At 62.8% G+C, this 346,402-nt stretch carries 310 protein-coding genes, 5 tRNA genes, 2 rRNA genes and 9 pseudogenes; 177 read left to right on the top strand and 149 right to left on the bottom strand.

The annotated features are described in order from the left end of the window. The 3 genes from C484_RS23935 to C484_RS18405 form a co-directional block, all read right to left on the bottom strand. A 23S ribosomal RNA gene (locus C484_RS23935) occupies positions 1-618 on the bottom strand; the annotation flags it as partial. A gap of 137 nt (positions 619-755) precedes the next feature. Further along, a tRNA-Ala gene (locus C484_RS18400) sits at positions 756-827 on the bottom strand. Positions 828-967: 140 nt separating this feature from the next. Further along, a 16S ribosomal RNA gene (locus C484_RS18405) occupies positions 968-2,531 on the bottom strand. A 943-nt stretch (positions 2,532-3,474) separates the two neighbouring features. Here C484_RS18405 and C484_RS18410 point away from each other — a divergent pair. From C484_RS18410 to C484_RS18425, 4 genes are all read left to right on the top strand, one after another. Further along, positions 3,475-3,720 carry a hypothetical protein gene (locus C484_RS18410; RefSeq protein ID WP_049915772.1) on the top strand — a complete coding sequence of 82 codons (246 nt, stop codon included), beginning with the start codon at positions 3,475-3,477 and terminating at the stop codon, positions 3,718-3,720. A 45-nt stretch (positions 3,721-3,765) separates the two neighbouring features. Next, positions 3,766-5,079 carry a histidinol dehydrogenase gene (gene hisD / locus C484_RS18415; RefSeq protein WP_006827400.1) on the top strand — a complete coding sequence of 438 codons (1,314 nt, stop codon included), beginning with the start codon at positions 3,766-3,768 and terminating at the stop codon, positions 5,077-5,079. Between the two features lie 96 nt (positions 5,080-5,175). Then, positions 5,176-5,409, top strand: a complete 234-nt coding sequence (locus C484_RS18420) for a hypothetical protein (RefSeq protein ID WP_006827401.1) — start codon at positions 5,176-5,178, stop codon at positions 5,407-5,409. A 62-nt stretch (positions 5,410-5,471) separates the two neighbouring features. Further along, positions 5,472-5,843 carry a HesB/IscA family protein gene (locus tag C484_RS18425; protein WP_006827402.1) on the top strand — a complete coding sequence of 124 codons (372 nt, stop codon included), beginning with the start codon at positions 5,472-5,474 and terminating at the stop codon, positions 5,841-5,843. A gap of 187 nt (positions 5,844-6,030) precedes the next feature. On the opposite strand, the gene C484_RS18430 is transcribed toward C484_RS18425, so the two are convergent. The 4 genes from C484_RS18430 to C484_RS18445 all read right to left on the bottom strand — a co-directional run bounded on the left by C484_RS18430 (position 6,031) and on the right by C484_RS18445 (position 9,072). Continuing rightward, complete coding sequence (locus C484_RS18430) at positions 6,031-6,231, bottom strand: dodecin (RefSeq protein WP_006827403.1); 201 nt, start codon at positions 6,229-6,231, stop codon at positions 6,031-6,033. Positions 6,232-6,426: 195 nt separating this feature from the next. Next, the gene (locus tag C484_RS18435) at positions 6,427-7,080 is read right to left on the bottom strand and encodes a hypothetical protein (RefSeq protein ID WP_006827404.1); all 654 of its coding nucleotides are present in this window, start codon (positions 7,078-7,080) and stop codon (positions 6,427-6,429) included. Further along, positions 7,073-7,909 carry a hypothetical protein gene (locus C484_RS18440; RefSeq protein ID WP_049915708.1) on the bottom strand — a complete coding sequence of 279 codons (837 nt, stop codon included), beginning with the start codon at positions 7,907-7,909 and terminating at the stop codon, positions 7,073-7,075. The genes C484_RS18435 and C484_RS18440 overlap by 8 nt, the downstream gene beginning before the upstream one ends. Before the next feature lie 68 nt (positions 7,910-7,977). Continuing rightward, entirely contained in the window at positions 7,978-9,072 is a 1,095-nt protein-coding gene (locus C484_RS18445) for a metal-dependent hydrolase (protein WP_006827406.1), read from the bottom strand. A 121-nt stretch (positions 9,073-9,193) separates the two neighbouring features. On the opposite strand from C484_RS18445, the gene C484_RS18450 reads away from it, so the two are divergent. Continuing rightward, positions 9,194-10,405, top strand: a complete 1,212-nt coding sequence (locus C484_RS18450) for a pyridoxal-phosphate-dependent aminotransferase family protein (protein WP_006827407.1) — start codon at positions 9,194-9,196, stop codon at positions 10,403-10,405. Positions 10,406-10,505: 100 nt separating this feature from the next. On the opposite strand, the gene C484_RS18455 is transcribed toward C484_RS18450, so the two are convergent. Both C484_RS18455 and C484_RS18460 read right to left on the bottom strand, forming a co-directional pair. Then, entirely contained in the window at positions 10,506-10,820 is a 315-nt protein-coding gene (locus C484_RS18455; protein WP_006109082.1) for a DUF7116 family protein, read from the bottom strand. A 269-nt stretch (positions 10,821-11,089) separates the two neighbouring features. Next, positions 11,090-11,335: a DUF5816 domain-containing protein gene (locus C484_RS18460; RefSeq protein ID WP_006827408.1), complete on the bottom strand. Its 246-nt coding sequence runs from the start codon at positions 11,333-11,335 to the stop codon at positions 11,090-11,092. A gap of 130 nt (positions 11,336-11,465) precedes the next feature. Here C484_RS18460 and C484_RS18465 point away from each other — a divergent pair, with 130 nt between their 5' ends. After that, positions 11,466-11,876, top strand: a complete 411-nt coding sequence (locus tag C484_RS18465) for a universal stress protein (protein WP_006663676.1) — start codon at positions 11,466-11,468, stop codon at positions 11,874-11,876. A 38-nt stretch (positions 11,877-11,914) separates the two neighbouring features. Here the strand turns inward: C484_RS18465 and C484_RS18470 are convergent, their stop codons facing one another. Beyond that, entirely contained in the window at positions 11,915-12,901 is a 987-nt protein-coding gene (locus tag C484_RS18470; RefSeq protein WP_006827409.1) for a mechanosensitive ion channel family protein, read from the bottom strand. 214 nt (positions 12,902-13,115) lie between these two features. On the opposite strand from C484_RS18470, the gene trmB reads away from it, so the two are divergent. The 7 genes from trmB (at position 13,116) to C484_RS18505 (ending at position 21,800) form a co-directional block, all read left to right on the top strand. Next, complete coding sequence (trmB, locus tag C484_RS18475; RefSeq protein WP_006827410.1) at positions 13,116-14,180, top strand: HTH-type sugar sensing transcriptional regulator TrmB; 1,065 nt, start codon at positions 13,116-13,118, stop codon at positions 14,178-14,180. Between the two features lie 327 nt (positions 14,181-14,507). Then, positions 14,508-15,992 (top strand): extracellular solute-binding protein, encoded by a 1,485-nt coding sequence (locus C484_RS18480; RefSeq protein ID WP_169332885.1) that lies wholly within the window; start codon positions 14,508-14,510, stop codon positions 15,990-15,992. Beyond that, positions 15,982-17,061 carry a carbohydrate ABC transporter permease gene (locus C484_RS18485; RefSeq protein ID WP_006827412.1) on the top strand — a complete coding sequence of 360 codons (1,080 nt, stop codon included), beginning with the start codon at positions 15,982-15,984 and terminating at the stop codon, positions 17,059-17,061. Before C484_RS18480 ends, C484_RS18485 begins: the two co-directional genes overlap by 11 nt. Beyond that, a complete protein-coding gene (locus tag C484_RS18490; RefSeq protein WP_006827413.1) occupies positions 17,061-18,167 on the top strand; it encodes a carbohydrate ABC transporter permease in 1,107 nt (368 codons plus the stop codon). Before C484_RS18485 ends, C484_RS18490 begins: the two co-directional genes overlap by 1 nt. A gap of 32 nt (positions 18,168-18,199) precedes the next feature. Further along, the gene (locus tag C484_RS18495) at positions 18,200-19,387 is read left to right on the top strand and encodes an ABC transporter ATP-binding protein (RefSeq protein WP_006827414.1); all 1,188 of its coding nucleotides are present in this window, start codon (positions 18,200-18,202) and stop codon (positions 19,385-19,387) included. 141 nt (positions 19,388-19,528) lie between these two features. After that, positions 19,529-20,638: a Gfo/Idh/MocA family protein gene (locus C484_RS18500; protein WP_449289176.1), complete on the top strand. Its 1,110-nt coding sequence runs from the start codon at positions 19,529-19,531 to the stop codon at positions 20,636-20,638. A 193-nt stretch (positions 20,639-20,831) separates the two neighbouring features. After that, positions 20,832-21,800, top strand: coding sequence for a sugar phosphate isomerase/epimerase family protein (locus tag C484_RS18505; protein WP_006827416.1), 969 nt, complete (start codon positions 20,832-20,834; stop codon positions 21,798-21,800). A gap of 95 nt (positions 21,801-21,895) precedes the next feature. Here the strand turns inward: C484_RS18505 and C484_RS18510 are convergent, their stop codons facing one another. From C484_RS18510 to C484_RS18520, 3 genes are all read right to left on the bottom strand, one after another. Then, the gene (locus C484_RS18510; protein WP_006827417.1) at positions 21,896-22,261 is read right to left on the bottom strand and encodes a HalOD1 output domain-containing protein; all 366 of its coding nucleotides are present in this window, start codon (positions 22,259-22,261) and stop codon (positions 21,896-21,898) included. Between the two features lie 243 nt (positions 22,262-22,504). Continuing rightward, positions 22,505-23,332: a phosphatase PAP2 family protein gene (locus C484_RS18515; RefSeq protein WP_006827418.1), complete on the bottom strand. Its 828-nt coding sequence runs from the start codon at positions 23,330-23,332 to the stop codon at positions 22,505-22,507. A 213-nt stretch (positions 23,333-23,545) separates the two neighbouring features. Beyond that, complete coding sequence (locus tag C484_RS18520) at positions 23,546-25,369, bottom strand: ABC transporter substrate-binding protein (protein WP_049915775.1); 1,824 nt, start codon at positions 25,367-25,369, stop codon at positions 23,546-23,548. Between the two features lie 461 nt (positions 25,370-25,830). Here C484_RS18520 and C484_RS18525 point away from each other — a divergent pair, with 461 nt between their 5' ends. Then, complete coding sequence (locus C484_RS18525; protein WP_049915777.1) at positions 25,831-26,991, top strand: tubulin/FtsZ family protein; 1,161 nt, start codon at positions 25,831-25,833, stop codon at positions 26,989-26,991. Positions 26,992-27,359: 368 nt separating this feature from the next. Continuing rightward, positions 27,360-27,569 (top strand): hypothetical protein, encoded by a 210-nt coding sequence (locus C484_RS24495; protein ID WP_006827421.1) that lies wholly within the window; start codon positions 27,360-27,362, stop codon positions 27,567-27,569. 60 nt (positions 27,570-27,629) lie between these two features. On the opposite strand, the gene C484_RS18535 is transcribed toward C484_RS24495, so the two are convergent. The 3 genes from C484_RS18535 to C484_RS18545 all read right to left on the bottom strand — a co-directional run bounded on the left by C484_RS18535 (position 27,630) and on the right by C484_RS18545 (position 31,348). Continuing rightward, entirely contained in the window at positions 27,630-28,322 is a 693-nt protein-coding gene (locus C484_RS18535; protein WP_006827422.1) for a 6-hydroxymethylpterin diphosphokinase MptE-like protein, read from the bottom strand. A 184-nt stretch (positions 28,323-28,506) separates the two neighbouring features. Next, complete coding sequence (gene folP, locus C484_RS18540) at positions 28,507-29,793, bottom strand: dihydropteroate synthase (protein ID WP_006827423.1); 1,287 nt, start codon at positions 29,791-29,793, stop codon at positions 28,507-28,509. A gap of 271 nt (positions 29,794-30,064) precedes the next feature. Further along, a complete protein-coding gene (locus tag C484_RS18545; RefSeq protein ID WP_006827424.1) occupies positions 30,065-31,348 on the bottom strand; it encodes a Cdc6/Cdc18 family protein in 1,284 nt (427 codons plus the stop codon). Positions 31,349-32,287: 939 nt separating this feature from the next. Between C484_RS18545 and C484_RS18550 the strand changes: the two genes are divergently transcribed. Continuing rightward, the gene (locus C484_RS18550; RefSeq protein WP_006827425.1) at positions 32,288-33,073 is read left to right on the top strand and encodes an RNA methyltransferase; all 786 of its coding nucleotides are present in this window, start codon (positions 32,288-32,290) and stop codon (positions 33,071-33,073) included. A 167-nt stretch (positions 33,074-33,240) separates the two neighbouring features. Here the strand turns inward: C484_RS18550 and gatE are convergent, their stop codons facing one another. From gatE to btuC, 3 genes and pseudogenes are all read right to left on the bottom strand, one after another. Next, on the bottom strand, positions 33,241-35,145 hold the full coding sequence (gatE, locus tag C484_RS18555; RefSeq protein ID WP_006827426.1) for a Glu-tRNA(Gln) amidotransferase subunit GatE: 1,905 nt from the start codon (positions 35,143-35,145) through the stop codon (positions 33,241-33,243). Positions 35,146-35,202: 57 nt separating this feature from the next. Continuing rightward, positions 35,203-36,624, bottom strand: a pseudogene (locus C484_RS18560) (ATP-binding cassette domain-containing protein); the annotation flags it as partial. Positions 36,625-36,818: 194 nt separating this feature from the next. Then, positions 36,819-37,916 carry a vitamin B12 ABC transporter permease BtuC gene (gene btuC / locus C484_RS18565; RefSeq protein ID WP_006827428.1) on the bottom strand — a complete coding sequence of 366 codons (1,098 nt, stop codon included), beginning with the start codon at positions 37,914-37,916 and terminating at the stop codon, positions 36,819-36,821. Between the two features lie 60 nt (positions 37,917-37,976). Between btuC and C484_RS18570 the strand changes: the two genes are divergently transcribed. From C484_RS18570 to C484_RS18580, 3 genes are all read left to right on the top strand, one after another. Next, positions 37,977-39,152 (top strand): PGF-CTERM-anchored ABC transporter substrate-binding protein, encoded by a 1,176-nt coding sequence (locus C484_RS18570; protein ID WP_006827429.1) that lies wholly within the window; start codon positions 37,977-37,979, stop codon positions 39,150-39,152. 64 nt (positions 39,153-39,216) lie between these two features. After that, entirely contained in the window at positions 39,217-39,498 is a 282-nt protein-coding gene (gene srp19, locus C484_RS18575; RefSeq protein WP_006109107.1) for a signal recognition particle subunit SRP19, read from the top strand. Positions 39,499-39,550: 52 nt separating this feature from the next. Further along, positions 39,551-39,814 (top strand): H/ACA ribonucleoprotein complex subunit GAR1, encoded by a 264-nt coding sequence (locus C484_RS18580; RefSeq protein WP_006827430.1) that lies wholly within the window; start codon positions 39,551-39,553, stop codon positions 39,812-39,814. 112 nt (positions 39,815-39,926) lie between these two features. Here C484_RS18580 and trkA read toward each other — a convergent pair whose 3' ends face one another. Further along, positions 39,927-41,597, bottom strand: coding sequence for a Trk system potassium transporter TrkA (gene trkA, locus C484_RS18585; protein ID WP_394295322.1), 1,671 nt, complete (start codon positions 41,595-41,597; stop codon positions 39,927-39,929). Here trkA and C484_RS18590 point away from each other — a divergent pair. Beyond that, positions 41,487-42,518 carry a presenilin family intramembrane aspartyl protease PSH gene (locus tag C484_RS18590; RefSeq protein ID WP_006827432.1) on the top strand — a complete coding sequence of 344 codons (1,032 nt, stop codon included), beginning with the start codon at positions 41,487-41,489 and terminating at the stop codon, positions 42,516-42,518. The two genes, trkA and C484_RS18590, sit on opposite strands and share 111 nt — an antisense overlap. A 96-nt stretch (positions 42,519-42,614) precedes the next feature. Here C484_RS18590 and C484_RS18595 read toward each other — a convergent pair whose 3' ends face one another. From C484_RS18595 to C484_RS18605, 3 genes are all read right to left on the bottom strand, one after another. Further along, entirely contained in the window at positions 42,615-43,316 is a 702-nt protein-coding gene (locus C484_RS18595; RefSeq protein ID WP_006827433.1) for a DUF6517 family protein, read from the bottom strand. Between the two features lie 97 nt (positions 43,317-43,413). Next, positions 43,414-44,982, bottom strand: coding sequence for a cysteine--tRNA ligase (cysS, locus tag C484_RS18600; protein ID WP_006827434.1), 1,569 nt, complete (start codon positions 44,980-44,982; stop codon positions 43,414-43,416). Positions 44,983-45,223: 241 nt separating this feature from the next. Beyond that, positions 45,224-45,736 (bottom strand): DUF7523 family protein, encoded by a 513-nt coding sequence (locus C484_RS18605; protein ID WP_006827435.1) that lies wholly within the window; start codon positions 45,734-45,736, stop codon positions 45,224-45,226. A 116-nt stretch (positions 45,737-45,852) separates the two neighbouring features. On the opposite strand from C484_RS18605, the gene C484_RS18610 reads away from it, so the two are divergent. The 7 genes from C484_RS18610 (at position 45,853) to C484_RS18645 (ending at position 53,444) form a co-directional block, all read left to right on the top strand. Beyond that, on the top strand, positions 45,853-46,098 hold the full coding sequence (locus tag C484_RS18610) for a BolA family protein (RefSeq protein ID WP_006827436.1): 246 nt from the start codon (positions 45,853-45,855) through the stop codon (positions 46,096-46,098). 162 nt (positions 46,099-46,260) lie between these two features. Next, on the top strand, positions 46,261-46,722 hold the full coding sequence (locus C484_RS18615) for a PH domain-containing protein (RefSeq protein ID WP_006827437.1): 462 nt from the start codon (positions 46,261-46,263) through the stop codon (positions 46,720-46,722). A gap of 10 nt (positions 46,723-46,732) precedes the next feature. Beyond that, positions 46,733-48,439 (top strand): PH domain-containing protein, encoded by a 1,707-nt coding sequence (locus C484_RS18620; protein ID WP_006827438.1) that lies wholly within the window; start codon positions 46,733-46,735, stop codon positions 48,437-48,439. Positions 48,440-48,459: 20 nt separating this feature from the next. Further along, positions 48,460-49,908, top strand: coding sequence for a class II fumarate hydratase (locus C484_RS18625; RefSeq protein ID WP_006827439.1), 1,449 nt, complete (start codon positions 48,460-48,462; stop codon positions 49,906-49,908). A gap of 318 nt (positions 49,909-50,226) precedes the next feature. Further along, positions 50,227-50,460: a hypothetical protein gene (locus C484_RS18630; RefSeq protein ID WP_006663708.1), complete on the top strand. Its 234-nt coding sequence runs from the start codon at positions 50,227-50,229 to the stop codon at positions 50,458-50,460. A 1,558-nt stretch (positions 50,461-52,018) separates the two neighbouring features. Continuing rightward, the gene (locus C484_RS18640; RefSeq protein ID WP_049915712.1) at positions 52,019-52,417 is read left to right on the top strand and encodes a DUF5805 domain-containing protein; all 399 of its coding nucleotides are present in this window, start codon (positions 52,019-52,021) and stop codon (positions 52,415-52,417) included. Then, positions 52,407-53,444, top strand: coding sequence for a tyrosine-type recombinase/integrase (locus tag C484_RS18645; RefSeq protein WP_006827442.1), 1,038 nt, complete (start codon positions 52,407-52,409; stop codon positions 53,442-53,444). The genes C484_RS18640 and C484_RS18645 overlap by 11 nt, the downstream gene beginning before the upstream one ends. 364 nt (positions 53,445-53,808) lie before the next feature. Here C484_RS18645 and C484_RS18650 read toward each other — a convergent pair. The 3 genes and pseudogenes from C484_RS18650 to C484_RS18660 form a co-directional block, all read right to left on the bottom strand. Then, a pseudogene (locus tag C484_RS18650) lies at positions 53,809-55,216 on the bottom strand (transposase); the annotation flags it as partial. A gap of 47 nt (positions 55,217-55,263) precedes the next feature. Beyond that, the gene (locus tag C484_RS18655) at positions 55,264-56,082 is read right to left on the bottom strand and encodes an aldo/keto reductase (RefSeq protein WP_239641018.1); all 819 of its coding nucleotides are present in this window, start codon (positions 56,080-56,082) and stop codon (positions 55,264-55,266) included. Between the two features lie 282 nt (positions 56,083-56,364). Next, positions 56,365-57,042 (bottom strand): helix-turn-helix domain-containing protein, encoded by a 678-nt coding sequence (locus C484_RS18660; RefSeq protein ID WP_006827444.1) that lies wholly within the window; start codon positions 57,040-57,042, stop codon positions 56,365-56,367. Positions 57,043-57,197: 155 nt separating this feature from the next. On the opposite strand from C484_RS18660, the gene C484_RS18665 reads away from it, so the two are divergent. Further along, positions 57,198-58,169 (top strand): oxidoreductase, encoded by a 972-nt coding sequence (locus C484_RS18665; RefSeq protein WP_083867386.1) that lies wholly within the window; start codon positions 57,198-57,200, stop codon positions 58,167-58,169. Here the strand turns inward: C484_RS18665 and C484_RS18670 are convergent, their stop codons facing one another. The 6 genes from C484_RS18670 to C484_RS18695 form a co-directional block, all read right to left on the bottom strand. Next, positions 58,170-58,847, bottom strand: a complete 678-nt coding sequence (locus C484_RS18670) for a helix-turn-helix domain-containing protein (protein ID WP_006827446.1) — start codon at positions 58,845-58,847, stop codon at positions 58,170-58,172. It abuts the gene before it with no gap. 532 nt (positions 58,848-59,379) lie between these two features. After that, a complete protein-coding gene (locus C484_RS18675; RefSeq protein WP_239641019.1) occupies positions 59,380-60,591 on the bottom strand; it encodes a Mur ligase family protein in 1,212 nt (403 codons plus the stop codon). 86 nt (positions 60,592-60,677) lie between these two features. Continuing rightward, a complete protein-coding gene (locus C484_RS18680; RefSeq protein ID WP_006827448.1) occupies positions 60,678-61,838 on the bottom strand; it encodes a poly-gamma-glutamate biosynthesis protein PgsC/CapC in 1,161 nt (386 codons plus the stop codon). Positions 61,839-62,275: 437 nt separating this feature from the next. Next, positions 62,276-63,211 carry a hypothetical protein gene (locus tag C484_RS18685; protein ID WP_006827449.1) on the bottom strand — a complete coding sequence of 312 codons (936 nt, stop codon included), beginning with the start codon at positions 63,209-63,211 and terminating at the stop codon, positions 62,276-62,278. Positions 63,212-63,343: 132 nt separating this feature from the next. Further along, a complete protein-coding gene (locus C484_RS18690) occupies positions 63,344-65,440 on the bottom strand; it encodes a hypothetical protein (protein ID WP_006827450.1) in 2,097 nt (698 codons plus the stop codon). A gap of 130 nt (positions 65,441-65,570) precedes the next feature. Then, positions 65,571-66,410 carry an MBL fold metallo-hydrolase gene (locus tag C484_RS18695; RefSeq protein ID WP_006827451.1) on the bottom strand — a complete coding sequence of 280 codons (840 nt, stop codon included), beginning with the start codon at positions 66,408-66,410 and terminating at the stop codon, positions 65,571-65,573. 157 nt (positions 66,411-66,567) lie between these two features. Between C484_RS18695 and C484_RS18700 the strand changes: the two genes are divergently transcribed. After that, complete coding sequence (locus tag C484_RS18700) at positions 66,568-67,431, top strand: superoxide dismutase (RefSeq protein WP_006827452.1); 864 nt, start codon at positions 66,568-66,570, stop codon at positions 67,429-67,431. A gap of 129 nt (positions 67,432-67,560) precedes the next feature. On the opposite strand, the gene dph2 is transcribed toward C484_RS18700, so the two are convergent. Further along, positions 67,561-68,610 (bottom strand): diphthamide biosynthesis enzyme Dph2, encoded by a 1,050-nt coding sequence (gene dph2 / locus C484_RS18705; RefSeq protein ID WP_006827453.1) that lies wholly within the window; start codon positions 68,608-68,610, stop codon positions 67,561-67,563. A gap of 267 nt (positions 68,611-68,877) precedes the next feature. Here dph2 and C484_RS18710 point away from each other — a divergent pair, with 267 nt between their 5' ends. After that, positions 68,878-69,831, top strand: coding sequence for a DUF7139 domain-containing protein (locus tag C484_RS18710; protein WP_006827454.1), 954 nt, complete (start codon positions 68,878-68,880; stop codon positions 69,829-69,831). 95 nt (positions 69,832-69,926) lie between these two features. Continuing rightward, entirely contained in the window at positions 69,927-70,949 is a 1,023-nt protein-coding gene (locus tag C484_RS18715; protein ID WP_006109129.1) for a hypothetical protein, read from the top strand. A 102-nt stretch (positions 70,950-71,051) separates the two neighbouring features. Here the strand turns inward: C484_RS18715 and C484_RS22610 are convergent, their stop codons facing one another. Further along, complete coding sequence (locus C484_RS22610; RefSeq protein ID WP_006109130.1) at positions 71,052-71,216, bottom strand: zinc finger domain-containing protein; 165 nt, start codon at positions 71,214-71,216, stop codon at positions 71,052-71,054. Positions 71,217-71,373: 157 nt separating this feature from the next. On the opposite strand from C484_RS22610, the gene C484_RS18720 reads away from it, so the two are divergent. Together C484_RS18720 and C484_RS18725 are read left to right on the top strand one after the other, a co-directional pair. Beyond that, on the top strand, positions 71,374-71,775 hold the full coding sequence (locus tag C484_RS18720; RefSeq protein WP_049915719.1) for a hypothetical protein: 402 nt from the start codon (positions 71,374-71,376) through the stop codon (positions 71,773-71,775). Between the two features lie 9 nt (positions 71,776-71,784). Continuing rightward, positions 71,785-72,450: an METTL5 family protein gene (locus C484_RS18725; protein ID WP_006827456.1), complete on the top strand. Its 666-nt coding sequence runs from the start codon at positions 71,785-71,787 to the stop codon at positions 72,448-72,450. A gap of 4 nt (positions 72,451-72,454) precedes the next feature. Here C484_RS18725 and C484_RS18730 read toward each other — a convergent pair whose 3' ends face one another. The 4 genes from C484_RS18730 to C484_RS18745 form a co-directional block, all read right to left on the bottom strand. Then, positions 72,455-73,687, bottom strand: coding sequence for an ABC transporter permease (locus C484_RS18730; RefSeq protein ID WP_006827457.1), 1,233 nt, complete (start codon positions 73,685-73,687; stop codon positions 72,455-72,457). After that, positions 73,684-75,111 (bottom strand): ABC transporter permease, encoded by a 1,428-nt coding sequence (locus C484_RS18735; RefSeq protein WP_006827458.1) that lies wholly within the window; start codon positions 75,109-75,111, stop codon positions 73,684-73,686. Before C484_RS18735 ends, C484_RS18730 begins: the two co-directional genes overlap by 4 nt. Next, a complete protein-coding gene (locus C484_RS18740) occupies positions 75,101-75,865 on the bottom strand; it encodes an ABC transporter ATP-binding protein (RefSeq protein WP_006827459.1) in 765 nt (254 codons plus the stop codon). Before C484_RS18740 ends, C484_RS18735 begins: the two co-directional genes overlap by 11 nt. A 409-nt stretch (positions 75,866-76,274) precedes the next feature. Continuing rightward, positions 76,275-78,137, bottom strand: coding sequence for a rhomboid family intramembrane serine protease (locus C484_RS18745; protein WP_006827460.1), 1,863 nt, complete (start codon positions 78,135-78,137; stop codon positions 76,275-76,277). Between the two features lie 139 nt (positions 78,138-78,276). On the opposite strand from C484_RS18745, the gene C484_RS18750 reads away from it, so the two are divergent. Both C484_RS18750 and C484_RS18755 read left to right on the top strand, forming a co-directional pair. Next, positions 78,277-78,750: an SPW repeat domain-containing protein gene (locus C484_RS18750; RefSeq protein ID WP_006827461.1), complete on the top strand. Its 474-nt coding sequence runs from the start codon at positions 78,277-78,279 to the stop codon at positions 78,748-78,750. A 181-nt stretch (positions 78,751-78,931) separates the two neighbouring features. Next, a complete protein-coding gene (locus C484_RS18755; protein ID WP_006109138.1) occupies positions 78,932-79,216 on the top strand; it encodes a DNA-directed RNA polymerase subunit L in 285 nt (94 codons plus the stop codon). A gap of 313 nt (positions 79,217-79,529) precedes the next feature. On the opposite strand, the gene C484_RS18760 is transcribed toward C484_RS18755, so the two are convergent. After that, the gene (locus C484_RS18760) at positions 79,530-80,420 is read right to left on the bottom strand and encodes a hypothetical protein (protein WP_006827462.1); all 891 of its coding nucleotides are present in this window, start codon (positions 80,418-80,420) and stop codon (positions 79,530-79,532) included. A 141-nt stretch (positions 80,421-80,561) separates the two neighbouring features. Further along, complete coding sequence (hisF, locus tag C484_RS18765; protein ID WP_006663727.1) at positions 80,562-81,377, bottom strand: imidazole glycerol phosphate synthase subunit HisF; 816 nt, start codon at positions 81,375-81,377, stop codon at positions 80,562-80,564. 117 nt (positions 81,378-81,494) lie between these two features. Between hisF and C484_RS18770 the strand changes: the two genes are divergently transcribed. Continuing rightward, positions 81,495-81,683: a DUF7550 family protein gene (locus tag C484_RS18770; RefSeq protein ID WP_049915781.1), complete on the top strand. Its 189-nt coding sequence runs from the start codon at positions 81,495-81,497 to the stop codon at positions 81,681-81,683. Positions 81,684-81,800: 117 nt separating this feature from the next. Here the strand turns inward: C484_RS18770 and C484_RS18775 are convergent, their stop codons facing one another. Beyond that, positions 81,801-82,025, bottom strand: coding sequence for a ribbon-helix-helix domain-containing protein (locus C484_RS18775; protein WP_006109142.1), 225 nt, complete (start codon positions 82,023-82,025; stop codon positions 81,801-81,803). A gap of 198 nt (positions 82,026-82,223) precedes the next feature. Beyond that, positions 82,224-82,523 carry a hypothetical protein gene (locus C484_RS18780; protein WP_006827464.1) on the bottom strand — a complete coding sequence of 100 codons (300 nt, stop codon included), beginning with the start codon at positions 82,521-82,523 and terminating at the stop codon, positions 82,224-82,226. Positions 82,524-82,794: 271 nt separating this feature from the next. Between C484_RS18780 and C484_RS18785 the strand changes: the two genes are divergently transcribed. Genes C484_RS18785 through menD form a run of 3 tightly spaced genes read left to right on the top strand, consistent with a single transcriptional unit; the run spans position 82,795 to position 86,869 of the window. Further along, positions 82,795-83,445: a sulfite oxidase-like oxidoreductase gene (locus tag C484_RS18785; RefSeq protein WP_006827465.1), complete on the top strand. Its 651-nt coding sequence runs from the start codon at positions 82,795-82,797 to the stop codon at positions 83,443-83,445. A gap of 32 nt (positions 83,446-83,477) precedes the next feature. Next, positions 83,478-85,001, top strand: coding sequence for an isochorismate synthase (locus tag C484_RS18790; protein ID WP_152422760.1), 1,524 nt, complete (start codon positions 83,478-83,480; stop codon positions 84,999-85,001). Further along, positions 84,998-86,869: a 2-succinyl-5-enolpyruvyl-6-hydroxy-3-cyclohexene-1-carboxylic-acid synthase gene (gene menD, locus C484_RS18795; protein WP_006827467.1), complete on the top strand. Its 1,872-nt coding sequence runs from the start codon at positions 84,998-85,000 to the stop codon at positions 86,867-86,869. Before C484_RS18790 ends, menD begins: the two co-directional genes overlap by 4 nt. Here the strand turns inward: menD and C484_RS18800 are convergent. Beyond that, complete coding sequence (locus tag C484_RS18800; RefSeq protein ID WP_006827468.1) at positions 86,858-87,904, bottom strand: J domain-containing protein; 1,047 nt, start codon at positions 87,902-87,904, stop codon at positions 86,858-86,860. The genes menD and C484_RS18800 overlap by 12 nt on opposite strands. Before the next feature lie 220 nt (positions 87,905-88,124). Here C484_RS18800 and bioB point away from each other — a divergent pair, with 220 nt between their 5' ends. The 13 genes from bioB to C484_RS18860 all read left to right on the top strand — a co-directional run bounded on the left by bioB (position 88,125) and on the right by C484_RS18860 (position 101,832). Beyond that, the gene (gene bioB / locus C484_RS18805) at positions 88,125-89,249 is read left to right on the top strand and encodes a biotin synthase BioB (protein ID WP_006827469.1); all 1,125 of its coding nucleotides are present in this window, start codon (positions 88,125-88,127) and stop codon (positions 89,247-89,249) included. A gap of 6 nt (positions 89,250-89,255) precedes the next feature. After that, positions 89,256-90,335: a transcriptional regulator gene (locus tag C484_RS18810; RefSeq protein WP_152422761.1), complete on the top strand. Its 1,080-nt coding sequence runs from the start codon at positions 89,256-89,258 to the stop codon at positions 90,333-90,335. A gap of 10 nt (positions 90,336-90,345) precedes the next feature. Next, positions 90,346-91,587 (top strand): aminotransferase class I/II-fold pyridoxal phosphate-dependent enzyme, encoded by a 1,242-nt coding sequence (locus tag C484_RS18815; RefSeq protein WP_006827471.1) that lies wholly within the window; start codon positions 90,346-90,348, stop codon positions 91,585-91,587. Further along, entirely contained in the window at positions 91,584-92,291 is a 708-nt protein-coding gene (gene bioD / locus C484_RS18820) for a dethiobiotin synthase (protein WP_006827472.1), read from the top strand. The genes C484_RS18815 and bioD overlap by 4 nt, the downstream gene beginning before the upstream one ends. A gap of 126 nt (positions 92,292-92,417) precedes the next feature. Next, on the top strand, positions 92,418-93,320 hold the full coding sequence (locus C484_RS18825) for a 1,4-dihydroxy-2-naphthoyl-CoA synthase (RefSeq protein WP_006109152.1): 903 nt from the start codon (positions 92,418-92,420) through the stop codon (positions 93,318-93,320). Between the two features lie 197 nt (positions 93,321-93,517). Further along, entirely contained in the window at positions 93,518-94,846 is a 1,329-nt protein-coding gene (locus C484_RS18830) for a DUF7405 family protein (protein WP_049915787.1), read from the top strand. Positions 94,847-94,887: 41 nt separating this feature from the next. Further along, on the top strand, positions 94,888-96,390 hold the full coding sequence (locus C484_RS18835; protein WP_006827474.1) for a DUF7350 domain-containing protein: 1,503 nt from the start codon (positions 94,888-94,890) through the stop codon (positions 96,388-96,390). A gap of 90 nt (positions 96,391-96,480) precedes the next feature. After that, positions 96,481-97,422, top strand: coding sequence for a 1,4-dihydroxy-2-naphthoate polyprenyltransferase (locus C484_RS18840; protein ID WP_006827475.1), 942 nt, complete (start codon positions 96,481-96,483; stop codon positions 97,420-97,422). Positions 97,423-97,424: 2 nt separating this feature from the next. Further along, entirely contained in the window at positions 97,425-98,516 is a 1,092-nt protein-coding gene (locus C484_RS18845) for a mandelate racemase/muconate lactonizing enzyme family protein (protein ID WP_006827476.1), read from the top strand. After that, positions 98,513-100,126 carry a class I adenylate-forming enzyme family protein gene (locus C484_RS18850; RefSeq protein ID WP_006827477.1) on the top strand — a complete coding sequence of 538 codons (1,614 nt, stop codon included), beginning with the start codon at positions 98,513-98,515 and terminating at the stop codon, positions 100,124-100,126. Before C484_RS18845 ends, C484_RS18850 begins: the two co-directional genes overlap by 4 nt. 172 nt (positions 100,127-100,298) lie before the next feature. Then, positions 100,299-100,454 (top strand): rubrerythrin-like domain-containing protein, encoded by a 156-nt coding sequence (locus tag C484_RS23265; protein ID WP_006827478.1) that lies wholly within the window; start codon positions 100,299-100,301, stop codon positions 100,452-100,454. 93 nt (positions 100,455-100,547) lie between these two features. Then, on the top strand, positions 100,548-101,378 hold the full coding sequence (locus C484_RS18855) for an NRDE family protein (RefSeq protein ID WP_006827479.1): 831 nt from the start codon (positions 100,548-100,550) through the stop codon (positions 101,376-101,378). Between the two features lie 103 nt (positions 101,379-101,481). After that, positions 101,482-101,832, top strand: coding sequence for a helix-turn-helix transcriptional regulator (locus tag C484_RS18860; RefSeq protein ID WP_006827480.1), 351 nt, complete (start codon positions 101,482-101,484; stop codon positions 101,830-101,832). Positions 101,833-101,940: 108 nt separating this feature from the next. Here the strand turns inward: C484_RS18860 and gatA are convergent, their stop codons facing one another. Both gatA and gatC read right to left on the bottom strand, forming a co-directional pair. Further along, positions 101,941-103,224, bottom strand: a complete 1,284-nt coding sequence (gene gatA / locus C484_RS18865; protein ID WP_006827481.1) for an Asp-tRNA(Asn)/Glu-tRNA(Gln) amidotransferase subunit GatA — start codon at positions 103,222-103,224, stop codon at positions 101,941-101,943. A gap of 11 nt (positions 103,225-103,235) precedes the next feature. Then, a complete protein-coding gene (gatC, locus tag C484_RS18870; RefSeq protein ID WP_006827482.1) occupies positions 103,236-103,520 on the bottom strand; it encodes an Asp-tRNA(Asn)/Glu-tRNA(Gln) amidotransferase subunit GatC in 285 nt (94 codons plus the stop codon). 249 nt (positions 103,521-103,769) lie between these two features. Between gatC and C484_RS18875 the strand changes: the two genes are divergently transcribed. The 9 genes from C484_RS18875 (at position 103,770) to C484_RS18910 (ending at position 112,287) form a co-directional block, all read left to right on the top strand. Continuing rightward, entirely contained in the window at positions 103,770-104,795 is a 1,026-nt protein-coding gene (locus tag C484_RS18875; protein WP_006827483.1) for a transcription initiation factor IIB, read from the top strand. A gap of 146 nt (positions 104,796-104,941) precedes the next feature. Then, positions 104,942-105,067: a hypothetical protein gene (locus tag C484_RS24700; RefSeq protein ID WP_006827484.1), complete on the top strand. Its 126-nt coding sequence runs from the start codon at positions 104,942-104,944 to the stop codon at positions 105,065-105,067. Between the two features lie 95 nt (positions 105,068-105,162). Further along, the gene (locus C484_RS18880) at positions 105,163-106,086 is read left to right on the top strand and encodes an alpha/beta fold hydrolase (protein WP_006827485.1); all 924 of its coding nucleotides are present in this window, start codon (positions 105,163-105,165) and stop codon (positions 106,084-106,086) included. A 125-nt stretch (positions 106,087-106,211) separates the two neighbouring features. Beyond that, positions 106,212-106,880 (top strand): helix-turn-helix domain-containing protein, encoded by a 669-nt coding sequence (locus C484_RS18885; protein ID WP_006827486.1) that lies wholly within the window; start codon positions 106,212-106,214, stop codon positions 106,878-106,880. Between the two features lie 235 nt (positions 106,881-107,115). Further along, a complete protein-coding gene (locus tag C484_RS18890; RefSeq protein WP_006827487.1) occupies positions 107,116-108,756 on the top strand; it encodes a 4Fe-4S ferredoxin N-terminal domain-containing protein in 1,641 nt (546 codons plus the stop codon). Beyond that, positions 108,753-110,126, top strand: coding sequence for an NrfD/PsrC family molybdoenzyme membrane anchor subunit (nrfD, locus tag C484_RS18895; protein ID WP_006827488.1), 1,374 nt, complete (start codon positions 108,753-108,755; stop codon positions 110,124-110,126). The genes C484_RS18890 and nrfD overlap by 4 nt, the downstream gene beginning before the upstream one ends. Continuing rightward, positions 110,123-110,437, top strand: a complete 315-nt coding sequence (locus C484_RS18900; protein WP_006663753.1) for a hypothetical protein — start codon at positions 110,123-110,125, stop codon at positions 110,435-110,437. The genes nrfD and C484_RS18900 overlap by 4 nt, the downstream gene beginning before the upstream one ends. Before the next feature lie 363 nt (positions 110,438-110,800). After that, on the top strand, positions 110,801-111,892 hold the full coding sequence (locus C484_RS18905) for an Mrp/NBP35 family ATP-binding protein (RefSeq protein WP_006827489.1): 1,092 nt from the start codon (positions 110,801-110,803) through the stop codon (positions 111,890-111,892). A gap of 59 nt (positions 111,893-111,951) precedes the next feature. Beyond that, a complete protein-coding gene (locus tag C484_RS18910; protein ID WP_006827490.1) occupies positions 111,952-112,287 on the top strand; it encodes a cupin domain-containing protein in 336 nt (111 codons plus the stop codon). Between the two features lie 39 nt (positions 112,288-112,326). On the opposite strand, the gene C484_RS18915 is transcribed toward C484_RS18910, so the two are convergent. Both C484_RS18915 and C484_RS18920 read right to left on the bottom strand, forming a co-directional pair. Then, positions 112,327-113,427, bottom strand: a complete 1,101-nt coding sequence (locus tag C484_RS18915) for an asparagine synthase C-terminal domain-containing protein (protein WP_006827491.1) — start codon at positions 113,425-113,427, stop codon at positions 112,327-112,329. Then, positions 113,424-114,110: a PHP domain-containing protein gene (locus C484_RS18920; RefSeq protein WP_006827492.1), complete on the bottom strand. Its 687-nt coding sequence runs from the start codon at positions 114,108-114,110 to the stop codon at positions 113,424-113,426. Before C484_RS18920 ends, C484_RS18915 begins: the two co-directional genes overlap by 4 nt. Before the next feature lie 135 nt (positions 114,111-114,245). On the opposite strand from C484_RS18920, the gene purL reads away from it, so the two are divergent. Both purL and C484_RS18930 read left to right on the top strand, forming a co-directional pair. Beyond that, positions 114,246-116,459 carry a phosphoribosylformylglycinamidine synthase subunit PurL gene (purL, locus tag C484_RS18925; protein WP_006827493.1) on the top strand — a complete coding sequence of 738 codons (2,214 nt, stop codon included), beginning with the start codon at positions 114,246-114,248 and terminating at the stop codon, positions 116,457-116,459. A gap of 105 nt (positions 116,460-116,564) precedes the next feature. Continuing rightward, a complete protein-coding gene (locus tag C484_RS18930; protein ID WP_006827494.1) occupies positions 116,565-117,200 on the top strand; it encodes a HalX domain-containing protein in 636 nt (211 codons plus the stop codon). 42 nt (positions 117,201-117,242) lie between these two features. On the opposite strand, the gene C484_RS18935 is transcribed toward C484_RS18930, so the two are convergent. Continuing rightward, positions 117,243-119,243 (bottom strand): PAS domain-containing protein, encoded by a 2,001-nt coding sequence (locus C484_RS18935; protein WP_049915722.1) that lies wholly within the window; start codon positions 119,241-119,243, stop codon positions 117,243-117,245. Positions 119,244-119,393: 150 nt separating this feature from the next. Further along, positions 119,394-120,377: an ornithine cyclodeaminase family protein gene (locus tag C484_RS18940; RefSeq protein ID WP_006827496.1), complete on the bottom strand. Its 984-nt coding sequence runs from the start codon at positions 120,375-120,377 to the stop codon at positions 119,394-119,396. 138 nt (positions 120,378-120,515) lie between these two features. Between C484_RS18940 and C484_RS18945 the strand changes: the two genes are divergently transcribed. Together C484_RS18945 and C484_RS18950 are read left to right on the top strand one after the other, a co-directional pair. Next, positions 120,516-121,709 (top strand): NAD(P)/FAD-dependent oxidoreductase, encoded by a 1,194-nt coding sequence (locus tag C484_RS18945; protein ID WP_006827497.1) that lies wholly within the window; start codon positions 120,516-120,518, stop codon positions 121,707-121,709. 39 nt (positions 121,710-121,748) lie between these two features. After that, positions 121,749-122,357: a dihydrofolate reductase family protein gene (locus C484_RS18950; RefSeq protein ID WP_006827498.1), complete on the top strand. Its 609-nt coding sequence runs from the start codon at positions 121,749-121,751 to the stop codon at positions 122,355-122,357. Positions 122,358-122,473: 116 nt separating this feature from the next. Here C484_RS18950 and C484_RS18955 read toward each other — a convergent pair whose 3' ends face one another. Further along, positions 122,474-122,698 (bottom strand): hypothetical protein, encoded by a 225-nt coding sequence (locus C484_RS18955; protein WP_006827499.1) that lies wholly within the window; start codon positions 122,696-122,698, stop codon positions 122,474-122,476. 137 nt (positions 122,699-122,835) lie between these two features. On the opposite strand from C484_RS18955, the gene C484_RS18960 reads away from it, so the two are divergent. Continuing rightward, positions 122,836-123,054: a hypothetical protein gene (locus C484_RS18960; RefSeq protein WP_006827500.1), complete on the top strand. Its 219-nt coding sequence runs from the start codon at positions 122,836-122,838 to the stop codon at positions 123,052-123,054. A 259-nt stretch (positions 123,055-123,313) separates the two neighbouring features. Here the strand turns inward: C484_RS18960 and C484_RS18965 are convergent, their stop codons facing one another. The 5 genes from C484_RS18965 to C484_RS18985 form a co-directional block, all read right to left on the bottom strand. Further along, positions 123,314-123,562 carry a hypothetical protein gene (locus tag C484_RS18965; RefSeq protein ID WP_006827501.1) on the bottom strand — a complete coding sequence of 83 codons (249 nt, stop codon included), beginning with the start codon at positions 123,560-123,562 and terminating at the stop codon, positions 123,314-123,316. Between the two features lie 261 nt (positions 123,563-123,823). After that, on the bottom strand, positions 123,824-125,059 hold the full coding sequence (locus C484_RS18970) for a GNAT family N-acetyltransferase (RefSeq protein WP_006827502.1): 1,236 nt from the start codon (positions 125,057-125,059) through the stop codon (positions 123,824-123,826). A gap of 65 nt (positions 125,060-125,124) precedes the next feature. Continuing rightward, complete coding sequence (locus C484_RS18975; RefSeq protein WP_006827503.1) at positions 125,125-126,282, bottom strand: pyridoxal phosphate-dependent aminotransferase; 1,158 nt, start codon at positions 126,280-126,282, stop codon at positions 125,125-125,127. A 10-nt stretch (positions 126,283-126,292) separates the two neighbouring features. Then, a complete protein-coding gene (locus tag C484_RS18980; RefSeq protein WP_006109185.1) occupies positions 126,293-126,778 on the bottom strand; it encodes an Lrp/AsnC family transcriptional regulator in 486 nt (161 codons plus the stop codon). Positions 126,779-126,877: 99 nt separating this feature from the next. After that, complete coding sequence (locus tag C484_RS18985) at positions 126,878-127,480, bottom strand: hypothetical protein (RefSeq protein ID WP_006827504.1); 603 nt, start codon at positions 127,478-127,480, stop codon at positions 126,878-126,880. A 200-nt stretch (positions 127,481-127,680) separates the two neighbouring features. Between C484_RS18985 and C484_RS18990 the strand changes: the two genes are divergently transcribed. Then, the gene (locus tag C484_RS18990; RefSeq protein ID WP_006827505.1) at positions 127,681-128,274 is read left to right on the top strand and encodes a thioredoxin family protein; all 594 of its coding nucleotides are present in this window, start codon (positions 127,681-127,683) and stop codon (positions 128,272-128,274) included. A gap of 21 nt (positions 128,275-128,295) precedes the next feature. Here C484_RS18990 and C484_RS18995 read toward each other — a convergent pair whose 3' ends face one another. Both C484_RS18995 and C484_RS19000 read right to left on the bottom strand, forming a co-directional pair. Further along, on the bottom strand, positions 128,296-128,883 hold the full coding sequence (locus tag C484_RS18995) for a cupredoxin domain-containing protein (RefSeq protein ID WP_006827506.1): 588 nt from the start codon (positions 128,881-128,883) through the stop codon (positions 128,296-128,298). Between the two features lie 100 nt (positions 128,884-128,983). After that, positions 128,984-130,099 carry an NADH:flavin oxidoreductase/NADH oxidase gene (locus C484_RS19000; RefSeq protein WP_006827507.1) on the bottom strand — a complete coding sequence of 372 codons (1,116 nt, stop codon included), beginning with the start codon at positions 130,097-130,099 and terminating at the stop codon, positions 128,984-128,986. 130 nt (positions 130,100-130,229) lie between these two features. Here C484_RS19000 and C484_RS19005 point away from each other — a divergent pair, with 130 nt between their 5' ends. Next, positions 130,230-131,060 (top strand): BtpA/SgcQ family protein, encoded by an 831-nt coding sequence (locus C484_RS19005; RefSeq protein WP_006827508.1) that lies wholly within the window; start codon positions 130,230-130,232, stop codon positions 131,058-131,060. 106 nt (positions 131,061-131,166) lie between these two features. Here the strand turns inward: C484_RS19005 and C484_RS19010 are convergent, their stop codons facing one another. The 5 genes from C484_RS19010 to C484_RS19030 form a co-directional block, all read right to left on the bottom strand. After that, positions 131,167-132,408, bottom strand: a complete 1,242-nt coding sequence (locus tag C484_RS19010; protein ID WP_006827509.1) for a tripartite tricarboxylate transporter permease — start codon at positions 132,406-132,408, stop codon at positions 131,167-131,169. 96 nt (positions 132,409-132,504) lie between these two features. Beyond that, positions 132,505-133,176, bottom strand: a complete 672-nt coding sequence (locus C484_RS19015; protein ID WP_006827510.1) for an HAD family hydrolase — start codon at positions 133,174-133,176, stop codon at positions 132,505-132,507. A 105-nt stretch (positions 133,177-133,281) separates the two neighbouring features. Next, entirely contained in the window at positions 133,282-133,629 is a 348-nt protein-coding gene (rpl12p, locus tag C484_RS19020; RefSeq protein ID WP_006827511.1) for a 50S ribosomal protein P1, read from the bottom strand. A gap of 24 nt (positions 133,630-133,653) precedes the next feature. Then, on the bottom strand, positions 133,654-134,709 hold the full coding sequence (locus C484_RS19025) for a 50S ribosomal protein L10 (protein ID WP_006827512.1): 1,056 nt from the start codon (positions 134,707-134,709) through the stop codon (positions 133,654-133,656). Position 134,710: 1 nt separating this feature from the next. Next, positions 134,711-135,343: a 50S ribosomal protein L1 gene (locus C484_RS19030; RefSeq protein WP_006109195.1), complete on the bottom strand. Its 633-nt coding sequence runs from the start codon at positions 135,341-135,343 to the stop codon at positions 134,711-134,713. A gap of 197 nt (positions 135,344-135,540) precedes the next feature. Here C484_RS19030 and C484_RS19035 point away from each other — a divergent pair, with 197 nt between their 5' ends. After that, positions 135,541-136,158: a hypothetical protein gene (locus C484_RS19035; RefSeq protein WP_049915727.1), complete on the top strand. Its 618-nt coding sequence runs from the start codon at positions 135,541-135,543 to the stop codon at positions 136,156-136,158. A gap of 209 nt (positions 136,159-136,367) precedes the next feature. Here C484_RS19035 and C484_RS19040 read toward each other — a convergent pair whose 3' ends face one another. The 4 genes from C484_RS19040 to C484_RS19055 form a co-directional block, all read right to left on the bottom strand. After that, positions 136,368-136,841, bottom strand: a complete 474-nt coding sequence (locus tag C484_RS19040) for a 50S ribosomal protein L11 (RefSeq protein WP_006109197.1) — start codon at positions 136,839-136,841, stop codon at positions 136,368-136,370. A gap of 104 nt (positions 136,842-136,945) precedes the next feature. Next, positions 136,946-137,248 carry a divalent-cation tolerance protein CutA gene (cutA, locus tag C484_RS19045; RefSeq protein ID WP_006827514.1) on the bottom strand — a complete coding sequence of 101 codons (303 nt, stop codon included), beginning with the start codon at positions 137,246-137,248 and terminating at the stop codon, positions 136,946-136,948. Positions 137,249-137,445: 197 nt separating this feature from the next. Further along, positions 137,446-137,634, bottom strand: a complete 189-nt coding sequence (locus tag C484_RS19050; RefSeq protein ID WP_006827515.1) for an HEWD family protein — start codon at positions 137,632-137,634, stop codon at positions 137,446-137,448. 183 nt (positions 137,635-137,817) lie between these two features. Beyond that, positions 137,818-139,329: a phosphoenolpyruvate carboxykinase (ATP) gene (locus C484_RS19055; RefSeq protein ID WP_049915728.1), complete on the bottom strand. Its 1,512-nt coding sequence runs from the start codon at positions 139,327-139,329 to the stop codon at positions 137,818-137,820. 342 nt (positions 139,330-139,671) lie between these two features. Between C484_RS19055 and C484_RS19060 the strand changes: the two genes are divergently transcribed. Together C484_RS19060 and C484_RS19065 are read left to right on the top strand one after the other, a co-directional pair. Further along, positions 139,672-140,544: an MOSC domain-containing protein gene (locus C484_RS19060; RefSeq protein ID WP_006827517.1), complete on the top strand. Its 873-nt coding sequence runs from the start codon at positions 139,672-139,674 to the stop codon at positions 140,542-140,544. Between the two features lie 81 nt (positions 140,545-140,625). After that, on the top strand, positions 140,626-143,046 hold the full coding sequence (locus C484_RS19065) for a hypothetical protein (RefSeq protein WP_006827518.1): 2,421 nt from the start codon (positions 140,626-140,628) through the stop codon (positions 143,044-143,046). Positions 143,047-143,083: 37 nt separating this feature from the next. Here C484_RS19065 and C484_RS19070 read toward each other — a convergent pair whose 3' ends face one another. From C484_RS19070 to C484_RS19075, 3 genes are read right to left on the bottom strand one after another with little or no spacing between them, the layout of a single operon-like run. Further along, a complete protein-coding gene (locus C484_RS19070) occupies positions 143,084-143,473 on the bottom strand; it encodes a cupin domain-containing protein (protein ID WP_006827519.1) in 390 nt (129 codons plus the stop codon). Positions 143,474-143,529: 56 nt separating this feature from the next. Next, the gene (locus C484_RS23270; protein ID WP_006663785.1) at positions 143,530-143,661 is read right to left on the bottom strand and encodes a rubrerythrin-like domain-containing protein; all 132 of its coding nucleotides are present in this window, start codon (positions 143,659-143,661) and stop codon (positions 143,530-143,532) included. A gap of 24 nt (positions 143,662-143,685) precedes the next feature. After that, complete coding sequence (locus C484_RS19075; RefSeq protein ID WP_006827520.1) at positions 143,686-144,930, bottom strand: MFS transporter; 1,245 nt, start codon at positions 144,928-144,930, stop codon at positions 143,686-143,688. 199 nt (positions 144,931-145,129) lie between these two features. On the opposite strand from C484_RS19075, the gene C484_RS19080 reads away from it, so the two are divergent. Continuing rightward, positions 145,130-145,309: a DUF7501 family protein gene (locus tag C484_RS19080; protein WP_006827521.1), complete on the top strand. Its 180-nt coding sequence runs from the start codon at positions 145,130-145,132 to the stop codon at positions 145,307-145,309. A 34-nt stretch (positions 145,310-145,343) separates the two neighbouring features. On the opposite strand, the gene C484_RS19085 is transcribed toward C484_RS19080, so the two are convergent. Continuing rightward, complete coding sequence (locus tag C484_RS19085; protein WP_006827522.1) at positions 145,344-145,811, bottom strand: hypothetical protein; 468 nt, start codon at positions 145,809-145,811, stop codon at positions 145,344-145,346. Between the two features lie 133 nt (positions 145,812-145,944). Between C484_RS19085 and C484_RS19090 the strand changes: the two genes are divergently transcribed. The 3 genes from C484_RS19090 to C484_RS19100 all read left to right on the top strand — a co-directional run bounded on the left by C484_RS19090 (position 145,945) and on the right by C484_RS19100 (position 148,031). Further along, entirely contained in the window at positions 145,945-146,394 is a 450-nt protein-coding gene (locus tag C484_RS19090; protein ID WP_006827523.1) for an SHOCT domain-containing protein, read from the top strand. Between the two features lie 84 nt (positions 146,395-146,478). Beyond that, entirely contained in the window at positions 146,479-146,916 is a 438-nt protein-coding gene (locus C484_RS19095) for a hypothetical protein (RefSeq protein WP_006827524.1), read from the top strand. Between the two features lie 62 nt (positions 146,917-146,978). Further along, positions 146,979-148,031, top strand: a complete 1,053-nt coding sequence (locus C484_RS19100) for a S66 family peptidase (protein WP_006827525.1) — start codon at positions 146,979-146,981, stop codon at positions 148,029-148,031. Between the two features lie 186 nt (positions 148,032-148,217). Here C484_RS19100 and C484_RS19105 read toward each other — a convergent pair whose 3' ends face one another. Next, complete coding sequence (locus tag C484_RS19105; protein WP_006827526.1) at positions 148,218-148,676, bottom strand: acyl-CoA thioesterase; 459 nt, start codon at positions 148,674-148,676, stop codon at positions 148,218-148,220. Positions 148,677-148,790: 114 nt separating this feature from the next. On the opposite strand from C484_RS19105, the gene C484_RS19110 reads away from it, so the two are divergent. From C484_RS19110 to purM, 3 genes are all read left to right on the top strand, one after another. Then, the gene (locus tag C484_RS19110; RefSeq protein ID WP_006827527.1) at positions 148,791-150,581 is read left to right on the top strand and encodes a TraB/GumN family protein; all 1,791 of its coding nucleotides are present in this window, start codon (positions 148,791-148,793) and stop codon (positions 150,579-150,581) included. Then, on the top strand, positions 150,578-151,207 hold the full coding sequence (locus C484_RS19115; protein ID WP_006663794.1) for a peptidase M50: 630 nt from the start codon (positions 150,578-150,580) through the stop codon (positions 151,205-151,207). The genes C484_RS19110 and C484_RS19115 overlap by 4 nt, the downstream gene beginning before the upstream one ends. A gap of 86 nt (positions 151,208-151,293) precedes the next feature. Beyond that, entirely contained in the window at positions 151,294-152,298 is a 1,005-nt protein-coding gene (gene purM, locus C484_RS19120; RefSeq protein WP_006827528.1) for a phosphoribosylformylglycinamidine cyclo-ligase, read from the top strand. Positions 152,299-152,318: 20 nt separating this feature from the next. Here the strand turns inward: purM and C484_RS19125 are convergent, their stop codons facing one another. Together C484_RS19125 and C484_RS19130 are read right to left on the bottom strand one after the other, a co-directional pair. Next, entirely contained in the window at positions 152,319-152,858 is a 540-nt protein-coding gene (locus tag C484_RS19125) for a macro domain-containing protein (RefSeq protein ID WP_049915790.1), read from the bottom strand. An 87-nt stretch (positions 152,859-152,945) separates the two neighbouring features. Beyond that, on the bottom strand, positions 152,946-153,272 hold the full coding sequence (locus C484_RS19130) for a hypothetical protein (RefSeq protein WP_049915731.1): 327 nt from the start codon (positions 153,270-153,272) through the stop codon (positions 152,946-152,948). A 91-nt stretch (positions 153,273-153,363) separates the two neighbouring features. Between C484_RS19130 and C484_RS23780 the strand changes: the two genes are divergently transcribed. After that, on the top strand, positions 153,364-153,531 hold the full coding sequence (locus C484_RS23780; RefSeq protein WP_006109216.1) for a hypothetical protein: 168 nt from the start codon (positions 153,364-153,366) through the stop codon (positions 153,529-153,531). A 220-nt stretch (positions 153,532-153,751) separates the two neighbouring features. On the opposite strand, the gene dpsA is transcribed toward C484_RS23780, so the two are convergent. Then, on the bottom strand, positions 153,752-154,297 hold the full coding sequence (gene dpsA / locus C484_RS19135) for a DNA starvation/stationary phase protection protein DpsA (RefSeq protein WP_006827531.1): 546 nt from the start codon (positions 154,295-154,297) through the stop codon (positions 153,752-153,754). A 203-nt stretch (positions 154,298-154,500) separates the two neighbouring features. On the opposite strand from dpsA, the gene C484_RS19140 reads away from it, so the two are divergent. Continuing rightward, a complete protein-coding gene (locus C484_RS19140) occupies positions 154,501-155,970 on the top strand; it encodes an aldehyde dehydrogenase family protein (protein ID WP_006827532.1) in 1,470 nt (489 codons plus the stop codon). A 189-nt stretch (positions 155,971-156,159) separates the two neighbouring features. Here the strand turns inward: C484_RS19140 and C484_RS19145 are convergent, their stop codons facing one another. Then, entirely contained in the window at positions 156,160-156,567 is a 408-nt protein-coding gene (locus C484_RS19145) for a hypothetical protein (protein WP_239641020.1), read from the bottom strand. A 169-nt stretch (positions 156,568-156,736) separates the two neighbouring features. On the opposite strand from C484_RS19145, the gene C484_RS19150 reads away from it, so the two are divergent. The 11 genes from C484_RS19150 (at position 156,737) to C484_RS19200 (ending at position 168,365) form a co-directional block, all read left to right on the top strand. Continuing rightward, positions 156,737-157,732 (top strand): carbohydrate kinase family protein, encoded by a 996-nt coding sequence (locus C484_RS19150; protein WP_006827534.1) that lies wholly within the window; start codon positions 156,737-156,739, stop codon positions 157,730-157,732. A gap of 115 nt (positions 157,733-157,847) precedes the next feature. Beyond that, positions 157,848-158,993: a YhjD/YihY/BrkB family envelope integrity protein gene (locus C484_RS19155; RefSeq protein ID WP_006827535.1), complete on the top strand. Its 1,146-nt coding sequence runs from the start codon at positions 157,848-157,850 to the stop codon at positions 158,991-158,993. Positions 158,994-159,080: 87 nt separating this feature from the next. Continuing rightward, a complete protein-coding gene (locus tag C484_RS19160) occupies positions 159,081-159,506 on the top strand; it encodes a hypothetical protein (protein WP_049915791.1) in 426 nt (141 codons plus the stop codon). Positions 159,507-159,585: 79 nt separating this feature from the next. Continuing rightward, entirely contained in the window at positions 159,586-160,062 is a 477-nt protein-coding gene (locus C484_RS19165; RefSeq protein WP_006827537.1) for a YbaK/EbsC family protein, read from the top strand. A gap of 150 nt (positions 160,063-160,212) precedes the next feature. Then, positions 160,213-161,286: a metal ABC transporter substrate-binding protein gene (locus C484_RS19170; protein ID WP_006827538.1), complete on the top strand. Its 1,074-nt coding sequence runs from the start codon at positions 160,213-160,215 to the stop codon at positions 161,284-161,286. Next, positions 161,283-162,023: a metal ABC transporter ATP-binding protein gene (locus C484_RS19175; RefSeq protein WP_006827539.1), complete on the top strand. Its 741-nt coding sequence runs from the start codon at positions 161,283-161,285 to the stop codon at positions 162,021-162,023. Before C484_RS19170 ends, C484_RS19175 begins: the two co-directional genes overlap by 4 nt. A 112-nt stretch (positions 162,024-162,135) precedes the next feature. Beyond that, positions 162,136-163,146, top strand: coding sequence for a metal ABC transporter permease (locus C484_RS19180; RefSeq protein ID WP_006827540.1), 1,011 nt, complete (start codon positions 162,136-162,138; stop codon positions 163,144-163,146). A gap of 147 nt (positions 163,147-163,293) precedes the next feature. Continuing rightward, complete coding sequence (locus tag C484_RS19185) at positions 163,294-165,393, top strand: acetate--CoA ligase family protein (RefSeq protein ID WP_006827541.1); 2,100 nt, start codon at positions 163,294-163,296, stop codon at positions 165,391-165,393. Further along, a complete protein-coding gene (locus C484_RS19190; RefSeq protein ID WP_006827542.1) occupies positions 165,390-166,571 on the top strand; it encodes a phosphotransacetylase family protein in 1,182 nt (393 codons plus the stop codon). Before C484_RS19185 ends, C484_RS19190 begins: the two co-directional genes overlap by 4 nt. Before the next feature lie 315 nt (positions 166,572-166,886). After that, positions 166,887-167,972, top strand: coding sequence for a transcriptional regulator (locus C484_RS19195; RefSeq protein ID WP_006827543.1), 1,086 nt, complete (start codon positions 166,887-166,889; stop codon positions 167,970-167,972). A gap of 87 nt (positions 167,973-168,059) precedes the next feature. After that, positions 168,060-168,365 carry a PRC-barrel domain-containing protein gene (locus C484_RS19200; RefSeq protein ID WP_006109231.1) on the top strand — a complete coding sequence of 102 codons (306 nt, stop codon included), beginning with the start codon at positions 168,060-168,062 and terminating at the stop codon, positions 168,363-168,365. A gap of 92 nt (positions 168,366-168,457) precedes the next feature. On the opposite strand, the gene C484_RS19205 is transcribed toward C484_RS19200, so the two are convergent. Next, positions 168,458-169,906 carry a DHH family phosphoesterase gene (locus C484_RS19205; RefSeq protein ID WP_006827544.1) on the bottom strand — a complete coding sequence of 483 codons (1,449 nt, stop codon included), beginning with the start codon at positions 169,904-169,906 and terminating at the stop codon, positions 168,458-168,460. Between the two features lie 304 nt (positions 169,907-170,210). Here C484_RS19205 and C484_RS19210 point away from each other — a divergent pair. Next, a tRNA-Lys gene (locus C484_RS19210) sits at positions 170,211-170,284 on the top strand. A gap of 348 nt (positions 170,285-170,632) precedes the next feature. Here the strand turns inward: C484_RS19210 and C484_RS19215 are convergent. Then, complete coding sequence (locus tag C484_RS19215) at positions 170,633-172,066, bottom strand: right-handed parallel beta-helix repeat-containing protein (RefSeq protein ID WP_006827545.1); 1,434 nt, start codon at positions 172,064-172,066, stop codon at positions 170,633-170,635. Positions 172,067-172,509: 443 nt separating this feature from the next. Between C484_RS19215 and C484_RS19220 the strand changes: the two genes are divergently transcribed. The 3 genes from C484_RS19220 (at position 172,510) to C484_RS19230 (ending at position 174,691) form a co-directional block, all read left to right on the top strand. Next, positions 172,510-173,178 (top strand): helix-turn-helix domain-containing protein, encoded by a 669-nt coding sequence (locus C484_RS19220; RefSeq protein WP_006827547.1) that lies wholly within the window; start codon positions 172,510-172,512, stop codon positions 173,176-173,178. A gap of 82 nt (positions 173,179-173,260) precedes the next feature. After that, entirely contained in the window at positions 173,261-174,028 is a 768-nt protein-coding gene (locus C484_RS19225; protein WP_006827548.1) for an enoyl-CoA hydratase/isomerase family protein, read from the top strand. 135 nt (positions 174,029-174,163) lie between these two features. Then, entirely contained in the window at positions 174,164-174,691 is a 528-nt protein-coding gene (locus tag C484_RS19230; protein ID WP_006827549.1) for a hypothetical protein, read from the top strand. Positions 174,692-174,769: 78 nt separating this feature from the next. Here C484_RS19230 and C484_RS19235 read toward each other — a convergent pair whose 3' ends face one another. The 3 genes from C484_RS19235 to pyrB all read right to left on the bottom strand — a co-directional run bounded on the left by C484_RS19235 (position 174,770) and on the right by pyrB (position 177,590). Next, complete coding sequence (locus C484_RS19235; protein WP_006827550.1) at positions 174,770-175,600, bottom strand: hypothetical protein; 831 nt, start codon at positions 175,598-175,600, stop codon at positions 174,770-174,772. A 519-nt stretch (positions 175,601-176,119) separates the two neighbouring features. Further along, positions 176,120-176,611, bottom strand: coding sequence for an aspartate carbamoyltransferase regulatory subunit (gene pyrI, locus C484_RS19240; RefSeq protein WP_006827551.1), 492 nt, complete (start codon positions 176,609-176,611; stop codon positions 176,120-176,122). Beyond that, positions 176,604-177,590, bottom strand: a complete 987-nt coding sequence (pyrB, locus tag C484_RS19245; protein WP_006827552.1) for an aspartate carbamoyltransferase — start codon at positions 177,588-177,590, stop codon at positions 176,604-176,606. The genes pyrI and pyrB overlap by 8 nt, the downstream gene beginning before the upstream one ends. A gap of 130 nt (positions 177,591-177,720) precedes the next feature. Between pyrB and C484_RS19250 the strand changes: the two genes are divergently transcribed. After that, positions 177,721-178,344 (top strand): RAD55 family ATPase, encoded by a 624-nt coding sequence (locus C484_RS19250; protein WP_006827553.1) that lies wholly within the window; start codon positions 177,721-177,723, stop codon positions 178,342-178,344. Between the two features lie 53 nt (positions 178,345-178,397). Here the strand turns inward: C484_RS19250 and C484_RS19255 are convergent, their stop codons facing one another. Further along, entirely contained in the window at positions 178,398-179,387 is a 990-nt protein-coding gene (locus C484_RS19255; protein WP_006827554.1) for a hypothetical protein, read from the bottom strand. A gap of 200 nt (positions 179,388-179,587) precedes the next feature. Then, positions 179,588-180,571, bottom strand: coding sequence for an FKBP-type peptidyl-prolyl cis-trans isomerase (locus C484_RS19260; RefSeq protein WP_006827555.1), 984 nt, complete (start codon positions 180,569-180,571; stop codon positions 179,588-179,590). Positions 180,572-180,711: 140 nt separating this feature from the next. Between C484_RS19260 and cyaB the strand changes: the two genes are divergently transcribed. After that, positions 180,712-181,347: a class IV adenylate cyclase gene (gene cyaB / locus C484_RS19265; protein ID WP_006827556.1), complete on the top strand. Its 636-nt coding sequence runs from the start codon at positions 180,712-180,714 to the stop codon at positions 181,345-181,347. A 104-nt stretch (positions 181,348-181,451) separates the two neighbouring features. Then, the gene (locus tag C484_RS19270; protein WP_006827557.1) at positions 181,452-182,657 is read left to right on the top strand and encodes a methionine adenosyltransferase; all 1,206 of its coding nucleotides are present in this window, start codon (positions 181,452-181,454) and stop codon (positions 182,655-182,657) included. Positions 182,658-182,672: 15 nt separating this feature from the next. Here the strand turns inward: C484_RS19270 and C484_RS19275 are convergent. Next, a pseudogene (locus C484_RS19275) lies at positions 182,673-183,317 on the bottom strand (methyl-accepting chemotaxis protein); the annotation flags it as partial. A 273-nt stretch (positions 183,318-183,590) separates the two neighbouring features. On the opposite strand from C484_RS19275, the gene C484_RS19280 reads away from it, so the two are divergent. Further along, complete coding sequence (locus C484_RS19280; protein WP_006827559.1) at positions 183,591-184,769, top strand: tRNA sulfurtransferase; 1,179 nt, start codon at positions 183,591-183,593, stop codon at positions 184,767-184,769. Between the two features lie 57 nt (positions 184,770-184,826). Continuing rightward, positions 184,827-185,264, top strand: coding sequence for a DUF6653 family protein (locus tag C484_RS19285; protein ID WP_006827560.1), 438 nt, complete (start codon positions 184,827-184,829; stop codon positions 185,262-185,264). Positions 185,265-185,414: 150 nt separating this feature from the next. Here C484_RS19285 and C484_RS19290 read toward each other — a convergent pair whose 3' ends face one another. From C484_RS19290 to C484_RS19305, 4 genes are all read right to left on the bottom strand, one after another. Further along, positions 185,415-186,485: a quinone-dependent dihydroorotate dehydrogenase gene (locus tag C484_RS19290; protein ID WP_006827561.1), complete on the bottom strand. Its 1,071-nt coding sequence runs from the start codon at positions 186,483-186,485 to the stop codon at positions 185,415-185,417. 99 nt (positions 186,486-186,584) lie between these two features. Continuing rightward, positions 186,585-186,923, bottom strand: a complete 339-nt coding sequence (locus C484_RS19295) for a (2Fe-2S) ferredoxin domain-containing protein (protein ID WP_006827562.1) — start codon at positions 186,921-186,923, stop codon at positions 186,585-186,587. Next, on the bottom strand, positions 186,920-187,720 hold the full coding sequence (locus C484_RS19300; RefSeq protein ID WP_006827563.1) for a CbtA family protein: 801 nt from the start codon (positions 187,718-187,720) through the stop codon (positions 186,920-186,922). The genes C484_RS19295 and C484_RS19300 overlap by 4 nt, the downstream gene beginning before the upstream one ends. Beyond that, on the bottom strand, positions 187,720-187,905 hold the full coding sequence (locus C484_RS19305) for a CbtB domain-containing protein (protein WP_006827564.1): 186 nt from the start codon (positions 187,903-187,905) through the stop codon (positions 187,720-187,722). Before C484_RS19305 ends, C484_RS19300 begins: the two co-directional genes overlap by 1 nt. A 242-nt stretch (positions 187,906-188,147) precedes the next feature. On the opposite strand from C484_RS19305, the gene C484_RS19310 reads away from it, so the two are divergent. The 9 genes from C484_RS19310 (at position 188,148) to C484_RS19350 (ending at position 196,730) form a co-directional block, all read left to right on the top strand. Next, positions 188,148-189,191 carry a monovalent cation/H+ antiporter subunit E gene (locus C484_RS19310; protein ID WP_006827565.1) on the top strand — a complete coding sequence of 348 codons (1,044 nt, stop codon included), beginning with the start codon at positions 188,148-188,150 and terminating at the stop codon, positions 189,189-189,191. A 98-nt stretch (positions 189,192-189,289) separates the two neighbouring features. After that, a complete protein-coding gene (locus C484_RS19315; RefSeq protein WP_369335240.1) occupies positions 189,290-189,505 on the top strand; it encodes a cation:proton antiporter in 216 nt (71 codons plus the stop codon). Next, on the top strand, positions 189,502-189,900 hold the full coding sequence (gene mnhG / locus C484_RS19320) for a monovalent cation/H(+) antiporter subunit G (RefSeq protein ID WP_006827566.1): 399 nt from the start codon (positions 189,502-189,504) through the stop codon (positions 189,898-189,900). The genes C484_RS19315 and mnhG overlap by 4 nt, the downstream gene beginning before the upstream one ends. Beyond that, positions 189,897-190,448: a DUF4040 domain-containing protein gene (locus tag C484_RS19325; RefSeq protein ID WP_006827567.1), complete on the top strand. Its 552-nt coding sequence runs from the start codon at positions 189,897-189,899 to the stop codon at positions 190,446-190,448. The genes mnhG and C484_RS19325 overlap by 4 nt, the downstream gene beginning before the upstream one ends. After that, positions 190,448-190,951: an MnhB domain-containing protein gene (locus C484_RS19330; protein ID WP_006663834.1), complete on the top strand. Its 504-nt coding sequence runs from the start codon at positions 190,448-190,450 to the stop codon at positions 190,949-190,951. The genes C484_RS19325 and C484_RS19330 overlap by 1 nt, the downstream gene beginning before the upstream one ends. After that, positions 190,944-191,321 carry a cation:proton antiporter subunit C gene (locus tag C484_RS19335; RefSeq protein WP_006827568.1) on the top strand — a complete coding sequence of 126 codons (378 nt, stop codon included), beginning with the start codon at positions 190,944-190,946 and terminating at the stop codon, positions 191,319-191,321. Before C484_RS19330 ends, C484_RS19335 begins: the two co-directional genes overlap by 8 nt. After that, on the top strand, positions 191,314-192,936 hold the full coding sequence (locus C484_RS19340) for a proton-conducting transporter transmembrane domain-containing protein (protein WP_006827569.1): 1,623 nt from the start codon (positions 191,314-191,316) through the stop codon (positions 192,934-192,936). The genes C484_RS19335 and C484_RS19340 overlap by 8 nt, the downstream gene beginning before the upstream one ends. Then, positions 192,937-194,910 (top strand): proton-conducting transporter transmembrane domain-containing protein, encoded by a 1,974-nt coding sequence (locus C484_RS19345; protein WP_006827570.1) that lies wholly within the window; start codon positions 192,937-192,939, stop codon positions 194,908-194,910. It begins immediately after the preceding gene. Then, a complete protein-coding gene (locus C484_RS19350; protein ID WP_006827571.1) occupies positions 194,907-196,730 on the top strand; it encodes a Na(+)/H(+) antiporter subunit D in 1,824 nt (607 codons plus the stop codon). Before C484_RS19345 ends, C484_RS19350 begins: the two co-directional genes overlap by 4 nt. Before the next feature lie 120 nt (positions 196,731-196,850). Here the strand turns inward: C484_RS19350 and C484_RS19355 are convergent, their stop codons facing one another. The 4 genes from C484_RS19355 to C484_RS19375 form a co-directional block, all read right to left on the bottom strand. Further along, on the bottom strand, positions 196,851-197,849 hold the full coding sequence (locus C484_RS19355; RefSeq protein ID WP_006827572.1) for a M14 family zinc carboxypeptidase: 999 nt from the start codon (positions 197,847-197,849) through the stop codon (positions 196,851-196,853). Between the two features lie 228 nt (positions 197,850-198,077). Further along, complete coding sequence (locus tag C484_RS19360; protein ID WP_006827573.1) at positions 198,078-199,274, bottom strand: tyrosine-type recombinase/integrase; 1,197 nt, start codon at positions 199,272-199,274, stop codon at positions 198,078-198,080. Between the two features lie 597 nt (positions 199,275-199,871). Further along, positions 199,872-201,485, bottom strand: coding sequence for an alkaline phosphatase family protein (locus C484_RS19370; protein WP_006827575.1), 1,614 nt, complete (start codon positions 201,483-201,485; stop codon positions 199,872-199,874). Positions 201,486-201,701: 216 nt separating this feature from the next. Next, a complete protein-coding gene (locus C484_RS19375; protein ID WP_006827576.1) occupies positions 201,702-202,712 on the bottom strand; it encodes a lipid II:glycine glycyltransferase FemX in 1,011 nt (336 codons plus the stop codon). A gap of 275 nt (positions 202,713-202,987) precedes the next feature. Between C484_RS19375 and C484_RS19380 the strand changes: the two genes are divergently transcribed. From C484_RS19380 to C484_RS19405, 6 genes are all read left to right on the top strand, one after another. Continuing rightward, on the top strand, positions 202,988-204,082 hold the full coding sequence (locus C484_RS19380) for a DUF1616 domain-containing protein (protein WP_006827577.1): 1,095 nt from the start codon (positions 202,988-202,990) through the stop codon (positions 204,080-204,082). A 752-nt stretch (positions 204,083-204,834) separates the two neighbouring features. Next, entirely contained in the window at positions 204,835-206,721 is a 1,887-nt protein-coding gene (locus C484_RS19385; RefSeq protein WP_006827578.1) for a hypothetical protein, read from the top strand. Positions 206,722-207,181: 460 nt separating this feature from the next. Further along, positions 207,182-208,270: a Gfo/Idh/MocA family protein gene (locus tag C484_RS19390; protein WP_006827579.1), complete on the top strand. Its 1,089-nt coding sequence runs from the start codon at positions 207,182-207,184 to the stop codon at positions 208,268-208,270. Between the two features lie 41 nt (positions 208,271-208,311). Beyond that, the gene (locus C484_RS19395) at positions 208,312-209,763 is read left to right on the top strand and encodes a flippase (RefSeq protein WP_006827580.1); all 1,452 of its coding nucleotides are present in this window, start codon (positions 208,312-208,314) and stop codon (positions 209,761-209,763) included. Between the two features lie 314 nt (positions 209,764-210,077). After that, on the top strand, positions 210,078-211,406 hold the full coding sequence (locus C484_RS19400) for a hypothetical protein (protein WP_006827581.1): 1,329 nt from the start codon (positions 210,078-210,080) through the stop codon (positions 211,404-211,406). 361 nt (positions 211,407-211,767) lie between these two features. Beyond that, the gene (locus tag C484_RS19405; RefSeq protein ID WP_006827582.1) at positions 211,768-212,763 is read left to right on the top strand and encodes a polysaccharide deacetylase family protein; all 996 of its coding nucleotides are present in this window, start codon (positions 211,768-211,770) and stop codon (positions 212,761-212,763) included. A gap of 29 nt (positions 212,764-212,792) precedes the next feature. Here C484_RS19405 and C484_RS19410 read toward each other — a convergent pair whose 3' ends face one another. From C484_RS19410 to C484_RS19420, 3 genes are all read right to left on the bottom strand, one after another. After that, the gene (locus C484_RS19410; RefSeq protein ID WP_006827583.1) at positions 212,793-213,812 is read right to left on the bottom strand and encodes a GNAT family N-acetyltransferase; all 1,020 of its coding nucleotides are present in this window, start codon (positions 213,810-213,812) and stop codon (positions 212,793-212,795) included. A gap of 138 nt (positions 213,813-213,950) precedes the next feature. Then, a complete protein-coding gene (locus C484_RS19415) occupies positions 213,951-215,258 on the bottom strand; it encodes a glycosyltransferase (protein ID WP_006827584.1) in 1,308 nt (435 codons plus the stop codon). Next, positions 215,255-216,613, bottom strand: coding sequence for an antibiotic ABC transporter permease (locus C484_RS19420; protein WP_049915739.1), 1,359 nt, complete (start codon positions 216,611-216,613; stop codon positions 215,255-215,257). Before C484_RS19420 ends, C484_RS19415 begins: the two co-directional genes overlap by 4 nt. Before the next feature lie 174 nt (positions 216,614-216,787). On the opposite strand from C484_RS19420, the gene C484_RS19425 reads away from it, so the two are divergent. Further along, positions 216,788-217,903: a glycosyltransferase gene (locus C484_RS19425; RefSeq protein ID WP_006827586.1), complete on the top strand. Its 1,116-nt coding sequence runs from the start codon at positions 216,788-216,790 to the stop codon at positions 217,901-217,903. A gap of 69 nt (positions 217,904-217,972) precedes the next feature. Continuing rightward, positions 217,973-218,836 carry an alpha/beta fold hydrolase gene (locus C484_RS19430; protein WP_006827587.1) on the top strand — a complete coding sequence of 288 codons (864 nt, stop codon included), beginning with the start codon at positions 217,973-217,975 and terminating at the stop codon, positions 218,834-218,836. A gap of 20 nt (positions 218,837-218,856) precedes the next feature. On the opposite strand, the gene C484_RS19435 is transcribed toward C484_RS19430, so the two are convergent. From C484_RS19435 to C484_RS19445, 3 genes are all read right to left on the bottom strand, one after another. Next, entirely contained in the window at positions 218,857-220,203 is a 1,347-nt protein-coding gene (locus C484_RS19435; RefSeq protein WP_006827588.1) for a hypothetical protein, read from the bottom strand. After that, positions 220,200-221,318: a polysaccharide deacetylase family protein gene (locus C484_RS19440; RefSeq protein WP_006827589.1), complete on the bottom strand. Its 1,119-nt coding sequence runs from the start codon at positions 221,316-221,318 to the stop codon at positions 220,200-220,202. The genes C484_RS19435 and C484_RS19440 overlap by 4 nt, the downstream gene beginning before the upstream one ends. A 106-nt stretch (positions 221,319-221,424) precedes the next feature. After that, on the bottom strand, positions 221,425-222,012 hold the full coding sequence (locus tag C484_RS19445) for a metal-dependent hydrolase (protein ID WP_006827590.1): 588 nt from the start codon (positions 222,010-222,012) through the stop codon (positions 221,425-221,427). Between the two features lie 187 nt (positions 222,013-222,199). On the opposite strand from C484_RS19445, the gene C484_RS19450 reads away from it, so the two are divergent. Beyond that, entirely contained in the window at positions 222,200-222,547 is a 348-nt protein-coding gene (locus C484_RS19450; protein ID WP_006109318.1) for an ArsR/SmtB family transcription factor, read from the top strand. Then, positions 222,544-222,855 (top strand): DUF7521 family protein, encoded by a 312-nt coding sequence (locus C484_RS19455; RefSeq protein ID WP_006827591.1) that lies wholly within the window; start codon positions 222,544-222,546, stop codon positions 222,853-222,855. The genes C484_RS19450 and C484_RS19455 overlap by 4 nt, the downstream gene beginning before the upstream one ends. Before the next feature lie 777 nt (positions 222,856-223,632). Here C484_RS19455 and C484_RS19460 read toward each other — a convergent pair. Both C484_RS19460 and C484_RS19465 read right to left on the bottom strand, forming a co-directional pair. Continuing rightward, positions 223,633-225,126, bottom strand: coding sequence for an MATE family efflux transporter (locus C484_RS19460; RefSeq protein WP_006827592.1), 1,494 nt, complete (start codon positions 225,124-225,126; stop codon positions 223,633-223,635). Between the two features lie 364 nt (positions 225,127-225,490). After that, positions 225,491-226,495 carry an FAS1-like dehydratase domain-containing protein gene (locus C484_RS19465; protein ID WP_049915794.1) on the bottom strand — a complete coding sequence of 335 codons (1,005 nt, stop codon included), beginning with the start codon at positions 226,493-226,495 and terminating at the stop codon, positions 225,491-225,493. Between the two features lie 190 nt (positions 226,496-226,685). Between C484_RS19465 and C484_RS19470 the strand changes: the two genes are divergently transcribed. Beyond that, positions 226,686-227,834, top strand: coding sequence for a thiolase family protein (locus C484_RS19470; protein WP_006827594.1), 1,149 nt, complete (start codon positions 226,686-226,688; stop codon positions 227,832-227,834). A gap of 20 nt (positions 227,835-227,854) precedes the next feature. On the opposite strand, the gene C484_RS19475 is transcribed toward C484_RS19470, so the two are convergent. Next, the gene (locus C484_RS19475) at positions 227,855-229,105 is read right to left on the bottom strand and encodes an acyl-CoA dehydrogenase family protein (RefSeq protein WP_006827595.1); all 1,251 of its coding nucleotides are present in this window, start codon (positions 229,103-229,105) and stop codon (positions 227,855-227,857) included. 200 nt (positions 229,106-229,305) lie between these two features. Between C484_RS19475 and C484_RS19480 the strand changes: the two genes are divergently transcribed. From C484_RS19480 to C484_RS19515, 7 genes are all read left to right on the top strand, one after another. After that, a complete protein-coding gene (locus tag C484_RS19480) occupies positions 229,306-230,883 on the top strand; it encodes a class I adenylate-forming enzyme family protein (RefSeq protein ID WP_006827596.1) in 1,578 nt (525 codons plus the stop codon). A gap of 207 nt (positions 230,884-231,090) precedes the next feature. Further along, a complete protein-coding gene (locus C484_RS19485; RefSeq protein ID WP_006827597.1) occupies positions 231,091-231,903 on the top strand; it encodes an aminoglycoside N(3)-acetyltransferase in 813 nt (270 codons plus the stop codon). A 120-nt stretch (positions 231,904-232,023) separates the two neighbouring features. Then, a tRNA-Gln gene (locus C484_RS19490) sits at positions 232,024-232,096 on the top strand. Between the two features lie 292 nt (positions 232,097-232,388). Continuing rightward, the gene (locus C484_RS22615) at positions 232,389-233,903 is read left to right on the top strand and encodes a formate/nitrite transporter family protein (RefSeq protein ID WP_006827598.1); all 1,515 of its coding nucleotides are present in this window, start codon (positions 232,389-232,391) and stop codon (positions 233,901-233,903) included. Between the two features lie 234 nt (positions 233,904-234,137). After that, the gene (locus C484_RS19505) at positions 234,138-235,886 is read left to right on the top strand and encodes an alkaline phosphatase family protein (protein WP_049915740.1); all 1,749 of its coding nucleotides are present in this window, start codon (positions 234,138-234,140) and stop codon (positions 235,884-235,886) included. Positions 235,887-236,066: 180 nt separating this feature from the next. Beyond that, the gene (locus tag C484_RS19510) at positions 236,067-236,741 is read left to right on the top strand and encodes a helix-turn-helix domain-containing protein (RefSeq protein ID WP_006827600.1); all 675 of its coding nucleotides are present in this window, start codon (positions 236,067-236,069) and stop codon (positions 236,739-236,741) included. 499 nt (positions 236,742-237,240) lie between these two features. Beyond that, positions 237,241-238,890, top strand: a complete 1,650-nt coding sequence (locus C484_RS19515) for a right-handed parallel beta-helix repeat-containing protein (RefSeq protein ID WP_006827601.1) — start codon at positions 237,241-237,243, stop codon at positions 238,888-238,890. A 107-nt stretch (positions 238,891-238,997) separates the two neighbouring features. Here the strand turns inward: C484_RS19515 and C484_RS19520 are convergent, their stop codons facing one another. Next, positions 238,998-240,059, bottom strand: a complete 1,062-nt coding sequence (locus C484_RS19520; protein ID WP_006827602.1) for a polysaccharide deacetylase family protein — start codon at positions 240,057-240,059, stop codon at positions 238,998-239,000. A 211-nt stretch (positions 240,060-240,270) separates the two neighbouring features. Here C484_RS19520 and C484_RS19525 point away from each other — a divergent pair, with 211 nt between their 5' ends. Continuing rightward, the gene (locus C484_RS19525; RefSeq protein ID WP_006827603.1) at positions 240,271-241,911 is read left to right on the top strand and encodes an oligosaccharide flippase family protein; all 1,641 of its coding nucleotides are present in this window, start codon (positions 240,271-240,273) and stop codon (positions 241,909-241,911) included. Positions 241,912-242,426: 515 nt separating this feature from the next. Here the strand turns inward: C484_RS19525 and C484_RS19530 are convergent. Both C484_RS19530 and C484_RS19535 read right to left on the bottom strand, forming a co-directional pair. Then, positions 242,427-243,503, bottom strand: a complete 1,077-nt coding sequence (locus C484_RS19530; RefSeq protein WP_006827604.1) for a glycosyltransferase family 2 protein — start codon at positions 243,501-243,503, stop codon at positions 242,427-242,429. A gap of 25 nt (positions 243,504-243,528) precedes the next feature. Beyond that, on the bottom strand, positions 243,529-244,818 hold the full coding sequence (locus C484_RS19535) for a polysaccharide deacetylase family protein (RefSeq protein ID WP_006827605.1): 1,290 nt from the start codon (positions 244,816-244,818) through the stop codon (positions 243,529-243,531). A 162-nt stretch (positions 244,819-244,980) separates the two neighbouring features. Here C484_RS19535 and C484_RS19540 point away from each other — a divergent pair, with 162 nt between their 5' ends. The 3 genes from C484_RS19540 (at position 244,981) to C484_RS19550 (ending at position 248,937) form a co-directional block, all read left to right on the top strand. Further along, positions 244,981-246,069 (top strand): glycosyltransferase family 2 protein, encoded by a 1,089-nt coding sequence (locus C484_RS19540; protein ID WP_006827606.1) that lies wholly within the window; start codon positions 244,981-244,983, stop codon positions 246,067-246,069. A 90-nt stretch (positions 246,070-246,159) separates the two neighbouring features. Then, positions 246,160-247,329 carry a sugar-transfer associated ATP-grasp domain-containing protein gene (locus tag C484_RS19545; RefSeq protein ID WP_006827607.1) on the top strand — a complete coding sequence of 390 codons (1,170 nt, stop codon included), beginning with the start codon at positions 246,160-246,162 and terminating at the stop codon, positions 247,327-247,329. Positions 247,330-247,650: 321 nt separating this feature from the next. After that, positions 247,651-248,937 (top strand): PKD domain-containing protein, encoded by a 1,287-nt coding sequence (locus C484_RS19550; RefSeq protein WP_006827608.1) that lies wholly within the window; start codon positions 247,651-247,653, stop codon positions 248,935-248,937. Between the two features lie 353 nt (positions 248,938-249,290). Here C484_RS19550 and C484_RS19555 read toward each other — a convergent pair whose 3' ends face one another. Continuing rightward, positions 249,291-250,625 (bottom strand): polysaccharide deacetylase family protein, encoded by a 1,335-nt coding sequence (locus C484_RS19555; protein ID WP_006827609.1) that lies wholly within the window; start codon positions 250,623-250,625, stop codon positions 249,291-249,293. A 244-nt stretch (positions 250,626-250,869) separates the two neighbouring features. Here C484_RS19555 and C484_RS19560 point away from each other — a divergent pair, with 244 nt between their 5' ends. Both C484_RS19560 and C484_RS23785 read left to right on the top strand, forming a co-directional pair. Next, positions 250,870-252,576: an asparagine synthase-related protein gene (locus C484_RS19560; protein ID WP_049915796.1), complete on the top strand. Its 1,707-nt coding sequence runs from the start codon at positions 250,870-250,872 to the stop codon at positions 252,574-252,576. A 500-nt stretch (positions 252,577-253,076) separates the two neighbouring features. Further along, positions 253,077-253,556, top strand: a complete 480-nt coding sequence (locus tag C484_RS23785; RefSeq protein WP_006827611.1) for a hypothetical protein — start codon at positions 253,077-253,079, stop codon at positions 253,554-253,556. A 28-nt stretch (positions 253,557-253,584) separates the two neighbouring features. Here the strand turns inward: C484_RS23785 and C484_RS19570 are convergent, their stop codons facing one another. After that, positions 253,585-254,190, bottom strand: coding sequence for a DUF7344 domain-containing protein (locus C484_RS19570; protein ID WP_006827612.1), 606 nt, complete (start codon positions 254,188-254,190; stop codon positions 253,585-253,587). A 386-nt stretch (positions 254,191-254,576) separates the two neighbouring features. Between C484_RS19570 and C484_RS19575 the strand changes: the two genes are divergently transcribed. Next, the gene (locus C484_RS19575; protein ID WP_006827613.1) at positions 254,577-255,575 is read left to right on the top strand and encodes a DUF1616 domain-containing protein; all 999 of its coding nucleotides are present in this window, start codon (positions 254,577-254,579) and stop codon (positions 255,573-255,575) included. A gap of 234 nt (positions 255,576-255,809) precedes the next feature. On the opposite strand, the gene C484_RS19580 is transcribed toward C484_RS19575, so the two are convergent. After that, positions 255,810-256,739: a hypothetical protein gene (locus C484_RS19580; RefSeq protein ID WP_006827614.1), complete on the bottom strand. Its 930-nt coding sequence runs from the start codon at positions 256,737-256,739 to the stop codon at positions 255,810-255,812. Positions 256,740-257,437: 698 nt separating this feature from the next. On the opposite strand from C484_RS19580, the pseudogene C484_RS19585 reads away from it, so the two are divergent. Further along, positions 257,438-257,700, top strand: a pseudogene (locus C484_RS19585) (IS110 family transposase); the annotation flags it as partial. Then, a pseudogene (locus C484_RS19590) lies at positions 257,688-258,230 on the top strand (GDSL-type esterase/lipase family protein); the annotation flags it as partial. The pseudogenes C484_RS19585 and C484_RS19590, both read left to right, overlap by 13 nt. Positions 258,231-258,319: 89 nt before the next feature. Here the strand turns inward: C484_RS19590 and C484_RS19595 are convergent. From C484_RS19595 to C484_RS19610, 4 genes are all read right to left on the bottom strand, one after another. Continuing rightward, on the bottom strand, positions 258,320-260,296 hold the full coding sequence (locus tag C484_RS19595; RefSeq protein WP_006827617.1) for a hypothetical protein: 1,977 nt from the start codon (positions 260,294-260,296) through the stop codon (positions 258,320-258,322). Beyond that, the gene (locus C484_RS19600; protein ID WP_049915746.1) at positions 260,286-261,263 is read right to left on the bottom strand and encodes a glycosyltransferase; all 978 of its coding nucleotides are present in this window, start codon (positions 261,261-261,263) and stop codon (positions 260,286-260,288) included. The genes C484_RS19595 and C484_RS19600 overlap by 11 nt, the downstream gene beginning before the upstream one ends. Positions 261,264-261,274: 11 nt before the next feature. Then, on the bottom strand, positions 261,275-262,342 hold the full coding sequence (locus tag C484_RS19605; RefSeq protein WP_006827619.1) for a DUF354 domain-containing protein: 1,068 nt from the start codon (positions 262,340-262,342) through the stop codon (positions 261,275-261,277). A 197-nt stretch (positions 262,343-262,539) separates the two neighbouring features. Then, on the bottom strand, positions 262,540-263,943 hold the full coding sequence (locus C484_RS19610; RefSeq protein WP_006827620.1) for a nucleotide sugar dehydrogenase: 1,404 nt from the start codon (positions 263,941-263,943) through the stop codon (positions 262,540-262,542). Positions 263,944-264,544: 601 nt separating this feature from the next. Here C484_RS19610 and C484_RS19615 point away from each other — a divergent pair. The 4 genes and pseudogenes from C484_RS19615 (at position 264,545) to C484_RS19635 (ending at position 269,127) form a co-directional block, all read left to right on the top strand. Beyond that, a complete protein-coding gene (locus tag C484_RS19615; protein WP_006827621.1) occupies positions 264,545-265,207 on the top strand; it encodes a helix-turn-helix transcriptional regulator in 663 nt (220 codons plus the stop codon). A 133-nt stretch (positions 265,208-265,340) separates the two neighbouring features. Beyond that, complete coding sequence (locus C484_RS19620) at positions 265,341-265,526, top strand: hypothetical protein (protein WP_006827622.1); 186 nt, start codon at positions 265,341-265,343, stop codon at positions 265,524-265,526. A gap of 808 nt (positions 265,527-266,334) precedes the next feature. Then, a complete protein-coding gene (gene glmS, locus C484_RS19630) occupies positions 266,335-268,143 on the top strand; it encodes a glutamine--fructose-6-phosphate transaminase (isomerizing) (protein ID WP_006827624.1) in 1,809 nt (602 codons plus the stop codon). Between the two features lie 298 nt (positions 268,144-268,441). After that, positions 268,442-269,127 (top strand): annotated as a pseudogene (locus C484_RS19635) (helix-turn-helix domain-containing protein). 557 nt (positions 269,128-269,684) lie between these two features. Here C484_RS19635 and C484_RS19645 read toward each other — a convergent pair. The 3 genes from C484_RS19645 to C484_RS19655 all read right to left on the bottom strand — a co-directional run bounded on the left by C484_RS19645 (position 269,685) and on the right by C484_RS19655 (position 273,710). Next, a complete protein-coding gene (locus C484_RS19645; protein WP_006827626.1) occupies positions 269,685-270,692 on the bottom strand; it encodes a carboxypeptidase regulatory-like domain-containing protein in 1,008 nt (335 codons plus the stop codon). A 736-nt stretch (positions 270,693-271,428) separates the two neighbouring features. Beyond that, positions 271,429-272,694: a polysaccharide deacetylase family protein gene (locus tag C484_RS19650; protein WP_239641022.1), complete on the bottom strand. Its 1,266-nt coding sequence runs from the start codon at positions 272,692-272,694 to the stop codon at positions 271,429-271,431. A 221-nt stretch (positions 272,695-272,915) separates the two neighbouring features. Continuing rightward, a complete protein-coding gene (locus C484_RS19655) occupies positions 272,916-273,710 on the bottom strand; it encodes a hypothetical protein (protein WP_006827628.1) in 795 nt (264 codons plus the stop codon). Positions 273,711-273,878: 168 nt separating this feature from the next. Here C484_RS19655 and leuS point away from each other — a divergent pair, with 168 nt between their 5' ends. From leuS to C484_RS19670, 3 genes are all read left to right on the top strand, one after another. Beyond that, positions 273,879-276,770: a leucine--tRNA ligase gene (gene leuS / locus C484_RS19660; RefSeq protein ID WP_049915798.1), complete on the top strand. Its 2,892-nt coding sequence runs from the start codon at positions 273,879-273,881 to the stop codon at positions 276,768-276,770. Positions 276,771-277,013: 243 nt separating this feature from the next. Continuing rightward, positions 277,014-277,622 (top strand): DUF420 domain-containing protein, encoded by a 609-nt coding sequence (locus tag C484_RS19665; RefSeq protein ID WP_006827630.1) that lies wholly within the window; start codon positions 277,014-277,016, stop codon positions 277,620-277,622. Positions 277,623-277,764: 142 nt separating this feature from the next. Next, on the top strand, positions 277,765-279,951 hold the full coding sequence (locus tag C484_RS19670) for an ATP-binding protein (RefSeq protein ID WP_049915752.1): 2,187 nt from the start codon (positions 277,765-277,767) through the stop codon (positions 279,949-279,951). A gap of 16 nt (positions 279,952-279,967) precedes the next feature. Here C484_RS19670 and C484_RS19675 read toward each other — a convergent pair whose 3' ends face one another. Together C484_RS19675 and C484_RS19680 are read right to left on the bottom strand one after the other, a co-directional pair. Beyond that, positions 279,968-280,741, bottom strand: a complete 774-nt coding sequence (locus C484_RS19675) for an ABC transporter permease (protein WP_006827632.1) — start codon at positions 280,739-280,741, stop codon at positions 279,968-279,970. After that, positions 280,738-281,766, bottom strand: a complete 1,029-nt coding sequence (locus tag C484_RS19680) for an ABC transporter ATP-binding protein (RefSeq protein WP_049915754.1) — start codon at positions 281,764-281,766, stop codon at positions 280,738-280,740. Before C484_RS19680 ends, C484_RS19675 begins: the two co-directional genes overlap by 4 nt. Before the next feature lie 100 nt (positions 281,767-281,866). Here C484_RS19680 and C484_RS19685 point away from each other — a divergent pair, with 100 nt between their 5' ends. Continuing rightward, positions 281,867-282,820, top strand: coding sequence for a TIGR03557 family F420-dependent LLM class oxidoreductase (locus C484_RS19685; protein WP_006827634.1), 954 nt, complete (start codon positions 281,867-281,869; stop codon positions 282,818-282,820). Between the two features lie 104 nt (positions 282,821-282,924). Further along, positions 282,925-284,544: an outer membrane protein assembly factor BamB family protein gene (locus C484_RS19690; RefSeq protein WP_006827635.1), complete on the top strand. Its 1,620-nt coding sequence runs from the start codon at positions 282,925-282,927 to the stop codon at positions 284,542-284,544. A gap of 124 nt (positions 284,545-284,668) precedes the next feature. Here C484_RS19690 and glyA read toward each other — a convergent pair whose 3' ends face one another. After that, positions 284,669-285,922 (bottom strand): serine hydroxymethyltransferase, encoded by a 1,254-nt coding sequence (gene glyA / locus C484_RS19695; protein ID WP_006827636.1) that lies wholly within the window; start codon positions 285,920-285,922, stop codon positions 284,669-284,671. Between the two features lie 149 nt (positions 285,923-286,071). Here glyA and C484_RS19700 point away from each other — a divergent pair, with 149 nt between their 5' ends. From C484_RS19700 to C484_RS19730, 7 genes are all read left to right on the top strand, one after another. Next, a complete protein-coding gene (locus tag C484_RS19700; protein WP_006827637.1) occupies positions 286,072-288,291 on the top strand; it encodes a hypothetical protein in 2,220 nt (739 codons plus the stop codon). A gap of 382 nt (positions 288,292-288,673) precedes the next feature. Continuing rightward, positions 288,674-289,492: a transcriptional regulator TbsP gene (tbsP, locus tag C484_RS19705; RefSeq protein WP_006827638.1), complete on the top strand. Its 819-nt coding sequence runs from the start codon at positions 288,674-288,676 to the stop codon at positions 289,490-289,492. Positions 289,493-289,614: 122 nt separating this feature from the next. Further along, positions 289,615-290,319, top strand: coding sequence for an RNase P subunit p30 family protein (locus tag C484_RS19710; protein ID WP_006827639.1), 705 nt, complete (start codon positions 289,615-289,617; stop codon positions 290,317-290,319). After that, positions 290,303-290,929 carry a class I SAM-dependent methyltransferase gene (locus C484_RS19715; RefSeq protein WP_006827640.1) on the top strand — a complete coding sequence of 209 codons (627 nt, stop codon included), beginning with the start codon at positions 290,303-290,305 and terminating at the stop codon, positions 290,927-290,929. The genes C484_RS19710 and C484_RS19715 overlap by 17 nt, the downstream gene beginning before the upstream one ends. Continuing rightward, on the top strand, positions 290,926-291,429 hold the full coding sequence (locus tag C484_RS19720; RefSeq protein WP_006827641.1) for an Rpp14/Pop5 family protein: 504 nt from the start codon (positions 290,926-290,928) through the stop codon (positions 291,427-291,429). Before C484_RS19715 ends, C484_RS19720 begins: the two co-directional genes overlap by 4 nt. A gap of 4 nt (positions 291,430-291,433) precedes the next feature. Then, the gene (gene psmA / locus C484_RS19725) at positions 291,434-292,195 is read left to right on the top strand and encodes an archaeal proteasome endopeptidase complex subunit alpha (RefSeq protein WP_006827642.1); all 762 of its coding nucleotides are present in this window, start codon (positions 291,434-291,436) and stop codon (positions 292,193-292,195) included. Between the two features lie 199 nt (positions 292,196-292,394). Beyond that, positions 292,395-293,120: a ribosome assembly factor SBDS gene (locus C484_RS19730; RefSeq protein WP_006827643.1), complete on the top strand. Its 726-nt coding sequence runs from the start codon at positions 292,395-292,397 to the stop codon at positions 293,118-293,120. A 218-nt stretch (positions 293,121-293,338) separates the two neighbouring features. On the opposite strand, the gene C484_RS19735 is transcribed toward C484_RS19730, so the two are convergent. Continuing rightward, positions 293,339-293,662: an FUN14 domain-containing protein gene (locus C484_RS19735; RefSeq protein WP_006827644.1), complete on the bottom strand. Its 324-nt coding sequence runs from the start codon at positions 293,660-293,662 to the stop codon at positions 293,339-293,341. A gap of 50 nt (positions 293,663-293,712) precedes the next feature. After that, positions 293,713-293,919: a hypothetical protein gene (locus tag C484_RS19740; RefSeq protein ID WP_049915760.1), complete on the bottom strand. Its 207-nt coding sequence runs from the start codon at positions 293,917-293,919 to the stop codon at positions 293,713-293,715. A 285-nt stretch (positions 293,920-294,204) separates the two neighbouring features. Here C484_RS19740 and hflX point away from each other — a divergent pair, with 285 nt between their 5' ends. The 4 genes from hflX to C484_RS19760 all read left to right on the top strand — a co-directional run bounded on the left by hflX (position 294,205) and on the right by C484_RS19760 (position 297,718). Then, positions 294,205-295,506, top strand: coding sequence for a GTPase HflX (gene hflX / locus C484_RS19745; RefSeq protein WP_006827645.1), 1,302 nt, complete (start codon positions 294,205-294,207; stop codon positions 295,504-295,506). A gap of 81 nt (positions 295,507-295,587) precedes the next feature. Further along, positions 295,588-296,055 (top strand): DUF4878 domain-containing protein, encoded by a 468-nt coding sequence (locus C484_RS19750; RefSeq protein WP_006827646.1) that lies wholly within the window; start codon positions 295,588-295,590, stop codon positions 296,053-296,055. Between the two features lie 152 nt (positions 296,056-296,207). Beyond that, on the top strand, positions 296,208-297,362 hold the full coding sequence (locus C484_RS19755; RefSeq protein WP_006827647.1) for a thiolase family protein: 1,155 nt from the start codon (positions 296,208-296,210) through the stop codon (positions 297,360-297,362). After that, positions 297,359-297,718, top strand: coding sequence for a hypothetical protein (locus C484_RS19760; protein WP_006827648.1), 360 nt, complete (start codon positions 297,359-297,361; stop codon positions 297,716-297,718). The genes C484_RS19755 and C484_RS19760 overlap by 4 nt, the downstream gene beginning before the upstream one ends. Before the next feature lie 18 nt (positions 297,719-297,736). Here the strand turns inward: C484_RS19760 and C484_RS19765 are convergent, their stop codons facing one another. Beyond that, the gene (locus C484_RS19765; RefSeq protein ID WP_006827649.1) at positions 297,737-298,681 is read right to left on the bottom strand and encodes a DUF7547 family protein; all 945 of its coding nucleotides are present in this window, start codon (positions 298,679-298,681) and stop codon (positions 297,737-297,739) included. Positions 298,682-298,843: 162 nt separating this feature from the next. Here C484_RS19765 and C484_RS19770 point away from each other — a divergent pair, with 162 nt between their 5' ends. The 3 genes from C484_RS19770 to C484_RS19780 all read left to right on the top strand — a co-directional run bounded on the left by C484_RS19770 (position 298,844) and on the right by C484_RS19780 (position 300,951). Continuing rightward, positions 298,844-299,623, top strand: coding sequence for a DUF7504 family protein (locus C484_RS19770; protein WP_006827650.1), 780 nt, complete (start codon positions 298,844-298,846; stop codon positions 299,621-299,623). Positions 299,624-299,734: 111 nt separating this feature from the next. Continuing rightward, positions 299,735-300,487, top strand: coding sequence for a ribonuclease H-like domain-containing protein (locus C484_RS19775; protein WP_006827651.1), 753 nt, complete (start codon positions 299,735-299,737; stop codon positions 300,485-300,487). Positions 300,488-300,540: 53 nt separating this feature from the next. Next, positions 300,541-300,951 carry an acyl-CoA thioesterase gene (locus tag C484_RS19780; protein ID WP_006827652.1) on the top strand — a complete coding sequence of 137 codons (411 nt, stop codon included), beginning with the start codon at positions 300,541-300,543 and terminating at the stop codon, positions 300,949-300,951. Between the two features lie 62 nt (positions 300,952-301,013). Here C484_RS19780 and C484_RS19785 read toward each other — a convergent pair whose 3' ends face one another. The 7 genes from C484_RS19785 to C484_RS19815 all read right to left on the bottom strand — a co-directional run bounded on the left by C484_RS19785 (position 301,014) and on the right by C484_RS19815 (position 306,149). Beyond that, positions 301,014-301,298, bottom strand: coding sequence for a HalOD1 output domain-containing protein (locus C484_RS19785; RefSeq protein WP_006827653.1), 285 nt, complete (start codon positions 301,296-301,298; stop codon positions 301,014-301,016). A 693-nt stretch (positions 301,299-301,991) separates the two neighbouring features. After that, positions 301,992-302,065 (bottom strand) — tRNA-Thr (locus tag C484_RS19790). Positions 302,066-302,143: 78 nt separating this feature from the next. Next, positions 302,144-302,650: a GNAT family N-acetyltransferase gene (locus C484_RS19795; protein ID WP_006827654.1), complete on the bottom strand. Its 507-nt coding sequence runs from the start codon at positions 302,648-302,650 to the stop codon at positions 302,144-302,146. A gap of 80 nt (positions 302,651-302,730) precedes the next feature. Further along, complete coding sequence (locus tag C484_RS19800; protein WP_006827655.1) at positions 302,731-303,942, bottom strand: phosphoglycerate kinase; 1,212 nt, start codon at positions 303,940-303,942, stop codon at positions 302,731-302,733. Positions 303,943-304,190: 248 nt separating this feature from the next. Beyond that, positions 304,191-304,817, bottom strand: a complete 627-nt coding sequence (locus tag C484_RS19805) for a CBS domain-containing protein (RefSeq protein WP_006827656.1) — start codon at positions 304,815-304,817, stop codon at positions 304,191-304,193. A 106-nt stretch (positions 304,818-304,923) separates the two neighbouring features. Next, on the bottom strand, positions 304,924-305,685 hold the full coding sequence (locus C484_RS19810; RefSeq protein WP_006827657.1) for a GTP cyclohydrolase III: 762 nt from the start codon (positions 305,683-305,685) through the stop codon (positions 304,924-304,926). A 137-nt stretch (positions 305,686-305,822) separates the two neighbouring features. Further along, a complete protein-coding gene (locus C484_RS19815) occupies positions 305,823-306,149 on the bottom strand; it encodes a DUF5785 family protein (RefSeq protein WP_006827658.1) in 327 nt (108 codons plus the stop codon). Positions 306,150-306,240: 91 nt separating this feature from the next. On the opposite strand from C484_RS19815, the gene C484_RS19820 reads away from it, so the two are divergent. Then, positions 306,241-307,011, top strand: coding sequence for a DUF4013 domain-containing protein (locus C484_RS19820; protein WP_006827659.1), 771 nt, complete (start codon positions 306,241-306,243; stop codon positions 307,009-307,011). Positions 307,012-307,033: 22 nt separating this feature from the next. On the opposite strand, the gene C484_RS19825 is transcribed toward C484_RS19820, so the two are convergent. The 5 genes from C484_RS19825 to C484_RS19845 form a co-directional block, all read right to left on the bottom strand. Further along, on the bottom strand, positions 307,034-308,179 hold the full coding sequence (locus tag C484_RS19825) for an ABC transporter ATP-binding protein (RefSeq protein WP_006827660.1): 1,146 nt from the start codon (positions 308,177-308,179) through the stop codon (positions 307,034-307,036). A 22-nt stretch (positions 308,180-308,201) separates the two neighbouring features. Then, a complete protein-coding gene (locus tag C484_RS19830) occupies positions 308,202-309,191 on the bottom strand; it encodes a carbohydrate ABC transporter permease (protein WP_006827661.1) in 990 nt (329 codons plus the stop codon). Continuing rightward, complete coding sequence (locus C484_RS19835; RefSeq protein WP_006827662.1) at positions 309,191-310,168, bottom strand: carbohydrate ABC transporter permease; 978 nt, start codon at positions 310,166-310,168, stop codon at positions 309,191-309,193. Before C484_RS19835 ends, C484_RS19830 begins: the two co-directional genes overlap by 1 nt. A 20-nt stretch (positions 310,169-310,188) precedes the next feature. After that, on the bottom strand, positions 310,189-311,472 hold the full coding sequence (locus C484_RS19840) for an ABC transporter substrate-binding protein (RefSeq protein WP_006827663.1): 1,284 nt from the start codon (positions 311,470-311,472) through the stop codon (positions 310,189-310,191). Positions 311,473-311,743: 271 nt separating this feature from the next. Further along, positions 311,744-312,898 (bottom strand): Gfo/Idh/MocA family protein, encoded by a 1,155-nt coding sequence (locus tag C484_RS19845; protein ID WP_006827664.1) that lies wholly within the window; start codon positions 312,896-312,898, stop codon positions 311,744-311,746. Positions 312,899-313,138: 240 nt separating this feature from the next. Between C484_RS19845 and C484_RS19850 the strand changes: the two genes are divergently transcribed. Then, entirely contained in the window at positions 313,139-313,861 is a 723-nt protein-coding gene (locus C484_RS19850) for a ThuA domain-containing protein (protein WP_006827665.1), read from the top strand. A 15-nt stretch (positions 313,862-313,876) separates the two neighbouring features. Here C484_RS19850 and C484_RS19855 read toward each other — a convergent pair whose 3' ends face one another. The 3 genes from C484_RS19855 to C484_RS19865 form a co-directional block, all read right to left on the bottom strand. Beyond that, positions 313,877-315,163 (bottom strand): TIGR00341 family protein, encoded by a 1,287-nt coding sequence (locus tag C484_RS19855; RefSeq protein WP_006827666.1) that lies wholly within the window; start codon positions 315,161-315,163, stop codon positions 313,877-313,879. A 188-nt stretch (positions 315,164-315,351) separates the two neighbouring features. Further along, positions 315,352-316,203, bottom strand: coding sequence for a translation initiation factor eIF-2B (locus C484_RS19860; RefSeq protein ID WP_006827667.1), 852 nt, complete (start codon positions 316,201-316,203; stop codon positions 315,352-315,354). 87 nt (positions 316,204-316,290) lie between these two features. After that, positions 316,291-316,629 (bottom strand): DUF5783 family protein, encoded by a 339-nt coding sequence (locus tag C484_RS19865; RefSeq protein WP_006827668.1) that lies wholly within the window; start codon positions 316,627-316,629, stop codon positions 316,291-316,293. 104 nt (positions 316,630-316,733) lie between these two features. Between C484_RS19865 and C484_RS19870 the strand changes: the two genes are divergently transcribed. The 4 genes from C484_RS19870 (at position 316,734) to C484_RS19885 (ending at position 319,263) form a co-directional block, all read left to right on the top strand. Beyond that, positions 316,734-317,066 (top strand): hypothetical protein, encoded by a 333-nt coding sequence (locus C484_RS19870; protein WP_006827669.1) that lies wholly within the window; start codon positions 316,734-316,736, stop codon positions 317,064-317,066. A gap of 73 nt (positions 317,067-317,139) precedes the next feature. Then, positions 317,140-318,216, top strand: coding sequence for an Mrp/NBP35 family ATP-binding protein (locus C484_RS19875; protein ID WP_006827670.1), 1,077 nt, complete (start codon positions 317,140-317,142; stop codon positions 318,214-318,216). Further along, positions 318,213-318,509, top strand: coding sequence for a hypothetical protein (locus tag C484_RS19880; protein ID WP_006827671.1), 297 nt, complete (start codon positions 318,213-318,215; stop codon positions 318,507-318,509). Before C484_RS19875 ends, C484_RS19880 begins: the two co-directional genes overlap by 4 nt. An 88-nt stretch (positions 318,510-318,597) precedes the next feature. Then, entirely contained in the window at positions 318,598-319,263 is a 666-nt protein-coding gene (locus tag C484_RS19885) for a uracil-DNA glycosylase (RefSeq protein ID WP_006827672.1), read from the top strand. A gap of 32 nt (positions 319,264-319,295) precedes the next feature. Here C484_RS19885 and C484_RS19890 read toward each other — a convergent pair whose 3' ends face one another. Next, a complete protein-coding gene (locus C484_RS19890; protein WP_006827673.1) occupies positions 319,296-319,520 on the bottom strand; it encodes a hypothetical protein in 225 nt (74 codons plus the stop codon). Positions 319,521-319,620: 100 nt separating this feature from the next. On the opposite strand from C484_RS19890, the gene C484_RS19895 reads away from it, so the two are divergent. The 3 genes from C484_RS19895 (at position 319,621) to ppk1 (ending at position 323,785) form a co-directional block, all read left to right on the top strand. Beyond that, positions 319,621-320,400, top strand: coding sequence for a hypothetical protein (locus C484_RS19895; protein WP_006827674.1), 780 nt, complete (start codon positions 319,621-319,623; stop codon positions 320,398-320,400). A 23-nt stretch (positions 320,401-320,423) separates the two neighbouring features. Further along, a tRNA-Ser gene (locus tag C484_RS19900) sits at positions 320,424-320,505 on the top strand. A gap of 898 nt (positions 320,506-321,403) precedes the next feature. Next, positions 321,404-323,785, top strand: coding sequence for a polyphosphate kinase 1 (gene ppk1, locus C484_RS19905; RefSeq protein ID WP_006827675.1), 2,382 nt, complete (start codon positions 321,404-321,406; stop codon positions 323,783-323,785). 88 nt (positions 323,786-323,873) lie between these two features. Here ppk1 and C484_RS19910 read toward each other — a convergent pair whose 3' ends face one another. From C484_RS19910 to glmS (C484_RS19935), 6 genes are all read right to left on the bottom strand, one after another. Continuing rightward, positions 323,874-324,560, bottom strand: coding sequence for a metallophosphoesterase family protein (locus C484_RS19910; protein ID WP_006827676.1), 687 nt, complete (start codon positions 324,558-324,560; stop codon positions 323,874-323,876). Between the two features lie 283 nt (positions 324,561-324,843). Next, complete coding sequence (gene citE, locus C484_RS19915; protein ID WP_006827677.1) at positions 324,844-325,887, bottom strand: L-malyl-CoA/beta-methylmalyl-CoA lyase; 1,044 nt, start codon at positions 325,885-325,887, stop codon at positions 324,844-324,846. A gap of 47 nt (positions 325,888-325,934) precedes the next feature. Beyond that, complete coding sequence (gene mch, locus C484_RS19920; RefSeq protein WP_006827678.1) at positions 325,935-327,068, bottom strand: 2-methylfumaryl-CoA hydratase; 1,134 nt, start codon at positions 327,066-327,068, stop codon at positions 325,935-325,937. After that, positions 327,061-328,341 carry a methylaspartate ammonia-lyase gene (locus C484_RS19925; protein ID WP_006827679.1) on the bottom strand — a complete coding sequence of 427 codons (1,281 nt, stop codon included), beginning with the start codon at positions 328,339-328,341 and terminating at the stop codon, positions 327,061-327,063. Before C484_RS19925 ends, mch begins: the two co-directional genes overlap by 8 nt. A 98-nt stretch (positions 328,342-328,439) precedes the next feature. Beyond that, positions 328,440-329,879, bottom strand: a complete 1,440-nt coding sequence (locus tag C484_RS19930) for a methylaspartate mutase subunit E (protein WP_006827680.1) — start codon at positions 329,877-329,879, stop codon at positions 328,440-328,442. Beyond that, positions 329,880-330,335: a methylaspartate mutase subunit S gene (gene glmS, locus C484_RS19935; RefSeq protein WP_006663955.1), complete on the bottom strand. Its 456-nt coding sequence runs from the start codon at positions 330,333-330,335 to the stop codon at positions 329,880-329,882. A gap of 137 nt (positions 330,336-330,472) precedes the next feature. On the opposite strand from glmS (C484_RS19935), the pseudogene mct reads away from it, so the two are divergent. Both mct and C484_RS25065 read left to right on the top strand, forming a co-directional pair. After that, a pseudogene (gene mct, locus C484_RS25060) lies at positions 330,473-330,928 on the top strand (succinyl-CoA:mesaconate CoA-transferase); the annotation flags it as partial. A 38-nt stretch (positions 330,929-330,966) separates the two neighbouring features. After that, positions 330,967-331,593 (top strand): annotated as a pseudogene (locus tag C484_RS25065) (CoA transferase); the annotation flags it as partial. A 168-nt stretch (positions 331,594-331,761) separates the two neighbouring features. Here the strand turns inward: C484_RS25065 and psmB are convergent. Both psmB and C484_RS23795 read right to left on the bottom strand, forming a co-directional pair. Beyond that, positions 331,762-332,493, bottom strand: coding sequence for an archaeal proteasome endopeptidase complex subunit beta (psmB, locus tag C484_RS19945; protein ID WP_006827681.1), 732 nt, complete (start codon positions 332,491-332,493; stop codon positions 331,762-331,764). 155 nt (positions 332,494-332,648) lie between these two features. Then, positions 332,649-332,819 carry a hypothetical protein gene (locus tag C484_RS23795; RefSeq protein ID WP_006827682.1) on the bottom strand — a complete coding sequence of 57 codons (171 nt, stop codon included), beginning with the start codon at positions 332,817-332,819 and terminating at the stop codon, positions 332,649-332,651. Positions 332,820-333,345: 526 nt separating this feature from the next. Between C484_RS23795 and C484_RS19950 the strand changes: the two genes are divergently transcribed. Both C484_RS19950 and C484_RS19955 read left to right on the top strand, forming a co-directional pair. Next, positions 333,346-333,699 carry a DUF555 domain-containing protein gene (locus tag C484_RS19950; RefSeq protein ID WP_006827683.1) on the top strand — a complete coding sequence of 118 codons (354 nt, stop codon included), beginning with the start codon at positions 333,346-333,348 and terminating at the stop codon, positions 333,697-333,699. 77 nt (positions 333,700-333,776) lie between these two features. Further along, positions 333,777-334,316, top strand: a complete 540-nt coding sequence (locus tag C484_RS19955; protein WP_006663961.1) for a CBS domain-containing protein — start codon at positions 333,777-333,779, stop codon at positions 334,314-334,316. A gap of 84 nt (positions 334,317-334,400) precedes the next feature. Here C484_RS19955 and C484_RS19960 read toward each other — a convergent pair whose 3' ends face one another. Then, a complete protein-coding gene (locus tag C484_RS19960) occupies positions 334,401-334,814 on the bottom strand; it encodes a helix-turn-helix transcriptional regulator (protein ID WP_006827684.1) in 414 nt (137 codons plus the stop codon). Positions 334,815-335,034: 220 nt separating this feature from the next. Between C484_RS19960 and C484_RS19965 the strand changes: the two genes are divergently transcribed. Next, positions 335,035-335,589: a hypothetical protein gene (locus C484_RS19965; RefSeq protein ID WP_006827685.1), complete on the top strand. Its 555-nt coding sequence runs from the start codon at positions 335,035-335,037 to the stop codon at positions 335,587-335,589. A 10-nt stretch (positions 335,590-335,599) separates the two neighbouring features. Here C484_RS19965 and C484_RS19970 read toward each other — a convergent pair whose 3' ends face one another. The 3 genes and pseudogenes from C484_RS19970 to C484_RS19980 form a co-directional block, all read right to left on the bottom strand. Further along, positions 335,600-336,580: an aldo/keto reductase gene (locus C484_RS19970; protein ID WP_006827686.1), complete on the bottom strand. Its 981-nt coding sequence runs from the start codon at positions 336,578-336,580 to the stop codon at positions 335,600-335,602. Between the two features lie 91 nt (positions 336,581-336,671). Next, positions 336,672-337,145, bottom strand: a complete 474-nt coding sequence (locus C484_RS19975) for a hypothetical protein (protein WP_006827687.1) — start codon at positions 337,143-337,145, stop codon at positions 336,672-336,674. Continuing rightward, positions 337,142-339,654 (bottom strand): annotated as a pseudogene (locus tag C484_RS19980) (penicillin acylase family protein). Before C484_RS19980 ends, C484_RS19975 begins: the two are co-directional and overlap by 4 nt. Before the next feature lie 240 nt (positions 339,655-339,894). Here C484_RS19980 and C484_RS19985 point away from each other — a divergent pair. Next, complete coding sequence (locus tag C484_RS19985; RefSeq protein WP_006827688.1) at positions 339,895-340,245, top strand: winged helix-turn-helix transcriptional regulator; 351 nt, start codon at positions 339,895-339,897, stop codon at positions 340,243-340,245. Between the two features lie 26 nt (positions 340,246-340,271). On the opposite strand, the gene C484_RS19990 is transcribed toward C484_RS19985, so the two are convergent. Both C484_RS19990 and C484_RS19995 read right to left on the bottom strand, forming a co-directional pair. Beyond that, the gene (locus C484_RS19990; protein ID WP_006827689.1) at positions 340,272-340,718 is read right to left on the bottom strand and encodes a UPF0179 family protein; all 447 of its coding nucleotides are present in this window, start codon (positions 340,716-340,718) and stop codon (positions 340,272-340,274) included. A gap of 73 nt (positions 340,719-340,791) precedes the next feature. After that, on the bottom strand, positions 340,792-341,214 hold the full coding sequence (locus C484_RS19995; protein WP_006827690.1) for a DUF5820 family protein: 423 nt from the start codon (positions 341,212-341,214) through the stop codon (positions 340,792-340,794). Positions 341,215-341,615: 401 nt separating this feature from the next. Between C484_RS19995 and C484_RS23500 the strand changes: the two genes are divergently transcribed. The 3 genes from C484_RS23500 to C484_RS20005 are packed head-to-tail and all read left to right on the top strand — an operon-like array spanning position 341,616 to position 346,124. Then, positions 341,616-341,768 carry a hypothetical protein gene (locus C484_RS23500; RefSeq protein ID WP_160164258.1) on the top strand — a complete coding sequence of 51 codons (153 nt, stop codon included), beginning with the start codon at positions 341,616-341,618 and terminating at the stop codon, positions 341,766-341,768. Further along, positions 341,765-343,837 (top strand): PrkA family serine protein kinase, encoded by a 2,073-nt coding sequence (locus C484_RS20000; RefSeq protein ID WP_006663970.1) that lies wholly within the window; start codon positions 341,765-341,767, stop codon positions 343,835-343,837. The genes C484_RS23500 and C484_RS20000 overlap by 4 nt, the downstream gene beginning before the upstream one ends. Position 343,838: 1 nt before the next feature. After that, positions 343,839-346,124 carry a PrkA family serine protein kinase gene (locus tag C484_RS20005; protein ID WP_006827691.1) on the top strand — a complete coding sequence of 762 codons (2,286 nt, stop codon included), beginning with the start codon at positions 343,839-343,841 and terminating at the stop codon, positions 346,122-346,124. Positions 346,125-346,402: the final 278 nt, after the last annotated feature.

The raw sequence follows: 346,402 nt of genomic DNA on the forward strand, positions 1-346,402 counted from the left end.
GCAACTCCGGCTTCCCGTACGGCTTACTACGGGTTCGCACCCGGTTCATTGTGTACAGGACCTTTTGAGCCACGTCGTTCGATCGCCAACTGATTTCACGCCCTATTGCACCTCCCTTCGTGGGGTGCTTTTCAGCGTTCGTTCACACTACTTGTTCGCTATCGGTCTTGAGGAGTATTTAGTCTTCTCAGTCGATGCCTGAGATATTCACGAGGGATATCCACCCCCCGATACTCTGGAGCTGACTCGTCTCATACTGATCTACACTACGGGACTGTCACCCTGTCTCGTGCTCTGTTCCAAGAGACTTCCTGTAGACGGTCTGAGAGTGCATGTCAGTCCGAACACCACATTGCCCGAAGGCTTCGGTTTGGACTGGGATCGCGTTCCTTCGCCAGTACTAACGACATCACGATTGCGTTTTCTCTTCCTGCCGATACTGAGATGTTTCAGTTCTCGGCGTTCCCCATTGCGCGAAGCAATTGCGGTGGGGATTCCCATTCGGAAATCCTCAGTTCTTTCCCTCCGTGCGGGTCCCTGAGGCTTATCGCAGCTTGGCACGTCCGTCTTCAGCTCTCAAGCCGAGCGATCCACCAGCTGGCACAGTAGCCACGTTCTTCGGATCTGCNCTACACGTACACACGGTCGCATCTGCACGCCGGTAGACGGCCGGCCTGCATTGACCCTTCCCACTCACGCTTACGCGGAGTGGTGCATCGGTTACAGGCGACACACACGAAGTGTGCGTCGCGATATGGACCCACTGGGATTTGAACCCAGGGCATCCTCCTTGCAAAGGAGGCACTCTCCCACTGAGCTATGGGCCCCCCCCGATGGCTCAGACGAGCCATCGGGAAGCGAGTTGCGAGCCTTGGTAGTTCAAAGGTGCCCGCTCGGTTCGGCGGACGGCTGCTGTAACCGAACGTGGACTGTAGGTGGGCTGGGGCGTCGCCCCAGTCCCGATCTGTGGAGGGGATCCAGCCGCAGATTCCCCTACGGCTACCTTGTTACGACTTAAGCCCCCTTGCGGAGCCCAGATTCGACCCGGAAACCGGGCCTCATCCGGACCCCACTCGGGTGCTTTGACGGGCGGTGTGTGCAAGGAGCAGGGACGTATTCACCGCGCCCTTCTGAGGCGCGATTACTACCGAATCCAGCTTCATGAGGGCGAGTTTCAGCCCTCAATCCGAACTACGATCGAGTTTCGGAGATTAGCGTCGCCTTTCGGCGTTGCATCCCACTGTCTCGACCATTGTAGCCCGCGTGTCGCCCAGCACATTCGGGGCATACTGACCTACCGTTGCCCGTTCCTTCCTCCAGTTTGGCACTGGCAGTCCTCTTAATGTACCCAACCACCACAAGGGTGTTGCTGGCAATTAAGGGTGCGGGTCTCGCTCGTTGCCTGACTTAACAGGACGCCTCACGGTACGAGCTGACGGCGGCCATGCCCCTCCTCTCAGTGGCTCAAGTAAGCTCATCACACTGACTGTCACTGCACACTGTCGATGCTGGTGAGATGTCCGGCGTTGAGTCCAATTAAACCGCAGGCTCCTCCGGTTGTAGTGCTCCCCCGCCAATTCCTTTAAGTTTCATCCTTGCAGACGTACTTCCCAGGCGGTCTGCTTCACGGCTNCCGCAGGCTCCTCCGGTTGTAGTGCTCCCCCGCCAATTCCTTTAAGTTTCATCCTTGCAGACGTACTTCCCAGGCGGTCTGCTTCACGGCTTCCCTACGGCACAACACAGGCTCGTAGCCTGTGTCACACCTAGCAGACATCGTTTACAGCTCGGACTACCCGGGTATCTAATCCGGTTCGTGACCCGAGCTTTCGTCCCTCACCGTCGGATCCGTCTTCCAGAGGCGCTTTCGCCACCGGTGGTCCGTCCAGGATTACGGGATTTCACTCCTACCCCAGACGTACCCCTCTGGTCTTCCGGTCCCAAGCCAGGCAGTTTCCACCGGACGCCTGTGCGTTAGGCGCACAGATTTCCCGATGAACTTGTCTGGCCAGCTACGGACGCTTTAGGCCCAATAACAGCGGTCATCACTTGTGCTGCCGGTATTACCGCGGCGGCTGGCACCGGTCTTGCCCAGCACTTGTTCCTCGACCTCCCTACGGTCGAGAAAAGCGAGGACTATATGCCCTCGCACCTGGAGTCCCCTTATCGCACTCGCGTGCAGTGTAAAGGTTTCGCGCCTGCTGCGCCCCGTAGGGCCCGGTATCTTGTCTCAGATACCGTCTCCGGGCTCTTGCTCTCACAACCCGTACCGATTACTGGCACGGTGGGCCGTTACCCCACCGTCTACCTAATCGGCCGCAGCCACATCCTATAGCGCCGGAGCGTTTCTCGCTCTCGCCACTCCAGGCTGAAAGCGNTATTCCGGATTAGCCTCAGTTTCCCGAGGTTGGCCGGATCTATAGGGTAGTTTGGCCACGTGTTACTGAGCTATCTGCCACGAGTCTGAACTCGTGCGACTAGCATGGCTAAATCGGACTCCAATAGCAATGACCTCCGGCAGGATCAACCGGAATGGTCTCCCCAGCACAAGGCTGGGGGGTTGGCGGTGAATGCTAATGCACTCACACTAAATGGGTCCACGTTCGGTGAGCGGCCGCGATCGTGAACCGATCGGGCGTCACCGAACTACCAANCGGTGAATGCTAATGCACTCACACTAAATGGGTCCACGTTCGGTGAGCGGCCGCGATCGTGAACCGATCGGGCGTCACCGAACTACCAAAGCTCACATCAGATCCCATCTGTACGGCGGACCGCAGGGGTGGAATCCTCATTTCCTTCGGACGTATTCGTAGGTCGTCTGGGGTACTTAACCCCTTCGGACCCGAACCGTCCGAGCGACGACGCGCTGAGAGTTCAGCACGTCGCCATCACGCGTTCGTTGCGTCATATCCGAGTGCCCTGATACACTTAAGGGCATCGTCTCGCGGTGCGAGGCACCCCGAGACGAGACCCANCCATCACGCGTTCGTTGCGTCATATCCGAGTGCCCTGATACACTTAAGGGCATCGTCTCGCGGTGCGAGGCACCCCGAGACGAGACCCAAGTGCCAGCCGAGATGGCTGACGGGCAGGCAAGTGGATATGATGCCAACCTCCGTGCCGGGAAACGGCCAGAGGGGACGTGGCGGCGTGGGCCACGTCGTTCGCATTAATGACGAGGCGAGGGTACATATATAAGGCNCCGGGAAACGGCCAGAGGGGACGTGGCGGCGTGGGCCACGTCGTTCGCATTAATGACGAGGCGAGGGTACATATATAAGGCCGTCGTCTCGCAGGCGGCCTGGTCCGTGTTGGTGTGTCTCGTAAGCAAGAAAATCACACCAGGGCTATCAAAGGAAGGAAACAACAGATAGAGGCCTCCTCTAGTCAATAGGACCGAGTTCAGAAAGCGACTAAGGGGATAACATGGAACGTGACCGATACGATTTACCGGCCGCAGTCATAGCGAAGGATATGGATCGATCGGGGTTTGTCAAACTCTCGGTGGTTGCGTTCGGACTCGTTATTCTGAGTTTCTTCGTGCGCGGGTTCAGCCAGCTTGCGTTCGGCCGTGGCGTTGCAGATGTGCTCCAGGCACCGATTGCGATCGTGGGGTTTGGGCTGTTGGTGTATTTATTCGTGCGTGCGACACTCGATGCGGTGGGGGTCTGGAAAATCGAAGAGTCAGATAGCGAGTCAGGACCGGGACAACGCGGCTAACGCGGGAAGGAAACCGTTTTTCGACTGCCGCCCTAACCCAGTGGTATGACAATTGACGTGCGTGAGATCGCCGACCTCGGGCCGGATGATCGGGTTGCGTTCTTTGATCGGGACGCCGGCATCGAGGCGGTCAGGGGAGACGTTCGAGAAATCGTCGATCGCGTTCACGAGGAGGGAGACGTCGCCGTTCGCGAGTTCACAAGTGAGTTCGACGGCGTCGAAGTCGGGAATCTCGAGATCACGGACGAGTGTGAGCGCGCGTACGAGGGGCTCGATGCGGAGCTCCGTGAGGCAATCGAGGCGGCGGCGGCGAACGTCAGGGAGTTTCACGAGGCGCAGGTGCCGGAGGATTGGCGACGAGAGTTCAGCGAGGGACGAGAGCTCGGTCGTCGGTTCCGACCGATTGAACGCGTTGGCGTCTACGTTCCTGGCGGGGAAGCGGCGTACCCGTCGAGTGCGATCATGGGCGTCGTCCCGGCCGTCGTCGCGGGCGTCGAGCACGTAACGGTAGTGACGCCGCCGGCGGACGAATTAAATCCGGCGACGCTGGGAGCGATCCACGCTGCGGGTGCGGATGCAGTCTACAGTGTGGGGGGCGCACAGGCGATCGCCGCGCTGGCGTATGGGACGGAGACAATCACGCGCGTACAGAAGATCGTTGGCCCGGGGAACAAGTGGGTTACAGCGGCCAAGGCCGAGGTCCGTGGCGATGTCGAGATCGATTTTCTGGCGGGACCGAGCGAGGTCGTCGTCATCGCGGACGAGACCGCCGATCCCGAACTCGTCGCGGCCGAGCTGATAGCCCAGGCCGAGCACGACCCGAACGCGTCGGTCGTTGCTGTCACCGATGACGAGGAGACGGGGGCAGCAATTGCCGCGGCAGTGGACGCGCAGGCCAGCTCGCGCGAGCGCGAAGATGTGATTCGCGAGGCGCTTGCGAACGAGGCGAGTGGCATCCTTCGCGCGCGCTCGATGAGCGAAGCGATCCTGTTCACGGAGGAATACGCACCGGAGCACCTCTCGATTCTTGCAGCGGACGACGAGGCGGTGCTCGCGCGTGTCGACAGCGCCGGCAGCGTTTTCTTGGGGTCCGAAACGCCCGTTGCGGCCGGTGATTACGCCAGTGGCACGAATCACGTGCTTCCGACGAACGGTGGTGCACACGTCACAGGTGGGCTTTCGGTCGAGACGTTCCTGCGATCGACGACGGTACAGCGGCTTTCGGCTTCAGGCCTGGCCGAGTTGGGTGAGACGATCACGACGCTGGCCGACGCGGAGGGACTCGAGGCACACGCAGCGAGTGTGCGAACGTGCATCGAGGGGGCTGAAGCCGAGACGGAGCCGACCGGTTCGGAGTAACGCGAGGCGTAATCGGAGCCTACAGAACTTGAATGACCTGGCTACTCCGCAGCCTGGTTTTACGTAGCTACGTCTCGAACCCTATCGTAGATACCAATGCAACCGCGTGAGGTCGACCCTACCGATGAGCGAGTTCTCGAGCGCAACTACGATTATGCACAGCGAAACGTTCGGCTTCTCGCGATGTGGTACGAGTGCGATGTCGAGCAGATGCTCGTGTTGCTGGCCGAGCACGGAATCGAACTCTCCAGGAACGACCGTCTTGAGTTCGGAACGCAGTATCGAGCAGCCAGGGATCGGTTCGAACGGGATGGTGAGTGGACTCACTGAGGTAAGCGAGAGCGAGTTCCGAGGGCGTCAAGGTTAACATCGTTGCCCGGGAATGAGTGTGTATGAGCACGGACAGCATGGACGGTGGACAGCAAACGCAGCCGGAGATCGAGGTCACGGAAGAGGCAGCGACGCAGGCGCTTTCGCTGCTCGAAGGCGAGGGGATGGATGCCGGAGAGGCGGGACTTCGACTGTTCGTCCAACAGGGCGGTTGTGCGGGACTTTCGTACGGAATGCGATTCGACGATGCGCCGGACGAGGACGACACGATCTACGAGCACCACGAGCTGCGTGTGTTCGTCGATCCGGCGAGTATGAACTATATCGAGGGCAGTGTGCTCGATTACGAGAGCGGGCTCCAGGCGGAAGGCTTCCACGTGGAGAACCCGAACGTCGTCAGTGAGTGTGGCTGTGGTGAGTCGTTCCGGACGTAAGCCCGCTCGGTGATCATTGCTCGGTGCTCCGGTGTTCGTTGAGGGGCGGAGCAGAAATCGAGTTCAGACGGCTGCTAGTTCGAGAGGTCGAGAAATCGGCCGGAGAAACTGTCCGAGATGGGCCGTGGTTGTGGCTCGTTTTCCTGTCGTGGCCAGTAGTTACTGCGTCTGCCCGCTTAGAACGGTGTCACGCTTCGAGTTCAAACGCGACGGTGACTTCGGCCTGGTACTCGCGGTTGTCTGCGGTGGCAACTTCGACGCCGAGTTCGTCGACTTCGATCCATTGGACGTTCTGGAGGGTTTCCTCGGCGCGGTCGATTGCGTTGTCGGCGGCGGTATCGAAGCCCTCGGTACTCGTTCCGATGAGCGTGATCTTCTTGAAGACCATGGCTGCCTGTGCTACACCGTCGGTACCTGTAAAGCTAGTGCCGGCGTGAGAACGGGGTGAGAGCGGTGATTCGAGTGAGTGTGGGGCTGAGTGGGTGTGGGCGAGTAGGGACGTGAGCGAGCAAGTGGGCGTGAGAGGAGGAAATCGGGTGAGCAAGTGGATGAATACTGTGCCGGCGTACCGCCGAATCGTGGGTTATCGGCTATCGAGGCGATCCCGGATCGCTCCCGTCACGTCCGAAAGGTACGCGCCGCCCCACAGTGCGACGATGATCGCACCGATGGAGTTGAAGATGAGATCGAGCATCGTGTCGTCGAGGCCGTACTGGGTGAGAACGGCGTTCATACCGAGGGCATCTGCCGTGAGCGCGATCGCGAACTCGAGGACTTCCCAGAGGACGCCGAACGCGAGGACGAAAAGCAGGATGAAGATGGCGACGAACCGCGGAGGGAAGTGAATTCCTGACGAGTGTTCATCGAGTGCACGGACCGTTGCGTAGCCGACGCCGGCGACGAGTGAGGACGACAGCGCGTGAGTGACGTGGTCCCACCACCAGACTTGGCTGTAGAACGTCGTAGTCGTCCCGGGTAGTCCGACGGTTCCGAGGGCGTGGAGGAACACTGCGCTGGTGATCCAGAGCGTGAGTCGGGGATCCATGGGAATGCCGTAGTCGCGTTCGAGGATGGACGGCAATCGTGTGACGACGAGCGCAACGCCGGTGTTGATAACGATGCCCCCGTTGGCTCGCTCGAGGCCGATAAACAGCATCCCGATCAGCCCGAGTTCCATGAGATGCGTGAGCTGGCGCTGGCGACGCGAGGACAGGCGAAGGGAATCGAGTTCAAACATGGTCTCGGTGGTCTTCGTCTTCTGCTTCGGGGTCCGATTCTACGCGGGGAGCCGGCTCTGAGGGTGAGGGAGGAGGAGAAGTCGAATCAGGTCCTGGCTTTGGGTCTGACTCGTCAGTGTGAGCTGGCTCGGATTCTGCTTCCGACGCCGGTGATGTCGTCTTGGGGTCGTCACGACCCGAAACTGAACTCGGGGAACTCGGAGTGCCCGGGTCTGATTGCGAGTTCGGTGGTGTTGCAGCCGACGGGATGGAGTAGGACTGATCGAGACGGCCGAGTCGTCTGAAGTAGACTTCGAAGACGATGCCACTCCCGAGGCCGGCGACGGCGGAGTAGACGAACTCCCACATGATTTCGTCGTGGGTGCCGGTAAAGGGAGTATCGAGGAGGCCGCCAATGCTCCATCGAAGGAGAGCCCACAGGGCGGCCGCGGAGAGGGTCGAGACGACGACGAAGATGACGGCGAAACCGGGCGTCATGCGGACGGTGGTAAACATCTGGAGTTCGACGGCGAGGACGAGTGCGATGGCCGCGACGGAGAGATACGATGCGAAGTGGCCTGTTAGCCCGGTGGCGTCGAGTGCCATGCCGAGGATCGGGAGGGCTGCGAGTAACAGGACCTCCCAGGGGAGCATCACGAGCGGAGAGCGGAAGGCAATCGATGGGAGGAGCGCAAGAACGAGGAGTGTCGCTGCGAACGTCGTCCAGAGGACCTCGCCGAGGAGCAACTCGCTGAGTCCGATGCCGGCGATGGCGATGACGAGTAGCCACGAGGCGATCGCGTTGGTTCGCCCGTCGGCGATCAACGTATCGAGAGTTGACCGAGACACGAACGGCTGTAGCGGTCGGGCGTACAAAAACGTACGTAACCGGCACTGTTCGTGCGCCACAGCGATACTTAGACGGAACCGAGTAGAGAGAGATAGACGATGACGTATGCGAGGAGTGCGCTCGTGATGGCGGCGAGCCCCGTGAGTGCGGTTGCAAGCAGCGACTCCGTTCGTGGAAGCGATGGGAGAGCTGGTTGCAACTGCGGATGGCGGGCCACTGAGACCGGTGACCGCAGCGTGATACCGGAGAGGAGGCCGACGCTGAGGATCGAAAAGACGAAGTGATAGGACACATCGAGCGTTGGCGGTGTCGTCACGACTGCGGCGAGTCCGTATCCCACGGCGAGGCCAGCCCGTGGATCGATCGCTGCGAACGCGCTGCGGTCGGTGAGGCGACAGAAGGTGATCGCCGCCAGCCAGATGGTGCCGAGTTCGATCGCGAACGCGGCGAGGAGGTGAAGCGTCGGGTCGGAGTGGAGGACGACTCGGGACGCGAGGAGGGTCGAGTCGGCGGGAAAGAACCAGTCGGGTGGCGAACCGGTGACGAGGTCGCCCCAGGGGTGAGACCAGAGTCCCCAGAGAGCGGCGAGCGTAAGGGTCGAGGGAGAGATCGCGGGGAGTGAAACGGAGTTCAGGTCGGGGGTGTCTACGAGTGCGGAGGCGAGTGTCGATGCGCGGACACTGGCGAGGGAGAGGAGTGTGCCGGTCCCGAGAAAGAGGCTCATAACGAAGGCGGCGAGCGGGCCGGAACGGAGGAGTGCCGTCAGGACGAGGAGACCGAAAAGCGAGAGTGAGGCGAGTGCGGCGAGCGCGGCGAGCGCGCTACCGATCGGTCGGCGGGGGCGGTCCGGCTCTCGCGTTTGCATCGCGAACGCAACGAGTCCGAACGCGGGGGCGGCGACTGCACCGACGAGGAGCGAGTGGGTCACGGAACGGTGAACGGTTCGGCTCGCGTTCCAGAACGCGGTCGGCACACTGAGAGCGCCGTCGGCGAGCAGCCAGTGGCCGAGGCCGGTCAGGGCGTACAGGATGTCGATATCCGGCAGTGCGCCGAACGCACCGGCGATGACGGCGACGAAGAGCGCGTGTTGGCACGGCCAGCCACGCCAGTCGGCGATGAGGCCGGCGACGGCGAACGCGAGCAGAGCGTGACCGACGAACACGACGTATCGGGTACGCGATGACTCCTCTTAAGCGACTCGCACGTTGGGTGTCGCATGTGAGAAAGCGACCGAGGTCGCCGCTGTCGGTAAGTCTTTGCGAGTGGCACTCGAGCACACACCCATGGCACAGGAACCGTCGATCGAGACGGATCGAGCGCCAGCCGTCGGCGAACTCACACCACCGGATCGAACGCTGATGGGACCGGGGCCGAGCGACGTGCACCCGCGTGTGCGTCGGGCGATGAGTACGCCGCTCGTCGGCCATCTCGATCCGTCGTTCGTCGAGATTATGGACGACGTGCAGGAGTTGCTTCGGTATACGTTCCGGACGGACAACGAGTGGACGATTCCGGTTTCGGGGACGGGGTCGGCAGCGATGGAAGCCGCGATCGGGAACGTCGTCGAGCCCGGCGACACGATGTTGGTTCCGACGAACGGCTATTTCGGCGGTCGCATGGCCTCGATGGCGCGCCGCGCGGGCGGCGAGGTCGTCGAGGTCGACGCCCCGTGGGGCGAACCGCTCGATCCCGACGATGTTGCCGACGCGCTCGCCGCGCACGATCCCGACGTTTTCGGTTTCATCCACGCCGAGACGAGCACGGGCGTTCGCCAGCCCGACGTTCCGGAACTCACCGCCGCGGCGCACGACCACGACGCGCTGGTGATCGCCGATACCGTCACCTCCATCGGCGGGGTCGAACTCCGCGTCGACGAGTGGGACATCGACGTCGCCTACGCCGGCCCGCAGAAGTGTCTCTCCTGTCCGCCGGGTGCGAGTCCGCTCACCCTCTCGGACGAGGCCATGGAAAAGGTCCTCGCACGCGAGGAGGACTCCCGGTCGTGGTACCTCGATCTCTCCTTACTCGAGGGCTACTGGGGCGAGGAACGCGCCTACCATCACACCGCACCGATCACGAACGTCTACGCGATTCGGGAGGCGCTTCGACTCGTCGCCGAGGAGGGCATCGAGGAACGCTGGGCGCGCCACGAACGCCTCGCCGGCGCGTTGAAGGCCGGCGTGGAAGGGATGGGCCTCGAGATGAACGCACCCGACGAGTTCTGGTTGCCGAGTCTCAACGCAGTCCGCGTTCCCGACGGGGTCGACGACGGCGAAGTCTGTGCCGAACTGCTCGACCGCTACGATCTCGAAATCGCGAGCGGCCTCGGCGATCTCGACGGGGATATTTTCCGCATCGGCTGTATGGGCTACTCCGCGCGCCCGGAGAACGTGATTTACGTCGTGACGGCCCTGGGTGACGTGCTCGAGTCACTCGGGGCGACGGTCGATCCGGGCGCTGGCGTGACGGCGACACGGCGGGCGCTCTCGGAGTAGCACGAAAAACGAGGAAAGTGATCCCGGGTAGGGCTTGGGAGTCGGTTGCGGGCGATTCGGGTGGTGTTCGGGCGGTCAAACCCGGTGGGTCACCGCTGGGTCACGCCGAGACGCGGGGCCCTGGCGGCGCACGTTCGACCTGATAGTCGTCGCCGTCGACGACGATGATCGCCCACTCGTAGCTGGGGTTCGTCCGACGGAGTTCAGCTTCGAGATCGTCGGCGTCCTCGGGCTGGGCGACGAAACAGTGAAACTGTCCCGATGACGATGACGAACGCGGAAGCTCTGCGTTCTCGAGGACTGTGTTTACGTGGACGACTTTCCACGCGCGCTCGGCCCGGAAGTCGGGGCCGGTTCCTTCGACGGTGTATCCGAGCTCTGCGAAGATCGACCTGGCCTGCTCGACGAGCCGCATGTTAACAGGACCCATTCATAGAAGTCTACGGTACCCACCGACATAAATGTTGGTCTGGAATAGAAAGCCAGCCGTTGCTATCTGAACCGGAGTTCAACGCAGTGTTTTATTGACAATGTTTATCTACTGATCGGTACTCGATTCGGTAATATCCAATTAGGAAGCGATGTTACCAGCGCTGGTCGAGCGCGTAGATACCGTCACCGAAAGTGACCGGAGAGTGAGAGAAGACGGATTTCACGTGCGGCAGCAGCGACACTGAACTCGTGTTATTCGTGGGCAGCGTCCCACTCGGTCGGCTTCCGGAAGTTCCCACACCGATTGCACTTGATTCGTCCCATCGAGTCCATGGCGTTATCGATGCGCTCGCAGTTCGTACAGAACCATCCGTACCGACTCTCGGCGTCGCTCGTCTCGTAGACAACCAGAAACGGCCCTTTCGATCCTCTGTCACCGTCGGTCTCCGAGACAAAGACGGTGCCGGCGTCCTCGGTCGTGATCGATCGCAGCGCCATGGGAACCGGTAGTCACGCGCCCAATAAAGGACTTCTGTCCGACTCGAGCAAAACCGGGATGAGACGCTCACCCACGTGAGAGTAGCGCTAACTGAAACCTTTACCCGCACGGAACTCGTCCGATGCTGTAATGGCGCTTGTCGTGGTTCCCGTTCGGTATCCGCTAACGAAACACTCACGACGAACGCTCGAACGGGCCATCGATATCGCCCGCGAGCGCGAGGCGGCGTTGACAGTTCTGCACGTGGACCTCTACCAGAACGGGAAGAAAGTGACGCGTATCGATCTGAAAAATACCGTCGAGCGATCGATCGGGCCCGTCGAAAACGCCCGGTACGTCGTTCGGACCGGATTTCTCGTCGAGGAGAGTATTCTCGACGAGGTGGCGGCGGAGGATGCAGATGTCGTCGTCGTCGGCAGCCAACAGGCGAGTCGATTCCGCCGGCTCTTCCGCCGGCTGACGGATAACCCGGATATCGACCGCTACCTCCGGACCCATCTCGACTGTGAGGTAATCACCGTCGAGAGCGCCCGCGCATAGCCTGCCCCGTCCGCCCAGAGACGCTACGATCTCGGAACTTATCCCTCGTTTCCATCCGACACCACCGACTCACCGTGGGACGGCGCGGCTGAACTCGAGTCCTCGTCGGCTGTCTCGGATTCGTCGAAAACGATCCGTGCAGTCCCGCTTTGCTCGTTAAACACGTGATGCTGGTGCGGATAGGCGAACTCGACATCGAGTTCAGCGAAGCGCTCGCGGACCGCCGACTGTACTCGCGATCGGGCGACCATCCGTTTGTAGGGTTGTTCGACCCAGAACGAGAGTCGGAGCAGGATACCGCTGTCGGCGTAGGATTCGATCGTACAGACGGGGGCGGCCGCGTACCGTGCGCTTCCGATACGGATATCGGGGCCGCCGGCGATAACCGTCTCGACGCTGCGTGCGGCGCGTTCGGCGTGACGGCGCGCGGCGTCGACGTCGCTCTCGTACGTGATTTCGAACTCGACGTCGATCCGAGTGCGTTCGTCTTCGGCTGAGTAATTGATCACGTCGCGGGTGTAGATTTCGGAGTTCGGAATGACCAGCAGCGTATTCTCGAGGGTGAATATTTTCGTATAGCGGATCGTGATGTCCTCGACGAATCCAGTGTGGCCGACATCGGCGATTTCGATCATGTCGCCGATCTCGTAGGGACGGTCTGCGAGAACGAAGATACCGGTGATGAAACTGCTGACGAGCGGTGCGATGACGACGGCAATCACGGCGGAGATGACGGTCACTGAGAGGAGGATCTGCGTGTTGCCGATATCGAGGATACTGGCAGCGACGCCCAGTGTTAGCAACAGGACAGCCGCTCGAACGCCGCGCAGGACGGTTCGGGTGACGCTCGGACGGTCGATACGGCGAGCGACCGTGCGGCCGGTAAGTCGTACGACGACCTTCGAGAGGTACCACCCGATGACGAGGACCAGAAGCGCCCCGACGAGTTCGGTCGCACCGAATGGGAGGTAGCCCTGGACTCTCTCGAACGGCTCACTTGCAACTCCCGGCCAACCCTCACGCATGAGATGACAGTCATGGCGGGAGTGGTTAAGGGTTCTGTCCGCCCACGAGCGGATGAAACGCGGTGATCAGTACCCGGGAATGCGAATCACACTGTGCCTGAGACCGGACCGATCGCGGGCCACAACGGATGTCGGGCCGAACAACCTAATTTCGAAAACAGATGCTACTCGATACATAATAAATCATTTAGCCATCGGGATCGTAGGGTGTGCTATGGCATCAGACGAACTGCGCTCGACGGTCGAGCGTGTCGGGGACCGGTTCAACCTCGGCGAGTACGAGATCGACGCCTACCTGACCGTCCTCGAACACGGCCAGCTGACGGCAAGTGAAATCGCCGATCGAACCGACATTCCTCAGCCCCGCGTCTACGATACTGTCCGGAGTCTCAGTGACCGCGGTCTCGTGGAACTCCGCGAGTCCCGCCCGATGAAAGTCGTCGCGATCGACCCCGGGGAGGCGTTCGACGACGTCCAGAGTTCGCTCGAGCAGATGATCGACGAACTCGAGGCACGCTACACCGCGCCGGCACGGGACACCGAGGCAGTCTCGCTGGTCAAGTCGCGATCGACAATCCTCCGATACCTGGAGGAGGTTATCGACGCGGCGGAATACGAACTCTCGCTGTCGCTCACGCCAGGGCTGTTGACGCGGTTCGAGGACGAACTCCGGGCGGCGATCGATGCTGGTGTCAGCGTGGATCTGATCGTCACGCCGGCCACTGAAGCACCCGATCCGGACGAGTTCGACTATCGGGAGGTTGCGACGACGGCCCGGGCTCGACGCGGGATCACGACGCCGGTGATCGCCGTCGCGGACGGGAACTATTCGGTGTATGCGACGCAGGATGCGCTGCGTGACGACCAGGACCGGTACGGCGTCATCTTCAATCGGTCGTCGCTCGGGTTCCTGGTTTCGGGCTTCTTCGGCACTGTTCTCTGGACGACCGCCGAGCGGACGCTCGGTGAGGACGGGTCGAAGCGGACCTATCCACGCAAGTACGCCTCGATCCGGCGCTGTGTGAAGGACTTGATGGAGGACGGCGGCGAGTTCTACGCGACGATCGAGGGTCGTGATGTGGATGTCGGCGGAACGCGGATCGTTCGCGGACGAGTTCTCGATATTTCCTTCGAGGTCAGCGAGGAGGTCGCGAGTCTGACGGTCGAGACCGAAAGCGGCGAGGAAGTCACGGTTGGTGGCCGCGTCGCGGCACTCGAGGACATCGAGGGTCACGAGATCCACATCGGTCGTGACGAGCCGCCGGCAATCGAGGAGTGAGTGCGACGGGGTCGACGAGAGTGGCGGGACGGAGCGATGAGGGCGGCGGGACGGAGGGCGGAGGGTAGCGAGTAGTGACGACGGAGCGATGATCCCAGGCGACTCTGTGGCGCGCAAAACGACTGTTTGTTTCTGTCCCCGGTAACGGCTAACTTCGGTCGATAGCGGTGCCCGTAATAGCGTATTATACGAGTCGGCGAACGTGACTCTCTGGAGTAAGGGCTCGTGTGCAAGCCAATCACTAAGATACCAAGCAGTATTGTATTACGTCGGATGGGTCGAGATACCGTGGACCAGGATCCGAGCCCGGACCCGAATCCGAACCCCATGCAGCCGAGTACGCTGCGGGACGAACGGGGTCGCACTCGTCGGCAGCGGCTTTCTCGCCGCGCGTTCGTGGCCACAGCCTCGGCGACGGCGCTCGGAGCGACGGCGATCGCAGGCTGTCTCGGCGGCGGACCGGGGCCGAACACAGTTGTCATGACCGGAGCGACCGATTTCGAGGGCATTCTGCACACGCCGGACGACGAGCCAGACGTGCAGGAGGCCCTTTGGGAGGCGGGGCTCGACGAGGACATCAGGGTCGAAGTCCAGACGGTCGTCAGCGACTCCGTCCAGCGAATGCAGGAGGCCCAGTCGACGCTCCAGGCCGGGCGCGCCCCACCGGACATCCACATGATGGACACTGGCTGGACGATCCCCTTCATCCTCCGCGAGCAGACGACGAATCTGACGGAAGAGTTCCCCGACGATGTCGTCGATCGCGTCGAGGAGAACTATCTGGAGGAAATCCTCGAAACGGCGCGCCACCCGGAAACCGGGGATATTCACGGGTTGCCGCTGTTTCCGGACTTCGGCATGATGCTGTACCGCCGGGATCTGATGGAAGACGCCGGCCACGATACGAGCGACTGGGCGAGCAACCCGCCGACGTGGGAAACGTTCGCCGGAGCGGTCGCCGACGCCCAGTCGGAAGCCGGGCTCGACTTCGGATTTACGACCCAGGCGGCCGCCTACGAGGGACTCGCGTGTTGTACGTTCAACGAAGTCATGTCGACCTGGGGCGGCGGCTACTTCGGCGGCACGGAAACCCTGTTTACGGCGGGCGACCGGCCGATCACCGTTACCGACGACGCCGTGATCGATGCCCTCAGAATGATGCGCACGTTCATCCACGGCGACGAGGACGAACACGCACTCGAGGGCTATCCGCAGATCTGTCCCTCCGCTATCGTCCAGTGGTCCGAGGACGAATCGCTCGCCTCCTTCTCGAGCGGTGACGCCGTCGCCCACCGAAACTGGCCCTACGCGATCGCGGAAACCGGCGGCGACGACGCATTCGGGGAGAACCTCGGCATCACGACACAACCATACGCCGTCTCCGAAGACGACGCTGAACTCGAGGGCGTCGGCGGAACGGCCGCCGCACTCGGCGGCTGGAATCTCGCTCTCAGTCCCTACACCGACAAAACGGAGCAAGCGCTGCAGGTCCTGGAAGCGTTCACACACGACGAGGTCATGCTCACCATCTTCGAACTCCAGGGCTTTCTCCCGCCGAATCTTGACCTGGTTGCGGATGCAAATCCCGACGAAATCGGCCCCGTTGCCCGCTACGTCGAACAGATTCAGATGGCGGGGGAAAACGCCGTTCCCCGGCCGGTCACGGACCTATGGCCGGAGCAATCAGCACTCATCTTCCAGGAGGTAAACGCAGTCTACCGCGGCGCAAAAGCGCCGACCGCTGCGATGGACGAGTTAGCGTCTCGCCTCGAGCGGAGCGAATCGGAGGTGGCAGCACAACATGGCGGGTGAGCCAGAAGCGGGTGCTGGGAACGGCACCGAAACCGGTGACCCCGGTCACGGCGGTCTGGGAAGCCACCCGGACCGGGAGACCGACCAGAAACGGACCGGCAATCCCGTGATCAACTGGATGGAAAACCTGAGCGAGGCGGCGTACGCCTATCTCCTCTTGCTCCCCGCGTTCGCCCTGCTCACGCTGATCGCTTTCTACCCGCTCATCCGAACGTTCATTATGTCCCTCCGTCGGGACGAAACGCGCGGCGCGGACCCCCTCGGGGGGGTCGTCGGAATCGATAACTACGTCGACATTCTCACCGGCAACGCCAGGCTCGCCCGACAGTTCGTGGATATCTCGCTGTCGTCGTCGTTCCCGTTTGTCGAACTCGGCGTCCCGTTCTTGCAACAAGCACTGTTCGTGACGCTCGGCTTTGCAATCCTCAGCGTCTTCTTCGAGACGGTTATCGGCTTCGGACAGGCCTACGTGCTCGACCAGGACTTCCGTGGCCGACGCTGGGTTCGCGTCGCAATCATCCTCCCGTGGGCAGTCCCCATCGTAATCCAGGGGATGATCTTCTACCTGCTGTTCCAGCCCGGAGTCGGCTTCGGCAGTGACCTCATGCAGTGGCTCGGTATCTTCGGGCCGAACCCGCTCGCCGACAGCCAGGATGCGTTCATCATCATCCTCGTGGCGGACATCTGGAAATCCGCGGCGTTCATGGCCCTGCTGATCCTGGCCGGGTTACAGAGCATCGATCGGAGCCTGTACGACGTCGCTCGCGTCGCGGGCGCATCGCCGTGGCAACGATTCAAGATGATCACACTCCCGCTCGTGTTGCCCGCACTCCTCGTCGCCATGCTGTTTCGCACGATGGACGCCATGCGCGTCTACGGGCTGATCGAGTCGACTGCCGGCTGTGCGTCCGTCCCCTCGCTCACCTGCCTCGTCGTCGAAGCCATGTTCGGCGGCACACGAATCTTCGCCACGGCGGCCGCCGTCGCGTTCGCAACCGCGCTCGTGATCGGACTGATCATCTCGGTGTACGTGTTCTTCTTCCGCGACACCGAGGGAGGGCTCTACTGATGACCGACGACAGCACACCCACGGACCACCGACGACAACGCCATCAGAACCAGAACCAGTACCAGTACCAGCACCAACACCAGTACCGGCACCAACACCAACACACCGACGAAGACAAACACCGCCCCGCCGAAACGGACGGCGGCCAACCCACCGATCGCCAGTCGGACAGCGTGCTTGTCGACGGCGAGGACGCCGAACTCGACCGCGGCCCCCTCCAGCGCTGGGTCGCAAACTCTATCTCGAACCCCGGCCGCGCCTACCGCGCGATGTTTTACACCGCGACGATATTCTTCCTGTTTACGACGCTGTTCCCCTTCTACTGGCTGCTCATGGTCGCGCTGACGCCGGAAGGGCGACAACAGGATATTATCCTCACCCCGAACGGATTCAATCCCGGATCGTTCGTCGAGGTCTTTCAGGTGCTGCCGTTTTACCGGTATATGTTCAACAGTTTCGTCATCGCGACCGCCTCGACCATCGTCGTCCTGGTCATCGCGAGCCTCGCCGGTTACGCATTCGGCCGCCTCGAGTTCCCCGGCAGAGTGCCGTTGATGTTGCTCGTGCTGGTGATCTCCTTTTTCCCACCGGCCGCGTTCTTCATCCCGTTGAACGACCTGTTCAATACGTCGTTCTTCGTCCTCGAACCGATCACGGGCAACGGCACGCTCTACAACACGCCCGGCGCGATGGTGTTGCCGCTGTCGGCGATCTTCATGCCGCTGGCGATTTTTATCCTGACGACGTTCTACTCGCAGATCCCGGACGGCTTGGAGGACGCTGCGCGGGTGGAAGGGACGACCAGACTCGGCGCGCTGTTCCGAGTCATCATCCCGCTGTCGGCCCCCGGCGTGGCGACCGCCGGCGTGTTGACCTTCATCGCGGTCTACAACGAGTTCTTCTTCTCGTTTCTGATGACCGACGGCCAGCCGGAGAACTGGGCCCCGATTCTCGAGGGAATCCTCGGCTATCAGGGCCAGTATCAGGTGATGTATCACTTGATGGCGGCGGCGAGTATCATCGGGGTCATTCCGGTCGCGATTCTCGTGATCCTCGCACAGGAAAAGATCGTTAGCGGGCTCACTGCGGGTGCGCTCAAGGAATAACCGTAATCGACAGTACCCTACACCCTACCACTATGGCACGAGTTCAACTCGAACACGTCACGAAACGCTACGAAGATATCACTGCCGTCGACGATGTCTCGATGGAGATCGAGGACGGCGAATTCGTCACGTTCGTCGGGCCCTCGGGCTGTGGAAAGTCGACGACGATGGAGACCGTCGCGGGACTCACGAAGCCGACAGAGGGCCAAGTGTACATCGGCGAGAAGGACGTGACGACGCTCGCACCCAAGGACCGCGGCGTCGCGATGGTCTTCCAGAACATCGCGCTGTTTCCCCACATGAACGTCTTCGAGAACATTTCCTTCGGGCTTCGCCTCCGGAAGTACGACGACGAGGAGGTGAGCCGCCGCGTCGAGCAGGCAGCGGATATCGTCCAACTCGAGGGCATGCTCGATCGAATGCCGGACGAGATGTCCGGCGGCCAGCGCCAGCGGGTCGCAATCGCCCGCGCGATCGTTCGCAACCCGGACGTCTTCCTGATGGACGAGCCGCTCGCGAATCTGGACGCGAAACTGCGCGTGCACATGCGGACCGAACTCCAGCGGCTCCACCGCGAGCTGGGGACGACGATCATCTACGTCACCCACGACCAGGCCGAGGCAATGACGATGTCGAACCGGATCGCCGTCCTCAACGAGGGACGCCTCCAGCAACTCGCCCCGCCGCTCGAGTGTTACAACCGGCCTGCGAACCTGTTCGTCGCCGGCTTCATCGGCTCGCCGTCGATGAACTTCATGGAGGGCGAACTGACCGAGGCCGGATTCCAGTCCGACAACGTCGATGTTGAACTCGAACCGGAGCAGGTTCCGGGAGTCGGGGTCGGCGACGAACTCACACTGGGTGTTCGCCCGGAGGACGTTCATATCGCGGAAACAGCGGACATGATCAGCGAGCAAACCGCGCGAATCGGGGCGGAGACCGACGTGATCGAACCGATGGGTGACGAGATATTCGTCTACCTACTCCTCTCGGAGACGGCAGGGCATTCGATGGAGCAGGATCCTGCGTCCGCCCCGGATCAACTGCTCATGAGTGTCACACCGGATACGGATATTCGCGCCGGAACAACCGTCGATGTCGTTCTCGATCGATCGAAACTCCATCTCTTCGAGACGGCAACCGGCGATGCGCTCCGTCACGGACTGACGGATCGCTCCGAACCCGATACCGGGACGACGCCGACGGAGGCCGATAGCTGACTGAAAACCACCAATGGACAAAAGGTGGTCCAGAACGAAGATTCGATATAGCGACAAAGGATGTATTGGTTCGAAACCAATCGTGTGCCTCCCGCCGGTGACTGATGGGAAACCGGGATCTCCGCAGCCACTTCCCGTCGGATCAAGACGGGAGAGACATCGGCGACTTCCCCACCTCCAATGACAGACGATCTCACTGACATCAAAACCGGTATCGTCGGCCTCGGAAACATCGGACAGTATCACGCCGAACGGCTTCGTGAACTCGGTGTTCCGTTAGTCGGCGGCATGGACGTCGCGGCGGAAGCGCGGCGACGATTCGCCAGACGCTATGATGTCGACGTGTACGAAGACCAGCAGGATCTGTACGAGACCATCGATGCGGTCGTCATCACGACGCCGAACAAGTTTCACGAGGAGTACGCTATCGCTGCCTTCGACCGGGATATCCACGTCCTGCTCGAAAAGCCCCTCGCACACAGCTACGAGAGCGCACAGCGGATCGCAACGGCGGCGAGAGAATCCGATAGCTACTGCATGGTCGGCTTCAACAATCGCTTTGCAAACACCGTCCAAATCGTGAAAAACCGAATCGACCGCGGTGAACTCGGCGAAGTGACTCACGTCGAGGCGAACTACGTCCGGCGGCGCGGGATTCCCGGTCGCGGCTCGTGGTTCACCCGGCGACAGATCGCCGGGGGCGGAGCGCTCATCGACCTCGGCGTTCACGCGATCGATCTCGCACTGTACCTGCTCGGATACCCTGATGTCGAGGAGGTAACCGGCGTCGATCGAAGCGAGTTCGGCTCGCGCGAGGAATACGCCTATCTCGAGATGTGGGGGGACGATACGGGGCCGCGAGGGTTCGATGTCGACGACTCGGCGAGTGCGTTCGTTCGCTGTCCGGGAAAGCGAACGATCAGTCTCGAGGTGGCGTGGGCGACGAATCGGCCGACGAACCACGAGTTCATCGTTCGAGGCACGAGTGCGGCTGCCCGGTTCGATCTCCTCGAAGGGGATCTGACGATCCATTCGGCGAGTACGTCGGGGCCGGATCACCTCGAAAATACGTCGATCGAGGCGCGACAGAACGACACGCATACGGCGGAACAGCGGGCGTTTTTCAATCGGATCGTTCGCGACAATGGCAGCAATGAGACCGTCGATCAGGCGCTGTCGGTACAGCAGATCATCGACAGCATCTACCGGTCGAGTGAAGAGGGGAAAACGGTGACACTCGACGACGTGTGAGCGTGCCGGTTCGCCGATCCGCCGATCCGACGGACTGCTGTCAGTCAGTGCCGTCGCACCTGCGACCCGTCCTGCGTCCTTCGAGTGCGCCGGGAAATCGGGACAGCGGACCGTACCGTGGCGGCTGGATCGACGTGTAGCGATCAGTATCGTACCCGCATTTTATTTCATCGTCCACCGTTCGTCAGCCCGTATGCAACTCGGCGTTCACACCCCACCGCTTGCCGACGAATCGCTCGAGGGCGCGCTATCGTACCTCGACGAGCAGGGCGTCGACGCGATCGAACCCGGCGTCGGCGGTCACCCCGGCCAGGATCATCTGCCGCGTGCGGAGTATCTCGACGACGAGACGGCCCAGCAGGAACTACAGGACCTGTTCGCAACGTACGAGATGGAGATCAGCGCCCTCGCGGTACACAACAATCCGCTGCACCCCGACGACGAACGTGCGGCGACCGCAGATACCGAACTCCGCGAGGCGATTACGCTCGCCGACCAACTCGATGTCGGCGTCGTCACCTGTTTCTCGGGGCTGCCGGCCGGCGGACCGAACGACGAAGTGCCGAACTGGATCACCGCGCCCTGGCCGCCCGAACACGACGAGGCGCTTTCCTACCAGTGGGAGCAGGCGACCGACTACTGGACGGATATCGCGGCACACGCCGATACCCATGGCGTCGATGTCGCGATCGAGATGCATCCGAATATGCTGGTCTACGAGCCCCACGGAATGGCTCGGCTCCGCGAGGAAACTGGCGACCGAATCGGCACGAATTTCGACCCGTCGCACCTCTACTGGCAGGGCATCACGATCACCGATGCCATCAGGTACCTGGGCGAACGCGATGCGATCCACCACGTCCACGCCAAAGATACGCAAATTTACGACGCACAGGCGCGGGAAAAGGGCGTTCTCGATACGACAGCCTACGACGACGAGCCGAACCGATCGTGGCTGTTTCGCTCCGTCGGCTACGGCCACGACGAATCACACTGGAAGGACATCATCTCGACGCTTCGGATGGTCGGCTACGACGGCACGCTCAGCATCGAACACGAGGACTCGCTGACGAGTTCACGCGAGGGGCTGGAGAAGGCGATCGATCTCTTAGAGCGTGCGATATTCGAGACTGAGCCGGGGGAGGCCTACTGGGCGGAGTGACTGGTGCTTGTGGCTGGTGAAGCGAAATCTGACGGAGTGGGGACAGCCAGTGACTACGGAACCACGGCTCGTGGCCACGAACAGAACCCAGCCCTTTACTCGTCGACAGCCCCAACGGACTCGTCCTCGTCGGCGGTGGCCCCCTCATCGAGGTCGACAGTCCCATCGCTGTAGACGGTCACCGTGTACCCCTCGTACTCCAGCCGAACGTGGCCGGGAGCGGCTGATTGTGAACTCGAGGATGGAGCGCCATCAGGGGTAGTGTCGGGCCCCGAGCCGGTGCTATGAAAGAGTGCATCGAGCGCTTCCGGATTAATGGCGGCATACAGCGGGTCGTATGCCGGGGGCTCGATGTCGGTGGGGGCAACTCCCTCGCGTGCAGCGATCGCTTCGATGATCGCCTGGCTGAGAGAGACCGCTCCCTCGAACTCGGGCGGCGACTGGTCGTCCGGGGAGGACATATCGAACGCTAAGGGATTCCAGGGGATAAGGGTGATGGCAGTCCTCGCTGCGGTAGAGACCGATCACAGACGCTCTCTATGGGAATGTATCGATCGTTCAGTGAAGCAGAAAAACGGAACGTAGCAACACATATATTTGTCATTCGAACCGGTAACAGTCCGGAGAGCGGGCAACCAGCGACGGCGGTGGTCGTTCCGGTCACGACCAACGTGGCAGACCTGCCGATCGCGAGTGTCGGTGCATCATCCGATCGACCGTCTGAGATCACGGATAGAGTAGGATCGGCCGATATAGACACTGATGAGCGCAAGCACTGTTCCGGCGACGACATCGGAGAACCAGTGGATGCCGAGATACATCGTCGCGACGGCGATACTGATCGCGAGGACACCCGAAACGGGGACCCACAGCGGGTACTTCTCGCGCGTCAGCCACGCGAGGAAGAAGACGGTCATCGACAGAGACGTGTGCAGTGAGGGAAAGACGTTCGTACTCTGATTCACCTGGTTCGTCAGGCGGCGCATCTGTGGAAACCCGTCGTAGAGAAGTCCCTCGAACAACAGCGGATCGAAGTTCCGCGGGCCGTAGGCGATGAAGAGGACGTAACACGCGAGACCGATCGTGTAGTTCACGGTGAACGCGAGCAACAGCGTCGAGAGATCGTCCATCGTCTCGAGTGCGAAGTATGCGACGATCGGGAACAACAGCAGGAAGGCGTATCCGTAGATGTACACGAAGGCGAAGAACGATGTGAGTTCCGGTGACTGGAACGTCTGGAGCACTGCGACCGGATTCACCGGGAACAACAGCTGCTCGAGTTCGAACAGTTGCGGGGTGATGTTGTTCCCGAGCACGCGATGCTCGATGCGGACGGCGATGTCGACTGTCGACCAGCGCAAAAATAAGACGAGTGCAAGCGCCGCAACCGGGAGGAGGCACATCTCAAGTCGCCATCGAACGTCCAGCAACGCGGTGACGAGTCGGCGCGGCCCGATGACGACGAGTGCCGCCGTCACGAGCATTGTGGCGACCACGAGGGCGAGTTGGAGTACGACGCTGGCGAGAGCCATACGGGAGCCTAGCTACAGCAGGAGGGGATTAATAGCGTCCGGTCGATACCGGAGCAGGCGGCGGTCCGCAACGCAATATTGAACTCGAATCGGTCGCGGAGCTATCGTCACAACTGCAACGATTTTCGTTCCGATCCCGTCGCTGTCGTGCGATCGGCTGTACAGTGCCTTGACCTTGCAGCGGCTCCGATCACAGCAGCCACCGGAAAACAGCTACCGGAGTAACACGCCGTCCTCGTACCGATACCCGATCTCATCGAACAGTCGCCGGACCCGTTCGACATCGAGTTCACCGTCGGTTCCGGGAAATCCAGCCAGTGATAGCGGCTCCGATCGATCGTCGCCGTCGCGGTAGCCGAGCAACGATTCCTGCGTCGTCGGGGCCGTCGCCAATCCGTCGAAGAGTTCGGAGACGATGTACTCGCGGTCGATCAGCCGCGAGAGAATCCGCCGCACGTTCGGGTTGCCGAGTTCGGGGTGGTGCGTGTTGTAGCCGATCAGGTACATCGACGTACTCGGTGCCGTGAGCAGCGATATCGCGTTGTCGTCGGCGAGTGATTCGATCTGCTCCGGCGGGAGGGGGCTTGCGGTGACGTCGACATCGCCAGCAAGCAGTGCATCGACCATCGTGCCAACGTTCGGCGAAAGATTGTATCTGAGGCCCTCGAACTGGGGGAATCCATCGAGGACGGCGGGCACGTTGGTCGACACCGAATCCCGGAGAACGTGATCCGCGACCGGCTCGAGAACGAGTTCCTCCGGTCCCGCCTCGCTGAACTCGAGGAGGCCGGAGCCGACAGGTGCGTCGTTGTTGGTCGTCAGTGCTCTGGTCTGGCGTTCGGCGACGAGTTCGGAACGGGGTTCCCAGATGTGTTCGGGGAGAATCGGGACGGTGAGAAATTGGGCGGCAGCGGGGGCGGTGGTGGTTCCGAACGGGATTTCGAGTGTGAGTCCATCGACAACCTCGATCTGATCGGGCGTGTCGACGAGCGTCTGGCGGCCGCGATACCGGGGTGCAGGGATGCCGCTGTCGGCTGTACCGAGCGACGTGTCGGCCAGAAGCCGGAACGTGAAGGCGACATCGTCGGCATCGAGCGGTTCGCCGTCGTGCCAGGTGAGCCCCGGGCGAAGCGAGACCGTCGCGCTGAGTCGACCGGTATCGTCCCAGCGAACGTCGTCAGCGAGCCACGGAACGTACTCCTCCGGGGGGACGGGTTCTGCGTTCGACGGGGAGTGTGCCGATGCGACTCCGGCGGCTCCCTCCCAACTCTCACTCGGCCGGCGGACGAGCGGGGCGTACACCAGATCGAGCAGTCCGGGGACGCGATTTCGATCGACCGCGATCGGGTTCAGCCGATCCGTTAGGCCGTCGCCGTAGATCCCGACCGTAAGCGGCCCATCGCGATCGCCCGCAGCGGCGGGCGCAGTCGAAAGCAGATCGATGAACTCGATCGCGCGCTGCGGCGGAGCGGGGGCATCGATCGACTGGCGGGTGCCACCGATCCGGTCCGGGTATGCGACGACGGTAAACGGAGTCGTCTCCGCGAGGTACTCGAACAACTCGGCGAGCGTCTCACGGCGCGTTTCTCCACTCTCCGTTCGCTGTTGCTCCAGGAGATCATCGGCTGTGACAGACGAGAAGTGAAACGGATTCTGCCAGCCGCCCTCGCTGACGAACTGCGAGTGCAAGAGCCCGTACAGATCGTCGAACTCGTCGAATCCCGGATACCTGATGACGAACACGTCGTACTCTCCCTCGAGAAGCACGTCCCGATACAGCTCCGACTCGGTGATCGGCTCGGGAGACACATCGATGCCGGCCGCCTCGACGTTCTCCCGGAATCGACTCACGATCATCGACGCCATCGCGTCGTCGTCCGCCGGGACCGTCTTGATCGTGAGCGAGACCTGGTCGGGACCGTTGTTTTCTGCACGCGACCAGAATCGCTCCGCACAGCCGGCGAGCGCGCTCACGCCGAGTCCGCCTGCGCCCGCCAGGAGGTGTCGCCGCGTCAGCGGCGGAGCGCCTCGCGTCATATCGAGACTGATACGCAACCGCGATGTATAGGACTTCCCTTCACAGCGACACGTCAGCGCTGCCGACCGAAAGACGAACTCGTGGAGTACCTCCTGAATCCGACTCACGACTCCCAACTCCGAGCGCTACGTCGAGCAGTGAACGCAGTACACTCCGTGCCGATTCCGAACGGGTCGCCAAACCAGCAGCAGGCACTCGATTCGAACGCTCAGTAGGCGATGACTATCACGAGTTCAGGATTGTTGCAGACCGATGACGTTCTTTCCTCCGTTCGTATGCCCGCCATAACAATAGCTGAATCCGAGTACTATCGATTCGTGGCACCAGTTCGCACGTTCCGGATCGATCGAGCGGTCCGGGTGGGCCAGGAATCGTCCGCGCGGTGGACGAGTACTCGATGGCCCGAGCGCTCGAGAACTCGACCGATCGCGGAACGGGTGGACGACCACGAGAGACAACCATGAAGCTCGCACTCATCGGCTTTGGGCAAGCAGGCGGAAAGATCGTCGACGAGTTCCTGGCGTACGACAGCGCCATCGACAACAGTTTCGTCGAGGCTGCAATCGCGGTGAACTCCGCGACGACGGATCTCCAGGGACTCGATTACATTCCACAGGAGAACCGCATTCTCATCGGGCAGACGCGCGTGAAGGGACACGGCGTCGGTGCGGACAACGAACTCGGAGCGGAGGTAACCGAGGCAGACATCGACGAGATTCAGGGCGCGATCGACCGCGTCCCGGTCCACGAAATCGACGCGTTCCTGATCGTCGCCGGCATGGGCGGCGGCACCGGCTCCGGTGGCGCACCCGTGCTCGCACGCCACCTGAAACGCATCTACACCGAGCCCGTCTACGGACTCGGAATCCTCCCCGGGACGGACGAGGGCGGCATCTACACCCTCAACGCCGCACGATCGTTCAAGACGCTCGTTGACGAGGTCGACAACCTGCTCGTCTTCGACAACGACGCCTGGCGCAGCGCCGGCGAATCCGTCGGCAGCGGCTACGACCGGATCAACCACGAAATCGTTGAGCGGTTTGGACTGCTGTTCGCCGCCGGCGAGGTCGGCCAGAACGACCACGTCGCCGAGAGCGTCGTCGACTCCTCGGAGATCATCAACACGCTCGAGAGCGGCGTCTCGACCATCGGTTACGCCAGCGAAACCGTCGAGTCCGCGAACGACGGGCTGCTCTCGTCGTTTCGCTCCGACACCGAGTTCGACGAAGGCACCGCAACGAACCGGATGACGAGCCTCGTCCGGAAGGCGACGCTCGGGCGGCTCACCCTCCCGTGTGACGCCGCAAGCGCCGACCGCGGCCTCGTCGTCGCGACCGGCTCGCCGGAGCACCTGAACCGCAAGGGCGTCGAACGCGGTCGCCAGTGGCTCGAAGACGAAACCGGCAGCATGGAAATCCGCGGCGGCGACTACCCGCTCCCCGGCCGCGACGATGTCGGCGCGATCGTCCTCCTCTCGGGCGTGACCGCCGTCCCGCGGATCGACCAACTCCAGCAGGTCGCGATCGAAGCCCAGGAAACAACCGAATCGGTCCGGGCAAACGCACAGGAAGACTTCGCCACGCTGGTCGACACCAGCGGTGAACTCGACGCGCTGTTTTGAGACGGTCAGATTTCGCCAAGTGCAGTGACGCGTATTTTTGTGTTCTTTCCGGTCGGAGAGATTGAGTCAGCCTCGACCGTCTGCAACGCTGCGTTCGTTCGTGAGAGGAGAGAGGCGATCATAAACACCGGCCAGGCTACTAATCCGGGTCACTATGCACCCTCCCCTCTCGGCCGCGCCCCTGCCCCCTCTCGGCCGCGCAATGATCGTTTAACCGCCCGTCATCGAGCGGCGAAGCGCCCGAAAAGGGTACCAGTCGACGTATTACCAGTGCAGCGGTACTGATGCTGAACGCTCCGACAAAATCGAATCGACGGCTGGTTGCCGGCGGCGTCAGTCACCATAACCATACAATAACGAACTATGATATGATCGACCGATCGGGTATACCAAGACAGCACTGGACTGGCTGGGGGGCAAAAACATCGATGCGAGAGGCAGTCAAATCCGTCCTTCTCGGACGCGACAGGACGACAACGATCGAGGAGTGTCGTCGCTGCGGGCGGACGACCGACACACCCGATACCGTCTGCCCAACCTGCGGTTGTACGGAAATCGTCACGTATCGAATCGAGTAATCCGACAGCAAGCTTCTGGAGCGAGTCGCGAGAGAGAAAGAGAGAGAGAGAGAGAGACCCTTACGCCAGTGGCAACGCATCGATCGCCTCTCGTCGCCCATCAAGCACACCGAACCGCTCCTCACGGCGGCTCTCGAGCCACCGGAGCAACCGTTCCGCCCATGCAAGCTTCCGCGCTTTCATCGAACTCACCGTCTCGTCGTCGAAATCCCACCCGACGAAAGCCAACCGGGCCGCGCCAAGGTGATCCGCAAGAAACGCCGCCCGGTCGCCGTCGGTGAACCCCCCGAAATTCCGGACCGGTCCCCGCGGCTCCACCTGCGTCGTCGGCAGGACGAACTCGTCGGCACAATCCGGCACGACGCGCCGAATCGCCGGCACATTATCACCGTGGGCGTGAACGGCCACCGGAACACCGTCTGCGGTCAGTCGTCGAACCGTCTCCGGGTTCTTATCCAGGTCCGTCACCATACAGTCCACCTCGATGCCGTTCGACGCGAGCACGTCGACCGCTGTTGAGGCCGCGACGACGATGTCGGCGGCCCGCGCTCGGTCGAGTTCAGCGTCGGTTTCGAGCGACGGGCCGGCACCCGCGATCGCGACGGTCGCACCGTCGACCGGCGAAAGCGTGTCGAGATCGAACGACGTCGTGAGCGAGGCGAGCACGTCGCGGGCCCGCTCGTCGCCGCTGCGTTCGTAGCCGAACTCGCGACGGATTCGCTCGTAGACGGGGTTCCAGGAATCGAATTCCATTATCGAGGGATGGGCGCGCGTACAGTTGTGTGATTCGGCTTTGGCTGCCTAGCGTCGCCACTTCGGAGCGTAACACCACAATAATTCCGTGTTGTGGGCCGGGGGTCGCCTCCAAAGTACCCCTACCCGGGAGGCCGCCCGGCGTCCAGTCTTCCATTTCGAAGCCTTCGGTATAAGCTTTCTCTTACGACAGTAGATTGTCGAGTTCACGTCCGAGTCTGCCACTATCCCCGCTAGACGACCTAAGCCGACGAGAAACGGCTGAAAGCCCGGCTATCGTTCCGACCAGGAGCGAACGGTTGTCGGCCGTCTCGAACAGTGTGACGGGCGTCGTGTGGCCCCCGCCGTCGCCGTCGGCGCTCGTACCACGACGGCCACCGCGTCCACGATCACTAGTGCGAACGCTTGCACGCTCCGAGCGAACGGTTTCGACGGCTGCCGCCACCTGCTCGCGCTGGCTTGCAGACAGCCCCTCGAATTCGAACGCGTGCGGCTGGAACGCAGTTGCAATCGCGGTGTCAACGCCTCGCTCGTCAAGGTGGCGACGGAACGTTCGCGTCGAATCGATATCGAGTTTCGAAACGGCGACGGACTCGGTTGTCGAACTCGCCCGTTCGGTGAACGCAGCGCCGATACGCGCCGCGTCGCGCGTTTCTGCCACGTCGTGGGTTCGGATCACGTGGGCACCGCGTTCGACCGCCATCGAGGTTGCTGCGAGACTAACTGGGAGTCGATCCTCGGTCTCGCGGTCTGCAATCGCACCGAGGAAGTTCTTCCGGTTGATCGAGACCAGCATCGGCTGTCCGAGCGCGCGGAACTCGCGGAGCCGTCGGAACGTCTCTCGGTCGTCTTCGAGCGTCTGCGCCTCGCTCCAGCCGCCGAACGCGGGATCGAGAATCGTCTTGTCCGTGAGTCCGTTCTGTTTGAGCGCCTCATAGACCTGATCGACGTAGTCGGCCTCGGCTGCCCACGACGGGGATTTTCGGGCCGCCCAGTCGGTTTCCTCGACCGCGCCGGGGCGCTCGAGATCCGGCGGGCTTGCCATTTTCGCGACAGGTGCATCGTGGTCTGTACAGACTGCAGGCAACTCGGGATCGGCGAACCCGGCGATGTCGTTGACCATGTCGAACCCCTGCGAGAGGGCGGCGTCCGCGACCTCGTGGTAGCGCGTTTCGATCGAGAAGATCGCATCGCCGGAGACGCTTTCAATCGTTTCGAGGGCGACGTGAAGACGGTCGAGTTCGTCCTCGGCCGAGAGCACGTCGAAGCGTTTGTTCGCCGATTCGAGACCGATATCGACGATGTCGGCACCCTCGTCGATCAGTTCCTCGTCGACGTACCGGGCCGCCTCGCCGGGGTCGTCGTAGACGCTCGGATCGTAGGGCGACTCCTCGCTAACGTTCAACACACCCATGATCCGCGGCGGGAACTCGTCGCCGATGCCGAGTCCGGCCGCGTCGACACTGTTCATACCCCGAGTGAGGAGCGAAGACTGAAAATCGACGCGGTTGCGGCGAAGCGGCTACGCACGGATCACGTTACGAACGATGTTCGAATGATGAGAAACAGTCCTTCGGAGCGTCATACTGGAACCAGCCTAGCGAAGAGTGAGGGTACCTGAGGCAGTGACCGTCCACTGACCACCGGTGACAACTGGATCTGAGTTAAAACGACTAGAGGCGGCTGATTACAACCAAAGATGACCGATAACGGTGAATTCGAATGTTGACCGTCACTGAGAGTTATGCCCAGTGACCCACACTCGATTGCTCGTCGTCCGTATCCTGGGACTCCTCGCTCGCTCCCTCCTCCAGGGGTGCGAGTCGTGAATCACGCAACAGGACCTTCTTCACTATCGACGGATTCTCGAGCAACCGATGTTTCGCGTGCGCCCCGCGTCCGCGTCCCCGGCCCTCGCGTTCGGACTGGATCACGTTGAGGAAGTTCTGCTCCTGGAGGATCTCCTGCACGCGGCGTTCCGAGAGCACATCGAAGTCGAGTCGGTTCGCGACTTCCTTGTACTGGTTGTAGATGATCTTCGTCGGGAACTCCTTTTCCGTGCTGTTCTCGGTGAGCAGCGTCAGCGAATACAGAATCGCTTTTGCCTGCTGTGGCGAACCCTCGATGAGTTCGTTGAACCGGTCGGCTTCGGTCTTCTCTTTGGCGTCGCGGACGTGATCTGCCGTCACGCGCGTGGCGTTTTGCTTTTTTGCGATCCGACCCGCGTTTCGGAGGATGTCGATCGCCTTGCGCGCGTCCCCGTGTTCTTGCGCGGCGAGCGCTGCGGTCAGCGGAATTACATCCCCCGAGAGCACGCCGTCGTGGAACGCGTCGCGGCGCTTTTCGAGGATTTCGACCAGTTGATTCGCGTCGTACGGCGAGAAGACGAGTTCGTCGCGGGAGAGGCTCGATTTGACGCGTTCGGAGAGATGGTCGGGAAAGTCTATCTTGTTCGAGATGCCGATGATGCCGATGCTCGAATCCGAGATGCGGCGGTTCTCGCCCGCCCGCGAGAGTTTGCGCAGGACTTCGTCGTCTTCGAGCATGTCGATCTCGTCGAGAATAACGATCGTCACGTCGGTGCACTGGTCGACGGCTTGCCAGAGGCGTTTGTAGTAGTCGCCGGTGCCCAGGCCGCGGTCGGGAATGGTGATGCCGCTCTGGTTCGAGTCGTTGACAATCTGGGCGATCGTCTTGATGATCGACGCCTCGGTGTTCTGTTCGCCACAGTCGATGAAGGCGTACTTTACTGTCACGTCGTCGCGTCGGGCCTCCGAGATCACGCGCTTTGTCACCGAGCGCGAGATGAGCGACTTTCCGGTGCCGGTCTTGCCGAAGATGAACAGGTGGTTTGGCTCGCTCCCGAAAATGGCCGGGTTCAGCGCGTCCGCCACCCGTTGCATCTGCTCGTCGCGGCCGACGATGCGGTCCGGGCCGGGCAGATGCGTGATTTCGAGCAATCGCTCGTCGGCAAAGACCGGATCGTCGTACCGAAAGAGCGGGTCACGATCGTCGTTGGCGGACATTGCAGTACCGGGTGTCTTCCAACTGGACTGAAATAAAGGTATGGAGATCGATCGCGGATGTAAATAAGGGCTGTTCGAGCCTCAAGCGCCACAATAGAAGCAGTACGAAGGATAGGACCGGAATAGCCGGCCTCGCGCTTCTAACGACACCCGTGAGAGCGTGGAAGCACGCACGATGACCCCACGCCCCCGACACCCCCGTCGCGGATGTAAATCCACGACACAGAAGCGCGATCCGAGCGCAAAAACAGGCGCTGAGAATCCGTTTCCGGAACCGGAGTCAGTCACCTAACTGGCGGAGAATCCGTACGATTTCAGTGATAAAACTAGGAGCAGCGTTTCGACGGTGGCTGGCGCGGCTGGTACGTCGGGACACACACCCCCGTCGCGGATGTAACGCCGAGAGGGGTGGGGTGGTATTCTCGCAAGCCCTTATTTCGGAAAATATGGTGGGTTTCGAAGCGGATTTTACATCCGCGAAACAGGTGTGTTGTCACACAGACCCTCCCCACGCAAACGGCGTTACAAACGCGAGGGTGGTGTGTCCCTGTTCCACAACGCGACAACATGTTCGCTATCCCGCCGATTTGTGCCTTCGAACGCTTCTTGCGGACGGGAGCGTGGGTTCGATACGGGTGAAAGAGAGGAACACAACACGAAAGCGGGAAACGAGACGGTATGAGACAATCTCTATCTAGTAGATCTAGCTAGTCTAGCTAGTCTAGTTAGACTAGAACCGTTCTAGACAAGAGAAACAGAACACAACAGCCATGAGGGAACACAACAGCCACAAGATATCCGAACAGAAGCCGCCAATACTCTCACGATGGACGACCCGACAGCAACGGCAGTCGATCATAACGGCAACTCGACCGCACTAACGAACACGTCACTTTTGACCGCTCGCTCGATACTCTGTACACACCCACTCCAGCCGTCATGACCGACACTCACTCCTCTTCGAACGGATCCGACGCATCCACTCTGGACCACCGAACGCCGCCAGCAGTCGCCGTCGTCGACGCCAAATTCTCCGGCAACGTCGGCACCATCGCCAGGGCCATGAAGAACTTCGGATTCTCCGATCTGCTGCTCGTCGACCCACCAGAACTCGACCCCGACGGCGAGGCCTACGGCTTCGCCGGCCACGCCCGCGAGGACATCCTCCCGAACGCGACCGAACTCTCCTTCGACGAACTCGTCTCGTCCTACCACACCATCGGCTGTACCGCCGTCACCAACGAAGACGACCGCAGCCATATTCGATTTCCGTTCTCGACGCCCGCTGAACTCGCCGACCGGCTCCCGACCGTCGACGCGCCGACCGCGCTCGTTTTCGGGCGCGAACGCGTTGGCCTGACCAACGACGAACTCGCTCGAATCGACGAGATTTGTTCGATTCCAGCGAACGAGGAGTACCCCGTCCTCAACCTCGGCCAGGCCGCGACGGTCACGCTCTACGAGCTCCGATCGCTCGCGCTCGAGGCGGACGAGACGCAACTCCCCGATGTCGACCGAGTTCGTGCGTCCGAACAGACGATCGATCGGGTCTACGACCAGTGGAGCGAATTACTCGAAACGATCAACCACCCGCCCGAAAAGCGCGAGAAGACGATGCGGATGCTCCGTCGCATCTACGGTCGCGCCGACCTCACGGAGCGCGAGGCGAACTCGCTCCTCGGTCTGGTTCGTCGGGCGGCGGAGCGACCGGCGGAACAGGACTGAAGGCGAACCGATCACTATTCGTTCAGTACTGTGAACGTAATACGGAGCGGCCGAGTACCCGAGTAGCGGCGTTCGACCCTTCCAACCCGATACGTCACCGCAAGCGATACGAGGATAACGAGTGCCCCGTCAGTAACCAGATCTACGGACGACGCGCGACGACGAGCTCACGCTCGCTTTTGAATCTCCTCGCGGAGCAACTGACTCACGAGGTCGCCGTCTGCCTTCCCGCGAAGCGCACCCATGCACTCGCCCATGAGCCCGGAGAACGCCTGCATTCCCTCCGCTTCGACCTGTTCTTCGTTTCGTTCGACGACTTCGACGACGGCCTCGCGAACCGCCGCCTCGTCGGCCCCGCCCAGTCCTGCTTCCTCGGCGGCCTCCTCGGCGGTCCGATCGGGCTCCGCCGCCAGCGCGGTCAATAGATCCGGCACTCCCTCGTTCGGCAGGTCGCCGCTCTCGACCATCTCGAGGACCGACACGATGTGGGTCTCCGTGAGGTTCTCGACGGGCACGCCGTCGCGCCGGAGTTCAGTGAGCGTCGATTCGAGCGTCGTCGCGGCAAGCGTGGGATCGACGCCGTCGCCGTCACCGCCGGCGACTACCTCCTCGAACAGCGGCATGTGCTTGCCGTAGGCGACCTGCTCGGCCAGTCCCTCGCTCAGACTGAACTCGTCCTGGTAGCGCTCGACCTTCTCGGTCAGGAGTTCGGGTTCGGGGACCTCGCTTGGGTCCGGTTCGACCGGCGGCACGTCCGTTTCGGGGTACATCCGCGCCGCACCGGGAAGCGGGCGCAGATAGCGGGTCGTGCCGTCGTCGTTCGCGCCGCGGGTTTCCTCGGGAACGCCCTCGAGCGCGGCCCCCGCGCGTTCGGCGGCGGCCTGGATCGCCGCCTCGGCCACGTCGGTATCGGCGGCGACGATAGCGACGGCGTCCTCGGGTCCTGCGCCGACCGCGTCGCGCAGCGCCGCGACCTCGTCGTCGGTCACGCCGTAGGCCGGGAGTTCGTCGGTGTGGAAGATGCCGCCCGCGCCATGGCGCTTGGCGTGATCTGAGAGTTCGGTGCCGAGTCGCCGGTCAGGGGCGATCTCTCGGCCGACGAGTTCGTCGAAGCCGTAGAGGGGGACGCCCACGACCGACCCGCCGTCGTCGAGCGCGCCGGCGATGACGCCGCTGTCGGTGTCCTCGAAGACGGCGGTCACGTCCTGCACCTCGCCCACGGACGCTTCCCGGGCTTCGAGTTCGTCGCGGATGGCGACGAGTTCGACCTGGCGGGCGGCCTCGGTGCGGACGATGTCGTCGATGTCGTCGAGACTCTGGACGCCTTTAATTTCGACGCGTGCACCCTCCGCAATGGAGACGTTGACGTCCTGGCGGATCGTTCCGAGGCCGCGCTTGACCTTGCCCGTCGAGCGCAGGAGCATCCCGATGCGCTCTGCGGCTTCGAGCGCCTGTTCGGGCGTCGAGATGTCCGGTCGCGTGCCGATTTCGACCAGCGGGATGCCGAGCCGATCCAGACTGTAGCGCACGCCGTCGTCGGTCTCTTCGACGCGCTGGGCGCTTTCTTCTTCCAACATGAGATCCTCGATGCCGACCGCGCCCTCGCTGGTCTCGATCTCGCCGTCGGTCGCCATAAGCGTCGAGCGCTGGAAGCCAGAGGTGTTCGAGCCGTCGACGACGATCTTGCGCATGACGTGGGCCTGGTCGACCGGCGACATGTCCATCAACTGAGCGATCTCGAGGACGGCCTCGAGCGCCTCCGAATCCAGTTCGTGAGGCGGCTCGTCGTCCTCCTCGACGAGACAGGTCGAATCGTACGCGAGATAGCTGAACTCGCGGTCGACGCGGCTCTCTTCGAGGGCGGCCTCGTCGATCTCGCCGAGTTCGCTCCGGGTCGGGTGGAGGTAGCGCGTGAACGCCCGCGCTGCCTCCTCGGGTTCGCGAAGGGCAGTCGGACACTGACAGAACAGTTTCGTCGCCGTATCGAGTTGCTGGTGGATTTCCAGCCCGGCGACGAGGCCGAGTTCGTCGTAATCGTACTCGGACTCGGTCTCGCGTTCGCGTGTAGTCATTGCGCGGTAGTCGGTGACGGAGGGGTAAAAAACCGTCCAGTTGCGGTCTGGTCGCGTCTAGTCGTCCGACGACTCGCGCGGCGGCGTTGGGCCGTCCGCCGCGTCGTCCGCAGGGGCCGTTCCGTCGTCCGGCATCGTCGCATCCGCGGGCCGTCCAGCGTCCCGGGGCCGTTCGGTGCGTTCCGTCTCCGAAAGCGCGGTTGCGACGCCCTCGAGCACGCTCTCGGGTGGCACCTCGACCCCGCGCTTCCGGCAGGCCTCGTACCGCGTTCGCGCCGCCTCGCTCGTCCCCGCCTCGCTCGTCGTCCCCTCTCCGCCCGTACTCGCCCCGCTTCGATCGGCGAACTGCTGCGTGTCCACGACGACGGGCTGCTCGACGGACGCGACGAGTTCGAGAACGCGCCCGGTTTCGCCGCCCAGTGCGGGATCCGCGAGGACCGTCGCGTCGGCGGCGTCGATGCACGCGTCGAGTTCATCCCGAGCGTCGGCGGAAAGCGGCGCGAAGGGATCGACGCGGATCGTCTCGACGCCCGCTGAACTCGACTCGCCGGTGAGTCGCCGAGCGGCTTCCTCCGCGGCATCGCCGGGTGTGACGGGGCCGATGGAGAGATCGAGTTCGGCGGCGGCGAGTCGAGAGAGGACGCCGGCAGCGGCCGTGCCGGTGCCGATAAGGTGGATGCGAGCGGGCGTCGAGCGGGGGTTGTCGGTATCCTCGTTATCGTAACTCCCGTCCTCGACGTCCGTGGCGATCGAGTCTCGCACAGTAGCGTCGGGAAGCGCCGTCACCGTTTCCGTCCCCGTGATCGGGTTCGTCGTCACCGTCGCCGTCGCGTCGAAGGCCTCGGCGAGGGCGTCGGTCGTGAGCACGTTCGAGGGCGCGCCAACGTCGTGTACCGCGCCGTCCGCCAGCAACACGAGGCGGTCGCAGTACCGCGCTGCGAGATCCAGGTCGTGGATCGCCGCGACGGCCGTCCTCCCCGAACCGACGAGTTCGCGGACGAGTTCGAGCGTTTCGACCTGGTGGTTCACGTCGAGGCTGGCCGTGGGTTCGTCGAGCAACAACGTGGGCGTCTCCTGGGCGATGGCGCGCGCGAGGACGACGCGCTGGCGCTGGCCGCCGCTGATCTCGTCGATCGGCCTGTCCGCCAGTTTCGCCGTCCGCGTCCGCTCGAGCGCTCGTTCGACCGCGGCGCGGTCCGCGGGCGTCGGCGACGAAAACCGGGAGCGATGTGGGTGTCGCCCCATTTCGACCACGTCTCGAACCGGAAACGAAAACGACAGCGAGGTGTCCTGCGGGACGACCGCGACGAGCCGACTGGACGCCCGGGAAGAGACGCTGTGAACGTCGACTTCGTCCACGGCGACCGTTCCCGCGTCGGGTTCGAGCGCCCCGCTGATCGCTCGCAGGAGCGTCGTCTTGCCGGCTCCGTTCGGCCCGACGACGCCGACGAACTCGCCCGGCTCGATCGAGAGGGAGACGTTCCTGAGCACGGGCACGTCGCCGAACGACAGCGAGAGACCGTCGACGGTAATCGACGCCGGTTCGAGTGCTGCTGTCGCCATCTCTGTCTCCGCTGCCGTCGCTGACTCTGTCTCCGTCTCTGTCGCCGACTCTACTGCGTTCTCGCGTGCGCGCTCACCCGCGTCGGCGTCGTTCGGCGTCGGCGATTCGGTCACAGCGAGTGCACCTCCCGGCGAACGAGCAAGAAGAGGAAAAACGGCGCGCCGACGAACGCGGTGACGATGCCGACGGGGACCTCGGCCGGGCCGATGCGAGCGATCGTGTCCGTTGCAACGAGGAACGACGCCCCGGCGAGCGCGCTCGTCGGGAGCAAAATCCGGTGATCCGGACCGACGATCAGCCGCATGATGTGGGGAACGACGAGGCCGACGAAGCCGATGACGCCGGCGACCGCGACGCCCGCCGCGGTGATGACACTCGAGAGCGCGAGCAGGAGGAGCTTGGTCCGTTCCACGTCCACGCCGAGGTGGTGGGCGTCCTCCTCGCCGAGCAAGAGCACGTTTAACTCGCGGGCGTAGGCCCCGAGAACGAAGACGCCGAGCAGCGCCACCGGCAGCGCGAAGCGAACGTCGCCCCAGGTGGTGTTGCTCAGGTGGCCCATCATCCAGACGACGGCCCGTCGTAAGTCGTCGCCGCTGTGGACCAGCATGTACGAGATCAGCGCGCCCAGAAAGGCCTGAATCGCGACGCCGGCCAAAAGCAGCGTCGCGACCGGCGTTCGCCCACCCTCGGTTGCAATCCCGTAGACGAGAAACGCGGTCCCGAGCGCGCCGACGAACGCCGAGAGGTGAACGCTCGAAAACGGCGCGAGCACGGGAAACGCGATCGCGGCGACGGCTCCCGCCGCAGCCCCCGAGGAGACGCCGATGATCGAGGGGTCCGCGAGCGGATTCCGGAAGAACCCCTGCATGACCGTCCCCGCGGCGGCCAGCGAGAAGCCGACCGTCGCGGCCAGCGCGATCCGTGGGAGCCGAATCGTCTCGACGATCAACTGGTGTGAGCCCGCCACCTCGAAATCGAAGACGCCGGTGAACTCGAGCGTTGGTACCGTCGTTGAGAAACCGAGCACCGGAACGCTGGTGGTACTCGTCGACACCCCGGTAGGAACGGCGATCGCGTTGAGCGCGGCCATCGCGACCGTTACCGGATCGATCCTGACCGGGCCGAGCGCGGCGCTACCGAGTGCGACGACGACGAGCAAAACCGTCAACCCCGCCGACCACGACGCCGTCCGGCCCGGTCGGTACATACGCTACAACCACGATTGCTTTAGCCAAATATTTGTTGAAGTACGCCCCATCACGGTGCAATGCGACGCCATTTCATCCTCGCACTGACCGTCATCGCCGTGGTCGCTGCAGCCGTGGCCGCGCCCGCAGCGGCTGCCGGCTCGTTCGCACAGCCACAGACGCAGACACACCCTCAGTCACAGGAGCAGGCACAGGCGCAGGCACAGCCACAAACCGCAATCCAAACGCAGAACGACACGCCAACCTGTGACTACCCGATTGGGGTGACCGACGCGACGGGCGAGACGATCACGATCGACGAGGCGCCCGACTCCGTCGTCGCGCTCCAGGCCAGCGACGCCCAGACGATGGTCGAAATCGGCGCGGCGGACCGCCTCGACGGTCTCCCGTATAGCCCCGCGACGAGCGAACTCGACCGCGGCGACAGGGCCAACGTCGGCGACGGCTGGGACGTCGATCACGAACAGGTTATCGCCGCCGACCCGGACCTCGTCCTGGCCGCGAACGCGACAAACGAAGACGACATCGAAACCCTGCGCGAGGAAGCCGGCCTCACCGTCTACCACTTCTCCGAAGCCGAATCCATCGACGACGTTCGCCAGAACGTCTTCCGGACCGGCGAACTCGTCGGCGAGTGCGAGGGCGCACAGGACACCGTCGACTGGATGGACGACCAACTCGAAGTCGTCGACGCCGCGCTCGAAGACGCCGACCGGCCGCTCGCGTACTACGCGATGCCCGATGGCTGGACCGCCGGTTCGAATACGTTCGTCCACGACGTGCTGACGACTGCAGGACTCGAGAACGTCGCCGAGGAGGCCGGCATCGAGGGCTACCGAGACATCAACTCGGAGACGGTGGTCGACGAGGATCCTGAATGGATCATCTACCCCGACGACGCAAACGATGAGCCACCGATCCCAGACGCACTCCAGGCGACCACCGCCGCCGAACAGGACAACGTCGTCGCCGTCAACGCGAACCAGCTGAACCAGCCCGCACCCCACGTCGTCTCCGCAGTCGTCTCCATCGTCGAAGAGATCCACCCCGAAGCCTACGAGGAAGCCAGCGCCGAACTCGAGAGTTCACCCGCCGCGAACGATAGCGGGACGGATGGAGACGGGAGCGACGACGCCGATGGCGGCGACTCGATCCCCGGATTCGGCGTGCCAGCGGCTATCGGTGCCGCTCTCGCCGCGCTCGCTATGATCGGCGCTCGAACGCGACTTCGGTGATGTTGCGCTCCGGCACCGACCGAAGTTGAAAAAGGTTTACTCACCCCCCGACACACGAACGAGCATGGTCGAGAACGTGATCTGGCCCGCCTATCTCGATGTTGCCCTCTCGCGGGCCGACGGACGGCGCGTGTCGGAGGACTTGGCAGTCGAGGAGCCATCAGTCGACGAAATCGCAAAGGCCGTCCAACAGATCGGCTACGACGCGACGATCGAACGGGACAAGGCCTACTCGCGGGAGCCGTGGGCCGACCGCGGCCGGGTCGTCGTCCGCGGTGCGGACGATTCGTCGAAGAACGACCTTGTCCAGGCCGTGGCGGCGTACGTCGTCGCGATGCGCGAGTAACCGAGTACCCGAGACGCAACGCCCATACTCACCGGCCCCGACTGAACTCGTAATGAAACGAATCGGAACGGTCGTTCGCACGTCCCAGGGATTGGCGGTGCTGCGAGCAGATGCCACCGAGAACAGCACCGACGATGGCGCGGCTGAAGACGAACGCAGCCACCGGATCGGCACGACTGCGCTCAATGACTCCCTCGCGGAAGTCGGCCGCGTCGTCGACGTCTTCGGTCCCGTCGACCAGCCGTATCTGGCCGTCACACCGGACGACGACGTACACCTGCCGTCGCTCGTCGGTTCGACGCTGTACGCCAGATAACGCCGCGGAGCAACGTGCCCAGCCACCGCCTTGCTCTCAATCTGTTGCAACTGCAGCACTGTTCGTCCCGCGAAACCGGATGCACTCACCGCGAAATCGGAAGAACTGACCGTCAGAGTTGCGCAGAAATTTCGTCAGCCACCGCAGTGGCCATGAACACAATCACGCGGTCCCCGGTTTGGATGACGGTTCCGCCGCGAGGCGTTCGGAGCGTTCCGCCGCGAATCACTGCGCCGACGACGAACTCTTGTGGCAGTTCGGTATCCGCGCCCTGGATCGTACTGCCGGCCAAGAGACTCTCCTCGTCGACTTCGATTTCGAGAACTTCCGCCTCGTCGTGCTCCAGGACAGCGACCTTCTCTGGGCCGCCCTCGTAGATCGTTTGAAGTATCTCTCCGGCCACGATATCCTGCGGATGAACCACCACGTCGAGCCCCGTCGATTCGAACAGGTCGATGACATCGCGATTATCGACAACTTCGACGGTTTGCTCCACGCCCAGTTCACGAGCCAGTTTTGCAAGCAGGTAGTTCGTGTCGTCGTCGACTGTCCCGACGAGCAGGTCCGCCTCGGCGAGGTGGTCCCGCGCGAATCCGTCGACATCCGTCGCGTCGGCTTCGACGACGGTCGAGGTGCCCAACTGATTGGCAAGCTGGGAAACTCGTTCCGGATCGTGCTCGATGACCTCCGGAGCGAACCCGCGGTCTTCGAACAGTCGAGCGACGTTGTATCCGAGGGAGTCACCGCCGGCAATAACGATGTCATCATCCGGTTGCAGCGTCGGTCGGTCGGAAACGTCCTTCGCAAACCGGCTCACGCCGTGGGTGCTGCCGATGACGACGAGACAATCGTCCGCTTTGATGACCGTCTCGCCGTTCGGAATGAGCAACTCCCCATCGCGGATGATCGCGGCGAACGTCACCGACGGGTACTGATCGGCCTCGGCGACAGACTGTCCGGAGATGGGCGTCTCCGCTCCGATGTCGAACTCGGCGACCTCCGCCGCTCCGTCGGCGAACATATCGACGGCCTTTGCCCCCGGTAATACGACGGACCGAACGAGCGACTGCGCAGCGAGCAAATCGATACACAACATCGCATCTACGCCGAGGCCTTTGTCGAACGATTGCCAGGCTCGATAGAGACCGACATCCTTGACTCGGGCGATCGTATGCGGATCGGTGGCCTCTTTCGCCGCATTGCAGACCATCACGTTGGCCGCATCGCTATCGGTACTTGCCACGACGATATCCGCTTCGGACAGGCCCGCCTCATCGAGCGTGCCGACGGATCGACCGTCACCGACAACGCCTGCAAGCGCCGCGTCAGCGGTGAGTGAATCGACCCGTTCCGAATCGCGGTCGATGACCGTCACAGCGTGCGAATCGGCGAGGTCGTGTGCAATGTTGGTCCCAACGTCACCCGCACCGACGATGAGGATGCGCATAGTTTTACTTCTCAAAGAATGGAAATAAATCTTGTGGGGACGTGTCAATGAGAACCGTACTGCTACGCCCTTCTCCGTCGTCGCGACGAGTTCAGCCGTCGACCGTACCCCCTCAACCGTCCACCGCACATCCCAAACGGGAACCCGTTCACCGCACGACCGCGAACGGCGACGACCGAGCCGGAGACGAAAACACCCATACCACCACGCGCCAAACCTCGCGCCATGAACGACCGGATGCGAGTCGGTGCTGCCGTCGGCGTAACCGTCTTGCTGTTTCTCGGCGTCCAACTCGGCGCCCTGGCCCTTACGGAACCGTTCTACGAATCCGGCCACCAGGCCGTCGAGAATCCCGATGACCCCACCAATAGTATCGCCTATATCGCAGTTATTCTCGTCGCAACCGCACTCATGCTCGCCGCCTTCAAGTACGACCTCCAGGGGCTCATCCGCGCGCTCATCATCGGCGTCAGCGTCATGATCGCCTGGTACGTCTTCGCCGAACTCGTGCCGCCGGTGGTCACCGCCGGTGCGGCGGGCGTGAACGTCCTCGCCGTCCTCGCCGCGGTCGGCGTCGGGGCCGCGCTCCTGTTCTATCCCGAGTGGTACGTCATCGACATCGCGGGCGTGTTGATGGGGGCAGGAGCGGCCGCCCTCTTCGGGATCAGTTTCGGCCTCCTTCCGGCACTCTTGCTCCTCTCGGTGCTCGCCATCTACGATGCCATCAGCGTCTACGGCACCGAGCATATGCTCGATCTCGCCGAGGGCGTCATGGACCTCAAAATCCCGGTCGTACTCGTCATTCCGACGACGCTGTCGTACTCGTATCTTGCGTCTGCAGACGAGCGCGAGGACGGTACCGGTGACGGCGACGGTCAGGGTGAGGACACTCCCGACACCGACACCAGCGCCGAAACGACACCCGAGACCACCCCAGAAGATGCTTCAGATGCGCGGGAGGGCCAGCGCGACGCGCTGTTCATCGGACTCGGGGATGCCGTCATTCCGACGATCCTCGTCGTCAGCGCCGCCTACTTCGTCGACAAAGGAGCCCTCGATGTCCCCGGACTCACGCTGAATCTGCCGGCACTTGGCGCACTTTTGGGAACGATGGCGGGGCTCATTGCGCTCATGGCGATGGTTGTCCGCGGCCGGGCACACGCCGGCCTGCCGCTGCTCAACGGCGGTGCCATCGGCGGCTATCTCATCGGTGCGCTCGCGAGCGGCCTGTCGATCGCGGCCGCGCTCGGTCTGTAAGGTGTACGGTGCCCATTTTGTCGTCGCGGTCTCGCCTGTCGTCGGTGCGGTTCGATAATCGCTTGCGACCGTTCTCCAGAACTCGAACACCCACACCTACTCTTCGACGAGTTCAGCGTCGCCGGCTTCCCGGTCGAGGCCGTCTCCGTGCTCGACCCCGTCGATAAGCGTATCGATCCGACCGACCTCGTCCTCGCGTTGCAGGCGCTGGATATCCGGCGCGATGCCGACAAGGACGAGATGGTCGCCCTCGCTGGTGAGCTGGGTAACGTCGACGAAAATATCGACCTCGCCGATACTGGCGTGGGTCGCCGTCCCCGGAAACGTCTCGACGGTAACTGGCTGACCAAACGGCTCGGCAGTCCGTCGCTCGACGACGCGATCGTCGATCGTGAACTCGTCGTACTTGTTCTGAACGCGGCCCACGAGTTCGGCATTGGACATGTCACTGATGGGGTTGAGTTGCGTATCGAGGAATCCGATCTGGGGCGTCGTCGCGACGCCGAAGACGCCGGCTGCTGGCGTCTCGTCGCCGAAGAGACCGGCGAGCGCATCGATCGTCCGCGTATACTCACTTGCGTAGTTCGTCGCCTCGATAGGCCGGCCGGCAACCGTCTCGGTTTCGATCACTTCTCGCGTGCCTCGATACTCGTAGTCGGCGGTTTCGAGGGCTGTCGACGAGACGATCGCCGGCGTCGCAGAAACCGAGGTTACGTCTTCGAGCATGCCGCCGAGACAGCCGGCTGACAGTCCCAGCCCGCTCACTGCGGCGGCTGCGACGAACGCCCGGCGATCCATACGCGCTCGACGACGAGCGCCGGCAAAATAGCCGCGCCTGCCATCACCCGGTGACGGCCCGATACCGCATACTGCGCTGTCGAATCTGCCCGCAGCGTTACTCCTTCTCGCCCTCGCCCGACGGCAACCGATACGTCGGTCCCTCGTCCGTATCCTGTACTTCGATTCCGAGCGCCTCGAGTTCGTCGCGCAGGTCGTCGGCGCGCTCGTAGTTGCCGCTGTCGCGCTCGCGTTCGCGCACGTCGAGCACGAGATCGACGACGTCGCCGGCGAGGGCGGCGTTGCCGGTCGTATCCCCGGTGAAGGAGAGTCCGAGGATGCTGCCCAGTTCTTCGAGGGCGTCGACGGCCTGGCGGAGACCGCGGTAGTCGTAGCCCTTGCCGTCGTCCGCTTTCTCACTCCCACTCTCACTCTCACTCTCGCTGCCGCCGACCGCCGGCTCGTACGCTTCGAGATGCCGATTCGCCGCCGAGGCGATAGACAGCAGCGCCGACTGCGCCTCGCGCGTATTGAAGTCGTCGTTCATCGCCATCCTGAACTCGTCGCGGGCCGTCTCGACGGCCGCGCGAAACTGCTCGTCTTCGACTTTCGTCCGTGCGTCCGGCGAGTCGACGGCCTCGGCGGCCGCCTCGTGGGCGCGCTCGAGTTGGTCCCAGCGTTCCTCGGCCTCGGCGATGGTCTCGTCCGAGTAGAGCTGCGTGCTGTTGTACGAGCCCGCCGTCAGGAACGTCCGCAGGACGTTCGTCCCCCACCGGTCGACCGCCTCGTCGACGGTGACGAAGTTGCCCAGGCTCGAGGACATCTTCTCGTCGTCCATCTGGAAGAGTTCACAGTGGAGCCAGTAGTTGGCGAAGCGCTCGCCGGTCGCGGCTTCGGACTGGGCGATTTCGTTTTCGTGGTGGGGAAAAACGAGGTCGCGGCCGCCGACGTGGATGTCGAGCGTCTCGTCCAGGTGGGTCATGCTCATCGCGGAGCACTCGATGTGCCAGCCGGGGCGGCCCTCGCCCCAGGGGGAGTCCCAGGTTTGCCCCGCGGGCGGGTCGCCGCCGTGGTCGACGCCCTCGTGGCGGTGTTCGGCGACCGCGTCCGCGTCGACGCCGTCGGCCTTCCAGAGCGCGAAGTCGGCGGGGTGGCGTTTCTCCGAGCGCTCGTCGGGATCGCCCTGGGACTCGATCTCGTCTATGTCCTGGTTCGAAAGCGTGCCGTAGTCCTCGAAGGCGGTCACGTCGAAATAGACCGAGCCGTTTGATTCGTAGGCGTAGTCCTTCTCGACCAGCGTCTCGACGAGGTCGATGATTTCGGGAACGTGCTCCGAAACGCGCGGGTAGACCTCCGCACGCAGGAGGTTGAGCGAGCGCATGTCCGCGAGCGTCCGCCCGATGTACGTCTCGGCCACGTCGGCCTCGTCCTCGCCCAGGTCGTCCTCGCCGACGCGGGCGACGATCTTCTCGTTTACGTCCGTGAAGTTCTCGACGTGGCGCACGTCGTAGCCGATGAACTCGAGCCAGCGGTGCATGACGTCGACGTGGACCCACGAGCGAGCGTGGCCCAGGTGGGGTGGGTCGGAGACCGTTAGGCCACAGTAGTAGAGCAAGACGTGCTCGGGGTCCTGTGGCTCGAACGGCTCCGTTTCACCCGTCAACGTGTTCGTCACGTGCAGGGTCATTAGAGTGGTGTACCCGTGGCCCGTAGTTAAACGCTCTCCAATAGGACAACTATAGCCGAGTTATACCTCTAATGGGACAACTATAGCCGAGTTATACCTCTAATGGGACTACTATAGCCTACTATAGTCGGGTTATATAGCGTAAGTTGCGCCAATAGGGACGGTTGCTCTCCGATCCGGCTATCGTTGTTCTATAGCACCGTTTCGCAGCGCGATTCGGTTCTGTCAATCGGCCCGTCGTCTACGAACCGCCGACATTATCCCCACTCGGAACACGTTCGAGTGCATCCTCGACCGTCCGGACCGCGTTTGCGCCGTCGAGCCGGTCGACGATCACGATCAGCGTCTCGTCTCCGACAGCAGCCGCCACCGGGTTGATTTCGGCAAGTGCGAGTCTCTTGAGCGTCGCCGCCAGTGCCGTCGCGTCGACCGCACCCGTCGCGTAAATCGCCGTCAGATCGCCGCCGTTCGACCCGAACGGCGTGCCGCCGACGGTGACGAGTTCACTGGCGGGATCGTCGCCGTCGACGATTCCGATGCCGCTTTCCATTCTCACACTGATATCGATCGATTCGGGGTCGTACGCCGGCAGTTCGTCGGCGTACCGACGCAGTGCCGTCGCAATCGCGTCGATGTCGCCCTCGACATCGAGGAATCGCGCGGCGGCGGTGTAGTTAAGGACACCCGCTCGAAGGGCGGTGACGAGAAACGGGTGAGCCTCGACTACACGGCGCGTTTCGGCTGCCAGTGACATTCTGTCCGGGTGCTCGAACCCGGCGCGTATAAAGACGCCGACTGTCGCTCGGCTGCCGAGCGTTCGCCGACGCCGGCGACCGGGGCGCTTTTGCCCCGAGCGTCCAAGTTCTCTGTATGGACCCAGCGGATGTCGCAGCCATCATCGAATCGGAACTCGCAGACGCCGAGGCAACGGTTTCGCGCGCCCGCGGCGAACACGACGACGATCACCTGACAGCGACCGTTGTCTCCCCCGCGTTCGAGGGCCAGTCGCTGGTCCAGCAACACCAGCAGGTCTACGACGCCCTCGACGATCACATGACGACCGATATTCACGCACTTGAACTCTCGACGTACACGCCCGACGAGTACGAGGAGTGACTGACGGGAATCGGAAGCCGGTGGTACTGACGAGTTCAGCCGAAGCCGCCGAAACCGTCGAGAATCGAGAGTTGTCGGTAGTCACCATGCAGCGCCGGACGGATCTCCGACTCTCGAATCCGGAACCGCAGGTTTCTCCTTCGCTCCTGATAGGATAGTCGTATGGAATCGCTTCACACCCGGATCAGACTGCTCTGGATCGCCGAGGTGACGATCGGTGCAGTCGTCCTCGGAATCGCCCTCGCCGCCGTCGATTCGCTGCTCACCAGCGTGCCGGTCGCCGCGCAGGCCGGGGTCGTCGTCGCGGGCATCGTCCTCGGGAGCGCCTACGCCGTTCGGCGCTACCAGGTCTGGCAGTTCGACCTCCAACCCGACGCGCTCTACCTCGAACGCGGTGTCGTGACCTTCGTCGAAACCGCCGTCCCCTTCGTTCGCGTCCAGCACGTCGACACCCAGTTCGGGCCGATCGAACGCATCCTCGGCCTCTCGAGCGTCGTCGTCTACACCGCCGGCACGCGAAACGCCGACGTTCGCATTCCCGGTCTCACACCTGATCGAGCGCGCGAACTACAAGATACGCTTCGCGACCTCGCCGTCGAGAGCGAGGCCGACGACGCCGTCTGAACTCGATAGTATGAGTGACTCACTGAACCGACTGCATCCGCTCAGTGCGGTGACGTACGCCCTGCAGCACGGGTTCGTCTGGCTCTGGATTCCGGTGACGTTGCTGCTCGTTCTGGCGGGCGTGTTCGACCCGATTCGCGCCGGGTGGATCCCCTTCGTCGCACCGATCGGCTTTCTCGCAGGGGTCGCCTACGGTGTTGCCTATTACTACCGATTCGGATACGCCGTGACGCCGGACACCGTCGATGTCTCTTCCGGTGTCGTCGCCCGTCGGTCCCGCGAAATTCCCTACAGGCGCATCCAGAACGTCGACATCAAACAGGGCGTTATTCAGCGAGTGCTCGGTCTCGCCGTCGTCTCGATCGAAACCGCCGGCGGCGGCGACAGCGAAGCGACGCTAAACTTCGTCGGGGAGGCCGAGGCGACGCGGCTCCAGCGGGAGATACGCCGTCGGACTGCGGACAGCCGAGATCGGCAGCGGTCTCGGGACGAGCAGACAGCGGAATCGGAAGCGACGACCGACGCGAGTGAACTCGCCGATACTGGCCCGTCTGGCGAGTCGCCTTCGACGCCAGTTCGAACGCCCGACGCCGAGTCATCCTCGCCGTCTGCGGGGCCCGAACCGAGCGAACCGGGTGAACCGAGTGACACGGGTACGAACGAGTTCAGTGAGCAGCGACGGCACCCGCTGTTCGCCCTGCAGTCGCGCGAACTGTTGTTGTACTCGTTTACGTCGGTCCGGGCCGCGGCGGTTGCAGGGGTGATGTTCGTCTTCTTCCTCGCGACGGACTCGATTTTCGACTACCTGTTGACCGTGGCCGAACCGGTCGGCGGGCCGGCGGATCTCGGCAGCGGGACGGTGGGGAGTTACGGCGTCTTGACACTGGTATCGTTACTGAACGCGATCGGCGTCACGTACCTGTTGAGCGTCGCCTACACGTTCGGAACGTACTACGACTTCCAGCTCGGCCGGGTCGGCGAGGACTTCGTCTACGAGCGCGGCCTGCTGCAGCGCTATAGCGGCTCCATTCCGTCGGAGAAGGTCCAGTCGGTGACGATTACGGACAATCCGCTCCAACGGCTGATCGGCTACGCCGGGCTGTGGGTCGAGACTGCAGGGTACGGCCCGGACAGTAACGGCGGCAGTCAGTCGGCCGTCCCGCTCGCCAGACGGGAACGCGTCCACACGTTCACGGAGAACCTGACCGGTGTCGAGACGCCGACGTTCCAGCGACCGCCACCGCTCGCCCGGCGGCGCTATCTCGCCCGCTACTCGCTGCTTGCCGGCCTGATCGTTCTGGTCGCGTTCGGAATTACGCAGGTGACGATCTTCGATCGCTGGTACCTCGCCGCCGTCGTCTTCCTCGCAGTCCCGCCGGCGGCGCACCTGCGCTATGTCCACCTCGGCTACTACGTCGGCGACGATCACATCGTGATTCGCCGCGGCTTCTGGAAACGACAGACGACCGTGATCCCCTACTACCGCATCCAGACGGTCTCGACGCGCCGGTCGGTCTTCCAGCGTCGACTCGGCCTGGCCTCGCTCGTCATCGACACCGCGAGTTCGCGGACGATGACTCGATCCGCGCCCCGGATCTACGATATCGAACTTGCGGATGCGCGAGAGACCCATCAAACCAGTCGCGAGCGATTGCAAACGGCGCTCCGGGAGCGTGCGGCCGCGGACGATCCGGGTGTTTCGGTGGATTTTACCTGACTGACCGAGTGGCCCCGCGTATGGGATCTACAGACGGTACCGACGGCGACGAACCCGGAGACAACGGCGAGTTCCGCATCGAGGAGGACAGCCTCGGCGAGATGGAGGTTCCGACAGACGCCTACTGGGGCGCACAGACCCAGCGGGCGATCGAGAACTTTCCGATCTCGGGCATCTCGTTCAGTCGCCGCTTCGTCCGCGGACTCGGCGTCGTCAAGAAGGCCGCCGCACAGGCAAACCGCGACCTCGGCCTGATTGAAGACGACGTCGCGCAGGCGATCATCGAGGCCGCAGACGAGGTCATCGCCGGCGAACACGACGACCAGTTCCCGGTCGACATCTTCCAGACCGGCTCCGGGACCTCGTCGAACATGAACGCCAACGAAGTTATCGCCAACCGCGCCGCCGAACTCATGGGCGCGGAGATCGGCGACCGCGTCGTGCACCCGAACGACCACGTCAACTACGGCCAGTCCTCAAACGACGTGATCCCGACCGCGATGCACGTCGCCTCCCTCGAAGCCGTCGAGAAGGACGTCATCCCCGCGCTCGACACGCTCCGCGAGGCGCTCGAAGAGAAGGAAGACGAGTTCGACGACGTCGTCAAAACCGGCCGCACGCACCTACAGGACGCAACTCCCGTCACGCTCGGCCAGGAGTTCTCCGGCTATCGGACGCAGGTCGAAAAGGGACTCTCCCGCGTCGACAAGGCTCGCGAGCACCTCGCTGAACTCGCACTCGGCGGCACCGCAACGGGAACCGGCCTCAACACCCACGAAGAATTCCCTGGCCGAGCGGCTGAGTACATCACCAAGGAGACCGGCGTCCAGTTCCGCGAGGCCGACAACCACTTCGAGGCCCAGGCGGCCCACGACGCGATGAGCGAGGCTCACAGCGCACTCCGAGTGGTTGCGGGTTCGCTGAACAAGATCGCCAACGACCTACGCCTGCTCGCCTCCGGGCCGCGCAACGGTCTCGGCGAGATCGAACAGCCCGAGAACCAGCCCGGCTCCTCGATCATGCCCGGCAAGATCAACCCCGTCGTCGCCGAGGCTGTCAACCAGGTCCACAAACAGGTCGTCGGCAACGACGCCGCCGTCTCCGCCGGCGCTGCGGAGGGCCAGATCGATCTCAACCTCTACAAGCCCGTCCTGGCGCACAATTTCCTCGAATCCGCCGAACTCATCTCGAACGCGAGCCAGGTCTTCGCCACCCGGTTTGTCGATCCGCTCGAGGCGAACGAGGAGTACTGCGCGGACCGCGTCGAACAGTCGATGGCGATGGCCACCTCGCTGAACGTCCACATCGGCTACGACAAGGCCAGCGAGGTCGCAAAGACCGCCCTCAAGGAAGGCAAGACCGTCCGAGAAGTCGTCCTCGAAAAGGGCTATCTTGACAAGGACGAGGCTGACGAAGTGCTCGATCCCGCGAAAATGACCGAACGCGGCATCCTCGGCCAGGACGACTGATCTGAGACTCCGTCTGACTGTCTTTGCTCTCGACTGCGCTTCTCTACTACCTCCTCTCCAACACCTCCCTCTGGAAGCTACTCTCCTTTCTGGCCCCTGATGCGAATTGTTGCGTTCTTCCTCCTCTCGTGTGCCCCACTCTCTGTGCTTGCACGTACCAACAATCGATGTACTCGTTTCTGCGTAGTATCAGCACCTGACCAGTATTCCTTTCCGAACGCTCGATCACGAATCAGCCTAATGGAGCCGTATCACCGATGATTTCTGCGGAATAAAAATACCCAAGCAGTTTTGGGGGATGCTCGCGTCAGACATACTATGCACACCTGTCGTAACTGCAACCAGTCGTTCCAGACTGAACTCGCACTCGAACTTCACCGCGACACCTGTCAGGATGGACAACTATTCTGTCAGGTCTGTGGCGACCGTTTTCGAGAAGCCGACGCCACACAGGACGGATGGCACTACGAGTGCCCGAACGAGAACTGCGACGGCGACGGCCTCCAGCAGGATCTCTACCGCGTCGAAGACGTACGCGCTGCGACACACTGAACTCGGCCTCGTCCGTCACAGGCTACTCCGTTCTCTTCCTGTAGTCCTCGAGTGCTACCCCATTGACTCTTCCCTGTTTCAGTTCTCTACACTTCTTCGCACGCGGTTATGGTGGGCACCGTATTGATATAGCGATATTAGATTTATTAGACCGAAACCACACACCATAAATATAAAACAACCAATAAGAAGCGCTGTATCACTACGTACTAGCGCCCGATTGCGACCGTCGCTTACCGTCGCCGACTGATCCAACACCTCCTCGCCGATCCGGTATTCACCCTCGAATCTGCGGGTCGGAAGACAGCACACCAATGGATACCGAAATATCCGTCTCGGTTTCCGAGTTCACCTGCAGTCCCCCGTCGCGTTCGGAGCTGTTCTCGAGGCCAGTAACGCTGGCTCGAACGGTGCATCAGTTGCCCTCGTTGTAGTCGACGCTCGAATTTGACGACACCTGTACTGTCGGTGTGGTTTCGCCACCTGAACTCCTCGCGAGGTATCGGTCTTCAATCCGGCTGTCGACCGAGGACGATCTCCCGCCTTCGGCAACGGTCCGCAACGGTCTGTGTCCGGTCTCCGCATCGAATTCGGACTGTCCGTTCTCGCCATTGCTGTAACAGTATTCCGAGGAGCTACTGCTTGCCGCACTGATCAGTTCGAAGACGGCACCGTCCGTTGCCGCTCTGTCTCTCCTCGCGGGATCACCTCCCCAACCGACTATGGCTGTCGATCGCGAGGAATTCGAACCCAGACTGAACTCGCGGATGAGTGTCTCGCACTGCCATCCAGGGACCATCGTGACTTGTACGGTTCACCGCCGTACAAACGAACTGTGGACACTCTAATCGGCCGCCTCGTTCGATCTTCGCTTTTCTATTCGTTCGGTGCCCCATCCGCTCACATACGTCTCACAGGTCCGTCTTCCGCTTTTCCTCACCGCTGAATCACTGGTCGTCCGTTGGCCACACGCTGCCGTGTCTTGACCTTGTTCTCGGTTCGAGAGCGTCGCAAGCCGAACCGGTCTGGGACACTACTCGCACCGGCAGCACCGCAAAAAGAACCGATGACGGTCGCTACGAAACGCTCTATCCAAATTCACCCCATACTCCCTCTCAATAGTGTTGTCCCAACAAACTATAACAGAGCCAGTCGTCTCCGCTTGATTCATATTCGCCTCCCTTGCTTTCCACTCGGATGGATCGACTCTCAATTCCATACGTCCAAACAGTGTGTATCGATCTGTTCGCTGTCGTTCGGCGTGATTCTCGATCGAGAATCACGAGTACATTCAACCGAGAGATTCTGACTCCGCCATCGGGTTCGTCGTTTCTCCGTTTGCCAACACGGGCCGTTCTCTTCGCTCTCAAGCAGCATCAATATCCGAACTCATAGTACTGCTACGGAACGCTCTGTATCTTGATTTATGTCCTGTTATAGATTCTAATCCCAATTTGAATCACTATAATTGCGTTACTAGTAGTGACAATAGATGAGATAAGCTTAGTTAGCTCGAATAATGGGAATATTGAATATCACGGCGTGTGATAACCATCGTATGAGCGATTCGGCCGATTCATCTAGAAAAGCTGTTAAGACATACGTCCCAGCATATCAGAAAGACGAATGGCAATCTCACGCCGACGAACTCGATATGAGTCAGAGCGAGTTCGTTCGGACGATGGTCCAGGCCGGTCGAAAGGGCCTCGAGCCCGTAACAGCGGAACCCGAATCTCCGGGGTCAAACCCTGGGGGTAACGGCCTCGAAACACGGGTCCTCGAATTACTGTCAGCTGATACGTATTCGTGGGACGAACTCCTCGAGGCAGTCAGCGACGACATCGAGTCACGACTCGACGAGACGCTTGAGCAACTGCAGGCGGACAACCGGATTCGATACAGTGGCCGCCACGGCGGCTACACGACGACCGGTGATGGTGATAGTGATGGCAACTGAGGGAACCCAGGACGTGGATGCTCCGATCGCGTACTTCCTCGACGATCAGCGCTATCACGGGAAGAGCGAACGGACGCTCGAGGCCTACGAGCGCGTCCTTCGTGAATTCGAGTGCTTCGTCGAACAGGAGTTCGAGGCGATCGAGACCGTTGGGGAGGCAGACCGGCGGGCCTGTATGGCCTGGATCCACTCCCTTCGCGGCCAGTTCGAATCGAGTACCATCGCGACGTATGCGTCCTATCTCAACCGCTTTTACGACTATATGACCCGTATCGGTGCGTTTGACGAGAATCCAATGGCACTCGTCATGGAGGAACTGTCCGAATCTATCGATACGAACCCGACCAGACGCGACCTCTCCATCAGCGACATGCAGGCGTTCGTCACCTCAATCGTGCATCCACTCGAGCGGGCTGTCGTTGTCATGCTGCTAAAGACGGGAATGCGCGTCGGCGAACTCTGTAACCTCGATTTACGAGATTTACACGGCGAGTTCACCTCGCTCGAACTCGAGTGGACGCCTCGAGTTGAACTCGACCAGCGGCCGTCGTCGGTATACGTGTCTGCGGAGCCGGCACGCGGGACCGTGGTGAACGGCGAAGAGCGGACGGCCTCGAACAAGCGAAAGCGAGAGACCGTTATTCCGGTAGACACGGAGTTACAGGCCGTCTTGCGCGAGTGGTTGGCTATCCGCCCCGACCCGGTTTCACCGGCGAGGGCACTGTTTCTCGATACCGGTGAGACGTGGGGTGAGCGCTTGACGCCGTCCGATGTGCGCTATATCGTCGAGAAACACGCTCGCGAACAGGGGTGGTACCGAACTGGCGGCGGAACGACCGAAAACGTCACGCCGCATTACTTCCGGCACTTTTTCACGACCCACTTACGTGACCGGACGGGGGATCGCGGCATCGTTCAGTATCTCCGCGGTGACGTTGCCGGCGACGTGATCGACACGTACACCCACAACTGGGGAGATCGTGTTCGAGAGACCTATCTCGACCATATTTACCGGGTAACGGTCTAGTTTCTGTCCGATGTGTCGGTACGAGTTCAGCGATCCACATGATATCGCTGTCTGTTCTCGGCCGTATAAATCATATTCAGATATATAGAACTCGGGGATTTCGACCCGCAGCGGTGGCTTGAATGCGAATGGAATCTGCTACTGCGGGTATTTGTCGGTGGTCGGCCTATGCTTGCCTGATGTCGGCTAGGTCGGTGCTGAATGCACGGAATGGATATTCGTTGCAGCCGGTTTCTTGACGTAGCAAATGAGCCGCGGGCGGAATCGGGCGCAATCTCAGAATCAGTGTCTCAATGTGTGAAACAAATAAGCGTCCAATAGAGCTGTTGCTCACGGCCGGGCGGTCACAGGGGACGGCCAAGCCTCAGTCAGGCGGATCGAGACCGTACCATTGCTTCGCTACGGTCAGGAACTGGTTCGCATCCACTCGCGGTGCGTACGTGTGGTTCTCGCCGTCGATGGCAATCTTCACGAGGAGGTCCACCAGCCGCCAGACGTTATAGAGGACGCACGCGAACGCGAAGTTGAAGAACCGATAGTCGCGTTCCGTTGAGGTGGTTCGCACCATGAAGTGTTTCTGCTTCTTGAATCCGTTCTCGATACCCCAACGGTGGCGATACCACCGAATTAATCGCTCGATCATGTGGACGAACGCTCTCGCATCCATCTGCTGATCGTCGGCGTCACCGGCGGTCACGTAGGGGTGGTTCGTCTCGAACACCACGGTTTCGCCGGTGTCAACCTCTCCGTCCTGTGCTTTCTGCTTACGCTCTTCGACGTCCTCTTCGCGCTGGATGTCCGCGAGCAGCCGCGAGAACGACATCCCCTCGCTCGATTCGCCTTCTACGTCCTCTAACTCCCACTCGCCGCACATCTCCGTCCAGACTGCTGAGAGATCGTCGTCTTCGTGCTCGTCGTCGGAGTTCGATTGCTTCGGGAGGTAGACCTGCTTGCGCGTGGGTGTCCCATCGTCGGCTTTCTCCTCTGTGACGTGGAAGCGTTTGCCGTTGCGGTACATCCACTCGATGGTCTGCTTCGTCGCTAGTGGCGAAGATGCGTGTGGGATTCAGGTAGTGAACGTCGTACTCCTGGCAGGTGTCCTTCACCGGTTCGCTATCGAACTCACGGTCCATCATCACGAGGTCGATGTCGACCATCCCGGTCGTCTGCGACAGCAGCTTCTCGACGATCTCGTCCTTCGACTGACCGCGCACACGCGGGATCGCATCGAGTACGAGTGGGACATCCATCTCGACGATTTTGAGCACCGCCCACTGGTAGTAGTCGCTACCGTCCTTGTAGCCGAGGATATCGTCCTCGTGGTCTTCTGGATCGCCAGTGAACGGAAAGCCCTTGGTCACGTCGATGGCCGCAAAGACTGACCCGTCGAGTTCGCCGTTCTGGCGAGCCCGTGCAATGAGCATCCGAGTGGTGTTCCGGAGCATCTCTCGGATCTCCGTGACGGAGAGTTTCCCGATCTGGTAGCGGTGGGTCGATCCAGTTGGGATACGCTCGCGCGTCGTATCGAGGGAGAACGAGGCCGGACCGCTGCGGGCGTACATGTCCTCGCGCATCCCCATATAGGCATGTTGCTCCCAGAAGGCGTTCTCGTGGATCTCCCAGTTCTGTCCCCGATCGAGCGCGAAGGCGTCGGTCACAAACGGTTTGGCCTGCTGCCAGACCTCGTCGGTCTTCTCGGCGATGAACTGGTGTTCGGGACGGCTGTCAGCATCTGATTCAGCCACTGCGTCAGTGTCGATCCGATCGGAAAGCGGCTGAGGACTGGTGGAACTGAAGAGGAGTTAGCGCTCGTGAGCGCTCAGGTATCGGCCTCCACTTCGCTCAGTTGTTTGACGAATTCTGGGTCACGGTGGTCAGGGAACAGAGATTCAGATTCATTTAGCTCTGAGATCGTGTTCATATCTTCGGTACTCAGCTCGAAATCGAAGATATCGAAGTTCTCGACGATCCGCTCCTCATGGACTGACTTGGGGATTGCAACAATTCCTCGCTGTATCAGCCATCGAAGAACGACCTGTGCAGCCGATTTGCTATACTGCTCGCCGATCGAAACCAGCACGTCGTTCTCGAAGAGGTTGTTCCGTCCTTCAGCGAACGGCCCCCAGGACTCGTGCTGAATCTCATGCCTGCTCAGGAACTCAGCGTCTTCGATCCGCTGGTAGAAGGGGTGTGTCTCGATCTGATTGACTGCAGGGACGACCTCGTTCTGGACGATCAGGTCGATCAAGCGATCCGGGTGGAAGTTGCTAACACCGATAGCCCGAATCTCGTCTTCGTGGTACAGGTCCTCCATTGCTCGCCATGACCCATGAACGTCACCGAAGGGCTGATGGATCAGATACAAATCCAGATAGTCCAGTCCCAGTCGATCGAGTGACCGTTCAAACGCCCGCTTCGTGCTTTCGTAGCCAGCATCCTGTATCCAGAGCTTTGTGGTGACGAACACGTCCTCTCTCGCCACATCGCTCGTCTCGATCGCTCTGCCGACAGCCTCTTCGTTCTCGTACCCGGCCGCAGTATCGATGAGACGATACCCGGTACGGAGAGCTTCGGAGACGCTTCGTTCACATACTTCGAGATCCTCGATCTGATACGTACCGAATCCGAGGATCGGCATTTCTACACCGTTGTTTAGCTTGACGGTTTCCATTTCCACATTAGAGTGTAGACCGCACGCCATTTGGATTCAATGCTATTATAAAACCCCATTTAAGTCCCTTCGCCTAGCCCGAACACTCCTCCATAGAGCGTACCGGATAGCACCATCTCAGTAGAGACCCAGTAAGTGGTTCAAGCACGGAAGTACATATCGATATGACAATACTTGCGGGGAAACAGTGATAGTCAGATAGACATTGATTCTAGCAGATTTCGGATTCAGTAGGTCGGGAAGATACTGTCACGTCGAAGGGTTCGTCAGCGATGGCTGTGTCCCGATCGTTGACGTGATCAACTGGCGCTCCCCTCGGCGAAGAAGATTCGACATCGAGGGTTGAGAAATACCCATCTCCTCAGCCAACTCGCCGGCCGTGGTCTGTCGGGGATTATCGTAGTATCCGTGAGAGATAGCGAGTGCCAGTGCTTCGTATTGCCGGTCAGTTAGCCCGTACTGTGAGTGTTCATCTGGGGACCGAGAATCCTGCGTGATCGAGATAAGATCGGCCCGGATGCCATTCTCATCGCAATGATCCCGCATATTATTGAACGACTCATAATCCCGAAAGATCTTCTTTTCGTACCATCCCTCCGGAATGATAGTCGTCGGTTCTATTTGAGCCTTAGCGAACCGTCCGGGAACGAACGCTTCCGAAACAATATCCTCCAGTTTGACGTCGAGCTGATAGACGTCCCTGCCGCCCTCGCGTCCAAGGGGGGTTGTCCCTACTACTTCATCGAGAGCAATGAGACCATCTTCGGTAACACCATCAGCTGGGTCGAGATGGACGACGAACACCCGAGAGTCCCCACCATGACACAGGCCGTGTTCACACTCGAGTTGATTGGATGGTAACGATTCTGCGAAACTAACGAACGGAAGTGAGGGTGAACTGACGAGGAGTTCCGCAGTCACTGTCATAGGATGTAGGAGACGCTACTCAGACTTAATCCTCTAGATCGGTACAGCCGGTACTCATATTCATTCATATCCTGTTGTGCCTCCACGAAAATGTATTTAAATGTCCTTCTATATTAGCACAGCACTCAGGACCGTAGACCCACTTTAATCAGAGGATGGAAACGTCGACACAATCGGATGACTGGACTGCAACGGATATGCCCGACCAATCTGGCCGCACAGTCATCGTGACTGGCGCGAACAGTGGGCTAGGATTCGAAGCGACCAAGGCATTCACGCAGAGGGGTGCGCACGTCGTCATGGCATGCCGGAGTCTTGAGCGGGCAAACCGTGCACGGCGAGAAATTGAGTCAATGACCACCGGCGCATCGTTGACGGTACTCGAACTTAATCTTGGAAGCCAGGCATCTATTCGGCAGTTCGCTACTGATTTCGATTCCGAGTTCGACCGACTTGATGTACTTCTCAACAACGCTGGTGTGATGATGACGCCGTATTCGACAACAGAAAATGGATTCGAACTACAGTTCGGCGTTAACCATCTCGGACACTTTGCGCTCACTGGACTCCTCGTTGATCACCTCATAGAGACGGACGGCGAGACGCGTATCGTCATGCAGAGCAGTGTAGCTCACAGAAATGGGACTGGCGAAATCGATTTCGACGATCTCAACGGAAGACAGTCCTACGGCCGATTCGAGGCGTATGCGCAGAGCAAACTCGCAAATCTGCTGTTCACTTACGAACTGGACCGTCGACTTCGCGCAATTGGGACCGATACGATTGCTGTCGCCGCTCATCCTGGCTTGTCGGCGACCGAACTCCCAGACGGCGACTCCGAGATGGAGACATCTACTATTCAAAAAATATACTCGAAATTTGTAAACACCTTCCTCACACAATCCGCCGCTACCGGCGCGCTTCCAGCGCTCTATGCAGCGACAGCGGTAAATGTTGACGGCGGTCACTACATTGGCCCGGACGGGTTCTTGGAAGTGCGAGGGAAACCGACCCACGTCGTCTCGAATGCAACATCGTACGACCACGCTACTGCACGCCGCCTTTGGGATATCTCTGAAGGGTTGACCGGAGTCACGTTTGAGCTTGAAGAACCACAGCTCGCATAGCTACTGGGCACGCGGATTTACTGCCAACATCGGACCGAGGGTCTGACTGATGAGTTGCTTCTCGGCTCGGCGGAGGAGATCAGACGCAGATGGACCAGAGATCCCAAGTTCGTTAGCGAGATCCTGCGTTGACAGAGTACGTGGCGAATCGTAATACCCCTGGGTGAACGCGATTGAAATCGCCTGATACTGTTTCTCTGTGAGTCCAAACTGATCTGGTTCTCCAGGGTTTTCGGGATCCGCTGCGATATTCAGTAAGTCGAACGAGATGTCATGGGCCGCGCAGAGGTCTCGGTACGTGTCAAGCGCATCGTAGTCGGAGAACACCTTCTGATGGCGCAGCCCTTCGTCGGTAACCGTCGCGTTCATCAATACGCCTCTAAACATCTCGTGATCGTGAGAGGCAACGAGTCCAGATTCGTCGTCGATGGTCAATCGATAGAACCATCCTTCTGCTGTCCGTCCGATTTCTATCGCGTCAACGATTTCAGGTTGGGTATCGACACTCTGCTCGAACGCCTTTCGCCAGTTGTCGGCTACAGTCACTTCAACGAGAAGTCGTCCATCTTCGAGCGGGATTATATTGGAGATCGGCACGTTGTTACTTGGCATTGAACTCGCCAGACCAACTAACGGGAGCGTTCGGTCCGCGAGGAGAATTTCTGCGATGATTGCCATAGCGGATAATTGGAGCCGGGATGCTTAATTTACATCGGTGAAGGTACTCACATCGGGATTCTCACAGGAGTTGTTTCGAGAATACACTGTTTTGAATACTAGATACAGCAGAGGTCGGCTAGGTTGATTCGTCATGCACAGCTCCCGGCGTAATTTAGACTCCGGTGTTGCTTTCTATCCCAGCCGTGCATGAGAAATCTACCTGCCTGACTTCAGATGCTTGCAGTGACAAAGGAGCCATTGGCTTGAACTCTTCATCCAGTTGGTGTCGATGGCTCCGCCGACAGTGTAGCGGACAATGGGGGGATCGAACGGCAGTTGAAGTGCGTCGCCGGCCGGTATCTCCGTCTCGTGAACTGTGACGGGAATGCCGGTGGCTGGCATCTGTGTGTGCGTGTGTGGATGTGACTTCCGTGGTTACTCTACAATTCCTTTCCGGACGAATGCGCGGTAAGGTTCGATACAGAATCCGAGGCGGTTTGGAAGGAACGAGTGCAGTCGCCTCGGCCTCAAGAGTCTCGGTTATCGACGGTTAGTTGTCAGGAACCTCTACGGTCTTCGTCTGTTTGGGTGGTTTGGTGGATGCGTTGGACGAAGCCGCCTCATCTGTGGGGGTCTGTCGGGGTTCGTCGCTCTGATCTGCACTGTGCCATGTCTCGGCGGGGAGTTCGCGCTCCTCGATGGCGTCTTCGAGGTCACGCATGAACGTCGCGACGGTGTTGCCCATGATGTAGACGGGGCGTTCGTTCTCCAACAGCGATTGGAGCACGTCGTCGGCTGGCGTCTCCGTCTCGTGAACCGTGACGGGGAACGCCGCCTTCCGAGCGAACGCACTCGTCGTTCCGCCGGCGACGTGGACGCGATCGAAGACCGGTTCGTCCCGATCGTACAGGTCATTGAGGTAGTGCAGGAACGAAACTGATCGCCCCCGTCTGTCGCCGCGGAGGTAAAGGAACGGCTCGATGCGGTCTATTGCCGGGTCTTTTGCGAAGAGTGCTTGGCGTATCATCTCCGTACTCTGGACGTCGTTGACTTCCGCTGCGTTGTAGACGCGTCCGTCGGCGAGCTGTCGCCATTCGACGTCCATTTGGTTGCGATGCACTGCGAGTTCGTCGTCCGTCAGCGGGACTTCGTCGATAGCCCGCAGGATTTCGTTGAGCGCGTAGATCGACTCGATGCCGGGAATGTGTTCGTATTGTTCGGGGACTGTAACGTGGCTCACGGTCGCGTTTCGGCGGGCGATTTCGGTCTCGAGAAACTCCCGTATGTGTGGGTCCTGTTCGGCATTGATGACGTGGGTTCCTTCCGGGATTGCGCGGACCAACCCGCGAGCGACCTTGTACCGGTCGCTGCCGAGGGTCGACAGATGGTCCTCGCGAACGTTGCTCAGCACGACGACGTCGGGATCGACGAATCGATCGTTTACCATTCGGGTGGTATACGAGGTGATCGCCTGGTTTTCGACGACCAGTGCGTCGGCTGGCGTGTGCGAACGGATCTCCTGTTCGTTCTCGTAGAGCGTGACGCGGTGACCGCGAGAAATCGGGTGGGTCTCTCCCGAATGGATCGAGACCGGATGGTTTCCGGTTACCTTCGCGAGCACGTCGTACTCCCTGTTATAGAGGATGTCGTAGACCCATCGGGTGAGACTCGATTTGCCGCGAGTTCCCGAGATCACGATCTGCGTATCGATACCGTCGAGTCGACGGCTATGGCGTATCCCGCGAAGACACGCGTGTTTCACATCGCGTACTGCGTTTTCGATCGTGTGTACGATGTCCGTTGTGCGAGTTATACCGAGTGGAGAGCTTGCGTTTTCCTGTTTGTCGCTCATGCGAGCACCTGTCTGGTGTGATAGTTGGCGATCGGTTGTCGACGCGTTTCGAGGCGATGTGCACAGTAGATCCCGAGCAGAACGGCACCGAGCAGGACGGCGAATTCGATGGCAGATACCGTGGTTAGGATGCCGGTTTCCCGCGGCTCGACGAACGTTCTCGTCCCGGAGAGGAGCAGGGCGTAAAGCGCTGCCCCGAGAGCGGCCGATTCGAGGCGTTCAGCGGGTGCGACGCGGTGGATGTTGTACGCGCTGATTCCCGCGAGCAGGACCGTAAAGTAAAGCGCGAAGCCGACGGTGACGGGGACGACGGCCGCGACGAGAACGCCGTACAGCATCGTCGTAACAACACTGAGGCTCAGCAAGACGCGCCCGTAGATCAGGGAGACCGCGTTGATTGCGGTGATGGCAGCGTAGACGACGACCACACCGGCGAGGAACACGCCGAGCGTCCACGCGTTCGCGATCGAGAGGGTGACGAGAAGCGGAATCGCGATCAGTCCGCCGAGTCGGACACCCCACCGGGCGTGTGCCAGCTCGGAGAGGACGAGCCCGCCGAGGAACAAGCAGAGCATCCAGACCCGAGCGATCGTCGTCGTCGTGGGAACCGGACCGGCGACCGCGTTCCGATACTGTGCGATGTCGGAGGCCGGTGTAAAGAGGATGGATGTGAGGCTCGGGCGGAGGTGCGTGGCGAGCGTCGGTGAAACGAGCGGAATCGCGGTGGCGACCAACCCGACGAAGAGTCCGGCGCTCACGAGGATATCGGTACGGCGATCCTCGCGGTCGAGTTTGTGATAGTTATACGCGGCGATACCGGGTAAAATGGTCCCGGTGAACGCGAGTTCGACCGTGGAGCCGAATAACGCCCAGCGGTCGAAAACGAGCGTGAGAGTTACCGGACCGAGTGCGCCGGCGGCGAGACTCACGAGCAGTAGTTGGCGGCCGTAAATGAGCGTATGCCGTCGAATAAGACCGACCAGATAGTACGCGGTAGTCGCCGTGATGAGGAAAAGCGGCAGTGCTTCGAACGAATACAGCGAGTACACGGCAAGAAGCGGGACGACGATCACGCCGCCCATTCGGAGCCCTCGGTACTGTGTGACGCCGATACCGATCGCAATTCCGAGAATCGTAATTGCTGCTGCAACGATCATGTACTACGCTCCGTTCCGGTTTTCGCAGATCTCTGCTCTCCAGTGTGGCTGTACCGAAGTTCGTACCCGGTACGAATTGCCGTAGATTTTGTCATACACGCAAGTGGAAAGTTGCGATGACATCATCTTAATACTTTATACCATGTTCTTTAATTTTGTATTTTCAAAATAATTACTCTGTTGATACTATTGGCTATGAGCAATAGTGATATCCATTGGCATACTTCCTGGGAAGAAACAACAGGTAGTGCTATATTCTTAGATATCTGTAGTTAAACTCACCCCAACGAGTATATCGTTCTCCAGAGGCATGTCATAAATAACATATCAGGAAACAAATATGAGACATGTATGGTGGTTTATATCCAAGCCACTTCATCACCGATTTCTCAGTGATTCCACACTGTCGGGCACACGGATGTCCCTGCTCCCAACGGTTACCGTTCGACGCCGAGTTCAGTATCGAGATCGCCGCCGTTCAATAACGCTCGAACGTCCCGGACTGCGGTAGTTACTTCGGGAGTGCTCTCTAGCAGGACGGTTTCACTCGGGAACAACTGTTCGCCGAGAAGCAGCCCGTGCTCGCGGGCGGTCGAACCCGTTACCGTCAGGTAGACGCCGACTCCGGTGTCGGCGATCGCCGCCTCCTCCTCGCGACCGTCGGCCGGATACCTGAACTCGACATCTTCGAGCGCGCTCGTCCCGAGGACGGCCCGGACGAGTCGCTCGTACCGCGGTTCGATACAGAGCGGGCCGTCGTACTCGGCGAGAAAGTCCCGGTCGAGCGATGTCGCAGACGGAACTGCTTCGGGACTGCCCATCAGCGTGTGATAGACGGTATCCCCGAGTCCGGTGACCACCTGTACGTCAGTATCTACGGGATCGATCCGGGCGTTTACGTCGGCGATTCGGTCGAGCGGCTCGGGTCGGAGTTCGACGACTTCCTCCAGCACGAGGTCGGCGCTGTCGAACCCCAGTGCGAACTCGTGGGTGCGAAGCGAGCGAAACGGTTCCTCGCGTCCGACGAGTTGAATTGCGGTATCGTCGGTGGGCACGTCGAGACCGGTGGTGTCGTCGAGCGGGATCGTCACGCTGTCGAAGACGATCCGACGGGGCTTTCCGGCACGGGTGTCCCGAACGAGGGTGTACTCCGGTTCGGTCGGGTCGTCGACAGCGCTGTAGTCGGCGAGACGATGGTAGACGTTTCCCTCCGCAGCATCGAGCGTTCCCTTGGTCAGGGCCTTTTCGTGGCGAAGCGTCGACGAAATCTCGTCTGCGAGGTCGGCGATATCGAGTCGGCTTGCCAGGCGGTCGAGGACTGACTCGAGCGGTCGTCCTTTTCGAGGAACAGCGATCGGGATCGTCTCGCCCATCGATGAGTGCTCACCTGGCGAGAGATAAACGAGTTGCGTTTCGTGCGGTAGTTGTGTGGGTCCGTTTCGCAGGACGTTCACTGCTGTATCCTGTCGCCCGAGCGGTTGCCGAGATAATACAGCAGTGGAAACTTACGAATCCGAGAACATCGATCCGAGCTGGTCGCGCCACTCCTGAATGTCGGTGACCTCCCCACGGACGTCGTCGAGTTCGTCTTCGACGGTTTCGAGGCCATCTTCGACCGTTTCGACATCTGATTCGACGGTCGACACGTCGGATTTGACGGCGTCGATCTCCGTCGAGAGATCGTCGATGGACGCGGACAGGTCGCTCTCGAGGCTGTCGACAGTTTCGTCGAGATCGTCGACGCGCGAATCGACGCTGGAAACGTCGTCGTCGACGCCGTCGAGGTCGGCTTCCAGTTGCTCGACATCGGAATCGACAGTATCGAGATCGGTCGCGACATCGTCCACATCGGTTTCGATGTGATCGGCCCGAGAGTCGAGTTCGTCGACGGTGTCCGCGGTGGTCGCGAGGTCGTCCTCGATGTCGGTGGTCCACTCGGTCAGCGTTTCGACCTCGGTTTCGAGGCTCGCGACCTGCGAGTGGGTTCCCGAGAGGCGGTCGTCCATCGACGCAAGATCGTCCTCGAAGGCGGCGAGTTCACTTCTGAACTCGTCGATGATCTGCTCGTCGGTGCCGTTCTCGCCGAGGAACGTTTCGAGGGCGTCCGTGTAGGCGGCGACTTCCTCGACTCGGGACTGGAGGTGGTCGATTCGGGCGAGATCGGCGCTCGTCGGTGTGGTCGTATCGGGTTCGGCGGCTTCGTCGTCCGCGTCTGTGCTGTCGAGTTCAAGCTCGGTTCGGAGGACTGCGAGGTCGTCCTCGTCGAGATCGTCGTTGCGGATTTCGGCTGCGAGTTGCGCGCCGAGCGGGCGGGAAGTGTCTGCGTCTGTCTCTGTTCCCGCGCCCGGAGCCGCGTCAGATTCAGGCACCGCGTCGGTGTCGGACGAATCGGTTGAAGCGGCAGCAGCGTCCGTCTCCGTTTCCATCCCCGTCGGTGGGGCGTCAGCGTCACTCTCGGCGGTCTCGGGTTCCGCTTTCTCAGCCGACTCACCTGTTACCGGTGTCTCGTCGTCGCCGTCTTCGTCCGCGTCGGTCGCCGCAGCCGCGTCGTCCGCGACCTCGAGTTCGTCGGTGGTATCGGTATCGTCTTCCTCGGGTGCGGTGTTAGCCGGGTCGCCGCTGTCGTCCGTCTCGCTATCCAGATCGAGTTCGAGTCCCGGACCGTCATCGTCCGGTTCGAGTTCGAGCGTTTCGGCGTCGGATTCGTCCGCATCCGCGTCCGCATCTGCGTCGGCCGTCGACTCGTCGCTGAGTGCGCTCGATATCGTTTCGTCCTCGTCGAGATCGGTGAGGTCGTCGTCCTCGAAGCCGAGGTCGATGTCCGGCGTCTCGCCGGATTCGTCACCGGACGACTCCGAGTCGGGTTCCGTGTCGATATCGCCGAGGTCCAGGTCCAGGTCCAGATCGCCGGACTCTTCGAGCGGGTCGGCCTCGTCGTCGGGCGTCAGATCGAGCGATTCGGTCTCGTCTTCGAGTTCAAAATCGAGGTCGCCATCGGAAGGCGTCTCGGCTGTGTCGTCGTCCATCTCGGTAGCTGTGTCTGCAGTCGGCTCGTCGGCACCGTCGGTCGCTTCGTCGGGACCAGGATCGGCGTCCATCGACTCTTCGTCGAGCCCCGGTACGGAGCCGGACTCACCGGCGATCATGTCTTTGACCGCCTGCGTGCGCTCGTCGGAGACGATGCTGTCGATGATGGCGTCATCGACCTCGTCACCGCCGGTGCTGGCGTCGGCCTCAGAACTGACCTCGACGATTTCCGGTTCGGTGAGGAATTCGGGGACCGTCTCCTCGTCGTCGATTCGAATGCCGTACACCGTCACGAGTTCGTCGCCCGACTCGAGTGTGTGGGTGAACTCGACGCGGTTATCCTGGAAGGCGGTCCAGTCCTCGCTGTAGTAGTCGGGATGGAACCCGACCTTGTCCATCGGGAACGATTCGGGGATGTCTTCGGAGAGTCGGAACGCGACCTGCTCGTCGTGCTCCGATTCGATCTCGAACCGGAGGGCAGGTACGGGAAACTCGTCCGCCGCGAACGTCTTTTGGACGGTCAATCCGTCGGCACTGACCTCGATCACGTCGTCCGTGTCGGCGGTGCTACTCATGGGACCAATGTTACTAGACCATTACTATAAATGATACGGACGGTACCAGCTGCAATCACCGGCTAGCGTTTGCCATCGGCGGCTTCGATGTCGTGGTGTCAAATCGAGACACTGCGAGCGGGCCGACGATTTACGCGGGGAGGTCGACCCGGTCGCCGATCTCGATAATCTCGAGTTCCCGCGGGTAGTCGAAGCTCTTCGCGTGGTGGTGGAGCACTTTCGGGTCCGCGGTCAGTCCTTTCCACATGCCCCAGTGAGTCGGTATCACGCGGTCGAGTTCGAGCGCGGCGGCCGTTTCGACGAGCTGGTTCTCGTCGTTGTACCAGCGCGTTCGCTTGGGTTCGCGGGTCTCCTTGTCCGGGATCTGTCCGACGGTACCGAACGCGAGCACGCCGAGGTCGATGTCGTACGCCTCGCCGATGCGGTCGAACGCCTCGCCCGGTTTCGTGTCGCCGCCGTGGAAGACGGTTCCGGCGTCGTGTTCGAGGACGTAGCTCACGGGGTGGCTCGCGTCCGGGTCGTGGGCCGGCTCGACGTGCAGCGTGAACTCGCCGATTTCGATGGTGTCACCCTCCGCCACTTCGGAGAGCTGGTCGTCGCGTACGTCCCACTCGTCGGTCCAGTGTTCGTCTTCGCGCGCGACCGCAAGGCTGTCGTCGGGCGCGTAGAAGGTCGCGCCCGTATTTTCGAGGATCGGTGCCTGGCTCGGCCCGTGAACGTGGTCCGTGTGCTCGTGCGTCGCGAGGACGGCGTCGGCCTCGGTCACGTCCGCGGGGGAGAACGGAACGGGGATCATCCGCACCGTCCGCGGCGGGTCGCCGAGTCCGACGTAGGGATCGATGAAGATCGTCGTTCCCTCGCGGCCCTTCACGATGAAGCCGTTACAGCCGAGGTACCAGATCGAGACGCCGTCCGGCGAGGCGTCTTCGACGTCGCGTACGAGCCAGTCGTCCCAGTCGCTGTGAACCATGGGTATCTGACTGCTGTGCGGACTGGCTGGGTAAGTGTTATTGTCTCCGTAGACTGATCGTCGGTGTGACATCGCGTCCGTAGCCTCGCGCTACGGAGCCGCTGCTTTCGCTCGCCGGGACAACGCTAACGGAAATCACTCTTGGTGTCTGTCGGTGATGTCGGATCAGCTACTCGGTTCGGAGCCACAGCGACGGAGCATCCTGCAGACAATCGGCGGCGTCGGCGGCCTCGCACTGTTCAGTTCGGCGGCGTCAGGAACGACGGCCGACTCTGACGACTGCGCCCCCGGCGCATCCCGTCGTCCCGACTATCGACTTCCCGAATTACCCTACGCGTACGACGCCCTCGAACCGCACATCGACGCGCGCATCATGGAACTCCACCACGGCAAACACCACCAGTCGTACGTCGACAGCGCCAACGCGGCGGTCGAAGAACTCGAGGAAATGCGATCGAACGGGGATTTCGAGACTATTCGAGCGACGAAGCGAGACCTCTCGTTCAACCTTTCCGGCCACGTCAACCACACCGTCTTCTGGGCGAGCATGAGTCCCAACGGCGGCGGAACGCCAGACGGTGCCCTTGCGACGGCGATCGAGAACCAATTCGGCTCGTTCGAGGCGTTTCGGGCCGAGTTCACCGCGACTGCGACCGCGGTCGAAGGCGGCGGCTGGGCAATGTTGTTCTACGAACCGCTCGCGGACGCCCTGGTGATCGGCCAGGTCGAGGACCAAAACGAACTCGCCCATCAGGGCGCGACCCCGCTCTTGCCGCTCGATGTCTGGGAACACGCCTACTATCTACAGTACGAGAACGACCGCGAGGCTTACGTGGATGCGTGGTGGAACGTCGTCGACTGGACCGCCGTCGGGCAGCGATACGAGATCCTCACCGAACTGCGATGCGGGCTGAACCAGGAGACTGGTGATACCGGTAGTACGACCGCTGGCTCCGACACTACGACTGATACGGATACGGACACCGACACCACCGCCAAAGACGCCGACCACTCGAACTGAACTCGAGACTCCGGCTCGTGTCGACTGAACTCGATAGTATCGCTCGTCGGTCGGCGGTCGGTAATCGCTGGTCGGCAGTCGATCCTTCCGAGTATCGACCGCTTTCCGGTACCCGGTCACTGACCGAGTTCACCAAGTGCCGTGGAACGTATCGAAGGAGAGTTCATCGAGCGGTTTGTTGCCGACGGCGATCTCGTACTCGCCGGGGGTGAGCATCGGTTTGTGGAACTGCGGACCGTCGTCGGTCGTGATCCGCGGGCAGCCGGTGTTGACGAAGGCGTCCATGTCGAAGTTGCGGAGTCGGTCGGGGGTGACTTCGTCCATCGTGATGAGGTAGGCGTCGTCGTTGTCGTCGATGATTGCCTGCGCCTGATCCCAGCGACCCTGGCCGATTTTGGTGCAGAAGATGACGCCCCACTTCTGGGCGTCCATGGCCTTGTGGACGGACGCGTAGCGCTGTTTCATGAACTTCTCCGTATCCGCGGGGGTGACGACGTTGTTGACAGGGTCGGCGATGACGACGTGTTTGTCGGGGTGTTCCATCGCCAGCCCGAGGGGGTGGAACTTGCCGCCGCCGACGTAGAGGACTTGATCCGCAGGCACGTCCGCGCTCGCGTAGTTGCAGCCGAGCACCTGGCCCTCGTGGGTGAGTCGCTCGTCTCCGCGGCGGCTGTGGACCTCGTAGCCGTGTTCTTCGAGGAACGCGGTCATCTCCTCGTAGCGGTTCATGTGCTGGGCCGTCGTCACGAGGCCGACGTCTTCGGTGTCGCCCGGATCGTCGAGGGTCTCCAGGGCTTGCTCCATGATCGGGAGGACTTCGACGTTCGAGAACAGCGGCACGTAGATGACCTTGTCCGTGTTCTTCATCGGCGAGTGGCCGAAGTGGGCAAACACGTCGGTTCGTTTCATCAGGTAGGTGTCCAGGTCACAGGCACCGTAACACGGCTGGCCCGAGAGCATGAACGTCACGTCGTCGTCCGCGAGTTCACGCAGGTCGTCGGCGACGGAGGGACCGCGGCGTTTGAGACCCTCCGGGAACTGGAGCCCGACTTTTTCGGCGTCTCGTTCCTCGATGGCGTCGATGATTCGCTCGAGTTCGTAGTCCCACTCGCGGTCGTGCTTGAGTTGCATTCCGGTGTTCCGAAGATCCCCCTCGGTGTACTCCGACTCCTGACTCATTGACCGTCCTAACGGCCACGAACGTATAACGGCGGCGCTTCTGGGTGTTGGGGTGAGAGTAGCTGCTGGCCACTGGTGCACGTGTCGCTTTCGTACCCCACCGGGGAATGTTGCTGGTCACGGCTGGTCGATGTTGGCCCGAGAGAGAACGGTGGAAGAGTCGCACGGGCGGGTGGTGAGCTGTCGCCAAATATGTTGGATATATTATATCTACTTTCTTCATACCTGTCCCAACAGTCATAGTACTGGAGTCTAAACGGGGTGGTAATGGCAGCGGAACGGCCCACAGATGGCTATCTCTTCGACCTCTACCGCCAATATATCGGCGAACCCGAGAGCAAGACGGATGTCTATCTCGGGTTCGGCTTGTTCCTCGGTGGCATCGGTCTGGCGGTCGTCGCACTGGTCCTCTTTCTCTGGAGTAGTACGTTCAGTAGATCGAATCCGGCGTACTTCACGTGGGTACGACCGGCCTACGCGCTCGGAATGCTGTCGCTTCCGGCGATGATTCTGGGCGTCGTCGTCCTCTTGCCGTCGGATCGGAAGGTCATCGGCATCTCGGGGGCCGGCGCACTCGTCACCCTCGCGGCGACGATCGGTTTCCTGTTCGCGTACCCGGACAACTGGAACTTCATGGCCGAACGCGACTACACCGTCGAGGTAACGGCGACCTACGCGGTCGGACTCGCGGGGATCACCGCTTCGACGGGCGCGGCGCTCGTCGCCCACTACCTCGAACTGGCGCGCCAAACCGAGGCCGTCGACGCTGGCGATGAAGTCGAGACGGAAACCGAGGACGACCCCGAGTTCAGCGACGCGGACATCGAGCGCGATATCGACGCGGCCATGGAGGGAGTTGAACTCTCGTGGGGCGGCGTCGAGAAGACGGAACACAAGCGGCTGAGCTTTTCGGAGAACGAGTTCGATGGCGTCTCTGTCGACACGGATGCGGGGACGAAGACGACCCGATCGACCGGCGTCGACGACCAGGTTGCGGGTCTCAAGGGGCTGAAAGGCGGCGAGACGAAGACGACGACCTCGCAGTCGACGGTTGACGATCAGACGGCGAAGTTGAGGGAACTGCGCGAGCAGCAACGCGAAGACGAGCAGTCGGCCGAGGGCGGGCGGCAGGGTGGCGTCGGTGCCAGCGCCGGCGATAGCCTGTTTGCACCACTGACCACCCTTCTTGAACGGGTTCGGTCAGCTGTTCGCCGCGAGTAACGCGTGTAGCTTATTCAGACAGTAAATTCTTTGTGAATACCGGCGATAGGATTTAGGTACATAGTTTTATAATCTATCGGCCGCCTTGCCCAACCATGGCGAAAGGCCTAGACGTCGGAACTATGAACATCCTGTCTGCACAACAGGATGGGAACGACACGGTGTTCGTGCAACAGCGCAACTCCTTCGTAGAGATCGAGTACTCGGATATGGCCGAGCAGATGCTCTCGCGAAGCGAAGTACTTCACATTCGAAAGGACGACAAGGTGTACGTCGTCGGCGACGACGCCCTAAACTTCGCGAACATCTTCAACAAGGAGACGCGGCGGCCGATGAAACACGGGATCCTCTCGAACGACGAACAGAGCGCGATCCCGATGATGAAACTCATTATCGAGCAGGTCGTCGGCGAACCCGCCTATCCCGACGAGAAACTGTACTTCTCGTCCCCCGCGGATCCGATCGACTCGGATCTGTCGACGCTGTACCACCAGAAGACGATCGAGTCGTTCTTAGACGACATGGGGTACGACTCCGAACCGATCAACGAGGGCATGTCCGTCATCTACAGCGAACTCGCGGATAACAACTTCACCGGCCTCGGTATCAGCTTCGGTGCCGGGATGACGAACGTCTGTCTCTCCTACTACGCGGTGCCCGTCATGAAGTTCTCCGTCGCCCGCGGTGGCGACTGGGTCGACGAGCAGGCCGCCCGCGCGACGGGCACCCCCGTCGACAAGGTCACCTCGATCAAGGAGGACGACTTCGAACTCGACTTCACGACGGATGTCGGCGGTGTCGAGGGTGCACTCTCGATTTACTACGAGAACCTGCTCGACTACGTTATCGACAACATCGTCTCGGAAGTCGACGAGGAAGACGTCGAGGAAGGCCTCGACGTGCCGGTCGTCGTCACCGGCGGGACCTCGAGTCCCAGCGGCTTCGAGGCCCTGTTCCGCGACCACCTAGAGGACGCGAGCATTCCGTTCTCGATCAGCGGCGTCACGCACGCGAACGAACCGCTGTACAGTGTGGCCCGCGGTGGCCTCGTCGCCGCACGCTCGGACGAGGACGTCGACCACGACGAGGAAGAGGCAGAAGCAGCTGCGAGCGAGTAACGACTCGATTCACAGCCGCAGACTCAGACTCGGATCAAGATTCAGATTCCTTTCGGTTACACCGTTTCAGCGACGGCTCACGTTTTCGCGGTGCACCGCTGGCTACTCGTAGAATCGGTTGAACGCGTCTCGCCAGGACTCACGCTCTTCGGGCGGTCGGTCGTGCTCGACCGGAATGTCCGCGTACGCACAGTGTGGACACGAGACGGTCGACGCCTCACCCAGCGAGAGTTCTTCGAGCGAGCCCTGACACCGTGGACACTCCATACCTGACTCTCTCACGGACTCTCCTTAACTCTATTCGAAACCCTCGTGAAACTGTCATATGTTCGCGCCCCTCTGTGTGCGAAGGTACCGTTCGCCAGAAAATATTACTATTGCGCATTTGCAAATCTTTTTGTATGCAACTCATGTATGGTGTTGTATGAGTACCACTACGCCCGCCGACCGAGAAGTGACGCTCGACCACTGTCGCCCTGCCGACGTAACGCCCGTCTCCGTCGAGGCAGCGGCACTCGAGTCGACGGCACCCGGTCATCTCCGCGATCTGAACCGCGAGTTCGCCGAGGAGAACCTCTCGCCGGTCGAGTTAACCGTCGAGGCCTGCTTCGACGAGGATTGCTCGCTCGCGACGCAGGAGCAGGCCGATCAGCTTCGAGAGTACGTCCGTGCGGCGTCGTTCCTCGGTGTTGGAACGCTCACCGTCGCCGTTGACGACGTCGCCAACGCGGAGAAGGTCCGTCCCGCACTCGCGGCCTGTGCCGAGCGCGCCGAGCGCGAGGGCCTCGTCTTCGATCTCGAGGGACCCATCACGCTCGAGCACTGAGTCGGCGTCATGACAGGCCGGTCCCGGCGTGCCCTGGCTCGCGAACTCGAGTCGCTCGCTGATTTCACCGATCCCTCGCCCGCGTTAGAGCAGTATCTTACGCCGCCGGAAATCGCCGCTCATCTCGTTCATCTCGCCGATTTACAGGCCGATCTTGGGGGGGCGGTCGTCGACCTCGGCACCGGGACCGGGATGCTTGCTATTGCAGCAGCCCTCGCCGGTGCCGATCGAGTAGTCGGCGTCGATCTCGATCGCGACGCGCTCGAACTCGCACGCGAAAACGCCGCCCGCGTCGATCGGGCGGCCGCTGTCGACTGGGTACAAGGCACCGTCACACCACAGTCACTCCCGCTCTCTTTCTCCGGGACTGGCGTCGGACCCCGAATCGAGGACGACGACGATGTCACCGTGCTCTCGAACCCGCCGTTCGGTGCGCAACGCGGCAACCGCCACGCCGACCGCACCTTTCTCGAAACCGCTCGCTCGCTCGCCACCGTCTCCTATACGATCCACAACGAGGGCAGCCAGGAGTTCGTCGAGTCCTTCGCCGCCGACGAGGGTGGAACCGTTACGCACGCCTTCCGGGCGGCGTTTCCGATCGACCACCGCTTCGAGTTCCACACCGAGGCGAGTACTGAACTCGCGGCGGAGGTCTTTCGGATCGAGTGGTCCTGAGCCGTTACAGCTCGAGATGCTGGAGTTTGAGCGTCCGTCCGACGCGCCAGCCGGTAATGCCTGCGACGACCGTCCCGACGCCGACCGCGAGTGCGAAGCCGACGAGATAGACCTCGGGCGGCGTTTGCAGGAGATTCTCGAAGCCGACGAGTTCGTGTGCGAGTCGGTTGAGGGCGTGCGTGAGCGGCGGGGTAGCGACGATGCCGACGATGCCGCCCAGGAGGCCGATGACGAGGCCCTGGACGGCGATCATCCCCGCGAGGACGTGCCGCGAGAGTCCGATCGCCCGTAGTGCGGCGAGTTCGCGTCGTTGCTGGGTGACCATGAGCGCGAACAGGTTGGTGGTTAGGACGACGCCGCCGATGACGGCGAGGCCGACCAGCGTCGTTCCGCTCGCGAGCACGAGCGGGCGGTCCGCGACCATGGCCTCGACCTGCTCGTCGCTCGTCCGGACTTCGTAGTCCGGATACTCGGCCGCGAGGTCGTCCCGGACGGCTGCCGGGTCGGAACCGGCGGCCGCATCGGCGGTGATGAACGTCGCCCGATCGGTCCCCGTCGTTCCGGCGACGACCTGCAGGTCGGGCAGCGGAACCGTTACTGCTGGCGTACCGAGAAACTGCGAGTAGTAGGACGCGGTCCCGACGACGGTGAACTCGTAGTCGGGGGCGGTCTCACGGCTGGTGCCGATGTAGACGGTGTCGCCGACGGAGGCACCGACCGCGTCCGCAACCTGCGGGTCGAGGACGATTTCGGCCGTCTGGGGCTCCGTCGGGCGCTCGCCGTCGCTCGGCGGTTCGACGCGATCGAAGCCGTGCCCGCTCTGGAAGTCGAAGCCGTCGTGGGTCTCCTGGACGCCGACCGCGGAGGTGCGTTCGAGGTCGTCCGGTTCGGTACCGATGTACACCTCGTGCATCGCGAGCGGTGCGGCAGAGCTCACGTCGTCGCGGGCGGTGAGTTCGGCCGCCGTCCCGTGGGAGTCGGCGATTGGATTCTCGGTGCCGCTCGCCGACGGATCGACGGGGTCGCTCGAGATCCAGATATCCCGATTGGCGTTGTCGAGTCCGGTCTCGCCAACCTCGACGACGCCGGCCCCGAGGCTCGCGAGGAGCGTCACCGCCAGGACCGAGAGACTGACGGCGAGGACGGCGAGGACGGTCCGCCCGGGTGAGCGCCGGAGGTGAGCGAACGCGAGGCCGATCACGGCCCGAGTTCGGACGACCGGATAACGGAGACTCATCGGCTCACCTCCGCGAGCACGGACGTTCGGGCGGCGATGACGAGCGGGTACGGAATCGCGATCAACCCGGCGACGCACGCGATGACGAGCGCGTACGGGAGGAACAGCGGATGGGTCTCTGCAACCGCTCCCGGTGCGATGGTCCCGCTCGCGACGGCGTTGAGCACATGGATGCCGACGAATCCGAGCACACCGCCGAGCAGCGCGCCACACAGCGTCAACGCCTGCGTCGAGATTGCAACGATCGCGAGCCGGCTGTGTGTCGGGAACCCGACGGATTCGAGAACGGCGAGCATCCGCCGGTCCTCGTTGACGGTCATCCCCGCCGTCGTCGCGACGAACGCCGCGCAGATCGCGACGACGACGACGAGCGCGAGCACGCTGGTCACGAACGCCAGCCCGTCGTCGAACAACAGCGATGGATCGGTGCGGTCGGGCGTCTCGACGGTCGCGTCCGGATAGGCCGCTGCAGCCCGGTCTGCGGCCGCATCGGATTCTCCCCAGACCAGCACTCGATCCGCGAGTTCACCTTCGCTCGAACCCGAAAGCGTCTGGAGGGCGCGCAAGTGGCCGAGCGCGACGGGCGTCTCGTCGTCACCGCTCGTCTCCACGACGGCCGTGACGGTCACCGTCGGCGGTGGCGTGTCCGTTATCTCGAATTGTGAACTCGAGACGGCGAGTTCGTCGCCCGCGGTGACACCGAGACGCTCCGCGGCGGTCGTCGAGAGGACGAGTTCACGCTGTCCCGGCCCCTGCGCTGCGGTGGCGTTGGTATCGGTTGCGTTAGCGGTGTCAGCGGTGGTATCCGCATCGGACGCCAGTTCACTCGTCGGGAGTCCGGCGACGGTGCGGGATTCCCCGTCCGGGGTGACGCCGACGAGGAGGACGGTCTGCGGGTCGGTTACGGTGCGGTTGTCGGTCGCGTTCGCTTCCGTTTCGTTCGACTCGGATACGGTCGTTCCACCTTCTCCCGCCCGTTCGAGTCGCATCGGTTCGGTGAGAACCGGCGTCGCGTGGTCGACACCCTCGGCCTCCCGGATCGATGCCGCACGCTCGTTGGCCTCGCCGAGCCGTGCTCCCTCGACGCCGTTGATGGACGAGAGCAGGTCCGTCGATTCCGGCATCACCTGCACGTCGGCGTCGTTCTCGGTCGTCGTTCCGCCGTCCGCGAGCGCGAGCGCGACCCCGGTCACCACCACGAGCAGCGCGATCGTCAACGCAACGGCGCTGATCGTCGCGACGACCCGCCGCGAGGTCGTCTTCGTCGTCCGCTTCCACAGCCGCGTCACTGCCAGTCGGCCCAACCCAACCCAGCGAGTTCGATTCGTTCGCCGCCCGCTGAACTCGTCGGTACTTCGCTCGTCTTCGCGCTGACTCTGGCGCTCGCTGTCCGCATACGGCGGCTGCTCATCGTCAGTGTCCATCGGCGACCACCTGTCCATCGCGCAGTGTGATCACGCGGTCGGCGACGGCGAGCGTGCTCTCGTCGTGCGAGGCGAGCAGGACCGCGCGTTCGCGGCCGACATCGGTTAACAGGTCGAGAACGGCGTTACCAGTCGCTGTATCGAGTTCACCGGTCGGTTCGTCGGCGATGACGACGGTGGGGTCGGTCGCGAGGGCGCGGGCGATGGCGACGCGCTGGCGTTCGCCGCCGCTGAGTTCGGACGGCAGGTGGGTGGTTCGATCTCCGAGGCCAACCTGTGTGAGGAGTTCGGTCGCTCGCTTTCGCCGGGCGCGCTTTGGCACGCCGGTCTGGACGAGCGGGAGGGCAACGTTTGCACGTGCGGAGAGCGAGGGGAGGAGATGGAAGTGCTGGAAGACGATACCGACGTGCTGTCGGCGCACGTGGGTTCGTTTCCGGGTCGAGAGCGGCGTCAGGTCGGTCCCGATTAGTTCGACGCTGCCCGAAGTCGGAACCAACAGGCCGGCGACGGCGTGGAGGATCGTCGACTTGCCGCTGCCACTGGGGCCTTCGAGTCCAATCGTTTCGCCGGGCTGAACGTCGATCGAAACGTCTCGAAGGGCGGTTACGGTTCGTTGCTCACCGGCTCGGAGGCGACCACCCGTCGCACCGTACTCGTGGGTGACGCCGTCAAGTCGGACGGCAGGTGTCGGCTGCCGCTCGTCCGATGGCTGTGATGCCGCCGAGGCCAGGGTTCCCAGTATACGGTGGATCATTTGTCCAGCGCTCAACTCGTGTCGATCAACGGCCCACCCAGGCATTGTTTCTGTCCGGCTTCCGTCTGCCACGTGGCGGTTAACGTGTCGTCGCAGCTGGCGCGGTTCGAATACCGAACTGACCGACCCAGACCGGCCGAACATCACCGCTCTCGACGGGTCTGTGCCGATTGCACGCAGCGAACGACGCTGTAGTCACTCCCAACGGCGTGAAACGTCCACGTACGGGCGAGTGTTCCGTCTCGGCGACTGTGTGGCCTGTAGAGCCTGTAGAATCTGTGGGGTCAATCCCATCCAGTGCTGACCTGCAGTTACCGCTATCGTCCCCTCTACGTGCGCTGTCGCTGCATTCGTACCAGCTCTTCGTCTCTGCCCTGCCACGCCGCCGTCGAGTTCGAGCCCGCCGTCGTCAGTACTCGTACCGCTCGACAGCCGCCACCGCCACTTCGGTTCCGTCCACCCTCGCAAAGACCGTGTCACCGACCCGTTCGAACGTAACCCCACCCGCTTCCGTCGTCGCGTTCTCCGACGGCATTCCCGTCGATGCCGTTGCACCGGTCCCGATCGACTCGACGCGAAGCCCGAACTCGCCGCCGTCGGTGGTAACCGTCACGGTCCGCTGGGCCAGAATCACTTCGGCACGGGACGAGTCGGACTCATGGGCGAGCTGGCGCTCTGTTTCCGCGCCGTCTTCCCACAGCCAGATCTGGTAGACGCTCTCGTTGCCGATCGGCGTCCAGCCGGTCCGCTCGACGTGGGCCGTCTCCCGCCAGCCGGGGCCGCCGACGGTAATCGTTTCCTCGCCCGTCGCATTCAGATACTCTTTTGTCACCACTTCCTGCCAGAGATTGTACCGGTCGCTCGAGACGATCACCCCGCTCCCGGCCATGCTCGAATCGTCGATCACCGCGTCGATGCCGATCCCCGATACGAGTTCGTTCGTCGCGTTCTCGTCGTACTCGATCGTGTAGCCGCGAATATCGATCCCGGATTGCCCCGGAGCGTCGCCGTCGCCCGCGATCACGCTCGTATTCACCGGAATCGCCATCCCCGCGAGTACTGCGAGGACGAGCAGGACGACCATACCCGCCATACCCCGCCGTGTCAGTGCCGACGCCCGCTGTGAGCGTCGCCGGCGATTCCCGGTTGTGACCGCTCGAACGCGCTCGCTCTCGTCTGTCCCGGCGAGTTCAAGTGTCCGCTCGATCCGCGCGTCGGTTTCGGATTCCGTGTCGCTCGCCGAACTCGACGAGTGTGGTGTCCGCGATGCCGTCTGCGTTCCCCGGCGGCGTGCGAGCCAGCGATCGAGCCGTGCGGGGATGATCGGCCGGTCCGAGGCGGTCAGTGCGAGGGTGATGACGAGGGCGAGGACGGTGATGATCACGATGCCAGGTCCGCGAAGGAGGTAGTAGGTGTTATCCTCGCCGTACCAGTAAATCTGCCAGAGGCCTTTGGAGAACGCCACAAGAAGGACGGCAACCCAGACGTGGAGGGGATCGGGGCGCGTGTCACGACGGGTGAGGAGGAGCATGCCGAGGACGAGCCCGATGAAGAACCCGAGCGCGTGGCCCTGGATCGCGATGCCGGCCCACGACGGTGCCGTCGGCGGACTCGGCGTTGCGGTGTAGCTGAAGATCGGTTCCTGGAGCGCTCGCCAGACCGTCAGCGCCACACCCTGGAACCCGATTGCGGCGATGAGCGTCCGAATCGGATAGTGGACGATCGCAAACCCCATGAACGCGAAGACGACGCCGGAAAAGCCGATCACGGGACCCAGTGCGAAGAGGCTCGTGACCAGCCCGACGGCGATAACGGCGAGCGGAAACCAGACGACCGCTCGAATCCACGGTGTCCGCCACAGTGATTGTCCCGTCCCGTCCGGTCGAGTTCGCGCTCGATCGCTCGGATAGTGTCCCCAGGCGAACTCGGCGATCGGCGCAACGGCGACCGTTCCGGCCAGGTTCGAGATGAGGTGGCTCGGGCTGGCGTGGGCGAACGACGCCGTGAGCATGCCGACCGGCGAAAAGTACGACCAGGCGCGATAGGGAATCGTGACCGGTTCTGCCGGATCGGTCAGTCCGTCCTGCACGAACAGGTAGACGGCGAGGACGATGGCAATCACGATGAGAGTCCCCAACGGGACGCCGAAGAGCAACCGGGACCGGAGGCTGTCGCACCAGCGGCGGTCGGGTTGGAGTCGGCTGACGATGCCGACCGAGAGCGCAAGCGTCGCCAGGATGATCCCCGCAAGGGCGGCCGTGAACGGACGCATATGCCAGTGGTTCGACCGTGACCGTATAGTGGTTACTTTCGCTCGCGCCGCTGTCACCCACAGCCGGTTGCTAGCGATACTCTCCCGACAGACGCAGGCACTGCCGTTTTACTCGAACGACAACTACCTCACACGGGTCATGAGCAACACTCCATCCGACAGTCCGGCCGATCGCGGGACGAGTACCGATACTGACACCGACACGAACGCAGGCACCGCCCGCAACCGAAACGTCCTCAATACCGACGCGATGCAGTGGCTGAGCGCCCTCGTCGCCCTCGTCGGTCTGTGGCTCGTCGCCTCACCGTTCCTCCTCGAGTCCACGGACGCGGCGATCTGGAACGACACGCTCGTCGGCACTGCCATCTTCCTCCTCGCGGGATACAACTTCTACCGGCTCACCAGAGACCGGTTAGCCAACGTCAGCCTCGCCTCGTTGGCCGCCCTCCTGGGCCTCTGGATCGCCATCTCCCCAGCCGTCATCGAGATGGGGAGCGGGACGCTCGCGACGAGTACCACCCTCTCGGGAATTGCCGTCGCAGCGCTCTCCGCTTACAGCGCCTACGCAAACAACAACGCTGATGCACCCGAGCGCGCACGAACGCGAGCCTGACGCCATCCGTGCGCCCCACGCTCCAGCGCGTTTTCTTTCGGTCGTCTCCATGACTCTCACCATGCCCGTCACCATCACTCCCTCAGACCGCTGTGTACTCACGGCTCCGCCTCGAGACCGCGACCAACAGCTCCCATACCGCTTCGAAAGGTACAAGCAACTGACGGCCGGATACCCGTCTATGGAACTGCGGGTCACCGAGAGCAGCGAGGACGAACTCTCCATCGAAATCGCCGGCGAGGACCACACGTTCATGAACGTCCTCAAAGGGTCACTGCTCGAACACGACGACGTAAGTGCAGCGACCTACGACGTCAACCCCGAGCAGTCGGGTGGACAAACCGAACCGATTCTAACGATCAAGACCGAAAGCGGCGTTGACCCGCTTGAGGCCCTCGAAGACGCCGCGGTCGACGTTCGCGAAAAAGCCGTTTCGTTCCGCGACGCGTTCGAAACCGCGGCCTAACGTCGCCTGGAGCGGACGACTTTGCCGTTGAATTTCTCTGTCTTTCCGTCTCTCCCTTTCTGTCTCGACTCTCAGTTGACGCCTCCAACCGCGCCCCCATCGCATGCCGTGATTTCCAAGGTTGCCACAACCGTTGTGATTTCCAAGGCCGTCGCAACCGCATACCTTCCGGACGTCTCTGATGCGGCGTCGCCGATACGGCCTGCTGTACCGAGTTCCCGACCCACCCGTAGGACGGTTCGTGGATGCGCCGGAACTGACTTCCAGCAGTCTATATGAAATGGCTCTGAGCGACTTTCGGGGACGAACCGCCTTAGCAGGCCGCGTAGGACACGTAAATCGTCCCCTCTGGACCCACGTGAAGATCGAACCCATCAGCCACCACGTCATACTCACTCGTTCCCGCTTCGAGCATGCGGACCACCTCGGTCACGTTAGCCGCGAGTTCACCCTCGCCGGTGTCGGCATCGATTGGCGTCTCGAACGGGGCGACGTGGCTGACGACCAGGTCCGTGCGACAGTCGATGTTGAACTCGTCGGGATCGGGGAGTTCGTGATCGCGGTCGCCGTCGCCGTGTTCGGTTGCGACGAGGACGCGATTGCGGTACTCGGCGTACGCCGCGAGCCCCTCGTCCGGGGTGGGGTCGTCGTCCGCTCGCGCGGCCGCGAGTTGGTCGTTCGCGCGCTCCTCGACGGCGTCCAGATTGATGCCGTTGTACTCGGTCCCGTTGCCGGGGGCATCCGGTGGCGACGGGGTGCCGACGCCGGGAAGGATCGACGGTGAGACGATGCCGGAGGCGAATAGCAGGGCGACGATGCCGACGACGGCGATGATCGGCGTGTACGGTTTGGCGACTGCGAACCAGCTCACCGTTTCGAGGGCCTCGTCGACATCGTCGTAGGTCTGTTCGGTCCGTTCGAGGGTCGTATTCCCACAGCGCGAACAGGGCGGATTGTTTTTGACGTGGGCGCGGCCGCAGTCGGGACACGTCCAGACATAGGTTGTGCCTGTGTCGACGGCTGTCTCGGTGCCCGTCGCCGTGTCACTACTGCTACCACTGTCACTTTCAGTGTCGGTGTCGCCCGTCTGTTCGCGCTCGTCCTGACGGACGATCGCCTTCTCGAAGGCGTTGTGTCCGCAGTTGTCGCAGGGAGGATCGTCCTCGGGATGGGGTTTGCCACACCACGTGCACCGCCACTCCATTGTATAAGACGGATTCCTCCGTTCCGATAAGTGTATTGAATCTGAACGGATCGGGTACAGAAGATGGGAGGCAGAAGACGGTGGACGGCCGGTGCGTTCGAGAGTCAAAGCGGAGCTCGAACGCGAGGGCGAGAACCGAACTCAGCGCCGAACCGGAACGCCGCGTTCGTCGAGATACGCCTTCGTCTCCTCGATCGAGTAGTCGCCGAAGTGAAAGATCGACGCCGCGAGGCCGGCGTCCGCGCCGGCGTCGGTGAACACGTCGTACATGTCTTCGGGACCGCCACAGCCCGAGGAAGCGATGACGGGCGTGTCGACGGCGTCGCAGACCGCTTCCGTCAGCGGCAGGTCGTAGCCGTCTTTGGTGCCGTCCTTGTCGATCGAGTTCACGAAGAGTTCGCCCGCGCCGCGGGACTCGGCCTCTGTGGCCCACTCGATCACGTCGATGCCGGTTCCCTCGCGGCCGCCTTTCTTGGTGCATTCGAACCAGCAGGATTCGCCGTCGATCTCGACGTAGTGTTCGCCGCGTTCGTCGAAGCGGCGTTTCGCGTCGACGCTGATGACGATGCACTGGTTTCCGAACGCGCGTGCGCCCTCGGTGATGAGTTCGGGACGTTCGAGCGCGCCGGTCGTGATCGAGACCTTGTCCGCGCCGGCCCGAAGCGTCTCCTTGATGTCCTCGGTCGTCCGAATGCCGCCACCGACCGTAAGCGGGATGAAGACCTCGTCGGCGACCGCGCGGACAACGTCGAGCATCGTTTCGCGCCCCTCGGCGGAGGCGGTGATGTCGAGGAAGACGAACTCGTCGGCCCCGGATTCGTTGTACGCCTTGGCCATCTCGACGGGATCACCGGTGTATTCTAAGTCCTCGAAGTGGACGCCGGTGTAGACCGCGGGATTCCCGTCCTCGTCCAGATCGACGTCGATACACGGGATAATCCGCTTTGTCAGTGCCATCTCTTACCGGGTGTTGGTTCCCCGGGTAGTAAAGCCGTCTGGATCGGGCGAATGCAGCCTGCTGGCTTGCGGCTCTCGATAGCCGTCTTTAAGGACTCGAGCGCTGAACTCGTCGGTATGGCAGACGACACTGACGATGCAGCGGATCACGATTCGGGTGCAGACGTCGGTCACGACCTCGGTACCGAGCGCACGACGGCACCGATGAGCGAGTATTCCTCGCGCGCCGTCGGGATCGGATTTCTCGTTCTGATCGTCGGCACTGCTATTTCCTTCGGGATTCCGCTCGCAACCACGGGACTGTAGCTGTTTCTCGTACCTGTCTCTATCTCTGTCCCTGTGCCTGTCCCTGCAACCGTAACCTCTCGGCTGTTCGTGTCCAAAACAAAGTCGTGGTCACTCGTCGAGTAAACGAACAGAGCGTTAAAAGACGTACTCGTCGTCGTGACCCATCATTCCGTCGTCTTCGAGGCCGGTACCGCCGGTCGTCTCCTCTTCGTCCATCGGCCCGCTGGTCTTGTAGGCTTTGATGCCCGTCGACAGGAGGTCCTCGATGGCTTCCTCGCGGTTGACGAACTCGCCTCGCTCGACCATCTGGGCGATCTGCATCTCGAGGTGTTCGGGGATAGTGATCTCTACTTTCGGCATCTGATTCGGCTTTCGGTGAGGGGGTATTTAGGTTTGACGGGGACTCTACAGAACTCGGAATGCGCGTTCGTTCGGGTCCCTTTGGACTGCTCGTGTGAACTCGTCTCGAGAACGCGGACGGCGACTGTTCGGCAGAAGAGCGTGTAACGACGGATGAGCCGGTTGGACAGATCGAGTGATGTTCGGACCGGCGTCTATCTAGCGGTTGCCCATCATCGAATCGAGGGCGTTCTTGATCGTCGTCCCCGGCTGCGTGATGGCGTCTAACTGCTGGCGCATCTTGCGCTGGTTGAAGTAGCTCGCGAACGCGAGGATCGTCGGCGGCCAGAGCCCGATAAACATGCCGCGCTGACGGTCTCCGCGCAGGAAGAAGTAGTACCACGAGAGACCGACGGACGCTGCAGCGGCGATAAATGCCGGCCCCATGGCCTGTTCACCGACCGCTTGTGCTGATTCTGTGGGCATCTCCCGTTCTGTCATCTGTTGTTTGTTCGCCATACGGTAGTGGTCTCGAGGAGACCGTACTAAGCGGTGGCGAGGGTTTCGAACAGAAGGCCACGACTTGCATCCCCGAAGACACGGTTTCGAATCGTTCCATCCGCCTCGCCGCCGTGCTAATTCGATGTTTCTTCGAGTTCGTCTCGGTTTCTCAGTTCTATCCGGCGTTCGGCTGTCCAGCTAGCTGGCAGACAGTTCCATGAGACGACTCGAAGCCGGACCACGAGCGCCGTGGCGTCACACCTACGTCGCTCGGGACGAAAACATGACTATGACTACCGACCGAACAGACGCCGTCGAGCGTTCAGGTGCCACCGCGACGGAGTCCGACGTTCGAGATATCACTGATCTCTACCACGAGTTCGGCGAGGACCGCGTCCCGGCGGGCCAGCGCGAAACCTCGGCGTTTCCGGTACTCTCGAAGAGTGGGACGCCTGACTGGGACCCCGACTCGTGGGAGTTCACCGTCACCGGCGCGGTCGAGACCGAGCGTACGTTCTCGTGGGACGAGTTCCGCGACCTACCACACGAGACCCAGAAGCAGGACTTTCACTGCGTGACCGGCTGGAGCAAACTCGACTGTGCGTTCACCGGGGTGCCGTTCACCGAACTCGCCGAGCGAGCGGGCGTCACGGACGACGCCGTCCACGTCATGTTTTCTGCGCTCGACGGCTATACGACGGATCTGCCGCTCGAGGACTGCATGCGCGATGAGGTATTGTTCGCGTGGGCCTACGACGGCGAGCCGTTGCCCGAGGACCACGGCGGTCCGCTCCGCGTGGTCACGCCGCACAAGTACGCCTACAAGGGGGCGAAGTGGGTCGACGGCGTCGAGTTTCTCACGGAACCGGAACTGGGCTACTGGGAACGGCGCGGCTACTCCGAGACGGCGAACCCGTGGCGAGAGGAGCGATATAGTTAGGCTGAAGGCGCGCCGGTCCCGAACTGTGGTCGATGAATCGTACGTCGGGCGATAGGCAGCTGCCGGGGGCAGTTGACCGGGAGGGTACGGGCGAAGCCGACACCAACGCCGGTACTGGTGCTGATGCTAATGCGGATATCGATACCGACGCCAGGTCGAACTCCCGTTCTCCTCCTGTGCCGGCTCTCACCCCATCGTCTCTCCGTAGCTGTAGTCGTGAACTCACAGACGTTTCCTTCGGTGCGATCCTGGATACCGACGACGAGGCCCGCATCCAGTGGGCCACCCCCGACGGATTGGAGGTTGTCGGCCGCGGCGTCGCCGCCCGATTTACCGCGCACGGCCCAGACCGGTTCGAGACCGTCCGTGAACAGGCCGCTCGGACGTTCGCCGAACTCGATCACGATGGGCCGACTGTCGCCCGTCCGCGCGCGTTCGGCGGGCTCTCCTTTCACGAGAGCCACGACGGTCGCGACAACGATACCGCTTCGAATACACCTTGGAGCGGCTTCGCCGCCGCCTCGTTCGTCATCCCTCGCGTTCTCGTCACCCGCTGTGACGAGACCACCTGGCTCACCGCCGTCGCCCGCGACGCCGAGACGGCAACCGAGCGATTGCACTCGTGGTACGATCGTCTGGCCGATTTCCCGGCGATGCGTCCGAGCGGGTCGGCCCCCGGTGTCGCCGCGACCGAGCGCACGACCTCGCCCGCGGTGTGGACCGGCCAGGTCGAACACGCACTCGATCGAATCGAGACGACGCCGCTCACCAAGGTCGTTCTCGCCCAGTCGCTGTCGGTCTCGCTCGACGAACCGATCGATGTGCCGGCGACGCTCGAACGCCTGCGCCGACAGTATCCGAACTGCTACCGGTTTCTCGTCGATCACGACGCCGATGCCAGTGGAACGTTCTTCGGTACACCGCCGGAGCGGCTCGTCTCGAAACGCGGCGACCACGTCGAAACCGAGGCGCTTGCCGGCTCCGCCCCTCGCGGCGAGACGCCCGAAGCCGACGAGGAGTTCGCCGATCAACTCCGGGACAGCGAGAAGGTCCAGCACGAACACGAACTCGTCGCCGACGCGATCCGCGAGCAGTTGACACCGCTCGCGCGCGAGTTGACCATCGACGAGCAGACGGTTCGCCGACTCGCGACGATCCAGCACCTGCAGACGCCGATCGACGCGACCCTCGACGGCGACCGTCACGTCCTCGAACTCGTCGAGGCGCTCCACCCGACCCCCGCAGTCGGCGGCATGCCGCCCGACGACGCCTGGGAGACGATCCGCGAGACGGAGACCTTCGACCGCGGCTGGTACGCCGCTCCGATCGGCTGGTTCGATGGAGACGGCGACGGCGAGTTCGCGGTCGGTCTCCGGTCGGGCGTCGCGACCGACGAGACGGTTACGCTCTTTGCGGGCAACGGCCTCGTCGCCGACAGCGATCCCGCGGCCGAGTGGGACGAAGTACAGTTGAAATTCCGGCCGATTCTGGACGAGTTACAGCCTGCGGGCGCAGACGGGATCGAGGACATCACCGGCGATGTGCACTCACAATGAGCGCACCCAACCGCGCGACCCTCTGGGGTCGCATCCTCGTCGATGAACTCGCTGCGGGCGGGCTGGAGGCGGTCTGTCTCGCCCCCGGCAGTCGATCGACGCCGCTGACGGTCGCGTTCGCCGAGCATCCCGATATCGAGGTCTATTCGCACTTAGACGAGCGGTCGGCGGCGTTTTTCGCCCTCGGGCGCGCCCGCCGCACCGGCGAGCCAACGGCGCTAGTCTGTACCTCCGGGACGGCAGCCGCGAACTTCCACCCGGCGGTAATCGAGGCCGATCAGGCCCGCGTGCCGATGCTCGTCCTCACGGCCGACCGCCCGCCTGAACTCCGCGATAGCGGTGCAAACCAGACGGTCGATCAGGTTGAACTCTACGGCGACGCCGTGCGCTGGCATGCCGACCTTCCGCTTCCGGAAGCCAACGAGCGAACGGCCCGCAGCCTCCGCACGACGGCCGCCCGCGCTCTGCTTGAAACGACCGTCTCCGAACCCGGCCCCGTCCACCTCAACTGTCCTTTCCGCAAACCGCTCGACCCGATCGAAACGACCGGCAGCGAGGCCGTCCCCGACGAGTTCGGCGAGACGCTGGCCGGGACGGGTCGGGGCGGTCCGTTCGTCGAGACCGCCGCGGGGCGACACGCGAGCGAACCCGCCGCCGACGAACTCGCGCTCGATACCCTTCGAACCGCGCTCGAGACCGCGGACAGACCGCTGCTCGTCGCCGGCCCCGCCGACCCGGTGACACCGTCAGCGGGTGAACTCGATCCTGCGGACGTTGTCGCCGTCGCCGATGCGGTCGGCGCGCCGGTGCTCGCGGATCCGCTGTCGACTGTTCGGTTCGGGTCGCACGTCGAATCTAGTCCGTCTGAAACCAGGACGATCTACGGCGGATACGACGGCTATATCGACTCTCTGATAGCTCCAGACATGAACTCGGACTCGGATCCGGACTCGGAACCAGACCCCGAACCGGATGTCGTCGTCCGGTTCGGTGCCTCACCGACCTCGAAGCGGCTCCGGCACGCGCTACGAGACGCCGACGCGCGCCAGTTTCTGCTCGATCCCGTCGGCGCGTGGCGCGAGGCGACGTTCACGGCCACCGACCTTCTCGCCGCCTCGCCCGGCTCTGTCTTCGAGAGTCTTGCAGCGTCTCTCGGGGAGTCCACCACTACGAACCCCTGGCGGGCGCGATTCGACGCAGCAGAGCGGACCCACTGGGATCTCCGCGACGACGCGTGTACGACGAACTCGCTCGAGTCCGAGCCGTTCGAGGGTGCCGTCCTCGCATCGGTCTTCGAGGCCGCCCCCGATCCGGCGACGATCTTCGTCTCGAACAGCATGCCCGTTCGGGACGCCGACCGGTTCGCCCGCCCGCAACCGACCGATCTGACCGTGCTCGCGAACCGCGGTGCGAGCGGTATCGACGGGATCACGAGTTCGGCACTCGGCGCCGGCAGTGCGACCGACGACCCGCTCGTGCTTGTGACGGGCGATCTTGCGTTCTATCATGATTCGAACGGACTGCTCGCGCTCGAGCGCTGCGGCGTCGACGCGACGATCGTCCTGCTGGACAACGACGGCGGCGGTATCTTCCACGAACTCCCGATCGAGGCGGTCGATCCGCCGTTCACGTCGCAGTTCAAAACGCCCCACGGCCTCGCGTTCGATGCGCTCGAAGAGCTGTACGATCTCGAGTTCGAGCGCGTCGAGCCGGCTGCGTTTGAGGGTGCCTACCGACGGTCGCTCGCGAGCGACGGGACGCAGGTGCTGTCGGTGTCGTTCGGCGCGGACGCGAGCCACCGGCGGCGAGCTGAACTCGATGAGCGAGTGCACACTGCGGTCGCGGGGACGGATGATTCAGGGCCGTAGGGCCCACCAGACCACGATCGCGTAGCCGAAGGGGACCCACACGAACGCGAGGGAGAGGGCTCCGTAGATCGAGCCGAGCGCGAGCGGGACCGCATCTATCGTGACCGCGCCGGCCGGTACGAGCACGCTCCAGCAGCCGAAGACGCCGCTCGCGATCCGCGGCATCGTCAGCAGATAGCCGACGAGGCAGAGCGTACACGCTGCAACGATCCCGTTGACGAGCGCCGAGAACGCCGGCGTCAGGCTCGCGTATACGAACAACGGATACAGCGCCCAGATACAGGCGATCGTCACGACGGTCTGCTGGTCCAGCGACCGGCCGTCCCACTCGAGTTCGATTTCGTCGTCCCAGTCGTGGACGGTGTACTGGAACCCGGCGTCAGAATTCGAATCCGAGTTCGAGTTCGTGTTTGAACCCGAACCCGGATCTGAATCCGATTCGGTGTCGGTCCCTCCTGAACTCGTCGTCTCCGTCTGTCCGGTCGTCGCGTGGGTGTGAGTATGAGTGTACGTGTGCGTGCGAGTTCGTGATCGATGTGACCGTGATCGCGTATTCGAGTTCGTTGCACTCGTGTCCGTTCTCGACTGGGCTTCGCTCCACCCTTCCTCACGCGCGGCCTGCTGGCGAACCTCTTCGAACGACCAGTCCCCGGTCGAACGAGCGTCTCCCGTTTCTCGCCGTGTGTCGCCCGACTCCGATCGTGGCCCGGACCGCCGTGTCTGGCTCGTTCGCGACTCGTGGGTGCGCTCGTTCGCTGAACTCTGATTCGTGCGTGTCGCAGTTGCCCCGCGTTCGGCCGAGTTCCGGGTCGCCTGTACGTAGGTTTCGTGTCCGAGTCGGTCGTACCGCGCCCGCTCGGTTTCGTCAGTAAGGACGGCTCTGGCCGTCGCGACCTGCTGGAACTGCTCGGTAGCGTCGGGGTCGTCGCTGTGGTCCGGATGGGTCTCGAAGACGCGCTCGCGATAGGCCACCTCGAGTTCGTCTTGCGTCGCGTCGCTCGCAACGCCGAGCACGTCGTAGTACGTCTCGCCCACTGTCCATCCGTAGCCTGTTAGGAATCAAATATGTACTGGATGCTCCTCGATATCCCCGTTCTGAACTCGGTGCACCGACGCTCCGAGCGGTCGTTTTCGACCGGATAAACAAGTAATCGCTATATAGAATTGTGGCTAGCTCGAGCAGTACTACACGGTGTACGAGCTGCTCGCGACAGTCACCGAAACTATTATCTTGTCGTAAACTACCTAGAATTCTGTGGTTTACGAGACTGGAAACCGAACGGTCGACGAGGCGGTCGCCACCGTCCTCGCCGGCGGTGAACTCGACCGGACCGAGGCACTTGCCCTCATCGCTCAGCCGGTCGACGTGCTCGCACCGGCGGCGGATGCCGTCCGGGCGCACTTCGGTGACGACACGGTCGACGCCTGTAGCATCGTCAACGCGAAGGCGGGAAACTGTGCGGAGGACTGCGGGTTCTGCGCGCAGTCGGTTCACTTCGATACCGGGATCGACACCTACGGTCTCCTCGATCCGGACCGAATCCTTGCCGCGGCAAAGCGGGCGGAGCGGGACGGCGCACAGCGGTTCGGCATCGTCGTCGCCGAGAAGGGCGTGAGTAAGGAGCAACGACCAGCGGAGTGGGCGGATGTAATCCGTGCGATCCGTCTCGTTCGCGACGAGACCGCAGTCGAGGTCGATGCGAGTTTAGGGATTCTCACCGAGGAAGAAGCCGGAATCCTGGCCGAGGAGGGGATCAATCACTATAATCACAACATCGAGACCGCCCCGCAGTACTTCCCCGAGATCGTCTCGACGCATTCCTTCGAAGATCGGGTGAAGACGCTCGAACGCGCGAAGGCAGCGGGAATGGATCTCTGTGCCGGCGTCATTCTCGGCATGGGGGAAGCACCGGCGGACCGGGTGGACGCCGCGCTCGCGCTCCGGGATATCGGCATTTCGTCGCTTCCGGTGAACGTTCTCAACCCCGTCGCGGGAACCTCGCTTGGTGACAAGTTCGGCGAGTCGGCGGCGATTACGTCGACGGAGATCATCAAGACGATCGCCGTCTATCGGCTGTTACATCCGCGCGCAAGAGTTCGGCTGACGGGTGGTCGCGAGGTCAATCTCGACCGGGACGAACAGCACCGGCCCTTCGAAGCCGGAGCTGACGGGATGCTGACCGGGGACTACCTCACGACCGAGGGGCAGTCTCCCGGTGACGACCTCGAGATCGTCGAGCGAGCCGGTCTGCGGCCGAACATGGCGGCCAACGAGTTCGATCCCGAGGCGGTCAAATCGCGCGCCGGGGCGGACGACGATGACGAGGAAGCGACGACGGCGGCCGGGAGCGCGACGAGCAATGCCGAAATGGGCGATTGACTGTCGATGACCGAACTGCTAGACGAACACACAGCTACTGACAATCACAACACGACGATGAACGAAATCAGATTCGCGGTACTGGGCACGGGAGGTATCGGCCGACGAACGCTCGAGGTATCGACGTACAGGGACGGATTGACGCCGGTTGCAGCCTGCGACCGTCACGGCGTCGCGATCGATCACGACGGGCTCGATGTAGACGAACTGCTCGCCGCCACGGAGGGGAACATCGCATCCGACGGGGGCGTCACCCAAGTCAAGGAAACCGGTGAGCAGAAGGGTGTTGCGGCCTCGGCGCAGGCCGACCCGACTGCGACCCCGATCGACGATATCATCGCCGAGAGCGACGCCATCGATGCGGTCCTGATCGCACTCCCGAATTTCGAGCACGAGTTCATCCCGAAGGTTGCGGACCGGTTCGTCGAAGCCGACTATTCGGGCGTTCTGGTGGACGTGCTCAAGCGCTCGCGGGTCATCGGCATGCTCGACGAGCGCGCCGACGCGTTCGCGGAGTGTGGCGTTACGTTCGTCTGCGGGGCCGGCGCGACGCCGGGACTGCTGACGGGCGCGGCGGCGCTTGCCGCCCAGTCGTTCGTCGAGGTCGAGGCGGTCGACATCTGGTGGGGCGTCGGACTCAAATCCGGCTACGAGGACAACCGAGGCACCGTCCGCGAGGATATCGCGCACTTGCCCGACTACGATCTCGAAACCGTTCGCGAACTGAGCGACGACGAGATCGAGGCGGTGATCGACGCCCACGACGGCGTGCTTGAGTTCCACGATATGGAACACGCCGACGACGTCTTGCTGGAGCGCGCCGGCATCTGCGAGGCGGCGGACGTGACCGTCGGCGGGATTCTCGATGTGACCTCGGACGAGAAACCCACGACGACGACCGTCGAGGTGACGGGGACCACGTTCGACGGCGAACGAGGGACCAACACCGTCGAACTGGACGACGATACCAGCATGGCGGCAAACGTCAACGGGCCGGCGCTCGGCTACCTGAAATCCGCCGTTCGGCGGCACCGGGCGGGCGAGTACGGCGTGTTCGGCCCGGCCGAACTCCTGCCGCGATTCTAATGATCCGACGATGACAGGCGACCTGAACTCGCGAACCGACGACGACGCTCCGGAGGACACCTGCGGGTTCGCCCTCGCTGACCGGCTCGCGGCGCGCGACGCTCGCGGTCTCCGCCGGGATCTCCGACCGATCGATCGCGTCGCCGGCCGGGCGCGGATGGCGGCGGACCCGGGCCGCGGCCGTCCCATCTACGGCGATGAACAACTCGTCTTCGGGTCGAACAATTACCTCGGCCTGGCGCGCGACGACCGCGTCGTCCGAGCCGCGGAGGAGGCGGCCGCCGCGGTCGGCACCGGCGCGGGCGCGAGCCGTCTCGTGACCGGGGATACGGGCCTCCACCGCGCGCTGGAACGCGACCTCGCCGAGACGAAAGACACCGAGCGTGCCCTCCTTTTCTCCTCCGGGTACGCCGCCAACGTCGGCACCGTCGCGGCGCTCGACCCGGACGTGATCTTCTCCGACGAACTCAACCACGCGAGCATCATCGACGGCTGTCGGCTCGCCGACGCCGAGACGGTCGTCTACGACCACTGCGATAGCGGATCGCTCTGCGAGGCGATGGCCGCTCGACGGGACAAGCGCGACGCCGGCGAGTCGTGGCTCGTCGTGACGGATTCGGTGTTTAGCATGGACGGCGACGTGGCACCGCTTTCGGCGATCTGCGACGCGGCCGACCGGCACGAGGCGTGGGTAATGGTTGACGAAGCTCACGCGACCGGCCTCTACGAGGGCGGCGGCATCGTCCAGCGCGAGGGTCTCGGCGACCGAGTGCAGGTTCAGGTGGGAACGCTCTCGAAGGCGCTCGCCAGCCAGGGCGGCTACGTCATCGGAAGCACCCACCTCGTCGAATACCTGCTCAACGCGGCGCGGTCGTTCGTCTTCTCGACCGGCCTCGCGCCGCCGGCGGTCGGGGCCGCCCGCGAGGCACTTCGGATTGCGCACGAGGGGACGCGCCCTGCGCGACTGTGGAACACCGTCGACCGCCTCCGCGACGGCCTCGAATCGCTCGGGTACGACGTACTGGGCGAGACGCAGATCCTGCCCGTCGTCGTCGGCGACCGTGACGACGCGCTCGCGCTCGCCGACCGGCTTTCGGACCGCGGTATCGTCGCACCGGCGATACGCCCGCCGACGGTTCCCGCGGGGACGAGCCGCATTCGCATCGCACCCACGGCCACGCACACTGCATCCGAACTCGAGCGCTGTCTGGACGCCTTCGAACGCGCGGGACGGGAGCTTGATCTGGTATGAGTGCCGGGATGAAGACGCCCGAGAACGCGGTCGCCGTCGTCGGAACCGATACCGGCGTCGGCAAGACCGTCGTCACAGCGGGGCTCGTCGGCTGGCTTCGTGAGGAGGGCTACGACGCGCGTGCGATCAAACCCGTCCAGACCGGGTATCCGCCGGACGACGACGCGGCGTTCGTCGCCGAGGCCTGTGGAACCGACCGGGCGGCGACGTGTTGTCGTCGCCTCGAACCGGCGCTGGCTCCAGCCGTCGCCGCTACTGTCGCGGACGAACCGCTCTCGTACGACTCGCTTCTCGAGAACGTCGCCGCTGAACTCGACGCGGCGACCCCGGGCGTCGTCGAGGGCATCGGCGGACTCCGCGTCCCGCTGGCGGACGGCCGCGACGTGCTCGATCTGGTCGCCGACCTCGGCGTGCCCGCGGTGGTCGTCGCCCGGTCCGGATTGGGAACGCTAAACCACACCGCGCTGTCGGTATCGGCGCTTCGCCGTCGCGGTGTCGACGTAACCGGGATCGTCCTGAATCAGTACGACGGCGCGTCGCTCGCGGAGCGGACGAACCCCGACGCGCTCGCGGAGATGGTCGACTTCCCGATCCACACGCTGCCGTCGTTTTCCGTCGCGGAGCCGTCGGCCGCCGTCTCTGCCGTCAGTGCCGCGCTTCCGCGGTCGATCTTCGACGAAATTCTCCCCACGGACCGCGTGTAACCGCGAGTTCACCGTCCGGGCCGTTGCACGCTGACCCGCGACGGGTGCGACGGGTGCGACGGGTTGCAGACGAGACGACCGGCGAGAACCGATACTATATCAGGACTCGTCCCCCACACTCGGGCGATGGTTTCGGAACTCTTCGACGAGGACCGCTGGGAGCCGATCGACGAGTTCGACTTCCGCGATCTCACCTATCACCGGGCGGTCGACTCCGGGACGGTGCGGATCGCTTTCGACCGGCCCGACGTGCGAAATGCCTTCCGGCCGGGAACGGTGGACGAACTGTACGACGCGCTGGATCACGCCAAGCGCCAGACGGACGTGGGCTGTATTCTCCTGACGGGGAACGGGCCGTCCTCGAAGGACGGCGGCTGGGCGTTCTGTTCCGGGGGCGACCAGACGGTTCGTGGCGAGGACGGCTACCAGTACACGGGCGAGGACGAGGAGAGCGAAGCCGCGCGCGCCTCGGAGCAGGGACGCCTGCACATTCTCGAGGTGCAGCGGCTCATCCGCCATATCCCCAAGGTCGTCGTCTGCGTCGTACCGGGCTGGGCCGTCGGCGGCGGGCACTCGCTGCACGTCGTTTGCGACCTCACGCTCGCGAGCGAGGAGCACGCGAAGTTCCTCCAGACCGACCCCGACGTGGCGAGCTACGACGCCGGCTTCGGCTCGGCCTACCTGGCCAAGCAGATCGGCCAGAAGAAGGCCCGCGAAGTGTTCTTCCTCGGCAAAACGTACAGCGCCGAGGAGGCGGCAGAGATGGGCATGGTCAACGAAGCGGTGCCCCACGCTGAACTCGAGGAGACGGCCCTGGAGTGGGGCGAGCGCATCAACGCCAAGAGCCCGACGGCGATGCGGATGCTGAAGTACGCCTTTAACATGACCGACGACGGGATGGTCGGCCAGCAGGTGTTCGCCGGCGAGGCGACCCGGCTGGGGTACATGACCGACGAGGCCGCGGAGGGCCGAGACGCCTTCGTCGAGGGCCGCGAACCGGAGTTCGACGAGTTCCCCTGGCACTACTGAGACGAACTGCTGGCAGTCAGTTCCGGCGCACCCACGACTCGTCTGCTGTTGCACCGGGCAATCGGTACAGCAGACCGTATGATTAGTAGCGGCGACGGCAGCGGGCTGTCGCGAGTTCAGTACGGGCGGCTTTTTCGTACCGGTAGTTCTCTCGAAAAGAGTAACGCTTTGGACCCTGCGCGACGGTAGTGGTGACTGTGACGCTCCCCGACCGGTCTGCCCTCTCCCGCCGGGCGTACGTTCGGGCGCTCGTCGCCGTCGGCGGCGGGGCCGCCCTCAGCGCCTGTCTCGACGTGACTCGCGACGGAGACGACGATCCCGATCCCGTTCCCTCCGGCACGGACGACCCCGACTCGCTGCCGGCGCGCCAGCACGCCTGGAACGAGTTCAGTTCGCGCGACGAGGACGGGAACGTGCAGTTGCCGGACCATCACGCGTTGGTTCCGTTATCGCTCGCGTCGGATGCGGCCGGCGACGCCGAGGGCGATGGCGCTGACGACGACGCGACCGCGCCGAGCAAGGACGCCAGCCAGACGACCGAAACCGCGCTGCGGACGCTCGAGCGGGCCTACGAGTGGAGCCACGAGGGACTGATCTTTACGCTCGGCTACACGCCCGCGTACTTCGATCGGTTCGAGGGCTCGCTGCCCGACTCGGTCGACCTGCCGGCACCCGAAGCACTGACGGCGCGCGAAAACCCCGTGTTCGACGAGTTCGACGCGTTGCTCCACCTCGCGAGCGACCGGCCGGATGTCGTCCTCGCCGCCGAGGAGGGCCTGTTCGGCGACCGGGACGAACTCAACGGCACCGACCTCGAAACGGACCTCACCGGCGTCTTCGACCGCCACGACGACCGCCGTCGGACCGGCTTCGTCGGCGCGGGGCTTCCGGCGTCGAAGACGAATGTTCCGGGCGTCCCCGAGTCTGTTCCCGAGGACGCACCGTTCCTGATGGGGTTTCGCTCCGGCTTCGCCCGCACGCAGGCGAGCGAGGACCGCGTGACGATCGACGCCGGCCCGTTCGCCGGCGGGACGACCCAGCACGTCTCCTCGATGGACATCCAACTCGATGTCTGGTTCGGTCAGGACAACCACCACCAGCGCGTCTCGAAACTGTTCAGCCCGACCCACGCCGCGGACGAACTCGTCGGCGAGGTCGGCGACGAACTCGCGGATACGAGCGGCGTGACCGACGACGGGATCGCATCGGCTGAAGACGCCGCGCGCGAACACGGCGTCGTCGGCCACGCACAGAAGGCTGCCCAAGCAAGAGAAGACGGCAACCCGCCGCTCCTGCGCCGCGATTTCAGCACCGTCGACGGCGACCGGCCGGGACAGCACTTCCTCGCGCTCCAGCGGGGCATCGGCGAGTTCGTTCGCGTCCGCGAGGCGATGACTGGTGCGGACCTCGACATCTCGTCGGCGAACAACGGCATCCTCCACTACCTGTTCGTCAACAGACGGGGGAACTACCTGCTGCCGCCGCGGTCGTTGCGGGCGCTGCCGGCGGCGGCACCGAACTCGTGACGGCCCGCAAGACGCCCGTTCGATAGCGAAGACTACACAATATGGCTCCCGACGATCCGACCGCAGACGATGCAGCCGGAAGCGGCGATCGAACGACGGCGACAGGCCCTGCCCTGGCCCCGGCTACGGACACGACTACGATGGCCACCCGTCGGACGCTTCTTTCCCGAACCGGTGCGATATCGGGAGCGCTCGCGACGGGGCTCGCGGGCTGTCTCGGCCTCGGCGGGGGCGGAGACGATAACGGAGAGGAGTCGGACGGCGAGACGACCGACGCCGGTGGCGACTACGGCGGTCGACAACCGACCGTGACCGTCGAGGACCCGCCGAATGCGGTCTTCCTGCCGACCCACCGGGAGGCGATGCGGGTCGGAGAGCCCGTGACGGCCGGCGAGTTCAGGTTCGTTCCGATGCTCTCGTATCCACATCCGTTCTGGACGATCGCCGGCAGCGACGACGCGGCGGTCGAGCGCGAAACGCCCGAGGTCGGCCGCGGCGTGCACATGATGATCACGGTCCAGGATCGAGAGACGGGGCTCGTGGTGCCGGTCGACGACGGCATTCAGTTTCGGGTTCGATCGGACGGCGAGCGGGTCGGCTCGCCGGTGTCGCCGTGGGCGATGCTCTCACAGGAAATGGGATTTCACTTCGGGGACAACGTGGGACTGCCGGGAGACGGGACGTACGAAGTCGAGGTGACGATCCCGCCGCTTTCGGTCCGCCGCACCGGCGCGCTGGCGGGACGAGGCGAGGAGCGCGTTACGGGCGCGTTCGAGTTCGAGTACGACGACGAGTTCAGACACCAGGTTATCGGCGAGATCGACTATCTCGAGCGGAATCGGCGGGGGGAGCGGGGGGCGTTGGAGCCGATGGGAGCCGGTTCCGATGGTGGTGATGGGAGTGGCGGGAGTGACGCTGACGGCAACGCCGGACACGCGAGCGGGATGGATCACGCACACGTGCCGTACGCGACCGTGCCCGCGGTCGATGCGTACGCGGGAACTCGGCTCGTTGGCGACGCGTCCGCCGGCGGCGCATCTTCCGCCAGCGCGGACGGCGAGGCGACTGCCGCCGACGAACTCCCGCGCAGCGACGATGCGCCGATCGTCACCGTCCTGTTCGACGCCGACGCCGACGAATCGGACCTGGCGCGATTGGCCGGCGATGAGAACCGGACCCAGAACCCTGAGCAGTACCTCCTCGTCTCCCCCAGAACCCCCTACAACCGCGTGCCGCTTCCCGACGCCGCGCTCACCGCTTCCATCGAGCGCGACGGTGAACTCGTCGCGGAGTACGAACTCGAGCAGACGCTCGATAGCGAGTACGGACACCATTACGGCGTCGTGGTGTCGGGGCCAGGATCGGATACGTCCGGCTCGGGGTCGGAGTCGACGGCGATCAGTTCGGGAGACTCCGTAACCGTTTCCGTCGACTCGCCGCCCCAGGTTGCCAGACATCAGGGCTACGAGACGGCGTTTCTGGAGATGGAATCGGTGACGTTCGAAGTGCCAGATGCCGCTGAGGGCGGCGACACCGGCAATTAGTCGGTTAGTGTCGACGGTAGCCGTGCTGACAGGGCACATGTTCGGCTGCAATGCCAACGTTGACACTCTCTCGAGTCGGACACTTGACCCATGAGCACGGCTGAGGTCGAACTGTCACGTCCGAAGGCGTGGCTACTGGCTGCACGCCCGCAGACCCTGCCCGCGGCCGCGGCACCGGTTATCGTCGGCTCGGGCGTTGCGGCCGCCGAGGGCGTCTTCGAACTGCTGCCGGCGCTGTTTGCGTTCGTCGGTGCTGCACTGATTCAGATCGGGACGAACTTCGCGAACGACTACTACGACGCGATCAACGGCGCGGACACCGAGGATCGGGACGGGTTCACTCGCGTCACGCAGGCGGGAATCATCCCGGCCCGGCAGGTCAAACTCGCGACGATTATCACGTTCGCACTCGCGATCCTTTCTGGCACCTATCTGGTCTACGTCGGCGGCGTGCCAATTCTCGTCGTCGGTCTCGTGAGCGTCTTCTGCGGCTGGGCGTACACCGGCGGCCCCTATCCGCTCGGCTACCACGGGCTCGGCGATTTCTTCGTCTTCGTCTTCTTCGGCGTCGTCGCCGTCGTCGGGACGTTCTACGTGCAGGCTGCCGCTGCCGCCGTCGAACCGCTCACAACGACGCTTCCCGAGGGAACCATCACTCGCGAGGCGATTCTCGCGAGCCTTCCCGTCGCCGCCCTCTCGACGGCGATCATCGTCGTCAACAACGTCCGCGACTTAGAAACCGACGCGGAGACGGGCAAACGCACGCTCGCCGTCCGACTCGGCTATCGCGGCAGCCGCATCGAGTTCACCGCGCTGCTCGCGCTGGCGTACCTCGTTCCGGTGTGGCTCTGGCTCGCCGAGGGGCTCGGAGCGAGCGCGTTGCTGCCGCTCGTTTCGCTGCCCTACGCGGCGTCGATCGCGCGGACGATCTGGACCAGAACCGACGGCGAGGCGCTCAATCCCGCGCTCGAGGCGACCGGAAAGCTCCTCGCGCTGTACGCGGCGTTGTTCGCCGGGGGACTGGTGATCTAACCGTGGGGGCGGACACGAACGCCGACTGCGATCTCGAACTCGCGTATCGGCGGTTCTCGCTCGCGCTGACGTCGCCGCTCGAAACTGCAGCCAGATCGATCGACACCCGCGAGGGGTTTTTGGTTCGGATCGTCGACGGCACCGACGCTGCCTCCCCGACCGCCGGCTACGGCGAGGCGACACCGCTTCCGGGTTGGACGGAGCCGATCGAGGACTGCGAGGCGGCGCTCGACCGCGCCGAGCGGGCACTCGCACGTGGCGGACCGGAAGACGCGCTCGAGGCCGTCGCGGGAAACGGCGCGGCCCGACACGGCGTGTCGCTCGCGCTCGCGGATCTGCAGGCGACCCGCCAGGCGACGCCGCTGTACCGGTATATCGGTCAGGGACCGATGGTCGGCCGCGTTCCGGTGAACGCGACGATCGGCGACGGACCGCCGGACGAAACCGCCCATCAGGCAGCAGCCGCGGTCCAGCGCGGTTTCGATTGTTGCAAACTCAAAGCCGGCCGTCGGTCGGTCGAGGCCGACATCGACCGCGTCCAGCGAACGCGTGAGGTCGTCGGACCGGATGTCGAGCTCCGGGTCGACGCGAACGAAGCCTGGACGTTCGAGGAGGCGGCCCGAGCGCTCGACGCGTTCGCCGAGCTGGGCGTCTCGATTCTCGAACAGCCGCTCCCGGCCGGCGCGCTCGCGGGACACGCCGACCTCCGCGAACGAGCGGCCGGCACCGTCTCGATCGCGCTCGATGAAGGCGTACTCGAACACGGCGTCGACGCCATCTGCGAGGCCCAGGCTGCCGACGTAGCCATCTTGAAGCCGATGGCACTCGGCGGGATCGATATCGCACGGAAGATCGCAGCCTGGTTCGCCGAACTCGGCGTGACGCCGCTGGTGACGACGACGATCGACGGCGTCGTCGCACGAACGGGAGCCGTCCACCTCGCGGCGGCGATCCCCAACGTTCCGGCCTGCGGACTCGCAACGGGTGAGTTGCTCGCCGAGGACCTCGGCCGCGACCCCGTCCTCTTCGAGAACGGTGCCGCCGTCGTCCCGCAGGCGAAGGGCCTCGGCGTCGAGGGGGTGTGGCAGGAATGACTCCCGCGCACCTCGAGTGGCCGACGCAGGACCTCCTCGCCCACCGCGCGGCGGCGACGCCACAGCGCCGGGCGCTGGTCGACATCGAAACGGACACCGCGTGGACCTTCGCCGAGTTCACCCGGCGGGTGGATCGAACGGCCGCTGCACTCGAGACGGCCGTCGATCGCGTCCCCGACAGTCGCATCGGCGTCCTCATGGACACCCGTCCCGCCTTCGCGACCCTCTTTTTCGCCGCGATGCGACGCGGCGCGACCCTCGCCCCGCTGAACGTCCGCGAAACCGCGTCCGAACTGGCCGCCAAAGCCGACCGGCTCGACCTCGACGCGCTCGTCTGCGAGCGCGAGACGGCATCGACCGCGAGTGAACTCGTCGACGAATCGACGCCGATCCTGTCAGTTGACGACCCGACGACCGACGGCGTGACGGCGCTGTCGACTCTCCATACCGATCCGGGCGAGACGACGGGCGAACCGACCGCAGATGGGAAGCAGGTCGAGATCCAGTCAGCTGAACTCGATCGTGGCGACACGCAGCTGCTCATGTTCACGTCGGGAACGTCCGGTGATCCCAAGATCGTCCAGTTGACAGTGGGCAATCTGGTCGCCAGCGCGACCGCCTCAGCGTTTCGGCTCGGTGTCGATCCCGACGACCGATGGCTCTGCTGTCTCCCGATGTACCACATGGGCGGAATCGCGCCCGTGATCCGGTCCGCGCTGTACGGAACGACGGCCGTCGTCCAGCGCACGTTCGATGACCGCGCGACGGCCCGTGCAATGGACGAGTTCGGGATCACCGGCGTCTCGCTGGTCCCGACGATGGGCAAGCGGTTGCTCGACACCGGCTGGGAGCCGCCCGAATCGCTCCGGTTTGTCCTCCTCGGCGGCGCGCCGGCCTCGACGGAGTTCATCCGGCGCTGTCGCGAGGTGGGCGTGCCCGTCTACCCGACCTACGGCATGACCGAGACGGCCTCCCAGATCACGACCGCGACGCCGTCGGAGGCGGCGACGCACGAGGGGACCGTCGGCCAGCCGCTCGTCGTCACCGACGTATCGGTCGTGGACGAGACCGGTGATCCCGTTCCGACCGGCGAGCCAGGTGAACTCGTCGTCTCGGGACCGACGGTGACGCCGGGCTATCTCGATGCGGCGCGCACGGCGGACGCCTTCTGCGACCGGGGATTACGGACGGGAGATGTCGGGTACCGGGACGATGAGGGACGGCTGTGGATTCTCAACCGGCGCAGCGACCGCATCGTCACGGGCGGCGAGAACGTCGATCCTGGCGAAGTGATCGAGACGCTGCGCTCGCATCCGAAGATCGAGGCGGCCGCCGTCGTCGGCCTCGAAGACGAGGAGTGGGGCGAGCGGGTGGGTGCGCTCGTCGCGCCCGCTGCCGCCGCTAGTGGCGATGCGGGCAGTGACCCCGAGCCGATCGAACTCGAGTCCGTCCTCGCCCACTGCGACGGACACCTCGCCGGCTTCAAGCGCCCGAAGACGATCGGCGTGGTCGACGAACTTCCGCGAACGCATTCGGGGACCGTCGACCGGGACGCGGCTCGGGACCGGTTGCTCGAGGTCGGCGTCGACGTGACGGAGCCATCCTGGTAGTTCCTGGCCGGTGTCACCGGTCCGCTCTCGGGCCCGCTAGTGCATATCCACGACGGAAGATGACTCCGAATCAGGCTGCATACAGGACGTATCTTGCGCGGGATTCCGTCGAGGGATGTCAACGGACGTAACCCGCGGTTAGTATTTACCGCTGGGAGCCAAATACGAGCGTATGCCCCACGGTCAAGACGTCGAAGACGACACCTCAGAAATGACGTCGGAGTACGAGTGCCTTCAGTGCGGGCGAATAGTCAAGGCCGAGACGAACCCCGGCGAGTGCGAGGAGTGTGGCGGCGACTTCCAGAACCGGGCGAAATCAATCGAGTAACAGATTCTAGCCGCCTCCGATACTCCCCCGGGCGTACTCCGAGCGTGCAGCGGCGGACCCGAAGTTAAGACGCTCGATCCCCTCTCTTGAGACGTGTGCACACTGACGCTCGCCTGGCAGGTTTTCAATGACGCACCGGTCGCCGTCGCCGCGAACCGTGACGAAGCCACCGACCGCGACTCGCGTCCGCCCGAGATATACGGCGAGGACCCGCTCGTCGTCGCCCCGCGGGACGCCGAAGCCGGCGGCACCTGGCTCGGCTACAACGAGTTCGGCGTCGCCGCCGGCATCACGAACAAGTGGACCGACGCCGACCTCGCCGGCGACCGGTCGCGGGGATTGCTCGTCGCGGACGTCCTCGAGGCGCGCTCCGTCTCGGATGCGACCGCACTGGTCGAGGACGCGATGGCCGACGACGAGTACGAGGGCTTCTCACTCGTGATCGCCGACGCGGCCGCGGCCGTCTGTTACCAGTGGGACGGCGACCTCTCCGTCACCGAGTTCGACCCCGGCGTTCACGTCGTGGTTAACGTCGCCGTCGACGACGACGTTGATCTGCCGTCGAGTCGACCCGACATCGGACGAACGCAGGCCGACAATGCACGGCGCGTTCGCGCTGAACTCGCCGCCAACGCGGACGAATCCGTCACCGAGTGGCTCACCCGCGCCGGCACCGTCCTCGGCGATCACGAGTTCGGCGTCTGCGTTCACGGCGATGGCTACGGGACGCGGTCGTCCTCGCTGCTGGCGGTCGGGCCGGGGGCAGCAGCGCCGGAGCGGCCGGCCGAAGCGACCTATCGGTTCGCCGATGGGCCGCCCTGTGAAACGCCGTACCGACCGGTCGAACTCGACCACGAGCGATTGGCCGGACCCGTAACCGGTTCCGATTCGGCGTTCGGAACGACGACTCGTCGAAACGAATGACACTGGCGTCGAAGGGCACATTTAAGCGGCTCCCTGCCTCTCATACGCACATGGACGCACACCTGCCTGTCGCGACGAGCATGGATACGAAGAGGTGGTCGCCGTGAGCGTCTCTGCGGCCGAAGCAGAACTCTCCACGGACGAACACGCCGGTCTTGAACTCGTTCGCGAAACCGGCGGTATCCACCAAAGCGACTTCTGGAAGGAACTCGATGTCTCCTCGCGCAAGGGTAGTCGGATCGTCGAGTCGCTCGTCGAATACGAACTCGTCGACCGGGAGGAGACGGTCTACAACGGGCACAACACCTACTACATTACGCCGACCGCTCGCGATCTGGATTTCACGCTCTTGATGGCCGGGGACATGCTCTCGCCGTTTATCGGTGAGGAGGAGGTCGATCCCAACAGCGATGCGTTCTCGCAGTGGATCATGAACCTCGCGTACGAGGAATAGATCGAATAGAGCGGCTGCCGCTTCGATTTTACGGAACTGTCGATCGGGTGCGTGGGACGCCAAATTGGCGACGAAAAGTCCCAGCCCCGGCTCACCTCAGTTGCTCGCTTATTCGAGCGCGCTTGCGGCCCGGATGAGCCGTTCCTCGCCGAAGGACGGGCCGACGAGTTGCAGGCCGACGGGGAGGCCGTCGGCGTCGCTTTCGCCGGCCGGAACCGAAATCGCGGGGAGATCCGCGAGGTTCACGGGAACGGTGTTCGCGTCTGCAAGATACATCTGCAACGGGTCGTCTACGCTCTCGCCCTGTTCGAACGGGGTGACCGGCATCGTCGGCGAGGCGAGTACGTCGGCTTCCGAGAGCGCCTCGTCGAAGTCCTGTTTGACCCACGCACGAGCGTCCTGCGCTTTCTTGTAGTACTTGTCGTGGTAGCCGGCCGAGAGCGCGTACGTCCCGAGGAGGATCCGGCGCTTGACTTCGTCGCCGAAGCCCTCCTTGCGGACCGCCGAAAAGGCCTCGTTCCAGTTGCCGTCGGCGTCGGTCTCTGGTCCGTACCGAACGCCGTCGAAACGGGCGAGGTTGGACGAGGCTTCGGACATCGCGATCACGTAGTAGGCCTCGACTGCATGCTCGACGGACGGCAGCGAGACTTCGTGGTACTCCGCGCCCTGGGCCTCGAGTTCAGCGATGGCGTCCCAGAAGGTGTCGACGACGCCCTCGTCTGCGCCTTCGACCAGTTCGGTTGGGACGCCGATCGTGAGGCCGTCGACGTCGCCGGTTGCGGCGTCGGCGTAGCTTTCCCCGTCGAGTTCCACCGCTCGAGTTGTCGCGTCTCGGTCGTCCGGTCCTGCGATGACATCGAGCAGCGCGGCGGCGTCTTCGACGGTCTCACCGAAGGGGCCGATCTGCTCTAGGCTGTTGCCGTAGGCGACGAGGCCGTAGCGCGAGACGAGGCCGTAGGTCGGCTTGATCCCGACGACGCCGCAGAATGCGGCCGGACAGCGGATCGAGCCGCCTGTATCGGAGCCGAGCGCGAGTTCGGCCTCGCCGGCGGCGACGGCGGCGGCCGAGCCGCCGGAAGAGCCGCCGGGAACGTGGCCCGGTGCGGCGGGGTTGTCGGTCGGGCCGAAGGCCGAGGTTTCGGTGGTCGTGCCCATGCCGAACTCGTCCATGTTGGTCTTGCCGACGATGGTCGCGCCGGCGTCTTTGAGTCGGGAGACGACCGTGGCGTCGTAGGGCGGGACGTAGTCCTCGAGCATCGCAGACCCGCAGGTCGTCCTGACGCCCTCGGTCGAGATGTTGTCTTTGATGGCGACCGTGCAGCCGGCGAGTGGGCCGTCCGCGTCGGTGTCGCCGTCGATTCGCTCGTCGGTGATGAAGATGGTATCAGCCATTGGAGCGTCGATCAGGAGACGTTCGGCCCCTTGAAGAAGCCGTCCTCGGTTTCGGGTGCGTTCTGGAGTGCCACCTCACGGTCTAAGGAGTCGCGTTCCTCGTCGGGACGCATGACGTTCGTGAGGTCGGCCTCGCGCTCGACTTCCGGAACCTCGTCTAAGGTCTCGAAGTACTCGAGGATGTCCGCGAACTGGCCGGTAAACGCCTCGATCTCGTCGGCTTCGAGATCGACGCGAGCCAGGTCCGCGACGTGGCGGACCGCCTCGGTATCGACGGCGTCGGCGTCGTCGCTCATACGTGTCCGAACCGCCCTGCGGGGAGTAAGCGTTTCGATACGCCGGGCAGTGTCAGTGCAACGCGGCGGCGATCGGTGCGGTCGAGTTCACTGTGCCCGTTATGTGGTCCGGACTCACATAGTGAACAACGGATTACTCGCTCAGACGCGCGTTCACTACCTGTACGATCACAGTCTTTAAGTTTCCCACAGCCGTTACACTGGCTACGAGAGAGCGTTTTCAGCGACGGTTCGATCGGATTCATTACAATGACTGATTCCAGCATTCGAACTCGCAGCGACGAGCAGCGTCAGACCAAGCGAGTGGGTTCCGGTGAACGGACGAGCCAGCCGGCGGAACGCGAACGGGACGAACAAGAACGAGAACAGGAATATGAGCACGAGCAGTGTCCGGAGTGCAGTGGTCGCCTCGTCTCCGACGCCGAGCACGCCGAAACCGTCTGTGAAGACTGCGGGCTCGTCGTTCAGGAAGGAGAGATCGACCGCGGTCCCGAGTGGCGGGCGTTCGATGCCGCTGAGAAGGACGAAAAGTCCCGCGTCGGTGCCCCGACGACCAACATGATGCACGACCAGGGGCTCTCGACCAATATCGGCTGGCAGGACAAGGACGCCTACGGCCGCTCGTTGTCGAACCGCCAGCGCCAGAAGATGCAGCGACTGCGCACCTGGAACGAGCGATTCCGCACTCGGGATTCGAAGGAGCGAAACCTCAAACAGGCACTTGGCGAAATCGACCGCATGGCGAGCGCGCTCGGCCTTCCCGAGAACGTCCGGGAGACGGCATCGGTCATCTACCGACGCGCACTCGAAGAGGACCTGCTCCCCGGTCGCTCGATCGAGGGCGTCTCGACCGCGTCACTGTACGCCTCGGCTCGGCAGGCCGGGACCCCGCGCAGCCTCGACGAGATTTCGGCCGTCAGCCGCGTCGAAAAGGACGAGATCGCCCGCACCTACCGCTACGTCATTCGTGAACTCGGGCTCGAGGTCCAGCCCGCCGATCCGGTGAGCTACGTCCCCCGGTTCGCGAGCGATCTCGAACTCTCCGACGAGACCGAACGCCGCGCCAGGACCCTTCTCGAGACGGCGAAGGAGTCGGGTATCCACAGCGGCAAGTCGCCGGTCGGCCTCGCCGCCGCAGCCGTTTACGCCGGTGCGCTGTTGACGAACGAGAAAGTGACCCAGAACGACGTCAGCGAGGTCGCGAGCATCTCCGAAGTGACGATCCGTAATCGCTATCACGAGTTACTCGAGGTCGACGGCGGCGCGCCGGCGTAGGGACTTGCAGACTTCCGCCGATTTCCGTTGATCCCGCCGTTCAATACGTGATTTACCGGCCGCCATAACGGGCGCACGGCGACCGTTGCGAGTTCAGGACGCGCTAATGAGTGCATACTCAAGCGGGTTGTCCTACTGGTGCGAGTATGGAGTGCGATAACTGCCGGGCGAACGAGGTTGCATACACCCTTACGACGCACGTCGACGGGGCGGCGGACGAACGGATCGACTTGCACTTCTGTTCGACGGAGTGTCTGCGCGTCTGGACGTAGCGCAGCCGGTGGCTATCCGCTGTGGCCACCCCGCAGTCTACGCGACGAGTTCGTGTTGGCTGCCATTCAACTATCTCCGCGTGGATGCTCTCCGTATGACACGCACCGACAGTCACCCGCCCGCGACCGACGCGTCGGCCCTCCCGTCAGTCGCCGTCGAATCGACGACGCGTGACCTTCCGGACGTTCGCTTGCACGTCGTCGTCGGTGGGAACCCGGACGGACCGCTCGTCGTCCTGTTACACGGTTTTCCCGAGTTTTGGTACGGCTGGCGACACCAACTCGAGGCGCTGCTGGATGCGGGCTACCGGGTCGTCGTTCCCGACCAGCGCGGGTACAACCGCAGCGAGAAACCGACTGACATCGGCGCGTACCGGCTGCGATACCTGACGCGGGATATCGTCGATCTCATCCGCGCCGAGGGCCGCGAGGCGGCATCCGTCGTCGGCCACGACTGGGGCGGAATCGTCGCGTGGGCCCTCGCCACGCGCTACCCCGACGCCGTCGACCGTCTCGTCGCCGTCAACGCGCCGCATCCGGTCGCGTTCCAGCGCATCCTTCGCTCGACGCCCGAGCAGGTCGGGCGAAGCTGGTACGCGTTCGCGTTTCAACTCCCCTGGATTCCCGAACGGCTCCTCGAAGCCGGCGAGTTCAGTCCGCTCGAACGGATGCTTCGAGGCACCGCCCAACCGGGGACGTTCTCGGCGTCGGAACTGGCACACTACCGTCGCGCCTGGGGCCAGGCAGGTGCGCGGAGGGGGATGCTCAACTGGTATCGTGCGGGCGGCCGCTACCCGCCCGTCCGAGCGCGCGCCGGGACCCGGGACACCCTCGTCGACGCGCCGACCCTCGTCGTCTGGGGCGACGGCGATGTCGCGCTGGTTCCTGAACTCGCCCACGAGAGCGTCGGCGTGTGTGCACAGGGGCGACTCAAGCGCTATTCCGGAACCAGTCACTGGGTTCCCCACGAGGAACCTGCGAGACTCACTGCTGACGTTCGGTCGCACCTGCCGCTGTGACTCCACAACCGCGACATCGGTGCTGAACTCCGTTCGACTGCCCGTTTCAAGCGACGATTCCCACGGAATAGGAACGCGCCGAACCTATTCGTTCGTCTCCTCCCAACCACCATGTACCGATTGCCATGGCGCAGGCGACACTCACCCTCACGTTGCCAGACCACGTCTGGATTCAGCAGGTATCGGCGGCGCATCCGAATACCACGTTTCGAGTTCTTGCCGCCGTTCCCGACGCGGAGACGGGGTTCGCACTCGTCCGTCTCTCCGGTCCAGCGGTCGAGCACGCGCTGCAGGACATGAACTCCCACCCACAGCTCACCGAACTCACGCTCACCCAGCGCAGCGATGGCGAGGCCACCGTCCACTTCGAAACGACCGAACCCCTACTGTTGTTCTCGTCTCGCGACGCCGGCATGCCCATCGAACTCCCCGTCACGATCCAGGACGGCCGCGCCACCGTCACGGTCACCGGCTCGCGCGACCGACTCGCTGAACTCGCCGAACAGTTCGACCGCCTCGGGCTCCAGTACCAGATCGACACCGTCAGCGAACAACTCCACGAGAGTCAGCTCCTCTCGGACCGCCAGCTCGAAGTTCTCGTCACCGCCGTCAGGGAGGGCTACTACGACACGCCCCGGCGGTGCTCGCTGACGGATCTGGCTGACCATCTCGGTATCGCCAAGTCGACCTGCAGCGAGACGCTTCACCGCGCCGAGGAAGCGATCGTCAAACGATTCGTGGATCAGATCCCCGAGACAACGGCCGACGAGTCACTCGAAGAGCAGTTCGCCTGAAACCGACGCAGGTTGTTCTTGTCATCTGAGATATATTTCACACGTCCGTTTCTCCCTATTTTATATCAACGAATATGTTCGCCCCCATTCTCACGACGTGGAAATCGGCTCGACGGTTCATCGGGCTCAAGTTGTGAGTGCGCTGTAGAGGAACCGCAAATGAACGTATTCAAGTGGGTGCCGTTGCGTACTCACGACATGACTGGAATCGTATGTCAAGAGGTGTTCTAAGCAGATGAGTACGGACGATGAATCGTTCCACCCACTCGGCCAAGAGTGGGAGGATGAACTCGAGACGATGCTCGACGATACCGAGTACGATAGCGACCTCGGTATGGAGATGGCCAAGGACGCGATGCGCGTCACCAAGGGCGAGCTGTCGGAAGCCGACTTCCACGAGAAATATCACGAGGACGTGATGGACGAGTTCGGCGTCGACGACCGCCCGACGGAGGAAGCCTACGAGGAGGCCAAGAAGAACGCCGGCGGCTTCGCCGAGATGCTCAAGAGCTTCGACGGCGACGGCGACGAGAGTCGCCGCGACGTGATGAAGAAGATGGGCGTCGGCGCGGCGGCTGTCGGTCTCGGTGCCTGGGGGACCGCCGAGGGCGGTCAGCCAAATGTCGCCGACGAATCGGGAGGGCACGCAACGGAAGCCCACCGGGAGGGCGACACCCAGTGGGGCATGGCGATCGATCTCGAACGCTGTGACGGCTGTCTCTCCTGTGTCCAGGCGTGTGCCTCGGAGAACAACCTCGACCAGGGCGTCAACTGGATGTACGTCCTCGACTACGAGGACGGCGGTGCGGACACGAGCCAAAATCGCCTTGTCCGACCGTGTCAGCACTGTACCGACGCGCCGTGTGAGAAGGTCTGTCCGACGACGGCCCGCCACACGCGGGACAAGGACGGCCTCGTACTGACCGACTACGACGTCTGTATCGGCTGTCGGTACTGTCAGGTCGCCTGTCCCTACGGGGTCAACTACTTCCAGTGGGACGAACCGGATATTTCCACCGAGGAGATCGCAGCGGACCCGGAAAACGATGGCGAAGGCGACATGATGGTCGACGACCGCGATCGGTGGGTCGACAGTCGCTCGCCGCGCGGAACGATGAGCAAATGTACCATGTGCCCGTCCCGTCAGGACGGATTAAGTGGCGAGGACAAGGTGGGTACCTCCGCATGCGAGGATGCCTGTCCGCCGGACGCAATCCAGTTCGGCAACATGCGCGACGAGGAAAGCGACCCGCAGCGGTACCTGGATAACCCGAGCCGAAGCCGAACACTGATTCAGGTCGGTGCCGAGAGTGCAATCCCGGAGGTCGCCGGTCTCGAAGAGGATCTCGCGGACGCCGACGCCGACCTCGAGTCCGTTCTCGAGGCGTCCCAAGACCTCGACGAAGAAACGCTTCAGCTTATGAAAGCGACCGAGATCGTCACCGAGAACTTCGGCGAAGGCGATGCCGACTCGGTCGACTACGAGCAGAACATCATCGAGATCTTCGACGTGCTCGAGGAACACGGACTCGACCTCGACAGTCAGGAAGTGCTGGTCGGACTCGATCTCGCCGACGAACCGGACGAAGACGAAGAGTTCGAGGGCGCGGACGAACTCGATGCACAGAACGCCCTCGAAGCCTTCGCCGGTACTCCGGCGTCGAACTTCCGGCTGCTCGAAGACGTCGGTACCAACCCGAACGTCGCGTACCTCGGGAACGAACCCGGTCCGAACGCCGAACAGGTCGAGGGCCCGGTCGCATACGAGGATACCCAATACGAGCGTTCCGACGGATCCGAGCCGAACCTCGTCGACAACCGCAAGGAGGAAATCCTCGACGAGGGCACCGTCGGTGACGCCGGGGTGAGTTTATGAGCACCAAGACGCCATCCAAGGCGGATATTCTTCGCCCCATCGGGACGTTCTCGAAGAAGTACCTCGCGGTCTACAGCGTTGCAGCACTGGGACTCATCGCCTTCCTCATTGCCTGGGCCTACCAGCTCGAGAAGGGCCTGATCGTCACCGGCCTGGGCGACTGGGGTACCGGTGGCGGTGCGACCTGGGGACTGTACATCGGCGCGTTCATCTGGTGGGTCGGCGTCGCACACGGCGGGATCATCCTGTCTGCGTCCGTTCGACTCCTCGGGATGGACCGGTATATGCCGGTCGCTCGTATCGCGGAGATGACGACGATCGGTGGGCTCTCGGCCGCCGGATTCTACATTCTGGTCCACATGGGCCGTCCGGACCGAATGGTCACGAGCGTTCTCGGACACTTCCACATCACGGTTAACAACTCGCCGCTGGTGTGGGACGTGACCGTCATTACGGCCTACTTCGTGCTGTCGGCGACCTACCTCGGTCTGACGATACGGTACGACGTCAACCGGTTGCGCGACGATCTGCCGGATAAATTCGAGCCGATCTACAAGATTATCACGTTCGGCTACTCCGAGAAGGAAGACGAAATCATCCAGCGGATGGTCTGGTGGCTCGCAGCGGCTGTCATCATCATGGCCCCGCTCTTGCTCCACGGCGGCGTCATCCCGTGGCTGTTCTCGCTGCTGCCGGCGATGCCCGCCTGGACCGGTGGCATTCAGGGACCGATGTTCCTGAGCATCGCGCTGATGTCTGCGATCAGCGGCGTGATGATCATCTCGTATACGTTCCGACGCGTTTACAACTGGGAGCACATCATTACGGACGACATCTTCCGCGGCCTGCTTCTGTGGCTCGGCTTCTTCACGCTGTTGTTCCTGTGGTTCCAGCTACAGTCCGTTCTCAACGGCGCCTTCCTCGGCCCGCTCAACACGCAACACGCGGCCGAGGGGAAAATGGCCCACCCGGCCTACCAGGTCGCGATGACGATGATCTTCCTGACGCTCGTGTACATCTTCTTGCAGGCAATCCGTCCCGCCCTGTTCAGTAAGACGCGAGCGCTCATCGCCAGCTGTGCGATCCTGGCCGGGACGCTGACCGAGAAGATCCTGTTCGTCGTCGAAGGGTTCTTCCCCCCGACGTTCGACATCTACACCGCAACCCCCGGCACGTACTTCCCGAGCCTGATCGAGATCCTGTCACTCGTCGGAACGGTCTCTCTCGTTGCGCTCCTGTTCCTCAACCTCGCCAAGCTCGTCCCCGTGGTCGAGCTCCACGCGATTGAACACTTGACCGGCGACCACGGCCATGAGCATGACCACGAAGAGACAACTAAAACCGAGACCGAACCGGAGGTGAAAGCATGAGCCTCATTCCAACACTGATGACTGCCCTCTCGACCGTTCTGTACCACAACTACGACGGTACCGAGGGCTTCACCGGCTTCGCCAACGAAGGGACCTGGGTCATCTTCGCCATTATCCTGGTTCCCGTCTATATCATGCTCATCGCCTGGTTCGTCGGGAAGCCGCGCGATACGAAGACCGGACTGCTCGGCGTGACCTATCTCGTCGGGTTGACCACATCGATGTGGGTCGGCATGTTCTTCATTACCATGCTTATCGGCATCCTCTTCTACGGCGGTATGCCCGAACCGATCACCGCTCCCGGCCCGTAACGGAGCCCGTTCACCGACGAGTTCGGTTTGATTTTCCGGTTTTTCTCCGTCGATACGCACGCGAGTTCGTCTCGAGTGGAACTCGGAGCGATCAACGTTCATCGCCCATCGTCCATCGTCGTCCGTCGACCGTCCAGTCCGGTCGTCCGGGTATCGTATCGGTTCTGTCTGTTCCCTCTGTTCTAGTCCGTTCTGTTCTCGTTCAACCGTTTGTCTCCGCACTTTCCGCTTTCCGAGTTCAGGTCCCGAATCTATTCGATGATCGGCACGCGATGGGGCTCCGTACATCGATCGATGGGTCACCCTGAACCATCACACGTATCCCGCTCGACGCCCTCCAATTGACTAACAGACACAGACAGTATGAGTATCACAGAACACGAACTCAAGATCAAACTCGAGGGGATCGAAGACCCGGACATCGGCGAGGACATCATTTCGCTGGGACTCGTCAATGACGTTCGGATCGAGGACGAAACGGCCCGTATCTCGCTCGCGTTTAACGCGCCGTACGCGCCCTCCGAGATGGAACTGGGGAACCAGATCCGCGAAATCTGTGACGAGGCCGGACTTGAGGTGGACCTGCGGGCCCACGTCGGCGAGGAACACGGGTTCGACGACGAGGTTCTCCCCCGCGTGCGCAACGTCATCGCGGTCGCCTCCGGGAAGGGTGGCGTCGGAAAGACGACGGTCGCAGCGAATCTCGCGGCCGGCCTCGAAAAGCGCGGTGCGATGGTTGGCATCCTCGACGCCGACATTCACGGGCCGAACATCCCGAAGATTCTGCCGGTCGAGAGCGAACCCGGCGTCACGCCGAGCGAGGACATCGTGCCGCCCCGTTCCGACGGCGTGCGCGTCATCAGTATGGGTTTCATGACGGAGGAAGACGACGACCCGGCGATCCTTCGCGGCCCGATGGTCAACAAGTTCATGATGAAGTTCCTGGAGGGCGTCGAATGGGGTCGCCTCGACTACCTCATCGTCGACCTGCCGCCGGGGACCGGCGACGCGACGCTCAACCTGCTCCAGTCGATGCCGGTGACGGGATCGGTCGTCGTCACGACGCCCCAGGAGATGGCCTTAGAGGACACTCGAAAGGGAATCCAGATGTTCAACAAGCACGACACCCCTGTCCTGGGCGTCGTCGAGAACATGAGTTCGTTCGTCTGCCCGAGCTGTGGCGACCAGCACGGCCTGTTCGGCACCGACGGCGCGAACTCGATCGTCGAGAAGTACGACGTGCCGCTGATGGGTCAGATCCCGATCCACCCCGACTTCGGTGCGGAGGGTAGCGAGGGCGCGCTCGTCAAGGACGACGAGAGTCCGGTTCAGGAATCCGTCGAAGAAGTCGTCGGCGAGATCGCAGACCGGATCGGCGAGACGAACCGCCGGACCGTCAACGAGCACACCTCTGACGAACCCGACGACCGGTTGCCGACCGAAGTCGAAGACTGACGGCGGTGTCGCTCCGTCCGTAGCGCTTTATCTGCCTCGAGTGTGAACTACTCGGGTACATGTCCACCCCACTCGACAGTTACGACGACGTCGTCACCGACCTCGACCCGGAACCAGGCGACCTCGAAACGGCCGAACTCGTCGTCAGCGACGACGCGCTCGTCAAGGCCTTCGCACTCGGGCCCGGCGCTGAACTCGATGCGCACGAACACGGGACGAGTACGAACGTCTTTCACGTTCTCGAGGGAACGGTAACAGTCGTGCAAGGTAACGAGCAGGAACCGGTCGAAGCGCCGGGTGTCGTCCACCACGAACGGGGCGTCGCTCACGGTGCGAAAAACGAGACCGACGAGACGGTGATCTTCACCGCGAGTCTGTGTCCGATGCCGTCCTGAAATCCTGCGGCCCGCACCCTGATACAGACGGGAGCCGATTTAGTCGTCCAGCAGCGACTCGACGTACCTCGTCACGTGGTCGTCCATCCGTCGCTTATATCCCGACTGCCGGGCCAGCCGATCGAGTTCACGAGCGACGAGGCTGCCGTACTGGACCGCTTTCTTGTCCCGCTCGGCGATTTCCGTCGGGAGGTAGTCAGCCGCGACCGCCCGGAATCCGCGCTTTCGCGTCTCCTCGTCCGCAAGGAGTTCGTCGGGGAGCCAAAGTGCCGCACTGACCACGTCGTCGTGGAGCAAGGGCGCGACGGGTTCGAGCCCGGTCGCCTCGATGGCGCGAACGTCGCGTGGAAGCTGATCGGGAAGGCTCAGAATCTGTTCGCGGACGGCCCCGCGTGTCGTCTCGGCCGCGACGCGGTGGTCGAGTCTGACCACCTTCTCGTAGCCGCCAAAGAGTTCGTCCGCGCCCTGGCCGACGGCCAGGGCGTCGAACCCGTCGGCGGCGACGCGCTCGCCGACCAGGTAGAGCGGGAGCGCGATCTGGATGTCCATCGCGTTCGTGCGGCCGGTGGCGCGTGCGACCGCGGGGACCGCGCGTTCGAGGTCGGTCGGGTCGAGTTCGACGACGGTCAAATCGCGATCCATCGCGTCTGCGGCGCTGCGGGCGGCGGCGATGTCGTGGCTGTCGGGGAAGCCGACGACGTAAAGCGGGGCGTCGAGGAGTTCGGCGACGAGCGCGGAGTCGACGCCGCCGGAGAAGGCGACGGCGACGCTGGTGGTGTCGGTTCTGAACTCGTCGGCCGCGGATCGGATGGCGGCGTCGAGTTCGTCGAGTGCACGCTCGCGGTCGGCGATCGGATCGGGGTCCGGAAGCGTCCAGCGCCGTTCGGGCGTCGAATCGTCGGGGCCGGCGACGGCACCGGCGGGGAACTGGACGGGGTCGTCGAGTTCAGCTGGGTCGAAGACCCACACGTCGGTCGGGTCGCGGTCGGCCTCGACGAACAGCGGGACGCGTCCGAGGGCGTCGCGGACGAGTTCGCCGTCGAGTTCGCCGGCGAAGCCGGCGGTGCCGGGGAGCGGATCGTCGGTTTCGAGCGCCGCGCGAACGGTTTCGGGATCGGCCCCGCGGAGTGATCGTGTCACTGGAACAGTCCCATGACGCTATTTCGGACGCGGCGGGAGACGCCGCCGGCGGCCTGGCGGAAACTGATTCGCCAGGGCGTTCGTTTGCCTTCGACGGAGGTTCGGCCGGCCGCGATGGCGTCGAGGATGGCGTCGACGGACCGTTCGTCGGCGTCGACGCGGGTGACGGCCTGACCGACCATCTCGCTGATGTGGGCGTCGCTGCCGGCGGTCATCGGGAGGTTTCGGGAGGCGGCGTAGCGCTCGGCCTGGCGGTTGGCGCGCCCGGTCAGGAGCCGCGAGTTGTAGACCTCGATGGCGTCGCCCATCGCGAGTTCGTCGCGCGAGATGCGGGCCATGACGCCGTGGCGGGATTCCTGGAAGGGGTGGGGGATCACGGCGAGGCCGCCCTGATCATGGATCTCGTCGAGCGTCGTTTCGTAGGAGAGTCCGGGCGGGACGGCTTCGTCCAGGCCGAAGCCCAGGATATGGCCGGCTTTGCTCGAGATTTCCATCGCTGGGATGCCGACCAGGCCGTACGCGGGGGCGCGGTCGGCGGCCTCGAGACTCGCGTCGATCTCGTCGTGGTCCGTGACGGCGATCGCGTCGAGGCCGACGGCTTCGGCCTGTTCCAAGATGAGCTCGACCGGGTCCCGGCCGTCGTACGACAGCGCCGAGTGGGCGTGAAGTTCGACCGACAGCACGCCCGTACGTTTATCTCGCCTGATCAAAAGCGCCTCGGTCCGCCGGGCGGTTCGTAATTCGCTGGCACACGCACAGGTATCCACGATCATGGATATGGAAACCCATTTACTCCCCGACTTTCATCACCTAGGTGAATGAGCCTTGCCGATTCGGATCGTGAACTCGTCGTCGAGGAGTTGGGGCGAGAGCCATCCCGGGCGGAGGCGGCGCTGTTCGAGAACCTCTGGAGCGAACATTGTGCGTACCGCTCCTCGAGACCGCTGTTGTCGGCGTTCGAGAGCGAGGGCGAACGGGTCGTCATCGGCCCGGGCGACGACGCGGCGGTCATCGCACTGCCCGAGCGCGCGGACGACGATGCGGGAGACGGCGCGAACGAGGGAACGGGCGCAACCGAAAGCGGAGACGGGTCGCGGACCTGCATCACGATGGGGATCGAGAGCCACAATCATCCCTCCTACGTCGACCCGTTCGACGGCGCGGCGACCGGCGTCGGCGGCATCGTCCGAGACACCCTCTCGATGGGTGCCTATCCCATCGCACTCGCGGACTCGCTTTACTTCGGCGAGTTCGGTCGCGAGCACTCGCGGTACCTGCTCGAGGGCGTCGTCGAGGGAATCAGCCACTACGGCAACTGCATTGGCGTCCCGACGGTCGCCGGCAGCGTCGATTTCCACGCCGACTACGAGGGCAATCCGCTGGTGAACGTCGCCTGCGTCGGCCTGACGAACGAGGAGCGACTGGTCACCGCCGAGGCCCAGGAACCGGGCAATAAACTCGTGCTCGTCGGCAACGCGACCGGCCGCGACGGCCTCGGCGGCGCGAGTTTCGCCAGCGAGGACCTGGCCGAAGACGCCGAAACCGAAGACCGCCCCGCGGTCCAGGTCGGCGACCCCTACGCCGAGAAACTCCTTATCGAGGCCAACGAACAACTCGTCGACGAGGGCCTGATCGAGTCCGCCCGCGACCTCGGTGCCGCCGGCCTCGGCGGTGCCTCCAGTGAACTCGTCGCCAAAGGCGGTCTCGGTGCCGAAATTGAACTCGAACGCGTCCACCAGCGCGAGCCGAACATGTCGGCGCTCGAAATCTTGCTCGCCGAGTCTCAGGAGCGGATGTGCTACGAGGTCGATCCCGAGAACGTCGATCGCGTCCGCGAGATCGCGGAGCGCTTCGATCTCGGTTGCTCGGTTATCGGCGACGTAACGGACGGAAACTACGTCTGTACCCATCAGGATGAAACCGTCGTCGACGTCGATGCGCACTTCCTCGGCGAGGGCGCGCCGATGAACGACCTGCCCGCTGCAGAGCCCGCTCAACCGGATACCGACCTGCCCGACGCCGATCTCGAAGACGCCTTCGACGCCGTCGTCTCGAGTCCGAGCACGGCCTCGAAACGGTGGGTCTACCGCCAGTACGACCACGAAGTCGGCGTTCGGACGAGCGTCGGCCCGGGCGACGACGCAGCCATAATCGCAATCCGGGAAGCAAACACTGGCCTCGCCATCTCCTCCGGCGCGGCACCGAACTGGACCGCCGCCGCGCCCTACGAGGGCGCACGCGCAGTCGCACTCGAGAACGCGACGAACATCGCGGCCACGGGCGCGACGCCGCTCGCCGCCGTCGACTGCCTCAACGGCGGCAACCCGGAGAAATCCGACGTTTACGGCGCGTTCACCGGCATCGTCGACGGTCTCGCCGACATGTGCGCGACCCTTTCGACGCCCGTCGTCGGCGGCAACGTCTCGTTGTACAACGACTCCGTCGCCGGCCCCATCCCGCCCACGCCGACGCTCGCGATGGTCGGGACGAAACCAGGCTACGATGCCCCGTCGCTGTCGGTCCAGGCCGCCGACGAAAGCGAGCTCCTCCTCGTCGGCGACCGCGCGCTCGACGGCGACGATGAGGTGTTCAGCCTCGGCGGCTCGGAGTACCTCGCGCAGTTCGACGGCAGCGATCGGTTCCCCGCGCTGCCGAGCGCGCCGGCCGAACTCGTCGAGACGCTGGCGGCCGTCGCGGACGACGACGCGACGCTCGCGGTGCACGACGTGAGCCACGGTGGCCTCGCGGTTGCGCTCGCGGAGATGGTGACCGATGATGCCGGCCTCGACGTTTCGATTCCGGCGAGCGACCCGCTGGGTGCACTCTTCCACGAACAGCCGGGTCGCGCGCTGATCCAGACCGACTCGCCCGCAGCGGTCCGAGAGGCATTCGACGGCATCGCCCCGGTCGTTTCCCTCGGCTCCGCGACTGACGACGGTACGCTTACGCTCTCGGTCGGCGACGACCAGGTCACGATCGCGGCGGACGAGATCCGGGAGCGACGCGCGACCATCGAGACTGAACTCGCGTAGGGCGACGGGTTCGTCTCGTTCCATCCCGATATGTTGATATATTTGTAGGGAGACTGCCCTGACGAACCGGTCGTCACCGCGACGACCGCCGGAGGACCCCGTTTCATGGCTACCGACACCCCGACCGTCCTGATCGTCGAGGACGAGCCCGATCTTGCAACCCTCTACACCGTCTGGCTCGGCGACGAGTACGAGACGAGAACCGCATCCGACGGCACCGAGGCACTCGACGCGATCGACGCGGCCGTCGACGTCGTCCTGCTCGACCGTCGGATGCCCACCCTCTCGGGCGATACCGTCCTCGAGACGATCTGCGAGCGTGACCTCGACTGTCGCGTCGCGATGGTCACCGCAGTCGAACCGGACTTCGACATCGTCGGCATGGGCTTCGACGACTACCTCGTCAAACCCGTCTCGAAGGACGAACTCCTGCAGGTCGTTGACCAACTTCTATTGCGCTCGACCTACGACGATCAACTCCAGCAGTTCTTCTCGCTGGCCTCGAAAAAGGCTCTACTCGACTCCGAGAAGACCGACGCCGAGTTGCTCGCCAGCCAGGAGTATGCGGCACTCGAGGATCGCCTCGCCGTCTCCCGCGTCCGCATCGATGAGACGATGATCGCCCTCATCGACCAGGACGCCCACCGCCAGCTCTGTCGCGAGTTCATGCGCGAGCCAATGGCTGAACTCGCGCACACACAGGGTGAGTGCGAGACAGAGACTGCAAGAGAGCAAGAGTGAGCAATAGGCCGCTTTTTACAGCGCCTACAGAGTCTATAACGCCTACAGCGGTTCGAGCGTTGTTATGTCTCGCACTTCGATTCGAGTACCGTTTGTCGCGTCGTCGACGGAGAGCGTCCAGTCGTGTGCATCGGCGATGGCACGGACCAGCGTGAGGCCGAGGCCGTCCATTCCCGTTCCGTCGTCGTCCGTCGGATCGAACGCGCGCTCGTCCAGCGTTGCGGGCCGTTTTGCGGCGGTATCGAGCAGGTAGAACCCGCGGGACTGTTCGCGGCCCGTTTCGGTGCCGATGACGGCCTGCGTTTCCTCGTGTGCCGGCTGGTCGTCGTCGATTCCGAGGAGTCCGACGCTGACACGAACGGGAGGACTCCGTTCGTTGGTGTCCTCACTGCTGACCCTAGCCTCGTCTCTCGTCTCGCTTGCCCCCTCACTTTCCGAGGCCTGTGCGCGGGCCGCAATGTCGTCGAACGCCGTTTCCAGCAGGTGGCCGAACCGCTCGGCGTCGGCTCGGAGCGCCGCCGCGTGCTCGAAGTCGAGATCGAGCGCTGACTCGTCGAGCCGCGAGTTCGCCGCGGCGTCTCGGATGGCGCGTTCGAGGAGGATGCGGTTTCGCGGGCCGACGGCGGTCGCGTTCCGGGCGAACTCGCGCACGTCGTCGACGAGGCGCTCGGTGCGGTCGAGCATCGTCGTGACCGAGTCCTCGGCGAGCGGGAACTCCCAGGAGTCGTTGCCGGTCCGCGCTCGTTCGTCCGCCAGGGCGTCGGCGACGGCGTCGAGTTGGCGTTTCAGATCCGTCGAGAGGACCTCGGCGATGCCTTCGAGGCGTTCGGTCTGACGTTCGAGTTCGGTCGTGCGGTCGCGAAGCAGTTGTTCGCGGTCGGCCCGGTCGAGGGCTGCGCGGATGTTTTCGACGAGCGTCGAGAGCAGTTCGACATCGGTGTCGTCGAATCGGTCGGCTTCGAGGGAGCCGGTCATCAGGACGCCGTGGGTGCCGATCGGTGCGATGATTTCGGACCGGATCGGCGAGTCGGGATTGTACAGGCCGTCGACCGTCGAGAGGTCGTCGAATCGCTCGACGCTGCCGGATTCGAACACGTCCCAGATGAGGCCCTCGGGTGGGGTAAACCGAGGGAGTCCACCGAACTCTTCGTAGGCACCAGCGGTTCCAGCCACGGGGTCGAGATATCCCTGTTCGTCGTCGAGCAACCAGACGCCGCTGATCGGCAAATCGAGCAGGTCGCTGCCGGCGTGGACCGCAATCGAACAGATCTCCTCCGGATCGTCCGATTCGAGCAACCACCGGGTGATCTCGTGAAGCGAGGCCGCGACGCGCTCGTACTCGTGCTGATCGGTGACGTCGCGGACGATCCCGGCGATCGTCGCCCGAGTGTCCTCAACGGGGACGAATCTGAACTCGCCCACTCGATCCGCTCCACTGGCGTCAGTAAACGGCACCTCCACCCGGCGCGTCTCGGCCGTGCCGATGTCTACGTCGGTAATCGCGCGCCCGATCTCGACGGCGTCGTCGGCGTCGATTGCGGCTCGCTCCGGAATTATCTCGACGTGCTCACCGAGCAGGTCCGCTCGATCGACGCCGAGGAACCGCTCCATGGCCTCGTTGACCGAGACGATCTCTCGATCGCCGTTGAGCGTGACGACGCCGTCCGAAATCGCCTCGACGGCGGCCGCGTGCTGGGCGAGCGTCCGCTCCTGTTGTTTGCGTTCGGTCACATCGCGCATGTACACCGAGAGCCCGGTTTCGGAGGGGTAGGCCGTCGCTTCGAACCACGTTTCGAGTCGCGCGTGATAGATGTCGAACGAAACCGGCGTCTGGGTATCCATAGCGCGATGAAACCCGTCCGGAAACTGCGTCTCGACGGTCTGGGGGAACTCGTCCCACATGACGCGCCCGATCAGATCCGCCCGCGAGCGTTCCAGCAGCGTCTCGGCTCGGTCGTTGAGGTAGGTGAACCGAAAGTCCGTATCGAGCGCGAAAAACGCGTCCGTGATACGGTCGACGACTGGCACAGACCGCAGTGTCACGGTCGCTCACCCATCGTCACCGCTACGTTCCCGTCAGCCCCTCCCCCGAGGGGATCGGCGCTCGTGATAGCCATTACCAGCTACTCTAGGGATACTTATCGAAGCCCGTATTTCAGTGTCGCGGCCGAGAGCGCAACACAGGTTAGACAGTCAGAGTGCAACTTTCGTCCCAACGTCGCGCGACACCGCTCGATCGAAAATCGCCTCGGCGCTCGCCGCATCGAGCACCGCCGATCCGACGCTCTCGACGACGAGTATCTCCTCGTCCGCCTCGCGCCCGCGATCACCTGCGATGACGGCCCCGAACGGTTCGACCTTGCGGTCGACGTGGCCTCGAAGGTCACCCGTCTCCGCGGCTTCTTCGGGCACGTCTCCGAAAATCCGAGCCGCGCACTCGACCGTCTCGTCGTCGAGTTCACGCATCTCGGGCGTGTACGCGCCCACGGCGATCACGAGCGTTCCCGGCGCGAGTTCGTCGCCGGGGAACACCGGTTCTGAACTCGTCGTGGCGGTGACGACGACGGTCGCGTCCGCGACGGCATCGCGCGGGCTCGAAACCGGCTGTGCGGGAACGTCCAGTTCGGCCTCGAGTTCGGCGGCGCAGTCGACCCGCGAGTCGCTGGGGGCGTAGATGCGGATCGACTCGAGGGCGTCGGTCGCGGCGCCGATGGCGCGGGTCTGCCAGCGGGCTTGCTTGCCAGCGCCGATGACGGACAAATCGATGGGGTCGTCGACGGCGAGTTCGCGAGCGGCGAGCCCGCCGATACAGCCGGTTCGGGCGTTGGTAATGCGGTTGCCGGCGAGGTAGCCGACCGGTTGTCCGGTTTCCGCGTCCGTCAGGGCGAGCTGTGCGGTGACGGTCGGGAGTCCGCGAGCGACGTTGTCCTCGCAGACGGCGACGAGTTTCGTCGCGACGTAGTCTGCACCGTGGACGTACGCCGGCATACAGAGTCCGGTGCCGGTCGGTTCCGCGGGCGCGTCGGGGTCGAGACCGATCCCGAACGGATAGTGCGGTCGGTCGGGTCGTTCGACCGCGCCCGCGTGTTGCTTTTCGAACGCCTCGGCGACGACGGGTAGGAGTGCGTCGATATCGAGCACCGACGCGACGTTATCGGCAGAGAGTACGCGAACCATTGCGCTGTTCTACTCGACCGTTGGTCGGCGGCTACTTCAGTCTATGTTGCCGATTGAGGCGGCCCGATTCTGAACAGCGGGAAAGATCGATCGCAGCCGAACGCTTATTGATACCGTGGTGATAACCAACAGCGTACAATGAAGGGAGTCGTCATCGGCGGTGGGATCGTCGGCCTCTCGAGCGCGCTCGAACTCGCCGACCGCGGTGTCGACGTGACCGTCTGTGAACAGGGATCGATCGGCACCGGGAGCACAGAACGGTCCGCCGGTGGCATCCGCGCACAGTTTTCGTCGCCGATCAACGTGGAACTCTCCCGCGAGAGCATGCGCGTCTGGAACGAGTTCACCGAGCGGTTCGGTGCCGAAATCGACTACCGGAAGACGGGGTATCTCTTCCTCGCGCGCAGCGAGGAGACCGCCGCGGCGTTCGAGGAGCGAGTCGCGATGCAAAACGACCGCGGGGTTCCAAGCGAGATTCTCGATCCGTCCGAGGCGTGTGAAATTTGTTCCGGGATCGATCCCGATCAGTTCGTCGCGGCGACGTACTCGCCGACGGACGGCTTCGCCGACCCGCACCTGGCGCTGCAGGCGTACGCTCGGGCTGTGGCTGCTGCGGGTGTCGATGTTCGGACGCAAACGCCTGTTACCGATGTGATTCGAGCGGGCGATCGCGACCGCGGTGACGGTACTGGCGGGGCGCGAGTAACGGGCGTCGAAACGCCCGACGGACGCCTCGAGGCCGACATCGTCGTTAACGCCGCGGGGCCGTGGGCGCGCGAAATCGCCGCAATGGCCGATGTATTCTTGCCGATCACGCCCAAGCGACGGCAGATCGCCGTCGTCCAGCCGGAAACCGCGGTTCCCGAAACCGACCCGCTCACGATCGACCTCGAAAGCGGCTCGTACTTCCGACCGGACCGCGACGGTGATGCACTCGTCGGCGGACATTTCGCCGACAACGATTCGGCGTCGGATCCCGACGGGTACGCTCGATCAATGGATTTCGAGTGGTCGATCGACGCGCTCGAAGCCGCCGCCGAGTGGACGACCTACTTCGGTCCCGAATCCGCGGTCAAGCGCGGCTGGGCGGGCCTGTACGCCGTGACGCCCGACGATACGGCCATCGTCGAGGAGACGGTTCCCGGTTTCATCACGGCGGCCGGCTTCTCCGGGCACGGCTTCCAGCACGCCCCCGCGACCGGCCAACTCGTCGCCGAACTCGCCGTCGACGGCGAGGCGTCGCTGCTCGGTATCGACGCGCTCTCGAGCGACCGCTTCGAGGGGACGGACGAGGAGAAGGCTGCCGAACGAACGGAGCGCAATGTCGTCTGAGCGCGGCCATCGGGTAACGCGACTACTTCAACTGAGACGATGAGCGAACTGCTCCTCTACATCGCCGCGAGCGTCGACGGCTTCATCGCAACGCCGGACGGCGGCGTCGACTGGCTCGACGAGTTCCAACAGGAGTCGGACGGCGCGAATTCGGATGACGACGGCTACGACGAGTTCTTCGCGAGCGTCGACTGTCTCGTCATGGGATCGCGGACCTACGAACAGGTGCTCGAATTCGGCGCGTGGCCCTACGAAGACCGGCCGACATACGTTCTCACGAGCCGCGAGTTGCCCCTCGCCAGCGACGCCGTGTCGCTGGTCGACGGGGAGCTCGCTGAACTCGTCGCCGACCTCCGAGCGAACCACGACAGAATCTGGCTGGTCGGCGGTGGCGCACTCGCCCGGTCGATGCTGCGTGCGAACTGCGTGGACGAACTTCGATTGCACCTCGTTCCGGTGATACTCGGCAGCGGGATTTCGTTGTTCGGGACGGACGAGCCGCGACGCGACCTGGAGTTGCTCGAGACGACGACCCGCGGAGGCGGTCTCGTCGAACTCCGATACCGGATCGAGTCGACGACGGGCGTTGACTCCGGTCGTGTCGTTTCTATAGTAACAACTGCAACTAGTCACACACCGATCGCATGACGGCTATGCGACCGTGTATCTTGACTCGCAGTGAGGGTGTCATAGAACAGGTTTCATATTCACTATTCGGCTACCGGAGTCCGATACGAACAGGCGCTAAAATAGACGAGTAATAGTTACAGCCGATCCCCGTAGACTGAATCGAAGTGAGTGTACACTGCCGCAAATGCGATGAAGACGCCGATTGCTCCGACAGCGACACCAATCCAGTCTCCATATGGAACGCCGTATTCTAACAGGCCGATACCGAGTCGTTCTCCAACAACTGCCATTGCCATGATGACGCCTACTCCGAGGAGAAATCTCACAGCGAAATTCCGCTCTACGAAGTCCTGTTTCATATTTAATACTTCTCGTGAAACATCATAGGTTTTCCTCTGCTGTTCAGTGCACCGGTCTATTCTTTTATGGCGTCCTTTTGCAGCGGTTACTAGAGGGGACCAGTATCCTTTTCTCGCCCGTCTCGAAACAGGGCGCTATGGGCCTTCAAGAGCACTTTGAATCCGATATCCGCTTTTACTACGCGATTGGAATATTCATCATTCTGGTCTATCTCGGTGGCATCGCCGCGGCGGCGGTTCTGGACCTCGCCGTTATCGATAGACGACTGATTCCGCTCACCGCCGGCTTCTTCCTGTTCATGTTCGTCTACTTCATCGCGATCAGCGTCCAACGGCTCGAACCGGACGAGGCGTAACCGTCGTTCCAGTGGGCGATGAGAGAGAATACGGGTCGAAATCGCGTCTACCGTACTGCGAGTTCACAATCACAGTTCACAGTTACAGACTCGAGGTCGCCCAGTTGCTCGCGTCGCGATTCCGGGCCGAGTGCATCGACGGGTGCGAGTGTGGTGGGTTCGATGTGGTTGTGGTGGTTGTGATCGTCTCGAACACCCGCCGACAACTCGGCTGACCGCCGCGACGCGAGTTCAGTTCGTGAACTCGTTTCGCGGTGGCTTAGTCTGGCCCGGATCGGTCGGGATCTGGCTCTGAACTAGGGTCGGGGCCGGGATCGGGGTCCGGCGGGGCGACACGACAGCCGCAGGGGCCGGCGATGGCCTCACCAGGTCCGATCATGGTTTTCTGTGCGATTGGCGTCCCGCAACGGGGACAGCGCGGCAGTTCGAACGGCTCGGAACGGCTGGGCTGGTCGGTGTCGTTCGCACTGCTGTCGGTATCGCCGTCGGCGTCAGCGTCGTCACTCATCCCAATTGCCACCCGTTGTGCTCGTAATTCCGTGGAAGAAGATCGCTGCTGGTCGAATCGCACGATACATCAGTCGTGCGGGATGTTTATATCCCGTGAGAATGTACGCAAACATGGCTACAACCGCTAGGGTTGGAAGCCACGTCTCGGATGCTGGTACATCCGGGACACTTTCGTGTCCGGTGTGGCTTCCGTTCTAATTTGTAACCTATAGTGACTTATATCTACCGCTGAACGTCGGGAAGGAGCCCTGCTGTCAGCTCAGAAGAACTCGCCGAGGTAGACGGGCGTCTTCGGCACGAGTTCAGCGAGCGTCGACACGGGTTCCCGGTCCGCTGCCTCCAGTCGGTTCGTCCGCTCGAGTTCGGTCGCGGAGCGGGTTCCGACGGCGAGTTCGGAGAGGGCGGCGATGTCGAGTGTCGCATCGGCCGTCGCGTCGTTGTCGCGAGTTTCGCTCACACGCTCACAGCGAGCGCGGCCGTCGGCCACCGTCAGCTCGAACAGCCCGTCGTTCCAGTCCGCGAGCGAGTCCGTCACCGAAAGCGTGAGCGCGGCTTCCGCGGTCGACGGATAGGAAAGCGCCGACAGCGTCTCCGCAACGTCGACGATCCGAACCATCGGCCCGTTCGTCACCGTCGTCTCGACCTCGTCGGGAGCCCGGACCGCCTCGCGGAACGGGGCGTCCGCCGGCAGCCGAAGCCGCACGCGCTCGACCTGCGAATCGTGCGTGTGACAGAACGACAGCAGCGCCAGGAACGCCTCGTGGTCCGCGGCGACGAGTTCCGAAACGGCCATCGTCCAGTCGCCTCGGTCCCCGTCGATCGTGTAGACGAGATAGCCCGCGACGCGGCCGTCGCGCTCGAAGGCGTAGACGTAGGGATCGATGTCGTGACCGGCGAAGGTGCGGTGTCGCCACCAGTCCTCGTCGCGATCGATCGCGAGCGCGTACCGCTCGGCGTGGCGCTCGTAGACCGGCACGAGTTCGCCGAACTCGTCGGCCTCGACCGGCCGAAACGAGCCCACCGACGCCGCGTCCGCCGCCGTCGCGAACGAGCACACCTCGGGATCGAACTCGTGGGTGACGATCCGGTTGCTCGTCTCCCAGCCGTACTTGTGATAGAAGCCGTAGGAAAACGGCCACAGGACGGAGAACCGACGGTCTTGCTCGCGGTACTCGGCGAGCGAGTTCGCGAGCAGTTCGCGGACGTACCCCTGCCGGCGGAACTCGGGCGGCGTCGCGACGGAGGCGAGGCCGGCGATCGGATGCGTCTCGCCGCGGACGGTGGCCTCGAGCCAGTAGTGCCGACAGACGCTCCGCGGATCGTCGTCGGCCGCGTCCGCGCTTTCGTAGATCCCGCGGCGCGCGCCGCGCAGCGCACGCGGCGTGTCGTGCTCGTCCGGCTCGTACGGCGGGACGCCCGAATCCGGTCTGAACGCGTAGCTTCTGAACTCGTGAAAGACGGCTCGCTGATCCGACAGAGGGCGGTAATCGACCATACGAACGCAAGCGGGGGCAACCGGGAAGAACGTTCCTGTGGTGTGTGGGTGCGTGGCCCGCCCGTCTAGACGTGTTCGTCGACAAACGCCTCGATCCGGTTCAGCGCCTTGCGGAGGTCACCCAGCCCGGTCGCGTAGGACACCCGGAGGTGGCCCTCGCCGCCCGCGCCGAAGACATCGCCGGGAACGACTGCCACGCCCTGCTCCCGGAGCACGTCCTCGGCGAACTCCTCCGCGGTCCAGCCCTCGGGGACCTCCGGGAAGCAGTAGAACGCGCCTTCGGCCTCGAAGACGTCCAGCCCGATCTCGCGAAAGCGCGAGAGGACGAACTGGCGGCGGCGGTCGTACTGATCGACCATTTCGACCACGTCGTTCGCACAGGAGTCGAGCGCCTCGATCGCCGCGTGCTGGGCCGTCGTCGGTGCCGAGAGCATCGTGTACTGGTGGATCTTGTTCATCGCGTTGATCGCCGCCGACGGACCGAGCGCGTAGCCCAGTCGCAGCCCCGTCATCGCGTGGGCCTTGGAGAACCCGTTGAAGACGATGGTGCGCTCGCGCATCCCCTCGAGCGTCGCGATCGAGGTGTGTTCCCCGTCGTAGGTCAGTTCGGCATAAATCTCGTCCGAAAGCACCGTCAGGTCGTGCTCGCGGGCGAATTCCGCAATCGGCTCGAGTTCAGCCTCGCTCATGATGGCCCCGGTCGGGTTGTTGGGATAACAGAGGACGAGCAGGTCCGCGTCGGCGGCCCCGGCCACGTCGAGTCCCTCCGCCGTGAGCTTGAACTCGTCGGCTTCCCTGGTGGGAACCGACAGCACCTCGCCGCCGGCGAAGATCACGCCGGGTTCGTAGGAGATGTACGACGGCTGGGCGATCGCGACCGTGTCGCCGGGATCGACGAGCGCGCGGAAGGCGAGATCGACGGCCTCGCTCGCGCCGGCGGTGGTGATGATCTCCTCGGCGGGGTCGTAGCCCAACTCGAAGCGGTCCGCGACGTAGTCGGAAATCTTCTCCCGGAGTTCGCGTTTCCCTCGATTTGCGGTGTAGGAGGTCTTCCCCGCCTCTAACGAGGCGATCGCGGCGTCGCGGGCGGCCCAGGGCGTCGCGAAGTCGGGTTCGCCAACGCCGAGCGAGATCACGTCGTCCCGTTCCTCGGCGATTTCGAAGAACCGCCGGATACCGGAGGGCGGAACAGTCTGCACGCGGTCTGAGAGTTCGATAGGCATACTAATACTATTAGGGTGAGAACGAGAGTCGGTCGTCGTCCTCGCCGTCGCCGAACTCGATCCCGTGTTCCTTGTAGGAGGTCATCACGTAGTGGGTGACCGTCTGGGTGATCTCGGGGACGGGCGCGACCTGTTCGCTGATGAACTGCGACACTTCGCGGATGGAGTCGCCCTCCACCTCCATGTCGAAGTCGTAGTCGCCGCTGACGAGTCGGAGGGCTTTGACCTCCGGGAATCGCGCGAGGCGCTCTGCGATGTCGTCGTAGCCAGTTTCGCGGTCGAGGCGGACGTTCAACTCGACTTCGGCCCGGACGCGCTCGGTTTCGAGTTCGTCCCAGTCGACGACGGCCTGGTAGCCGCGGACGACGCCTGCTGCCTCCAAATCGTCTATTACTGCGGCGACCTCGTCCTCCTCGAGGTCGGTCATTCGCGCGATATCGGCCGTCGAATAGCGCGCGTTCTCACGAAGCAACTCGAGCACCTCGCGTTCACTCATACCACTGCGAAGCGCGACCGCGAGTAAAAACGTTGTTCTTTGTCGTTTTTCGTTATAGTGGTCGCGGCGGACGAGGATCGCGAACTGCGACCCAGCCGATTACCGATAATTCTTGAACAACAGCGCCCGCACGTCGTCTTTCGTCTGCACGTCCTCCGTCGAGCCGTCGGGAAGAGTAACGGTGTAGCGATAATCCGATGAGGACGATTCCTCCCACTTGTCGTCGTGGGTTTCGAGGAGACTCATCATCTCGTCTAACATCTCGTCGTCGTCGGCGTCGGCGCCGTCGCCGTCCTCGCTCTCTCCCTCGTCGTCTCCACCGTCTTCCGCGTCGCTATCGGTGTCGCCGCCCGTCTCATCACTACTGTCTGCCGAATCTGCAGCGGTATCGCCATCGCTCTTCTCGTCGTCCGCGTCACCGCCGAGTTCACCAGACTCGTCGTAGGAAATCTCCTCGAGCGCGTGGGGATCGGCCTCGCCGTCGATCGCCGCGCCGACGGACGCCGCCACGTCCTCGGTCGCCGAAAACTCGGCGTCGATGTCGATTGCGTCCGCGACCTCCTCGTCGATGTTGTCGATCAGGAACTGCAACGCGTCTCGCTCGCGAACGAACCCGTACCGGCCGACAACGTCTCGAGAGATTTCCTCGCGGAGTCGTTGGATGAACTCGTACTGTTCGTCGGTAACTTCGAGCGTTTGCATACCCCATCGATGCGGCGGCGGGTACAAATATGTAGGTTGTCGTGGAACACACGAGCGCTGACCAGTCGCTCGCGCGTACTCTCGTTTCGCTCACTCTCCCGGCACGGAACCTCGTCTCTCCGCTCGCCTGCGCGGCCCGCCGTTCATACTCGCGCCCTTGCGTCGGGAGTTATATGACGGAACCTGACAAAACGATTCGTATGGCGAAAGAATCCGATACCGAACTCTCGGCCGGCGATACCGCCCCCGCGTTCGAACTCGAGGGCACGGACGGCGAGACGTACACGCTCGAGTCGTTCGCCGACAACGAGGCGCTGCTCGTCGTCTTCACCTGTAACCACTGCCCGTACGCGCAGGCGAAGTTCGACCTGTTGAACGACCTCGCCGCCGAATACGACGAGGTCGCCGTCGTCGGCATCAACCCCAACGACGAGGTGGAGTATCCGGATGACTCCTTCGAGCGCATGCGCGAACTCGTCGACGACGGAACGGTCCGGTACGACGCCTACCTCCGCGACGAGTCCCAGGATGTCGCCGCGGCCTACGGTGCAGCCTGCACGCCGGATCCGTTCCTCTTCCGTCGGACCGACGGCGACGGGAGCGACAGCAGCAGTGACGACACCACCGCATTCAGTCTCGCCTATCAGGGTCGACTCGACAACGCCCTGAACCCGGACGAGGAGCCGACGCGCTTTCACATCCGCGAAGCCATCGACTCGGTCCTCGCCGGCGAGGAGGTGGAACTCGAGTGGCAGCCCTCTCGCGGTTGTTCGATCAAGTGGGCGGACGAGTAGCTGAGAAAAGGCCCCGCGGCGTCACTCACTTACGATCCGAACGTCACCTTGCATGGTGTCGTGTGGCTCACACCGATAGGTGGCGATTTCCTTGCTCGCCGTGACGCCGTTCAGTGTCTGCGTTTCGCCCTGTTTTTGCATCAGATCGGTTCCATAGTCGTCATCGACGAGTTCACCGGTTTCGTCCCAGAGTTCGATGTTGTGCGGGAGGCCGTCGGCGTTGGTCCAGGTGAACGTGTACTCCTGGCCGGCAAAGAGAACGAGCGTCGGGTTGGTCTCTCCGGCGATTGGATCGGGAGCGACGCCCTCCCAGCCGTTCATGACGGCGCGGAGTTCGATCGTCTCAACATCCATCCATGCATCGGGATCGATGTCCTGGTTGGTCTCGTTCTTGCCCTCGCCGTCGTCGTTTCCGTTGTCGTCCCCGTCGGCTGTTTCGTTGCCGTCCGCCGTTGTCGTCCCGTTCCCATCGTCGTTCTGGGTTTCGGTCTCGTTTTCGGTTCCGTTCCCGTCGTCAGCCCCGCTCAGACAGCCGGCCGCGAGGACGGTTCCCGCCGCCACACCGGCAGTTCGGAGGACGGTCCGCCGATGCTGGTATCGATCGGTCATTGTCTCGTCCCCGACTAGCTTCCCCACGTAATTGAAGCGCCGTGGATATTCTCAGCAGCTGTAACATCCGTCGATAACGGATCGGCCGCCGCTCCGCGGTCTACTGAACCGCCCGGCGATACTGGATCGGCCACGCCGATTCGCCCTCCTCATCGAGTTCATCCGCGGCCCGCAGGCCGAAGTACGGATCGCGCAGGAACTCGCGACCGACGAAGACGAGGTCGGCGCGCCCGTTTCGTACGAGCGCGTCCGCCTGTTCGGGTTCGGTGATGCCGCCGACGGTACCGACGGCCAACTCCGCGCCGTCGTCGACTCGTTCGGCCAGCGGCACCTGGAAGTTCGGCCCGCCATCGATTTGCTCGTCGGGATGGAGGCCGCCGGAGCTGACGTCCAGCAGGTCGATACCGATTTCGCTGAGTGCAGCCCCGAGACGGACGGACTGCTCGGCGTCCCACGACTCGCGGTCGTCGAGCCAGTCGGTTCCCGAGATGCGGACGAAGACCGGCTTGTCATCCGGCCAGACCTCGCGGACGGCCGCTGCGACTTCGCGGACGAACCGTGTTCGGTTCTCAAAGCTGCCGCCGTAGTCGTCCTCGCGGTGATTCGTCACCGGCGAGAGGAACTCGTGGAGCAGGTAGCCGTGTGCGGCGTGGACCTCGGCGATTTCGAACCCGGCGTCGAGCGCCCGTTCTGCGGCGTCGCGGTAGGCGTCGATGACGCCCTGGATGTCTTCGACGGTCGCCTTTCGCATCGCCGGCCGATCGCCGGGGAAGGAGGGGTAGGCGTCGGGCGACGGCGAGAGCACTTCCCAGCCGCCGTCATCGGGCTGGAGCGGTAGGTTACCCTCCCACGGTTTTGCTTTGCTCGCCTTCTGCCCGGCGTGGGCGAGTTGAATCGCTGGGACAGACCCCTGCTCGCGGATGAACTCGGTGATCGGCTCGAGTTCGGTGGCGTGTTCGTCCGTCCAGATGCCGAGGTCGTGAGGGGTGATCCGTCCGCGCGGTTCGACGGCGGTGGCCTCGGTCATAACGATGCCCGCGCCGCCGACGGCGCGACTGCCGAGGTGGACGCGGTGCCATTCGGTCGGGAGACCGTCGGTGTCACAGGAGTACTGACACATCGGCGAGACGGCGATCCGGTTCGGGATGTCGAGTTCGCGAAGCGAAAGCGACGATTGCAAATCGGCATCGTCGACATCGGAGTCGGTGGTTGCCATCGACGGGTCTAGCGATGGCGCGAAGAAAACGCCCGGGGACGGCGATGACCTTGCCGACTCGCGATCACGTCGGCATGGCGCACGCCAGAGAGTCCCCCTCATTTATCGGTCCCACGACGGAGTCTGCAACATGGCACCACGGATTTCGCTTTCGGACCGGTTCGACAGCGACCGGCCGGTGATCGGCATGCTTCACCTCCCAGCGCTCCCCGGCGCTCCCGACTCGAGCGGAGATCGGGATGCGATCCGCGAACGCGCACTCGAAGACGCAAGACGGCTCGAAACGGGCGGCGTGGATGCGATTCTCGTCGAGAACTTCGGCGACGCGCCGTTCTATCCCGACGACGTACCCGCTCACGTCGTCGCCGATATGACCGCGCTGGCGTCGGCCGTTCGGCGCGCGGTCAATGTGCCGCTCGGTATCAACGTTCTCAGAAACGACGCAGACGCGGCGCTCTCGATCGCGGCCGCAGTCGACGCCGCCTTCGTTCGCGTCAACGTCCACGTCGGCACGGCCGCGACCGACCAGGGGGTTCTCGAGGGACAGGCGCACGATACCGTCCGACTCCGCGACCGAATCGCACCTGCCGTGGCGATTCTCGCGGATGTACACGTCAAACACGCCACACCCGTTGGCACGCCCTCTCTCGAGCGGGTCGCACGCGAAACCGTCGACCGCGGCAAGGCCGACGGCGTCATCGTCTCCGGATCGGGGACCGGCTCCCAGACCGATCGCGGCGACATCGAACGCGCCGCCACCGAACTCGCGGCACAGGATAGCCACGCTCGGCCACCGGTCTTCGTCGGCAGCGGCGTCACCGAAGACACCGCTGCCACGTACTTCGATGCCGGCGCGGACGGCGTTATCGTCGGCACGGCGCTCAAGGAAGACGGCGAGACGACCAACCCCGTGTCGTCGGACCGTGTCGAGGCGGTCGTCGCAGCCGCACGTAACCCCTAGCCGCTCAGACGGACTGCTAGCACCGGCAGTCAGTTCCGAACAGCCGCGACCGTCGTGCCCGTCTGCGAGTGCACCGGCAACTGACAAATCGGTACCGCAGACCGTCTCAGAAACCGACCACCAACGGGCCGATCAGAACGCCCATCAGGTGAACTCGGCGGGCGCGCAACCGGACCGGGACCAGCCCGACCACGGTCGCGACGACGAATATGGCGATGCCGAGCGGCCCCGTGAACAGATACGAGAGCGCGAGCAGCAGTCCCAGGACGGCCGTCGAAATCTTCCAGTACGCAACGCGGCCGGCGAGTTCGAGATACGTCTCGCCGACGACGATCACGAGAACGAACCCGATCAGCCCGGCGAGGACGACAGCCACAAGGAGGATCGGTAGTTCGAGCGGCGCGTTCACGTTCTCGAAGGCGACCATGACGCCAGTGCGTGGCTGGCCGATGGCGACCAGTGCGAACAGCGCGAAGATCGTATTCGCGGTGTCGACGCCGCTCGTCGCGACGATGTAGCCGCGATCGCCGGCGTTTCCAGGAACGAAGACGAGCACTGCAACGGCGGCGATAGCGGCCGAGATCCCCGGTATGTAGCCGACGATCGCACCCGCCAGCGCGCCGGCGAGAGCCGTCGCACCGACGAGTCGACGAGACATCGCAATCTCGCCGTCGTGCTGTGGTGGAATGCCCGACCCGACGAGTGCATCGATCAACACCGGCGCTCCGAAGAGGCCGGCGAACAGCGGTGCGAGGGTACCACCCGCCTCGAGCGGTGCATCCGGCGAGAGATCGAGCGTCAATAGTCCCAGGCCCGCCGCGAGCGAAAACGAAAGCAAGCCGGCGAGGCGAGCCCGCCAGGTGAACTCCGAGGCAATTAGCGCGACGACGACCATGGCCAGCACGAGCGACAGATTCGCTCGAATCGTCGGATATACCGCCGTCATCACCCGGGTGACCGGAATCGCGAGCGGCACCGCAACGAGGACGGCGAGCACGCTCCCGAGCGCCGACAGCCGGATCGCCTCGTATCCGCGTCCGTCACGCACCATTCGATGTCCCGGTAGCGCCGTCACCGCCATTTCTGCATCCGGCACGCCGAGTGCCATCGCCGGAACAACGTTGAGAAAGGTATGGACGACGCCGGCTGCAAGCATCGCACAGCCGATGAACAACGGCGGTCCAGGGACCGAGACCGCGACGCCGGCAAGCAGGAGTGCGAAATTGTTCGCATGGAGACCGGGAACCAGCCCACTCAGACTGCCCAGGCCTGCCCCCGCGACCGTCCACGCGAGCAGTTGCAGGGTCAGGGTTGGGTTCGTGACGAACTCGACCGGGGCAACAGCCATCGCTTCATCTGGCTGCGTCTTCGGATTTAAACTCGCGCCCGCGGCGCGCACTCTCGCCGATTCGCTTCCGCTCGGCTCGTCCCGACCCGCCTACGCCTACGATGCGAACGGCCCCTCGAGCGCCGCGGGAAGCGGATCGTCGTCGAGCAACTCACCGATGCTCGAGACGATGCCGTCCGCAGCGGCGGCGTCCTCGACGGCGACCGAGCCGCCGTCGACGTACACGGTCCGAAAGCCGGCCTCGCGAGCCCCGACAATATCCTCGTCGTAACTATCGCCAACGTAGATGAACTCGTCCGCATCGAGGCACTCTTTCGCGAGTTCAAAGAGTTGGCGGTCGGGCTTTCGCACGCCGCAGTCGTTCGAGACGAGGACTTCGTCGACCCGGTCGGCGAGTTCGTGGCGGTCGAGTTTCGCTCGCTGGTGTTCGCCGTCGCCGTTGGTGATGATGCCGGTCGGATTCGTCGCGGCGACAGTATCGAGTACACGTTTTGCGTCCGCTGTCACGACCGTTGCCTCGAGTTCACGCTCGCAGTACTCTGCGGCGAGTGTCGTTGGCGTCACGTCGAGGGTGATCGTTTTCGTGACGGGTTCGAATGCACGACGGTATGGATCGGATTCACAGCGATCGAGTGCGGTGAGCAGTCGGTCGACATATGTTTCGTGCGCTACGTCGGTCGGCTCACCGTAGAGGGAGACGGTTCGTCGGAACAGGGCCTCGAAGGAGGTGTCGTATGAACAGAGCGTCCCGTCGAGGTCGAAGTACACTGCGGATGTCACGAGTACGCAGTTACGCGAAACCGAGAAGTAACTGTCGGCGGTGGACGTCGAAAGAAGTTGGAATTGACCGTGTCGTCGCGATAGCGAGCCGACTTAGCCGAAGAGTTCGCCGAGGCCTTCGCCGTCTGCCTCGTCGTCCTCCTCGTCTTCGTCCGTGGTGTCCGGGACGTCGCTGGTTTCTTCTGCTTCGTCTTCGCCCTCGTCAGCAGCCTCGTCGGCTGCGGCGGCACCGCCTGCAGCGCCACCGGCACCGGCGGCGGGGACGGCGGCGGCCTCGGAGACGGCGTCGTCGATGTCGACGTCTTCGAGTGCGGCGACGAGCGCCTTGACGCGGGATTCTTCGACGTCGACGCCGGCGGCGTCGAGTACGTCGGTGAGGTTGTCTTCGTTGATCTCTTCGTCCGATTCGTTCAGGATGAGTGCAGCGTAAACGTATTCCATTGGTGTATCCTCCAGTTGTGTTGATTAGCCGAACATTGCGCCGAGTCCTTCCGCGCCGTCGCCGTCGTCTTCGTCGTCGTCATCGTCGGTGTCGACGTCGTCGGTCTCAGCGCCTTGGTCGTCTGCCGATTCGTTTTCATCTTCGTCCTCGTCCTCGTCTGCGCTCCCGGCCGCGCCTGCGGCGGGTGCGGAGACGTCCTGCAGTTCCGCGGGCAGGGCCTCCTCGTCGTCAATCTGGGCGGCGAGCGCACGGAGTTGTGCGTCGGCCTTGCTGACGAGGTCGGGCATGAGGTCTTCGTCCTCGATGGCGGCCTGCAGGCCGAGGCTCTTGGCCTCGCCCGTGGCCTTGGCGATGAGCGTCGGTGCCGTCGTCGCGGTCGGGAACGGTGCGTTGAGCGAGAGGTTCCGAGCGCGAGCGGCGGCCGTCTGCACGTCGCTCTCGTAGGCCTCGATGTCGATGTCGAGGTCTTCGGGGTCGAAGAGCACGCCCTCGGCGACGACTGCGCGAAGGTCGAGCCCGACTTCCTTGGGCTCGATGCCGAGTTCGTTGAGGACGTTCGCCAGATCCGCAGAGACTTCCCCGCCGGCCTCTAAGACCGTCGAGTCCTCCATGACCTGGATCGAACCGTCCTCGATGCGTGCGTTCGCGCCGATGCTCTGGAGTTCACCGACGAACGGCCCCGGGTCGACACCGGTGTCACCCTCGGGGATGACGATGTCGTTCGGGGCAACTTCGCCCTCGTTGATCGGGGCCGGCGTCTTCGAGGCCTCGAGTTCCTTGTAGAGGGTGAACGGATTGTCGTTCGTTCCGATCAGGCCGACCTGGCCCTCGACGTTGTCGACGAGATCGTCGAGACCAGCGGTTTCGAGCGCACGGACTTGCAGCGTGTTGCGGCTGACGCGCAACTCTGCGGTGCCGTGGAGATCACGGCGCATGTCCTGGAGCTGCTTCGAGGGAATGCCGGCGATGCCGACGATGCCGACGCTCTCGTAGTTCTCGATGAGTGCTTCGAGGTCGTCGACTTCCTCTTGCTTCCACTGGGGAAGGTTCTCCGTTTTGCGATCTGCCTGGGCGCTCATATTAGGCCACCTCCACGGATGGGCCCATGGTCGTCTTTATGTAGACGGCATCGATATTCTGGGGCCCTTTCTCGAGGTCGGCGTGCAGGCGACGCAGGATGACGTCGATGTTGTCGGCGATGTCTTCGGCATCCATGTCTTCAGCGCCGACGAGCGTGTGGAACGTCCGCCGATCGCCGGAGCGAAGCTGCACGGTGTTCTTGAGTCGGTTGACGGTCTCGACGACGTCGTCGTCGGGCGAGAGCGGGTCCGGCATCTTCCCTCGCGGACCGAGGATAGTACCGAGATGCCGGGCGATGTCTTGCATCATCGCCTCTTCGGCGATGAAGAAGTCGGTCTCGTCCGCCATATCTTTGGCGTCGTCGTCGTCCAGATCCGCGACGTCGTCGACCGAAAGGACCTCGTCCGCTGCCTCTTCGGCGCGGACACCGGTCTCTCCTTCGGCGATAACGACGATACGCGTCTCCTGTCCGGTGCCGGACGGGAGGACGACGGACTCGTCAACACGATTCGACGGTTCGTTCAGGTCAAGGTCGCGCAGATTTATCGCGAGGTCGACCGTCTCGGTAAAGTTCCGATCGGGCGCGTCCTCGAGTGCGCGATCCACTGCGGTTTCGATATCCGAATCTGCCATCGTTCACCTCCGTAGTACGCAGGAGTGCTCCTACGGGTCAGTGAAACAGGCAATGCCTGTCTCTGTTGAGAGAAGTGCCATGTCGAACTTAAACCCGTCGAACTGGAGTCCCGACCGGTTCAGTGTTCGACTCTCGGTCTCCGAAGCGCATGCACCGACCAGAAGTTCTATGAAGAGTGACAGTGATGAATTCGAATATGTGGCCAGCAGATTTATACGTGGGGATGGGTGCAACCGAGTCCGGGTCCGAGTCCGCGGTCATTGAGGTGCTCACGTCGGGGGCAGCGGTTGAGGCGTATCGGTCACTCGGGTCGCTCGGGCGGGTCGGGTTTCAGTTCGCCGCAACGGTCGTTCTCGCGTTGGTCGTCCTGGGGTTGGTTCAGGGATACGGCACGCGGACCGTCGAAACGGCGCGACGAAGTCCCGTTATTTCGATCTGTATCGGCCTTCCGAGTGGGCTGGTCCTCGCCGGGCTCGCAAGTACCGGCTATATCCTCGTCGGACAGAGCGTCGGGATCTTCTTTGGCATTCCACTGGTTCTCCTCGGTGGAACGACCCTCCCGATACTCCTGGTGCTCGGATTCGTTGCTGTCGGACGGGCAACGATGGCCCGACTCGGTCGAGACCGGCTCGGCTCCGGAATTCTTGCCGGGAGTGTCCTCTGTGGAGTTGCAGGGTTCTCGATAGGGGCCACCATCCTTCTCGCCGTCCTGGTTGCCTCGCTCGGTATCGGCGCGTTCGTTCGCGTGCTGATGAGTGCCGGCGGCACGACTGCTCCGGATGAGCGCACCGTTCCGCCCGCGAACAAGATTTGAGAAATCGATCGCCGCCTCTTTCCAGACACCTGTGTTCTGCAGATCCATCTTTTACCGCTTCTGCGGCGCTATTCCAGCGGTTTACATCCGCGACGTGGGTGGCCGTGACAGACGAGTCTCGGCCCTCGATCTCGACGGGCGAAAAATGAAATGACTCGTGATCACAGCCCGCCATCACGCGCCGTTACTAGCGGTCAGCGGTATCCCGATCAGGCGAGTGCGTCGTCGTACTCGCCGTCGTCGACTTTCGCTTTGAACTCGCGGGCGTCCACGCCTTCGATGGTGACGCCCATCGAGGCGCAGGTGCCGACGACTTCCTTTGCGGCGTTTTTCGTATCGTACGCGAGCAGGTCGGGATGTTTCTGCTCGGCGATCGTCTTGACCTGGTCGATCGAGAGGTCCGCGACGAAGTCCTCCTGAGGTTCGCCACTCCCTGTCTCGAAGCCAGCCTCGTCCTTGACGAGTGCCGCCGTCGGTGGGACACCAACGTCAATTTCGAAGGAGCCGTCGTCCTCGTAGTCGACGGTGACGGGCACTTCCGTGCCGTCGAACGCTTCCGTCTGGTCGTTGATATCCTGTACGACCGCCTGCACGTCGACGGGGGTCGGTCCGAGCTCGGGACCGAGCGGTGGGCCAGGGTTGGCCTGGCCACCCGGAACGAGCACTTCGATGGTTCCAGCCATACCCGTCACAACCCGTGCGCGAGTTTTAAGGGTTGCTTTTTCGGGCAGTCCTCGTCTGTGACGATCTGACGCACGACTCGGTGAACCGCGGGTACGTGACGGTGTTACTCGACGCTCTCCGCACGCCACGCCGCGAACGACTCGAGTTCAGCCGTCTCGTCGAAGCGTTCGATACACGGAACATCGTAGGGATGTTCCGCCTGGACGCGGGCGACGAGTTCGTCGTAGGCGTCGTCGGTGGTCTTCGCGAGGAGGATGGCCTCCTCATCGCGGTGCACGTCGCCGTCCCAGCGGTACGTCGAGGTCGTCGAGAGGCGGTTGACACAGGCGGCGAGGCGCTCATCGACGAGCATCTCGGCGAGTTCAGTGGCCGATTCGGGCGGTGCGGTGATGTAGACGGTTGGCATCGGGCGCCATGTACGGCGTCGGGATACAAAGATGGAGCCACGGAGACGATCGGGTCGGTGCGAGAGCGACCGACGGGCATCGACGGACGCGGCTGTTCGAGTGAACTCGAGATAACTAGCGCCCCGGAGGAAGAATCGATTGCTGCCGGCTGTCGGGCGTCAGCGATCGGCTGTCGCCTGCCGCAGCCGTTCTCTCGTTACTCGTCTGTCGCGACCGGGTTGAAGTTCCCGTTGATGTCCCACTCGTGGAGACAGTGCGGGCTGCCGACCTGTTTTGTGCCGCTCTCGCGGGCGATCTGCCAGGCTTCGAGGTCGTCGTCCCAGTGCTCAGCGCGCCCGCACGACTCACAGATTCGTGCGGTTGGTTTCCGCAACTGTGCGCTCATTACCGGTGATGGGAACTGGACGCACATAACAGTATGGCTGTCCGGCAAGGTCTGCCTTCGACGTTCGTGAACTCGACGCCGGGTTTCGAAATCGATCGTCACGTTTCGGACGCCGTTCTGCGTGCCGGGACGCCTGGATCTCATTCGCGTCCCGAACCACCCCACCGTTCGACCGTCCGTCGCTCAGTAGACGGCGTCGACGATGTCGTCGCGAAGGTCCTCGAACTGGGCGAGATACTCCCGTCGTTCGGCGCGGAGTTCAGCGATTGCTTCGTCGTAGTCGTCGACGTGATCGGGGACGTAGTAGTCCTCGATATCGAGTTCGGGAACGGATTCGGGGATGGTCAGGTCGGTTCGGTCGTCGTCGGTCCACTCGATCGTGCCGCGGGCGGCTTCGGTGAGGATCGTGACCGATTCGGTAACGCCGATGTCCTGGGATTGTGCACCGAGATAGCCGGTGTTGATGACGTAACAGTCGACATCGAGGATGCCGATCAGGTCGTGGAAGATGTTGCCCTCCTCGCCCTCGGAGCCGATGATGAACGGGTTCGTCCCGACGACGCGGATCGACTCGCCGGCCCGCGAGGGATCGCCGGCGCTGGTTTCGATCGATTCGCCGAGCATGAACGCGACGGCGGCCTGGTCGTTGCTGAGCTTCGCGACGGGGGGCATCAACGGGTTGCGGGTGATGAAAAAGACCTGGTCGATGTCGTCCAGATCGATCTCGTCGTCCGCGCTCTCGAGTTCGTCGCGGCGGACGACCGCGCGCGAGTTCGTTGTGTATCGGTCTTCCTCGAAGTGGACAGTGCCGTCGTCGTCGACGGCGACGTTCTCGAGAATGGCGGAGTCGTCGGTGGCGGCGCGGTAGAGACCGGGCTGTTCGTCCTCGTCGAGGCCGATGGTTTTGATGAAGAGTCCGGTGGCCTCGCTACCGGCGACCGAGCCGTCGGGGAGGAGCGCACAGACGTCGTCCTGGCGCATCGAGGCGTCTTCGGGGTCGTCGAGCCAGCAGCCGTGGGAGGTAAGCGTCGATTTGCCGGTCGCGGAAAGGCCCATGAATGCCTGGCCGACGCTCTGGAGGTTGCCGTCTTCGTCGCGGACGCGAACGTGCTTGCTCCCGGCGTGAAGGCCGAGTCCGCCCTGTTGCTTGATCCGGTACATGAACAGGCGGAGGAACGACTTCTTGGCCTCGCCGATGTAGTCGGTTCCGAGCACGGCGGTAAAGCCGGTCTCGGGAAGGACGCGGATCGCCCGCTCCTCGTGGTCCGGCAGGTGGACGGTGTACAGATCGGGCTCGCGGCCGCCGGATGGCTCGAACAGGTTCGCCCAGCCGAGCGCGAGGCGGGCGTGTTCGACGGGCACGAACAGCCGGCAACAGAAGGTCGCCTCTGGGTGTCGCCCCATCAGCCGATCGACGCAGACCAGTTCGCGCTCACCCGCGAGTTCGACTGCATCCTCGACGAGCGCGTCGTCGGCCGCGGTGAACTCGTGGTCGACGGCGTTTTTCGTCCGGTCTGAGCTCCGCGAGCGGACGTCGCTGACGTAGGACGGCGATCCGAACTCGGTGGTCGTCTCCTGGTGGGAGGCGAGGTCGCGAAGTTCGGTGAGCGATAGATTGTGCCGAACGTTCGACGCTGTTACTGGGTCGGGAAGCTGTTGATCCAGCGGACGGGGTTCCGTCCCGGTTTCGGACATATACATAACCCACCACCATCCTGATGTATAAACGTGGAGGATTTTGCGCTGAGTGTGTCATGACTTCCCGAACCGGGATTCAGTGTTTGGCGTCTCATACGTCTCTACGACCTATATATAGTCTCTCCCTTCCCAGCGGAATGATTGTCTGAAATCAGAGGTGTTGCGATGAGAACTCACATCAGAAATAATTCTAACTCCGAGGGAAAGACGTGCCGTTGTTTCGCGGTCTGCTGTGTTCACCCCGGCAGTAATATGTGCTTTCTGGTCTGTGCTGCGTTATCAACCACCAACTGAAACTAATGTGCATACATAAACGATAGTATCTCGTTACTACGCGCGATGGCCTCCCTGGATCGAATCCGTATTCACCCGATCAAGTCCCTCGATGCAGTGACGCTCCGGACAGCCACAATTCGGACCGGCGGTGGGCTGGCGTGGGATCGGCGCTACGCGATCGTCGAGCGAAACGGTGAGGATGAGCCCCTCGACGACACGCCGCCGATTTCGAGTTCGGATCACGCTCTGCAGGCAAGCGATACCTACGTCAACGGCAAGCGCGAACCGGCGGTTCACGGACTGTGCACCGAGTACGATCTTGAGCGCGAGACGGTGACCCTCTCGGATACCGGCGACCCGACTGTAGACGGCGATACGTTTCACCTCGAACTCGACCGGGACTGTCTCGCCTCGTGGCTCTCCGAGTATCTCGGCTATCCCGTTGAACTCGTTCGCAACGAGGCGGGCGGATTTCCGGACGATACGGACGCGTCCGGCCCGACTATAATTGCCAAAGCGACGCTCGAGACGGTGGCATCGTGGTACGACGACATCGATTCGCCGGAGCTGTGTCGCCGGCTTCGGCCGAACCTCGTGGTCGAGGGCGTTCCAGCGTTCTGGGAAGACCGCCTCTACGGCCCGCCTGGCCAGGGAGTTTCGTTCACTATCGGAGCAGTCACATTCCAGGGGATCAACCCGTGCCAGCGGTGTGTGGTTCCGACGCGAAACCCCGACACCGGCGAGCAGACCGACGGGTTCCGAGAGACCTTCATCGAGCGCCGCCGGGAGACGCTGCCGGACTGGGCGAGCGAGGCGTGGTTCGATCAGTACTTCCGGTTGATGGTCACCACGAACGTCACCGAGTCGTCGTGGGGAACAGCGATTGAGACCGGGGACGTAGTTTCGGTCGGTGAGCGCCAGCGCGTCCCGCAGTAACTCCGTCAGCAGCCCCGCCCCCGTTTTCACATCTGGTACTCACGGGCAAAGTACCAAGAGTAACCCCTGGGTTGTCGTCGCATGGACTACGGTCTCGATATCGGTGCGGACGCGATCCGGCTGGCGAGCGGCCAGCCTGCCTCACCGTCCGTCGCGTCGACACCCGCGCTCGTGCTCGCGACCTCGACGCTCGAAGCGACGCCGCCAGCGAGCAATGCTGAACTCGTCGAAACCGCTGACGCGGCGTATCACGTCGGTTCGGACGCCCTCGCAGCGGCGGAGACGGAAGACGACGAACCCGGGTCGCTGTTCCGGAACGGCGTGCTCCCGCCCGACCCTCACGGCGACGCGGCGTTTGCCGCACTCGTTGAGAGCGTCTTCGCCGAGCAGGAGACCCAGGGGCAGGCACAGGCACAGTCGGCCGAAACCGGCGGTCGGCTCTGTTACACGACGCCGGGCACGCTCGTCGACGCCGACGCACCGACCGACGCCCACCGAGAGACCGTCGCCTCGACGCTCGAAACTGCCGTGAATCGTCACGGGAACGGAAACGGAAACGAGAACGGGGACGGAGACGGGAACGAGTTCAGTGTCAGTGTGACGCCGATCAGCCGGGGCTTTGCGGTCATCTACGACCAGTTCGCTGCGGACAACTACACCGGACTTGGAATCTGTTTGGGACCGCAGACGACGAGCGTCGCGCTGGCGTACTACGGCGTCCCGGTCCTCGCGTTCGCCGTTCCGCGGGGCACCGACTGGATCGTCGACCGGGCGACCGATGAAACCGGTCACGCACCCGAACGGGTCCGCAGCGTGCTCGAAACGTTCGAACTCGACCCCGACGCGGACCCCGGCCCGGTCGAGCGCGCACTCGCCACGGCGTTCGACGACCTCGTCGGTGAACTCGGCGACGCGCTCGGTGTGCAGGCGACCGAGGCCGACCTTCAGCGGGGCGTCGCTGTGCCGATCGCAGTCGCAGGCTCGGGTGCCGTCGAGGGACTCGAGTTCCTGCTAGGCGGTCGATTCGATGCGGCAGGGCTGTCGCTCTCGATCCGCGGCGTGCGACTCGCCGACGATCCCAAGGCGAGTCCGGCGCGAGGCGCACTCGCAGCCGCTGCGGACGAGGTCGAGCCCTACGAGGACGTGACGTGGGGCGATGCGCCGAAGGACGGACCATCGGGCGAGACGTCGGAAAGCGAGCACGCAGCGCCGACGGCACAGGCCGATGACGCGACGCTGTCGTTCGACGACACGGCTCCCGATAGCGACGCCGTCGGAGATGCCGCGGATGACGCTATCGACACCCTGTTCGACCGACTCGCGAACCGGGACGACGAGATTCAGGGCCTCACGGCCGACCTCGATCGGCTCGAAGCCACCGTCGAAACCGTCGGCGATCGAACGGCCGACGCTACCGACCTCGATGCCGTCGAAACCGAACTTGAGCGCGTCCGGGAGCGCATCGACGACCTCGAAGCCCGCGTCGACGAGTGCAGAACCGACCTCGACGACAATCGGGAGCGAGCCGACGACCTGGAGGAGACTCTCGAAACAACGACGACCCTCGACGCAGTCGAGACCAGGACCGATGACATCGCGGCCGATACCGACCGCCTCGCCGACGAGTTCACCGCACTTGCCGATCGCTGTCCGGAGGGTGACCTCGCAACCCGAAGCGCGGTTACGGCGCTCGAAGACGAACTCGAATCCGTTCGGACGACCCTCGAAGAACTCGAGGAACTCGAGGATCGCGTCGACACGGCCGAAGCGGACAGCGAAACCGCGGACGCGGCATTCGAGGACCGATTCGCGGCCCTGACCGATCGACTCGACGCGATCGACGAGCGAGTGATCGACTCCAGTGACCGCCTCGAATCCGTCGCCGCTGACGCGGATTCCGTCGAAGCGGCCGTGACGGGCGTTGCCGATGACGTAGACGACATTGAGAGTGAACTCGCCACCGTTGTGGCCGACGTTGCCTCTCTCGATGATGACGTAACGACGCTCGACGAGCGGATAACCGCTCTCGAGGACTCCGAAACGGCGCTTGACGACTCCGAAACCGCACTCGACGAGTTCAATCGTGAACTCGAGACGCTCTCGGCTGCCGTCGAGTCCACCCCCGACGCCGCAACGGTCGACGACCTCGCTGCTGAGACGGACCGGGTAGCCGCCGATATCGACTCGGTCCGCGAAACTGTCTCGGCCGTCGACTCCGAGCAGACCGCAGTCGAGGAGCGACTCGACGACCTGGACGAGACCCTCGCGGATACCGTGAGCCAAGACGAGTTCGCCGCGCTTCGTTCGGAACTCGAAGACCGCGAGGAACAGGCGTCGTCGCCGAGTTCACTCGGCGGCCCGCTGCTCGCCGGTGGCGGTGGCGCTGGTGTCGTCGCTGGCGCGCTCATCGCACTCGCAGTACCCGGAACAGGCGGGGTCGGTGTCGCCGCAGCCGCGGTCGGTGCCGCGTTGCTCGCGGCTGCCGTCGCGGTGACTCGGTAGGTCGACTCCCGTTCCGGTTGCGGGTGGTCGCTTCCTCTCAGCTTCGAGCCGTCGTTTCATCCTCGACGATCGAATCGTCCGCGACGTTCGGCGCGCCGATCGCAAGCACGCGACTCTCCTCGACGGCCTCGAGTTGCCGCCAGGACTCGGGCGGGACGACCATGAACTCGTGTTCCGTGAGCGTGACGACATCGCGTTCGGTCTCCCGTTCGACCGTCACATCGACGGTTCCCTCGAGAACGACGTACAGTTCCTCCTGCTCGTCTTGCCGGTGGTAGGTGCTTTCCTCGCCGCGTTCGTAGTGCCAGACGCTCGGACGCATCTGCTCGGGTTGCAATTCGAGTCCGACGGGAAGCAGCGTCGGTTCGAGTTCGTCCAGCTCGCGCGACTCGACGGTATCGAGGGACACAACCGAGTATAGCGACATGGGCGATGGTTCGACGACCGGGTGCAAAAAACCGCGGCAGGGACGAGACGGTCCACTCAGTCGTGGATCGGTTCGACGTTTCGCATCTCGCCCCCGCACTGTCGACAGGTACTGACGAGTGCGTCGGCGACCGCTTCCCGGCGGCCGCACTGGACGCACTCGAACTCGACCGGTTCGACGAGTGTCATACCACTTGTAGGGATTGAGGTGTGTTAACTCTTTTCGTGATGTGCGGGTCGGTCGGTATGCCAGAGAACGATGGCGAGACCCGTCGCGACGATAATGGAGGCGGTCAGCAGCCAGAACGCCGGCTGGAAGCCGGCGGCGTCCGAAATCACGCCGACGATCGCCGGCGAGATCGCACCGGCCGCCATGAGCAGCGTTCGGACGACGCCGAGTCCCCCGCCGGCCACGTCGTCCGGAATCGCCGACATCAGATACGCACCCCTGACGGGCCGAAACCCGTGTGAGCCGATGCCTGCAGCGATGAGCGCGCCGCCAAGCACGATCGGACCGGCGGTGTTCGTCAGCGAGACGAACGCGATCAGCGCAAGCGACGCGAGACCAAGGGTTGCGGTAATAAGCGGCAGTCGGCCGACCCGATCGCTCAGATCGCCGGTCACCAACTGCACCAGACTCGCCAGAAAGAGCCCGCTGAAGAGGACGTTCGCCGTCCCGTCGGTCAACCCGGCTTCCGTCGTCAGATACTGCGGCGCGAACGAGACCAGGCCGTTGTACGTGAACGAAAACAGCACGGTCACCAGTGCGAAGGCCGCAAACCGCGGATCGCGAAAGAGCGACGCGTACTGCCTGAACTCGTCGAGACTGACGCCGCTGGTCGTGCCGCCATCCGTCGTTTCGTCCGGGATGCGCTGTGGCACGCGGATCCAGAAGAGCACGGTCAGGACGAGTCCACAGAGCCCGGCACTCAGGAAGACTAGTCGCCAGCTTGCCCCGAGTACGAACGGCACGCCTGCAACGAGCACGACGGCCCAGGGCGCGACGACACCGGCGAACGCACCGAACGTATCCAAAACCCCGAGCGCGCGGCCGGTTCGCGCCGGATACGCTCGCGAGAGCAGCCGGACGGCGACGGTTTTGTGCGCGCCAGTTCCCGCGCCCATAACGAGCATCACGCCGACGAGGACGAGAAACGACGAGTCGACGACGAGGGCGAGCGAGGAAACCGCGGCGACGAGCACCCCGGTCGTGATGACCGTCACCGAGCCGAGGCGGTCGGCAAGCACGCCGGAGGGAAACTGCATCGCCGCGTACACCAGCATGAATCCGGAAAACGCCGTCCCTAAAGCGGTGTTCGAGACGTGATACGTCTCCTGAAACGAACCGAAAAGCGGCGGGAAAACGTATCGCAGAAACTTTGCCAGAAACCAGATTCCGGCCGTCAACAACAGCGCATCGAAGTGGCCGACTCGTCGTACCGCCGTCCTAACCGACATTCGGTTCTCGTTTCCCGTAGGACGCCCGCCGGACGAGAAGCCTCCGGTCCCGGCAGATCTCTTGGCTACCGCCACGGGGACAGTGACGCATCGCGATGGGCGCTCGATCTGAAATGGTGGTGTGATTAAATCACATATTATTGTATTCTTCCCTAGCAGGCAGTATTTATATACGGGTTCGTCGTACTCCGCTCTACGCATGGCAGTAACTACAACCGACTGGTCCGATCCCGTTTCGTGTCCGTTCTGCGGCGACGAGCTCGCCTCGCCGGGCGCTGGCTTCGTCGACCACATTCACGAGAACGAAGCCTGCGAGGACGAGTTCACGTTCTGGCGCGAGAACGTAAGCGGGGACCTAGCGGGAGAGTGGTCGGGCTAAGCCGAGACTGGACCGACGACAAACCACCGAGCCGTCAGTCGAAATCCGGCAGGTCCTCCGGCGGTTCGTACGCCGCCTCCCAGTCGATATACTCCTCTTTTAAGATCACCGAGACGACCTGTCCGAACTCGGTCAGCGCGGCGTTGATCGCCGAGACGGTGCCCCAGGTATCGAGTTCGGGATGGTACTCTCTGGCCTGCCAGTCCTCCGGAATGCCGGGCGCGTGGTAGCCGACTCGGTCGGCGAAGTCGTCCCAGAAGAAGTCAAATTCCGCGAAGAGATCGAGGTCGCGAGCGATGCCGAACTCGCGTTGATCGAGGTTGGTGTCGGCTCGCCACTCCTCGAAGGCTTCCTCCCAGGCACCGTTCTCGAGGAACTCCTGGAGTTCTTCGCGGCGGTAGTCGATTTCCTCGGAGCCGCCGCTGATCGTCGCGTCCTCGTACTCGTTGGGATCGACGAAATCGAGCGTCGGCGGTTCTGGGATGTCGACCTCGAGTGTCATACGTCACGCTCGGACTGCCGAGGGGTAAATACCATCGGTCGTTCGCCGAGTTCGACGTTCGTTCGGCGAGTCGGTCGGAAGACCGTTCGACGGTTTCCCCCACAGTTATTCGGCTCGCCCGTGACACTCTCGTATGGGCAATCGTAGCGGGCGCGGCGCTGAGCGGGCCCCCGAAACCGGGAGCCGAGGCTACGGTTACAGCCTCCCGGAAATCTTTGCAATTACGTTCGTCCTTGCGGACGTAATCGTCATCGCGGTGGCGCTGTTTGCCGGTCCCCTGTATGCGGTCGTTCTCACGGTGTTGCTCGTCGCCAGTGCGTTCCTCGTCTGGTTTCTCGCGCGACAGGCGTCCAAACAGGACCGCGAGGCCGAGATCGGTCGGTCCGCCGACCGCGAGACGAGCGAGGACGCCGACTCACCAGCCGGAACCGATCCGGTGACGACGCTCCAGCGCCGGTACGCCGAGGGCGAACTGACGGAAGCCGAGTTCGAGCGCCGACTCGATCGCGTTCTCGACGCGAACGAGCGCGCGGCCGACGCGGACGTCGATACTGCCGATCTTGAACTCGAACGGTCGTCGTAACAGGGGTACGACGGGGCATCCGTTTCGAACGGCGACATGTAGACTCTTGCTAATATTTATGATTGGGTAACACGAATCGCAAGTATGGAACGGCTCGCCCGCACGATCCGAACGAGTTCGTACGCGCTTGCACTCTTCCTGATGGGTGTGATTCCAGGGGGTATCGTCCTCGGCTCGATAGTGGGGTTCTTCGGTTGGTCGCTCGCTGGCCTCCCGATCGATGGCGAGACGGTGACGCCCATCGTGTTTGTCGTGGTGCCAGCGTTGCTTCCGCTGTCGTTGGTCGCCCGGGCGGCGGTCGGTGGGAGCGCCGTCGAGAAGGTGTTTGCGGCGCTTTCGGTGCCGTGTCTTTGCGTCTCGCTGTGGGCTGGCTACAGTAGTGTCGCTGCGTCCGGAATCGTCGGCATCAGCGGGGTACTCTCGTTCGGCGCGGGCGTCTTCCTCGCCCTCATCGTGCTCGCCGACGCCGTCATCGAGTGGCGGCTAGCGGACCCTCGCGCGTCGGTGCAGCGCTCCGGATAAACAGTGTGAACACGGAACAATGGTGCGGTAGCATTATACAATTCTACTGAGCAGTAGTCGCCATGCCGTCGTTTGTAACCCCACCGCCGCTCGAACGCGGTGACAAGATTGCGGTGATTGCCCCGTCGTCGAACCCGACGACCGAGTTCAGCGACGTCTACGAACTGGGACTCGAACGCCTCCGCGAGGTGTTCGACCTCGAGCCGGTCGAGTTCCCGACGGTATCGCACGACGACGAGTTCCTGCTGGAGCACCCGGAAGCCCGTGCACGGGACATCATGGACGCGTTCGAAGACCCGGATATCAGCGGCGTTATCGCTGTGATCGGTGGGAACGACCAGATTCGAGTGCTCGAACACCTCGATCCCGACATCCTTCGGGAGAATCCGACGCGGTTCTACGGCTACAGCGATAACACGAACCTCGCGCTCTACCTCTGGAACCTCGGCATCGTCTCCTACTACGGCCCGACCGTGATGGCTGAACTCGCGATGGACGGGCACATGTTCGAGCACACCGTCGAGTTCACCGAGCGCGCGTTGTTCGAGGAGTCGGTCGGCGAGATCCGCCCCGCCGGGGCGTTCACGGACGAACCCGGCGACTGGGCGACGCCCGAACTGCTCGACGAGCCCCGCGAGACCGAGCCGAATCCCGGCTGGCGGTGGGCCGGCGGCGACGAGCGCGCCGCGGGGCGGCTCTGGGGCGGCTGTCTCGAAATCCTCGATCAGCAGTTTCTCGCGGGACGATACCTGCCGGACGAGACCGAACTCGACGGAACGATCCTCGCGCTCGAAACCTCCGAGGAGTTGCCCGAATCATCCTGGGTCGCGGGCGTCCTTCGGGCGCTAGGCGAGCGCGGACTGCTCGAGCGGTTCGACGGCGTTCTCGTCGGGCGACCGCCGGCGCGGTCGCATCTCGATGATCGGCCGGCCGAGCGCCGCACGCAGTACCGCACCCAGCAGCGGACGGTGATCACGGAGGCCTTCGATCGGTACAATCCCACCGCACCGATCGTCTTCAACGTCGACTTCGGGCACACCTGGCCGACGACGCCGATGCCGATCGGTACGCGCGTTGAACTCGATCCGGGGACCGAGACGGTTCGGTTCTCGTGAGGACACGTTCGGATGGGGTTGCACTCTCCCTGGTGAGTTTCCAAGGGCTTCTCAAGCACTACTGGGACTTCGAGTTCCGGTGACTGCAGAACTGCAACCGAGCTCAGTTCGAAAGAGATCCGGTTCCGGTTCCGATTCCGGCTCTGGCTCCGGTTTCGACTCCGGTTTTGGTTGGATTCGGTGCCGTCAGTCCCGGTTCCGATACTCGCGCTGTTCGTTCGCAAGCGCCCGTTCGCGTCGCCGCGCTCCCTCGTCAGTACTGACCGTGAGTTCGGGAACCGTTGTCGGCTCGTTGTCCTCGTCGATTGCGACGTAGACGAAGTACGACTCGGTCGTCTTCTCGCGTTCGCCGGTTCGAGGGTCCTCGCGCTCGGTAATCAGGCGAACGCGGACGCTTGATTCGCCCGCATCGTAGACGTAGGCCGTGATGTGTGCCGTGTCGCCGACGGCAATCGGACGTTCGAAGTGCATCTGGTTGACGCGGGCGGTGACGCAGGTTTCGCCCGAGAATCGCATGGCCGACATCGCGCCGACCTCGTCCATCCACTTCATGACGTTCCCGCCGTGGGCCGAGTCGAGCATGTTGGCGTGGTTCGGCTGTACCATCTCTCGATTCTCGACGAGCGTCTCCATCAGATCGGTCATTGCCCGCAGTTTCCCCACGACGACAATCAGTCTTGCCGTCGCCGTACACGGCTGGGACGCGCTACCATCGCGCAGTTCGATACTGGTAAAAGTCGTGGCCGAGTTGATCCGGTAATGAGTAATGCAGGCGACGCCGACGCGCCGGACCCCCCCGATCCCGTCGCGGCCGGCGAGACGGATACGTCGCAGGACGGTTCCGTCACCGTTCTCGGAACTGCCCACGTCTCGCAGGCGAGCGTCGACGAAGTTCGCGACGCCGTCGCAGAAGAGCAACCCGACGTGGTCGCCGTCGAACTCGACGAAGGCCGATACAATCAGATGCAAGGCGGCACTCCCGACGACATCGAATCCCAGGACCTCCTCTCGGGAAACACGGTCTTTCAGTTCCTGGCCTACTGGATGCTCTCGTACGTCCAGTCACGGCTCGGCGATCAGTTCGACATCGAACCCGGTGCCGACATGCGCGCCGCGATCGATGCGGCCGAACGCAACGGTAGCGGTGTCTCGCTCGTCGACCGAGACATTCAGGTAACGATCCAGCGATTCTGGAACGGCCTCTCATTTACGGAAAAACTGAAAATGGTCGGCGGTCTCGCCCTCGGCATCACCGATCCCCGAACGATCGGGCTTACCTTCGGGGCCGTCATCGGCCTCCTCACTGGCCTCCTCTTTGCCATTTTTATCGCGCCGATGGTCGGCCTCGGTGATTTCTTCTTGCTCGGGCTCACCGACTCGGCGGCGCTTCAGACCGTCGGTGCGCTCGGTCTTGGAACGATCGCCGGTGCGTTCGTCGGGCTCCTCTTTTTCCCCTCGATCAGGGCGGCCGACCGCTACGGCGGCGAGTTCATAAACGGCGTTTCGGCTCGCACGCTCGTCGGCATCGTGATCGGGGTCGGCGGGTCGCTGGCGCTTGTCGAGACGGGGACGTTCGTCGGCCCGATCTCGGCGACGCTGTTCGAGAACGCCGGCAGCTACTCGCTCCGTAGCGTGGTCGGCGCGCTCACCGGGCTCGGTGTCGGTGTCTCCGCCGGGGCTCTCCTCGGGATACTCTTTGGCCTGCTTAGCGGCGATGTCGAGGAGGTAGAGGAAATCGATATCGAGGAGATGACCGACGGCGACGTCGTCTCCGCGATGATGGAGGAGTTCCGCCAGTTCAGCCCGCGCGGGGCGAACGCACTGATCGACGAACGAGACGCCTACATCGCACACAACCTGCAGACGCTGCGCGAACACGGGTACGACGTGCTGGCGGTTGTCGGTGCCGGCCACAGAGCCGGTATCGAGCGATACCTCGAGCATCCGGACGAACTCCCGCCCATGGAGTCGATAACCGGGACTGCCTCAAGTCGACGCTTCTCGCCGTTGAAGATACTCGGCTACCTGGCTATGGTCGGCTTCATCGGCTTTTTCTTCCTGCTGATGATGGCCGGCGTGCAAGACACGTTCTTGCTCCAGCTGTTTGCGGCGTGGTTCCTGTTCAACGGCATCTTCGCGTTCACGCTCGCCCGACTCGCCGGCGCACGCTGGACCAGCGCCGGCGTCGGCGGCTGTGTCGCCTGGCTGACCAGCATCAATCCGCTGCTCGCGCCGGGCTGGTTCGCCGGCTACGTCGAACTCAAACACCGCCCGGTCAACGTTCGCGACATCCAGACGCTGAACGAAATCGTCGGCGACGCCGACCGCCCTATCTCCGAGGCGATCGACGACATGTTCAACGTGCCGCTGTTCCGACTGATCATGATCGTCGCGCTGACGAACATCGGCAGTCTGATCGCGACCATCCTGTTCCCGTTCGTCGTCCTCGAATGGCTGGCCCCGGGTATCGGCGGCGTCGACGCCCTCCTCGCCGAACTGCTTCACGGAGCCGAAAACAGCCTCGAACTCCTTCGAGGGTTGCTCCCATGAGCGTTCAAACCGGTCGTCGGTCCGAACCCGAACTCTCCTTTAGCGACAAGGAACTGCTCGACCTGGCGCTTTCCTGGATCACGCTCAGCGTCGCGTTCGCGCTCATGCTCGCCCCGATCCACCGCGGGGCCACCATGGGAAGTTTCATCCTAATGGTCGGACTGAGCTTCGTCACCGTTGGCGTCGCCTTCCTGCTTCACGAACTCGCACACAAGGTCGTCGCCATCGAACACGGCCAGATTGCGGAGTTTCGCGCCGACTACCAGATGCTTTTCATGGCGATCATGAGCGCCCTGATCGGCTTTCTCTTCGCTGCACCCGGGGCCGTCTACCATCGCGGCCGGATCACGAAGCGCGAGAACGCGATGATCTCGCTCGCGGGCCCGGTCACGAACCTCCTGCTCGCATTGTTGTTCCTACCGCTGATGATCTTCCCCAATCTTCTCGGGACGATCGGCCAGATGGGCGTCTGGATCAACCTCTTCCTGGCCGCGTTCAACATGATTCCGTTCGGCCCGCTCGACGGCAAGTCAATTTACAACTGGAACAAGGGCGTCTTCGCACTCGTCTTCATCCCGAGCATTCTGCTCGCGGGGTACGTCGTGTTGTTCGTCGGGCTGTTCTGATCTGCGCCGGCCTTGATTCTTCCACTTTCCTGCTGTGGCTTCGACGGACCGGTGATCTTTTGCTCGCCCCGCGCGGTCGTTCCCACATGACGGAGTCCGCGGACGACGGGAACCAGCACGACGACGAAGAACGGCTCACCTACGCTGATACCGGCGTCGACATCGAGGCCAGCGAGGACGCGACCGCGGCCCTGCTCGAGGCCTTCGGCAGCGACCTCACGACCGAGTACGCCGGCTTGCTCGACATCGGCGACCGATACCTTGCCCTCGCCACCGACGGCGTCGGCACGAAACTCCTCGTCGCCGAAGCCGTCGGCGACGCCTCGACCATCGGCATCGACTGCATCGCGATGAACGTAAACGACCTCGTCGCTGCAGGTGTCGACCCCGTCGGCTTCGTCGACTACCTCGCGATCGACGACCCCGACGAAACGCTGACCAACGAGATCGGCGAGGGCTTGGCCGTCGGCCTCGAACGGGCCGACCTTACCATGCTCGGCGGCGAAACCGCTGTCATGCCCGATGTCGTCGAGGGCTTCGACCTCGCCGGAACCTGCGTCGGACTCGCCGACAAGGACGCCGTCTTCGACGGCGAGGCACAGGTCGGGGACGCGCTCGTCGGCTTCCCCTCGAACGGTATCCACTCGAACGGCCTCACGCTCGCCCGCGAAGCCGTCACGCGCGAGCACGACTACGACGACGAGTTCCCGCTCGCTCCCGAGCGAACCATCGGCGAGGAACTCCTGCGACCGACCCGAATCTACACGGACCTCCTCGAACCAATGTGCGACCACGGCGTCCACGCGGCCGCCCACGTCACCGGCGGCGGCTGGACGAACCTGCTGCGTATGGGCGGACGACGATACGTGATCGACGACCCGCTGCCGGCCCAGCCCATCTTCGAGTTCATCCAGCAGGAAGGCGCGGTGACCGACGCGGAGATGCACCGCACCTTCAACATGGGCACCGGGTTCGTCGTCGCACTTCCCGAGGATGCGGCGAGTGAACTCGCGGCCGAGACGGACGGTCGGGTTATCGGTCGCGTTGCGGAAGGAAAGACGGTCGAGATCCGCGGGCTATCGTTGTCCTGAGCGGTCTAGGAGGGTACTCGCTATCGATCGGCAGCCTCGTTATTGTTCATTTCGGACTGTGCTGCCGCGCCGGTCGTAGCGCGAATCGTCTCGTACTCCTCGTCGCTGTACGCGACGAATCGAACGTCGGTCAGCGAGTTCGGGTCGGAGGCGGCAATTTCGTCGCCGATGATCGCTGCGCCGTCGGCGAGATCGAACCCGGCGACGCCGCAGCCGAGCGCCGGGATCACGAGCGACTCGCAGCCGAGTTCGTCCGCTCGCTCGAGCGCGTTTCGGGTCGCATCGCGAATGCTCTCGGCGGTCGCCTCCCCAGTGCCGTAGTGAGGCATCGCGGCGGCGTGGATGACGTACTCGGCGTCTAAATCGTAGGCGTCCGTGACCACGACCGCGCCGAGTTCGACCGGTCCACGCTCCATCGCCTCGTCGTTGATTTCCTCGCCCGCGCGCCGGCGGAGCGCTCCGGCGACGCCGGAGCCCATTCGAAGGCTGGTACCGGCCGCGTTAACCAGTGCGTCTGCGGACTGTGCGGCGATGTCGCCCTGGATCACGTCGAACTCCATACCGTACGTATCCGGACCGAGGCCAATGAATCCGGGTGTCGCTTCCACCCCGAGAACAGCATTGTCGCTGGCGAATAGCCGGTCCGCTTACGCCGTGTGAATCCAGTTCCCGGTCGCCGGCCGGTCGTCGACGTCGTCGTTGGCGACCCCGTAAAACTTCTCGCGCCCGACCGGCGTCCGGAGTCGCAGTACCATGGTGTACTCGGTGACGGCAAACGCGGTAATCTCCCGATTCGATCCGCGATACTCGAGTGTGAACTCGCGGGAGGCGTCGTTGTCAGTGGTCACACGATTGCCGAGGGACCAACTCAGCGATTCGATGTTTCCGGGATCGATTCCGAACACCTGGGCGATCGCTGCCCGTCCGCGGTGTCGACTGCCCGACCCCTGTGAGCAGCCATCATGGGAACTCATAGCCAAACAAACGAAACCAACCATGAAAAAAGATCCCATTTCGAAAGGCGACCAAAACCCTTTTAGATTTAGGCCCACCTAATCTCTCGTAATGGACGTGCCTGCCCGTAACGTGGACCCGACGACCGACGATGAACTCGATCTCCCCGCTGTGGCCGTCTCCTGCCACGAAACCCGGCCCGGCAAGATCGTCTTCACTGAGCAAGACAACAACGACGGGTGGATCGCGACGGACCTAACCGTCGACCTCGAGCCGTAAGTCCGTCCCAGTCAGACACGCTCGACAATCTGGTACCGCTGGTTGGACCCAGTTATCGCCTTCGTTTCTGCAACGTTCTCTACCGGGTGGCCACAGACACCGCGACAAGATTTCTCCTTCAGTAGATACTGGATGTCGCCGTGTCGACGGTCTGCCGTCTATTGCAGGCACATAAACGGACAAAAATAATCCACCATCGACGCGGTCGGCTCCCGATTCCTTAGTGCGTCGCCTCTTCGAGCACCAGCGAGTCGTCCTCGAGGTAGTGCTCGAAGTGGTGACCGTCGTCCTCGAGCGTCACGAGGATGTCGCGGAGGATTTCCGCAGTCGCGTAATCGCCGAGGTTCTCGGCGAGTTCAATGCTGTCACGCATCGACTCGATGATATCGCCGTACATCTCGAGGTCGTTCTCGAACGCGGACCGGATGTCGAGAACGTCTTCGCCCTCGAACTCGACGGTTGCACGCTCTTCCTGGTTCGATGGTCCGGAGACCGGGACACCGCCGAGCGCCTGCGCGCGCTCTGCGATTTCGTCTGCACCCTCTTCGACGTGCTCGTAGGATTCCTCCAAGAACTCGTGGAGCGGCAGGAACTCGGCACCCTCGACGACCCAGTGGTGCTTCTTGAGCTGGTGGTAGAGGACGTACGAGTTCGCCAGTTCGGTGTTCAACGCGTCGACGATCTGCTCGGCTTTGTCCTGTTCGAGGCGGAGCTCGTTCTCCTCGACGGCATCGGCCGATTGACGGACAGTCTTCTGAGTGCTCATCTCATTTAGTGATACACGCGCTTTGCACTTAAAGGTTTCCCCAACACAGAACATTTTTTTGGCTATCCGAAAACAGACTTCTCGTAGTGGTGTTATTATTTTCTATAGTGGGATCGACGTATCGGTCGCCACTACGGTCAAAAATTGTGCTGTTTTTTCGGGGCTGAGTAAACATTTTCAGTGTGGGGGTTGAAAGGGAACGTATGGCAACAAGAGCGGCACAGCGGCGAGAGCGGATCTTCGTCGATGGGGACTGGCTCGAAACCGACGAGACCATCGCAGTCTCGGACCTCGCCGACGGCGGGACCTTCGCTCAGGTCGGCGCGACCGGGCCGGCCGCAGCACGGACGGCACTCGAAGCAGCCCACGAGATCAAACCCGAACTGCGCCAGACGACCGTCGTCGAGCGCGCCGGGTGGTGCGAAGCGATCGCCGAGGGCCTTCGCGAGCGCGAGGAAGAACTCGCCGAGGTTATCGTCCGCGAGGCGGGCAAGCCGATCTCCTCGGCTCGCGGCGAGGTCGGCCAAGCGGCGGAGCGCTTCGATCGCGCCGCCGAGGAGGCCCGAAACATCGTCAGCAAGGGCGAGTTCCGCGAGGGATCGACCGCGGGCCACGAGGGCTGGAACGCGATCGTCAAACACGAGCCGATCGGTGCGGTGCTCTGTATCACGCCGTACAACTATCCACTTGCGACGACGGCATTACAGGTTGCCCCTGCACTCGCCGCGGGTAACAGCGTTCTGCTCAAGCCCGCGAGTAAGACGCCCGTCTCGGCTGCGATCCTCGCCGATGTCATCGCCGACGTCGACGGCATCCCGGACGGTGCGTTCAACTTCGTTCCCGGTGACGCGAGCGAGATCGGCGACGTCCTATCCGGCGACGACCGCATCAACGCGATCGCGATGACCGGCTCCTCGGGCGCGGGGAAACATGTCGCCGGCGAGAGCGGCATGGTCAATCTTCACATGGAACTTGGCGGCAACGCACCCGCTGTCGTCTTCGACGACGCCGACCTCACGGACGTTGCCGGCAACTGTGTCAAGGGCTCGCTGAAATACGCCGGCCAGCGTTGCTCGGCCGTCTCCCGCGTCCTCGCTCACGAATCGATCCACGACGATCTCGTCTCGCAGATCGACCGCACGATGGACGCCTGGGAAGCCGGCGATCTCTTCGACGAAACCACCGCCTTCGGCCCGCTCATCAGCGAAGACCAGGCCGAGTGGGTCCAGGAACTCGTCGACGACGCCGTCGAGAAGGGTGCAGACCTCGTCCGCGGCGGCGAGCGACGGGCCCCCGAGGGCGTACCGGACGAACTCGCCGATCAGTTCTTCGAACCGACGCTGCTCGCCAACGTTCCGCACGACGCCCGTATCGTCGACGAGGAGCAGTTCGGTCCCGTTGCCGCGATCACGACGTTCGAAGACGAGGACGAAGCGATCGAACTCGCCAACGGTTCGGATCTCGCCCTCGACGCCGCGGTCTTCACCTCCGACTACGATCGCGCGATGCGACTGGCCGATCTGATCGACGCCGGTGCCGTCCGCATCAACGGCGCCCCCTCCCACGGCCTCGGCGACGTTCCCTTCGGCGGCAACAAGGACTCGGGTATCGGCCGCGAGGGCCTCGACGCCTCGATCCACGAGATGATGCGCAAGAAGAGCATCATCCTGTAGTCTGTGTAGCCTCGCGACGATATTGGTCCGCGTCACTTTCGCCTGTTGAACGCTCTACCAGCCGTTCAACGGGACACAGCTACAGCTCATAGATCGCGGCTTACGGACCGCCCCCACAAATCGCGGCTCAGGCGGATCACTTCTCGGACCACACTCACCTCTCAGGCGGACGGTCCACTGCGACCCGAGCTAGAACGCGACCGATCGGCTGGCAACGACCGTCTCAGTCCCGCCAGCGACCGCAATCGCCCGTACCGTCGTTTCGTCGCCCTCATCGTACGCAAACGTCACGCTCTCGCCGACCGCAGCGATCGCGTCGCTTCTTCCCGCCCCGTCGATAATCTCGACTCGGTCGGTGTTCCCGAGCGATGAGACGAACTCGTCGTCGCCGGTCGTTTCGTCCGGTGTGAGCGAACTGGGGACCCACCGTGCCAGCGCGGAGACGTCAACGCTAGCCCCGATCTCCGTCCCGAGGGATCCAGTCCCGTTCGCGTCGTCCGTCGTTCCGTTCGAGTCGGACTCTGCTTGGCGTCCCCGACTCGGAACCGCCGAGACAGCCTGCACTGATTGAGAGGGCACCGATACTGCCGATCCCACCGGTCGTCACCAACAATCGGCGACGCGAGTACTCGTCAGTCATCTCTGCTTCCACAAATTATAATTATAACAGGATATAATTCACCATCAGTCTCTGCGGATAGACGCGGTCCTCGAACGCGAGCGGGAGAGCGGACGGGAGGCCGCACCTATCCGATCGTCCTACTCTATGAGTACTGATCCGTCCATCCTCGTCGCTGGCGAAACGCTGATCGACTTCCTGCCGGAACGGCCCGGATCGCTCACCGAGGTCGATAGCTTCGACCGTCGCCCCGGTGGCGCACCCGCAAACGTGGCCGTCGGCCTCGCTCGACTCGGAACCACACCGCTGTTCTGGACCCGCGTCGGCGACGACCCGTTCGGCCACTATCTCCGGGAGACGCTCACCGACGCCGGCCTCTCCGACCGATACATCGAGTTCGACCCCGCGGCGAAGACGACGCTCGCGTTCGTCACCCACGATTCGGACGGCGACCGCGAGTTCACCTTCTATCGCGACGGGACGGCGGACACGCGACTCGAACCGGGTCGGGTCGACGACGAGACGCTCGCCGCGCTCGAGTGGGTTCACGTCGGGGGCGTCACGCTCGCCAGCGGCCCCGCCCGGGCTGCGACGCGAGACCTCATCGACCGGGCTGGCGAGGCCGGCTGTACGGTTTCGTTCGACCCGAACGCTAGACCGGAGCTGTGGCACGCCGAGGAGACGTTTGCAAGCGTCTGCCGCGACGCGCTCGAGGGCGTCGATGTCTGCAAGGCAACCGCGGGTGAACTCGAGGCGCTCGGCTTTACCGGGGCGACGCCGACTGAACTCGGGCAAGCGGTGGTCGCCGGATCGACGGGGCCCCACACCGCCTTCGTCACGCGGGGCAGTGAGGGGGCCGTGGCTGTCGCCGGGCCGGATGCACCGTGGGGTGGCGGACACGCGGGAGCATCGTCACTGGCTGTCGTCGAAACCGATGGCTACACCGTCGAGACGGTCGATACGACGGGAGCAGGCGACGCGTTCGTCGCCGGCATAATCACGGCGCTTCAGGGCGGCAAATCGGTGTCCGAAACGCTCGCTAGTAGTAGCGCTATCGCCGCGATTACGACGACTGAAACCGGTGCGATGACCGCGTTGCCGGACCGCGAGACGGTACGGGCGTTCCGCCGAGGGCGCTCGTAGTCCCCGCTTCGAGAGGCAGACCGCCTGCGCCGTTCGAGGCGATGGCGATAGCACCGACGACGTCTTGTGCACATCCAGGCGAACCACATATCTGGATTGACGGTGTGGCTCCGGTATGGCAACCGAACGTGAAGACAACGGTGTCGCCTCCTTTGGCAAGACCGTAGTCGCCGGCATACAGGAGAAAAACGTTTCCTTCATGGCCGCTGGAATCGCCTATCAGGCGTTCATCTCGCTACTGCCCCTTCTCGTCCTCGTCTTTTTCGTCGTCACCGTCGTCGGCGACGAGCAGTTCGCGGCCGAGGTCACAACGGCAACGAGTGGCTTTCTGCCCGAGAGCGGTCAGGTCATGGTCGAGAACGCCATCTCCGAATCGCCGGCAACGGCGGGATCGACGCTCATCGGCGTCGTCGTTCTCGTGTGGGGGGCACTCAAAATATTTCGCGGACTCGATACGGCGTTCTCCGAAATCTACGATTCGGCCGCGGAGAGTTCATTTGTCGGGCAACTTCGCGATGCGGTGATCGTCCTTGGTGCGATCGGTGGTGCGTTGATCGCGGCAGGCGCGGCGAGTCTCGTCGTCGCGGTTTTCCCGGACGTTCCCCTCCTCGAGTTGGTGAACCCGATCCTTCTCGTGATCGTGCTCACGATCGCGTTCCTGCCGATGTACTACTACTTCCCGGATGTCGACGTCTCTCCCCGCCAGGTGCTTCCCGGCGTCGTCGTCGCGGCGGTCGGCTGGACGGTGCTCCAGTCGCTCTTTCAGGTCTACGTCTCGTTCGCGGGGAGTTCGGATTCTGCAGGACCGGTGGGTGCGATCTTGCTCTTGCTCACCTGGCTTTACTTCGGCGGACTCATCTTGCTCGTTGGTGCCGTCGTCAATGCCGTCAGAAGCGGTCACTTCGACCAGTCGGACGCGGACGATCCAGTCCTGGAGACGTCGATTGCCGCAACGGATCGTCCGTCCTTCGTCGACGACGCACAGCGCGACCGGACCCGTCTCCTCGATCGGATCGACCGCCTCGAACGCGAACGCGACCAACTTCGAAACGACCTCGCCGCCCAGCGCGCACGGCGATACCGCCTCGAAGACCGCGTCACCCACCTGGAAACGCTCACTCGCGATCTCGAAGACGAGACCGCGACCCTCCACCGTGAACTCGACCAGCACGAGGACCCGCCGTGGAAACAACCGTTCCACACGGCTCTCTCGCACGTCGAGACCATCCGTATCGGTGTCGTCGAAGACCGACGTGACTGACGGCGGCCACGATTGCGACCGCGCGACCGGACACGGGAGTCGCACTCGAGAGCGCTTATTACGCTCCACGCCGACACCCCACACATCGTGTCTCACTCAGTACGGGCCGCCAGGCGACGGCTCTGTGACGACCACGCAGATACTATCGCAGCGATCGACGACTGTGCGGATCGCGTCACTACCTCTTGGGACACCGCTCGAACGACGAATCGCGACGCACTCGTCGACTCTCTGCGCGCCGAACTCGTGGCCGCGGACATCTTCGATCGACTTCCAGCGCTCCTGGCGGCGGCCGTCGATGCGACAGCATCGGACCTGCGGGCACGTCCCGTCCCCGCAGCGCCGTACGTCGTCGTAACGAGTCGCGGGCCGCTCCTTCGGGCGACGATCGATCCCGGAAGACTCGTCATCAGATTCGACGTCTTCGAAATCGTCCGCGCTGACGGTGCCGGCCATCAACCGGAATACCACCGCGTAGATGGCGTCCGACTGCACGTTTCGCTTGAAAACTGAGCGGTTGACAGCGGGACCGCGAGTCGGAGTCGAAGACGAGTCAGCGTTTTTACGATGCAGTCGAAAACTGCTGTCGAACATGCACCCACGCGCACAGGCGTTCGCCGATCGAGCACGCGCCGAGTTCAGTTTCGAGCCGACGGTCGAGGAGTTCCCGGAGGGGACGAAGACGGCGGCAGACGCGGCGGCGGCAGTTGGCTGTCGGGAGGCCCAGATCGCGAGTTCGCTCGTCTTCGACGTGGACGGCTCGCTGGTGGTGTCGGTGACGAGCGGCGCGAACCGCGTCAGCGAGGCGGCGCTCGGCGAGGTCTTCGGCGTGTCGGCGGCTGCGGTGTCGATGGCCGATGCCGAGCGGATTCGAACTGAACTCGGCTGGTCGATCGGCGGTGTGCCGCCGTTCTGTCACGAGCGGACGGTCCCGGTCGTGCTTGATGAGACGCTGCTCACGTTCGAGACGGTCTGGGCGGCTGCGGGGACGCCGGAGGCGGTGTTTTCGATCGACCCGACGGCGTTGCAACAGTATGCAGGGGCAGAGCCGGTGGCTGTTAGTGAGTAGGCAAGAGTTCAGGTTCTCGTTTTCACCAATGGGCCCCTTGGTGTGCTACCGTCGAGAAGTTATTAATCCACCAGTCTGTGTGATGGCCGAATTATTAACAGAAAGGTAGTAGATAATAACATATTTAGTCGACGGGCAATTGGTTCGGATATGGAACTCGAACGACGGACGTTCCTGGCGGCGAGTTCGGGATCACTCGCGGCCGGGGCACTGGCGGGGTGTCTCGATGACGTGGCTCGCGGGAGCGAGGGGGTCGAGTCGGGGTATGCCGCATTTTTTGCGCTGTGGGACTGGGCTGATACCATTGGTGGCGATGCGGTTACGTTCGAAAACCCGGTCGGGACCGGCGAGGTCGGGCACGGCTGGGAGCCCGAAGCGGACTTGCTCGCGGAGATTGCAAAGAGTGATGCGTTCGTCTACCTCGATCTGCCGGAGTTCGCCTGGGCGCAGGAGGCGGCGGCAACGCTTGAGTCGGACTACGAGACGGTGGCCGTGATCGATGCGCTCGAGGGACTCGACGACGAGTTACTGGCGTGGAATCACGAGCACGATTCCGACGAACACGAGGAGGACTCCCACGACCACGCTACCGATGAGGGAGACGACGCTGAGCACGATCACGACCACGACGACGGGGGATCTCACGATGGGCACGACCACGGCGCCGTCGATCCCCACGCCTGGGTCGACCCGGTCCTCGCCCAGCGTCTCGTCACGACTATCGCGGACGGCCTCGCCGACGCCGATCCCGACAACGAGGAGACGTTCCGGGAGAACGCCGAAACGTACACCGACCGGCTCGCCGAACTCGACGACGAGTTCAGCGCCATCACCGGGGAAGCCGAGCACGATGTCGCCATCCTCGCCGGACACAACTCCTATCAGTACCTCGAACACCGCTACGATATCGAGGTGCACACGCCGTCCGGCGTGTCGCCGCAGGATGAACCGAGTATCACCGATATTTCGGGGACGATCGACCGCATCGACGAACACGACATCGACACGATTCTCTACGATCGCTTCGAGGTCACGTCCGAGGATGAACTCCCGCCACTCGCCGAGACGATCCTGGCGGAGAGCGCCGCGACGAATGCGGTCCCGGTCACGTCCGGAGAGGGGACGCTCCAGTCCTGGCAGGAGTCGGACTGGGGATACGTCGAACAAATGGAAGAGCTAAACGTTCCCGCGTTCAGAGACGCACTTGGAGCGGATCACCAGTGACCGCAGTCGTCTCTCTCGAGAACGTCACGTTCGCCTACGGCGAGCAGCCGGCCGTCCGCGACGTGTCCCTTACCGTCGATCAGGGCGACTTTCTCGGCCTCATCGGTCCGAACGGCTCCGGGAAGACGACACTCTTGCACCTCATGCTCGGTCTGCACAGTCCCGACAGCGGCTCGATCGAACTCTTCGGCGAGCCCGCCTCGGCGTTCTCCGAGGGCGAACGGATCGGCTACGTTTCCCAGCAGGCGACCAGCCGCGGCGGCACGATGCCCGTTACCGTCCGCGAGGTCGTGACGATGGGCCGGTTTGCCCACGCGGGCCACAGCCGACTGACCGAGGCAGATCACGACATCGTCACGGACGCTCTGGAGACGGTCGGTATCACCGCACTCGCCGATCGACAGGTTACGCAGCTCTCGGGCGGCCAGCGCCAGCGGGCGTTCATCGCTCGCGCGCTCGCCTCCGAGGCCGACCTGCTCGCGCTCGACGAACCGACCGTTGGCGTCGACGCCGAATCCCGTGACGAGTTCTACCAGTTGCTCGACTCGCTCAACGACTCGGGCATCACGATCATCCTCATCGAACACGATATCGGCGTCGTCACCGACCGGGCGAACCGTATCGCCTGTCTCAACACGGAGCTATACCACCACGGCGATACCGAATCGTTCGTCGAGAGCGACGCGCTCACGGAGGCCTACGGGACGACCGGGCACGTCGTCGAACACCATCATTAGTCGATCGAATGCTGGAGTTCACATCGCTCATTGACAGAGAGACCGATACTGACACTGACGCCAACGCCGACCCGACACGACAACCGACACCACTGACACACACCACACACGGATGCACGACACCAGACGACGACTCGAACTCGGCGGAATCGCCCTGACCGGCTTGCTCGCCGTCACGATGCTCGGATTTCTCACCCTCGATTGGCTACAGGAGTATCCGTACGCGTCGGCGCTGTACGAGCAGTTCCGGATCGCCGGACGGTTGCTGGACTACTACCTCGGGACGAACGTCTTCTCTCATCCCTACCTGTGGCGGTCGATGGCGACGGGTGTTCTCATCGGCGTCGTCGGGCCGCTGGTCGGGACCTATCTCGTCCACCGCGAGATGGCACTGATCGGCGAAACGCTCGCGCACACGGCGTTCGCCGGCGTCGCGATCGGACTGTTGTTCAGTTCGACGACGGACTGGAGCGGCTCGCTCTTGCTCGTCGCGCTCGTCGTCGGGATCCTCGGTGCACTCGGCGTGCAGTGGCTCACCGAACGCACGGACACGTACGGCGACGTGCCGATCGCGATCATGCTCACCGGCAGTTTCGCCGTCGGCACGCTCATCATCAGCTACGGACGCGGACTCACGGGGCTTAACATCCAGAACTTTCTCTTCGGCAATCTCTCCGTGATCACGCCCTCCGGAGCGCGGCTGATGGGAATTCTGAGCGTCGTCGTCGTGGCAGTCGTCGCGGTGACGTACAAGCAACTGCTCTTTATCACGTTCGACGAGCAGGCCGCTCGCGTCGCCCGGCTGAACGTTACCTGGTACAACACGCTGTTGATCGTGATGACGGCCGTCGTCGTCGTCGGCGCGATGCAGGTCCTCGGCGTGATCCTCGTCGCGGCGATGCTCGTCATTCCCGTTGCAGCCGCAACGCAACTCGCACACAGTTTCCGCGAGACGCTGTATCTCTCGATCCTCTTCGGCCAGGTCTCGATCATCGGAGGCTTCGCGCTCTCGATCTCTCAGAGCCTTCCCGCCGGCGGCTCGATCGTCGTCGTCGGAATCGCCGCCTACCTGCTCGCCGTTCTCGTTTCGGACCGATCCGCAGCTGCGGTTTCAGTTCACTGACTACCGGCACTATTCCCGTTCACTGTCCTGGTTACCGCCGATTCGTCTCGTCAGCAGTCACCGTCGCGTTTCGATTCAGTACCGCTCATCACCAGTCGGTGGGAACGCACCCTACGTTTAACACGACTCTCGGCGAATTCACTCACGATGGGACGGTTATCCGAGCTGTTCGCACCCGATACCGTCGGCGTGATTGGCGCAACCGACCGCGAGGGCGCAGTCGGCCGCGCGATCCTCGAAAACCTGCGCGACGAGTTCAGCGGCGAGGTCGTGCCGATCAATCCGAGCCACGACACGGTGCTTGGTATCGATGCATATTCGGACGTGAAGAGCGCGCCGGCACTCGATCTGGCGGTCGTCGTCGTCCCGCCGCCCGTCGTCCTCGAGACGCTTCGTGAACTCGGCGAGTCGGGGACCGAACACGTCGTCGTCATCACGGCGGGGTTCGCCGAGACGGGTGGCGAGGGAGCCGACCGGGAGCGAGAACTCCGTGAGATCGCCGCCGAGTACGCCCTCAATATCGTCGGTCCGAACAGTCTCGGCGTGATGTCGACGCCGGTCGACCTGAACGCGACGTTCGGGCCGGAGGGCGCGCTGGACGGCTCCATCTCGTTCATGAGCCAGTCGGGGGCGTTCATCACGGCCGTCCTCGACTGGGCGAACGAGCAGGGGATCGGCTTTCAGGACGTCGTCTCGCTCGGCAACAAGACGGTGCTCGACGAGACGGACTTCGTCCGCGAGTGGGGCGACGATCCGGAGACGGACGTCGTCATCGGCTATCTCGAAGACATCGACGCCGGCGACGAGTTCATCCGGACGGCTCGCGAGGTCACCGACGACACGCCGATCGTGCTCGTCAAGTCGGGTCGAACCGACGCGGGGGCGCAGGCGGCCTCCTCGCACACGGGCGCGATCGCCGGGAGCGAACGGGCCTACAAGGCCGGGCTGGAACAGGCCGGCGTCCTGCGAGCGAACTCGGTCCAGGAGCTGTTCGATGCGGCACGGGCGCTCTCGGGGCTGCCGGAGCCCGACACCGACGGGGTCGCCGTCGTGACGAACGCGGGCGGGCCGGGCGTGTTGACCACCGATGCGGTCGGCGACTCGACGCTGGGGATGGCCGAGTTCAGCGACGAGACGATCGCGGCGCTGACCGAGGCGATGCCCGATGAGGCGAACGTCTACAACCCGATCGACGCGATCGGGGACGCGGATTCCGACCGTTTCGGCGACGCGCTCGAACTCGCGCTCGACGATCCGAACGTCGGCAGCGCGGTCGTCGTCAGCGCCCCGACGGCGGTGATCGAGTACGACGAACTCGCCGAGGTCGTCATCGAGAAGTGCGAGAAGTTCGACAAGCCCGTCGTCACCTGTATGATGGGTGGCGAGCGGGCTCGCAATGCCGAGTCGGTGCTTCGCGAGTTCGGGATTCCGAACTACTTCGACCCGGCCCGGGCGGTCGGCGGACTCGACGCGCTCGCGCGGTACCGGGATATTCGCGACCGGACGGTCGACGAACCGGAGCGGTTCGACGTCGATCGCGAGCGAGCCCGAGAGATTTTAAAGCGAGTCGAGCGTCGAGACGACAACCGCCTCGGCATCGAATCGATGGAGTTGCTCGAGGCCTACGGCATCCCGACGCCGCCGGGCGAGATCGTCGACGATCCAGCCCGCGCTCGCGAAGTCGCCGAGGGTATCGAGGGCGATGTCGTCATGAAGATCGTCAGCCCGGACATCACCCACAAGTCCGACATCGGCGGCGTGAAAGTCGGCGTGAGCGACGATGAGGTGTACGACGCCTACGAAGACGTGGTCGCCAGAGCGCGCAACTACCAGCCCGATGCGACGATCCTCGGTGTACAGGTTCAGGCGATGCTCGATCTCGAAGAGACGACCGAGACCATCGTCGGGATGAACCGCGATCCGCAGTTCGGGCCGCTCTTGCTGTTCGGCCTTGGCGGCATCTTCGTCGAAGTTCTCGAGGATACGTCGGTTCGCGTCGCTCCGATCGGCGAGCGCGGGGCCCGCGAGATGATCGACGAGATTCGGGCGGCCCCGCTGTTGCGCGGCGCGCGCGGTCGCGAGCCGGCAGCAACCGACGCTATCGTCGAAACGATCCAGCGACTCTCCCAGCTGGTGACCGACTTCCCGGCGATTCTCGAACTCGACGTGAACCCGCTCGTCGCCGGCCCGGACGGCGTACAGGCGATCGACCTGCGATTGACCGTCGACACGGAGGAACTCCGATGACTGATACTGATACCGATACCGACACCGACATCGACACCAACACCAATACTGACACCGGAACTGAAACTGAACTCGACGCGGACGCCACGACGACTGAAGTCGGGACCGATACCGATACTGAGACGCTCCTCGTCGCCTCACTCGAGGAAAGCACCGGCAAAACCGCGATCACACTGGCACTTGCCCGCCTCGCACAGGATCGCGGTGAACGGGTCGGCTACATGAAGCCGAAGGGCACTCGCCTGCAGAGCAACGTCGGCAAGACCCTCGACGAAGATCCGTTGCTCGCGCGCGAACTCCTCGACATCGACGCCGAGATGCACGACTTAGAACCCGTCGTCTACTCGCCGACGTTCATCGAGCAGGCCATCCGAGGACGCGAGGACCCCGCTGAATTGCGCGAGCGGGTCGTCGAAGCCTACGAGACGCTCGCCGCGGACTGCGATCGCATGTTTCTCGAGGGCGGCGGCCAGTACGACCTCGGCGGGATCGTCGATCTCACCGATGCCGATATTGGGACAGTCCTCGATGCCAGCATCGTCCTCGTCTCTCCCTACGAGAAACCCGGCGACATCGACACCGTTCTCACCGCCGCCGACGCGTTCGGTGATCGCCTCGCCGGCGTCGTCTTCAACCGCGTCTCTGACGTTGCCTACGACCAACTCGAAACCGACGTCGTCCCCTTCCTCGAAGGTCACGGCGTTCCCGTCGCCGGAATCATCCCCAGCGAACGGTCCCTCTCCGGCGTCACCGTCGCCGACCTTGCGGACGAACTCGGTGGGACACTCGTCGCCGAAGCCGGCACCGACAGCTACGTCGAGCGCTTCGCCGTCGGTGCAATGGGTGCCGACAGCGCCCTGCGATACTTCCGGCGAACGAAAGACGCCGCCGTCATCACCGGCGGCGACCGGGCCGAGATACACACTGCAGCGCTCGAAGCCCCCGGCGTCAAGTGTCTCATCCTGACCGGCGGCCACCGCCCATCCGGCGCTATCATCGGCGAGGCAACCGAGCGAGAGATCCCGATCATCTCCGTCCAGACCGACACCCTCACGACCGTCGAACGCGCCGAAGATATCGTCCGAAGCGGTCGAACGCGCGATGCCGCGACGGTCGACCGGATGGAGACACTGCTCGCCGATCATACCTCAGTCACGTCGCTGCTCGACTCGACCTAAGCCATCCTGTGAGGAAAATCCCTGGCGCGTCGTCGGGCAGCCCACACGCCAGGATCTGCCGGTTTGTCAGAGGCACCCCGGCACTGACCGTTGTTCTCGAACTCTTATCCCTTCATCTGTCGAAATCTGACCCAGGCCATTCTTCTTCGACTTAACTGTTTCCGTGTTTTATATACTAGTGGACGATTCGAGTTCAGATAGTTCGTTCCAGCGGACCACGATTCACCCGACTGCGCCCCTGTCTTCAAACATTGCCTGATAGCACCGACCGCAATCGGTCACCAGCCTTATACCGCTGTCACCCGACAACTCCCTATGGTCGGAGCGCCGCGATTGCTCGCCCTCGTGGACCGACGCGAATCGCTACTCCGCCACCTCGTAACCACTCCCGCCCACCCCAGCGACCTCGCCGCCGCACTCGAGTGCTCCCGTTCGACGGTCGACAGAGCCCTCTCGGAACTCCAAGATGCCACCCTGGTCGAACGCGACCCCGATCGGAGTTCGTATCACCTCACCGTCGCCGGTGAACTCGCACTCGAAGAGTTCAGCCAGTTTTCGATGCGACTCGAGCGGACAGCGGCTGCGAGCAGCCTGCTTGCATCGCTGCCGACTGACGGCGATTGCTGGCTGCCGTGGCAATTCCTCGACGCGGCGACCGTCGTCACGAACGCCCGCGACCCTGCACGACTTGCAGCGTCGCTTCCGCCGGGAATCGACCGGCAGACGCTGCGAACTCACGCTGATTGTACCGGCGATTCGGATGGAGAGAGCACGACTGGGAGCGACCTTTCAACCCGGACGCTCGAAGCGCTGCTTGACCTCGGACACAGTCCACACCATCGGGTGCTCGTCCCCGGCCCCATGCCCTGTCTCGCCAGCGCCTACCGCGCCACGGCTCCTCCGACTCCGGTCGCAGCCGCTCCCGACGACGCTGAACCCACTCGCCGTGAACTCGAGATTATCGGCCCCAGTGCAGTCATCCAGGGCCTGCTCACCGAGTTCCAGACGGCCACCGCCGACGCCCTTTCGAGGGGCAATCTTTCCCTTCACGAACTCGAATCAGTACAGATACCACCGTATGGGTTGGTCGTCATCACGTGGGAGACAGCGACTGCCATCGGGGCAGCCGAGACGCCCAAGACGCCCGAGACATCCAAAACACCCGTAACTACTGACTCGACCGCCGGCAGTCCGTCCTCCGCTCGCCGCCCCTCCTCACCGGCGTCGGCCACCCGCTCATCGTCGCCAGCCACTGAACTCGTGATCCTCCTCGTCTGTCCCGACACCGAACTCGAGGGCTTGCTCGTCGCGACGACTCACGAGGCGTGTACGTGGGCTCGGGAGTTGATCGAGTCAAGGAAAAAGGCAGCACAACCGCTATCAACGCCCTCTCCGGAGTGATGGGTGTGGGTAACTACCACGACCACGAGCACGAGTTCGTCAGCGAGTGACTGTCGCGTCTGACCAACAATTAAGAGTTAGCCGCGCATGGACCCAGACATGGACGACACACCCCAGGAGATCACCTCCCTCGTCGGGCGCGAGGTCTACTCGAACAGCGGCGTCTTCGTCGGCGAGGTCGAAGACCTGCAACTGAACGTCGACGGCCAGACTGTCACTGGGCTTGCACTCGGCAGCCTGAACTCGGAGCTATTCGCCGAGGAGTCGACGACTGGACAGGGCGTGATCGTGCCCTACCGGTGGGTTCGGGCGGTCGGTGACGTAATTCTCATCAACGAAGTCGTCGAGCACGTTCGGGACCCGGACGAAGAGGAGTCGGAACTGGTGGCCTGATACGGACTGCTGTCAGTCATTTTTGGAGCGACCGGGAGCCGTCCTGCGGTCGCTCCGGGAAACAGTGACAGCAATCCGTATGGGTCGGGTCGTTAGCTGCCGTTCGATCCTTCCGTTCCGTCGACGCCCATCGCATCGAACAGCGTTCGCTTGACCGCTTCCTCGGTCAACTCGAGCAGCGTATCTCGCGTGTCCTCCGAAATTTCGATGCCGGTAAAGATGCCGAGCGGGATCTCCGCACTGGCCTGGGTCGAGTGGCCGGCGGTCTCACCCATCTCGCCATAGGCGTCGTCTAACACCTTGCCGATGTTGATCCGGATGTCCTTCGAACGGCCCGCGAGGAAGATCGTCTCGTCGGCGATGCCGAAGACGGCCGTCGTGGTGACGCCCTCGAGATCCAGCAGGTGACTCGCTGCCTGCGTCAGTGCCTCACGGTCGCGGACGAGACCGGCGTTAGAGACGAGGTGACTCCCCTGGACATCGCGGTTGGTGATCGCCTCGGCGAGCACGTCCAGCGTCTCCGGGGACATCGACGGTGATTCGACCTGTTCGAGGGTGTCGTGATTGGCAAACGGATAGAGATAGGCCGCAGCGGTGAGATCGGCGGGGGTTGTGTCGCGTTTGAAATCCAGCGTCTCCGCGCGGATGCCGTAGAGCAAGGCCGTTGCGACCTCCTCGGAGACGTTCATATCGAACTCCTGGATGTACTTCGTCATGATCGTCGAGGTCGAAGACATGTTCGGCCGGATGTCGACGAACTCGGGCTCGAACTCCTGTTCGGCCTCGCGGTGGTCGATCACGGCATCGACGGAGAGATCGAGTGCGGTCGAGGTTTCGCGGTCGACCAGCGCGACGGTGTCGTAGACCGAGTGGTCCTCGATTTCGTCCCACTGGACGAGGTCGATGCCGAGGAGATTGACGAACGCGCGGTTTTCCTGATGGCCGACGTCGCCCAGGTAGATGATATCGGATTCGACGCCGAGATGACTGGCGATCGCCTGTAATGCCGCGGCGCTCGCGATGGAGTCCGGATCGGGGCTGTCCTGGGTGATGATTCCGAGCCGCGTGCCGGTTTCTTCGACGAGTTGGGCGAGTTTGCCCGCGTTGTACTCGAGTTCACCAGACTCGAGGGCGCGGAGTGCGGATTCGGCGATGACGGAGGAGGGATTGATGACGATGTCAGCGCCGAGGTCGGCGAGTTCGTCGCCGGAGACGGGATCGCTCGCGCGGGCGACGAGGAACTGGTTGTCGTTGTTGGCGCGGATGTGTTCGACGGCCTGTTTGTTCGATTCGACGTTGGAAGCGAGGATGAGGACGACGTCGCGATCGGCGACGAGGTCGGCGGCTTCGGGTTCGCGGATGTCGGCGGTACGTGCGTCTAAGTCCTGATCACGGAGGGATTCGACGCGGCTTTCGTCGCGGTCGATGATCAGAACGTCCTTGCCCTGTTCGACAAGTTCTTCTGCGACGGCATACCCGACGCTCCCGCAGCCTAAGATAGCGTAGTCAGAGATCGATGAAATGGTTACCCCCGTACTCATGTGAACGTGTGGTCGGACCGACCGCACTTAACCTTCCCGAAGAGCGTGACGTTATGATACAATGGATAGTTCTCAGATCGTGAGTTGGTGTTATCTATAGCATTTTAGTAGGTTTTGTGACTCTGGCGTATGCGCGTTTCTGGGTTGGTTTCTGGCACAGATTAGAGACGGTGGCGCTCGTGTGAGTGGAGACGTGACGATGGGCACTACCGAGCGATACGGTGTGTGATGTGCGTGGGCCCCTCTGTCATAACGGTCCTCAAGGGAAACGTATTTTACCGGCCGAGAAAAAGTCGGGGGTGAAGGGCCGGTAGCTCAGTCCGGCAGAGCGTCTGACTCTTAATCAGACGGTCGCGTGTTCAAATCGCGCCCGGCCCGCTTTTGCTCCGAGCAATCACACGAGGAGCGAAGCGACTATCGTGATTTGAATCGCAGGGAGGTCGCGCGCAGCGGAGCGAGCACGTCCGACCGTGTGTTCAAATCGCGCCCGGCCCGCTTTTGTGACGACCAGTTTCGTGAGGAGTAACGTGGCCAGAGCGATTTGACGTAGACGAGTCGCAGCCGGTGAACAAGCGGAGCGAACGAACCACGTTGATAGTCCGGTGCACACTATTCCGCATCGCGCTCAACACACCACCAGCGACACGCAAGAATATAGCTCTGCTGTCGCCAATCACTTCGAGTTCAAAAAATCGAGTGAATTGTCAGTCGAGTTTCGAAGGCTGGTTACCGGTCGTCTCGAACGCCGGCGGGGAACTCGTTGCCCGATAACTGCACGGCATCGGAGTCGCTCGTGATGCGAAGCGAGTTGGCGTTCGCGATCGGTTGGGCGGCGGAGTTTTCGATCGTCACGTCGGCCGCGCCGTTGACGACGATCGGGGTGTCACGTGTTTCGAACTCGCTGTCGGAGATGGTGTAGTTCTCGCCGCGGAGTTCGATGCCGCGCCGTTTGGTGTCGCCGGGTTGGTCGATGTCGAGTCCGGTGAACTGGCAATTGTGGCGCTGACAGAAGATTGCGTGCCGAAGCGTGGTCCCGGGTGCATCACCGGTGACGCGGACGTTCGACAGGTCGACGCCGCCGCCGTCCTCGCCGAGGATGCGAACGGCATTTGCGCTCCCGGCCATGTCGACGGTGACGTTTTCGATGGTCGTCGGCCCGTTGCCGGAATCGAGTCGGATCCCGTTTGCGGGTTGTGCACCGACGCTGATATCGGTGTTCGAAATGGTTGTTTCGTCGACGTCGCTCATGACTCTGATGGCGTCGCCGTTTGGTTCCGGGACGGCGATCGTCGCGTCTTCGATGGTAAATCGATCGCCGCCGTCGAGTCGAATCGCGTGTTGGCCCGCCGAGCCGTGCGGGTCGTCGTCGACGACGACCGTTGCGCCACTGACCGCGGCGGTCGAGCCGTTGAGCCGGATCGAGGCAGTCCCGCTGTTCCGGTAGTAGCCGCCACTGATGCCGACTCGTCCCGTCTGGTTCGAGGAGTACAATCCGTTATCCGGGAAGCCGCCCAGAATACAGTTCTCAAACACGAGCGTCCCGCGGTGGTTCCCGTTGACGTGGATGCCGGTTGCGCCACGCCACATGTTGCCCTCGTTCGGCGTCTCGTCGACGTGGACGGCACCGTCAGGCGCCTGGAAACAGTTGACGATCCCCTCGCCATCGGGGTCGAGCACGTTGAACAGACCGGGACCCCAGGTTCCGCTATCGTGGACGCCGTCTATCCTCACGTTCCGAACGATAAGGCCATCCTCGACCTCCGCGTTGATGACGCGAATACCCGTCTCCGATGCGGTCTGGTCGACGTCGAACCCTTCGAACCGAAGATCGTTGCCGGGTACCTCGTGCGTACCCAGTCGGAACAGCCGGTATTGTGGACCGTCGAACTCGTGATAGTTTGCCGGAACGAGTGTCGCGTCCTCCCCCACGAAGCCGACGTTTTCGAAGCCGGTGAACCGGAGCTGTTCGTCCATGTAGTATCGCCCTTCGGGGAACTCGAGGAGCGTATCGTCTCCAACGTGCTCTCGAAGGACGGGCGTGATTGATTCGTTTCCGTCGGGGTCTGCACCGGCTTCGACGACGTCGATGACGGTGTCGTACTGACTCCGTACATCGTCGTCGGCCGCTGCTACCGAGCCGACGCTGGCAAGCGAGGCCACCGACCCGGCCGCAACGAGACTGCCTTTCAGATACGATCGTCGACTGAACTGCTGACTGCGTCCGTCGTTTGAAGTCACGTCCTCCCTTCCGGAGGTTGGGGTATTACGTATATTCTGCGTAAATTTTCTATTAATCACCCGAGTATTCGAACGACGATTGACCGTTCGTCAACAGCGACGATGGCTTGCGATTTTGCGGGTCGCTCGCGTTCGGTTTCGCCGTTCAAAACAACGTGACTGTCTCCGCTGCTGTGGTGAGCGAAACAGTTGTGTTTCCAGAACGGTTTTGGCGCGCTGCAGGCCATCGTTTTTCACGCTGATTTCGGCGTAACTGACTCTAATGCAGTTTTATATACCACTAACGGTGACTGTCAAGATTGTCATTGCTAATATCTTTGGATGAGGGGTTATTGCGCTCCTTATCCTACGATTGAACCGAATCCATGACATCGATCGCAGACATCGAGTTCACGGCTGACGGGACCGGATTGGGCGACCTCTTCGAGGCCGTTCCCTCACTGACCTGCGAGATGGAGAGTGTGATCGCCTCGCAAGGGCACGGGCTCTGGCTCTCGGGCCCCTCCCAGGAGATGGTCGACGACGCATTGGCGGCCTCGTCCGCGATCGATGAGTACTCGCTGATCAACAGCGACGACGACCGCTGGCTGTACGACATCGAGTTCACACCGGAAACGGTCAACGTTTTCGAGCTGGTTATCGAGGAGGGCGGGACCGTACTGAGCGCCTCCGCATCGAACGGCACCTGGCTGTTGAGCGTTCGCGTTCTCGAACGGGATCACGTGAGTTCGCTCTATGATCGGCTCACCGAAGACGACATCTCGCCGACGATCGTTCGCCTGTTCGATCTGGAGTCCGAGAGCAACTCCCAGTGTGGGCTGACTGCTCGACAGTACGAGACGCTAGTAGCTGCGATCGATCACGGTTACTTCGAGATTCCGCGGGAGGTATCGATGCAAGAATTGTCGGAAGAACTCGATATCTCTCACCAGGCGCTGTCCGAGCGATTGCGTCGGGCCTATCGAGCGCTCGTCACGTCGGAACTCAACGTCACCGAGGATGCACCGATCACCGAACCGATGCCCTCCGACTGACGGACTGACGATGCAGGTGGAACCGTCGTCGAGGAGCGGGCTGGAACATCACCATTAATAGTTGTCCGTCTGTCTATCCGGTATGGATATCGACAGCGATGGCGGCGTCCTGACAATCACTTTTGATCGGCCCGAGATCCGCAATGCGATATCTCGCGAGACAGCAACGACGCTGGCGGAGACGATCGCCGACGCCACTCCCGACGACTACCACGCGATCGTTATCACCGGCGAAGGCGATGCCTTCAGCGCCGGCGGCGATATCGAGGCGATGGCGACGGAGCCCGACCCGCCGCGTGAGGCCTACGAAGATCTCACGAACTCGTTCGGCCGCGTCGTCGAAGCCATGCTCGAGTGTCCAGTTCCGATCGTCGCGAAAGTGTCCGGCGACGCGGTCGGTGCTGGCCTCGCGGTCGTCGCTCTCTCGGATATCGCCTACGCCGCCGCGGAGGCGACCTTCTCCTGTGCGTTCGTCCGCGTCGGCCTCATTCCGGATACCGGCGGCACCTTCATGCTCCCGCACCTGATCGGCCTGCGCGCCGCGAAAAAACTCGCGTTCACCGGCGAGTTCATCGACGCCGAGCGCGCTGCAGACCTCGACCTGATCAACGAAGCGGTTCCTGCGAGTGAACTCGACGGGCGAGTGGCCGAAACCGTCGAGCGACTCGGCCGACGACCGACGGATGTGATCGGCATAACGAAACAGGCGCTACACGAGAATCTGGGCCGTCAGTGGTCCGAGGCGTTAGATTATGAGAATCTGCTCCAGGGACACGCTCGTGCGACCGATTCCCACGAAGAAGGTGTTGCTGCGTTCCTCGAGGGTCGTGATCCGGAGTTCAACGAGTAGGCTCTAGATTACGATCGATAGAGAGACACTATTCTCACGGTTTCTACTGTCCAGGGGGACTATTGATATGGTATGGGCACGCAAGCCAGCGCAAGCAGCACCGTCTTGGTCGTGTTTGACAGACATTTGAGTGCAATGTCTCCACAATTTACGGACGACGACGTCGGCAAGAGCGTCATTAACGCCGAAGGCGACGAGGTCGGTATCATCGCCGACGTCGACCACGGCACCGCGCACGTCGAACCGGATCCCGGGATCACGGATACCATCAAGGCAAAACTCGGGTGGGGTGGAACGGACGATGCGTATCCGCTGCAGGAGAGTTCAGTCGCGGATGTCACAGCGGACGAAGTCCACTTGCAGAGTGATCTGTCCGGAACAGGGGCTGGTATGAGTAGTGACACAGCCGCTGGGGCCGGCACCGGTGCCGGCTCGAGTCGAACGCGCGATACCGGGATGGATACGGACACCGGGAGGGGTACCGATACGGAAGGACGGACGGAGACGACGCGCGAGGATCGCGAAGACGATAGTGGACTGATGGACGACGATGACGAACTGATCGGCGATAGTGACGACGATAGCGGCTTAATGGACGATGACGACGATGATAGCGGGCTGATGAACGATGACGATGACGACCGTCGTAACGACACGGGATAACCCATCGTCCTCACCCAGCCAGTGAATCAGTTCTCCAGCCAGCAACGATTTCTCACCCGACGCGACACCAGTTGCCGATCACTTCGGCTCGCCGTGTGACACGCCGTCGCGTTCGTCCGCTCGCCGCCGCCGCAGTGCTGCCCGTGCGTTCGAAGCCTCGTATCCAAAGAGGACGCTCTCGCCGTAGTGTTCTGCCACTTCGAGTGCGCGGATCAGGTTCTCGACCTCGACGTTGACCGCGTACAACTCGATACTGAACGGCGTCTCGAGTTCACTTTCGAACCCCTTCGCGATCGTCTCGAGCCAGTAGGTCGTCTCGTAGGCCATATCGTACAGCGGCACGACGAACTCGTCGACGTAGTCTTCGAGGGCCGCGAGGTCGAGGCCGGCCCGCTCGTAGAGGTGGCCCGGATACGGGTCAGGGTAGAGCGTCAGATAGACCCGTCCCGGAATTCGATCGGCGGCGTCCGCGACGAACTCGGTGATGACGCTCGCACGCCACTCGTTTCGCTCCTCGTACTCGCTCTCTGCAAACGCCTGCTCACAGACGCCACAGCGACAGTATTCGGGACGAGGAAACCCAACGTCGTCGAGTCTCACGTCCTCGTTCGCCTCGACGCAATCGTCGATGATTTCGAACAGCCCCTCGCGATAGTCCTCGCGCGAGGGACAGATGTAAGCCCAGTCGAAGTACCGGCGATCCCTGGTTGCGGGACGGCCCATGTCGTCGACCGGAACGAGCGACGGATCGGCGTCTGCGGCCGCGTTGTCGCCAAAACAGGAGACCATGTTCACCCCGTCCGCGATCGGCTCTGCGGACCGGCCGGTCACGTCCTTGACCTCGTAGAAGCCGCGGTCGAACTCCGGCCACTGGACCTCTTCAGCGTTGCGGGTGACGACGCCGTACATAGCTCACGGTACGACGCCGTCCCCGTAAGCCGTTCGGATCGGGGTGATCGTATTCGTATTCGTAGTCGTATCCACACCCGGACGCCTCCGTGTACTCATCCTCAGCGTCGTAGTCGTACGAGTATGACTATGAGTATGAGTACGCGAACCGACCCGATAACTCGCGAGCGGGTCAACTGTGAACTCGTGTGCGTTCTGTGCGGGTGTCAGAACGATGTCTCGGGTCGGTTCGGTCGTTTCTGAGACGGTGCAGGGTTCGTTCTTACTCGGCTGGCTCGTATTCGATTTCCTCGGTGTCGATCTCCGACGAGCTGGTGAAGACGACCTTCCAGAGGACGGCGATAACGACCAGGGCAAGCAGGACTTTAACCGTACGTGACATATCCACCTAGAGTTTCGGTCGGCACCTATTTAGCTATTCTGGATAGTCCTCTCGATTCGAAAATCCACACGTTCGACACCGGCGTGGGGTGTCGATAGCGCCGCCGATTGACGGGACTGGTGGGCCAGCCGTTCCGGTCAGGCTGTATCGATCAGCGCTGCGATCTCCTCTCGGACGATCGTCTCACAGTACGCACAGCGAACGCCGCCCGGGAGTACCTCGAACCGTGATGTCACGGGTTCGTCGCCGGTCGTGATGCAGTCTGCGTTCGGACACGACAACACACCTTCGACGTACTCGGGGCGCTCGACGCGATGCTTTTCGACCACCTCGTAGTCACGAACGATGTTGATCGTTGCGTCGGGCGCGATCAGCGAGAGGACGTCGACTTCGTCTTGACTCAACTCTCGACCTTCGACCTTGACGATGTCTTTGCGCGCGAATCGATTCGACGGGACGTTCATCCCGACGGAAACTTCCTCGCCATTGGTCCCGTCGATACCGAGAATCGCGAGGACGTTAAGCGCCTGGCCGCCGCGAACGTGATCGATGACGGTGCCGTCCTGAATCTTGCTTACCCGAAGTTCGTGTGCCGCGTTGTCGTCGTGGTGGTCGTGATCGTCACTCATCGGCCTCACCTCCGTCACCATTCGCGGCGTCATCCGTCGCTGTCGCTGCCCCTGTCCCTGTTCCGTGATCGCGCAAGAACAGATCGAGCAACGCCATCCGTACCGGAACGGCATTGTGTGCCTGTTCGAAGTACGCCGCGTAGTCGGTATCGTCGATCTCGGGGGCGATTTCGTCGACGCGCGGAAGCGGGTGCATAACCGTCAGCTCGTCGCTTGCAGCCTCGAGCGTCTCGATGTCGATCTGGTACTCACCCGCGACCTTCTGGTACTCGTCTTCGTCCGGAAATCGCTCCCGCTGAATTCGAGTCACATAGAGCACGTCGAGCGAGGAGAGGACCGGTTCGAGTGTCTCGTGTTCGCGGATCTGCGTGTCTTCTCCCTGCTGGTGGAGGTCGTAGACAACCTCACGAGGGAGTTGTAGGCTCTCAGGGCTGATGAAGTGCTGGCGCGTCTCGAAGTTAGTCAGTGCGTAGGCCAGCGAGTGGACGGTTCGACCGTACTTCAGGTCACCCATAATACCGATAGTCAAGTCGTCGAGTCCCGCGTTCTCCTGAATTGTATAGAGGTCGAGCAGTGTCTGGGTCGGATGGTGACCCGCGCCGTCGCCGGCGTTCAGGAGAGGGACGTCGACGAACTCGCTCGCCATCGCCGCGGCTCCCTGTTTCGGATGACGCAGAACGAGCGCGTCGGTGTAGCCCTCGATGACCCGAACCGTGTCGGCGAGCGTTTCGCCCTTTTTGACGCTCGAGGATTCGACGGACCCCATGTCGACGACATCGCCTCCGAGCCGTTTCATTGCGGTTTCGAAGCTCATCTTCGTGCGCGTACTCGGCTCGAAAAAGAGGAGTCCAAGCAGCGCGTTCGCGTGGCGATCGGCGACCGCCTCCGGATCGGCGTCGATTTCGGCCGCCCGGTCGAGGACGGTCTCGATGTCCGCCCGCGAGAGTTGTTTGCTCGTGATGAGGTGATCGTGGCGCATTCGTTCGTGTTGGCTCCTCCATTCCCCTTGAATCCCCCCATTCCGACCGGCGTTGTGACTCGTCAGTCCGCCCCGCAGTACTCCAAAGGCAAAGAATTATACAGGAACTACAGAAAGACACCACAACCGTATGGTAGATCGGCTGGAAACCGGGATCGACGTGCTGGACCGAAAACTCGATGGCGGACTCCCCCCGGGCTGTCTCGTCGCGTACACCGCTGCCCCAGCCAGCCAATCGGAACTCCTGCTCTACGAGCTCACCGCCGCGCGCGGAACCCTGTATCTCTCGACCGAACGCTCCGAGGAAACCGTCCGTCACGCCGTTGAGAGTTCACCCTCCGATGTCGGCAACCCGACGATCAGACACGTTTCCAGCGACACACCGATCGAGGAGACCATGCAACTCATCGGCGCGCTCCCCGACGGCGCAAACCTCATCATCGACACGATGAACGTCCTCGAACGAACGGACACAGACGAGTTCATCTCGTTTCTCGACGACCTCAAAACGCAGATGCTCGACAAGAACGGGATTGCCGTTCTTCACTGTCTCCGAGGCGATGTGCCCGCGAATCGAACCCGGACCTACCACGCCGTCGACGCCGTGTTCGATCTCCAGACGGCGGTGTCCGGCGCTGAACTCGAGAACCATCTGACGATTCCGAAGTTCCGCGGTGGCGGGCAGCCGACGAAGGCGATCAAACTCGAGTTGGTCGAGGAGGTTGCCATCGATACAAGTCGGGATATCGCGTAAGGCCGCGCCATACTTCTCGACTCCGCGGCGGGTGATCCGCACCTTTCACCGAGTCACTTCTGCCCCGTCGTAAACGGCGTGATGGCTGCTGTCTGCTCCGCGACCATCGCCGTCCGGAGAATGTACGAAAAGAGCAGTGCAAGTGGTAATCCTCCGATTGCGACGGCACTCGGGAAGACGACGAGTCGAACCTGGGATCCGAAGGGCAGGCCCGTCGGTCCCGTCAGTGAGAACAGCACTGCGATCGCGACCCCAATCGCAGGAACGCCGGCGTAGAACAGGTATCGGGAGAGTCGCGAGAGTTCGACCTGCAGATAGACGGACTTCAGATACTGGCGGGTGATATCCATCTCTCGCAGCCTGTTTCGAAGGTCCTCGAACGCCGTATCGATGGCCGGGGGCAGATCGCTACCAGCCGTTCGCCGGGCTCGTTCGAGGCGGTAGATCTCGCGTGCAAAGTTGCTCTCGATCGTCGTTGAGAGGGCGTCGAAGATTCCGGTATCGGATTTGTCGATATGCTGTTCGATTCGGTCGAGTGCGATCGTGAGATCGTCGGTTACGTCGCTGATTTCGTCGCGAACGTCCTCCGAGAGTACGTCTGACTTGGTGGCGGCATCATCGAGTCGAACTGTCTCCTGACGGGCGCTCTCGACGACGAGTCGCAGAAAGCCAGCTGGAACGGCTGGTGCAGCCGTATCCGCGACTTCTTCGACCTCTTGGCGGAAGTCGACCGTTTCCTCGATCTGTGACGTAAGTTCGCCGGGAGATTGGAGTTCTCGAGACAGCAGCAACTGGTTAATCGAGACGACGACGGTAATGAGCGTCATATTGCCCGCAATAAGGCCGCTGAATACGTAGAACAGTGGTTGCGTATTCGAAAGCAGTGCAACGTGGGTGAGCGAGAGAAACAGAGAGGCGACGCCGAACGTGATTGCGATGCCGGCAGCGATCACGAAGCGATTACCGTCGAGCAGAAACCAACGAGTGATCGATCTCGATTCGGGCTGGGATGGAGAGCCCTCGTCGCTCGTCAGATCGACCATTGCAGGACGACCAATACGAGTTCACGGGCGAAAAAGGAATCCCGTGCACAGTCGTGTACTGGAGTCGTCAGTCCGGTCCTCAGTCTGATTCTGCCAAAATGTGGCTCTCTACAGAATGAGTGACGGGTTTGAGAGACGGATGCGTCTCAGTTGCCGTGGATAACTGGCCGGAACGCTGCTGAGAACGACTGGCTACCGGCTTACTCTTCGTCTGCTGCGCCTTCGAGTTCGTCGACGATTTCGTCGGCGTCGACGTCGGCGTCTTCGAGTGCGTCCTCGATGTCGCCGCCGCCCATACCGCCGCCCATGCCGCCCATCATGCCGGGCATGCCCATGCCGCCCATGCCGTCGATGACTTCCTGGACGATGACGCGGTCGACACCGATCTGGTCGATGATGTCCTGGCCGATCTGCTGTTTGCCCATCATCCACTGCTGGTTCATCGTCATCTGGGGCGTCGCTTCGAGGTACAGCGTCTCCTTCTCGACGAGTTCGGTTTCGAACTCGGGTTCGGCGTCTTCATCGTCTTCCTCTTCGTCCTCATCGGGTTCGACGGGGACTTCCTCTTCGACTTCGTCGGTCTCGATCCAGAGTTCGGGTTCGAGGCCGAGGTACATCTCGAACAGGCCGGCGGCCTGCTGTTCGCGATCGTCGACTTCGTCGAGGATTTCGTACTCGTACTCGACGTCTTCGCCGGCGAGCGGGTGGTTGAAGTCAACGCGTGCGCGGCCGCCGATGATCGTGCTGATGTAGCCCTGCTGGCCGTCGACCTGGACGTTCGCACCGGGGTAGCGGTCGTCCTCGTCGATCTTCTCCGCACTGACGGTTTCGACGTTGTCCGGGTCGTACTCGCCGAAGGCGTCTTCGGCGTCGATCGTCACGGTACCGGAGTCGCCAGGCTCGCTGCCGACGAGTGCGTCCTCGACGCCCTCGAAGATGTGGCCCTCGCCGATGACGATCGTGCGCGGTTTGAACTCCTGATTCTGGTCTGCGACACCCTCCTCTTCGGCGATATCCGGATCGGTCGTGTCGACCAGTTGGTCACCGTCGGTGGTGTATGCAGTGTACTCAAGTTCGACGAAGTCGCCGTTCTGAAGCCCGTCGGCTTCGTCAGCGTCTCCGTCGGCTTCCGCTTCGACGTCATCGGCCTGCTCATCGAGCTCGGCCTCCTGTTCCTCAGTCATACGTGGTACGTCCCGCCGTCGACATTTAAGTACGACGCTTTGGCTTGAGAACGACGAACGGTTTCGGTTGACGACCACTCCGCCCGAGTGCCCAGAGCGACCGATACTTACTGCCGCCGCCCGTTCGCCCACCTACGAACATGTATGAGGTCGAAGTGAAGGTGCCCGCCGAACTCGACCGCGTCCGGGCGCGACTCGAGGATGCACCGCTCGAGGTAACGTCGCAGGGGGCTGTCGTTCAAACAGACACGTATTACGACGCACCGCACCGATCGTTTCCCGAGACGGACGAGGCGCTTCGGATCCGGAGCGAACACCACCAGTCCGGCCCGGTCGAACCGAGCGAGGCGGCCGAATCCGACGCCGACCCGCACGCGCACGACGACACCGCCCACGAGACCCGCGTCACCTACAAAGGCCCGCTCGTCGACGAGGAATCGAAGACCCGCGAAGAGGTCGAAACCACCGTCGGCGACGCCGAGACGTTCGACGCCGTGCTGACGAATCTCGGCTTCGAGGCCGCCGCAACGGTTCGCAAGGAACGCGAGCGATACACGGTCGCGCCCGCGGATGGTGCGGCGGACGAGTTCGAGTTCACCGTCACGCTCGACGCCGTCGACGACGTGGGCGAGTACATCGAAGTCGAAACTGAACTCGCGGACGAGCGTGCGCTCGAGTCTGCCCGGAGCGGCGCGTACAACGTCCTTCGCGCACTTGAACTCGATCCGGACGACCAGATTCGGACCTCGTACCTGGGGTTGCTGCTCGAGTCGTGAGCGTGCGGTCGCCGAGAGCGAGGACACCCGGATAACTCCCGGGTATTTTCCGGCGCAGCACTGTTTCCGCAAGTTATAGAAACTCGCTCCGTTTAGTGCCGGCAATGAGCGAGCGGAACATCCGGGTCGAGCCGATCGACCGGCAGGCCGTCGAGGATCAGGAGGTCGAAATCGTCGAGCGAAAGGGGATCGGACACCCGGACTCTATCTGTGATGGGGTGGCTGAGAGCGTCGCCGGCGCGCTCGCCCGCGAATATCTCGATCGTGTGGGGGAAGTGCTTCACTTCAATACGGACGAGACGCAACTCGTCGCGGGCGAGGCAGCACCCGCGTTCGGCGGCGGCGAGGTCGTCGACCCGATCTACCTGCTGATCGTCGGCCGCGCGACCAAACACTACGAGGGACAGACGATTCCGACCGAGACGATCGCACTGCGGGCCGCACGCGAGTATCTAGAGGAGACGATCCCGCAGCTCGAATACGGCGAGGACATCGTCGTCGACGTGAAACTCGGCGAGGGAAGCGGGGATCTACAGGATGTGTTCGGCGAGGACGAGGTGCGCGTTCCGATGGCCAACGACACCAGTTTCGGTGTCGGCCACGCGCCGCTGACCGAGACGGAGCAGATCGTCTCCGAGGCCGAGTCTCGACTCAACGGCGAGTTCGCCGCGGAGAACCCCTATCTGGGCCCGGACGTGAAGATCATGGGCAAGCGGGAGGGCGACACGATCGACGTCACCGTCGCGGCGGCGATGGTCGACGAGTTCATCGCGGATATCGACGCGTACGCGGATGCCGTCGAGTCGGTCCGCGAATTCGTCGCCGAGGTTGCGGGCGAACACACTGACCGCGAGGTCAACGTCCACGTGAACACGGCCGACGACTACGAGGAGGGGTCGATCTATCTCACCGTCACCGGCACGTCGGCCGAACAGGGCGACGACGGCTCCGTCGGCCGCGGCAACCGCGCGAACGGGCTCATCACGCCCAATCGGTCGATGTCGATGGAGGCCACGAGCGGCAAGAACCCGGTCAACCACATCGGGAAGATCTACAACCTGCTTTCGACCCAGATCGCGGAGGAAGTCGTCGCCGAGGTCGACGGCATCCGCGACCTGCGCGTTCGCCTGCTCAGCCAGATCGGTCGCCCGATCGACCAGCCCCACGTCGCCGACGTGCACGTCGTCACCGCCGACGGCGTCGCCCTCGAAGACGTGGAAGACGAGATCAACGCGATCGTCGATACTGAACTCGCGAACGTCACCGAGATCACGCGCAAGGTTATCGACGGCGAACTGACGACGTTTTAGGTCTCGTTCTCGAACCTATTCAGTCGCGTTCTCGGCCGTTGATTCCGCCGAGTCCGCCGACTTCGATAGTTGGCGTACGGTCGAGCGCACCGCCACAACGCTTTCTCGCTGTTCGCGCGTCGACTCGGAGATCGTCTCGAGTTCGTCGCGGAGGCTGTTCATTTCGTCGACGGCGAGGTCGACCGTCGCGGCGATTTCCTCGCTGCCGGCGGCCTGATCGTCGATCGCGGTCGCGACTTCGCCGACGCCGGCCGCCGCGTCGTCGATCGCAGTGGCGATGTCGTCGAGTCGGGCCAGCGCGTTCTCGACGCGGTCAACGCCGTCGTCGATTCGGTCGGTTGTCGTCTCGAACTGGTCGGCCGTGGACTCGATTTCCGCCTGCACGTCCTCGATCGTCGCCTCGATCCGGCCCGCCTGTTCCTGGGTCTCTTCGGCCAGCGACTTGACCTCGCTGGCGACGATGGCGAAGCCGGCACCCTCCTCGCCGGCCTGTGCGGCCTCGATCTGGGCGTTGAGCGCCAGGATGTTCGTCTGGTCAGCGATGCCGTCGATGACGTCGACGATCTCGCCGATCTCGTCGATGCTCTCGTGGAGCGTTTCGATATCGGCCGACACGTCTTCGGCGGCGTCCGACACCGTTTCCATCGTCTCGATAGCGCCGCTTGCAGCGTCTGCGCCCTGTCACCTCGACCGAGGCGAGATACTGCTCGAGCAGTGCGCTCTCGCCCTGACTGTGGTCGGTTCGTGTCGAATCCACCGCTTCGGTACCCGTTCGTGTTTCGCGTGCCAACGGCTCGCTCATTACGCTGGACAGTCCGTCCATCGACTATAATCTCTCTGGCCATCTCCGCTCGATGCCGTCGCCGTCTGAGACCGGTTCCCACGAACTCGTCGCTCGTAACCCCCTTATGGCCCGCCTCCCTAACGAGGGGCATGCATCCGCCGGGAGCCGACACCGTCCTCGTCCGCCACGGGGACGTCAACACCAAGAGCAATACCGTCAAGCGGTACATGGAGGACCGCCTCGCCGAGAACATCGAGGCCCTCCTCGCCGACCGCTCGATCCCCGGCGAGGTCGAACGCCGGTGGAATCGCCCGCTGATCCACACCGACGAGGAGCGCGTCGACGCCGCGACCGACGCCGCGACCGACGCGTTCGGCGTCGTCTCCGGCAGCCCCGCCCTGACGGTCGACACCGCCATGGGCGAAATCTGTACGGCGCTCGCGGAAACCGCCCGCGCGTGCTACGACGGCGGCGCGTTTGCCGTCGACGCCCGCCGGGCCGACAAGAGCCTGCCCTACACGAGCGAAGAACTCGCCCGCGAGGGCGGCACCGCCATCTGGGAGGCCGTCGAGGACGAGTTCAGCCCCGAAGTCGACCTCGATAACCCCGACCTCACCTTCGGCGTCGAGGTCCGCGAAGACTTCGCGTTTATCTACCTCAAGACGGTCCCGGGGCCGGGCGGCCTGCCGCTCGGAGCCCAGGAGCCCGTCATCGCCCTGATCAGCGGCGGGATCGACTCGCCGGTCGCGGCCTACGAGCTGATGAAACGCGGGAGCCCGGTCGTCCCAGTCTACGTCGACCTCGGGGCCTACGGCGGTATCGACCACGAGGCGCGCGCGATGGAGACGGTGCGGACGCTCTCGCAGTACGCTCCGAACTTCGATATGCAGGTCTACAAGGTCCCCGGCGGCGAGACGGTCGATCACCTCGTGGAGACGATGGAACAGGGCCGGATGCTCTCGCTGCGGCGCTTTTTCTACCGGGCGGCGGAGCACCTCGCCGAGCGGGTCGACGCCCACGGCATCGTCACCGGCGAAGCCGTCGGCCAGAAGTCGAGCCAGACCCTCCAGAATCTCGGCGTCACCAGCCGCGCGACTCAGCTCCCGATCCACCGCCCGCTGCTCACCCGGGACAAACCGGAAATCGTCGCTCAAGCCCGCGAAATCGATACGTACACGCAATCGACGATCAACGCTGGCTGCAACCGCGTGGCACCCGACCGCGTCGAGACGAACGCTCGGCTCGAACCGCTGCTTGAACACGAGCCCGACGACCTCTTCGAGCGGGCCGAAGACGCGGCGAAACGCGCTGAACTCGTCGAACCCTGAGTCGAAAACAGCGTCCTCCGCGATAGAGAGATATGCTCCCTGTACGAAACGGTATCCATGAACACCGAGTTCACAGAGAAGGAGACCATTTGGGGTCGTCACTCCAATCCGAAGAGTGGCTGGAGTCGATTGGGTGCCGGATTTGTGATTATTGCCGCCCTCTACTATCGCAACTGGAGGGTGATTGGGCTCACAATTCTGTTCTTGGTGATCAATCCGGTGTTGTTCCGCGAACCCTCCGAAGAGCCGGATGACTGGATGTATGCGGTCGTGCGGGCCGAAGAACGCTGGACGAGCGACGGACATCGCCTCATCGGCCTCGGCTATCCGCAGATTCTTAATACGCTGAGCGTTCCGGTCGGGCTCTATGGCCTCTACGCTGCGTATAAGCAGAAGCCGGTTTCGACGGTGGCTTTCTCGCTCGCTTCAGCGGGACTCAACCAGTGGTGTATGAAGGAAATCATCGACCACTACCGAGAACTCGACTCTCGATAAACAGCGGTCCACAGATATCGGCCGCCTACCGCCTCTCCTTCGGGAGATCCGTATCCTGTACTCGGCACCGCTCGACAACCATCTGCGGTCACGGCGTGATCGCCTCGGCCGGTGTGACCAACTGATCGATTCGACTCGCACACCGCTAAGTCACTCGAGTTCAGCGCCGACGGCGTCCGCGACCGAGTCGAATCCGTCGCGTTCGAGGAGGTCCACGAGCCCGCGGTTGATCCGTTTCGCGGTCGAGGGGCCCTGGTAGACGAAGCCGGTGTACAACTGGACGAGCGACGCGCCGGCGCGGATCTTTCGGTAGGCGCTCGCGGCCGAATCGACGCCGCCGACGCCGATGATCGGCAGGTCGCCGTCGGTGTGGTCGGCGATCGTGCGGATGACCGCGGTCGAGCGCTCCTCGAGCGGTTTGCCGCTGAGGCCGCCCCACTCTTCGCGCCGCGGCGAGGCGAGATTCTCGCGGCCAGTCGACGTGTTCGTCGCGACGATCCCATCGAGGTCGAACGCCCGGACGATGTCGACGAGTTCGAGAATCGACTCGGCGGGTTCGTCGGGACCGACCTTCACCAGGATCGGCACGTCCGCGTCGTTTTCGGCTTCGAGCGTCTCGAAAATCTCCCGAAGATGGTCGGGGGAGGCCTCGTCGAACTCGTCGGGCGTGTTCGGACAGGAGACGTTGACGACGACGTAGTCGGCGAACGGCGAGAGGCGGTCGAAGACGCGCCGGTAGTCCTCGACGGCTTCGCGCTCCGTCGACGAGTTCATCTTGCCGATGTTCACGCCGAGTGGAAAGTCGGGCGTGCCGTCGGTCTCGAGCCGGGACTTCACCCGCTCCATCCCCTGGCCGTTGAACCCCATGCGGTTGACCATCGCCTCGTCCTCGCGCAGGCGGAACAGCCGCGGCCGGTCGTTGCCGCCCTGCGAGTATGGTGTCACGGTGCCGATTTCGACGAATCCGAAGCCGAGCGCGGCGAGCGCGTGGGTCACCTCGGCGTTCTTGTCGAAGCCGGCCGCGATCCCGACCGGGTTCGGGAACGTCGTGTCGAACAGGTCGATGCAGAGTGCGGGATGGTCGTACTGGTAGGCCGCCGCCATGGCCGCCCGCGTCGGCCGGGTGGACTGTGCCGCCCGGAGCGTCCGCTTTCCGAGACTGTGGGCCGTCTCGGCCGGAAGCCGGAACGCGAGCGGGCGAACTCGCGAGTACAGCGTCATCGACAGTCCCTCGGTGTGGCTGGTAGGTAAACGTCCCGGGACGGAGCCGCCAGGGGGCGCGTGCAGGTTCGCGCGCGGAGTCTTACTTCAGCGTGGTTCTCAGGAGTCGTCAGGGTCGCCAATGCAGTCAGCCGCCGGCCCGAACTCGGCCGCGAGTAGCTCCGGAACGTCTTCGGGTGTAACGTCCGAGTACCAGGTGTTTCGCGGCTGGATCGTGATCGCGACACCGTCCTCGCTGCACAGGCCGAGACACGAGGTCGTCCCGACGGAAACCGCCGTCCAGAACGCGTCTCGCTCGCGCAACCAGTCTTTGACCGCCACAACAGTCTCCTCGGCACCGACTGTTCCGCAACTCGCGTGTGCCGACTCGCGGGCGTTGGTACAGACGAAGACGTGCGCGTCGAGGCGTTCGCGCTGGCGCTCGGTCCGCTCGTTCATGAACGCGAACTCGTGGTGAGGTCTACCCGCCGCTCGGTGCTTGAGTGGGCTCTGGCCCGGGTCTGGAGTCGGTCGAAACAGCCGGCGACGAGCACCCAGAGTGCGGCCTGGCTGAGTGCGGTCAGTCCCCGGAACGCGGTGACGAGTTCGCCCGGGATTGCGCCGCTCTCGACGATCGTCGGTGCTGTGAGAGTCGTCACGGCCGCGAGAGCGACGATCGGGAGGGCTGCAAGACACAGTCCGAGCGGGCGGCTTCGTGTCGACCCACGGCGGTAGCCGTAGATCGCAGTTGCGGCGATGAGTGCGCCCGCGAGCATGAGTCCGCCGTAGATGGCGATGCGGATCGTCGGGGTGTACGCCTGTTCCGCGCCGGGCGTCGTCGGCGGCAGAACGAGCCACGGGGCCCCGGAGACGGCGAGAAATCCAGCGCCGGCCAGCACGTAGCCCTTGACCGACCCGCGTCCGGGGAGTGCGGGTTCGAGGAAGTAGAAGGCGAGTGCGAAGGCGGTTCCGAGCAAGATGCCCCAGAAGACGCCGCTACCGATGCTCACGACGGCAGTCGTCGTTTCGCCGACCGCGTGGGCGTGCTCGCCGGCAGCGTGGGCATGTTCGCCGGCGGTATGTGCGTGCTCGGCGGCGTGGGCGTGCTCGTGGCCGCTTTCAGCGCCGCCGGCCCCCTCGGCAAGGGCTTCCATGTACCCAACCAGCGGATTCGCGACCAACATGACGTAGAGGCCGTAGGCGATGCCCGCGATTGCACCCGCGAGCACGCCCCGTTCGAGGTAGTCGACGAGCATCAGTGACAGGTCACACCGACTGCGTGTCGGAAGTTGTGCAGTGAGTCGTGAACGAGCGGTTCTTGGACGAACAGGAGCGTAAACGCCAGTGTCGCAACGAGTGCGAAGACGAGCGCTAATTGGGCGGTCGTGTGATCGTTGCGGGCGGTCCCGATTCGATCGTGGACGGTTTCGGTCGTCTCCATGAAAGTCAATTTTGACTATTGAAAGTGAAATTGTAAACCTATCGGTCGCTCTTCGGTCGGCGTGTCCCGCCAGCTGGCGTCCGTTACCCAGTCACGAGACCGAGGCTGCCCGTCCGACATCGCGATAGCGTCGCCCGATGCGTGCTGGTAGATAACGAAATCGTTTTCCTACAGCTACCGCTTGAATCGACTAACGACGAGAGTCATGAGTATTCAACGCCGGTCACCAGGAGGGACGTGCTGTGGCGGCTGAACGAGTTCTCGTACCGCTGTCGGACACGGTGACCGTTCGACAGACGGTCGGGTACGCCGTCCGAGCCGCACTCGAGGACGCCGATGCTGTCGAGTTCCATCTCGTTGCCGCCCTCCCCTACGATGTAGCGGTCCCGGAGGGGCGCTCGCTGACCGAGGACGCCGAACAGTTGCTCACCCGCGCCGAAAACTGGGTCGAGGAAGACGTAGACGACACGGACGCGACGGTCGAAATTGAAACCGCCGTGGTCGGGACGAACGAGTATCTCTTCGGGCCACGGGACTTTGCGGAGGTATTCGAGGCGTACGCGACGAGCCACGATATCGACCGGATCGTTCTCGACCCGGAGTACCAGCCGGGACAGACGGCACAGCTAATTCAACCTCTCGAACGTGAATTCGACGCCCTCGGCCTCCCTTACGAGGAGGCACCCGTCGACCGTCCCGCCCGTCACGAACGCCTGATCGGCGGCGGGACCGAACGGTTCGACCAACTGTTTGCAACGTTCTGGATCTCCTACGGATTCTATCTCATCCTCGGCGATCCAACCTACCCATTCGACCTCGTCACCGGCGCTGCGGTCGCCGGTATCGTCTCGATTTCGCTCGCGTACGTCACCTTTACCTTTCCACTCGGCCGGCTCCGGTCGCCGCTGCGGACCGTCCGGTTCGCCCTGTACATCCCGTATCTCCTCTATGAAATCATCAAGGCGAACCTCGCCATCTCGGTCGTCATCCTCCGGCCGTCGATGCCGATCGAACCCGTCCTCACCCGGGTCAACGCACGCGTCAGGGGCGGTCTTCCACTGCTCGCGCTCGCAAACAGCATCACGCTCACTCCGGGCACGCTGACGGTTCGTGCCGACGACCAGCGACTGATCGTCCACACGCTCATCCCCGGCGCTCGAGACGACCTCTTCGACGGCGCGCTCGAACGCGCCGTCAGATTCGTCTTCCACGGCCGCTCCGGGGCGCGCATCCCCACCCCCCGAGAACGTGACGATACCGAGATCATCGGTGGTGACGACGTGTGAGCCCCGCGCTGTCTCCGGCGGCGCTTCCGACCCCCGAGAACCTGGCGCTCACTGAACTGTTCGTTCCGGCAGCCGCGCTGTTCGTCGTCCTGGCGATCATGCTGTTCTACCGCGCCGTCGCCGGGCCGACGACGCAGGATCGGCTCCTCGCGGTGAACGTCCTCGGGACGAACACGGTGGTGATTCTCGCGTTGCTCTCGGTCGGCCTCGACGAACCGTGGTTTCTCGACGTGGCCCTGGTCTATGCGCTGTTGAACTTCCTGATGGCGATCGCCATCTCGAAGTTCACCGTCGAACGAGGTGGGGTCCTGTGATCGACCAGCTCCAGTTCTGGGCGGTCTTGCTCTGTCTCGCCTTCGGTCTGTTCTTTACGTTCGTCTCCACCGTGGGCGTGCTCCGCCTGCCGGACGTCTACTCGCGAGCACACACCGCCTCACAGACGGACACGCTCGGTGCAGGACTCTCGCTGGCTGCCGTTGCACTCGCGCTCGGCTGGGAGAGCACGACGATTTACACCGTCCTGTTGCTGTTCTTCGTGTTCCTCACCAATCCGACGGCTGCACACGCGATCGCGCGCTCGGCCGCCGAATCCGGCATCACGCCGCTGACGGCCGAAGATGAACTCGAGTCCGAGACGCCCGACGACGGGGCGTCTGCTCCAGGCGACACCGCCGTCAACGCCGGCGAGGAGGGGGGTGACCACGCATGAGTGTCCTCGCGTACACGCTTGCCATCTTTATCCTCCTGACCGCCATTGCGACGGCGCTGTTCAGGGACGTGCTCTCGGCAATCGTCGTCTTCGGTGCCTACAGCCTCGGGATGGCGATTCTCTATACGTTCCTGCTCGCCCCGGACGTTGCCATGACCGAAGCCGCGATCAGCGCCGGCGTGACGACGATCCTGCTCCTGTTGACGATCTCGCGGACCACGCGACCGTCGACGGACCGGATCTTCGAACGGGTCAACGTTCCCGCCGTCGTCGTCGTCGGTGCGTTCGTCACGGTTCTCGGAACGCTCGTCCTGCCGGAGATGTACGCAGTCGGCGATCAGACGGCACCTATCTGGGGCTGGCCGGGTCTCGACATCTCCCCCTCCGTCTACTACCTCGAGAACACGGTCGCCGACACGCACGCTCACAACGCCGTCTCAGCCGTTCTCGCATCCTACCGCGGATTCGACACGTTCGGCGAGGCGATCGTCATCTTTGCCGCCGCAATTGCGGTTCTCATCGTATTGAAACGGGAGGTGTTCACGTAATGTCACGATCAGAAACCCAGTCCGATACCTACTCGGAGAGCCACGTCATCCTGACATCGGTCAGGATTCTCGCCCCGTTTACGCTTACCTACGGGCTGTTCCTGGCTCTCCACGGGACAGACACTCCCGGCGGGAGTTTCCAGGGTGGCGCGATCATCGGTGTCACCGTCTTGATGCTCGCGTTCGCCTTCGGGATCGAACCGACCCGCAGATGGCTCAAAAACTCCTTCATCACCGGGCTCGTTACCGGTGGCGTCGTCATCTTCGCTGCGACCGGTCTCGCAACGATAGCCCTCGGCGGCGCGTTCCTCGAGTTCGACGCGTTCACCGACGCCTTTGGACTCTCTCATCACTGGGGGATGGAAGCCATCGAAGTCGGCGGCGTTGCGTTGATCGTCTCCGGGGTCGTCGTGACCCTCTTCTTCGCGATGGCGGCGGGCTTTACGCCCGAGCGCTACAACGCCGTCCAGGAGGACGGTGCCGAGGTGAGCGACGATGATTGACGCTGCCCTCGACATCCTCGCCTCCCGCTACGCCTACGCCCTGCTGTTCGTCCTCCTCGGGACCGGGCTATACATGGTGATCGCCAACGAGAACCTCGTCAAGAAGCTGATCGGCGTCAACCTCTTTCAGTCCGCGATTTTCCTGTTCTTCATCGCGATGGCCTACGTCGACGGCCGCGCCCCGATCATCGAGGGCAAATCACACGGCGTCGGCGAAATTGCAAGCCCGCTGCCACAGGTGATCGTCCTGACCGCCATCGTCGTCGGCATCGCGCTGACGGCAGTCGGACTCGCGTTGATCATCCGGATCTACGCGGAGTACGGCACGCTTCGCGAGGACACCCTTCGGGAGGTGCGCGCCGATGAGTAGCGTCGACCTCCTCCTCCCGTTGCTCGTCGCCGTCCCCATGTTGCTGTCGACGGTCCCGATCGCCCTCGGCCTCCGCTTCGACCGAACCGGCTGGTCCGTCGCCGCACTCACCACGACCGCCCTCGTCGCCGCGACGACCACCCTCGCAAACGTCGTCTACACCGACGGCGTGGTCACCCACAAACTGGGCGGTTGGTCGCCGGCCTACGGCATCGAACTCGTCCTCGACGAGTTCTCCGCGCTGATCGCGGTGCTGGTCGCGGTCACGGCCGCCGGCGTCCTCGCGTACACCCGCGTCGGCGGGCCGCGCGGGAACACGTTCTACAGCGGCTACCTCCTGTTGACCGGCGGCCTCCTCGGGATCTCGGTCACCGGCGACGTGTTCAACCTGTTCGTCTTCCTCGAGATCGTCGGCCTCGCCACCTACGCGATGATCGCGAGCGGCGACGGGCCGGAGTCAGCGGTCGCCGCCCTGAAATACCTTATTCTGGGCACCGTCGGCGCATCGATGTACCTGATCGGTGTGGGACTCATCTTCATGGCGACCGGCACGTTAAATATGGGAGTGCTTGCGGAGGTACTCCCGGCCGCCGTCGAGCGCGATCCGACCCTCGTTCGGGCCGGCTTCGCCTTCGTCTTCGTCGGCTTCTCGATGAAAGTCGCCCAGTGGCCGCTGCACACCTGGCAGCCCGACGCCTACCAGCACGCCCCCGACGGCGTGACGCCCGTCATCGCGGCGCTGGTCTCGACGGCCTACGCGTACGCGTTCGGCCGTCTCCTCTACTCCGTCTTCGGGCCGGAGTTCCTCACGTCCACGCCCTATCTGACTGAACTCGTCGTGACGGTGGGTTGCGTGAGCGTCGTCGCGGGGAGTGCACTCGCGGTGATCCAGACCGACGTGAAGCGGATGTTCGCGTTCTCTTCGGTCTCGCAGTTCGGATTGATCGTCGCCGCGTACGGGCTGGTCACGGAGTCGGCGTTCATCGGCGCGACGATTCACCTCGTCGGTCACGCGGTGATCAAGGCCGGACTGTTCGCCGCGGCGGGTTTGATCGCCATTAACTACGACGCACGGACCGTCGACGAGTACGCCGGGCTTGCGGACGAGCACCCCATCGTCGCCGGGACGATGGCGCTGCTGCTGGTCTCGTTGATCGGCATTCCGCCGTCGGCCGGCTTCGTCGGCAAGTGGTACATCGCCCTCGGAGCCGTCGAGGCCCAACTGTGGCCCGTTGCAGTCGTGATTCTCTTCAGCACGCTGCTGACGCTCGCCTATAGCGCGCGGCTGCTCGAGAAGATGTACTTCACTCCGGCGACGCCGCTCGAGGCACCGCACGTCTCGGAGTCGGTCGCGACGGACGGCGGCGAAAATGAGGATGATGCCGAGACGGCCGCCGGCGCGGACGCCGCGAACGACGGCGATGCCGGAGCTCGTGGCGGCACCGATACTGCTGCTCTCGAAGCGATCACCGCAAACCGCGATCGCAATACCGTCTCGTACGGCATGCTCGCTCTGGTCGTCGCGACTGCCCTGCTTGCGATTTCGCTCGGATTTGCGGGCGGGTTCCTCGCCGACTTGCTTGATCCATCGTTCATCACGGAGGTGTTCAACTAGATGTCTGAGTCAATTCTGCCGCTCGCTGCCGTGCTCACCTCGGCAGTTGCGGTCGTCCTGATCGTCGCGTCGTATCGCCGTCCGAACATCCGCGAGGGATGGTCCGTCCTCGCGGCACTGACACAGTTCGGGATCGTCTTCAGCATGCTCCCCGGCGTCTTGGACGGAACCGTCTACAAGTGGAGTCTGCAGCAGTCACTCGGCGTCGAGTTCCTCGCTGGGATCGACTTCGTCCTGCGAGCGGACCTGCTGGGAATGTTGTTCGCACTGCTCGCGAGTTTCCTCTGGATCTTCACGTCGTTCTACGCCACGGGCTACATGCGTGGACTGGACGAACACGACCAGACGCGATTCTTCGCCGCGTTCGCGGCGAGTCTCTCCTCGGCGGTCGGCATCGCGTTCGCCGGGAATCTGGTGACGATCTTCGTCTTCTACGAACTGCTGTCGCTCGTCACCTACCCGCTCGTCGCTCACGACGGGGACAGAGAGGCCCGGATCGCCGGCCGGAAGTACATCGCCTACACCTTCTTCGGTGGCGGCGTCATCCTCCTTGCAGGGACGGTCATGGTCTATTGGCTCACGAGCCAGACCGGCACCGCGACGACGGCCTTCGAAAGCGGCGGTATCGGTGCCCTCGCCGAAGGCGCGGCAACCGACCCCACCGCCGCCCAGATCACGTTCTACCTCCTGATCACCGGCTTCGCCGTCAAGGCTGCAGTGATGCCGCTTCACTCCTGGCTCGCGGACGCGATGGTCGCGCCGACGCCTGTCTCCGGCCTGCTGCACGCGGTCGCGGTCGTCAAGTCCGGCGCGTTCGGTATCGCGCGCGTCATCCTCGAAGTGTACGGCCCCGAGACGATCCGGGACCTTCCGCTTTCGGTCCCCGGTATCGGCGAGGTCGGCCTGAACGTTCCGCTCGCGATACTGGCGGCGTTTACGCTGACCGCAGCAAGCATCATCGCGCTGCGGAAAGACCACCTCAAGCGCCGGCTCGCGTACTCGACGACGGCCCAACTCTCCTACATCGTCCTCGGGCTGTCGATGCTTCACCCCTACGCGATCCTCGGCGCGCTGTTTCACATCCCCGCCCACGCCTTCGCCAAACTCACCCTGTTCTTTTGCGCCGGATCGGTCCACGTCGAGACCCACACCGACTACATCAGCGACATGGCCGGAATCGGCAAGCGCATGCCCCTGACCATGTCCGCGTTCACCATCGGTGCCGCCGGCATGGCCGGCATGCCGCTGATCGCCGGCTTCGTCAGCAAGTTCTACATGCTCCTCGGCGCCGGCTACGTCGGCGGCGAGTACTGGCTCTTTGCCGCCGCGTTGCTCCTCTCGGGCGTCCTCAACATCGCATACTTCTGGCCCGTCGTCTACACCGCCTTCTTCGAAAGCGAAGACCGCCACGACGCCAAACCGCTCCTCGAGTTCCCCGCCGGCGGCATCCGCCAGTTCGTCGGCGATGAACTCGCGACCGACGGCGGCAACCGGGACGAGGAACCGGAACTGAACTCGGACGACGATAGCGGTGCCGGTGCCGATTCTGATGCTGATTCCGAAGCCGACTACGAGTTCGCCGTCGACCAGTATCCGAGCGATGCGGACGTTCCGGGTGGCCCCGGCGGCTCGTCCGCCGAGGGCGACGCAGATTCGGGCGTAAAGACGGGTACGGAGACCGCTGGTACCGGTCACGATCACGGCCACGCCGTTGCTCACGACGACCAGCACGAGCACCACGGTGGGCCGCCGGCCGGCGGGTGGACCCGCCACTCGCCGCTGACCGAGAGCACGTGGCTCATGCTCGGCCCGATCGTCGTTATTGCGACAGGGGCGGTCGTCCTCGGGGTTATCCCTGGACACGCCGCCTTCCTCGATCTGGCGACCGAGATCGTCACGTCGGTCTTTGACGCGAACTCGCTCGAGCAGTTACGGGGCCCGCTTTCGGCGGCCCTGGAGGTGAGTACCCAATGATCGAGTCGGAATTGCTGACGATGGCCTACCCGCCGCTGTTGGTGTTCGCCGCGGCGATACTCGTCTTGCTGTTGCCCCGCGCCGTCGGGTTCACGTTCGGCGCGCTCAGCCTCGCCGCCGTGCTCGCGATCTCGCTGGTTGTTCCCGAAGGGTCGTACCTGACGGGAACCTTCCTCGGCCACTTCCAGGTCGTCCCCTTCTTCGTCGATCCGTTCTCTCGGTTCGTCGGGATCGCGCTCGGGCTTCTCGGCGTCTGCACCGTGATCTACGCCTATTCGAGCGGCGCGAGCCGCACGTTTACGGCGATCGCGCTCTCGTACGTCGCGTCCTCGATCGGGGCGGCGTTCGCGGGCGACTGGCTCGTGCTGGTGTTCATGTGGGAGCTTATGGCGATCACGAGCACGGTCGTCGTCTGGTACTACGGCGGCGACGCGGTGCGGGCCGGCTACCGGTACGCGCTCTTGCACGGTACCGGCGGCGTGTTGGTGATGTTCGCCGTCGCGGCCCACTACGTGGCGACCGGGACGTTCGTCTACGACCTGAGTGCCGGACTCGCGGACGGATTGCCCCAACTGCTCGCGATGCTCGGAATGGGGGTCAACGTCGCCTTCATCGGGCTGCACTACTGGCTGCCTGATACGTATCCCCGGCCCAGCTTCGTCGCGTCGGCGTTCCTCGCGGCCTACACGACGAAGACGAGCGCATTTATCCTCTATCGGGCGTTCCCCGACGACGGACACCTCTTCCTCGCGTACATGGGCGGCTTGATGTCCATCTACGGCGCGACCTTCGCCCTGTTGCAACACGACATGCGAGCGCTGCTTTCCTATCACATCCAGGCACAGCTCGGCTACATCGTCGCCGGGATCGGTATCGGCACGTCGATCGCAACCGCCGGCGCGATAGGCCACCTGTTCAACAACATCCTGTTCAAGAGCCTGCTGTTCATGGCCGTCGGCGTCGTCATCTACCGAACCGGCGAGAACGATCTCTATGAACTCGGCGGTCTCTGGCGAGAGATGCCCCTGACGGCGATCGCGTTCGGGCTCGGTGCGTTCTCGATCACCGCGATTCCGGGCTTCAACGGCTACGTCAGCAAGGGGATGCTCTTCGACGCGGCCGATCCGCACTACTTCGGTGCACCGGAGTACGAGGCGCTGTACTGGCTGTTGTACATCGGAGCGATCGGGACGTTGCTCTCGTTCATCAAACTCGGCTACTACGTCTTCTTCCACGGCGAGAGCGATATCGAGGTTCCCGACGCCAAGCCGGGCCAGGTGATCGCGATGTTCGGCCTCGGCGGCGCCTGTCTCCTCTTTGGCGTCTGGTGGCAGGGCTTCGCTGACCTGATGCCGGTAATAGAGGAGTCGACGCACACGTTCATGGCCAACGGTGCTGAGAAACACCTCCACCCCTACAGTCCGAGTCACCGTCGGACGGCTGCAACGCTGACCGCCATCTCGCTCGTCGCCTTCGTGATCGTCCGCAAGCCGCTCTCGAAGCTCGAGTTCACCGATCCGGGAAGCGTTATCTATCCCGTCGGCTACTATCTGGGCCGGTGGTCGATGCTCGCGACGACGAACCTGTACGCCGCCGTCGACCGCTTCGCCGTCGCGTTCGTCAAGCGGTGGTACTGGGTCGGGAACAACCCGGTCCTGGCCGTCGATGCGGCCGTCCGTCGGCTGCCGATGGTCGACGTTGCAGAACGCCAACCAGCGGATGGCGGCCGTCCGTCCACGATCCACCTCCGGGCGGGGATCGGCACGACGGTATTGCTGTTGACGGTCGCGCTCACGATCGTCATCTGGTTGCTCGTCTGAGAACTCGAGTTCAGCTCGCGGCGGGATTTCGGATCGGGAACGGAATGCGGGACGGAGTTTTGCTGTCGGTTCGCAACTGCGTTCGAGGAATGCCGACCGCTGGGGTAGCGAACAGGCCTGTTACTCGCTATCCCACGGCCAGGGGGAACTGGACCCGCGCTCGGGGATCGTGTCCGCCAGGTCGGGGTCACGATCGAACAGCGAGCCGTCGGCGGTCTCGGCGAGGAGCGTTTCTACCTGCGCTCGCATGTGTCGGACCATCTTCCCCTCCATTCGTTGGCCGCGGTCGTCGACCTGGCCGGTCATCTCCAGTAGGGCGCTACCGTACCCGCGGATGCCATACGCGTTGCGAGCGATGTTCGCACCCGTGCCGCCGGGATACTGCGACATGTTCGCGAAACCGAACTCGTCGTCGACCTCGTCGTACATCGCCCAGTTCATCCGCTTCGAGAGTTCGACGGCGTCCGGCTGGGCACCGGCGGCGATCGGCCAGAACGTCGACGCGCTGATCGACTCGCCGTCTTCGTCGACGTAATCCCCGGTCTGGGTGTGCAGGTCGGCGACCCACGTCGGTTCGAGGGTGGTGACGTAGTCGATCATCGCCTGCGTTTCCGGCGACGGGTTGTCGGTCGCGCCGGGTTCGTAGTCGTGCTGGCGGTTCGGATCGATGCCGTCGGCGTTCGTCCGCTGATTTCGCATGCCGCCGTCGGGGTTGTGCATGGGGAGCGCGTGAACGGTCAGTTCGTCGCGGACCGGCCCGGTGGCGTTCCCGCCCGCGGCGAGCCGTTGTAGAACCTTCAGGAGCACGACGGTCCCCGTCGGCTCGTCTCCGTGCTGCTCGCTCGTAACGAAGACGTCCGTGTCGCCGTCGCCGACGGTCGCGACGACGAGTTCACGCCCCTCGATGCTGTCGCCGATCGTCTCCAGGGAGACGGCTCCCTGGCTGGTGTGTTCGTACGTCGCCAGTTGGTCCATCACGTCCGCGTGCGTGTGCCACCGCGAGTTCTCTCGCGGATAGTCCCGTGCGCTTGCAATCCCGATACCGGGCCCGAGTACGCTCGTTCCGGCTCCGGCTCCAGCGATGCCACCGATCAACGAAAGTGCGTTACGCCGCTTCATAATTGCCTATGACTGTAACTGATAGTTATATTTAATTCTTGTATTACTGTCCTGTCAAGTACGTCGATAAATACAGCCGACGGTCGGTGATAGCGACAGCGACTGGCGGGTAGTCGGATTCGAAGAAGGCGTGACGATCGACGAGGCGTTCAGCCACCGCTCGGTACCGGCAGTTCTTCGAGCGCGAACGCACAAGCGGGATGAACTCGTCCCGGTTCTCGACGGCTGTCAGTTCTCCTCGGTCCCGTTCGGTTTCCCGTCCGTGTCGGTCACGTCCGTCACATCGATTCGGAGCGGTTCGTCGACCGGAACGGCGATCGCTCGCTCGCCGGTCGAGATCCGCAACGCCGGCTGTTCGCGCGTCGCCTCGCGCCGCGTTCGCTCGCCGTCGGCCGTTCGGCCGTTCGTTCGCTCGAGTTCGCCGCGGACGCCCCGCGGGGTCAGGTAGTCGCCGTCGACCGCGAGCCCGATATCCGCACAGAGGCGTTTGAGGACCGATCGGGCACCTTCGGTCGTGATCGCCGGCGGGGCGATGTCTCGCTCGCGGGCGAGTTCGGTCGCCGTCGCATCCGCGAGCAGGGATTCGATCTCGCGCTCGTCGTGGCCGCGGTCATCGAGTACCGTCCTGACCCGGCGGGCGACCGAGGGGGCGTGTCGCGTCGGAAAGAGGGGCCAGTCGTTCGAGGGCGGATCGAGGACGACTCGGTACCGCCGCAGCGGCGTGCGGGCGGGGGCAAAGAGGGACACGTCCTCCAGGCGCTGGGACTTTCCGAGGACGCGAATCGTCCCGGTGTAGAAGTCGACGTCGTCCCAGGTCGCGCCGGTCCGTCTGTCGTCTTCGGGCACGCGAAACAGTTCCGAGCCGCGGACGGCGGAGTGGGCGAGGAGCGCGACCATGGCGTACTCGCGCAACCGCGTTCGCCGTTCGACCGGGTCCTGTCGGGTCGTCTCCGAGAGGGCGCGTTTGCGGACGTGGGTTTCCAGTTGGCGGCGCTGTTGAGCACTCCAACTGTCGGCGTCGTCGCGGTCGGTTGCACTCGGCAGGGCCGATTCCGCGAGTTCAGTTGCGGCCGGATTCGTTTCGAGGATGCCGCCGCGGACGCACCACGAGAGGAAGGCCCGGACGACGGCGAAGTAGGTCCGGGCGGACGAGGCGGTGTAGGTACCGCGCTCGGTCTGTCTGTGTAGCTCTTCGGCGTAGGCGCGAGCGTGATCGCTTTCGAGGGCGAACAGCGAGGTCAGATCGAACTCGCGCTCGAGCCAGTCGGCGAATCGACGGAGAATGGATTCGGCGTTCGACGCGTACGCGCCCGCACCCGGCCCGTCGGGATCGCCGACGGCCTTTCGCTGGAGGTAGGCGTCGACGGCGTCCACGACGGTGACATCGGCGCTGCTGTCGTCGTCGGCCGGTTCTCGATCAGACACACCGGTTCACTCTCCTCGTCCCGTCGATGCGACGAGAACGGCGGCCGAGACCGGAATCGTCGCGTCCCGTCATCTGTGTGTCCTACTGCGTCGGCGCGGTAAATCCGTGTTTCGGTGACCCGTGTTCAGAAGAACCACCACCATTTTTCAGATCCTGATTAGTTGGGCTAAATATGGAGACTCGACGGTGGAGAGTGAATATTGGTAGTTGGGGAGCCATAGCAGTTGGTATCCTCGGGTCAGCCATCTCCCTCACGTTCTTCGAAACGGGTGGATTCCTCTACATGGCTCTGTTTAGTATATTTGGCATCGGTGGTGCATTGCGACTTAGCGGTCGTGCGAAGCTCTACTCTTATTTGCTCCCTGTCATGGGTTTCCTTGCCTTTTTCCTCTCACTAGCGCGCTATCTCAGAGACGGACTTACGACACTAACACTCGCGCTCTTGCTTCTCACTATCGTAGTATTTCTGCGGAGTCTTCAAGGCTACCGCGCTTACTCCTGATACAGAGTGTCTCCGATAGACGGCTGTGCTGTCCGTACTGCTGTGTTACAGGCATCTGAATAGAACCTGTGTTACTATCGACTGGCAGCGCTGCTTACTCGAGATAGCCCAGATCCGCGAGTCGCTGTTCGACCCCTTCGTCCGCGGTTTCGACGACTTCACCGTCGTTGCGTCTGTCGTAAGTTGTCTTCCCGCTCGGGTCGACACACGGGAGCACCGACCCGTCCATGCGCTCGTCCGCAGGGACGCCGAGCGTCGCCAGGACAGTCGGCGCGATATCAAAGAGGTGTGCGCTTCCGACGCCGGCGGTGCGGTCGACCCCTGCACCCGCGACGGCGACCGTGCCCTCGAGTTTGTGGTTCCACGGCTCGCTCGGCGGCCCGAACTGCTTCTCCCGCAGCGTCGCCGACAGGAAGTGCTCGAAGTCCGCTGGGATCGTCACGATGTCGACGGCGCGCTCGCTCTCCGGCCCGTGGAAATACTCCTCCCGCGGGCGGACCGCCTCGAAAACCGGCTCGCCGTCCGGCGTCCGCACCGAGCGGAGGGCGTCGATAACCTGCGTACGAACCGTCTCGTACTCCGCTTGCGGTACCTGGCCGTTCGGCTCGCGGCCCTCGAGATTGAGCCGGACCCCGAGTTCGATCCGCGACCGAACGTACGCCTGCGAGTTCGGAAAGTCGACCTGGGTCGCGCCCGCACTGACGAGCCCCGAGGGGACAACGGCGGCGACGAGGTCGGCGAGACCGAGTCGATCGAGAAGAGCACCGAGTCGCTGGCTCGTGAGGCCGACGCCGGCGGCGGCGGCCATCGTCCGCTCCGGCAGACCCGGATCGCGCTGCGTCGTCTCCTCGCCGGCCTTGAGGGAGTCGTCCCGCACCGTCGCCCAGGTGGGCATTCCCTCGCCACCGTCTTTCGTCTCGACGTAGCCCTCCCGGCGGAGGTGTTCGTTCGCCCTGAACTCGTGGCCTGCGTAGGGACCCATGCCGTGATCGCTGGCGACGATGACGGTGTCGGGGTCGTGCGTTTCGAGTATGTCGGCGAGCTGCCGGTCGAGTTCGCGATAGATCTCCCGAATCGCCGCGTCGTTCTCGGGCTCCTTGTGGAAGATGGAGTCGGTCACCTGGAACTCGAGGAAGCCGAACTCGGGGTCGAACCGGTCGGCCAAATACTGGAACGCCTCGCCGCGCATGCGGACGCAGTCGCTGGAGGCACCGGCAAGGTCGTCGGCGTCTTCGTCGGGATAGACGCGGTACTCGCCGAGTTCGTCCCTGACATCCGCGAGCAACCCGTCGGGGTGGCAGGCCGGGTCCTCCGGCGCGGTGTAGCCCGGGATCAGCGCGCCGCTGAACTCGCGGGGCGGGTGCGTGACCGGGACGTTGACGACGACGCTCGTGATGTCGTGCTCGGAGAGCAGCTCCCACAGCGCCGGCTCGCGCACGTCGCTTGCGTTGACCACGTCCCAGTCGTAGCCGTCGAAGGAGAGAAAGCCGAAGACGCCGTGCTTGCCGGGATTCTTCCCGGTGTACATGGACGGCCAGGCGCTCGCCGTCCACGGCGGAATCTGGGATTCGAGGGGGCCGCTCGTCCCGTCCTCGTAGAGCGATTCGAGCGTCGGCACGTCGTCGTTCGCAAACAGCGGCTCCAACACGCGGTCGCAGGCTGCATCGATCCCGACGAGCAGGGTCTGCAGCGAGGAATCGTCGTCCATTGCCGGCGTCTCCGCGACGGTTCCCTTTCGTTATGGGCGGAGTTACCGCGAGCCGCCAGTTGTGGGTCTCCATCGGGATCACGATCACCGAAAGCCACCGAGGACCGGGTGTCGGTCAGCCGCCGTGAAACGACGGGTAGCCGCAGCCTACCCTCGTCTCCTCTCCCGTTCCTGGTCTCTTAGCACTCTCAACTCTCCCGTCCGACCCAATGCCGACTACTTGACCGAATCGTACAGCGACGCCACCGTCCGCATTCCCCACGACCCGTACTCCAGACTGTAGTACGTCTCCAGGCCCGGATTGAACTTCGCCTTGTACCGGTTGATCCGGCGCGTATCCGCGCCGACGAGATCGTACGTCTCGAGTTCGCGGTCGCGGGCGTCCTCCATGATCGCCCAGTCGAGCAGGTCGTTCGTCGGCACGTCCACGTCCGCATCCGTTCGGACGCCGCCCATCCACCGGCCCGTCGTGTCGCCGTACTCGAGTGCCAAAATGCCGCCGACGAACGTGCCGTCGACGCGCAGCACGTACGGCCGCACGTGCCCGTTCGCGGCCCGCTCGGCGAGGTCGAGGACGAACTCGACCGGCACGTCGAAGTCGATCCCCTGGGATTCGTACCGGTGTTTCACCTGCTCGTGGATCAGACGAATCTCCTCGGGACCGCCGACCGAAACCTCGTAGGCGTCCGCGTCGACGTTCGTGATATTGCTCCGCGCGTCGCTGCTGAACGACTTCAAGAGTTCGTCGCGCTCGCGCGTGAGGTCGACCGCGTAGGTGTACTCCGGCGTCGCATCGAACTCGTTCCACTTGAACGGCCGCGAGTCCGCAACGCCCGTGCTCGTCCTGACGTGGGCGTACCGCGGCGAGAGTTCGGTTCGAATCCAGTCGAGACAGCCGTCTGTGAACCGCTGACGACGGCGCTCGCGCTTTCGCTGTTTCAGCTTGCCCATGTTCAGAAACGCCGGGCCGAGGTACGGCACGCGGATGTGTGGCGGCGGCGAGAACACCGTCGTCACGAACTGTTTCCGCAGTTCGAACACCGGAAAGAGGCCGACCGGTTCCTGCCCCTTGAACCCGATCAGCGGATGGAGCGTCGCACCAGAATGGTCCGCCTGGACCTCCAGGGCCTCGAGTTCGTGACACAGCGTTCCCTGCGGGGAGCGCTCGACGAACTCGTTCCAGCGGTCGCGGTCCTCGTCGGTCGCAACGCGAACGTCGATGCTCATCGCGTCGCCCCTCCGTGTAGCCGACGGACTCCGCCGTCGATCGACCCGTTCGGAGCGCTCTCGTGGAATGCATGCAGCGTCGCTCGGCCAGTCATACCGACAGCCTCGCACCGCGAGCACTTTGTAAGCGACCTGTTTCTACCGGCGACGGCCCGCCGGGCGGGGCGAACGAGTAGCGAAACCGGTCACGAGCCGCGTTCCGCGGTATCGTGCGAGCGTGGGGGAGTCCCGTCCAGGTTCCCGGTTCGGATCGACCGGTTACGCGACTCGTAACAATGGTCGAACCGGTCGACGCCCGGATAACTGACTCATACATGAAAGAGCGTTTGACGAATACGACCGAGCCGTCCGCCACCGTCGGCCAGGGACCCAGAGCTATCGCGTCCCGCCTCCCGACCGACTTGATCGGCGTCGCCGGATTCACTGTACTCGCGGCCGTCCTCCTGCTCATCGTCGAGATCACGATGCCGGTCGCTCGCGTCGCGATCGGGTTTCCACTGTTGTTTCTCGCACCCGGGTACGTAACCGTCTCCGTGCTGTTCCCGCGTGACGAGCCGCCGGCGCGGACCGAACGCGTGCCGCTGATCGGGCAGACGCTGACGGTAACCGGGACCGAACGCGCGGCACTCTCTTTCGGGCTGAGTTTTGCGCTCCTGCCGCTGCTCGGTCTCTTGATCGCCGCCACACCGCTCGTGTACACGGTGACAAGCGTCGTTGGAACCGTGTGCGGGTTCGTCCTCGTCGGGACCGCTCTCGCCGCTGTGCGCCGCGCTCGAGTGGCACAATCCGACCGGTACCAGTTCAGTCTCGCTCGTACCATCGACGCGCTCTATACGGCGGTATTCGGCACGAGTTCACCCGTCCACACGGCGGTCAACGTCGTGTTGGTCGTGAGCATGCTCGTTGCACTCTCGAGCGTGGGGTACGCGCTCGTCGCGCCGCAAGACGGCGAGCAGTATACGGATATGAAACTGCTCACGGAGGACGACTCCGGTGAACTCGTCACGGCTGACTACCAGACGACGACGGAGCCCGGCGAGTCTATGCCCATGACGATCAGCGTCGAGAATCAGGAGAACGCCGAGCGCGAGTATACGGTGGTCGTGCAAGAGCAGTGGGTCGAGGACGGGAGCGGAGATGTGTTCAACCGCACGGAACACGAGCGATACTCGTACGAACTCGGAGACGGGGACCGCGAACTCACGAACGGCACCGTGACGCCGGACGCCGAGAGCGGGACGGTTCGAATCGCGGCGTTGCTCTACGAGGGCGAGGTGCCGGAGTCGCCGACGATGGCGAACGCCGACCAGTCGACGTATCTCTGGACGACGATCGAGGAGGCCAGTGGGGACGAGGATACGGACGGGTAACGGGACTGAACTCGCCGTTGACGATGGGTTCGTTCTTCGGCACACGACACTGCTATCAACCGCTGCGTACTGTCGCAGCGTCGTGCTGACTTCGAAGACAGCAGGGTTCGTTGCTACTACTACCGGCTGCAGCCGTCTCCACGCCGACCGTACACCCGTCTCCCGAACTCGTTCCAGGCAACTTCTCTCAAATGAGGGTATCTAGAACGAGTATCACACCACAAGCTGCTATTGCTGTGCCGCCGACGCGTCCGATCAGAACGGAGACTTCGCTCATCTGGATATCGACCGGACTTTGCGTTGTTCCGATAGACTTCGTCCATCGGTTGAATAGATCGACGAACGGATGGTTTATAATCAGCGGGATACCAATAAGGATCAATAGCACACCTGATAGTACCTTTGCAAGGGGAGTCACGTGATACGCATCCGATTCTACCCGTATGTATTGTCCGATACACGCTATTTGAAAGGGTTGGACGACGGGGTACGTGGCCACTCAACGCCCCCTTCGGGCCGCTATCCTGCGGTGTCCGTCTCGATCCCTCACTATTGTCACCGCACCATCCCTGCTGTCGCTTCTTTGCCAGCGCCCGTTGCAGAGAACCTGAAGCGCAATACGCCTGGTTTCGCCGGGTAACCCCGGCCGCTTCGCACTGTTCGTTCTATCGAACGGACGGTACACACAGACTTACGGTCAGCAACCGGTGAATAACAAGGATAGCTATCGGATAACGTCGCAGCAGCACCGAATGTCTTCCCAGTCAGCCGCCTCTGACGATCCGTTCCGGAAACTCGCGCTCGCTATCGGCTTCCTCACGGTCGCCGTCACCGCGTTTCTCGCCCACGAGTCGCCGGCGGCCGGATACGAACTCTCGATATACACGATGACTCCCGATCAGGTCTGGGTCGGCCTGCTCGTGGCGATGAGTATCGCCCTCGCCGTCGCGTTCGTACCGGGCAGACGCTCTGCAGACGGTAACGACACCACCAACGGAAACGACGGCGGCGAACCGTCGTGCGGGCTTTTTACCAGCCGCCTGCTCGCTCTCGGACTCGGCGGGCTGGCGATGACCGTCTTCGCCGCACTGCCCATTATCCGCGGCTACCGCTTTTTCGGGCACCACGACGCGTTGACCCACCTCGGCTGGGCTCGCGCCATCGCCGAGGGGACGATCGTTCCGTTTGATCTGTACTATCCCGGTATCCACACCGTGACCGTCCTGGTCAACGCGGTCCTCGGCACCTCGCTGGAACACTCCCTGATGCTGACTGTCTTCCTCTCGCTCGTCGTCTTCTGGGTGTTCGTCCCGCTCTGTATCGGAACGGTCGTCTCGGACCGACGAGCAGTCGTGATCGCCACGTTCTCCTCGTTCTTGCTGTTGCCGATCACGACGATCTCGATGTTCATGACCGCCCACGCAATGTCACAGGCAGTGCTGTTCTCGGCGTTGCTGTTCTACCTGTTCGTGAAGTATCTCCGCGCGGACCGGACACTGGCATCGATTTCGGCCGTCGGCATCGCGCTCGCAGTCACCTCTATCGCGACCGTCGTCTACCACCCGCAACTCGCCGCCCACCTGATCGTCGTCTTCCTCGGAATCAGTTTCGTCCAGTTCCTCGCCCGGCGGATCGCAGCAACCGGACGGATGGCCTCGCAGACGCCCATGTACGGCCAGTCACTCTTTCTGGTGGCGCTGTTTCTCGTCTGGACCTCGAATCACGGCTTCTTCGGCGGCATAATCGACCACTTCCTCGGTTCGGCGGTCGAGTTCATCCTCGCGGGGAGCAACACTGCGGGTGATTCGGTCGCGATGCAGGGGGCGTCGCTCGGTGCGATCGGGGGGAGTCTCGTCGAGATTTTCCTCAAGTTATTCCTGCCACAGCTCGTGTTTTCGATACTCGCTGGCGGGTTGATTCTCGTCGCTGTCTTCGTCCGAGGCTCGGACTGGCTGGCGAGGATTCGACCCGAAACGCTGTACTTCGGGGTCGCTCTGGTCGGGCTCGTGCCGCTGTTTGGCATCTACTTCCTCGCGCCGGATTCGACGATGTACTTTCGGGTCTTCGGGTTGATGATGGTCTTCGTAACCCTCCTCGGTGCGCTGGCGATCTACGGCCTGTGCAGCCGTTTCTCGGGCGCGAGTCGCTGGCGACAGTCTCGATTCGTTCCCTCGGGACAGCCGCTGCTCGCCGTCGGCTTTGCGCTCTTGCTCTTGCTCTCGCTGGCTGCCGTCTTCTCCTCGCCATACACCTACACGCCGACCGCGCACGTCAGCGACCAGGACGTCCAGGGCTACGAAACGACCTTCGACGATCGAGACGCCGAGATTGAACTTGCTGGATTGCGAAACGGCCCGAACCGTTTCGACGACGCCGTCAACGGGAACGCAGAGCGCATGCGAGTTCACCGGGACGTTCCCGAGTCGACGCTCGGCAGGAATCTCACTGAGGAGTTCGAAGAGGATCGATATCTCGTGTTGACCCAGTACGATTACGATCGGGAGGTGATCGCCTACGGTGAACTCCGGTACAGCGACGCACAGTTCAGTGCCGTCGAGAACGAGCGGGGGGTCAGTCGCATCCACTCGACGGACGAGTTCGAGCGCTACTACGTGGATACTGAGATGGGTGACACGTAACGAACTGAGCGGCTTGCATGACCCGTTTCGAACGGGTTAGGGTGTTCCGATTTTCCGTCTTCGAGTATTGTGGGGCGCTCTGTTGGTTTCGGTGTCGGTGCTGTCGTGGCAGCGCTGTTGTGGCGGTGATGCTGTTGTGGTGTCGGCGCTGTTATAGGAACAAGCTGTACCATTCCCGGAGCGGTGTCGCTTTCGGTGTCTTGCTGGTTCCTGGCGTGTGTTCGCTGGCGTCCCGCCTTCGATTGCGGAACCCGATACTCACGGCTCGCGACGGAGTGGACGCGAGATTCGATCCCTTTCGAATACGCAGGCACCAGTTACCGCTGTGGCGGGCAGCCGAGGAAGGGTTCCCAATTCGGCTGCTATAGCGCTGCTTCCGTCGAATTAGGTGGGAAAACGATCCTGTGGATCGGTAATAGATCTATAACAATACCGTTGTCTGTGCGTCTTTCGCAGGAGAATGACAGTCAAAACGGCAGTAATCGGCGCGGGAACAGTTTCGGAGGTTCATCTGTCCGGTGTCGCCAAGAACCCCCGAACTGACCTCGTTGCGATCTGTGATCTCGACTTCGAGCGGGCGCGCCAGGCGGCACGGCAGTACGACATCACGCCGTATGCGGATATCGACGACCTGCTCGAACAGGAATCGCTCGACTGGCTCCACGTGTGTACGTCGGTCCAGAGCCACCTGCCCCTCGGCAAACGCGCGATCGAGGCCGGCGTTCCGCTGTTGATCGAAAAGCCGGTCACCGAGACGATCGAGGAGATCGAAGAACTCGAGGCGTTCGCAGCCGAACACGACGTGCCGGTGTCGCCCGTCCACCAGCACGTCTTCGATCCGTCGATGCGGGCTGCCCGCCGGCTCATCGACGCGGGCGAACTCGGACAGATTCGCGGCGTCGATCTCATCTACACGGGTCTCTCTTCGCCGGACGAGGCGAACCGCGGCACCTGGGTCTTCGATCTCCCCGGCGGCGAGTTCGAGGAAGGACTGCCCCACCCGCTCTACTCTGCACTCGCTCTCAGTGGCTATCCCGAGAGCGAGGACTCGATTTCGAGTCTCACGCGGCTCATCGGCGACTACGACGACGAGTTCGCCTACGACGCGGCCCAGTTGCAGTACGTCACCGAGGACGACGTGTTGTGTAACCTGAAGATGCTTTCGAGTTCGAAGCCGCGACACGAGATTTACGTCCACGGCTCCGAGAAATCGATCCACCTGGATCTGATTCTCCAGACGGTCCAGACGGTCGACGACGACTATCACCTTTCCTCGTTCAAGAAAGGGAAGGAGGCGGTCACTCGCTCGGCGGGCTACCTGTCGGGGCTCCTTTCGAACGCCAAACTCGTCGCCGATGGACAGCTGAACGACGACTGGGAGACGGCGACGCGAATGAACCCCCACTACGCGCAGTTCGACCGGACCGCCCGTGCGCTCGAACGCGGTGCCGAAATGCCCGTGTCGCTCGAATCGTCGAAGTGGACGATCCGCCTGCTCGAAGAACTCCGCCGTGCGAGCACGCCGCCCGTTCGTACCCCAACGCCGTAACACGCGCCGCGCTCACGACTCAGTTATTAGATAGTTAATATATGAAGGAGAAACTCCTCTCCGGGTTTCGAGCGACGCTCGGCGCAGAGATCGTTCGAACGGTCGCAAAGGGCGTCCTCACCGTCTCGCTCGCCCGCCTCTTCCTGACGCCGGACGAGTACGGCATCCTCTTTCTCGCCATCTCCGTTTTCAGCGCGTCGTTGCTCTGTAGTCGACTTGGAATTCCTCGATCGACGGCCCGCTATATCGCGAAATACCGCGAAACCGACCCCGGACAGGTCCCCTACCTCGTCCGGAGTTCGCTGCTGTTCCTCGGCATCGTCATGCTGATCGTTGCCGCCGCAGTCACGGTCTTTCACCAACTTCTGGCCGATCTGTTCGGCGAGCCAGAACTGGCTCCCCTCCTGGTGCTCGGCGGCGTCTACATCAGCGCCTGGACGCTGAACTCGTACGTCCACACGCTTTTCCAGGGGTTCAACCGCATCACCTGGAGTGCGAGAGTGACGATCATTACGAACGTGTCGACCCTTCTGTCCGTCGTCGCCCTCCTCCTGACCGGCAGCGGCGTGATCGGCGCGCTCACCGGCTACATCATCGGGTATGCACTCGGCGCGGTGTACGGACTGGTCCTCCTGTACCGCCTGGTCGCCGAGTTCGATCGCGCTGCCGAACCCGAACCCGGACTGCGGCGACGGTTGATCGAATACAGCCTCCCGCTGACGGTTTCCGACGGCGCAAACGTCGTCTACAAACAGGTCGACACGCTCCTCATCGGCGCGTTTCTCACGCCGGCCGCGGTCGGCTACTACGTCCTCGCCAAACAGATCTCGGACTTCGTCATCGCGCCCGCGAGTTCGCTCGGGTTCACCGTCTCGCCGTCCTACGGCGAGTACAAGGCAAACGGTGAACTCGAGGAGGCGGCGCGGATGTACGAAACGACGTTCAAACACAACGTGGTGTTTTATGTGCCGGCGGCGGCCGGGTTGATCGTCGTTGCGGACCCGCTGATCCGGTACGTCTTCGGATCGGACTACCTCGGCGCGATTCCGGTAATCCAGGTGTTCGCGCTCTTCATCGTCTTCCAGTCGATCGACAAGATCACGAACGACGCTCTCGACTATCTCGGGCGGGCGACCCATCGAGCCGTTTCGAAGGGCGCGACGGGCGCGTTCAATTTCGGGCTGAATTTGGTGCTTATTCCAACGATCGGCGTGGTCGGTGCGGCGATCTCAACGGTCGTGAGTTACGGGATCATGGTCACCGTGAACATCTATCTCATCCACACTGAACTCCCGATTTCGCCGCGATACCTCGCCAAGTCGGTCGTCATGGTCTCCGGGATCGCACTTTCGATGGCGCTGGTCGTGCTGCTGGCGCTTCCCGCCGCAACGAACATCGTCTCCTTGCTCGCCGTTATCGGACTCGGCGTTACGCTCTGGGCACTCTTCTCTGTGACGAGCGGGCTGGTGGACATTCACAGCGTTCGTTCCTGAGTAGCAGCGCCCTAGAGCCCTCGTTTCGAGATGAATCTGGTCAGCACTGTCCTCTCACCGTAGTCAGTATATTCCGCTTTCAACGGCCGCTATTCGGCGTTTTCTAGCGGATTGGAACGCGACGTATTCCATCTCCTATCGAGGTATTCACTTTCGCTCCGTTCTCTCATAGCCACTATATATTGGACTATAAAATCTAAAGAGCAAACAGTCATGGAGTTCTTAAGATGATATCACGAGAAATTGACTGTATAGTTGGTTTAAGCTAAGATAAACAGAAGGTTTATGTTTACGACTTCAAATTCCTTGACTGTATGGCACGCGATACGGTATTGGATGACGACGGATCTAGCGATCGGAAACCACCGGAAGGCAGCCAGGCAACGAAGAGTAATAGCGGATTACTCCACCGGCGTAGGTACCTCGGACTCGTCGGGTCTGCTGCGGCGGCACTTGCAACGACGGTTGGAACCGGCGCGGCGGCCGAAGACTACGAGGAGATCACCGTCGCAGCAGGCGACTCCCAGACGGTGCGCCTGAGCGATGGAGAGACGTTTTCGAACGTTCTCATCGACATCACCGAACCGAATGCCTCCTTCCACATTCGGGCGATCGCGGACGACTGGGAGATCCGCAACATCGGTTTCCGCGGCAACTGGGATAGCACCGAAAAGGAGAACGCGATCATTTGCCAGGTCAACAGTGCAAACGCGACCGGGCTGATCGAGAACGTCTACTTCATGGGGAGCGAAAACGACGACACCTACCCAGGGATCACCGGTATCAACGTCGCAAACGGTCACACCGGCGATCTCGAAATTCGAAACGTCAACATTCAGAACTGCCCGGACAACTCGATTTACGGGAGCAACCCCGGGGACTCCTCCACTCACCCCAGCGGTTCCGGGGGCGGCGGCCCGGTCGTCATCAAGGACTCCTACGCTCGCAACTCCAGGGCTGGCGGATTCCGCGTCGGCACCGACGGCTCGCGCGTCGAAAACTGCGTGATCACCGAGTGCGACAAGGGAATCTGGAGCTATTACGAGCACGCGGAGGTCGTGGACAGCGATATCTCCAACTCCCACCACGCCGACATCGTTTGTGGTGCCCCGGACTGGCAGAAGGCCCAGAACGCAGAAATCACCGTCACGGACACCCGGTACGGGTCGGAAAACAACCGTGGCGCAGCGATCCACGGCTCCTCGGCCGGCACGCCACAGCGCACCGAACCGGGTGACGTCGACGGCGTTCCACTGAGTCCGGAGGAGGCCGCGTCCGGCTCGTCGTCCACGTCGACCCAAACGGCCGACGGCTCCGACGACACGACGGACGACGAGAACGAGGGCGAAGAGGGAAATGAGAACGGCGGTGACGATGACGACGACCAGGACGGGTCTGCCGACCGGTCGAACGTGATCGTCATCAACGCGAACGGGTCCAACGGCGAGACATCGTTCTCGTTCGAGGTCACCGGCGATATCGAACACACGCCGTATCTGGGCTCCCAGGTCGGCACCATCGACGGCTCTGCAGTCGAGGGGACGATCGAAAGCGGCTGTGACGCCTACGAGTTCAGCGGTGAGATCACGAACTTCCAACTCGTCGGGAACGCCGACATCGACGTCGAGTACGACGTGCGATAAGGCGCTGCCTGGTTCCGGATAGCGCGCAGCCAATCGCATTCGGATTGTTTTCTTTCGTTCGAAGGCGTCTGCGGCGATCGTTGCACGGTTGCCTCGACGCGGTAGGGGCTTCCTATAGCGTCCCGACTGCACGGCATCACTCGCGCATCGACTGCCAGCGCTGCAATCGGGCGCGCGTTGCCGTTTTGCGGCCACAACCTCCAGACTGCATCGAATTTTGCGGCCACAACTTCCAGACTGCATCGAATAACCGTCTTCATACTAATAGTTCATCCTGGAGATCACGTCGTGTGTGCAGTCGTTGACACCGCCGGGAGTCTCGACCGCTCGACTGGCCTTCGACAGCACCACACGCTAACACATGGGCAGTGTACTCATCTCGATCGACGCCGAACTCGCGTGGGGGTTTCACGACCTCGACCAGCCGCCAGTAGAAAGAGTGGAAAACGCACGCTGGGGGTGGCGACGCCTCCTCGAACTCCTTGACGCCTACGAGGTCCCGGCGACCTGGGGCGTCGTCGGTCACCTCCTGTTAGAACGCTGTGATGGCCGCCACGCCGGCCATCCAGCCGCGCAGGACGGCTGGTTCGACCGCGACCCCGGCGGCAGGGCCACCAACCACGACCACTGGTTCGGCATGGACCTCGTCAACGCCGTCCGAGACGCCGATGTCGAGCACGAACTCGGCTGTCACTCGTTCTCCCACGCGTGTTTCGACCCCGAGGTGACCGACCGCGCCGTCGCCGAGGCTGAACTCGCGGCCTGTCTGACTGCGGCCCGCGATCGAGGACTCTCGTTCGACTCGTTTCTCTTCCCGCGAAACGACATTGGGTATACGGAGCTGCTGGCCGAGTACGAGTTCAGCTGCTACCGCGGTCGCTCGCCGGCGCAGTGGTACGACAGGCCGTGGTTGTATCCGATCGGCAAGTTCGCAAGTTATACGGCCGGGATGACGCCCCCGCCGCTGGTGACGCCGGAGATCGACGAAACCGGCATTGTCAACGTCCCGGGATCGCTGTGTCTGTTCTCGTTCGAGGGGCTCGCGCGGTCAATCGTCGAGCCGGTCGTCGGCGATCCGGTGGTTCGGAAGGCCGAACTGGGTATCGACGCTGCGGCGGCGGGCGATGGAATCTGCCATCTCTGGTTGCATCCGAACGATCTGACGACGCCTCGACACGTCTCCCGTCTCCGGCGGATTCTCGAGATTATCGACGAACGCCGGCGGGAGTCGGACCTGCGCGTCGAGACAATGCGAGCGGTCGCTCGGCGAACGAAACGACGGGCGGCCGACGATCACAGAAGCGAACCGGCGCTTGAAGCGGCGAAACCGGAACGAAGCGTCCAGCGAATACGGTAGCCGGGAGGTGCTTTAGAAGAGGGTGATCTCTACTTCAACGAACCGGCCACGCGCTCGTAGGCCGATTTCGCGAGCGTCATCTCGAGCCCGGCGGACTCAACGACGTAGTACGGCCGGAGGTCGCCGTTGAACTTGCCCTTGTACTCACAGAGGCGTTCGGTGTTCGCGCCGACGAGATCGTAGCCCGTCACCGACTCGAGTTCGGGATCGGTGACGAGATCGTCGATGATCACGCGGTGGAGGCAGTTGTTGACGCTGACGTGCTCGTAGGAGGCCGTGACGCCGCCCTGCCAGTAGTAGGCCAGGTCGTTCGAGAAGAGGGTGATGATGCCGCTCTTGTACGTCCCATCGGGCGTTCGTGCGACGTACACGCGCCAGCGCTCGTCGTCCAGGTTCGAGAGCAGGTCCCGAAGGAAAGGCCGGGTCATCGGCGCGGTGTCGTCGTACTCCTCGTACTGGTCGACGACGTCGTCGTAGATCCGCAGCGCAGCGTCGATCCCCTCGGTTTCGATCGAGAGGTCGAGTTCGTCGTACCGACGCATCTCGTTGCGGAGGCTCTTGCTGAACCCTGCCATCGCGTCGTCGAGGTCGGCACAGTCCTCGAGATCCACGACATAGGTGAACTGCGGTTCGATCGTGAACTCGTTCCAGCCGTACGGCCGCGGATCGGCGTAGCCGAGCGGACAGGTCATTCGGAACAGCGTCGAGCGCCTGTGCGTTTCGAGGTCCTCGAGGACGCCCTCGGCGAGCGCGGCATTTATCCGCTCCCACTTGCGCCGTTTGGGACTGTTCGGGTTGATGATCGGCCCGAGCCGCGGGACGCCGAGGGAGAGCGCCGGCGAGAAGACGGTGCGGCCGACGGACTTCTCGTCGACGAAGACGGGAAGCAGTCCGACCGCCTGCTGTCCCTTGAACGCACCGTACAGTCGCAGGTCACCGTCGGTGTGGGCGTCGAGCACGGCGAGTGCGTCCGGATCGTGAAAAACTTCGAAACCGCTCCGTGGAAGTGCGTCCCCCCACTCCGAGAGGTCGAGTCGTTCGATTTCCATGTAGGTCCGGCTGCGATGACTGACCGTTTTGTTACCACGTGGTTACCGCCCCGTAACGCGTCCGATCCACGATCCGCGCGCTGCCGGGATCAGACACCTGCGTCGCCGACGAACTGGAACCGCTTTCACAGTCACGTCTCAGTCCGTTTCGAGCGCAGCCAAAATACGCCGCCAGTCCGCGCCGGCCTGCGCCATCGAGAACTCGTCTCGGACCGCGGTCGCGTTCGCCGCGAGCGACGCCTGCAGGTCCGGCTCGTCCAGACAGCGCGCCATCGCCGCGGCGTACGTCTCGGGCTCCCGATCGACCACGACGAGTCCGTTCTCACCGTCCGTGACGGCGTCCGGAATCGAGCCGACCCGCGGAACGACGGGCGCGAGTTCAGTTGCCATGGCTTCGAGGAGGACGAGCGGGAGTGCATCCCGCTTCGACGTGAGGACGAAGGTCTCCGAGCGGTGGTAGTACGCGAGCGGATCGTCGACCCAGCCCGCGAGTTCGATCCGGTCGGCCAGCCCCCGAGCCTGAATTTCGGCCGCGACCGACTCGTACAGCGGGCCGTCGCCGACCATCACTGCGCTGAACTCGCGTCCGGTCGCGTCGAGTTCGGCGGCGGCGGCGACGAAGCGGTGGGGATCCTTTTCGGCGCTGAAGCGGCCGACCCAGAGGAAGTCGACCGTTTCGGCGGTTGTTTTGTCCCTTTTGTCCTTCTCGTTCGTGTCCGTGTCTGTGCTTGTGTCTATGTCCGCGTCCACGTCTGCGTCCGTTTCCGCGTCCGAGACCGAGCTGCTGCCGGTCGCGCGATCAGTGGGCGGGCGGTATGTATCCGCGTCGATCGGGTTCGTCAGGCCCTGGATTCGCTCGGGTGGGACGCCACACTGGGCGAGCCGGTCGGCGTGGTCGGAGCCCGGAACCGAGACGACGTCGAACCGACGGAACAGCCAGCGCACGAGCGGGCCGTACCGCTGTGCGGCGTGATGATCGAGGTCGATACCGATGATCCCGAGGTGTGCCGGATAGCCGTAGACGGCCTTCAGCGCGAGCGCGTAGCAGCCGTAGGGAAACAGCGAGATCGACACGACCGCGTCGTAGTCGTTCCGGTAGCCCTCGTACAGCGCGAGAACGAAGAGGAGTGCGATGCGAAGGAGGCGGGGACCGACCTGGGGCACCGCGACGTTTCGCGCCGCGTCGACGCCCTCGATGGGAGCCAGCGAGACGAGCGTCGTTTCGCCGGCCGCGTCCGCGAGCGGACCGTAGTGGCGTTCGTTCTTGTGGGCGAGTCCGGTCACGACGAGAACTCGTTGCGTTTCGGCGATGCCGGGTTCCGGAGGCGGATCGGACGCCGTGTCCGACGCAGCGGACTCGCCGTCTGCTTCACTGCCCGGCATCGACGCCGACACCGACGATCCCGATGCCGACGTCGGCGCGCCGCCGACCGCCCGTCGGCTCATCGCTTCCCGTCTGCCGACTCTCGGTCGTCCACGAGCGCCATTCGATCCATCCCCCGCGCCGCGTCGTCGCTCGCCAGCATGAACTCCGAGAGCGCGTACGCCATCCAGCCCTGACACCACCGCATCAGGGTCACGCGCTTCGTGTGGTGGCGATACTGCCGATAATAAAATCTCCCCTCCTCGCCCTCGACCCGCAGGTTCGCGAGCACCCACCGGAGGATCCGCTCGGCGAACTCGAGTTCACCTTCGCGCGTGAAGACGAGCATCCCCTGCGTGCTGGCGTGGATGTCGCGGGGATAGGCGTTGCCCTCGTCGAAGTTCGGGGCCCCGTCGAGTTCGAACAGTTCCTCCCGGTAGAACTCGAGCGCGGTCGACAGCGTGTCGGCGTAGCGCCCGGCGTCGATCGCGTCGCGGTAGCGCTGGAAGGCCTCGATGACGAACCCGTTGTGGTGGCTGTCCATCGAGAGGTGCGACGCCGAGGCGGGAAGCCGGTAGGGCCAGCCGCCGACGTCGGTCTGGGCCGCCGCGATGTGGTCCAGAATGTTCGTCGCGCGCTCGCGGCACTCCGCGTCGCCGAAGAACTCGTAAAGGTCGACGAGCATCGCAGCGCCGACGGCGGCCGCGTTGATGGTGTAGGAGTCCTCGGGGTGGTTCATGTGGTAGTCGATCTTCGCCCCTTCGTCGGCGTCGCGGTAGTTCAGGTCCTCGACGAGGAAGTCGACCGCCGTTCGGGCGAGATCGGCGTACTCGCTCGTGGCGTCGTCGTGGCGAGCGGCCTGCAGGAACGCGCGGACGGCGTAGGCGGTCGAGACGATGTCGGGGTCGCTCGGCACGCCCTTGGTGTGGAGGTGCTGGATCGGATGGCGGTGGCCGCCGCAGAAGCCGCTGTAGTCGGTGATCCGTTCGTCGGCGAGCCAGTCCGCGAGTCGGTCGGCCTCGCCAAGCGGATCGCAGGCCGGCGAGACTGCATCGCTCCGTCTCGCGAGGTCGTGGTAGTTCAGGTTAGCCATCGCGAACAGCGCCGCGCCCTTGTAGTTGCGTTTGCACTCGACCCGGAACAGCGGTCTGACGTCGACGGGCGTGCGTTTGACCGTCTCCTGAACGACGAGATTGAGCGCGCGGTTCTCGAAGGGAAGCGACTGAACGAGCCGGCTGCTCAGTCCGTCGCCGTAGTCCGGCCCGACGTAGTCGTGTCGTCGGGCGTAGGCGAGCGTTGCATCGAGGACGGGACCGTACTGGCCGAAATCGATCGTGCGCTCCCCGGTGCTCGCCGACGAACTGCCCGCGGCAGCAGCGTCTCTGGGAGTGTCGGACTCGGTCATCGCGGTGGGGTGGGAACGTCCATGCGACTGCATCTACTGATCGCTGGCTCGTGCGAGCCATTAGTATCCGCTCACTACCCGACAGACGGACCGGCCGCCGATCCGGTATCCGACGAGTTCGCCTCGACCGGACAGTCCGTCGAGCTGGTATGCAGGTGATAACAAACCCGGTCGGTGAGCCACGTCGGACAGAGACGTGGTCTCCCCATGAACTACCTGTTCTTTACGAATACGCCGGCACACGTCCATCTGTACAAACACGCGGTACGCGAGTTGCGCGAGCGCGGCCACGAGGTCTGTATCCTCGCCCGCGAGTACACGTGCACGGTCGAATTGCTCGAATGGTACGACCTGCCCTACGAGGTCTACGGCTCCTGTGGCACCTCGAAGGGGTCGCTGCTGAGTCGGTTGCCGGCACACTACGCTCGGGCGATCCGCCTCGCCCGTCGATTCGATCCGGATCTCATCTTCGGCATGGGCGGCTACGCAGCCCACACCGGCGCGTTGCTTCGAACGCCGACGGTGCTGCTCATCGACTCCGAACCCGCGTCGTTCGATCACACGATCTCCACGCCGTTCGCTCGCGTTGTCCTCACGCCGAACACGTTCCGCAAGAATCTGGGCGACCACCACTACGTCTTCGCGGGCGTCAAGGAATGTGCCTACCTCCATCCGGACATCTACGAGCCGAACCCCGCGGTCCGCGACCGCCTCGGACTCGACGCCGACGAACCCTACACGATCTTGCGACTCAACGCGTTCGGCTCCCAGCACGACGTGGGCAAATCGGGGATTACGGGCACCGATCGACGTCGGATCATCGAGCGGCTGGCCGAGGACACGACTGTGCTCGTCTCCGACGAGGGTGGGACGACGAATCTGGAGGGCCTCCCCGCCCGCGCCTTCGACCTCCATCCAGCCCTGCTTCACGACGTGCTCGCGGAGGCCGAGTTGTTGGTCGCCGACACCCAGACGATGGTCACCGAGGCCGCGATGCTCGGTACGCCCGCGATCCGGTCGAACTCCTTCGTCGGTGACGACGACATGGGCAACTTCGTCGAACTCGAAAACCAGGGGCTGATCCGCAACGTCTCTTCGGCGGACGAAATCCGCACCGAGATCGACACCTATCTCGGAACCGACACCGACGAGACGTGGCGCACACGACGCGACGAGTTCCTCGCGGAGACGGTGAACCTCACCGACGTGATCGTCGATGTCGCGACGGTGGACGGCCACGTCGATGAACTCGAGTCGGTCCGCCAGTTCGGCAATCACACGCGACAGGAACCGGCGAGTTCAGTGGGCGTCGGCAGCGACTGAGCACGGGTTCTTCGACTGCGACCGACGTGTTTTTCGTCACCCTAACCGAGCGTATTGGTAGCACGGTACATGTCTATTTACCGTTCACAAGCGGGAAAAGCGAAGCTGCTGGCGGCCTACGACGACGCCGTCGACCGTCTCGACGTCGAGGTCGACGAACGACGGTTCGAAACGCGACATGGGTCGACGCATCTTCTCGTTGCAGGGCCACCGGACGGGCCGCCCGTCATCGTCTTTCACGGTGGCAATGCGACCAATCCGATGACGCTCGCGTGGTATACAGGACTGGCCGACGACTACCGGCTGATCGCACCGGATACGATCGGACAGCCGGGAAAGAGCGCGGAGACGCGCGTCAACCCGAACAGAAGCGGCTACGGCGAGTGGACCGTCGATATTCTCGATGCGCTCGAGATTCCGTCGGCATCGATGATCGGCACGTCCTACGGCGGCGGAATCATCCTCCGGACGGCCGCGGTCGCTCCCGAGCGGATCGACCGCGCCGCGCTGGTCGTGCCCGCGGGGTTCGGTACGGGGTCGCTCGTCTCGATGCTACAAGTCGGTCTGCCCGCCGTACTCTATCGTCTGGTTCCTCGCGACCGGCTGTTAGACCGCGTCTGTTCGGCGATGGTCACACGGCCGAGTGCGAATCCCGTCGTCCGAGACACCATCGCAGCTTCACTGCGATACGTCGACCTCGAGCGAACGTTCCCGCAGGCGACCGCGGCTGAACTCGAGCGGTTCACCGCACCCGTTATGCTGGTCGTCGCCGAAAACGATCCGTTCTTTCCACCCGAGGAGATCGTCCCTCGCGCCCGCGACCGTCTTCCATCGCTCTCGCGTGTCGAGCGCATTCCCGGCGAGAAACACATCCTGTCGCCGGCGGCCCAGGAACGAGTTACCGACGTTATTCGCGAGTTCTACAGCGGCTAAAAGAGGCTGCGGTGCTATTCTCAACGCCGAGTTCGGATCGCCGCGGCCCCGATGAGGGCGACGAGTACGCTCAGCGCGACGACCGGCCCGAAGCCTGGCATCGGCGATTCGGTGATGCTCGACGGCTGCTGTGGCGCAACGGTGAACCCGCCGAGCGACGACACCGACGCGCTGAACTCGTAGCTGTCGCCGGTCGCGTCCCGGACGGTCGTCTCCGATTCGGCCCAGCCGTCGCCGTCCCGTTCGTAGAGGGCGAGTTCATCGGGTTCGATGCCCCGTTCGTTCAGCAGATCGGCGGCGACGCTGAACGTGACCGTCCCGGAGACATCGCCGAGGTCGTCGTCGCTGGTGACGGAGAGATGACCGAGCGATTGCACGTCGTCGGGTGACTCCGGCAGGCCGTCGGGCTGGTTGCTTTCGAACTGAACCGTGCTGTTCGATGGGAGGCCGGTCGCCTCGATCCCGTCGAACTGGACGCCTTCCGTCGTTCCCGCCGTCGGCTGGAGGTAGACGGCATCGTCTGCGCTTGCGCCGTCGATAGCGGCGGTGATGCCGTCGCCTTCGGTATCGGGACCGGTCGTATTGCCGTGGCGCTCGTACGTGACGGACGGTCCGTCGCAGGTCCCGGTTCGGATCGTCACCGGTTCGTCGAGGGAGGGAAGCGTCGCGCGGTCCGGATCGTCGGCGTCGCCCGAGAGCACGACCCAGTCCTCGATCTCGCCGTCCTCGTGGAAGTCCGGATCGTACAGGTCGTCCGCGTCGGCGAACTCGGCATCGTCGTTGAACGCCGGCTGGACGGTGAGGCTGAACGGCCCGTTGAGACCGCCGTTGATCGCACCCCCGTCGGTTCTGCCTTCGGCCCAGATGAGCGAGGCCCCGAGCCAGCCGTCGCCGCCGTACCATTCGGCCATGTTCGTCTCGCCGGTGTAGTTGTCGTCCTGGACCGCCCACGCGCTCTCGTGAGGAACGCCGACGAATTCGAACGTCGCCACGCCGCCGGTGGTGTTGCCGTCGACGCGGTCGTTGACGGTGACGAGGCTCAGACCGTCGGTCCCTTCGTGAAGGAAGAGCAGGCTGGTGTTATCCTCCTGTAGGTCTTGTGTCCCGTAGGAGCTGTACATTCGATCGGTGTCGTTGGAATGCGTCTCGTGATTGCGGTAGTCGTAGAACGATTCGACCGTGTCGCCGGTCGAGAGCGGTTCGATCTGCTGGCACCGGTCACCCTGTTCGACGACGTACGTGTCAGTCGGCGGTGCGTTCATCTGTGCGGAGACGCTGGTTTGGCCGCTCTGTTGGGCGACTCCGCCGATGCTGGCGCAGACAAGCAGGACGGCGATCGCAAGTACCGGGGCCACTCGCGCGCTCATGAGTGGGACTCACCCCGTGTTGTCGGCGAGTACGGCTGTGGCGTCGTCCGCTCGTGCTCCCCCGCCGGCGCTTGCGGGTCGTACTCCGTCCCACCGTTCTCCCGGATCGCTGCCGGTTCTGAACTCGATCCGTCGGCGTTCGAGAGCCGAGCCGTCCGTTCGTCTTCGATTCGAGTATAGAGTTCTGCCGGCGTTCCGACCCAGCCGCCGAGTTCGAGCGCGCGTTCGACCAGCCACCGGTAGCAGTCGCGGTAGCCGGGGAACTCGCGGTCGTTGAAGAACCGGGGGTGCCAGAGCACCGTCATCACCGCGTCGTTGCGGACGGCATCGAGCAACAACCGTTCGCAGGTCCGTCGGGCGGCCGCCGGATTCGCGTCCGGATCGGGAAGCGCCTGGTCCATGATCGTCAATGGGAAGACGATGAACTCGTCGTCGAAAGGTCGGATCGGATGATACCCGTTGTGGAACCCGCACTCGGTCGTCGATCCCAGACTCGTATCGTACGCGAGTCCGAGGTCCCGATAGTGAGCCCAAGTGTCGGGAACGGAGAGCCGAAGGTGGTGTTGGCGGCCGCCCGTGATCGGATGCCCGAGGATGCTTTCGAGTTCAGTTTGCTCGACGTCGAGTCGGTCGCGGTCGTCGCGCGTGTGATAGGACCCGTGGAGGCCGACCTCCCAGCCGCCGCTATCGAGGTCCCTGATGACGGTTGCGATGTCGTCGGCGTCAAGTCGATATCGGCCGAGGTGTTGCACCCAGTGTGCTGGGGAGAGCCACTCGCGTGGCGGCCGCGCCGCAAGCAAGTGTTGTTCGTTCAGGAAGTAAAACGCCGACCGGACGCCGAGGTCGTCCTCGAGCGCCATGATCTCCTCGAACTGCCAGTAGGGGTTTTCCGAGGAGAGTGCCGTTTGCAAGTGATAGCGCGGTCGCTCCCGGGTCGCGTAGTACAGCGACCGAACCCCCTTGTACGGGCGGTCCACATCGTGGGTGAGACAGAGGGCGAACTCGGCGTCGTCGGGGAGAGTCCTGACGCGCGGGAAGTAATCGGTAGTAGCCGGTTGCTCACGGCCACACTCGCGCCTGGCCGGTGAGCGATGGCAACCAATCGTGTCGCTCATGCTGACCGACACTCACCGGAACCGATACGATAGTAAATGACAACATTACGCTCGCGTTGATTGTGCGGCTCTCCCGAACGATCGGTACCGAGACCATACCCGGTCGTTAGCGACCGCTGGTGACGATTCGAACGCAGCCGCGCAGACACTCTCGGACGACCGGTGCGCCGTCGTAGAGCCACACCAGCGCCGCGATCCCGAGGAGCCCGAGCTGTGCCCACCGATACGCCGGCAACTCGCCCGCGAGCAATCGCGCCAGATACTGCCCGAACAAGCGTCTGAACTCGTTGACGAAGCCCGGGCTCGTACCAGCGGATTCGACGGTTTTGACGGGCCACAACAGAATGTCGAATCGAATCTGCCCGCCCCGGAAGTAGGTGTCGAGCACGTCACCCGGCAAGTGCAACAGATACCCGAGGCCGAACGCGAGGCCGACGCGCGGTCGACCGGCCGACTGCGTGATCGCGCCGACGATGAGTGCAAGCGGAACCGCCATGAAAACCGAATGGCCGAGCGCGTAGCCCGCATCGAAAATTCCGAACTCCCAGGCCAGCGGCTTATCGATAATATCGGGGAGCACCGACGCGAACACGACGGCGAATGCTTCGAGTCCACCCGGCGAGCGCCGATACACGAGGTGGCTGCACAGTGAGTAGGCCAGATAGCCGACGATTGCGTGTTCCCATGGCCACATCAGTGTACGTCAGCCACCTCGACCCGTTAGTTATGCAGCTGATAACCCGCTGTGCCAGCGGTTTCGTCACCGACTGCGGACGCCGACTTCCGCCCACCCGTCGTCGATGACTCCTGCCCACACAGCGTTTTCTCGGTCAGAAAAACCGGACCGTTTTTCATAACGATGCCGAAACTATCAGCTACCAGTGAGTGAGGATACCGATTTATCGACCGTTCTCTCGGTACTCGACGACGAGTACGCGCGAGAGATCCTCACGCATACGAGCGTCGAATCCATGTCTGCCAGTACACTGAGTGACCGATGTGACGCGTCCCTCCCGACGATCTATCGGCGACTCGATCGTCTCGAGGAGTGTCGGCTCGTCACCGAGGAAACTGAACTCGCCCCGGATGGTAACCACTACAGCGTCTACAGTGCGAACCTCGACCGACTTGAACTCTCACTCGAGGACGGGGCGTTCGATCTTGAATTGTCCTATCACGAGGAAGACGTCGCCGACAAGTTCACCCGGATGTGGGAGGGAATGCGATGAGCGACGAAGCCGTCCCGCTCACCGATGCGACGCTGTTCGAAGTATTCACCGTCGTGAGTCTCTTTCTCGTCGCCCTCTTCGGGACGGTTATCGCCTACCAGGCCTATCGCGGCTACCGTCGGAACGATGCCGAGTCAATGCTCTACCTTGCCATCGGATTACTCTTGTTGACGCTTTGTCCGTTCCTCGTCAACATCGTCATCAATACGGCGACCGATATGGCACGTATCGTGACGGTCTTTGCTGAGAACCTGAGTCGCCTCCTCGGCCTCGTCGCGATCATGTACTCGCTGTACGGCCAGCATTGATTCACCGGGGTGATATCCTCCTCGCCGTTTACAGGTAGTAGCCGCTGCGAGTCACTGTACACTCGATCGGACGATTGTATCCCTCGTCTTTGTGCGCTCTTGCAGGATTTACACCCACTCTGACCGGCACAGACGGGGCTGGTGAATCGAGTTCAGTTTGCGAATCGGAACCAGGTTCAGTTGGCAGGGCCGAAGCGGGCGGGGAGCGCGACACAGACAGTGTGGACCCACTGTCGAGGGAAGTGGAGGTTGAGGGTGGGTGGGGTTCGAACGGGAAACACGGCGGGTTGTGGGGGTGGCCGTGCCGGGCTAGGGGCCCCGTTCGAATTAATTCAGGCAGAGGGGGACCANGGGTGGGGTTCGAACGGGAAACACGGCGGGTTGTGGGGGTGGCCGTGCCGGGCTAGGGGCCCCGTTCGAATTAATTCAGGCAGAGGGGGACCAACGAGGTGCGGGATTCGATCCGTTATGTCCCCCACGTTGTTCGTTCGACTGTATCGTATTAGTGTCGGGCGGGTATTTTCTGAGTCGGAAAACGCGCGACGGGAGAGCGATCTCGGTAGTGCGTTGAGGGTGAGTACTAGCGATGGTGGGTGAGAGCGGTACTGGCGGAGCGCAAAGCGAGTCCTGCGTGAACGAGGGAACCGGCGTCTCGAAGTCGAGTGGGAAAGGGAGGGAGGGGTGCGAGAAGGGGGTCAGACGGGCTGCTGTACCGATTTCCTGGCGCAACCCAGGACGGGTCGCGGGTGCGCCGGAACTGACTGACAGCAGTCCAGATCAATCGTCACTCGGTGATGCCTCAGGACGGTAGCCGCGGCTGATCGCCTTCCAGCGCCCGGTCGAAAACCGGTGGTAGTTGATAGCTGCTGGAGCGGCCGTCTCTGCGAGAAATGAGAGGTAGAGCCCCATCAATCCGATTGGTGCGATGTCGAGTCCTGGAAGCGGTCCGATCGCAGGGATGGCCAGTCCCTCAGCACCCAGATACGCGAGGGGAATCGCGAGGACGAACATGCCAATGAACTGGCTGAAGAACGGCCAGAGCGTATCGCCACTCGCTTTGAGCGCTCCCGCGGCTCCGGTCGAGACGCCCTTCAAGATAATCGCGAGACAGGCCGCGTAGATGAGCGAGACCGCAGTCGGAACCGAGAGATCGGCCGGATTATCGGTAAACAGCAGGACGATCGGCTCGGCAAACACGAAGACGACCGCGGCGGCGACGACGTAGATCGCGACGGCGTACAGGATGATCTCGTGACCGTAGCGTTCGGCGCGCCCCTCGTCGCCGAGGCCGAGTTTCTGCCCGACGAGACTCGAGGCGGCCAGCCCGAAGCCCCAGCCGGGCGTGTTCATCAGCCCCCAGATGCGACGGGCGATGACGTAGGCGGAAACGGTCTGTTGTCCGAACAACCCGACGATTGCGAGCATCGGGAACTCGGCGACCGTCCAGACGGACTTGCTCCCGAGAACGGGAAGCCCGATTTTCGCCAAGTCCCGGATGGACTCCTCGTGGACGTAACTCCCGAAGGGATCGATACTGACCGGGAACGTCCCCACGCCGGGGAGACCGCCAGCGACGAGGGCCCCGGTAAACGCGGCGGTGACGACGACATTCGCGAGGACGGTCCCCAGCGCCGCCCCCTCGACGCCGAGACCGAGCCCGAAGATGAGGACGGCGTTGAGAACGATATTCGAAATCGCGCCACCCGCGCGGACGATCATCGGCGTCCACGCGTCGTCCATGCCGACGAAGGTACGGCTCCCGATGAGGTTGAGCCCGGCGAAGGGAATGCCGAGGCCGACGATTTTCAGGTACTCCGCTCCCAACTCGACCGACTCCGGATCGCTCCCGATCACCGAGATCAATTCGGTCGGGTACGTCCAGAACAGGACCGTCAGCGGGAGCGTCAACAGGAGGACCAGGAGTGAACTCGATCGCACCGCCTGACCGAGCGAGGCGAACGATTCGGCGCTGTATCGCTGTGAGACGAGTGCAATAGTCCCCCCTGCGACACCGCCGCCGACCGCAAACGCGAGGCCCCAGAACGGCGAGGCAAACCCGACGCCGGCGATCGCCGGTGACCCGACTGCGACGCCGACCATCGCCACGTCGACTGCGTTTTTCGACATGCGGGCGAGACCGGTGACGACGCGGGGCCAGGCCAGATCGGCGGTACGGCGCGCTCGATCGGCGTCCAGAACGCCGAGACGGGCGAGCGCGAGTCCGACCCAGTAGATACACAACCGGATCGGATTGGGAACGCGACGACTCACAAGAACCGTCTCAGCCTAGTTCGGGGGTACAAAAGTGCCTTGGTGACGCGGCAGACGCGGCCGATTTCGGCTCGCTATCCAATCTCATATTCCGGATTCGATGGTACTGAACACGATTGATGTCCCCGTTCACCGAGTGGGTGAGTTCCCACAGACACGGCAGTTCACAGCGGACTGTCTCCTGACCGGCACCGTCAAGTGCGTCCGCTTGAGAACTACGCAGTTCGTAAAGTCGGGCTGGCGTAACATACAGACCTGCTCAGCGAAACGGTCTGGAGAACGAGACCGTAGTGGCGGGAATACTCTCGCACCGGGTGGTGATCATCTGGCGCAGTGAACTCATTATCATGGTATCGGAGTGCTCTCAGATCGACGACGGCTTTCGCTCTGGAAGCGTCGCTGTCGCCGTCCCGGTAAGGAGCGTCGTCCCGCCCGCAGTCGTCGCCTCGATAGCTGTCTCGACGGTCCCGTCTCCTGTCACATCGGTCACCTCGCCGCTCGCGACGATCGTCTCGCCGGGAAAGACCCGCGACTGGAATCGAACGCCGAACGAGGAGACGGCAGCGCGGCCGAACCAGTCGGTGACGACTCGCGACGCAACACCGGCCGTGAACATTCCCTGGCCGAAGACGCTCTCGTTGCCCGCACTGCGAGCGTAGGGTTCGTCGTAGTGTATCGGATTGAAGTCACCGCTCGCGCCGGCGTACGCGACGAAGTGGCGTCGTTCGAGTTCAGTGACGACGACCGTCGGGCCGGTTTGTCCGGTGTCGAGGTCGTCCGCTGACCGCGGCGGTGCGACGGATTCGGGTTCCGGCGGCGCTGGCGACGTATCGCCGATGGACTCGCTGCGCTCGCTCTCGCTGTCGTCGACGGCACCTTCCGTTTCGATTGCCGTAGCGCGGTCGGTGAGAACGAGTTCACCCGACTGGTCGCGGTACTCGGTTTCGAGCACGGCGAAGGTCATCGTGCCGGCGCGGCCGCCGTCGCGCTGGTAGACATCGGTGAGCGTCGTCGTCCCGGTCAGTTCGTCGCCGACGAGCAGCGGGCGGGCGTACTCGTAGGCCTGTTCGCCGTGGAGGACGTACTCGGGGCGAAAGCCGAGGTCGAACCCGTAGTGTCCCTCGTCGATAGCGGCCCCATCGTCCGCCTGATACCGCGGAAAGCGCTTGACGCGCGGATACGTAAGCGGTGCCAGGACGGCGTCGAAGCCCCGTTCCCGGGCGACGGACTCGTCCCGGAACACCGGGTTCGGATCCGTGATCGCGCGGGCGAACTCGGCGACTTTCCCGGCTTCGACGCGCAATCCCTCGACCGTTCGGTGCGAGTCGCCGACCATCGCCTCGAGTTCAGCGAGCGGTTTCGTCGGCATCGCCATCACCTCCGTCGCGTCCTGTGGTGGGCATTGCCAGCAGGGTTTGTTCGACGAACCCATAAGCGTACGCCAACCGGTGGCTAGCGGGTTCTGTCGGGTGGCTGATGGCACTCACGGTCAGTCTCGGTAGCCGCTTTCTGCGGGCCCTGCGGAACGTCTATAGTGGTCGCTAGAGTATTCCTGACACATGCACGATGCAGTTATCGTCGATGCCGTCCGCACTCCGTTCGGCAACCGGGACGGCTCGTTCCGCGACACGCACCCACAGGATCTGGCGGCGAAGCCGCTCGAAGCGCTCGAGCGTCGAAACGAGTTCGATCCGGAGACGATCGAGGATATCATCTACGGCTGCGTGACGCCGATCGGCGAGCAGGGAGCGAACATCGACCGGCTGGCACCGATGGTTGCCGGCTGGGGCGACGGGGTCCCCGGCGTCCAACTCAACCGCATGTGCGGGTCGGGCCAACAGGCGGTCAACTTCGCCACGACGAACATCATGGCCGGCCAACACGACGTGTTGGTCGCCGGCGGCGTCGAACACATGACCCGCGAACCGATGGGCTCGGACGGCGACGGCGTCACGGACACGTACTTCGAGTACTTCGACGAGGTTACCACTCAGGGCGAGGGTGCAGAACGGATCGCCGAAGACTACGAGTGCAGCCGCGAGGAACTCGACGAACTCGCCGTCGACTCCCAGCGCCACTGGGCCGAAGCCTGGGATGCCGGCCGCTACGACGACCAGGTCGTTCCCGTCGAAACCGAACTCGACGGTAAACCGGTCCGCGTCGAGCAGGACGAGCACCCGCGACCGGAGACCGATCTCGAGACGCTCGCGGAACTGCCGCTCTCGTTCCGCGAGGAGGGAACCGGCGTCCTCCACCCGGGCAATTCCTCGGGCATCGTCGATGGCTCGTCGGCCCTGTTGCTCGCGAGCGCCGAGGCCGCCGAGCGCCACGGCTGGGAGCCGATGGCCCGCATCGTCCAGACAGAAGTCGTCGGCGTCGACCCGATCACGATGCTCACCGGCCCGATTCCCGCAACGGAGCAGGTTCTGGAGAAAGCCGGCATGGAACTCGAAGACATCGATCTCTTCGAGGTCAACGAGGCCTTCGCTTCAGTCGTCGCAGCCTGGCTCGCGGAAACCGGCGTCTCCTGGGAGCGAGTCAACGTCAACGGCGGTGCCATCGCCCACGGCCACCCGCTCGGGGCGACCGGTGCCATGCTGCTGACGAAACTGGCACACGAACTCGAGCGAACCGGGCAGGACACGGCCCTGTCGACGATGTGTATCGGGTTCGGACAGGGGATCGCGACGATCATCGAGCGAGTCTGAGGGTTTTCCTCGCCGCTCGCTTACTCGTCGAGTTCGTCGACCCGCAGGTCCTCGTCGAACTGGAGGGTGTTTTCGATCTCGTTCTCGTCGATGTCTTCGAAGGCCCAGCGAGCGATCGAGCGGCGGTGAACTTCGTCCGCGCCGTCGACGATACGGAACGCGCGGACGTTCTCGTAGAAGTGCGCGATCGGGAGGTCTTTCCCGATGCCGTTGCCGCCACAGCACTGCAGCGCGAGATCGATCGTCTCCTGCGTGACGTTCGCGGTGAACATCTTCGCCATTGCGACCTCGATGCGGGCGTCGCTGCGGTCGAGTTCACGGGCGGCGTGTCGGACCATCGTTCGCGCGGCGTGGAGTCGGGTTTCGGCGTCCGCGATCCGGTGGCGAAGCGCCTGTTTTTCGTCGAGTGTCGTGCCGAAGGCCTCGCGTTCGCTGAGGTAGGCCTTCGCGATGTCGAGCGAGCGCTCGGCCATGCCGGAGTAGCGCATGCAGTGGGTGAGTCGGCCGCCGCCGAGTCGCATCTGGGCGATCTGGAAGCCCTGGCCGGCTTCGCCGATGGTGTTTTCGACGGGAACGCGGACGTTCTCGAACTTCACTTCGGCGTGGCCGCCCTCGCGTTCCGTGATGCCGTGGCCGCCGAGGTGGGGTACGTTTCGGGCGACGGTGACGCCGGCAGCGTCGGCGGGAACGAGGATGATCGAGGTGCCCTCGTAGGGATGGGCGTCGAGGTCCGTTCGGGCCATGACCAGGTAAAAGTCGGCGTTCAGCCCGTCCGAGGTCCACCACTTGTGGGCGTTGATGACCCACTCGTCGCCGTCTCGGGTAGCCGTACTCTGGAGCATTTTCGGGTCGGAACCCCCGCCCTGTCTCGGCTCGGTCATTGCGAACGCCGAACTGATATCGCCCTGCACCAGCGGGCGAAGCCACCGCTCTTTCTGTTCGTCGGTGCCGACCATCTCGAGCGTGTGCATGTTCCCCTCCTGGGGCGCGTTGGCTCGGAGCGCGAGCGCGCCGATGAGCGACCGGCCGACCTGTTCGAACGAGGGGAGCATGTCGCTGAAGTCGAGCCCTTGGCCGCCGTACTCCGCCGAAACCTGCGGAGCGAACAGATCGCGTTCTTTCGCTTGCTCCCAAAGATCCTCGATTTCGGCCATCAGAATCGGCTCCTGCGTCGCAAGCGCCTCTCGCTCGCGCGGGATGACGACCTCGTCCATGAACGATGCGACCCGGTCCGCGACGGCTTTTGCCGTATCGGAGTCGTGGTATTCCATGCCCAGTCATTCCCATACTCCATTGTAAATGTACACTCCCTGTCCAGCCACCATTGTAAACACAATCGATTCGGTCGAACTCGGATCTGACGGGCGGTTACCTCCCCGTCTCACCGCACTTCGGCCCTGTCGCCGTTCTGCTGCCATCTGACGTGTCGGTCCGGGGTACGTTTTAATATTGGTACATGGTATACAGGGACATGGAACTGGACGAGACGAGTAGTACTGCCAGGGAGGGCAATGCTGCACGGATACACGACGAAACGGCTCGCCATCACGGCGACGCGGTTGCCATCGAGTATCACGGCACGGAACTCACGCACGACGAACTCCGCGAGGAGAGCGCTCGGTTTGCCGGCGGACTGGCCGACCTGGGCATCGAACCCGGCTCAGTCCTCCTCCAGTACGTGCCGAACTGTCCCGCAGCCCTGATCGGCTCGCTCGGCGCGCTCAAGGCCGGCGTCGCCGTCTCCCCGGTCAACCCGCAGTATCGCCGCCGTGAACTCGCCTACCAGCTCGAAGATACCGGCGCGGCGGCGGTCTTGACCCACGCTGCGCTGGTCCCCCATCTGCGAGAGGGACTCGCGGCCGTTGACGCCGATCCGGTCGTTATCAGCGCCGCGAGCACTGACGACGACGGTCACTCCTTCGAGTCAGGTCGTGGCGAGGAACGGATCGTCGAGCGGGCCGCCGATGATATTGCACTGCTCCCGTACACCTCCGGGACGACCGGCAAGCCGAAAGGAGTCCAGTTAACCCATCGGAATTTTCGAGCCCAGCTGTTCTCGACCCTCTCTCAGGAACAGGCACTCGCACCCGAGGCTGTTCGCAGTCTCGCCTGGCTCCCGCTGTATCACATCACCGGCTTTACCCACACCGCGTGGCAGCCCCTCGTCCGCGGCGGCCGGGTGTTCCTGCGCAGCGCCGCAAACTGGGACGCCGACGCAGCGATGTCGCTGATCGAAACCGAGGCGATCACTCACTTCATCGGCGTCACTGCCATGTACGTCGACATGGTCGCGAGCGACGAGTTCAGCTCGTTCGATCTCTCGAGCCTCGAAACGGCAAGCGAGGGTGGGGCGAAGCTTTCCGTCGCCGTCCAGCGGCAGTTCGAGGAGACGGCCGGCGTCGACATTCAAGAGGGGTACGGCCTCACGGAAACGCACGGCGCGACTCACAGTCAGTCGAACTCGACGTTCGGGCCGCGCCACGGGACGATCGGACAACCGTTACGGATGACCGACTGCAAGATCGTCGACGACAGCGGTGCAGAAGTCCCGCCGGGTGAGGCGGGCGAACTCCTCGTCCGCGGCCCGCACGTGATGTCGGGCTATCACGATCGGCCGGACGCAACCGCGGCCGCGTTCACCGACGACGGCTACTACCGGACCGGCGATATCGCCCGCCGGGACGACGACAACTACTACGAGATCGTCGACCGGAAAAAGCACGTCATCGTCACCGCCGGCTACAACGTCTATCCGAGTGAACTCGAAGAACTCCTCGCCGAACACGACGCCATTGCGGAGGGGGCCGTCGTCGGCATCCCTGACGAACGGCGCAACGAAGTCCCCAAAGCGTTCGTCGTCCCGACGCCGGACGCCGAGCCCGGTGTCGATATCACCGAGGCGGACATCACGGAGTACGTTCTCGACACCGTTGCGGCCTACAAGCATCCCCGAGAAGTCGAGTTCATCGACGAACTCCCGCGGACGGCCTCAGGAAAGATCCAGAAATTCAAATTGACGACGGACCACGAATCGATGGACGGCGAGTGATGTGTCGTTGTGAACGCTCTCGCGATTCACGAGTAATTGCTTGTATTTATCTAGCGTTCTATGGGACGGGCTGTGAACGAGGATACTGGTATCACGTCCGCAGTCCGTGTCATACCCCTCGCTCTAGCACTGGCTTTTCAGAACGCGGTTCTATAGCGTATCGACACTAACCGGTGGTATTACAGTATTTGACCGAAACGGACGGCTATGAGCGAAGCCGACGCTGTCGATCGCGTTGCGGAGCCGGCTACTGTCTCCACACTCACTGAGGAGTTTCGTGCACTCGGCGTCGAGGCCGGCGAGGTGGTGCTCGTCCACTCGTCGCTGTCGTCGCTCGGCTGGGTGGCAGGCGATGCCCAAGCCGTCGTCGAGGCCCTTCGAAATGCGGTCACGCCCAGTGGGACGCTCGTCATGCCGACGCACACGACCCAGTACTCCGATCCTGCGGTCTGGTCGAACCCACCCGTCCCGGACGACTGGGTCGACACCATCCGTTCGTCGCGACCACCGTTCCGACCGGCCGCCACTCCGTCGCGGGGAATGGGTGCGATTCCGGAGTGCTTCCGAACCTACGACGATGTCGTCCGGAGTTCACATCCGGTCTACTCGTTCGCCGCGTGGGGTGCAGATGCCGAGGCGGTCGTCTCCGAGCACGGGCTCGATTACGGACTCGGCGAGGACTCCCCGCTGGCGACCGTCGCTGAACTCGGCGGCACGGTCTTGCTCCTCGGCGTCGGCCACGATTCCAACACGTCGTTGCACCTCGCGGAATATCGCGCTGCACTCGACCAGGAGACGACGAGAAATACCGTCCCGGTGCTTGAGGACGGCGACCGAGTGCAGCGAGAGTACGTGGATATCGACCAGTCGACCGATGACTTTCCCGAAGTCGGGGCGGCGTTCGAACAGCAGGCGGGATCAGCAGTGACGACGGGGACCGTCAGTGTGGCGACGGCCAGGCTCGTGTCCCAGCCGGAACTCGTCGACTTCGCTGTCGACTGGTTCGAGGCGAATCGGTGATGTGGTCGGCCGCGAGCGGCGGTGAGTCGTGGGCCAACCGGTGAGCGAGACGCTGGCGAGTTGGGAGAGCGAAACAATAACTCATAAGCCAGTCTGTCGCTAAACCAGAGGTGGATCCGCAGTCCCGTGGTGTAGTGGCCAATCATCTGAGCCTTTGGAGCTCAGGACGGCGGTTCGAATCCGCCCGGGACTACTTTGCGCCGAACAAACTCGTGAGGCGCAAGTATCCTCGGCGGTTCGAGCCCAGAGGACGAGCGGAGTCGAGTCCTCGCGGTTCGAATCCGCCCGGGACTATTTTGTCGCGAGCAATTCCGTGAGCGGCGACTCCGCTCGTGACTGTATTGTCGCGACCGAACTCGCGAGCAACGAGTTCTACTACTCGATTCGACGGCCGGTTCGAGACGCGAGTTCACCGGCGGGCCTGGCAGCGAGTGGGCCGGGGAAGGCTAAGTCCGTCAACGGTGTCGTCTCGTCCAGAAGATCAAATGAGTCGATCGACAGTCTCGACGCTTACGACGTCGGTCACGGAGCGCGATCATAGTCGCGGGCCGGACGATGCGCCGTTGACGCTCGTACAGTACGCTGACTTCGAATGTCCGTCCTGTGGGAACCTCTACGACGCCCTCGAGCGGCTACAGAACCAACTCGGCGATCAGTTTCGAGTCGTCTTTCGCCACTTTCCGCTCACATCGGTCCATCCGCATGCGCTGCGCGCTGCAGAAGCGGCCGAGGCGGCCGCCGCTCAGGGAAAGTTCTGGGAGATGCACGACGTTCTCTACGAGAATCAGGGAGCGCTTGCAGCGGACGATCTGGTCCGCTACGCTGCCGAAATCGGGCTTGATACGGATCGGTTCGTCCGCGAGTTAGAGAACGGCACTCACCAGGAACGCATCGAGGAGGACGTTTCGAGCGGTGCCCAGAGTGGCGTCGACGGGACGCCGACGGTCTTCATTAACGGCCGTCGGTACGATGGCCCTGCTGAACTCGACGCGCTGTACGAGGCGATCGTCCGGACGGGAGATATCACCGCTATTCAGGCATCGATCCGGCATCGCGGGAGGGCGCTGCGCGATACGATCGACCGTTCACAAAGCGGGGCCCCGGCCGCGGGCGCGGCCATTCGCGATTACTTCTCGGCGGACGAGATCTTCCAGCGGATCGTCGCCACCGCCGACGAGGAGTTCAGTCGGAGCAATCGGCTGTTATTTATGAGTGGGCTGGCAGCCGGGTTCGCGGTGACGCTGACGTTTCTTGCGCGGTCGGCGGTTACTGCGGCCGTTCCGTTCGATTCGGGGGAGTTGATTGGGGATCTGTTCTATCCGGTCGGCTTCGTACTCATCGTCATGGGACGGTATCAACTCTTCACCGAGAACACGCTCACGCCGGTCACGCTCGTGTTGACGCGCATCGCGAGCGTCCGAAACCTACTTCGACTGTGGGCGGTTGTTATCGTTGCGAACGTTCTCGGGGCGGCTCTCGGTGCTCTCGTCCTTGCGACCACGGGTGTGTTCACGTCCGAAGCTGCCGTGGTTGCACTGGGGTTCGGCGAACACGCGTTTGCGACCGGCTGGTGGGATCTCTTTTTCAAGGCGGTGTTTGCAGGGAACATCGTTGCAGCGATGGTCTGGCTAGTGCACGCGAGTCAGGATACGACGGCGCGCTTTCTGATCATCGTTTTTCTCATGTTCTTGATCCCGGCGACCGATCTGTTCCACTGTATTACCGGCATGTGTGAGGTGCTTTACTTCGTCTTCCGCGGGCAAGAAACGCTCTGGGCTGCCGTTGTGGAATTCTTCGTCCCGGTTACGCTCGGCAACATCGTCGGCGGTGTCTTGCTGGTTGCACTGCTTAACTACAGCCAGACGGCCGAGCGGCAATATCCGGATCGAGATGCGAGTCAGCTCAAACTCTCTTGGGCGGAATGGTTATACAGCCGACAGACGGGACACCCTCGGTCGCCATCGTTCAGTGGCGAGAACGACGACGAATTGACCGAGTAAGATAGAGCGGGAACCGATACTGCAGTTGGCGAACGGAGCGTTCGCTAATCGGGTCCCATTACAAAATCGCGGTTTTGAAGGGTTTAACGAACAGATAATGAAGGGCACCGTCTCCGTTGGATTGAGCTAAGACGCGTGCTCGTATCGACCGGCGAGTGGCTGTGGTCCGTCGCAGATTGGACGCAGTACCGGTCGAGCTAGCACAGCAGTACTACATACCAGAGGCATGATACGATGAGTCGGACGTCTAACCGCGACGAGATGGTATCGAACGAGAACAGTACGGACGGCGAGTCGAGTTCACTCGAGACCTTGGTGATCGGCATCGATGCGGGTTGTTTGCCGGTGTTCGAGCGGTTGTTCGAAGACGATCGGATTCCGACGATCGAACGGCTGTGTTCCGATGGCGTCACTGCGCCACTCGAGTCGCAGATTCCGCCGTGGACGCCGAGCGCCTGGCCGTCGGTGTATACCGGCGTCAATCCGGGAAAACACGGGGCGATCGGATTCGTCGGCTACGACGGATACGACTGGCACGTAACGAGTAACGACGACGTCGCCGCACAGCCGCTGTGGACGTTACTGGACCAACAGGATCGGTCGAGCGTCGTCGTCAACGCGCCGGTGACGCATCCGCCGGACGATTTCGATGGCGCGGTTATTCCCGGGTTCCTCGGTCCCGAAGATCCGCAGTGTCATCCGGCGGGACTGCTAGCGGAGGTTCGGGAGGCGATCGGCGAGTATCGGGTCTATCCGAACTACACGCGTGATGATGAGTCGGTTCCGGAGTCGGTGAAGATGACGGAGTACCAGCAGCTGGCTCGTATGCGCGGAGCGGCCTTTCGCTATCTGGTCGACGAGTACGACCCCGACTTCGGGTTCTTGCAGTTCCAGAAGACGGATACGGTCTTCCACGAGTTCGCGGGAGACGAAGAGAAGGTCGAGACGATATACGAGGCGACGGACGAGGAGATCGCGCGCGTGCTCGAGGACTGTGATCCGGACCGGGTCTTCCTCGTGAGCGATCACGGCATGGGGCCGTACGAGGGCTACGAGTTCAGGCTGAACGAGTTCTTGCGCGACGAGGGATTCCTGGAGACGACGACGAGCGGGAAGGGGATGCCGTCGTGGACGCCGATGCGGCGGCGGCTCCGTGAGGGTGAGGAGTACGATACCTGGGAGCCGGGGACGGTCGCTCGGGCGGCGTCGGTCGCGGCGCAGTTCGGGATTACCGCCAGTCGGATTCGGACGGCACTCGAGCGCGTCGGACTCGCCGATCTGGCCATCAAGTACGCGCCAAGCGGTGTGTCGCGGACGGCGAATGAGCAGGTCGATTTCAGTTCGTCGAAGGCCTACGTCCGCGCTCGCACTGAACTCGGTGTTCGGATCAATCTCGCGGGGCGCGAGCCGATGGGTGTCGTGCCGCCGTCTGAGTACGAGACCGTTCGCGAGGAGTTGATCGAACTGCTTCGTGGCGTCGAGACGCCGGACGGCGAGCCGTTCTTCGAGACGGTCGAGCCGCGCGAGGAGTACTTCCACGGCGAGCACGTCGAGGAGACGGTCGATATCGTCACGATTCCGACGGACTTCGAGCACACGATTTCGGAACAGTTCCGCGAGAACGCAACGACCTACTTCGGCCCGGTCGAGCCGTGGAATCACAAGCTCGATGGGGTGTTTGTCGCTCTGGGTGAGGGGATCGACGAGACGGCCACACTTGAGCGGGCACACCTGTTCGATGTTGCGCCCACGGTCATGGCTGCGATGGGGATTCCCTACAGTGATCGAATGGACGGCGAGGTCGTTTCGGTCGTCGAACCAACCGACGCGATCGAGTATCCGGAGCACGAGGGCCGGGCGAGCGGTGGTGTGACACGGGAGACGGTACGAGGCCAAGACCAGGATCAGGACCAAGACCAGACTGGACCCAATGCTGACGACGACGTGACGGAACGACTTGCCGATCTCGGCTACCTCAATTGACTCACCGGGACAGCCGTCCCAGCGTGACCCTCGTGCCGTAGTTGTACGCACGGCCGGATGGGAGATTCCCGTTCACTCAGTTCTCCTGTATAACTGTTTCACCGGTTACAGTTAGTACAACGGCGCTTAGTGACACGATAAGTATGGGTTAGTCAGACTGAGTGTCAGGCAAACGGTTACATGGGGTTCATTGCAGAGATCAATGTCGCTCACGACGAACTCGTATTGGTACCGACCATCGAGCGACATCCGAACGTCATGATCAGATACGAGTACGAGGTCGAAACCGACGGCGCGGTAACGTACTTCGTCTCGCTGTTTACCGACGAGTACAAGCGGCTCGAAGCCTCGATGGAGGCCGATCCGACCGTCTCTAACCCAATCCGTGTTGCGACGTTCGACAACCGAGTGATCTACCGCGTCCAACTCGAGACCGAGCGTGAACTCGTGCCGGAGCGCTGTGCCAAGCGCGGGCTGTTCGTCTTTACGATCACGAGCGGTTCGAGCGGCTGGAACGCCCGCGTTCACTTTCCGGACCGGGAGGCGTTGATGGAGTTTCGAGAGTACTGTCGTGAGCAGGACATCGCTTTTCGGGTGGACCAGTTATACGAGTCGTCGGCTTCGGACGATGAAACGTACTTTCTGACCGAGCAGCAACACGAGATTCTGTCGCTTGCGTACTATGCGGGCTACTACGATATTCCGCGAGAGGCGACACAGGACGATCTGGCGGAGCAGCTTGATATTACTGATTCGGCGGTATCACAGCGGTTGCGGCGGGCTGTCGCGGAGTTAATCGGTGCGACGCTTGATGACGATCGGACGCCGGACGAGTCCAGTCCGAGTAACGATTGAGGAGTGGTATACTGGGGAGTTGTCGGCTCCGGTGTCGATCAGGCGCGTATTTGAGTACACTTGTGATCGACTGGTCCGATGAACGGAAGGGAGTATGACTGTGATCGGTGACTGTAATGACTACTCGGGGTGACTCGTAGCCGGGTAGTGTTTACTCAGGATTCAGTGACTATCAGTTTGTTCGATAGGTCAGATTGCGTTTAACCGGGAGTTCGTCGGTGTTGATGCCCGATAAGATATCTGTTTCGTAAAGTCAATGACTGATTATTTGGATATTATACGCGTCATAGTCCCAGGTATCAATCACGCTTGTTACGGGATATCAAAGGCAATACCCGTAGAATTGCAACACGTGCAATCGTTGCAATTCTCACGCCAGTAATGGACATCTCCTCAGAATGTTGTCGTATCAAACTTAAAGGCTTGCTATCCGAATCCATAGATACTCGGACCAAAGATTACTCAAGTAACTTGGCTATCAATGTCGAAACGAAGTGGTATGCGGAACGCGATTCAGGGAAGTGGGGATGGATGGAACGATTCGGCGACAGCATCTGACGAAACTGCTGCGACGGCAACGGGGGGATCGGACTCAAGTGGTGTGTCCGGCCGATCGCGACGGACGTTCTTGCAAGGTGTCTCGGTTGCCGGCGCAACGGCACTTGGCCTGGGCGCGGCAACGACGAACGGCGCAGCCGTACACGAGTACGGTGAAGAGTTCGATACCGTCGTTAACGTCGTCGACGCGGGGATGGACAACACCGGGCGAAGCTCGATCACGCCTGTACTCGAAGATCTCCGTGCGGACAACACGTTGCTGATCTTTCCCGAGGGTGAATACTACATCGACGAACAGTTCCGGTTTACCGGATTCGAGAAGTTCGGTATGGTCGGGGATGGAGCGACGCTCGTGCCGGCGAACTATCACGAGTTCGATGGTCCGCAGTTTCGGTTATTCCGTCTCGGCGTCTCCTATAGACCGGGCGATCACCTGCTGTTCGCAGGGTTCGATGTCGACCAGACGGCACCGGATACGGGGATTCGGGTCATCGAGGCGACAGCCGAAGACCACCTCGAAGTACGGGACGTGACGATTCACGGCGAACACGACAGCGGGACGTGGGGTCCTGGTATGTTCGCCATGGCCGATTCGGACGGCTACGGCATCATCGAACGATTCCGTGCGCCCGACGGCGGCATCCACGCGGATCAGACGCCCAACGCGGGGAATATCTGGCGCGGTCCGATCGGAATCGAAGCGAACACGAACGTCGGCCACCTCGAGTTCAGCGGTTGTGAACTCGGCGGTTTCCCGGATAACGGGCTGTACGCGATCAACGATGAGGGGACGATCGTCGTCGAGGGTGGCGAGTTCAGAAACAGCAACGGCGCGAACGTTCGCGTCGGCGGTGAGGGAAGCGTCGTCAGGAACGCGTCCGTCGAAATCGATCGGACGCGGTCGTACGACCGCGGACAGCGGGGCATTCGACTCGAGAACGGGAAGAACCTCCAGATCGACGATGTCGATATCTCGATCACGTCTCCCCAGCCGACCAATCACGCGCTTTCGGTGATGAACACGTGCGAGTCCTCGAAGATCAAAGACACGAACATCGAGATCAGTGGTGACCGGGTAAACCACGGAATCGTCGTCTCGCCGGAAGCGGGCTACACCTACATCTACGACGGCGAAATCGATTTCAACGCCGCGGGTGGGTATCCGCTGTGGATTCGAGACAGCGACCGGGACGAACGGGTACTCGTCGAACTGCTCGATATCCACGGCGAGGCCGGCGTCACCTCGGCCGGTTTCCGTGACGGAATCAGGTGTAGCCGGGATAACTGTCGGTTCAGTCACGTCTCCGTCGACCAACCGGGTCGCCACGGTGCTGACCGGAACGCCGTCTTCCTCAACGGGAACGACGCGACCTTCTACAAGTGCACCTTCCGTGCGAACCAGTACCCGTACATCGACAACGGCGACGGGAACCTGCTCCGGAACTCGACGGTCGAGTCCTACGAGGGCCAGGAGGGTATCCGCCTCTACCCGGGTATCGATACCCCTCAGTTCAAAGTGAACGAAATCGTCAACGGGATCGATGACCTCGGTGCGGACGACGTTGTCACCTGGAACAATACGATCGCGTAACGAACGGACGACGCGACCGGGCGTGACTCGTCACCGCTGCACTCTCGGTCTCGTTTGCACCGCGTTCGAGCACACGTTGTTCACGACCGAGAAGACGACGAGGACCGCTACCCGTTCGTCGCTCGAATCGCGTCTCGGAACGTCACGACCTCGAGATCGAGTTCGTCGATCCACTCGAGGGTCTCGCGGATGCGATCTTCTGTGACTTCTTCCTTGAACGAGTGCGCGCCCAGGATCGCGATATTCTCCTGTCTCGCCGCTCGGTCGAGTTCAGTCTGGACCGTCTCTTGATTGGTGAACTCGATGAAGTAGGCCCGGTGGGTATCGAACGGGTCGAACGCGTCGCGGTCGTTGTGCATCGAATCCGGGTTCACGTTCGCGATTCCGTCGTAGTACTGCTTTGCGTGCTCGATCGCCCACTCGTCGACGACGTCGTAGGGTGCGAGCAGCGTGTCGATCGTCAGGCCGTGGTCCTCGAGCGTGTTCTTCGACGTTTCCAGGAAGTCGTTCATGACGTCGTCGGGGTATCGCTCGACGGCTTCCCCTGCACTGAAGGACTCTCCCAGAGCCTCGTCGAGTTCGAGATAGCCGCCGGTGCCGTCCGTGTTCGAGTTGACGATCGTTCGGCGAACGCTCGTGTCGCCGTCCGTGATCTCGATGTCGTTCCCGTGGTTGAAGCCGTGGCTGCGCTCTTCGGGATAGATACGGGTGTCGTCCGCTGTGGCGTCCTCGACGAGTTCGAACTCGCCGAGTGCGGTATGGGAGGTCGTGTGGGACATGATCTCCCAGCCGGCGGATTCGAGTTCGTCGAGCTGCTCGATGGTCATCCAGTCGGAGCCGTCGAAGTCTTGACGGCCCATCCACTCGGTGACGACAGCGGTGCTTGCGGGCGCGTCGAACTCTTGATGGACCGGGAACGCGGTCTCGTAGTCTGACATCGGTCCGTCGTCGTAGACGAACACGACGGCCCCGCCGTCGATCGTCGGTACGTCTTCTCCATCGGTCTCGTCGCCGTTTCCGTCGGTTTCGTTTCCGTTTTCGGATTCGTTTCCGTTCTCGCCGCCCGGTTGGATCGCGCTACAGCCAGCACCCAGTCCGAGACAGCTGACACCAGCCGTGGCGATGAGGTGGCGTCGCGTCAGTCGGCGACCTGTCAAATCTCTCTCCATCGGTTAGTGTCACGGTCGTGGGTACAGTCCTATACTTATCGGTCCGGTAATCGCGCTCTCGAGGGGAACCCGCGGCGCACGTTTCGTTTAACCGCGGTATAATAAGGCCGCCACAGCGGCATCGTTTCACCACTGTGGCTTTCGCTCGCGAGTTGTTGGGGGTTCGATTGCAAAACGCAATCACTGGACAGCGATCGCTGGAGGACAAGCAATGAATAGAAGCCTCGCTAGTGGCATCTTTTCGGTCGTCAGTACAAAAGTCATCGTTCTCGTCGTCACGGCACTTTCGACGCCGCTTCTGTATCGGTTTCTCGGTGCGTCGGGATTCGGTGACTACTCGTTCCTGATGTCGGTGTTCGCGATCTACATGATCTTCGTCAGCTCCGGCATCACCGACGGTGTCAGGAAGTTCCTCGCCGAGGATCGACCGAAAGCGAACTGGAGCAAACACGTCGTCGGCTACTACTTTCGTCTCGCACTCGTCCTTTCGGCCGCTGGAGCAGCGCTCATGCTTCTTGCCGCCTATTTCGACTTCGTCGGGAGTACCTTCGGCGGCGGGTTGTCGCAGTACTTCTACGCGCTCGCACTGCTCGTCATCACCGCCCAGTTTCGCGATTACGCACGCAAGACGCTCATGGGATTCGGCCTCGAACGCTACTCCGAGCCGCTGAAAGTCCTCGACAAGGTCGGCTTCGTCATCGTCGCCATCCCGCTTGCCTACCTCGGTGCTGGCGTGTTCGGCGCACTCGTCGGCCACCTCGTCGCGAGCACCCTCGTCGCGGCCGTCGGCCTCGCCCTCGTTCACCGTCGCGTTTCGCTTTCGTCGGTGTTCGACCGACCCGGCGATACCTTCCCCCGGAAGACGATGCTCACCTTTAACTCGATGAGCATCGCGCTCGTCTTCCTCCTGATGTCGCTCTATCACATCGACATCATCATGCTCCAGCAGTTCCGCTCGAGCGCCGATGTCGGGAACTATCGCGCCGCCCTCGCTATCGCCGAGTTCCTCTGGTTCGTCGGCATCGCCCTCCAGACCGTGTACGTCCACTCGACATCGGAACTCTGGTCACAGAATCGCCACCGACAGATTACTGAACTCGCCTCTCGGACGACCCGCTACACGTTTCTCCTGACGGCGATCATGGCTGTCGGCCTCGCGTCACTCGCCGATGTCGCCGTCCCCCTTTACTTCGGTTCCGAAGCGAAGCCGGCGATCGAGCCCCTCCTCCTCCTGCTCCCCGGCGCGCTCGGATTCGCGCTTGCAAGGCCGATCCTCGCCATCTCGCAGGGGAACGGCAAGCTCCGGTATCCGGTCGCCGCGACCGGGGCTGCAGCCGGCATCAACCTCGTTCTCAACGCGCTGTTGATCCCCCGCTTCGGGATGCACGGCGCGGCAGTCGCGACGAGCATCGGGTACGGCTCGATGTTCGCGTTCCACTGCCTGAGCGCCCGCGTTATCGGATTCGACCCCCTCGCTGACGCGCGACTCGGACGCGGTATGGTTGCGGCACTGCTCTCCGGTGCCCCCATCCTCTCGCTCTCGATGGCGATTACGAACCCACTGCTCGCGCTCGCGGTCGTCCCACCGGTCGGCTTCCTGACCTTCGTCGGCTTCGCGCTCCTCGTCGGCGCACTGGACCCGACGGAGCCGTTCGAAATCCTCGGACTGCTCCCCGATCCGATCGGTTCGAAAGCGGATGCGATGCACGACCGAATCGATCACCGAATCAGTACTACTGACAGCCCCTCACGCGGCTGGTTCCAGCGCATCCTTTTTATCGTCGGCCTCTCGCTGCTCGCATCCGGGCTCGCACTCGGACTGCTCGGCCCGGCACTCAATTCCCTACTATGAACTGGCACCCCGAGTTCAGTTTCTCACTTCGGGGACAGCCAGGCTGTCACTGAACTCGCTCTGAGGGAGCGCGATGAACAAGTGAGGACACGGTTGCACACCAATACTAGGTTATGTGTGCTTCACGCGCACCCGCGAGACGATCACTCTGATTTTCGATCGTCACTTTCACTAGTCACTACTCAACCAGCATCGCTCACCCGTCACGAGACGTGGCACGCGAGAACGGCCGCAGACGAGTTCACGAAATTGCTTCGCCGGTGACGGGAGGAACGAGGGGAGCCAACTTTCGCTTGGGATTCACCGGATCGGGTTGGATTCTCAGCCCGTACAACGCGGCGGCTAATTGTGCGGTCCGTGTCCGATGGGGCGACGAGTGTAACAGTGACACCAGAGCGGAGAGCGGAGTGAGCAGTAAGGAAGAGCCGCCGCTGAGATCGAGATTTGGGCTGAGTGAACTCGTGCGGGAGAAGCGTTCGGGGATGGATCCGTGACCGGAGGCAAGTGAGCGAGCGCTAGTACACTTGCGTCTCGAGGTGCTCGCTCTGGGCCATATCAAACACCATCGCGAAGAGCAAGAGCGCGACGCCGAAGATAAAGACCAGGAAACTCGCCATGCCCTGGAGGAACGGAAGCGTCAACTGCGAGAGGGCGGTGAACAGCGTCCAGAATCCACCGACCATCCCGATCGCAGTGGTTCCCGCACCAAGTAGGTAAAAGAGTGCGAGCGGGTGGAAATCGAGAGCGAGGTATTTCGTCTTGAGCCGCCAGAGGAAGTTCTTGAGGAGCATCGTCGAGACCTTCGGAATGTACTCCGAGTAGGTGATGCTCGACTCCTCGTCGCCGTAGACGGCGGGCATCGACACGTCTGCCACGGCCGCGTTGTTGACGTTTAGCTTCACCAGCAGGTCGTTGCAGTAGCCGTAGTACTCGTAGAGTGCTTCGAGTTCAATCGCTTCCAGGGCGTCTCGGGAGATGGCCGTGTACCCGTTCTGCGGGTCCATCGTCTTCCAATAGCCGGAGGCGACCTTGGTGAGGAAGGTAAGCATGGTGTTGCCGATGAACCGAAAGCGGGGCATGGCATCCCGGTATTCGGCGGCGAGGAGCCGATTCCCCTTGGTGTAGTCGGCGGTGCCCTCGACGATCGGATCGAGCAGCCGCGACATCTGGGAGAGGTCCATCTGGCCATCCGCGTCGACGGTGACGGTAGCGTCGACGCTGTCCGCACGAGCGGCGAGGTAGCCGGTTTTGATCGCGCCGCCCGCACCGCGATTTTCACGGTGCTGGATCGGGACGACGCGCCCGATCGGATCGTGGACGACGGCTCGGTTCGACAGGGCCGAAGTGCCGCCGTCAGGTGCGAGTTCAGCCCGGTGGGTCGCGGCTGTGCGGTTCGAGTTGGTCTCGGTCGCGCGCTCGTCACGATCCGCCCTGGCCGCGTCGTGGATTTCCTCCCAAGTGCCGTCGGTCGACTGGTCGTCGATGAGGTACAATCGGTCGACGTACGCCGGCATCTCGCGGATCACGTCGCCGACGAATCCTTCCTCGTTGTAGGCGGGGATCACGACGCCGACGCTGGAGTCTCGGTACATCTAGGTAGTGCCTCCTGTGACTGTGTTAGGCATCGGAGAGTTCGGATGCGGTGACGACATCGACATCCGCGGCATCGATGTACTCGAGGAGGTCCGCGAACGCGGTTTCGGCCATGCCGTCGGGACCGATTTCTTCGAAGTGCAAGACTGCGAGTTGCCCGTACGCTTCGGCGTGGTCGACGTACGTTCTCGTCGTCGCACCCGCCTCCCCGGAGAAGAACCCGAGGTTGTACGGGTCCGAAATCGGCAGTGCGTTCGGAGACCCACCGTACCGGAGCGCTCGGTCGTGATACTCCTGGACGAGTTCACGCGTCGTCGGGCCGAGAACGTTTCGTGGAGTGATGAAGGTCCCCGCGCCGTCTTCGAAGCCGCGGGTCTCGAGCCAGCCGGCCGTCTGCTCGATTATTCGTTCCTGCTCGTCGGCGGAGAAGTCGGTGATGTTCTGGGAGCCCGTTCGCGGACGGGCGGCGAGATCCCAGCCGGCCTCGGCTAGCTCGTCGAGTTCACTGAGCGAGAGTCGGCCGTTGCTGTCGTTGCCGACGGCTTCGGGGATCACGGCTTCGACGCCGGCGAAGTCGTACGTCGAGAGGTGATCGAGTGCGATTTCGTGATGGCTCTGAAGCGTTCCGTTGAACAGGAGCATGACCTTGCCCGTGTCGGGGCGGGGGGCGGTGCGAAGGTCGTCGATCGAGCACTCGATCGGGCCGGAGTCGCTGCCGCGTCGGCGGGCCGAGAGGCGGATCTCGCGGACGGACGAGAGGTCGGGGTTGCCGTCGACATCCGTCGTGCCGAAGTCGACACGGGTCCAGCTATCGTTCGGTCCAACAAGGGTGCGCCGGAGCCGGTGAACGATGTTCGAGTTCGGCGCGAAGAGTTCGAGCGTCAGCGTGAGTTGGTCCTGTTCGGCGAATTTGACCGCCAGCGAGAGGTTCGAGTCGCTCAGGTCCGTTCCGCCGGAGATGGTCCGATAGATACCGGCGTATTCGGTCCCCTCGGGTGCGGTGAGGCGGGCGGACTGGGAGCCGCTGTAGGGGTCTTCCTCATTGGCTTCGAAATCGCCCTCGTCGAGTAACGTGACCCAGTCGTCGAGGGTGTCGAATGAGTTGATGGTTTCGCCCGGCAGGTCGGCGGGGTCGGCGTAGTGGAACGGTGTCGTCTCGCCGTCAGAGTCGTCATCGCCGTTTGACTCGGTGTCGGAATCGTCGTCGCCGTTCCCGCCACCCCACTCTTCGATGCTCGAGAGGCAGCCGGCGACGCCGAGTGTGCCGACCGCCGCGGTCGCCGCCACGAACGATCGTCGATTACTGTTCGTCATTGACTCTATCGAGAACTGGTTGGGTCTTTCTTATACACCTCTTAGCGCCCACAGCAACCCGGATCGTTGCCGGGGACCCAATCTGTGGATGAACACGGAATCCACTGGCAGCGGTGCTTATGCGCTCGATAATAATGGCCTGGGGCCGGATAGCGTCCCGAAATGGCACACGAACGGTCAGAGCCGCGCGTCAGCGTCGTGATTCCGACGTACAACAGAGCCGGGACCCTGCCGACAGCGATCGATAGCGCGCTTGAGCAGACGGTCGAGGAAATCGAAGTGATCGTCGTCGACGACGGCTCGACGGACGACACGCCAGCGGTGCTCGCGAGCTACGACGACCCGCGAGTGCAGCCGGTCGTCCACGCGGACAATCAGGGGGCAAATGTCGCCCGAAATACCGGTATTGACCACGCCCGCGGCGAGTACATCGCATTCCTCGATTCCGATGACGAGTGGCGTCCCGAAAAACTCGACCGCCAGCTGGAGACGCTCGAAACGCGCTCGGAAGAATGGGTCGCCGCCTACTGTGACACCGCGCTGGAACTTCCCGAGACGAGCGACAAACTCCGCGGTCTCGCCGCCGCCGTCCTCTCCCGGTCGGACGCAGAGCCGACCCGGGAGGGCGGCGAGGAACTGATCGGCGAAATCCTGGCGGACAACGTCCAGCCGGGGGCCGGCTCGACCCTCCTCGTCGAAACCGAGGTTGCCCGCGATATCGGCGGCTTCGACGAAGAACTCGACCGATTTCAGGACCCGGAGTTCTGTCTGCGCATCCTCAAAGAAGGAAAACTCGCCTACGTCGACGACGAACTCGTCGTTCGCGAGGAAACGGGCCATCCGCCAGCAGCCGTCATCAAAGCCGCCGATCAGCAGTACCTCTCGCGGTACGAAGACGAGGTCGACCGCTTCGAGGCTGCGGGATACGACATTCGTGCGCGTCACAATCTCCTCCTCGCAAAGCGATACCTCGCCGAGGGACGGTTCCTGCGCGGCGCGTGGCATCTCCGATCCGCAACCCCCTCTCGACGTCGCTATCCGGGGCTGTGCTGGGCTGCTGGAACCGGCGTTCGACGGCGTCCGAAGACAGTCGTCGCGACCGCGTTCCTCTTTGCGCTGCTCACTGTCGGCCTCGTCACCGCTGCCTCTCGAATCCCGCTGTGTAGTCCGACCGCAAACAGCCCCGATGTCGACGAGTTCTCGACGGACGCCGGTTCGACGCTTGCCGACTCGGAGTCGGCAGACGAGTAACCAACGTTCCACCTGGGCCAACTGAACTCGCGGCTGTGAAACGATCTTTTCCGCTCGGTAACTAATACCGTCGCGCTCCCAGCGGAAGTCATGAACGTCCGAACGCTGTATCATACGGCTCGAGGGCTGCAGGGACTCGCGGGGACCGAGTACGAGAGCGACGTTTCCCCACCGCTTCAGCGTCGGCTGTGGCTCTGGCGGCGCGGCTTCCTGAGTCGCTCCGATGCGATCTACGATCTGGACGAGGAGTCAGCGCAGGACTACGTCAACGACTATCAGCGGTTCGTTCGAACGAAGCGCATTAACGGCACCTGGTCGGTCGCGCTGTCGAACAAACTCCTGTTTCATCGGGTGATGCAGCCCTTTGACGAGCAGCGGATGACCGTCTACGGGATGGTCACTGACGGCTCGTTCCACTCGGTCGATGCGATGGCCGAACAGTCGGAACTGACCGACGGTGGACGCGTCGTCGCCGAGTCCGCGGGTGATGGAGGCGTGGAGGGTGACGCGGCCGACGAGTTCAGTCGAGCAGGAGACCGGACGCATAACGCCGCTCAACGGGTCGTCGAACGCCTCGAAGTCGAGGATTCGTTGGTGCTCAAGTGGGTCCACGGCGGCGGCGGGAACAACGTCTTGCTGTGTTCCCGGTCCTCGGACGGCTACCGGGTGAACGGCGAGCACCACACGGAGGCGGAGTTTCGCTCGGTCGTCGCGAACCTGGAGGAGTACCTCGTCTGTGAGTACGTCGAGCAGGGGGATTTCCCGGCCGAGCTGTATCCGGAGACGCCGAACACGCTCCGGTTCATCACGATGTACGACGAAGTCGATCACGAGCCGTTTATCGCGGCGGTGATCCATCGAATCGGCACCAGTGACTCGGAGCCGCTCGACAACTTCACGCAGGGTGGCCTCTCCGCAGCCATCGATCCCGAGACGGGTGAACTCGGGGCCGGTGCACGGCCACCGACACACAGCAGTGGGCGCGTCTCGTGGCACGAAACCCACCCGGATACCGGAACGCAAATCGAGGGTAGGAAGGTTCCCGGCTGGCAGCAGATCCGCGATTCGGTGCTCGAAATGGCGTCGACGGCCTCGTTCCTCCCGTACATCGGCTGGGACGTGATCGTCACCGACGACGACGGATCGTTCTCGGTTATCGAAGCCAACAGCTATCCGGGGCTCAAGTCGATCCAGGTCCATGGCCCACTGCTGGCCGACGACCGGGTGCGGCGGTTCTACGAACGACACGACGTGTGCTAACAGGATACATTACGTGTCCGGAGATACATCACCGAATAATAACTTACTGCTCGGGAGCAGTATAGGTATACTCACCCCGCTTACACCGGTCAGACCGGACAGTTGTGGACTTAGAACAGTTTGACGGATTTCGGTACTCTACTCGATCCAACCATTTCGCGAGCGGAACATAGTCGCACAATAGTCTTAGATGCGCTATAGTCATCACCCCCTCCTTCAAAAGGAAGCAGTGGTATGCAGCGGGATTCGATATCACGACGAACAGTATTGTCCCTTTCTGGACTGGCAGTCACAGGCGCAGGTATTGCAACCGGTACACAAGTGCAGACACAGACCCAAGACCAATCCGACCCGGGATCGACCGACGAGGCTGACCTCTCTCGTTCTTCGTTTACGATTCTGGAGGGAACGGGCGGCGAAACGACCGTCAACGTCACGGAGGCACCAACCGACGGCCCAACGGTTTTCGTCATCGGTGGCATCCACGGCAACGAGACCGCCGGCTACATCGCCGCCGAAGAGATTACCGAGTGGACGATCGACGCCGGGACGCTGGTCACGCTCCCCCGAGCGAACCCCGTCGCCATCGAACGCACGACTCGCGTCAACGACGAGGGCGTCGACCTCAACCGACAGTTCCCCGAGGGAAGCGACCCCGGAACTGAACTCGCCACCGCGATCTGGGATGTCCTCTCCGAGTTCGATCCCGACATCGTGATCGATCTGCACGAATCGCGCGGGATCTACGCGGGCGACCCCGTCGACGGCGTTGGACAGGGGATCTTTCACTCTCGCCGGGACGATGTCGCCCAACTGGCAGCGGACACCGCCAACGCGGTTAACGACACCTACATCGACAATTCGAACCGCGCGTTCCAGACCGGGTACCACTCCGCCCCCGGCAACGATCCAAGCGGGCTCCTCGTCCACAAGGCGTCCCGCGACCTGAACGCCGATACCTTCCTCGTCGAAACCGTCTCGACCCAGAACGAACTCGAAACGCGAGTCACCTGGCACTCGGCGATCGTCGAACACCTGGCCTCCGACGCACTGTTCCCGGCAGGCGAACCCGACAACGGCCACGAACCAGACAAACCACTAGACGAAGAGGAAGAACCAGACGATCCGCCGGCAAACGAGGAAGAACCAGACGATCCGCCGGCAAACGAGGAAGAACCGGATGAGACCGAACTCGACGATGGTGACGATAGTAGTGGAGAAAACGGCGACGACGGCGACGACGGCGAAGACGACGAGAACGGTGCGGGTTCCGGCGACAACGACGGCAGTGACGACAGCAACGGCGACAGCGACATTCCAGCTGATCACACCGCCCCGACCGCAACAATCCGTACCGAGCCAGCGAACGCTGCCGACCGAACCTTCGCTCCCGACGAAACCGTCACCCTCGATGCCACCTGTTCCGGTGCTCCCGACGGTGAACTCGTCAGCTACGAGTGGAGCATCCAGAACGACGGCACCTACGACGAATCCGGCCAAACGGTCGACGTCACGGTCAGTGCCACCGGCGAACACCGCGTCCTCCTGCGCGTCACCGACGACGCCGGCGCACACGATACGGCCGAACTGACACTCACCGTCAACTAACACTGTCAGACAGCACTGTTTGAAGACCGGTCGCTCGAACTCGGCTGTCTCCAACGGCGACAGCTAGACCGTCGCGACCGACTTCCCACTGACTTCTGTCCGACAGTATACCCACCGACGTGACGAGGAGACCAACTGCTTCAACCGATCGCGCGGGTATGGCTATCGGCTTCTCTCACTCTCACTCTCACTCTCACTCTCACTCTCACTCTCACTCTCACTCTCACTCTCACTGGGCACCGAGCGACGACGACGGCAGTCGTATTGATCGACTCATTGGCCGATCGCACTCGAGAAACAGCTCATCTCTCGGTTCGAGTTGCGTTCAGTACCGCTCGCGACCCGCGATCCACTCAAAACGGGTCCGTCCGTAGCTTCCACAGGTCATCGAAGTTGATAACCTCGACATCCGCACTATCGACGTACCCGAGGAACGTCTCGTAGTCGCCCTCGGGCATCGTATTGTTCGCGTCGAACTCGTGGAAGTTCAGGATCGTACACTGGTTGTGCGCCTCGGCGAGATCGACACACCGTTTCGACGTACTCAGGTCGTGTCCGATCGTCCGCGGCAACGCCATCGGGTCGAATCCGTAGACGGTCGTCGTGTTGACGTTCCCCGACTGGTTGAACCCGCCGCAGTAGTGGTAGTCCGTGAGATACTCGAGGCTCGTCTTGTCGTAACTGTTGTTCGGATAAACGATGTAATCCGCGCCTTCGAACTCGTTCTCGATGAACCAGCTCTTGTCGCTCCGGATGCGGTTCTCGAGTTCAGCCTCGTCGTCGTACTCGTGGAGCGAGGTGTGCGTTCCGTGGACGACGATTTGATCGCCCGCTGCCTGGCGATCCTCGAGTTCCGAAACGGACATGATGCCGTTGCGCCCGTCTACTACCCACCGCGGGACGACCGCCTGGACCGCTGAGAAGCCGAACTCGTCGTGCAGCGGCGCAGCGGTGTCATAGAAGTCGCGCGTGCCGTCGTCCCAGCTCAGCATGACGTAGCCAGTCTCCGGTTTCTGGTGGGTCCGAAGGTCGTCGATCCAGAGTTCGGCTTCGTCCATGGAGTGGAGAACCCGAATTTCGAGCCGGTCGGCATCGTCCAGCGACGGCGCGATATCGCTCTCTTCGAAGACGCCGGGACTCGCGCGGAACCAGCCGACATCGGGAGTGCGATACGTGATCTCGCGCAGCGAGTAGATCCGGTCGCTTCCATAGGAGTCGACGACGCGCAGGTTAACTGTGATGTTCTGGGGCGTCGTGGTCCGAACGGCAAAGGAGTAGTCGTTGCCGGTCAGATCGGTTCCCGAGATATCGCGTTGTGCGACGATAGTCTGGCCGTTCTCGCTCGTCAGACGGAGGCTTTGAGAGCCGTCGAAAGAAACGTCCTGATCGGCCTCGCCCGATCCGCGCGCGATCTCCCAGGCATCGATATCCTCGAAGTCGTCGAGGGAGTCGCCCGGCTGACCGTACTCCGTACGGCTATTGTACTCGGTTTCGAGGGACGGAACGCCGTCGGCGAGTGCGGCGACATCCGACGCCCCGTTCTCGGCGGATTCGTTTCCCGACGATCCGTCGTCGGTCGATCCGCCGCGCAGTGGCTTGAGCCGGTCGGTACAGCCCGCCAATCCGGCGACCGCAGCAACGCCCGATCCGGCGAGGAATCGGCGTCGCGTCGCGCGTCCATCTGTCATGGTGCTCAACCGTACTGATAGTGACGGCATTATTATGGCTCTGATAGGCACCTGCGCGGTGCTCGTGCGGTTCAACTGAACCCCTCTATTTCGACCGGCTCGGGCCTTAGCAACGGCATAGTTAATGGGAATTCGACCCCAGATCAGAGGAGAGACAGACTCGCGGGGATGGTCGGACCGTTCCGGCATCCCCGCGACGAAACGCCGTCCACTCCCACCACAGCGGAGAGTACTAATATTAATGATGAACAAAGAACTGTTTGGTGTATTCGGTGGTAGCGAGACGTTCGAGCGGTTTCGATCGCGCGACGAGTTCGACGAGGTCCTCTCGGGACCGTCACTTACAGTTGCGATCAGAGATCCCGGTCTCGACTATCCGGGCTGGAGCGCAACGTATGCGGACGAAACCGGCTGCTGTGTAATCTGGGGCGAGGCCTACGTTCCCGGTGACGAGCAAAACGCCGCACGCTGGCTGCTCGACCAGTACGACACGCACGGGCTCGATGCACTGGACACGCTCAACGGTTCGTACCTGGCTGTCCTCGATATCGACGGTGAAACGCCGTTCGTCGCAACCGATCTCGTGCGCTCACGGGAGTGTTTCTACACCGACGACCCCGGTCCGCTCGTCTTCGGCACCGACGCCGCCGAAGTCGGACAGACGATTCCGGACCCCTCACTCGACCGGAACGGTATCCTCGAGTTCCTCCACATGGGTCTTGCGCTCGGAGAGAAGACGTGGATAGACGAACTCTCGCGGCTTCCGATCGATAGCCGGCTGACACCGCACGGCGTCGACTCACTTTCCCGGTTCGTCTACCGACCGGCCGACCCCGACGCCTTCGACTACGTAGACGAACTCGCGTCCCGTCTCGAACGGGCGCTGCGGCGGCGCTCGTCGAATCCCGGGCCGAAGGGGCTCTTGCTCTCTGCGGGGTACGATTCCCGCATCGTGCTCTCACAGGTCGACGACATCGACCACTGCTATACCGTCGGCTCGCCGGATGCACAGGAAGTGCAGGGTGCAAAACGGGTTGCGAACCAGTACGGTGCAACACACACCGCGTTTCAACCGGACGAACGCTATCTGCTCGCCGACGAGTCCAAGGTCCAGTACTCACAGGGGATCAAAGAGTCGCTTCATATTCATCACGCCGGCTATACCGACGAACTCACGGACGAAGTCGAGACGATGTACCACGGCCTGCTCTGTGATACGTTCTTCCGTGGACACTTTACCGCACAGGACGGGGTCGATGTGCTCGGGACATGGGTGCCGTTTCAGCGACTCGATCCCGATCCCGATCCGGTCGCGGTCTTCCTCGACAAGTACGGGTACAGCCGCGAGCAGAGCATCGAACTGACCGAGCGGACGGGGATCGACAACGATCCGGAACAGTTCGTCGAGGAGGCGATCGCCGCCGAATTCGCCGCCAATCGCTCGCGCGCAGAGTGCATTCAAAACGCCCTGACCTGCTGTGGTATCGCCAACCAGCCGTCGGTTCCGTTCCACAACCACCTCGCCGACCAGTTCTTTGCTCCGTTTCTGGCAACCGATCGCGAACTACTCGAGTGGCACCTCCGAACGCCCCCGCGCCTCCGGACGACCGAGACCTTCTTACAGGCTTGCAAACAGCTCGACGACGATATTCTCCGTCACCGGCCGCCGGATCGCCCGCACGACGGCATGCTGCTAAACGAAGTTGAGGGGTTCGTCAGGCGCAAGACGCCGCTTCTAACCTCGTTCGAGCCCCCGTGGCCCGACCGGCGAACGCTCTTCGAGAAACACGGGTTCAATGACCGACTGCTCGGCGAGTACGAGAACATCCACCCGATAGCACCCAGACACAAACTCCGCGTGGCCGACCTGCAAACGTGGCTCGACTCCTGGGATGCAGTTGCTAGTGACACAATCCCATGGTTGCAATCACCACCACGGATTATGTCCTAGTACAGCACCCGAACGACCTGTTTCTTGACATCGGGAACGGATTCTAACGGTTCCTCAAACAGCCGCTAACAATCATTTAGATCGTTTACTGGATTTGAATCGTGAGAATACTTATATACCACGAAGATTTAGGCTGGAATATGCGTCTGACGCCGTCTTGGTTGCGCTCTTCGTCAGCCGACACGGTCGAAGAGCAATCAGTAGATGGCGATTCTCCGGGGGTCTTACTGCACACTATCGCCGGCGTGGCTGGGGCCAGTCCACATCCCAGGACCAATACTGCCACCGCTAGGACCTTCGCAAGTTCGAGTACAAGTACGAGCACAGACACAAACACGAGTTCGGGCTCACGTTCAGGATCGAGTCCACCGACAGACCGTGGCACGGACACTAACACTGACACCGACGCCGACGGCACCCACACCCACACCCACACTGCCGACTCTACCCCTGCTGCGGTTCCCGACTCCGATGAGGAACTCCTCGCGCTCCTTGCAGACATGCGAACTCCAGTTACTGTCGATGAACTCGTCGACCGACTGGTTCACAGTGCTGACCAGCAGGAGACAGCGGGTACGTCTGCAACGGTGCAGTCGACACGCACTCGAACGCCGTCGAATCCATCGGCGGTACAGCAATCACAGTCGACATTAACGTTCCCGTCGACTCCACCGACACCACCGTCTTCCGTCCCGATCGAAACGTGGGCGACTATTCACGAACACCTCCATCAGAAGCGCCTTCCTGCGCTCAACGAGGCTGGTTCGATCACGTTCGATCCGGAACGCGGCCTCGTGGAACTTCCCGAGACGACTGCAGACGAACAGTCATTTTCGCCGCCGCTCCTTGGTCCGATTCTGGTCGGACTCCTGTTTCTATTCGTTGCACTCGCATCGGCATCAGTACTGACGGCAGTAACGCTTACAGTAGCTGCAACGACGTTTGCAGTGTGGATGCTCCCGGTTTACGGGCTAGTATAAGGAGTTTCGGTAATCGCAGTCGTCCGGATCAATTGATAAATCGACTGGCAGTGACCAGTGTGAACAGCAGCAAGATTAGTGCGCTCAGTCCGATTCCCGAAACGATCGAGAGGACTGGGAGTTCGAGGACGGCACCCAGCAGCGCGACGTAACAGACGGCGGTCGCACCAATGTAGTAGTCGTCGCTGACGGAGATCGATGTCTCGTCGTTTTCGCTCGATTCGTCCGTCTGCTCGTCGACCTGCAGGTACTGATCGACTTCGTCCGCGAGCGGCTTGCGTTCGACAATTCCGCGATTTTGCTGATAGTCGATGACGCCGGCTTCGTCCAGTTTCGAGAGGTGGGACTGGTACAACGGGATGTAGACGCGCTGGCGCTCCGTCGAAGTGAGCTCTGCAACCGTCGTATCGTGTTCCCACGCAGCTACCTGCTCTGCAACGTCACGCATGCGGACGGCTTCGTCGGTGCCGCGGAGGTACCGCAGAACCAGCCGCCGGCGTTCATTTTGCAGTAGGTGAAATATTTCGTCTTCAGTGAACGACTCCACGTCTGAACCGTCGGCTGCCTCGTCAACTGCGTCGTCTGCAGTTTCCTGCCCGCTCTGTTCTTCCGAACTGACATGTGTCGTTGTCATCGAACCAGTCTTCCCTAATCAGGTGTGGGTAATAAAGTGTAGAAACCGGACATTCCAATTGAATCGGCTTCACGATATTTCAGCGACCGGCATTCGATTTTATGCCATTTTATAACTCCAGTAATACGCTCATTTAGGCTATATAATGCCGGTCTCAAAATACTCTTGCCCATTAATTACTGCTATTACAGAGTGAATACTTCAAAACACTATCGCTGAATTTTCGATAGTTCTGTTCAGTATGACTATCCAGAACCAGCGAAAGACATTAGTCCAGCACATATGTCTGGGTTGTGGTATAATGGGTGGAGTTCGGGGGTAATTTCACCGGGTGAGCGGCCCTTACCGGGGCGATAATAAACCACCTAGGACCCGTCGTCGACACCATGAGCGACACCGACTGGTGGTTTCTCGACCTGGCGATCGTCATCGCGAGTACTGGTGCCCTCTCACTCGGGCTTTTCCTCCCGCTACCGGGTCCTGTTCGCATCGGACTGGCACTTCCGCTGTTACTCTTCCTCCCCGGGTATGCGCTCGTCTCCGTGCTGTTTCCGGACGAAGCCGCCGACGACGATCAGGCGTTCGACGAGGAAAAAACGGGTCTTGGGAATCCCTTATTGCACACCCGTGGTCTCGAACTCACTGAGCGGGGAATCTTGTCAGTTGTTTTTAGTGTTGCGCTTGTCCCGGGAATCACCCTTCTTGCCAGCGTAACCCCTTGGGGTATTACCTTCGAACCAGTGCTTTACGGGATTACGCTGGTGACCATCGTGCTGTCCCTACTCGGAATCGTCTCTCGCTACCGGTGTCCGCCGGATCGACGATTCGCGATGACCCCGACCGAGAACTCGCTGTTTTTCACACAGGTTCAGAATCGAGCGTACTCCGGCACGAATCCGCGCCCGTACAATCTCGGAATCGCACTCGGTGTCGCCGTGTTGCTTTTGAGCGCAGGGTTTGCCGTTGCCAATCCCGCACAGCACGACGATGGCTACACCGAGTTCGCGGTCCAAACCCAGGAAGTCGACGGTGATGTACAGACGATGTACAACGATACGTACACGGCCGGTGAGTCCCAAGAGTTGACGGTCTCGATTACAAACGAAGAGCACACGGAGCAGACGTATACGACAGTGATGCTGTTACAGCGGGTGAACGAAACCGACGCTGGTGATTCCGTGACTGTCGCGGAGGAAACGCAACTCACCACTACCTCGACGACAGTCGCTGATGGCGAGACGAGTGAACCGACGCTCGAGTTCACGCCGTCGATGCAGGGTGAGTCCCTTCGGTTGACGCTCTTGCTGTACAAGGGTGAGCCGCCATCGGATCCGAGTTCGGAGTCCGCCTACCGGGAGATCCAGTTACCGATCGTCGTCGAATAGAACCGTCGCTCGACGGATTACGGTCCGATCAGTCCTATCGCCTTTGTTCCAGTCGTCCGCTCCGGTCGGTCGCTCTCGAGTTCTCCGAAGACCAGCCCTCGACGGGTTTGTCCCGAGTCGCAGTCCGCGATCGATTCGCTGGTTCGCAGAATTCAGTTCCACTGCAGCGGTCACCTGTTCTTTGCTGTGGAAACTCCTATGTCACCATCAACCAGGCCCAAACACGGTGGCCAGCTACTCGGGGAAGTCGATGATGAGTCCCGTCTCGATCCACGGTTGCCCGAGCAGACCCGGTCGCGGGACTAGCTGTGCGACTCGCAACCGATATCTACCGTTGCCGGGAGAGACGTACAGTCGTTTGTATCGGACGACGTGGGCGAGGGTGTCCCCGGGCGTCCACGAATACAGCTCTCCGGGACCCTCGTATCCAGGGTCCAACGAATACAGTTCGTCAATCCGCTTGGATGGTGGGGTTACGTCGGCCACCGAGTCGGGCGTTCTGTGGAGCCCGTATAACAGCCCAGCACGGGTCAGCTGCCTGTCGTGCTCACCCTCGTACCGATCGAGGAGCGCACCGCTCAGTCGGAAGTCGGTCCAGAGTCGGTCCGTTCGATTCGCGTCGTTCGTGTCCGCTCCGGGAAAGCGACCGTTCTCGATGAGCCGGCGGATCGCTGCCTCGTCGTCGAGTTGTGCGGGAGAGAGCGGCAGGGCATCTGCAACCGTCTCGGGCGGCCACAGTGGGCCGCCACGCACGTAGGGGGACTCCACGCTGGCCGCGGCAGTTGTTCCGGACGCGTTCTCGCCGCGGACCCCGAGAAAGCGCGGCTCAACGAGCGTCCGCTCCCCGAACAGCGTCGACCGTCGGCCGATAACCACGCCGAATACGTCGAACATGCGGTCGGTGGTGGATTCGTCGATCCCGGTATACTGGACGCCGAGGAGGTGGGTGACGGACGCCTCCGGCAGTTCCGATCCGGACCGGTACTTGCTGTACCAGAGCGTCCCGACCTCGGGCGTGGTGTCGAGACGCCGCGTGTCGAGCTGCTCGATATCGGATCGGTGAACGGGGTTATCAGTTACGTATCCGACCACGCCGATACCGCCAACGCCGGCGGCGCCACCGATTCCGAGGAGCTGCCGCCGGCTGAGAGTGTCTCGAGTCATGCGCTCGGTCGCTTGCCGCTTCGTGCCGTACTGCGTTCGGTTCTCGGACAGCCACGAGCGGCCGTCCCGCTACAAGCGTTGCGGGCGGCTGCGAGCGCCACCCGCCGACGGTCGTCGATGAGCGGGCTGCGGAGGCGAGGACCGTTTCGTCAGTGCGGCGATTCGGGCAAGTCGTCTGCTCTGTTCTGTTCACCGCTTTGAAATATATCCTGTGGTCTCCGTCTGACCGCGTGGCGGGTCGAGTAGTTATCGGAGCAACAATCGATCTCACCGTTACTGTCACGAACAGCGTGCTGACTCGATGGAAATTCTGCTATCCCATGAGAGCGTGAAACAAGGATGGGACGCAAGAGACCGAGCTGTATTCCGTGCCCGAGAGCACGTGGTGCTGANTGGAAATTCTGCTATCCCATGAGAGCGTGAAACAAGGATGGGACGCAAGAGACCGAGCTGTATTCCGTGCCCGAGAGCACGTGGTGCTGACTGGTCCGAGTGCGTAGGAAGCCGAGTCCTGGGCATCACAGCCCGACTGCCGCTCCCGGCGGCAGTCGGGAAAGCCCGCATAGGTGAATCTCCGTTTCACGCACCACCGTCCCGAGGTGAACCCAATGTTCATCGGAATCGACGTACACAAACGGTACTCACAAATCGCAGTATTNAATCTCCGTTTCACGCACCACCGTCCCGAGGTGAACCCAATGTTCATCGGAATCGACGTACACAAACGGTACTCACAAATCGCAGTATTAAACGAGAACGGTAAGATCGTCGAAGAGGTTCGCGTCGAAAACGCGANCAGCAGTACGCTGGGTCAAAAGCCGCGCTTGAAGCGACCAGCAACTACTACCACATCCATGATACTCTTTCAGAGTATCTGGATGTGACTGTCGCTAACCCCGGCGAATTAAAATTGATCTCCGACTCGGACAAGAAAACTGATCGCGTCGACGCGAAACAACTACGTTCTTGGAGGAGGGGCGCTGGAAGCCCGTGGTGGGTCGCTTGGGTGAGGATCACTACGTGTTCGTCCAGTTTGGCCACAACGACGAGGTATCCTCGAAAGAACAGCACACGACCGAGGAGCAGTTCGTCACCAACCTTGAGACGTTCGTCGAAGAAACACGCGACCGCGGAGCAAAGGCGGTATTGCTCACGCCCATCGCGCGCCGTCACTTCGACGAGGACGGCGAACTGAAAGACACCCATCGAGTCTACTCGGAGCTGATACGAGACGTCGCACGGACGCGTGACGTGCCGCTCATCGACGCGGACGAGCGGAGTCAGTCACTCTTGGGAGAACTGGGGCCGGAACGATCAAAATCCCTCTACAATCATCTGCCGCCGGGTGAACATCCCAACTATCCCGACGGGGTGGCCGACAATACGCACTTCAGTGAGTCCGGAGCTCGCCAGATGGCCGAACTAGTACTAGACGGGGTCGAAGCATTGGACCTCGAGCTGGCTGCCCACGTCGTCCGGGACAATCAGTAATTGTGACAGTGGATACAATCGGGGGCAGTGAACTCTCTATCGGGGCCGGGTGTGAACGGGAAAAATAGCGCGGCGACGAAACCGACCGACTAACTCGCCGGCGACGGCGTACACATGGTTACCTCGCCGTTCGTGTAGACCGTCGCCTGGTCCGGACTACAGAGCCGATCCTGACTGACCTGTTCGATGCGACCTGGGCCATCGGCGGTACCGAAGTACGTCGCATCGGTCGATTGCTCGGTCCGGTAGACGACGTAGTCATGGTCGGCGGACCCGCCGTCGGGGACCGTCGCCGTCGTCGTCGACGGATAGGCTCCCGTCCGACTGAAGACCGTTTGATACGGATGGTCCGTGTGGAGTTGTTGATCGGGTCTGATATTGTCGCCGTCGGGGCTCCCCGTGAGCTCTCCGATGCTGTCGACGGCGGCGAGTTCAGCTTCGCTGTAGGCGAGTTGTTCGTGCTGCTCGGAGAAGACCGGATTCTCGGTGTTGCTTTCGGCGGCGAGGAACATCGCGCCGGGGTAGATGAGTGCGAACAGCACGAGGCAGGTGACGACGATGCCGGGAGAGAGGTTCCGAGCGAACGTGCGCAGCCCGATCGCACCGAGGATGGCCATCGGCGCGTAGAGGAACGCGAACCAGCGCGTCGGAATGAAGTTCCGGATGCCGAACATCGGCAGGACGAGGACGAACACGAGCATGATTGCGGCGGCGAGCAGGAGGGTGAACACCGACTGTTCGGCCCGGCGGCGGTGGACGACGTAGAGACAGCCGACGAACGTCACACCGAGTAGGAACAGGAAGCCGAGGACGTCGATATAGGGGACGAGCTGTTCGAGAAGCGTCGGTGCGGCGGCTTCGGCACCGGCTTCGCTGGCTCCCGCGCTGCCGCTTGCGATGTTGAGGAAGCCGGCGCTCTCCTCGAGCGTCTGCCTGAAGTACCTCAGAATGGTTTCGAGGAACGATTGATCGCGGTAGGGCGTAAGTGACCAGACGAAGATCGTCATGCCGAAGTTGAAGACGACGAGGCCGATGAGGTTGACCGGCTTCTTCGCGCGGAAGACGCTCGTATCGAGCCGCGTGAGTCCGAAGGGGCCGACGATGAAGACGACCTGGGCGACGAAGGCGGCGAGTAGCAGGACGAGCATGATGAACGTCGACACCTGGTGGGTGAGGATGACGGCGACGCTCGAGAGGAGCAACAGCGAGAAATCACGTATCGTGTATTCGATACGCATCACGCGGATGAGGGCGTACAGGACGCCGAGGAAGAACACCAGCCCGAGGCTCGTCGGAATGAGGTGCATGCCCCAGTTGGCGACGTGGCCCGCGAACGCGAACAGCGCCGTCGCCAGAACCGCCCAGCGCGCCGAGACGAGCAGGTTCGTCGTCGCGTAAATGAGCAACACCGACAGCGGCATCACGATCCCGACCGACAGATACAGCGCGAGTCGAAGCGGCACGTCGAGGAGGAGCGACGACGCGACGACGAGCAGGTGGTAGAACGGCGAGGCGTAGTGCTTGTCGTGAGAAATCGCGCTCAGGGACTCTTGGGCGTGTATCGAATCGACGAATCCCATGTGGGTCCAGATGTCGATTCCAATGTAGCCGGGTGTGGCGTACAGCGCCGTGAATCGGAAGACGAGCGCGAAGAGAACGATCTGTGCCAGTAACAGTCGCTGGTTGAAGTCTCGTGAACTCGTAAAGAGGATCTGGACGAGGATGAGCGTCGCGAGCACGCCGGCGAGCCCGAAGAATACCGGCGTCCGTTCGCCCTGAATACTGGTCAGAACGATCAGTCCGCCGAGCCCGACCAGAACGACGCTCGGAAGCGCCATCGAAACGCTCGTCGGCAGTCGCGGCATCGTCGTTTCGCGGTCCTGCTGATACAGCGCGACGAGGTAGAGTCCGCACGCGATGGCCAGGACGAACGGGACCGTATCGAGGTAGACCTGCGAGACGAACAGTTGGAGCGGGAGCATTGCCAGTGCGAGTAGCAGCCCGCCGATCGCCGCGACGCTGTCCAGTCGGAGCGGGCGCAGCTCCGACAGCGAGCTATATCCCACGAGAAACACCTCGTTGGGAAACGGCGGTCTCGTTCGACTCCGTCGTCCCGAGCAACTCTTCGTAGAGGGTGACGAGCCGGTCACCCATTGCATCGAGGCTCAACCCGTCGATACGCTCGCGTCCGTCCGAGGGGCTGCCGTCCTCGAGCGTGGCTGTGAGTCCGGCGGCCAGTTCCTCGTCGTCGTCGCTGACGACGCAGTTCGAGAGGTGCTCGATCGTGTCGCCGACGAAGCCAACGTCCGTCGAGACGATCGGCAGGTTGCAGGCGGCGGCCTCCTTGACCACCATCGGCCCGCTCTCGCGCTTCGAGGTCACCAGCAGTACGTCGCTTGCGTTCATGTAATAGGGAATCTCCGTGTGGTCGACGCCGCTTACCGTTCGCAGTTCGATCTCCGCATCGGCTCGCTCGACGAGTCGCTTCGCCCGTGAGAAGTCCTTGACCGACCGCGACTGATCGTAGGGAAAGAGCGCAATCTTCCGCTCGCCGTCAGTCTGCCAGCCCACCCGTTCGCGTGCCCTCTCCCGTGGGATCGGTCTGAAGAGTTCAGTGTCGACGCCGAAGGGGATCAGTTCGTGGTCGGTCTCGAGTTCGCGTGCCATGACCGGACTCGGAACGACGGTGGCGCTTGCGTGGCGTGCTCCGAACCGACTGATCGACTGGAGCCACTCTTGGTCGGCCATGAGGTCGGTTCCCCACAGCGTCAGGACGACCGGTCGGGTCGGCTGAGCGAGCGCGAACGGAGCGACGAGCCCGTAGTTCGCGTGGACCAGGTCGTAGTCGTCGGACCGAAGTTCGGCGAGAATCCGCGGATAGAATCGGGCGTAGTCGAGCGGCGTCCGTCCCGAATCGCCGTGGTGTTCGCCGGGGACGCCGACTACCGTACAGTCGACGCCGCGATCTTCGAGTACCGACACCTGCTGATCGAAAAACGGCCGTGGCGTGGTCACTACCTGAAGTACCTTCATCGTTTGCTCACCTAGCCGAGATTCGCTGCGTGTTTCGTCTGTGTCGGACGCCCACCGCGGGCGGTCGTCTCGAGCGTCCGGACGATCACGTCCGTCACATCGACGCGCTCCGCGAGCAACCGTTCGCGCCGCGTTGCCCACGGGTCGTCCTCGCGCTCGATGATCGACACCGCTTTCTCGAGCGCCTCCACGTGGCGGTTCTCGTCGCTGAACTCGAACAAGAGTCCGTATTCCGAGTCGAGTTCGGCCGTGTAGCCGAGCGAGAGCGAGTTCACGTAGACCGACGGGGTGCCGAGGACGGCGGCTTCGGCGGCGGTCGTTGCGCCCTCGCCGACGACGACGTCGGCGTAGGCGAGCAGGTCGTGCATCTTCTCGGGAGGTGTCTCCAGCTGGTAGGATTCGAGTTCAGCAGGCGGCTCGCCCTCCGCTGTGAGCAGGACGGTCGCGCCGGCGTTCTCGAGTCGGTCGACGACCTCGTGTGGGTCATCGAAGCCGCCGTGGCCGACGTCGTGTGAGGCTCCCCAACTGCTGAGGCGGACGACCGCGAACTGCTCGTCACTCTCGACGCCGGCCAGTTCGAGGACGGACGGGTCCGGTTCGAACCGGTCGGGGTGGAGATACGCCAGTTCGTGGTAGCCCGGGTACGAGACCTGTTTCGAACCGATCTCGTCACGATAGCACGTCGGCGTACAGATCACGTCCGCGAAGGGGTAGCCGAGGGACGTGATGAGTGTCGCGTGTTCAGTGTCGTAGAAGACGACGCTCTCGGTCCGGAGTGCCGTCGCGACGTGGGCGGCGGCGACGCCGCCGATCGCGGTGATGACGTCCGGGTCGATCGCTCGTGCTCGGCGCAACAGTCGCGCCTCGTAGGTCGCTTGGACGGCCGCCAGAGAGGGTAACGAGTTCGCATCGCCAGCGAGGACCTCGTAGTCGATACCGGCGGCCTCGAGCAAGTCGACCGCGACGCCGCTCTCCCGGGCGAAGACGTGAACCTCGTGGCCATCGGCCTCGAGTTCGTCGATCGCGTTCCGGAAGAAGTGGACGTGTCCGGGGTGTTGGATCGTGACGATAACTCGCATCGGTGATCAGTGGGGTGCCTCCGTGTGTAACGCGTGTAACGCGTGTGGCGCGTTTGCCCTGTGTGACCTGCGCAACCTGCGTGATGTGTGTGGCGCGTGTCGGCTATCGTCCGTCGCGGGGACTCGCGTCACAACCGCTGTACCCGTCACCGCAACCGACCGCTCGAGATCGGTCACGATCCCATCCCCCCGCCCCATCATACTCGTCGGTAGGTGAATCCGGCGTCGACGGCTTCGTCCTCGTCGATCGCGCCCGCAACGTCGATCAACGCCGGATCGTCGGCGAGTTCGCTCGCGACCGCTTCCGGATCGATCTGGGTGAACTCGTCGTGGGGCGTTGCGAGGACGATTGCATCGAAGTCCTCGAACGAGAGGTTCTCTTGGACCTCGAGGTCGAACGTCTCGCTTGCGGCGTCGGGATTTGCGATCGGGTCGAACCCTTCGAGGTGGATGTCGTACTCGTTGAGCGTGTCGACGACTTTGGACACCTTCGAACTGCGGAGGTCGCCGACGCCCGGTTTGTACGAGAGACCGAGGACGAGCACGCGGCTGTCGCGGAGCGTCTTGTGACACTGGTTGAGGGCCTTTATCGTCAGGTCGGCGACGTGGCCGGGCATCGCTTCGTTGACTTTCCGGCCGGTCTGCATCAGTTCGGGGTCGAAGCCTTCCTGTTCGGAGCGGTAGGAGAGGAAGTACGGATCGACCGGAATACAGTGGCCGCCGACCAGTCCGGGTTGGTAGTCGTGGAAGTTCCACTTCGTGCCGGCAGCATCGAGTACATCATGCGTATCGACGTCCATGTGCTCGAGCGCGACCGAGAGTTCGTTGACGAAGGCGATGTTCAGATCGCGTTGCGTGTTTTCGACGACCTTCGACGCTTCGGCGACCTCGATCGACGGAGCGCGGTGGACGCCGGCATCGACGACGGACTCGTAGAGTTCGGCAACGTCGTCGAGAACGGCTTCGGTCTGGCCGCTGACGACCTTGACGACATCCGAGAGCCCGTGTTCTTCGTCACCTGGTGTCGCCCGCTCGGGTGAGTAGCCGACGAAGAAATCCTCGCCGGCGGTCATGCCGGATGCGTCCTCGAGTTTCGGAATGAGAACTTCGCGGGTCGAGCCGGGATAGACCGTCGATTCGAGGATGACGGTCGTGCCGGCGCTCATCTTCGAGCCGACCGTCGTGCCGGCGCTTTCGACAAAGCTCAGGTCCGGGCGATCGTCGTCCCGAATCGGCGTCGGGACGGCGATGACGACGTATTCGGCATCGCTGATCGCCGTCGCGTTCGTCGTGTAGGAGATGTCGTCGTTCTGGACGGCCGCATCCGAGAGGTCGCCGGTCGTATCCTCGCCGTCCTGCAATCGCTCGACAGTGGTTTCGTCGACATCGTAGCCGATGACCTGATAGTTCGACTGGGCGAAGCCGACTGCAAGTGGCAGGCCGACGTAGCCGAGCCCGACAACGCAGATCGTCGCTTCACGCGTTCGCTGGTCGTCTTCGACGTGCTCGAGGGTCGTTCCAGACTCGGTCTGGTCGACTACCTGACGGCCATGCGTTCGCTCGTCCATTCGGTTCTCGGTATCGCTTATTGTCGGCGTCATGGTGTATCGTGTTGGAGGTTCGTCGCTGACCGGCGCACAACTCGTGCGGCGGCGGTTCGGTTCGTGCCCGATACCTCGAGTCCCGCTGGAGCGGGATCGCTCTCTATTCCGACAAGCATGGATGACCGGTTTACTATAGCGCTGATAAACTGTTGCAGCGAGAACACTGATTCGGAATCCGACCGCTCGGCAGCGCTCGGAGGTGATCTGGGCGATTCCGGGGTGACTGGACAGCGAGCGGCTTAGCAGCCTGCTAAACGTGTTTGTATCGACCCATAATGAAGGTCCCCTAGGTNGATCTGGGCGATTCCGGGGTGACTGGACAGCGAGCGGCTTAGCAGCCTGCTAAACGTGTTTGTATCGACCCATAATGAAGGTCCCCTAGGTTGGACTCTCAGTGCGGTCGTCGTGACTGCAGTGAGTTGCCGAGATCACTCACGATCACCCATCAGTCGCGAATCGACCGCAGTGGATCGACACACCATAGAGGCAGACGTTGCGGACGAACGCAATCGCAGACACAGATACAACGTAGATCAGAACCGCGAAATTCATGGCACCAACACCCAGAATCTGGTTCGATACCGGACCGCACGCACCGATGGAGGGAAGCGATCACTCCATCGATTCGGTCTCGGTTGCCACACCCGACGTAGACACGGTTGTCGCGACGATACCCCTTCCTGGGTTGGGCGAAATGGCAGGTGGATCGTCGTACTGGCCGTCGGCGATCCGTGGCGCGTCGATCTGGGAGGTGTCACTGATCGTGGTCCTGTTCCTGCTGATCGCCGCGCTGGTCGGCATCCGCATGCTTCAGGCATTCTCCACGCGCGAGCCCGGCGCTACCCAGTCGCCGAGCGCTGACACACCTGCTCCCGGTGCGGCTGGATCGACACGCTCCAATGCGAATCCAAACCCAAGTGCAGCCCCAGCGGCAGGAGCACAATCAGCCGAGCAACCACGCTCGTACGAGGATGTCGTGTCGGCCGAGACGCCCCCGGAGCTACTCAGCGACGAAGGGCGCGTCGTTCGACTACTCGTGAAACACGGCGGCCAGATTCGCCAGCACCAGATCGCCGACGAGACGGGCTGGTCGAAGTCGAAAGTCAGCCGAATTCTCTCGAGTATGTACGATGACGGCACGATCGAGAAGACTTCCGTCGGGCGCGAGAACGTCATCTCGCTCCCGGAACGCTCGGACGGCGAGCCGACGGGCACCGGCACCGGGACGACGACCGACAATCCCAATAACCCGGTCCCGTAAGCAACCCTCTGTTACAGCAGACACGGCACTTCTACAGCCACACCACCACACCACCCCTACCCCTTCTCGAAACCAACGCGTCAGTAGTACCGTCTCCGTTCCCTCAGCGGTCGGTCACACCCGATGGGTTCCGTTGTCGTCGCTCGCTCGGTTTTCGAATCGGCTCGGACTCCCGATCGGCATCAAAACTGACCCGGATCCCGATCAAAACTGGCTCGAACCGATCGGCACCGATCCGATCACAAACACGCTCGCGTTCGTTATCGCAAGCAGCGAGTCGACCCGCCAAGACGATCTAGTAGCAATGCGCTTTGACTGATTCTGCCCGACTGCCCCGCTTTGAACCCGAGACACAACCACACGACAGCCCACCGGCGAATCGAGTTCACGATGCACTCGTTTTCGAGGTCGCACGCTGCATGCCGCGCCGTCTGTCCCTTGCCAGCTCGTTCGCGTCCACTATGCGTGGCCGAGAATAGCACCGTGCAACCGTCTCGGAAGACAGATACTGCAACCGACCGCCGAGACTACTGGTCGCCGCAGACACTGGCTCACAACGACACGCGTCGCGTTCGACGTACCGCCGAGTCTGAACTCGTAGAGATCTACCCGGACACCACCCTTAGCGGCCTGCTAAACGGAACCTGTGCTGTGCACAACAGTCGAGCGGAGAGTCGCCATCGTGTTGCGAAGACGGTGCCTCTCGATACAGGAAACGCCTGACTCGATACTACCCGTTCGAGTTCGTCTATCTCAGATAGCTGCTCGCCAGCGCCTCTATCCGGAAGATATCCCGTGACTGCGGTGCAGTACATGTAACGGCGACCGTCTTATTCGCTCTATAGTAATCCCTGCAGGACTATTCGATTCGAGTAGATGCCCGAGACGTCCGACATTGGACGGGGCGGGTACGAACACATATATCGAGTTCAACGCACTATGATTCAGAATAGCACCGAATCCCGGGCAGCTGTCTCGAGCCGAGTTACTAAGGATACGACTGTCGCAGTCGATGCCGGTATCGGTGCCGGAACTGAAGCCGATACGCCGGTTCAGTCGTGCGGTGTGGCGGGAACGTTGACGTTGACGTGGAACGTCCCGAGCGATCGAACGGAGGTGAGCGGCTGATGTGTGGCATTATCGCGCGGATTGGACACGGTGAGGCCGCGGAAACGCTACTTACGGGTCTCGAAAACCTGGAGTACCGCGGATACGACTCCGCAGGGATCGCCGTCCAGAACGGCTCCGGCGTCAAGGTGCACAAGTGTTCTGGAGAGGTATCCGAACTCAAGTCGCAACTCGACGGCCAGCCCCACGGAAACATGGGAATCGGGCATACCCGTTGGAGTACGCACGGCCCGCCGACCGACGAGAACGCCCATCCCCACACCGACACCGTCGGCGACGTCGCGGTCGTGCACAACGGCGTCATCGACAACTACGACGAGCTCAAGACCGATCTCCAGGCGAAAGGTCACGAGTTCGAGAGCGACACGGACACGGAGGTCATCCCGCACCTCATCGACGAGTACCGGGATTCGGCCGAGGATACGGAAGTCGCAGTACGTCGTGCTGTCGAGACGCTCGAAGGCAGTTACGCCATCGCCGCAATCGTCGACGGCGAAGAGCGCGTCTACGCGGCTCGAAAAGGATCGCCACTCGTCCTCGGACTCGACAACGACGAGTGGTTCCTCGCGAGCGACGTTCCGGCGTTCCTCGATCACACGGACGAGGTCATCTACCTCGAAGACGGCGATATGGTCACGCTCGACCCCGACTCCTACCGCATTACCGATCTCGACGGACAACAGGTCGAACGATCAGTCGACACCGTCGACTGGGACCCGGAGGACGCAGGGAAGGGCGAGTACGACCACTACATGCTAAAGGAGATCCACAACCAGCCAACCGCGCTCTCGAACACGATCGAGGGTCGGGTCGAGAACGGTGACGTGGCGTTCGAAGCCCTCCCTGCGGGCTCGTTTGCAGAAATCGAAACAGTCCAACTGGTCGCCTGTGGGACCTCCTATCACGCCGCGATGTACGGCGCACAGCTCCTCCGAGAGGCCGGTCTCCGGACTGAAGTCGTCCGCGCGAGCGAGTACGACTCGACGGCCGGCCCTGTCGACGAGAACACCCTCGTCGTCGCGGTCACCCAGAGCGGCGAGACCGCGGACACGCTAGACGCGGTCCGCACCGCAACCGACCGCGGCGCACGGTCGCTCGCCGTCACCAATGTCGTCGGTTCGACCGCCGCTCGCGAGGCCGACGACGCCGTCTACATCCGCGCCGGCCCCGAGGTCGGTGTCGCCGCAACGAAGACCTACTCCTCACAGGCCGTCACTCTCGCGCTGCTCACCCAGCGCATCGCGGCCGACGTTCCCGAGGCGACCCCCGCCGCGGATCGCGAGGAGATGCTCGCCGAACTCGAACACCTCCCCGACTACGTCGATCAGATGCTCGAGTTCACCGAGGCGGCTGAACTCGCGGACGACCTGCTCGACAGCGAGTCGTACTTCTTCATCGGGAACGGGCTGAGCCGCTCCGTCGCGCTCGAGGGGGCGCTGAAGTTCAAGGAGATCACCTACGAGCACGCGGAGGGCTTCGCGTCGGGACAGCTCAAGCACGGGCCGCTCGCGCTCGTCACCGAGGCGTCGCCGATCTTCGCCGTCGTGACGGGAGACGGTGACGAGAAGACGAAGACGAACGCGATCGAAGCCCAGTCCCGCGGTGCGCCGATCGTCGCGGTCGGGCCGGACGATCACGCGCTCGTCGACGTCGCCGATGCGACCCTGTCGGTTCCGGACACCCACCCCGTCTGGGCGGGGCTGCTCGCGAACGTCCAACTCCAGCTCGTCTCCTATCACGCTGCGGACATGCTCGGCCGACCGATCGACAAGCCACGGAACCTCGCAAAGAGTGTCACCGTCGAGTAACGCCGCTGCGATTTTGTATCGATAGTCGATATCGTGTGACCCGAGTCGGTGCTGTTCTCCTGGTTCTGGCCCCCGAGTAACTGAGTGACTATGCTTGACTTCAGGACTGGCCTTGTCGTTGTCTCCCCGTTCCACCGGGTCCGAGCGGGCAGTACGCACAGACACGAACACGGCAGAGTCCACAGCGCAAGCCACCAAGCGATGCGTTCCGTCAACTCGGTACCCGTCAGTGCTTCGACCGATCACTGACGGGATCGACACCACCATACAGAAGGTCGGCGGCACCACTCGGTCTCACATGGGACTCGTTGCCGAATTCGAAATCACCTGCGAGGCGCTGCCGCTCGTCGAGGTTGCAACAGCCGTGCCAGCGGCGACGATGGAGGTCGACATTCAGTTCAATCACGGGAACCGGCCGCCGTTCATCGTTCACGTAACACGCGACCCTGCCGATGCCATCAAAGACGCCTTCGACACGTCGTCGTTCGTCGCCGAACACCACTGATCGGGCGGGCAGGGAACACCTCTCGATATCAGGTACTCCCGGCCGTTGGACTCGAGGCGCGGCTCGGCGACCACGTGGTGGACCTCTCGGGACTCCGTGCACTGGCCACCACCGACGCCATCATCGAGCGCATCCGCGTCACGCCAACCGGATGGATACAGACGGGCTGGTTTGCCGATCGAAACGCGTTCGCCGAGTTCAGCGAATTTTGGCAGCAAAACGCCGGGTTCACTCTCAGACGGCTTACCCGAGACGGTGAGCCCGAAGCGCCTGGAGACGGACTGACCGATCCCCAGCGGGAGGCGCTTCGAACGGCGTACGAGATGGGCCACTACGAAATCCCGCAGTCGGCATCGCTCGACGATATCGCCGCTGAACTCGGGATTACGGCGTCGTCGCTCTCCGAGCGCCTTCGGCGTGCACAGACCCGGCTTATCGAGACGACCGTCGGCTCGACGTGGCCACCGTTACCGGAGTGACTTTCGAGTTTCTGGCTCTGGTGATCGGACAACTGGCCGCCGATTTCGAGATGCCTGTCGGTCGGTCCCGAATCCGGAGTCTACCGATACAGATAGTGCCGCCGGCTGACGAGACTGGTCGTGCAGACGAACAACAGTACGTCCGTAGACCGGTTTTCCGGACCGACGAAGGGTTTGGCGAGAGAGAGAAAGGATAAGAAAGAGAATACTGCTGCGTATCGCATCTCCTGTGGTCGAAGATTCTCGACAGCGATCGATGCGGTCGCAAGCGATCCGATCCGGGTTGGTCGTCTTCAGGCGATCAGCGCCGCCTGTGACGGTCGCGTGAAAGCGTGACGCCGACGGGACAGATTCCAACGTCGAGGGACAGAGCACAAGCGCTGCGCGCGGCACAACGGGAGACGCGACTCGACAACGGACAGCACTGCAAGGCGATCCGTCGATGCGCCCGCCCGTATCACAGTCGAAGTGCGCCCGTTCTGACAGTTAACCGACTGGGAACGGAATCAAATCGTCGGTCGGCCTCACCTCTGAAAACGAGCGACCGAACGAGATCGTTAGTTCGAGTCGAGTTCGATCGAGACATCCTGGTCTTCGTCGAGATTGACTTCGAACTCGGTTTCCTCGTAGCCGTCTGCGGAGACGACGACGGTGTACTCGTCGGATTCGGCATCGAGTTCAGCGCTCCCGTCGTCGTCGGTCGTGGCGTCTGCGTCGGGGCCGAAGAACTGGTAGCCGCTGTAGAGTTCGACGGTTGCGCCTTCGATCGCGCTGCCGTTGGAGCTGTCCTCGACGGTGGTGGTAAGCGTGTTGGTGTTGCTGTCGTCGTCGCTGTCGTTGTCGCTCCCGTTGTCGTCATCGTCCTCGCTTTCGAGGGTTAGCGTAGCGCTTTCGTCGCTTCCATCGACCTCAACGTCAGTTTCGCTCTCCTCGTAGCCGTCCGCGGAGGCGGTGAGCGTGTACTCGCCGTCGTTCACGGTGAACTCTGCCTGGCCGTTGTTGTCGGTCGTTACGTCGGTCGTTCCGCTATCGCCAGTGAGTTCGAGGGTGGCACCTGAGATGGCGTTCCCGTTGTCGTCTTCGACGGTGGTGGTGAGCGTCTGGGTGCTGGTTCCGGAGTCACCGTCGTTGTCGTCGTTGCCGTTGCCGCCGTTATTGTTATCGCCGTTATTTCCGTCTCCGGCTCCGTCTCCGTCTCCATTGTCGTCACCGCCGTTGGCACCGTTTCCGTCGTCGTTGCCGTTGCCAGTGTCGTTGCCATCGTCGCCACCGCCGTCGCCGCTATCGTCACCGCCATTCCCATCATCGGTGTCGTCACCGCCATTGGCACCGTCGTCAGTCGCGTTGCCGTTGTCGGTATCATCGGCGTTTGATCCAGCGTCCTGGTCGTCAGGGCTGTCGTCGTCGTCACCGATCGAACCGAGCGTCTCGTTAATCGATGCGCCACTCGCTGCAAGCGCCAGCCCAGCGACGAGCAACACGACGCCAGCAGCCGTTAGCAGGATCTGTACACCCGTCTGGATCGATCGCGCGTCTGCAGTCTGTTGGCGGGTATTGCGGGACATGTCTGTCAGTAGTCGGTTTGGTGGTCGGGAGACGGCCCAAGCTCCGTTCGGGTCGTCACGCACGGACCATCGCGTTCAGGTTCAAATTCACTCTCGTGGGCGGTCCAACTCGTGTTCTCGACTGGAGACTGCAGTGCAGTCTCACCGCTCCTGTCGGGCTTGCTCCGGTCAAGCCCCGTCTGCGGCCGGGGCGAGGCCCCTGACAGCGAACTGAGCAGCAACGGTTGACTCTGGCGGCGTTGCATTACCAGAACAGTTCTCGCTTTCGGCGGTTCACTATACAGTTGCTAAGGTCGTTCTATTGACCTGAACGAGGCCGATCGGTACTAGCGGTCCTGTCGTCCAGGCCTCCGGGCGGTACAGCATCCGGAGTCGTACTGTTGTGGGAATCGCACTGGTTTTCTTTCGGTATCTCCGTAACTCCGGAATCCCGCTTGTCCAGTTGCCACCGGTCTCGGCAGTGAGCCAGACTGCTCCTGCAGTAGACGACCGCATGCGACCGATTGATACGGGACTTCGTCATCGATAGCGTCGATAGCGTGATAGCGGTGATCGATTCCCGGCTGTGCCCGCTGTACTCGCCGTCGGGACTGGCCACCTGTCAGCGGCGGTTACTCCGATTGAGTTGAGAACGATTTGAACGCCATCGCATCGGTTCCTTCGGTCGAGCGGCTTATCGTCGCCTTCGCGAAGGAGTTCTCCGTTGCTATCTTCCTGGTGCTCGTCGGTATCCCCGTTATTCTAAATTCCCATCAACCAGGTCCGAGGGTGTGACCACGTCGAGACCGCGGGTTTCGAGGTGATCGAGCAATTCTTCGAAATCCTCGAGCGGCATGCTGTTCGAGCCGGCCTCCCCGCCGTTCGACGTGTCGACGATACGGGGAATGCGAAGCACCGTGAGTTGCTGGAACTGGTCGCACAGGTTGATCGCACGCCGAACGCCGCCGCGGAGGTCCGGTCCCCAGATCAGCGGCGTCATGTGCGGGTTGGTCGGCGGCGCGCCAGCGGGAGAGGCCCCGAACAGGAACGCCGATTCGTGGCTGTCGCGGAGGACCGTCTGCGTTGCTGCGGCCATTCGGTCGTTGGGCGCGAAGAAGTGCCGCGAGCCGTCCTCGTAACCGAGTTCAGCGAGTTCATCCCGGTTGCCTTCGATGACCTCCTGTTGGCGGTCCTCGGGCATCTCGGGTAGCGGGGTGCTGACGGACGGATACGAGCAGATATCCCAGCCCTGTTCGGTGAGTTCGTCGAGTTCGCCGAGTCCCATCCGGCCCTGGCCGCCGATTCGATCGGAATCGACCGGTACTGCAGCGGACCAGCCGCGTTCTTCGAGCCTGTCGGCTGCGAGTTCGTAGTGCGAATCGCGGCCGTCGTAGAACGCGAGGACCGCTTTCCCGTTGTCGACGGCCTCGGTCTTGCGGAGGTCGTCGACCACGATTCGGGTGCCGTCCTCGGGCCCAACGGCGACGATGTTCAGCCGCCGGACGTTCGCGAGATCGGGTTCGCCGTGTTTCTGAATGTACCCGAAGTCGAGTCGCGTCCACCCCTCGAAGTCCGCCGGGATGTCACGGATGCTGGTCAGGTGACTCCCGCGTTCGGGTGCCATGAACTCGAAGTGAATCTTGGTGACGGAATCGGTTTTGACCGCGAGCGAGGTGTCCCAGCCGTCGAGGTCGATACCCCGCGGGAAGTCGATGCGCATCGCAGCCCGGTCGCCGTCGCCTTCCACTGCGAGGCCCTGGGAGCCGGTCGGGGCGTCCGACACGGTTTCGAGTTCGCCGGTAACGGCGGTCCAGTCGTCTGCTGTCTCGAAGTCGGAGATGACCTCGCCGTCATCGATCGCGGGCCAGCCGCCTCCGTTCCCGTTCCCGTTCCCGTCGCCGTTTCCGTTGCCAGAGCCGTCGCCGTTTCCGTTGCCGTCTCCATTGCCGTCACTATCGTCGGAAAGGGCGTCGAGACAGCCTGCGACCGTCGCTGTCGATGTCACGCCTAGTGCTGTGACCAATTGTCGCCGAGACAGTCCACGAGTCATGTCTGTGCCGGCACAACTCCTGCAAGGGACTTTCTAATGAAGGTGTTAATTCCGTTGGGGGAAACAATTCCAGCGCCGACAGCAATCCGAACCTGCTGCCGTCTCTCTGTCGGACTGCCCGATCCATCGGGAACGATGACTGACCCTTAATCGGGTGATAAACGCCGTGTGGGGACCAGCGCTGCCCCGTGAGGTCACGGTATCGGTGGGCCTGCAGTCTCCGGTGGCTCGCCCCCACCCGACTCCGACCATCCCGCGTCGACGGGCCGGTCGGGCGTCCCCGACTCAGGTTCGACCGGGAGTTCAGTTCCGTCCAGTGGGTCCCACTCATCATCGCCCTCGTCGCCCCCGTCATCCTCGTCGCCCTCAGCGTCCCCCTCCCCGTCGCGCCACCGTGACTCGAGTTCGGAACGCACGTCGGCCGCATCGAAATCGTCCTCGCTGAACTCGGTCGAAACGTCGGCCGGCAGTTCGGGTGGCTGGCGTTCGTCGGTGGCGGGCTCTGATGCTGTCTCCGGGTCGGCCGTCGATTCTGCGGTCGTTTCGGCCGCCGTTGTCGCCACCGCAGTCGAGGTGGTCGTCTGAGATGTCGTGGTCGACGCCTCAGTTCCCGTGTTTGTCTCCGAAGACGCGGTTGTCTCGACCGTCACCGTTCCCTCGGTGTCTGCTGTCGTCGCGGAACCGTCGACGACGGACTCGCCGTTCGATGGGGCTACGGACGTCGCCGTGTCGGGATCCTCGCTTGCAGTCGAGTCGTTCGTTTCTGTCATGTCGTCCGTTGCACCAGTCTCATCCGTCCCGTCCGTTGCATCCGTCTCATCCGGCGATTCCGTCGAATCGATCGAACTGGAACGATCGGGCATCATACTCGGCGCGAAGACAGCGATGAGCAGCGAGAACGTACACAACACCACCACAACCGTCACGATGAGCGTCCGGGTCGTCGGAAGCTGATCGTCGGATTCGGGCCGGTCAGACGAGTTCACCATTCGAGACTCTCCAGACGTGACGGTGAGCCTTTGTTAAGCGTCGCCCACACCTGTAGCTCTGGATTACGGGGCTTGTTACCCGTGCTTTGCGCCGCGTAGGTTCGGTGCCGACCGGTGGCGAACAATGATATGGACGGCACCCAGAGTGGTGATAACGAGTCCCGCTATATGACAGACAAGTACGATCACGCGCAGGTCCAGGAGTTCTGGCAGTACGTCTGGGAGCGCGACGGGGTCGCCCGCCTTTCGGACGACGCCGTCGATCCGACGTACGTCCTCGGCATGTTCCCCTACACCTCCGGGACGCTGCACATGGGCCACGTCCGGAACTACGCGATCACCGACGCCTACGCTCGCTATCGCCGGCTACAGGGCGACGATGTCCTCCATCCGATGGGGTGGGATGCCTTTGGCCTGCCCGCCGAAAACGCGGCCTACGAGCGGGCGAGCGATCCCGAATCCTGGACCCGCGCGTGCATCCGCCGCATGCGAGAAGAACTCGAGACGATGGGCTTTGGCTACGACTGGTCGCGGGAGGTTACGACCTGTGAGCCCGCCTACTACCGCTGGAATCAGTGGCTGTTCAAGCGGTTCTACGAGGCCGACCTCGTCGAGTTCACCGGTGCGACGGTCAACTGGTGCCCGGACTGCGAGACGGTACTGGCCGACGCGCAGGTCGCCGTTTCCGACAGCGGCGGTGATGCCGATGGCGACGGTGATGACGACCATCACGACGGAACCCGCGTCTGCTGGCGCTGTGAAACGCCCGTTGAACGGCGCGAACTCGACCAGTGGTTCTTCACGATCACCGACTACGCGGACGAACTCGCCGACGGCCTCGACGAACTCGACGGCTGGCCCGAGGGGGTTCGGGAGATCCAGCGCAACTGGATCGGCCGCCAGGACGGTGCGCGACTCGCGTTCGACCTGTCGAACGCCCCGAGCACCGCCGCCGAATCCGTCGACGTATTCAGCACCCGCCCCGAAACCGCCTTCGGCGCGACATTCCTCGCCGTCTCGCCCGAGCACGATCTGGCGACTGCACTCGCAGAGACGGACACGGCGGTCGCCGCGTTCGTCGACCGCGCACGAACTCGTGACGCGACCGGACACGCCGACCGCGACGAGTACAGCGGTTCGGGTATCGAAACGGATGCGACGGCAGTGAATCCGCTGACGGGCGAGGAGGTGCCGGTGTACGTCGCCGAGTACGTTCTGGGTGATGTGGGAACCGGCGCAGTGATGGGCGTGCCGGGACACAACGAACAGGACTACGAGTTCGCCCGCGAGCACGACCTGGCGGTGGAGACGGTCGTCGTTCCCGTGGCCGACGCGGCGGATAACGTGACCTCCGGGCCCGAGAACGGCCCCTACACCGACGAGGGCGTGCTCGACCTCGGGACCGAGACGGATAGCGAATACGACGGCCTTGCGGATGAAACGGTTCGAGAAGAACTGCTCGCGGATCACGAGGCGATCGAATCGGACGTGACCTACCGCCTGCGCGACTGGCTGATCTCGCGCCAGCGCTACTGGGGCACGCCGATTCCGGTCGTCCACTGCGAGGACTGCGGCCACGTCCTCGTTCCCGACGACGAACTCCCGGTCGAACTTCCCGAGTTCGTCCAGACGACCGGCAACCCGCTCGACGCCGCCACGGAGTGGACGGAGACGACCTGTCCCGACTGCGGCGGGCCGGCCGAGCGGGAGACGGACACGATGGATACCTTCGTGGACTCCTCGTGGTACTTCCTGCGCTTTCTCTCGCCCGACCTCGCGGACGCGCCCTTCGATACCGAGCGGGCGAACGAGTGGCTGCCGGTCGACATCTACGTCGGCGGCGACGAACACGCGATCCTCCACCTGCTGTACATCCGCTTCGTGACGCGTGCGCTTTCGGATCTGGGGCTACTCGATCGGCGCGAACCGGTCGAGCGGCTCGTTAGCCAGGGGACCGTCCTCTACGAGGGTGAGAAGATGTCCACCTCGTCCGGCAACGTCGTCACTCCCGACGAGTACGGCGCGGAAACGACACGGCTGTTCGTCCTCTCGGCCGCCCATCCAGAACAGGACTTCGAGTGGACTGCAAACGACGTGCGCGGTGCCTACGACCTCCAGCAGACCCTGTACGGAATGGCGACGGCGTTCGTCGACGAGGGGACGACTCGAGTCGAACGCGCACCCCACGACGACTACCTCGACCGGGAGATCGACCGCACGATCGTCGCCGTTACCGACGAGTTCGATCGGCTGCGATTCCACCGGGTGGTCACCGAAATTCGTGAACTCGCGGGACTGCTTCGGCGCTACCGGTCGTTCGATCGCGTTCACGGCGACACCTATCGGCGCGGGCTACTGACGATCGCCACGCTCATCTCGCCGCTTGCTCCCCATCTCGGGGAAGAACTCTGGAACATCCTCCGCGGCGAGGGGCTGGTCGTCGAAACCGACTGGCCCTCGTTGGCTACTGCCGGCGATTTCTCATCTCCGGCTACCGACGCTTCCGATACCGCTCCCAACGTCACCTCCGCAACCGATTCCACCTCCGCAACCGCCGGCACCGACGCCTCGACGGCCGAGACCGAGATCGAGTATGAACTCGAGCGGCGACTCGTCGAAACGACGCTCTCGGACGTTCGAGACATCGTCGATGTCGCGTCGATCGACAACCCGGAGCGGATCGAGCTGGTCGTCGCACAGCCCTGGAAATACGACGTTCTGGCCCATCTCGATCATCTCGATCAAACCGAGGGCGACGCGATCGACATCGACGCCGTCCTCGACGATCTCGAGTTCAACGTGCCAGTCGACCGGGCGGCCGTCGCCGAGTTCGTGCAGACGGAAGGCGACCGCCCCGGGCAGTCGCCGCTTTCTGCCCGGCGTGAACGCGGGATTCTCGACCGTGCGTCCTGGCTCCTTGCCGACGAGTTCGGTGCGTCCGTCGTGGTTCGACAGGCCGATGCCGGTGGGCCGGCCGGGCGTCGTGGCGACGCTGAACTCGACGCCGACGAGTTGGCACGGCGGGCTCGACCGGGGAAGCCGGCGATTCGAATCGAGTGATACGGACTGCTGTAAGTCATTTCCGGCGCAACCGCAGGACGGGCGCGGTCGCGCCGGTAAATCGTTACAGCAGACCGTATGAATCGGCGGGACGCGGCGGTGACGCGGGGAGAGGAGCTGTCTGGTCCCGATTTTCGGCGCGTTCGTACGGATACGCGCGTCGATTCGCGACGACCTGTGGACGATTCTCGGACGCGGGGCCTAACAGCAAGACAGATACGGCATCTCTCCTAACGGTCAACAATGGCAACCGCGGACGCACAACAGCGACTTCGGGAGCGGCCGATCGGGGCGACAGTCTTTCTGACGGTCGTGGGCTATACGCTCGTTCTCGGGACCTTCCTCCTCGACGTGCCGCTGTACCCGGAACTGACGAACGCACAGGTCAATCTCCTCACCCACGCGATCGCGGTTATCAACACGGCGACGACGATACTGCTCGTCGCCGGCTGGTACTGGATTCGGGCCGGCGAAACCGGAAAGCATCGGATGGCGATGATAAGTGGGTTCGCGTTGATCATGCTGTTTCTGGTCGTCTACCTGATCAAGGTCGGCGGCGGCGGCACGAAGCTCTTCCAGGGTCCGGGCTGGGCCTACTACTCGTATCTGATCATGCTGGCGATTCACATTATCCTCTCTATCGTCTCCGTCCCGGTCGTTCTCTACGCGCTGATCCTCGGCCTGACACACACGCCGGCGGAGTTGAAACAGACGGCCCACGCCAGCGTCGGCCGCATCGCCGCCGGCGCGTGGATTTTGAGCCTCGTCCTCGGTGTCGTGACGTACGTACTGCTCAATCACGTCTTCACCTACGAGTTCAGCGCGATGCTCGTGCCACTGGTTTCGGTGTGAGTCGGCCGGCCGAGGCCCGCTTTCGTATCGATACACAGCCACCCGTCTCAACGGGAAAGAACGGTTCAGATGCGTGAAAATCACCGCTTCAGTCAGATTTGAGGACAGGGTTTACGGGGATTGGCAGTGTAGGTGAGTCGACATGGATTCCCCGTCCCGGGACCCTGACACCGAACGATCCCAGCAGTTGCGCCAACAGCAGGTGTTGGCCGAACTCAGTGATCGGTCACTCGACGTCCGACGTGGTGCCGTGCGTGCTGGGATGGATGCGGCTGGTGAGCGTATCGATTCCGACTCCGGCTCCGATGACCATGGCAGCCTCACCGAGACGCTCGATGAACTCTTTCGAACGGCGGCAGAGCGAATCAGATCGACGCTCGGAACGGATTCGTGTTACGTTCTCGAAGTCGATTCGGCACACGAGTTCTTTCACGTTCGTGCCGGTGCGCGCCGGACCGGTGACCTGAACGAGATGGGACCGATTCCGGTCGATCCCGATACGCAACTCGGGGTGACACTCGTCTCGCCCGAGCCGATTCTCGTCGACGAGTTCACGACTGACGACCGGTTTGTGCGTGCCGGACCGCCGGTCGAAGACGAGGCGGCGAGTGGACTCGGCGTCAGGATCGATACGGGCCGCCGTGATCGCGAGGCGGACGGACGCGGTGTGTCCGCCAGCGGCGCTGCTCCCGGTACCGACGAATCGTCTCGGGATACGGCTGGCGGCCGCGGTACGTGGGGTGTCCTCGGCACGTATTCGACGACGCCGCGCGAGTTCAGCGAGGGAGAGATCGCGTTCGTCGAGGCCGTCGCGAATTTGCTCGCGCTGACGGTCGAGCGGACGCGGGCGGAGCGACGCCGGAAGGAAGAACAAACGCGCAGAAACAACGTGCTGGAAACCTCGCCGATCGGGATCACGCTCATCAATGCCGAGGGACGACACGTCTTCTCGAACGATCGGGCGGAAGAGATTCTCGGCCGGTCGATCGAGGAATTAGAGACGTACACGCACAACGACGAGCGGTGGGATCTCGTCGACGAGAACGGCGAGCAGATGTCGTTCGATGAGCTCCCGTTCTCGCGGGTGAAAGAGACGAAGGAACCGGTGTACGACGAAATCGTCGGTATCAGACGGTCCTCCGACGAGCGAGTGTGGCTGCTGATACACTGCAGTCCGCTGTTCGATGTAGACGGCGAGTTCGACGGCGTCATCTACGCGTTCAGAGACATCACCGAGCGACGTGAACTCGAGAGTCGACTCGAAGAGATCCTGGGCCGGGTCGACGAGGCGGTCTGTGCGTTCGACGAGGACCTGCAGTATACGCACGTCAACGAACGGGCCGAGGAGTTGCTGCAGCGCCCGGCGGATGAACTCCTCGGTGAAAAGCTCTGGGAGCAGTTCCCGGAGTCGGCGAGCGAGAACGTCGTCCGGGAGAGTTTCGAGCGGGCGATGGAGTCGCAGGAACAGACGAGTTACGAACACTACTACGAGCCGGCCGATCTCTGGCTCGAGGTGACGATCTATCCGTCGGAGACCGGTGCGTCGGTGTACTTCCGGGATATTACGGATCGGAAGAAGTACCAGCGTCGGCTCGAGGAGTCGAATGAACGACTCGAACAGTTCGCCTACGCTGCGTCGCACGATCTACAAGAGCCGTTGCGGATGATCACGAGCTACTTGCGGCTCATCGAAAATCGGTACGCGGACGAGTTAGATCAGGACGGCCGCGAGTTCATCGAGTACGCGGTCGACGGGGCAGAGCGGATGCAGGGGATGATCGACGGGTTGCTCCAGTTTTCGCGGGTCGAGACGCAGGGGGAGCCGTTCGAGCCGGTCGATCTGGAAGACGTTCTTGCGGACGTGCGGCGGGATTTACGGATGCAGATCGAGGAGAGCGAGGCCGAGATTGCGGCGGGTGAACTGCCGCGGGTGGAGGGAGACGGCAATCAGTTACGACAGGTGTTTCAGAACCTGTTGTCGAACGCGATCGAGTATGCCGACGACGAGCCGCCGCAAGTCCACATTTCGGCCCACGATACCGGCAAGGAGTGGGTTATCTCGGTACGCGACAACGGTTCCGGGATCGAGCCTGCCGATCAAGAGCGGATCTTCGGGTTGTTTCAGCGCCGTCACGATAGCGACGAGCAGACGGGTAGCGGGCTTGGGCTGGCGCTCTGTAAGCGGATTATCGAGCGCCACGGCGGCGAGATTTGGGTCGAATCGGAGCCCGGAGAGGGGGCGACGTTTTCGTTCACGTTGCCGACGCGATTGGGGCCGAAGCAAGAGTCGGCGTCGGGGTCAGAATCAGCCTCAAAGTCGGTAAACTGAGCGTCGTCGAGTTCGGTTAGTCGGTCTGCGGGATCGATCGTGCGCCGAGTGCGAAGACGATTCCGGCGAGAACCGCGAGGATGGCGAGGTTCGCCAGTGCGGGATCGACGCCGGCGATCGTAGCGGGGTTCGCACCGGGATCGGTCACCGCTCGGACGCCGCGCGTGAAGTACGTCAGCGGCGAGAGGTCCACGAGCGGTTCGAACCAGCCAGGTAACTGCTCGAGCGTGATAAACGTCTCCGAGAGGAACAGGAGCGGGAGGCCGATGCCGTTGCTCGCTGCGACGGCTCCGTCCTGTGAATCCGTGTAGCTGCCGAGCATCGCGCCGACGCCACAGAAGCAGACGACGCCGACGAGGATGTACGGCACGAGTAGGGGCGAGAAGGCGATTTCGGCACCCGTCAGGACGATCACGAGCCCGAGGATGAGGAGACTCGCCAGTCCGATGATGACGGCGTTGACGACTGTCTGGGCGAGCAGCCACTCCGCGCGGGTCAGCGGCGTCGTCGCGAGTTTTTCGAAGCGGTTGCCCTCGCGGTGGCGCGCGACTTCGCTGCCCATCCGCGACAGCGGCGTAAAGAGGACGACGACGGCGAGATAGCCCGGCACGTAGTAGACCGCCGGCTCCGCGAACAGCCCGCCGCCGGCGGGATCGGTTCGGACGAGGGCCCCAAAGATGACGATCAGGATCACGGGGAAGAAAAACGTGAAGAAGACCGCCGTCCGACGGCGGATAAACGAGCGCCAGCCGGCTCCCGTCTCGGCCCGGACGCGGCTTGCAACGCTCATGCCGTCTCACCCGTCCGCGGCGCGTCTTCGCGTTCATCGTCGATCGGTTCGTCCGCGTGCGCGTCCGCATCCGTGTTTGTATTCGCATCGGACCCGCCTCCCCGCCCGGTGCGTTCGCGCTCGGCCGAATCCGCAAGCGTCAGGTAGACGTCTTCGAGGTCGGGTTCGGCCCACGCGAGCCCGGAGTACTCGATATCGTTGGTTTCGAGAGCGTCGACCACGGTTCCGATTTCGGCGGGCGAAATATCGCGGACGACGACGCCCTGATGATCGCGCTGTCGGCCTCGAGTCGGATGCTCGACGGCGAACGGGAGATCGGCGAACGCGTCCGAGGGTGCGTCCGTCTCGATTTCGAGGCGGCTCGTTCCGCCGTGTTCGTCGATCAGTTCGGCGGGCGTGCCCCGGGCGACGAGTTCGCCGTTCGAAAGCAGGCCGACGCGGTCCGCGAGCCGTTCGGCCTCGGCCATGTCGTGGGTCGTCAGGACAACCGTCGTCCCGGCGTCGGCGAGGGCCTCGATCAGCCGCCAGACGGTGCGCCGGCCGGCGGGATCGATTCCTGTCGTCGGCTCGTCGAGAAAGAGTACGTCGGGATCGTTGACCAGCGTCGCGCCCACGCAGACCCGGCGTTGCTGCCCGCCCGAGAGGTCTTCGTACCAGGTGTCGGCCGCATCGACGAGGCCCACGTCGGCGAGCACGGCCGCCGGATCGCGTGTCTCCTCGTAGAGTCCGGCGTAGTACGTAAGGAGTTCGCGAGCGGTGAGCCGATCCGGCGGTGAGAACGCCTGCGGGAGGACGCCGAGTCGGTCGCGGTCGACGGCCGCCGGTGGCTCATCGAGCACGCGCGCCGATCCGGAGTCGGGATCGGTCGTTCCCGTCAGCGCACGGACGAGCGTCGTCTTGCCGGCCCCGTTCGGGCCGATGAGTGCAAAGACCTCGCCGCGGTCGACGGTCAGCGAGGCGGAATCGAGCGCGACCGTCTCGCCGTATGTCTTCGCGAGTTCAGTCGCGGCAACGACGGCAGACATACGAACGGCTACCCACGCCGTCCGGGTAAGCGGTTCGATTCCCGCGCTCTTGCCCACGCAGGCTCAATCGTTACCGGCGCGTTCGTGATACGGTTTCGGCATGACCCAGCTCGGCTACACCCTCTCGAGCGAAGAACACGGTCCGACCGAACTCGTCGAGTACGCCCGCCGCGCCGAGGAGGCCGGCTTCGACTTCGTCTCGATTTCGGATCACTTCCATCCGTGGATTCCGGCGCAGGGGGAGTCGCCGTTCGTCTGGAGCACCCTCGGCGGGATCGCGACGGCGACCGACGAGATCGAGGTCGGGGTCGGCGTCACCTGTCCGACGATGCGCATCCACCCGGTCAACGTCGCCCAGGCGGTCGCGACGGTCGAGGAGATGTTCGACGGCCGGTTCACCTTCGGCGTCGGTACCGGTGAGAACTTGAACGAGCACGTCACCGGCCACCGCTGGCCCGAACACGACGTTCGACTCGAGATGCTGACGGAGGCCATGAACGTACTGCGAAGCCTCTGGACCGGCGACAATACGAGCCACCACGGCGAGCACTACACGGTCGAGAACGCGCGGCTGTTCACGGTCCCGGACGAGCAGCCGACGACGATCGCGAGCGCCTTCGGTCCGCAGACGGCCCGCTGGGCCGCAGAACACGGCGACGGACTCTGGTGTTCCGGACCGAAGGGTGCGGTGGTCGACGAGTACGAGGACGCCGGGGGCGACGGCCCAGCCTACTCCCAGTTGCACATCTGCTACGCCGACAGCGAGGACGAGGCGATCGACACCGTTCACGAGTACTGGCCAAACGGTTCACTGCCGGGTGAACTCGGGCAAGAACTGCCGACGCCGGCGCACTTCGAGCAGGCCACGGAGATGGTCGACCGGGACGATATCGCCGAGAGCGGGACCACTACCGATCCGGACCCGCAGGTGCACATCGACAGTATCGAGACGGCGGTCGACGCGGGGTACGATCACGTCTATGTCCACCAGATCGGCCCCGAACAGGAGCGGGCACTCGAGTTCTACGAGGAGGAGGTGTTGCCGGCGTTCTGATACGGGTGCGGTGCGGTCGTAAACGGTTTGCAAAACAGTTTCTCAGGGATCAAATTCGTCGTAACAACTGGATAGTAACGACGGTCTCCGGGAGTGGTACCGGTATGTCTGATTGGGATCGCCGTTCGGTACTCGCAACCGGTGCAGCGCTTTCCGTCGGGAGCGGGATGGGCTCGATCGCCGCCGGCCGGGACGACTCGGAGGAATCCGCCACCGAGTCGCTTCCGGACCCGTCGCTGGAACCGAATCCGGATCAGGACGAAGACTGGGCGTCGTTCGCCGGCGACGCCAGCCACAGCAGGAGCGTCGACGCCGGCACCGAGTTCGATGCCGACGCGCTCGCGGCCGCCTGGTCCGTCGGATCGACCGGACCGATCGCCGTCGCCGACGACACCGTCTACACCTCGACCGCGGACGGCGTCGCCGCGTTCGACGCGGCCGACGGAACGCTCGTCTGGGAGAACACGACCGTCGACGCGAGCGACCCGGCGGTGGTCGGCGAGACGGTCTACGTCACCGGCGACGAGGTCGTGGCGCTCGATACCTCAGACGGGAGCGTCCGCTGGGAGAGCGAGTTCGACACCGACGCACTGCTCGGGAGTCCGACGGTGGCCTACGGCGCGGTCTACGTCGGCGTCGACGGGACGCTGTACGCCCTCGAAGCCGACGACGGGTCGGTTCGGTGGCGCAAGGAGTCGATCACCGCACCCCCGGACCCGGAGGCCGACGAGGAAGCGGAATACGAGTTCACCAGCTACACCGCGGCGGCGAACGGGGTCGTCTACGCCCTGTCGTGGGGCGGTGCCGTCGCGTTCGAGCCCGAAACCGGGGCCGAGGTGTGGCTCGCTCCGATACCGTACCTGGGGACGGCCGCGAAGAACACCCAGGTTCGAGCGACGGCGAGTACCGTCGCCGTCGGCAACTCGGAGGCCGAGCGCGTACTCGTGAACGCACAAACCGGCGATGACGATATTTTGGTCGCATCCGAGAGCGTCGACTGGGCGCTCGACGACGAAATTTACGTTACCGGGACCGACCACCAACTCGAGGTCGGCGCGTACGAACACGAGTACTACTGGCAGGTCGAGAGCAACGCTAACGCCGGCCACGCCGCCATCTATGGCGAGACGGTGTACGTCTACTTTACCGATACCGACCCCGAAGGCGAGGACGCGCCACCGTACAATGCGGCTCTCGTTGCGCTGAACAAGTACGACGGAACCGAGCAGTGGGTCCTCTCGAACGACGACGTTCCCGTCGGTCACGTTCGCGCGATCAGCGACGGAACGATCTACGTCGACCGCAGCGGTGAACTCGTCGCGCTCCGAGAGGGGGCGGGTGATGAAGACGGGAACGGTGGGGGCGGTGAAGACGGCAGTGACGAAGACGGAAGTAACGAAGACGGTGATCAGGGTGACGGCGATTCGGCCGATGGCGGTAACGACGGGAACAAAGGGGCGGACGAGGGAGACGACGCGACCGAGGGAAGTGACGGAACCGGCGGCGGGAACGCCAGCGATAACGGTGGTTCCGACGGCGGTAGTAACGGGAACGGCAACGCCAACGACAGCGCCGAAAACGGAACGTCCAACGAGACGGACGGAAGCGCCGAGGACGATACCGTTCCCGGATTCACGACCGGTGCCGGCATCGTCGGTGGTGCGCTCGGTCTCGAGTGGGTTCGCCGGCAGGCCGATTCGAACGCGGACGACGCGGCCGAGTAACGGACGCGTCGGCCGTCGCTGACGTGATACTGTCGGCGCTGTGCTCCGTTTTGTAGCTCACGATGAGATATCCCGGCTCACTGGGCACCGGAATTGTAGCAAGGCAACGGTCGTCAGACTGCGGTCACTCGTCCTGATACAGCGGGTGTGCCGCACAGAGTTCGTCGACCTCCTCGCGGACCGACGCGATCACGTCCTCGTCGTTCGGCTCGTCGACGACGCGGGCGATCAGGTCCGCGACCGTTCGGCAGTCGTCCTCGTCGAAGCCGCGAGTGGTCAGCGCCGGGGTGCCGGCGCGGATGCCGCTCGGGTCGAACGGCGAGCGCGTCTCGCCGGGAACCGTGTTCCCGTTGAGGACGATGCCGGCGTCCTCGAGCGCCTCCTCGGCGTCGCCGCCGGAGGTATCGGGGTGGCTCTCGCGCAGGTCGACGAGCACGAGGTGGTTGTCGGTCCCCTCCGAGACAAGCGAGAAGCCGTGTTCGGCGAGCCGGTCGCCAAGCGCTTCGGCATTTGCGACCGTCTGTTCGGCGTACTCCTCGAACTCGGGCTCGAGCGCTTCCTTGAAGCCGACGGCCTTGCCCGCGATATTGTGCATGAGCGGTCCGCCCTGGCCGCCGGGGAAGACGGCCGAGTCGATGTCGTCGGCGTACTCCTCGCTGGTCATCACGATGCCACCGCGGCCGGAGCGGATGGTCTTGTGTGTCGAACCCGTGACGAAGTCGGCGATGCCGACCGGCGACGAGTGAACGCCCGCGGCGACGAGGCCGGTGATGTGGGCGATGTCGGCGAGATGGAGCGCGTCGACGCTGTCTGCGGCCTCCTGAATGCGTTCCCATTCGATCTCGCGCGGGTACGCGGAGTAACCCGACACGATGATATCCGGCTCGAACTCCTCGGCGTGTTCGGCGAGGCCCTCGTAGTCGAGGTAGCCCGTCTCGGGGTCGACCTCGTACTGCTCGACGTCGTAGAGTTGCCCGACGAAGTTCGCCGGGTGGCCGTGACTGAGGTGGCCGCCGTGGTTCAGATCCAGCGAGAGGATCTTATCGCCCGGTTCGAGCATCGCGAAGTAGACGGCCTGGTTTGCCTGCGTCCCCGAATGCGGCTGGACGTTGACGTGTTCGGCCCCGAACAATTCGTTGGCACGTTCGATCGCGAGTTCTTCGACCTCGTCGGCGAACTCGCAGCCGCCGTAGTAGCGCGAGCCGGGATAGCCCTCGGCGTACTTGTTCGTCAGCGCGCTTCCCTGGGCGTCGATGACGGCGCGACTGGCGTGGTTCTCGCTCGCGATCATCTGGAGCGTCGATCGTTGGCGGTCCACCTCGCCCTCGAGCGCATCGGCGACGGCGGGATCGACCTCTCGAACGTGCTCGTGGTCCATATCCGATGTGGTGTCTGGCTGCTGTATAAGTGTACCTCTCTTCGGCAAAGCGGGCCACGAACGCAAGCGCCAGTCAGCACGATCATGTCGTCTGTTATTGATTACCATCCAATACAACTAACTTGACTGCGTTGGATGTACCGCACCGGATGCTTGTGTGGGACGCCCAACAGGATGGCCTCTCCGTCACCGACAGCGATACCGCCGCCCTTGCCGTGACCGGGACCGAGTTCAGTATCGACGAGGCCGACCCGACGCTCGACGTTCCGCGGCCGGTCGACGAAACCGTCGCGGTGACCGCACGCGAACTGCGCTTGCCCCACGCCGTCGTCTACGCGTTCCCCCGCGAATCGTCGACGCCACTCGAACTCGATCCCTGCGGCGACCCGCTCTCGCTTTCGCCCGGGGAGTACGTCGTCGACGTCGACACCGAGATCAAAACCTACCTGCAGTTTGCCGGTGCGGCGCGGATCGAGCGAACGGACGACTTCGAGTCCGTCGTCGTCTCCTTCCCCGAGCGAACGCGCGTCATCCTCGGCTTTCGTAGCCGCCACGAGTTCCCCGCGGGAACGATCACGGTTCCGGACTCACCGGCGGCCCTCGCGCAGGCGATTTCCCACCTCCCGTCCTCGCACAAGACGACGGGACCGGACCGCTCCTACCCGACGCTCCGGGGCCACCCGCCGCTGCTCGAATCGGGCGACGAACTGGCGATTCCGGACCGCGTTCGCGCCGACACGCCACGGACCGGAACCGAACTCGTCGTCCCGTCCGAGTACGAGTCGCTGTACGTCACTGCGCCGCTGGCGTACTACCTGCAGGCGCGCGTTCGAACGGACCCAACGATCAGCGGCGCACGGCTTCGCCTTCCCGAGTACGATGTCGAACGCTCCCTCCCCGGCCCGCCTCGACTCGAGCGCGAGGTCGAACAGTTGCTTCGACAGACGTTCTTCCTCGACTGTCTGGTCCGCAACGCCGGCCCCTACGGCACCGAACTCGCCGAGTCCAGACTGCTCGAGATCCTCGATCTCGACAGCGAGTCGCTGTATGCGGCCTCGCCGCAGAACCGACTCGCGACCTACCTCGACATTCCCTTCGGGGCGATCGAACACCGCCTGCCCGACTGGCACCTCGCGACGTACGTCACCCCCGAGTTCAGCCGCGCCGAGACGCTGCCGTTTCTGCTCGACCGGATGAGCCTGCTCTATCGACCCCGCACGTCGACGCTCGAGGGGCGTGAACTCGTCGAACGATCGCTCGAGGCGTTCTACCGCGACGGCGAGCGGGCGGGAACGGGAGGGCAGATTGCGTCCGTCGACATCGTCAAGCCCGAACTGCGCCACGGCCGGGCCCACGGCTGGCTCGCCGACGGCGTCCCCGTCGACGTCTTCACCGCTGCGCCGGAGGCCTACCACAACCGGCTCGCGTTCCTCGACCGCACCCGCGAGGAAACCTCCGTCTGCGTCGTTCTCAACGACCCGGACATGGCCGGCGAACACGACGACGTGGCCGGGATCTACCGCTCTCGGTCCGGCGACCTCCCGATGACCGTCACCGTCGAGGACGGCCTGACGACGGCCGAACTCGCTCGCGTCTTCGAGACGGGCCACGACTTCGTCCACTACATCGGCCACTGCGAGACCGACGGTCTCTGCTGTCCCGACGGCACGCTCTCGACGACGAGTCTGGACCGCTGTACCGCTCAGACGTTCTTTCTCAATGCGTGTGGCTCCTTCTACGAGGGACGAACACTGATCGAGAAGGGCAGCGTCGCCGGAGCCGTCACCGTCACCGAGGTCCTGAACGAGCACGCGATCAAGGTCGGCTCCACGTTCGCGACGCTGCTCGTCAACGGCTTCAGCATCGAACGAGCGATGGAACTCGCACGCCGGCGCATTATGATGGGTAAGGACTACACCGTCGTCGGCGACGGCACGCACTCGCTCACGCAGGGCGAACACCGCGTGCCCACCACCCTCCGTATCGACGAACTCGACGCAGAATACAGACGCTCCTCGCGCGCAATCCGGAACGGAGATCAGGATACGAGCACCGCAAGCACCGCGAGTACCTCGAGTACTGCGAGCAGCGACACTGACACCGACGGCACACACCAACCACAACAGACAGCACGGACCGATAAGCCTCAGTATCTCGTCACCTTCGACTGCTACTCGACCCGCGTCACCGGCTCCTATTACTTCCCCCACACCGCCGACAACGAGGTCGCCTACCTCTGTGGCTCCGAGTCCAATTTTATCGTCTCGAAACCCGAACTCGTAACGTTGCTCAAAGAAACGGAGGCGTCAGTGATTTACGACGGCGATATTCACTGGTCGGACTCGCTCTGGCCGCAGTTCGATGAGTAGTCCAGTCTCACGGGCCGCCGTACGTACTCACGCGCTCTGCAAACAATGTCTGCTGATTTGAACGCTGCTGAGAGAGCAATCCACCACTTCGCAAGTAGGGCCATACATCCATCCAGAGTCGGGTACTACTGAAACCCATGCAGTTCGATATTATCAGAACTCCTTTATATAACTATTCTAATTAATACACGAAATCAGATACGGATTAAACAGGAACTGTCATCGCCCGTCGCTGGCGACTATCCTGTTGTTCTGCGAAACCTATAGCTATAATGAACAACAACGGGACAAAAATTACCCGTTCGTCAATCAGGTGAGAAGTTCTGCCGTGAAGATGGCCACCAAAATTAAGTACTGGGAACTCGTTTACTTCTGCAGAGAGATGGTTTCGAATTTACTCAACCACCAGATTGACGATATACTCGAATCAGTCCTCGAAGACGCAAGCGGTGACGTCTACATGGTCAACCCCTCGCGGGACGCCATCGAGGAGTTCATCGCCGTCGCGACGGCGCTCGAGGGATCGCTCCCGTCGGTCCACATGCTCGCCGACGAGCGGACCCTGAAGGCGGTCATGGACGATTTCATCGTCGCCTCGAACGCGGCGGACCTCATCAGCGAGGGCGCACTCGCACTCCACACGCTCGAGGAAGCGCCGGAGAACTCGCTTTTGGTCACCGAAGACCGCGTCATCGCCGTCGTCCACGCCGGCGACCGCGTCGGCGGCCTCGTCACCGACGACGACAGTTTCGTCGAGGACACGTACGAGACCTACGCCGATCGTTGGGAGGACGCACCCGCTTACAACCTCCGGACACCGCCGATCACGGACGTTCGCGAGACCCTTTCCGACGAAATCAGCCCCGAGGCCGAGGACGACTTCACCGCGATCTTGAACTCGCTCGAGACGGCCCGTGGCGACGGCGACGGGCTCGACGAAGTGACGATCTCGCTGCTCGTCGCGGCCAAGAACGAGGCATTGCTGTACGACATCAGCAAGTGGGGCGAGGACGTGGGCATCGCGTCGAAGGCGACCTTCAGCCGCACGAAGACCAAGCTCGAGGACATGGGCCTGATCGACACCGAAAAGGTACCGATCGACGTTGGTCGGCCGCGCCTGCGCCTGAAGATCGGCGACGACCGGCTCCGCGAGGCCGATAACGGCCAGCTCGCGACGGTCGCCCAGTCTATCCTGAACTGAGACTGGCCGGCACCGACTGTCGCATCACTGTTTCTCGCTGAACTCGATGTCTTCCACTCGGCGGACAGCCGTTGTCGCCGGATGACGCAAACCCCAAGTTCTCGCCGCGTGAGTCCCCGACTATGTACGAGGCCGTCCACGCCCACCCCGACGGACAGAGCACGGTCGCCAGACTGGCGAAGACGGCGGCCGAGTTCAGCTTCGAGGGCGTGGTCGTGCGCAATCGCGCGGACGAGCGGGCCGAGTTCGACGCCGAGCGGATCGGGGACGAGTACGGGATCGACGTGGTCGAAGGGATCGAAATCGACGCCGACGATGTCGAACAGGCAAGCGGTGCGGTCGGCAACTACCGGACCGACGAGACGATCGTTGCGGTTGCGGGCGGAACGCCCGCGATGAACCGCTTTGCCGTGGAAAACGAGAAGGTGGACGTGCTCGCCCGGCCGATGGCCGAGGGGGGCGACGTGAATCACGTGCTCGCGAAGGCGGCCGTCGAGAACGGCGTTCGTTTCGAGTTCGATCTCTCGGGCGTCCTTCGCACCCACGGCGGACGACGCGTGCGGATCATCCAGTCGCTGCGAAAGCTCGCGGACATCGTCGGCCACTACGACGCCCCCTACGTCGTGAGCGCGACGCCGCGATCACACCTTGAACTCCGCGCGCCGCGAGAACTGGCGGCACTCGGCGAGCAGCTCGGCCTTTCGAGTTCGTTCGTCGAGGCGGGACTCGAAGAGTGGGGGCGGATAGCCGAGCGCAACCGCCGAATCCAGTCCGAGTCGTTCATTGAGCCAGGGGTCGAACGAGGCAGGTATGAAGAGGAGCATTGAGGATCACGCCGCCCGGTTCGACGAGATCGCAAGCGAGTACGATAACGAGAGTTCCGACGAGTATCGCGCGTGCGCGAATCTGGTTATCGAGCACGCTGCACCCGGTACGGACGATGTCGTTTTCGATCTCGGGACCGGAACGGGCGCGATCGCGCTCGCGCTGGCTCCGGACGCCGAGCGCGTCGTCGGGCGAGACATCAGCGAGGGCATGATGTCGGAAGCGGAGACGAAAGCGGCCGAGGAAGGGATCGAGAACGTCGCGTTCGGCCACGGGACGTTCCGAGAGCCCGAGTACGACGGGGACGTCGATATCGTAACGTCGAACTTCGCGATGCATCACCTGTCGGACGAGGAAAAGCGCGAGGCGATTTCGGTGATCGCCGACCTCGGGCCGCGCACGTTCGTCCTCGGGGATGTGATGTTCTTCGGCGAGCCGAACCCGGACGAGCCGTTCTACTCGCCGGAGGTCGACGATCCGGCGACCGTTGGCTTCCTCGCGGATGCGCTTACGGACGTCGGCTTCTCACTGTCGGCCGTCGAACGCGTTCACGAGCAGGTCGGCGTGTTGGTGGCCGAGCGCGGCCGTCCCGACGCGGACCAGAACGAATGAAACACCTTCCAAAACACCTCCGGCCGCGCTGGCGGTATCTCGCGGTCGAGATCGAGAGTTGGCCGGACGCGTCGATCGATCGTCGAGCGTTCCAGCGCGAATGCTGGTACGCGGGCCAGAATCTGCTTGGTGATCCGGGGAGCGCACGCGCCGAGCTGTCGGTCCTGCAGTTCGAGTTCAGCGCCGACGCAGGCGTCGGTGAGGCGCTCGTCAAGGTCAGACACGGCTGGACAGACGAAGCGCGGGCAGCGCTCGCTTGCATCGACGAAATCGACGGACAGCCGGTCGGTGTTCGGGTCAGCGGTATCAGTGGCACGATCCGTGCCGCTGAAGAAAAGTATTTAGGGCGACGCGGGCAAGATTCTGAAGAGAGAAACGTCGTGTTCGGGAACGAGGAGCGAGTCGCCGTCGTGCGCGATGAATCTGTAGACGTGCGACTCGATGCGGCGTTCGCGGGGACGACAGACCTCGATTACGACTACGATTACGATTTAGCGTGATACTATGCAGGGACAAGCCCAACAGCAGGCGTACGACCGAGGCATCACGATCTTCTCGCCCGACGGCCGACTCTACCAGGTGGAGTACGCCCGCGAGGCGGTCAAACGTGGCACGGCGAGTATTGGCGTGCGAACCGACGACGGCGTCGTGCTGGCCGTCGACAAGCGCGTTCCCTCGCCGCTGCTCGAAGATTCGAGCGTCGAGAAGATCCACAAGGCAGACGACCACATCGGCATCGCGAGCGCGGGTCACGTCGCTGACGCGCGCCAGCTAATCGACTTCGCGCGCCGACAGACCCAGGTCAACCAACTGCGCTACGGCGAACCGATCGGCGTCGAAACGCTGACGAAGGAAGTTACCGACCACATCCAGCAGTACACCCAGGTCGGCGGCGCACGCCCGTTCGGCGTCGCACTGATCGTCGGCGGCGTCGAAAACGGCGAGCCGCGCCTGTTCGAGACCGATCCGTCCGGAACGCCCTACGAGTGGAAGGCCCTCGCCGTCGGTGCCGACCGCAGTGAACTCCAGAGCTATCTGGAAGAGAACTACGACGATGAGGCGGACTTAGACGGCGGCATCCAGCTCGCCCTCGACGCACTCGCGTCGGTCAACGACGGCTCGCTGCTCCCGAGCGAGGTCGGCCTTGCCACCGTTGACGCCGAAACCGAGCGCTTCGAACAGTTCGAACAGGACCGCATCGCGGACCACTTGACGGAGAACGACCTCCTCGATGAGGGCGACGAGGACGGCGAATCCGAAGAGTAATCGAGCCAGAGACTCGTGACGACCCGCTCGGTCGCTCGAGTTCACGATCATCGGTTCTCGATCCCGACTCCTGACGCCTGACAACTCGCGCTGTTGCACTCGTTTGTCACTGTTTCGGGATTCGGATTCGTTCGACGGCTCCGAGCGACTGCCTCGTCTCAGGAAAAACTCTTTTACGAAGCCGGAGGAACGCTTCGGTATGATCTCTCTTGACGAGGCGGTGACAGCGCGACTCGAGTCACACGGGGCGCGCTTTGAAGTGTTGGTCGATCCGGATGCGGCCCTCGCGATCAAACGCGGCGAGTTCGAGGGTGACCTGGAGGATGTCATTGCTGCGGAGGACGTCTTCGAGAACGCCTCCCGCGGGGACCGCCCCGCCGAGAGCGACCTCGAGAAGGTCTTCGATACGACGGATCCACTGGAAATCATCCCCGACGTTATCACGGAGGGGGAGATCCAGATTACGGCCGAGCAGCGACGCGAGATGCAAGAGAAAAAGCGTAAACAGCTGGTCGACACCATCGCGCGCAACGCGGTCAACCCGCAGATGGATAATGCGCCACATCCGCCGGACCGGATCGAGAACGCACTCGAGGAAGCGGGCTTTACCGTTGATCCAATGGAAACGGTCGAATCGCAGGTCGACGACGCGCTGGACGACCTTCGACCGGTGATCCCGATTCGGTTCGAGGAGGTGACGATTGCGGTCCAGATTCCGGCGGAGTACGCGGGCAGCGCGCAGGCGCAGGTCCGACAGTTCGGCGACCTCGAGCGCGAGGAGTGGCAGGCCGACGGCTCCTGGATCGGCGTCGTCACCTTCCCCGCAGGGATGCAAAACGAGTTCTACGACGTGGTCAACGAACACTCGAGCGGCAACGCTGAGACGGAGTTGATCAAGGACAAGGACGATATTCAGACGCGATAGTCGGTGGCGCGTCGTGGCGGTACCGGTGTGAGAACGGAAATCCCTGAGACTGGAAATCCAACAGCGACACTGCAGCACCGGACGTTCTGTTCTAACCCGGTCTGCGTACCGTTTCCGGACATAGATGGCGTTACACGGTCTGCTGTACCGATTTCCCAGCGCAATTCCAGAACAGGTCGCAGGTACGACGGAACTGACTGTCAGCAGCTCGGCCCGTCTCAGGCGCGGTAGTATCCGATCAGAAAGCCGCTCGTAAAGCCGACGGCGATCGACGCGACGGAGAGGAGCGAGTCGATCCAGTGGGCAGTGACACCGGCGTTTGACACCCTCTGTTCTTGTGTCGTGATGAGCCCGGCAGAGAGTCGATCCCAGTCCACGATAACGATGCCCTGGGACTGGAGATAGCGAACGACCATCAGTTCGATGCCGAAGATAATGGCAATCAGTTTGGCGACTCGCTTGGTCCCAAAGCCGAGCAGTCCGCCGAGGACTGCGCCGGCGATGAACTCGAGTGTAAGCGTCGTCGGGTCGGCGGAAACCATCACCGCGAGTATTCGTATCACAGATAATGACTGTTTTGATCCGATTCCCGTCAAGCGAGCGGCCAGCGAACCGGCGGTACAACCACGAGTTCAGTGCGGGCACGGGATTCAAGGCGGTTGGAGACGTACAGTGGAGTATGATTGTCTTGCGTCCAACGGAGGTGGCCTGCCGGCACCCCGAGCGTGGTTGATGGCGTCTCGTCGCCAGCCTGGTCGCGGTCGCGGTTGTACCCGCACCCGTGCTCGCGTTCGCGCATGGAGTCGACTTCGTTTCGGCAACAGCGACGGCACAGGATCAAATCTCAACCACAACAGTCCACGCTTCGTCTCGCCAGCACCGGCCGAGGATCGAATACACTGTCCACGCTGCTCTGTGGCTGTGTCCCTGCAGCAGCAGTGATATCATCTGTGACACGTCTCATCAACGGTAGTAGCGGCTTTCGTCCAGACGCCGTCAGTACCAGTACAACCACCACCATCCGACCCAACCGCAGAATCACCGACAAACCCGAAGTGACCCCTGCAATTGCATTCGAATCCGCATGAGAGCACTCATCGCCAAGCGCGTCGACTCCGGAACGCCAGACACAAGCGAGATTTCCGACCTCGCCGCCGCCGCCGGCTACACCGTCGTCGGTGAAATCACCCAGTCCCGCCGGGCTGACCCCGCACTCCAGATCGGCGAGGGCAAGGCCGAAGAACTCGCCGAAACAGCCGCCGCCACAGATGCGACGACCGTCATCTTCGACAACCGGCTCGGCCCCTACCAGACGTACAACCTCGGCCAACTCCTGCCTGAGGGCGTCGAAGTCATCGACCGGTTCACCCTCATCCTCGAAATCTTCGGCCAGCGCGCCCAAACTCGAAAAGCCCAGCTCCAGGTCGAACTCGCCGAACTCCGCTATGAACTGCCCCGCGCCGAGGCCAAGACCAGCCTCGCCAAACGCGACGAGCACCCCGGCTTCATGGGGCTCGGCGAGTACGACGAAAGCCGCGAGCAGGACATCAAAGACCAGATCAGCCGCATCACCGACGAACTCGAGCGCATCGAACAAACGGAGGAACACCGTCGCGAACGACGACGCAACTCCGGCTTCGATCTGGTCGCCCTCGCAGGCTACACGAACGCCGGCAAATCCACGCTACTCCGACGACTCGCGGCCGATCTCGATGTCGACGAGAACGAGGATCTCCACCCCGACCTCGACTCGACCGCCGAATCCCAGGACAAGCTGTTCACCACGCTCGGAACGACCACCCGCCGCGCCGACATCGACCCGCGCGACGTGCTCGTAACCGACACCGTCGGTTTCATCAGCGATCTGCCCCACTGGCTCGTCGAATCCTTCAAATCGACGCTGGACTCCGTCTACCGGGCCGATCTCGTCTTGCTCGTCGTCGACGTGAGCGAAGACATCGACGACATCCACGAGAAACTCGTCACCAGCCACGACACCCTCTACGAACGCAACGAGGCCCCGATCGTCACCGTCCTCAACAAGATCGACGCCGTCGGCGACGCTGAACTCGAGGAAAAGCGAGAGGCGCTGTCCGCGCTCGCACCGAACCCGGTTACCGTCAGCGCGCGGGAGGGGACGAACGTCGACGCACTGCTTGATCGGATCGACAGCGAACTGCCCGATTGGGAGGAAGAACGGCTCGTACTGCCGATGACGGATGAGACGATGAGCGTGGTCTCGTGGATCCACGACAACGCCCACGTCGACGACGTTACCTACGGGGACGAAGACGTACTCGTCTCCTTCGAGGCGCGACCCGCGGTAATCTCGCAGGCGCGCTCGCGCGCAAGCGAGTTGCAGACGGCGACGCCCGAATCAGCCTAACCTGGTTGTCCCTCCGCTGGATGGTAGATTACGGTCTGAATTTTATTAGACTATATATGAGAACGGGAAACTATTGGTGGTGTGAATCGACGAGAAATACTCGGCGGAATCGGAACGGGAACCGTCCTCGGCTCTGCTGGTTGTCTCGGGAGTATCCCGAATCTCGATGGTGAAACCGACGGACCGGAAGATGTCGTCGAACAGTACACCGAAGCGATAGAGAAGGATAATCTAGACGCGGCAGCCGATCTCATTCACCCGGATAGTAACCTCCCGGCACCCACCGAATCGGATGACGTACCGGTCGACACGATCGAAGAGCGGCCGTTATCGGAGATCTGGATCGAGTTCAAGGATGACGAGGAGGAGAGCAACGAAACAGCGATCGAAGCGAGTGCCGAAACGCAAGAGAACGATTTGAGCGCCAAGTTCGAGGAGAGCGGTCTCGACGACCACGTGTTCGTGTACGTCTCGTATTCGTCGGGGCCGGTCGATGAGTTCTACTTCACCATGGTGAAAGATGATGGCGAGTGGTACATTTACCAGTAGCGAGCGCGGATCAACGTGATCGACGTGGAGTCGGATAGGCACTGCTGTGCAGGAACTGCCAGCCACCGGCCGCTCCCGGTACTGATCGATACCGGCGCGCCGCGCGCTCCGGACCCCTACCATATAAAACAGTGACCTGTGTGCAGTAGGGTATGGAACGTGTCGCAGTCATCGGCTCGTCGATGACCCAGTTCGGGCAGCGAGACGAGTGGGTTCTGGAACTCCTCTCGGAGGCCGGACTCGCCTGTCTCGACGACGCGGGCGTCGACGCGGCGGATGTCAAGCACCTGTACGTCTCGAACATGGCGAGTGGCGAGTTCGAGGGACAGACCGGGATCATGAACGCGCTGGCCCAGGACATCGACGCGACGCCGGCGTACACCCAGCGGGTCGATCAGACGAGTTCAAGTGGCGGGGCGGGAATCTACGCTGCCTGGCAGTCGGTCGCGAGCGGGGCGAGCGAGATGACGCTGCTCGTCGGCGGCGAGAAGATGACCCATCGAACGACCGGCGAGGCGACGGACGTGATTGCTTCGTTGACCCATCCGGTCGAGTACAAACACGGCGTGACGCTGCCCTCGTTCGCGGGGTTGACCGCGCGACACTACCTCGATCGGTTCGATGCGCCCCGCGAGAGCCTCGGGAAGGTTGCCGTCAAGAACCACAAAAACGGCGTCGACAATCCGCACGCGCAGTTCCGGAAGGAGGTCGATCTGGAGACGGTGCTGGAGTCGCCGATCGTGGCCGATCCGCTCCGGTTGTACGACTTCTGTCCGATTACGGACGGATCGGCGGCCCTACTGCTGTGTCCCGAATCTGTCGCCCAGGAGTACACCGACGAGTACGCCGTCATCACGGGTATCGACGGTGCGACGGACACGCACGTCGTCCACGAGCGCGAGGACCCGACCGTGATGGGCGGCGTCGTCGAGAGCGGCGAGGGTGCCTACGAGATGAGCGGCCGCGAGCCCGACGACATCGATGTCGCTGAACTCCACGACATGTTCACGATTCTCGAGTTCCTCCAGATGGAGGGACTCGGTTTCGCCGAGCAGGGCGAGGCTTGGGAACTCGTCGAAGAAGGGGAGACGGAACGCGACGGCGAGTTGCCGATCAACACCTCCGGCGGGCTGAAATCGAAGGGCCACCCGCTCGGTGCGAGCGGCGTCGCACAGGGGGTCGAGATCTATGAACAGCTCGTCGGCGAGGCCGGCCCACGGCAGGTCGAGGCAGACGTGGGACTGTGCTGTAACGTCGGCGGCTTCGGGAACTGCGTTATCACCACCATCATGGAGGCAGCACAATGACGATGGACGCCTACCGGTACGAGGACGGCACGATCAGCTACCCCGGTCATCCACGCGGCCCCGACGGCGCGGAGCCGGTGGAAACGATCGATCTGAGCGAGTTCACCGCGGAGGTCGTCACGTGGACGACCTCGACGGCGACGCCCCCGGGCGTTCGCGAGCCGAACCACCTGGCGATCGTCGAGTTCACGATCGAGGGCGAATCGGTGCGCGCGATCGGACAGGTGACGACGGGCGAGATCGAGGTCGGTGACGAGGTCCGGCCGGTTTACGTCGATGAACTCCGCGAGCCGGGCGCGGGCATTCGGGAGCCGGCGAGTCAGGAGTGGGACGGCTATCGGTTCGAGCCGGTCTAACGTCCTCCGGGTCGTATTCTATTCGCCGTTGCCGTCGGTATCGTTGCTGCTGGAATCGTTGTCGCTGCCATCTGTCTCGTCGTCATTGTCGGCAGCGGTCGCCGAATCGCCGCGATCGTTGTCTTCGGCGTGCGGTTCGCTCGATTCGGTATCGGAATCGCCAGCGTCGTGCCCGTCATCGGCCGGCGGCACCTCGTCCGAACTGTACCGATCCTTCAGCGTCTCGAGTTCAGCGTCGACATCGACGTTCGAGCCGTTCGCCGCCTCGGTTTCGTCTGTCGTCTCATCGCGTGGGGGGCAACCGTCGCCGATGTCGATCTGAACTCCATCGGTAGTCCTCGTCTCAGTGCTGTCACCACCGGTATCAGAAGTCCCGTCATCGGGACCGGACTCGCGGTCGGCAGTCGCTTCCCGGAGGCGAGTATCGACTTCGTCACGGAGCCGCCGCGCCTCCGTGAGGAGCTCACGGGCGTCTTCGTCCGCGGGAAGGGCATCCGACGAGGCCGCCCGCTGGAGTTGCGTGAGGACCGTATCGAGCTGTGAGAGCGTCGTCCGACGAACGTCAGTAGCGCGCTCGCCCGTCGTTTCGGCCGCCGCCGACGCGCGATCCCTGGCTTCTCGTTCGGTGCGCACGAGGTTGAGTCCGCGCTGGAACGCCTCGAGTGCGCGCACGCTCGATTCGAGGGCGGTGATGGCGGCGGGAATGGCGAACTCGTCGGTGAACGCGAGAACTTCCCGGGGAGACGGTGGCCGGAGCGGTGGTCCGGATGGCGATGTGGGTGAGAACGGGGACCGGCGGTCGCTCTCGGCGAGTTCTTGGCGGAGTAGCTCGATCGTGTCGGTGAGTTCGCGAACGGCCGTCGCGAGATCCTCGTCGGGGTCGGAGCGAGGAGCGTCGGAGTCGGAGCCGGAACCGGAGTCGGCGTTGGAGTTGGAGTTGGAGTTGGAGTCGGGGTCGCCCATACCCCCTGTATGGGGTCACGGTATGAAAATCCGGCTGTCGGGAAGAATGTGAGAGGCTTCCGACCGCGAGTCAACCGGCAGAACTCGGACGGTGGCGAGCATCGTTTTTCTCCCGTATTCATCCCGAAATATTATGTGTGATCGGTGTCTCTGTCAGCGAAGATGGGGTCAGAATCCGGGGGTTCCGACGTCACGGAGACGGACAGCGCGACGGTGCCAGGGGGAACCGTTGACACCGAGACGGAGACGACCTTCGCACAGGCACTCGATGCGCTCAAACGAGAAGGGAGTTCCGTCCTGGTAGTCGGTGCCGACAGCCAGAATGCACACGAGACCGTCTGTCGGCGGCTCGCAGGCGTTCACCGTGAGTTAGACTCGGAGACGCCGGAGACAGCTGACTCGCGCGGCGTCCAGTATCGACTGCGCGTCACGGACACCGTCGATGCAACAGCCAGCGCGGACTCTTGGCAGGACTGTACGAACCAGCCGGCCCGAACGCGTACGATTTCCACGGCTTCCGTCGATCGCTCTCGATCCGGTCACACGCACTCGCCCGAGTCGCTGCCGGGTGAGCAGCCGCTAATCGGCACGATCGGCCTCGAAATTATCGAGGCGATCGACGAGTTCGATCGGGAGACGGCCGACTGCAAACCGGCGGGTCTTCGTCTCTGTCTGGATTCACTGGTCACGTTGCTCGATGAGCACGACACGGACGAGGTCTTTCGGCTGTTGCATCTGGTGACGACCGCCACGACTCACGCTCGGGGAGTCGGTCACGTCCACCTGCCGCTCGACCCCGACCACGACGCCGTTGCGCTGCTCGAACCGCTGTTCGATGCGCTCGTCGAACTGCGAACGCGCGACGGTATCGACGAACAGCGTTGGACGCTGCGCGATCGTGAACTGGTGACGGAGTGGATGCCGGTCCGATCGGTCCACTAGTTTTTGCACCCACTTACCAACTCACCCACCACCTGGACGTCGATTGCGTACTCGGCAGTACGGCTTCCATCGATCCAAGCACTTTTCTCTCCGCCACTCCCCTCCACTGGTGTGCGAATCGAGAACAGTTTCATTCCCGTTCGCGGCGTCGGCGAGGTGACCGAACGCCGCCTCTGGGAACACGGAATTACCCACTGGGACGAGTTCGACGGTAGCGTCGTCGGTGACACGCTCACGGATCGGATCGAGACGTTCATCGAAACGGGCCGAGCCCACCTGGAGCAGGGTGACGTCGCTCCGTTCGCGGAGTCTCTTCCCGCTTCGAGCCGCTGGCGACTCTACGAAAACGCCCGCGAGAACACCTGCTTTCTCGACATCGAAACGACCGGTCTCGACGCGAGCCACCACGACGTGACGACCGTCAGTCTTCACCGCAACGGCGAGACGACGACGTTCGTCAAGGGCCGCGACCTCACGCGCGACCGACTCGCGGCTGCACTCGACGCCGCATCGCTGCTGGTCACGTTCAACGGCCGGCGCTTTGACGTGCCGTTTCTCGAGACCTGCTATGATCTGGACGTGACGACGCCACACGTCGACCTCATGTACCCCTGCAAGAAAATCGGCCTCGACGGCGGACTCAAAGCGATCGAACGGGATGTCGGTATCGACCGCGACCTCCCGGAGATAAGCGGCCGCGATGCCGTCCGTCTCTGGCGGGAGTACGAACGCGGCGACGATGCCGCACTCGAGACCCTGATCGAATACAACCGGGCGGACACGCAGCACATGGAACCGCTCCTTGAACTCGTCACAGAGCGGCTTCACGAGCAGGTGTTCGAATCGGTTTGTCGCGGCGAATAATTCTGGTCCCGGCAACCAGTACGTATACGGGTGTCGACCGGCCACCATCCCACATGACCCCAGGAACCGAGCCGGACACAACAACGGATACCTACGTCGTCGAGATCGACGTTCGGCTTCGAGATATCGACTTCATGGGCCACGTCAACAACGCTACCTACGCAACCTACCTCGAACAGGCCCGAGAGGCTTACTTCCAGGATGTTTTCGACACCTCGCTCGCCGATCTCGATACCGTTCTCGCACATCTCGAAATCGACTACAAACAGCCAATCGAGGCCGACGCAGCCGTCTCCATCGCACTCACCGTCGGTGAACTCGGGACTGCGAGTCTCCCGCTCACGTACGAGATCTACGCTGACAAGTCCCTGGCAGCGACGGCCACGACCGTCCAGGTCTTCATCGACCCCGGTACCGGCGATTCACGGCCCGTTCCGGAAGCCTGGCGCTCCCAGCTCGACTAGCCACGACCCATCCGTCGCATCCATCGTTTTTCGATCGAGAGACCGCCTCGCCGGTGGAGATACTATGATGACACCTCTCGCAACGTTACCTCACCGTCGCCCGTAATAACGACGTGGTAACCATTGAACGTGAACTCGACACGGCCCGAAATTCGATCGGACCCGTCCTGTCGCGGTGCAAACAGTGCATCCAGTGCTTCGGGATTGACGACAGTATAGAGGGATTCGTACTCCGGCGGTTCGATGTCTGTCGGATCGACTCCCTCTCGTTCGGCGACTGCAGCGATTACGTCGAAGCTAAGCGACCGTGTCTCGGCGGTCTCCGAACGATCGACTGAGAGTAGCATTGGCCGGACTCTTTCCTCGCCTATATATAAATCCACTGGCCTCAACCCAAGCTTGTAGTACATATATGTAGACCACTAGCCGTAGTTGTTCGCTAATGTATTTCTTTCCATATATATGTTTAAAAATATAGTTGAGTTCATCAAACTTGAGACGTTTCAGGGAGCCGTATCCGCCGGACAGGAACCCGTTGTAAACGTGGAACACGCCATAGTTTCCGCCGTTTGGGTCGGAGCACCAGTCGCCATTTGTTTCGGTGATTATTTAATAAATAGTTACCGAGTTCAGGTCTGGTTCTTGCGCTTCCCGCGTACGTTCACGCGTCGGCGGGCACGCCCGAACACGAATTTGAGCCGGCCTTTGCGCTGAGCATATTGGCTGTCGATCTGGTGGCGATCGGTATCCTCACATCGACGACGCCATGGTAGTCTCTCAGTTGGCACGGTTCCGAGAACCGAGATCTATTCAGTTTCCTCGTGTGCTGCCTTTGTACTGTGTGACCGTCCTTATCAGTGTGTGGCCTCGATCAACCGTTCGACGCGATCAGTGTCCAATCCGAGGCGGTACTCGATGTCCGTCCGCGTACTGACCCAGCGGTAGAACGAGCGTTGAACCGTTTGTTCGAATTACCGGCGTTCTCTGAATGCCAGAATGTGCCGATACCAGTCGGTAGGAGATTTGAACCTAAGGATTTAAGCCAGGGGTGGGATTTGAACCCACGAAGTCTCGATTACAAGTCGAGTGCATGAACCGCCCATGCTCCCCTGGCGCAGTCCGTTGGTTAGCAATCCTCCTTTGAATGTGTATCGTTTTCGGTTTCCGTTCGCGATCCGTTCGACCAGACCGCTCAGTCGGTCTCGGTATCAGTATCCGCCCCGGCTGTGGGCTCCTCGAGCGATCGTTTCATCGCCACTCGATAGGGTTCGTATCCGTGCGCTCGGTAAAATCGCCTGGCATCCTCGTTTTGTGCCATCACTTCGAGCAGCAACACCTCCGCGCCCTTCGATTCGAGTTCAGCCGTGGCGGCCTCGAGTAGCGCGGACCCGATGCCCCGGTCGCGATAGGCCGGGTCGACGTAGAGATTCGAGAGGGTGCCACGCGTCCGCTCGAGTTCGAGACTGCCGCGTTCGAGTGAGACGGAGGCAAAGCCGACGATTGCGTCGTCGACGCGAGCGACGAGAAGGCCGTCGGCAACGCGGTGTGCGGCGAGGGTCTCGCGCATCAGTTCGCGGTTGGCCTCCGCGCGGACGGCCGAGTCGAACTCGCGCTGGCCGCGAGCGAGTCGGACCCAGAGATCGGTGACGGCTTCGAGATCGGCGCTCGTGGCGTGGTCGATAGTTAGATTGGTTGTCATCGTCGGTCGTCATTGTTAGTCGTCCGGTCATCGATCGGCGATCAGCGATCCGAGGGTAGGGACCATTGCCAATGGTGCGGTCAAGCAGCGTCAACAGTACGCTCGAGCGCGCTGACAGCAGGCAGCTGATCGGCGGTCAGCATCTGCAACGCGGCACCGCCGCCGGTACTCACGTGCGAAAAGCCCTCGACGCCGAGTCGGCGGAGCGCCGAGGCAGTGTCTCCGCCGCCGACGATACTCGTTGGCACGTCCGTCGCCGCGCCGTAGAGCCGTCTGGTTCCCAGTTCGAATCGGTCGTCCTCAAAGACGCCAGCCGGCCCGTTGAGGATAACGGTGCCTGCGTCCTCGAGAAGCCGCTCGTAGTAGGCGAGCGTCGATGACCCGATATCCATCGCGGCCTCGCCCTCCTGGGGCGGTAGCGCGTTGACGCCGAGTTCGTGGCGGCTGTCGTCGCGGTCGACGGCGACGTCGCGGGGCAGCGCAATCCGGTCGCCGTAGGCGTCGAGCAAGTCGCTAGCGCGATCGATCTCGTCCCAGTAACCCTGTTCGTAGATGAAATCCGAACTCGCGTCGCCGAGGTCGACGCCGTCGGCGATGAGGAAGACGTTGGCGACGACGCCGGCAGTGAGGATGTGATCGGCGAGATCCTTCTCGAGAACGCTCCAGGCGACATCGATTGAATCGGGGACTTTCGCGCCGCCGAGGACGTAGATCCGCGGTTCGGGGGTCTCCTCGATCGAGCCGAGCACGTCGAGTTCGGATTCCATGACGCGACCCGCATACCCCGGCATGACGGTTGGAAAGCCGACGAGCGAGGGCTGCGAGCGGTGGGCCGCGGCGAAGGCGTCGTTCACGTAGGCATCGAGAACGGGCGCGAGATTCGCCACGAGCTGTGTTCGAGCAGCGCGGTCCGGGTCGAATTCCATGTATTCCTCGCTGTAAAAGCGGGTGTTCTCGAGAACGACGCAGTCGCCGTCTTCGAGCGAGCGGACGGCATCGCGTGCGGCCTGGCTGAACGTTGCATCGACGTAGTCGACGGGACGGCCGAGCAGGTCGGAGAGACGGTCGGCATGCGGAGACAGGGTGCCGAAGTCGTCACCGCCGGGTCGGCCCTGGTGGGCAAGGACGGCAACCCGACCGCCGCGCTCGAGCAATTCCGAGAGCGTATCGACGTGAGCACGGAGCCGGGCGTCGTCGGCGAGAGACCCGTCGTCGGCGATCGGACTGTTGATGTCGACGCGAACGCCGACGGTTGTCCCTTCGACGTCGAGGTCGTCGAGGGTATCGATCATTGTCGATCAGTCCACCGCGGCACCCGAAAGGTCTTTCTATCGGAGAGATAGTCTCCGTCCGCTGTATCCACGGTCCGTGATTACAGCGACCATGATAACGGTCAGTGTCCCCGCTCACGTAGCCGCCAGAACTGCACCCTGCACTCGTCACCGAGACGCCAGTCCGCAGTCAATTTGAATGCTGATAGCGATAGCTGAACTCGTCTGCGGGCGGAACTGTGTGGTCTCGATCGCCACAAGTGGGGACGTCATACCGTCCGGCAATCGGTACAGACCAGTTGGCCGTTCGCATCCCAGAGTTCGTCCGCGAGTGAGCCACAGGATTCACAGACGCCCTGCGTCGAATACTCGTCACCGCCGTTTGGCTGCAGTTGGGTCTGCGTGTCGAGTTCGCCTCTCGGCGTCGTGGCGGCGAGGCGTTCGTCGCCGCGGTCCTGATCGGCGACGGCGCTCGATTCGGGGTCGGTCGTTCGTGGTGGCGTCATCGTTGCCTGGAACGAGCCGGCGGCAGCGATGACATCGCGTTGGGTAACGACGCCGCGGAGTTCGGTATCGCGTTCGACGACGAGATTGCGGATGTTTTCACGAGCCATGATCGTCGCTGCGTCGGTAACCGACCGGGCCGGTTCGATGGTGATCACGGGGGTAGTCATCGCTTCGCCGACGGTCGTTTCGGCGGGATCGCGGCCGGCTGCGACGAGACCGAGGACGTCCCACTCGGTCATGATGCCGACCGGATTAGCGCCGCGGACGACGAGTACACAGCCGGTGTGTTCCTCGCGCATGAGCGTTACTGCGTCCTGAACGGTGTCTGACTCGCTGACACCGACGTATTCGGTCGTCAGGACATCCCTGACCGACAGTTCCGATTCCATGTGTGAACACACCGCGCGGTCGGGCTAAAAACTACCTCCACTACACTTAAGCGGCCACACGCCGAAGTTTTCTGCTTCTACGACCGCGGGAATCGATGTCAGCGGGCTACCAGTCTACTTCGACTCTGGTTCCGTCTGCCCGACAGATTTCGAGCGCGTGTTTTGCAGCGAACCCGGCGTTATGGGCGTTCTCACCGCGTCCAACGCCGACCTGGAGTTCGACATCGACGGCGTCCTCGACGTGGTGAATCGCGTCCTCGTAGTCGCCTTCCGTCAGGTCCGGACAGGAGACGATAATGTTGTCGCCGCCGACGAAAAAGGAGAGGCTCTCGTGGGCAGTGCGCATGTATCGCATGAGTTCCGCGTAGCCCTGTTCGATTTCGATGAACGTATCGAAGGCATTGAGCTCGTCCGTGTAGTTGCCCGTCGCGTTGATAACGTCGAAGTGGGCGATCTGGACGTCGTCGTCGGTCTGGTGGGCAGTTTCGATCGCCCGCCCCTTGAGACACTCGCGCCGACTCTTATCCTGTGCGCTGCCTGCTTCCTGTACCAGCGTGGTCGCATCGGCAAGCGCCTGGACGGGCGAGGTGCCGGTCGCGACGCCGAGACTGAGCGTCACGGGGTAGCGATTGTTCACCGACTCCTGAAGGAGTTCGTGGTCCGCCATCGAGAGCCCGTTCGTAACCGCGATCATGTTATCGAACCGGCTGAAGAAGACGTAGCCGCCACGGTTGCCGACGAACTGGGAAATATCGGCATAGAGCCGAGATTGCATCGTCTGGAGGTCGGCTTCGCGTCGTGGCTCCGGCGTCACCGTCCACGGCCCGTAGTTGTCGATCTGAACGAGCGTTACCTGCGTGTTAGTCACGGTGCCCGAAGCTTTCGAACGCCATCGTATAAGTGATACGTAATCCAGATTCGTGATGGCGAACGGTCGTCAGCCGTATTCGGCCGAGATGGTCACAGCATCACTCCGAGTGGAACCGAGTCGAACAACGGCGAGACTCAGGCGTGTTTCTGCTCCGGATTCACACCCTGCGGGTGATAGTCCCAGAAGCCCCCCTGCCGCATCGCCGCGCCGACCGCCTTGTGCATGTCCGTAATCGTCTCGAACTCCGCCTGCTCGACGAACTCGAAAATCTCACTGAGTGGGACGACCGTCTGGTAGTTCACCCGGATCGGATCGTCGCCGTACTCCGCGACGAACTCGTCCCGATCGAGCGGGAAGTCTTCGTCCTCGTCGACCTTCTTGGCGATGACTGCCATGTCGTACTTGCGCATCCCCTCGCTGCCCTCCTCGCCGTCGGGGTCGTGTGGCCAGTCCGAACTCATACTCGGATGTGTGCAGGGGTCCCGCAAAAGGGTTACTCTTGGTCGCGACGACCAGCAATCGTTATACCGCGAGCGTCCGCAGACGTGGGTGATGGCGCTTCGACTGAGCGGGGCGCTACGGTACCCACTCCGTGGCGAGCGCTCGATGGATCTATTCGTGGTCGGTGGCTTGCTCGGGCTTGTGACGGTTATCGCAGGACAACTGGGCGTGACGATGGGGACGTCGCAGCCGCTCCTCGCAGTGTCGTTTCTCGTCACATCGATGGGAGCTGCCACTGCCTTGCTCGGCTATCTCCTTCGCGTATTCGAGACGACGGTGGACGGAGGAGAAATCCCGCCGCCGTTTCGTCCGCTCGGCTCGACGCTTCGACGCGGCTGTCGGCTGGCCGTTCTCTCGGCCGGGTATGCGATCCTCCTGGTGGCCGTCTTCGCGGTGGTCCTCGCGGTGTTCACTCGACTCCCGTTTTCGGCGGCGGTCGGCTTCGCCGGATCGATGGTGTTTTTCCTGCTGTCAACGACGACGCTCGTCACTGTTCTTGCGATCGGATACACGTACTCGATCGCTGTCGGTCGGATCGCCGAGGGGACGACGCTTCTCGAGGCGATAGATATCCGCCTGCAGCGGCCGGTTCTTGTGGATGGAAGCTACGCGATTGCGTGGCTGATCGCGTTCCTCATCGTGGTTCCGGGATGGGGGTTTCTCGCAGCGGCGTTCTCCCGACGAACGATATTCGGGGTTATCGCGGTCTTTCTTGCCCTCTACGCACATCTCGTTTCGGTCCGCGTTCTCGCGCGCGGCTATCGAAGTGCAACGGGATGCGATTCACCGTCCGTGGAAACGAACGGCGACTCGAGTCGATAGGTCGGTCGAGAAAGAGACCGAGTTAGAGCTTCGTTTCCGGAATCGTCGTCGACTCGACCGTCCGGTTACGCAGTGCGTGTCCGCTCTGTCGGTCGAAGACGTGCACTGCTGATTCTGGGATGTGCGCGTAGACGGTCTCCCCCGCCTCGACGTGGTGCATCCCGTCGACCGTGGCGACGAACGTCTGCGTCTGCTCGTCACCAATGGTGAGGTAGACGTTGTTCTCGTTGCCCATCGGTTCGACGACATCGACGACCGTTGCGTAGGTGTGGGCCCCGTTTGCGGTGGATTGGAGGTCGATATCCTCCGGGCGAACGCCGAGGACGAGTTCAGCGTGGGCGCCCGCAAGCGCGTCACCAGTTTCGTTCGAGAGGTCGTACCTGAAGTGGTCGTGGACGAGCTGGCTGTCGTCGCGGGTTACGTCGAAGAAGTTCATCGAGGGTTCGCCGATGAAGCTGGCGACGAAGAGGTTTGCGGGTTCGTGGTAGCACTCGAGTGGGGTGCCGACCTGCTGAAGTTCGCCGTCGTTCAGGATGGCGATTTTGTCGGCCATCGTCATCGCCTCGGTCTGATCGTGGGTGACGTAGATGGTGGCGACGTCGAGTTCGTTCTGGAGGCGTTTGAGTTCCGTGCGCATCTGCGCGCGGAGTTTGGCGTCGAGGTTCGAGAGTGGTTCGTCGAGCAGGAAGACCTCGGGGTCGCGGACGATTGCGCGGCCGAGGGCAACGCGCTGTTGCTGGCCGCCGGAGAGATCGTCCGGTTTGCGTTTGAGGAGGTCGTCGATGCCGAGCATGTCGGCGGCGGACGCGACCGTTTGTTCGATCTCGTCGTCGGGCATCGTGGTCGACTCCTGTAGCCCGAAGGCCATGTTTTCACGGACGGTCATGTGCGGGTACAGCGCGTAGGACTGGAACACCATCGCGATGTTCCGGTCTTTCGGTTTCGAGTCGTTGACGACCGTGTCGCCGAGTCGGACCTGGCCGGCGCTGATCGATTCCAAGCCGGCGACCATTCGGAGGGTCGTCGACTTGCCACAGCCGGAGGGGCCGACGAGGACGAGGAATTCCCCGTCCTCGATCGTGAGCGATACGTCGTCGACGGCGGTGATTTGGTTGCCGTCGCGTTCCGTGAACACCTTGGTTACGGCGTCGAGTTGTAGGTCTGCCATCGTTTTGATCTGTGAGTTGTGATCACATCGTCTGTCCTTTCGCGAACTGTTCTCCGAACATGATGTACACGAGAATCGTCGGGAGCGCTGCGATGAACGCGCCAGCCATCTGCACGCCGTAGTCAGTCGCCATCGCGCCCTGGAGTGCGTTTAACTCGAGGGTGACGACGTAGTTCGCGCGGTCGCTGAGCAGGACGAGCGCGAACAGGAAGTCGTTCCAGATCTGCGTGAACTGGTAGATCAGCGTCACGGCGAACATCGGAACCGAGAGCGGCAGGACGATCTTCCGGTAGATCCGGGCGAGGCTCGCGCCGTCGAGGCGCGCCGCCTCGATGAGTTCGTCGTCGAGCGTCTGGTAGTACGATCGAAAGAGGACCGTACAGATCGGGGTCCCGTAGGCGATGTGGGTGATTATCAGTTCGACGAGTTCACCGCGTTCGTGGAGCCCCGAGATGTCGACGATCGACCAGAACTGACGGAGCGGGACGAGGACGGCCTGGTAGGGAATGAAGACGGCTGCGAGGAACAGCGCGAGCAAGAATGCCTGCCCGCGCCAGTTGACCTTGGTCAGGCCGTAGGCGGCCAGGCTGCCGAGGAGTGCCGAGAAGACGGCTGCGGGGATCGTCAGCGCGAAGCTGTTTATCATCCCCATGGCGAGTTCGCCGCCGGCGGTGAACCAGGGGTCGACAGTGAATCCGTCCAGATGTGGGAACGAAAGCAGTTCGATCGGCGGCTGTAGCGGTGAGGTCTCACGGTACGCTTCCTGGGTCTTGAACGCGGTCGTGAGCCCGCCGTACAGCGGGGAGAGGTAGCCAATCACGAGTGCAAGCAATGCGCCGTAGAGCGCGAGCCGACCGGGGCCGATCCGCGGGAGACGCGAGGAGTCGTCGGTCGCTGGTTCCGTTTCCGTTTCCGTGTCCGTCTGCGTGTCCCTGTCTGCGTCCGTGTCGGTGTCGGTATCTGCGTCCGCGTCTCTGTCTCTGTCTGTGTGAGCGTCGGTATCGTCCGTCATTAGAGTGCACCTCGCTTGTACTGCGTGTAAGCGTACGGTCCGATGATCGTCAGTGCGAGCGCGAACAGGACCACGGCGATCGCAGCGCCGTAGGCCCACTGGCTCGAGGAGAACGCCTCGCGGTACATCGTGACCGCGAGGATGTCGACGGAGCGGCCGGGGTTGGTCCCGAACATCACGTAGATGAAGTCGAACGCCTTGAGCGCGAAGACCATCAACACGACGACCGCGCCGATGGTCGAGGACCGAAGCTGCGGGATGATAACTCGCCAGTACAGCTTCAGTGTCGACGCGCCGTCGATCCGCGCGGCTTCATAGTGTTCGTCCGGAATCGCCCGCAGCCCCGCGAGGTAGACGATCATACAGTAGCCGCTGAACTGCCAGATGAGCGCGACGATCACCGCCGCGAGTTTGAACTGCGGGTTGCCGATCCAGTTGTGCGCCAGCAAATCGAGTCCGAAGACGTTCAACGTCGTATTGATCACCCCGTTCGACGCGTACATCCACGACCAGAAGATTGCTGTCACGACGAACGATAGCGCCATCGGCAGCAGATAGATCGTCCGAAACGCGTTCTCGAAGCGAATCTTCCGATCGACGAGCAGGGCAAGCCCTAGTCCGACGACCAGCGATGATCCCGTGAACGTGATGAGAAGCAGGATCGTGTTCCACAGCGACGCCCTGAAGTCCTGGTCCGCCGGCAACTGGCGATACATCTCGAGCGAAAGGTCGGTGTACTCCGGTTGTCCGAGCCCGGACCAGCCGGTAAACGAGATGGCGATGTTCCAGGCGATTGCCCCGTAGACGAACAGCAGGACGAGCAGCGTCGGTGGCAGCCAGAACGGCATCGACTCGACGAAGTCACTGTCTCGAAGCCGGCCGGCGAGCGACCCCTGCGTCTGCGTTCCCTGGGACTGCTCCGTCGCCGTCTCGGATAGCGGGTTGAGCCGTCGGAGGGAGTTCCGTAACGAGTCCATAGTGAATCTCTCTTCCAGCGTTACTGGAAGCTATTGACGAGTTCGTTGTACGTCTCGTCGACGTTCCAGTTATCGATGAAGTTCGAGAACGCGCCCTCGACCTCGGTCTGGGTATCCGGCGCGACTGCCAACCCGTGCGCGATCGACGGCGGCTGTTCGTCCGACTCCTCGAAGTCAGCCATCTGATCCTGCAGGAACGGGGTGAACGCTTCGTCCGAAACGTCGGTCCGCGGCGGAATCGAGCCCTTGGCCTGGTTGAACCGCTCCTGTGCGTCTGCGGTACCCGCGTAGCGCAGGAACCGTACGGTCGCGTTCGGCGACGGGTTGAACTTCGGGAACACGAACGAGTCGATGACCATCACGTACATTCCGTCGGTTCCCGGGAACGGGACGTAATCCCAGTCGTCCCCGTACGCGAGTTCCTCATCCGTCTCGTACTGGCCGGCGGCCCAGTCTCCCTGGTGGAAGAACGCGGCCTCGCCAGAGTTGATGTAGTCGCTCGCGTCGTCCCAGTCGTTCATCGAACTCGCGTCCTCGTTGAAGAACTCGCTGTAGTCGACGACGAGTTCAAGCGAGTCGCGGACTTCGGATTCGTTCTCCTCGACGTTCCCCTCGATGACCGAGTCGTACACATCGGTGCCGTACTCGCCAAGCAGGACCTGCGCCCATAGCTGGAGCGTCGACCACGACGACTGGGTCTGTTGGGCCATTCCGACGTAGCCCGCCTCGGCGGCGGTCTCCATCGCGTCGATGAGCGCGCTCGGACTGTCGATCGATTCGGGATCGATGCCGCTGTCCTCGATAACGTTGGCGTTGTAGAACAGGTTGTTCAGCCGGTGGATGTTGATCGGCACGGCGACGAAGTCGCCGTCCGGCCGCGCGACCTCGATCGGCCCGTCGAGGTACGCCTCCTCCATCTCGTCGTTCCAGACGTGTCCCTCGATGTCGTAGAGCAGGTCGTCGGCGGTGTAATCCGCGAGCGCCTGGCCCGGCCAAACCTGAAACGTGCTCGGCGGATCCTGGTCAACGACCCGGTTTCGAATGTCCGCCTCGAGCGCGCTCCCGGCCCCACCCGGTGACGGCGAGGACTCGACGGTAATATCCGGGTACTCTTCCTCGAACCCTTCGACGAGCGCCTCGAAGGCTTCCGCCTCCGCGTCGGCCGTCCACCAGTGGCCAATCTCGACCGACTCGAACTCGTCGGGATCTTCCTCGAGGAGTTCATCGAGCGGTTCGGCCTCGTTGCCGCCACCGAGACAACCCGCCGCCGCAGCTAGCCCGAGTGCCCCCGTCGCTTGCAACACCCGCCGTCGTGAGCGTCCGTTCGTGTTAGAATTTTTTCTAACCATAGTCAACCCTTCTACTGTATGCGAGATGTGTACATAGTAATAAGGCCTTTGATAATGATGGACAACATTGATTCAGAATATAGTTAATTATATACTCGGGGGAATAGGCCGATAACGGCGGTTCAGCGGACGATTCGGCTATACGACTGATTCTACGACGCTAGTTGCGCGAAACAAAGGAGTTCGTCCGACGGACGGTTCCGAGGCGGGTCGGTGGGAGCCGGGTTCAGAGATCAGCTTCGGCTCCGGCTTCCGGCTGTTGGTCCGCTTCGGCCTCTTTCTCGACCGGCTGTGGGATGGGCCGCGATTCGATCGACTCGGCTTGGCCCGTCTCGCTCGAGCGATAAATCGCGTCAATGACGCGCTGGACGGTGAGCGCCTCATCGAGCGTGTTCGTCGTCGGCTCGTTTCCCGTGGCGACGGCCGTCAGGAACCGCTCATCCTGCTCGAGATAGCCGGTTAGTCCCGTATCGCCCGTACAGGTTGTGTCAGTGTAGTGATCGCCGCCGGCTGCACTCGCACCGAGAATCTGGAGCTTCGTATCGCCGATGTCGAACTGTGCGCCGGCCTCGGTGCCGCGGATTCGGAAGTCCATACTCTCCTCGCGGTTCGTCGCCCACGCGGCCTCGAGCGAGACGGTCTGTCCGTCGGCACAGCGGATGAACGCGCTGACCGAGTCGTCGACATCGTACGTTTCGGCGTTCGCATCCCAGTTGTCGCCGAACCCGTCAGGGTCCGCGTAGTCCTCGCGCCCGCCGAACGTCGTCCTGGCGATGCCGGAAACTTCGGTGATTTCGGGAAAATCGAGCGCATACAGTGCGAGGTCGAGCGCGTGAACGCCGATGTCGAGAAGCGCGCCGCCGCCCGAGAGGTCCTTGTTCGTGAACCACGAGCCCGGTCCGGGGACGCCGCGTCGCCGCACGTAGTTGGCTTCGATGTGGGTCAGCTCGCCGAACCGACCGCGGGCGTGGTGTTCCTCGAACATCGCCATCGACGCCGCGTGCCGGTTGTGAAAGCCGACCATACAGAATCCGTCCGATTCCGCTTCGGCCGCTGCGATCCGTTCTGCACTCTCTAGGGTGTGTGCCAGGGGTTTTTCGACGAGCACGTCACAGCCGGCCTCGAGTGCGGCGACCGTGATCGGTTCGTGAAATCGGTTCGGCGTCGTCACGACGACCGCATCGACCGCATCGTCGACGACGAGTTCGTCGTGCGTTTCGTACGTCTTCGCGTTGAACTCTGCGGCGAAGCGTTCGCGTTGTTCGGGGACGAGATCGACACCGGCGACGACGGTGGCACCGAGTTCTTCGACGTTTCGTGCGTGGTGGTGACCCATGCCGCCGAGCCCGACGATGCCGACGCCGATGTTCGTTCCGTTCACCGAGAACCACCCTGTCGTTGTTGTGAGGGTGGTGTGAGGCGAGAAATGAGGGTATTCGATGTCGTGAGCGCCCAGTCCCAGTTCATAGAGAGACGCGGGCAGCGATCAAAATAAGGGTTGTGACCGACCCATCCCTCTGCATTACTGTGAGTCATCGAATCTGATACGAGTCGCTTGTGTGCCACGTGAACTCGGGACAGACCAGGTGAGCTAAGGACGTCGATGGTGGATCCACATCCAATGTGTACGATTACGATCTGGAACGAGTTCAGACACGAGCGCGAGGACGAGGAGGTCGCGGCGGTGTATCCGGAGGGGATTCACGAGGCGCTTGCGACCGTGTTTACCGGTGAGGAAGCCGAGATCGAGGACGGCATCGAGTATGAGGTTCGGACGGCGACACTCGATGAACCGGAACACGGGCTCACCGAGGACGTACTCGACGCGACCGACGTGTTGCTCTGGTGGGGACACGAGGCGCACGACGAGGTCGAAGACGAGGTTGTCGACCGCGTTCAGGAGCGCGTGCTCGAGGGGATGGGCTTGCTGGTCCTCCACTCCGCGCATTACTCGAAGATATTCAAGCGGCTGCTCGGAACGTCGTGTAGCCTCCAGTGGCGCGAAGACGGCGGCACGGAACGGCTGTGGGTCGTCGATCCCGGCCACCCGATCGCGGACGGGCTGGACGAGTGCATCGAGTTGCCGGAGACGGAGATGTACGGCGAGCCGTTCGACGTGCCGGAGCCGGACCGACTGGTCTTTACGAGCTGGTTCGAGGGCGGCGAAGTATTCAGAAGCGGGTGTTGTTATCGTCGCGGTAGCGGGCGGATCTTCTACTTCCGACCGGGTCACGAGACGTATCCCATCTACGAGAACGCGGAGATTCGGCGGGTCCTCCGAAACGCTGTCGAGTGGGCGAGTCCCAGGGCGGGCGCGCCGCGGTCGTTCGGCGAGCGCGAGTGAGTCGACCGCGCCGGCTCAGCCGCTTCGCTGCGTGTCGACCAGTTCGGTGACGACCTCGAGTTCGGTTCCCGTCGCCGCTTCGAGGCGCTCGCGTACTTGTTCGGCGAAGTCGGGCGGTTCCGTCTCGCCGGGCGGGCGTTCGGAGAGGACGGTTACGACCGGCACGTCGCCGGTGTAGAGGTCAATCAGTTCGTACTGGACGGAGAGTTCTTGCAGAACGAGATCGTTGAAGGGTGGCTCGTCGCTCATCGCGTCGAGTTCGGTTCGCGCGTCGTGTTCGACGGCTGCAGTCTGGTAGGTGCCGTAGGTGATGCCACTGAGGATCACCGAGAGGACGGCGATAGCGACGACCAGCACGACGATCCGCGAGCGAAGGCGGCCGTAGACGCGGTCGACGCTCCCGACGCGGTGCGGTCGGTAGCCGGAGAGCCAGAGCAGGAGTAACGCGGTGAGGTTGATCGAGAGCAGGTTGACCAGGACGAGCGTGCCGGCAGTGACGACGACCTCCGGATGCCCCCAGGCGATTCCGAGGCCCACCGTCGCGGCCGGCGGCACGAGCGCGACGGCGATTGCAACGCCGACGAGGACCGAGCCGACGTTGCGGATGAGGCTGATGACGCCGGCGACGCCGGACCCGAGCGCGAGAAACAGCGCCAGCGCGTTCGGCGTGATCCGCTCGCGGATCTGTGGCACCGTCGTGATGTCAAAGCCCGGCGGCAGCAACACCGTTCCCCTGAGGAGCCACCCCAACAGCGCCGCCGTTGCGACGGCGACGAGGAGGCCGACGACTTGCAAGACGACCCCGCGTCTCGCGAGTTCGTCGTCGCCGACGACGACGCCGACGCTCGCCGCGAGCGCGGGTCCCATAAGCGGTGCGACGACCATCGCGCCGATGATCGTCGCCGCGGAGTCGAGCAACAGGCCGGCCGTCGCGATGACCGTACTGACGATGAGCAGCGTGTAGTATGTTGAACTCGCGGGCGCGAGCGCCACCGCCTGGGACTGCAACTCTTCGCGGGAGATTCGGGTGCCGGAAAACCGGCCGAGCAGGTCGTCGGTCCGGTCGGAAACGATCGTCTCTGCGGACGTGACCACCGTGTAGGAGGACTCATCGAGGCCGGCCTCCCGAAAGTCGGCGACGAGCGGTTCGACGGCGGCCGGCGGGACGGGAATCGAGACGAGCGCCTCGAACTCGTCGTTACTCGTCTCTTCGGAGACGGCGTAGTCGACGCCGGCCGCCTCCGCCCGCTCGAGGACGAGTTCGAGATCACCCGCTGGAACGAACACCTGGACGAGGCGCATACTCCCAGTACGACGGACACCGGCATAGACTGTCGTCACGGGATCGTGACCGTCAGCGATGCTGACCGCTCGTCGTCTCGGGTTCGATGGGGGCCGACGACGTAGTGAAACAGCGACCCAGTACCGGCGAATCGATGCCACGATGAAACGTCGAATCAGCGGGCGACGCGAAACTGGAAGCCGGACACTCAGAACGTCTCTCGTCCCTCGTCGGTGATCACGCTCTCGAGCAACGCCACCGGTGTCGCATCGTAGGTCGGGTTCTCCACGTCGAATCCCTCCGCCGGTTCCGGCATGACCTCGCTGCCCGACCTGAACTCGTTCTCGAAAACGAAGCCCTCGCTGACGATTTTTGAGGCCGATCCGAGGACGGTCACCGGAACGTCGAGTTCGTTCGCGGTCGCCGCGATCGGGAACGTCCCGACGCGGTTGTAGAGGGTGTCCTCGACGATGCAGTCCATGCCGACGACGACGCGGTCACACTCCTCGAGATAGTAGCCGTTCGCGCTGTCGGCGATCAGCGTCGCCTCGACGCCGTCGAGGTCGGCGAGTCGGCGAGCCGTCTTGCGGCCAATGTAACGCGGTCGCGCTTCGGTGACGTAAACATCGAAGGTCTTGCCCGCGTCCGTCGCCTGCTCGAGCGCCTCGATGACGGTCGAGGAGTAGTCGTGGGTCAGCAGCGTCGCGCCGTCATCGAGGCGGGAAACGGCGTTCTCAGCCGCTCGCTCCTTGGCGGATTCGACCCGCGAGACGACCGCGTCGATCTCCTCCTGGGTCAGTATCTTCGCTTCCGTCACGGTCTCGGGGTCGGCCTCGGTCACGGCCGCCACGACCTGGCGAACCGCGTTCTGGAGCGACGCGTGGGAGGGGTTCGCCCGCCGGAGCACCGAGCCGTTTCGCTCGAGCGCGCGAACGTACTCCTCGGCGGTCGCAAACTCTCGATCGAGCAGTTCCTCGAGCGCCCGCGTCGCGTTTACGGCGACTACCGAGGAGCTGTGCGTCTGCATCTCCTGAATCTCCTCGACCGTCTCGTCGATCATACCTGCATGGATTCCCGTAAGCGCAAAAGGTGTTCCGGGTCCGGCGATCGAATCAGCCCTGTTCAGTCAGCGATCGACACCGCGAGTTCACTCCGCAGCCTCGAATCCAAAGAGTCGCTGTAACTCCCGTTCGATCCGCTCGGTGAACACGGAGAGCACGGCCTCGAACTCGTCGTCGTCAACGGCATCGACTCGCTCCCGCGGGTTCTCGGGAAGGGAAACGCTGAACTCGCCGTTCCCTTCGTACACCGGTTCGCTCTCGCTCAACACCTGTCGGTCGATCGCTCGAAGGACCTCGGAATCGACCTGCCCGTGGAGTTGCTGATAGGCGTTCGAGTACGCTTCTTCGAGTTCGTCGAAGTAGTGGACGTATTTCTCCTCGAATTTTTCAGGGTCGAACTCGGTGGCGGGTTCGGATCCGGTCATAGCCGTCCGTCCGGTCGCCAATCGGTAAACAGTTCGGTCCCGGCGGTGATGGCAGTCACGGCGACCGCATCCTTACGGTTCATGCCATCCTAGATCCGCCACCGATGGCTTCTGTCACTGTCCGGTACACTTGCCCCCACTGCGACGCCGTCCACAGCATCGAACGCGCCCCCGACCTCGCGGACCGCTCGGTCACGAAACACGCACAGCCGGGCTGGGAGTACGCCACGCCGACCGACGACCTGGAAACCCGCGAATCTGTGGACGGAATCGCCTTTCTCTGCGGCGAAGACGCCACCGTCACCGATCGTACGGGCTCCCCGATCGAGGGCTGTGGCCGCCCGTTCTATCTCAATTTCGTCCGCTACGAGCGCGGCGTTGAACTCGAGCCAGATCCGCCGACGTACGGCGGGCCGCGGTTCGACTTCAACCCCTGATCCCTGAGTCGACCGGCCGTGTCGTCGCCCCCGCGAACACAACCCTTTTCGACGCCCGGTGGTACCTTCAGACATGGACGAAGCCGCCGTTCGCGACCGCCTTCGGTCGGTCGATGATCCCGAACTCGGCGACGATATCGTCTCGCTCGGGTTGGTCAACGACGTGACTGTCGAGGGGGACGAGGTTGACATCGATCTCGCACTCGGCGCGCCGTACTCGCCAACCGAGTCCGACATCGCCGCTGAGATCCGTGAGTTGCTCGTCGCAGAGGGACTCGAACCCGATCTTTCTGCGAGTATTCCCGACCGTGACGACTTCGAAACCGACGAACAGGTCCTGCCGAACGTCAAGAACGTCATCGCCGTCGCCTCCGGCAAGGGCGGCGTCGGCAAGTCGACTGTCGCGGTCAACCTCGCCGCCGGCCTCTCGCAGTTGGGGGCGCGCGTCGGGCTTTTCGACGCCGACGTGTACGGTCCGAACGTGCCGCGGATGGTCGACGCCGACGAGCCGCCGATGGCCACCGAGGACGAGACGCTTGTACCGCCCGAAAAGTACGGCGTGAAGCTGATGAGTATGGCCTTCCTCACCGGGAAGGACGATCCGGTCATCTGGCGCGGCCCGATGGTCCACAAGGTCATCACGCAGCTCACCGAGGACGTCGAGTGGGGCCACCTCGATTACCTCGTCGTCGACCTCCCGCCGGGCACCGGCGACACGCAGTTGACGATGCTCCAGACCATGCCGGTCACGGGCGCCGTCATCGTCACGACGCCCCAAGACGTGGCGCTCGACGACGCCCGCAAAGGTCTCGAGATGTTTGCCAAACACGACACCGTCGTGCTCGGTATCGCCGAGAACATGTCGACGTTCGCCTGTCCCGACTGCGGCGGCGAACACGACATCTTCGGCTCCGGCGGCGGCGAGGAGTTCGCCGAGACGCACGACATGCCGTTCCTGGGCTCGATCCCGCTCGATCCGGCGGTCCGCAAGGGCGGCGACGGCGGCGAGCCGACCGTCCTCGACAACGACAGTGAGACCGGCGATGCGTTCAGAACGATCACCCAGAACGTCGCGAATAACACGGGGATCGTTCACCGGCGCGGCGTGTCTCAGGCAAGCCAGACGGAGACGCCTTCGCTGGACCAATGACCGACGAGAGCGCGGATGAGACGGTCCCGGAACCGGATGCCGGTGAAGACGGCGCTGAGCGCGACGAAGATGTCGAACCCGACGAGTTCAGTCCGGACCCGGAACGCGTCGAGCGCATCCGGGCCGTTGCCGACGACGTTCGCGGCGAGTCGAGCGAGAGCAAGCAACTCGCGAACATCCTGTACCGGACCAGCGACCTCTATGACGCGGACGAAGACACGTCGCCGGAGGAAATCGTCCGCAACGTCAAGTTCATTCTCGAAGTCAACGAACGCGGTGGGCTGGGTCGCTGACGCTCCGTGCAGTCGCGGTGCTTTTGGTCGTCCCCGCCGAGACCCGAGTGTGGACGCGAATCAGCAAACGTGGGCGAATCCGTTCAGCATGGACGAGCAGTGCCGGAACTGTCCGGCGCTCTGCGAGACGCGCACGCAGGTCGTCCACGGCTACGGCGATGTCGGCGCTGACTTCCTGTTCGTCGGCGAACGCCCGAGTCGAGCGGCCGACGAGAGCGGGGTTCCACTCGTCGCGCGCGATTCCGCGGCGGAGCCGGGTACCGAGACGGACACCAGCCCGGACGCGAACACCGACACAGCGACCGGCACGGACACCGCCGACGATCTCCGACGCATCCTCGAACGCCTCGCCCTCTGTGACGCCACCTCTCCTCCCGACCAGCCCGAACTCGAAAACGTCTATCTGACGACCCTCACGCGCTGTCGTCATCCGGAGCGGCCGCCGAGCGCCGAGGAAATCGACACCTGCGAACCCTACCTCAACGCCGAAATCCGGATGATCAACCCCGAAATCCTGGTCCCCATCGGCGACCGCGCCCTCTCCGTCCTCGGCACCGACTACACCACGACGCCGGCGGACGAACTCGTCCTTCCCGACGCCCACGCGACGACGATCCGCGGACGCGGCTTCGAACTCGTGCCGATGGAAGCGCCCCGCGATCAGTCCCCAGCGCAGACCCAGACCTGGATCGAACACTTCGCCGATCTCATGGCGTCGGACTATCGGCAGACGAAGGGGAGACAAAAACGGTAACGAGCGCGATACCGGACCAGAAGCCGCGAGCACTACCAGTACGGATTCTGCCGCCACCGCTTCGAACGCGCGCCGAGGAGTACCAGCGTGCCGACGACCGCAACGACAATCCCGAGCGTCGCAACCGATGGCGCGAACAACCTGTCGGGCGATTCGAGCAGGTAGCCAGTTGTGAACCCGTAGACGCCAAGCGCCGCCAACACCACGACGACTCCCGTTCCGAGCAGTCCCTCGATCGTGAGTGATCGATCGGTCATACGCGGGTGCACAGCCTCCACCCCTATAATTCGTCCGAGTTTCCCGGTGCGATCCGCACAAAGCGCCGCGTTCAAGAGTTCAGGTCCCGGATGAGTTAGTATGATCGTCGTCGTTCCCGTCGACCCGCCGTGGCCGGGGCTAGTCCTGCCGTCGCTCGTCGAGTCGACACCGCTCTCCGAATCAGCGGCTGTGACGCTCTACGAAGCCGCCGTCACCGACGTGGTGCGGGCCGCCGAGCAAAGCGGGGGCGACGTCCTACTCAATTACCGCGACGAGGAGACGATACCGGATGCGGCCACTGATGCGGGAACCGGAGACGCTGAGACGGCGGTCCGTGAACTCGCTGAGGCGGCGCTCGAACCGACCGACGCCGAGACCGTCAGATTCGAACGCCAGGTCGGCTCCACGCACGCAGCCCGCATCGGAAACACGGTCACGCACTTACTCGAGCGCGATCAGGCCGACGCGGTCGGCGTCCTCGAACCGACGGTCCCGCTCGTCGCCCGAACTGAACTCGACGGGGCGGCGATGTCGCTGCGCCGCCACGATGTCGTCCTCGGCCCTTCCTCCAACGGCCGGGCGTACTTCGCGGGCTTTACCGAGCCGATAGACTTCACCGACGCGTACGAAACGCCGGCAGTGTCGACGATCGCAAAACGGACGGCAGCAGCGGAGGCCGACCTCAAACTCGGCTTCGCGCCCATGCTCCCGACTGTCGCGACCGAGTCCGGGCTGTGTGCAACCATCGCCACTCTCGAGGCGCGCCAGCAGGCTGGTCGACCGGGGACAGACACAATGGCTGCCGCCGTTGCTGAACTCGGGTTGACGGTCGGCCCGGACGAAACGCTCGAGCGGACAGAGACCGATAACCCTTTTTGAACGCACGGGGAAGACGCAGGTGAGGTGGGGTGGCAGAGCGGCCTATTGCGCCTGCCTTGAAAGCAGGTGGCGTCAGCCTCTTGGGTTCAAATCCCAACCCCACCGTTGCCGTTGCGAACAAATTCGTGAGCGACAGCGAGGCCGGGGGATTTGCAGGAGACCAGTCGCGCACAGCGAAGTGTGCCTGTCGATGTGACTCCCTTCCGCTGTGTTACTCTCCACGCGTTCGAGCGGCTCCCAACCACAGCGCAGGTTCCCCGATTTCGTCGCTCCTCCGGACCTTCGATGCTCAGCGGACATCAAAACTACCCACCAGTAGAGTCCGCATCGTAACAATTGCTTATATGACCGTTCCCCCAGACGGTGACGATAACAAATACAAATACATATCGATAAATAGATCTATTAAGTGGGTTACTTGTATTCCGACGCTTCTTTACCGGGTATGCCACCATCCAATCTCCGTCGATGTCCGATCCACAAGCCCGATCGAACACGTGGGGGAACCGGAGATGTCTATTCGACCCGGCAGTGTCGCACGACTGGCACTACTCGGCAATATACTCATACTCTTGACGGGAAGTTAGCTGCGATCCGGAGCCAGTTGATCGGACGTGGCACAGTGGACTGTGTGATGGAATCACCCGAGTTCGGTCGGATCCCGCTAGAAGAGTCTGAACGATCAACTGAAACGATCACTGTCCAGCCCCATGCCGAAGCCTGATATTCTCGGACAACTCGGTTCACAGACCGGTCGCACGCGAACGGTCGCCACGGATGTCGACGGGACGGGAGACATACTCGACTGGTTACGGACGGCTGTTCGACGGGCTGGGTGCTCGGTATCGAATGCAGTGCCCAGTGCGGGACGCAATTGTGAGCCACCGGTTCAACAGAGACCGGTCAGCGGGGGCCGACCGACACGATTTGAACTCGAATCCGTGAGCGATCAGCCATGTCGATTTGGGGGGACACAGCCACATGGGTGCTGTGAGGTGCAGCAATGAGCGAGAGGGACCTCACGAACCCCGAGTACTACCTGAATCGGGAACTCTCAGAGCTTGCTTTTCAGGAGCGTGTTCTTTGCGAGGGGATGGACGAGCGCAATCCACCACTCGAACGGCTTCGATTTCTTGCGTTCTTTACCAAGAACACTGACGAGTTCTTCATGAAACGCGTCGGTGGGCTCAAACAGCAGATCGAAGCCGACGTGACCGAGACGACGCCGGATGGTCGAACGCCGAAACAACAGTGGCGCGAGGTGCTTGATACCGCACGTCCGCTTTTTCGCCAGCAATCAGCATATTGGCAAAACACGCTCAAGCCCACACTTGCGGATGAGGGGATCGAGATTTGCGATCTCGACGATTTATCGGCGGATAAGCGCGAAACGGTACGGACGTACTTCGAGGAGTCGATACTGCCAACGCTGACGCCCCTTTCGTTCGACCCGGCTCACCCGTTTCCGTTCATTTCGAATCTCTCACTTTCGCTTGCTGTACTTTCGTCGGACGAGGCTGATGATCCCACGTTCACTCGTATCAAAATCCCATCAAACCAGCCGCGGTTGATAGCGATTCCCGACAGAACGGATCGATATATTCTCATCGAAGAGTTGATCGAAGCAAATCTTGATCTACTGCTTCCCGATCTCGACATCCGCGACGTGTCGAAATTCAAAGTGACTCGGAACGCTGAGGTGCGGCGTAACGAAGAGGTCGCTGAGGACCTCATCGATATGGTTGAGGAGGTTCTCGAGCAGCGTCGCTTTGCGACAGTCGTCAGGCTGGAAGTCGATGCCGATATGCCAGCCGAGTCGCTTTCGACCCTCAAAGCGCAGCTTGATGTGCATGATCGGGAAGTGTTCTATCGGGAGGGACCAATCGATTTCGAGGACTTTTTCGAACTCACCGAACTGGACCGTCCTGATCTCAAGCGGTCTTCGTGGACCCCACGAGCACACCCCCGATTTCGATCGGTGACGAGCGATACTCAAGACGGACCGATGGCTATCTTTGATGAGATTCGAGAGGGCGATGTCCTTGTACATCATCCGTACCACTCCTTCGAAGGGACGGTACAACAGTTTCTCAACGCGGCGGCAAACGACCCCAACGTGCTCGCAGTGAAAGCAGCCATCTATCGGACGGCGAGTGACTCGAAAGTGATACAAAGTCTCATCGACGCCGCCAAGAACGGCAAGCAGGTGGCTGTGATGGTTGAACTCAAGGCTCGCTTCGACGAGAAGAATAATTTGGAATGGGTTCGACAACTCGAGGAGGAAGGTATCCACGTCGCCTACGGGACCGTCAACCTGAAAACGCATTCTAAGACTGCGCTCGTCGTTCGACAGGAAGACGACGGTGTTCGACTCTACTCACACGTCGGGACGGGAAATTACCACTCGGAGACGGCAAAGGGGTATTCTGATCTGGGGTTGTTGACCGCCAATCAGGACATTGGCCACGACCTCACGAAGGTATTCAACTTTTTCACCGGACCGACACTCGACGATCGCTTCCGGAAGCTCTTGATCGCGCCTGTAACGTTGCGCGAGCGGTTTACGGAGATGATTAGACGGGAAGCTGACTATGCCGATGCGGGCCGACGGGCGCGGATCGTCGTGAAGGTAAACGGACTCGAAGATCCCTCGATGGTTGAGGAACTCTATCGCGCTTCGAGAGCCGGTGTTGAGATCGATCTGATTGTTCGGGACATCTGTCGGCTCCGCCCTGGTATCGAAAGGTTGAGTGAGAACATTACTGTCCATTCGATTGTCGGCCGATTCCTCGAACACGCTCGAATCTTCTACTTCGAAAACGGTGGCAAGCCTGAATGGTACATTGGGTCGGCCGATTGGATGACACGGAATCTCGACTATCGGGTGGAAGCCGTTACTCCGGTTCAGGGGACACAACTGCGGAGACAACTCCGGTTCATCTTGGAGTCGTCAATGGCGGATAACCGCCGTCGGTGGGTGATGCAAAGCGACGGAAGCTATGAGCAAATCTCTCCGGGTGATGACCCCGTACGGGACATCCAAGAGATACTGATGACAGCCACGAAAGCGGCTCTCGATCGCGGAAATGGATCGGGACTGATGGTCGATACAGATCTCATCGAGGGGGACCTCCTCATTGCGGACGCGTCCGAAACCGATGCAGATGCCGGTCGCGAGAAATCGGATGACTCTACGCACGACGAGACAATTACTCAGGCCCGGTCAGACGGCGGAGAGAAACCTGTGTTCGACGCGTATTCCGAGTACTGGTATCGTCCTAACAGTGAAATCTACGACTGGGCAGTTCGAACAACTGACGGCGAACGACGGTATTTCAAGACTCGTGAGGGAGCGCGGAACCGTCTCCAATCGGAGTACGTGTAACGCCGATATTTCCGAACACGGCCATTCGAACTCCAAACGTATCTAGCACGCTGTCGGGGTGTGTCCGACCTCACGGTAGAAAACCGATTCAAGCCGGGTGAACGACTTTTGAGTCGTCGCGCTCTTGGTGAGTTGTCGTCTGGTCGGTAGTGATAAATTCGTCATGCCGGTAATTGTAAGCCGTGAGCATGCCACCATAGACACAGCCGGTGTCGAGACCGACAGCGAACTCTCGCTCAACCGGGCGGTTGTGAACGGTGTGTCCGAAGAAGACACGATATGGACCGTCATAACTCTCGTACCAGAACGGTCCATTATACCCATCACCGTGTGGTGCACGCATCGTCAATAGCTCTTCAACGGAGTGGTTTTCCAGTGTTTGCTTGGGGTCAACGCCACCATGGACAACGAGTGCGTCCGCAAAGGAGATAACAACAGGGAGCGAGTCAAAATACGCTCGGTCCCTTTCACGGAGCCATTCTGGGTCCTTGTACCCACGCACGACTTTCTGCTCGTTGTTCCCGCGAACGCTGATGAGACGACTATCCTCGCGGACAAGATCGATCACGCCGGGGCTATCTGGTCCCTTTCGTACCAGATCACCGACGAAGATAACGAGGTCGTCGTCGTTCAGGCCGAGGTCTGAAAGAAGCGTCTCAAGAGCGGCCCGGCTTCCGTGGACATCACCAACGACGTAAATATCACTGTACTCATCGGCATCGAACCGTTTGTGGTGTGATTCGATACCATTGCTGAACTTCGGTACTGTATTCATGAGAACTGTTTGGAATGAGTGGGAGGTCGATCTCTATCGGCGTTCAGACAGCTATTCTCCGTAACCGTGTTAAGCTGTTTCTAGTAGCAGACTATATGGCTATGTATGAGTCCCCTAGATAAGAGAAACCGGACGCTATCGTACTGACGAATATCCACCGGATCCGAACCCAATCTGTGAATAGACATTCTCGATACTCCCCGTAACAACTGTTGGTACACACAAGACGCCGACCCCACGTGACGCGAATCGCCAGCGGCGGTAATCCGACTGTCCTCGAACGCTACTGGTAGGAAAGTTCGAGTTCACGGGCGCGCTCTAACAGCGCCTCGTCGTAGCGCTCTTCGGTTTGGGCTGGCCGCGTTGTATCGATCGCACGGACCTGCTGGACCGTATTTTCGAAGTTCTTGAACGTCGCTTCGTCGACCATCTGGCCGTCGATGGTGACCGCGCCGGTGCCCTCGCGCTTGGCTTCGTTGAACCGTTCGATCTTGTGGACATCGCGTTCTAGTTCGGCGGGCGTGGGCATGTGGATCGTGTTGGCCTGGATGGTCTGTTTGGGATAGAGCGACCAGGAGCCGTCCAGACCGAGCCGGGCCTCGTGTTCGACCTGGTCGGCGTACTCGTCGGCGTTGTAGTAGGTTAGCCCGGCGCGTTCTTTGAACAGGTCGTCGAACGGGCCGCCGATCGAGAGCAAGTCGCCGGCGCTGGCTTCGTTCGAGAGTTCTTCGAGCAGGCCGTCCCAGCGCGGGCGGCCGTCGCCGAGGTCGCGCCCGCCGAGTTCGGCGGTGTAGTCGACGGGACCGAAGACGAGCGCGGTGAGTCGCGACTCCGCGCCGAACGCGGCGATCTTTCGGAGGTCGGACTTGGCCCGGCCGGTTTCGACGATGATCGAGAGGCCGATCGAGTTGTCCGGATAGCCGTGTTCGGACTCGGCCTCGGCGACGACCTCGGCCGCTCGCTGGACGTCCTCGAGCCGGCCGACTTTGGGGACGACGACGCCCTCGAGTTCGTCGCCGAGTTCGGCCACGAGCTGATCGATCTGGTTTCGCCCCTTCTCGCGGTAGTCCGCGTCCTCGTAGCTCCACTCGACGCGGGGCCAGATTTCGCCGGGGAACTCGTACTCGGGGACGCGGTCGATGGTGTTTTCGAGTCCCTCGGCTTTCATGTCGGGGGCGGTGCCGTCCTCTAGGTCGGGGACGAGCCAGTCGGGTGCCTGGAAGCCCTCGGCCTCGAGGCCGGAGACGAGGTATTTTGCGGAGTCGTCTTTCGGGACGGCGGCTGGTGCGGTCTGGAAGGTTCGGCAGAGTCGGATGTCGTCGGTCATGTCTGGATTGTCTGTGTTGTCTGGTGAATCGGATCGCAGGTACTCTCTCAGGCTGTGCGCTTTCGAATCTCGGCGATTCTGGTTCCCGAATACACGGGTTTGTCGTCCTGGTTGAACGCGATGTGTTCGAACCGGACCGTTCCCGCCACATCGATCGAGGCGTCGTTGTCGGCCGAGAGCACGCGTGTGAACGCGTAGACGGTGTCGCCGGGTGCGACGAACGTGTGGAACTTCTCGTCGTCGAAGCCGACCTCGCGCCAGGTTCGCTCGTCCGAGCGAGCGTGGCCGAGCGCGGTCGAGCGGGTCACGTCGCCGTAGGTGACGATGTCGCCCGACGGCGAGTCGCCCATCACGTCGGCGTTGTGGTGCTGCTTGGCTGTGTTGAGCGTCGCCAGCGGCAGCGAGGCCACGGTCACGTCGTCCTGCGTGCGTCCGCGCTCGTGGCGGTAGGCGACGGCGGCGTCGCGCCCTTTGGCCGTCTCGAGCGCGTCGACGAAATCCTCGAAGAAGCCGCCGGTAGGTGTGACGAACGTTTCAGGGAGATCGGAACCGTCTTCGTCTCCGTCGGCATCGGCCGCTGTAGCGCTCCCGCCCCCGTCCGTCGCGACCGGCTCTCGCCGCGGAATCATGTTCGTCCGCTCGTACGAACAGAGGACCTCGCCCGTCGCGGCATCCTTTCCGCGAGTTCTCCAGGTGACGATGCCGAACTCGGGACGCGAACTCGAGGTTGCCGTCGAGACGACCTCGCTCTCGACGCGGAGTTCGGTGCCGGCGTACACGGGAGTACCGGGGAATCGCACGTCGGTCCGTCCGAGGAAGTAGCCCCCCTTCTCGCTCAGGTCCTCGACGGTGATGCCGAGCGTGGCGGCGGTGAGGTAGTCCGGGTGGATCGGCGGCTCGTCGAAGCCACGCTCCGCGGCGGCGTCGGAACGCCAGTACGCCGGATCGTGGTTGAGCGTTTGGCTCATCCACGACTCGTTGCCCCAGCGGGTGAGCGTGAGTCCGGGGTCGTGTGCGAGGAGATCGCCCTCGGCGAAGTCCTCGAAGCAGTTACCCTTCTCCCGCGTCTCGACCCGTTCGAGTGCCCGTGCGAACGTGTCGGAATCTGTCCAGTCAATCGGTCGCGGTTCGCTTCGCTCTCCGCTCCCGGTTTCGGAATCTCGTTGTGGTTCCCTAGTCATCTGCAGTCACCTCGTCGGCGTCGAGTTCAGGTTGCCGGCTGCGGTTTCGGCGCGCGATCGTCCGTCGCATCTCGTTTTCGACGATCATATAGCCCTCGTCGAAGCCCATGCCGGGCTTTGCGAGCACCTGCGCGGCGTCGGTCGCGAGCGCGACGTGCGCGCAGGCGCGTGCAGACGTTGCCGTTTCGTTGCAGGTGCCCCCGAGGTACGCGCGGGTCTCGGTTCCCTCGCAGTAGCGGACGGCTTGCCCGCTGCGGTGGACACTACCGAGGTCCGGCGTCTTGATCTGGACGACGTCGGCCGCGCCGGCGTCGACGAATGCCTGCACGTCCTCGAAGGTGTTGCACCACTCGTCGGCGACGATATCGACGCCGACGCCGGCCTCCTGCAATCCCGTCCGAAGCTCGACCATCGCCTCAATCTGCGCCTCGCGACCGCCGGCGTCCATCGGTCCTTCAATCTGGATCGGATACGGCCCCGCGGCGTCCTCGATGGCAGTGAAGTAGTCCACGACCTCGTCGCGATCGTAGGGGCCGCCGAAAACCTCGCCGATCATCCCGTACACGTCGATGTGGAATCGCGGCTCGTAGTCGTCGGGCCCGAGTTCCTGCGAGCGCTCGGTGAGCCACTCGATGAACTCGAGCAGCGTCTCCCCGTTCTCGCCGATCTTCTCGACGCTGTTGATCAGCGCGTGCGGGAGGACGGGGACGCCCTTGACGAACATCTTCTCCGTGTTCGTGTAGCGGTCGTCACCGGACTGGCCGAAGACCGGAACGGGTTCCGTCGCGGGCTCCGTGCCGAGCGCGTCGGCCAGTACGTCCGTGCGCGTCGTGCTCTCGGCAGCGGCGGCTGCCGCGAGCAGCGCCTGGGACACGCCGTAACGGATCGCAGTATGGAGTTGGCTTCCGCCGATCGCTATCTCCTCGAGACGGTCGACGTTCGCCAGAAATTCGCTTGCGTCTCGTCCCACAAGCGTTTCGGCGACTGGCCCCTCGACGACGGGCGCGAACTCGTCGGCCCGAAAAAGCGGGTCGCGTCCGCCTGCACCGGAGTACTGAACCGCAGCGCAGTCGCCGCGGTGGGTCGTCCCGTCCGCGAGTTCAACGTCGACGATGAGGGTTTCGCCGGCCTGGCGGATTTCCTCGAAGCCGTCGGTGACGGGGTCGCCGGTGTAGGTGAACCCGTCCTGCTGTGCACCGTGCTTGATCGCGCGCTGGTCGTCAAAGAAGAACCCGGCGTAGCCGGGGGTTGCGTGGATGGCTGTGATTTCCATTGTTGGCGTTGTGGTTTGGGTTGGGGTTGAGGTTGAGATTGGGGTTGGGTTTGGGATTGAAGGTAAGGTGATGTTGCGGGTGACCGTTGAGCGTCGTCTTAGACGTCCCCCGCGTTCTGGGGGCGACCGATGAGTTTTCCGTCGCTGATCGCGTCGACGTCGTCTGCAACCATGCGAAACGACTGGTCGCGGCCTTCGGTGTCCGCACGCCGCGAGAGTCGCGCCCGGTGGATCTCCTTGATGTCGTCGTCCATCGCGAGGTCGGCCCACTCGAAGATGCGGACGCGGCCGTCGTCGTCCCGTGCGGGGAGGACGGCCCCTCTCGCGCTGTCGCTCGGTGCGAACGGCACGTCGAGTGCGCCCGAGTCGAACGCCTTGATCGTCCCCTGGACGACGTCGCCGTCGCCGTGCTCGAGGATGGTGTCCATGAGACACCGCGTTTCGCGCTCGATCAGGTCCTGTTCCTCCGCGATACCGTCGATGTCGATCTCCTGCTCGATCGCCATGTCGATGACCTGGCGCGTCGTGCGCAGTCCGGAGGCGTTCGCCTCCTTCGTCGGCACGCCCTGGAACTCCTGGGGGGACTTGGTGATGACCTTGTCCGGCCGGGCGATGGCGGCGGTCATCCCGCCGAGGCTGATCACGCCGTTTGCGCGGGCCTCGTCCGGCGGGAAGCCGCCCATCCACTCGTGGAAAACCGTGGTGACGACGACCTCGTCGGGCAGGAACTCGTCGCCCAGTTTCTGCAGGGCGTTCAGCGCCGCAACGTCCTGAACGACGTTGCCGACCTGCCCGTAGCCGAGCGTCACGGAGCGCACGCCCTGCGTGGCGGCGAGTTGGCCCTCGACCAGCATGATCGCGATGGCGATCGAGGGCGGCACCAGGGTTCCGGTCAGCGGTCCGAACGGCTCGCGGTTGATCCGCACGCCGCGTTCCGTGTAGGCTCCCGCGAGCCGGTCGACGAACTGCCACTTCTCGATGGTCTCCTCCAAGCCGTGGCGCTTGGTGTAGGGAATGTTGTACGAGATCGGACCGCCCTCGAAGCTCTGGAAGCCGCCGGCGAACGTGATGGCAGCCAGCAGGCGGGCGTCGGGCGTCCCGTGGCGAACCTCGATCGGAGCATCGATCGCCTCGATCAGCTCCCGGCAGCCCGAAACGCCGTGGTTGACCGCCGGGAACCCGTTGAGGGTGTCTTCCCCGCTCTCGCGTGCGTTCTCCAGTCCCTCCTGGGCCTTCTCGTACTCGTTATCGCGCGTGTACGAGTCGATCGTCGTCGGGAGGAGATCCGCTTTCCCCTCTCCGTGGAGGTACTCGAGCAGTTCGACCTGATCGTCGAGGCACGGCACGCCGGCCCGCGGCTGCAAGAGGGGTTTGGTCGCCTCTTCGAGCACGTCGGCGAAGCGCTTGCTCGCGGGAAGCGACTCGTGGTACGCGATCGCCTCGTCGAAGTCGACGTCTGCACCCGTCGGCCAGTCGGCCCGAATCTCCTCGTCGATACGCCGTAGCTCGTCGGATGGAATGCGTTCGTCTCGTATCATCTAGGAACTGATCGTCGCGCGCTCCGTCTCCGTCGTCGTAATCTGGAGATCCTGGCGGAGCGCAGCGATCGCTTCTTCGGGGTCCGTCTCCGAGTCGAAGACCCGGTCGAAACCGAGCTCTTCGAACGTCGCCCGCGTCTGCTCGAAGTCGTCCTGGCCGACGGCGAGGTTGCCGCCGATGTAGGTGTGTGCATCGACACCTGCGTCTTCGAGCACGCCGTGGAATCCCTGGCAGTCCTGCTCGGCGTGGCCGTAGAGCGACGAAACCAGTACGGCCTCGGCATCGTGTGCTACCGCGGCCTCGGCGAACTCTTCCTGGGAGGTCTGGACGCCGAGGTTGATGACGTCGAAGCCTGCTGCACTGAATGCCTGCTCTAGGATCGTAATGCCGACGACGTGAGCGTCCGAGCCGATCACGCCGAGGACGACCGTTTGGGACATCGTATGCAGAACCATGATGAACTTGGGTATAAACCTAATGATCTTCCATGATAATATTCCTTAAACACCTTAACAGCCCCTCTATGTCACAAGTTCACAACTACATGATCGATGGTAAAGGTTTAGGTGGCGGTATCGCAACCACCCACACCATGGGCGCACTCTCGAACCTGCGCGTGCTGGACCTCACACAGGTCCTCGCCGGCCCGTACTGCACGATGTTACTCGCGGACATGGGTGCCGACGTCGTCAAGATCGAACGTCCCGGCGGCGACCTCATCCGGTCGAACCCCCCGTTCGTCGACGACCCTGACGAAGAGGCCTACGGCGGCTACTTCCAGAGCGTCAACCGGGGCAAGCGAAGCATCGAACTCGACTTCACCGACGCAGACGACCGCGCGGACTTCCTCTCGCTCGTCGAGGAAGCCGACATCGTCGTCGAGAACTACCGCGCGGGCACGATGGAAAAGTACGACCTCGGCTACGAGACGCTCACCGAGTTCAATCCGGAACTCATCTACTCCTCGATCCGGGGCTTTGGCGACCCGCGCACGGGGGAAACCGACCGGCAGGGCCAACCCTCCTTCGACCTCATCGCCCAGGCCCTGTCTCTTATACACATNCCGCTCAGAGATGTGTATAAGAGACAGCCGTCAACCACCGCGAACAGACCGGCGAGGGCCAGTACGTCGACACCGGCATGTACGACTCGATGATTAGCATGACCGAACGCGCCATCTACCAGCAGTCCTACACCGGCACCCCGCCCACCAGACAGGGCAACTCCCACCCCACGCTGTTCCCCTACAACGCCTTCGAAACCGCCGACGGCCACGCCGTCATCGCCGCATTCGGCACGAACCACTGGACCGAGGTCTGCGCCGCCATGGACCGCGAAGACCTCGCCGACGACTACCCCACCACCGCCGACCGACTCGAACACCGCGAGTTCTTGCGCGCCGAACTCGCCGACTGGGCCGCGGATCGAACGACGGACGAACTCGTTGCCGAACTCGAAGGGCGCGTTCCCGTCGCGCCGGTGCAAAACACCGAGGATATCTTCGACGATCCGCACGTTCACGCGCGCGACATGCTCGTCCCGGTCGACCAACCCGGCACCGACGGGGAAGTCGAAATCGCCGGCTCGCCGATCAAGATGACCGAGACGCCGCCCGAACCGCGCGGCCGCGCCCCGCTGCTCGACGAACACCGTGAGGAAGTCCTCGATTCGACGGACGAGCGCGCGGACGCAGAACAGGCCGCCGACGACTGAACGCGACTCGCGTCCAGTCTCGGTTTTCGCCGGACAAGCCACTATTCCACTAGCGTACCGACAGCAACGATACGGAACTCTACAACACAACAGCCAGAAAAGCCGCCAACAGCCCAGTGGACGGGTCACTACTCCTGAACTGAACTCGAAACCGAGAACTGTCCGGAGTTAGACGACTTCCTCGAAGTCGTGGTGACCGTTGATCTCGACGCCCTCGTCGGTGATCTCACAGAGGAAAACACCGTTGCCGGAGCCGGTGTCGCGTTCGGCGGCGGATTTGATCGCGCGGGCGGCGATCGTCGTCGCGTCGTCGTTCGCGAGCCCGTCCTCGTACTCCTGTTCGAGCAGGCCGTAGGCGAGTTGCATCCCGCTGCCGGTGACGGTGTAGTCGTCTTCCATGACGCCGCCTGCGGGGTCAATGCTGTAGACGTGGCTCCCTTCCGAATCGACGCCGCCCAGGATGGGGTGGATCGCGAAGAACGGGCCGCCGCGAGCGAAGTTACCGGCCAGCGTCGCCAGCGCGTCGATACTCATCGGATCCCCGCGTCGGGCCTCGTAGAGGTTGACCTCGGCACGGAGACTCGAGATGAACGACTGGGCACCGCCGACGCTACCGACCATCGTCAGCGCGCCGGTCGGGTGAATCTGCTCGACCTTCTGGACGTTCTTGTTCGAGACGAACCGGCCGCCGAGGCTGGCGCGCATGTCCGTCGCGATGACGACGCCGTCCTCGGTCGTGATGCCGATCGTCGTTGTCCCCGTCTTGTTGACGTTGTCCAGGTCGGCCCGCGAAAGATCGTTCTGCGGCAGCGATCCGACCTCCGGCGCATACGGGTTCGAATCGTCGGCCAACTGATCGACCGTCCGGGAAAACTCCGAATTATGCTGTGGTGCTCGCATTGACCGAAGATTACGACCGGCACGATATAAAACATCGGCGGTCATCGTCCTTGTTTCCGCTTCGTCCGAGTTCAGCTTCGGCTCGGCGCACTACCGGATACTCGCGTCGCTACCGAGTCGAGACGGGCAGCCGAGCAAACGAGTTCAGCGAGTGATCAGGGTTGGGAGGCGTCGTAAGCGGTTTCGACGGTGTCGATGAGTCGGTGGATGGGCAGCGTGATTCCGGCCTGGCGGGCGGCGATTGCGAGCGGCATGGCGACGATACCGGTCACGATGCAGAGTTGGTACAGTGCGAACAGCGTTGCGCGGTACACGCGGGATATCATCAGCGTTCAGTCGTGGTCAGACGGAGGTGATATATAAGCGTTTGTAAGATGGAAAAATCATAATGTTTGTTAATTCCAGATAGGGGCGACGCCGTCCTGGGGTTCAAAATCACTTTCAGTNGATATATAAGCGTTTGTAAGATGGAAAAATCATAATGTTTGTTAATTCCAGATAGGGGCGACGCCGTCCTGGGGTTCAAAATCACTTTCAGTCCGAACAACTGGACCTGTACTCGGCCCGACATCCGGCTATGCAGGCGGGAATCGACTAGATCGATTCGCATAACTTACAGGGATGATCGGATTCGCGTGCGCGCCGAGGCGCTGACACACGCGGGTAATACTGCCGGACAAAACTATTCACACGTCGATCGCACTCGAACGGTCGTCGCCACAAGCGACGCTCCGTGAGACGCGATCGAGTGTTCACTGACTTTTGTCCGGCAGTAGAAGCAACACTCGTGCGGTTGCTCTCCGGTCAGCATCGAACCGCAAGACAGGAAACCCCCCGGACCGACCAGTAAATATGGGCAATTACCTCGTCGCGATGGAAGCAGCATGGCTCGTTCGGGATGTCGACGCGATCGACGACGCGATCGGCGTCGCGGTCAGTGAAGCCGGCAAGCGTCTCAACAGCGAAGATATGGACTACGTCGAAGTCGAAGTCGGCGCGACGGGCTGTCCCGCATGCGGTGAGCCCTTCGATTCGGCGTTCGTCGCAGCCGAAACCGCACTTGTCGGCCTCGCTCTCGAGATGGATGTCTTCAACGCCGACAGCGAGGAACACGCCTCCCGAATCGCAAAGAGCGAAGTCGGCGGCGCGCTCCGAGACGTCCCCCTCTCCGTCGTCGAAATCATCGAAGTCCCCGAGGACGAATAGCCCCTGTAACACCCCGCTTCGGACGCGGACTGCCAGCCACCCAAAGGACTTTCTATAACCCCTGGTTATTCACCGATATGGAACTTCCCACGCCCGCGGACCTCCGCCAGCGCCGGACCGAACTCGAGTTAACGCAGAGTGAACTCGCCGACAAGGCCGAGGTCTCTCAGCCGCTGATCGCCCGGATCGAGGGCGGCGACGTCGACCCCCGCCTCTCGACGCTTCGACGGATCGTCAACGCGCTGGAGAAGGCCGAAAGCGACGTGGTGCGCGCGGAAGACTTGATGAACGAAGCCGTCGTGAACGTGTCGCCGGACGACCCCGTTACGGAAGCCGCACGCAAGATGGAAGAGGAAGCCTACTCGCAACTCGCCGTGATCCAGGACGGCATTCCCGTCGGCTCGATCAGTCAGAGCGACCTCGTCCACCTGGACGCTGCGGCCCGTGATGAGCCGATCGCGGACCACATGAGCGAGAGTTTCCCGACCGTCTCGAAGGACGCGACGCTCGACGAGATCAGTAATCTGCTGGAGCACTACAAGGCCGTCATGATCACCGAAGCCGGCGAGACGGTCGGCATCATCACCGAGGCGGACATCGCTTCGCGGTTCTCCTGATTCATCCCGTCGCCCAACCCGCCGAATCCGCGGTTACACTCGACCGGTGCGAACGTGCGCTGAACGACGCGGCCCGCGCACCGCTCACTCGACGGACGGCCGCGGCGCGCTCTCGTACCGTTTCATCTTCGCCGATTTATCGGAAATCGTCTCGTACAGGTGCTGGAGCGTCTCCTCCGCGGCGAGCAGATTGTGTTCGTCGAGAAACTGCCGCCCCTCAGCAGTAAGCCTGTAGAATTTCCACGGATACCCCTGCTGGCGCTCGTCTTCGGACAGCTCCACCCCTTCGAGCATCCCGGCCTCGATCAGTTTCTGGACGTGTTTGTACACGGTCGCCTCGCTAACGCTCGGATTCAACTGCTCGAGTTCGTACATCGAGGGAAGTTGCTCGGGATGTTGCAGGACGTTCATGAGTAGTGCAAATCGCGTTTCTTGGGTGACGAAGTGAAGGAGTTCGCGGGTGTTCGGTCCCTCGGGCGTGCCGAGCCGGGTACTCATACGGCGAGCTACGTGCTGGGACACCAAGTAAGTTACTCTGGAGTGAATCACTCGCAGGTAAGATACTGAACTCGTCGAATTCCGATTGGTTTCCGATACTTGTGTCCCACGTTATCGGGATTTCGGGCCTCTATTGCCACTTTCTCGATCAAGGACGAAGAATCGGAAAATCGGAAACGACCCGGAAACTACTATGGTCGATTGCCGACACTCATTGCACATGACAGACTCAAAGCCGGCCGTCCCCGAGGCGGTCCTCACGAGTGCGTACGAGCGACTCGATCGGGAGGACATTTCGCTCGCGGACAACGAGGCCATCTTGCACTCGCTGAGCGAGCTGACGCCGATCTACGAGAGCGACCGCTCGTATTTCGTCCTCGGCAGCTACGACCGCGAACCGATTCGGCGGCTCAACCTCGTCGTCGACCGGCTGAATCGCCGATCCGATGCCTACGCGTTCCGGATGGTCGACGTTCGCGGCGAGTGGGAAAACGGGATTCAGAAGTTCTGTCTCATCGCGGATCTCGTCACGCATGTCGTCGGCGTCGCCGAGAAGGAGCCGAGCGACTTCCTCGTCGAACAGGGGTTGCTCGCCGGCACGTCCGAGTTCTTCGAGAAGAGTCACGTGCTCAAGCGCGAGTACCCGGACGGCGAGGACGACCATCCCTTCGGCTGGATGCAGGACGGCGTCTTCGATCTGCTCGAGTCGGAGGGGCGACTCCACCGCTGGGAAACCGAGGCGGAACTGGTTGCCGCCGCCGAGGAACTCCCGTGATCGAGTGCAGTTACGAGTGGCCCGACACGGGAACCGGTTCGTACGGCTCTTCGAGATAGGCCATGTCGGACGCCGACAGCGAGATATCGAGCGCGTCGACGGCCTGCTCTAAGTGTTCGACGCTGGTCGTGCCGATGATCGGTGCGTCGACCCAGTCCTTGTGGAGCAGCCAGGCAAGGGAGATCTGTGCCATCGTGACGCCTTTTTCGGCGGCGAGTTCGGCGACGCGGGCGTTGATTTCGGGACCGCCGCCCTCTCGGTAGGGGTGGTCGTACAGGTATTCTTCCGTCTTGCCGCGCGTCGTCGCGTCGATGTCCTCGTGGGGGCGCGTGAGGTAGCCGCGAGCAAGCGGCGACCAGGGGAGGACGCCGACGTTCTCTTTGTCACAGAGCGGCAGCATCTCGCGTTCTTCCTCGCGGTAGACGAGGTTGTAGTGGTTTTGCATCGTAGCGAACCGGTCGAGTCCGAGTCGGTCGCTCGTGTACAGCGATTCGGCGAACTGGTGAGCCCACATCGAGGAGGCACCGACGTATCGAACGTGGCCGCGGCGAACGGCGTCGTCGAGTGCGCGCATGGTCGTCTCGATCGGCGTGTCGTCGTCCCAGCGGTGGATCTGGTAGAGGTCGATCGTGTCCACGCCGAGGCGCTCGCGGCTGGCGGCGAGTTCCTGTTCGATCGCCTTTCGCGAGAGTCCGCCCGAGTTCGGGTCGTCGTCGCGCATCTGGAAGTAGGTCTTCGTCGCGATGACGGCCGCATCGCGGTAGTCGAACTCGGCGAGTGTGTCGCCCAGGATGCGCTCGGATTCGCCCCGCGAGTACATGTTGGCCGTATCGAAGAAGTTGATCCCGAGGTCGATGGCGCGCTCGATGATCTCCGTGCTTTCCGATTCTTCGAGCACCCACTCGCGCCAGTCGCTCGACCCGAAGCTCATGCAGCCGAGACAGAGGCGGCTGACCTCCATGCCGGTGTTTCCAAGCGTCGTGTACTCCATATGCGAGGCTCGACGAGCGGGAAGAAAACAGTTCTGTCCGGGTCGGGACTGCGACCGTCGCCGATTATCGTCCCGGGAGTCGCAGCTCGCGTTAGACGATTCCTCGAACCAACGAGCCGAGCACCGGCAGACCGATCGCACTGCCGACGGTGAGATAGACGACCGGCCGCATCTCCAGAACCGTTGCGGTCGCGCCGCCCAGACTGATCACGAAGACTCCGAGGGCGATCAGCCCGAAGCCGGCGGCGGTGGCGAGCGCGCGCCACAGGTTCGCGGAGACGAGACCCACGAGCGCGCCCGCGAGTACGAGCCCGAACCAGTGGAGCCACGCGAGCGCGAGCGCGATGACGGTCGTCAGGACGAGCGCGACGGCCCGCTGGCGCGGATCGGCTCTCACGGCTTCCAGCCGACGAGTGAGTTCAGCGACGGGCGATCGGTTCCCGTCAGCGGTGCCGGCATCGGTGTCGGTGCCGGTGTTGGTGGCAGTGTCGGTATCGTCATCTGTGTCGGCAACCGCCGTCGGTTCCGGCTCGTCGCGGTTGCCATCGGTCGAGTCGGCGTTCATGAGTCGTCCTCCACGAACGAGACGTCCGCCTCGCCGTCGCCGACCGTCCGACCCATCGCTTTCTGCTCGCCGTTTCGCCACCGGTCGAACTGATCGTCGTAGTGCTCGGAGAAGTAGTCGCCCGAGTTCCCGCCGGGGAGAATCGCCGTCGCGTCGCCGCCGGGTTCGACGACCATCCGCCAGCTCGAGCCGACGGCCGAGTCGACGCGGTAGTTTTTGACCGTCGCCCGCGACCCGTCGGCTGGCTCCGTCTCGTAGTCCAGAAACGGCGCTTCGACGCTGAACGGATGCTCGATCGCCCGCGTCGAGTTCCAGTCGCCGTACGTGTCCCAGCCCTCCTCGTCGAGTTCGTCTCGCGTCGTCTCGAGTGCGGCGACCATCGTCTCGGCTCGCGAGCGCTCGGCGAAGAAGTGGCTGTCGGCGGGAAGCGTCGCCACAACCCAATCGTTCGGGTAGTACGATTCGTCCAGTCCCGCGTCGTCGAACGCGGGTTCGAAGAGTTCTCGTCGGTAGTGTTCGAACCAGCGGGCGAAGACGAGCGCACCGCGGGAGTCGCGGTCCATGCGGTAGTCCCACGATTCGAGGGCCTCGCGGGTGTCCGCGAGCCCGGTCGTCTCGCTCGCTCGAACGGCGTCTACGAGGTCGGGAACGAGCTGCGCTGCCCGCCCATCGTACACGTCATCCTGGAGGGTGCGATGAAAGTCGAGATCGGTCGGCTCGCCGCTGTCGACGCGCTCGTCGAGTCGCTCGTAGATCCGTTGCCCGCGGTAGGGGGTGGCGTAGGCGGTCCCGACGTAGTGGGCCGGGTCGTCGGTCACGCGCTGGTTCGCCGTCGCGAGCACGTCCGGATCGATGACGTGGGGCTTCTCCTCGAACGGGACGAATCCCTCCCAGGAGGATTCGCCGAATGGGGAAAAGCCCTCCCACTCCCCCTCGCCCGCGGAGCCGTCGAAGATCCGGTTTCCGGCCACCGCCTCGCCGTCGACCTCCCGAATCGGGAGCTTGCCCGTTGCGTAGTACATCGTCCGCCCCTCGGCGTCCGCGTAGACGAGGTTCTGCGTCGGTAGATCGAACTTCCGGGTCGACTCGAGCACGTCGTCGAGGCCGTCGCTCCGACCGAATTCGTAGATCGCCTCGGTCGTCCGGGTCGCCGTGTGGCCGGTCCAGGCGACGCCGACGGTCTGGCCCTCGCGCTCGAGGACCGGCCCGTGGACCGTCTTCCTGACCGTTATCGTGCGATTCTCGCCGCCCGCGACGGCGAGTTCACGGTCCTCGGTCTCGAACTCGCGCCACTCGTCCTCGTAGCGATAGCGCTCGCCCGCCTCGTCGAACTCGTACTCGTAGCAGTCGAGTACGTCCGCGCCGACGTTGGTGAACGACCAGACGCCGCTATCGTTGGCTCCGGCGATGACGAACGGGACGCCGGGAAAGGTCGCGCCGCGAACCGAGGCCTCGGGCGTCTCGACGTGTTGCTCGTACCACAGCGGCGGCGTCATCAGGGTGAGATGCGGGTCGTAGGCAACGTCGGGGTTCCGCTCTCGGTGTGCTCGCCGGAGACGACCCAGCTGTTCGAACCGACGCCCGGCGGCGACTCGAATCGCGAGAGCCAGTTCAGAAGCGCCGGACCGACGGCGGCAGTGTGCTCGGCAGCAGTATTGGTGTCGGAGTCGGATGCAGTCTCGGACTGTCGGAGTCGGTCCACAGCGTTCGCAGCATCGCCCTCGGTTCCGGTATCGGACGCCGCTTCGCTTCCAGTTTCGCGCTCCGTCTCGCTGTCACCGCGTTCGTCCGCATCCAGTCGCTCTCCCTCGACCGTGTCCCGAAGAATCGGCACGTCGTGATCCAGCCGCTCCGGATAGAGTTCAGCCGCGGTCTCCTTGCCGAGTCGATCCGCGAGCAGCGCCTGACGCAACTCGGCGAAATTCCCGGTTAGATCCCACGAGATCTGTTTCTCCATCAGCATCGAATCGACCGGCGTCCACGGCTCCGGCTCGGCCCCGAGCAGTTCGAACTCGAGGGGGAGCTGCCCGTCTTCGATCACCGCGTTGACGCCGTCCGCGTAGGCCTCGATCAGCGGCCCGGCCGGCGTCTCGGAAACGTGTTCCCAGGTCGCCTCGGCCGCTCCCGCAAAGTCCATCGCGATGTGAAACTCGTCGTCTTCGACGGTCGACTCGCCGACGAGTTCGGAAACCTGTCCGCGCATAACCTGCCGCTGGAGGTCGAGCTGGAAGAGCCGATCGAACGCCTGCGTGTAGCCGACGGCGAAGTACGCCGCCGCCTCGCCGTCGGCCGCGACCGTCGGCACGCCGAACTCGTCGTAGCGGACGCTGGCCTCGCCGTAGGGACTCTCGACGGTGTCCGGGAGCGAGCGATTCGCCGCGTCCCAGGCGTCGCCCGAGAGCGGTGCGAACTGATCGAGCAACTCCCGGGCAGACGTCAACGTGAGCCCGCCGACACCGGCAGCCAACACCCCGGCGAGGACACCCCGTCGCGTGGTATCAGTCTTCACATCCGACACCTGTTGCTAGTGGTACATAACTGTCCTGTTGGGACGATTCTCCGGCAGGTGTGGTGGTTTCGTGGACGATATGCGTCGTAAATTCCCGCCGTTCCAGCCGAGACGCGTTCTAAACTCGGCCAGCGCCGGTCTGCGGAGACTCACGAACTCGGCCGGGAAGTGATAACTCCACGTTAGCTAGTTCGTTTCCGAACTGCTATAGTACTCCACGCTGTAGGGACTGTCAATCGAATGTCTTCCCAGCAGATCGATACCCGCGAAACCGACGCCGGTGCCTGCTCAGTCATCGAATCGCTCGAACAGATCGGCTCCCAGTGGCGACTGGCCGTCCTCCACGAACTGCTCTCGGGCGAACAGCGGTTCAACGAACTCAAGCGTTCGACCGGCGCGAACGCGCGAACGCTCTCGCGCGTCCTCAACGATCTCGGCGAGACGGGCTTCGTCGAGCGCCGCATCGAGGAGGACGCCCCGATCGCGACCTATTACAGTCTCACCGACAAGGGCAAATCGCTCGAACCCGTCTTCGACGAAATCGAGTGCTGGGCCGGCACCTGGCTCGACGACGAGTCCGCACAAGAATAGAGTTAACCGGGCGATACCGACCGCGTTCAGTCCTCTTGTTCGAGTTCAACGAGCTGTAGCGATCGGTCGAGGTGACAGTTGTCGTGTGGCGGGTCGCCGAGCATTTCGCTGATCCGGTACTCCTCGTCGAAGTCGGCACCGTCGGGCTCACAGAACTCGTGGCTCGGGCACTCGACGTACGGACAGGGACCGGAGAGACTCGCCTTGCTCCCGGCGAACGCACCCTTCGTCGGAATGTTCGCGCGCACGGGGACGGGTTCGACTTCGACGGCGCGGACGCCGCCGTCGTGCATCGCACACTCGAGCGTCTGTGCGTTCTCGCGAACCGACGTGATGCGGTAGGTCGTCCCCGTCGAAAGGTTGAGACACTGGCTCCGGTACGGACAGCCGGCACAGCCGTCGGCCTCGCCCTGATAGATGAACTCGGTTCCCGGTTCGGCGAGCCGGGAGCCGACGAGCGTGACAGTAGACATAGTAGAGATAACTCGCCACTCGCGGTTAAGCCTCACGTCCCGCTGTCAGGATCGATCGATCGCTGAACGCGTCTCACTCTCCCCCGCTCTTGCCGGCTGGTTCGCGTCCGGTGAACTCGTCGAGTCGCGCGAAGTACTGCTCGCGCGGGACCTGATAGCAGCCTCGATAATCGATTTCGCCCGCGTCGAACTGCTGTGCGAGTTCGAGCGCGGCCGAGAGCGCGTCGGATCGCGTTGAAAATTGGGTGCCGCCGTCGAGGGTGATTTCGGGTTCGAGATACAGGGTAACGTACCAGTCGTTTCGGCCGGTCGTGTCGGTTGGATTTTGGCCGGGGCGACGCGTGCGCTTGCCGTGGGTGAGATACAGCGTCGGGAGGCAGGGGGCGGGGAGGTCGTTGCCGTTGAAGATATCGGGACGGTACGCCAGGACGAGGCGGCCGTCCTCGCCCTCGGCCCAGATGTCCCAGGAATCGGGGAGCGCTGCGAGATCGGTCATGGTGAAGGTAGGAGGACTGTCCCTAAATCTCCGTCGTCGCCGAACGCTGAGTAGTGTTTCAGTTACTGCAACGAACCCAACTGTTGATACCTGTAGACATATCATGTTAGGTACCAGAGCGCGCGCGAGTGAACCACGGCAATGCAGGCAGGTCATTTACGTCGCTCGGCACGAACTGTGGCCCACGATACCATTCGCCTATAGAGAATAGTGGCAGATATCTCCCGTAATAATCTCCTAATAAATACCTTTTGGGGCCAACGTTAAGTACCTGGATTACTCACTCATTAAATACTATCGGTATCCGTCCGTCGGACCGATTCACCCCACGCCCACCCTGGTACGTTGCCCACGCTTCCAGACGTGGTCACCGGCCATCGGTGAATGGTGGGAGTTCACACATGACAGAGAAAGCCGCCGTCGCCCGCATGGGTATGCCCTCTTCGAGAGCCCCCGTCTCGTTCCGGAGGGTAGCCGCGACGCTGAGGGTTGGCGATCGGACCGACTCTCGGCTCACGACCGACGGGGATCCACAACTGGCAATGATACAATGACCGGTGACATCGAGACACTCGAGCAACTCAGCACGGAGTACAAGGAATCGATGCCCGCGGACCTGCGGGAGACCAAGTCCTTCGACTGGTACCTAGAAGCGGTGTACGACGACCCGAAGATCACCCGGAACGCCCACCAGCGCGTTGCGGATATGTTCGACTACTACGGGACGACGTACGACGAGACCGAAGGCGTCGTCGAGTACCAGTTGGCCAGCGAGGACCCGTTGAACGACGGTGAGAACACCTTCTACGGGACGGTGATCCACCAGTCTATCCACGAGTTCGTCAACAAGGTGAAGTCGGGAGCCAGACGCTTGGGACCGGAACGGCGGATCAAACTCCTGCTCGGCCCGGTCGGCTCGGGGAAGTCCCACTTCGACAAGCAAGTTCGGGAGTACTTCGAGGACTACACGATGCACGAGGAGGGGCGGATGTACACCTTCCGGTGGACGAACCTCTGCGATGTCATCAAAGACCAGGACCCGGCCGACGATACGGTTCGGTCGCCGATGAACCAGGACCCGCTGGTCCTGTTGCCGTACGAACAGCGCCAGCGGGTGATCGACGATGTCAACGAGCGCCTGGATGCGCCGTACACGATCCAAAACGAGCAGTCGCTCGATCCGGAGAGCGAGTTCTACATGGACAAACTGCTCGCGTACTACGACGACGACCTCCAGCAGGTGTTAGAGAACCACGTCGAGATCATCCGCTTCGTCGCCGACGAGAACAAACGGCAGGGGCTGGAGACCTTCGAGCCGAAGGACAAGAAGAACCAGGACGAAACGGAGCTGACGGGTGACGTTAACTACTCGAAGATCGCCATCTACGGCGAGTCCGACCCGCGCGCGTTCGATTACTCCGGGGCGTTCTGTAACGCGAACCGCGGCATCTTCTCCGGCGAGGAGTTGCTCAAGCTCCAGCGCGAGTTCCTCTATGACTTCCTGCACGCGACCCAGGAGCAGACGATCAAGCCGAAGAACAATCCGCGGATCGACATCGACCAGGTGATCGTCGGCCGGACGAACATGCCCGAGTACAAGGACAAGAAGGGCGACGAGAAGATGGAAGCGTTCAACGACCGCACCAAGCGGATCGACTTCCCGTACGTCCTGTCCTACGAGGACGAGTCCCAGATCTACCAGAAGATGCTGAACAACGCCGACGTGCCGGACATCAACGTCGAGCCGCACACCCTGGAGATGGCCGGCCTGTTCGGCGTCCTCACCCGGATCGAGGAGCCGGATGCCGAGACGGTCGACCTCCTCTCGAAGGTCAAAGCCTACAACGGCGAAATCGACGAGGGCGACGACATCGACATCAAGAAGCTCCGCGAAGAGGCGGAGCAGACGGCCGAAATCGGCGAGGGGATGGTCGGCATCTCCCCGCGGTTCATCGGCGACGAGATCGCGGAGGCGATCATGGACTCGAAACACCGCTCCCGCGGTTTCCTGTCGCCGCTGACGGTGTTCAACTTCTTCGAGGAGAACTTAGAACACCACGGTTCCATCCCGGAGGACAACTTCGAGACCTACTACCGCTACCTCGAGACGGTCCGCGAGGAGTACAAGGAGCGCGCCATCGAGGACGTGCGCCACGCGCTGGCCTACGATCTGGACGAGATCCAGCGCCAGGGCGAGAAGTACATGGACCACGTGATGGCCTACATCGACGACGACACGATCGAGGACGAACTCACCGGGCGCGAGCAGGAACCCGACGAGACGTTCCTGCGCTCGGTCGAGGAAAAACTCGACATTCCCGAAGACCGCAAAGAGGACTTCCGCCAGGAAGTGAGCAATTGGGTCAGCCGCAGGGCGCGCGAGGGCGAGGCCTTCAACCCGCAGGATAACGAGCGCCTGCGTCGCGCCCTCGAACGCAAGCTCTGGGAGGACAAGAAGCACAACATCAACTTCTCGGCGCTGGTCTCGGCCAACGAGTTCGACGACGACGAGCGCTCGGCGTGGATCGACGCGCTGATGGAACAGGGCTACTCCGAGGGCGGTGCCAAGGAAGTGCTCGAGTTCGCCGGCGCGGAGGTCGCCAAAGCCGAGATGGAAGACTAACATGACCGGACACGACTACGTCACCGAGGCCGATCGCGAACTCGAAGAGACCTACGAGGAGCCGATGAGTCTCGCGGCGTACGTCGACCGGATTTTCGACAACCCGACGATCGCCTCGCACGCGTCGAAGTACCTGCTCGAGGCGATCGAAGCCGCCGGGACGCGAACGGTGGTCGAGGAGGGCGAAGAGAAAGAGCGCTATCGCTTCTTCGACGACCCGCACAACGACGGCGAGCACGCGATTCTCGGCAACACGGAGGTGTTGAACGGGTTCGTCGACGACCTCCGGTCGATCGCCGCGGGTCGCGGCAAGGACGAGAAGATCATCTGGTTCGAGGGCCCGACAGCGACGGGCAAGTCGGAACTCAAGCGGTGTCTCGTCAACGGCCTCCGAGAGTACTCGAAGACGCCCGACGGGCGACGCTACACCGTCGAGTGGAACGTCACCACCGCCGAGACGGGCGACCGCGGTCTGAGCTACGGCGTCGATCCGACCGCCGGCGACGACCAGAACTGGTACGAGAGTCCCGTCCAAGCCCACCCGCTGTCGGTGTTCCCCGAGCAGGTCCGCTCGCAGTTGCTCGCGGATCTGAACGCTGAACTCGACGACCACGTCCCCGTCCGGATCGACACCGAACTCGATCCGTTCTCGCGGGAAGCCTACGAGTTCTTGGAAGAGCGCTATCGTCGGGAGGGAAGCGACGATCTCTTCTCGGCGATCGCCGACGACGAGCACCTTCGCGTGAAAAATTACGTCGTCGACCACGGGCAGGGCGTCGGCGTCTTGCACTCGGAGGACGAGGGCCGTCCGAAGGAACGACTCGTCGGCTCCTGGATGCACGGGATGCTCCAGGAACTCGACTCGCGAGGTCGGAAGAACCCGCAGGCCTTTAGCTACGACGGGGTGCTGTCGCAGGGCAACAGCGTCCTCACCATCGTCGAGGACGCGGCCCAGCACGCCGACCTCCTCCAGAAGCTGCTGAACGTCCCCGACGAGCAGTCCGTCAAACTGGACAAGGGGATCGGGATGGACGTCGACACGCAGTTGCTGATCATCTCAAACCCCGATCTGGAGGCCCAGCTCAACCAGCATGCCGACCGGAACGGCATGGACCCTCTGAAAGCGCTCAAACGACGCCTCGACAAACACCGCTTTGGCTACCTGACGAACCTCTCGCTCGAAACCGAACTCATCCGCCGCGAACTGGCGAACGAGACGGAAATCTGGGAGGCCGAGAGCTACGACGAACTCGAAGCGCGCATCCGCGAGCCGGTAACGACGACGATCAAGGGACAGGACGGCGACACGCGAACCCGCGAGTTCGCCCCGCACGCGATCGAGGCGGCGGCGCTGTACGCGGTCGTCACGCGCCTGGACGAGGAGAACCTTCCCAACGGGCTCGACCTGGTCGACAAGGCGCTGATCTACGATCAGGGGTTCCTCCAGGAGGGCGACACGCGCCGGGAGAAAGACGAGTTCGACTTCGACGACGACGGCAACGACGGCGACCACGGCATTCCGGTCACGTACACGCGCGATACGCTCGCGGAGTTGCTCCAGACCGAGCGGGACCGCCACCACGCCGAACTCGGCGTCGAGAACGTGGTTATGCCGCGCGACGTGTTGAACTCGATGGCCGAAGGGATGGCGAACGCGCCGGTCTTCTCGACGGGCGAACGCTCGGAGTTCGAGAACCGCGTCGTCCCGGTCAAGAACTACGTCTTCGACCAGCAGGAGTCGGACGTTATCGAGGCGATCATGCACGAGAAACGCGTCGACGAGGAGACCGTCGCCGAGTACGTCGAACACGTCTACGCCTGGGAGACTGACGAGCCGCTGTACAACGACCGCGGCGAAGAGGTCGAGCCGGACCCGCTGAAGATGAAGCTGTTCGAGATCGAGCACCTCGGTCGGTTCTCCGAGGACGAATACCAGGGGAATCTCCCCAGAGAAAGCGTCAGGAACTTCCGTCGGGAGAAGGTGATCACGTCGCTGAACCGCCACGCGTGGGAGCACCGCGACGAGGATTTCTCGGCGTCGAACGTCGACCTGACGGCGATTCCGGTCATCAAGAGCGTCCTCGAAAGCCACGACTGGGACGACGTCAGCCGGACCTTCGAGGACTTCGACCCACGACAGTGGGACGACCCGCCGAGCGGGACCGAGACGGCCGCCGTCAAGGAGACCACGATCGAGACGATGGTGGAGGAGTTCGACTACTCGGCGGCGTCAGCCGAACTGACCAGCAGACACGTCATGGGACAGGTGAGCTACCGATGGGATTGACAGACGAACACAACGACGAGCGCGAACGTAAGGTGGCAGTGGAGGTGCAATCATGGGACTGAGAGATGACCTCGAACGATTCCGCGAAGTCGGCGAACAGCGCCGCGAAGACCTCGCCGACTTCATCCAGTACGGCAACCTCGGCGGCGGCCGCCCCGACCAGATCAACATCCCGGTCAAGATCATCTCACTGCCCGAGTTCGAGTACGACCAGCGCGACCAGGGCGGCGTCGGCCAGGGCGAAGACGATTGCTCAGATCGGAAGAGCGTCGTGTAGG

This window comes from Natrialba taiwanensis DSM 12281, assembly GCF_000337595.1.
Taxonomy (GTDB): Archaea; Halobacteriota; Halobacteria; order Halobacteriales; family Natrialbaceae; genus Natrialba; species Natrialba taiwanensis.

Bases quoted from the DNA above. Each gene is read 5' to 3' on its own strand.
- C484_RS18410 (WP_049915772.1), top strand. From the start codon at position 3,475: ATGGATCGATCGGGGTTTGTCAAACTCTCGGTGGTTGCGTTCGGACTC.
- hisD (WP_006827400.1), top strand. From the start codon at position 3,766: ATGACAATTGACGTGCGTGAGATCGCCGACCTCGGGCCGGATGATCGG.
- C484_RS18420 (WP_006827401.1), top strand. From the start codon at position 5,176: ATGCAACCGCGTGAGGTCGACCCTACCGATGAGCGAGTTCTCGAGCGC.
- C484_RS18425 (WP_006827402.1), top strand. From the start codon at position 5,472: ATGAGCACGGACAGCATGGACGGTGGACAGCAAACGCAGCCGGAGATC.
- C484_RS18430 (WP_006827403.1), bottom strand. From the start codon at position 6,231: ATGGTCTTCAAGAAGATCACGCTCATCGGAACGAGTACCGAGGGCTTC.
- C484_RS18435 (WP_006827404.1), bottom strand. From the start codon at position 7,080: ATGTTTGAACTCGATTCCCTTCGCCTGTCCTCGCGTCGCCAGCGCCAG.
- C484_RS18450 (WP_006827407.1), top strand. From the start codon at position 9,194: ATGGCACAGGAACCGTCGATCGAGACGGATCGAGCGCCAGCCGTCGGC.
- C484_RS18455 (WP_006109082.1), bottom strand. From the start codon at position 10,820: ATGCGGCTCGTCGAGCAGGCCAGGTCGATCTTCGCAGAGCTCGGATAC.
- C484_RS18460 (WP_006827408.1), bottom strand. From the start codon at position 11,335: ATGGCGCTGCGATCGATCACGACCGAGGACGCCGGCACCGTCTTTGTC.
- C484_RS18465 (WP_006663676.1), top strand. From the start codon at position 11,466: ATGGCGCTTGTCGTGGTTCCCGTTCGGTATCCGCTAACGAAACACTCA.
- C484_RS18470 (WP_006827409.1), bottom strand. From the start codon at position 12,901: ATGCGTGAGGGTTGGCCGGGAGTTGCAAGTGAGCCGTTCGAGAGAGTC.
- trmB (WP_006827410.1), top strand. From the start codon at position 13,116: ATGGCATCAGACGAACTGCGCTCGACGGTCGAGCGTGTCGGGGACCGG.
- C484_RS18480 (WP_169332885.1), top strand. From the start codon at position 14,508: ATGCAGCCGAGTACGCTGCGGGACGAACGGGGTCGCACTCGTCGGCAG.
- C484_RS18485 (WP_006827412.1), top strand. From the start codon at position 15,982: ATGGCGGGTGAGCCAGAAGCGGGTGCTGGGAACGGCACCGAAACCGGT.
- C484_RS18490 (WP_006827413.1), top strand. From the start codon at position 17,061: ATGACCGACGACAGCACACCCACGGACCACCGACGACAACGCCATCAG.
- C484_RS18495 (WP_006827414.1), top strand. From the start codon at position 18,200: ATGGCACGAGTTCAACTCGAACACGTCACGAAACGCTACGAAGATATC.
- C484_RS18505 (WP_006827416.1), top strand. From the start codon at position 20,832: ATGCAACTCGGCGTTCACACCCCACCGCTTGCCGACGAATCGCTCGAG.
- C484_RS18510 (WP_006827417.1), bottom strand. From the start codon at position 22,261: ATGTCCTCCCCGGACGACCAGTCGCCGCCCGAGTTCGAGGGAGCGGTC.
- C484_RS18515 (WP_006827418.1), bottom strand. From the start codon at position 23,332: ATGGCTCTCGCCAGCGTCGTACTCCAACTCGCCCTCGTGGTCGCCACA.
- C484_RS18520 (WP_049915775.1), bottom strand. From the start codon at position 25,369: ATGACGCGAGGCGCTCCGCCGCTGACGCGGCGACACCTCCTGGCGGGC.
- C484_RS18525 (WP_049915777.1), top strand. From the start codon at position 25,831: ATGAAGCTCGCACTCATCGGCTTTGGGCAAGCAGGCGGAAAGATCGTC.
- C484_RS24495 (WP_006827421.1), top strand. From the start codon at position 27,360: ATGATCGACCGATCGGGTATACCAAGACAGCACTGGACTGGCTGGGGG.
- C484_RS18535 (WP_006827422.1), bottom strand. From the start codon at position 28,322: ATGGAATTCGATTCCTGGAACCCCGTCTACGAGCGAATCCGTCGCGAG.
- folP (WP_006827423.1), bottom strand. From the start codon at position 29,793: ATGAACAGTGTCGACGCGGCCGGACTCGGCATCGGCGACGAGTTCCCG.
- C484_RS18545 (WP_006827424.1), bottom strand. From the start codon at position 31,348: ATGTCCGCCAACGACGATCGTGACCCGCTCTTTCGGTACGACGATCCG.
- C484_RS18550 (WP_006827425.1), top strand. From the start codon at position 32,288: ATGACCGACACTCACTCCTCTTCGAACGGATCCGACGCATCCACTCTG.
- gatE (WP_006827426.1), bottom strand. From the start codon at position 35,145: ATGACTACACGCGAACGCGAGACCGAGTCCGAGTACGATTACGACGAA.
- btuC (WP_006827428.1), bottom strand. From the start codon at position 37,916: ATGTACCGACCGGGCCGGACGGCGTCGTGGTCGGCGGGGTTGACGGTT.
- C484_RS18570 (WP_006827429.1), top strand. From the start codon at position 37,977: ATGCGACGCCATTTCATCCTCGCACTGACCGTCATCGCCGTGGTCGCT.
- srp19 (WP_006109107.1), top strand. From the start codon at position 39,217: ATGGTCGAGAACGTGATCTGGCCCGCCTATCTCGATGTTGCCCTCTCG.
- C484_RS18580 (WP_006827430.1), top strand. From the start codon at position 39,551: ATGAAACGAATCGGAACGGTCGTTCGCACGTCCCAGGGATTGGCGGTG.
- C484_RS18590 (WP_006827432.1), top strand. From the start codon at position 41,487: ATGAACGACCGGATGCGAGTCGGTGCTGCCGTCGGCGTAACCGTCTTG.
- C484_RS18595 (WP_006827433.1), bottom strand. From the start codon at position 43,316: ATGGATCGCCGGGCGTTCGTCGCAGCCGCCGCAGTGAGCGGGCTGGGA.
- cysS (WP_006827434.1), bottom strand. From the start codon at position 44,982: ATGACCCTGCACGTGACGAACACGTTGACGGGTGAAACGGAGCCGTTC.
- C484_RS18605 (WP_006827435.1), bottom strand. From the start codon at position 45,736: ATGTCACTGGCAGCCGAAACGCGCCGTGTAGTCGAGGCTCACCCGTTT.
- C484_RS18610 (WP_006827436.1), top strand. From the start codon at position 45,853: ATGGACCCAGCGGATGTCGCAGCCATCATCGAATCGGAACTCGCAGAC.
- C484_RS18615 (WP_006827437.1), top strand. From the start codon at position 46,261: ATGGAATCGCTTCACACCCGGATCAGACTGCTCTGGATCGCCGAGGTG.
- C484_RS18620 (WP_006827438.1), top strand. From the start codon at position 46,733: ATGAGTGACTCACTGAACCGACTGCATCCGCTCAGTGCGGTGACGTAC.
- C484_RS18625 (WP_006827439.1), top strand. From the start codon at position 48,460: ATGGGATCTACAGACGGTACCGACGGCGACGAACCCGGAGACAACGGC.
- C484_RS18630 (WP_006663708.1), top strand. From the start codon at position 50,227: ATGCACACCTGTCGTAACTGCAACCAGTCGTTCCAGACTGAACTCGCA.
- C484_RS18640 (WP_049915712.1), top strand. From the start codon at position 52,019: ATGAGCGATTCGGCCGATTCATCTAGAAAAGCTGTTAAGACATACGTC.
- C484_RS18645 (WP_006827442.1), top strand. From the start codon at position 52,407: ATGGCAACTGAGGGAACCCAGGACGTGGATGCTCCGATCGCGTACTTC.
- C484_RS18655 (WP_239641018.1), bottom strand. From the start codon at position 56,082: ATGCCGATCCTCGGATTCGGTACGTATCAGATCGAGGATCTCGAAGTA.
- C484_RS18660 (WP_006827444.1), bottom strand. From the start codon at position 57,042: ATGACAGTGACTGCGGAACTCCTCGTCAGTTCACCCTCACTTCCGTTC.
- C484_RS18665 (WP_083867386.1), top strand. From the start codon at position 57,198: ATGGAAACGTCGACACAATCGGATGACTGGACTGCAACGGATATGCCC.
- C484_RS18670 (WP_006827446.1), bottom strand. From the start codon at position 58,847: ATGGCAATCATCGCAGAAATTCTCCTCGCGGACCGAACGCTCCCGTTA.
- C484_RS18680 (WP_006827448.1), bottom strand. From the start codon at position 61,838: ATGATCGTTGCAGCAGCAATTACGATTCTCGGAATTGCGATCGGTATC.
- C484_RS18685 (WP_006827449.1), bottom strand. From the start codon at position 63,211: ATGGGCGAGACGATCCCGATCGCTGTTCCTCGAAAAGGACGACCGCTC.
- C484_RS18690 (WP_006827450.1), bottom strand. From the start codon at position 65,440: ATGAGTAGCACCGCCGACACGGACGACGTGATCGAGGTCAGTGCCGAC.
- C484_RS18695 (WP_006827451.1), bottom strand. From the start codon at position 66,410: ATGGTTCACAGCGACTGGGACGACTGGCTCGTACGCGACGTCGAAGAC.
- C484_RS18700 (WP_006827452.1), top strand. From the start codon at position 66,568: ATGTCGGATCAGCTACTCGGTTCGGAGCCACAGCGACGGAGCATCCTG.
- dph2 (WP_006827453.1), bottom strand. From the start codon at position 68,610: ATGAGTCAGGAGTCGGAGTACACCGAGGGGGATCTTCGGAACACCGGA.
- C484_RS18710 (WP_006827454.1), top strand. From the start codon at position 68,878: ATGGCAGCGGAACGGCCCACAGATGGCTATCTCTTCGACCTCTACCGC.
- C484_RS18715 (WP_006109129.1), top strand. From the start codon at position 69,927: ATGGCGAAAGGCCTAGACGTCGGAACTATGAACATCCTGTCTGCACAA.
- C484_RS22610 (WP_006109130.1), bottom strand. From the start codon at position 71,216: ATGGAGTGTCCACGGTGTCAGGGCTCGCTCGAAGAACTCTCGCTGGGT.
- C484_RS18720 (WP_049915719.1), top strand. From the start codon at position 71,374: ATGAGTACCACTACGCCCGCCGACCGAGAAGTGACGCTCGACCACTGT.
- C484_RS18725 (WP_006827456.1), top strand. From the start codon at position 71,785: ATGACAGGCCGGTCCCGGCGTGCCCTGGCTCGCGAACTCGAGTCGCTC.
- C484_RS18730 (WP_006827457.1), bottom strand. From the start codon at position 73,687: ATGAGTCTCCGTTATCCGGTCGTCCGAACTCGGGCCGTGATCGGCCTC.
- C484_RS18735 (WP_006827458.1), bottom strand. From the start codon at position 75,111: ATGGACACTGACGATGAGCAGCCGCCGTATGCGGACAGCGAGCGCCAG.
- C484_RS18740 (WP_006827459.1), bottom strand. From the start codon at position 75,865: ATGATCCACCGTATACTGGGAACCCTGGCCTCGGCGGCATCACAGCCA.
- C484_RS18745 (WP_006827460.1), bottom strand. From the start codon at position 78,137: ATGCGTCCGTTCACGGCCGCCCTTGCGGGGATCATCCTGGCGACGCTT.
- C484_RS18750 (WP_006827461.1), top strand. From the start codon at position 78,277: ATGAGCAACACTCCATCCGACAGTCCGGCCGATCGCGGGACGAGTACC.
- C484_RS18755 (WP_006109138.1), top strand. From the start codon at position 78,932: ATGGAACTGCGGGTCACCGAGAGCAGCGAGGACGAACTCTCCATCGAA.
- C484_RS18760 (WP_006827462.1), bottom strand. From the start codon at position 80,420: ATGGAGTGGCGGTGCACGTGGTGTGGCAAACCCCATCCCGAGGACGAT.
- hisF (WP_006663727.1), bottom strand. From the start codon at position 81,377: ATGGCACTGACAAAGCGGATTATCCCGTGTATCGACGTCGATCTGGAC.
- C484_RS18770 (WP_049915781.1), top strand. From the start codon at position 81,495: ATGGCAGACGACACTGACGATGCAGCGGATCACGATTCGGGTGCAGAC.
- C484_RS18775 (WP_006109142.1), bottom strand. From the start codon at position 82,025: ATGCCGAAAGTAGAGATCACTATCCCCGAACACCTCGAGATGCAGATC.
- C484_RS18780 (WP_006827464.1), bottom strand. From the start codon at position 82,523: ATGGCGAACAAACAACAGATGACAGAACGGGAGATGCCCACAGAATCA.
- C484_RS18785 (WP_006827465.1), top strand. From the start codon at position 82,795: ATGACTACCGACCGAACAGACGCCGTCGAGCGTTCAGGTGCCACCGCG.
- C484_RS18790 (WP_152422760.1), top strand. From the start codon at position 83,478: ATGAATCGTACGTCGGGCGATAGGCAGCTGCCGGGGGCAGTTGACCGG.
- menD (WP_006827467.1), top strand. From the start codon at position 84,998: ATGAGCGCACCCAACCGCGCGACCCTCTGGGGTCGCATCCTCGTCGAT.
- C484_RS18810 (WP_152422761.1), top strand. From the start codon at position 89,256: ATGACCGAACTGCTAGACGAACACACAGCTACTGACAATCACAACACG.
- C484_RS18815 (WP_006827471.1), top strand. From the start codon at position 90,346: ATGACAGGCGACCTGAACTCGCGAACCGACGACGACGCTCCGGAGGAC.
- bioD (WP_006827472.1), top strand. From the start codon at position 91,584: ATGAGTGCCGGGATGAAGACGCCCGAGAACGCGGTCGCCGTCGTCGGA.
- C484_RS18825 (WP_006109152.1), top strand. From the start codon at position 92,418: ATGGTTTCGGAACTCTTCGACGAGGACCGCTGGGAGCCGATCGACGAG.
- C484_RS18835 (WP_006827474.1), top strand. From the start codon at position 94,888: ATGGCTCCCGACGATCCGACCGCAGACGATGCAGCCGGAAGCGGCGAT.
- C484_RS18840 (WP_006827475.1), top strand. From the start codon at position 96,481: ATGAGCACGGCTGAGGTCGAACTGTCACGTCCGAAGGCGTGGCTACTG.
- C484_RS18850 (WP_006827477.1), top strand. From the start codon at position 98,513: ATGACTCCCGCGCACCTCGAGTGGCCGACGCAGGACCTCCTCGCCCAC.
- C484_RS23265 (WP_006827478.1), top strand. From the start codon at position 100,299: ATGCCCCACGGTCAAGACGTCGAAGACGACACCTCAGAAATGACGTCG.
- gatA (WP_006827481.1), bottom strand. From the start codon at position 103,224: ATGGCTGATACCATCTTCATCACCGACGAGCGAATCGACGGCGACACC.
- gatC (WP_006827482.1), bottom strand. From the start codon at position 103,520: ATGAGCGACGACGCCGACGCCGTCGATACCGAGGCGGTCCGCCACGTC.
- C484_RS18875 (WP_006827483.1), top strand. From the start codon at position 103,770: ATGACTGATTCCAGCATTCGAACTCGCAGCGACGAGCAGCGTCAGACC.
- C484_RS24700 (WP_006827484.1), top strand. From the start codon at position 104,942: ATGGAGTGCGATAACTGCCGGGCGAACGAGGTTGCATACACCCTTACG.
- C484_RS18880 (WP_006827485.1), top strand. From the start codon at position 105,163: ATGACACGCACCGACAGTCACCCGCCCGCGACCGACGCGTCGGCCCTC.
- C484_RS18885 (WP_006827486.1), top strand. From the start codon at position 106,212: ATGGCGCAGGCGACACTCACCCTCACGTTGCCAGACCACGTCTGGATT.
- C484_RS18890 (WP_006827487.1), top strand. From the start codon at position 107,116: ATGAGTACGGACGATGAATCGTTCCACCCACTCGGCCAAGAGTGGGAG.
- nrfD (WP_006827488.1), top strand. From the start codon at position 108,753: ATGAGCACCAAGACGCCATCCAAGGCGGATATTCTTCGCCCCATCGGG.
- C484_RS18900 (WP_006663753.1), top strand. From the start codon at position 110,123: ATGAGCCTCATTCCAACACTGATGACTGCCCTCTCGACCGTTCTGTAC.
- C484_RS18905 (WP_006827489.1), top strand. From the start codon at position 110,801: ATGAGTATCACAGAACACGAACTCAAGATCAAACTCGAGGGGATCGAA.
- C484_RS18910 (WP_006827490.1), top strand. From the start codon at position 111,952: ATGTCCACCCCACTCGACAGTTACGACGACGTCGTCACCGACCTCGAC.
- purL (WP_006827493.1), top strand. From the start codon at position 114,246: ATGAGCCTTGCCGATTCGGATCGTGAACTCGTCGTCGAGGAGTTGGGG.
- C484_RS18930 (WP_006827494.1), top strand. From the start codon at position 116,565: ATGGCTACCGACACCCCGACCGTCCTGATCGTCGAGGACGAGCCCGAT.
- C484_RS18940 (WP_006827496.1), bottom strand. From the start codon at position 120,377: ATGGTTCGCGTACTCTCTGCCGATAACGTCGCGTCGGTGCTCGATATC.
- C484_RS18945 (WP_006827497.1), top strand. From the start codon at position 120,516: ATGAAGGGAGTCGTCATCGGCGGTGGGATCGTCGGCCTCTCGAGCGCG.
- C484_RS18950 (WP_006827498.1), top strand. From the start codon at position 121,749: ATGAGCGAACTGCTCCTCTACATCGCCGCGAGCGTCGACGGCTTCATC.
- C484_RS18955 (WP_006827499.1), bottom strand. From the start codon at position 122,698: ATGAAACAGGACTTCGTAGAGCGGAATTTCGCTGTGAGATTTCTCCTC.
- C484_RS18960 (WP_006827500.1), top strand. From the start codon at position 122,836: ATGGGCCTTCAAGAGCACTTTGAATCCGATATCCGCTTTTACTACGCG.
- C484_RS18965 (WP_006827501.1), bottom strand. From the start codon at position 123,562: ATGAGTGACGACGCTGACGCCGACGGCGATACCGACAGCAGTGCGAAC.
- C484_RS18970 (WP_006827502.1), bottom strand. From the start codon at position 125,059: ATGGTCGATTACCGCCCTCTGTCGGATCAGCGAGCCGTCTTTCACGAG.
- C484_RS18975 (WP_006827503.1), bottom strand. From the start codon at position 126,282: ATGCCTATCGAACTCTCAGACCGCGTGCAGACTGTTCCGCCCTCCGGT.
- C484_RS18980 (WP_006109185.1), bottom strand. From the start codon at position 126,778: ATGAGTGAACGCGAGGTGCTCGAGTTGCTTCGTGAGAACGCGCGCTAT.
- C484_RS18985 (WP_006827504.1), bottom strand. From the start codon at position 127,480: ATGCAAACGCTCGAAGTTACCGACGAACAGTACGAGTTCATCCAACGA.
- C484_RS18990 (WP_006827505.1), top strand. From the start codon at position 127,681: ATGGCGAAAGAATCCGATACCGAACTCTCGGCCGGCGATACCGCCCCC.
- C484_RS18995 (WP_006827506.1), bottom strand. From the start codon at position 128,883: ATGACCGATCGATACCAGCATCGGCGGACCGTCCTCCGAACTGCCGGT.
- C484_RS19000 (WP_006827507.1), bottom strand. From the start codon at position 130,099: ATGGCAACCACCGACTCCGATGTCGACGATGCCGATTTGCAATCGTCG.
- C484_RS19005 (WP_006827508.1), top strand. From the start codon at position 130,230: ATGGCACCACGGATTTCGCTTTCGGACCGGTTCGACAGCGACCGGCCG.
- C484_RS19010 (WP_006827509.1), bottom strand. From the start codon at position 132,408: ATGGCTGTTGCCCCGGTCGAGTTCGTCACGAACCCAACCCTGACCCTG.
- rpl12p (WP_006827511.1), bottom strand. From the start codon at position 133,629: ATGGAATACGTTTACGCTGCACTCATCCTGAACGAATCGGACGAAGAG.
- C484_RS19025 (WP_006827512.1), bottom strand. From the start codon at position 134,709: ATGAGCGCCCAGGCAGATCGCAAAACGGAGAACCTTCCCCAGTGGAAG.
- C484_RS19030 (WP_006109195.1), bottom strand. From the start codon at position 135,343: ATGGCAGATTCGGATATCGAAACCGCAGTGGATCGCGCACTCGAGGAC.
- C484_RS19035 (WP_049915727.1), top strand. From the start codon at position 135,541: ATGTGGCCAGCAGATTTATACGTGGGGATGGGTGCAACCGAGTCCGGG.
- C484_RS19040 (WP_006109197.1), bottom strand. From the start codon at position 136,841: ATGGCTGGAACCATCGAAGTGCTCGTTCCGGGTGGCCAGGCCAACCCT.
- cutA (WP_006827514.1), bottom strand. From the start codon at position 137,248: ATGCCAACCGTCTACATCACCGCACCGCCCGAATCGGCCACTGAACTC.
- C484_RS19050 (WP_006827515.1), bottom strand. From the start codon at position 137,634: ATGAGCGCACAGTTGCGGAAACCAACCGCACGAATCTGTGAGTCGTGC.
- C484_RS19055 (WP_049915728.1), bottom strand. From the start codon at position 139,329: ATGTCCGAAACCGGGACGGAACCCCGTCCGCTGGATCAACAGCTTCCC.
- C484_RS19060 (WP_006827517.1), top strand. From the start codon at position 139,672: ATGGCCTCCCTGGATCGAATCCGTATTCACCCGATCAAGTCCCTCGAT.
- C484_RS19065 (WP_006827518.1), top strand. From the start codon at position 140,626: ATGGACTACGGTCTCGATATCGGTGCGGACGCGATCCGGCTGGCGAGC.
- C484_RS19070 (WP_006827519.1), bottom strand. From the start codon at position 143,473: ATGTCGCTATACTCGGTTGTGTCCCTCGATACCGTCGAGTCGCGCGAG.
- C484_RS23270 (WP_006663785.1), bottom strand. From the start codon at position 143,661: ATGACACTCGTCGAACCGGTCGAGTTCGAGTGCGTCCAGTGCGGCCGC.
- C484_RS19075 (WP_006827520.1), bottom strand. From the start codon at position 144,930: ATGTCGGTTAGGACGGCGGTACGACGAGTCGGCCACTTCGATGCGCTG.
- C484_RS19080 (WP_006827521.1), top strand. From the start codon at position 145,130: ATGGCAGTAACTACAACCGACTGGTCCGATCCCGTTTCGTGTCCGTTC.
- C484_RS19085 (WP_006827522.1), bottom strand. From the start codon at position 145,811: ATGACACTCGAGGTCGACATCCCAGAACCGCCGACGCTCGATTTCGTC.
- C484_RS19090 (WP_006827523.1), top strand. From the start codon at position 145,945: ATGGGCAATCGTAGCGGGCGCGGCGCTGAGCGGGCCCCCGAAACCGGG.
- C484_RS19095 (WP_006827524.1), top strand. From the start codon at position 146,479: ATGGAACGGCTCGCCCGCACGATCCGAACGAGTTCGTACGCGCTTGCA.
- C484_RS19100 (WP_006827525.1), top strand. From the start codon at position 146,979: ATGCCGTCGTTTGTAACCCCACCGCCGCTCGAACGCGGTGACAAGATT.
- C484_RS19105 (WP_006827526.1), bottom strand. From the start codon at position 148,676: ATGACCGATCTGATGGAGACGCTCGTCGAGAATCGAGAGATGGTACAG.
- C484_RS19110 (WP_006827527.1), top strand. From the start codon at position 148,791: ATGAGTAATGCAGGCGACGCCGACGCGCCGGACCCCCCCGATCCCGTC.
- C484_RS19115 (WP_006663794.1), top strand. From the start codon at position 150,578: ATGAGCGTTCAAACCGGTCGTCGGTCCGAACCCGAACTCTCCTTTAGC.
- purM (WP_006827528.1), top strand. From the start codon at position 151,294: ATGACGGAGTCCGCGGACGACGGGAACCAGCACGACGACGAAGAACGG.
- C484_RS19125 (WP_049915790.1), bottom strand. From the start codon at position 152,858: ATGGAGTTCGACGTGATCCAGGGCGACATCGCCGCACAGTCCGCAGAC.
- C484_RS19130 (WP_049915731.1), bottom strand. From the start codon at position 153,272: ATGAGTTCCCATGATGGCTGCTCACAGGGGTCGGGCAGTCGACACCGC.
- C484_RS23780 (WP_006109216.1), top strand. From the start codon at position 153,364: ATGGACGTGCCTGCCCGTAACGTGGACCCGACGACCGACGATGAACTC.
- dpsA (WP_006827531.1), bottom strand. From the start codon at position 154,297: ATGAGCACTCAGAAGACTGTCCGTCAATCGGCCGATGCCGTCGAGGAG.
- C484_RS19140 (WP_006827532.1), top strand. From the start codon at position 154,501: ATGGCAACAAGAGCGGCACAGCGGCGAGAGCGGATCTTCGTCGATGGG.
- C484_RS19150 (WP_006827534.1), top strand. From the start codon at position 156,737: ATGAGTACTGATCCGTCCATCCTCGTCGCTGGCGAAACGCTGATCGAC.
- C484_RS19155 (WP_006827535.1), top strand. From the start codon at position 157,848: ATGGCAACCGAACGTGAAGACAACGGTGTCGCCTCCTTTGGCAAGACC.
- C484_RS19165 (WP_006827537.1), top strand. From the start codon at position 159,586: ATGCACCCACGCGCACAGGCGTTCGCCGATCGAGCACGCGCCGAGTTC.
- C484_RS19170 (WP_006827538.1), top strand. From the start codon at position 160,213: ATGGAACTCGAACGACGGACGTTCCTGGCGGCGAGTTCGGGATCACTC.
- C484_RS19180 (WP_006827540.1), top strand. From the start codon at position 162,136: ATGCACGACACCAGACGACGACTCGAACTCGGCGGAATCGCCCTGACC.
- C484_RS19185 (WP_006827541.1), top strand. From the start codon at position 163,294: ATGGGACGGTTATCCGAGCTGTTCGCACCCGATACCGTCGGCGTGATT.
- C484_RS19190 (WP_006827542.1), top strand. From the start codon at position 165,390: ATGACTGATACTGATACCGATACCGACACCGACATCGACACCAACACC.
- C484_RS19195 (WP_006827543.1), top strand. From the start codon at position 166,887: ATGGTCGGAGCGCCGCGATTGCTCGCCCTCGTGGACCGACGCGAATCG.
- C484_RS19200 (WP_006109231.1), top strand. From the start codon at position 168,060: ATGGACCCAGACATGGACGACACACCCCAGGAGATCACCTCCCTCGTC.
- C484_RS19205 (WP_006827544.1), bottom strand. From the start codon at position 169,906: ATGAGTACGGGGGTAACCATTTCATCGATCTCTGACTACGCTATCTTA.
- C484_RS19220 (WP_006827547.1), top strand. From the start codon at position 172,510: ATGACATCGATCGCAGACATCGAGTTCACGGCTGACGGGACCGGATTG.
- C484_RS19225 (WP_006827548.1), top strand. From the start codon at position 173,261: ATGGATATCGACAGCGATGGCGGCGTCCTGACAATCACTTTTGATCGG.
- C484_RS19230 (WP_006827549.1), top strand. From the start codon at position 174,164: ATGTCTCCACAATTTACGGACGACGACGTCGGCAAGAGCGTCATTAAC.
- C484_RS19235 (WP_006827550.1), bottom strand. From the start codon at position 175,600: ATGTACGGCGTCGTCACCCGCAACGCTGAAGAGGTCCAGTGGCCGGAG.
- pyrI (WP_006827551.1), bottom strand. From the start codon at position 176,611: ATGAGTGACGATCACGACCACCACGACGACAACGCGGCACACGAACTT.
- pyrB (WP_006827552.1), bottom strand. From the start codon at position 177,590: ATGCGCCACGATCACCTCATCACGAGCAAACAACTCTCGCGGGCGGAC.
- C484_RS19250 (WP_006827553.1), top strand. From the start codon at position 177,721: ATGGTAGATCGGCTGGAAACCGGGATCGACGTGCTGGACCGAAAACTC.
- C484_RS19255 (WP_006827554.1), bottom strand. From the start codon at position 179,387: ATGGTCGATCTGACGAGCGACGAGGGCTCTCCATCCCAGCCCGAATCG.
- C484_RS19260 (WP_006827555.1), bottom strand. From the start codon at position 180,571: ATGACTGAGGAACAGGAGGCCGAGCTCGATGAGCAGGCCGATGACGTC.
- cyaB (WP_006827556.1), top strand. From the start codon at position 180,712: ATGTATGAGGTCGAAGTGAAGGTGCCCGCCGAACTCGACCGCGTCCGG.
- C484_RS19270 (WP_006827557.1), top strand. From the start codon at position 181,452: ATGAGCGAGCGGAACATCCGGGTCGAGCCGATCGACCGGCAGGCCGTC.
- C484_RS19280 (WP_006827559.1), top strand. From the start codon at position 183,591: ATGCATCCGCCGGGAGCCGACACCGTCCTCGTCCGCCACGGGGACGTC.
- C484_RS19285 (WP_006827560.1), top strand. From the start codon at position 184,827: ATGAACACCGAGTTCACAGAGAAGGAGACCATTTGGGGTCGTCACTCC.
- C484_RS19290 (WP_006827561.1), bottom strand. From the start codon at position 186,485: ATGACGCTGTACTCGCGAGTTCGCCCGCTCGCGTTCCGGCTTCCGGCC.
- C484_RS19295 (WP_006827562.1), bottom strand. From the start codon at position 186,923: ATGAACGAGCGGACCGAGCGCCAGCGCGAACGCCTCGACGCGCACGTC.
- C484_RS19300 (WP_006827563.1), bottom strand. From the start codon at position 187,720: ATGCTCGTCGACTACCTCGAACGGGGCGTGCTCGCGGGTGCAATCGCG.
- C484_RS19305 (WP_006827564.1), bottom strand. From the start codon at position 187,905: ATGGAGACGACCGAAACCGTCCACGATCGAATCGGGACCGCCCGCAAC.
- C484_RS19315 (WP_369335240.1), top strand. From the start codon at position 189,290: ATGCTGTTCTACCGCGCCGTCGCCGGGCCGACGACGCAGGATCGGCTC.
- C484_RS19325 (WP_006827567.1), top strand. From the start codon at position 189,897: ATGAGTGTCCTCGCGTACACGCTTGCCATCTTTATCCTCCTGACCGCC.
- C484_RS19330 (WP_006663834.1), top strand. From the start codon at position 190,448: ATGTCACGATCAGAAACCCAGTCCGATACCTACTCGGAGAGCCACGTC.
- C484_RS19335 (WP_006827568.1), top strand. From the start codon at position 190,944: ATGATTGACGCTGCCCTCGACATCCTCGCCTCCCGCTACGCCTACGCC.
- C484_RS19340 (WP_006827569.1), top strand. From the start codon at position 191,314: ATGAGTAGCGTCGACCTCCTCCTCCCGTTGCTCGTCGCCGTCCCCATG.
- C484_RS19345 (WP_006827570.1), top strand. From the start codon at position 192,937: ATGTCTGAGTCAATTCTGCCGCTCGCTGCCGTGCTCACCTCGGCAGTT.
- C484_RS19350 (WP_006827571.1), top strand. From the start codon at position 194,907: ATGATCGAGTCGGAATTGCTGACGATGGCCTACCCGCCGCTGTTGGTG.
- C484_RS19355 (WP_006827572.1), bottom strand. From the start codon at position 197,849: ATGAAGCGGCGTAACGCACTTTCGTTGATCGGTGGCATCGCTGGAGCC.
- C484_RS19370 (WP_006827575.1), bottom strand. From the start codon at position 201,485: ATGGACGACGATTCCTCGCTGCAGACCCTGCTCGTCGGGATCGATGCA.
- C484_RS19375 (WP_006827576.1), bottom strand. From the start codon at position 202,712: ATGAGCATCGACGTTCGCGTTGCGACCGACGAGGACCGCGACCGCTGG.
- C484_RS19380 (WP_006827577.1), top strand. From the start codon at position 202,988: ATGGTCGAACCGGTCGACGCCCGGATAACTGACTCATACATGAAAGAG.
- C484_RS19385 (WP_006827578.1), top strand. From the start codon at position 204,835: ATGTCTTCCCAGTCAGCCGCCTCTGACGATCCGTTCCGGAAACTCGCG.
- C484_RS19390 (WP_006827579.1), top strand. From the start codon at position 207,182: ATGACAGTCAAAACGGCAGTAATCGGCGCGGGAACAGTTTCGGAGGTT.
- C484_RS19395 (WP_006827580.1), top strand. From the start codon at position 208,312: ATGAAGGAGAAACTCCTCTCCGGGTTTCGAGCGACGCTCGGCGCAGAG.
- C484_RS19400 (WP_006827581.1), top strand. From the start codon at position 210,078: ATGGCACGCGATACGGTATTGGATGACGACGGATCTAGCGATCGGAAA.
- C484_RS19405 (WP_006827582.1), top strand. From the start codon at position 211,768: ATGGGCAGTGTACTCATCTCGATCGACGCCGAACTCGCGTGGGGGTTT.
- C484_RS19410 (WP_006827583.1), bottom strand. From the start codon at position 213,812: ATGGAAATCGAACGACTCGACCTCTCGGAGTGGGGGGACGCACTTCCA.
- C484_RS19415 (WP_006827584.1), bottom strand. From the start codon at position 215,258: ATGAGCCGACGGGCGGTCGGCGGCGCGCCGACGTCGGCATCGGGATCG.
- C484_RS19420 (WP_049915739.1), bottom strand. From the start codon at position 216,613: ATGCAGTCGCATGGACGTTCCCACCCCACCGCGATGACCGAGTCCGAC.
- C484_RS19425 (WP_006827586.1), top strand. From the start codon at position 216,788: ATGAACTACCTGTTCTTTACGAATACGCCGGCACACGTCCATCTGTAC.
- C484_RS19430 (WP_006827587.1), top strand. From the start codon at position 217,973: ATGTCTATTTACCGTTCACAAGCGGGAAAAGCGAAGCTGCTGGCGGCC.
- C484_RS19435 (WP_006827588.1), bottom strand. From the start codon at position 220,203: ATGAGCGCGCGAGTGGCCCCGGTACTTGCGATCGCCGTCCTGCTTGTC.
- C484_RS19440 (WP_006827589.1), bottom strand. From the start codon at position 221,318: ATGAGCGACACGATTGGTTGCCATCGCTCACCGGCCAGGCGCGAGTGT.
- C484_RS19445 (WP_006827590.1), bottom strand. From the start codon at position 222,012: ATGTGGCCATGGGAACACGCAATCGTCGGCTATCTGGCCTACTCACTG.
- C484_RS19455 (WP_006827591.1), top strand. From the start codon at position 222,544: ATGAGCGACGAAGCCGTCCCGCTCACCGATGCGACGCTGTTCGAAGTA.
- C484_RS19465 (WP_049915794.1), bottom strand. From the start codon at position 226,495: ATGCCGACGAAACCGCTCGCTGAACTCGAGGCGATGGTCGGCGACTCG.
- C484_RS19470 (WP_006827594.1), top strand. From the start codon at position 226,686: ATGCACGATGCAGTTATCGTCGATGCCGTCCGCACTCCGTTCGGCAAC.
- C484_RS19475 (WP_006827595.1), bottom strand. From the start codon at position 229,105: ATGGAATACCACGACTCCGATACGGCAAAAGCCGTCGCGGACCGGGTC.
- C484_RS19480 (WP_006827596.1), top strand. From the start codon at position 229,306: ATGGAACTGGACGAGACGAGTAGTACTGCCAGGGAGGGCAATGCTGCA.
- C484_RS19485 (WP_006827597.1), top strand. From the start codon at position 231,091: ATGAGCGAAGCCGACGCTGTCGATCGCGTTGCGGAGCCGGCTACTGTC.
- C484_RS22615 (WP_006827598.1), top strand. From the start codon at position 232,389: ATGAGTCGATCGACAGTCTCGACGCTTACGACGTCGGTCACGGAGCGC.
- C484_RS19505 (WP_049915740.1), top strand. From the start codon at position 234,138: ATGAGTCGGACGTCTAACCGCGACGAGATGGTATCGAACGAGAACAGT.
- C484_RS19510 (WP_006827600.1), top strand. From the start codon at position 236,067: ATGGGGTTCATTGCAGAGATCAATGTCGCTCACGACGAACTCGTATTG.
- C484_RS19515 (WP_006827601.1), top strand. From the start codon at position 237,241: ATGCGGAACGCGATTCAGGGAAGTGGGGATGGATGGAACGATTCGGCG.
- C484_RS19520 (WP_006827602.1), bottom strand. From the start codon at position 240,059: ATGGAGAGAGATTTGACAGGTCGCCGACTGACGCGACGCCACCTCATC.
- C484_RS19525 (WP_006827603.1), top strand. From the start codon at position 240,271: ATGAATAGAAGCCTCGCTAGTGGCATCTTTTCGGTCGTCAGTACAAAA.
- C484_RS19530 (WP_006827604.1), bottom strand. From the start codon at position 243,503: ATGTACCGAGACTCCAGCGTCGGCGTCGTGATCCCCGCCTACAACGAG.
- C484_RS19535 (WP_006827605.1), bottom strand. From the start codon at position 244,818: ATGACGAACAGTAATCGACGATCGTTCGTGGCGGCGACCGCGGCGGTC.
- C484_RS19540 (WP_006827606.1), top strand. From the start codon at position 244,981: ATGGCACACGAACGGTCAGAGCCGCGCGTCAGCGTCGTGATTCCGACG.
- C484_RS19545 (WP_006827607.1), top strand. From the start codon at position 246,160: ATGAACGTCCGAACGCTGTATCATACGGCTCGAGGGCTGCAGGGACTC.
- C484_RS19555 (WP_006827609.1), bottom strand. From the start codon at position 250,625: ATGACAGATGGACGCGCGACGCGACGCCGATTCCTCGCCGGATCGGGC.
- C484_RS19560 (WP_049915796.1), top strand. From the start codon at position 250,870: ATGAACAAAGAACTGTTTGGTGTATTCGGTGGTAGCGAGACGTTCGAG.
- C484_RS23785 (WP_006827611.1), top strand. From the start codon at position 253,077: ATGCGAACTCCAGTTACTGTCGATGAACTCGTCGACCGACTGGTTCAC.
- C484_RS19570 (WP_006827612.1), bottom strand. From the start codon at position 254,190: ATGACAACGACACATGTCAGTTCGGAAGAACAGAGCGGGCAGGAAACT.
- C484_RS19575 (WP_006827613.1), top strand. From the start codon at position 254,577: ATGAGCGACACCGACTGGTGGTTTCTCGACCTGGCGATCGTCATCGCG.
- C484_RS19580 (WP_006827614.1), bottom strand. From the start codon at position 256,739: ATGACTCGAGACACTCTCAGCCGGCGGCAGCTCCTCGGAATCGGTGGC.
- C484_RS19600 (WP_049915746.1), bottom strand. From the start codon at position 261,263: ATGAAGGTACTTCAGGTAGTGACCACGCCACGGCCGTTTTTCGATCAG.
- C484_RS19605 (WP_006827619.1), bottom strand. From the start codon at position 262,342: ATGCGAGTTATCGTCACGATCCAACACCCCGGACACGTCCACTTCTTC.
- C484_RS19610 (WP_006827620.1), bottom strand. From the start codon at position 263,943: ATGACGCCGACAATAAGCGATACCGAGAACCGAATGGACGAGCGAACG.
- C484_RS19615 (WP_006827621.1), top strand. From the start codon at position 264,545: ATGGAGGGAAGCGATCACTCCATCGATTCGGTCTCGGTTGCCACACCC.
- glmS (WP_006827624.1), top strand. From the start codon at position 266,335: ATGTGTGGCATTATCGCGCGGATTGGACACGGTGAGGCCGCGGAAACG.
- C484_RS19645 (WP_006827626.1), bottom strand. From the start codon at position 270,692: ATGTCCCGCAATACCCGCCAACAGACTGCAGACGCGCGATCGATCCAG.
- C484_RS19655 (WP_006827628.1), bottom strand. From the start codon at position 273,710: ATGGTGAACTCGTCTGACCGGCCCGAATCCGACGATCAGCTTCCGACG.
- leuS (WP_049915798.1), top strand. From the start codon at position 273,879: ATGACAGACAAGTACGATCACGCGCAGGTCCAGGAGTTCTGGCAGTAC.
- C484_RS19665 (WP_006827630.1), top strand. From the start codon at position 277,014: ATGGCAACCGCGGACGCACAACAGCGACTTCGGGAGCGGCCGATCGGG.
- C484_RS19670 (WP_049915752.1), top strand. From the start codon at position 277,765: ATGGATTCCCCGTCCCGGGACCCTGACACCGAACGATCCCAGCAGTTG.
- C484_RS19675 (WP_006827632.1), bottom strand. From the start codon at position 280,741: ATGAGCGTTGCAAGCCGCGTCCGGGCCGAGACGGGAGCCGGCTGGCGC.
- C484_RS19680 (WP_049915754.1), bottom strand. From the start codon at position 281,766: ATGTCTGCCGTCGTTGCCGCGACTGAACTCGCGAAGACATACGGCGAG.
- C484_RS19685 (WP_006827634.1), top strand. From the start codon at position 281,867: ATGACCCAGCTCGGCTACACCCTCTCGAGCGAAGAACACGGTCCGACC.
- C484_RS19690 (WP_006827635.1), top strand. From the start codon at position 282,925: ATGTCTGATTGGGATCGCCGTTCGGTACTCGCAACCGGTGCAGCGCTT.
- glyA (WP_006827636.1), bottom strand. From the start codon at position 285,922: ATGGACCACGAGCACGTTCGAGAGGTCGATCCCGCCGTCGCCGATGCG.
- C484_RS19700 (WP_006827637.1), top strand. From the start codon at position 286,072: ATGCTTGTGTGGGACGCCCAACAGGATGGCCTCTCCGTCACCGACAGC.
- tbsP (WP_006827638.1), top strand. From the start codon at position 288,674: ATGGTTTCGAATTTACTCAACCACCAGATTGACGATATACTCGAATCA.
- C484_RS19710 (WP_006827639.1), top strand. From the start codon at position 289,615: ATGTACGAGGCCGTCCACGCCCACCCCGACGGACAGAGCACGGTCGCC.
- C484_RS19715 (WP_006827640.1), top strand. From the start codon at position 290,303: ATGAAGAGGAGCATTGAGGATCACGCCGCCCGGTTCGACGAGATCGCA.
- C484_RS19720 (WP_006827641.1), top strand. From the start codon at position 290,926: ATGAAACACCTTCCAAAACACCTCCGGCCGCGCTGGCGGTATCTCGCG.
- psmA (WP_006827642.1), top strand. From the start codon at position 291,434: ATGCAGGGACAAGCCCAACAGCAGGCGTACGACCGAGGCATCACGATC.
- C484_RS19730 (WP_006827643.1), top strand. From the start codon at position 292,395: ATGATCTCTCTTGACGAGGCGGTGACAGCGCGACTCGAGTCACACGGG.
- C484_RS19735 (WP_006827644.1), bottom strand. From the start codon at position 293,662: ATGGTTTCCGCCGACCCGACGACGCTTACACTCGAGTTCATCGCCGGC.
- C484_RS19740 (WP_049915760.1), bottom strand. From the start codon at position 293,919: ATGCGCGAACGCGAGCACGGGTGCGGGTACAACCGCGACCGCGACCAG.
- hflX (WP_006827645.1), top strand. From the start codon at position 294,205: ATGAGAGCACTCATCGCCAAGCGCGTCGACTCCGGAACGCCAGACACA.
- C484_RS19755 (WP_006827647.1), top strand. From the start codon at position 296,208: ATGGAACGTGTCGCAGTCATCGGCTCGTCGATGACCCAGTTCGGGCAG.
- C484_RS19760 (WP_006827648.1), top strand. From the start codon at position 297,359: ATGACGATGGACGCCTACCGGTACGAGGACGGCACGATCAGCTACCCC.
- C484_RS19765 (WP_006827649.1), bottom strand. From the start codon at position 298,681: ATGGGCGACCCCGACTCCAACTCCAACTCCAACTCCAACGCCGACTCC.
- C484_RS19770 (WP_006827650.1), top strand. From the start codon at position 298,844: ATGGGGTCAGAATCCGGGGGTTCCGACGTCACGGAGACGGACAGCGCG.
- C484_RS19780 (WP_006827652.1), top strand. From the start codon at position 300,541: ATGACCCCAGGAACCGAGCCGGACACAACAACGGATACCTACGTCGTC.
- C484_RS19785 (WP_006827653.1), bottom strand. From the start codon at position 301,298: ATGCTACTCTCAGTCGATCGTTCGGAGACCGCCGAGACACGGTCGCTT.
- C484_RS19795 (WP_006827654.1), bottom strand. From the start codon at position 302,650: ATGACAACCAATCTAACTATCGACCACGCCACGAGCGCCGATCTCGAA.
- C484_RS19800 (WP_006827655.1), bottom strand. From the start codon at position 303,942: ATGATCGATACCCTCGACGACCTCGACGTCGAAGGGACAACCGTCGGC.
- C484_RS19805 (WP_006827656.1), bottom strand. From the start codon at position 304,817: ATGGAATCGGAACTGTCGGTCAGGGATGTCCTGACGACCGAATACGTC.
- C484_RS19815 (WP_006827658.1), bottom strand. From the start codon at position 306,149: ATGAGTTCGGACTGGCCACACGACCCCGACGGCGAGGAGGGCAGCGAG.
- C484_RS19820 (WP_006827659.1), top strand. From the start codon at position 306,241: ATGGCGCTTCGACTGAGCGGGGCGCTACGGTACCCACTCCGTGGCGAG.
- C484_RS19825 (WP_006827660.1), bottom strand. From the start codon at position 308,179: ATGGCAGACCTACAACTCGACGCCGTAACCAAGGTGTTCACGGAACGC.
- C484_RS19830 (WP_006827661.1), bottom strand. From the start codon at position 309,191: ATGACGGACGATACCGACGCTCACACAGACAGAGACAGAGACGCGGAC.
- C484_RS19835 (WP_006827662.1), bottom strand. From the start codon at position 310,168: ATGGACTCGTTACGGAACTCCCTCCGACGGCTCAACCCGCTATCCGAG.
- C484_RS19850 (WP_006827665.1), top strand. From the start codon at position 313,139: ATGTGTACGATTACGATCTGGAACGAGTTCAGACACGAGCGCGAGGAC.
- C484_RS19855 (WP_006827666.1), bottom strand. From the start codon at position 315,163: ATGCGCCTCGTCCAGGTGTTCGTTCCAGCGGGTGATCTCGAACTCGTC.
- C484_RS19860 (WP_006827667.1), bottom strand. From the start codon at position 316,203: ATGATCGACGAGACGGTCGAGGAGATTCAGGAGATGCAGACGCACAGC.
- C484_RS19865 (WP_006827668.1), bottom strand. From the start codon at position 316,629: ATGACCGGATCCGAACCCGCCACCGAGTTCGACCCTGAAAAATTCGAG.
- C484_RS19870 (WP_006827669.1), top strand. From the start codon at position 316,734: ATGGCTTCTGTCACTGTCCGGTACACTTGCCCCCACTGCGACGCCGTC.
- C484_RS19875 (WP_006827670.1), top strand. From the start codon at position 317,140: ATGGACGAAGCCGCCGTTCGCGACCGCCTTCGGTCGGTCGATGATCCC.
- C484_RS19880 (WP_006827671.1), top strand. From the start codon at position 318,213: ATGACCGACGAGAGCGCGGATGAGACGGTCCCGGAACCGGATGCCGGT.
- C484_RS19885 (WP_006827672.1), top strand. From the start codon at position 318,598: ATGGACGAGCAGTGCCGGAACTGTCCGGCGCTCTGCGAGACGCGCACG.
- C484_RS19890 (WP_006827673.1), bottom strand. From the start codon at position 319,520: ATGACCGATCGATCACTCACGATCGAGGGACTGCTCGGAACGGGAGTC.
- C484_RS19895 (WP_006827674.1), top strand. From the start codon at position 319,621: ATGATCGTCGTCGTTCCCGTCGACCCGCCGTGGCCGGGGCTAGTCCTG.
- ppk1 (WP_006827675.1), top strand. From the start codon at position 321,404: ATGAGCGAGAGGGACCTCACGAACCCCGAGTACTACCTGAATCGGGAA.
- C484_RS19910 (WP_006827676.1), bottom strand. From the start codon at position 324,560: ATGAATACAGTACCGAAGTTCAGCAATGGTATCGAATCACACCACAAA.
- citE (WP_006827677.1), bottom strand. From the start codon at position 325,887: ATGACCGACGACATCCGACTCTGCCGAACCTTCCAGACCGCACCAGCC.
- mch (WP_006827678.1), bottom strand. From the start codon at position 327,068: ATGACTAGGGAACCACAACGAGATTCCGAAACCGGGAGCGGAGAGCGA.
- C484_RS19925 (WP_006827679.1), bottom strand. From the start codon at position 328,341: ATGGAAATCACAGCCATCCACGCAACCCCCGGCTACGCCGGGTTCTTC.
- C484_RS19930 (WP_006827680.1), bottom strand. From the start codon at position 329,879: ATGATACGAGACGAACGCATTCCATCCGACGAGCTACGGCGTATCGAC.
- glmS (WP_006663955.1), bottom strand. From the start codon at position 330,335: ATGGTTCTGCATACGATGTCCCAAACGGTCGTCCTCGGCGTGATCGGC.
- psmB (WP_006827681.1), bottom strand. From the start codon at position 332,493: ATGCGAGCACCACAGCATAATTCGGAGTTTTCCCGGACGGTCGATCAG.
- C484_RS23795 (WP_006827682.1), bottom strand. From the start codon at position 332,819: ATGATATCCCGCGTGTACCGCGCAACGCTGTTCGCACTGTACCAACTC.
- C484_RS19950 (WP_006827683.1), top strand. From the start codon at position 333,346: ATGGGCAATTACCTCGTCGCGATGGAAGCAGCATGGCTCGTTCGGGAT.
- C484_RS19955 (WP_006663961.1), top strand. From the start codon at position 333,777: ATGGAACTTCCCACGCCCGCGGACCTCCGCCAGCGCCGGACCGAACTC.
- C484_RS19960 (WP_006827684.1), bottom strand. From the start codon at position 334,814: ATGAGTACCCGGCTCGGCACGCCCGAGGGACCGAACACCCGCGAACTC.
- C484_RS19965 (WP_006827685.1), top strand. From the start codon at position 335,035: ATGACAGACTCAAAGCCGGCCGTCCCCGAGGCGGTCCTCACGAGTGCG.
- C484_RS19970 (WP_006827686.1), bottom strand. From the start codon at position 336,580: ATGGAGTACACGACGCTTGGAAACACCGGCATGGAGGTCAGCCGCCTC.
- C484_RS19975 (WP_006827687.1), bottom strand. From the start codon at position 337,145: ATGAACGCCGACTCGACCGATGGCAACCGCGACGAGCCGGAACCGACG.
- C484_RS19985 (WP_006827688.1), top strand. From the start codon at position 339,895: ATGTCTTCCCAGCAGATCGATACCCGCGAAACCGACGCCGGTGCCTGC.
- C484_RS19990 (WP_006827689.1), bottom strand. From the start codon at position 340,718: ATGTCTACTGTCACGCTCGTCGGCTCCCGGCTCGCCGAACCGGGAACC.
- C484_RS19995 (WP_006827690.1), bottom strand. From the start codon at position 341,214: ATGACCGATCTCGCAGCGCTCCCCGATTCCTGGGACATCTGGGCCGAG.
- C484_RS23500 (WP_160164258.1), top strand. From the start codon at position 341,616: ATGACAGAGAAAGCCGCCGTCGCCCGCATGGGTATGCCCTCTTCGAGA.
- C484_RS20000 (WP_006663970.1), top strand. From the start codon at position 341,765: ATGACCGGTGACATCGAGACACTCGAGCAACTCAGCACGGAGTACAAG.
- C484_RS20005 (WP_006827691.1), top strand. From the start codon at position 343,839: ATGACCGGACACGACTACGTCACCGAGGCCGATCGCGAACTCGAAGAG.